This is a genomic window from Micromonospora sp. NPDC048040 (assembly GCF_055587185.1).
On record NZ_JBVJGT010000002.1, the window covers coordinates 94,439 to 482,955 of the forward strand.

Here is a 388,517-nt window from a genome sequence, read left to right on the forward strand (position 1 = left end):
CGAGCAGGATCACCAGGGCCGCGCCGGTGGCGACCACCGTCGCGCGGGCGTCGGCGGCCGTGTCGTCCTGCCGCGTCAGCGGCACGAGGTAGTAGAGCTCCACCTGGCCGAACTTGGTCGGCACGGGCGAGCCGTAGACCAGGTATTTCGTGCGCTCCCCGTCCAGCCGGCCGGTGCGGATCTGGCTGGCCATCTTGCCCCCGGCGACCGTGGCGCGCAGCTCGCTGCTGATCAGCGGCCGGACGTTGACCGCGGGCGAGGAGCGCGGCTGGATGACGCCGGTGTGGTTGTCGGCGGTGAGCGCCACGATCACGCCGGTGGTCTGCTGTGGGTCACCGCCGGCGAGGTAGTTGACCGTGCCGTCGACGGTCTCCTGGAACTGCGCGTCCTGCGGCTGGTTGTAGAGACCGAACTGCTTGGCCGCGTACGCCGCGCCGCTGTCCAGCCGCACCCGCACGTCGGTCTCGGCGTTGTCCACCAGGATGCTGGTGATCTTGTCGGCGATCAGGTAGGCGAAACCGCCCACCAGTAGGCTGGACGCGACCAGTGTGATGGTCACCACCCGCAGCTGCAGTGACCGCCGCCAGGTCTGGTGCAGCCCGGCCAGCAGGCGCGCGGACCGGCCGCTCAGGCCGCGCCACAGCTCCCGCACGGCGGCGACACGCCGGCGCGGAGCTGTCGGCTGGGGGTCCGGGATCGGGGAGGTGGCCACAGTGTGACCAGGCTATCCGGTGCCCGCCTTGTAGCCCACGCCCCGCACGGTGAGGATGATTTCCGGTCGCTCCGGATCCGGCTCGATCTTGGCGCGCAGCCGCTGCACGTGCACGTTGACCAGCCGGGTGTCCGCGGCGTGCCGGTAGCCCCAGACCTGCTCCAGCAGCACCTCGCGGGTGAACACCTGGCGCGGCTTGCGGGCGAGCGCCACCAGCAGGTCGAACTCCAGCGGCGTCAGCTTCACCTCCTCGCCGTTGCGGCTGACGGTGTGCGCCGGCACGTCGATGGTGATCTGGTTGCCGGGCGGCCCGATGGTCAGCATCTCGGGGGCCACGTCCTCGCCGCGCCGCAGCCGCGCCCGCATCCGGGCGACCAGCTCCTTGGGCTTGAACGGCTTGACCACGTAGTCGTCGGCCCCGGACTCCAGGCCGAGGACCACGTCGACGGTGTCGCTCTTGGCGGTCAGCATGACGATCGGCACGCCCGACTCGGCCCGGATCGACCGCGCCACGTCGATGCCGCTCATGCCGGGGAGCATGAGGTCGAGCAGGACGATGTCCGGCCGGTTCTCGCGGAACGCGGCCAGGGCCCGCTCCCCGTCGGCGACGAACGAGGGCAGGAACCCCTCGCTGCGCAGGACGATGCCGAGCATCTCGGCGAGCGCGGGGTCGTCGTCGACCACCAGTACCCGGGCTCTCATGGGGTTAATGTTTCCATCCCGTTCAGTTTCGGTGGGATCCGCGTCACCCGGCACGGTACTGCCGTGGGACGCCGCCGCCCAGCAACCGACGCCGGCGTCGCCGCCCCGGCGTGCGGGTCCACCCGATCGGACCGCGCGTGTCACCATGATCCCCGCGTGCGCCGTCACGCGCCACCGTCGCCCGTCCCCAGGAGTACGCGTGCCCGACGCCGGCCCGACCGCCGTGCTCCCGCGCCGCCCGCTCACGGTCGGCGAACTGCTGGATTCCGCGGTCCTGCTGCTGCGCGGCCAGGCCCGGGTGCTCGTCCCGCTCGCCCTCGCCCTGGCCGTCGGCGAGCAGCTCCTGCTCTACCCGCTGCGGCTCGCCGCCGACGTCGAGCCCCCCGTCTGGTTCGTGGAGTTCGATCACTTCGGGGCGTACTGGCTGCTGCTGGCCGTCGGCGCGGCGACCGAGGCGATGATCATCACGCTGCTGGGCAACCCGGCCGCCCGGGCCGCCGGCGGCGCGCTGTTCGGCCGTACGGTCGGGCCGCGCGAGGTGCTCCGTCCCGCCGGCGCCCGCTGGGGCGCCACGGTGTTGCTCACCGCCCTGGTCGGGCTGGTGATGTTGGTGGCCGCGCTGTTCGGGCCGGCCTGGTTCATCGGTTTCGCCCTGCTCGGCGCCGTGGCGCCGGCGCTGGTCGTCGACCGGGTGCACCCGCTGCGGGCCCCGCTGCGCGCCGCCACCCTGGCCGTACGCGGCGGCGGCCGGGCCGGCGGGATCCGGTTGCTCGGCTACCTGTCCTGGTGGATCGTCCGCCTCGGCCTGGGCATCGGCGTCTACTACGGGCTGGGCGCGCTCGACCTGGTCGACCGGGCCTGGGCCCCCTGGCTGTCGCTGGCCGTCTGGGCGGGCGTCAACAGCGTCGCGTACCCGGCGCTGGCCTGCCTCGACGGGGTGCTGCACCTGGAGACCCGGATGCGCACCGAGGGGCTGGACATCCGCCTCTCCCGGGCCCGGACGGGCACGCCGGAGGCCGTTCTGCTGGCGGCCGACCGATGAGCTTCAGCCGGTGGTGGACCGAGACCACGGCCGCGCTCGGCGACCGGGTGCCGCTGCCCCTGGCCGCGCTGCTGCTGGTGCTCGCCGCGGTGCTGGTGGCGGCGGGCTGGTACACGTACCCCGCCTGGGTGCCCCGCCGGCTGCCCCGACTGCCCCGGCTGCGTCGACGCCGTCGGAAGCCCGGGCCGGTGGACGCCCCCGCGCCGGTCGTACCCGCGCCGCGCGAGCCGGAGCCGGAGTTGCCGGCCGCCGCGTACGTCTCCCTCGCCGACCGGCTGGCCGCCGAGGGCCGGTACGCCGAGGCCGTCCGGGAACGGCTCCGCGCGATGATCCGCGAGCTGGTCGCCCGGGGGATGCTCCAACCGCAGCCCGGCATGACCGTCGTCGAGGTGGTGCGGGCCGCGACGGCCAGCCGTCCGCAGGTCGGCCCGCCGCTGGGCGCAGCCGGGGCGATCTTCTCCGAACTCTGGTACGGCCAGCGCCCCGCCTCGGCCGAGCACGACCGGCGGATGCGGGAGCACGCCGCCGACCTGGACCGGCTGCTGACCGGCCGACCCGAGGACGGGCCACGACCATGAGCGCACAGGTCACCGCCGCCCAGCCGGCCCCGAAGGCCGGCGACGCCCTCCGGCGACGTCGCCGCCGGCACCGGCTGCTGATCCCGTTGGGCCTGGCCGCGCTGCTGTTGACCACCACCCTGGTCACCCACGCGGTCGACCAGCCCGATCCCACCGACCGGGGGTTCCTCTCCCCCGTCGCGACCGGGGACGACGGCGGCAGCCGGCTCGCCGAGGCGCTGCGGGAGCGGGGCGTCACGGTGCAGCGCGAGACGGACACGCTGCGCGCGCTGCTCGCCGCCAGCGGCGGGCCGGCCACGCTCTTCGTGCCCGCGCCGGCGCTGCTGCACCCGGACACGGTCTTTGCGTTGGGCTCGCTTCCCTCGGCCACCCGGCTGGTGCTGGTGGACCCGCCGCGGCGGGTGCTGGACGCGATTCCGCTGCCGGTGGAGCCGGCCGGCCGGCGGTGGGCCGCGCAGGCGGTGGAGCCCGACGCGCGGGGCCTGCCCTGCCCGATGCCCGAGCTGCGCCAGCTCGGACGGGCGTCGGTCGGGCTGCAACGCTACGCGGTCACCCCGGGCGGGTCGGCGCCCGTGCAGTTCTGCTTCGACGGCGGGCTCGCCCGGCTGCTCCGGGTCCCCGAGAGCGTCGTGGTGGTCGGCGCCAGCGACCCGTTCCGCAACGACCGGATCGACGAGTGGGACAACCGGGCGTTCGCCACCGCCCTGCTCGGCGGGGCCGGCCGGGTGGTGTGGCTCGACCTGGACGGCCAGGCGGCCCCGCCGACCTTCGGCTCCGGCAGCAGCGGCAGCCCGGCCTGGTCGCCCACCCCGGGCGGCTCCACCGAGTACGGCGGGCCGGGCGGCGGCCGCCCCGGCGGCCCCGGCGGCGGCAACGGGAACCCCGGCGGCCCGGGCGGCGGCTCCGACGACGACGGTGACGACTCCCGCGCCGACGGCTCCGACCCGCCGAACCCGCTCTGGTCCGCCTTCCCCGGCTGGTTCTGGGCGCTGCTGGTGCAGCTCGCCGTCGCCGCCCTGCTGGCCGCGCTCTGGCGGGCCCGCCGGCTCGGCCCGCCGGCGCCGGAGCCGCTGCCGGTGACGGTCCGCTCGGCGGAGACGGTGCTCGGCCGGGCCCGGCTCTACGAGAAGGCCGGCGCCCGGGACGCGGCCGCGCGGACGCTGCGCACCGCCGCCCGGGACCGCCTGCTGCCCCGGCTGAACCTGCCGCCGACCGCCCCGCCCGCCGAGGTGGCCGCCGCGGTCGCCGCCCGCACCGGCGACGGCCCCGGGCGGACGGAGGAACTGCTCTACGGCAGCGCACCCGACACCGACCAGGACCTGCTGGAGCTGGCCCGCGCGCTGGACCGGCTGACCCGCACGGTCGCCCCGCACCCGCCCGACGGGCCGCACCCCGCCTCCCCGGCCGGGCCGCACCTCACGCCCCCGGCCACCGCTTCGCACCCCGCCGCGCCGCACCTCGCCGACGGGCCGCCAGCGGCAGCCGCACCGCACCCGCACCGATCCGAAGGAGATCCCCGGTGACCCGACCCGCCGGAACCGCCGATCCGCTGACCGCCGGCCCCGCCGACCCCCGTGCCGCCCTGCACCGGCTGCGCGCCGAGGTCGCCAAGGCGGTCGTGGGGCAGGACGCGGTCGTCACCGGCCTGGTGATCGCCCTCCTCTGCCGTGGGCACGTGCTGCTGGAAGGCGTGCCGGGCGTCGCCAAGACCCTGCTGATCCGCACCGTGGCCACCGCGCTCGACCTGCGGTCCAAGCGGGTGCAGTTCACCCCGGACCTGATGCCGGGGGACGTGACCGGCTCGCTGATCTTCGACCCGCGCACCGCCGCCTTCACCTTCCGCGAGGGGCCGGTGTTCACCAACCTGCTGCTCGCCGACGAGATCAACCGGACGCCCCCGAAGACCCAGTCGGCGCTGCTGGAGGTCATGGAGGAACGGCAGGTCTCGGTCGAGGGCGACCGGCGTCCGCTGCCCGACCCGTTCATCGTCGCCGCCACCCAGAACCCCATCGAGTACGAGGGCACCTACCCGCTGCCGGAGGCGCAGCTCGACCGGTTCCTGCTCAAGCTCACCGTGCCGCTGCCCAGCCGGGAGGAGGAGCTGGGGGTGCTCCGCGCGCACCACGCCGGCTTCGACCCGCGCGACCTGACAGCCGCCGGCGTACGGCCGGTGGCCAGCGCGGCCGACCTGGCTGCCGCCCGGGCGGCGGTCGGCCGGGTGCACATGGCCGAGCCGCTGTTCGGCTACATCGTCGACCTGTGCCGGGCCACCCGCAGCACGCCGGCGCTGGAGCTGGGCGCCTCGCCCCGGGGCGCGACCGCGCTGCTCACCACCGCCAAGGCGTGGGCCTGGCTGGCCGGCCGCGACCACGTCGTACCGGACGACGTGAAGGCGGTCGCCCGACCGACGCTGCGGCACCGGCTGCGGCTGCGCCCCGAGGTCGAGCTGGAGGGCGTCGGCGTGGACGCGGTGCTGGACACGGTGCTGGCCACCGTGCCGACGCCGCGATGACCTGGCGGGCGGCGCTCCTGCTGGCGGCGGGCGCGCTGACCCTGCCGGCCTGGCCGGCGCCGTTCGTCGGCCTGCTGGTGATGACCGGCGGGGTGCTGCTGCTCGTGCTGGTCGACCGGGCGCTGGCCGCGCCGCCGGGGGCGCTCGCGGCGACCCGGGAGGGCGACCGCGCGGTGCGGCTCGGCGGCACCGCCACCGTCGCGCTGCTGCTGCACAACCCCACCGGCCGTACGCTGCGCGCCCGGGTCCGCGACGCCTGGGTGCCCTCGGCCGGCGCCCGCCCCGACGTGCCCCCGGCGCAGCTCGTGCGCGTCGCGCCGGGCGGGACGGTGGCGCTGCCCAGCCGGCTCACCCCGCTGCGGCGGGGCGACCGGCCGGCGGCGGCGTTGACCGTGCGCTCGTTCGGGCCGATGGGGCTGGGCTTCCGCCAGCGCTCCGGCCGCCCGGCCACCCCGCCGTGGACGCTGCGCGTCCTCCCCCGCTTCGACTCCCGCCGGCACCTGCCCGAGAAGCTGGCCCGGCTGCGCGTGATCGACGGCACCCAGGTCAGCCGGGGGCGCGGCCAGGGCACCGAGTTCGACACCCTCCGCGAGTACGTGGTGGGCGACGACGTCCGGTCGATCGACTGGCGGGCGAGCGCGCGCCGGGCCGACGTGCTGGTGCGGACGTGGCGGCCTGAGCGGGACCGCCGGCTGGTCTGCGTACTGGACACGGGCCGCACGTCGGCGGTGCGGGTCGGCGACGAGCCCCGGCTGGACACCGCGATCGACGCCGCGCTGCTGCTCGCCGCCCTCGCCGCCCGCGCCGGTGACCGGGTCGACCTGCTCGCCGCCGACACGGCGGTCCGGGCCACGGTGACGGGCACCGGCCGGCCGGCCCTGCTCTCCCGGCTGGTGCACGCCCTCGCCCCGCTCCAACCGGCGCTGGCGGAGACGGACTTCGACCTGATCGCCGGTGAGCTGCTGCGCCGGCAGCGCCAGCGCAGCCTGGTGGTGCTCTTCACCGCGCTGGAGGCGGGCGCCCTCGGCGAGGGGCTGCTGCCGGTGCTCCCCCGGCTCGCGGCCCGGCACAAGGTGGTGATCGCCGCGACGCACGACCCGGTGCTGACCGCGCTCACCACGGCCGTCCCGCAGCGCCCCGGCGACGCCTACGCGGCGGCGGCGGCCTGGCGGGCGCTGGCCGAACGCGACCGGGTCCGCGCCGCGCTGGGCCGGCACGGGGTGACGGTCGTCGACGCCCCGGCGGGTCGCCTGGCCCCCACCCTGGCCGACACCTACCTGCGCCTCAAGTCCCTCGGCCAGCTCTGATCCCCCCGGACGGTCGGGGCGGGGCGGTCAGCGGCGGGCGTACGGATCGAGGACGTCGTCGCCCTCGCGCGCGGCGGTCGCCCGGCGGCCGAGCACCACGACGTACGCCAGGAAGGCGAGCCAAACGGCGGCGCCCGCGAGGACGCGGAGCGGGACCGGCACGGGCGCGGGCGTCACGAACGCCTCGATGACGGCGGAGACCGCGAAGAGCCCCACCAGGCCGACGGCGACCAGGACGCCCTCGCGGCCCGCCCGGGCGACCGCCTGCCCCCGGGTGAGCTGGGCGGGCGGCGCGATCCACGCCCACCCGACGCGCAGGCCCACCCCGGCGGCCACGAAGACGCCGGTCAGCTCCAGCAGCCCGTGCGGGGTGATCAGTCCGAAGAAGACGTCCGCCCGGCCGTAGGCGACCATCACCCCGCCGACCACGCCGATGTTGAGCGCGTTCTGCCAGAGCAGGTAGAGCACGGGGACGATGAGCACCCCGGCGGCGAGACACTGGGCGGCGAGCCAGGCGTTGTGCGTCCACAGGTGGAAGGCGAAGGTCGGCGCGGCGAACTCGGTGTAGTAGCCGGCGAAGCCGGACTCGACCAGGTCGGCGGCCGCCTCCTCGCCGATGAACGCGCCCGCCGTCTCCGGGTTGCCCGCCACGTACCAGATGAGGAAGAAGCTGAGCAGGGTGAAGCCGGTCGCCACCCCGCACCACCAGGGCCAGGCGCGGTAGACCGCGCCGGGGAAGCCGACCAGCAGGAACCTGCCGACCGCCGCCCAGGACGGCCGCGGTCGGCCGGTGAGCCGGGCCCGGGCCCGCAGCACCACCTGGGAGAGCTGGCTGACCAGCGCCGGGTCGGGTGAGCGGCTGCGCAGCACCGAGAGCTGGGTGGTCGCCCGCTGGTAGAGGGCGACGAGTTCGTCGACCTCGGCGGCGTCGAGCCGGCCGCGCCGGGAGAGTTCCTCCAGCCGCCGCCACTCCCCGCCGTGTTCCGCGACGTACGCGTCGAGATCCACCGTCACCCCCGTCCGGCGATCATAGTGTTCACTGTCGGGGTGAGAGCGCAACCACGACCGCCGGCCCGACCCGCCCCGTGGGGCGACGCCGGGCTGGTCAGCGGGGAGGCCGTGGAGCTGGACGTCCGGGCCGCCCGGATCGGCTCCCGGGTGCTCGCGCTGATGCTCGACATCCTGGCCCAGCTGGTCCTCGTGCTGGTGCTGTCGATCGCCGCCGGCATCGTGCTCGCCAACCTGCCGCCCGGGCTGGTCGACAAGGCGCTGACCGGTGCCCTCGCGACGGTGGGGCTGGTCCTGGTGCTGGTCGGCTACCCGGTGCTCTGCGAGCGGTTCAACCACGGCCGGACGCTGGGCAAGCTGGCGGTCGGGCTGCGGGTGGTCAGCGCCGACGGCGCCCCGGTGGGGCTGCGGCAGTCGCTGACCCGGGCGCTGGTGGGCGTGGCGGTGGAGTGGCCGGGCCTGGTGCTGCCGCTGCTGAGCTGGGTCGCCGGCGTGACCGTGATGCTGACCGACCGGCGGGGGCGCCGGCTGGGCGACCTCGTGGCGGGCACGCTCGTCGTGCACACCCGGACGGCGACCGCCTGGCGGCCGGTCCCGACGGCGGTGCCCGTGCTGGTCGGCTGGGCGCACACGCTGGACCTGAGCCGGCTGGACGACGGCCTGGCGCTGGCCGCCCGGCAGTACCTGGCCCGGGTGCGCCACCTGGCGGAGCCGGCCCGCGGGCGGCTGGGCCGCGGCCTGTGGGCCGAGATCTCGGCGGTGATCACGCCGCCCCCGCCGCCGGGCTTGCCGGAGTCGGTCTACCTGGCCGCGGTCCTCGGCGAGCGGCACCGGCGGGCCTGGCACCGGCTGGGCCGCGGTCGCGCCGTCGCCGCGACGCTCTGGCCGGAGCTGACGCCCGGCCCGCCCGCGCCGCCCCGTGCGGTCCCGGCCGCCGCCCCGCCCGAGGTCGCCGCGCCACCCGGCACGATCCGTCCGGCGGTGCCCGGCGGCGCGCCGGCCGCCGTGCCGGCGCAGCCCGTCGCGGCGGTACGGCCGGCGGTCGCGGCGGCGACCGCGTTGACGCCGCGGTCCACCTCCGCCCCGTCGGCGCCGGCGAGCGCCATGTCCACGCCCGACGCCGGCACCTGACCGGCGGGCGCGGGCACCCGGGCGGCGGGCGCGGGACCGCCGGCCGTCGCCCGGCTGTGGCAGGATCCGGCTCGCTCGCCCCTACCGAGACGGGAACACCGTGGCCGACGACCTGTTCACCCCCACCATCGCGCCGGCGGCGTACGAGGCGCGTCGCCCGCCGTGGCGACCGCAGTCGCTGATCTTCCCCGCCGTGTTCGGCGGCCCGACGGCGGCCACAGTGCTGGCCCTGGTCAACGGGCACCGGCTGGGCCTGCCCCGCCGGACGCACCTGGCGGTGCTCGGCGTCGGGCTGGCCGGGCTGGTGGCCCGGCTGGTGGTCACGCTCGTGGTCTTCGACGACGGGGCCGACCGGCCCGTCCGGCTGATCGGGGCGCTGGCCGGCGCGCTGGTCTGGCTCGCTGCCTCCGCCACGCAGAAGCGCCGGTTCCGGGCGTACGAGCTGCGCGGCGGCGCGCCGGCGTCGCTGTGGCTGCCCGGCGTCGGGGCGGTGCTCCTGTTCGGCTTCGCCGAGGCCGCGCTGATCGTGCTGGTGGCCGCCGCGTGACCGCCCCGGAGACCCAGCTCGCCCGGGTGGCCCAGCTCCTGGAGCTGAACCGGCTGGAACAGGCCCTGGACGAGGTGAACCGGCTCCCCGCCGCGCTGGCCGCCAGCCCCGCCGCGTTCCGGCTGCGGGCGGCGGCGCTGACCGGGCTGGACCGTTGGGACGAGGTGGTCGCCGTCGCCCGTCAGGGACTGGCCGAGACCGGCCCGGACGCGGAGCTGCTCGGCCGGCTGGGTCTCGCGCTGCGCCACCACCGCGAGTTCGCCCCCGCCGAGCGGGCGCTGCTCGACGCGCTGGCCATCGAGCCGGAGCACCCGTGGCTGCTCTGCCAGTACGCCGACCTCTGCTCGGCCGTGGGCCAGACCGACAAGGCGGAACGCCTGGTCGCCCGCGCCGCCGCGATCGTCCCGGACGCGCCGGCCGTCTTCGCCTCCCGCTTCCAACTCGCGTACGCCTGCGGCGACGACCGGGCCGCCGAGCGCATCTCCCGCGAGTTCCTCGGGGCGTGGCCGGCCAACCCCGCGGCGCTCGCCCTGCACGGCGTCGCCGCGGCCCGGCGCGGCCGGGTGGGCACCGCGCACCGTGCCTTCGGGCAGGCGGTGGCGCACGACCCGACCGACGCCGACTTCGCCGAGGCCGCCTGGGAGAGCCGGGTGTACACCCACCCGCTGCTGCTGCCGCTGCGGCCGCTCTACCGGCTGGGGATCCTCCGCACCTGGCTGCTCGCGATCGGCGTGGTGGTGCTGCTCAACCTCGCCGGGCTGGACCTGCTCGCGGGCCTGTTCGGCGTGGCGTGGGCGCTCTTCTGCGTCTGGTCGTGGATCGCCCCGCCGCTGGTCCGCCGCATGGTCCTCGGCCGGTGGCGGTCGTGAGGGCGGTGCGGCCGGTGGCGGTCGGGAGCGCGCGTCGGCGGTGGCGGTCGTGAGGGCGTTCGGGCCGTGGCTGGCCGTCCTGGCGGTGGTGCTGCTGCTCAGCGCGCTGCGCCTGCGCGCCCTGGCCACGGTGGTCTCGCTGGCCTGGCTCGCCTGGTGCGTGTGGAGTTGGGTCCGCCCCGCCCGCCGCCGCTCCCGCCCGGACTGACCCCGCTCCTTGCCCCGGCCGGCCCCGGCCCCGAGGGCTTCCGCCCCGACTGGCCCACGCCCGCCGCGGCCCGCCGACCGGCCGCTCGCCCGCAGTCGCCGGAGACGCCGACGGGCCGGCCCGCTGGCGCGGGCCGGCCCGGTCGGTGCGGGTCGGCTCAGTACCGGTAGTGCTCCGGCTTGAACGGGCCCTCGACGGAGACGCCGAGGTAGGCGGCCTGCTCCTTGGTCAGGGTGCTCAGCTTGGCGCCGAGCGCCTCCAGGTGCAGCCGGGCGACCTTCTCGTCCAGGTGCTTCGGCAGCACGTAGACGCCGGTCGGGTATTCCTCGGTCTTCGTGAACAGCTCGATCTGGGCGATCGTCTGGTTGGCGAACGAGTTCGACATCACGAAGCTCGGGTGGCCGGTGGCGTTGCCCAGGTTCAGCAGGCGGCCCTCCGACAGCACGATGATCGCGTGCCCGTCGGCGAACTTCCAGAGGTCGACCTGCGGCTTGATGTTGACCCGCTCCACGTCGGACCGCTTCGCCAGGCCGGCCATGTCGATCTCGTTGTCGAAGTGGCCGATGTTGCCGACGATGGCCTGGTGCTTCATCCGGGCCATGTGCTCGTTGGTGATGACGTCGAAGCAGCCGGTGGCGGTGATGAAGATGTCCGCCTGCTCGACCACGTCGTCCAGGGTGGCGACCTGGTAGCCGTCCATCGCCGCCTGGAGCGCGCAGATCGGGTCGACCTCGGTGACCACGACCCGGGCGCCCTGGCCGCGCAGCGACTCGGCGCAGCCCTTGCCGACGTCGCCGTAGCCGAGCACGACCGCCATCTTGCCGCCGATCAGCACGTCGGTGGCCCGGTTGATGCCGTCGATGAGCGAGTGGCGGCAGCCGTACTTGTTGTCGAACTTGCTCTTCGTCACCGAGTCGTTGACGTTGATGGCGGGGAAGAGCAGGGTGCCGGCGCGGTGCATCTCGTAGAGCCGGTGCACGCCGGTGGTGGTCTCCTCGGTCACGCCCTTGATGCCGGCGGCGATCCGGGTCCACCGCTGGCCGTCCTCGGCGAGCGAGCGGTGCAGCACACCGAGGATGACCGCGTACTCCTCGGAGTCGGCGGACTCGACCGGCGGGACGGCCCCGGCCTTCTCGAACTCGACGCCCTTGTGCACCAGCAGGGTGGCGTCGCCGCCGTCGTCGAGGATCATGTTCGGGCCCTGCCCGTCGGGCCAGGCGAGCACCTGCTCGGTGCACCACCAGTACTCCTCCAGGCTCTCGCCCTTCCAGGCGTAGACCGGGACGCCGGCCGGGGCCTCCGGGGTGCCGGTCGGACCGACCACCATCGCGGCAGCGGCGTGGTCCTGGGTGGAGAAGATGTTGCAGGACGCCCAGCGGACCTGCGCGCCGAGCGCGACCAGGGTCTCGATCAGGACGGCGGTCTGGATGGTCATGTGCAGCGACCCGGTGATCCGGGCGCCAGCGAGCGGCTGGGCGTCGGCGAACTCACGACGGATCGCCATCAGGCCGGGCATCTCGTGCTCGGCGAGCTGGATCTCCTTGCGCCCGAACTCGGCGAGCGACAGATCCGCCACCTTGTAGTCGCCCTCGGCGAGGGTGCTCGGCCGGGCCTCGGACGGCGTTCCACTTGCGGACGCCGGGAGGGTGCTGGTCATGGAAGCTCCTGTCGGACGATGTGCTGCGCGACCCTCCACCTTACGCGCGCGGGCCGCCGCGGAAGGGACCGGCCGGTGAAGAGAGCAGGAAGACAGAAGCGGGCAGCGCACGGGGCGGTCGGTCGTGGACGGACTCTCCGTCCACCAGCCGCCCGCCCCGTGCATCCCCCCGGTTTGGATCCCTCGCGCGCGTTCTCGGACCGTCGTCGCGATAACGCTGCGTACCCATAGAGTCACACTGCGAAGTCGCAGCGTCAAGCCATTCCGGGAAAGTCGGACTTGCCCTGCCCGGCGACCGCCGGGCGGACGACCGGCTCAGCCCAGGCCGCAGCTCGCCACGTACGCCTCGCCCGCGCCCGCCACGCGCAGCGGCCCGGCGGCGGCCGTGCCGACCGCGGCCTGCCCCCGCCCGAGCGTCACCGCGCCCGTCCCGTCGTCGACCGAGACCTCCCCCGCGCAGCAGAGCACCACGCGCGGCCCGGGCACCGACAGCGTCACCGCCGGCAGCGCCGCGCCCACCGTCACCCGGTGCAGCGCGAAGTCGTCCACCGGCACCGGCCAGGTGACCACCCCGGGGCCGACCTCCAGCGGCGGCACCACCGGCTCCCGGAGCACCTCGAAGCGCAGCACCCGGAGCAGCTCGTCGACGTCCACCCGCTTCGGCGTCAGACCGCCGCGCAGCACGTTGTCGCTGGCCGCCATGATCTCCACGCCGGTGCCCCGCAGGTAGGCGTGCAGGTTGCCGGCCGGCATCCAGATCGCCTCCCCGGGCGCCAGCCGCACCCGGTTGAGCAGCATCGCCACCAGCACCCCCGGGTCGCCCGGGTAGGCGGCGGCCAACTCCCGGGCCAGCTCCGCGTCGGGCCCCGCGACCGCCGCCGACGCCGCGGCCCGCACCAGCGCGTCGCGCTCGTCGGCGGGCCAGGTCAGCAGCAGCCGTACGGCGTCGCGCAGCCCCGACGGGCCGGTGCGCAACGCCGCCAGCACGGGCTCCAGCGCGGGTACGCCGAACCCCGCGAGCGCCTCCGCCGAGGCGACCGGGTCACGGAACCCGCAGAGCGCCTCCATCGGCGAGAGCGCGACCAGCAGCTCCGGCTTGTGGTACGGGTCGACGTAGTTGCGCTGCCCGTCGGGGCGGCCGGCGTCGGCGGCGTGCCCGGCACGGGCCTGCTCGGCGTCCGGGTGCGCCTGCAGACTCAGCGGGGCATCCGCGGCGAGCACCTTGAGCAGGAACGGCAGCCGGGTGCCGAACCGGCCGACGACCCGCTCGCCGAGCCAGTGGTCCGGCTCGGCGAGCAGCAGGTCGGTCAGGTCGATCCGGCCGCCGTCGCGGTCGACCGTGGCCGGGCCGCCCGGGTGGGCGCCCAGCCACAGCTCGGCCTCCGGGCCGTCGCTCGGCGCCGGCCTGCCCTGCAACTGGGCGATCGCCGAGCGGGACCCCCACGCGTAGTCCCTGATCGGTCCGTACAGCAGTTCCACCGGTCAGCTCCCGGGCCGCCCGGTGGCCTCGCCCGGCTCGGATCCCGGCACGGCGGTGTGCGCCGCGCTCCCGCTGCCCGCCCGCTCGGCGGCGGCGCTGTAGATGTCCGGCTCCAGGTAGATCACCCGGGCGGCCGGCACGGCGGCGCGGATCCGGGCCTCGACGACGTTGATGCCGCGGGCCAACTCCTCGGCGTTGTCGCAGGCCGGCACGCCGATCTTCGCGGCGACCATCAGCTCCTCGGGGCCCAGGTAGAGCGTCTTCATGTGGATGATCCGCTCCACCTCCGGGCCGTCCGTGACCGCCTTCTCGATCGCAGCGACGTCGTGCGCCTCGGCGCCCTCACCGAGCAGCAGGCTCTTGGTCTCGACGGCCAAGACGATCGCGATGGCCACCAGCAGCACGCCGATCATCGCGGTGCCGGCGGCGTCCCACCGGCCGTTGTCGGTGATCAGCGTCATGCCGACGCCGAACAGCGCGAAGATCAGACCGACCAGCGCGCCCAGGTCCTCCAGCAGCACCACCGGCAGCTCCGGAGCCTTGGCCCGGCGGACGAACTTCACCCAGGACTGGTCGCCCCGGACGAGGTTGGACTCCTTGATGGCGGTGCGGAAGGAGAACGACTCCATGATGATCGCGGCCACCAGCACGACGACCGGCACCCAGTGCCAGCTCGTGATCGGCTCCGCGTGCGACCACTTGTGGTACGCCTCGTACAGGGCGAACAGGCCACCAACGCTGAACAGCACGATGGACACGATGAACGCGTAGATGTAGCGCTCGCGGCCGTAGCCGAAGGGGTGCTGCGGGGTGGCGGCCCGCTTGGCCCGCCGGCCGCCGAGCAGCAGCAGTCCCTGGTTGCCGGAGTCGGCGACCGAGTGGATCGACTCGGCCAGCATCGACGACGACCCGGTCAGCAGGAACGCGACGAACTTGGTGACGGCGATGCCGACGTTGGCCAGCAGCGCGGCGACGATCGCCTTCGTCCCGCCGTTGGCGCTCACGCCGCCGCCCCGTTCCGTCGCGCGGCGCCGCCGGGCACCGGCGCGCCGCACCGCTCGACCCGCTCCCTGCTATCGCTCACTGGTTCGCCAGCTCCTTCATCTCGGTGATGGCCGGAACGGCCATCGGATCCAGTCCGTGTGCCAGGGCGAGGTAGACCGAGGCGAAGTCCGGCACGGCGACCAGCGAGGCGAGCCGCTCCAGCGCGGAGCCGCCCTCGGCGGTCACCACGTCGCAGCGCACACCGCGCCGCTCGGCGAGGGTCTGCACCGCGTCCGCGCGGCGCTCCTCGACGTCGAGCGGCTCGTCGGCGTCGTCCTCGGGGTTCAGCCCGCCGTCGCGCAGCAACACCAGCCGCAGCCGGGTGCCGGCCGGCGCCTCGTCGTCGGGGTCGGCGAAGATGTCCCGCTCCCCCTCCGCCAGGCCGCCGAAGACGCCGTCGAGCAGGCCGACCCGCCCCCGCCCGGCCTCGCCGAGCGCCCCGCTGACCACCGGGTAGCGGGCGTTGGCGGACAGGGTGTCGCCGAACCGGCGGGCCGCCACGGTGGCGAGCGGCGACGAGCCCCAGACGATCGGCACCGAGCCGGCCAGGCCCAGGGCGAGCGACTTCGCCGGGTTGACGAAGGACTCGGCCGTCGGGCGGCACCGGTCGGCGTCCGCGTCGAGCCGGGCCGCGGTCTCCGCCAGGTCCGCCTCGTTGACCTTCACCAGGCCGAGCGTACGGGCGGCGAGCAGGACCGGCACGGTGAGCGCCCAGAGGCTGGCCCGGGCCGGGGCGCGCCGGGGCACCGGGATGAACGGCGCCCGGGCCCGCTCGGCCACCGACTGCAACTGCGAGTCGGGCGCGCCGACGGCGACCAGCCGGGCGCCCCGCCGGTGCGCGGCCTCGGCGGCGCCCAGCGCCTCGGGGCTGCGGCCGGAGGCGCTCACGGCGATGACCACGTCCGCAGCCCCCACCCAGCCGGGCACGCCGGCGCTGCGGTGCGGGATGACCGGCACCGGGCAGCGCGGCCCGGCGACGGTGGCCAGCACGTCACCCGTACGGCCGGCGGTGCCGATGCCGGCGATGACGACCGCGCGGGGCCGGCCCTCGTCGGCGAGCACCTGGAGGTTCGCCTCGGCGGCCAGGGCGGCCGACTCGCGGACCTGCGCCCCGGCGGAGGCGGTGTGCCGCAGCATGCCGCCCGGGTCGTGCTCGGCGAGCGCGTCCTGGTCGTCGAGCAGGGCCTCGTCGGGATCGCGGCGGCCGCTGACCCCGGCCGTACCCTCGATCACGACCGCTCCGCGGGGCCGCCGCGCGCCTCGTCCAGCAGCAGCACGGGCACGTCGTCGCGGACCTCGAAGATCCGACCGCACTCGGTGCAGGTCAGCGTCTGCGCCTCCGCGTCGTAGTCGAGCGGGGCGTGATGCGTGTCCGGACAGGCGAGGATTTCCAGCAACTGCGGGTCCAGGGCCACGGCGCGGCTCCTTCCACGTATGCGTTTTCACCGATCGACGGTGCCGACCGGCGCAGGCGATCTTATCGGCGAACCCGGTCGAGCACCTCGTCGCGGAGCGAGGTCATCCGCTCCCGGGTCGGGGCCTCGACGTTGAGCCGCAGCAACGGCTCGGTGTTGGAGGCGCGGAGGTTGAACCACGCGCCGTCCGGGAAGCGCAGCGTGAGGCCGTCCAACTCGTCGGCCTCGGCCTGCGGGTACGCGGCCCGCACCTCGGCCACCTTGGCGGCCTGGTCGGCCACGGTCGAGTTGATCTCGCCGGAGGCGACGTACCGCTCGTACTCGCCGGCCAGCACGGACATCGGCAGCGACTGCTCGCCCAGGGCGGCCAGGGTGTGCAACGCGGCGAGCATGCCGGTGTCGGCGAACCAGAAGTCCCGGAAGTAGTAGTGGGCGGAGTGCTCACCGCCGAAGATCGCGTTGGTGCGGGCCATCTCCGCCTTGATGAAGGAGTGCCCGACCCGGGCGACGACCGGCTCGCCGCCGTGCTCGCGGATGATCTCCGGCACGGCGCTGGAGGTGATCAGGTTGTGGATCACCGTCGAGCCGGGGTGCTTGGCCAGCTCTCGGGCCGCCACCAGGGCGGTGATCGCCGACGGGGAGACCGGCTCGCCGCGCTCGTCGACCACGAAGCAGCGGTCGGCGTCGCCGTCGAACGCCAGACCGATCTCGGCGCCGTGCTCGACCACCGCGCGCTGGAGGTCGACCAGGTTGGCCGGGTCCAGCGGATTGGCCTCGTGGTTGGGGAACGTGCCGTCCAGCTCGAAGTAGAGCGGCACGATCTCCAGCGGCAGCGCCGGCAGGACGGCGTCGCCGAGCACGGCCGGGACGGTGTAGCCGCCCATGCCGTTGCCGGCGTCGACGACGACCTTCAGCGGGCGGATGGTGGAGAGATCCACCAGCTCGCGCAGGTACGCCGCGTAACCGGCCAGCAGGTCGCGGCGCTCGGCCGGCGCGGTCGGCTCGCCGGCCGGGTGGGCCTCGTCCTTGTCCAGCAGGGCCTGCGCCCGCTGGCGGATCTCGGCCAGCCCGCTGTCCTGCCCGATCGGCCGGGCTCCGGAGCGGCACATCTTGATGCCGTTGTACTGCGCCGGGTTGTGGCTGGCGGTGAACATCGCGCCGGGCAGCCCCAACGCGCCGGAGGCGTAGTAGAGCATGTCCGTCGAGCCGAGCCCCAGCTCGATCACCGAGCGCCCCTCGGCACGCACCCCGGCGGCGAAGGCGGCGGCCAGACCGGGACCGGTGGCACGCATGTCGTGCGCGGTGAGCACCGCGTCGCCGCCCTCGCCGTAGGCGTCCAGCACCTGCGCGAAGGCCACGCCGAGGGCCTCGGCGGCCCGCTCGTCCCACTGGTCCGGCACCGTCCCACGGACGTCGTAGGCCTTCACGATCTGGGACAGATCAGACACCGGTATCGCTCCTCGCGCCGCAGGTCGTCAACGGCCTGAGCGTATCGGAGGGGCGCGGGGTGCCCCGGCTCAGCCAGGGAGCCGGGGCATGAACCTGGTGTGGTCGCCACCGCCGGCCTCCGGGGGCGGGTCACCGGGTCGCCCGGTGGCGGGCGGAGCCGACGTCGGCCGGCCGTACTGCCCAGGAGCGGGCGGCGTCGACGTCGGGTTCCCGGGCGGGGCGGACACCGGCGGCGGGGTGGACCCGCCGGGCACCACCTGGGTGGCCTCCGGGGCCGGGCGGCTGCCGTACACGGCGCCGACCGGACGCGGGGCCGGGGCGCCCCCGTACACGCCGGGGACGGGCGGCTGCTGGCCGTACACCTGGCCGGGCGGGACGGGGACGGCGCCCGGGCCCTGCGCGGAGCGGTAGGTGGTGCCGCCGGGGTTGCTGCGGGGCAGCGGGACGGGCGGCAGGTCGTCGGCGGGCTCCTTGTCCGCCCGGGAGCGGCGGAAGATCAGGAGGATGAGCAGAACCCCGACGGCCACCATGGCGATGCCGAAGAACATGACCACCGACCCGCCGCCGGACTTCTCCTCGGCGGCGTTGACGGTGGCGCCGGCGCCCTGCCCGGCGACGGCCGCCAGGGCCGGCGACTCCCCGGCGGTCCCCGCCTGCGAGGCGACCGCGCTCGGGGTCGGCGACGGCTTCTTCGAGGGTGTCGGCGACGCGGAGGCCCGGCCGCCGACCACCCGGGACGCCTCGGCGCCCCGGCCCAGCAGCTGCCCGAGCGCGTTGCTGGCCGCGCCGGTGACCGTCAGCCGGCCGCCCGGGGCACCCTGGACGAACGCCACCCGGTAGCGCACCGTGATGCCCTTGCCCTTGCACAGCCGCGGGTTCGCCGGCGAGGTGGCCGGAGTGGCCACGCTGCCCCCGCCCCCGGAGAGCGACACCGGGAACCAGTGGCCGCCCACGTTGACCTGCGCCCTGACCTGGTCGGCGCGCAGGCCGCCTAGGCGCAGCCCCAGAGTGGTGCGCAGCAGCACGCAGCCGTCGCTGCGCTTGCGCACCTCGATCGAGACGCCCTCGGCGGAACCGCCGGCCGTGAAGCTGCCGGCCGACCGCACCCGGACCGAGTCGTCGTCGGCGAGCGCCGGCGTCGCGCCGAGCGCCACCAGGCCACCCAGCAACGCGCAGACCGTCGCGAGCCGCGCCGCGTGCCGACGTACCGCCATGATCACCTCGCCGTTCCTCCCCCGACGGGGGTCCGCCGGTAGGCTACTACCGCCGCCGGGTGAGGCCCGGTCATAGAGCGCTCCGGATGTGCGCCGTATTACCCCGGTGGTCGCGTCGCTGCACCTGACATTCGTCGGCGGACGGGACCGCGGGTGTCGACATCCTCCGGTGGCGCGCACCGCGTCCCGGGCGGGCGGGGCGCCTGCGGGCGTCAGCCCGATGCGGCGGCGGCCAGCGCGTCGCGGCAGAGCCGGTCGGCGGTGCGGGTGGTCTCGGGCAGCCGGTAGCGCGGCGTCAACGCGAGCACCCGGGCCGTCGCGTTGTCGAGGCTCATCCGGTGGCCGACGCTGACGAAGACCGGCTTCACGCCGTCCCGGGTACGCAGCACCCGGCCCACGATCTCGTCCCCGTCGCGCAGCGGCGTCCACGCGCCGCGCTCGTCGGCCGGCGGGGCCCACTCGCCGAGCAGCGGCGTCTTGCCCACCCCGATCGCCGGCAGGCCGGTCACCACGCCCAGGTGGCAGGCCAGCCCGAACCGGCGCGGGTGGGCCAGCCCGTGCCCGTCGCAGACCAGCACCTCCGGCCGCACGGTCAGCCGGTCGAGCGCGTCGAGCAAGGCGGGCAGCTCGCGGAACGCGAACAGCCCCGGGACATAGTCGAAGGCGGGCCGGCCCACGCTGACCGCCGAGTCGACCACCGCGAGCGTCCGGGCGTCCAGCACCGTCACGGCCGCCGCGAGGCGGTCGCCACTCTCGGCGTACGCGACGTCCAGGCCGGCCACCGTCGCCGGCTCGGCCGGCCCCGGCCCGACCAGGTCAACCAGCGGCCGCAACCGCTCCTGTACGGCCAACGCCTCCGCCACGCTGCCCGGCACAGCAACGGGCCCACCGGACACCTCAGACATGCCGACCTGCGCGATCCCCGATCCGTCCGTCGTCACGACAACCGGCCGGTGGCCTGCCTGCCGGCACTCTGCTGGCCAGCGGACCGCTGGTCGGTGTCTGGTTCAGCCATTTCGCCATGCTATTCCGGCCCCACAAACCATCCCGTCCACGGTGAACGGCGACGCTCCTACTGGCCGACGCGGCCGTCGATCAACTCGCGGAGCAGGTCGGCGTGGCCGTTGTGCCGGGCGTACTCCTCGATCATGTGCACCAGCAGCTCCCGCAGCGAGACCTCCCCGTCGCCGTGCCGGCCCGTGACCCCCAGGTCGTCGGACTCGGCGACGAAGCGCTCGGCGAACTCCACCTCCGCCCGCCAGGTGCGCCACGCCTCGGCCACCACCTCCGGGTCGCCGACCGCGCCGTCGAAGTCGCCGTCCGGGTCGGCCTTCGAGCAGTAGAGCTTCGGCGCGTCCTGACCGGCCATCGTCCGCCGGAACCAGCCCCGCTCCACCTCCGCCAAGTGGCGGACCAGGCCGAGCAGCGACAACTTCGATGGCGGTACGGCCCGCCGGGCCAGCGCCTCGGCGTCCAGGTCGGCGCACTTGAGTTCCAGGGTGAGCCGCTGGTCGCGCAGGTACTCGACGAGGATCGTGCGCTCGTCGTAGTGGTTGCCGTCGGAGCGGGGGTCGTCGTCCGGGTGGACGAACATGTTCGACCAGGCGAAGTTCTGGGTGGGGCGGGCGGCGGCGGATTCAGCCATACGAGCGACCCTGACCGACGCCGGACCGGGGTCGCAACAGGTTTCCGTCGGCGGCGGAACTCACCCCTCGCCGCCTTCTGCGCCTAGCAGAGGATCAGCTGCGGGGTCTCCCGCCCGCCGAAGTTCCTCTTCGAACATGACGAAGGTCTTCCTGCGGATTCCCGTGACCAACGCCGCCTCGTGAGGCGTGAGCGGCCGACGCTCCGCGGCCGCCTGCTCCTCAATCGCACTCACCGTCTCGTACAGGGCGAAGATCGGGCCACTGCCGCTTAGATACCGCCCGCGGTCATGCTCGGTGAATCCGATGAACTCGTCGCGCGACAACTCCTCAATCTCATCGCCACCGGCGAAGAGAACCTTGCGGACCAACTCGTCGGCGCGTTCCCAACCTCCGGTCTTCCTTGATAGTCGCCAACCCTGGATCTGGCCCACCTCATCCGATATGAGCTTGAGGGGGGTCTCGTAGTAACTGAAGAGGGCCGGAAGTTTTCCCGGCGGCCGAGTATTCACCGCTCCATCGCCTCTCGCTCATGGCGTTCCAGAGCAGTCCGGAACGCTTCCTGCTCCCAGAGGGAAATGATGGCCGCAGCAAGGTCCTTCAATGACGACACATCGTCTGGTATTCAGTTCAGAAGTCTTGACGACGGCAATACGGGACGGGCTTGGCGTCGACAGAGCGGACTATGCCGGCACCCAGGCCCTCTAGGTGCCGCCCCACGCGTAGCACGAACTCCTCAAAGCCCCGGTACTTCTGCTCGAAGGCCGCGCCGATGTCGTCCTTGCCCCACGGCCGGAATGCGCTTGCCGCAGCGATGGCCCCGCCCACCTCCCAGCGCCGTGCGCCGACGGCCTCGCCGGCGAGCGAGAGATCGGTGCCGCCGCGCCGGGCAGGCTGTGGGTCGAGCCAGAGTTGCCCGTCCATCATTCGCCCCGGCGCAGCGCCGAGTCTGCCCGACCCAGCAACGATCCGAAATCACCCGTACGCAGGAAGTCGACCGCTCCGGAGCCTGCGGGCAGGTAGCCGGCCACCAGTTCCTGGGTGGCGGAGGCGGCGGTCGCACCGGCCCGGTGGGTCGTGGTAGTGATCTCCCGGCTTAACGCCTTCGCGTCCCGGTCGTTGTAGACGAGCGCAGCTCCACCGAGATCAGGTCGCCCCGGCCCCGACGATCGTGGTCACCTGACCGTCGTCGGAGCGCTCCGTTACCCGCAGCTCGGCGAGCCGGGCCTGCAGCTCGTCCAAACCGTCGCCGATAGTCCCCGTACACCTCGTCGAACCGCGCCCGCAGCGCGATTGGCGTCCCGGTCCACGCTCTCGCCCAACGCCACCCTCCCCGGTCACCGTCGACAGGGCGAACCATACCGACCGCGACGATTCTGTGGGGCGACAGGCGTCGGCGTTTCATCATTGATTCTCAGTCTTCTTCCGTTATTATGAGTGCGTGAAGTTGTCTGAGTGGGCGCGCCGGAACGGCGTGCATTACCAGACGGCGTGGTCGTGGGCGAAGAACGGGCGGATGCCCGTGCCGGTGGTGAAGACCGACACCGGCCGGTACCTCGTCCTCGAGCCGGTGGTTGATCCGGTCGGGCGGACGGTCGTGTACTGCCGGGTTTCCTCGGCCGATCAGAGAGCTGACCTGGAGCGGCAGGTCGGGCGGGTGGTTACCGCCGCTACCGCGCGGGGGCTGAGGGTGGCCGAGGTTGTTACCGAGGTGGGGTCTGGGCTTGACGGCGACCGGCCGAAGTTGGCAAAGCTGCTGCGCGACCCGCAGGTCATCACCATCGTGGTCGAGCATCGGGACCGGCTGGCCCGCTTCGGCGTCGAGCATCTGTCCTGCGCTCTCGCGGCGGCCGGCCGTAGCATCGTGATCATTGACGACGCCGAGGTGGCCGATGATCTGGTGCGGGACATGGTCGAAATGCTCACCTCGTTCTGTGCCCGCCGGTATGGCCGGCGGTCAGCCAGCCGCAAAGCGAAGGCCGCGATGACGGCGGTGGATGCGACCGCGTGAGCCGCGTCAAGCAGGGCTTCCGAGTGGAGCTGAACCCCACCGTGGAGCAGCGCGTCCGGCTCGGCCAGCACGCCGGCCTGTCGCGGGTGGTGGAGAACTTCTGCCTGGCGCTGGTCAAGGCGGCGCTCGACCAGCGGGAGGCGGAACGCTCCTACGGCGTGCCGGATGAGCTGCTGACGCCCGTGCCATGGTCAGCGCCTGCGATGGAGAGGGCGTGGCGAGCCGCCCATCCCACCGTGTTCCCGTGGTTCGCCGAGGCGGGTTTGTCGTCGCGGGTGCCGAAGGAGGCATGCCGGGTCCGGGCAGCCGGGCTGAAGAACTGGGTGGCCTCCCGCACCGGCGGCCGCCGTGGACGCCGGATCGGGTTCCCGACCTGGCGTAAACGCAAGCACGGATCCCGGTTCCGCTACGACGCCGACCGGGCCCGACCCACCAGTGCGCGCGCCGTTACCCTGCCCGGTATCGGCCCGGTGTCGGCGCGGGAGGACATGTCGTGGCTGACCGACCGGCTCGGCGACGGACGTGCCCGGATCATCGGCGCGACGGTACGCGAGCGGGCCGGCCGCTGGTGGGTGTCCTTCCAGGTCGACATTGACCGAACCGACGTCAACATCCGGCGAGCGGTTCCGGCGGAGGCGCCGACCTGCGGCATCGATCTCGGACTCACCACGTTCGCGGTGATCGCCGACGACACCGGCGCGGTGGAGGAGGTCCACGCGCCGCGCGCGTTGACAGCGGCGCAGCGCAAGCTGCGACGGGCGAACAAGACCCTGGCCCGCAGCCAGCGCGGGTCGAACAACCGGGCCAAAGCCGTTGGCAAGGTTGCCGCCGTGCATCTGTCCGTGGCGCACAGGCGGGCTGATTTCCTGCACCAGCTCACGACGAGGCTCGCGAGAACCAAGCGCGCCATCGCCGTCGAGTCGCTCAACTTCGCCGGGATGGTCCGTAACCGCCGCCTGGCCCGCGCCGTGTCCGACGCTGGATTCGGCGAGTTCGTACGGCAACTGGAGTACAAGACCGTCTGGTACGGATCGAAGGTATGGGCGGCCGACCGCTGGTACCCGTCGAGCAAGACATGCGGCGACTGCGGGACGATCAACACGGCCCTGACCCTGTCCGACCGAGTATGGGCGTGCCAGTGCGGCAGCATCCACCAGCGGGACCACAACGCCGCCCGGAACCTGCTGGCCGCCATGCACGCCGCCACCTAACGATCATGTCGCCGGGCAGTTCCCCGGAGACACGAAACGCCTGTGGAGGACCCGTAAGACCCCGGCATGCCAGGGCACGGACCTACGAAGCAGGAAGAGAATCACCGATTCTCCGAACGGTCCGGTAGTTTCGAGCCGGTGATCGACCGCCAGCAGGCCGAGCAACTCGCTGCCGTGTGGGCCCGCCGCGAGTCGCAGCGGCTGGGACACGAGTGCCGCCCGACGGTCGACGAGTTCGAACTCGGTTACGTGATCACGTCCACTGTGTCCGTTGACGCGAGGACGGTGCCGGGCGAGCTGCCGACCACCGTGGTGGACAAGCAGACCGGTGAGGTGACCACCTGGCCGCGCGTGCCGGTGGAGATCGTCGAGCAGATGTACCGCACGAGCCGGGCGGAGGGTCCTGGCGCGCCGCGCACGGTCGATCCGGCGAGCCAACTGCTCCGCGAGATCCGCCGGCTACCGACCCCCGGCACGGCGGCGCACCTGACCGTGGAGGGCCGGCTGTTCCGCACGCAGGGGGCCAAGGGCGACGTCGAGCTGCACCACCATCCGCTGGTCCGCGCCTATTTGGACGAGCTGCCCGCCGGCCACCTGGCGCGCGGGGGCGACCGGCACGCCGAGCTGATCGTCGTCTCGGACGTCCTGCACGACTTCGATCACCGCCGTGCCGCCGAGGGCATCGCCCCACTGGATATGACCGACGCGGAGACGCTGCTGGGCGGTGCCCGCTTCGAGGTCTTCCGGGTGCGCGAGTCGGGCGACCCGTACGGCGGCAGGGCCGAGCGTGCCTGCGACTCGTGTCTCAACTTCCTGGTGCACTTCAACGTGTTGCCCTGGTCGGAGCTGGCCTTCACCGCCGAATGGCATCCGGAGCCACAGCGCCCGCATCATCCGGACCGCTTTCCACCTGCGGTCGCGGACGCGTTGATGGAGGCTGGCTGGGAGGACAGCGAGTTCAATCCGGCCCTGGCCGCCGGGGCGATGCGCGAGACGTGCGAGGTCACCGGCCAGCGACACCGCCACGAGCCGTTCCCGGCGGCGGAGCGGGCGCTGACCGCCTTCCCCGCCGTCGTGAGCAGTCGCCGGGGCCCCGGCGAGGAGGTGTGGATCAGTCGGTTCACGACCAATCCGCTCCGGAGCGCGCACTCGGCCGACACGCTGGCCGATTTCGCCGCCGTCCTCGGGGTGCGGCTCTTCCCCATGGGGTCCGAGCACGGTGACAGCATCCTCGCTGTCGACGAGCGGGGTCGGGTGTTCGCGTTGGACCAGGCCGGCGAGTGGTTCCTCGGCGCGGACGTCGACGCCGCGCTGACCACCCTGCTGCTCGGCCGTGCCCCGGCCCGCGTCCGCGACGACGGCACCTGGTGAGCTACAAAGTCACCCCGGTCAGCACCATGACGCGCGGGTCGGTGTAGTCCTCCATCGCGCTGCGCAGTCCCTCGCGCCCGACGCCGCTGCCCTTGACCCCGCCGTACGGCATCTGGTCGGCCCGGTACGACGGCACGTCGCCGACGATGACCCCGCCGACCTCCAGGGCGCGGTGCGCGGCGAAGGCGACGTCCAGGCGGTGGGTGAAGACGCCCGCCTGCAACCCGTACGCCGAGTCGTTGACGGCGGCGAACGCGGCCTGGTCGTGCTCGACGGGGGCGACCACCAGCACCGGCCCGAAGACCTCCTCGGTGCAGACCTTGGCGTCCGCCGGCACTCCGGTGAGCACGGTCGGCGGGTAGGTGGCGCCTTCGCGCCGGCCGCCCACCTCGATGGTGGCGCCGGCCGTGACCGCCTCGTCCACCCACGCCTCGACGCGGCGGGCGGCCTCCTCGGACACCAGCGGGCCGACGTCGGTCAGCTCGTCGGACGGGTCGCCCGTGCGCAGCTCCTGCACGGCCGCGACCAGCCGGGGCAGGAACGCGTCGTAGAGCCATTCGTGCACGTAGACCCGCTGCACGGCGATGCACGACTGCCCGGCCTGGTAGTTGGAGAACGTCGCTGTGCGGTGCGCGGCGAAGGTCAGGTCCTCGTCGGTGTTCCAGTCCTCGCAGATCACGGCGGCGGCGTTGCCGCCCAGCTCCAGGGTGACGTGCTTGTCGGGCACCGACCGGCGGATCGCCGCGCCGACCGGCCCGGAGCCGGTGAACGACACCACCGGCAGCCGGGGGTCGGCGACCAGCTCGGCGGCGCGCTCGTTGGGCAGCGGCAGCACCGAGAACATCCCCTCCGGCAGGTCGGTCTCGGCGAGCAGCTCGCCCAGCAGCAGCGCGGACAGCGGGGTGGCGGGGGCGGGCTTGACGACGATCGGGGCGCCGACCGCGATGGCCGGGGCGACCTTGTGCGCGACGAGGTTGAGCGGGAAGTTGAACGGCGCGATGCCGAGCACCGGCCCCTTCGGCACCCGCCGGACCAGGGCGATCCGCCCGCTGGCGGCGGGGTCGGTGTCGAGGCGTTGCAGCTCGCCGGAGAACCGCCGCGCCTCCTCGGCCGCCCAGCGGAAGGTGGAGACGGCCCGGCCCACCTCGGCCCGCGCCCACTTGAGCGGCTTGCCGTTCTCGGCGGTGATGAGCCGCGCGATCTCGTCGGCCCGCTCGGCGAGCCGCCGGGACACGTGGTCCAGGGCCGCCGCGCGGGCGTGCGCGGGCAGGGCCGCGGCCGTCGCGGCCACCCCGGCGGCTGCCGCGACGGCAGCTTCGACCTGGGCGGCGGTGGCGAGGGTGGTACGACCGACGGCGCGCCCGTCGTAAGGGTGGTGGACGGTCAGCTCGCCCTCGCCGTGGGCGGGGCGGGAGGCGACATAGAAGGCTGCGGACTCCACGTGGAGCAGCGTAGACGACCAACCCGTCCACGGAAACAGTCGCGTCAACCCTTGTCTGCCGCGAATTCAGTGGCCAAGATGGCAGTCAGATTGCGATAACCGCCGCAGACCACCCCCTCTCGGAGTGAGCCCGTCATGAGTGACCAGCAGCAGCTGCGCAACTTCGTCAACGGCGACTACGTCGAGCCGACCGACGGCGGCTACGCCGACCTGGTCGACCCGTGCACCGGAGAGGTCTTCGCGCAGGCCCCGGTGTCCGGGCCCGGGGACGTGGACGCGGCGATGCGGGCCGCCGCCGACGCCTTCGAGACCTGGCGGGACACGACCCCGGCCGAGCGGCAGAAGGCGCTGCTCCGGCTCGCCGACGCGGTCGAGGCCCGCGCCGCCGAGCTGGTCGACGCCGAGGTACGCAACACCGGCAAGCCGCGTCAGCTCACCGCCGAGGAGGAGCTGCCGCCGGCGGTCGACCAGTTCCGCTTCTTCGCCGGGGCGGCCCGGATGCTGGAGGGGCGCTCGGCCGGCGAGTACATGGCGGGGCACACGTCGTACGTGCGGCGCGAGCCGATCGGCGTCTGCGCGCAGGTCACCCCGTGGAACTACCCGCTGATGATGGCGGTCTGGAAGATCGCCCCGGCCCTGGCCGCCGGCAACACGGTGGTGCTCAAGCCGTCGGACACCACGCCGGTGTCGACGCTGCTGCTGGCCGAGATCGCGTCGGAGTTCTTCCCGCCGGGGGTGTTCAACGTGGTCTGCGGCGACCGGGACACCGGTCGTACGCTCGTGTCGCACCCGACCCCGCAGCTCGTGTCGATCACCGGCTCGACCCGCGCGGGCATGGAGGTCGCCTCCGCCGCGGCCCCCGACCTCAAGCGGACCCACCTGGAGTTGGGCGGCAAGGCCCCGGTGGTGGTCTTCGACGACGCGGACGTGGCGGCGGCGGCCGAGGCGATCGCGGTCGGCGGCTACTTCAACGCCGGGCAGGACTGCACGGCGGCGACGCGGGTGCTCGCCGGCCCCGGCGTCCACGACGACTTCGTGGCGGCGCTGGCCGAGCAGGCCCGCAACACGAAGACCGGCGCGCCGGACGACGCGGACGTGCTCTACGGCCCGCTCAACAACGCCAACCAGCTGGCCCGGGTGCGGGGCTTCGTGGACCGGCTGCTCGACCACGCGAGGGTCGAGACCGGTGGCTCGCAGGTCGGCGAGCGGGGCTACTTCTATGCCCCGACCGTCGTCAGCGGGCTGCGCCAGTCCGACGAGATCATCCAGGACGAGGTGTTCGGGCCGGTCATCACCGTGCAGCGGTTCTCCGACGAGGACGAGGCCGTGCGCTGGGCCAACGGCGTCGAATACGGCCTGTCGGCCTCGGTCTGGACGAAGGACCACGGCCGGGCGATGCGGATGACCCGCCGGCTCGACTTCGGCTGTGTCTGGGTGAACACGCACATCCCGTTCGTCTCGGAGATGCCGCACGGCGGTTTCAAGCACTCTGGCCACGGCAAGGACCTCTCGGTCTACAGCCTGGAGGACTACACCCGGATCAAGCACGTCATGCACAACATCGAGGGCTGAGCGCGATGGCCTCCTCCGACGAACTGCACAAGCGGCGCGGTGCGGCGGTGGCCCGCGGCGTCGGCAGCACCATGACGTCCTACGTGGACCGCGCGTCGGGCGGCACCATCGTCGACGTCGACGGCCGGGAGTGGATCGACTTCGCCGCCGGCATCGCCGTCACCAACGTCGGCAACTCCGCGCCGCGCGTGGTCGAGGCGGTGCGGGCGCAGGTCGCGCGCTTCACGCACACCTGCTTCATGGTCGCCCCCTACGAGGCGTACGTGGCGGTCTGCGAGCAGCTCAACGCGCTCACCCCGGGCGCGTTCGACAAGCGGTCCGCGCTGTTCAACTCGGGCGCCGAGGCGGTGGAGAACGCCGTGAAGATCGCCCGGCACGCCACCGGGCGGCCGGCGGTGGTGGTGTTCGACCACGCGTACCACGGCCGGACCAACCTGACCATGGCGCTGACCGCGAAGAACATGCCGTACAAGCACCGGTTCGGGCCGTTCGCCGGGGAGATCTACCGGGTGCCGATGTCGTACCCGCTGCGCGACGGCGGGCTGGACGGGTCGACCGCCGCGGCCCGCGCGATCGAGACGATCGAGAAGCAGGTCGGCGCGGAGAACGTCGCCGCGCTGCTGATCGAGCCGATCCAGGGCGAGGGCGGGTTCGTCGTACCGGCGCCGGGATTCCTGCCGGCGCTGCGGGAGTGGGCGACGGCGGCCGGGGTGGTGTTCGTGGCCGACGAGATCCAGACCGGGTTCTGCCGCACCGGCGACTGGTTCGCCTGCCAGCACGAGGGCGTGGAGCCGGACCTGGTCACCCTGGCCAAGGGCATCGCCGGCGGCCTGCCGCTGGCCGCGGTCACCGGTCGGGCCGACCTGATGGACGCGGTGCACGTCGGCGGGCTCGGCGGCACGTACGGCGGGAATCCGATCGCCTGCGCGGCGGCGCTCGCGTCGATCGCGACCATGCACGAGCTGGACCTGGCGGGGGCGGCCCGCCGGATCGACGCGGCGATGACGGCGCGCCTGCGGGCCGTGGCGGACCGCGATCCCCGCATCGCCGAGGTACGTGGCCGGGGCGCGATGCTCGCCGTGGAGATCGTCCGGCCGGGCAGCCTGACGCCCGACCCGGTCGCCACGGCGGCGGTCTCGGCGGCCTGTCACGCCGCCAGCCTGCTCACCCTCACCTGCGGCACGTACGGCAACGTGCTGCGCTTCCTGCCGCCGCTGGTGATCTCCGACACAGAGTTGCGTCGAGGGCTGGACATCCTGGACGAGGCTTTCGGCACGTAGCGGCGCGGGCGCGAGGCGGCGCCGCACCCACCCCTATCTTTGTTTCCCCCGAGTAACCAAACATCGATAGATCTACACATCGCGCTGCGAACGATCTACGCTCTTGCTCACTTTGATCAACTGCGATCGATGGCGGGACCGCCGTCGTGGAGCGAGAGGAACACCCGAGGGATGACACTTCCCCACCTTGCCGCGCGCCGCTGGCGTCTCGGCGTGATGACCGCCGCCGTCGCCACCGCCGTGGCGTTCGGCGCACCCGCGACGGCCGCCCCCGCCGAGGGGCAGATCCTCCTGGCAGGCGGCCCCACCGCCGTCGACGAGTCGTACATCGTCGTGTTCAAGGACGCCACCGTGGGACGGGCCGACGTCACGAAGCGGGCGCGCGACCTCGCCGGCCGGCACGGCGGCGCGGTCAACCGGACGTACCAGAACGCGCTGCGCGGTTTCGAGGCCCGGATGTCCGAGGCCGAGGCCAAGCGGCTCGCCGCCGACCCGTCGATCAGCTACGTCCAGCAGAACCACACCGTGCGGATCAGCGGTACGCAGAGCCCCACGCCGTCCTGGGGCCTGGACCGGCTCGACCAGCGCGCGCTGCCGCTGAACAACTCGTACACCTACCCGAACACCGGCTCGGGCGTGAAGGCGTACATCATCGACACCGGGATCCGGTTCGGCCACGGCGACTTCGGCGGCCGGGCCGTCACCGGGTTCGACTCGATCGACGGCGGCAGCGCCGACGACTGCAACGGGCACGGCACCCACGTGGCCGGCACGGTCGGCGGCAGCGCCTACGGCGTGGCCAAGGGCGTCACCCTCGTCGGCGTCCGGGTGCTCGACTGCCAGGGCAGCGGCACTGACGCCGGCGTCATCCAGGGCGTCGACTGGGTGACCGGCGACCACGCCGCCGGCCAGCTCGCGGTGGCCAACATGAGCCTCGGCGGCGGCTTCAGCCAGGCCCTCAACGACGCGGTGGCCCGTTCCATCGCCGACGGCGTCAGCTACGGCCTCGCGGCCGGGAACGACTACGGGGCCGACGCCTGCGACAGCTCGCCGGCCAGCACCCCCGCCGGGATCACCGTCGGCTCGACCACCAACACCGACGCCCGCTCGTCGTTCTCCAACATCGGCACCTGCCTGGACATCTTCGCCCCCGGCAGCTCGATCACCTCGGCCTGGCACACCAGCAACACCGCCACGAACACCATCAGCGGCACCTCGATGGCCACCCCGCACGTGGTCGGCGCCGCCGCGCTCGTGCTCGCCGCCAACCCGTCGTTCACCCCGCAGCAGGTGCGCGACAAGCTCGTCGCCGACGCCACCGGCAACGTGGTGACCAGCCCCGGCACCGGCTCGCCCAACAAGCTGCTCAACCTCGGCGACGGCGGCACCACGCCCCCGCCGACCACCGGCTGCACCCAGACCAACGGCACCGACGTGACGATCCGGGACAACGCCACGGTGGAGAGCACCATCACCATCGCGGGCTGCACGGGCAACGCGGGCGCCACCAGCACGGTCGCCGTGGACCTGGTGCACACCTACATCGGTGACCTCGTCGTCAGCCTCGTCGCCCCGGACGGCAGCGCCTACACCCTGCACAACCGCGGTGGCGGCTCCGCCGACAACATCAAGCAGACCTACACCGTCAACCTGTCCGCCGAGGTCGCCAACGGCACCTGGAAGCTGCGCGTCCAGGACGCCGGCGCCGGCGACACCGGCTACCTGAACAGCTGGACGCTCAACCTGGGCGGCTCCGGCACGCAGCAGTGCACCGGCACCAACGGCACCAACGTGACCGTCGGTGACAACGCGACGGCCACCAGCACCGTCGCGATCAGCGGCTGCACCGGCACCGCCTCGTCCAGCAGCAAGGTCGCGGTGCAGATCGTGCACACCTACATCGGGGACCTGGTCGTCAGCCTCGTCGCTCCGGACGGCAGCGCCTACACCCTGCACAACCGCAGCGGCAGCTCCACCGACAACATCAACCAGACCTACACGGTCAACCTCTCCTCGGAGACCCGTAACGGCAACTGGACCCTGCGCGTCCAGGACGCCGCCTCCGGCGACACCGGCTACATCGACACCTGGACCCTGACCCTCTAGGTCTCCGGAACGGACGGCCCGTCGGGCCGCCACCCAAGGGCCCCTCGCCGTCGCGGCGAGGGGCCCTCCTGCACCCTCGACGGGGAGCGGCCAGGCCCGCGACCGGTGGCGGCAGGCGGGCTACGACGACGAGCTGGTCGACCTGCTCGCGTCCTGACACGGCAACCCGCCCCTGGTGGCGCACCCGGTCACCGACACCGTCGAGCGGATGCCCGGCCGCCCGCCCCGCCCGTTCGCCACCTGGGCCCACACCCACGCCGCAGCCTTCCGCTGACCGCCCGCCATGTCTGGCGCCATCGTGAGCCGATATGCCGGTGAGGCACATTCCCGCCTCACCGGCATATCGCCCAACGAGGCAGGGAACAACGCCGCAAGCATGGTCATCCATCTACGGTGCTCGCTGTGTCCGAAATCCGGCCACCTCCTGATCTGCAAACGGTGGTGCAATGGCTGGCGGAGGGGCCGGCAAGGGGCACTGACCAGCGCAGACGGACAGGAGGCAGGAGATGCGATCCGTCAGACAACTCGGGAGACTCGCCCTCGTTGCGTGCCTCGCCACCGCGGCGACGCTCGGCGTCTCGCCGGGCACCGCACTCGCCCAGAGCGCGGCGATCACGGTCGACCCGGTCGGCACCTTCGACGCCCAGTCGGGCACCGCCACCATCAGCGGCACCTACGACTGCGGTGACGCGAGGGGCTTCGCCTTCATCGAGGTCAACATCAGTCAGCGCGTCGGTCGGGTATCCACGGTGACCGGCTCGGCCTTCACCGAGATCCCGGAGTGCACCGACGACACCAGCTCCGGCACGTGGACGGCGACGGTCCCGGCCAGCAACGGCGCGTTCCGTGGCGGCCAGGCCACCGCCAGCGCCCGGCTCGTCGTCGACACCACCGCCGTCGCGGAAACCACCGAGCCGGTACGACTCAGTGGCGGCGCCTGATCCTGAGGCGACGTCCGCACGCACACCGGTCCCCCGGGTCATCCGCCCGGGGGACCCGGCGCCGTCGGGTCGGGTCGGGAGGCGGGGGGTCAGGCGATCTGCCGCAGGTCGTTGCCGTAGTCGAAGATGATGCGGAGCCGAGCGCCCAGGGCCGCGGCGTAACGGCTCAGCGTGGCGACCTCGTTGACATCGAGGTGACCGTTCTCGATCTGACTGACCCGTCCCGGGGTGACGCCCATCAGTTCGGCCACCTGGCGCTGGGTCAGCCCCAGTCGCTTACGCTCCTCAGCCAGGTGGAACGCGCTCACCCACGCTTCGGTACGCGCCCGCTCCCTCTCGTGCTCCGTCTCGTCGTCACGAAGCTCGTCACGGACGTCTTCCCAGTCGTGGAACTCGGTCACGACTCCCCCCTTCGCCTGCGCTCGTGGTCGAGCCAAGCCTTGTAAGCGACCTCCGCCAGTGGAATGTGGTCGTGGTACCAGCGCGTCCAGTTGTGCGCCTTGTTGCCTGCCACGAGCAGGACGGCCTGTGACCAGGGATCGAAGACGAACAGCACCCGGACCGCGACGTCCCGTCCCGACCTGGGACGCAACTCCTTGAGATTACTGATGGCGCTACCCCGCAGCGTGTCGACCAGCGGACGCCCCAGCCCGGGCCCGACCTCCGCGAGCATGTCGACGGCCACGCTCACGCTCCGGTACGTATCCGGCTCGGTACGCCGAAGCTCCCGGAGCCACTGCCGGACCTCGCCGGTGACCCGCACGGACCAATGCCCCCCGGCCAGAGCACTCATGATGCAACTATAGCTCGAACTAAACAGGCTCCCTGGCGTCCGGACGGGGTGATCTGCGATCAGCGGGAGTCGAGAAGGGGTTGGGTCGGGGTCCAGGGCGGGTGGCCGGCGGCGTCGCGGCGGCGGCGGGCGATCGCCGACAGCGCCTCCAGCACCACCCGGTTGCCCAGGTACGCGGTGATGTCGGCGTGGTCGTACGGCGGGGCGACCTCGACCACGTCGACGCCGACGACCGGCAGCTCGTAGCAGCAGCGCCGCACCGCGTCGAGCAGTTGCCGGGAGGTCAGCCCGCCGGGTTCCGGGGTGCCCGTGCCGGGTGCCATGCCCGGGTCGACCACGTCCACGTCGACGGAGAGGAAGACCCCCTCGCACTCGTCCACCGCGATCCCGAACGCCTCCGTCAGGCACTCGTCCAGGCCTCGGGCGACCAGCTCGGTCATCTCGTACGACCGCATCCGCTGCTCCGCCATCCAGGACAGCACGGAAGGGCCGGGCCAGTAGCCGCGCAGGCCGATCTGGAGGAACCGGTCGCCGCGTACGGCGCCGGACTCGATGAGCCGGCGCATCGGCTGGCCGTGCCCGTGCAGGCTGCCGAACTCGATGTCCCCGGTGTCGGCGTGCGCGTCGAAGTGCACCAGCGACACCCGGCCCAGCCCGTGGTGGCGGGCGACACCGGTCGCGTCGGGCAGCGCGATGGAGTGGTCGCCGCCGAGCACGACGGGGATCGCCCCGGCCGAGGCGACCGCGAAAACCGCCGACTCCAGGGCGGCCAGGGACCGCTCGATGTCGCCGGAGAACATCTCGACGTCGCCGGCGTCGTACACCCGCAGGTCGCGCAGCGCGTCGACGCGCAGCGCGAGAGAGGGGCGGGAGCCGTCGTGCGGCAGGTAGCAGGCCTGCCGGATGGCGGACGGGCCGAACCGGGTGCCCGGCCGGTGCGAGGTGCCGCCGTCGAAGGGCGCGCCGACGATCACGACGTCGGCGTCGGCGAAGGACGACGGGTCGTCGAGGGCACAACGGTCGACGCCGAGGAAGGTGACGTCGGGGCCGAACATCGGGCCGTAGCGGGTCATCGCTCCTGCATCCCCCAGGGTGAGCCGTAACCGGTGAGCAGATCGAGGAAGGGGCGCGGGGGCAGCGCCTCCGGGCCGATCACCCCCGACCCGGACCACGCGCCGGTGGCGAGCAGTTCCAGGGCGACGACCGGGTTCACGGCGGTCTGCCAGACGACGGCCTGGTGGCCGTACTCCGCCATGGACCACTCGTTGTCGACGACGTGGTAGAGGTAGACCTCGCGCGGCCCGCCGCCGCGCGCCCTGCCACGCACCCAGGTGCCGGCGCAGGTCCTGCCGCGCATCCGGTCGCCCAGGGTCGCCGGGTCGGGCAGGCAGGCCGCCACGACGTCGCGGGGCGCGACGGTCACGCCGCTCACCCGCACCGGGGACGCCGCGTCGAGGCCGAGCTTGTGCAGGGTCCTGAGGACCTCGATGAACTCGTTGCCGAGGCCGTACTTGAAGGTGACCCGCTTCGCCGCGACCCAGCGCGGGATCAGCAGCACCTCCTCGTGCTCGACGTTGACGCACTCGACCGGGCCGATGCCCTCGGGGAAGTCGAACACCTCCGGCTCCGAGAACGGCGGGGTGGTGTACCAGCCGCGGCCGGCCTCCCAGATCACCGGCGGGTTGAGGCACTCCTCGATCGTGGTCCAGATGGAGAACGACGGCGCGAAGTCGTAGCCGTCGACGGTGAGGTTGCCGCCGTCGCGTACCCCGATCTCGTCGATCTCGGCGAACAGCTCGTCGGCGGCGTAGCGGGCGAAGACGTCCGACAGGCCCGGCTCGACGCCGATGCCGCACAGCGCCAGCCGGCCGGCGGCCGACCAGCGGTCGGCGGCGGCGAACTGGTCGTCGCCGAGCTTGACCCCGGTCTCGGCGTACGGCCGGTCGGGGTGCGGCCGGGACAGCGACATGGCCATGTCGAGGTAGTCCGCGCCGGCCGCGAACGCCCCGTCGAAGATCGGCATGACGAAACGCGGGTCGACCGCGTTGAGCACGTGGCTGATCCGGTGCTCGCGGCACAGCGCGGCGACCGCGTCCGCCGAGGAGGCGTCGACGGCGGCGGGAACGAAACGGTCGCCGTGGCCAGCCACGGCCCGCGCCGCACGGGCGGCGTCGCGGTCGGCGACGACCATGGTCTCGAAGAAGGAGCGGCGGGCGGCGATGGCGACGGCGGCGGAGCCGACCCCACCGGCGCCGACGAGCAGGATCCGCATCAGGAATCAAACCCCAAACCAAGACGATCGAGCGTACGGAGCCAGAGGTTGCGCCGTCCCGCTCGCGCGTCGGCCCGGGCCAGGGACCAGCGGGTGAGGTGGATGCCGGTGGCCCGCAACGGCTCCGGCGGGAACGGCAGCGGCTTGCTGCGCACCAGGTCGAGCCGGGTCAGCGGGGTCTGCCCGCCGCCCAGCAGGTCGAGCACCACGCGGGCGCCGAACCGGGTGGCGCCGACGCCGAGGCCGGTGTAGCCGGCCGCGTACGCCAGCCGGCCGTCGTACGCGGTGCCGAAGAACGGGCAGAACCGGGTGCAGGTGTCGATGACGCCGCCCCAGCGGTGGCTGAAGCGCACGTCGGCGAGCTGCGGGAACGTGGCGAAGAAGTGCTGAGCGAGGGCGGTGAAGGTGGCCGGCCGTTGGGCCAGTTCGGGGGCCATCCGGTTGCCGTAGTGGTAGACGGCGTCGTAGCCGCCGAAGAGGATCCGCCCGTCGCCGGTGAGCCGGTAGTAGTGGAACTGGTTGCCGGTGTCGGCGAGCCCCTGCCGGTTGCGCCAGCCGATCGATTCGCGTTGCGCGGCGGTCAACGGCTCGGTCGTCAGCGCGTAGTCGTAGACCGGCACCAGCCAGGCCCGCAGCCGGCGCAGCAGCGGCGGGAACGCGTTGGTGGCGAGGACGACCCGCCGCGCACGCACCGAGCCGGGGGCGCCGTGGCCGCCCGGCCCCGGCTCGTCGGCCCCGGGGGCGCCGGACGGTCCGCCACGGGTGGTGGCGCGCAGCGCGGCCCCGTCGCGGCGCAGCCCGGTGACCCGGGTGTGCTCGTGGATCCGCACGCCGAAGTCGAGGCAGGCGCGGCGCAGGCCCCAGGCCAGCTTCGCCGGGTCCAGCATCGCCACCCGGTCGCGGTCCCACAGCCCGCCGAGGTACGTCGGCGAGTCCACCTCGGCGCGTACCTCGTCGCGGTCGAGCAGCCGCACGTCGTGGCCGAACCGGCGGGCCAGGTCGACGTCGGCGGCCAGCCCGTCGAGCTGGTGGGGCTCGACCGCCACGGACAGCTCGCCGGTGCGCTCGAACTCGCAGTCGATGCCGTACGCGGCCACGGTGTCGGCGATGGCGTCCAGGTTGTCCCGGCCGAGCCGGTCCAGCACGTCGATCTCGTCGGGGAAGCGTTCGGCGCCGTTGGCCAGGCCGTGGGTCAGCGAGGCGGCGCAGAACCCGCCGTTGCGCCCGGACGCCGCCCAGCCGCAGGTGCCCGCCTCCACCAGCAGCACGTCCCGGCCGGGGTCGTCCTGCTTGGCGAGCAGCGCCGTCCAGAGGCCGCTGTAGCCGCCGCCGACGACCAGCAGGTCGGTGTCGGTGCCGCCGTGCAGCGGCGACAGCGGGTCGGGGCGTTCCGGGCGGTCCAGCCAGTACGGCACGGGCGCCGCGTCGGCGAGCGCCCGGCCGATGGGCGGGGCCGTCATGGCAGCCGCTTCGCCCGCCGGCCGCGCAGGGTGCTGGCGAGCACCAGCAGCAGCGCGACCACGAACATCGCCGTGCCGATGACGTTGACCTGCGGCGGGATGCCCCGCTGGGCGGCGCCCCAGACGTACATCGGGAACGTGACGGTGGTGCCGGCGTTGAAGTTCGTGACGATGAAGTCGTCGAACGACAGCGAGAACGCCAGCAGCGCGGCGGCCACGATGCCGGGCAGCACCAGCGGCAGGGTGACCAGCCGGAAGGTCTGCCACTCGCTGGCGTAGAGGTCCATCGCGGCCTCCTCCAGTCGGGAGTCCATCCCGGCCAGCCGCGCCTTGACGGTGACCACCACGAACGACACGCAGAACATGACGTGCGCGATGACGATGGTCCAGAAGCCCTGCGGCACCCCGGCGGAGACGAAGAGAGCGAGCAGCGAGGTGCCCATCACCAGCTCGGGGGTGGCCATCGGCAGGAAGATCAGCACGTTGATCCCGGACCGGCCGCGGAACCGGTGCCGCACCAGCGCGAACGCCATCAGGGTGCCGAGCACCGTGGCGACCACGGTGGCGATGAAGCCGATCTGGACGCTGCGCACCACCGCGTCACACATGTCGGAGGTGGCGCACGGGTTGCGCCAGTTGTCGAGGGTGAACTCGTTGAAGTCGTACGACAGGCGGCTGGACGGGCGGTTGAAGGACAGGGCGGCGACCACGGCGATCGGCAGGAAGAGGTAGCCGAGCACCAGCAGCGCCACGCCCATCACCCAGCGCTCGGCGAGCCAGCGACCGATGCGGTGTCCCACGGTCACAGCACCTCCTCCGTGCCGGCCCGGCGCAGGTAGACGAAGACGACCGCGAGGATCGCCGCCATCAGCAGGAAGGACAGCGCCGCGCCCTGCGGGTAGTCCAGCCGGACCAGGAACGCCGAGTCGATGACGTTGCCGATCATGTACTCGTTGGGGGTGCCGAGCAGTTCGGCGTTGATGTAGTCGCCGCTGGCCGGGATGAAGAACAGCAGCGTGCCGGCGACCAGGCCCGGCATGGACAGCGGCAGCGTGACCCGGCGGAACACCCGCAGCGGGCTGGCGTAGAGGTCGCTCGCCGCCTCCAGCAGCCGGTGGTCCAGCCGCTCCAGGCTCGCGTACAGCGGCAGCACCAGGAAGGGCAGGAAGTTGTACGTGAGGCCGAGCACCACCGCGACCGGGGTGGCGAGCAGCCGGCCGTCGGGGGCGAGCAGGTGCACGTCGCGCAGCAGCCCGACGACCCAGCCGTTGTCGGACAGGATCGTCTTCCAGGCCAGCGTGCGCACCAGGAAGCTGGTGAACATCGGCGCGACCACGCAGACCAGCAGCAGGTTCTTCCACCGGCCGGCCTTCTGCGCGATCGCGTACGCCAGCGGGTAGCCCATCAGCAGCGCCAGCACCAGCGCGATGCCGGCGTAGACGAAGGACCGGGTGAACTGCGGCCAGTACGCCGCGAGCGCGTCCGGGTAGTTGCCGACCGCCCAGGTCAGCGCGTACCCGGTGGCGAGCGAGCCGGCGGGGTCGTAGAGGCTGGCGGCGGCGAGCTGGAACAGCGGCACGGCGAAGAAGAGGAACAGCCACGCCGCGCCGGGCAGCAGGAGGAGGTACGGCAGGAACCGGTGCCGACCGGACCGGCGCGCCGGCGGGGGCGCCGCCGACCGCCCCGAACCGGGCATGTGCGCGAGGGCCGTCACGAGGACGCACCCACCGGCTCGTCCAGGACCGGCGTGGTCCGGTCGTGCTCGCCGGGCGCCCGGGGCAGCAGGAAGGCGTGCCGCGGGTCCCAGTGCGCCACCGCCTCGCTGCCCACCGCCAGCGGGCCGGTCACGCCGCTGTTGGCCACGAAGACCGACAGCTCGCTGCCCCAGCCGGTGCGCAGCAGGTACTGGGTGCTGACCCCGACGTAGGAGGCGTCGGTGACCAACCCGGTGACGTGCTGGTGCCCGGCGGGGACCTGGTCGACGGAGTCGACCAGGTGCAGCTTCTCCGGGCGTACGCCCAGGTGGACCGGCCCCCGGTCGACCCGGGCCCGGCCGGCGGGCACCGAGAAGCGGTTGCCGTGCGCCGAGACCGCCACCTCGCCGCCGCCCGGACCGGCGGCCTCGCCGGCGAGCAGGTTGGACTGGCCGAGGAAGTTCGCCACGAACGCGGTGGCCGGGAACTCGTAGATGTCGGCGGGTGCGCCGAGCTGCTCGATCTTCCCGGCGTTCATCACCGCGACCGTGTCGGCCATCGTCATGGCCTCCTCCTGGTCGTGGGTGACGTGCACGAACGTGATGCCGACCTCGGTCTGGATCCGCTTCAGCTCGATCTGCATCTGCCGGCGCAACTTCAGGTCGAGCGCGCCCAGCGGCTCGTCGAGCAGCAGCACCTGCGGGCGGTTGACCAGGGCGCGGGCCAGGGCGACCCGCTGCTGCTGCCCGCCGGAGAGCTGGGCGGGACGGCGGTGGCCGTAGTCGTCGAGCTGCACCAGCGCGAGCATGCCCCTGACCTGCTCGTCGACCGATCGGATGCCGCGCCGCCGCAGCCCGAAGGCCACGTTCTCGAAGACGTTCAGGTGCGGGAAGAGCGCGTAGCTCTGGAACACGGTGTTCACCGGCCGCTTGTACGGGCGCAGCCGGGCGATGTCCCGGTCGCCGAGCAGCACCTGCCCGCTGGTCGGTTCCTCCAGCCCGGCGATCATCCGCAGGGTGGTGGTCTTGCCGCAGCCGGACGCCCCGAGCAGGGCGAAGAACGAGCCCTGCGGGATGGTCAGGCTGAGGTCGTCCACGGCGGTGAAGATGCCGAACCGCTTGGTGAGGTTGGCCAGCCGCAGGTCGCCGGCCGGTGTCTCGCGCCCCACAGTCGCCGCGCCCATGCCGCTCACGCCCCGATGACCTGCTGGAACTTGTTCTCGTACTCGCGTTCCTGCTTCTCGTCCAGCGCCATGAAGACCTTGGACTTCGACAGCATGGTGTCGTCGGGGAAGATCAGCGGGTTGGCGGCCAGCTCGGGGTCGATCTTCTCCATCTCGGCCTTGGCGCCCTGGACCGGGCAGATGTAGTTCACGAACGCGGCGAGCTTCGCGGCGACCGCCGGGTCGTAGTAGTAGTTGATGATCTGCTCGGCGTTGCCCTTGTGGGTGGCCTTGTTCGGCACGAGGACGTTGTCCGACCAGAGCATCACGCCCGACTCGGGCACCACGAACTTGACCTTGTCGTCCTCGAAGCCGAGCTGGATGACGTCGCCGGACCAGCCGATGCACGCGGCGATGTCGCCCTTGGCGAGGTCCGGAGCGTAGTCGTTGCCGGTGAACCGGCGGATCTGGCCGGAGTCGACGGCCTTCTTGAGCTTGTTGAGCGCGTCGTCGAACTGCGGGCCGGTGAAGTTCGCCGGGTCGTGGCCGTTCGACTGGAGCAGCAGGCCCATGGTGTCGCGCATCTCGGACAGCGCCGTCACCTTGCCCTTGAGGTCGGGGCGGGTGAGCAGCTCGTCGACCGTCCGGATCTCCTTGGTCACCTTGCCGTTGTAGGCCAGCCCGGCCAGGCCGGACTGCCACGGGATGGCGAGCTGGTTCTCGGGGTCGAAGGACCGGTTGCGCAGCGACGGCAGCAGGTTGGCCTCGACGTTGGGCAGCTTCGACTTGTCGAGCTTCTGGACCCAGCCGAGGCGGATCATCCGCGCCGCCATCCAGTCGGTGAGGACCATGACGTCCCGGCCGGTGCCCTGACAGCCCGCGAGCTGGTTCTGCACCTTGCCGAAGAACTCGTTGTTGTCGTTGACGTCCTCGGTGTAGGCGACCTGGATGCCGCTCTGGGCGACGAACGCGTCGAGGGTCGGCCGCTTGGACTCGTCCTTCTCGTCCACGTCCATGTACTGCGGCCAGTTGGAGAAGGCCAGCTTCTTCTCGGTGGCGGACAGGTCCTCGCTGACGCAGCCGGCCTCCGTCTGGGTGGCGGCCTTGGTGCCGCAGCCGGCCAGCGAGCCGCCGGCGGCGAGCAGCGCGGCCGAGCCGAGGGTGCCGGTCAGGAGTCCACGCCGGGTGAGGGGCCGAAAGGGAGTACGCATGTGACGACTCCTAGGGGTCATCGTCGGCGGCGGGAACGGGGGTGGCGCGCCGGCGGGAGGGTCAGGTGCGGTGGACGACTGATCCTGACATGAGGTGACCTTCCTTACAAGGGATTCCGTTGCCGGAATAGCTCTGCACGACGAAATACGCCAGACTGCCCGGGGGCACTAGGCTCAGCCCGGGCACGGACATGGGGAGCGGTCGATGACGAACCGGCAGCACGACAACGGCAACGGCGGACGCAGGGTCACCGTCCGCGAGGGGGCCAGCCACGCACTGCTCGACGACGTGGCGAAGCAGATCATCGAGCAGCTCCAGGAGGACGGCCGCCGACCGTACGCGACCATCGGCAAGGCGGTCGGGCTGTCGGAGGCGGCGGTGCGCCAGCGGGTGCAGCGGCTGCTCGACGCCGGGGTGATGCAGATCGTCGCGGTGACCGACCCGCTCCAGCTCGGCTTCCCCCGCCAGGCCATGATCGGCCTGCGTACGAACGGCGACCTGGAGGCCGTGGCCGACCGCCTCGCCGAACTGGACGAGGTCGACTACGTGGTGATCACGGCGGGCTCGTTCGACCTGCTGACCGAGGTGGTCTGCCGCAACGACGACCACCTGCTGGAGATCCTCCAGCGGCTGCGGTCGGTCGAGGGCGTGCTCTCCACCGAGGCGTTCGTCTATCTCAAGCTGCGCAAGCAGACGTACACCTGGGGCACCGCCTGATCAAGCCGCTCGCCGCCGACCAGCTTCAGGCGCCGGTCGGCCTCAGCCGGCGCCCCCGCCGCGCCCGACCGACGCGACGAACGCCCGCCAGGAGTCGGGCGCGAAGCTGAGGGTGCCGCCGGCACGGTCCTTGCTGTCCCGCACCAGCACTCGCCCGGGCAGGTTGTCGGCCACCTCGACACAGTCGCCGCCGTTGTTGGTGCTGCGGCTGGCGGTGCGCCAGCGGGCGTCGGCCATCTCAGCCCTGCCGCAACTGACCGACGAAGCTGCGCCACGCCCCGGGTGAGAAGGCGAGGACGCCACCCGCACGGTCCTTGCTGTCCCGGACCAGCACCCGGCCGGGCAGGTTGTCGGCCACCTCGACACAGTTGCCGCCGTTGTTGGTGCTGCGGGTGGCGGTGCGCCAGCGGGCGTGGGTCAGGTCCATGTCTTCGCCGCCTCTCGGAGCAGGTCGATCGACCGACGGCGGGGGAACGCCTCACCGGTGACGCTCTCCCACCTGGCGCCCAGGCTAGCAACGTCCGCGCTCTCGGTCACGACCTGACCACGCAACTGATTGTCCAGATAGGCCACTTCGACCCCGTCCGGCTGCCGAACGAGGACGAAGGAGCCTGACAGCCCGGTGTGCCACGGGCCGTCAGCGGGGATGACCCGCACCTGCACGTGCGGCAACTGGGCGACCTCCACCAGGTGGTCGAGCTGCCCGCGCATCACCGCCCGGTCGCCGACCATCCGACGCACCACGACCTCGTCGATCACGACGACCAGTTGGGGCGGGCAGTCGCGGCAGAGCACCGACTGCCGGGCGAGCCGGCTGGCGACCACCTCCTCCACCTCGGCCGGCGGCAGCAGCCCTCCGACCCGGAGCATCGCCCGCGCGTAGCCCTCCGTCTGGAGCAGGCCCGGAACAGCCAGCGGCTCGTAGGTGCGGATCGAGGTGGCGTCCTGTTCCAGCTCGGCCCAGGGGCGGAACCAGGGCAGGTCGCGGCGGCGGAACGGCTCGGGCCACAGTTCGGCGGCGTCGCGCTCGAGCACCTCCGCAACCGCGAGCCGGGTCCTGGGGTGCGGGATCCGGCCCGACGTGAGCCACCGCCCCGCCGTCTTCGGGTCGACGCGGACCTTCTCCGCCAGCGACTCGACGGTCTCCCCCTTGGCGGCCATCGCCACCCGCAGTGCCTCGTTGGCCATCGGACCCTCCCTCCACGCGGGTTCACGCTCCGGCGCACGATAGCCACGCTCAGTGCCGGCGTCCGCCGCCTACCGGCGTGTCGCGGTGGGATGTGTTCCGCCCACCTCAGGTGCGCCACGAGCGCGGCCGAAGTGCCCCGAAGGTGTCCCGAACGCGACGCCCTCGACGCGACCTCACCGCGATCCCCCCCGACGCGGCCACACCGACGGGGCAGCTCGACGCGGCCATACCGACGGGCAGCTCGACACGGTCTCACCGACGGGGCAGCTCGACAGCGTCCGTCCAACGCGATCCCACCGACCGCTCACCTCACAACCCTCGCGATACGGATTCCGTCGTTCACGCTGCGGCCACTCGCTGATTCCGTTGCCATATCGACCACACACCACCGATCCCACTTGCTTTTGGCCGCCGGACTGTGGGATAACCGTGGGCAGAGCGGCCGGTGTCACCCCTGACCGGCCCGAGACCCGATGGGGCTGACATGGCCGACGCCACCGACCACCTCTGGATGCACTTCACCCGGATGGCGAGCTACTCCGCCGGCGAGGTGCCGACCATCGTGCGCGGCGAGGGCGCGTACGTCTGGGATGCCCAGGGCCGCCGCTACCTGGACGGCCTCGCGGGGCTCTTCGTCGTCAACGCCGGCCACGGGCGCACCGAGCTGGCCGAGGCCGCCGCCAAGCAGGCGGGCGAGCTGGCCTACTTCCCGCTCTGGTCGTACGCCCACCCGAAGGCCGTCGAGCTGGCCGAGCGGATCGCCACGCTCACCCCCGGCGACCTGAACCGGGTCTTCTTCACCACCGGCGGCTCCGAGGCGGTCGAGGCGGCGTGGAAGCTCGCCCGCGCCTACTTCAAGCGCACCGGCAGGCCGAACAAGCACAAGGTGGTCAGCCGCTACATCGCCTACCACGGCACCTCGATGGGCGCGCTGTCGATCACCGGCCTGCCCGGCATCAAGAGCGACTTCGAGCCGCTGGTGCCCGGCGGCATCAAGGTGCCGAACACCAACTTCTACCGCGCCCCCGAGCACGGCGACTCCCCCGAGGCGTTCGGCCGCTGGGCCGCCGAGGAGATCGGCCGGGCCATCGAGCGGGAGGGGCCGGACACGGTCGCCGCCGTGTTCCTGGAGCCGGTGCAGAACTCCGGCGGCTGCTTCCCGCCGCCGCCCGGCTACTTCGAGCGGGTCCGGGAGATCTGCGACGCGTACGACGTGCTGCTCGTCTCCGACGAGGTGATCTGTTCCTGGGGCCGGCTCGGCGAATACTTCGGCGCCGTCCGGTACGGCTACCAGCCCGACATCATCACCACCGCCAAGGGCATCACCTCCGGCTACGCCCCGCTCGGCGCGATGATCGCCAGCGACCGGCTGATGGAGCCGTTCCTGACCGAGACCGGCATGTTCGCCCACGGCGTGACCTTCGGCGGCCACCCCGTCTCCTGCGCGGTGGCCCTGGCCAACCTGGAGGTCTTCGCCCGCGAGGACCTGGTCGGCCACGTCCGGGCCAACGAGGCGGCCTTCCGCGCCACCCTGGAGAAGCTGCACGACCTGCCGATCGTCGGCGACGTGCGCGGCGACGGCTATTTCTACGGCATCGAGCTGGTCAAGGACAAGACCACCCGGGCGACCTTCGACGAGGCCGAGTCCGAGCGGCTGCTGCGCGGTTTCCTCTCCACCGCGCTGTTCTCCGCCGGGCTCTACTGCCGCGCCGACGACCGGGGCGACCCCGTCGTGCAGCTCGCGCCTCCGCTGATCGCCGAGCAGCAGCAGTTCGACGAGATCGAGCAGATCCTGCGCGCCGTGCTCACCGAGGCGTGGGCGCGCCTCTAACCCTCGTCCACCCGGCCGGGCCGGCCGCGCGCCCCGCGGCGCGTGGTCGACCCGGCCGTTTCCGCACCCGGAGCGGCCGATGCGCTACCAGGACCTGTCGTACTGGCTGTCCACCGTGGACGAGCCGCTGACCCCGCGCCCGCCGCTGACCGGCGACGCCGACGCGGACGTGGTGATCGTCGGGGCCGGCTACACCGGGCTCTGGACGGCGTACTACCTCGCCGTCGCCGACCCGACGCTGCGGATCACCGTGCTGGAGGCAGAGGTCGCCGGCTACGGCGCGTCCGGCCGCAACGGGGGCTGGTGCTCGGCGCTGTTCCCCACCTCGCTGCCCGCGCTGGCCCGCCGGCACGGGCGGGACGCCGCGATCGCCATGCAGCGCGCCATGCACGCCACCGTCGCCGAGGTCGGCCGGGTCGTCGCGGCCGAGGGCATCGACTGCGACTGGGCGTACGGCGGGACGGTGGTGCTCGCCCGCACCACCCCCCAGCTCGACCGGGCGCGCGCGGCCGTCGCCGAGGCACGGGCGTACGGGCTCGGGCCGGAGGACCTGGCGCTGCTCGACGCCGACGAGGCCACCGCCCGCTGCGCCGCCGAGGGGGTACGCGGCGGCACGTACACCCCGCACTGCGCGGCGGTGCACCCGGCCCGGTTGGTGCGCGGGCTGGCCCGGGCGGTGGAGCGCCGAGGGGTGACGATCCACGAGGGCACGCGGGTGACCCGGATCCGGCCCGGTGCGGCGGTGACCCCGGCCGGCACGGTGCGCGCGCCGGTGGTGGTGCGGGCCACCGAGGGCTACACGCCCGGCCTGCCGGGGCAGCGCCGCACCGTCGCGCCGGTCTACTCGCTGATGGTCGCCACCGCGCCGCTGCCCGCCGCGACCTGGGCGCGGATCGGCCTCGCCGAGCGGGAGACCTTCTCCGACCACCGGCACGTCATCGTCTACGGCCAGCGCACCGCCGACGGCCGGCTCGCCTTCGGCGGCCGGGGCGCGCCCTACCACTTCGGTTCCCGGATCTCCCCCGGCCATGACCGGGAGCCGGCGGTCTTCGCGGCACTGCGCCGTACGCTCGGCGAACTGTTCCCGGTGCTCGGCCCGGACGTGCCGGTGACCCACACCTGGGGCGGCCCGCTCGGGGTGGCCCGGGACTGGGCGGCCTCGGTCGGTTTCGACCGGGCCGACGGGCTGGCCTGGGCCGGCGGCTACGTCGGCGACGGCGTGGGCACCAGCAACCTCGCCGGTCGGACCCTGGCCGACCTGATCCGGGGCGAACGGACGGACCTGACCGCCCTGCCCTGGGTGAACCACCGCTCCCCGAAGTGGGAGCCGGAGCCGCTGCGCTGGCTGGCCGTGAACGCGGCCCTGCGGCTGATGGTCTCCGCCGACGCGGCGGAGAACCGCACGGACCGCCCCTCCCGCCGCGCCACCCTCCTCACCCGCCTCCTATCCCACTAACCCCACCCCCTGCCCCCGCCCAACCCCACCCTGAACCCGTTGATCATGAGGTTGTTGCCGCGACACGCCCCCGAAGCTCGTGCCAACAACTTCATGATCAACGCGCGGAGGCGGGGCCCGGGGGGGCCGGGAGGGGTTAGTGGGTGGGGGGGATGACGCGGAGGTGGCCGCGGCGGCCCGTCTGGGGGGCCGTGTTGAGGCTCTCGTCGCCCTCTGGTGGGCGGGGGGCCACCGGGCGGGCGGCCTCGCGGACGGCCTCGGCGAGCGCGACCAGGTCGTCGGTGGTGGGCGGCGGGGGCTCGAACTCGCCCTCGTGCCGGACCACGTCCCAACCGCGTGGCGCGGTCAGGCTGCGGGCGTGCGGCTCGCAGAGGTCGTAGGTGTGCGGCTCGGCGAAGGCGGCCAGCGGCCCCACCACGGCTGTCGACTCGTTGTAGACATAGGTCAGCGTGGCGACCGCTTGCCGGGGGCAGCCGTTACGGGAGCAGCGCCGTGGTGACCTCACGGCGGCAGGGTATCCCCATTACCGGGTCCAGCGCACTGCTTCGCGTTGCGACACGCCCGTCACGGTGATCACAATTCGGTCCGACGCGACCCGCGCCGCGCCACACCCGCCGCGCTGCCGCAGGCCAGGTCGGTACGGGAGCTAACCTGTCCCTCATGACGAGCCCGGAACACCGCCGCCCCGGTCCCGGCCGGCGCGCCCACCGTGACCGGCACGGGCGCGGCCTGCGCGGGCGGCTGGTGCCGGCGACGGTGCCGCTGGCGCGGACGAAGGCGGAGATCTTCGACGACCTCGTGCTGGACACCGTCGAGACCCTGGAACGGCGGTTCGCGAAGGAACTGGCCGGGGTCGAGTTCGCGGTGGAGGACGTCCCACCGGACCTGAACGTCTACGACTCCGACGTGCTGGAGGACGGCGAGGTGCCGCTCGCCCGGCTGCTGCCCGGCCGGCCGGGCCGGCAGGAGGTGCCCCCGCGGATCGTGCTCTACCGCCGGCCGCTGGAGTTCCGCGCCATGGACCGCGAGGATCTCGCGGATCTCGTGCACGACGTGATCATCGAGCAGGTGGCCAACCTGCTCGGGGTCGATCCGGACGAGCTGGCCTGAGCCGCCCCGCCGGATGCCGCCGCGAACGGCGACCGGTTGGACTGCGCCTGAGCCGGGCGGCCCCCACCGCCCCGGCCCGGCAACGCTCAGGCGGCCCGCCGCTTGAGCTTGCGCCGCTCCCGCTCCGAGAGCCCACCCCAGATCCCGAACCGCTCGTCGTGCCCGAGAGCGTATTCGAGGCATTCCGTCTTGACCTCGCAGCGCGAGCAGATCCGCTTCGCCTCGCGGGTCGAGCCGCCCTTCTCGGGGAAGAACGCCTCCGGATCGGTCTGCGAGCAGAGCGCCCGCTCCTGCCACTCCGGCGCGTTTCCGAGCAGGTCGGCCACCTCAAGCTGGCCGTCCATCAAATGCCTCCTTGTCGCGCACCGGCGTCATCGCCGCTGCAACCCCCCACGCGAAAGGCGCGCGTGTCCGTCCGGTCCCGATTTGTTGCGTACCGTGCGAACAACCCCATTCAAATTACACGCGTGTAATGCGTGCGCCGTCAAGCCGAACTTGATAATGGAGTCGCCCTCCCGACAACACTCCGGACGACCACCCGGCCGCCCGGCCTCGCAACCTGCCCTATCGATTCAGACCCCGGCCGAGTAACGCCCTCTCCGGCGAGTTGCCCGAGTTTTCTCCCGTGGCGCTTCCCCGCCGGCCCGACCGGACAGGCCGATGGAGACCCCCGAAAGACCACCCACCACATCGTTGATCTTGGTGGGGGACAAGGTTAACCCGAGTTCGCGTCGGCCGCCCGTCGAGCCGGAAACGACCGACGGCATCACTTCCACAATGTGGACGGAGCGCTGCTGCGGGCGGCGCCGGTCGGCTCGGTCGGAGACCGGAGGAAAGCTGGTCGGCCACGTGAACCCGGCGATCACGCCGGCGGCGACGCCGACCCGGCCGGCCGGCGGCCGATCGTCCCACCAGACGGTACGGACGCCGGCGGGCGGCTCCGGGCGTACGGCACTGTGGAACGCCCCGTTCCGCACCCGGCGCTCCCGGGCCGCCGAGTGCGTACGCGGCTCGTCGTCCCCGGCTCACCCTCGATCTCCCGGCCGTGCGGGTTTCGTCCCGGGTAGATGATCAGGGCGCCGATGTCGCCGCCGAGATCGAGGACGACGCCGGCGGGTCGGTGAACCCGGCGTACCCGCTTGGGGCAAGCCGGGGAGGAACGGCGTCGTCACGTCGGCGGCGCTCAGCCCCGGCGGCAGAGAAAGCCGTTCGGATTCGTGATCCCGGTGGTGAATTCGAACCGGTAGGTGACGTCGGGCCGCCCGTCACCGTCGTTGTCGATATGGATCTCGTATCGCACGTCGTCGCCGAACTCGAAGAAGCCAACCGTGCGAAATGGATCGAGGCTCGGCCGGCGCCCGGGAACCCGCGCCGGGCCGGCAACAGGGAAAGGCCCTACGGCCGAGGGCTGCCGTACGCGGTCGTGCGCTTGCGGGCCGGACGTCCGGCGGCCGCCGCGATGGCGATCAACTGCTCCTCGGTACGCGCCGAACCGTTGCCGGAACCGGCCATCCGGGAGATCGTCTCCTCCATCAGCGTGCCGCCGAGGTCGTTGCAGCCGCCCCGCAGCATCGCCGCCGTGCCCTCGTCGCCGAGCTTCACCCAGGAGCACTGGATGTTGTCGATCCGGCCGTGCAGCAGCAGCCGGGCCATCGCGTGCACCACCCGGTTCTCCCGCCAGGTCGGCCCGGGGCGGGCGATGCCGGCCAGGTAGATCGGCGCGTTGGTGTGCACGAACGGCAGCGCCACGAACTCGGTGAAGCCGCCGGTGCGGTCCTGCAACCCGGCCAGCACCCGGAAGTGCGCGAGCCACTGCGCGGGGTGGTCCACGTGGCCGTACATCATCGTGGAGCTGGACCGGATGCCCAGCTCGTGGGCCGTGCCGACCACCTCGACCCAGGCGGCGGCCGGCAACTTGCCCTTCGTGAGCACCCAGCGCACGTCGTCGTCGAGGATCTCGGCGGCGGTCCCCGGGATGGTGTCCAGCCCGGCGTCGCGCAGCCCCGTCAGCCACTCCCGCACGGACACGCCGGCCTTGGCGGCGGCGGTGACGATCTCCATCGGCGAGAACGCGTGCACGTGCATCCCCGGCACCCGCGCCTTGATCGCCCGGACCAGGTCGGCGTAGACGGTCACCGGCAGCTTCGGGTCGATGCCGCCCTGGAGGCAGACCTCGCTGGCACCGGCCGCCCACGCCTCCTCGGCCCGGTCGGCGACCTGCTCCACCGAGAGCCGGTACGCGTCGGCGTCCCGCTCCCGCTGGGCGAAGGCGCAGAACCGGCACCCGACGTAGCAGACGTTGCTGAAGTTGATGTTGCGGTTGACCACGTACGTCACGTCGTCGCCGACCGCCGCCCGGCGGGCGTCGTCGGCGAGCCGGCACAGCTCGTCGAGCGCCGGCCCGTCGGCGGCGAACAGCGCCAGCGCGGCGTCGGCGTGCCGCGGGTCGAGCAGCGCCGCCGGGTCGTCGGCGGCCAGCCGCAGCCCGGCCCGCAGGTCGCGGTCGGTCCCGCCCCCGCCCCCGGCGGTGACCTTGCCGGCCACCTCCGACCAGTCGCCGTAGACGTGGTCGAAGTCGCCGCGCCGGTCGCCGGTGCGCCCGGTGGTGTCGATGGTGGCGTGCAGGTCGGTCCGGCCGCCGTACGTCTCGTCGGGCTCCTGCCAGGGCCGGCCCACCGGCCGCGCCTCCTCGACGGCCAACCCGGTCGCCGGGTCGGCCAGCGCGCCGACGTGCGGCAGCAGGCGCGGGTCGAGCCACGGGTCGCCGGCCCGCACGTACTCGGGGTAGATCGTCAGCCGCTCGCGCAGGGTGAACCCGGCCTTCTCCGTCTGCCGGGCCAACTCGTCCAGGTGGGGCCAGGGACGCTCGGGGTTGACGTGGTCCGGGGTCAACGGGGAGACGCCGCCCCAGTCGTCGATGCCGGCCCGCAGCAGCAGGTCGTACTCGCCCTCGATGAGGTTCGGCGGGGCCTGGATGCGGGCCTTCGGCCCGAGCACCACCCGGGTCACCGCCACCGTGGCGGCCAGGTCGTGCAGCTCCGCGTCGGGCATCCCGCGCATCGCCGTGTCCGGCTTGGCGCGGAAGTTCTGCACGATCACCTCCTGGAGGTGGCCGTACTCCCGGTTGGCGCGCCGGATGGCGAAGATCGCGTCGACCCGCTCGGCGGGGGTCTCGCCGATGCCGATCAGGATGCCGGTGGTGAACGGCACCCCGACCCGGCCCGCGTCGTCGAGCACCCGGAGCCGGACCGCCGGCTCCTTGTCCGGCGAGCCGAAGTGCGGGCCGCCCGGCTCCGACCAGAGCCGGGTCGCCGTGGTCTCCAGCATCATCCCCATGCTGGGCGCGACGGGCTTCAGCCGCTGCAACTCCGACCAGGACAGCACGCCCGGGTTCAGGTGGGGCAGCAGCCCGGTCTCCTCCAGCACCGCCACCGCGCAGGCGCGCAGGTAGTCCAGGGTGGAGTCGTAGCCGCGCTCGTCCAGCCACTGCCGGGCCGCCGGCCAGCGCTCCTCCGGCCGGTCGCCGAGCGTGAACAGGGCCTCCTTGCAGCCCTGGGCCGCGCCCGCCCGCGCGATGGCGAGGACCTCGTCGCGGTCGAGGAACGCCGCCGGCAGGCGGTGCGGCACGGTGGCGAACGTGCAGTAGTGGCAGCGGTCCCGGCACAGCCGGGTGAGGGGGATGAAGACCTTCTTCGAGTACGTCACCACGCCCGGCCGCCCGGCCTCGCGCAGCCCGGCGTCGCGGACCGCGCCGGCGACGTCGAGCAGTTCGTCCAGCGCGTCGCCCCGGGCGCTCAGCAGCGCGGTGGCCTCGTCGACGTCGAGCGCCCGCCCGGTCGCCGCCCGGCGCAGCGCCCGCCGCACGCTCGCGTCACTCGGGCCGGGCTCGATGCGATCAACCATCCGCCCAGCCTAGGCGCTCGCCGGCCGCATCCCGCCCGCCCGGCCCACACCGTGAACATGGGCACTCACCCCTCGCCCCGCCCCGGGCCGGCCCCCGGACCGACCGCCCAGCCGGACGCCGGGCACCGGACGCCGGACGCCGGGGGCTGGGGGGCTGGGGGCCGGGGGCCGGGCGTCCGGGGAAAACGCGAGCGCCCCGCACGGGGTCGTGCGGGGCGCTCGGATGCGGTGGTGCCGCCCGGTCAGCGCGGGGCGTCGGGGGTGTCGCCCGGGTTGATGCGCTGGGTGTGCTCCGGCTCCCCGTCCGTGGGGCGCGGAATCGACTGGGTGGGCTCGACGGACTGGCGCGGGATCGCCTGGGTCGGTTCGGCCGAGGCCGGCGGCCCGAACGGCGGGGCGGTCGGCGACGGCCCGAACGGGGGCGCCGACTGCGGCGCGGTGGCGGCCGGCGGGCCCGGCTGCGGCGCCGGGTTGAACGGCGGGGTCGCCTGCGGGCCACCGAACGGCGCCGGCTGCTGGCCGTACGGGGCGCCGTACGGGCCGGGGGCCGGCCAGGCGCCCGGCTGACCGGGGATCTGCTGGCCAGGCTGACCCAGCTGGCCAGGCTGACCCGGGGCCGGGTAGCCGCCCTGCTGCTGCGGCCAACCGGGCTGCGGCTGGCCGTACACGCCGGGCTGGGCCTCCGGCTTCGGGACGTAGTACAGGGTGCGCCAGATCTTGAAGACGACGAACGCGGCGAGCGCGAGGAGCCCCAGCCAGGCCACCCGGGACAGCAGGCCGAGGAAGGCGTCGAGGACCTCGCCCTGGGACAGCAGTTCGAGCGTCCAGACCAGGAAGGTCAGCACGCCGAACAGCGCGCTGAACGCGTACTCACCGAGGGCGACCTGGGTGATCAGTTTCGCCTTCGGCGCCGGGGGGCGCACGTGCGTGGCGAGCAGCACGGCCAGCAGCGGCAGGGCCACCGTCTCGATGCCGACGAAGGCGGGGAAGGCGTTACCCGCTCGGCCCGCGAAGGGTACGTACTCGGCCGGCGTCAGCAACCGGATCAGGCCGACGAAGAGGAACACGGCGTTCGCACCGAGGAGCACGAGCGCGGCGAGTTCCCGCAGCGGCTTGGTCAGTTGGCTGGCCTGCGTCGCGTCGGTGGACGCGGGCTCGGCGGGGCTGGTCACGGGATCCCCCTCGGGGCGAAAGCGGACAGTTGCCGACGTGAGCCTAGTCTCCCGGGCCAGCGACGGATCCGAGGCGGCTCGTGCGCGAGGATGTTCGGCATGCGCATCGTGGTTCTGACGGGCGGCATCGGGGGCGCCCGCTTCCTGCTCGGCGTCCGGGCGTACGCCCGCGAGGTCGGCGCCGAGGTGACCGCCGTGGTCAACGTCGGCGACGACCTGTTCCTGCACGGGCTCAAGGTCTGCCCCGACCTCGACAGCGTCATGTACACGCTGGGCGGCGGCGCCGACCCCGAGCGGGGCTGGGGCCGCGTCGACGAGAGCTGGACGGTCAAGCAGGAACTGGCCGCGTACGGCGCCGAGCCGACCTGGTTCGGGCTCGGCGACCGGGACGTCGCCACCCACCTGGTGCGCACGACCATGCTCAACGCCGGCTACCCGCTCCACGCGGTCACCGAGGCGCTCGCCACCCGCTGGCAGCCCGGCGTACGCCTGCTGCCGGCGACCGACGACCGCCTGGAGACGCACGTGGTGGTGAGCGGGCCGGCGGTCGCGGGCGAGTCCGGCGCGGACGGGCCCGACGGCGGCCAACGGGCGATCCACTTCCAGGAGTGGTGGGTGCGCCACCGCGGAAACGTCCCCACCCACCGGTTCGTCTTCGTCGGCGCGGAGACGGCGAAGCCGGCGCCCGGCGTCGTGGCGGCGATCGCCGGGGCCGACGTGGTGCTGATCGCGCCGAGCAACCCCGTGGTGAGCGTCGCCCCGATCCTGGCCGTGCCCGGGCTGCGCGAGGCGGTCGCCGACGGCCCCGCCCCGGTGGTCGGCGTCTCACCGATCATCGGCGGCGCGCCGGTACGCGGCATGGCGGACCGCTGCCTAGAGGTGCTCGGGGTCGAGTGCAGCGCGGCCGGGGTGGGCCGCCTCTACGGCGGCCGGGCGGCCGGCGGGCTGCTCGACGGCTGGCTGGTCGCCGAGGAGGACGCCGGCGTCGTGGTGCCGGAGGTGACGGTGCGCGCGGTGCCGCTGCTGATGACCGACGAGACGGCGACGGCGGCCATGGTCCGCGCCGCGCTGGAGCTGACATGAGGCTGGAGATCCTGCCGGTGCCGGGCATCGGTCACGTGTCCGAGGGCGACGACCTGGCCGCCCTGATCGCGAACGCCGCGCCGTGGCTGCGCGACGGCGACGTGCTGGTGGTGACCAGCAAGATCGTCTCGAAGTCGGAGGGGCGGCTGGTGGACGTCCCGGCGGACGGGCCGGAGCGGCTCGCCGCGCGGGACGAGGTGCTGGCTGCCGAGACGGCGCGGGTGGTGGCGACCCGGGGCGCGACCCGGATCGTGCAGACCCACCACGGCTTCGTGATGGCCTCGGCCGGGATCGACGCCTCGAACGTCGACAAGACCCGGCTGGTGCTGCTCCCGGTGGACCCGGACGCCTCGGCCCGGGCGCTGCGCGCCGCCCTGCGCGACCGCCACCACGTCGACGTCGCGGTGATCATCACCGACACGATGGGCCGGCCCTGGCGCAACGGGCTCACCGACGTGGCGCTCGGCGTCGCCGGCATGGACGCGATCCGCGACCACCGGGGCGAGTTCGACCCGTACGGCAACGAACTCCAGCTCACCCAGATGGCGGTCGTGGACGAGCTGGCCGGCGCGGGCGAGCTGATCAAGGGCAAGTGCGACCAGGTGCCGGTCGCCGTGGTGCGCGGCTACCTCACCGCGCCCCGGCCGGACGACGGCGCCGGCGCGGCGACGCTGGTCCGGGACGCCGCGATGGACCTCTTCTCGCTGGGCACCGCCGAGGCGAAGGCGGCCGGGCTGGCCGCCGCCGCCAACCTGCCGGACGCCCCCAATCCGACCCCGCCCGACCGGGACGCGGTGCGGCGGGCGATCGCCGCGGTCGCCGGCGTGGTCGCGCCCGGCACGGAGTTCACCCTGGTCACCGACGAGGCCGTACGCGCCGGGATGGTCACCGCCGTGCCCGGCTGGCCGGCGGAGGCGACGGCGCTGGTGCTCGGCTCCCCGGCCGCCCCGGCCGGCCCGGCCGAGCTGGTCCGCTTCGGCGCCGACCTGCACCGCCTGCGCGCCGCCCTGGCGGCGGAGGGCGTCGCCTCGCTGCCGCTCCCCCCGCCCGCCGGCGCCCCCGCCGCCGCCTGCCTGGCCCTCTGACGGGCCTCCCGCCCCCGGTTTCCCGCCCCGCCCGCGCGGCGGGCGCAAGGTGGACGGGGCGGGGTGCGGGAGCGGGCTCGGCGCTCAGGAGTTGAGCATCGCCCGCCCCAGCGGGGTGAGGGTGTGCAGGACGGTGTTGCGGTCGCGGTGGCTGACCAGCAGGCCGGCATTGCGCAGCACGGTGGTGTGCTGGCTGGCGGCGGCCGGTGAGATGTTCAGCCGGCGGGCCACCTCCCCGGTGGTGCAGCCGTCGTCGCTGACCGCCAGCACGGCGGCCCGGGTGCGGCCGAGCAGCGCGGCCAGCGCCTCCCGTCCGGTGTCCGGCGTGCCCGGGCCGGCGCCCTCGGCGGGCGCCGGCAGCAGCCCGCCCAGCCGGTCCACCGGGTAGACCAGGACCGGGGGGAGCGCCGGGTCGAGCAGGGCCACCGGGGTGGGCGCGCAGAAGAACGAGGGCACCAGCAGCAGGCCGCGCCCGTCCAGGTGCAGCTCGCGGCTGTGCGGGTAGCCGCGGACCTGGAGCACCCCGGACTCCCAGTGCATGGCGGGCCGCAGGCTGGCCAGCAGCGCCTCCACCCCGCCGTCGAGCAGCGCCCGGGCCCGCCGGGACCGGTCGGCCTCCACGGCCGCCTGGATCCGGGCCCAGTACGGGTCGATCGCCAGGTCGCGGTACTGCGCCATCGCGCCGGTCAGGTCGCGCAGCGTGCCCGGCTCGCCCCGGGCCACCGCGGCGGCGCCGGCCGGCAGGGTGTGGCCGGTGGCGAGCAGCGACAGGTCGCGTTGCAGCAGCGACACCGGAGTGCTCCGGACCGCCTCCATGCCGGCCTCGAACCCGGACACGCTCTGGTAGGGGGTGAGGAAGTCGGGGAAGTAGCCGCGGGGCGGATTGAGCGACAGGAGGAGCCTCAGGCCGGGGGACCCGACGCCCTGGCGCAGTGCCCGGGTCACGCTGCGCCGCCAGCCCGCCAGCAGCGGGTCCCGGCCGCGGCCCGGCAGCAGGTGCAGACTGAGGACCAGTTCCCACACCGGGTCCGCAGCCGGAGCCACCCGGGTCCGGAGGATGTCCTCGGCGGAGAAATAGATCTTCAGCATGGAGTGCTCCCGTGTCGCCCGGCCGGGGGGATGCCGGGTGACCGTTGCAGCCTACCCGGGCGGCACTTATCTCCGTCTTTAAGCCTGAGCTGAAAAACCTCGACGTCCATGGTGGCGGTTGGGCATGCTTCCACTGCCCGCACACGGGGACGGGCGCGTCGGCGACGCGCTCGCGGACCGGGGCGCCCTGGGGGACGGGGAGGGCCGGGGGGCGGGCGGCACCACGAGGGTCTGCGGGGTCTGCTCCGCAGAGGTGCCGCCCGGCCGCCGGCCCGCCGTGGCTCCCCCGCGTCGGCCGGCGCCCGCCCGTTCAGCCCACCCAGAGCGCCACGCGGTGGTCCTCGTCGGTGACGTAGAAGCTGCGCCCGTCCAGCTCGGCCAGCCCCTCCACGTGGTGGAACGGCGCCAGGTCGGCCACCAGCTCGCCGGGGACCAGATGCCCGTCGCCGGGCGGCGGGAACCGGACGTGCCGGGAGGTGACGTCGCCGCCGGTCGGGTGTTCGTCGAGCAGCACCGAGCCCTTGCCGAGCGCGTCGATGGACCCGACGACCGCCGCGTAGCCGTCGTCGGTGGGGGCGATCGCCCGGAATCCGGCGAGCGCGCCGGGCGGGGTCACCCCGGTCAACACGTACGCGCCCACGGCCTCCGGCCAGGCCGGCACGGGGTCGAACATGCCCGGCACGCCGGTCAGCTCGACCAGGATCGGCTCGCCGTCGGCCGTGACCGGGAAGCGGAGTCCGATCAGGACGCTGCCGGCCGGCGTGAAGGCGGCAGCCTCGACGTTCAGCGGCAGGTCGTCGGGGACGAGTCGGCTGACCCAGCCCTTCGACCGGGCGGTGCCGCGCGCGACGGTCTCCCCGATGAACCGGGCCCGCACCCGCGCGCCCGGCGGCAGCGGGGTGAACGGCGCCTTGAGCAGCGCGTCGTTGACCGCCCGGTGCAGTCGGAACCGGTTGCGCACCACCTGCACCGGCAGCGTGCCGCCCGCCGCGTCGTCCTCCCGGAACCGGGCCACGAAGGCGCGTCGCGGGCGCAGCGGGCCGCCCTTCGAGCCGAAGTGCGAGCCGAAGACGTAGACCCAGCCGTCGTGGTGGGCCAGGGCCTCGCCGTCCTCCGTCCGGCCGTTCTCGGCCCCGGCGTCGGCGGTCACGTGTTGGGCGACCCACTCGCCGTCGTCGCGCTCCAGCAGCAGGGCCAGGCAGCGCTCCACCGGCCCCTCGTCGAGCACCGTCCAGAAGCCGCGCCGGGCGCCGTGCGCGCGCAGCAACGCCACGGAGCGCACCGGCAGCAGGTCGCTGGCCTCGTTGCCGGCCACGACGAATTCCAGCAGTCGCAGGGTCACCCGGCCAGGGTACGAAGCGCCGGCTCGTACAGTGTCGCCATGCCCGAATCCCCCACCGCCGCCGCCGACCCCCGGACGTCGCCGCCGACGGACGCCGAGGCGTACGCGGCGCTGCACGCCGACGCCGTCGCCACGCTGGAGCGCTGGGAGCCGACCGGCCCGGCCGCCGCCGAGGCCCGGGACCGCACCGTACGGCTGCTGGCCGCCGGGCCGGTGGCGATGAGCCGGGCGCACCGGGCCGGGCACGTCACGGCGAGCGCGCTGGTGCTCGACGCCACCGGCTCGCGGGTGCTGCTCTGCCTGCACGGCAAGTTCCGGAAGTGGGTGCAGCTCGGCGGGCACTGCGAGCCGGCCGACCGGACCCTCGCCGGCGCCGCCCTGCGCGAGGCCGGCGAGGAGTCCGGGATCGCGGGCCTGCGGATCGACCCGGTCCCGATCGACGTGGACATCCACCCGGTGAGCTGCCAGGGCGGCTCCCTGCACTACGACGTCCGGTTCGCCGTCCTCGCCCCGCCCGCCGCGACGGAACGGGTCAGCGACGAGTCCGAGGCGCTGGCCTGGTTCCCGCCGGATCACCTGCCGGAGCCGCTGGCCGGCGGGACGGCGAAACTGGTCGCCCCGGCCCTGGCGACGCTCAGACGAGCCCCTCTTCGCCCCGCTCCTTGAGCTCGTCGACGATCTTCTTGACGTCCTGCGCCCGGTCGCGCGGGCAGACCAGCAGCGCGTCCGGGGTGTCGACGACGATCAGGTCGTGCACTCCGACGGTGGCCACCAGCCGCCCGGAGTGCGGCACCACCACCAGCCCGGAGCTGTCCCGCAGCAGCACCCCCGGCTTGGCGTCGCCGCCGAGCACCACGTTGCCGTCCGGGTCGGCCGGCAGCACCTCGCCCAGCGTGTGGAAGTCGCCGACGTCGTTCCAGCCGAAGTCGCCCGGCACCGTGGCCACCCGCCCGGCGGTCGCCGCGCCCTCCATCACCGCGTAGTCGACGGAGATCTTCGGCAGCGTCGGCCAGACCGTGCCGAGCACGTCGTCCTGCCCCTCGGTGCCCCACGCCTCGGCGATCGCGACGATCCCGGCGTGCAGGGCGGGCTGCTGGCGGGCCAGCTCGGCGAGGAACACGTCGACCCGCCAGACGAACATGCTGGCGTTCCAGAGGTGCCGCCCGGAGCGCAGGTACGCCTCCGCCACCTCGGCGCTCGGCTTCTCCTTGAACTCGGCGACCGGGCGCAGCGGGCCGCCGCCGACCGGGTCGCCGGTCTGGAGGTAGCCGTAGCCGGTCTCGGCCCGCGTCGGGGTGATGCCCACCGTCATCAGCAGGCCCTGCTCGGCGCCGCGTACCGCCTCCCGGACGACCTCCCGCCACCGCTCCGGGTCGCCGATCAGGTGGTCGGCCGCGAAGGAGCCCATCACCGCCTCCGGGTCGCGCCGCGCGATGACGGCGGCGGCCAGGGCGATCGCCGCGCAGGAGTCCCGGGGCGACGGCTCGACCAGGATGTTCTCCTCCGGCAGCCCGGTGAGCTGGCGCGCCACCGCCGCGACGTGCGCGGTCCCGGTGACCACCAGTGTGCGCTCGGCGGTGGTCAGCGGGCCCAGCCGCTCGACCGTGGCCTGGAGCAGCGAGACGGCGGAACCGGTCAGCGGGTGGAGGAACTTGGGGTGGCCGGCACGGGACAGCGGCCACAACCTCGTGCCGCTGCCACCCGCCGGGATGACGGCGTAGAGCATCAGCACATCATGCCCGAACCGGGCCCGACCGGACGTCGGGTTGCCACCCCGCCGCTCCGGGGTCAGGCACGCGCCCGGCTCCAGGCGGCGATGTGCACCTCGGCGCTGGACTCCCAGGTGAACTCCTTGGCCCGGTCGAAACCGGCCTTGGCCAGGGACAACCGCCGCTGCTCGTCGTCGAGCAGCGCCGCCAGGTCGGCGGCGATCTGGTCGGGGGCCTCGCTGGTGTACGCCACCGCGTCGCCGCCCACCTCCGGCAGCGACAGCCGGGGCGTGGTGAGCACCGGCGCGGCGCACGCCATCGCCTCCAGGATCGGCAGGCCGAAACCCTCCCCGTAGGACGGGTAGGCGGCCACCAGCGCCCCGCCGAGGAAGCCGGGCAGGTCCGCGTAGCGCAGGTAACCCGGGCGCAGCAGCCGCAGGTGCGACGGCACCTCCGCCACCGCGCGGTCGATGTCGTCGTCGTGCCCCTGGCCGCCAGCGACCACCAGGGCCGGCGGGTCCTCCCGGTCGGCCACCGCCCGGGCCCAGCCACGGATCAGGTTGGGCACGTTCTTGCGCGGCTCCTTGGCCCCGAGGAAGGCGACGTAGCTGCTGTCCCCGAGCCCCAGCCGGGCGCGGACCCGGGCCTTCTCCTCCTCGCTGGGCGCGTGGAAGGCGGCGTGGTCGACCCCGTGGTAGGCGACGTCGATCCGGGTCGGGTCGGCGTCGAGCAGCCGGATCAGCTCGTCGCGGGTGGCCTTGCTCGGCACGATCACCCGGTCGGCGCGGCGCAGGGAGGTCTTGATGGCGCTGCGGAAGAACGTGCGCCGGGACTTGTCGTAGTGCTCCGGCTCGGTGAAGAACGTCGCGTCGTGCACGGTCACCGTGACCGGGCAGCCGGCGCGCAGCGGGCAGGTGTAGAAGGGCGAGTGCAGCACCTGCGCGCCCACCTGCTGGGCGAGCAGCGGCAGGCCGGTCTGCTCCCAGGCGAGCCGGGCGGGGCGGTGCGCGACGGCGGCCGGGGCGGGGATGATCTCCGCGCCGGGCAGCATCCGGGTGTAGCGCTCCAGGTCGGTGCGGAGGCTGACCACGGCCAGCTCCACCCCCGACCCGCACACCTTGCCGAGGGCGCCGAGCAGGCCGTCGACGTATCGACCGACACCGCCACGGTCGGCGGGGACACTCGTGGCGTCGATGAGCACGCGGGGCGGGCGACCGGCGGTCACGGGGCGACTCCTTGCACTGCGATCTGTGGGGAACAACACTCCGGGCAAGCCTACGCCGGAGCCCGGGTCGGACGCTGACTGCGACCCGACGGTACGCCGACTTGTCGTTGTCTTCGAGTACGGCCGGCGGGGGCGTATCGTTCGCGCCGATGGCCGACAACATTGCCCGGGTGTTCGCCGACGCGATCGCGCCCGACCCGACCCGACCGCTGCTGACCTGGTACGACGACGCCACCGGCGAGCGGACCGAACTCTCCGGCGCGACGCTGGCGAACTGGGTGGCCAAGACGGCCAACCTGCTCGTGGACGAGGTGGCCGTGGGCCCCGGCGACACGGCCGGGGTGCTGCTCCCGCCGCACTGGCAGACCGCGGCGGTGCTGCTCGGATGCTGGTCGGCCGGGCTGCGGGTGGCCGACACGCCGGGCGACGTGGAGGTGCTCTTCGCCGCCGTCGCGCGGCTCGCCGAGGCGGACACCTGGTCGGCCGGCGAGCGGTACGTCCTCGCCCTCGACCCGTTCGCCCTGCCGATGCGGCAGGTGCCGCCCGGCTTCGCCGACTACGTCCTGGAGGTGCGCGCGCACGGGGACCACTTCACCCCGTACGCCAGCGGCGGCGAGGATCTGGTGGAGCGCGCGCGGCGGCGCGCGGGCGAGCTGGGCATCGCCCGCGACGACCGCGTCCTGGTCGACACGGGGGCGCACCCCGACCCGGTCGACTGGCTGCTCGCCCCGCTGGCGGCCGGTGCCAGCTCGGTCCTCTGCGCCAACCTCGACCGGTCCCGCGTCGCCTCCCGCACGACCACGGAGAAGGTCACCCGCGCCCTTGCCTGACCCCGCCCCTGCCGGGGGCGCGGGCCCGGCAGGGTGGACGCGGTCGGGTCAGGCGGGGGTGGACTCCGGGTGGGTGGCGCGGCGCTGGGCGAGCGCGGCGAACGCCGACAGGGACTCCGGGTTGGCCAGGGCGCCCTTGGCCGCCGCCGAGTCGACCGGGGTGCCGGTGAGGATCTTCTTCACCGGCACCTCCAGCTTCTTCGCCGAGAGGGTGCGCGGCACGGCGCGGACCTGGTGGATCTCGTCCGGGACGTGCCGCGGCGACAGGGCGGTACGCAGCTCCCGGCAGATCTTCTTCCGCAGCGCGTCGTCCAGCTCCAGGCCCTCGGCGAGCACCACGAACAGCAGCAGCTCGCCGGCGCCGCCCTCGTCGTCCTCCAGGTGCACCACCACCGAGTCGACGACCTCGTCCAGCCCCTCGACGACCGAGTAGAACTCGGCGGTGCCCAGCCGCACGCCGCCCCGGTTGAGGGTGGCGTCGGAGCGGCCCGTGATCACGCAGCCGCCCCGGTCGTTGATCGTGATCCAGTCGCCGTGCCGCCAGACGCCCGGGTAGAGGTCGAAGTACGCCTCCCGGTAGCGGGCGCCGTCCGGGTCGTTCCAGAAGCCCACCGGCATGCTCGGCATCGGCTCGGTGATCACCAGCTCGCCCAGCTCGCCGATCACCGGGGTGCCGTCGGCCGAGCGGGCCTCCACCTTGGCGCCCAGCGCCCGACAGGTGATCTCCCCGGCGTGCACCGCCAGCAGCGGCACCCCGCCCACGAAGCCGGTGCAGACGTCCGTGCCGCCGGAGAGCGACTGGAGCTGGAGGTCGTCGCCGACGGTCTCGTACACCCAGGTGAAGCCCTCGGCGGGCAGCGGGGCGCCGGTCGAGCCGACCCCGCGCAGCGCGGTCAGGTCGGCGATCGCCCTCGGCACCAGCCCCGCCTTGCGGCAGGCCAGCAGGAACGGCGCGGACGTGCCGAAGTACGTGGTGCCGGTCTCCTCCGCCAGCCGCCACAGCGCGCCCAGGTCGGGGTGGCCCGGGTTGCCGTCGAACAGCACGATCGCCGCGCCCACCGCCGGCCCGGAGACCAGGAAGTTCCACATCATCCAACCGGTAGTGGTGAACCAGAAGAACCGGTCCGCCGGGCCCAGGTCGTGGTGCAGGGCCAGCATCTTCAGATGCTCCAGCAGGATGCCGCCGTGGCCGTGCACGATCGGCTTGGGCAGCCCGGTCGTGCCGGAGGAGTAGAGCACGTAGAGCGGGTGGTCGAAGGCGACCGGGGTGAAGGTCAGCGGCTCGTCGGTCTCGGCGGCCAGGTCGGACCAGGCGAGCGCGCCCTCGGGCGGCGGGCCGGCCGGGTCGAGGTAGGCGATGCCGACGGTGTGCGCCAGCGACGGCAGGGCGGCCCGGATCGCCGCCACCTCGCCGCGCCGGTCCACCGGCTTCTCGCCGTACCGGTAGCCGTCCACGGCGACGAGGACCTTCGGCTCGATCTGCTGCCAGCGGTCGGTGACGCTGCGGGTGCCGAACTCGGGCGCGCAGGAGGAGAAGATCGCGCCCAGGCTGCTGGTGGCCAGCAGCAGCACGTACGTCTCGGGGATGTTCGGCGCGTACGCGGCCACCCGGTCGCCGGCGGTGACGCCGAGCCGGCGCAGCCCGGCCGCCACCCGGCGGACCTGCTCGCGCAGCCCGGCGGCGGTGAGGGTGACCGGCGCCCGGGTCTGGCCGTGCGCGATCACCACCGGGTCGTCGTCGGCCCGGCCGGGCATCCGCAGCACGTTCTCGGCGTAGTTCAGGGTGGCGCCGGGGAACCAGCGGGCGCCGGGCATCCCCCGGTCGGTCAGCGTGGCGGTCGGCGGGGTGTGGGCGACCACCTCGAAGTGGTCCCAGACCGACCGCCAGAACGCCTCCAGGTCGGTGACCGACCAGCGCCACAGCTCGTCGTAGTCGGCGAAGTCCACGCCCCGGTGCTCACGCAGCCAGCGCAGGTAGTTCCCGATCCGGGACCGCTCGCGTACGTCCGCCGGCGGCGTCCACAGCACGTCACCCACTGCTCCACCCTCCCCCTGGCCCCGCACGACACTGTGAAATGGGCCGTGGCGCCATCTTGCCCTACCTCGAAGCGCCATTCTCCGCACCCGGCCCCCGTCGGCGCACGTGCGGAACCCACATGCCCCACCACCACCCTGTGTGGGAAGTGCCAGGAAGGACCCCTTCCGCACGCCTGCGGTGGCGGAAGGAGCCCTTCCCGACGTCTCAGCCGGCGCGGTGGGCCTGGATGGCGCGGCGGCGGGCGAGGCGGTGGGCCCGGCGGATCTCCGCCTCCCGGAACCGCCGTTCGTCCTCCTCGGTCTCGGGCAGCACCGGCCGGACCGCCCGGGGCGCGCCGCCGACGTCGACGCCCACGAAGACGAGGTACGCGGTGGCCACCCCGACCGGCTCGTCCTCGGCCGAGTCCCACCGCTCGGCCTCCACCCGGACGCCCACCTCCATCGAGGTCTGCCCGGTCCAGTTCACCTGGGCGTGCGCGTGCACCAGGTCGCCGACCCGGACCGCCTCGGCGAAGACGATCTCGTCGATGGCCGCGGTGACCGCCGTGCCGCCGCTGTGCCGGGCGGCCGCCGCCCCCGCCACGTCGTCGATGAACTTCATCAGCACCCCGCCGTGCACGGTGCCGTAGAGGTTGACGTCGACAGCGGTCATGATCCGGCTCAGGGTGACCCGGGAGTACGAGGTCGGCTTACCGGCCGGCGCGGTGGAGGGGTGCTCGGTCATGTCGGAAACGGTACGGTGCGCGGATGCGACATCTCTGGAGCTTCCTCGCCGGGCTGGTGGTGGCACCCGTCACGTGGGTGCTGGTCACCCTCGGGCAGGACGGGTCGGCGGGCACCGTCGACCGTTGGGTCGAGATCGGCACGTCCAACTCGGCCAATCTCATCGAGCCTGCCGTCTACCTCGCCGTCGGCGGGATCCTGCTCGGCCTGCTCGGCACGCTGCGCATCTCACCGCTCGGCCCACTGGTGGCCGGGCTGCTGCTCGCCGCCCCGTACGTGGGGATGTTCGCCGCGCCCTTCGAGGTGCGGGACCGAATCCCGGACGGCTGGAAGGTCTTCGGTGACCCCCTGCCGCTGCACGCGCCGGTGGAGAACGGCACCCTCTTCCTGATCGGCCTGCTGCTGATCATGGCGACGTTCAGCGGGCAGCGCTGGCGCCGGTGGCCGCGCCCGGCCGCCGAGGTGGCGCCGGAGCCCGCGACCGGCCCGGAACGGGACGACTTCACCCTGACCGACTGGCCCCCGGCCGGCTCGGCCGACCAGGACACCGCCCCGCTGACCCTGGGCTACCCGGACGACTCGACGCCGACCGAGCCGCTGCCCCGCCGCACCGGCGGCGAGTCGCCGTGGTCGGCGCCGCCGCGCACCGGCAACCGGCCGGAGGACACGACCGAGATCCGGTGACACGTCGGGCGGGCCGGGAGACCGGCCCGCCCGACGGCCGGTCAGTCCTTGAGGAGCTGGCGGGCCATCACGATGCGCTGCACCTGGTTGGTGCCCTCGTAGATCTGGGTGATCTTGGCGTCGCGCATCATCCGCTCGACCGGGTAGTCCCGGGTGTAGCCGTAGCCGCCGAGCAGCTGCACCGCGTCGGTGGTGATCTCCATGGCCGCGTCCGAGGCGAAGCACTTGGCCGCCGCGCCGAAGTAGGTCAGATCGGCGTCGCCGCGCTCCGACTTGCCGGCGGCGGCGTACGTCAACTGCCGGGCCGCCTCCAGCTTCATGCCCATGTCGGCGAGCATGAACTGGACGCCCTGGAACTCGGCGACCGCCTTGCCGAACTGCTTGCGCTCCTGCACGTACCCCTTGGCGTAGTCGAGCGCGCCCTGGGCGATGCCGAGGGCCTGCGCGGCGATGGTGACCCGGGTGTGGTCCAGGGTCCGCATCGCGGTGGCGAAACCGGTGCCCTCGGCGCCGATCATGCGGTCCGCCGGGATCCGGACGTTGTCCAGGTAGACCTCGCGGGTCGGCGAGCCCTTGATGCCGAGCTTCTTCTCCGGGGCGCCGAAGCTGACCCCGGCGTCGGACTTCTCCACCACGAACGCGGAGATGCCCCGGGACCGGGCCGTCGGGTCGGTCACCGCGAAGACCGTGTAGAACTCCGAGACCCCGGCGTTGGTGATCCAGCGCTTGACGCCGTTGAGCACCCAGTGATCGCCGTCACGCGCGGCGCGGGTGGTCATCGAGGCCGCGTCGCTGCCCGCCTCCGGCTCGGAGAGGCAGTACGAGAACATCGCGTCGCCCGACGCGACGCGGCTCAGGTAGCGGCGCTTGAGGTCCTCCGAGCCCGCCAGCAGCAGCGGCATGGTGCCCAGCTTGTTGACCGCGGGGATCAGCGAGGACGACGCGCAGGCCCGCGCCACCTCCTCGATCACAATGGCCGTGGCCAGGGCGTCCGCGCCCGCGCCGCCGTACTCGACGGGGATGTGCGGGGCGTGGAAGTCCGCGGCGCGCAACGCGTCGTAGGACGCCTTCGGGAACTCACCGGTCTCGTCCGCCTCGGCCGCATGCGGGGCCACCTTGGCCGCACAGACCTCACGGACCGCCTCCCGGATCGCCTCGTGCTCCTCCGGCAACCGGTAGACGTCGAACGACTGCTCTGCGGCCATGTCGGCCCCTCCCCTTCACCGCTATCATGCGCAGTCTGTAGCGTCTTGTGACCGTCGACGGCGCAGACTGAAGGATAGCGACCAACCCCAGGCGATGTTACCGCCGCGTAGGCTATGGCACGACGAGCGTCGACGCCGCCCGGCGATGATGGAAGTGACAGGCATAGAGTCCCTCCGGTGCCCGCCCAGGCGCCGCAGCAGAACGCGACGCGACGACGCGGCGCCAGCGCGAGCGGAGAAGACAGGCGTGACGATCCCGTACCCGAACACCCAGCCGATGCCCGCCATCGCCGCGGTGACGCCCCCCTCGGGCGCGCAGCGGCCACGGGTGACCTTCCTGGGCACCGGCTACCTCGGTGCGACGTACGCCATCTGCTACGCCGAGCTGGGCTACGAGGTCCTCGGCTTCGACGTCGACGCCGACAAGATCGCCATGCTGAACGCCGGCGAGGTGCCGATCCACGAGCCGGGCCTGGACGAGCTGCTCAAGCGCAACCTGGCGGCCGGGCGGCTGCGGTTCAGCACGGACATCGCCGAGGTCGCCGAATTCGGCGACGTGCACTTCATCTGCGTCGGCACGCCGCAGATCGCCGACGGCATGGGCGCCGACCTGTCGTACGTCGAGGCGTCGGTCACCAGCCTGGCCCAGCACCTGACCCGCAAGGCGCTGATCGTCGGCAAGTCCACCGTGCCGGTCGGCACCGCCGAGTGGGTCGAGCAGCTGGTGAGCAAGCACACCCCCGCCGACCTCGGCGTCGAGGTGGCGTGGAGCCCCGAGTTCCTCCAGGAGGGCTTCGCCGTCGACGACGTGCTGCGGCCCAACCGGATCGTGGTCGGCGTCAAGAGCGAGTGGGCCAACGGCATGCTCTACGCCGCCCACAAGGGCGTCTTCGACCTGGCCGCCACGGAGGACCGCGAGGTGCCCCTGGTGGTCACCGACTTCGCGACCGCCGAGCTGGTCAAGGTCGCCGCGAACGCCTTCCTCGCCACCAAGATCTCCTTCATCAACGCGATGGCCGAGGTCTGCGAGGCCGCCGGCGGCGACGTCACCCACCTCGCCCGGGCCATCGGCTTCGACCCCCGCATCGGCAACCGCTTCCTCCAGGCCGGGCTCGGCTTCGGCGGCGCCTGCCTGCCCAAGGACATCCGGGCCTTCCAGGCCCGCGCCCAGGAGCTCGGCGCCGGGGAGGCGCTGCGCTTCCTGCACGAGGTCGACCTGATCAACATGCGCCGCCGGACCCGGGTCGTCCAGCTCGCCGCCGAGCTGCTCGGCCGCCGGTCCGGGCCGGCCGGGCCGGACCTGTCCGGCACCCGGATCGCCGTGCTCGGCGCGACCTTCAAGCCCAACACCGACGACGTACGCGACGCCCCGGCGCTCGCCGTCGCGTCGCTGCTGCGCAAGGCCGGCGCCGACGTGCACGTCTACGACCCGCAGGGCATGGAGCGGGCCCGCGCGGTGGCCCCCGAGCTGGTCTACGAGCCCGGCATCAACGAGGCCGTGACCGGCGCCGACCTCGTCTGCGTGCTCACCGAGTGGGCCGACTTCCGCAACGCCGACCCCGTCGCCCTCGGCGAGCTGGCCGCCGGCCGCCGGGTGGTCGACGGGCGCAACTGCCTGGACTCGGCACTGTGGACGCAGGCCGGCTGGGAGTACCGCGGCATGGGCCGCCCCTGACCATCGACCGCTGAGACGGCCGGCCGTGGAGCACGCTCCGCGACCGGCCGTTCGCCGTCCGCGTGGACGATCTTTGCCCCGGACCCGCCGACAACTGTCGAAATCCGCGCCCGCATTCGGCATGCTGCCAAGGTGGGAGTCCACAGTGCGGGTGGAGGGGTGTCGTGGCGAGCTTTCAGTGCTCCTCGTGCGGCCAGGAGATCAAACCGGCCGTCAGCTGCCCGCACTGCGGCGCGCACCAGCCACAGTGGGTCGAGCACCTGGCGGAGATCGAGCGGTCCATCGCGGAGATGAAGGCCCGCGAGGCCGCCATCGCCAGCGAGCAGCGGCAGATCGCCGCCAAGATGCAGGCCGCGCTCTTCCAGCGGGACATCCTCGCGCACGCCGGTGAGGAACGTCTCAAGCAGGCCACCCGCCCCCGCCGGGTGCTGCGCCGCCGGCCCGGCCGCCGCCCGCCCACCGCCGCCACCGGCGCACCGCCCCGGGTGCCTCGGCAGGGCACCCCGGCCGGCCCGGAGGATCCGCCCCCGCCGCCGAGCGCCACCTGGCTCGACGCCGACGACCCGGAGCATCCGCCGGAGGCGTCCTCCCGCGAGGTGCAGAACATCCCCCTCGGGCTCGGCGCGCTGCTGCTCGGCGTCGCCGCGGTGGTCTTCGCCGCGGTGGCCACCAGCTCGATGGACGCACTGGCCCGGCTGGGCGTACTGCTGCTCGCGACCGTGCTGATGCTGCTCGCCCCGCCCGTGCTGGCACGGCGCGGGCTCACCTCGACCGCCGAGACCATCTCCGCCGTCGGCCTGCTGCTGGTGCCGCTCGCCGGCTACGCGCTGTGGGCGGTGGACCGGATCGGCAACGGCGGCGCCTCGGGTGCCGTCTTCGCCGGGGTGATCTTCGCTGTCACCGCCGGCGTCGCCTTCGGCTACGCGGGCTGGACGGGGCTGCGCGCGCCCCGGTTCGCCACCGTGCTGGCCGCCCAGCCGGTGCTGCCGCTGTTCGCGTACGACCGGGTCACCGGCCCCGGCGGCTGGGCGCTGGTGCTGACCGCGGTGGCCGTGCTCGACCTCTGGCTGGCCCGGTCACCGGTCACCGTGGAGCGGCCGGTACGCCGGGACCTGCCCGAGCCGCCGGCCGCCCCCGCCGCGTCGGCGGCACCGGCCACGCCCCGCCAACGTCGCGCCGAGGGCCGGCCGGAGGGGGCCCCGGAGGAGGCCGGCGAGGTGCTCGACGGTGACCCGCCGGAGCAGGCGACACCGACCCGGGCCGCCCGGGCGGTGCCGTGGCTGCGCGAGCTGACCTGGACGCTGCACGGGGTGGCGGTCGCCGTCGCCCTCGCGTACGCCGTCTCCGCCCTGCTGCGGGCGGCCACCGTGCCGGCCGCGACCGGAGCGGGGCTGGCGCTGTTGCTGGCCGCCGCCGTGGGCCTGGCCGGGACGCTGGTGCTGCGCCGGCCGCCGTTGCCCGACCTCGGCGCCGGGATCTTCACCCTGGCCGTGATCGGCGCGCTGAGCCGGATCGCCTCGGTGGCGCTACCCGGCCGGGCGCTGCTGCTGATCGCGGCGGTCATCACCGTCACCGGGATCGCCGTGCGGGCGGTGCCGGAGGCCGCCCGGCGCGGCCCGCAGCTCGCCTCGGCGGTGGCGCTCACGGTCAGCGGGGTGGTCGTCGCCGGCGGGGCCCTGCGCGCCGGGGTCGCCCCCGTCCGAGCCGCGCTGCCGGCCTGGGCGGCCGACCTCGACCGCTACCCGGCCGAGCTGGCCGCGGCGGTCGGCCCGGCCGCCTGGCAGCTCGCCGCGAGCGCCTTCCTGCTGACCGTGGCCGCGGTGCTGGCCCTGCCGCCGGAGATCCGCCGGGAGTTCGCGGTGGTCGGCGCGGCGCTGACCGCCCTCGCCGTACCGGCGTCGTTCGGTCTCGGGTGGGCGGTGGCGCCCTGGCCGATGGTGCTGACCGCGATCGGCATCGGGGTCGTCGGGCTCTCCGCCCGGACCGGACGGGCGGCGGTGGCGCACGCGGCCGCCGCGGCCGGCGTCGGGCTGTTCGGGGCGGGCGCCGCCCTGGCCCGGCCGGCGCTGACGACCGCGACCCTGCTCGCGCTCTTCGCCGCCGGGGTGCTGGTCGCCGTGGCGCCCCGGATGCGGCTCGCCCCGGCCGCGGCCGACACCGTCTCGGCCTGGGCCGCCGGCGGCGCGGCGTTCGCGCTGCCGGGCGCGGTGGCCGCCTTCGTCGCCGCCACCGTGCCGACCGACCCGACACCCACCCCGGCGAGCCTGCGCGAGGCCACCGTCCCGGTGCTGGTGGCCAGCTTCCTGGCGGTCTGCGTCACCCTCGGCTACGCCGCCATCGTGCAGGTGTCCCAGCGACACGTCCCGGCGCCGCTGGCGGTGGGCACCGCCCTGGGCACGGTCGTGGTCACCGCCGCCGCGTTCGGGGCCCCCGGCGCCACCGCCGCCGACGCCTGGGTCGGCGGGCTGCTGCTCGTCGCCGCCGCGATGGTGGTGTTCGCCGGCCCCATCGACGCGGGCCGGCGCTCCGACCTCTCCCTGGACGGCTCCGACCTCGCCGCCGCGGCGGTGACCGCCGCCCTGATCGCCACCCTCGCCCGGATCGCGGCGGTGCTCGCCCCCGGCGGCCAGCTCGCCGTCGCCGCCGGGCTGGTGCTGGTGGTCGCGGTGGCCGCCCGCGCGATGCCCGAGGAGTGGCGGCGCGGGCCGATCCTCGGCCTCACCGTCGGCGGCGTGCTCATCGGCGTGCTGGCCGGCTGGAGCGCGCTGCGCGGCGGGCTGGGGGTGCTCGCCACCCCCGGCCCGATCTGGGCCGGCGACCTGACCGGCTGGCCGGCCGCGCCGACCGGCGGGTCGGCGTGGCAGGCGCCGGTCGCGCTGGCCCTGCTCGGCGTCGCCGCCGCGGTCCTGCTGCCGCCACCGTGGAAGTACGACGTGTCGGGGGCGGCGGCCGTGCTCGCCACGATCGGCGCACCGGCCGCGTTCGACCTGCCGTGGTGGTCGCCGGTCCTGGTCGGCGGCATGGTCGCCACGGTCTTCGGGATGGCCGCCGTGGCGGCGACCGACCCGCGCGCCGGGCTGTCCCGGGCGGTCGTGGCGGGCGTGGTGGCCCTGCACGCCGCCGGGGCCGGCCTGGTCCGGCCGTGGACCACCGCGCTGGCGCTGGGCAGCATCGCGCTGATCGGCGTGGTGGTGGCGGCGCTGGCCCGGACGCTGGCCGTGCCGCTGGTCGACGACATCGAGGCCGAGGGGATGCCGCCGCACCTGGCGCAGATCGGAGGCGCCGCCGCCGGCGCCGCCCTGCTCGCGTCCCCGGGCGCGGTCGCGGCGCTGGCGGCCGAGTTCGGCCACTCGCCGGAGGTGGTGCTCACCGCCGCGCTGGCCGCGTCCAGCCTGGGCCTGGCGGCGATGGCCGCCGCCCGGCGACGGGTTCCGCAGTACCTGCCCTGGGCGAGCGCGACGGTGGCCGGCGGCGCCACCGTGACCGCGCTGGCCGCCGTCCCCGCCGGGCTGCCCGTCGGGGTCTACGCCGCCGCCGCGGCCCTGCTCGGGGTGCTCGCCGAGCTGGCCCGCGGCGCGACCGAACCGCCGGCCGGCTCGGCCCAGCCGGTACGGCGCTGGTCGGTGCTGCTCGACGGGGCGCTGCGGCGGCTGCCGGACGACGGCACGCGGCGCTGGCGGGTCAGCCCGGCCGCCGGCGCGCTCGCCGTCGCCGCGCTGCCCACCGTCCTGGCGCTGGTGTCGATCGCGCCGTCCCTGGTCGTCGCCCTGGTGGAGCCGCACCGCAGCCTCGCCCGGGTCTGGCAGGGGCCACCGCCGGAGCTGCTCACCCCGCCGCCCGGCGCGGTCGACCCGACCCACGTGCTGACCGCGCTGCTGCTCACCGCGACCGCCGCGCTGGCCGCCACCGGGTTCAGCGGCGGCCGGCGCTCCCGGGCGGTGCCCGTGGTGCTGCCCGGCGCAGCCGTGACCCTGCTGATCACCCCGGTGGCGCTGGGCAACGGCTGGCCGGCGAGCACCCTCGCGGCGCTGGCCGTGTTCACCATCTCGATGCTGGGCCTGGCGCTGACCCCGCCCCCGCCGCTGGTCGAGCCGGCCCGTTCCCTGCGGCTGACCCGGGTGCTGGTCTTCGCCATCGGGCTGGCCGCCGGGGGCGCGGGGCTGGCCGGCAGCCTCGCCACCCGAGAGCTGACGCTCTTCACGCTCGGCGGCGCGGTCGGCGTCGGCACCGTGGCGGCGCTGTTCGGCACCACCCAGCGGGCACGCATCCTCGGCTGGCTCTTCGCCTCGCTGATGGCGCAGCTGTTCGTGCTCACCGCCGGGCTGGTGGCCGGGCTCGCGGCGGTCTGGTCCGCCTTCGGCGTGCTGGCGGTCGGCGCGGCCCTACAGGTGTTCGCCGCGACCCTGCCCCGGCTCCGCCGTCCCGAGGCCCAGCGCGAGGCGGCCACCGTGGAGTGGAGCGGGCACGCCGCCGCCCTGATCGCCCTGGCCCTGGCCTTCGACTCGCCCCGGCACATCGCGGCGCTGCTGGCCGCCTGGGGCGCGGTCCTCGGCGTCGCGGCCACCCGGCCGGGCCGCCGGCCGGTGGAGCGGCGCATCCTGTTCTGGGCGGTGGTGGTCTGCGAGATCGCCGCCTGGTGGATCCTGATGCGGGTGGCCGACGTGGCGCTGCCGGAGGCGTACACGCTGCCCTTCGCGGCGCTCGCCCTGCTCGTCGGGGTGCTGGAGCTGCGGCACCGGCCCGACCTGAGCAGCTGGGTCGCGTACGGGCCGGCGCTGGTCACCGCGTTCGTGCCGACCCTGGCGATCGTGCTGGCCACCGACTCCAGCACGCTGCGCCAGGTGCTGCTGCTGCTCGGCGCGGTCGCGGTGCTCGTCTTCGGCTCGACGAGCCAGCAGCAGGCGCCGGTGATCGTCGGTGCCGCCGTCACCGCGATCGCGGCGGTGCACGCGCTGTTCAGCCTCGGGCCGTGGCTGGCGCTGATCCCGGTCGGGCTCCTGCTGCTGGTGCTCGGCGCGAGCAACGAGCGCCGCCGCCGAGCCCAGGAGCGCCTGCAGACCGCCCTGCGCGGCATGAGATGAGGCATCCGGGCACTCCCGGGCCCGGGCGGGGGTTGACTACGCTCCGGCCATGCGGATCATCGAAGGCGCCGGGGCGTGGACCCGGCCCGTGGGGGCGGCCAACGACTGGGTGGAGCACCTGCGCGTGCCGGACCTGTCGGTGGGGACGTACTGCATTCCGGCCGGTGGGCTCGACGATCAGAGCCCGCACACCGAGGACGAGATCTACGTGGTGACCTCGGGGCGGGCCAGGATCGTGACCCCGGACGCCACCGCCGAGGTCGGCCCCGGCTCGGTGATCTTCGTGCCCGCGGGCGAGGAGCACCGGTTCGAGGACGTGACCGAGGACCTGGCACTGCTGGTGGTGTTCGGCCCGGCGTACGGGTCGCGCACGCCCGGCCGGAGGGACGCCTAGGTCGGGGCCGGGCGCGCAGGTCAGGCGAGCGAGGCGCGCAGCGCGGCCTCCTTCTCGGCCACCAACTGCTCCAGGTCCGCCTGGTAGGCCGCCATCCGGTCGAGCAGGGCGGGATCGCCGGCCGCCAGGATCCGTACGGCCAACAGCCCGGCGTTGCGGGCGTTGCCGATCGACACGGTGGCGACCGGGATGCCGGCCGGCATCTGCACGATGGAGAGCAGCGAGTCCATGCCGTCGAGGTGCTTGAGCGGCACCGGCACGCCGATCACCGGCAGCGGCGTCACCGAGGCGACCATGCCGGGCAGGTGCGCGGCGCCACCGGCCCCGGCGATGATGACCTTCAGGCCCCGGTCGACGGCGGCGCGGCCGTACTCGATCATCTTGGTCGGCGTACGGTGCGCGGAGACCACGCCGACCTCGTACGACACCTCGAACTCGTCCAGCACCTCGGCGGCGGCCTTCATGGTCGGCCAGTCCGAGTCGCTGCCCATGATCAGCCCGACGGCGCCGACAGCGGCGTCCGCACGTTCACCGGTCCCGCTCACTGGTGTCCCTCCCGCAGCCAGCGGGCGGCCCGCGCGGCCCGCGTCCGTACGTCGTCCAGGTCGTCGCCGAGCACCGTGACGTGCCCGATCTTGCGGCCGGGTCGCACCTGCTTGCCGTAGAGGTGCACCTTGGCGCCCGGCTCCGCCGCGAAGAGGTGGTGCAACCGCTCGTCGATCGACATCCCGCCCGGCTCGCCGCCGAGCACGTTCGCCATCACCACGGCGGGTGCGGTCAGCGAGGCGTCCCCCATCGGGTAGTCGAGCACCGCCCGCAGGTGCTGCTCGAACTGCGACGTGCGCGCGCCCTCGATGGTCCAGTGCCCGGAGTTGTGCGGCCGCATCGCCAGCTCGTTCACCACGATCCGGCTGCCGGCGGGCGCGGCCGGGTCGGCGACCTCGAACAGCTCCACCGCGAGCAGGCCGACCACGCCGAGCGCGGTGGCCAGATCGATGGCGAGCTGCTGGGCGGCGACCGCCAGCTCCTCCGGCAGGCCCGGCGCGGGGGCGAGCACCTCGACGCAGATGCCGTCCCGCTGCACCGTCTCGACCACCGGATACGCGGCGACCTGCCCGAACGGCGAGCGGGCCACCTGCACGGCGAGTTCCCGGCGCAGCGGCACCCGCTCCTCGACGATCAGCCGGGTGCCGCCGGCGAGCAGCGTCGCGGCCAGCTCGGTGGCCTGCGCCGCGTCGCCGACCAGCCACACGCCCCGGCCGTCGTACCCGCCGCGGGCCGCCTTGAGCACGACCGGCCAGCCGGTCTCGTCGCCGAAGGCCACCAGGTCGGCGGGCTCGGCGACCGGTCGCCACGCCGGGTTCGGCGCGCCCAGCTCGCCGAGCCGCTCCCGCATCACCCGCTTGTCCTGCGCGTGCAGCAGCGCGTCGGCCGGCGGGAAGAGCTTCACGCCCTCGCCGGCCAGCGCCCGGATGTGCTCGGTGGGGACGTGCTCGTGGTCGAAGGTGACCACGTCGCAGCCCTTGGCGAAGGTGCGCAGCGCGGCGAGGTCGGTGTGGTCGCCGTACTGGACGTCGGCGGCGACCAGCGCGGCGCCGTCGTCGGGGGCCAGTGCGAGCACGCGCAGCGACTGGCCGAGGGCGATCGCGGCCTGGTGGGTCATCCGGGCCAGCTGGCCACCACCCACCATGCCGACAACAGGCAGACCGGTACGGGAATCCATAGCGGCGCCAGCCTAACCGGGCGACCCGTCCCCCGCCCCGCCGGATGGCCGATCGCACACCGCCGCGGCCGTGGGCCTCAGCGCCGGCCGAGCTGGCCGACCAGGTCCTCCACCGTCGTCACCGGGCGCTCACAGACGAAACCCCGGCAGGCGTACGCGGTGGGCCGCCCGTCGACCATCGGCCGGTCGGCGAGCAGCGGCACCCCGGCCTGTCCCGGGCGGCCCGCCACGATCACCGCGCCGGGCGGGGCGTGCCGGTGCGCCGCCGCCACCAACGGGTCGCCGGTCGGCTCGTCGGTGACCACCGCGATCTCGTACGGCCCGGAGAGCAGCGCCTCGCCGACGGTGGCCGCGTAGCCGGTGAACCGGGCGTGCCGGCCGACGATCGGCGCCACGGTCGACAGCGCGGCCTCGGCCGCCTCCCGGTAGCGGGTCTCACCGGTCAGGGCCGCGTACGCGACCAGCGCCGCGACGATCGCCGAGCGCCCGGACGGGGTGGCGTTGTCGGTGGGGTCGGCGGGGCGGGCGACCAGCCGCTCGGCGTCGTCGGCGGTGTCGTAGAACCCGCCGCCGGGGGCGGCGAACCGCTCCAGCGCGACGTCGAGCAGCCGACCGGCCAGCGTCAGCCAGCGACCCTCCCCGGTGAGCTGGTGCAGCGCGCAGAACGCCTCGGCCACGCAGCCGTGGTCCTCGAGCACGCCGGCCGGCTCGCCCACCACACCGGCCCGGGAGACCCGGCGCAGCCGCCCGTCCACGATGTGCCGCTCGGCGAGCACCTCGCCGATCCGGATCGCGGCGGTGGCGGTGACCGGGTCGCCGGTGAGCGCGGTGTGCTCGACCAGCGCGGTGACCGCGAGCCCGTTCCAGGAGGCGACCACCTTGTCGTCCCGGGCCGGCTGGGGCCGGGTGTCGCGGACCTCGCGCAGCCGGGCCCGGATCCGCTCCCACCGGGCGGCCACCTCCGGGGCGGCGTCGTCCACGTCCCGGGCCAGCCGCAGCACGCTCGTGCCGTGCTCGACGCCCCTCCTTCCGTCCGGAGCGCCGTCTTGCGGCGCGGAGGCGGAATGAGGGGCGAACGTGCCCTGCTCGGTGACCGCGAACAGGTCGGCGGCGAAGCGGCCGTCGTCCTCCCCCAGCGCCTCCACGAGCTGGGCCGGCGTCCAGGCGTAGGTGAGCCCCTCGACGCCCTCGGTGTCCGCGTCCAGCGCGGAGGCCAGGCCGCCCTCGGGCGTGCCCAGGTCGTCGATCATGAAGGCGGCGGTCTCCGCCGCGACCCGGGCGGCCAGCGGGTCGCCGGTCAGCCGCCAGAGCTGGGTGTACGTCCGCAGCAGCAGCGCGTTGTCGTAGAGCATCTTCTCGAAGTGCGGCACGGTCCAGTGCGCGTCGACCGAGTAGCGGGCGAAGCCGCCGGCGAGCTGGTCGTAGATGCCGCCCCGGGCCATCGCCTCGCAGGTGTGCCGGGCGACCTCCAGGCTCCGCGCCGAGCCGGTGCGCTGGTGGTGCCGGAGCAGGAAGAGCAGGTTCATGTGCGGCGGGAACTTCGGCGCGCCGCCGAAGCCGCCGTTCACCTCGTCGTACTCCCTGCCGAGCTGCTCGGCCGCGGCGTCGAGCAGCGCGGCGTCCAGCGGCGCGGTGGGGCCGCCGACGGCCTGGGCTCCGCCGATGGCCTCGACCACGGCGGCACCCTGCGTGATCACGGCGTCCCGCTGGTCCCGCCAGGCGGTGGCGACCGACTGGAGCAGCCGGACGAAGTTCGGCCGGGGGAAGTAGGTGCCGCAGAAGAACGGGGTGCCGTCCGGGGTGGCGAAGACGGTCATCGGCCAGCCGCCCTGCCCGGTCATCGCCTGGGTGGCGGTCATGTAGACGGCGTCGACGTCGGGGCGCTCCTCGCGGTCCACCTTGATCGAGACGAAGTCGTCGTTCATCAGGGCGCCGACCTGCTCGTCCTCGAACGACTCGTGGGCCATCACGTGGCACCAGTGGCAGGCGGCGTAGCCGACCGAGATGATCACCGGCACGTCCCGGCGCTTCGCCTCGGCGAACGCCTCGGCGCACCACGGCCACCAGTCGACCGGGTTGTCGGCATGCTGGAGGAGGTACGGGCTCGTGGCGTCAGCGAGTCGGTTCACCCGACGACCATAACGAGCCGGTGCCCCCGCCCGCCCGCGCTCCGCGCCCGCCCGCTGGTGCGGTGCGCCGGGCCGGGTCAGGAGGCGCCGTCGGCGCGCAGCGGGAAGACGTTCGGCCGGGCCTCGTCGAGCAGGGTGCCCAGCACCGCGCCGATCTTGTCGGCCGGCATCGGCTTGAAGAAGTGGTAACCCTGCGCGGCCGTGCAGCCCAGCTCGGCCAGGGCGGACCGCTGCTCGGCCGTCTCCACACCCTCGGCGACCACCCGCAGCCCCAGCTCGTGGGCCAGGCCGACGGTCGTCCGCACGATCGCCGCCGCCTCCGGCGAGTCGGCCATCCGGATCACGAAGGAACGGTCCACCTTCAGCTCGTCCACGGCGATCCGGGTGAGGAACGTCAGCGAGGAGAAGCCGGTGCCGAAGTCGTCCACCGCGAGCTGCACGCCCATCGACCGCAGCGTGGTGAGCACCTCGTCGATGACCTCCAGCTCGCTCATCACCACCGTCTCGGTGATCTCCAGGACCAGCCGGTCCGGCGGCACCTCGTGCCGCCGCAGCGCCTCGGCGATCTCGGCGGGCAGGCGGGGGTCGAGCAGGCTGCGCGCCGACAGGTTGACCGAGATCGGCACGTCGACCCCGTCCCGGGCCCAGCCGGCGGCGACGGCGAGCGCCTTGTCCAGCACGTAGCGGGTGAAGCTGCCGAGCTGCTCGCTGTTCTCCACCGGCCGGATGAAGTCGTGCGGGCCGAGCCAGCCCCGGCGCGGGTGCCGCCAGCGGATCAGCGCCTCCACCCCGGTCGGCGCGCCGGTGGCCAGGTCGACCGCGGGCTGCAACGCCAGCACCAGCTGGTCGTCGACCTTCAGCGCCTCGCGCAGCTCGGCCAGCAGGGCCAACTGGTCGGTGCTGGCGGCGTCCCTGGTGGCGTCGTACGCGGCGACGCTGCCGCCGCCCTCCTTGGCCTGGTACATCGCGATGTCGGCCCGGCGCAGCAGCTCGGTCAGGTCGGCGGTGCCGGCGTCGGCGACCACCACCCCGACGGAGGCCTCGACGGACATCCGGACTCCCGCCACCTCGGTCGGCGCAGCGAGCCGCTCGGCGATCTCGCGGGCCTGCCGCAGCGCGTACGCCATCGGGGCGGCGCGGTCGCCGAGCACCGGGACCGACGTCAGCAGCAGGGCGAACTCGTCGCCGCCGAGCCGCGCGAGCAGGTCCCCGGGGCGGGCGAGGGTGCCCAGCCGGTTGGCGGTCAAGCGCAGCAACTGGTCGCCGGCGGCGTGCCCGAGGGTGTCGTTGACCTCCTTGAACTGGTTGATGTCGAGCAGCAGCAGCGCCACCGGATGGTCGTGGGCGAGCTGCCGCAGCGCCTGGTCGCCCTTGCTGAGCATGGCCGACCGGTTCACCAGCCCGGTGAGCTGGTCGTGCACCGCCTCGTACGACGAGCGGGCGGTCACCAGACGCAGTTCCCGGTGGGTGGCGGCGTCGTGCAGGGCGGCGGCGAGGGCGTCGCCGAACGCTGCCACGGCGTCGCGCTCCCGGGCGCTGGGCGGGGCCGAGCGCGGGAAGCGGACCCGCAGCTCGCCCACCCGGGCAGCGCCCACGGTGAGGGCGCGGACCAGCTCGTGCTCCTCCGGTTCGGTCCGGCCCGGCGGCGCGACCTCCCGGTCGACCAGGTGACCGCCCGGGTCGCCCCGGTAGCGCCGCCACCGGCCGTCGCCCCGGGCGACGTCGACGTCGACGAGTTCGGCGTTGAACAGCGCCAGCGCCCCGGTCACCGCGGCGGTGGCGACCCCCCGCTCGTCGAGCTGGTTGAGCGCGGCGGTGGCCTCGGCGAAGGCCCGCCAGGCGCGGCGCTCCTGGTCGGCGCGGAGCCGGTGCCGGTAGGTCTGCTGGAGCAGCCAGAGCGGCGGCGGGAGCAGCAGCAGCCAGCGCGCGTCGAGTTCCAGCAGCGCCACCACGACCAGCCCGACGGCGACGTTGCCGACGAACATCAGCAGCTTGCCGCGGAGCGCGGCGAGCAGCGGTGGGGCGACCGGGATGCCGTGCCGGAGCGCCAGGGTGGCCCCGCCCAGCCAGGCGGTCGCGAGCAGGTAGGTGACCGACCCGGCGACCACGGCCAGGGCGAGCCCCGGCGTCGGCGCGGCCAGCAGCGGCCGGCCGAGCGCGGTGGTGACCGCGACGGCCAGCGCGGTGGCGGCGGTCAGCGAGGCCGTGATCCGGACGACCTCCAGCACCGGCCGGCGGTCGCCGAGCAGCGACATCGCCGACCAGGCGAGCCCGGCGCCGAGGAGCGTGGCGGAGGGCAGCCAGCCGGCGGGCGCGAGGTAGAGGCAGATGATCAGCGCGGCCTCGCCCCAGGTGATGCTCACCATTCCGGCGGCGGTGCGGAACCGCAGCCGGGCCAGCTGGGCGACGGCGAACACGACGACGGCGATGCCGAACCGGGCCGCCCCGCCGAGCGCGTCGTCGGCGGGGAGGCGCGTCGGCAGGGTCCACCCCACCGCGGCGGCGACCAGGGCGGTCAGCGCGACGGCGACGGTGAGCAGGAGCAGCCGCGGCGGGGTGCCGCGGTCTTCGAGCCGGTCGGGCGACTCGCCGGCCCTGCCGGACGTCACCGATCCCCTCCGCCCGCGGGCCGATCGCCGGTACGCCGGGCGGCCGCTGCTGTGGTGGTCATCGGCGCCCCCTTCCGCGCACGGCTCGGGAACTCTTGGTCCCCCGGCGGAAGGCTAAGGCAAACCCGGTGGCCGCAACAGGGGGCGACGACCCGGTTCGACGTGAATCATGCGTGGACTACCCGTTGCGGCGCTGCTGACGCCCCTTGGGGGAGTCCGAGGATGAATCCTGCGCCGGCGTCCCGTCTGTCGGATCGACGACCGCCGCGTCCGCCCGGTGCGCGTCGACGGACGGCCCCTGCTGGGGGAACCGGTCGGGCAGCCGGCGCAGCCGGGCGTTCATGTTGCGGATCAGCAGGACGGTCACCGTCCCCAGGATCAGGATGAGGAAGAGGCCCATCGGCCCCGCCAGGCCACCCGAGCGGGTGTCCCCGAAGTTGTTCTGGGCGAGCACCTGTGCAGCGGTCAGCATGGCGTTCCTCCGGTGTGCGGTTGGTGACGAGCGTAGCCGCCCGCCGGATCAGCGGGCATGGACCGTCTCACGCACCCCGGCGAAAAGGTCGGACTCGGGCAGCGGGCTGTCGACCAGCGAGCGGACCAGCTCGAAGTCCTCCGTGGGCCAGGCGCGCCGCTGCACCTCCATGGGCACGTGGAACCAGAAGCCGTCCGGGTCGATCTGGGTGGCGTGGGCCCGCAGCGCGTCGTCGCGGACCGGGAAGTAGTCGGCGCACTCCACGCGGGTGGTGATCCGGGGACCCTTGTCGGGCCGGTCCTCCCAGCGGGTGAGCCACTCCGCGTAGGGCGACTCCCGACCGGTGGCGAGGATCGCCTCGTGCAGGGCCAGGATCTTGCCCTTCGAGAAGCCGATGTCGTAGTAGAGCTTGAGCGGCTGCCACGGCTCGCCCAGCTCCGGGTAGCGCTCCGGATCACCGGCGGCGTCGAAGGCCGCCACGCTGATCTTGTGCGTCATGATGTGGTCGGGGTGCGGGTAGCCGCCCTGCTCGTCGTACGTGGTGACGACGTGCGGGCGGAACTGGCGCATCAGCCGCACCAGCGGGCCGGCCGCCACCTCGACGTCCTGGAGGGCGAAGCAGCCCTCCGGCAGCGGCGGCAGCGGGTCGCCCTCGGGCAGACCGGAGTCGACGAAGCCGAGCCACGCCTGCTCGACGCCGAGGATGGCGCGCGCGGCGTCCATCTCGCCCCGGCGGATCTCGGCGATGTTGGCCCAGACGTCGGGCCGGTCCATCTTCGGGTTGAGCACGCTGCCGCGCTCGCCGCCGGTGCACGTGACCACCAGGACGTCGACCCCCTCGGCCACGTACTTCGCGGTGGTCGCGGCACCCTTGCTCGACTCGTCGTCAGGGTGTGCGTGAACGGCCATCAGTCGCAGTCGCTCTGCCAACGTCGGCGCTCCTCGTCTCTGGCGGCCGGCGGACCCCCCGCGGGACCGCCCGGCTGACCTGCCGGCATCCTCCCCCCGCTCCGGGACCTGGCGGTGCCGACGTGTCATTCTTGACGACGGGACGGGCTGGGAAGATGGAACTCTGCCATTCTTGCCGATGCCGCCGACAACAACGCCAGGAGATACCCGCCGGTGACCGAGACGCACGCCACACTTCCGCCGGGCGCGCCGGCCTTCCCGCCCGGCCGGTACGGCCGCCGCCGGGAACCCCGCCGCCGCCGGCCGCTGCTGGCGGCGCTGCTCGCGATCGCCGTCGTCGCGGGCCTGAGCCTGGTCACGGTCCGGCTCTACCGGCAGTACGGCGACCCGAACTACGACGCCCAGGTGATCACCTACACCGGCATAACCGACAGCCAGGTGCTGGTCGACTTCCGGGTCACCGTGCCCGAGGGCGGGTCGGCGGTGTGCCTGCTGCGCGCCCGGAACCGTGACGGCGCCGAGGTGGCCAGGGAAGAGGTCACGGTGACCGCCCCGCCGGGCCAGCGGCAGGTGACGGCGCAGCACCGGCTGGTCACCAGTGCCCGCCCCTTCATCGGCGAGGTGGTGCGCTGCCGGCCCCCGGCCTGAGCAGCCACGACGCGGGCCGGACGCGCCGGCACAGGCGACACGGCGGCGCCGGACGGGGTGCCGCCGGTGATCGTCGACACCCCCGTGTCGTACCGCACTGGTAGCTTGGAGGTTCACCTGTCAGCCAGCACGCACATCTGAGGAGACCGCCTGTGTCCACTGGCAACGAGGCGCCCGCCACCTGGCTGTCCCGGGACGCATACGACCGGCTCCAGGCCGAGCTCGACGAGCTGATCGCCAACCGGCCGGTCATCGCCGCCGAGATCAACGCCCGGCGCGAGGAGGGCGACCTGCGGGAGAACGGTGGCTACCACGCCGCCCGCGAGGAGCAGGGCAAGGCCGAGGGGCGCATCCTCTACCTGAAGGAGCTGCTCCGCACCGCGCAGGTCGGCGAGGCGCCGACCGCCGACGTGGTGTCCCCCGGCATGGTCGTCACGATCTACTTCGACGACGACAAGGACGACACCGAGACGTTCCTGCTCGGCTCCCGGGAGATCGCGTCCACCACCGACCTGACGGTCTACAGCCCGGAGTCGGCGCTGGGCAAGGCGATCCTGGGCGGCCGGGCCGGTCAGACCTGCACCTACACGGCCCCCAGCGGCGCCGACATCAAGGTGACCGTGGTCGGTTTCGAGCCGTTCTCCGGCTGATCCGCACCGCCCGGCACTCGCACGCCGCCACGCGGCGGTGAGAGCCGGGCGACGCTCCGCACACCCCGCTGAGGCGTGACACCGACCGGTGTCACGCCTCAGCCGCGAAGACCACCTGGTAGCCGCTGGCCCGCAACGCGCTGATCAGCGTGTCGGAGTGCTCGACGCCCCGGGTCTCCACCGACAGCGCCACCTCCACCTCGCCCAGACGCAGGCGCGGGTTGGCCCGCTGGTGCTCCACGTCCACCACGTTCGCCCGGTGCTCGGCGATCTCGCTGAGCAGCGAGGCGAGCTGCCCCGGGCGGTCCGTGCAGCGCACGGTCACCCGCAGGTAGCGGCCGGCCGCGGCGAGGCCGTGCTCGATCACCCGGAGCATCAGCAGCGGGTCGATGTTGCCGCCGGAGAGCACCGCCACGACCGGCGGCTCCACCTCGACCGCGCCCGCCAGCAGCGCCGCCACGCCCACCGCGCCGGCCGGCTCCACCACCTGCTTGCCGCGCTCCAGCAGCATCAGCAGCGCCCGGGAGATGTCCTCCTCGGAGACCGTGACGATCTCGTCGACCAGCTTGCGGACGTGGGTGAAGGTGATCTCCCCCGGCCGGCCGACGGCGATGCCGTCCGCGATCGTGCTGAACGACGGGAGGCGTACCGGCTCGCCGGCCACCAGGGAGGGCGGGAAGGCCGCCGCGCTGGCCGCCTGCACGCCGATGACGCGCACGTCGGGCCGCAGCGCCTTGGCGGCCACCGCCATGCCGGAGACCAGCCCACCGCCGCCCACCCCGGTGACGATCGTCCTGACCTCGGGGCACTGTTCGAGGATCTCCAGGGCCACCGTGCCCTGGCCGGCGATCACGTCCCGGTGGTCGAACGGGTGGATGAGCGTCGCCCCGGTCCGCTCGGCGAAGGTCTGCGCCGCGACCAGGGACTCGTCGACGGTGTTGCCGACGAGTTCGACCTGGGCGCCGTACCCCTTGGTGGCGGCGACCTTCGGCAGCGGCGCGTTCACCGGCATGAAGACCGTGGCGTGCGTGCCGACGAGGCCGGCGGCGAGCGCCACCCCCTGGGCGTGGTTGCCGGCGCTCGCCGCGACCACGCCGTTGGCCCGCTCCGCCTCGGACAGCCGGGAGATCCGCACGTACGCGCCGCGCACCTTGTACGAGCCGGCGCGCTGCAGGTTCTCGCACTTGAGCCACGTCGGCCCGCCCAGCGCCGCGCTGAGCGGCCGGGAGGGCTCCAGCGGCGTCGTCCGGGTGACGCCCGCGAGCAGTTCCCGCGCGGCGCGTACGTCGGCGAGGCCGACCAGTTCCGTCATGCCCTGATCGTGCCACCCGCCGCCCCCGCCGCCCGCACCGACGCCCGCACCACGACTGTCCGCGATCCTGCACTTCTCGGCCCGCGAGGCGCGCGCCGGTTCATACCGGTTTGCCCGGTCATGATCCGCACGGTCGCGGCAGACCTGAGGCCGGCGGGATCAGACCGCGGCCGGGATGCGGGGATAGCCGGGGGCGTGGCGGGACCAGGGGGCCTGCATCTCGAACTGGCCGGCGACGCCGAGCAGCAGCAGCTCGGAGCCGGGCGGGCCGATGAGCTGCACGCCGACCGGCAGCCCGTCCGGGCGGCGGCCGACCGGCACCACCAGGGCGGGCAGGCCGGCGATGTTCCACGGCGCGGCGAACGGGGCGTACCGGATGTTGGCCAGCATGTTGGCCCGCCAGGAGCGGCCGGACCAGCCGGCGGCCTCCGGCGGCACGGTGGCCAGGGCCGGGGTGAGCAGCAGGTCGACCGAGTGGTCGGCGAAGAAGCCGATCGAGCGTTCGCGCCAGGCGGCCCGGTCGGCCTCCCGGACGTACCCCCGCCGCTGCGCCCACTCGCCGAGGGCGACGTGCCGGCGGCTGCGCCGCTGGAGGCCGCGCCGGTCCAGCCCGGCGGCGCGCACGTCGGCGGCCGCCGCGGCGAACCAGGTCGCGATCCCCTGGAGGCCCAGCGCGGTCGGGTAGACCGGATCGGCCGGCACCGTGTCGTGACCGGCGGCGGCGAGCAGCCGGCCGGCGGCGGCGACCGCGTCCCGGTTGGGCTGGTCGGGGTGCACGCCCCGCACCGGCGAGCGGAGCGAGACGCCCACCCGCAGCCGCTGCGGCGGGACCAGCGTCTCCGGGCGGCGGCCGGCCAGCACGGAGAAGCCGACGGCCGCGTCGGCGACCGTGCTGGTGAGCATGCCGTGCTCCGTGAGGCCGAACCAGTCCTCCGCGCCGAGCTGGCACGGGACCACGCCCCGCCCCGGCTTGAGCCCGACCAGGCCGCAGCAGGCCGCCGGGATGCGGATCGAGCCGAGGCCGTCGTTGCCGTGGGCGATCGGCACCAGCCCGGCGGCGACCGCGGCGGCCGCGCCGCCGGAGGAGCCGCCGGGGGTACGCCCGGCGTCCCAGGGGTTGCGGGTGACCGCGGTCTCGTCGTCGGTGATCCCCCAGAGGCCCAGCTCCGGCATCCGGGTCACCCCGAGGATCACCGCGCCGGCGCCGCGCAGCCGACGGACCACCTCGTGGTCGGCCTCGGCGACGGGCGTACGGACCGCGGCCGACCCGTTCCAGGTGGGCAGGCCGGCGACGGGGGTGTTCTCCTTGACCGCCACCGGCACCCCGGCCAGCGGCAGGTTGGCCAGGTCCTCCTGCTCGTCGACCTTCTCCGCCTCGGTGATCGCCTCCCCGCCGCGTACCGTGCGGAACGCGGCGAGGTCGGCGTCGACCCGGGCGATGTGGTCGAGGTGGTCCGCGACGACCTGGGTGGCCGTGACGTCGCCCCGGCGTACGCCCCGGGCGATCTGCTTGGCGGTCGCCCCCACCCAGGTCGGCATGATGTCCTGCACGGCCACCCTCCCAGCCAGCGGTCAGCCCAGCGCCTGCTCCAGATCGGCGAGCAGGTCGTCGACCGTCTCGATGCCGACAGACAGTCGCACGAGATCGCCGGGAACTTCAAGCGGCGAGCCGGCAGCACTTGCGTGTGTCATCCGGCCCGGGTGCTCGATCAGGGATTCCACGCCGCCCAGCGACTCGGCGAGCACGAACAGCTTCGCCCGGTTGCAGATCTCCACGGCGTGCTCCTCGCCGCCGGCGGCCCGGAACGAGATCATGCCGCCGAACCGGCGCATCTGCTTGGCGGCGACCTCGTGGCCAGGGTGCGAGGGCAGTCCCGGGTAGATGACCTGACCGACCTTGGCGTGCCCGTCCAGGTAGGCCGCGATCCGCTCGGCGTTGTCGCAGTGCCGGTCCATGCGTACGCCGAGGGTCTTGATGCCGCGCAGGGTGAGCCACGCGTCGAAGGGGCCGTTGATCGCGCCCATCGCGTTCTGGTGGTAGCGCAGTTCCTCGCCGAGCCCGGCGTCCGCCGTGACCAGCGCGCCACCGACCACGTCGGAGTGACCGCCGACGTACTTGGTGGTGGAGTGCACCACCACGTCCGCGCCGTGCGCGATCGGCTGCTGGAGGTACGGCGAGGCGAAGGTGTTGTCGACCACCAGCAGGGCGCCCGCGTCGTGCGCGACCCCGGCCAGCGCGGCGATGTCGGCGATGCCGAGCAGCGGGTTGGTGGGCGTCTCCACCCAGACGATCCTCGTCCGGCCCGGCTCGACGGCGGCCCGGATCGCGTCCGGGTCGGAGACCCGCGCCGGGGTGTAGTCCAGGCCCCAGCGCTCGGCGACCCGGGCGAAGAGCCGGTACGTGCCGCCGTAGGCGTCGTCGGGGATCACCACGTGGTCGCCCGGCTTGCAGACGGTGCGCAGCAGGGTGTCCTCGGCGGCCAGTCCGCTGGCGAAGGCGAGGCCGACCGACCCGCCCTCCAGCGCGGCGAGGCACTCCTGGAGCGCGTCCCGGGTCGGGTTGCCGGAGCGGCTGTACTCGTAGCCCAGCCGGGGCGCGCCGACGGCGTCCTGGGCGTACGTGCTGGTCTGGTAGATCGGAGGGATCACCGCGCCGGTGCGGGCTTCCGGGTCCTGGCCGGCGTGGATGGCGAGCGTCTCGAAGCCGTGACTCATTCCCGAGACGTTAGTCCGCGGTTCCGTCCGACGGGCACGGACGTGGCACCGCGCGCATTTCCCACCGTTGCTCCCCGGATTGTCGCCGACCACCGATCTCGCAACATCCTCAATCTGTTACACGCTTCGCGTCCACTCATTGACCTTCTGTTATGTTGGCCGGCATCGCATTCCTTGATTTCGATGGAGGATCCGTGCGCAGAACCACTCGAACCGCCGCCGGAGCGATGTTGGGCCTGGCGCTGGCCGCCGTCGCCGGCGTGGCCACGGCCGGACCCTCCGCGGCGTCGAGCCCGCTGACCGTCCCCCAGTCCTGGTGCGTGGCCACCACCGGCCCGTACGCCGGCGGGCTGGACTGCGGGGCGATCGCCACCGGCGGCACCGCGCCGTACACGTTCGTCTGGACACCCGACTACTACCCCTACAGCCAGTGGCCGGTGACCGGCGATTCGGTCCGCATCGGCTGCAACCCGGGGAGCTGGGCGAACGTCAGCCTCCGCGTGACCGACAGCGCCGGCCGGACGGCGTACGCCGGGGGGTCGGACTGGTGCAACGTGCCGGGCGGGGACTCGCTCTAACCTGACCGGATGAGCGGGTGCGTGTTCTGCGGCATCGTGGCGGGCGGGACCACCGCGTTCCGGGTGGCGGACGAGCCGGCCGGGGTGGCGTTCCTGGACACCCGGCCGGTCTTCCGGGGCCACGTGCTGGTGGTGCCCCGCCAGCACGTGGTCACCCTGGCCGACCTGCCGGCCGAGGAGGTCGGCCGCTACTTCGGCCTGGTCCGCCGGATGGCGGTGGCCGTCGAGACCGGTCTGGGTGCCGGCGGCACGTTCGTCGCGGTGAACAACAAGGTCTCCCAGTCGGTTCCGCACCTGCACACCCACGTCGTGCCCCGGACCAGGGGCGACGGGCTGCGTGGCTTCTTCTGGCCGCGCACCCGCTACGCCGACGACGCCGAGGCCCGGGAGTACGCGGATCGGATAGCTGCCGCGGGGTGAGCCGCACGTGATGCCCCCGCCTCCGGCAGCCGGAGTGTCGTCCTGAGGAGGCGTCATGACCGACCTCACCCTCGGCCTGGACCCGGTCCCCGACGGTCACGCCTGCCCCGTCCGCCCCACCGGACCTGCCGGGTCTGTCCCGGCCGACGGCGGGTAAGGAAGGCGGGTCCGGCGGTGTTGCACGCTGGGAGAGGTACGAGAGGAGTCCCACCGTGTTCCTGCGCCGTATGAAGGCCGAGCTGCCCACCCCCGACCAGGCCCTGCCGGGTCGTCTGATCGCGATGCCCGTCGCGGACCGGCACGAGGTGCTGGGCACCCCCCTCAAGGGTCCGTTCCCGGAGGGCTCGCAGGTGGCCGTGTTCGGCATGGGCTGTTTCTGGGGCGCCGAGCGGCTGTTCTGGACCCTGCCCGGCGTGCTCACCACGTCGGCCGGCTACGCGGGCGGCATCACGCCGAACCCGACGTACGAGGAGGTGTGCTCGGGCATGACGGGGCACGCCGAGGTGGTCCAGGTGGTCTACGACCCCAGCAGGATCAGCTACGAGGACCTGCTCAAGGTTTTCTGGGAGAACCACGACCCGACCCAGGGCATGCGCCAGGGCAACGACGTGGGCACCCAGTACCGGTCGACGATCTACGCCACCACCGACGAGCAGCTCGCCACCGCGCAGGCGTCGCGGGACGCGTTCGCGCCGATCGTGGCGCGCGCCGGCAAGGGCGAGATCACCACGGAGATCGACCGGCTCGGCGCCTACTACTTCGCCGAGGACCACCACCAGCAGTACCTCGCACCGACGAAGAACCCGAACGGGTACTGCAACCACGGCCCGAACGGGCTGAGCTGCCCGGTGGGCATCGCCCGCACCGGCGGCTGAGCCCGCGCGACGCCGGCGAACGGGTCTGCGGTGTTTGTCACACCGCAGACCCGTTTCGATTCGGGCACCGGGGCGGGGCCAGGCCGGAAATGCCCCCGCCACCACGGGCCGGGCCGACGGGGTCGAGCATCCTAGCAACCACGAACACCGCTGGCATCAGCTCAACGGGCGAACCGCACCGGCCTCTGGCAGCATTGCCTCGCATGTGCGGACTTGCGGGAGAGTTCCGCCGTGACGGCTCGCGCGCCGACGTGTCGGCGGTGGAGCGCATGGCGGCCACGATGAGCGACCGGGGGCCCGACGACAGCGGCGTCTGGGCCCAGGGCCCGACGGCCCTCGGACACCGACGACTGAAGATCATCGACCTCTCCGCCGCGAGCGGGCAGCCGCTGGTCGACCCGGGCGCGGGGCTGACCGGAGTCTTCAACGGGTGCGTCTACAACTACCGCGAGCTGCGCGAGGAGCTCCAGGCCAAGGGCCACCGCTTCTTCTCCTCCGGCGACAGCGAGGTCGTGCTCAAGGCGTACGCGGAGTGGGGGCTCGACTTCGTCGACCACCTGGTCGGCATGTTCGCCGTGGCGATCAGCGAGCGGGACACCGGCCGGCTGGTGCTGGCCCGGGACCGGCTCGGCATCAAGCCGCTCTACGTGGCCGAGACGCCGGGCGTGGTGCGCTTCGCCAGCACCCTGCCCGCGCTGCTGGCCGGCGGCGGGATCGACACGACCATCGACCCGGTCGCGCTCGCGCACTACCTGAGCTTCCACAGCATCGTGCCGCCGCCGCGCACCATCCTGCGCGGCGTCGCCAAGCTGCCCCCGGCGACCGTACGGGTCTACGAGGCCGACGGCCGCACCTCCGAGCGGGTCTACTGGGACCCGGCCTTCACCCGCGCCGCCGAGCGGGCCGGCTGGTCCGAGAAGGACTGGCAGGACGCCCTGCTCGAGTCGCTGACCACCGCCGTGCGCCGGCGGATGGTCGCCGACGTGCCGGTCGGTGTGCTGCTCTCCGGTGGCCTGGACTCCAGCCTGGTGGTCGCCCTGCTCGCCGGCGAGGGCCAGCGCGGACTCTCCACCTTCTCCATCGGCTTCGACTCCGTGGGCGGCCGGGAGGGCGACGAGTTCCGCTACTCCGACCTCGTCGCGAAGACGTTCGACACCGACCACCACCAGATCCGGGTGGCCGCCGCCGACCTGGTGCCGCCGCTGGAAGCGGCCGTCGCCGCTATGTCCGAGCCGATGGTCAGCCACGACTGCGTGGCGTTCTACCTGCTCAGTGAGGTGGTGTCGCAGCACGTCAAGGTGGTCCAGTCCGGCCAGGGCGCGGACGAGATCCTCGGCGGCTACCACTGGTATCCGCCGCTCGCCCGCGTCGGCCGGGACCAGGCGCTCGACACGTACGCCCGGGCGTTCTTCGACCGGGACGCGGCCGGGCTGGCCCGGGTGCTGAACCCGGCCTGGCTGGCCGACGGCGACCCGGCCCGGGAGTTCGTGGCCGCGCACCTCGGCCGGGCCGACGCGGAGACCGCGGTCGACGCCGGGCTGCGGATCGACACCCAGGTCATGCTGACCGACGACCCGGTCAAGCGGGTGGACAACATGACCATGGCGCACGGGCTGGAGGCCCGGGTGCCGTTCCTCGACCACGAGTTCGTCGAGCTGGCCGCGAGCTGCCCGCCGGAACTCAAGCTGGCGCAGGGCGGCAAGGGGGTGCTCAAGGAGATCGGCCGCCGGGTGCTGCCGCACGAGGTCATCGACCGGCCGAAGGGCTACTTCCCGGTCCCCGGCCTCACCCACCTGGAGGGCAAGCTGCTCGACCGGGTACGCGACGCGCTCTCCGCGCCCGAGGCCCGTCGCCGCGACCTGTTCCGCGCCGACTACGTCGACGCGCTGCTCGCCGACCCGAACGCCGAACTGACCCCGCTGAACGGAAACAAGCTGTGGCAACTCGGACTCCTGGAAATGTGGCTCCAGAGCCACGGAATCGACTGACGGTGACCGACACCCTGGCGACCGGCACGGCCCGGTCCGACCGGTCCCGTGGCGGCCGGCGACGGGAGCGGGTCGGGCCCGGCGGCGACCCGATGGCCCCGGGCGCCCCGGAGACGCCCGCCCGCGAGGGCGACACCGACGTGGTGCTGGACTGCGGCTGGGGCCGGCTCGTCTTCGGGCAGACCTTCACCGACCAGGCCGCCGTCGCCGCCGTGCTGCGTTCCGAGGCCGCCGGCTCCCGGGACATCTGCATCTACCTGCGCGACCCGCACGTGCTGGTGTCCCGGCTGCCCGACGAGCTGTTCATCGACCCGTCGCTGACCTACCGGCTGCCGCTGGGCGGCGACCGGCCGGCCGACGACGACGCCCCGGGGCTGGCGATCCGCCCGCTGGCCGACGCCGCCGACGCGGACGCGGTGAACCGGATCTACGCCCGCAACGGCATGGTCACCGCCCCGGTCGACGTGCTCGTGGCCAACGCCCGCACCGACCGCTTCCTGCACCTGGTCGCCGAGGACGCCACCGGCGAGGTCGTCGGCACCATCACCGGCGTGGACCACGTCGCGGTCTTCGACGACCCGGACAACGGGGCCAGCCTGTGGTGCCTCACCGTCGACTTCAACACCGCGCCGCCCGGCACCGGCCAGGCCCTGATCACCGCGCTGGCCGCCCGGCTGGTCGCGCGCGGCCGGGCGTACGTGGACCTGTCCGTGCTCGCGGAGAACGCCGGGGCGATCCGGCTCTACGAGCGGCTCGGCTTCTACCGGACGTCGACGCTCTGCGTGAAGCGGAAGAACCCGATCAACGAGCGGCTCTTCCTGCCCGCCACGCCCGAGGGGTACGACCAGCTCAACCCGTACGCGACGATCGTCGCCGACGAGGCGATGCGCCGCGGCATCCGGGTGGAGGTGACCGACCCGGCCTGGGGCGAGCTGCGGCTGACCAGCGGCGGGCGCACCGTCCGGACCCGCGAGTCGCTGTCGGAGCTGACCTCGGCGGTGGCGATGAGCCGCTGCGACGACAAGCGGGTGACCCGCCGGATCCTCGCCGAGGCGGGCCTGTCGGTGCCGCGCGGACGGACCGCCACGGGCGACGACGGCGACGCCGCCTTCCTCGCCGAGGCCGGCCGGGTGGTGGTCAAGCCGGCGCGGGGCGAGCAGGGCAACGGCATCACGGTGGGCGTACGCACCCCCGAGGCGCTGGCCGCCGCCGTCGAGCTGGCCGCCCGGTTCTGCCCGGACGTGCTGATCGAGGAGATGCGTGCCGGCGAGGACCTGCGGGTCGTCGTCATCGACCACGAGGTGGTGGCCGCCGCGGTCCGTCGGCCCGCCTCGATCACCGGCGACGGGGTGCACGACATCGCCGAGCTGATCGAGCGGCAGAGCCGCCGCCGGGCCGCCGCCACGGGCGGCGAGTCCACGATCCCGATCGACGACATGACCCGGGACGTGCTGGCCGAGGCCGGCCACGAGCTGCACGACGTGCTGCCCGAGGGGCAGGTGCTGGCCGTACGCAAGACCGCCAACCTGCACACCGGCGGCACCATCCACGACGTCACCGCCGAGCTGCACCCGGCGATCGCCGAGGCGTGCGTGACGGCCAGCCGCGCGCTGGACATCCCGGTCACCGGGCTGGACCTGCTGGTCCCCGCGCCGGACGGGCCCGAGCACGTCTTCATCGAGGCCAACGAGCGGCCCGGCCTGGCCAACCACGAGCCGCAGCCGACCGCCGAGCGCTTCGTCGACCTGCTCTTCCCGGGCACCCGCGCGCCGCAGCGGCTCTGGTCCCCGGTCGGCCCGGGAGGCGCCGCGTGAGCCCGCGACCCCTGGAGATCGACCTGGACTACCTGCGCCAGGTGCTGGTGGAGCTGCTGGAGATCCCGAGCCCGTCGGGGCGTACGGACCACGTGCAGCAGTACGTGGGCGAGCGGCTCTCCGCGCTCGGCATCGGCTCCACGCTGACCCGGCGCGGCGCGCTGAGCGCCTTCCTGCCCGGCCCCCGCTCCACCGGCGCCGACCGGGCGATCGTGGTGCACACCGACACCATCGGCGGCATGGTCAAGCGGCTGAAGGAGAACGGCCGGCTGGAGCTGAAGCCGATCGGCACGCACAGCGCCCGGTTCGCCGAGGGCGCGCACGTGCGGATCTTCACCGACGACCTGGACCGGGTGATCACCGGGCAGGTGCTCCCCCTGAAGGCCAGTGGGCACCGCTACAACGAGGCCGTCGACTCCCAGGGCATCGGCTGGGAGCAGGTCGAGGTGCGGGTCGACGAGCCGGTCGACGACATCGCCGGCCTCCGCGCGCTGGGCGTCGACGCCGGGGACTTCGTCGCGTTCCTGCCGAACCCGACGGTCACCCCCTCCGGGTACGTCAAGTCCCGGCACCTGGACGACAAGGCGGGCGTGGCGGCGGTGCTGACCGCGTTCAAGGCGATGGTCGACGCCGGCGTACGCCCGGCGGTCACCGCGCACCTGCTGGTCACCGTGACGGAGGAGATCGGGCACGGGGCCAGCCACGGGCTGGACCCGGACGTCGCGGAGATCGTCTCCGTGGACGCGGCGGTGGTCGCCCCCGGCCAGCAGTCCCGGGAGGACGCGGCCACCCTGGCGATGGGCGACGGCGTCGGGCCGTTCGACTACCACCTGACCCGCAACCTGGCCTCGATCGCCGCCGAGCACGGGGTGCGCCTGGTCCGGGACGTCTTCGACTACTACCGCTCGGACGTGGCGGCGGCGGTGGAGGCCGGGGCGCACGCCCGGGTGGCGCTGCTCGGCTTCGGCGTGGACGCCACCCACGGGCACGAGCGCACCCACCTCGACGGGCTGCGCCAGCTCACCCAGCTGCTCTGCCTCTACCTCCAGAGCGACCTGGTCTTCCCCGAGTGGGACGCCGAGCCGGAGGGCGACCTGGCCGACTTCCCGTCGCTGGCCGTGCAGCCGGCCAGCGCGGAGGGCCCCCGTGAGGGACCCATCGGCATCGCGGAAACCGCCTAGACGTATTCCCCGGGAGCCTGTGATCGAAATCCGTTGCCGGCGGCCCGGTCGCTGGATAGCGTGGCCGTACACGGGAAAGGAGGTGGTCCAGACTTGTATAGCAATCGGACTCGTGAGGTGGCTGTCCGCTAGCCGCTGTCCTCGACAGTAATCCCGTCCGCCGCGAGGCGGGCACAGGCACCATCGTCGAGACCGTGTGGCAGCGGTGCGGCGAATCCACGACAGCCACCCGACCCCCGGGGTGCCGGCCCAGTCCAGCCGGCCCGCGCGCCAGCGCGGAAGCCCCGGGGGTCGACCCGTTTCCGGGCCGGGTGGTCGACGCAGCCGGAGGTCAACCGTGTCGATGCGCGAGCTGGTGGTGCTCGGAACGGCCAGCCAGGCCCCGACCCGGCAGCGCAACCACAACGGGTACGTGCTGCGCTGGGACGACGAGGTGATCCTCTTCGACCCGGGCGAGGGCAGCCAGCGGCAGCTCCTGCACTCCACGGTCACCGCCACCGACCTGACCCGGATCTGCGTCACCCACTTCCACGGCGACCACTGCCTCGGCCTGCCCGGCACCATCCAGCGGCTCTCGCTGGACCGGGTGTCGCACCCGGTGGCGGTGCACTTCCCGGCCGGCGGCGCGGAATACTTCGCCCGGCTGCGGCACGCCAGCTCCTTCCACGAGACCGCCGAGCTGCGCGTCGAGCCGATCGAGGCCGACGGGCAGCGGATCGCCCTGCGCGTCGGCACGCTGGAGGCCCGCCGGCTGCGGCACCCGATCGAGACGTACGGCTACCGGCTCGTCGAGCCGGACGGCTGCCGGATGCTGCCGGAGAAGCTGGCCGCGTACGGCATCGCCGGGCCGGCCGTCGGGGAGCTGATCCGGGTCGGCCACCTCGACCTCGACGGGCGCCGCGTCACCCGGGAGGAGGTGAGCGTCCCCCGGCCCGGGCAGCGGTTCGCGTTCGTGATGGACACCGGGCTCTGCGACGAGGTCTACGCCCTCGCCGAGCACGCCGACCTGCTGGTCATCGAGTCGACCTTCCTCGACTCCGAGGCCGCGCTCGCCGCCGAGGTCGGCCACCTCACGGCGGGCCAGGCCGCGCGGGTGGCGGCCGAGTCGGGCGTACGCCGGCTCGTGCTCACCCACTTCTCGCAGCGGTACGCGGACGCGACCCGCTTCGCCGACGAGGCCCGCGCGCACTTCGACGGCGACCTGGTGATCGCCGAGGACCTGACCACCGTGCAGGTCCCGCCCCGGCGGGTAGCCTCGGCCGGGTGACGGTCACCCTCCGCCCCGCCACCGAGGCCGACCTGATGCCGGTCGGCGCCCTGCACCAGCGGTCCCGGGTCGCGGCGTACGCGTCGTTCGTCCCGCCCGAGGCGCTGGCCGAGCCGGGGCCGGAGGCGATGGGGCGGTACTGGGTCGAGCGGTGGGGGTGGGAGCGCGACGACCACCGGATGACCGTCGCCGAACGCGACGGCCGGCTGGTCGGCTTCAGCTACCTCGGCCCCGACGACGAGGGCGACCCGGCGACGGGCCTGCTCAACGCCCTCCACCTCGACCCGGCCGAGCGGGGCCGGGGCACCGGGCGGGCCCTCATGGTCGACGCGCTGGACGCCATGCGCTCGCGCGGCTGGTCGCGGGCGGTGCTGTGGGTGCTGGCGTCGAACGCGCACGCCCGGCGCTTCTACGAGCGCGGCGGCTGGGTCCGCACCGGCACCGCACGGGACGAGCACCTCGGCCCGGTGGTCGTGCCCCAGCTCCGGTACGACCGGCCGCTCTGACCGCCGGCCGGCGGCACTGCCCGTCCCGGGCCGGCGCGGCAGACACGGCGAGGGCCCTCCCCCTGCCGGGGAAGGGCCCTCGCGGGGTCGTCCGGGTCAGCGGGCGCCGAGGTGGGCGAGCAGGTCCTGCCGGGTGAGGACGCCCTTCGGCTTGCCGTCGACCAGCACCAGGGCGGCGTCGGACTTCTCCAGCAGGCCGACCGCCTCGCTCACCGGCTGCCCGCCGCCGATCATCGGCAGCGGCTCGGCCATGTGCCGCTCGATGGTGTCGTGCAGGTGCGCCTGACCGGTGAACAGCGCGTCGAGCAGGTCCTTCTCGGCGATCGAGCCGGCCACCTCGCCGGTCACCACCGGGGGCTCGGCCTTGAGCACCGGCAGCTGCGAGACGCCGTACTCGCGCATGTAGTCGATCGCGTCGCGGACCGTCTCGGTCGGGTGCACGTGCACCAGTTCGGGCAGGCCGCCCGGCTTGTTGGCCAGCGCGTCGGCGACCGTCGGCTCCGTGCCGGAGTTGTCCAGGAAGCCGTACCGGGCCATCCAGGTGTCGTTGAAGATCTTCGACAGGTAGCCCTTGCCGCTGTCCGGCAGCAGCACCACGACCACGTCGTCCGGGCCGGCCTTGCGGGCCACCTCCAGGGCGGCCACCACGGCCATGCCGCAGGAGCCGCCGACCAGCAGGCCCTCCTCGCGGGCCAGCCGCCGGGTCATCTCGAACGACGCCTTGTCGGAGACCTCGATGATCTCGTCGGCGAGGCCCCGGTCGTACGTCTCCGGCCAGAAGTCCTCGCCGACGCCCTCGACCAGGTACGGCCGGCCGGTGCCGCCCGAGTAGACCGAGCCCTCCGGGTCCGCGCCGATGACCTTGACCCGGCCCTCCGACGCCTCCTTTAGGTAGCGGCCGATGCCGGAGATGGTGCCGCCGGTGCCGACGCCCGCCACGAAGTGGGTGAGCCCGCCCCCGGTCTGCTCCCACAGCTCCGGGCCGGTGGTCTCGTAGTGCGAGCGCGGGTTGGCCGGGTTGCTGTACTGGTTGGGCTTCCAGGCGCCGGGGATCTCCCGGGCCAGCCGGTCGGAGACGTTGTAGTAGGAGCGCGGGTCCTCCGGCGCCACGGCGGTCGGGCAGACCACCACCTCCGCGCCGTACGCCCGCAGCACGTCCTGCTTGTCCTGGCTGACCTTGTCGGGGCAGACGAAGACGCACTTGTAGCCCTTGAGCTGGGCCACCAGGGCCAGGCCGACGCCCGTGTTGCCGCTGGTCGGCTCGACGATCGTGCCGCCGGGCTGGAGGATGCCCGCCTTCTCCGCGTCCTCCACCATCCGCAGCGCGATCCGGTCCTTCACCGACCCGCCCGGGTTGAGGTACTCCACCTTCGCCAGCACGGTGGCCTGGATGCCGGCCGTGACGTTGCGCAGCCGTACCAGCGGGGTGTTGCCGATCAGCTCGACGACGTTGTCGTAGTACCGCACCTCGTTGTTGCCCTTCTCCTCCGGCGCCGCCGGCGGCGGCCGGGCAGACGTTTTCTCGACGCCCCAGGGTACGTCGGTTCAGGACACCACGTGCCCGGGGATCACGGAGCTGCGGCGGGCCTCCCACTCCAGGAACCGCTCGGTCTCCGCGAGCACGCTGCCGGCCAGCCAGGTCACCATGACCGCGTCGTCGGCCAGCCCGAAGATCGCCAGCGGGATCTCCGGCAGCAGGTCGATCGGCGAGACGATGTACGCCGTCGCGGCGGTCATCAGGGCCAGCCGCAGGCCGCCGTCGTACTCCCCCCGGGTGGTCGCCCGGATCATCCGGGGCAGCGCCGCGAGCCGCGCCCCGAGCGACGGCCCGCCCCGCGACCCCGCCGCGAGCGCCCTCGCCAGCGCGGTGAACGCGGCGCTCCGCTTCAATGTCTTCCCCATGTTCGGCCCCTCTCCGCGTGCCAGGGTGACGTGCCGGCGCAACTGTCGCCCGGTCACCGGAACAGGTACCCAGGACGGTCGCCTTCCAGCCACCCGCGAGCAGACACGACGACGGCGGCGTGTCGTTCCGGCGCGATAATGTCGCTGCATGGGGGTTGTTGGTTCCGCCGTCCCGGTTGGTTCGCGCTGGCAGCGCGCTCGGCAGATCGCCCGCCTGGCGGCGATCGGCACGGGCGCCACGGCGGCCGCCGCGGTGGCGACCGGCGGCGTGCTCCTCGGGCAGGCCCGGCAGGCCCGCCGCACGATCCCGATGGCCGAGGCGCCGCCGCCCCGCTGCGACGGGGTCTACGGCGCGAAGCTGCCCGGCCCGCCGGTCACCATGGTCGTGCTGGGCGACTCGTCGGCCGCCGGCTACGGCGTGCACCGCCGCCGGGAGACGCCGGGCGCCCTGCTCGCCACCGGCCTGTCCCGCCGCCTCCAGCGGCCCGTCCGGCTGCACCGGTTCGCGGTGGTCGGCGCCATCTCGGCCGTGCTGAAGCACCAGGTGGAGGCGGCGCTGGAGTGCCGGCCCGACGTCGCCGTGATCCTGATCGGCGGCAACGACGTGACCAACCGCACGCCGCCCGGCCTGGCGGTGCGCTATCTGGTCGAGGCGGTCCGCACGCTGCGCGCCGCCGGCTGCGAGGTGGTCGTCGGCACCTGCCCCGACCTGGGCGCGATCCGCCCGATCCAGCCGCCGCTGCGCTGGCTGGCCCGGCGCTGGAGCCGGCAGCTCGCCGCCGCCCAGACGGTGGCCGTGGTCGAGGCCGGCGGCTGGACGGTCTCCCTCGGTGACCTGCTCGGCCCCCGCTTCACCGCCGAGCCGACCCGGATGTTCGCCTGGGACCGGTTCCACCCCTCGGCGGAGGGCTACGCCGTGGCCGCCGCCGCGCTGCTGCCGACCGTGCTGTCCGCGCTGGGCGCCGGGCAGGAGCGGCGCACTACCCCCGCCCGGGGCGAAGGCGTACGCTCGCTCCCCGCGGCCGCCCAGGAGGCCGCTCGGCACGCGGGCACCGAGGTCAGCGGCACCCAGGTGCGGGGGCGCGACCGTGGCCCCGCCGGTCGGTGGGCGCAGCTGCGCCGACGGGCCTTCTTCGGTGTCGGCGCGGTGCCGCAACCCGGCCCCGCCGCCGACTCACCCACTCTGGAGGGACTGGCATGAGCGAGCGCTTCATCCCCTCGGGGCTCGCCGGTCGGCTGGGTCGGGCCGCGGCGCTCTCCCTGGTCGCCGGCACGGTCGGCGGCGCCGCCGTCCTCGCCGGCCAGGCCTTCGTCGCCCGGCACCGCCAGTACGCCCAGCCGGAGCTCGGGCTGGCGCTGCGCGCCACGGTCGGGCGGGCCGGCGCCCCACCGCTGCGGCTGGTGCTGCTCGGCGACTCGTCCGCCCTCGGCGTCGGGGTCGAACGCCTCGACGACACCATCGGCGGCCAGCTGGCCAACCTGCTCGCCGAGGGCCCGAACGGCCGGCAGGTGCACCTGTCCAGCGTCGGCGTCTCCGGCTCCCGCTCGACCGACCTCGCCACCCAGGTGGCCCGGGCGCTGCTCGGCGAGCGCCCCGACGTGGCGGTGATCCTGATCGGCGCCAACGACGCCACCACCCTGCGTCGGCCGGCGGAGGCCGCCGCCTACCTCGCGGCGGCCGTGCACCGGCTCCGCGAGGCCCGGGTGGAGGTGGTCGTCGGCACCTGCCCCGACCTCGGCGCCGTACGCGCGATCGCGCCGCCGCTGCGGCACCTGGTCGGCTGGTCCGGGCGGCGGGTCGCCCGCGCGCAGACGGCGGCGGTGCTCGACGCCGGGGGCACGGTGGTCGACCTGGCCGCCGAGACGGGTCCGGTGTTCCGCGCCGACGCGGGCACCCTGTGCCACGACGGCTACCACCCCTCCGCCGACGGCTACCGGGTCTGGGCGCACGCCCTGCTGCCCGCCGTCGCGGCGGCCGCCGCGGTCGCGTCCCGCCGCTGACCCGCCGGGCGGGGCGGTCGCGTCCGACCGCTGACCCGCCGGGCGTCGTGCCCCGCCGGAGGTGACATTTCCCGGTCGGCCGCCAGCTTCCGCGCGAAGTTACCGACGGGTTAACGTTGGCTCCATGCCGACTGAGTCGTCCCGCGACGCCGTCATCGTCGCCACCGCCCGCTCCCCCATCGGCCGGGCGCACAAGGGGTCCCTGCGCGACGTCCGCCCGGACGACCTCGCCGCGACCATCGTGCGGGCCGCCCTGGACAAGGTCCCCCAGCTCGACCCGACCGAGATCGACGACCTCTACCTGGGCTGCGGCCTGCCCGGCGGCGAGCAGGGCTTCAACATGGCCCGGGTCGTCGCCACCCTGATGGGCCTGGACACCCTGCCCGGCGCGACCCTCACCCGCTACTGCGCGTCCTCGCTGCAGACCACCCGGATGGCGATGCACGCGATCCGGGCCGGCGAGGGCGACGTCTTCGTCTCCGCCGGTGTGGAGACCGTCTCCCGGTACGCCCGCGGCAACTCCGACGGCCTCCCGCCGGAGGCGCAGGCGCTGGTCGGCGGCGGCTGGGAGAACCCGCGCTTCGCCGCGGCGGCCGAGCGGTCGAAGGCCCGCGCCCAGGGCGGCGCCCCGGTCTGGACCGACCCGCGCGAGGAGGGCGCGCTGCCGGACATCTACCTGACCATGGGGCAGACCGCGGAGAACCTGGCCCAGGTCCACGACGTGACCCGCGCCGACATGGACGAGTTCGGCGTACGCAGCCAGAACCTCGCCGAGAAGGCCATCGCCGACGGCTTCTGGGCCCGGGAGATCACCCCGGTCACCACGCCGGACGGCACGGTGGTCAGCACCGACGACGGCCCCCGGCCCGGGGTCACCCTGGAGGCGGTCTCCGGCCTGAAGCCGGTGTTCCGCCCGGACGGCCGGATCACCGCCGGCAACTGCTGCCCGCTCAACGACGGCGCGGCCGCCGTGGTGGTCATGAGCGCCCAGAAGGCGAAGGACCTCGGGATCACCCCGCTGGCCCGGATCGTCTCCACCGGCGTGACCGCCCTGTCGCCGGAGATCATGGGCCTCGGCCCGGTCGAGGCCACCCGGCAGGCGCTCAGGCGGGCCGGCATGACCATCGACGACGTCGACCTGGTGGAGATCAACGAGGCGTTCGCCGCCCAGGTGATCCCCTCGTACCGCCAGCTCGACATCCCGCTGGAGAAGCTGAACGTGATGGGCGGCGCGATCGCCGTCGGGCACCCGTTCGGCATGACCGGCGCGCGGATCACCGGCACCCTGCTCAACGCCCTGGACTGGCACGACAGGACCATCGGCCTGGAGACCATGTGCGTCGGCGGCGGCCAGGGCATGGCCATGGTGGTCGAGCGGCTGAGCTGATCCCCGCAGGCCGGCCGGCACTCCCGCCCGTGGGGCGGACCGGCGGGAACGGAACTAGAGCGCGTCGCGGGTCGCCGTCACCTCGGCGGCGGCCCGCGCCAGCGCCTCGGGCGGCGGGGCCGCGGCCAGCAGGTCGGCGGCCACCACCCGGAGCTGGTCGGGCAGCGCGAGGTCGTTGTCGAGCCGGGGCACCACCCGCCGGGGCTCGCCCGCGGCGTCGGCGGCCAGGTTGGCGACCTCCTGCACCAGCCGGTGCACCAGGTCGGCACGCGACACGTTGCCGCCGGCGGCCGTGGCCGACCAGCGCGGCTGCTGCCAGTGCCCGACCTGACGTACCAGCAGATCCACCGCCCGGCTCAGCTCCCCTGCGCTCACCGCCCGAGTCTACGAACCCACCCGGCCGGGCGCGGGGCGGGCGGGGTGGCGGCCGGGTCAGCGGCGCAGGTAGCCGAGCAGGCGCAGGAGCTGCCAGTAGAGGAAGACCAGGCCGGTCAGCAGGCCGAACGCGCAGAGCCAGGCGTAGCGGCGGGGCAGGCCGTCGCGTACCGAGCGCTCGACCAGGTCGAAGTCGAGGACGAAGCTGAACGCGCCGGCGACGATCGCCACCACCGAGAAGGCGTACGGCAGCCAGCCGACCTCGTCGGTCAGTCCGTAGACCTCCAGGCCCTGCCGGCCGGAGACCAGGTACACCAGCAGGTTCACCACGCTGAGCACGACGATCCCGAACAGCGTGCCGGCGACCAGCCGGGCCAGCCGCGGCGTGGCCCGGACGAGGCGGGCCCGGTAGAGCAGCGCCATGCCGAGGAAGACCCCGAAGGTGCCCGTGACCGCCTGGACGACGATGCCCGGGTGGACCAGCTCGAAGGTCCGGCTGGCCACCCCGAGCAGCAGCCCCTGGAGCAGGGCGTAGCCGACCATCGGCACCGGGTTGGTGATGCCGCGCCAGGAGATGACGACGACCAGCGCGATCCCGGCCAGCGCGGTGCCGGCCAGCGCGGCGGGGAGCCACGCCGCCGGCGGCACGAGCACCCAGGCCGCGGCGCCGGTGGCCCCGGTGAGCAGCAGCAGCCCGACCGTACGGGCCACCACGTCGTCGACGGTCATCGCCTCCGGGTCGCCGACGCCCAGCACCCGGCTCTGCACCCGGGCGGTCTCGTCGAACCGGGTGAGCACCGGGTTGCTGCTGCGCACGTCGCCTCCCTGCTCGGCGTACCCCCACGCAGTCACTCTGCCCCGGGCGGCCGGGCGGCGGCGCGAAACGCCGGGACCGGCGCGGGTGCGGAAACGACGGCGCCCGCCCCCGCGGCAGCGGGGGCGGGCACCGGTCGGTCGCGGGCGACGGTCAGTCGTCGCCCTGGAAGTAGCTCAGCAGGCGCAGGATCTCGATGTAGAGCCAGACCAGGCTCACCAGGATGCCGAAGGCGGCGACCCAGGAGTAGCGCTGCGGCAGGCCCATCCGGACGCCGTCCTCGATCTCCTTGAAGCTGAGCACGAAGCTCAGCGAGGCGACCACGATGCAGACCAGGCTGAAGCCGATCGCCAGCGGGCTGCCGTCGCGCAGGCCGGTGTTGATGTCGAAGAGCGCGAGCACGAGGTTGATCAGCATGACGGCGAAGAGGCCCGCCATCACGGCGATCATGCCCTTGACGAACTTCGGGGTCGCCCGGATGACCTTCGCCTTGTAGAGCATCGCCATCACGAAGAAGACGCCGAAGGTGGCGGTCACCGCTTGGAGCACGATGCCGTCGTAGAGCGAGTCGAAGAACTTGCTCACCATGCCGACGAAGACGCCCTCGACGACGGCGTACGCGACCACCAGCGCCGGGTTCGCCATCCGGGAGAACGAGATGATCAGGCCGAGCACCAGGCCGACCACCGCCGCGCCGATCCAGGCGGCACCGAGCAGGGCGTCCGGCACCAGCACCCAGGCGGCCGCGGCGGAGACGCCGAGGATGCCGAGGAGGGTGACGGTCTTGACCACCACGTCGTCGACCGACATGGTGTTGACGGCCGGCGGAGCCGCCGGGTAGCCGGCCTCCGTCGGGTACTGCTGGGGGTAGCCGGGCTGTCCATAGGGCCCGGTCGGGGCGTACCCGGCGGAGCGCTCCCGCTCGGCCGCCTGGCCGAGCCGGGCGAGCACCGGGTTCGAAGTCTTCACTGTCAGGCCTCCCTCAGGGGGTCGTTGCACGTGAACGTGCCCCTCAAGAGTAAACGCCCAGGGCAGCCGCGTGGTGATCGCCAAGCTGAGCGGATGCTGAGAGTGGTGGGGGGTGCCCGGGGCGGGGGTCGAACCCGCACGCCTTGCGGCAGCCGCTTTTAAGGCGGCCGTGTCTGCCGTTCCACCACCCGGGCGGGTGACACCGGGCGCGTCGACACGCCTGGTGCAGTGTCACGGTAGCCGGTCGGCGGCGACCCGGCGTACCCCGACGCCCGGGTCACACTAGGGTCAAGGCCGTGAGCAGCGCAGCCCCCACGGCCCCCGACGCCGCCCCTGACCAGGCCGTATTCGCCGCCGACCGGCTGCCGCGCCGGCTCTCGCCGGCCCGCCTGCTGACCACGGTCTCCCGGCACCGGGCGGGCGTCACGGTCGGGCTCCTCTTCGTCGCGCTGGCCGGCTGGCTCACCCACGGGCTCTGGCCCGACCCGGCGACCCGGGTCCTCGCGCTGAACCCGGCGGACCAGGCCCTCTACGAGTGGTTCCTCGCCGTCGACGCGCGGGCGCTGCTCGGCGACTTCGACCTGCTCACCGACCGGCTCAACGCGCCGGACGGGGTGAACCTGATGACCAACACCACGGTCATCGCGCTGGGAATCCTCCTCGCCCCGGTCACCCTGCTGCTCGGGGCGCCGGTCACCTTCGCGCTGCTGGCGCTGGCGAACCTGGCCGGCACCGCCGTCGCCTGGTATCTGCTCTTCACCCGGACGCTGGGCGCCCACCGGGTCGCCGCCGCGCTGGGCGCCGCCCTCTGCGGCTTCGGCCCGGGCATGGTCTCGCAGACCAACAGCCACCTGCACATGACCGCCCAGTGGCTGGTCCCGGTGATCGTCTGGCTGGTGGTCCGGCTGCTGCGCGCCGCCGACCCCGCCGGCCGGGCCACCACCGACGGGCCGGACCGCCGGCGGATGGTCAGCTCCGCCGTCGGTCTGGCGGCGGCGGTCACGGCGCAGGTCTTCATCGGCGAGGAGGTGCTCTTCCTCTGCGCGCTGACGCTGCTGGTGATGGCGGTCACGTACGCCGTGACGGCCCCTGGCCTGGCCCGCCGCGCCCTGCCCGGCTTCGCCGGCGGGATGGTGCTCGCCGCCGGGCTGGCCCTGCTCGTGCTGGCCTGGCCGCTGTGGTTCCAGTTCGCCGGGCCGCAGGGCGTCGCGGACGGCATGTTCAGCCCGCACTACTTCTCGGCTGACCTGCGCAGTTGGTGGACGGTGTCGCCGCTGTCGGTGGTCGGCAGCGACGAGGCCGCCCGGCTGACCACCGGCCCGGCCGAGTACAACACCTTCCTCGGGTGGCCCCTGCTGCTGGTCACCACCGCCTGCGCGGTCTGGCTGGGTCGCCGCCCGCTGGCCGTCGCGTGCGTGGTCGGGGCGCTGGCGATGGGGGCGCTGTCGCTCGGCCCCCGGGTGGTCCTCGACGGCGAGCGCACCGCCGTGCCGGGGCCGTACACATTGCTCTCCGGGCTGCCCGTGGTGGACGGTGCGCTACCGATGCGGTTCGCCCTCGCGACGCTCCCGCTGATCGCCACGCTGCTGGTGCTCGCGGCCGACCGGGCGCTGCGCGGCGCGGGCCGGGCCCGGCGGCTGGTCCCGGCGGCGGTCGGCGTGGCACTGCTGCCGCTGCTGCCCGCCCCGCTACCCACCGCCGAGCGCCCACCGGTGCCGGAGTTCGTCACGGCCGGCCACTGGCGGCAGTGCGTCGAGCCGGGCGGGGTGCTGGTGCCGGTGCCGCTCGCCACGCCGCAGGAGCCGTGGCCGATGCGCTGGGCCACGGCCGCCGACGCCGCGTTCGGCATGCCGGAGGGCTTCTTCATCGGCCCGTACGGCCGGGACGGCACGGCGGCGATGGGCACCTACAAGCTGCCCACGTCCGCCCTGCTGACCGAGGTCGCCAGGCGCGGCGGGCAGCCGGTGATCGGGGACCAGCAGCGGCGGCAGGCCGCGAAGGACGCCGACTTCTGGGGTGCCTCCTGCGTCGCGCTGGCCGTCGACACCCCGCACGCCGACAGCCTGCGCGGCACGCTGGAGCAGCTCTACGGGCCGTCGACCCGGATCGCCGACGCCTGGATCTGGCGGGTCTGACCGCGTACGCCCGCCCGCCGCGGCGCGGCGGGAAACCGCCCGCACAGACAGCAGGCCCCTCCGCGTGAGACGGAGGGGCCTGCTGTGTCTTGCTCGGTCAGGACCGGCTGGCGCCGATGGGCTGGGACGCCTCGGCGAACTCCTCGCGCGGGTCGTGCAGCTGGCCCAGGGCGACCACCTCACGCTTGAGGAAGAACGCCAGGGACCAGTCGACCACGACCCGGACCTTCCGGTTGAACGACGGGATCCGGCTCATGTGGTACGTCCGGTGCATGAACCAGGCCGGCCAGCCGGTCATCTTGATCCCGTACACCTGGGCGACGCCCTTGTGCAGGCCGAGGCTGGCCACGCTGCCGGCGTGCTTGTGCTTGTACTCCACCGGCTCCCGGCCGCGCACCACGTTGGCGATGTTGTCGGCCATCCGGGCGGCCTGGCGGACCGCGTGCTGGGCGCTCGGCGAGCAGTAGTTGCCCGGCTCCTTGGTCAGGTCCGGCACCGCCGCGCAGTCACCGGCGCTCCAGGCGCCCTCGACCGCCCGGTCGCCGTCGACGATCTGGAGGGTCGGCAGGCAGGTGACCCGGCGCCGCTCGTCGCGGGGGAAGTCCGTCGCGTCCAGCATCGGGGACGGCTTGACGCCGGCCGTCCAGACGATGGTGTCGGAGCGGAAGCTGTCGCCGTCGGAGAGCTTCACCACCCCGTCGACGCAGGACTCCAGGCGGGTGTCCAGCCGGATGTCCATGTTCCGCTTGAGCAGCTGCTGGACCGTGTAGGCGCCCATGTCCCGGTCGACCTCCGGCAGCACCCGCTGGGTCGCCTCGACCAGCACCCAGCGCATGTCCTCCGGCTTGAGCTCCGGGTAGTACCTCAGCGCGTCCCGGGCCATGTCCTCCATCTCGGCGAGCGCCTCGATGCCGGCGTAGCCGCCGCCGACGAAGGTGAAGGTCAGCGCGGACCGGCGGACCTCCGGGTCCGGCGTGACGGCAGCCACGTCGAGCCGGTCCAGCACGTGGTTGCGCAGGTAGATGGCCTCACCGATGGTCTTGAAGCCGATGCCGTGCTCGTGCAGGCCGGGAATCGGCAGCGTCCGCGAGACCGAGCCGGGGGCGACGACGACGTGGTCGTACGGGATCTCCCGGGTCGGGCCGCTGATCGGCTGCACGACGGCGGTCTTGCGGTCGTGGTCGATCCGCGTCACGGCGCCCGCCACCACCTTGCACCGCCGCAACTCCCGTCGCAGCGGCACCACGGAGTGCCGGGGCGAGATGTTGCCGGCCGCCGCCTCGGGCAGGAAGGGCTGGTAGGTCATGTGGGGCTGAGGGTCCACCACGATGACCTCAGCCTCACGGGAGCTGAGCTTCTTCGACAGGCGCAGGGCCGCGTAGAGACCAACGTGCCCGGCACCCACCACAAGGATCCGCTTCGGATTCACGTCATCTATCTTTCCCGGCGCGGCCCGGCTAATCCCGATCGCGCCCCTCTTCTGTGACGGAGCACAACCCCTGTGACCTGCGCAACTGCTGCTACCGGCAGGTTAACGGCGGCGCAGCAGCCACCCCAGCAACGCTGTCAACGCGACCGCCGCCAGCAGTCCGGCCGCGGTCGCGAGTTGGGATCCGGCGCCGTCGCCGAGACCGCCGACCTCCACGAGGAGGACGCCGAGCACGAAGGCCCCCAGCAGCACCGTGCCGGCCCGCGCGAGCCAGCGCACGATCACGTCCGGGTCGACCACCGCGTCGTACGGCAGGACGGCGGCCAGCGCGCAGAGGGTGTGCGTGAGGTAGAGCACGGCCGCCACGGCGAGCAGCCGCCAGAGCGCGATCGGCCGGCCGTACCCGTCGGTGGCGACCAGCCAGCCGCCGACCGTGACCAGCGCGGCGAAGGTCGGCCAGACCCGGCGTGGTCCGAGCGCCGGCAGCAGCGCCACCACGACCAGGGCGAGCAGCGGCCGGCCGAGGAGCACCTGCGACGGGTACGCCACCACCAGCCCGACCAGCGTGGTGAGGAAGATGCCGGCCCTGACCAGCAGCGGCGTCAGGCTGACCCGGGCGGCCGCGTACCGCACCGCCCGGACCCGCTCGATGACCGGATTCATCGGGCCCCCACCCTCGGGGCGGTGGCCAGCCGCGCCACGTCCCGCAGCACCTGGTCGAGGCTGCCCGCGCCGGCCCAGCGCACCACCGGCACGCCGTGCTCCCGCAACTGCCCGATCATGGTGTCCCGGTCCAGCCGCCACAGCCGGTACGCCACCTCGGCCCAGCCCCGGTCCTTCGGCGGGGCGAGGTCGGCCGGCAGGGTGTCCACCGCGACGACGAACCGCCCCGAGCGGGCCAGCCGGGCCAGCATCTGCGCCGACCGCTCGTCCAGCAGCGGGGTGAGGACCACCACCAGCGCGTCCGCGGAGAGCAACTGCGGCCCGAAGACCTGGTCGTACGGCTCGTGCGGGGAGGACTCGGCGCGCACGTCGAGCAGCCACTCCAGGACGGTCAGGTACTGCCGGCGGCCGGTGGCCGGGCGCAGCCGGCGGGCGGCCGGGCCGTACTCCAGCATCGACACCCGGTCGCCGCGGTGCAGGTAGTGCTCGGCGATCGCGGCGGCGGCCCGGACGGTGGTGTCCAGCACGGAGGCGGCACCGGACACGCCGCCGGAGCGGCCCGCCTCGGCGAGCACGTCGAGCAGCACCACCACCTCGGCGTCCCGGTCGGAGAGGGTGGCCGCGACGTGCAGCTGCCGGGCGCGCAGCGACACGCGCCAGTCGATCCGGCGCAGCCGGTCGCCCGGGGCGAAGACCCGCACGCCGGCCAGCTCCCCGCCCTCGCCGGGCCGGCGCGAGTGGTGCGCCCCGACCAGGCCGGCGGCCCGGGGCATCGCCTCGACCGCGTCGAACGGCTCGGTCCTCGGGTAGACCCGGACCCGGGCCGGCTCGGTGACCACCGCGCGGGAGACCAGCAGGCCCTGCGCGGCGGCGACCCGGGCGCCGGCCGGGCCGACCGGGTGCCGGCCCCAGCGCAGCGCCGTGCCGGCCAGCTCCAGGTCGACGGCCGCCTCGGTCGGGACGGCGGTCACGAAGGGCCGGTCGGCGACGGACGGGACGACGGCCGAGGGGGCGCCGGACGCGGCCACCGCCCCGGCGATCGTGGCCCGCTCCACCCGCAGCCACGGCGAGACCCGGCTGCGGACCACCGCCACGTCGTAGTCGAGCACGTCCGGGTTGCCGACGCTGACCGTGCCGGTCAGCTCGCCGCCCTCGACCAGGTGCCCCTCGTCGGCGGAGATCCAGACCTGCGGCAGGGCGGCCGGCCGGCGGCGCAGCGCGTACGCGGTGCCGATCGCGAACGGGGCGGCCAGCACGATCAGGTCGGCCCGGCCGAGCAGCACCCCCGCGATCAGCAGCAGGCCGGTGAGCAGCACCGCCCGGCCGAGCGCCCAGGTGGGCACCCAGCCGGTCGCGGGCTGCGGCCCCTGCTCCGGCGACTCGGTGCGGGGCGGCACGGCGGGCGCGACCATCAGTGCCCGGGCCGGCCGGCGGCGTAGCTGGGCAGCGCCCCGCTGGCCGGCGCCGGGGTCGCCTCCAGCACCTCGCCGACCACGAAGGACGGGTCGACGCGGCGCAGCCACATCTCGGGACGCAGCGTGATCCGGTGCGCCAGCGCGGGCGCCGCGACCTCCTTGACGTCCTCCGGCACCACGTAGTCGCGGCCGGCCAGCACGGCCCGCACCCGAGCCAGCAGCAGCAGCGCCAGCGAGCCGCGCGGCGAGGCACCCACCAGCACCGACGGGTGCTCCCGGGTGGCGGCGGTCAGCGCGACGATGTAGCGACCGACGGAGTCCTCGACCACCACGTCCTCCAGCGCGGCCTGCATGGCCCGCAGGGTGGCCGCGTCGACCACGGGCTTGATGTCCGCCTCCTCGCGGCGGCGGGCCATCCGCCGGCGCAGCACCTCCCACTCCTCCTCGTGCTCGGGGTAGCCGAACGAGACCCGGAGGAGGAACCGGTCGAGCTGCGCCTCGGGGAGCGGGTAGGTGCCCTCGTACTCGATGGGGTTGGCGGTGGCCAGCACGTGGAACGGCTCGTCCAGCCGGTAGGTGACGCCCTCGACCGAGACCTGCTTCTCCTGCATCGCCTCCAGCAGGGCCGACTGGGTCTTCGGCGGGGTCCGGTTGATCTCGTCGGCGAGGAGCAGGTTGGTGAAGACCGGGCCGGCCCGGAACGCGAAGTCGCCGCTGCGCTGGTCGTAGAGGAACGAGCCGGTGACGTCGGCCGGCAGCAGGTCGGGAGTGAACTGGAGCCGGCGGAAGTCCAGCCCGAGCGCCTGCGCGAAGGAGCGCGCCGTCAGCGTCTTGCCCAGGCCCGGCAGGTCCTCCAGCAGCACGTGCCCGCCGGCCAGGATGCCGGCGAGGACCAGCTCCAGCGCGTCCCGCTTGCCGACCACGACCTGACCGACCGCCTCCAGCACCGACCGGGCGAGGTGGCCGACCTCCGCGGCGGGCATGCTGCGGTCCACGTCGTTCATATCTTCTCCAGTTCGGCGACGATCGCCGCGAGGTCGCGCGGCGACGGGGGGCGGCGGGAGGGCGTGCTGAGGAAGGTCCAGAGCTGGTCGCCCAGCAGGGCGCGGGCGCGGGCCGGGTCCGACTCCCGGGTCAGGCCGTGACGCTGACGCAGCCGCTCGTCGGCCAGTTCGGCGAGCCGCGGCAGGACCCGCGCGGCGAACCGCTCCCGGCTGCTCCCGCACCAGTCCAGCGGGCGCTCCCAGCCGTTGATCGCGGTGCGCAGCGCGTCCCGGGCGCCCCAGTTCCACGTGCCGTCGTCGTCGCCGGCCGGGGCCCGGGCACCGGCCCGGGACGGGGGCGGGGGCGCGAGGGCGGCGACGACCCGGCGCACCACGAACAGCGCGAGCACCCCGGCGACCAGGACCAGCGGGGAGACCCGGAGCCCCACCACGCGCAGGCCGGCGACCAGCACCACCACGACCGCCGCGATGCCGGCCAGGGCGCGGAACACCCGGCCGGCCCGCCCGCCCCGGGAGCGGCCGGCGCGCCCCGGGCGCTCCTCCTCGAAGCTCAGCAGGTCGTCGATGCTGGTGCTGCTCACCGCGCCACCTCATCACGCCGGGCGCGCGACCGCCACGACCCGGTCACGTCGGCACTCCGGCGTCGCCGGCGACCACGGCGGTCAGCTCGGCGCGCAGCCGGCGCAGCGCCGCACGGGCCTGGTCGCGGGTGCGCTCGTCGACGGGCCGGGTGGCGTAGCGGGCCTCGCGGTAGACGTGCGCGAACTCGGCCAGCACGTCGGCGCTGACGATCGCCGGCACCCCCGCCGACGGGTCGCCCCGCAGCAGGCGGGTGACCAGGTCGGTGGGGGTGTCCCCGGCCAGCCGGGGCACACCGGCGCCGGCTGCGGCCTCTTCGAGGCGCACCCAGCAGGCGATGACCGCGGCGCGCGGGTCGGCGTCCGCGTCGTCCAGCTCCACCAGGCCGGCGTCGAGGGCGGCGGCCACCTCGCGGGCGGTGCCCTCGGCCGTACGCCGGTTCCGCTGCTTCGGCAGCGCCCGGGTGCTGCGGCGCATCGCGCCCCGGACCAGCGTCCAGGCGAGGTAGCCGAACGCGGCGAGCAGGGCCGACCCCAGCAGCACGAGGGCGACCGTGCCGAGCCACGGCGGGATGCTCGCCTGGGTGGCCTCGCCGGCGTCCCGGGGCTCGACGGGGATCGACGCGGCCGGCTCGCCGGTCGGGTATTCCGGCACGTAGGGGATGTTGTCGGCGGCGGGCGGGATCCGGCTGGCGCCGATCGACGAGTGGCCGGACGCCAACGCGGCGACGGCGAGCAGGACGCCGACCGCGGCGACCGGCCACCACCTGCGCAGCACGCTCAGATCCATCCGGGGTTACCTCCGGGCCGCCGGGGGGTGCGTCGCGGGCCGACGCGTTCCGTCCGTCATCGCCACCGCCCCCGCGTGCCTCAGTCCACCCCGGCCAACTGCTTCGCCCGGGCGAACACGTCGTCCAGCATCCCTGGTGTCAGCCGTCCCGTGAAGGTGTTCTGCTGGCTGACGTGGTAGCAGCCCAGCAGCTGCGGTGCGGCCGTGCCGGACCAGTGTGCCCCATGACCGAACGCCGGTCGCGGGGCGGGCGGGCGCTGGCCGTACACCTGACGCAGCGTCGGCCACCACGCGGACCAGGCGAAGGCGCCCAGCGCGACCACGACGCGCAGGGTGGGCCGGATCAGCGCGACCTCGCGGTGCAGCCACGGTGCGCAGGTGTCCCGCTCGCCCGGGGTGGGCTTGTTGTCCGGCGGCGCGCAGCGCACGGCGGCGAAGATGCGGGTGTCCCGCAGGGACAAACCGTCGTCGGCGGCGACGCTCGTCGGCTGGTTGGCCAGCCCGGCGCGGTGCAGCGCGGCGAAGAGCACGTCGCCGGAGCGGTCGCCGGTGAAGATCCGGCCGGTGCGGTTCCCGCCGTGCGCGGCGGGCGCCAGGCCGAGGATGGCGATGCGCGCGTCGGGGGCGCCGAAGCCGGGCACCGGCCGGCCCCAGTACTCCTGGTCGCGGAATGCCGCCCGGCGCGTGCGGGCCACCTCCTCGCGCCACTCGACCAGGCGGGGGCAGGCGAAGCAGTCGCTGACGGCGGCGTCGAGGTCGGCGAGGTCGGTCGCCCGCGCGGCGCGGGCGACCACCTCGTCGGGCGTACGCGGCTCAGCCAAGCTTGGCCCGGAAGAGTTCGAGGGTGCGCGCCCAGGCGGTGGCGGCGGCGCGCTGGTCGAAGTTCTCCGGCCGGTCCTCGTTGAAGAAGGCGTGCGCGGTGCCGGGGTAGTCGTAGGTCTGGCACGTGCCGCCGGCGGTCTCGACGGCGCGGCGGACGGTCTGCACGCCGTCGGCGGCGGAGGTGCCGTCGGCTTCGGAGCAGTGGATGAGGGCGGCCTTGCCCGCGTAGTCGGCCCACTCGGAGCGCATCCCGTCCCAGGGCAGCCGGGGGTAGAAGGCGGCGGTGGCGACGATCCGCTCGGTGCGGCTGGCCGCCCACAGGGCCAGGCTCGCGCCCGCGCAGAAGCCGGCGCAGCCGACCTTGCCGGTGACCTCGGAACGCCCGGCGAGGTAGTCCGCCGCGGCGGCGATGTCCGCCGCCGCCTCGTCCATCTGCGGGCTGTTCAGCATCTGGCGCGGCTCGTCGGGCTTGCTGGCCGGGCCGCCGTGGCGGAAGTCCGGGGCGAGGGCCACGAACCCGGCCTCGGCGAACCGGTCCGCGACGGAGGTGATGTGGGGCACGAGCCCCCACCAGTCCTGGATGACGATGACCGCTGGGCTGGCCGCACCGCCGGACGGTATCGCGAGATACCCCTCGCGCGTACCCCCGTTGCTGGTGAAGCTCACCATTTCGCCCATCGGCCCGTCCTCCTAGCGGTCAGTCATCGTTGGCTGGTCGCCCAGTGGTCCTACGTGCCGGTAGCCTGCCACGCCGTGCGCGCCCCGGGGAAGACGCCGGAACAGTGGCATTCACCTCCCGTTCGCCGGCCGTACGCGCAGACGCCGACGGCGGCGCGGACCGTCGTCCGCGCCGCCGTCGGCGGTGCTGTGCTGCCGTGGGGCCGGTCAGGCCTTCTTGGTCAGGCAGAGCAGGTAGCCCTTCTTGCCCGGCTCGATGCTGTAGAAGACGTAACCGTCCTGGTCTTCCTTGATGTACTGCTCGCACGCCTCGCCGGAGCGGGCCTGCGTCTCGGTCTGCCCGTCGACCCGACCGACCACGTTGTACACGGCGTCGGTGGAGGTGCACTCGACGACCTTCGCGCCGTCGACCTTCTCCTCCTTGGTGCCGGTCACCTCGGGCAGCTCGGCGATGCAGTCGCCGACCTTGGCGTCGGCGGTCTCGTCCTTGTTGAGGAAGTTGCCGATGGCCGAGCCGACGCCGAACTTGAGCCCCGCGATGACCAGGAACGCGACGATCGCGCCCACGATGCCGAGCACCTTCCTGGAGCCGGACTTCTTCGTCTCCGGCTCCGCCGGGGGCGCCTGGAAGGCCGACGGGGGCTGCGCGGCGTCCGGCGCGGGGGGCGGTGCGACCTGCTCTGACACGGGTTGTCCTTCCGAGGGGTGGATGAGCAGACGACACCGTAGCGATCAGGTACGACGGTCGCCGCCCCGTCGACCTCATCCGTTCAGCTATTTCCCAGCTTCCCGGACGCGATCCGGTTCACGTCCGGCTCGGCGCCGGGGTGGCGGCCGGGGCCTCCGTCGCGGGCGGGGCCTCCGCGGTCGGGACCGCGGTCGCTCCGGCCGTCGGGCCGCCCGGCGGGACCGGGCCGGACGGGTCGGCCGACGCGGTGGGCGCCAACGGGGGCAGGCCGGGCGTGGGCGAGGTGGCCGCCGGCGGGCGCGGCGCGAACGGCGCCCGCTCGGGGCAGTACGGGTACGGGCGCAGCAGCGGGTTGCCGACGCCTCTCGGGTCCCACCCGTCCGGGCAGTCCGGGTAACCGAGGCGGATCGGGTCGCCGTTCTGGTCGAAGAGCCGGGCGTTCTCCACCAGCCGGCCCTCGCTGTCGTAGACGTAGACGTCCCGGACGTGGGAGTACCGGTCGTCGACCGAGATGTGCTCGTAGCCGAAGTCCCCCGAGCCGACGCGGCCGTTCACGTCGGTCAGGCCGATCAGCCCGAAGACCACCAGCACCGCCGTGCCGGCGTGCAGCAGCCGCCGCTTGGGCCGGGTCAGGCTCGGCGTGTGGTGGCCGAGCCAGATCGAGGCGAGCACGCTGCCGGCGAGCAGCACCAGGCCGGCCAGCACGCTGCCGTTCAGCTCGGGCAGCACGCCGAACGAGCCACCGGTGGTGGCCACCGTGACGAGCATGGCGGCCAGGTAGCCGCGCAGCACCCACCAGGCCGGCCGGAGCAGCCGGAGGAACTCGCTCGCCGAGGCGTACCCCAGGGGCGGCCCGAGTTGGACGTCCCAGCGCTGCGCCCGCGCGCGGAGCCGGTCCACGGCGGCGGCCAGGCGGCGGTCGCGGCGGCGGCCACCGGCGACGGCGCCGACCCCGGCGGCGGCGCGCAGCTCGGCCGCGTACGCCTCGGGCTCGCCGAGCCGCTCGACCAGGCTGCCGCCGGCCTCGACGGCGACCTCGGCGAGGTGTTCCGGCAGGTCCTCGGTCAACTCGTCACGGTGCGCCGGCGGCAGGTCGGCCAGCGCGGCCCGCACCCGTGCGACGTAGTCCGCGATCTCCTGCTCCGTGACGGTCATGCCGCCATCCCCCGATCGTCGAGCAGTGCGTCCATGGTGGTGGCGAACGAGCGCCAGAGCTTGCCGTAGCGGGTGAGCTGGTCCCGGCCGGCGGCGTTGAGGGAGTAGTACTTGCGGTGCGGGCCGGACTCGCTCGGCACGACGTAGGTGGTCAGCAGGCCGGCGGCGTAGAGCCGGCGCAGCGTGCCGTAGACCGAGGCGTCGCCGACCTCCTCCAGCCCGGCCTCGCGGAGGCGGCGCAGGATGTCGTAACCGTAGCCGTCCTCCTCGCGCAGGACGGCGAGAACCGCGAGATCCAGCACGCCCTTCAGGAGCTGTGTGGTATCCACGCTTCGCACACTACTGCGCATTGCGAAGTAGTGTCAAAGGAACGCGCCGCGCGGCGGGTCAGGCCGCGCGGCGCGCCGCCTCCTCCGCGATCCGCAGCAGATCCCGGAGTACGTGCACCAGCGCGCGAGCCTGCGCCAGGTCGATCGGCCAGCGCTCCGGATCGTCGCCGGCCGACAACTCCAGCAGGACGCCGGCCGGAGCCAGCCGCCCGACGTCCATCTGCCAGAGCGCGGCACGCACCTGGATCACCTCGTCGCCGCGCGGCGCGACCGGCCGCAGGCGGGACAGGTGCAGCGCGCTGGTCCCGCAGCCGCTCTCGGGCACGCACCACGTCGGATGGAGGCGTCGGATCGTCACGTCATCGCCCCTCGTCGGGTTGTGAGGGCACTGTGGGCCCCGGGTCGCCCCCATCATCGTGACCACCCGACTACGGTCGGAAGTCACGCGGCGGGCACCGGTCGGCGGTGGCCCGCCCGGCCCGACATGTGAAGCCCGGTGAGCGAGGTGTGATGACCAGACCCCAACTGTCGACGCTGGATCTCCTGGCCGGCGAGCTGCGGCGGCTGCGCACCGAGCGCGGGCTGAGCCAGGAGGAACTGGCCCGGCGGATCAACTACTCCGGCTCGCTCGTCGGGATGGTGGAGATCGGCCGGCGTACGCCCTCGCTCGACTTCGTCCGGCGCGCGGACGAGGCGCTGGACAGCGGCGGCCTGCTCGGACGGATCCTGCCGCTGGTCAGCGTGGAGACCGCGCCGGCCTGGTTCCGGCCCTGGGTGGCCGTCGAGCAGGAGGCGGCCACGCTGTGGTGGTTCGAGATCTCCGTCCTGCCCGGCCTCCTCCAGACCGAGGGCTACGCCCGCGCGGTCCTCGCCGGCGGCGGGCTTCACTGCCCGGAACAGATCGAGCAGCGGGTGACCGCCCGACTCCAGCGGCAGCAGATCCTCGACCGCGCCCAGCCACCGCAACTGGTCGCGGTCATCGACGAGGGCATCCTGCGCCGGCCGGTGGTCGACCAGTTCGGGGTGATGCGCGAACAGCTTGAGCTTCTGATCGCGCTGGCGGCGCGTCCGCACGTCCACCTGCATGTCGTTCCGACCGAGGTGGGCGTCTACCCGGGCCTTGCCGGGCCGTTCATCCTGGCCGGGTACGCCGACGGAGGCTGGGTGGCGCATCTCGACAGCCCGCTGCGCGCCCAGGTACTGGACCGCGCCGAGGAGATTGCCAGCCTGCACCGCAGGTGGGAAAGTGTCCGCTCAGAGGCGCTGCCCCGGCGGCAGTCGCTGACCCTGATGCAGGAAGTGGCGAAGACATGGAGCTGACCGGCGCCCGGTGGCGCAAGTCCACCCGCAGCGACAACGGCGGCGCCTCGTGCGTGGAGGTCGCCGACAACCTGCCCGGCGTGGTGCTGGTCCGCGACAGCAAGGACCGCTCCGGCCCCGTGCTCACCTTCGACCCGACCGCCTGGTCCCACTTCGTCGCCGGCGTCGCAGGGCGTCACCCGCGCTAACGGGGTGGAACGCGGCGCGGCTCCTCGCCCATGCGCCGACAACCATGACCGCATGGATAGGTCACCTGGGTCCGATCACCGGTCAGCTGGTGGACGCCACGGGCGTGGCCTACCTCTGACCGACCGTTCGCCGGTCAGCGGCCAGGGCGGGTGGCGACCATCGCGTCGTGCAGTTCCTCGGAAGTGGGGACGGGGGGCAGTGCGGATGCGAAGCCCTCCGGATGGCAGGCGTCGAGCAGTAGCGCCACCAGGCGCCGCCACGCCCCCGGCGCCGACTGCCGGGTGGAGCGCAGCACGCCGGCGTTGGCCATCAGGAACAGCATGACGTCGGCGCCCGTCACGTCGGAGCGCAGCTGGCCCTCCTGCTGGGCGCGCCGGATCAGGGCATCCAGTGCGCCCAGCGCCCGGCTCCGGGGTTCCTCCATGCCGGGCGAGTTGGGGAAACAGGCGGTGAAGCCTTCGGTCACCGCTCGGTCGGCGGCCTGCATCGCACACACCCGCTCGACGAAGTCGCGAAAGGCGGCCCCGGGCTCGGGTGCCCGAACGGCCTGCTCGGCGAGGTCGGCCAGCTCGTTCAGCCGATCGGTCAGTACCGCCTCGATCAGTGACTCCCGCTTCGGGAAGTGCCGGTAGAGGGTGGCGATGTTGACCTCGGCCCGCCGGGCCACGTCCTCGAGCGGTGCCTCCAGCCCGCGCTCGCCGAACACGGCACGGGCTGCCGCCACGACGCGTCCCCGGTTGAGTTCGGCGTCCCTCCGCAGCCCCTTACCAGATCTCATGACCCAATCCTACGAAGTGAAGGGTGCCCTGCGCTTCTGGTACGGTTAGCGCACCGCTTAACCGCAGGGCTCCCTTCGTTTTTGGAGAGTTACGTTGAAGATCGTTCTCTGGGTCGCCCAGGGCCTCCTCGCCGTCCTGTTCGCCGGGGCGGGCGGCATGAAGGTCGTCATGGCCAAGGACTCGCTCGTCCCGTTGATGCCGTGGGTGGTCGACTTCTCTTCCGGAATGGTGAAGGTGATCGGCGTCCTGGAGGTGCTCGGCGCGGTCGGGCTGATCCTTCCCGCCCTCACCCTGATCGCGCCTGTGCTCACTCCGATCGCCGCCACCGGTCTCGCCGTTGTCATGCTCGGCGGCGGGATCGTGCACATCGGCCGGGGAGAATACCCCCACAGCATCGGCAATCTGGTGGTGCTCGCGTTGGCGGTGTTGGTCGCCTGGGGCAGGTTCGGCCCCTACGCCCTCGCTGCCCGGAACTGGGGGTAGCCGGCGGCCGGTAGGCGAGGCCCAGCCGCCGACGCTTGTCGGCACGACAGGATGACTGCCCCCGCATGGGCCGGCTACAGGCCATCAACGAGTGGCTGTGACCGACTTCGACACAGCCCTGGTCGTACCGGATCCGCGCTCTACTGCCAGGTGGCGGTGTCGGGGTCGATGCCGTGGACGCGTGCACTGGCGTCGACGCTCTGCCGGAACCACGTGGCAAGGCCGGCGCGGATGCCGTCGTAGTGGGCGGCGAACCCCGGATCGGCCTCGAACATGCGGCCGAGGCAGACCTGCATCTGCCGGGTGAGGGGAAAGTACGACGTGAAAACCTCACGGTGCCGCTCGACGAGTTGATTCGCTTCGGGGCTGCCAGGGGCGACACCGGCGTCCATCGCGTCGCCGAGGGCACGGTCGAGGTCAGCGACGGCGTCGGCGATGGCCTGCCATTCCTCCGGGTTGCGAGAGGCTGAGCGTTCGGCGTACTGCTGCCATTGCGTCGTGTCTCCGTAGCGCTGACGGGCTTGGGCGGGCCAGTCCGTGTTCCACTCGGGGCCGAAGATCGCGGCCTGCTGCTCGACGGTCAGCAGCAGGCCGCGCTCGTGGGCGTCGATCATCCGATCCAGGCCGGTGCTGAGCTGCTGGAGGCGGTCGATCCGTTGGGCCACCTGGGTGCGCTGCGCGCGCAGTGCGCCGGGCACGTCCACGGTCGCGTCGTCCAGGATGGCCCGAATCCCGTCCAGATCGAGGCCGATCTCCCGGTAGACGACGATGCGGTACAGGCGTTGCAGATCAGCGGCGGTGTAGAGCCGGTATCCGGCAGTCGTGCGCAGCGACGGTCGCGCCAGACCGATGTCGTCCCAGTGGTGCAGCGCGCGGACTGTCACGCCCAGACGCGTCGAGACCTGACCGACGGTCAACCCATCGACGTCAGTGGCATCAGGCATGCTCCTCAGTGTCGCCGCGACCGCCGCCCGGTGGGGTGATCCCCATGGCTTCAAGGTTCCGCGCCTCCTGACTGGCCGGATCAAAGGGCTTCGCCGCAGTGAAGACGATCCGCGCGTTCTCGGGGGTGACCACTTCCACGTCGCGGGTGTTCCAGGGGGTGTCCCGTGGGCCGTCGACCGAGTCCGGGCTCAACGCCCGACATGCCTCGACAAGGGAATCGATCTGGTTGAGCACGCACGCGAAACTGACGCTCATCGCTGGCGCCTGCTCCGGAACGCTCGCCGCCGAGACGAGGAGCACGTCCTGGAACGCCCACCGGCGCAGGTGCACGAGCGTGCCGGGGATGCTGAACAGCTCGAAGAACCCGAGCCCACGAGTCCAGAAGTCCACCGACGCCGCCAGATCGCTCGTGGGGATCGACGCGAACGCGGGCATTCCGTAGATGCCCCGGTACAGGTCCGGCGCAACCGCATCCGGGCCGGGATCGGGCACGGGACTAATTTCGAAAGCGTCGTAGTGATCACTCATGCACCCCACCCTCCGGCCTTACGCGGCGTGAGGGTCAAGCCGGATTCGTGGACCGGGTCTCCACGCATGGATCAGACATAGAGCTTGCGGAGTTCTCGGGCGATGTCGGAGACCTCGGTCATCGCGCCGCTGGCCACCGACATCACGAGAGCTTCGGCCTGGTCGACGTCGACATCCCGGATCGGGACCTCGTTGAGGGCCAGGAAGACGCGCGCCGCCGCCCAGGCGAGACGCTTGTTCCCGTCGATCAGCGCGTGGTTCATGCAGATCGAGTGCAGCAGCGCGGCGGCCTTGCCCCACAGTTCGGGATACGCCTCCTGGCCGAACGCAACCGTGGCGGGCCGCACCACCGCGGAGGAGAGCAGGCCGGGATCACGCACCTGCGGTGCCTCGCCGAGGACGATCGAGGCGATCTCCATCAGGTCGTCGACGTCCAGGTAGTTGATCACTCGGCAAGTCGCCGCAGCAGCTCGGCGTCACGGTCCGCGACCTCGCGGGCAAGACCCTGTACGCGGGCGCGACGGCTGCGAGCAGCCACGTACTCCTCCACCGCCACGACGATGGTGGCGTTCATCGACCTGTGCTCCTGCTCGGCGAGAGCCTTCAGCCGCTCGTGCAGACCGTCGGGGAGATTGACCGTGGTGACCATATGTAAATCATACCGCTGCTGACCAGCGGATTCCGGGTCGCGCGACCTCAGGCCAGCGACCAGGCGATGCCGTCGAGGATGTCGTGCTCGGAGGCGACCACCGAGGCCATCCCGGCCCGCTCCATGATCACCCGGAGCACCAGGGCGCCGGCGCCGATCACGTCCGCCCGGCCCGGGTGCATCACCGGGATCGCGAGCCGCTGTTCCCGGGTCTTGCCGAGCAGGTCGGCCGTCACGTCGGCCACCGCCTCGTACGACACCCGGGCGTGGTGGATGCGGCCCGGGTCGTACTCCTGGAGGCCCTGGGCGATGGCGACCACGGTGGTGACCGACCCGGCGAGCCCGACCAGGGTGGCGGCCTGCCGGCCCGGCACAGCCGCCAGCGCCCGGTCGACCGCGACGGCGATGTCGGCCTGCGCAGCGGCGACCTCGGCCATGCCCGGCGGGTCGCCGTGCAGGTGCCGCTCGGTCATCCGGACGCAGCCGATGTCCATCGAGATGGCCGCCTCGACGCCGCCGGCACGGGTGCCCACGACGAACTCGGTCGAGCCGCCGCCGATGTCGATGACCAGGAACGGCTCCTCGGTGCCGGCGGGCAGCCCGCGCACCGCACCGGTGAAGGAGAGCCGCGCCTCCTCGTCACCCGTCACCACCTCGGGCGCGACCCCGAGGGTCCGCTCGACCATCTCCCGGAAGTCGGCGGCGTTGGAGGCGTCCCGGGACGCCGACGTGGCGCACATCCGGACCCGCTCCGCGCCGAGCTTCTCGATCTCGGCCGCGTAGGAGGCCAGCGCGACGCGGGTGCGCTCGATGGCCTCCGGGGCCAGCCGGCCCGTCTTGTCGACACCCTGGCCGAGGCGGACGATCTCCATCCGCCGGCTCAGGTCGACCAGCGGCGCGTCCGGGCCCGCCGAGGGATCGGGCAGGTCGGCGACCAGCAGTCGGATCGAGTTGGTCCCGCAGTCGATGGCGGCCACGCGCGTCGTCACGGCAGCAACCCTACGTCAGCCTCTCCCGTGCCCGGCGGGTTGTCGTCGTGCCGACGGTTCGGCGGCGAGCACCGTCGCCCGCCTGCGCCGGTGGCCCCGCGCGGCATCCTGGCTGCCGACCCGCCAGGTCGCGTACGCATGGATGTCGTCGGCATGTCGGCGGAACAGCTCGGTCACCCGCTCTTCACGGCCTTGCATGACACCTCCGCAGATCGCCCTGTCGCGGATACTTGTCGGCGTCAGCGCCACGGATTACAGGGGACGGTGCCGAAAACTCCGGAGACCGCCCGCGACAGTGCCCTCCGGCCGCCGTTGCAGTCGACGCCGGCCGCCGTGACCCGGCACCGGCGGCCCGGCGACCGGTGGGCCGGCGACCGGTGGGCCGGTACGGGGCGTCGACGTGTCAGCCCGGTGGTCCGTCGCCCGGCGCGAGCCCTGCGGCGACCGCGGGGCGGCGAGGTCAGGTGCGGCCGGCCGGCGGGACGTCGTCCCGGCCGAGCAGCCCGGCGCCGAGCGACGTCAGCTTGTGCAGCACCGCCCCACCCTCCCGGACGCTGCTGACCAGGCCGGCCGCCCGCAGCGCCGCCGCGTGCTCGGAGGCCGAGGAGAGGCTGATCCCGACCGCCCGGCCGAGCGCGGTGGTGGTGTGCCGGCCCGGCCCGGCGAGCCCGCGCAGCACCGCCGCCCGGGTGCCCCCGAGCAGGCGACCGAGCGGGTCGGAGGCGCTCGCCTCGACCCGGCGGGGCAGCGGCGCGGGATACACGACCAGCACCGGCCGGTCCGGTTCCACCAGCACCCGGGGGTGCGGGCCGGCCAGCGGCGAGGGCAGCAGGATGAGGCCGTGGCCGGTGCCGGGGAGCGTCGCGCTCCACCAGGTCCGCACCGTCAGCGTCGGCGCCTCCCACCGGATCGCCGGGTGCAACGCGTTCAGCAGGCCGTCCAGCCCGTGCGTGGCGAGGTGACCGGTCGCCCCCGCCACCTGGTGCCGGTGCGCGTCCGCCAGGTCGGCCCAGTGCGGCCGGAGCACCCCGTCGTGCCAGGTGCCCAGCGCCCGGCCAAAGAGGCTCATCGTCTCCCGGTCGGCCTCGGCGAACCGCCGGCGCAGCGGCGACCCGGCCAGGTCGGCGTACGCGGCGGCGACCTCGGCTCGGATGCGCCGGGCGGGGGTGGCCCGGATCGCCTCCAGACCGGCGGCCACCGACTCCAGGCCGTCGAACGGGGTGAGGAAGTCCGGGAGCCGCCCACGGGCGGGCAGCAGGTGCCGCAGCACGGCGGCGGCGGCTCGGACCCGGCCCGTCGCCGCCGCCGCGCCCGCCGCGGGGCCGGGCGCCATCCGGGCGGTGTCGGGGTCGTGCAGCGCCTGACAGGCCAGCAGGGCCGTGCCGACGGGATGCAGGCGATCGGCGAAGCGGACCCGACACAGGTCCGCCGGCCCCAGGCGGAGGCGCAGCATGCCAGCAGACTGCCTGCCTTCGGCCAGGACCGAAAGGGTTGACCCGCCGACCGCGCGGAATCCAGTGTGGACATCGGCCACGGGAGGGGGCGGGGCGTGCGACGGACGTTGGCAGTGCTGACGGGGCTGGTGCTCATCACGGTCGCCACGGCGTGCGGCGGCGGGGGTCGGGAGCGGCTCGGGGCGACCCCGGCCACGTCGCCTTCAGGGGCCGTCGAGCGCCCCGCCGCCGGTGACCACCGGCTGAACCTGCCGCACGACGGGGTTGACCGCCGCTACCTCCTGCACGCCCCGCCCGGCTACGACCCGGCCCGGCCCACCGCGCTGGTGATCGCCCTGCACTTCTATCCCGGCAGCGGCGCCGGCGTGCGCGAGACGACCGGGCTGGACGCGGTGGCCGACCGGGAGAACTTCCTGGTCGCGTACCCGGACGGACGGAGCGCCGGCTTCAACGCGCTGATCTGCTGCGGGACGGCCGACGACGTCGGGTTCCTCAAGGCCCTCACCGCGCACCTGGTGCGGACGTGGCGGGCCGACCCGGACCGGATCTACCTGACCGGGATCTCCAACGGCGGCGACATGAGTTTCCGGGCCGCCGTCGAGGTCGACGGGGTCTTCGCGGCGATCGGCGTGGTCAGCGGTGGCTACATCGGCCACCGGACGACTTCCGAGGACTACCTACCTGAGCATCCGGTGTCAGTGATCACGTTCATCGGCGGGCAGGACCGCTACGCCGACGCCTTCACCGAGGGCGTCCGGACCTGGCAGCGGCGGCTCGGCTGCAAACCGGCATCGGGTCGGCCACCGGCGGGGGCGGCGGGCATCACCCGCGCTGACGCGCGGTGCGCCGACGGCAGCGACGTCACCGTCTACACGCTGCCGGACATGGGGCACTCGTGGCCCGGCGCGCCGGCCGGCCAACTCGCCGACCCCGACGCGGGCCTCGTCGCCACCGAGCTGATCTGGGACTTCTTCGCCGCCCACCCGCGCCGCGCCTGAGAGCGGCGGTTCAGAGGCGCAGCAGCATCCGGGTGTTGCCGAGGGTGTTCGGCTTGACCCGCTCCAGGTCCAGGAACTCGGCGACGCCCTCGTCGTAGGAGCGCAGCAACTGCTCGTAGACGGGCTGCGGCACCGGCGCGCCGTCGATCTCGGTGAACCCGAACGAGCCGAAGAACCGGGTCTCGAAGGTGAGCACGAAGATCCGGGCCACGCCCAGCTCGCGGGCGGCGTCGATCAGCTCCGCGACGATCCGGTGGCCGAGTTTCCGGCCCCGGCAGGACGGGTCGACCGCCACCGTCCGGATCTCGGCCAGGTCCTCCCACATCACGTGCAGCGCGCCGCAGCCGACCACCGCGCCGTCGTCCGCCCGGACCGCGACCCGGAACTCCTGCACGTCCTCGTAGAGGGTGACGGTGGCCTTGCTGAGCAGCCGCCGGTCGTCGGTGTAGGTGTCGACCAGCCGCCGGATGCCGCGCACGTCGGAGGTGCGGGCCCGCCGCACCACGATCTCGTCGGCCCCCGCCACGCCCCCGCCCGCGTCCGCCATGGTCAGTCGGCCGCCGGCACGTCCACGCAGGGGCCGGCCGCCCACCACTTCTCCACCAACTCCAGCGTCTCGTCGCCGAACGGGTTGACCCCCGGCCCGGCCCCCAGCGCGTGCCCGAGGTGCACGTGCAGGCACTTCACCCGGCCGGGCATGCCGCCGGCGGAGATGCCGGCGATCTCCGGGACGTCGCCGATCGCCTCCCGGCGGGCCAGGTAGTCCTCGTGCGCGGCGCGGTAGCGCGCGGCCAGCTCCGGGTCGGTGGCCAGCCGGTCGGCCATCTCCTTCATCAGCCCGGCCGACTCCAGCCGGCTGCACGCCGCCGTGGCGCGGGGGCAGGTCAGGTAGAACAGCGTCGGGAAGGGCGTGCCGTCGGCCAGGCGCGGCGTCGTCTCCACCACGTCGGGCAGGCCGCAGGGGCAGCGGTGGGCGACCGCCCGGGTGCCCCGGGGCGGGCGGCCGAGCTGCGCGGCCACCGCGGCCAGGTCGGCCTCCGTGGCCGGTTCGCGCTTCGGCGGGGGTACGGAGTCCGCCGCCGGCTCCTGCGGTGGTACGACAGTCACGGTGCCCATCTCTCGTTCGGTGCTCGGGTGCTGCTCACTTGTCGGGCTGGTCGCCGTTGGCGGCCCGCACGCTGGACCAGAGGGTGTCATACCAGGGGTCGGGCGTGGCGGGCTTCGCCGGCTGGGCGGGCCCGCCGGCGTCCCGCGCGGCGCCCTCGGGGTCGGAGAGCACGACCAGCAGCGTCTCGTCGGGGCGGACCATGAAGAACCGCTCCCGGGCCTTCGTCTCGATGTACGCCGGGTCCTGCCACTTGGCCGCCTCGGCGGAGAGTCCCTCGATCACCTCGCGCTGGGCCGCCTGGGCGGCCTCCATCCGCTCGATGTCGGTCTGCTGGTCGAGGTAGACCCGCACCGGGTAGGTGTAGGCCAGGGCGAGCGCGATCAGCACCGCGAACAGCACAGTGGCCCGCCCGGTGAGGCCCCGGGAGTGGGGTGCGGTGAGCCGCTTGACCGTGCCGCCGGCCGCCGCACGACGGGCCCCGGCGGGCCGGTTCGCGGAGCGTACGCCCTCGGCGCCCCGGGCCGTCCCCGGTGCGCGACCGGCGGTGGCACGCGGCTCGGCGCGGACGCCGCCGTCGCGGACCGAGGCCCGGGCGCCCCGGGCCCCGCCCGGCCGGCCGGAGTGACCCGGCCGGCGGGCGGGACGCTGACCACCCGGTGTGCGGCGCTGCTGCATCGTCACACCCCTCCCCCGAGGCTTCGCGGTCTCAGGCCGAACGGTAGCGCGGGAACGCGCCCGCCCCGGCGTACCGCGCCGCGTCGGCCAGCTCCTCCTCGATCCGCAGGAGCTGGTTGTACTTCGCGACCCGGTCCGAGCGGGCCGGGGCACCGGTCTTGATCTGGCCGCAGCCGGTGGCCACCGCCAGGTCGGCGATGGTGGTGTCCTCGGTCTCGCCGGAGCGGTGGCTCATCATGCACTTGAAGCCGGCCCGGTGGGCGAGTTCCACCGCGTCCAGGGTCTCGGTCAGCGAACCGATCTGGTTGACCTTGACCAGGACCGCGTTGGCGGCGTTCTCGGCGATGCCGCGGGCGATCCGCTGCGGGTTGGTGACGAACAGGTCGTCGCCCACGATCTGGATGCGGTCGCCGACGGAGGCGGTGAGGGTCTGCCACCCGGTCCAGTCGTCCTCGGACAGCGGGTCCTCGATCGACACGATCGGGTAGTCGCCGATGAGCTTGGTGTAGTAGTTGCTCATCTCCTCGGCGGTCTTCGCGGCGCCCTCGAAGGTGTAGGTGCCGTTGTCGAAGAACTCGGTGGCGGCCACGTCGAGCGCGAAGACGATGTCGGTGCCGAGCCGGTAGCCGGCCTTCTCGACCGCCTCGGCGATCAGGTCCAGCGCGGCGGAGTTGGTGGGCAGGTTCGGCGCGAAGCCGCCCTCGTCGCCGAGGCCGGTGGACAGGTCCTTCTTCTTCAGCACCGACTTCAGCGCGTGGTAGACCTCCGCGCCGGAGCGCAGCGCCTCGCGGAAGCTGGGCGCGCCGATCGGCGCGATCATGAACTCCTGGATGTCGACGTTGGAGTCCGCGTGCGCGCCGCCGTTGAGGATGTTCATCATCGGCACCGGCAGCAGGTGCGCGTTCGGGCCGCCCAGGTAGCGGAAGAGGCTCAGCTCCGCGCTGCCGGCCGCCGCCTTGGCCACGGCCAGGGAGACGCCGAGGATGGCGTTCGCGCCCAGCTCGGACTTGCTGTCGGTGCCGTCGATGTCGAGCATCTTCTGGTCGATCAGCCGCTGCTCGCTGGCCTCGTAGCCGATGAGCTCGTCGACGATCTTGTCCTCGATGTTCGAGACCGCCTTCTCGACACCCTTGCCCTGGTAGCGGTCGGCGTCACCGTCGCGCAGCTCGATCGCTTCGAAGGCGCCGGTGGAGGCGCCGGAGGGCACCGCCGCGCGGGCGATCGTGCCGTCGTCGAGCCCGACCTCGACCTCGACGGTCGGGTTGCCCCGCGAGTCCAGAATCTCCCGCGCGACGATTCCCTCGATGGTTGCCACTGAGTCGCTCCTCGTTTGTGTGGTTCCGGTCCGGTTCGGGCCGCGACGGTGCGGCTGAGGCAGGTGTTGAACGCAGCGTATCGGGCGGCCGTCGGACGCGGGCGGTCCGGGCGCACGGGGACCGGATCCCGAACCTCCCCTCCGGCGACGCTTTACGCAGACATTCCCGAATTCTCGGGCCTCAACCGGCAACGGGTTTGCGCGCGGTTGACCCGATCGGCCACGCTGTTCGCCATGCCCGCCGCCTCGACCACTCTCCGCATGCTCGCCGTGTCGGTCATCGCGTCGCTCACGGTGACCGGCTGTCAGACCCTGGACGACGCCGGCCGGGCGATCGGGCGGGCCGACCTGGTCAACGACATGGCCGCCCGGCTGGACGGGGCGCTGGAGCTGACGTACTCGGCCGACTACCAACTTCCCGGCGGGCAGACCGCCACCATCGTCCAGGCCCAGGAGCCGGCCCGCTCCGCCTACACCTGGCCGGGCGGCAAGCTCACCGTCACCCCGGAGGCGACCGCCCGCTGCGAGACCGCCGCCGGCCGCGCCACCTGCACCCTGGAGGCCCCGCCCGCGCCCAACGCGAAGCCCTCGGTGGCCCTGTTCACCGAGGCCAAGCAGCAGGGCCTGGTCACGCCGCCGATCGTGGTGGGGCTGCTGACCGCCGCCGCGCTCGATCCGGACGCGGTGATCACGCAGAGCGACACCACCCTCGCCGGTCGCCACGCCACCTGCGTCGACGTGGAGCGGTCGAGCGGCGACTTCATCGCCTGCGTGACGACCGAGGGGGCGCTGGGCAGCTTCACCGGCCAGGTCGACGGCAAGCCGGTCGAGCTGGCCCTGCACCACTACCGCGAGACGGTCGACGCCACCGCGTTCGCCCTGCCCTCCGGCGCCGGCGTGGTGGACCGCCGGTCGACCACCTCGTGACCGGCCCGGCCGGCCCGGGCGCCGCCGCCCCGAACCCGGCCGGCACGGCCGCCACCCCGTCCGGTGCGGCCGGTGGGCACGCGGCGTCGGGTCGCGGACGACCGGGCGGGTTCGTCCCCGGGGCCGACCGCTCCGTCGCGCCCGCGCCGACCGACCTGGCCCTGCCGGTGGCCGGGCGCAAGCTGCTGACCGGCGCAGACGGCACCGTCCTGCGGATCGCCGACCTGCCGGCCGACACCGCGTGGGTGCCGCTGGGCACCCTGGACGGCGTCCCCGCCTGGGCGGCCGAGCCGACCGGGCAGGAGGAGCTGACCGGCCGCTGGCGCGGCTGGGCGTCACTCGCCGCCGAGGCGCCCGAGCCGCTCGCCACGCTGGCCGGCCGGGCGCTGACGGTGGTCGACTGGCGGCGTACGCACCGGTGGTGCGGGGCCTGCCGGGCCGAACTGGCCGACGTGCCCGGGGAGTCGGCCCGGCGCTGCCCCGACTGTGACCTGTACGTGCCGATGCGGTTCTCCGCCGCCGTGCTGGTGGCGGTCACCCGCCCCGGCCCGGTGGATCGCCCCGACGAGCTGCTGCTGGTGCGGCACTCGTCCGGGCCGACCGGGCTGTGGGCGCTCGTGGCCGGGTTCGTCGAGGCCGGCGAGACGCTGGAAGCGGCCGCCCGTCGCGAGGTCGGCGAGGAGGTCGGGCTGGAGCTGACCGAGCCGGCCTACTTCGGCAGCCAGCCGTGGGCGCTGTCCGGCCCGAGCGTGCTGCTCGCCGGCTTCACCGCCACCGCCGCCGACCCCACCGCCGAGCCGGTGGTGGACGGGCGGGAGCTGACCCAGGCGCGCTGGTTCCCGCTCGACCGGCTGCCGGCGGAGCTGCCGCCCGCGTACTCCATCTCGCGGTGGCTGATCGACGCGACGGCGACCGCCGCGCGGCGCTGAACCCGCGCGGCGGCCGGCCGCGCTCACACGCCGAGCAGGGTGCGCAGGTGGCGCGGGGGCGGGCAGTCGTGGGCGAGCATCGCGTCGTGCCAGTCGCGCACCGACACGCCGGCCGGGCGGGCCGCGGCGATCTCGGCCACCTCGCTGTAGCCGACGAAGTACGTCGAGAGCTGCGTCGAGGTGAGCAGCGCGCGCCGCCACTTGCCGGCCGCCTCGCCCTCCTCCTGGAAGCCCCGCCCCGTCATCAGCGCCATCGCCTCCGCCTCCGGCAGCTCCTCGCAGTGCACGAGCTGGTCCAGCAGCGCGTTGATGGTCATCCTGAGCTGCATCTTGAGCTGCTGCAACCGCACCGGCAGGCCGCCGAAGCCGAGGCCGGCCATCAGCTCCTCCGTGTAGACCGCCCAGCCCTCGATGAACGGCCCCGACTCGGTCAGTGCCCGGACCCGGGTGGGCCCGACGTGCCGGCGGGCGTGGGCGAGCTGGAGGAAGTGCCCCGGCATCGCCTCGTGCACGGTCAGGTTGCGGATCATGTGGTCGTTGTACTCCCGGTAGAACGACTCGACCCGGTGCGCGGGCCAGTCCGCCGGGGTGGGCGCGATGCAGTAGAAGGTCGGCACGGCCGCCGTCTCCAGCGGGCCGGGCGAGTCGCAGTAGGCGACCGCGACGCCCCGGGCGAACTCGGGCATCTCCTGGATCACGCAGGGGTCGTCGACCAGGGTGACCAGGTCGTGGGCGCGGACGAAGTCGGTCGCCTCGTCCAGCGTCACCGAGGCGAGCGCCACGATGGTGTGGTCGTCGGGGTGCTCGGCGGCCAGCATGTCCAGCGCGCGGCGCACGGTCTCGTCGTCGGCCGGGCCGCCGACCAGCTCGACGGCCGCCGCGCGGATCTCCTCGGTGACCCGGTCCAGGTTGGCCCAGGCCCGGCGCTGGATCTCGGCGGCGCCCAGCTCGGTGTCGAGGGTGTGCCAGAGCCGCGCCTCCCAGCGGCGACGGCCCAGGCGCGGGTCACGCCCGGGGCCGGCGTCGGCCGCCAGGCCCACGCGCAGCCACGCGACGAACTCCTCGAGCGCGGCGATCGCCGCGATGGCGGCCGGCTCGACCCGGTCGTGCAGCGCGGGCGCCTGCGCGAGCAGCGCCGGCACCTCGTCGCGGATCAGCGCCGCCGTGCCGGTGAACTGCCCGACCGCCGTCTCGGCGTGGATGCGCGGCATGTCGCGCAGCGTGGCGCGGGCGGTCGCCAGCGCGTCCGGCACCGCCGCGAGCCGACCGGCCAGGCTGGTCAGCCGCTCCTCGACCGGGGCGTACGGGCGGGCGGCCAGCGCGTGCAGCAGCGGCCCCGGATTGTGTACCAGCGGGTCCCACTCGTGCGCGCGGATCTCGGTCCACTCGAACAGCGCCTGGTCCACGAACGAGGTGAGCAGGGCGTGGTCGACCCGCTCCTCGACGCCCAGCGCGTCCGGGTCGAGTTCGGAGAGCGCGTCGGCGGCCTCCCTCAGCATCGCCTGGTCGGCCACGGCGGCGGTCGCGGACAGGTCCGGCAGCCGGTCGTCGTACCGGTGGTCCCCGGTGGAGGTCGCGAGCCCCGGCCGGCTCTCCAGCAACGCGTCGACGATCCGCTCGGCGAGCGGCACAAAGGATTCCACCCGCCGACCCTACCGGCCGGCCCCGGCTTCCCCCGCCCCTCGCGTCGGGTCGGCCCGGCCGTCCCCGGGTCGATCATGGTGGGCCGGACCACCCCGCCAACTTCATGATCGACTCGGTCTGGCGGCGGGGGTCAGGAGCGTTCGGCGGCGCGGATCGCGTCCGCGTAGGCGAGGGCGGCTCGGCGCAGGGCCGCCTCCGCGTCCAGGCCGGCCTCGCGGGCCGCTGCCACCGTGGCGAGCAGGCCCGCGCCGAGCCGCGCCTCCGGGTCCACCTGGGACTCCGCCAGCGGGGGCGGCACGGCGAGCCCGACCCGGCCGGCGCGGTCGAGGATCTTGGCGGCCAGGGCGAGCGCGGGCTGGCTCAGCGCGATGCCGTCCAGCACCGATTCACGCGCCTTCTCGGCCCGCTTGATCCGCTCCCAACTCGCCTCGATCTCCTCCAGCGTGCCCGCCTCGCCCTCCGCGAAGACGTGCGGGTTGCGCCGGACCATCTTGTCGACCAGGCCCCCGGCCACGTCGTCGACGGTCCACCGCCGCCCCTCGGGCAACTCCTCGGCGAGCCGGGCGTGCAGCACCACCTGGAGCAGCACGTCGCCCAACTCCTCGCGCAGCGCGTCGGTGTCCTCGGCGCTGATCGCGTCGTACGCCTCGTAGCACTCCTCCAGCAGGAAGCCCGCGAGGCTGCGGTGGGTCTGCGCCCGCTTCCACGGGTCGCCGCCCGGCGAGGCCAGCCGGTCCATCACCGCCACCGCGTCGAGCAGCCGGGCACCCGGCGGGTCCCACGAGCCGTACATCAGCTCCAGCTCGGCCAGCCCCGGCTCGCGGGCCAGCCGCAGGCCCAGCTCCCGGGCCAGCGACTCGTCGCCGGCCGGGCCGGCCAGCCACACCACCGTGCCGTGCGCCGCCGCCGCGTCCAGCAGCGCCTGCGTCGCCGGACCGTCGACGACGGTCACCTCGGCGCCCGCCGCGCGGACCGCCGTGGTCAGCTCGCTCTCCGCCCCCACCAGCACCGGATGCCGGCGTACGACGTCCCAGGCGGCCGCGGTCAGCAGCCCGGCCGGCAGCCGGGGCGAGGTGACGAGCAGGACGATCCGCGCCGGCATGCTCAGCTGTCGGCCGGGCCGCTCGACGGGACCGGTTCCGGAGTCGAGACATCGGTGACCGGGCCGTCCTCGTCGATGTACGGGAGCGAGTAGGCGATCAGGGCCTGGCCGTTGCCGACCAGCGACGGCACGCCCAGCGGCCGGAACCGCGGGTTGACCGAGAGGTCGGCGCGCTCGGCCTCCTCCTGCAGGGCCGCGCTGACCGCGGCGCCACTGCGGACGAACCCACCGTCACCGAAGAGCTGCCGGACCTGGGCGACCCCCAGGCCGGAGTCGATCTGGCCGGTCTTCTCCAGCGCCCGGTAGACGGCCATCACCGAGTCGTCGCTCAGCTCGCCCGGCGGTAGCTGCTCCCCGAGCGCCTGGGAGATGTCGATCCACTCGCCCCACAGCTTCGCGTACTCGGCGCCGGCCGGCATCCGCAGCGGCTGCTGGAGATCCTCGGGGCTGACCTGGTCGCGCACGCTGATGTTCTTCGCGGCCACGACCCGCTTGCCCAGGTCGATGCTGACCAGCAGGTTGACGACGTCCTGCCGGGTCACCGGCGAACGCAGCTGGTCCGGCGACGGGGTGGCGCCGGCCCGGCTGGCCTCCGCGCGGACCGCGTCGCCGAACATCCGCTGGGCGTCGGCGTAGATCTCGTCCACCCGGCTCATCGAGTAGGTGGTGTCACCGACGTACGCGGCGACGTCCGGCGCGGACCTACCGCAGGCGGCGAGGGAGACGAGACCGAGGGCCGCGACGCTGGCGGCGGCGATCAGACGGCGAGCACGCATGTTCGCCACTCTCTCATGCCGAACCGGCGCCTGTGACGCCCCCCACCCTGCTCACGGCCCGACCCGGACCACCGCCCGTAATCATGAGGTTGTCGCCCACCACATCGGCGGTGTCGAGGCGACAACCTCATGATCGACGAGCGGGGTCAGCGGGCCGGCGTGGCCACGAGCGCCGGCTCGCCCAGCACGTCGGAGAGGAGCTGGGCGCACCACTCCAGGAGGGCCTGGTCGCGCAACGGCTCGCCGCCGATCCGCCGGGTGCTCGGCCGGGGCACGCTGACCTGGTCGAGCGCCGACTTGTAGACCGAGTCCGGGTGGTAGCGCTTGAGCCGCAGCTGCTTCGAGTCGGGCAGCGGCAGCGGACCGAACCGGATGTGCTTGCCCTGCATGGAGACGTCGGTGAGGCCGTAGCGGCGGGCCAGCAGCCGGAACCGCGCCACCGCGACCAGGTTCTGCACCGGGGCGGGCGGCTCGCCGTACCGGTCGGTCATCTCGGCGACCACCTCGCGCAGCCGCTCCTCGTCGCGCGCCTCGGCGAGCTTGCGGTACATCTCCAGGCGCAGCCGCTCCACGCCGACGTAGTCGTGCGGCAGGTGCGCGTCGACCGGCAGGTCGACCTTGACCTCGGTCTCCTCCTCCGGGCGCTCCCCCTTGAACGCCTGCACCGCCTCGCCGACCATCCGCACGTACAGGTCGAAGCCGACGCCCTCGATGTGCCCGGACTGCTCGCCGCCGAGCAGGTTGCCGGCGCCCCGGATCTCCAGGTCCTTCATCGCCACGTACATGCCGGCGCCCAGCTCGGTGTGCTGGGCGATGGTGGCCAGCCGCTCGTGGGCGTGCTCGGTCAGCGGCTTCTCCGGCGGGTAGAGGAAGTACGCGTACGCCCGTTCCCGGCCCCGGCCGACCCGGCCGCGGATCTGGTGCAGCTGGGCCAGGCCGAGCAGGTCGGCGCGCTCCACGATCAGGGTGTTGGCGTTCGGGATGTCGATGCCGGACTCCACGATCGTGGTGCAGACCAGGACGTCGAACTCCTTCTCCCAGAAGCCGACCATCACCTTCTCGAGCGCCTCCTCGCTCATCTGGCCGTGCGCCACCGCCACCCGGGCCTCGGGCACCAGCTCGCGGAGCTTCCGGGCCGCCTTCTCGATCGACTCGACCCGGTTGTGCAGGTAGAAGACCTGCCCGTCGCGGAGCAGCTCGCGGTGGATGGAGGCGGCCACCTGCCGCTCGTCGTACGCCCCGACGAAGGTCAGCACCGGGTGCCGCTCCTCGGGCGGGGTGGCGATGGTGGACATCTCCCGGATGCCGGTGATCGCCATCTCCAGGGTGCGCGGGATCGGGGTGGCCGACATGCTCAGCACGTCGACCGAGGCGCGCATCGTCTTCAGGTGCTCCTTGTGCTCGACGCCGAAGCGCTGCTCCTCGTCGACGATGACCAGGCCGAGCGACTTGAACCGGGTGGCCGCCTGGAGCAGCCGGTGGGTGCCGATGACGATGTCGGCGGTGCCCTCGGCGGCCATCGCCAGGGCCTGCTCGGCCTCCTTGGGCGTCTGGAAGCGGGAGAGCTGCCTGATCGTCACCGGGAACTGGCTCATCCGCTCGGCGAAGGTGTTGTAGTGCTGCTGCACCAGCAGCGTGGTGGGCACGAGCACCGCCACCTGCTTGCCGTCCTGCACCGCCTTGAACGCCGCCCGGACGGCGATCTCCGTCTTGCCGTAGCCGACGTCGCCGCAGATCAGCCGGTCCATCGGGACGGTCTGCTCCATGTCCCGCTTGACCTCTTCGATCGCCGCGAGCTGGTCCGGCGTCTCCTGCCACGGGAAGGCGTCCTCCAGCTCCCGCTGCCACGGCGTGTCGGGGCCGAAGTTGTGCCCCTTGGACGCCTTGCGGGCGGCGTAGAGCTGGATGAGCTGCGCGGCGATCTCCTTGACCGCCTTGCGGGCCCGGGCCTTGGACTTCTGCCAGTCCGAGCCGCCCATCTTGTGCAGGGCGGGCTGCTCGCCGCCCACGTAGCGGGAGAGCTGGTCGAGCTGGTCGGTGGGGACGAAGAGCCGGTCGCCGGGCTGGCCGCGCTTGCTCGGGGCGTACTCGATGACCAGGTATTCCCGGGACGCGCCGTTGACGGTGCGCTGCACCAGCTCGACGTAGCGGCCGATGCCGTGCTGCTCGTGCACGACGTGGTCGCCGGCCTTCAGCTCCAGCGGGTCGATGGTGTTGCGCCGCCGGCTCGGCATCCTGCGCATGTCCCGCGTGGAGGTGCCCCGCCCGCCGGTGACGTCGTTGCCGGTGAGCAGTACGAACCGGGACGCCTCGTCGACGAAGCCGCTGGCCAGGTTGCCGCAGCTGACCAGCAGCTCGCCGGGGGCGGGGGCGGCCGGGATCTCCTCGGTCAGCCGCGCGCCGAGGCCGGCGTCGCGGAGCACCTCGACCGCCCGCTGGGCGGGGCCGTGCCCCTCGAAGACCAGCGCGATCGACCAGCCCTCGCCGGCCCAGCGCTTCAGGTCGTCGACGACCCGGGCGGTCTCGCCGTGGTAGAGCGGGGCCGGCTGCGCCGCCAGGGTCACCGCGATCGCGTCGTCGGGGGTGACGTCCACCTCGCCCGGCTCGTCCTCCCAGGGCTCCCGCGCCGGGGCGCCCTCCGCCTCGGCCAGGCCGAACGGCGACAACGTCCACCAGGGCCGGCGCAGCCGCGCGGCGGCGGCGCGGACGTCCGCCAGGGTCCGGAAGGCGGCGGCGCCGAGGTCCACCGGGGCCTGCCCGCCGACGGCGGCCGCCGCCCAGCTCGCCTGGAGGAACTCCTCGGAGGTACGCACCAGGTCGTGCGCCCGGGTGCGGATCCGCTCCGGGTCGCACAGCAGCACGTGGGTGCCGGCCGGCATGCAGTCCAGCAGCAGCTCCATCGAGTCGGCGCCGATCAGCGCCGGGGCGAGGGACTCCATCCCCTCGACGGGGATGCCCTCGGCCAGCTTGTCGAGGATCTCGGCCAGCTCCGGGTGCTCCTCGGCCAGCGCCGCGGCCCGCTTCCGCACCGACGGCGTGAGCAGCAGCTCCCGGCAGGGCGGCGCCCAGAGCTGCGGCACCTGCTCGATGGTCCGCTGGTCGGCGACGGCGAAGGTGCGGATCTCCTCCACCTCGTCGCCCCAGAACTCGACCCGGGACGGGTGCTCGTCGGTGGGCGGGAAGATGTCGAGGATGCCACCGCGTACGGCGAACTCGCCCCGCTTGGTGACCAGGTCGACCCGCGCGTACGCCATGTCGGTCAGCCGGCGGGCGACCTCCTCCAGGTCGGCCTCCTGGCCGGCGGCGAGCTGCACGGGTTCCAGGTCGCCGAGCCCCTTGAGCTGCGGCTGGAGCAGCGACCGGACGGGTGCCACGACCACCCGCAGCGGGCCGGTGCGGCCGTGCGCGTCGGCCGACCCCGGGTGCGCGAGCCGGCGCAGCACGGCCAGCCGCCGGCCGACCGTGTCGGAGCGGGGCGACAGGCGCTCGTGCGGCAGCGTCTCCCAGGACGGGAAGACCGCCACCTGATCGGGCGGGAGCAGGGCGCCCAGCGCCGAGGCCAGGTCGTCGGCCTCCCGCGTGGTGGCGGTCACGGCGAGCACGGGGCGGCCCGCGCCGCCACCCGCCCCGCCTCGGGCACCGCCACCCGCCCCGTCGCCGGCCGGGTCCGCCGCGACCGCGGCGACCGCGAACGGGCGCAGCGCGGGCGGCGCGGTGATGTCGAGGCCGTCGACCTGCGCGGCACCGGAGCGCGCCAGGTCACGTGCCCGGGCCAGCCCGGGGTCGGCCAGGGCGGCGGAGAACAGACCGGTGAGCATGTCAATCACTTCCCGTGGGATCGCCGGCTCGGCACGCGGCAGCGCCGCAGCACGACAGAAGCCCCGCGTCCGTCGGGACGGGGGGTGCACGCCCGCCAGCCTATCTCGCGGCGGGGACAATCTCGCCCAGAGCCGACGGGGGCGCGTGGCGCGGAACCCGGATCCCGCCCGGGCCGGCCCCGGGCGGGACCGGATCTTGACCGGGGCGACGCCGGCGTGGTCGGCTTCGATCATGAGTGGGCAGTGGCGGGCACAGTTCGACGCGGAGGTCACCTTCGCCAACGGCGGCGGGCTGCGGACCGACGGGTTCCGGCTCGACATCCCCGGCCGGGAGATCGGCGACGACGAGTTGGCGGCGCTGTTCGTCCGGCACCTCGGGCTGCTGATGGTGGCCGAGGTGCGGATCAGCGGGAAGACGATCATCGAGGAGCCGCACAAGGGCGGCCGGGGTGTGGTCGGAGAGGCCAGCGGCGGTGGCCGGCGGCTGGTCGAGCTGAGTCACGTCATCACCGACGGGATGGTCACCCTGCCGGGCTGGCCGGCGCCGCGGATCGGCGACTGGCTGACGCTCGAGGCGTCCCGGGCGAACTACGCGCCGGGCACGGAGTTCCAGGTGGCCCGCATCGACATGATCGCGAACACCGGCACGTACCTGGACACTCCCGCGCACCGCTACGCCGAGGGCGCGGACCTCGCCGGCACGCCGCTGGACCGCCTCGCCGACCTGCCCGGGATCGTGGTCCGGGTGCCGGCCGGCACCCGCGCGATCGACCGGCTGCTGCTGGCCCCGTACGACGTCGCCGGGCGGGCGGTGCTGCTGCACACCGGCTGGGACGCGCACTTCGGCACCGACCGGTACGGCGCGCCGGAGGCGCCCCACCTCACCGGGGACGGCGCCCGGAGCCTGGTCGAGGCGGGCGCCGCCCTGGTCGGCATCGACTCGATCAACATCGACGACATGAGCCCGGCCGCCGCCGGCGAGCGCCCGGCGCACAGCACGCTGCTGGCCGCCGGCGTCCCGATCGTGGAGCACCTGACCGGCCTCGACGCGCTGCCCCCGGAGGGTCTCCGGTTCACGGCGGCCCCGCCGCGGGTGGCCGGCATGGGCACCCTTCCCGGTCCGCGCCTTCGCCGTACTCGACGCCTGACCTCGACCCGGCCCACGCGGGCGGGCGGCCTCGCTCCGGAGTGCGGTCCAGTCCGTCCGCGCGGAACCGGGCCAAGAGCCGCACCCCATCACCGGATGTCGCGGAGGCAGAGGGGGGCTGATCGAAGGTCGGCGGGGTGCGGGCGTCTTCGTTCGCGACGGAACACCTGACAGCTCACCCTGCCCACCGACGTGGGGACCGATCAGAAGCCGTACTGAACGGGGCCGATCACGGTGAGCCCGGCACGGCGGGCCAGCCACTCGGCGCGCTCGGCCTCCCCCTCACGACCGCCGACGTGCACGAAAACCGTATGCCTGTCGGCCGGCTCGGTCGCCCAGATGTCGGAGGCGTTGAAGACCACCTGGACGTGCGCGTGCTTGACCTGCCACCCCAGGTCGAGGCAGGACACCGCCGGCCAGCCGTTGAGCAACCACTGCACGTGCGCCTGGTCCGGCCCGACGGTCTCCGCCAGTCGCCCCTCCACCAGGCCGAGCCCGCGCACCTGCACATCGACGTCGACCAACGGATCGGCCGGGTCCTGCGGCCCGGTCTCCTTCTCACTGGCCCGGTCCACCCACATCCGGTCCTCCCCGCCAGCCCCCAGCCAGTGGCCGTACGCATCGAGGTAGCGCGGCAGGCCTGAGTGCCGCCCGGTACGCGCCCACAGCTCCACCTCGGTGTTCCGCAGGTCGGCGACGTTCAGCAGGTGACCGACGGCGTGCAGCGCCCGGTCCACGTCCGGCGTACGCAGGATCGGGTACGCCCGCGAGTCGCTCATCAGTAGCGCACCGAGATCCGGCGCTCGACCGCGTCCACCCGGATCTCGCCGCCGTACGGGACGATCAACTGCGGGTCGGTGTGGCCGAGGTCGACGTCGAACACCACCACCGCGTCCGGGTGGTAGGCGGCGAGCGCCCGGGTGACCGCCTCCCGCTGGGCGTCGGCCCACTCCCGCCGCTGGGGCACGGAGTGCGGCCGCTCGAAGTCCCACGCCTTCGCCCGGCCGACGAGCACCGCCGGGAACGCGGCGAGCAGGCCCCGCTCCCCCATGTTGCGCAGGATCCGGAACACCTCGGCGGCCGAGGGCATCTCCTCCGACGTCTCGACGATCAGCACCGACCCGGCCAGCTCCCCGGCCGACGGGACCCGGTCGGCGGCCATCAGCCAGTGCAGGATCTCCAGGTTGCCGCCCCAGGTGCGCCCCTCGACCACGGTCGTCGGCCCCTGCCAGCGCCAGCCCTCCCCCGGCAGCATCTCCGGCTCGTGGGCCAGCGTCGCCGGGTCCTGCCAGTCGTTCGGCCGGTCGCCCCACTCCGGCGCGGGGGTCAGGTCGTACCAGCCGGAGGTGAAGAGGGCGGCGCGCAGCGAGTCGAACGTCAGCGGGTGCGGCCTGCCGGGGCGGCCGAGGTGCACCAGCACCGACCCGCCGTGGTACGCCACGATCCCCAGCCGGTGCAGGTGGTTGAGCACGTTCGTGTTGTCGGAGTACCCGAAGTACGGCTTCGGGTTGGCCCGCAGCACGGCGTCGTCCAGGTGCGGGGTGACCGTGATCAGGTCGTCCCCGCCGATCGTGGCGAGCACCGCGGTGACCGTCGGGTCGGCGAAGGCGGCGGTCAGGTCCCGCGCCCGATCGCGTGGGTCGGCCCCCATCACCCGGGTCGTCGGGTACTCCACCGGCTCCAGGCCGAACTCCTCGCGCAGCCGGCGCAGCCCCAGCTCGTACACGTGGGGGAAGATCGCGGGCAGGCCGGCGGAGGGCGAGACGACCGCGACCCGGTCGCCGGGGCGGGGCTTCGGGGGATAGTTCGGCGACGTCATGATCGGACGCTATCGGGTCAGTCGAACGGTTTCCGCCCGGATAACCACGACGAAAGCCCCGAAAGCCGCCCTAGGCTGGCGGCGTGGACGAGGAGGCGCGCAACCGGCTGCGGACCGTGGGGCTGCTGCTCGGCACCCTCGCGCTCGCCACCGCGTTCATCGCCGCCTACGTCGGCGCGCTGCACCAGCCGACCCCGCGCGACGTGCCCGTCGGGGTGGTGCGCGGCGACCAGAAGGCGCAGGCCCTCCTCGACGCCGTGCGCAACCAGACCGACAAGATCAAACCCGTCGAGTACGACGACCCGGGCGCCGCCGACGACGGCCTGACCACCCGCGAGGTGTACGGCGTGCTCGCCGCCACGGCCGAGGGCGGGCTGACCCTGACCACCGCCAGCGCCGCCGCGCCCGCCGCGGCCGACGTCGTCGTGCAGGTGCTCTCCACCGCCGCGCGGCAGGCCGAACTCCCGCTACGGGTGACCGACGAGGTGCCGGTGGCCGGGACCGACCCCCGCGGGCTGGTCCCGTTCTACCTGGCCGTCGGGTACGTCCTCGGCGGCTACCTCGCCTCCACCGTCCTCGGCCTCGGCAACGGCACCGCGCCGCGCGGACCACGCCGCGCCGGGCTGCGGATCGCCGCGCTGGCGGCGTACAGCCTGGTGCTCGGGGCCCTCGGCGCGGTCGTGGTCGGCCCGGTCCTCGACGTCTGGGACCACGACCTGGTGGGCGTCGCCGCCACCGGGGCGCTGGCGGTGTTCGCGGCGGCGATGGTCGCCTCCGCCGTGCAGGGCTGGCTGGGGCTGCTCGGCACCGGGCTGGTGATCCTGCTGCTGGTGGTGCTCGGCAACCCGGGCTCCGGCGGCATCTACGCCCCCGAGTTCCTCCCCACCTGGCTGCGCGGAATGCACCGGTGGAACGTGCCGGGGCTGGCCACCGACCTGCTGAAGTCCGTCGTCTACTTCGACCGCCGGTCGACCGGCTGGGCCGTGACCGGGCTCGCCCTGTGGTGCGTCCTCGGCGCGGCCGGGCTGCTCACCGCCAGCATGGTCCGGGGCCGGCGGGCGGCGCCCCGCCACGCCGGGCGCCCCGCGTCCCCAACGGACTGAGGAATGGGACGAAACCGGGACCCCCTCCTGACGGCGGGGTCGTCGTGGATACGATCCAGGGGATCGGACAGCGCTGTCCTTCGTACTCACGTAAGGAGCGCCCCGTGAGCGACCAGCACGACCACGACGGCCCCGACGCCGCGTTGCGAGCCGACATCCGCCGCCTCGGCACCCTGCTCGGGCAGACCCTCGCCCGCCAGGAGGGTCGACCGCTGCTCGACCTGGTCGAGGAGATCCGCGCGCTGGTCCGCTCCGACGCCCCGAGCGCCGCCCGGCGTCTCGCCGGCCTCGACGTCACCACCGGCACCAAGCTGGCCCGCGCCTTCTCCACCTACTTCCACCTGGCCAACATCACCGAGCAGGTGCACCGGGCCCGCGACCTGCGCCGCCGCCGGGCCGTCCAGGGCGGCTGGCTGGACCAGGCGGCCAAGATGATCGCCGAGCGCGGGGTGCCGGCCGAGGAGATCGCCGCGGCGGCCCGGCGGCTGGCGGTACGCCCGGTCTTCACCGCCCACCCGACCGAGGCGGCCCGCCGGTCGATCCTGTCCAAGCTGCGCGCGATCGCCGACGAGCTGGACACCGAGACCGCCAACGCGATCCTCTACGGCGCCAGCGACGAGGGCCCGGCCAACCGCCGCCTCGCCGAACTGCTCGACCTGATGTGGCAGACCGACGAGCTGCGGCTGGACCGGCCCGACCCGACCGACGAGGCCCGCAACGCCATCTACTACCTGCGCGACCTCTACGCCGAGGCGGCGCCGCAGGTGCTCGACGACCTCGCCGACACGCTGCGCGCCCTCGGCGTGGAGACCTCCCCGACCGCCCGGCCGCTGACCTTCGGCACCTGGATCGGCGGCGACCGCGACGGCAACCCGTTCGTCACCCCGACCGTGACCCGCGAGGTGCTGACCATCCAGCACGAGCACGGCATCGAGGCCACCGAGAAGGCGATGGACCACCTGATCAACGAGGTGTCGGTGTCCCGGCGGTTGCGCGGGGTGTCGCTGGACCTCTCCGCCAGCCTCGCCGCCGACCTGGACGCGCTGCCCGAGGTGGCGCCCCGGTTCCGCCGGGTCAACGCCGAGGAGCCCTACCGGCTCAAGGCCCGCTGCGTGAAGGCGAAGCTGGCCAACACCCGGCAGCGGCTGCGGCAGGGCACCGCGCACGCGCCCGGCCGGGACTACCGCGGCTCGGCCGAGCTGATCGCCGACCTGGAGCTGCTGCGCGCCTCGCTGGCCCGCAACTCCGGCCAGCTCACCGCCGTGGGCCGGCTCGCCTCCACCATCCGTACGGTCTCCGCGTTCGGGCTGCACCTGGCGACGATGGACGTGCGGGAGCACGCCGAGGCCCACCACGCGGTGCTGGCCCAGCTCTACGCGGCCGTCGGCGAGGTCTCCGACTACCCCGCGCTGAGCCGCCTCGAGCGGACGAAGCTGCTCGCCGACGAGCTGGCCGGCCGCCGCCCCCTGTCCACGCTGGACACGCCGCTGACCGAGGCGACGCGCAAGACGTTCGACGTCTTCGGCACCATCCGCGAGGCGCAGGACCGGTTCGGCGCGGAGGTCATCGAGTCGTACATCATCTCGATGACCCTCGGGGTGGACGACGTGCTCGCCGCGGTGGTGCTGGCCCGCGAGGCCGGCCTGGTCGACGTGCACAGCGGCCGGTCCCGGATCGGGTTCGTGCCGCTGCTGGAGACGCCGAGCGAGCTGAACTCGGGCGGCGAGCTGCTCGACGAGCTGCTGTCCCTGCCGGCCTACCGGGCGCTGGTCGCCGCGCGGGGCGACGTGCAGGAGGTGATGCTGGGCTACTCCGACTCGAACAAGGAGGCCGGCATCACCACCAGCCAGTGGTCGATCCACCGGGCCCAGCGCGCGCTGCGCGACGTGGCCGCCCGGCACGGCGTGCACCTGCGCCTCTTCCACGGCCGCGGCGGCACGGTCGGGCGCGGCGGCGGCCCGACGCACGAGGCGATCCTGGCCCAGCCGTACGGCACGCTGGACGGCGCGATCAAGGTGACCGAGCAGGGCGAGGTCATCTCCGACAAGTACTCGCTCCCGTCGCTGGCCCGGGAGAACCTGGAGCTGACCCTGGCCGCGGTGCTCCAGGCCACGCTGCTGCACACCGCGCCCCGGCAGCCCGCCGAGATGCTGGAACGCTGGGACGCGACGATGGAGCTGGTCTCCGACTCGGCCTTCCGGTCGTACCGGTCGCTGGTCGAGGACCCGGACCTGCCCGCGTACTTCTGGGCGTCCACGCCGACCGAGCTGCTCGGGGCGCTGAACATCGGCTCCCGCCCGGCGAAGCGACCCAACACCGGGGCCGGGCTCGGCGGCCTGCGCGCCATCCCGTGGGTGTTCGGCTGGACCCAGACCCGGCAGATCGTGCCCGGCTGGTTCGGGGTCGGCTCCGGGCTGGCCGCGGCGCGGGCGGCGGGGCTGGAGGACGTGCTGGCCGAGATGCACCGCAACTGGCACTTCTTCCGCACGTTCCTGTCCAACGTGGAGATGATGCTCACCAAGACCGACCTGAGCATCGCCCGCCGGTACGTCGAGACGCTGGTGCCGAAGAAGCTGCACCCGATCTTCCACAAGATCGAGCAGGAGTACGAGCTGACCAAGCAGGAGGTGCTGGCGGTGACCTCCTCGCCCGCCCTGCTGGAGAGCTCCCCGGTGCTCCAGCGCACCCTGGCCGTCCGCGACACCTACCTGGAGCCGCTGCACCACCTCCAGGTCGCCCTGCTGCGTCAGTACCGGGAGTCCGGGGCGGCGGGCCGGGCGGTGGCGACCGCGCCGGGCGGCCGGCGGGCCCCGAGCGACGGCACGGCGCTGGAGCGTGCCCTGCTCACCACGGTCAACGGCATCGCCGCCGGCATGCGCAACACCGGCTGAGGTGTCAGGAAGGGCCCCTTGTCACCGGTCTCCGGGTGGCAGGGGGCCCTTCCTGACACGACGACCGGCGGCCGCTCAGAAGTCGCCGCCGAAATCGCCGCCGCCGAAATCGCCACCACCGAAGTCGCCGCCGCCGCCGAAGTCGCCGCCCTGGTCGCCGCCGAAGTCGCCGCCCTGGTCGGCACCGCCACCGAAGCCCTCCTCGTAGCCGGCCGCGTAGCCGTAGCCCGGGTCGGCGAAGGCCGGCGAGAAGAGCGCGTCGGCGATCAACAGGCCGCCGACCACGCCCGCCCCCGCGCCCAGCGCGGTCTTCCACCACGGCGTGGAGTACCAGCCCGCCGGCACCGGCCGGCCCTGGTAGCGCCCGCCCGGGTAGTAGTAGGGCGTGTCCCGGCCCGGCTGCGGGCCCGCCTTGAACGTCTGCCCCCGCACGTCGACCTGCCGCGGCCGGGTCAGCTCGCCGACGCCCTGCGCGGCGGCCAGCGGGGGCAGCTCGGGGCCGGGGTCGATGCCGAGCGCCACCCGGGCGGCCCGCGCGTACGTCAGCCCCTCCAGCGCGGTCTCCCGGGCCAGGCGGTACTGCTGGACGGTCCGGGCCTGTTCGAGCTGGCCGCCGGCCGCGTTGTAGCGCTCGCCCGCGTCGACCAGCGCCTGGCGGACCGCCGGGTGGTCGCCGTGCAGGTTCATCACCTGTCCGCCCAGACGCTCGTACCAACGCTGGGCGTCGGCCCGCACGTCGGCCAGGCTCCGCGCCTCCCGGGCTGCGCGCTCCCGCCGCCACCAGACGAACGCGCCCACCAGCAGCGCCGCCAGGATCACCACCAGCAGAATTTCCATGGCACGAACGTACCCGGGCCGGTCCCGCCGTACGCGTCTGGCAAGCTCCGGTGGTGGACTTCTCGACGCTGGCCGTGGTGGTCGTCTGCCTCGCCGCCGGAGGCGCGGTGGGTTGGTACGCCGCCCGGGCCCGCTCGGCCACCGACATCGCCCGGCTGGACGCCACGCTGCGGGCCACCCGGGAGGGCGAGGGCCGGCTGGAGCAGTCCATGCGGGCGCTCAGCTACGAGGCCACCGCGCAGTCCCAGGAGGCCGTCGCCCGGGCGGTGGCCCCGCTGCACGAGACGCTGCGCCGATACGAGCAACGGGTGGCCGAGCTGGAGCGGGACCGGGTCGACGCCTACGCCGAGCTGCGCGAACAGGTCCGCACGATGAGCACCGTCTCCGGCGAGCTGCGCACCGAGACCAAGCAGTTGGTGGCGGCGCTGCGGGCGCCGCAGGTGCGGGGCCGCTGGGGCGAGCACCAGCTGCGCCGGGTCGTGGAGGCGGCCGGCATGCTGGAGCACTGCGACTTCTCCGAGCAGGTCACCGCCGCCACCGACCACCAGGGGGTCCGCCCCGACCTGGTGGTCCGGCTGCACGGGGGCCGGTCGGTGGTGGTGGACGCCAAGGCGCCCTTCGACGCCTACCTGACCGCGATGGAGGCCCGCGACGAGCGGGGCCGCGACACCCACCTCGACGCGCACGCGCGGCACCTGCGGGCACACGTCGACGCGCTGGCCGCCAAGTCCTACTGGGCCGCGTTCGACAGCACGCCGGAGTTCGTGGTGCTCTTCGTGCCGGCCGACCCGTTCCTCGACGTCGCGTTGCAGCGCGACCCGACGCTGCTGGAGCACGCGTTCGCCCGCAACGTGGTGCTGGCGACGCCGGCCACCCTGGTGGCGCTGCTGCGTACCGTCGCCTACTCGTGGCGGCAGGAGGCGCTGGCCCGCAACGCGGTGGCGGTGCACTCGCTGGCCCGCGAGCTGTACGGCCGACTGTCCACGCTGGGCGACCACGTCGGCAAGCTGGGCGCGTCGCTGGGCGGGGCGGTGACCGCGTACAACCGGGCGGTGGGGTCGCTGGAGGCCCGGGTGCTGGTCAGCGCCCGCAAGCTCGCCGAGCTGGGGGTCTCCGACGGGGAGCTGGCCGCCCCGGCGCAGGTCGAGCTGGCCCCCCGCCAGCCGCAGGCGCCCGAGCTGCTGGACACGGCCGACGCGCCGACCGGCGGGTCGACACTGGACTGACGGCCGATTCCTATCACCTCCGATGTGACAACGCGCATTTGCGCACGTCACGAAGTGGTCACAACGAACTCGTCGGTAGTGACACCACCTGCGCCACCACGAAGGATTTGGTCACGTGTGCCCTGCATCTGAGGGCCCTGTTCTCTGGAGGAAAGAGAACGTGAGCAAACCCCGAAATCTGAGCCGGCGTACCTCCGCCGCGCTCTTCGCGTCGGTCGTGGCGGCCAGCGCCGTGACCGGCGCGGGCGGAGCCGCGAACGCGAGCGCCGCGCCCACCGCCGCCCCCGACACCTCGCAGGTCACCCCCGTCGAGGCCCTTGGCTCGCACGACGCCAAGCTGCTCGCCGAGGCGGAAGCGAAGAAGGCCCCGACCGTCACGCTGATCGTCGCCACCGAGAAGGGCGAGGCGAAGGACGTCGCCGCCGGCCTCAAGGCGCTCGGCGCCGCGGTCACCGAGCGGTACGACAGCATCGGCTACGTCCTGGCCAAGGTCCCCACCTCGAAGGTGGTGAAGGCGGCCACGCTGCCCGGCGTCTCCGCTGTGGACCTGGACGAGACCATCCAGCTCCCCGACCCGGCGCCCGAGGTGGCCCCCGCCGGCAGGAAGGCGGCGAAGCAGGGTGCGACCCTGCCCGGCCCCGGCGCCGACACCCCGGCCGCCAACCCGTACATGCCGACGCACGAGACCGGCGCGGTCTCGTTCGTGAAGCAGCACCCGGAGTGGGACGGCCGCGGCGTCACGATCGGCATCATGGACTCCGGTGTGGATCTCGGTCACCCGGCGCTGCAGCAGACCACCACCGGCGAGCGGAAGATCGTCGACTGGGTGACCGCGACGGACCCGTTCGAGGACGCCACCTGGCGCGCCATGATCACCGAGGTGACCGGCCCGTCGTTCACCGCGGCCGGCGCGACCTGGAAGGCCCCGGCGGGCACCTACCGGTTCAACCGGTTCGCCGAGTCGGTGACCACGAACAGCGACCCGGCCGGTGACGTCAACCGCGACGGGGACCGGACCGACGCCTTCGGCATCCTCTACGACCCGGCCACCCACAACATCTGGGTCGACACCAACCAGAACAACGACTTCACCGACGACGCCCTGATGCGGCCGTACAAGGAGAAGTTCGACGTCGGCCACTTCGGCACCGACAACCCGGCGACCCCCGTCGCCGAGCGGATGCCGTTCGTCGTGGAGTACCGCGAGGACGTGGACACCGCTCCCGCCGGCGGCCCCGGCCTGGTCGACTACGTCAACATCGGCATCGTCGAGAGCACCCACGGCACCCACGTCGCCGGCATCACCGCCGCCAACGACATGCTCGGCAACGGCGCCTTCGACGGTGCCGCGCCCGGTGCCAAGCTCGTCTCCGCCCGCGCCTGCTCGTGGGGTGGCGGCTGCACGTACGCCGCCCTCACCACCGGCATGGCCGACCTGGTGATCAACCGCAAGGTCGACGTGATCAACATGTCGATCGGCGGCCTGCCGGCGCTGAACGACGGCAACAACGCCCGCGCCGAGCTCTACAACACCCTGATCACCACCTACGGCGTGCAGATGATCATCTCGGCCGGCAACTCCGGCCCGGGCCTGAACACCATCGGCGACCCGTCGGTGGCCGCCAACGTGATCAGCGTCGCGGCGAGCATCAGCAAGGACACCTGGCTGGCCAACTACGGCTCGGTCGTGGAGCAGAAGAACGCGCTGTTCAACTTCTCCTCCCGTGGCCCGCGCGAGGACGGCGGCGTCAAGCCGAGCATCACCGCGCCCGGCTCCGCCATCTCCACCGCGCCGACCTGGCAGCTCGGCAACCCGGTCCCCGAGGCCGGCTACCCGCTGCCCCCGGGCTACGCGATGCTGAACGGCACCTCGATGGCCTCCCCGCAGGCCGCCGGCGCCGCCGCTCTGCTGCTGTCGGCCGCCAAGGCGACCGACAAGGGCGTCACCCCGGCCGCGCTGCGCCGGGCCGTCTACTCGTCGGCCAAGCCGATCAAGAACGTCCCGACGTACGCCCAGGGCTACGGCATGTTCGACGTGGCGGGCGCGTGGAAGCTGCTGCGCAAGGGCGTGGAGACCCGCTCCTACACCTCCGACGCCCCGGTCTGCACCGTGCTCTCCGGTCAGCTCGGCACCCCGAACCGGGGCACCGGCGTCTACAACCGTTGCGGCTCGGCCGACGGCGGGCACCAGGTCGGCCAGTTGAAGACCTACCAGGTCGGAATCACCCGTACCAGCGGGCCGGCCGGCACCGTGAAGCACGTGGTGGGCCTGCGCGGCAACGACGGCACCTTCAAGGCGCCGAAGACCGTCTCGCTCCCGCTGAACGAGACCGTCACCGTCACGGTCACCGCCAAGCCCGCCACCTCCGGCGCGCACGGCGCGATCATGACGATCGACGACCCGCGCACCTCGGTCATCGACTTCGAGGTCTCCGCCGTCGTCGTGGCCTCGAACGACGTGCAGAAGCCTGACTACTCCTTCTCGGCCGAGGGCTCGGTCGAGCGGAACGGCTTCACCTCGTACTTCGTGACGGTGCCGCCGGGCGCCGGTGCCCTCCAGGTGAACCTGTCCGGCATCGCCACCGGCTCGCAGACGCGGTTCATCGCGTTCAACCCGTACGGCGTCCCGGTGGAGAGCACCTCCAGCCTCGCCTGCTACACCAACTTCTCCGACGCCAACGCCTGCAAGCCGCAGGAGCGCGACTACCAGAACCCGATCGCCGGGGTCTGGGAGATCGAGGTGGAGTCCCGCCGGACCTCGCCGTCGCTGAACAACCCGTACCAGCTCACGGCACGGGTGCAGGGTGTCGCGGTCGAGCCGGCCGTGATCGAGCTGCCGTCGGTCGCCGCCGGTGCGGCGACCCCGGTGACCTGGTCGCTGACCAACACCTTCGGCCCGGTCGCGGTGGCCGGCCAGGGCGGGCCGCTCTCCAGCGTCCACGCCGAGCGGCCGACCATCACCGAAGGCACGACGCAGGAGTTCATCGTGGAGGTGCCGGCGGGGGCGACCCGCTTCACCGCCCGGATCGGCAACCCGGCCAGCGCCGCATCCGACCTCGACCTCTTCGTCTTCCGTGGTGCCACGGAGGTCGGCCGGGCCGCCGACGGCGACTCGGAGGAGGCCGTGACCATCAACAACCCGGCGGCGGGCACCTACCGGGTGGTCGTCGACGGCTACGCGGTCGACGGCGCCGGTGGCAGCACCGCCTACGACTACCGTGACTCGTTCTCCGCGGCGGCGCTGGGCAACCTCTCGGCGTCGGCCACCCCGCTCACCCTCGCCAACGGCGCCACCGCCACCCTGACCGGTACGGTGACCGCCCAGGCGACCCCGGCCGCCGGCCGGGCGCTCTTCGGTGAGCTGTCCGTGGTGACCACCGAGGGCGCGGTCGTCGGCCGCGGCGCCGTCTCCATCGGCACCGTGAACTGACCCGTCCCGCACCGGAACACCGGAGCCCGCCCCCACCCGGGGGCGGGCTCCGCCCGTTCGTGGGTCCGACCACGGCCAACCAGCCGACGGGGCGACGGGGCGACGGGGCGACGGGGCGACGGGGCGACGGGGCGACGGGGCGACGGGGCGACGGGGCGACGGGGCATTGTCCACGCCGCGCTGTCGAGCTGCCCCGTCCATGAGACCGGTTCGAGGCGGCGGACCGACGGGCCGGACACCGCCCGCCCTGCCCCTATCCGTGGGGCAGCTCGACAGGGGCACGCGGCGGGACGCGGCCCGCCGCGTGCGCGCGGGTGGCGGGTCAGCCGCGGCGGGCGGTGTCGACCTGGAAGGGCGTGCCCTGCTGGCAGGTGGTGAGCAGGTCGGGCTGGACCCGACCGGTGACGGTCACCTTCGCGCCGGGCTTCAGCACGTCGCGCGGGCCGCCGATCAGCAGGTAGTTGCCGAGCAGCAGGCAGTTGGGCTCGACCCCGGGGGTGACCGTCCCGGTCAGCGTGGTGCCGCCCGCCGGCGGCGACGAGGTCGGCCCGCCCGGGCGCTTCGTGGGTGGGGGCAGGACGGGACCGCTCGCGTCGTCGCTGGCCAGGGGTGCGCCGGGGGTGGTCGGATCCGGGCTGGGCGGGGTCGTCACTGGGGCTCCCGTCGGGCTGGGGGTGGGGATGCCGCCGCCACCGTCCTGGCCGCCGCAGGCGCCCAGCGCCACGCAGACGGCCAGCGCGGAGGCGGCGAGCCGAAAGGTCCTCATACCCGTATCGGACGCAGCGAAGCCCGGCGCCGTTCCCTGCCGGGTCAGCCGCGGGCCGCGGCGGCCTTCATGTCCCGCTTGAGCTCCTGCGGCAGCGAGAAGGTCAGCCGCTCGTTGGCCGTCACCACCTCGTCCACGTCGGTGAACCCGTGCCCGGCGAGATGGGCGAGCACCTCCTGCACCAGCTCGTCCGGGACGCTGGCGCCCGAAGTCAGCCCGACCGTGCGCGCCCCCTCCAGCCAGGCGTCGTCGATCTCGTGCGCGAAGTCGACGAGGTGACCGGCCCGCGCGCCGGCGTCCAGGGCGACCTCGACGAGGCGTACGGAGTTGGAGGAGTTGCGCGAGCCGACGACGATCACCACGTCGCACTCGGGCGCGATCTCCTTGACCACGTGCTGACGGTTGGAGGTGGCGTAGCAGATGTCGTCGCTGGGGGGCGACTGGAGCATCGGCAGCCGCTTCTTGAGCCGGGCCACCGTCTCCAGCGTCTCGTCGACCGAGAGGGTGGTCTGGGAGAGCCAGACGACCTTGTTCGGGTCGCGGACGGTGATCTTGTCAGCGTCCTCCGGGCCGTCCACGAGTTGGATGTGCTCCGGGGCCTCGCCGGAGGTGCCGATGACCTCCTCGTGCCCCTCGTGGCCGATCAGCAGGATGTCGTAGTCCTCGGCGGCGAACCGCTTCGCCTCCTGGTGCACCTTGGTGACCAGCGGGCAGGTCGCGTCGATCGCCTTGAGCGAGCGGGTGCGGGCCTGCTCGTAGACCTCCGGCGCCACCCCGTGCGCGGAGAAGATGACGGTGGCACCCTCCGGCACCTCCTCGTTCTCCTCCACGAAGATCGCGCCCTTGGCCTCCAGGGTCTGCACGACGTGCTTGTTGTGCACGATCTGCTTGCGTACGTAGATCGGGGCGCCGTAGAGCTTGAGCGCCTCCTCCACGGTCTGCACCGCGCGGTCCACGCCCGCGCAGTAGCCGCGGGGCTTGGCCAGGAGCACGCGCTTGCCGGTCCGGGACGTCGCTTCAGCCTGAGTCACCCACCCATCGTACGTGCCGCCCGGACGGCGCAACCGACTGCGACCACCACCACAGCGGCGGCCCGCCCCCGCCCTGACCCACCTCGTTGATCATGAAGTTGTTGCCCGCGACACGCCGTCGGCAGGGCAACAACTTCATGATCAACCGAGTCCGGGCGGCGGGCCGTAGGGTGGGCGGGTGAGCACAGGCGAGGTGGGGCGGAGCACGCCCGAGGAGCCGTGGCCGGTCCGGGTGGTGAGCCAGAAGGTCGGCGCCTGGATCGCCAGGCTGGGCTGGGTGTGGGTCGACGGGCAGGTGGCGCAGATCAGCCGCCGGCCGGGTGCCACCACCGTCTTCCTCACCCTGCGGGACCCGTCGGCCGACCTGAGCCTGACCGTCACCACCAACCGGGACGTCCTCGACGCCGGCGCGCCGGAGCTGCGCGAGGGTGCCCGGGTGGTGCTGCACGCCAAGCCGGAGTTCTACGCGGCCCGGGGCACGCTCAGCCTGCGCGCCGACGAGATCCGGCAGGTCGGCCTCGGCGAGCTGCTGGCCCGGCTGGAGAAGCTCAAGAAGCTGCTCGCCGCCGAGGGGCTCTTCGACCGGGCCCGCAAGCGCCGGCCGCCGTTCCTGCCCAACCGGATCGGGCTGATCACCGGCCGCGCGTCGGCCGCCGAGCGGGACGTGCTGACCAACGCCCGCCGGCGCTGGCCGGCCGTGGAGTTCCGAACGGTCAACGTGGCCGTCCAGGGGCCGAGCGCGGTCCCGCAGATCGTCGACGCGCTCAAGGTGCTGGACGCCGACTCGACCATCGACGTGATCATCATCGCCCGGGGCGGGGGCGGCATCGAGGATCTGCTCCCCTTCTCGGACGAGGCGCTCTGCCGGGCGGTGTTCGCCTGCCGCACGCCCGTGGTCAGCGCGATCGGCCACGAGACGGACGCGCCGCTGGTCGACTACGTCGCCGACCTGCGCGCCTCCACGCCGACCGACGCGGCCAAGCGGGTGGTCCCCGACCTCACCGAGGAGGTACGCCTCATCCGGCAGGCCCGGCACCGCCTGGAACGCGCGGTGCGCAACCTCGTCGACCGCGAGTCGCACCGGCTCGACGGGCTGCGCTCCCGGCCCGTGCTGGCCCGCCCGCAGGTGATGGTCGACCAGCGGGCCACCGACCTGACCGGGCTCCGCCAACGGGCCGGGCGCTGCCTGGACCACCGGCTCGCGGCCGCCGACGACGACCTGCGGCACACCCTGGCCCGGCTGCGTGCCCTCTCGCCGGCGGCCACCCTCGACCGGGGCTACGCCATCGTCCAGCGGGCCGACGGGCACGTCGTTCGGGCCGCGTCCGAGGTGGGCAAGGGCGACGCGCTGCGGGTCCGGCTCGCCGACGGCGAACTGGCCGCCACGGTCGACGGCTGAACGGGTAGGGCAGGCACGATGTGGTGGGATGGCAGCGATGACTGACGAGAAGAAGGACGAGCGCCTCAGCTACGAGCAGGCCCGCGCCGAGCTGGCGTCGGTGGTCGAGCGGCTGGAGGCCGGCGGCACGACGCTGGAGGAGTCGCTGGCGCTCTGGGAGCGCGGCGAGAAGCTGGCGGAGGTCTGCCAGCGCTGGCTCGACGGCGCCCGCGCCCGGATCGACGCGGCGCGGCAGGAGCCCGCCTCCTGACGCCCCCGCGCGTCGATCACGGGGGTTTGTGGGGGGACGAATGTCACCACCACAAACCCCATGATCGACGCGGCGCGCGTCAGTTGAACAGGTTGTAGAGCTCGGCCGGCGCCTCGACCACCTGGCCCGCCGGCGGCTTCTGCGCGGCGGCGGCGTTGCCGTAGTCCGAGTAGGTGATCCGGATGTCCTGCGCCTTCGTCTGGCCGGCGGCCGGGATCTGGATGACCATCTCGCTGAGGCGCCCCTGCGGGTCGAGCTTCGCGGTGAACGGCACCGACTTCGCCTGCGCCCCGAGGGCCGTGACCACCGCCGGGTCCACCGAACCCGCCTGCGCCGCCTTCGACACGTCGATGGTGCCGGCGTACGCGCCCTCGCCCGTCTGTCGCACCTCGGTGATGCCCTGGGTCAACACCTCGCTGCCCGCCGGGTCGACCTTGTCGAAGTCGAAGCCGAGGTTCCGGTTGCCCTTGATCCGGGTCTGGTCGAGGTGCTGGTACTTGCCGAGGTTCAGCTTCTGCACGCCCGGCAGGCTGCCCGCGGTCGTGCCGCCGAGTTCCAGCTTCACCCAGCTGTCCGGCTTGGCGTGGATGAGGTCGAGCTTCATGAACAGGTCGTCGGCCGGCTGGCCGATCGTCACCCGCATCTCGGCGCTCTGGCTGGGCTCGTGCACCTGCCCCTCGGCGGTGGAGCCGGCGCCGGACATGGTGAACCGGAAGTTGCCGTTGCTGATCTCGCGGGTGGAGGCCAGCAGCGCCTGCTTGGCGTCGCCGGGGACCGGGGTCGCGGCGCCGGAGGCCGCCACCGTGCCGGACGCCGACACGGACGGGGAGGCGGACGAGCCCGCCTCCGGCGCCCCGCTGGCATTGCAGGCGGCCAGACCGGGAGTGAACAGCGCGGCGGCCACCAGGCCGGCGCTCAGGCGTCGAAGAGTCATGCGTGTCTCCCACGTGGGTCACCCGACGCACCTGACGGCGCCGGAAACCGGGCGACGCACCGCGTCGGCTACGTCGCGCGAGCCCGGGGGCCGGCTGCCGGAGCGGCCGGGCGGGCCCGCTCCCCTGTTGTTCCCTGCCACCGCGTCGCACAATCACCGGTCTGTCCGGTTTCCCCCGGTCGGGTGACCGCCGATACGCGGAAACGGGCGGCCGGAGCCGCCCGTTTCCGTCGTGCCGGTGTTACGAGAACATCTCGTACGTCGAGGCCGGGGCCTCGACGACCTGGTCCGCCGCCGGCTTCTGCGGGGTGGTGGCGTTGCCGTAGTCGGCGTAGGTGACCGTGATGTCGTGGGCCTTGGTGTCACCGGCCGCCGGGACCGAGATGACCAGCTCGGTGAGCCGACCCTGGTCGTCCAGCTTGGCGGTGAAGGACAGCGACTTGGCCTGCGCGCCGAGCGCCTTGACCTGGTCGGAGTCCAGGGCGGCCGAGCCGTCGCCCACGGCGGACGCGTCCAGCTTGCCGGCGTAGCTGCCCTCGCCGGTCTTCTGCACCTCGGTGATGCCCTTGGCGAGCACGGCGGTGCCGGCCGGGTCCACGTCCTTCATGTTGAGGCTGAGCTCGCCGGCGTCCTTGACCTTGGACTGGTCGAGGTGCTGGTACTTGTCCTTCACCTTGTCGGCGCCGGGGATCATCGCCCCCAGCTCGCCGAGGTCGATCTTCACCCAGCTCTCCGGCTCGATGTAGATCATCTCCATACCGAAGGTGGTGCCGGAGCCGTCGTCGGCCTTCATCGTGAACTGGGCGCTGTTGCTGGGCTTGTGCACCGAGCCCTTGCCGCTGATGCCGTCACCGGCGATGGTGAAGTTGAAGTTCCCCTTCTCGATCTCCTTGGTGGAGGCGAGCATCGCCTCCTTCGGGTCGGCGGGGACAGCCGGGGCCGACGACGCGGACGAGCCGGCGGCGCCGGACTCGGCGGTGTCCGACTTGCAGGCGGCCAGGCCGGGAACGAGCAGGGTGGCGGCGAGCACGCCGACGCTCCACCGTCGAATGTTCACTGTTGTCTCTCTTCGCAGAACGGTAAGCACCCGGCCGACCGCGGTCGCCGGGAGGTGAGCCGGGGCAGCGTAGCCGATGGGACCGACGCCCAGGGGCCCTCGACGGCCGCCCGCTACCGGATCGTCCCGGCCAGGTGTCGCAGCTCGTTGTCCCGGGCGTCGCCGACCACGATCACCGTCCGGTTCGGTTCGAGCAGCACCATCGCCTGCTCGTTGGCCCGGGCGGTGTACCGCTGCCAGGTACGCCCGCCCAGGTCGGTCTGCCCCTGGGGTTGCCCCTCGGCGGTCAGCTCGGCCGGCAGCAGCCGCTCCGGCGGCACGTTGCTCTGCACCAGCTGCGCGCCCCGCCCCTCGGGGGTGAGGTAGCCGAGGCGCAGAGTCACCCCGCCCTCGACGTTCTGGAAGGTCGCGTTGACCGTCCGCCACCCGTCGCCCAGCTCCACCGGCTCGCTGACCGGGAACGCGTTGGCGGCCCGGGCCGACTCGACGGCGGGCGCGGGGTCGACCGTGACCGGCTGGTCGCCGCCGAGGAACCCCCGGTAGAAGGCGAGCAGCAGGGCGATCGGGATCAGCAGCACGAGCAGCGAGAGCGCCATGTCCTTCGGCGACCGCTCCGACTTGCGGGCGTCGACTGCGGGCGGCGGCGCGGGCAGCTCACCCGTCTCCGCCTCGCCGACCGGCGCGGCGGGGGGTTCCGCCAGCGCCGGCTCGCCCTCCGGCACGGCGGCGGCCGGGGTCGGGGCGACCGGCGGCTGACCGTCCGGCGGCGTCTGGTCGGCGGGTACGCGATCGGCAGGCTGTGCGGGTTCCACCCCGTCATCTTCCCGCACCGCCCGACCGGCCGTATCCGGGCCATCACCGCCCCGGCACGGCGCCCGGTCAGCCATCGTGTGAGGATCAGCGACACAGCCGGCAGCGGCGACGCCGCACCCTGCCGCCCCGCAACGTCGCGAGGAGGAGCCGTCATGACCAACACCACCAGGACGCGGATCCCACAGGATCTCGACCGCAACCTCGCCCTCGACCTGGTCCGGGTCACCGAGGCCGCGGCGATGGCCGCCGGCCGCTGGGTCGGCCGGGGCGACAAGGAGGGCGGCGACGGGGCCGCCGTCGACGCGATGCGCAAACTGATCAACTCGATCCCCATGCGGGGCGTCGTGGTGATCGGCGAGGGCGAGAAGGACAACGCGCCGATGCTCTTCAACGGCGAGGAGGTCGGCGACGGCACGGGGCCGGAGGTGGACGTCGCGGTCGACCCGATCGACGGCACCACGCTGATGAGCAAGGGCATGCCGAACGCCCTGGCCGTGCTCGCGGTCGCCGAGCGCGGGGCCATGTTCGACCCGAGCGCCGTGTTCTACATGGAGAAGCTCGCGGTCGGCCCGGTCTACGCCGACGTGGTCGACATCAACGCCGGGGTGGCCGACAACCTGCGCCGGATCGCCAAGGTCAAGGGCGGCGACATCTCCGAGGTGACGGTCTGCGTCCTGGACCGTCCCCGGCACGACGACCTGGTGGCGCAGATCCGGCGCGCCGGAGCGGGCATCCGCTTCATCTCCGACGGCGACATCGCGGGCGCCATCGCCGCCGCCCGCGGCGAGTCGGACGTCGACGTGCTGATGGGCATCGGCGGCACCCCGGAGGGGATCACCGCGGCCTGCGCCCTCAAGTGCATGGGCGGGGCGATGCAGGCCAAGCTCTGGCCGCGCGACGCCGAGGAGCGGGAGAAGGCGCTCGCCGCCGGGCACGACCTGGACCGGGTGCTCACCACCGACGACCTCGTCACCGGCGACAACTGCTTCTTCGTGGCGACCGGGGTCACCTCCGGTGACCTGCTGCGCGGGGTCCGCTACCGGGCCGGCGGGGCGTACACCCAGTCGATCGTGATGCGCTCGAAGAGCGGCACGATCCGGGTGATCGACTCGTACCACCGGCTGGAGAAGCTGGCCCTCTACTCGGCGGTGGACTTCGACGGTCGCCCCCTGGCCGAGCAGGAGTGACCGCCACCGGGACGATGGCCCCGCCGGCCCCGTCGGCGACCCGCCGGATCGCCGGCGTGGGCCTCGCGACCGCCTCCGGGGTCGCCGTGGCCGTTCAGTCCCGGATCAACGGCGAGTTGGGCGTACGACTGTCCGACGGGATCGCCGCCGCGGTGGTCTCGTTCGGCGTGGGCCTGCTGGTGCTGTTGGTGCTGGTTCCCGCCACCCCGGGTGGGCGGCGGGGACTGGTGGCCCTGCGTGGCGCGCTCGCCGACGGCACGCTGCGGCCGTGGCATTGCCTCGGCGGGGTGTGCGGCGCCCTGCTGGTGGCCGCGCAGGGGCTGACCATCGGCGCCCTGGGCGTGGCCGTGTTCACCGTGGCGGTGGTCGCCGGCCAGTCCAGCAGCAGCCTGGCCGTCGACCGGGCGGGGGTCGGCCCGAACGGGCGCCAGCCTGTCACCGCCCAGCGGCTGGCCGGCGCGGCGCTGACCGTGGTCGCCGTCCTGCTGGCCGTCGGCGACCGGGTCGGCGACCCGGGCACCCTCGGGCTGGCGCTGCTGCCGCTGCTCGCGGGGGTGGCCATCGCCTGGCAGCAGGCGGTCAACGGCCGGGTGCGGATGGCCTCCGGCAGCGCCCTGACGGCCACGCTGGTCAACTTCACCGCCGGGACGACGGCCCTGCTGGCGACCTTCGCCGTCGACGTCGCGGTCCGGGGCTGGCCGGCGGGCGAGCTGCCCACCGAGCCCTGGTTCTACCTGGGTGGACCGATCGGGATCGTCTTCATCGCCATCGCCGCCGCGATCGTCTGGTTCACCGGCGTGCTGCTGCTCGGCCTGGCCACCATCGCCGGTCAGATCGTCGGCGCCGTGCTGCTGGACGTGCTGCGGCCCACGACGGCGGCCTCCCACCCGGGCCTCACCACCCTGCTCGGCGCGGCGCTGACCATGGTCGCGGTCCTCGTCACGGCGCTCGCCCCGGCCGCGCCCCGCCAACCGGACGGCCCGGCCCGCTGACGTCGTCGCGTCGAACGGACCCGGCGGGTGCGCCGGCCCGCGCGGAACGGACGTGGCGGTGTGCTGGCCCGCGGAACGGACCCGCTGGGGCTCAGGAGGCGCGCGCCGGAGCCGGCCGGGCGCGGAGGGCGGCGACGGTGTCGGCGAGGGCGTCGTCGAGCGGGGTCGGGTCGATGCCGAAGGTCGCGACGGCCGCGGTGGAGTCCAGCACGAACGGCCGGTCGAACTGGTAGGCGATCTCCCGCATCTCCTTCGCGGCCGGGTCGAACAACCCGCCCAGCCACAGCACCGGCCCAGGCATCCGAATGAGCTTCGGCGCGGGCGCCCCGGCGAGCGTGGCCGCGCGGGCGGCCAGGCCACGGATCGAGACCGCCGGCGCGGTCGGCACGTGCCAGACCCGGCCCCAGCCCCGCTCGTCGGTGGCCGCGGCCACCAGGGTGCGGGCCACGTCCGGCACGTACGTCCAGCTGTGCGGCGCGTCGAGGTCCGCCGGCACCAGCGCGCGCCGGCCACGCAGGACCTGCGGCAGCACCAGCATGGTTGGCAGCGACTGGGCTTCGGCGCCCAGGTAGTCCGAGCCCCGCACCTCGGTGACCCGGACCCGGCCCGCCTCGTGGGCGGCGAGCGCGTCGGCCCACATCTGCGCCCGGACCCGCCCCTTCACGCTGCTCGGCCGCAGCGGCGTCGCCTCGGTCATCGGGGCGTCGACAGGGCCGTAGCCGTAGAGGTTGCCGACGGTGGCGAGCACCGCCCCGCTCCGCTCGGCGGCGGTGAGCAGTGCGGTGGCCAGCGGCGGCCAGTCGGTGGTCCACCGGTGGTAGGCCGGGTTGGCGCAGTTGTAGAGCGCCGCCGCGCCGGTGGCCGCCGCGGTGAGGCGGTCGGCGTCGGTGGCGTCCGCGGCGATCCGCTCGATCGCCGGGTGCTCCGGCCCGCCGCCCCGGCGGGTCACCAGCCGCACCCGCTCGCCCCGGTCGGCGAGGAGGCGGGCGGTGGCGGTGCCGACGGGGCCGGCGCCGACGATCACGTGCAGTGCCATCAGGAGTCACCTTTCAGAACGGCGATTCTTTTCGAGAGCGGCGCTCTCGTTCGACGCCAAGCATGACCCACGACCGCGCCCTTCGTCAAGAGCACTGCTCTCGGTTTTGATCTGCGCTCTCATCCGTGGCAGGGTGGAGGCATGGCTGCACCCTCCATCCGCGCCCGGGTCCGCGCCGAGATGATCGACGAGATCAAGGCCGTGGCCCGGCGACACCTCGCCAGCGACGGCGCCAACCTGTCACTCCGTGCGGTCGCCCGGGACATGGGCATGGTCTCGTCGGCGATCTACCGCTACTTCCCCAGCCGCGACGAGCTGTTGACCGCGCTGATCATCGAGGCGTACGACGCGCTCGGCGAGGCCGTGGAGGCGGCCGACGCCGGATGCGACCGCCTCGACCTGCGCGGACGCTGGCACGCCGCCTGCCGCGCGGCCCGCGGCTGGGCGCTCGCCCACCCCGCCGAGTACGCCCTGCTCTACGGCAGCCCCGTGCCCGGCTACGCCGCCCCGGACGACACCATCGGCCCCGCCCAGCGACCGCCGCTGACCCTGATGGGCATCCTCCGCGACGGATTCGACGCCGGCCGGCTCGACCCGCCACCGGCCGCCGAGATGGCCGGGCCGCTCCGCGCCGACCTGGCGGACCTGGCCGGGATGCTGGGCGGTGAGCTGCCCGAGACACTGCTCGCCCGGGGCATGGCCGGCTGGACCCAGCTCTTCGGGCTGATCAGCTTCGAGCTGTTCGGCCGGATCAACCGCACGCTGCCGCATCGGGACGCGTACTTCGACCATCAGACGGCACTGATGGCCGACCTGATCGGGCTTCCCCGAACGGGCTGAAGCCGTCCCGCGCGACGGTCAGCGGGGCGGCCCGGCGGGACGCGGCGCCGGCCACGGCGGATCGACCGGCTCGGCGGACGCTCCGACCAGCCGGGCCGCCCGCCAGCCCAGCAGCAGCCCTGGCACCGTGGCCACCGCCGCGAGCAGCAGAGCCGTGCGGGTGTACGCGGGCCGGCCGTAGAGCCAGCCGACCAGCGGCAGTGCGGTCAGCGCCAGGGTCAGGGCGGTGGCCAGCAGAACCTCCAGGGTCCACCGACCGGAGGCGCCCCGCGACCAGGCCGGCACCAGGGCGAACAGCAGCACGCCCAGCAGGACCGGGAGCCACGCGAGGAGAGCCGGCCAGAGATGCAGCTCGCCCGGCCAGACGACGGCCAGCAGCGCCCAGGCGGTGGCCCCGAGCGCGGCCAGGCACGTCGGCAGCCAGGGCCCGTTCCCGACCCGGAACCCCGCCCGGGCGCCCGACACGGCGAGCACCGACACGCCCAGCATGAGCCCCGCCAGCAGGGCGAGGAGCGGATCGGCGCCCCGGTCCGCCGGAGTGCTCCGGCCGAGCGCCGGCGGGCGTCCGTCGAACGGGTACCCGCCCACCTGAGCGTCGACGAAGCCGAGTCGCTCCCAGGTCCCGTCCGGCCGGCGGAGGGCGAAGCCGTCCCGACCGTTGGCCACCAGCACGACGTGCCGGCCGTCGCCGGTGTCCCGCACGGTCAACTCCTGGGCGGCGATCCGCTCCCCCCGCGGCCCCGGGTCCGGGTACTGCCGGAGGAGCACGGCCCGCTGCGCCTCGGTCACCGCCCAGGCGGGGTGCCAGCTCCGGCCCCCGTCGTCGCTCTGCTCCACCGCGAGCCGGCCGGGGACCACCCGGTAGCAGCGCGTCGGCACGGCGGTCGAGCAGCCCCGGCTGACCGGGCCGGCGACCGACCCCTTCGTGCCGGTCAGCGCCTCGATCTCGCTCCGCGTCGGATCGCGCCACGTCACCCCGGCGTCATCGCTCACCCGCCAGTCGGGCGTGCTCCCGAAGACCTGGTCGGCGTAGCCGTGGCCGATGCCGGCCGCCAACCGTTCGTCGAGGACCGCTGCCCGGACGGCGTCGGGATGGTGGACGGGGCTGGTCGCCGCCACCGCGAGCGTCGCCGCCGGCAGCAGCACCAGCAGGCGGACCAGCCGGGCGGACCGCCGCCGCACCGGCTCCCGCCGCGCCCGGGCCCAGCACCAGCCGGCGAGGGCCAGGGCCGGCAGGGCGAGCAGGTCGGTGCGGTCCGCCCGGATCAGCGAGGGCCCGCTGACGGCGCTCCAGGCCGCCGAGGCGACGGTGGCGGCGTACCCGCTGGACTTGACCACGGTGAAGCCGGCGGCGACGAGACCGAGCCCGAGCCCGGCGGCGGTGCGGGCCGGCAGCCGCGGCGCCAGCAGGGTGAGCAGCACCGCGACCAGCGGCGGCGCGAGGACCAGGCCGGCGACGTCGCTGAGCTTGCCGGTCAGCGCGCCGGGGAAGGCCGCCTTGAGCAGGTGGTCGTTGACCACGAGGAGGACGAGGGCGGCGACCGTCGCGGGGTGCCCCAGCCAGGCCAGGGTCGCCGGCGCGCCGTCACGGTGTGGAGCCGGGACGCTCATCCGCCCACCGTCGCAGCCATTGATCTCGATCCGGCCACGGCCGGGGCGGCATCCGGTACCGGTGCGTCAGGTGCCGTCGGAGGAGTGCCCGGGGAAGAGGTGCGCGCTCGGGTCGATGGCCACGGCCGCGTTGTTCACCGCCGTGGCGGCCTCGCCGAAGCCGGTGGCGATCAGCCGCACCTTGCCCGGGTACTCGGTGATGTCGCCGGCCGCGAAGACCCGGGGCAGGTTCGTCGCCATCGCGCTGTCGACGACGATGTGCCGGCGGTCGAGCCGCAGCCCCCACTCGGCCAGCGGGCCGAGGTCGGCGGTGAAGCCGAGGGCGGCGACCACCGTGTCCACCGGAAGCAGCTCGGCGGCGGCGCCGCCGCGTACGGTGATCTCGGCGCCGGTCACCGCCCCGTCGCCGTGCAGCCCGGTCACCTCCGCGTTGACGATCACGCGCACCGGCAGCTCCAGCACCCGGGCGACGGTGGCGGCGTGGGCGCGGAACTTCTCCCGCCGGTGCGCCAGCGTCACCGAGCGGGCCAGCGGCTGGAGCGTCAGCGCCCAGTCGAAGGCGGAGTCGCCGCCGCCGACGATCAGCACGTCCCGGCCGGCCAGCTCGGTCGGCTGCGGTACGAAGTAGACGATCCCCGTACCGGCGAAGTGCTCCGCCACCGGCAGCGGGCGCGGCGTGAAGCTGCCCAGCCCGCCGGTCACGATCACCGCCCCGCAGCCGAGCTGCTCGCCCCCGGCGAGGCCGAGCACCGGCCGCCCGTCGGCGTACGAGAGCTTCTCGGCGCGGGTGCCGAGCAGGTAGCGCGGGTCGAAGGGCGCCGCCTGGGCGACGAGGTTGGCGATCAGGTCCCGCCCCTTGACCGCCGGGAAGCCGGCCACGTCGTGGATCAGCTTCTCCGGGTACATGGCGGTGATCTGGCCGCCGGGCTCGGGCAGCGCGTCGACGACCGCGACGGAGAGCCCGCGGAAACCGGCGTAGTACGCCGCGAACAACCCGGCCGGACCGGCCCCGATCACCGCGACATCGACCTCGCGCATGGGCGTACCGTCGCTTTCCGCTCACGGATCAACGCGTGCTGATCCCGACGGTAGGGCCGGCGATGGGCCCGGGCAAGCACGTCCCACCGGCCGCACGGCACCGGGCGCGTCGGCGCTCAGGGCAGGGTGAGCGTGGACTCCGAGCGGTACGGGCCACCGAGGTCGTCCCGGCGGCGCCGGAAGATGATCGCGGCGACCGCCCCGCCGAGCAGCCCGAACAGGTGCCCCTGCCAGGAGATCCGCTCGTCGGTGGGGAGGATGCCGACCAACTGCCAGCCGTAGAGCAGGCCGACCAGCAGGAAGACCGCGAAGTTCCACCAGCTCCGCTCGACGATCCCCCGCATGAGCAGGATGCCCAGGTAGCCGAAGATGACGCCGCTCGCGCCGACCACGACGGAGTTGGACGAGCCGGTGAACCACACCCCCAGCCCGCTGACCAGGACGATGACGAGCGTCGACCAGAGGAACCGGCGGGCGCCGGCGGCGAGCACGAAGGTGCCGAGCAGGATCAGCGGGATGCTGTTGCTGTAGAGGTGGTCGAAGCCGTGGTGCAGGAACGGCGAGAAGAACACCCCGTCGAGCCCGTCGATGCGCTTGGGGATGATCCCGGCGGCGGCGTCGAAGCCGGCCGCCAGCCCCTGGTCGAGGGCCTCGATGAGGAAGAGGAACGGCACCACCGCGCACATGGCGACGAAGGCCCGGCCGAGCGCGGCGTAGAACGCCTCGGTGCCGAACCGGTGCGGATCGCCGCTTCGCGGGTGCAGGGTCACCCGTCAAGAGCTATCAGGTGACGGCCCGTGCCGCCACTCCTGCGGCGATCCGTGCGCCCCTCCTGCGGCGATCCGTACGCCCCGACGACGGAGGCGGGGTGTGTGGACGTCCACACACCCCGCCTCCGGTCGGTCAGTACCAGCCCACGTCCTGGGAGTGCGCCCAGGCCTTGCAGGGCGAGCCGTAGCGGCCCTCGATGTAGCCGAGGCCCCACTTGATCTGGGTCGCCGGGTTGGTCTGCCAGTCGTCGGCGACCGAGCCCATCTTGCTGCCCGGCAGCGCCTGCGGGATGCCGTACGCCCCGGACGAGGAGTTGCGGGCCTTGTGGTTCCAGCCGCTCTCCTTGGTCCAGAGCTTGTCCAGACAGGGGAACTGGTCCATCCCGAAGCCGGCCTTCACCATGAGCGCGCAGCCGACCTCGCGGTTGCCGCTGAACTCCGCGCAGGACGCCGGGATCGGCCCGTCGTACGGCTTGCTCTCGGCGGCCTTCTCGGCCGCGGCCTTGGCGGCGGCCTCCCGCGCCTTCTTCCGCGACGCGGCGGCGGCCTCGGCCTCGCGGGCCCGCTGGGCGGCCTCCTTGGCCGCCGCGGCGGCGCGCAGCTTCGCCTGGTATTCGGCGGCCCGCTGCTTCGCCGACTGCACCTGGTGGGCGGCCTGGCGTTCGCGCTGGTAGTCGAACTCGGCCTCCTCCACGGCGGCGCCGACCTGCGCGGTGAGGCCCTGTTGCTGGGTCTGTCGGTCTTCGCCCAGGTAGACACCGCCGGCAACGCCCACGGAGAGCAGCGCGACAGCGGCCGTGCGGGCGCCGAACCGGCTCCACAGCCGACTCACGAAGTGGTCCCTTCGTCGGGGGCAAGGACACGGCGCGGGCACCCGTCATGGAGCGGGTCCGCGCCGCGAGCGCCCCGACCCTGTGCCGGTCGCAGCCGACGCACCGGGGGTGGAGATGTCGGTGTGACGAACGATCACCAACGATCTTGTCGGTACGTGGGCGCTCGTTGGACACCATCGCGCACGGTGAGGCCGATGGGAAACCAACAGCCTCAATTGTGACTTGGGTCACTCAAATTATAGGCACAAATGGCCAGATAACGGTCATCAGTGCGGGATGTCCTCCAGCAGGTCCGTCACCATCGCGGCGATCGGCGAACGCTCCGAACGGCTGAGGGTGACGTGAGCGAAGAGTGGATGGCCCTTGAGCGCCTCGATCACCGCGGTCACCCCGTCGTGCCGACCGACGCGGAGATTGTCCCGCTGGGCCACGTCGTGGGTGAGCACCACCCGCGAGCCCTGGCCGATCCGGGAGAGCACGGTCAACAGCACCCCGCGCTCCAGCGACTGCGCCTCGTCCACGATCACGAAAGCGTCGTGCAGGCTCCGGCCCCGGATGTGGGTCAGCGGCAGCACCTCCAGCAGGCCGCGCGACGTGACCTCCTCCAGCACGTTCTCGTGCACCACCGCGCCGAGGGTGTCGAAGACCGCCTGCGCCCAGGGCGACATCTTCTCCGACTCCGAGCCGGGGAGGTAGCCCAGCTCCTGTCCGCCGACGGCGTAGAGCGGGCGGAAGACCACCACCTTCTTGTGCCGCCGGCGCTCCATCACCGCCTCCAGCCCGGCACAGAGCGCCAGGGCGGACTTGCCCGTCCCGGCCCGCCCGCCCAGCGAGACGATGCCGACCGACTCGTCGAGCAGCAGGTCGAGGGCGATCCGCTGCTCGGCCGAGCGGCCGTGCAGCCCGAACGCCTCCCGGTCGCCGCGGACCAGCCGCACCGTCTTGTCGGGCAGCACCCGGCCGAGCGCCGAGCCGCGGGCGGAGTGCAGCACCAGGCCGGTGTGGCAGGGCAGCCCGGCGGCCGCGTCCAGGTCGAGCGTCTCGCCGGCGTAGAGCCGGCCGATCTGCTCCTCGGCCAGCTCCAGCTCGGACATCCCCGTCCAGGTGGGGTCGCTGGCCTGGCCGTGCCGGTACTCGTCGGCCCGCAGGCCCACCGAGGCCGCCTTGACGCGCAGCGGCATGTCCTTGCTGACCAGGGTCACCTCCCGCCCCTCGGCGGCGAGGTTCAACGCGACGGAGAGGATCCGCGCGTCGTTGGAGTCGGTACGGAAGCCCGGCGGCAGCACACCGTCGTCGGCGTGGTTGAGCTCCACCCGCAGCGTGCCGCCGGAGTCGTTGGCCGGGACCGGGCGGTCGAGTCGCCCGTGCCTGACCCGCAGCTCGTCCAGCATGCGCAGGGACTGCCGGGCGAACCAGCCCAGCTCCGGGTGGTGCCGCTTGCCCTCCAGCTCGGAGATGACCACGAGGGGCAGGACCACCTCGTGCTCGGCGAAGCGGTGGAAGGCCGCCGGGTCGGAGAGGAGCACCGAGGTGTCCAGGACGAACGCCTGGCCGGCTGGTCGGGGCTCCTCGGCGTCGGCCGGAGCGGCGGACGGCCCGCGGCGGCTCCGGGTGGTGCGGCGGGTCGTGGCAGTCGCGGCCGTGGTCCGGTCGGCCCCGGCGGTCGTACGGCGAGTCGTCACAGGCCTGCTCCGACGGATGGGCATCCGCCACCCGCGTTCCGCCTCCTCCGGTGCCCGGGGACACGGGGTCGGATGCGGAACCCCGTGCGCGAGGTCGCAGATCCGGGCGGACCGGCTGGCTCGGGAGAACCCCGTGCCATGCCTAGACGCTAGCGGCGTCGGACCCTCCGGGCTAGAGGGCGAACGTGGATCTCCGGGGACCGGCACGTTAACAGGCGTGGGCGGCGGAACCGGCCGGGATGCATGCCCCCTGCGCGCATCCCGGCCGGTGGGACCACCGTCACCGGTCTGACGTGGTCCCGACGGTGCGTGTCCGCCGCGGACGACGCACCGTGCCCTGGGTACCGGCCGACGGGGCCTCGGGATCCCCGCCGGTCGGGCTCAACCGGTCCGCCGCACGAGGGTGCCGGTCGGGTGCCGACCGGTGACCGGGGCGGCCGGCGCCGCGAACGACGAGCCGGTGTACGTGGTGCCCGGGCGGACCACCGTGCCGGTGACGCGGGTGGTGGTGGGCGACGGACCGGCCAGCGCCGACGCGATGGCCGCCTGGGCGTCGCGGCGGCGTCGGTTCCAGGCGCCCCGGTCGCCGTCGAAGTAGCCCTGGCGGTAGCCGAACCGGTAGCCGATCCGGTAGCTGAGCTGCCCGTGCAGCCGGCCCGCGGCGTAGCTGGTGGCGCCGAGGACGAGGACGAGGAAGACCGCGAGGAAGGGGCTCATCCGGCGGCTCCGGTGCGCCGCGGGTGCCCGGTCATCGCTCCTCCGGCTCGACCGAGGTGGGATCGGCGACCAGGAGCCGCTCCAGGTCGTCCGTGCTGACCTCCTCGACCAGCTCGACGCTGATCCGGCAGCCGTCCAGGACGACCTCGGCCACCGAGGCCCGGCGGATCTCGCCGCCGGCGTCGTACACGCGGACGCTGAGCTCGGGACAGCCGAGGTGGGTACGCCAGGTGTCCCACTCGGTGCGGTCGCCGACGCTGAGCGAGAGGTAGCGGCAGCCCCGGGCGACGTAGAGGCGCCAGGGCGCGCTCAGGCCGGCGGCCACTCCCTCCGCGATCAGGCCGAAGGCCTGGGCTCGGGTGGCGAGTTCGGTCACCACACCCCCCTCGCGCCGGGGGCGTGACGCATGTGAGCACTGATCGTCTCATGCACGTGACACACCGTAGGTTGTCTCATGGGCGTGACAGTATCAGCTTTTCGTCTGTTTACTCCGCCTCTACGGGCACCTACTCTGCCCAGGTGACACCCCTCAGAAGCAGTGCCGGATCGTTTACCGGCAGGCCGACATTCACGTCTCGTCCGCGTGACACCAGCGTGCCGGGACGGGCACGACTGGCCGGCGGGTCGTACCGTCACGACGTGACCGAGACGGCCAACGCACGGAAGATCGCCTTCGCCACCTTCGTCCGTCGGGCGCTCGACGAGGCCCGGGCCACCCGGGCCTGGACCGGCACCGAGGTCTCCCGTCGCACCGGGGTTTCCCGGCAGACCATCAACCGCTGGGTCCGGGGCGACTGGGCCAGCGACCCGGAGGCCGAGCGTGTGGTGGCGTTCTGCGAGGGCTTGGGGCTCAACCCGGCGACCGCCTTCGCCGCGCTGGGCTGGGACCGCACGGCGACGCCCCGCAGCACCGCCACCCCGCCGCCGATGGACCCCGACGTCGAGGCGCTGCTGCGCCGCCTCGTCGACCCCGACGTCTCGGACGCGGAGAAGTTCCACATCCGGGAGACCATCCGTTACCTCGCATATCGCCCGACCCTGCCGGCCGACGTCCGAAAACGAGGTAAACAGGCCAGCTAGTTCCTCGTCTTCGAACGTTGACCGGGTAATCGGTCGGGCTGGGAATTGTCGTACCGGTGGTCTTGGCTTCGGTTTGTGCCTCGTCGTCGGGATCCTGCTGCACCGCCAGTGGTGCATCGCACCGCTCGTGTCGCGGTGCGGGCGACGCCCGGGCAGCGGCGGCGGTGTTTCGGGCTGCTGCGCTCGGCCGGTGACGTGTGGGCGTGCGTGTTGGAGGTCAACGCGTGGCGGCGCCGCCGCCAGGACGCGCCGTTGACGGGCTACCAGGAGTTGTGCCGCGAGTTGTCGGCCTCCGGCCCGGGCACGTTCGCCGAGTTGGACTCGACCGGAGCGCGGTCGGTGTTACGGCGGTTCTCGGATGCGTGGTTCGCGGCGGCGAAACGCCGCAAGGCCGGTGACGCATCGGCGGGGTTCCCGCGCCGGCGGCGGAGGTTGGTGCCGGTGCGCTGGTACCACGACACGTTCACCCTCGACGGCCATCGCGTGCGAATCCCGACTGCGAAGGGCATGCCGGGGTTGTGGGTGCGTCTGGCCCGTGAAGTGCCGTATCCGGTGGAGCAGGTCCGCTCGATCACCCTGCTGTGCGAGGGCGGCCGGCTGTTCCTCGACGTCACCGCCGAAGTCCCGATCACGGTCTACCCGGCGGGTGAGGGGCCGGACCCCGGCCGGGTGGCGGGTGTGGACGTGGGAATCATCCACCCGTACGCGGTCGCCGGGCCCAGTGGGGAGGCGTTGTTGGTGTCGGGGCGGGCGATCCGCGCCGAGCATCGCATGCACCTGGCCGACACCAAAGCCCGCCAACGTGCCGTCGCCCGCCGCGCGCCGAAACCCGGCCAGCGAGGGTCACGCCGGTGGCGCCAGTACCGGGCCCGCGCCCGCCAGGTGGAGGGCCGGCATCGGCGGCGGGTGCGGCAGGCCCAACACGAAGCCGCCCGCACCGTCGTCACCTGGGCCATCCGTCAGCGGGTGGGGGTGCTGCACGTCGGCGACCCCCGCGGCGTCCTCGACCTGCCGGCGGGGCGGCGGCACAACCTGCGGCTACGGCAGTGGCAGATCGGCCGACTCCTGCAGATCCTCACCGACAAGGCCACCCTCGCCGGCATCACCGTCCACCTCGTCGACGAACGCGGGACCTCGTCAACCTGCCCGACATGCCGGCGACGCGTGCCGAAGCCGCGGGGCCGGACCATAACGTGCCCGCACTGCGCATTTTCGGGCCACCGTGACCTGGTCGCGGCGGCCAGCATCGCCACCCGCACCCCGGGCGGCGGACCCACCACCCCCACAGCCGTCGTGCTGCCCGGGGTGGTCACGCACCGTCGAGCCGGCCGGCACCTCCCCGGCACCGGCCGGTCCCGACGTGACCCCCGCCGCCCACCCGGGCGGCGCGAGGGTCAAATTGGCCGGCTGTGGCCCGCCCCACCAACCAGTGGGGAGTCGCTCGCCAATTCGGCGAGGATCCACAACACCCCACCGGAACCCGGTGAACGTTAGTGGACACAGCCCTAGTTCCTCAGATGGCGAAAGAACGGCAGGTCAGACCCATTCGTTTGGCTCCGGGGCCGGAACGGGCACGCTAGCGTCCCTATTCGTACTGCTTGGGCTCGTCGTCGGCGGGGGGACGGGACAAGGCCGAACCCAGCCCTGCGGGACAGAAGGAGGGGTCTGTCCATGACCCTGAAGTGGATGGCAGTCGTCGTCGCCACCGTGTCGGTGACACTGGGCGTGACCGGAAACGTGGTGACGCTGGCGGTCAACGGCGGGCAGCTTCCCCTGCTCGTCAACCTCCTCGCGCTCACCACCGCCGGCACCGCGGTCGTCCTGGCCGTGGTCGCCGAGCTGCACGACCGGCTGAACGACCGGATCAGCGCGCTCGCCGACTTCCTGGTGAGCCGGCTCACGGAGATCGAGGAACGCAGCGGCGACCGGAACACCGGGTTCGTGGAGGGCTACCTGCTCAGCCACGGCCAGGAGGCGGCCGTCGTGCCGTTCGGGCGACGGGGACGGGGAGCCGCCGAACGCTGACCCGCCAGGACCGCCTCCCGCGCCGACCGCGCCTCCGGACGCCGGCCGGACCCCACTCGTGCGACCGGGATTGAGCCGACCCGGCCGGGGTACGCTGACGCGCGTGCCGCCGTTGAACCAGCAGCCGAAGACCCCGTTGGACGCCGACCGTGCCTGGCGGACGACCGCCGGGCGGGCCGACGCGACGGTGCTCTTCTTCGACTTCGACGGCACCCTGGCGCCGGTCGACGACGACCCCACCGCGGTGCGGCCCGCGCCGAACGTGCTCGCCGCGATCGAGGCGCTCGCCCCCGTCGTACGGCGGGTCGCGATCGTCTCCGCGCGACCGGTCGAGTTCCTCCGCGACCACCTCGGCGGGCTGGCCGGAATCGACCTGTACGGCCTCTACGGCCTGGAGCACAGCCACTCGGGCGGCGAGACCGTGACCGAGCCGGCGGCCCTGCCGTGGGTGCCCACCATGGCCGAGCTGGCCGAGCTGGCCCGGGCCGAGCTGCCCGAGGGCGCGCTGGTGGAGTACAAGCGGCTCTCCGTGGCGCTGCACTGGCGTACGGTGCCGCAGCTCGGCGACACCGTGGAGCGGTGGGGCCGGGCCCAGGCCGAGCGGCTCGGGCTCAAGGTCCAGGCCGGGCGGATGGTGCTGGAGGTCAAGCCGCCGGTCGACCGGGACAAGGGCATGGTGATCGACGAGGTGGTCCGGGACGCCCGGGGCGCCTGGTACTTCGGCGACGACGTCTCCGACATAAAGGCGTTCGCCGCGTTGCGGGCCCGGGCCGCCGCCGATCCGCACTTCTTCGGCGTCTGCGTCGCCGTCGCCAACCCGGAGACCGGCCACGAGGTCGCGGAGGCCGCCGACCTGACCCTCGACTCCCCCGCCGCGCTCGGCGAGTTCCTCGCCGCCGCCGCCCACCGCCTCACCTGACGGGCCGGGGTGGCCGGGGCCGGGAGGTCAGGCCCCGTAGCGGCGCTGCCGGTTGGCGTAGGAGCGCAGGGCGCGGAGGAAGTCGATGTGGCGGAAGTCCGGCCAGTTGAGTTCGCAGAAGTAGAACTCCGAGTGCGCGGACTGCCAGAGCATGAAGCCGGACAGCCGCTGCTCGCCGCTGGTGCGGATGACCAGGTCCGGGTCGGGCTGGCCCCGGGTGTAGAGGTGCTCGGCGATGTGCTCGACGTCCAGCACCTCGGCCAGTTCCTCGATGGTGCCGCCGGAGGCGGCGTGCTCCAGCAGCAGGGAGCGCACCGCGTCGGTTATCTCCCGCCGGCCGCCGTAGCCGACCGCGATGTTGACCTCGGCACCGCCGCTGCGCTCGCGGGTGCGCTCCTCGGCGGCCTTCAGCGCCGCGGCGGTCGACGCCGGGAGCAGGTCGAGCGCGCCGACCATGCGCAGCCGCCAGGGGTTTCCCTCCTCGGCCAGCTCGACCACGAGGTCCTCGATGATCTGCAGCAGCGGGTCCAGCTCGCTGGCCGGCCGGCGTAGGTTGTCGGTGGCCAGGAGATAGAGCGTGACGTGCGCGATGCCGGCCTGGTCGCACCAGCCCAGCACGTGCTTGATCTTCGCGGCGCCGACCCGGTGCCCGTCGTTCGGGTCGACGTAGCCCATCTCCCGGGCCCACCTGCGGTTGCCGTCGCACATCACGCCGACGTGCCGGGGCACCGGCTTGCCCGCGAGCTTGGCCGTGAGGCGACGCTCGTACACCGAATAGATCAGGTCCCGCAGAGTCATCACCTTGCAGCGTAGCGACCTGTCCCGCCGATCACCCCCTCGGATGGCGTTCCCACGCCGCCAGACCGATGCCGATCATGCCCAGCGTGCGGGCGTCGAGCCGCCCGTCGCCCAGCCCCAACTCGACCACCGTCCGGTAGACCCGGTCGTCCCGGCGGGCCGCCCGGACCGCCGCGTCGACGACCCGCCGGCGCCGGGCCAGCCACGCCGCGAACGAGCTGTGCCGCAGGTGGGCGCCGAGCCGGCGGCGCAGCGCCGCCGCGTACCGCCGGGCGGCCTGCTCGGGCGGGCCGGCGGCCGCCGCGCCGGCGAGCGCGCCGGAGAGCAGGGCGTAGAAGATCCCCTCGCCGGTGAACGGATTGATCAGCGAGAGCGCGTCGCCGGCCAGCAGCACCCGGCCGCGCCCGGGCGGCGGGCGGTGCGTCGACAGCGGCAGGTGGTGCGCCCGCAGGTCGGTCACCGTGGCCAGGTCCGTGTCGGGCAGCAGCGCGCCGAGCCGGTCGACCAGGTGCGCCCGGCTCAGCGGCTCCCCCCGCAGCACCTCCCCGTACCCGACGTTCGCCCGGCCGTCGCCGATCGGGAACGACCAGGCGTACGCCGGCCAGCGCGGCGCCGAGGTGACGATGAGCTGTTCGGGCGGGCCGGGCGGCGCCGGGGCGTACCCCCGGATGGCGAGCGCCAGGTGGCGGTCGGGGTTCACCCGGTGCCCGAGCGCCCGCCGGACCACCGACCCGGCGCCGTCCGCGCCGACCACCACCCGCGCGGCCAGCTCCCCGTCGAGCACCACCCGGTCGGCGCGGACCTCCACCCGCCGCACCGCGTGCCGGCGCAACCGCGCGCCGGCCGCGACCGCCGCCGCCACCAGCCGGGCGTCGAAGACCGTCCGGGGCACCGTGTACGCCGGCCGGGGCAGCGCCCGGGCCACCGTGCCGCCAGCGGGCCCGACCAGGCGCAACGCCGGCAGGGGCGCGTGCCCGGCCACCGCGTCGGGCACGCCCAGCGTGGCGAGCACGTCCAGCGCGTGCGCCGCGATGCCGTCCCCGCACGCCTTGTCCCGGGGAAAGTCGGACCGGTCCAGCAGCAGGACGCTCGCCCCCGCCCGCCGGGCCGCCAGCGCGGCGGCCGACCCGGCCGGACCGGCCCCGACCACCACCACGTCGAACTCATCGCTCACCGCGTCGCCTCCCTCCGGCCGGCGTCACCGGCCCGCCCCGGCCGGCGGGGCAACCCGTCCTGCCCGGCCATTCACCGGCCGGCGATTCGTCTTGCCCGGCTATTCGTCGTGCGAGGCGAACCGGCAGTGCCCGGCGAACCGTCGGGTCCGGTCACCGCCCCGCCGGTCCGACTGCTCCCGGCTTCCCACCTTCCCGGCCTCCTGACCTTCGGCCTTCCGGCCTTCCGGCCTTCCGGCCATCCGGCCATCCGGCCATCCGGCCATCCTGCCGTCGCACACGCGCAGCGCGCCGATGCCGCACCGGCACGTCCGTCAGCACGTCGTCGACCCGGCACCGACCAACGGCTCGAGCCCTGTCGAGCTGCCCGCACAGACGGGGCACCAGCCGGGCGGCCAGCCTCGTCATTCCGGCGGTCCCATGGACGGGGCAGCTCGACAGCGCTCGACAGGGGTCCCGCGGCACCCGTGATCTGTCCCGGACTCGTCGCTCCGTCAGGCCGGTGCGGCGCGCTCGGTTGCCCCGGCCCGGATCGGTTCGCCCAGGGCGCTCGGGTTCACCCGGCACGCTCGGGTAGCCCGGCGCGCTCGGTTCGCTCGGCGCGGGTCGCGCGCCACAGGCCGTAGAGCGTCAGGGCGGCGGCGGCCAGCAGCGGTCCGCCGTCGCGGACCAGCCCGTCCAGCCCGAGCAGCCACCAGCACAGCGGCAGGTCGACGGCGAGCACGACGACGGTCACCGCCACCAGCAGGATGCGCGCCCAGCCCTTGCCGCGCATCAGGAAGGCGGTGCAGAACAAGACCGCGTAGCTGGTCACGATGCCGGCGACGAACCAGAACAGCACTGCCGGCACGGTGGTCAGCCGGTCGTCCAGCACGGCGCCGCCGGCGACCAGGGCCGGGACCAGCATCAGCGGGCTGTAGGTGAACGCGGCAACCCGGCTGGTGAGCAGCCAGCCGTTGACCTCGGGCCGGCGGGGTGGGGTCTCCCGCCAGGAGATGCCACCACGGTCGATGACCAGCCGGGGCCGGTGGCGGACCAGGTGCCCGGACACCGCGGGCGAGCGGTAGAGCAGCCAGATCACGGCCGCGCAGAGGGCGGTGATCAGGGCGAACCCGAGCAGCCCGGGCAGCGGCGGCACGCCCTGCCGGGGCACGATCAGCCGCCCGACGGCGAACACCGTGGTCACCGCGAGGATCAGCCCGAACGGCCGGGCCATCGTCCGGCCGCGACGGACGTGCCCGATCAGCAGCAGGAAGCCGAGCGAGCGGAGCAGGGCCCAGCCGGTGCGTACGGCCAGCCCGAAGCCCTGCTCCGGGGCGTACCACCAGTTGAGCTGCTCGGCCACGACGGTGGCCGCCGCGGTCAGTGCGAGCAGCGTGGTCAGCGCCCGGACGGCGGACGGCCGCCGGACCTCGGTCTCGGCGGCCGTCCTCATGGGAACCGATGATGCCCGGTGCGGGCGTCGATCACACCTGTCGTCAGCGCTGCGGCTCCGCGTCGAGCCGGGCGCGCAGCGCGTCCAGCTCGGCCCAGAGCACGCCCGGCAGCTTGTCGCCGAACTTCTCGAACCACTCGGTGACCAGCGGAAGCTCGTTGCGCCACTCCTCCGGGTCGACCTTCAGCGCGATCCGGACGTCCTCCGGGGTCATGTCCAGGCCCTCGACGTCGAGCGCGTCCTGGGCCGGGACCATGCCGATCGGCGTCTCCACCGCCTCGGCGCGCCCCTCGATCCGCTCGACGATCCACTTGAGGACGCGGGAGTTCTCGCCGAAACCGGGCCAGAGGAAGTTGCCCTCCGGGTCCTTGCGGAACCAGTTGACGTAGTAGATCTTCGGCAGCTTGGACTCGTCGCCGTCGGCGCCCTTGCCCATCTCGATCCAGTGCCGGAAGTAGTCGCCGGCGTGGTAGCCGATGAACGGCAGCATCGCCATCGGGTCGCGCCGGACGACGCCGACCGCGCCGGAGGCGGCGGCGGTGGTCTCCGAGGAGAGGGTCGCGCCCATGTAGACGCCGTGCACCCAGTCGCGGGCCTCGGTCACCAGCGGGATGGTGTCCCGGCGACGGCCACCGAAGAGAATCGCGTCGATCGGCACGCCGTTCGGGTCGTAGTAGTCCTCGGCCAGGATCGGGCACTGGGTGATCGGGGTGCAGAACCGGCTGTTCGCGTGCGAGGAGAGGTTCTCGCTCTCCGGCGTCCAGTCGTTGCCCTTCCAATCGATCAGGTGCGCCGGCGGCTCACCCATGCCCTCCCACCAGATGTCCCCGTCGTCGGTCAGGGCCACGTTGGTGAAGATGGAGTTGCCGCGGTCCAGCGTCCGCATCGCGTTGGCGTTGGTCTTCCAGTCCGTGCCGGGCGCGACGCCGAAGAGGCCGTACTCGGGGTTGACGGCGTAGAGGCGGCCGTCGGGGCCGAAGCGCATCCAGGCGATGTCGTCGCCGATGGTCTCGACCTTCCACCCGGGGACGGTCGGCTCGAGCATGGCGAGGTTGGTCTTGCCGCAGGCCGACGGGAAGGCCCCGGCGACGTGGTAGACCTTGCCCTCCGGCGAGGTGATCTTGAGGATGAGCATGTGCTCGGCGAGCCAGCCCTCGTCGCGGCCCATCACGCTGGCGATCCGCAGCGAGTAGCACTTCTTGCCGAGCAGGGAGTTGCCGCCGTAGCCGGAGCCGAAGGACCAGATCTCCCGGGTCTCCGGGAAGTGCGAGATGTACTTCGTCTCGTTGCACGGCCACGCCACGTCCTGCTGCCCGGGGGCCAGCGGGGCGCCGATGGAGTGCAGCGCGTGGACGAAGTCCACGTCGTCGCCCATGGCCTCCAGGACCTTGGCGCCCATCCGGGTCATGATGCGCATGGAGGCGACCACGTAGGGGCTGTCGGTGATCTCGACGCCGAACATGGGGCTCTCGGCCTCGACCGGGCCCATGCAGAACGGGATGACGTACATGGTGCGCCCGCGCATGCAACCGCGGTACAGCTCCGTCATCGTCCGCTTCATCTCGGCCGGCGCCATCCAGTTGTTGGTGGGGCCGGCGTCCGCCTCGTCGACGGAGCAGATGAAGGTGCGCTCCTCGACCCGGGCGACGTCCGTCGGGTCCGTCCGCGCGTAGAACGAGTTGGGCTTCTTCTCCGGGTTGAGGCGGATCAGGGTGCCCGCCTCGACGAGCTCATCGGTGAAGCGCCGCCACTCCTCGTCGGACCCGTCCACCCAGACGACACGGTCGGGGGTGGTCAGTTCAGCGACCTCACGGACCCAGGCGAGCAGTTTGGGGTGGGACGTCGGGGCCTGATCGATACCCCGAACGGTAGCCGGAGCAACCATGACACATCTCCTTGGTGGTCGACGCTGACCGGTCTATGGGATGCACGAGTCTTGACGGCGCTGTGCGCCCTTACGGCGCGGTGCGTCGCCCTTCGTGGAAACCTGGGATTGGCCTCAGCGTAAACCGGGTGGCGTCGCCAGTCAGTGGGACTGGTTGTGAAGAACTGCACAAGGTGCGGTCACGCTGCGGCATCACGAGCTAATACCCGCTTTCGCGCGCAGTTTCACGCAAATCCTGTGGGAAACCCCGATGGCCGACCCGCCGCGCCCCGTCGACGGACTCGCGAACCGCCCCGTTCGACCACCCCGAATCGTTACGCTCTGTCCACAGGCGCACACCCGTGCGCGCCGCCCGTCGTTGCTACCCGTGTGGGATGCAACCAGCCGGTAGGCTCGGCGTCGTGGCCGCGACGATGACCGGGGAGCCAGGCTCCCGGCAGACCCGCCCGGGTCTGGCCCACGCACTGGTCGAGCGTTTCGGCCACCTCGTCCGCGAGATGAGCAAGTTCGCCACCGTGGGCGGGATCGCCTTTCTGATCGACTTCGCGCTCTTCAACTACCTGACGAGCGTGCGGGGCGTCGAGCAGGTGACCGCGAAGACCGTCTCGACGGTGATCGCGGCGACCGTGGCGTTCGTCGGCAACCGGTTCTGGACGTGGCGGCACCGCAAGCGCTCCAACCCGGCCCGCGAGTACGCGCTGTTCTTCTTCTTCAACGGTGTCGGCCTGGGGATCGCGGTGGCCTGCCTGGCCATCAGCCGCTACGGCCTGGGCAGCATCTGGCCGGAGGTCTTCCAGACCCCGTTGGCCGACAACATCGCCAGCTTCGTCGTCGGCACCGGGCTCGGGACGCTGTTCCGATTCTGGTCCTACCGACGGTTCGTCTTCGTGGAAGCGGGAACCCCAGCCGTTCCGGAAGTGAAGCACGACCGAGACCACCGGGCGTGACCTGCCGCCCACCTCGTCCCGGCCGGAGCCTCCCGGCCCCGCCCACTGCCCTAAGGTGTTCCGCATGCGTCTTGTCCGTCTGCTGCCCGAGCGCTGGCAGAAGTTCATCCACGAGGCGCTCAAATTCGGCATCGTCGGCGGCGTCAACACCGTCATCAATTACGCGGTGTTCAATGCCCTGGCACTCACCGTTTTTGTCGACGGCCAGTTGAAGGCGACGGTCATCGCCACCATCGTGGCGACCATCACGTCGTATCTGATGAACCGTCACTGGACGTACCGCGACCGCCCGAAGTCGGCGATGCGGCGCGAATACGCCCTGTTCTTCCTCTTCAACGGAGCCGGCCTGCTCATCGAGCTGGGCGTCCTCGCCGCCGCCAAGTACGGCCTTGGCATGACCAGCCTGCTGGCCCTGAACGTGGCGAAGACCGGCGGCGTGCTGCTCGCGACGCTGTTCCGGTTCTGGTCCTATCGGACGTTCGTCTTCCAACCTGCACCGGCCCACGCCGCCGAGACGTGGCACAGCATCCCGCGCGACGAGTGGGACACGATGGCCGAGATGGACCCGGTGGCGGAGCTGGCCGAATCCATCTCCGAGCTGGAGGAGGCGCAGCCACCACCGGGCGCCGAACGGCGCGGCCCGGCTCCCGTGCCGGCGACCGGCCAGAGCGCCCCGCTCCAGGGCCGCCCCGTGCCGCTCGACGCCGGCATCGGCGGCTCCCTCGACCGGGAGCTGGAAGCCGAGCTGGCCGCGGAACTCCAGGCCAGCACCCGCCGCGCCCCGCGCCGCTGACCCGCCACGCCCCGCGCCGCCGCGCCGTTACGGTGCGGCGGACGGGCGTGAGGCCGGGCTCAGGCGGTGGGGTCGCGCAGCGGCTTCCCCTCGTTCATGTCCGCCAGGATGTCGCGCATCTCGGCGTCGCCGAGGGAGTGCTTGTCGTGGTGGGCCTCGACCAGCTCGTAGAGCTTGGTCTGGACCTGGCCGACCCCAGGCACGTCGTGCAGGACGGACTGCCCGCGCTCGCCGGCCGACTCGATGGTCAGGGTGCCGCAACCGAGCAGGCGCTCGACGAACCGCTGGTTCATCGCGTGGTCGTTGACCCGGGTGAGCGGGATGTCCCGCCGGTCGCGGGAGAGCACGCCGTGCTGGAGCAGCACCCGCTCGTTCGTGAAGAGGTAGTGGGTGGTCCGCCAGACCAGGAACGGCCAGAGCGCCAGCCAGAGCACCGCCACCAGGGCCAGCACCCCGATCACGGCGAGCGCGATCGAGCCGCCCCCGCCGGACGGCAGCAGGACCAGGCCGGCCACCACCGCCGCGACGGCGAGCACGAGCACCGCGACCGGCCGGATCAGCGCCTTCCAGTGCGGGTGCAGGTGCAGCACGACATGCTCGTCCTCGGTGAGCACGTCATCGGGGAACGCCACGGGAACCTCCTCGCAGAAACGGACGCGCTGACCGTAACCGCTCACCCTCCCGCCGCGGCATCAGCCGCGCGGCGGTCCCGCCCCCGCGATCTTGCAGTTCGTCCCCCGTCTCGCGGCTTTCGCCCCGTTCGCCAGGGCGAAAAGTGCAAGATCCGGGGAAGGGGAGGGCGGGGTCAGCGGAGGTGGAGGACGTCGCCGGCGGCCAGGGCGCGCACGCCCGTGGGGGTGGTGACCAGCAGCTGGCCGTCGGCGTCCACGCCGGTCGCGGCACCGGTGATCTCCTCGCCGCCGGGCAGCAGCACGCGTACCTGGCGGCCGATCGTCGCGCAGGCGGCCAGGTAGGCCTCACACAGCCCGCTGGCGACCGCGTCCCCGCCGGCCGAACGCCAGCGGCCGTACCAGTCGGCGACCGAGCGGAGCAGGGCCCGCAGCAGCGGATCGCGGTCGGTGGCCGCCGCGCCGGCCAGTTGCAGCGAGGTCGCCGGCAGGCCGGTCGGGTGCTCCGGCAGCTCGTCGGCGCGGAGCGTGACGTTCAGGCCGATGCCGAGCACGATCGCGGGCGGCTGCGCCGGCGAGTCCCCCGGCACCGCCTCGGCGAGGATCCCGGCGCACTTCGCGCCGCCGATCAGCAGGTCGTTGGGCCACTTCAGGCCGGCGTCCAACTCGGCCAGCCGGGCCACCGCCTCGACCAGGGCCACGCCGGCGAGCAGCGGCAGCCAGCCGTACCCCGACTGGGGCACCGGCGGCCAGCCACGGTCGGTGACGGCCTCCCCCGGCCGCAGCAGCACGCTCGTGGCGATGCCCGCCCGCGCCGGTGACTGCCACGCCCGGCCGCGCCGGCCGCGCCCGGCGGTCTGCCGCTCCGCGACCACCACCAGCCCCTCCGGCTCGCCGGCCCGGGCCGCCTCGGCGACGTCCGCGTTGGTCGAGCCGGTCTCGACGCGCAGCTCCAGCCGCGCCCACGGCCCGTGCGGGGCGACCAGCGCCCGCCGCAACCGGGCCGCCGACAGCGGCGGACGGTCCAGATCGGTGTACGGCGAGCCCGGCATCCCGTCAGCCTACGGCCCGCTCGACGCCCACCCGCCGGCCGCCGGGCGGGCGTCCGTGGGCGTCGTCGCCGAGCGGTCGCCGGGCTGAGGCGAACTGCACAGGGGCGGCGGCCTGAACCATCGTTATATTCCCAGGGTGACTACCGAGACCGGGATCAACATCCACAGCACCGCGGGAAAGCTGGCTGACCTGGAGCGACGGGTCGACGAGGCGGTGCACGCCGGATCGGCGCGCGCGGTCGAGAAGCAGCACGCGAGGGGCAAGAAGACCGCCCGCGAGCGGATCGAGATGCTGCTCGACGAGGGCTCCTTCGTCGAGTTGGACGAGCTGGCCCGGCACCGGTCCACCAACTTCGGGCTGGACAGGACCCGCCCGTACGGCGACGGCGTGATCACCGGCTACGGCACCATCGACGGCCGTCAGGTCTGCGTGTTCGCCCAGGACTTCACGGTCTTCGGCGGCTCCCTCGGCGAGGTCTTCGGCGAGAAGATCGTCAAGGTGATGGACCTGGCCATGAAGATCGGCTGCCCGGTCGTCGGCATCAACGACTCCGGCGGCGCCCGCATCCAGGAGGGCGTGGCCTCGCTCGGGCTCTACGGCGAGATCTTCTTCCGCAACGTCCGGGCCAGCGGCGTCATCCCGCAGATCTCCCTGATCATGGGCCCGTGCGCCGGGGGCGCCGTCTACTCCCCGGCGGTCACCGACTTCACCGTGATGGTCGACCAGACCTCGCACATGTTCATCACCGGCCCCGACGTCATCAAGACCGTCACCGGCGAGGACGTGGCGATGGAGGAGCTGGGCGGCGCCCGTACGCACAACTCCCGCAGCGGCAACGCGCACTACCTCGCCAGCGACGAGGGGGACGCGATCGAGTACGTGAAGGCGCTGCTGTCGTACCTGCCGTCGAACAACCTGGACGAACCGGTGGTCTACGAGGCCCCCGCGGACCTCTCCGTGAGCGACGAGGACCGGGAGCTGGACACGCTGATCCCCGACTCGGCGAACCAGCCGTACGACATGCACCGGGTCATCGAGCACGTCCTGGACGACGGCGAGTTCCTGGAGGTCCAGCCGCTCTACGCGCAGAACCTGATCATCGGCTACGGCCGGGTCGAGGGGCGCCCGGTCGGCGTGGTCGCCAACCAGCCGATGCACTTCGCGGGCACCCTGGACATCGCCGCGTCGGAGAAGGCCGCCAGGTTCGTGCGCACCTGCGACGCGTTCAACATCCCGGTGCTGACCTTCGTGGACGTTCCCGGCTTCCTGCCCGGCACCGGCCAGGAGTGGGACGGCATCATCCGCCGCGGCGCGAAGCTCATCTACGCGTACGCCGAGGCCACCGTCCCGAAGGTCACCGTCATCACCCGCAAGGCCTACGGCGGGGCGTACGACGTGATGGGCTCCAAGCACCTCGGCGCGGACCTGAACTTCGCCTGGCCGACCGCGCAGATCGCGGTGATGGGCGCGCAGGGCGCGGTGAACATCCTCTACCGGCAGGAGCTGGCCGCCGCCGAGGACCCGGCCGCCGTGCGGGCCGAGAAGATCACCGAGTACGAGGACACCCTCGCCAACCCGTACATCGCGGCCGAGCGCGGCTACGTCGACAGTGTCATCCCGCCGCACGAGACCCGCACGCAGATCGTCCGCGCCCTGCGGGTGCTGCGTACCAAGCGCGAGACCCTGCCCCCGAAGAAGCACGGCAACATCCCGCTGTAAGGACATTTCCGGAGGTCCCCGCGTCGTCGTGGAGGCGGGGACCTCCGTTCAGCAGCCGGGGTTCGCCGCCGCGCACATACGGTGCGCCGCGGTCCTGCCCAACGCTTCCAGCTCGGCGTGACTCAGGCCACGGCCGGGACGGACGCCGTCGGCCGTGTCCGCGACGGCGCCCGGGCCGGTCGCGACCACGGTGACCAGGTCACCGACCCGCACCACCATGGTGACCTCGACCGCCGGGGTCGCGGCCACCACCTTCCCGCCGCCCACGCTGCCGGGGGCCAGCGACACGTGTCGCAGCATCACGGACTCGTCGCCGGCGAAGCCGCTGGCCGGCGTCTCCCACCGGTGCGTCTGGACGGTCGGCACCGTGCGGCCGTCCACGAACGCGGAGCCGGCGTGCTGCCATTCCGCACAGGCGTTGAGCAGCAGCCCGACGAGGCCGAAGACCAGCCGCCCCTGGCCCGGGTCGACCCGGTACACGTCCTGGGTGAGCACCGGTTGTCGCACCGTCGGGTCCACCGGCGCCCGGAGCAGGGTCTGGGACCGCGAATAGCGGGACGTGGCCGGGTCCGACGGCACACCCCGTTCGCGGCCGCAGGACTCCAGCACCGGGTCGACCCGTACCGGCTCCACCACGCCCGTCTCCCCGAGCTGCACACCCGTCTTCAGGGGCACGTCCCAGGGGGCGAGCAGGGCCTCCTGCGGGATCTCGGCCGACGCGGCGTGCACCGGAGACACCAGGGTGGCGGCGGCCGGGGGTGGCGGCGACACCGGCCGCCCGGCCACCGCGTACGCGGAACCCGACATCACGGCGAGCACCGCGACCGCCGCCGTCAGCACCGTACGCCGGCTGCGCCGACGGGCCCGGGCGCGGATCTCGGCGGGCTCCGGCCAGCGGACGTCCCGCAGGTCCCGGTGCAGCCGGTCGACGAACCTCGTCTCGTCACGCATCGGCGGCCTCCTTCAGATCAGAGACGGCGAGCAGCCCGGCCAGCGCGGCGCGCCCCCGGGAGAGTCGGGCCTTGACCGTGCCCACGGGGGCGTCGGTCTGCCGGGCCACCTCGGCCACCGGCATGCCGACCAGGTAGTACAGGGCGATAGCGGTGCGCTGCTCCTCGGGCAGCCGGCGCAGCGCGGCGACCACGTCGACGGTGTCGGGATCCGGGCCGGGAACGGTTTCGGTGGCGCCGTGCCGCAGGTAGGCGCGGGCACGGCTGCGCAGGCTGCGCCAGCGGCTGACCGCGATCCGACTGGCCACCACCCGCACCCACGCCTCCGGCTCCTCGTACGCGCTCACGGTCGACCAACGCTGCCAGGCGCGCACGTACGCCTCCTGCACGGCGTCCTGCGCCTCGGCGAGGTCACCGGTGAGCACGTAGACGAAGCCCAGCAACCGTTGCCGGCTGCCCCGGTAGAACTCGTCGAACCCGTCGACGTCCGGCACCCTGCTACCTCCCCGTGGCGGTCGCAGAGGACACGCGCCGGCCAGGGCGGTCGGTTGCCCGGTCAACCCATCATTTTCTCCAGCTCCGCCGGCCGGAAGCCGCCGGCCGGGATCCGCTCCCGCAGCGCGCGGCGGACCGCGAGCTGGACGGCGGCGTTGGCGGGGGTCGGCACCCTGTGCAGCCGGCCGAGCAGCACGATCTCGCCGTTGAGGTGGTCGGCCTCGGCCGAGCCCGCGCCCCGGGCCAGGCTCTGCCAGGTGGAGCTGCCGGCCCGCTCCTCGCCGCCGACCGGCCGGTGGTCGACGAGGTCACCCCGCTCGGCCGCCTCCTCCTCCGTGGTGGTGTGCGCGATGCCGGCGGCGGCGAGCGCGGCGGCCCCCTCGGCCCGCACCCGCTCGCGCAGGGCGTCGGGGACGTCCCGGCCGAGCAGCGCCTGGAGGCCGTTGCCGAGGTTGGCCAGCAGCTTGCCGTACTTCCAGCGCATCACGTCGTCACGCACCGGGGCGACGAAGCCGGCAGCGGTCAGGTCGGCGGCGACGGCGCGGTCGGTGGCGTCCGCGCCGGACGGGTAGCGGCCGAGGTGCAGCATGCCGGGGTGCGGGTGGCCGTTGGCCACCACCACGCCCGGGTCGAGGTGGGTCGCGGGCAGCCAGACGCAGACGCCGTGCACGTCGGCGAAGAGCCGCAGGGCGGCGCCCTCGTTGGCCACCCCGTTCTGCGCGGTGAACAGCGGCAGCCGCTCAGCCGCCGTACCGCCGCCGGCCACCGGCGCGTCCGCCCAGGCCGCGAGCGCGGCCCCGGTGTCCTGCGACTTGACGGTGAGGACCAGCACGGTGTCGGCGGGCAGCGGGGTGTCGCCCGGCCCGTCGGTGGCTGGCCCGCGCCAGGCCGCCTCGCCGTCGGGCTGGCGCAGGGTCAGGCCCCGCCGCCGGATCGCGTCCAGGTGCGCGCCGCGGGCCACCAGGGTCACGTCGTGGCCGGCCCGCCCCAGCCGTACGCCGATGGTGCCGCCGACCGCGCCCGCTCCGATGACCACATACCGCACGGGCCCATTTTGCCGCTACGCCAGAACGGCGAGATGCACCATCCAACGCTGCCCGACCGGCGAGACCTCACGTTCCAGACGCAGCGGCGTGAATCCGGCGTCGGCCAGCTGCGCCGTCGACCCGTCGGGGTCGTACCGGGCGAAGAAGCGGTCGGCGTCCTCGCCCGGCCACCTGCCCCAGGTCTCCCCCTCACCCTCTTGCAACGAGGTCAGCAGCGCACCGCCGGGTCGGAGCACCCGCCGCATCTCGGCCAGCGCAGATGGTACGAGCGCCTTGGGCAGGTGCAGCAGCGACGCGGAACACCAGACACCGCCGAAGACCGCAGCACCGAACGGCAGATGCCGCATGTCCGCATGCACGAGCGGAGCAGTCGTGTTGGCATGGGCGTGTTCCAGCATCCCCCAGGACAGATCCAGTCCCACCACGGCCGCGCCCCGCTCGGCCCAGAACGCGAGGTCCCGCCCGACGCCGCAGCCCAGGTCCAGCACCGGCCCGACGCACCGCCGCTGGAAGTCGTCGGCGAGTGTGAGGTAGGCCGGTGGCATGCCAACGTTACGGGCGGCGAAGGCGGGTGCGATCCGGTCGTACGCGGCACGGTTGCGCGCCGTCAGCTCGTCCATGCGCAGCGAGCGTAGCGACCACAGGGCCGCGCACCGCCCCGGACGCGCGCCGACCGGCGGTGCGAGACGGGCACACCGGCCCGGCGATTGTCACATCGTGAGGCCGGCGTCGGTGAGGATCGGGCCGGCCAGCAGTAGCGCGCCTACGCCGAGGACGACCAGGTTGACCAGGGCGAACACGGTGACCCAGAAGAACGCGGGCAGCGGGGTGATCCCGGCGAGTTGGTCGGCGTCGGAGGCGGGCATCCGTCCCCGGGAGCGCAGCCGTTGCAGCTCCACCACGGGTCGCACGCCGCCGAGCAGCAGGAACCACACCCCGGTGTACGCGAACGCCGCCTGCACCTGCGGCGTGGCGTACCAGGAGACGGCGAGCACCACCCCGCCGGTGACCAGCAGCGAGAGCACGCCGAAGACGTTGCGGATCATGACCAGCATGGCCAGTAGCAGCGCCACGGCGACCCAGAGCAGCAGAGTGATCCGGTTGCCGCCGAGCAGCCACGCGCCGGCCAGCCCGACCAGCGGCGGGGCGACGTAGCCCGCGAGCAGGGTGAGGATCATCCCGGGGCCGGTGGGCCGGCCTGCGGACAGGGTCAGCCCCGAGGTGTCCGAGTGCAGCCGGATGCCGTGCAGCCGGCGGCCGGTGAGCAGCGCGACCAGCGCGTGCCCGCCCTCGTGGGCGATGGTGACGGCGTTTCGGGCGATCCGCCAGGGCAGCCGGGTGGAGACGACCACCAGCGCGACGGCGGCGGTCAGCAGCACCAGCAGCGGTGGCGGATCCGGCTGCGCCCCGAACAGCTTGTCCCACATGTCGCTGAGCCCGTCCGTCGACATCATGGGGCGCGAGCCTACCGGCCCGGACTGTGTCGCTACGCCCTCGTGGGTCCGTATCGTGTGAAGCTGACCTGGTGGCGATCGGAGCGGGAGGTGGACGCCGGTGAGCGCGGCACCCCTGGAACCCCACGTCGGCCTGTGGACTGAGGCCGAGTACCTCGCCATGGGCGAGACTTCGAACCGGATCGAACTGCTCGACGGGAGCCTGATCGTGAGCCCTGCCCCGAGCAAGCGACACCAGCGGGTGTCGAGACTGCTGGCCAACAGCCTCGACGGCGCGGCCGGAGCCCTCGCGGTCTTCGAGGCGGTGAACGTCCGGCTCGGGGTCGACCGGATCGTCATCCCGGACGTTGTCGTCGCCGACACCGACGACGAGGGCACCGTGGTCGAGGCGGGCGAGGTCGTCCTCGTCTGCGAGATCGTCTCTCCAGGGAACGCGGCGGCCGACCGACTGGTCAAGATGCAGCTCTACGCCATCGCCCGGATTCCCTGGTATTTGCTGGTCGAGCAGGACGGCCAGACCCAATCGTTGCGGCTGTTCCGGCTGGACGGTGCGCACTACGTCGAGGACCAGGTCGCCAAGGCGGGCGAGCGCCTCACCCTGACCGAGCCGTTCCGCTGGGGTGTCGACCCGGATTCGCTCCGCTGAGTCCAACGGCAGTCGTCAATGTAAATTTGTTTAGCGCCCCTTGTGATCGAGGACGCATACCTCCAAAGATGGTCGTCAATTCCATCGGCGTCCTTGGAGGCATCCATGACCCGTACCAGACCATCGCTGCGCAGAATGCTCGCCACCGGCCTCACCGTGCTCGCCACCGTGGCGGCGGGGCTCGTCGCCACCAGCACCCCGGCGGCCGCGGCCACCACGCCCGGCATCGACGTCTCGCGCTACCAGGGCACCATCAACTGGACGAGCGTGCGCAACGCCGGGATCCAGTTCGCCTTCATCAAGGCCACCGAGGGCACGAGCTACAAGGACCCGAACTTCAACAGCAACTACACCAACTCGTACTACGCGGGGGTGATCCGGGGGGCGTACCACTTCGCCCGGCCGAACATCTCCTCCGGGGCGATCCAGGCGAACTACCTGGCCTCCAACGGCGGCGCCTGGTCGGCCGACAGCCGCACCCTCCCCGCCGCGCTGGACCTGGAGGCCAACCCGTACAGCGGAGGGTACTGCTACGGCCTGAGCACGTCCGGGATGCGCAGCTGGGTCCAGGACTTCCTCAACACCTACCGCTCGCGTACCGGCCGCTACGCGGTCATCTACACGACCACCAGTTGGTGGAACCAGTGCACCGGCAGTTGGACCGGCCCCTGGGCGAACCACCCGCTCTGGATCGCCCGCTGGTCCACCTCCCCCGGCACCCTGCCGGCCGGCGCGCCGTTCTGGAGCTTCTGGCAGTACACCGACAGCGGCAGCGTCGCCGGAATCAGCGGCCCCGTCGACCGCAACTACTGGAACGGTGACCGTACCCGGCTGATCGCGCTGGCCAACAACACCGCCTGAGCCCGACTCGCCTGGGGAGGCAGCTGGCGGCAGCGGGATCGGCTGTCACCGTACGGTCGACAACTGGTCCGGCTGCCGCCACGCCCCCGGCGCCGGCGTCAGGCCCGACGGCGTCAGGCCCTCCTCCGGGCCGCCACCGGAACGGTCACCGCGTTGTCGTGGGCGAGCCCGCCACGACGCCTGATCCGCCAGGCCACCACTGCGGCAAGGGTGACGGTGACGACGCTGAGCAGCGCGAACAGTGCCGGCAGGCCAGCGCCGACGAGCAGCAGGACGACGTCGCCGAGGGCCACGAACATCCACAGTGCCACCCGGGGCCAGACGTCCTTCCGTCGGTAACCCATGTCGTACCTCCCTTCCGTCGTGCGGGTCAGATACCCCGTACGACGGAAGGTCATGCGAACGAACCTCGCGGCGGCGCGAATCCCGCGGATCAGTCCTTACGGTCGGGCACGAACCCGCTCGCGATCCGGTCGAAGTTGGGCAGGTTGGCCTGCCAGTCCGCCGCGGCGACCTCCCACCGGAGGGCGTAACCGCGATTCTTGGCCGTCACGAAGCCTCGGTTGCGGACGTGGATGCGGGTGCCGTCGCGGGTCTCCAACCACTCCCAGTCCGCGCAGGTCTTCCAGTAGTCACAGCGCTGGATGTCGAGGTACTCGTAATTCTTGACGATCTTCTTGCGGGCCGGCTCGATCCGCCTCCATTCGGCGGCCGCGTCCGACTTCGGCGTGCTCGTCCACTGGACGAGCAGTTCGCCGACACCGCCGGGCTCATCGAAGATGACGGTGTCCGCTCCGCCGCTCCGGCGCACCCAGTTCGCCGGCAGCGGCAACTCGAACCCGGCCGGGTCCTTGTGCAGCTTCCAGCCGGCCGGCAGTTCCGCCGCCGAGGGGGTGACGGACGGGGTCGGGCTGGGGGCGGCGCTGGTCGGTGGGGGCGCGGCGGGCCCCGACGTCTGCGGCGACTGCGAGGCGACAGTGGTCGGGTCGGCCTGCGGGGTGTCGCCGTCGCCGTCGCCGCTGGTCAGCATCGGCACGACCAGCACCAGGCCGACCAGCAGCAGCGCCACCAGCACCCCGATCAGCACGTTGCGCCGGGTGTTGTCGGGCTTCGTACCGTCGGACGGCACCACCGTGGCGCGGCCGGACGGCGGGCTCACCGGCGCGGACATCACCGACGTGGGGTTCACCGGCCTGCGCGGCGCGGGGCTCACCGGCTCGGCCGGCGAGGCGCCGGCTGCCGGCTTCGGCGCCTCGACCTTCGCCGTCGGCGCGGTGTCGGACGTCGACGACTCGACCTTGGCGGTCGGCGCGACATCCGAGGCGGCGGACGCGCTCTCGGCCGCCACGGTGACACCGGCGGAGGCGGCCGCCTCCTGCGGCGCGCGGGGCGTCGGCGGGCTGACCGGCCTGGCCGCCGGGTCCTCGGCCGGTCGCGGCGCCGGCACCAGCGGCGGGCGCGGCTCGCGCGGGCCGTTCGGCCCCGGCCGGCGTACGCCGTCGAGCAACGGAATGGCGCGGGTGCGCTTGCCGCCGGCACGGCGCAGCAGCTTCTCCGCCACCTCGGCGGTGATCCGCTCGTTCGGGTCCTTGCGCAGCAGGCCGTTGAGCACCGGCTTGAGCGGGCCGGCGTTCTTCGGCGGCGGGGGTGCCTCGGTGGCGAGCGCCGCCAGGGTGGCGATCGCCGACGGCCGGGCGTACGGCGACTTGCCCTCGACCGCGGCGTAGAGGGTGGCGCCCAGCGACCAGAGGTCGGCCTCCGGCCCGGCGGTGCCGTCGCGGGCCCGCTCCGGCGCGATGTACGCGGGCGAACCGAGCACCATGCCCGTCCGGGTCACGTTCGGGTCGCCGGGGATCGTGGCGAGACCGAAATCGGTCAGTACCACCCGGCCGTCGTTGCCGAGCAGCACGTTGCCCGGCTTGACGTCGCGGTGCATCACGCCGGCCTTGTGCGCCGCGTTCAGCGCGCCCAGCACGCCGAGCCCGATCTCGACCGCGCGCGCCGGCGGCACCGGGCCGTCCTCGGCGAGCGTGTCCTGCAACGACCTCGACGCCACGTACTCCATGACGATCCACGGGTCGCCGTCGGTGCGCAGCACGTCGAAGATGCGGACCACGTTGATGTGGTTGAGCCGGGCGATGGCCCGGGCCTCGCGCAGCGACCGCTCCCGCATCTCGCGGCGCTCGTCGTCGGTGAGGCTGGGCGGCGGGACGAGCTCCTTGATCGCCACGTCCCGGTGCAGCACCTCGTCGCGCGCCTTCCACACCCGACCCATGCCGCCCTGACCGAGCGGCGAGAGGAGCCGGTATCGGTCAGCGACGAGTTGGGGCAGCGCGTTAGACATCGCCCAGACGGTACCCGGCGGGCACGACGCTCACACCGCCGGCACGCCACTGTGCGGTTCAGGTCAAGCTTGCCGCCGCGTACGCTGACGCCATGTCTGCCGAAGAGCCGCTGTTCCGGGTCGTCCGCGGGGTCCCCACCGCCGAGGAACTGGCCGCGCTGGTGGGCGCGATCGTCGTCCGGTCCCGTCCGGCCGCGGCATCCTCGCCGGTCGCCGCGTCCGCCTGGGCGCGCAGCGGGCGACCGGCCACCGCGACGCCCGTCGCCGGTCCCGGCGGGTGGCGCGCCTCCGGCCTGCCCCGCTGACCTTTTCCCGGTACGGATCACCCCAGCTCGTTGCCCCTGCCCACCTGCCGAACGGCTCGGATGTGCGGGGTTGGGGCTGCCGACATCGCCGGGCACCCATTAACCTCACTCAGGGAAACGGCGCAGTGACGGGTAGGGAGGGCCGATGATCCCCGAGGAGGACCGTCCAGCGTCCTGGCTCCGCGGTTACGGCGGCATCGAGGCCGACATCCGCCGGTTGCGCGAGTTCGCCGACAAGCTCCAGGCCGAGGTGGAACGCAACTACGCGCCCCACCTGTCGTACATCGCCGAGGACATGAAGGCACCGGTGCCCAACCCGGCCGACGCCTTCATCGAGCTGGTCAACTTCCTGCGCGCCCACCACGAGACCCAGCAGGCCACCGCCGACATGGTCTGGGGCGTCCGCGACGCCACCGGCCACCTGGCCGTCGCCGCAGGCACGGTCGCCAACAGCTACACCCAGTCCGACGCCTTCTCCTCCGCCCGGGTGGCCGACGTCGAGCGGGCGCTCGCCAACCCGGCGGCCGCCACAGCGCGCGGCCCGGTGCCGGTGCTGCGCGACCCCACCGGTCCCGAGACGGGTCCGCTGCCGGAGTCGGTGGTGCTGCCGTGATCGAGCGGGGCAGCGGCCGCACGTCCGGCCTGACCGACTGGCGACTGATGGACGTCGCCAGCATGTGGGCCTGCCTCCAGGACCACGACACCACCAACCACTGGAAGCAGGTCGCCGGCTGGCGCAAGGTCTGTGACCTCGCCCGGACCCACCTGAGCCGGCTCCAGGAATACCGGCGCGGGCTGGCGGAGGCATGGCCCCCGGAGACCAACGAGGCAGCCCGGGCGTACGTCCGCGAGCTCGACGAGCTGATCGACAAGGTGCAGCGCACCCACGACGCGGCCAGCGCCAACTACACCGCGCTCTCCGCCGCGACACAGGCCATCGGGACCACCCGCGCCGAGCTCAAGAAGATCTACGACGAGTACGCCGTCAAGGTCCAGGAGAAACGGACGTACGAGGCGACTCTCGCGGACCCGAAGGCGGCCATGGGCAGTCGGGTCCCCGACCGCCCGGTGACGGACGCTGACCTGGAACGGCTCAACGTCCAGGCGCGGGGCATCATGTACGGCCTCAGCGGCGAACTCCAACACGCCCAAGTAATGCTCCAAAAGCCGCCCCCAGTCAGGCCGGCTAGGGCTCCCGGGGAGCAGGATGCGTACGGAGGGTCGGCGACTGCTCCGGTGATCCCGCCGATCATTCCGGTCCCAGTCACGCCGCCTACTGGTGTGTCATCGATCAGTCGGTCCTCGAGTCCCGCTCGGGCGGTCCAAACCCCCACCGCGCCAAACACGGGTCCGATATTGGGCGGGGCAGGCACCGGATTGGCACCGACACCAGCCAACCCGGGGATGCCTGCCACCACGCCTTCCGTGTCGCCCAACCCGAGTTCGGTCCCCGGAGGGCTCCCCGCGTTGCCAACAGGTCCGAGCCGATCCAGCGCTCCGGGGCCATTCGGCAGATCCGTCACCGGAGGCACCAGCAACCCGGCGAACGTCACGCCACCTTCGCCTAGCCGACCCATGCCACCTGGAGGGCTAATCGGAGGAACGCCTGTAATGGGACTGGGCCAGCCTGGCGCGAGCAACAACCAGCCACGGCGCGTGAATCCAATCGGAGGCGTAATCGGTGGTGGTGCAGGCACCGCGCCGACAGGCAGTGCTGGCTCTCGCCCCGGTAGCGGTCGTGGCTCCGGGGCGGCGCATGGCATGCCTCCCATCGGCGGCACTCCGTTCGGCGGTCGGGCGAGGTTCAGCGGCACGAGCGGTATGTCAGCGCAGCCCGGGCGCCGCGAGCAGACCACCGAGGAACCACGACGCTGGGACCCAGATCACCCATGGGAGACGGATCAGGGCGTAGCCCCGGTCGTTCGTCCGCCCGACGAGGAGGGACCCCTGGACCCGGGACCCGCCATCGGCTTCAACAGGTGAAGCTCCGCGCATCTCGCGGCCTGCTATCACTGCTGGTCGCTTCAGTAGCGACTCTGCCACCCGCTCTGCCAGCTACTGCGCCGACACTTCCTACGACAGCGATGCAGCCCGCCGGGCGCGACCGAATCCGCAACGATCAGTGGTACTTGCGCTACCTGAACGTCTACGCGGCACACCAGATCACTCAGGGCGACGGGGTTACAGTCGCCGTGCCAGACACGGGCGTTGATCCGCACCCCGACCTACGCAACAACCTGCTTACGGGAATCGATATTATTCCCGGAGGAGGGGGAAACGGACAACAAGATCGAGACAGCCACGGCACTGGCATGGCGGGGTTGATCGCCGCTCACGGCCAAGGCAACGAATTTGGCGCACTTGGCATCGCCCCGAAGGCCAAGATCCTTCCCATTTATGACACTCCAGCAGGAGGCGATGGGCACCCCGACGCCTTAGCTCAAAGCATCGAATATGCGATATCCAAAGGTGTTGACATAATCAGCATCTCCAGCGTGGGCAGTACAAACTCTCGCCTCACTCAAGCAGTGAACACAGCACTCGCCTCGAATATCATTGTCGTAGCAGCAGCAGGAAATAGGCCAGAAGATATCAGCGTCGGCTTCCCGGCGTCAGAAGAAGGCGTAATCGCAGTCGGCGGGGTTGATCGCCTCGGCGGACGAGCCTCAGTGTCAGTTGCAGGGCCAGAGATAGACGTGGTCGCTCCGGCAGTCGATATCTACAGCACCAGTATCGACGGCAAGTATCGCAAGGGCACCGGCACGTCGAACTCGACGGCAATCGTCGCAGGCGCTGCTGCACTGATTCGGTCGAAGTACCCGTACCTCCCGGCCTCCGAGGTAGTGCATCGGCTCACGGCTACCGCCGTCGACAAGGGACCACCCGGACGGGACGACGAGTACGGCTACGGGGTCATCGACCTCGTAGCGGCGCTGACGGCAGACGTACCCCCGTTGGGCTTCGGGTCGGCGACGGCGAGCGGCCCGGCGCCCACCGCCTCGACCACGACGGCGGTCGCGGAGCCCGCCGCCGACGGCGACGGCGGAGCGACCGCCCGTGGCCTGGTCACCCTCGGTGTGATCGTGGCCGCTGGTGGCGCCTGGGTCCTGGTTGCGCGTCGCCGGCGCCACGGCGACGACCCACCTCCCCGGATCAGCCGGTAACGTCGGCGACGTGCCAGAAACGATGCCGCTCCGCCTCGTGCTCGCCTCGGCGAGCCCCGCCCGCCGCAAGATTCTCCAGGCCGCCGGGATCGAACCGGACGTGCTGGTCAGCGGCGTCGACGAGTCCCTGGTGGTCACCGAGCGGGCTGAGGATCTCTGCCTGGAACTGGCCCGGTTGAAGGCGGAGGCGGTCCTCACCCGGCTCCGGCCGACCGACGACCAGCGGACGCTGGTGATCGGGTGCGATTCGGTGCTGGCCTTCGGCGGGGAGATCCTCGGCAAGCCGGCCGACACGGCGGACGCCACCCGGCGCTGGCAGCGCATGCGCGGGCGCAGCGGCGTGCTGCACAGTGGGCACTGCCTCATCGACATCGTGACGGGGCGTCGGGCCGAGGCGGTCGCCTCCACCGTCGTACACTTCGCCGACGTCAGCGACGACGAGATCGCCACGTACGTGGGCACCGGCGAGCCGCTGGCGGTGGCCGGTGCCTTCACGATCGACGGGCTGGGCGGGCCGTTCGTGGAGCGGATCGAGGGCGACCCGAGCACCGTCATCGGGCTCTCGCTGCCGATGCTGCGCCGCCTCCTGGCCGAGCTGGATCTGCGAATCACCGATCTGTGGACGAAGGTCGCGCCCGGCAACCAGTCGGTCGAACCGCTCGGCTAGCGTCCGTTTATGACCACGAAGTCGATCCCGCTCACGTCGGAACTGCACGCGTACCTGGTGACGCACGGGTCGCCGCCGGACGAGATCATGCGGGACCTGGCCGAGGAGACCCGCGCCGCCCTGCCGGACGACGCACAGATGCAGGTCGCGCCGGAGCAGGCCGCGTTCCTGACCTTCCTCACCCGGCTGCTCGGCGTCCGGCAGGCCGTGGAGGTGGGCACCTTCACCGGCCTCTCCTCGCTGGCGATCGCCCGGGGGCTGCCCGAGGGTGGGCGGCTGACCTGCTTCGACATCTCCGAGGAGTTCACGGGCATCGCCCGGCGGTACTGGGCCCGCGCCGGCGTGGCGGATCGCATCGAGCTGCGCATCGGCCCGGCCGGCGACACGCTGCGCGAGCTGCCCCACGAACGTCATCTCGACTTCGCGTTCATCGACGCGGACAAGATCGGGTATCCGGTCTACTGGGCGGAGCTGGTGCCTCGGATGCGTCCCGGCGGGGTGATCGCGGTCGACAACGTGCTGCGCGGCGGCCGGGTGATCGCCCCGCAGAACGCCGACGACCGGGCCATCGCCGCGTTCAACGACGAGGTGCTCGCCGACGTCCGGGTGGACGCGGTGATGCTCCCGGTCGCTGACGGCCTGACGCTGGCCCGGGTGCGCTGACCGCCCCGCCCCTGCGCGATCTTGGAACGGCCCCTGGAGGGGCCATTTCGTATCCGGTGCCCGAAGGGGTCAGACGGGGGCCGGGGCCCGGACCTCGTCGGGGGCCGGGCGTAGGGCGCGGCCCAGGCGGGCGGTGAGCAGCGCGGCTGCCGCGATGAAGCCCGGCAGCAGCAGGAACGCCAGGTGCGGCCCCACCCCGTCGGCCACCCAGCCGAGCGCGACCGGCGCGATCCCGAAGCCGACCCCCATCGAGTACGACGCCCAGCCGGCCGCCCGGTCCGCCGCCGGCCCGGCGACGGCGAGCGCGATCGAGATGGCCAGCGGGTAGTGCAGCGCGTTGCCGAGGCCGAGCACGACGAGGCCGGCGACCGCGAGCCAGCCGACCGGGGCGACCCAGAACAGCGCGAACCCGGCCAGCGACACACCCAGCGCGGCCAGCAGCAGCGGCACCGGCCGGTACCGCAACGCGAACCGGCCCCCGACGAGCCGGCCGACGAACATGCCGCAGACGATCGCCGCGACGGCGGCCGAGGCGGCGCCAGCCGCCATTCCAGCGTGCGAGCGGAGCACGTCGGCGGTCCAGAGGGACAGGCAGACCTCGATCGATCCGGTGACCGCCATCAGCACCCAGGCGATCCAGTACGTCGGGGGCAGCCGCCGCGCGGCCCCGGCGACGGGAGCAGCCCGACGCGCACCGGCAGGCGGGTCGGTGTCGGCCGGCTCACCGGCCGGGGGATCCCCGGCAGCCGCAGCGGGGGCGGCGCGCGGCAGGCGTACGCGGAAGGTCACGGCGGCGAGCGCGACCAGCGCGATCAGGCCGGCCTCGACGGCCATCACGGGCCGCCAGCCCCAGCCGGCGTCGACGCTGGTGCCGATGACCAGCGGGGCGAGGATGCCCATGCCGGCGCAGGCGGCGTTGGCCTCGGTCAGCGCGGCCGGCGCGCCGGTGCCGTGCCGGTCGGTGAGCACCACCGACACGCCGCTGATCACCAGCATGCCGAAGGTGGCGATCACCGCGACGGCGGTGATCGTGGCAGGCAGTGCCCGCAGGGTGCCGAGTGCGGTGACGCCGAGCGCCACCCCGGCCAGCCCGGTCCAGATGGCACCGCCACGGCCGACCCGGCGGGCCAGCGGCGCGAAGAGCGCCCCGCCGGCCAGCGCGCCGACGGCGATGCCGGTGCTGTGCAGGCCGGCGACGGCGGCCGAGGTGCCCTGTTCGTCGCGGAGCAGCGGCACGACCGGCCCGAATCCGTAGAGGAAGAAACCCCACAGGCCCAGCTGGGCATAGGTCAGCCAGGTGATCCGGTCACGGGTGAGGCGGGGCACCGGCCTTACGGTACAAGCGTCCGGCCGGTGCCCCACCGCAGTGCGACGCAGGTCTCCGGGAGCGCCGCGCTGTCGCGGTGCCCGGCTGTTCAGCGGACGGTGCGCGCGAACTGCCGGGCCGCCCAGACGACGCCGGCCGCGGCGAGCACCGCGATGATGCCGAGCCCCTGCCAGACCTTGTCGTCGCCGAGGTCGCCATTGAAGAGGGCGCGGGTGCCGTCGACGGCCCAGGAGAACGGGTTCCACTCGGCGATGCCCTGGAGCCAGCCGGGGGCGAACGTGAGCGGCAGCAGGATGCCGGAGAGCAGCAGCACCGGCTGCGCCACGGTGTTCATCAGCGGGGCCAGCGCGTCCTCACTCTTGACCTTGAGCGCGACGCCGTAGGAGACGGCCGAGGTCATCAGCGCGATCAGGGCGAGCATGAGGTACGCCAGGAGCAGGTCGACGATGAAGACGCGCAGGTCGAACAGGAGCGCGAGCAGGGTGATGATGACCGCCTGCACGATCAGCGACACCACGTCGCGCAGGGAGCGGCCGAGCAGCAGGGCGAGCCGGCTGACCGGGGTGACCCGGGATCGTTCGATGACGCCGGCACGCAGCTCGGCGATCAGGCCGAAGCCCTGGAACAGGCCGCCGAAGATGGCCAGCAGCACCAGCAGGCCGGGCACGAAGATCTTGTATGCCTCCGCCTGGGTGGGGGCGTTCAGGGCCGGCTTGAGCAGCGGGGCGAACAGCAGCAGGTACATCACCGGCTGGAAGATGCCGACGAAGACCCAGACGGGGTTGCGCAGCAGCAGCTGGAGCTGGCGTTGGAAGATCAGCCAGGTGTCACGGGCGAGTTTCATGCGGTCTCTCCGGTCTGGGGTCAGGACTCGCGCAGCGAGCGGCCGGTCTTGGTGAGGAAGACGTCGTCGAGGCTGGGCCGGTGCAGCTCGATGGAGTCGAGCGTGAGGCCCGCCGTGTCGACGCGGCGCAGGATCTGCGGGATGGCGGTCGCGCCCTCGTCGACGTAGAGCCGCAGGCCGCCCTCCTCGACGGTCTCCAGCTTGTTGACGTACGGCTCGCTGTCGAGCAGCTTCGCGGCCTGCGGGGTGGCCGCCGCGTCCAGCCCGACCAGCACCACGTCGCCGGAGATCTCGCGCTTGAGGCCCGCCGGGGTGCCCTCCGCGACCACCTCGCCGTGATCCATGATCGCGATCCGGTCGCAGAGCGCGTCGGCCTCGTCGAGGTAGTGCGTGGTGATGAAGACGGTCATGCCGTCGGCACGCAGCCGGCGGATCTCGTCCCACATGTGCGCGCGGCTCTGCGGGTCGAGGCCGCTGGTCGGCTCGTCCAGGAAGACGATCTTCGGCTCGTGGATGATGCCGAGGGCGATCTCCACCCGTCGCCGCTGGCCGCCCGAGTAGGTCTTGCACTTGCGGTCCGCGTACTCGGTGAGCTGGAAGGCGTCGAGGGCGCGGACGGCGCGCCGCTGCGCCTCGGCCTTGCCGATGCCGTACATCCGGGCCTGGAGGACCAACTCCTCGCGGGCGGTCGACTCGTCCCAGGTGCTGCCGCCCTGGGCGACGTAGCCGATGCGGCGGCGTACCTCGGCCGGGTCCTTGCGCAGGTCGGCCCCGGCGATGGTGGCCTCGCCGCCGTCCGGCTCGATCAGGGTCGCCAGCATCCGCAGGGTGGTGGTCTTGCCAGCGCCGTTGGGACCGAGGAAACCGAAGATCTCCCCCGCGGCGACCTCCAGGTCGACCCCGCGCACCGCGTCGACGGTCCTCGTCTGGCGACCCTCCCGGGAGCGGAACGACTTCCGCAGCCCTCTGGTCTCGATCATCTCTGCTCCTGGTCGTCCGGGCCGGTGCGACCGGCCACCTGGTCTGTCCCTCGGGGACGACGCCGGACGGCGTGCTCCCCCCGTCGCGCCGCGAGCAGGCTAACGCGATATAGCTTCAGTGGTCAATCTTGATTATTCGGTTGCGTCGCGAGGGGTGGTCTCGCCGTCGGACCACCCGCTCCAACCCTCCGCCCCGACCAGCCCATCAGGCAGGTACGACACACCGGAATCGATGCGTTCGGCGATCCGTTCGCACCAGCCGACCTCGGCCTCCGCCCGCGCGGCCCAGAGTTCGAACATCCACCCGACGTGCACCGGCTTGGAGTTGCGCATCCAGTCGGAGGCCAGCGCCGCGCGCATCGACTCGACGCCGGCGCGCAGCAGGTTCGCCCGATTGCGCAGGGCCGCCGACGCCTCCTCGCGGGGCAGCGCGGGCAGGAACGAGAACGCCGCCGCGAACGGGTCCGGCGGCTCGTGCAACTGCCACCAGTGCCCGCGCAGCAGCGACTCGAACTCGTCCTCGCCCTTGGCGGTGACCTCGTAGGTGGTGCGCGCCGGCCGGGCGCCCACCTGCTCGGTGGCCACCTCGCGCAGCAGGCCCTCCGCGGTCAGCTTGCGCAGGGCGTGGTAGATCGAGCCGGGCTGCACGTTGGCCCACCTGTCGGCGTTCCAACTGAGCAGTTCCCGGCGCACGTCGTAGCCGTGCACGGGCTGCATCCAGCGCACCAACCCGAGGATCATCATTCGCGTGGCAGACATCCGGCAAGCGTAATAAGCAAGTTTGACTAGGGCGCGACGTGACAGTGCGGCATCCCACACTGAGCGATCGTTAGGGTCCTCAGGGTGGCCGATACACTCCCGGTCAGTAACCTCCCGGGAGGAGCCCCCAAGGTGCGCAAGGTACTCATCGCCAACCGCGGCGAGATCGCCGTCCGCGTCATCCGCGCCTGCCGCGACGCCGGTCTGGGGAGCGTCGCCGTCTACGCGGACTCCGACCGGGACGCCCTGCACGCCACGCTGGCCGACGAGGCGTACGCGCTCGGCGGGGACTCCGCGACCGAGACGTACCTGCGCATCGACAAGCTGCTGGCGGTCGCCGCCAAGGCCGACGCCGACGCCGTCCACCCCGGCTACGGATTCCTCGCCGAGAACGCCGACTTCGCCCAGGCCGTCATCGACGCCGGGCTGACCTGGATCGGCCCCACCCCGCAGGCGATCCGCGACCTCGGCGACAAGGTGACCGCCCGGCACATCGCCCAGCGCGCCGGCGCCCCCCTGGTGCCCGGCACCCCCGACCCGGTGGCCAACCCGGACGAGGTGATGGCGTTCGCCGTCGACCACGGCCTGCCGGTCGCCATCAAGGCCGCCTTCGGCGGCGGCGGGCGCGGGCTCAAGGTGGCCCGCACGATGGAGGAGATCCCCCACCTGTTCGAGTCGGCCACCCGCGAGGCGGTCGCCGCGTTCGGCCGGGGCGAGTGCTTCGTCGAGCGCTACCTCGACAAGCCCCGCCACGTCGAGGCGCAGGTGCTGGCCGACCAGCACGGCAACGTGATCGTGGTCGGCACCCGCGACTGCTCGCTCCAGCGCCGGCACCAGAAGCTGGTCGAGGAGGCCCCGGCGCCGTTCCTCACCGACGCGCAGCGCGCCCAGATCCACGACAGCGCCAAGGCGATCTGCCGGGAGGCCGGCTACCACGGCGCCGGCACGGTGGAATACCTGGTCGGCGCCGACGGCACCATCTCCTTCCTGGAGGTCAACACCCGTCTCCAGGTCGAGCACCCGGTCACCGAGGAGACCGCCGGCATCGACCTGGTCCGCGAGCAGTTCCGGATCGCCGACGGCGAGAAGCTGCGGTTCACCGAGGACCCGACGCCGCGCGGGCACTCCATCGAGTTCCGGATCAACGGCGAGGATCCGGGCCGCAACTTCCTGCCCGCCCCCGGCACGGTCACCGCGCTGCGGCTGCCCACCGGCCCCGGCGTCCGGGTCGACACCGGCATCTCGGCCGGCGACGTGATCGGCGGCAACTTCGACTCGCTGCTGGCCAAGGTGATCATCACCGGCGAGACGCGCACCGAGGCGCTGGAGCGGGCCCGCCGGGCGCTGGACGAGATGGTCGTCGAGGGCATGGCCACCGCGCTGCCGTTCCACCGGCTGGTCATCCGCGACGAGGCGTTCACCGCCGAGCCGTTCACCGTGCACACTCGGTGGATCGAGACCGAGTTCGACAACACCGTCCCGCCGTTCACCGCCACCGCCGGCACCGCCGAGGCGCCGGCCGAGCGCGAGACCGTCGTGGTCGAGGTCGGCGGCAAGCGGCTGGAGGTCAGCCTCCCCGCCGGCCTCGGCGGGGGTACGGCCGCCGCCGCGCCCGCCGCCCGCAAGCCGGCCCGCCGGGGCGGCACGGCCAAGGCCGGCGCCGCCGTCAGCGGCGACGCGCTCACCTCGCCCATGCAGGGCACCATCGTCAAGATCGCGGTCGCCGACGGGGACACCGTCGCCGAGGGCGACCTGGTCGTGGTGCTGGAGGCGATGAAGATGGAGCAGCCGCTGCACGCGCACAAGGCGGGCACGGTCAGCGGCCTCGCCGCCGAGGTCGGCGCCGTCATCTCCGCCGGCGCGGCGATCTGCACGATCGCCTGATCCTTCCCCGCCGGCGGGCCGTCGCAAGGACGGCCAGGTGCCGTCGGCGGGCCGGCGCAGCTCGCTGCCCGGCGACCGCCCGACGTCGGCGCGTCGACGCAGCCCGGTGCCGACGGCGGCACCGGCGTCAGCGCAGCTCGGTGCCGGCGACCGCCCGGACCGCGGCGGTCAGCGCGTCCAGCGTGGTGGAGTCCACCCGCCAGTGCTGCCAGTACAGCGGGCGGTCCAGGTGACGCCCGGCACCGATGTCGACACAGCGCCCGGCCGCGATGTCGGCACGGGCGATCCGCTCCGGCACCATCCCCCACCCCAGGCCCAGCCGCACCGCCTCGTTGAAGCCGTCGAAGGACGGGACGTAGTGGACCGGTGGGGCGATCCGACGCCGGGTCACGGTGCGGGCGAACCGGTGCTGGAGCTGGTCCTTGCGGTCGAACGCCATCATCGGCGCCGTCGCGAGGGCGGCCTCGGTGGGGCCGTCGGGGAAGTGGCGGGCCGCGAACCCCGTCCCGGCCAGCGCGACGTACCGCATCGCACCCAGCCGCTCCACCCGGCAGCCCTGCACGGCCTCGCGCTGCGCGGTCACCGCGGCCATCGCCGTGCCGTCGCGGATCAGCTCCGCCGTGTGGTCCTCGTCGTCCCGGCGGACGTCGAACAGGAGCGCCAGCTCGGCGGGCAGCCGCGCCAGGGCGCCGACGAACCAGGTGCCGAGCGAGTCGCCGTTCGCCACGATGGTCACCCGGCTGGGGGCGGGCCCGCCGACCGTCGGCGGGCGGGCGGCGTCCAACGCCTCCCGTTCCAGCAGGGCCACCTGGCCGGCGAGCCGCAGCAGCGGCCGACCCGCGTCGGTTGCCTGGCACGGCTTCGTACGGCGGACCAGCACCTGCCCGACGGTCTGCTCCAACGCCTTCATCCGCTGGCTGACGGCCGACGGGGTGACGTGCAGCGCCTGCGCGGCCGCCTCGAAGCTGCCCTCGCGGACCACCGCGGCGAACGTCCGGAGCTGCGTGGAGTCAAGCATGATGAAGCTGAGCTTATCTCCCGTGAGAATCTTTAGCTGGGCTGCATCGACTGCGCCTCGTAGCCTCGGCTCGTGCCCGACATCCTCAACAGCTCCGTGACAGGTTCCGCCGCCGCCGGCTTCTCCCTCTCGATCGCGCTCATCGCCGCCATCGGCGCGCAGAACGCCTTCGTCCTGCGGCAGGGCCTGCGCCGGGAGCACGTCCTGCCCGTGGTCGCCGTGTGCGCCGCCTCCGACGCGCTGCTGATCACGATCGGCATCGCCGGGATGGGCACCGCCACGGCGGAGCACCCCACCGTCCTGACCGCCGTCCGCTGGCTGGGGGCCGCGTTCCTGCTCGGGTACGCCGTGCTGGCCGCCCGGCGCGCGCTGCGCCCCGGCGCGCTCTCCCCCGCCGACCGGCCGCCGGCCACGCTCGGGGCAACGCTGCTGGCCTGCCTCGCCTTCACCTATCTCAACCCGCACGTGTACCTCGACACCGTCCTCCTGCTCGGCGGGGTGGCCCGCCAGCACCCGCACCACTGGGTCTTCGGCGCGGGCGCGGCGCTCGCCAGCGCGGTCTGGTTCACCACCATCGGCGCCGCCGCCCACCGGCTCGCGCCCGTGCTGGCCCGCCCGACGGCCTGGCGGGTCGTCGACGGTGCGATCGCCCTCGTGATGACCGCGCTCGCGGCCGGGCTGCTGCTCGGCTGACCCGGCAACGCCGGGCCGCGCGCAGCCTCTTCCTGGCCGAGCTGGCGGTCTCCGGCGACGCCCGGCCGGGGGTGTTTTCGGCGACCACCGGGGGCGCGGACGGCGGACGGCGGGAATGATGGCGGGGTGCGGTTCCTACACGGCGCGGTTCCCGCGCACGACCTGACCTACAACGACGTCTTCATGGCGCCGGCCCGCTCCGAGGTGGGCTCGCGGCTCGACGTCGACCTGGCCACCAGCGACGGCACGGGCACCACCATCCCGCTGGTCGTGTCGAACATGACCGCGGTGTCCGGCCGCCGGATGGCCGAGACGGTCGCCCGGCGCGGCGCGATCGCGGTCATCCCGCAGGACATCCCGATCGAGGTGGTGGCGAACGTCGTCGCCTGGGTCAAGCGGCGGCACCTGGTGCACGACACCGCGATCACGCTCGGCCCGACCGACACCGTCGGGGACGCGATCCACCTGCTGCCGAAGCGGTCGCACGGCGCCGTGGTGGTGATCGACGACGAGGGCCGGCCGCTGGGCGTGGTGACCGAGGCGGACACCGTGGGCGTGGACCGCTTCGCCCAGCTCCGGCACGTGATGTCCACCGAGCTGCACACCGTGCCGGCCGACGCGGATCCGCGCACGGGCTTCGACCGGCTCTCGGCCGGCCGGCGCCGGCTCGCCCCGGTGGTCGACGCCGAGGGCCGCCTCGTCGGGGTGCTGACCCGGCAGGGCGCGCTGCGGGCGACCCTCTACAAGCCGGCGGTGGACGACCGGGGCCGGCTGCGCATCGCCGCCGCCGTCGGCATCAACGGCGACGTGACCGGCAAGGCGGCGGCGCTGCTGGATGCCGGGGTGGACACGCTGGTCGTGGACACCGCGCACGGTCACCAGGACCGGATGATCTCCGCGCTGCGGGCCGTCCGCGCGCTGGACCCGGCGGTCCCGGTCGCCGCCGGCAACGTGGTGACCGCCGAGGGCGTACGCGACCTGGTGGAGGCGGGCGCCGACATCGTCAAGGTGGGCGTCGGCCCGGGTGCGATGTGCACCACCCGGATGATGACCGGGGTGGGCCGGCCGCAGTTCTCCGCCGTGCTCGACTGCGCCGCGGCGGCCCGCCAGCTCGGCCGGCACGTCTGGGCCGACGGCGGCGTACGGCACCCGCGGGACGTGGCGCTGGCCCTGGCCGCCGGCGCGTCGAACGTGATGATCGGCTCCTGGTTCGCCGGCACCTACGAGTCCCCCGGCGACCTCTACACCGCCGCCGACGGCCGGCGCTACAAGGAGAGCTTCGGGATGGCGTCGGCGCGGGCGGTCAGCGCGCGGACGGCCGACGACAGCGCGTACGACCGGGCCCGCAAGGCGGTCTTCGAGGAGGGCATCTCCTCGGCCCGGATGTACCTGGACCCGGCCCGCCCCGGCGTGGAGGACCTGATCGACGAGATCATCGCCGGGGTGCGCAGCGCCTTCACCTACGCCGGCGCCCGGGACCTGGCGGAGTTCCACGAGCGGGCCGTCGTCGGCGTGCAGAGCACGGCCGGCTACACCGAGGGGATGCCGCTGCCCACGAGCTGGTGAGACGGCCCCCGCCGGCCGTCACTTCTCGGGGAAGAGGCGTCGGATGACCTCGCGGGCGGCGGCCCGGGGGTCGTCGCCCACCCGCTCCGGCAGCGCGCCGGCGAGCCAGAGCGTGGCGAAGCCGTGCACGATCGACCAGGCGGCGAGCGCGTCGCCCTGCGGATCCTCCGCCGTCGGGCGTCCCTGGGGCAGCCCGGCGACCCCGGCGTGCAGCGCGTCGCCGGCGCGCCGGCGGGCCGCCGCCACGTCGTCGGCGTCGGCCCGGTAGAGGTCCGGGCGGAACATCACCTCGAAGTGCGCGCGGTGCCGGACGGCGAAGTCGACGTACGCGACGCCGCTGTCCAGCAGGTCCGCCGCGCCGCCCAACGCCTCGGCGAGCAGGTCGAAGCCCTCGGCGGCGAGGGCGGTGAGCAGGCCGGCCTTGTCGCCGAAGTGGTGCGCCGGGGCGGCGTGCGATACGCCGGCCCGGCGGGCCAGGTCGCGCAGGCTCAGCGCCCCGGGCCCGGACTCCTCGATCACCGACACCGCCGCCGTGAGCAGGGCGCGACGAAGGTCGCCGTGGTGGTAGCCGCGTGTTCCGGTCATGCCGCGATCCTATCTTGCCATTGACAAGATGCCACCTCGGGGCGCAATCTTGTCGGCGACAAGTTCACCCCGCTCGGGAGGTATCGATGGCTCCGCTGATCGCGCTCGTGGCCGGCACCGCGCTCGCCCGGCTGGCCGGCCTGGCCGGCGTGGCCGCGCTCGACGGCTGGCACCCCGCGCTGCGGGTGGGGCTGGCGCTGATGTTCGTGGTGACCGGCCTCGCGCACTTCGCCGCCACCTACCGGTCGGACATGATCGCGATGGTGCCGCCCGTCCTCCCCCGACCCGACCTGCTGGTCACGGTCACCGGGGTGCTGGAACTGGTGGGCGCGGCCGGGCTGCTCGTGCCGGCGACCGCCCGCTGGGCCGCGGCCGGGCTGGCCCTGTTGATGCTGGCGATGTTCCCGGCGAACGTCTCGGCGGTGCGGCGCGGGCTGACCCTCGGGGGCCGACCGGCGACCCCCCTGGGGCCACGGACGGCGGAACAGGTCCTCTTCGTCGGCGCGGCCCTCGCAATTTCGTTTGGGGCCTGATGTTCAGGGGGCTAATCTAGCCACCATGAAACTGATCGAGCTGCGGGACGTACCCCTCGGGCGACTGCTCGTGGTCGCCGGGCACGTCACCGGGCAGCGGTGGAACCGCTACCTCGCCGAGGAACACGGGCTCACCCAGGCCGGGATGGCCACCCTGATGACCCTCGCCGAACACGGCGAGTTGCCGCACCGCACGGTGGCCGACCACTGCTTCGTCCGGCCGGCCACCCTCACCGGCATCGTGGACACGCTGGAACGCGACGGCCTGGTCGAGCGGCAGCGCGACGAGGCCGACCGGCGCAGCATCCGGATCGCGATCACCCCGGCCGGCCAGGCCCGGATCGACGCGCTGACCGCCGTGATCCGGTCCGGCGCTCCGCTGACCTCGGTCGACGCCGACCCGGCGAAGGCGGAGGTGATCCGCCAGTTCCTCCTGGAGGTCATCGGCAGCGGGGACGCCGGCACGCCGGAAGGGGCTCCGGCATGTTGATCCGGCTGCTGCGCACACACCTGCGCCCCTACCGCCGGGCACTGGCGGCGGTGCTGCTGCTCCAGTTCGTCGGCACGATGGCGTCGCTCTACCTGCCCAGTCTCAACGCCGACATCATCGACCTCGGCGTGGCGCGGGGCGACACCGACTACATCATGCGCACCGGCGGGTGGATGCTCGCGGTCAGCCTGGTGCAGATCGTCTGTTCCGTCGCCGCCGTCTACCTCGGCGCACGCACCGCGATGGGCTTCGGCCGAGACGTGCGGGCGGCGGTGTTCGGGCACGTGAACCGCTTCTCCGCCCGCGAGGTGGCCCGGTTCGGCGCGCCCTCGCTGATCACCCGCAACACCAACGACGTGCAGCAGGTGCAGATGCTCGTGCTGATGAGCTGCACCATGCTGGTCGCCGCGCCGATCATGAGCGTCGGCGGCGTGGTGATGGCGCTGCGCGAGGATCTCGGGCTCTCCTGGCTGATGCTGGTCAGCGTGCCCGTGCTGGCCGTCGCCCTGGGGCTGATCATCCGGCGGATGGTGCCGGGCTTCCGGCTCATGCAGACCCGGATCGACTCGGGCAACCGGGTGCTGCGGGAGCAGATCACCGGCATCCGGGTGGTCCGGGCGTTCGTCCGGGAGCCGTACGAGACGGAGCGCTTCGCCACCGCGAACGCCGACCTCACCGCGACCGCCCTGCGCACCGGCCGCCTGATGGCGTTGATCTTCCCCGTGGTGATGCTGGTGCTCAACGTCTCCAGCGTCGCGGTGCTCTGGTTCGGCGCCCAGCGCGTCGACGCCGGGGCGATCCAGGTCGGCGCCCTCACCGCCTTCCTGCAGTACCTGATGCAGATCCTGATGGCCGTCATGATGGCCACCTTCATGCTGATGATGGTGCCCCGCGCGGCGGTCTGCGCGGAGCGGATCGTCGAGGTGCTGGACACCGACTCCTCGGTGGTGCCGGCGCCCCGCCCGGTCACCGAGGTGTCCACGCGCGGCGAGCTGGAGCTGCGCGACGTGTCGTTCCGGTATCCGGGGGCCGCCGCACCGGTGCTGCGGGACGTGTCCTTCCGGGTGACGCCGGGGACCACCACGGCGGTCATCGGCAGCACCGGCGCGGGCAAGACCACGCTGCTGTCGCTCGTCCCCCGGCTGGTCGACGTGACCGCCGGCACCGTGCTGGTCGACGGCGTCGACGTCCGCGACCTGGCGCCGGACGAGCTGTGGCACCGGATCGGGCTGGTGCCGCAGAAGCCCTACCTGTTCACCGGGACGGTGGCGAGCAACCTGCGCTACGGCAACCCGGACGCGACCGACGCGGAACTCTGGGACGCGCTGGAGATCGCCCAGGCGCGGGACTTCGTCGAGGCGATGCCCGATGGGCTGGCGTCGCCGATCGCGCAGGGCGGCACGAACGTCTCCGGCGGGCAGCGGCAGCGGCTCGCGATCGCCCGGGCCCTGGTGCGCCGGCCGGAGATCTACCTCTTCGACGACTCCTTCTCCGCGCTCGACCTCGGCACCGACGCGCGGCTGCGGGCGGCGCTGCGGCCGGTCACCGCGGACGCCGCCGTGGTGATCGTGGCGCAGCGGGTCTCCACGATCGTCGAGGCCGACCAGATCATCGTGTTGGAGGACGGGGGCGTGGTCGGGATGGGCCGACACGACGAGTTGCTGGACACCTGCCCGACGTACGCCGAGATCGTGGCGTCGCAGAACACGGCGGGGGTGGCGGCGTGAGCAAGCGAACCATCGGGCACAGCAGCGTGGCGCCTCGCGCCGCCGCCGAGCGGAGCGAGGTGGCCGCGTGAGCGCCGTACCACAGCAGAAGCCGGCCGCCGACGCGCGGACGCCGAAGCGGCTGCCGGGCGGCGGGCAGCGTGGCGGCCCGCCGTGGGCGGGGGCCGGGATGCCCGCCGAGCGGTCGATGAACTTCGGGCCGTCGGCCCGGCGGCTGCTGCGCCGGCTGCGCCCGGACCGCCTCGCGCTCGTCGCGGTGATCGCGCTGGCGGTGGTCAGCGTCGGGCTGAGCGTGGTCGGGCCGAAGGTGCTCGGGCACGCCACCGACCTGATCTTCACCGGGGTGATCGGCCGGCAGCTGCCGGCGGGCACCACCGCCGACCAGGCGGTGGCCGCGGCCCGGGCGGCCGGCAACGACAGCTTCGCCGACATGCTCGCGCGGATGGACGTGGTGCCCGGCGTGGGCATCGACTTCGCCGCGCTGGCGCGGGTGCTGCTGCTGGCGCTCGGCCTCTACCTGGCGGCCAGCGCGCTGATGTGGTGGCAGGGCTGGCTGCTCACCGGCGTGGTGCAGCGGACCGTGCTGCGGCTGCGCGCCGACGTGGAGGACAAGCTCAACCGGCTGCCGCTGCCCTACTTCGACCGGCAGCCCCGCGGCGAGCTGCTCAGCCGGGTCACCAACGACATCGACAACATCTCGACCAGCCTCCAGCAGACGCTGAGCCAGTTGCTCACCTCGCTGCTCACCGTGGTCGGCGTGCTGGCCATGATGTTCTGGATCTCGCCGTTGCTGGCCCTGGTGGCGCTGGTCGCGGTGCCGGTGTCGGTCGTCGTCACCGGCGCGATCGCCAAGCGGTCGCAGGCGCAGTTCATCGCCCAGTGGACGCACACCGGCGAGCTGAACGGCCAGATCGAGGAGGCGTTCACCGGCCACGAGCTGGTCAAGGTCTTCGGCCGGCAGCGCGAGGTGGAGGCCGCCTTCACCGCCAAGAACGAGGAGCTGTTCCGGGCCAGCTTCGGCGCCCAGTTCGTCTCCGGGATCATCATGCCGGCGATGATGTTCGTCGGGAACCTCAGCTACGTGGCGATCGCCGTGGTCGGCGGCCTGCGGGTGGCGTCGGGGTCGATGAGCCTCGGCGACGTGCAGGCGTTCATCCAGTACTCCCGGCAGTTCACCCAGCCGCTCACCCAGGTCGCCTCGATGGCGAACCTGCTCCAGTCCGGGGTGGCCTCCGCCGAGCGGGTCTTCGCGGTGCTCGACGCCGAGGAGCAGAGCCCCGACCCGGCCGAGCCGGCCCGGGTGACCGACCCGCACGGCCGCGTCGAGTTCCAGCACGTCTCCTTCCGGTACGCCCCGGACAAGCCGCTGATCGAGGACCTGTCGCTGGTCGCCGAGCCCGGGCACACCGTCGCCATCGTCGGGCCGACCGGGGCCGGCAAGACCACCCTGGTCAACCTGGTCATGCGCTTCTACGAGCTGGACGCCGGCCGGATCACCCTGGACGGCGTGGACATCACCACGATGCGCCGCGACGACCTGCGCGGCCGGGTCGGGATGGTGCTCCAGGACACCTGGCTCTTCGGCGGCACCATCCGCGACAACATCGCCTACGGCCGGCCGGACGCGACCGAGGAGGAGATCCTGGCCGCGGCCCGGGCGACCTTCGTGGACCGGTTCGTGCGCAGCCTCCCCGACGGCTACGACACGGTGATCGACGAGGAGGGCAGCAACGTCAGCGCCGGCGAGAAGCAGCTCATCACCATCGCCCGGGCGTTCCTCGCCGAGCCGTCGCTGCTGATCCTCGACGAGGCGACCAGCTCCGTGGACACCCGCACCGAGGTGCTGCTCCAGCGGGCGATGGCCGCCCTGCGCTCGGACCGCACCAGCTTCGTCATCGCGCACCGGCTCTCCACCATCCGCGACGCCGACCTGATCCTGATGATGGAAGACGGCCGGATCGTGGAGCAGGGCACGCACGACGAGCTGCTGGCCGCGCGGGGCGCGTACCACCGGCTGTACCGGTCGCAGTTCACCGCCGCCGCCCGGCCCGACCCCGAGCCCGCGTCGCTGTGACGGTGGTCGCCGTGACGACAGACCGCCCGGCCGCGACGAGCGGCCGGGCGACGGGGCCGGGGCCGGGGCCGGGCGGAGGCTCAGTGCGCCGGGAGGAGGGCCGCGCCGCGCCCGGCCACGACCGCGCCGATCAGCCGGAGGGCGTCGGCGGCGGGCATCGGGTCCAGGGCGCGGCCGCCGCGCAGGCGCAGCGAGACGTCGCCCTCGGCCGCCTCTCGGGGGCCGATCACGGCGGCGTACGGGACCCGGGCGCGGGCGGCGTCGCGGATGCGGGCACCCAGCGAGCCGGCCGACTCCACCTCGACCCGCAGCTCCGCCGCGAGCGCGTTCCGGGCGAGCCGGGCCGCCGCCCCGGCCTGGTCGTCCCCCACCGGCAGCACGACCAGCTGCACCGGGGCGTACCAGGCGGGGAAGGCGCCCTCGTGCACCTCGATCAGGTACGCGAACAGCCGCTCCATGCTGCCGACGAGGCTGCGGTGCACCATCACCGGTCGGCGCCGCCCCCCCGGTCGGGTCGGTGTACGACAGGTCGAACCGCTCCGGCTTGTCGAAGTCGAGCTGGACGGTGGAGAGGGTGGACTCCCGCCCGGCGGCGTCCAACACCTGGATGTCGATCTTCGGCCCGTAGAACGCCGCCTCCCCCGGGGCCTCGGTGAACTCCACCCCGTCGAGCGCGGCGCGGAGCAGTTCCTCGGCCCGCGCCCACTGGTCGTCGTCCCCGACGTACTTCTCCCCCGGCCCCCGCAGCGACAGCCGGAACCCCGCCGGCCGTACGCCGAGCGCGGCGTGCGCCTCGCGGATCAGCCGGAGGATCTCCGCCACCTCCTCGCCCACCTGCTCCAGGGCGCAGAAGTTGTGCGCGTCGTTGAGCGAGATGGCCCGCACCCGGGACAGCCCGCCGAGCACCCCCGAGCGCTCGGCCCGGTACATGCCGCCCAGCTCGGCGATCCGCAGCGGCAGTTCCCGGTAGGAGCGGCCCCGGGCCCGGTAGACGAGGGCGTGGTGCGGGCAGAGCGCCGGGCGCAACACGAACTCGTCGTCGGCGGAGAGCCGCATCGGGGGGAACATGTCGTCGGCGAAGTAGCCGAGGTGGCCGGAGATCTCGAACAGCTCCCGTTTGCCCAGCGGCGGGGTGTGCACGTGCCGGTAGCCGGCCCGGCGCTCCAGGTCGCGGACGTACTCCTCGACGGCGTGCCGGGCGGCGGCACCGGCCGGCAGCCAGAGCGGCAGTCCGGCGCCGGCCAGTGGGTCGGAGACGAACAGGTCCAGCTCCCGGCCGAGCCTGCGGTGGTCGATCATGTCGCGCTCCTTGATCGGGTACGACCCGGAAGCGACCCGGTCACCGGACGCCACGAGGCCCCGGGGCGGATCGCCCCGGGGCCTCGTCGACGGTCAGGTCAGTGCGGCGCGCCGGGGTCTCCCGGCGTCGTCGTCAGCACCACACCGCTCATGCGGCGACGGTACGCCCGCCCGCGCGGGTGCGGCAGCCGGTTTTCCGCGGGCGGCGCGGCACCTCGCGCCCTGCCCGGGGTCGCGGGAGCGGACGGCCCGCGGAACGGGGGCGGGCCGCCGGCACGGGACCTGCCGGCGGCCCGCGGCGGCCCGGTCGTCGAGAACGGGGGACCCGACGGTGGTGGGGCCGCGCGCCGACAACGGTACGCCGACCGACGCCGATCCGCCGACCCTCGGCGGTACGCCGTCGCGTCACCTTCGCCGACGCCCGCTCGTTGGTCCCGGGTAGCCCTGCCGTGTCGGCGGTCACCACGAGCCAGGGCCGTGCCCGGTGACGCCGGACACGCCGTCAGGCTCGACACACCGATCGGCCCCATCCGGCGAGGTGGCAGTGGTGCCCGAACTACTCACTGAGGTCGCGTCGCCGACCTGGGCGTACCTCGCGCTGCTCGGGCTGCTGGTCGCCGACGCCTTCGTCCCGGTGATCCCCACCCAGGTCGTCATGATCACCAGCGGCGCCCTGACCGTGTACGGCGGGCTGAACCTGCCGGTGACCATCGCCGTCGGCGCGCTCGGCGTCTTCGCCGGAGACCTCGCCTGCTACCTGCTCGGGCGGGGCGCACCCGACCGCCGGCCGCCGCGCGACGTCGCGCCGGGCCGGGCCCGACGGGTCGCCAGCCGGGTCACCCAGGGGCTGCGCCGGCCCGGCCCGCTCGTCATCCTGCTCTGCCGCTTCGTGCCGGGCGGCCGGATGGCGGCCTGCTTCTCGGCCGGCCGCAGCCGGTACCCGTACCGGCTGTTCCTGCTCTACGAGGGCCTGGCGGCGCTGGGCTGGGCGACGTACGGCGGGCTGGTCGGGCACCTGGGCGGGACGGCGCTGACCGAGTCGGCGTGGCGGCTGGCGGTGATCGCGGCGGTGGCGGCGGCCGGGTTCGCGGCGGCGGGCTGGGCCATGACCGTCGTCGGCGCCCGGCGGGCGGCCGGGCCGGATCCGGCGGTGCCGGTCGTCGTCGGGGCGCGGGCGGACGTTCCCGGGGCGGACTGACCCACCCCGGCCGCCTAGGGGTGGTCCCCGGGACCGATCTCGGTGGCCCGCCCGGATCCGTCTGGGGTCCCCGGCGGGACAGGCTGAGGCATGCCTGGTACCCGGAACAGTGGACTGCTGGCCCTCGGCGGGATCGCCGTGGCGGCGCTGCTCGCCGTGATCGGCCACGTCGAGGTGAACGACGACCTGGACCCCTGGGCACTGACCGTCAGCGACTTCGCGGTCTCCGACCGCGGCGGCATGATCGACGCGGCCATGGTCGTGCTCGCCGCGGCCACCGCCGTGCTCCTGCCCGCCCTGCGGCGCGCGCACCGCTCCCCCGCCGCCCGCCCGGGGCGGGCCGCCGAGCTGCTCCTGGCCGCCTGGATCGGCGGGCTGCTGCTGGCCGCGGTCGTGCCGACGAACGAGCCCGGCCTGCCCATGGACACCGCCGCCTACGTCCACCGGTACGCCTCGGTGGTCGCCTTCCTGGCGCTGCCGCTCGCCGGCTGGCTGCTCGCGGCCCGGCTGCCGGCCGTCGCCCGCGCGGTCCGCGGGCTCACCCTGGTCAGCCTGGCCCTCGCCGCGGCGATGGTCTGGTCGGCCTACCCGGGCGACCGGCTGCTGCTCGGGCTGGTCGAGCGGCTGCTGATCCTCGCCGAGGTCGCCGTGCTCGCCGTCGTCGCGGTCACCCTGCTCCGCCGGTCGCCCACGGCCGACCTCCCGGGCGGCCGGGTCACTCCAGCTCGTGGAGCATGAGCTGGCGGGCGGCCTCGGTGACCGAGCCGGACAGGCTCGGGTAGATCGTGATGGTCTGGGCCAGCTCGTTGACGGTGAGGTTGTTCTCCACCGCCATGGTGATCGGCAGGATCAGCTCGCTCGCCTTCGGCGCCACCACCACGCCGCCGATCACCTGGCCGCTCGCCGGTCGGCAGAAGAGCTTGACGAAGCCGTCGGCGAGGCCGTCCATCTTCGCGCGGGCGTTGCCGTCCAGCGGCAGCATGACCTGCCGGGCCGGCACCTTGCCCGCGTCGACCTCGTCCTGCGAGACGCCGACGGTGGCCAACTCCGGGTCGGTGAACACGTTCGCCGCCACGGTACGCAGCCGCAGCGGCCGGACGGCCTCGCCGAGCGCGTGCCACATCGCGATCCGGCCCTGCATGGCGGCGACGCTGGCCAGCGGCAGCACCCCGGTGCAGTCGCCGGCGGCGTAGATGCCGGGCACGTTGGTGCGGGAGACCCGGTCGACGGTGACGTACCCGCCCCGGGCCAGCTCGACGCCGTACTCGGCCAGGCCCAGGTCGGCGGTGTTGGGGATCGAGCCGACCGCGATCAGCGCGTGCGAGCCGGACACCTTCCGGCCGTCGGAGAGCTCGACCTCCACCCCGTCGGCGGTGCGGCGCACGGCGTCGGCCCGGGAGTTGTTCAGGATGCTCATGCCCCGGTTGCGGAAGACCCGCTCGATGGCCATCGCCGCGTCGGCGTCCTCGTGCGGCATCACCCGGTCGCGGCTGGAGACCAGGGTCACCTGGACGCCCATCGCGAGGTAGGCGCTGGCGAACTCGGCGCCCGTGACGCCGGAACCGACCACGACCAGGTGCTCGGGCAGCTCCGGTAGGTCGTACACCTGGCGCCAGGTCAGGATGCGCTCACCGTCCGGTACGGCGGTGGGCAGTTGGCGCGGGGTGGCGCCGGTGGCGATCAGCACGGTCGACGCGTCGATCGCCTGCTCCCCGCCGCCGTCGGCCGGGGTGACGACCACGCGGTGGGTGTGGCCGAGCGTGTCCTCGCCGAGCCGGGCGGTGCCCGCGACGAAGGTCACCCCCGCCTTGACCAGCTTGGCGTGGATGTCGGCGGACTGGGCCAGCGCGAGGCGCTTGACCCGCTCGTGCACCGCCCGGGCGTCGACGGTGACGGCCTCCAGCCCGTCGGAGTGCACCCCGAACTCCTCGGTGTCCCGGTAGCCGGTCACCACCTCGGAGCTGGCGATGAAGGTCTTCGACGGGACGCAGTCGGAGAGCACGCAGGCCCCGCCGGCGCCCTCGGCCTCGACGACGGTGACGTCGGCGTCAAGCTGAGCGGCGACCAGGGCGGCCTCGTAGCCCGCCGGTCCGCCGCCGATGATCACGATCCGGCTCACAGCGCTCGCCCTTCGTCAGTGCTCACAGTGACTTTCTTCTCCCGAACGCGTCCGACACGCACCGTCGTATTCTCCCCCACCCGGCGGGCGGGCTATCGTCATCGCCGTGCGTCATTACGCCGCCTACGGCTCAAACCTCGACCCCGCCCGCATGCGCGCCTACTGCCCGCATTCGCCGATGGTGGGCACCGGCTGGCTGGAAGGCTGGCGGCTCACCTTCGCGGGCGAGGACGTGATCGGCTGGGAGGGCGCGGTCAGCACCGTCGTCGAGTCCCCCGGCGACCGGGTGTTCGTGGCGCTCTACGACATCCACCCCTACGACGCCGCCCAGCTCGACGAGATCGAGGGGGTGACCGCCGGCACGTACCGCAAGCTGCACGTGCGCGTCTCCACCCTCGACGGGGACGTGACCGCGTGGGTCTACGTCTTCGACGGCTACGAGGGTGGCCTGCCCACCTCGTGGTACCTGTCGGAGATCGCGAACGCCGCCGAGAAGGCGGGCGCGCCGGACGACTACGTCACCGATCTGCGGTCCCGCCCCACCGGCACCGCGTCTGCCTGACGCGGCTCGTCGGCCCAGCGCGTTTCCCACGGCCCCCAGTCTGCTACCGGGCGGACCGTCGCCACGATCCGGCCCCGGCCGGGGTCGTCAATCACACACCCGTGGCGGGAACGACCAACTCGTACATGTCGGTCCAGCGCACCTCGCGCAGCCCCACGGACCGGTAGAGCCTGACCGGGGCGGTCGGGTTGGTCAGGTCCACGCCCAGCCCGGCGGACTCCCGGCCCTTGGCGGAATAGACGGTGAAGGCCCGCCACAGCAGCGCCGCCCCCACCCCCCGCCGCCGGTACGCCGGCAGCACCGACAGGCTGCGTACGAAGCCCTCGTTCTGCTCCAGCGCCTGGTCCGAGGACTGGAGCACGCCGGCCCGTACCCCGTCGACCTCGGCGACGAACCACTCGTCCCAGGTGGTGCCGTGCTGGGCGACCTGCTGCCGCCAGCGGTCGAACCCGACCGGCTCGTAGTCCGGAGTGTCCCGGAACGCGATGTCGAAGATCCGGTGGAACTCGCGCAGGTCGGCCTCGTCGTCGCCGCGCAGCGGGCGGACGGTCACCCCGGGCGGGGGCGGCGGCTCGGCGGGCAGCCCGGCCAGCGGCCGGCGCATCCGCACGTACCGCTTGGCGAGGGTGAACCCGGCCTCGGCCAGCTCCGCCGCCCAACGCGTCTCGGGGGCGAAACCGGCGGTGCGGACGGTCATCGCCGGCACACCCCGCTCGGCGGCGCGTTCGGCGACGCGGTCGAGCTGCCGGGCGAGCAGCGGCGCACGCACGTCGGCGCCGCGCTCCGGGTCCACGTACACCTCGACGAACTCGCGCCCCACGCCGGTCGGGTTGTCCAGCGTCGCCCAGGCCACGACCACGCCCTCCGGGTCGGTGACCAGCCACGAGTCGCGCGCCGGGTCGAAGAACGGCGCGGTCAGCGCGGCCGTGACGTCCTCGGCGTCGAAGTCGGGGTAGCCGACGGCGAAGGTGTCGGCGGCGTGCACCACGGCCAGGATCGCCGGGACGTCGTCCAGGGTGGGGCGGCGGGCGTGCCAGCCGGCGGGGAGAGTCACGGGGGCGATCCTGACAGGCGGGGCGCCGGAACGCCGCCGAATTTCGCGCGGCCCCAGGTCACGCCGGCCGGGCGCCGGGCGTCGGCCCGTACCGGTCCGGCGTGCGGGCGGAACCGGGCTCAGCCCCGGCCCGCCAGGTGGGCCCGGGTCGCGAAGAGCAGGTCCACCAGCTCGGCGCCGTCCGCCGGGCCGAGTGCCGCGAACGCCGGCGAGACCAACCGGTCGGTCACCGCTTCGGCCCAGAGGCGCCGCCGGACCAGCGGCCCGACCGGCGGGTACGGCGGTTGCCAGCCGCAGGCCACCGCGCCCGCCTCCCCCTCCGGCCCGGCGAGCACGGCCTCCAGCGGAATCATCCCGCCGGCCCGGACGGCGAGCAGGTACGCCCCGGCGAAGTGCTCCCGGAGCAGGCGCAGGCCGACGGCCGCCCGGGCGCCGGCGGTGCGCTCCGGCACCGGCATCGCCCGCCACGCGGCGAAGAGCGGCATGCCGCTGGCGTCCGCCGCCTCGACGGCCCGGCCGAGCAGCGCCGCGAGCCGACCCGCCCCGGGGAGGGCGTCGAGGTGCTCGTCGCCCCAGCGGCAGCACTCGGCGAGGGTGGCGGCGGCCACCTCGACCGGCCGGACGGTGCGCAGGGCCGCGTCCCATCCGTCGGCGACCGCGTCGGGAGCGAGGAAGCCGAGGGCGGCGGCGACCGTCTCGGCCCGGACGTCCCCGAGGGCGCCGGCCCGGCCGGTGACGTAGAACGCCCAGCCGGAGATCCCGAGCAGCCGGGCCCGGCGCAGGGTGGCCGGGCAGCGGGTGAACGCGTCACCGAGTTCGAGCACCACGGGCTTGCTGGCCGCGGCGACCTGCTCCGGCGTCATCCGTCCGTTCCCGGGTCGACCCGTCCCTCCACGGGGGTCAGTCTGCCGCGTCGTCGCCCGGCTCGGCATCCCCCTCTTCGGCGTCGAGGGCCTCGACCGCCGCCTCGACCTCGCCGGCGCGGCGGCGGGCGGCGGTGGCCGTCCGTTCCGCCCCGCGGCGGGCGAGCTTCGCCCGGCTCAGGTCCTGCTCGGCGACGGCCCGCCGCCGCTCCAGCTCGGCCAGTTCCGCCTCGATCGCGTCCAAGGCGGCGGCGCCGTCGCGCTCGGCCGCCGTCGCGTCGGCCAGCTCCGCCTCGGCCCGTTCCTGGTCGGTACGCGCCTTCGCCAGCTCCTTCTCCAGCGCCCGCCGCCGGCGGGCCCGTTCCGCCCGGGCCGCTCGTTCCGCCTGCTCGGCGCGGAGGGCGGCCCGGTCGGCGCCGGCCTTCCGCCTCCCGGCCGGCTCGGGCCGGGGCTCCGGTTCCGGCTCCTCGCCGCCGGTCACCAGGCGCAGCTGCGGGCGGGGCACCTCCCCGAACCCGGCGTAGTTGGCGGCCCGCAGCAGCCGGCCGGAGCGGACCTGCTCGGCGACCTCGGTGTCGGAGAGCGCGGCGTTGAGGGTGCCCTCCACCTCGGCCAGCGGCAGCTTCCCGGCCGACGGCGCCCCCTCGGCCTCGGCCGCCAGCTTGCGCACCTCGGCGACGAGCGCGCCGACCACCGCCCGCCGCTGGGCGGACAGCTCCCGCAGCCGGGGCCCGCGCAGTTCGCGCTGGGCGGACCGCAGCGCCTCGGCGAGCTGGGCCAGGTCGGCGACCAGCTCGGGGCGGCGGATGGCGAGCAGGTTGACCAGCCAGGCGGCCACGGTGGGGCGACGCAGCCGGGCGATCTCCCGGGCGGTCTTCGGGTCGCCGGCCCGGCGCGCCTCGGCGGCGGCCTCGTCGCGGATCGCGACGAACCGGTCCGGCGGGGTGGTGTAGAGCCGGTGCAGCAGCTCTCGGGGCGGGCCGGGCATCGCCGTCAGGCGTCGATTCGCGTGCCCGGTTCGAGCCGGCGGTAGTCGACCTCGGAGAGCCGGGTGAAGTTGCTGTTCAGGACGCCGAGCCCGTGGTCGTTGAGCAGCCCGTCGTGCAGCGCGTACGCCCGGCGCGGGGCGACGGCGCGGAGGAAGTCCAACGACTCGGAGAACTTCGTCCACGGGGCGTGGATCGGCAGGAAGAGCGTGTCGACCTGCACGTCCTCCGGGACGACCAGGCTGTCCCCGGGGTGGTAGACCACGTCGCCGATCAGGTAGGCCAGGTTGTCCACCACCGGGATGTCGGGGTGGATCACGGCGTGCCGGCCGCCGTAGGCGCGCACCGGCACCCCGGCGGCCGTGAACGACTGTCCGGGCTGGACCGGGTCGAGCGCCTCGGCCGCGTCGCCCAGGGTGCCGGCGAGGGCGGCCGGGCCGTGGATGCGGAACGGACGCCGGTCGAGCTGCCGGGTGACCGCCTCGACGTGCACGTGGTCGGGATGCTCGTGGGTGATCAGCACCGCGTCCGCCCCGTCGAGCGCCGCGGGCTCGCTGAACACGCCCGGATCGACGACGAGCACTCCCCCGTCGTGCTCCACCCGGACGCAGGAGTGGGCGTACTTGGTGATGTGCATCGTGACTCCAAGATTATCGAATCGTGATGTCCTGAGCGCAGTCTGCCGGAACCGGCGTGTTGGCGCGCCGCGTCTGACGTATCGCCCCACACGGGGGCGAGGACGAGGGGAGCCGGGATGGACGGACGGGAACGACGGCGTCGGGGCGTACGGCTGACGGCCGCCGCGCTGGTCGCGCTGCTGGGGTTGGTGGCCTGTGGCAGCGGCGACTCGGGCGGGAGCAACGACTCGGCCGTCAGCGCGCCGCAGGCCGCCCCGGCGGACAAGGACCGGGCCGGCGGCGGGGCGGAGCAGGGCGGCGGGCAGGCCGAGCAGGGCGGCGGCGCGGGCGCGCCGGACCTGCGGGTCGACCAGCGGTCCATCATCTACACCGGCACGATGCGGGTGAAGGTGGACGATGTGGACGCCGCAGCGCGGAGCGCGATCACCACCGTGACGGCAGCCGGCGGCTTCGTCGGCGGCGACCGGCGGCGCAGCGCCGATGCCGACGCGACGGCACAGCTGGAGCTGCGGGTGCCGGCGGCGAAGTTCTACGGGGTCGTTGACGAGTTGGCGAAGCTGGGCCGGCAGGAGCGGCGGGAGATCGACACCGAGGACGTCACCGAGCAGATGGTCGACCTGGACGCCCGGATCACCACCCAGCGCGCCCGGGTGGAGAGCGCCCGGCGGCTGCTGGCCCGGGCCACCACGATCACGGACCTGGTGTCGCTGGAGAACGAGCTGTCCCGCCGGGAGGCCGACCTGGCCTCGCTGGAGGCGAAGAAGGAGCGGCTGGCGGACCTGACCAGCCTGTCCACGATCACCGTGTCGCTGGTCGGGCCGGACGTCAGCACCACCGACGAGGAGACCGAGATCGGCTTCCTGGTCGGGCTCAAGGGCGGCTGGACGGTCTTCCTCACCTCGATGACCGTCCTGCTGACCGTGCTGGGCGCGGTGCTGCCGTGGCTGCTGGTGTTCGGCGTACCGCTGGCGGTGCTGTTGGTGGTGCTGCGCCGGCGGCGGCGCAGGGGCCCGCCGCCGGTGACGCCGGCCGGGCCGGCGGCGCCGCTGCCTACCGCGCCGCCGCCAGTGCCCGCAGCGCGGTCTGGACCATGAGCCGCACGCCGACCGGGATGGCCCGCTCGTCGACGTCGAACGAGGCGCGGTGCAGGTCCACGTTCGGGCCGGAGCGGCCCACGCCGAGCCGGGCGAGCGCGCCGGGGACGTACTCCAGGTACCAGGAGAAGTCCTCGCCGCCCATGCTCTGCGGGGTCTCGGCGATGCCCTCCGGCCCGAGCGCGGCGGCGGTGGCGGCGGTCAGGATCTGGATCGCCCGCGAGTCGTTGCTGACCGGGGGGCGACCGCGCAGGTATTCCAGGTCGACGGTGGCCCCGGTCGGCGCGATGACGTCGCGGACGACCTGACCCACGATCTTGGGGGCCAGCTCCCAGGTGTCGCGGTCCATCACCCGCAGGGTGCCGGAGGCGCACGCCTCGGAGGGGATGACGTTGTAACGGGTGCCGGCCGAGGCGTGGCCGAACACCAGCAGCAGCCCGCTGTTGGCCGGCACCCGGCGGCTGACCAGGGCCGGCACCTCGGTGATCAGGCGGCCCAGCGCGTCGACCAGGTCGACGGTCAGGTGCGGTCGGGCGGTGTGCCCGCCGGGGCCGGTGAGCCGGACGGTGACGTTGTCGGCGGCGGCGGTGATCGGGCCGACCCGCAGGCCGACCTTGCCGACCGGCTGGTTCGGGTCGCAGTGCAGCGCGAAGATCTGCACCACGTCGTCGAGGCCGCCTGCCTCGATGACCTCCAGCGAGCCGCAGGGCAGGATCTCCTCGGCCGGCTGGAAGATCAGCCGGACCCGGCCGGGCAGCTCGCCGAGGTCGGCGAGCTGCGCCAGCAGCATGCCGACGCCGAGCATGACGGTGGTGTGCACGTCGTGGCCGCAGGCGTGGCAGACGCCGTCCACGGTGGAGCGGTACGGCACGTCCTTCGAGTCGGTCAGCGGCAGCGCGTCGATGTCGGCGCGCAGCGCGACCACCGGGCCGTCGGGGCGGCCGTCGATGTCGCAGATGACCCCGTTGCCCTTGGGGAGCAGTCGCGGGCTCAGCCCCGCCAGGGACAGCTCCCGGGCGATCAGGGCGGCCGTCTCGAACTCCTCGCCGGAGAGTTCCGGATGCGAGTGGAGGTGACGGCGGGTGGCGATCAGCCCGGGCACCCGGAGGGCGAGCAGGTGGTCCAGCTCGAACGGCAGGGGCTGGGACCCGGACGGCGCCTCCGGCCAGGACGACGCCAGCTGGCTGCCGGTCGGCAGCGTCAACGCACTCGTCACGTCGAATTCTCGTTCACTAGAGATGGATGGATCATCAGGAACAGCAGACAGCCTAGACCTCCGGCGGTGACGCTGCGCAACGTCGTTCCGGTGATGATCAGAGCGCGCAGCGTCACGAATGCCCTGCTGGGAGCGTTCGTAGATCTGCGGGACAGCAGGTAGATCGCGTTCGAACGCCGTCATCTGCCCCACACCTCCTACACCGCGTAACCGACCCGGTCGTCACCAAATCGACGCCGATCTCGGGAGCCGTCGTTCCGAATTGTCGCATTAGTCGGTCCGGTGAACTGACACTCCGACAATTACGCGACCGCTGTCGGCGGCGAGGCTCCGAAGACGGTCACACGACCGAGCACGGAACGACCGCACACCGTGTGCGTCCGGGTCCACCCCGTCGGGATACCCCCGAACCCCTCCGGCAACCGCCGTGACCGGTGGGCCACGCCGCCCCGCCGCACGCGGAAGCCCCTCCGGCGGCGTCGCCGGGCCTGCTCCCGCGGTCTGCGTCGCCGATCGGCGACGGGAACTGACTCCGACTGTAGCGCTCGCCCGGCATGCGGTGCGACCTGCGAAAACGCTCCGACCGACCGGCCTGCGGGATCCGCCGGAACGGCCGACGGCCGGTCAGGTCGGAAGCGTTCAGAAGCGGTCGGCCGGGCGGTGCAACCCCCACACCTGGCGCAGGGTGCCGCAGACCTCGCCGACGGTGGCGCGGGCCCGCAGCGCCTCCTTCATCGGGTAGAGCACGTTCTCCGTGCCCTCGGCGGCGGCGCGCAGCTCCGCCAGCGCCCGCTCGACCGCGCCCGCGTCCCGCTCGGCGCGCAGTCGGGCCAGCCGCTCGGCCTGCGCCGCCTCGATCGCCGGGTCGACCCGCAGCGGCTCGTACGGCTCCTCCTCGTCGATGGCGAACCGGTTGAGGCCCACCACCACCCGCTCGCCGGAGTCGATCTCCTGCGCGATCCGGTACGCGGACTGCTCGATCTCCCGCTTCTGGAAGCCCGCCTCGATGGCGTCGACCGCCGAACCGTGGTCGAAGACCCGGTCCATCAGCTCGGTCGCCGCCGCCTCGATCTCGGCGGTCATCGCCTCCACCACGTACGAGCCGGCGAAGGGGTCGACGGTGGCGGTCAGGTCGGTCTCGTACGCCAGCACCTGCTGGGTGCGCAGCGCCAGCCGGGCCGCCTTCTCGGTGGGCAGCGCGATGGCCTCGTCGAAGCTGTTGGTGTGCAGCGACTGCGTGCCGCCGAGCACCGCGCCGAGCCCCTGCACCGCCACCCGGACCAGGTTCACCTCGGGCTGCTGGGCGGTGAGCTGCACGCCCGCCGTCTGGGTGTGGAAGCGCAGCATCATCGACTTCGGGTCCTTGGCGCCGAAGTCGTCGCGCATCAGCCGGGCCCAGATCCGCCGGGCGGCCCGGAACTTCGCCACCTCCTCGAGCAGCGTGGTGCGGGCGACGAAGAAGAACGACAACCGGGGTGCGAAGTCGTCCACGGCCAGCCCCGCCGCGAGCGCGGCCCGGACGTACTCGACGCCGTTGGCCAGGGTGAACGCGATCTCCTGCGCGGGCGTCGCGCCGGCCTCGGCCATGTGGTAGCCGGAGATGGAGATGGTGTTCCACTTCGGCACCTCCTTGCGGCAGTAGCCGAAGGTGTCGGCGACCAGCCGCAGCGAGGGCTTCGGCGGGAAGATGTACGTCCCCCGGGCGATGTACTCCTTGAGGATGTCGTTCTGGATCGTGCCGTTCAGCGCCGTGCCGGGGACGCCGTTCTCCTCGGCCACGAGCTGGTAGAGCAGGAGCAGCACCGAGCCGGGCGCGTTGATGGTCATCGACGTGGAGACCTTGTCCAGCGGGATGCCGTCGAAGAGCAGCCGCATGTCCTCGATCGAGTCGATGGCCACCCCGACCTTGCCCACCTCGCCGTGCGCGATCGGGTCGTCGGAGTCGTAGCCCATCTGCGTCGGCAGGTCGAAGGCGACCGAGAGGCCCATCGTGCCGGCCCGCAACAACTGGTGGTACCGCGCGTTGGACTCGGTGGCGGTGCCGAAGCCGGCGTACTGGCGCATCGTCCAGGGACGGGAGGTGTACATGGTGGGGTAGACCCCCCGCGTGTACGGGAACTCGCCCGGGCCGCCCAGCCGGGAGTCCAGGTCCTCCGGAAGGTCGGCGGCCGTGTAGACGCCCTTGATCGGGAAACCGGACTCGCTTGACCGCCGTTCGCTCATTAGCGGATGGTAGGACGCGCGACGGCGCCGGCGGGTGAGGGATAGCGCACACCCGACCCGTGGACATCGACGAGAGGTGAACGTCAGGGCACGTATGGTCCAGTTCGGTAAACGTCCGTCGCGTCGGGTTTCGCATCGGGCGTCGGAACCAGCAAGATAGGGGAGTTGTGTCCCAGCCCCCCTCGATTTCCCCCGGTGGCTTTTCTGTGACTCAGATCCCGACGTGGAGCGGCGGACCAGTCAGTCCCCCCAACGGACGCGCGACCCCCGGCACGACCATCGGTGGTCGTTACTCGCTGCGTTCCGCGGTGGGCAACGGCGGCATGGGCACGGTCTGGCGTGCCACAGACACGCTCCTGCGGCGGGACGTCGCCGTCAAGGAGGTCGTCCTGCCCCCGGGTCTGGCCCCCAGCGACCGCGACGCCATGTACGAGCGCACCCTGCGCGAGGCCCGCGCGGCGGCCGCGATCCAGCACCCGGCCGTCGTGCAGGTCTACGACGTGGTCACCGAGGGCGGCCGACCCTGGATCGTGATGGAACTGCTCGACGCCCGCAGCCTCGCCGACATGGTGATCGAGGACGGGCCGGTCGCGCAGCGGGTGGTCGCCAAGATCGGCATAGCGCTGCTCGGCGCGCTGGAGGTGGCGCACGCGATCGGCGTGCTGCACCGCGACGTCAAGCCGGCCAACGTCCTGATCTGCGCCGACGGCCGCTGCGTGCTGACCGACTTCGGCGTGGCCCGGATGCCCACCGACGTGCAGCTCACCACCCCCGGGATGGTGCTCGGCTCGCCGCACTTCATCTCCCCGGAGCGGGCGATGGGCCAGGAGTTCGGCCCGCCGAGCGACCTGTTCTCGCTGGGCGTCACGCTCTACACGGCGGTGGAGGGGCGGCCCCCGTTCGACAAGGGCGACCCGATCGAGACCATGCACGCGGTGGTCGAGGACCCGCCCGCCCCGCCGCAGCGCAGCGGGCCGCTGACCCGGGTGCTGATGGGCCTGCTGGAGAAGGACCCGGCCCGCCGCCTCGACGTGCACACCGCCCGGGCGATGCTGCGCGAGCTGCTCGCCGGCCCGCTGACCAGCAACGCCGCCGCGGTGAACTCGATGACCGACCCGTACTCGGTCGTGCCGGTGCAGCAGCGGCCGCTGCCCGCCCCGCCGGCCGCCCAGCCCGAGCAGCCGAAGCCGACCGGGCAGATCGGCGGCCGGGCGATGCTCAACCCCGGCGAGTCGCTCACCGACCGGCTGGCCGCGCTACGCCGGGGCGAGCGCCCCGCGCAGGCCGCCCTCCCCGCCAGCCCCACCGCGATGGAGGACACCAGCGCCGACGCGCTGGCCGGGCCGCTGCACACCCCCACCGGCGCGATGCCGGCCCCGGTCACCCCCACGCCGGCCGGCCGCACCTACGGCGGCCCCGAGGCCACGCCGCAGGTCGCCGGCTCCGACGCCACCCAGCAGCTGCGCACCAACGCGGCCGGCCTGGTCGGGTTCGGCGGGCAGCCGGACGCCACCCAGCGGATGGGGACCGGCGCGCCCGCCTTCGGGCAGCCGGACGCCACCCAGCGGGTGGGCGTGGGCGCCCCCGTCTTCGGCGGCCCGCCGGAGGCCACGCAGCACCTCGGCGGCACGTACGGCGGGGGCCAGTGGTCGGTGCCGGGCACCGGGCAGCCCTGGGCGACCCCCGCCACCGCGCCGGCCGCGGGCGGTCCCGGCGGCGGGCTCGGCGGCCGGGTGGGCGCGATCGGCAACCAGGTCGTCGGCACCGTCAAGGGCTGGCCCCGCAAGGTGCAGCTCGCCGCCGCCGGCGGCCTGGCCGTGGTGCTGCTGATCGGGGCGGTCGTCCTGTTCACCGGCGGCGACGACGCGCCGACCGTCCCGCAGGCCGCCCCGACCACGGCGGCCCCGGCCGGCGCGCCCGAGATGAAGGAGCACTCCGGCAAGGGCGTGCGGGTCATGGTGCCGCAGGGCTGGGAGCGCAAGAGCGCCGGCAACTGGGTCGACTACGTCGACCCGGAGGACGAGGGCCGCAAGGTGCGGATCCTCGTGGAGGACTTCCGCACCACCTCGATCCGCTGGGCCGAGGTCGCCGAGGACGGTCTGAAGAACCGCTCCAAGTCCTGCGCGAAGCCGTACGCCCAGCTCGCCATGAACGAGATGGAGTGGGTCGGCAAGCAGGCGGCCGAGTTCGAGTACACCTGCGGCGAGGGCGAGGCCAAGCGGCACGGCGTCTGGCGCGGCGTGGTCCACGACGGCAAGTCGTACTCGTTCTACCTCACCTCCACCGACGCCAAGTTCGCCGAGAGCAAGCCGATCTTCGACGAGATGGTGAAGACGTTCCAGCTCACCGACGCCGGCTGATCGCAGGGGAAGACAAGCGGTGATCCGCCGGCGTGCTATCAAGAGGCATGCCGGCGGAAACCACTGACATCGACGACATTCGCGAGCAAGCACGGCGCTGGCTCGACGACGACCCCGACCCGGCCAGCCGGGACGAGCTGCGGGCGGTGCTCGACCGCCTGCCGGCGAGCGCCCCGGAGCTGGCCGACCGGTTCGCCGGCCCGTTGACCTTCGGCACCGCCGGGCTACGCGGCCCGCTGCGCGCCGGTCCGAACGGGATGAACCTCGCGGTGGTCACCCAGGCCGCCGCCGGGCTGGTCGCCTGGCTCGCGGCCCAGGGCGGCACCGGCCCGCTGGTGATCGGGTACGACGCCCGGCACGGCTCCCGGCAGTTCGCCGAGCGGACGGCCCAGGTCGCCACCGGCGCGGGGCGCCCGGCGCTGCTGCTCCCCCGCCCGCTGCCCACCCCGGTGCTCGCGTACGCGGTGCGGCACCTCGGGGCGGTCGCCGGGGTGATGGTGACCGCCAGCCACAACCCGCCGCAGGACAACGGCTACAAGGTCTACCTCGGCGCGGAGCTGGGCGGGGCGCTCGGGGCGGGCGCGCAGATCGTGCCGCCGGCCGACGCCGGCATCGAGGCCGCGATCCGGTCGGTCGGCCCGCTGGCCGAGGTGCCGCTCGGCCCGGCCGGGCAGGTGCTCGGCGACGACCTGGTGGCCTCCTACGTGGAGCGGGCCACCGCGGTGATCGACCCGGACGGGCCCCGCGAGCTGGCCGTGGCGTACACGCCGCTGCACGGGGTGGGGGCGGCGGTGCTCACCGCGGCCTTCGCCCGGGCCGGCTTCCCGGTGCCGGGGGTGGTGCCCGAGCAGGCGGAGCCGGACCCGGCGTTTCCGACCGTCTCCTTCCCCAACCCCGAGGAGCCGGGGGCGGTGGACCGGCTGGTCGCCCTCGCCGAGTCGACCGGCGCGGACATCGCCATCGCCAACGACCCGGACGCGGACCGCTGCGCGGTGGTCGTCCGGGACACCGGCCCGGCGGCGAGCGCCCGCGGCGAGGTCGCCGGTCCCACGGAGCCGGCCGCCGACCGGCCCGGCTGGCGGATGCTGCGCGGCGACGAGGTGGGCGTGCTGCTGGCCGACCACCTGATGCGGCGCGGCGTCACCGGCCTGTACGCCACCACGATCGTGTCGTCGTCCCTGCTGCGGGCCATGTGCGCCGCCCGGGGCCTGCCCTACGACGAGACGCTGACCGGGTTCAAGTGGATCGTGCGGGCCGGCGGCGGGGCCGAGCCGCTGGTCTACGGCTACGAGGAGGCGCTCGGCTACTGCGTCGCCCCGGAGCACGTCCGCGACAAGGACGGCATCACCGCCGCGCTGACGGTGGCCGAGCTGGCCGCCGGGCTGAAGACGCAGGGACGCACCCTGACCGACCGGCTGGACGAGCTGGCCGCCGAGTTCGGCGTGCACCACACCGACCAGCTCTCGGTGCGGGTGGACGACCTGCGGGTGATCGCCGACGCCATGGCCCGGATCCGCGCCGCGACGCCGACCGCGCTGCTCGGCCACCCGGTCACGGAGGCGCAGGACCTGCTCCCCGAGGCGGACGTGGTGATCCTGCGCACCGGGGCCGCGCGGGTGGTGATCCGGCCGTCCGGCACCGAGCCGAAGCTGAAGGCGTACCTGGAGGTGGTGGAGCCGGTGGCGGACGGCGACGTCGCCGCGGCCCGCGCCCGGGCCGCGGAGGCCGTCGCGGCCCTCCGCGCGGAGATCGCGGCCGCTCTCGGTCTCTGATCGGGCTTCCGGGCACCCGCCCCTGCGCCTTTGCTCTGCTTCGCCGACGCGACGGAAACGCACCAACCGTGTTGCGTGGGTTGAAGCAGAGCGAAGGGGCCGGGGGTGGTGTCGGATCGGGGCGTGCGCGTGGCGTCAGCGGCGCGGGCAGCGCCGCTGGCGTGCGCGTCGTGTCAGCGGCGCGGGCCGAGGGCGGCGTCCACCGCGCTGCCCAGGGCGGCCACGACCAGGCCCACCGAGGGGCGGACGACCGAGTCGTCGAGGCTGACGTTGCCGGAGAAGCCGGCTCCGCCGGCGATCTCCTCCAGGCGGCGGCGGGCCTCCCCGGCCGCGTCGCCGGTCAGGCCCAGGGCCGGCTCCATCCGCAGCACCGCGACCAGGGTGGCCAGGGCGGCGGTCCGCTCGTCGGGGAACTGCCCGTCGGCCAGCGCCTCGGCGAGCCGGCGCCGGGTGTCCGCCTCGACGGCGGGATCCACCGTCGGGTAGCGGTGCACGTGGATGAAGCCCAGCTCGGTCTCGTCGACGTCCCGCACCACGCCCTGGGTGCACAGGGCGTCGAGGATCTTGTCGCGCAGGCCGTGCCGCAGCCGCTGCACCCAGGACGACGGGCTGTGCGGGGTGTCGGCGGCGATGCGGGCGAGGACCCCGTCGACGAGCGGCTCGCCGGTGGGCGTCGGGTCGGCCACCGTCAGGGCCCCCTCGGAGTAGACGATCCGCCCGGCCAGGGCCAGTTCGATCAGTACCGCGGCGGCCATTCCCAGGTCGAGGCTGATCCGCGGCATGGTCGCCTTGCCGGTCTCGTCGTCGTACGCGAGGAGAAGCAGCTCTTCGGCGAGAGCAACACCAGTCATGGCCGGAGACGCTAGCGGGTGCGCGCATTCCGCGCACCCACTCGACGTCGATGGCGCGCCGCCGCGTCCGTGCGCCTCGCCGTCGCCGCAGGCCGGGGCGGTCGGGGCCACGCGCCCCGACCGCCCCGGCGGGCCGGACGGTCGGTCAGCTCACCGTGTCGGTGCGACGGGCGTCGAGCATGAGCAGGTAGTGCAGCACGCGGCGCTTCGGGGCCGTCTCCAGGTACTCGTACGCGAGCAGTTCGCCGGTCGACGGGTGGAAGACCAGCAACATCTGCGCCCGCTGCGGGGTCTGCCCCGACGGCGGGACGAGGTCGGCGGTGACAGCCACGCCCTGGCGGCCGGCCCGGTCGACGACCCGGCCGCGCCACACGAAGCCGGGCTTCTCCGCCAGGATGGTGAGGAGGTCGGCCCGGGTCCGCCGCGGCACCAGGTAGCTGCTGTAGAGGTGGTACGTGCGCATGGCCAGCTCGCCCGCCGGCTTCCCGGTCCCGAGCCAGCGCGCGAGTTCCGCCCGGTCGGCCGGCAACCGCCTGTCCACCGGGTCGCGCGGGATCTCCTGGATCCCCTGCGGCGGCCTGGTGGCCGAGGGGTTGGCACTGCGCGGCTGTGGCCGCGTGGAGAAGTATTCCCGGGACGCCGCGTCGGGGAACTCGACGTCCAGGGGCTTGTCGTCCTGCCAGCGGCGGCCGTCGTCCGCCACCCATTCACGGCGTTCCTGCACGAAGCTCATCATGTGGCCCTCGGGCGACATCATCGCCGCGCCACCCCAGGACTTGGTGTGGTGGTACGAGTAGCGGCCACCACCTCCGTCCGGCGGGCCGTCCACGAGGCGGGCGGCGAGCGCCCGCAGGTGCGGCCCGGCCGGCTCGCTCGCAAGGACCTCGTAGGCCACCGGCTTGAGCACGGTCCCGGCGGCGGGCTGCGCGGGCACCGCTCCGGTGGGCGCCCCGTCCCGCAGCACCTGTGCCACCCCGGCGGAGCCGAGCACGGCCAACGCGGCGGCCGCCCCGACGAGCACGGTACGCCGTGGCGCGGCCCGCCGCGCCGGCCCGGCCGGGGTCGCGGTCGCGTCCTCCGCGCGGAGGATCAGGTCGCGGGCGGCGAGGGATGACGGCGGTACGACGGCGTCGCGCGCCGGGTCGGCCGGGTGAAGAAGCTCCCGGACCTGCTGCTTGGTACGCATGCTGCTCCTCTCAGACGTGGACGGACGCCGGCCGGGCGGCGCGGGCGGCGGTGGGGGCGGCCAGGGCGGAGCGCAGTCGGCGCCGGGCCCGGTAGAGCCGCACGGCGGCGGCGGACCGGGTACAGCCCAGTACGACGGCGGCATCGGCGACGCTCAGGTCCTCCCAGCCGACCAGCCGGAGGATCTCCTGGTCGGCTTCGGGCAGCGTGCGCAGCGCCCGGTGCAGGTCGAGCACCGGCGCGACGGCGTCGGGCTCGACGACTCGTGCCGGTACGTGGTCCGCCTCGGCGAGCGGGAGCAGGCTCGGACCGTCGCGCCGGGACCGCCACCGGTTCGCCACCACGTGACGCGCGACTGCGTAGAGCCACGGAAGAGCGCGTTCGGGCACCTCGCCGCGCCGCCGCCAGACGACGACGAACACGTCCTGGGCGAGTTCGGCCGCCGCGTCGGCATCGGGAAGCCGGCGCAGGCCATACCTGACGATGTCCGGGTAGTGCGCGGCGTAGAGGCCGGTGAACCAGCCCTCGCCCCGCTCACCCACGGGTTTCATCTGATCGATCTCCCGACCGCAGTTCCTGACAGGGACACCAGGTATGTGTCGCGGGCGGGGCGGATCGTTACCAGCGGCCGGGCGGGAAGTCACCGGCCGGGGCGGGACGGCCTGTCGGCCGGGGCGGCGGGTCACCGGCCGGGTGGGTCGGCCTGCCGGCCGGGGGCACCCGCCCCGGCGGCGCCGGGGCGGGTGGTGTGGCGTGTGGGCTCCGCCTAGAAGCGGGGCATACCGCCGAACTGGCGGTCGCCGGCGTCGCCGAGGCCCGGCACGATGAACATCCGGTCGTTGAGGCCCTCGTCGATCGAGGCGGTGACCAGGCGCAGCGGCAGGCCGGAGCGCTCCAGCCGCTCGATGCCGACGGGCGCGGCGAGCACGCAGAGCACGGTGATGTCGGTGCAGCCCCGGTCGGCCAGCAGCCGGCAGCAGTGCTCCAGCGAGCCGCCGGTGGCGAGCATCGGGTCGAGCACCAGCACCGGCAGGCCGCTCAGGTCCCGGGGCAGCGACTCCATGTAGGCGCGCGGCTCGTACGTCTCCTCGTCGCGGGCCAGGCCGACGAAGCCCATCGACGACTCCGGCAGCAGGCCGAGCGCGGCGTCGGCCATCCCCAGGCCGGCCCGCAGCACCGGCACCAGCAGCGGCGGGTTCGCCAGCCGGGTGCCCTCGGTGCCGGTGACGGGGGTCTGCACCGGGTACTTCTCGATCGGGAACGAGCGCGCGGCCTCGTACACCAGCATGGTGGTGAGTTCGTGCAGCGCCGCCCGGAACGAGGAGGAGTCGGTGCGCGCGTCCCGCATGGCGGTCAGCCGCGACTGGGCGAGCGGATGGTCAATGACGTGTACGTCCACGATCGCTCAACCTACCGGTCCGTCCGCACCCGCACTGCGAGTGCGGGCGGAGCAGCGACGTCGCTCACCACCCGGATCGACCGACGGCACCGTGACCAAGATCACGCATCGGCCGGATGCGTAGACTTCGGAGCATGACGGCGACAGCGACGTCGGCCCGGTCGGAACTCTCCGAGCTGGGACGATCCGAGACCGCTCTGCGGACCTTCCTGCACGGCCTGCCCGGCGTGGACCAGGTCGGCGCGGAGCAGCGGGCGGCACAGCTCGGCACCCGCTCCATCAAGACCACCGCCAAGGCGCAGGCCATCGACCTGGCGATCCGGATGGTCGACCTGACCACCCTGGAAGGGGCCGACACCCCCGGCAAGGTGCGGGCGCTCGCCGCCAAGGCCCTGCGCCCCGACCCGGCCGACCCGTCCTGCCCGCACGTCGGGGCGGTCTGCGTCTATCCCTCGATGGTCCCGCACGTCGCCGAGGTGCTGCGCGGCTCGGGCGTGCACCTGGCCAGCGTGGCGACCGCGTTCCCGTCGGGTCAGGCGCCGCTGGAGGTCAAGCTCGCCGACACCCGGGCCGCCGTCGCGGCCGGCGCCGACGAGATCGACATGGTGATCAACCGGGGCGCGTTCCTGGCCGGCCGCTACAAGGAGGTCTACGACGAGATCGTGGCCACCAAGGAAGCCTGCGGGGACGCCCACCTCAAGGTGATCCTGGAGACCGGCGAGCTGGCCACGTACGACAACGTGCGCCGCGCCTCCTGGCTGGCGATGCTGGCCGGCGGCGACTTCATCAAGACCTCCACCGGCAAGGTCCCGGTGGCCGCCACCCCGCCGGTGACCCTGGTGATGCTGGAGGCGGTCCGCGACTTCCGCGCCGCCACCGGCCGGCAGGTCGGCGTGAAGCCGGCCGGCGGCATCAAGACCACCAAGGACGCGATCAAGTACCTGGTGATGGTCAACGAGACCGTCGGCGCGGACTGGCTGGAGCCGGACTGGTTCCGGTTCGGCGCCTCCAGCCTGCTCAACGACCTGCTCATGCAGCGCACCAAGCTGACGACCGGCACCTACTCCGGTCCCGACTACTTCACCCTGGACTGAGAGCCGATGTTCGAATACGCACCCGCCCCCGAGTCCCGCTCGGTGGTGGACATCAAGCCCTCGTACGGGCTCTTCGTCGACGGGAAGTTCGTCGACCCGACCGACGGCGGCAGCTTCAAGTCGATCAACCCGGCCTCCGAGGAGGTGCTCGCCGAGGTCGCCGAGGCCGGCGCGCAGGACGTGGACCGCGCCGTCCGCGCCGCCCGGCAGGCGTACGAGAAGGTCTGGGGTCCGATGCCGGGCCGGGACCGGGCCAAGTACCTGTTCCGGATCGCCCGGATCATCCAGGAGCGCTCCCGCGAGCTGGCCGTGCTGGAGTCGCTGGACAACGGCAAGCCGATCAAGGAGTCCCGCGACGTCGACCTCCCGCTCGTCGCGGCCCACTTCTTCTACTACGCCGGCTGGGCCGACAAGCTGGAGCACGCCGGCTTCGGGCCGAGCCCGCGCCCGCTGGGCGTGGCCGCGCAGGTCATCCCGTGGAACTTCCCGCTGCTGATGCTGGCCTGGAAGATCGCCCCGGCCCTCGCCGCCGGCAACACGGTCGTGCTGAAGCCGGCCGAGACCACCCCGCTGACCGCCCTGCTCTTCGCCGAGATCTGCCAGCAGGCCGACCTGCCCGCCGGCGTGGTCAACATCGTCACGGGCGCCGGCGACACCGGCCGCACGCTGGTCGAGCACCCGGGCGTGGACAAGGTCGCCTTCACCGGCTCGACCGAGGTGGGCCGGGCCATCGCCCGCGCCGTGGCCGGCACCCGCAAGAAGCTCACCCTGGAACTGGGCGGCAAGGCGGCCAACATCGTCTTCGACGACGCCCCGGTCGACCAGGCGGTCGAGGGCATCGTCAACGGCATCTTCTTCAACCAGGGCCACGTCTGCTGCGCCGGCTCCCGCCTGCTGGTGCAGGAGTCGGTCGCCGACCGGGTGCTGGAGTCGCTGAAGCGCCGGATGGCCCAGCTCCGGGTCGGCGACCCGCTGGACAAGAACACCGACATCGGCGCGATCAACTCCGCCGCCCAGCTCGCGCGGATCCGTCAGCTGTCCGAGGCCGGGTCCGCCGAGGGCGCCGAGCGCTGGTCGCCGCCGTGCGAGCTGCCGGAGCGCGGCTTCTGGTTCGCGCCGACGATCTTCACCGGGGTCACCCAGGCGCACCGGATCGCCCGCGAGGAGATCTTCGGCCCGGTGCTGTCCGTGCTGACGTTCCGCACCCCGGCCGAGGCCGTCGAGAAGGCCAACAACACGCCGTACGGGCTGTCGGCCGGGATCTGGACCGACAAGGGCTCCCGGATCCTGTGGATGGCCGACCGGCTGCGCGCCGGTGTGGTCTGGGCCAACACGTTCAACAAGTTCGACCCCACCTCGCCGTTCGGCGGCTACAAGGAGTCGGGTTACGGTCGCGAGGGCGGCCGGCACGGGCTGGAGGGCTACCTCAATGTCTGAGCGGGTCGCGGTACGCAAGACGTACAAGCTCTTCATCGGCGGGAAGTTCCCGCGCAGCGAGTCGGGACGGTCGTATCTCGTGCAGGACTCGAATGTCTCCCTGGCCTCCCGCAAGGACGCGCGGGACGCCGTCGTCGCCGCCCGCGCCGCCGTGAAGGGCTGGGCCGGGGCGACCGCGTACAACCGGGGTCAGATCCTCTACCGGGTGGCCGAGATGCTGGAGGGTCGGCGCGAGCAGTTCGTCGCCCTCGGCGTGCCCGGCGACGAGGTGGACGCGGCGGTCGACCGCTGGGTCTGGTACGCGGGCTGGTCCGACAAGCTGCCCCAGGTGTACGGCGGCGCCAACCCGGTCGCCGGGCCGTACTTCAACCTCTCCTCGCCGGAGCCCACCGGCGTGGTGGCGGTGGCCGCCCCGGAGCAGCCGGCGCTGCTGGGCCTGGTCAGCGTGATCGCCCCGGCGATCGTCACCGGCAACACCGTCGTGGTGGCGGCCTCGCCGGCGGCGCCGCTGGCCGCGGTGACCCTGGCCGAGGTGCTGGCCACCTCCGACCTGCCGGGCGGGGTGGTCAACATCCTGACCGGCCGCCTGTCGGAGACCGTGCCGACGCTGGCGAGCCACATGGACGTCAACGCGATCGACCTGACCGGGGTGACCGACGCCGAACTGGCGGCGGAGCTGGAGGTCAGGGCGGCGGAGAACCTGAAGCGGGTGCTCCGGCCGGCCCCGGCCGACCACGACTGGTTCGCCGACCCGGGGATCACGCGGATGACCAGCCTCCTGGAGACGAAGACGGTCTGGCACCCCAAGGGGGTGTGAGGTCGCGGTCGGCCCGCGTGGGGTTTCGGGGGGGGAGCCCACCCGCTCCGGGCGGTCAGGCTTGATCCCTCCGCGCGGGCTCCCCCCGAAACCCTCTTCGGCCAGGTCCGCGGGAGGGGGTCGGGCTCAGGTGTACTGCCCGGGGAGGGGCGGCTCGGGTGTGCTGGCCTGAGACGGGTCTACTACCAGGGGTAGGATTGCGGCGTGACTCGGCTTGGTGATCTCGAACGTGCGGTGATGGACGTGCTGTGGGACTCGGTCCCCGTCACGTCGGACGGGATCACCGTGCGCGAGGTGGCCGACGCGCTGGACGGCCGCGAGCTGGCGTACACCACGGTGATGACCGTGCTGGACCGGCTGGCCGGCAAGGGCATGGTGCAGCGCGAGCGGGAGGGGCGGGCCTGGCGCTACCGGGCCGCCGCCAGCCGCGAGGCGCACATCGCCCAGCTCATGCTCGACGCCCTGGACCTCGGCGGCAGCCGGGACGCCGCGCTGGTGCGCTTCGCCCACTCGGTGACCGGCACCGAGGCCGAGGTGCTGCGCGCCGCACTGGCCGCCGAGGCCGCCGGCGGCATGCCGGCTGCTCCGGGTGAGCTGACCGACCGGGTCGAGGCGCCGACCGACCGGGTCGTCCGCCCGCCCGTCGCCGACGAGGTCGCGGACCGGTAGGGCGACGGCCGTGGCGTACGCTCTGCACTTCGCCGCGTCGATGCTGGCCTGCCTGCTGACCGCGCAGGTGCTGGCCCGCTCCACCTGGCCGTGGCGCAGCCCCCGGGTCGCGATCATCTGCTGGCAGGCGATCGGGCTGGCGCTCGGCCTCTCCGAGGTGGGCCTGCCGATCGCGGTGGGTCTGGCTCCGTACGACCGGCCGACCGGGAGCGCGCTGCTGGCCCTGGGCGGCGATCTGGTGCACGGCACCCTGCCGCCCGGGCTCGGGGCCGTCCAGCTGAGCCTGGTCGCCTTCGGCTTCGGCATCGGCGCCGTGCTGCTGACCGCGACCGTACGCACCCTGCTCCACACGCTGCGCGCCCAGCGCCGGCACCGGGACCTGCTCGCCCTGGTGGCCCGGAACGATCCGGCGGCGCCCGGCGCGCTCGTGCTCGACCACCCGAGCGCGGCGGCGTACTGCCTGCCGGGGGTGAAACCGCAGGTGGTGGTCAGCGCCGGGGCGCTCAGCCTGCTGGACCGCGCCGAGCTGGCGGCGGTACTCAGCCACGAGCGGGCCCACGCCCAGGAACGGCACGACCTGGTGCTGCTCCCGTTCACCGCGCTCTGCCGGGCGCTGCCCTGGTTCGGCTGGGTGCGCGGGATCCACGAGCGGGTCGCGCTGCTGGTCGAGATGCGCGCCGACGACAAGGCCCGGGAGGCGCACCCCGAGGCGCTGGGCCGCGCGCTGCGCCGGTTCGCCGCAGCCGGAAGTCGGATCACTCCGGCCGGCGCCCTCGGTCTCGGCGACCGTGACCTGGACGTCCGGGTGCAGCGCCTGCTGGTCGCCGACCGGCCGCCCCGGGTGCTCGGCGCCGTCGCCCTGTCGGTGGCCACCACGCTGGCCGTCCTGCCGATCTCGCTCTTCCTCAGCTGACCCGGCGCGTCCGACGCGCCCCTCAACTACTACGCATTGTCGTACTCTTTTCTACGACAATGCGTAGTAGTCATGTGTAGGCAACCTACGTGTAGGCTCACTACGACAAGTGAGCCGACAGTACGGAGAGCCGGCCATGGACACGCTGCTCCTCGCCCGCCTGCAGTTCGCCACCACCACCTCGATCCACTTCCTGTTCGTGGTGGTCACCCTCGGCCTGGTCACCCTGCTCGTGGGGTTGCAGACCACCGCCGTGCTGACCGGCAAGCCGGTCTACGAACGGCTGACCCGCTTCTGGGGCCAGCTCTACGTGATCAACTACGTGCTCGGCATCGCCACCGGCATCGTGATGGAGTTCCAGTTCGGGCTGAACTGGAGCGGCCTGTCGCGCTACGTCGGCAACGTCTTCGGGGCGCCGCTGGCCATCGAGACGCTGGTCGCGTTCTTCCTGGAGTCGACGTTCCTCGGCATGTGGATCTTCGGCTGGCACCGGCTGCGCAAGGGCGTCCACCTCGCCCTGCTCTGGGGCGTCGCGCTCACCGCGTACGCCTCGGCGTTCTGGATCATGGTGGCCAACTCCTGGCTCCAGAACCCGGTCGGATACGAGGTGCGCGACGGCGTCGCCCACCTCACCGACTTCACCGCGCTGCTGACCAACCCCAGCCTCGGCATGGCCTTCGCCCACGTGGTCTCCGCCGCGCTGCTGGTCGGCGGGATGCTGATGGCCGCGGTCAGCGCCTGGCACCTGATCCGGCGCACCCCGGACTACGCGCTGTTCCGCACCTCGCTGCGGATCGGCCTGGTCACCGCGGCGCTGTCGATCAGCATGGTGCAGAGCTTCGGCTTCGCCCAGTTCGGCCCGGTCGGGCAGGTGCAGCCCACCAAGTTCGGCGGGGGCCCCGCGGCGGACGCGCTGGTCGCCGACTGGACCGCGCGGTTCGGCCCCGGCGACTACAGCCCGCCCGTGCTGGCCAGCGTCGGCCTCGGCTTCATGATCCTGATCGGCTTCGGTCTCGGCCTGCTCTGGCTACTGCTCCCCCTGCTCTGGCGGGACTGGGCCGTGCGGCTGCGCTTCCCGCTCTGGATCATCCTGCTCGCCCTGCCGCTGCCGTTCGTCGCGGTGATCCTCGGCTGGATCTCCCGCGAGGTCGGCCGCCAGCCCTGGATCGCGTACGGGCTGCTGCCGGTGGACCGGGCGGTGTCGCCGGTCGACCCGTGGCTGATGCTCGCCTCGCTGATCGGATTCAGCCTGCTGCTCGGCGCCCTCGCCGTCACCAACTGGGTCCTGCTGGCCCGGCACGCCGCCCGGGGCGCGCACGACCCCGCCCTGGGCCGCCCGCCGCAGCAGCCGCCGGCCGACCCCCGCCCCGAGCCCGCCTTCGCCTGAGGAGACGACGTGGAACTCGCCTGGTACGCCCTGCTCGGCCTCTTCTTCGCCACCTACCTGGTGCTCGGCGGCTACGACTACGGCGTCGGCCTGCTGCTCGCCCGGGGCGCCGACCCGGCCCGCCGCCGCGCCGCCCTGAACGCCGTCGGCCCGTTCTTCCTCGGCAACGAGGTCTGGCTGGTGGCCGCCGTCGGCATCCTGTTCGGCGCCTTCCCCGTGCTGGAGGGGGAACTGCTCTCCGGCTTCTACCCGGCCGTGGTCGGCGCGCTGACCGGGGTGATCCTCGTTACGGTCGGCGTGCAACTGCGCAGCCGCCCGGCCGGCCCACGGGCCCGCGCCGGCTGGGACCGGATCGTGGTCGTCGGCAGCCTGCTCGCCGCGCTCGGCTGGGGCGCCCTGCTGGCCGGGCTGCTCCAGGGCGTGCCGCTGCACGCCGACGGGCACGTCGCCGGCGTGACCCACCTGTTCACCCCGTTCGTGGCCGCCACCGGCCTCGCCGTCGTCGCGCTGGTCGCCCTGCACGGTGCGACCTTCCTCACCCTCCGGCTGCCGGCCGCCGAGGCCGCGCCGGTCGGGCGGCTGGCCCGCCGGCTCGTCCCGGTGGCGCTCGTCGCCGTCGGCGCGGCCACCGCGCTCGGCCTGCTCTCCGCCGACGTACGCGCCGCCGCGCGGCAGCCCGCGGTGGGCGTACTGCTGCCGTTTCTGCTGGTGGCGGCGGTGCTGGCGGCCCGGGTGGCGCTCGGCCGGCGGCGACCCGGGCTCGCCTTCGCCGCCACCGGGGCGGCCCTGGCGCTGCCGGTGGCGCTGGTCGGCGCGACCCTCTGGCCCTACGCGCTGGTCTCCACGGTCGACCCCGGCGCGTCCCTGACGGTGGCCGACGCGGCGGCGAGCGCGCCCACGCTGCGGCTGCTGGGCTGGCTGACGGTGCCGCTCCTGCCGGCCCTACTAGGCTTTCAGGCGATGTGCTGGTGGGTTTTCCGGGGACGGACCGACGGCAGGGCACCGGTGTACTGGTGAACCGCCGCCCGTTCGACCCGCGTCTGCTGCGCCGGGTCCCCGCGGCCCGGCGCGACCTCGCCGTGCTCGCGCTGCTCGGCGTGCTGGCCGCGGGGCTGGTCGTCGCGCAGGCCACCGCGCTGGCCGCGCTGCTGGCGACCGGGTTCGACGGGCGGCTGGACCGGCCCGCCCTGGCCGGCTTCGTCGCCGCGGTGGCCGCCCGCTCGCTGCTGGTCTGGGCGCAGGGCACGGTGTCGGCGCGGGTCGCGGCGACGGTCAAGGCGGCGCTGCGCGAGGAGCTGCTGGGGGCGGTCGGGCGGCAGGGCCCCGGCTGGGTCGCCGGCCAGCGCGCCGGGCAGCTCGCCACGCTGGCCGGGCGCGGGCTGGACGCGCTGGACGCCTACTTCACCGGCTACCTGCCGCAGCTCGTGCTGAGCGTCACCGTGCCGGTCGCCGTGCTGGTGCGGGTCTTCGTCGCCGACTGGAGCTCGGCGCTGATCATCGCGGCCACCCTGCCACTGATCCCGATCTTCGGCGCGCTGCTCGGCTGGCAGGCGCAGGCCGCCACCGAGCGGCAGTGGCGGCGGCTCTCCCTGCTCGGCGGGCACTTCCTCGACATGGTCGCCGGGCTGCCCACGCTGCGCGCGTTCGGCCGGGCCCGGGCGCAGACCGACGCCGTCCGCCGGATGGCCGACGGGCACCGGGTGGCGACCATGAAGACGCTGCGGATCGCGTTCCTCTCCGCCCTGGTGCTGGAACTGGTCGCCACCCTCTCGGTGGCGCTGGTCGCCGTGCCGGTGGGCGTACGGCTGCTCGGCGGCGGCCTGACCCTGCAGACCGCGCTGCTGGTGCTGCTGCTCACGCCGGAGGCGTACCTGCCGCTGCGAGCGGCCGGCAGCCGGTTCCACGCCAGCATGGAGGGCCTGACCGCGCTGGACGAGGCACTCACCCTCTCGGCCGCCGCCCCCTCGCCGGTCGCACCCGGCGGGGGCGCGGCGACGCCGGACGGCCGGGGCGAGATCCGGTTCGAGTCGGTGACCGTCGCGTACGAGCGGACCACCGCGCTGCGCGACGTCACGCTGACCATCCGGCCGGGCGAACGCGTCGCGGTCGTCGGCCCGAGCGGCGCCGGCAAGAGCACGCTGCTCGGCCTGTTGCTCGGCTTCGTGGCCCCGACCGCCGGCCGGGTCACCGTCGGCGGCGTGGACCTGGCCGGCACGGACCTGGACGCCTGGCGCCGCCAGGTCGCCTGGGTGCCGCAGCGGGCCCACCTCTTCGCCGCCTCGCTGGCCGACAACATCCGGCTCGGCGCCCCCGACACCCCGGACGCGGCCCTCGCCACCGCCGTGCGCGACGCCGCCCTGGACGACGTGGTCGCCGGGCTGCCCGACGGGCTCGCCACCGTGCTCGGCGAGCGCGGGCACGGCCTGTCCAGCGGGCAGCGGCAGCGGGTCGCGCTGGCCCGCGCGTTCCTGCGGGACGCCCCGGTGGTGCTGCTCGACGAGCCGACCGCCCGGCTGGACACCGCGAGCGAGGCCGTCGTCCTCGACGCCACCCGTCGGCTGGTGGCCGGGCGGACGGCCCTGCTGGTGGCGCACCGGCCGGCGCTGCTCGCCGACGCGGACCGGATCCTGCGGATCGAGGACGGCCGGGTCACGGAGCTGACCCCGGCGGCGGCCGGGGAGGCGACCCGATGACCGACGAGCCGATGCCGCCCGGCGACTCCGCCGAGACCCGCGCCCGCTCCCCCGAGCGGACCGTGCTGCGACTGGCCCGGCCGTACCTGAACCGGCTGCTCGGCGCGGGGCTGCTCGCCGCCGCCACCGAGTTCGCCGGCCTCGCCCTGATGGCCACCGCGACCTGGCTCCTGATGAGCGCCGCCGGCCGGCCCCCACTGGACCGCCTCACCGTGGCGATCGTCGCGGTCCGGGCGCTGGCGGTCGGCCGGGGGGTGCTCCGCTACACCGAGCGGCTCGCCGGGCACGACGCCGTGCTGCGGCTGATCACCGACGTCCGCGCCCGGGTGTTCGCCAGCCTCGCCGCCCGGCCGACGCTCCGGCAGCGCTCGGGCGACGCCCTGAGCCGGCTCGTCTCGGACGTGGAGGCGGTTCAGGACCTGCTGCTGCGGGTGCTGGTGCCGGCCTCGGCGGCGGCCCTGGTCAGCCTGGTCGCGGTCGGCGGGGCGGCGCTCGTCTCGCCGGCCGCCGCCGGGGCGCTCGCCGTCGGGCTGCTGGTCGCCGGGGTCGCGCTGCCCGCCCTGGCCACCGCGCTGACCCGGCGCGCCGCCGCCGAACTGGCGCCGCTGCGCGGCGCGCTCGCCACCGACGCGGTCGACCTCACCCACGGCGCCGCCGACCTGGCCGCGTTCGGCGCCACCGGGCACGCGCTGGACGCGGCCGGGGAACGCGCGCGGCGCCTGGCCCGGCTGGAGCGGCGGCTCGCCGCCACCGGGTTCGCCGTCGACGCGGCCGGGGTGCTGGTGGCCGGGCTGACCGCCGGCGCGGTGGTGCTCGCCGCCCTGGCGGCGGACGTGGACGGGGTGCTGGTCGGCGTACTGGCGGTCGGCACGCTCGCCGCCGTCGAGATCGCGCTGGCGCTGGTCGGGGCCGCCCGGCAGTGGACCCAGCTCCGCACCGGCCTGACCCGGGTGGCCGCCCTGCTGGAGCAGGCGGACGAGGCGCCCACGTCCGACGGGGCGCCGGTCGGCCCCGGGCCGTACGACGTGCGGTTCGAGGAGCTGACCGTGCGCTACCGGGAGGGCGCCGCGCCCGCCCTGGACGGGCTCGACCTGGAGCTGCCGCCCGGCCGCCGGGTGGCCGTGGTCGGGCCGAGCGGCGCCGGCAAGAGCACCCTCGCCGCCGTCCTCACCGGCTCCGTAAGCCCCGAGCGCGGGCGGGTCACCCTGGACGGGCGGGACCTGTCGACGTACCGGGCCGGGGAGCTGCCCCGCGCGGTCGGCGGGCTGCTCGCCGAGGCGTACGTCTTCCACGCCACCGTGCGGGACAACCTGCTGCTCGGGCGGCCCGACGCCGACGAGGACGAACTGGCGGCGGCGACCGCGGCGGCCGGGCTGCTGGACTGGGTGCGCGCGCAGCCGGACGGCTGGGACACCGTGGTCGGCGAGGAGGGCGGTCAGCTCTCCGGCGGCCAACGGCAGCGGCTCGCGCTGGCCCGGGCGCTGCTCGCCGCGCCGGGCGTGCTGGTGCTCGACGAGCCGACCGAGGGGCTCGACCCCGCCGCCGCCGACGCGGTGCTCGCCTCCGCGCTGGCGGCCACCCCGGCCGGGCACTCCGTGCTGCTGATCAGCCACCGGCTCAGCGGGCTGGCCGACCTCGACGAGATCGTGGTGCTGGACGCCGGCCGGGTGGCCCAGCGCGGCCGGCACGCGGATCTCGTCGCGGCCCCCGGCTGGTACCGGGACCAGTGGCTGCTCCAGGAGGCCGCCGAACGCGGGTACCTGGCGCTGCGCCCCTGAGCCCGGCCCGCTCCTCCCCGGCCCCCACCTCCGGGTCGGGCCAGGGTTGCCCCGGACGCCGCCCAGCGGCCATCCGTGGCAGGGTGGTGCCATGCGGTGCGACGACGCGACCATGGTGGAGGAGCGGCTGCGGGAGCTGGACGCGCGCCTGCGCGGGCCGCGCCGGCTGAAGTCCGGCCTGCTGACCGAGGCGCGGCACGGCCTGCTGGACGCCGTCGACGCGTACCGGGAGGACGGGCTGCCAGCGGCGGAGGCCCAGCGCCGGGCGGTGGCCGAGTTCGGCTCCGCGGCGCTGCTCGCCCCGGCCTACCAGGCGGAGCTGGCGGTGGGCGCGCTGCGCGGGCTGTCGCTGCGGGTGCTCGGGCTGGCCGCGCTCGCGTTCGTCGCCGGCGACCTCACCTGGCGGGGGGCGAGCTGGAGCGACGGGCCCCGCCCGCCGGCCGGCTACCAGTTGCTGTCGGCCTCGGTGAACTGGATCTGGGCCGCCGCGTTCGTGCTGGCGGCGGTCGGGCTGCTGCTGGCCGGGGCCGGCCGGTGGGCGCTGCGCGGCAACGGCGCGATCGGCCGGGCGGTGGGCGCGGCGCTGACCGGGGTCCTCGCCCTCGGCGTGCTGGCCGGCGCGGCCCTCTTCGCGTGGTCGATCGGGCTGTGGGAGGGCGCGCTCACCTGGCCGCCGATGCTCGTCGGAGCCGTGGCGGCCGCCGCCGGCTACGTGTGGCTCGGCCGGGCCGCCCGCACCTGGCTGCTCGCCGCCCGCTGACCCCGCGGGCCGGCCGCCCCGCAGAGGTGCCCACGGATCGCGGTGCCGGCCGTCGGCGGGCCGGGCGGGGCGTCGTCAGGCGGGCGCGGTGGGTGGGGCGTCGGTGTCGAGGAACCGGCCGACGGTGCTGCTGAACTCGCGCCACCCGGACCGCTCCCCGGCCAGCGCCCGCCGCCCCGCGTCGGTGAGCTGGTAGGTCCGCCGCTCGCGCCCGTTGACGGTGCTCCAGGTGCTGGCCACGTGGCCGGCCCGCTCCAGACGGCGCAGCGCCGGGTAGATGGTGCCGGTGGGCAGGTCGAGCTGGCCGTCGCTGCGGTTCCGCAGCGCCTCGATGATCGCGTAGCCGTGCATCGAGCCCTGCTCAAGCACGGCGAGCAGCAGCGCGTCGAGGTGTCCGTGCAGCGCCTGGGCCTTCATGCGTAGAGAGGCTACTTGTTGGCGGGCCGCTCCGCCACCGGGGTGCGGCCACGGTCACCCGGAGTCGCCCACTAGGGTATGTGCCCAGAGTCACTCGTCGGCGGCGCACGCCGGCGGGTGGGCAACCCGAAGCACACGGAGGTCAGCGTGGCCCGCCAGTCGCCCCAACGGCCCGACGCCGACGAGCCCGAGCTCGACGACGTGGACGACACGGCCGAGTCCGACACCGCAACCGTCTCGGCCGAGGCCGCCCGCGCCCTCTGGGACGAGCTGCGGATCGACCCGGTGGAGATCGCGCTGCCCGCCGGCACCGGCTACACGCTCCGGGCGTACCGGCCGGCGCGGGAACTGACCCCCACCGACGTCGCCGAGCGCGACCAGGACGACCCGTTCCTGGCCCGCCGCCAGGTCGTCGAGGAGGACGAGGACGACGAGACGGTCGTCATCCTCGACGAGGAGGTCGCCCAGGAGTTCGCCGAGAGCGACGAGGAGGACGGCAAGGCCCGCCGCGACACGGCCGACGACGAGGACGCCGAGGCGGTCGCCGAGACCGAGGACGAGGCGGGCGACGAGGAGGTCCCGGTCTTCCTCAGCCACCGCGGCAAGCTGCTGCTGTTCAAGACGCCCGAGTCGCTGGTCAGCTTCATCCGTTCCGGCGCGCCCAACGACCTGTCCCAACTGGACAGTTGGGGCGAGCTGTCCGAACGGGTGGAGCCGGCCGACATCGCGCCGCTGGACGAGGACATCTACGAGCTCGACCTGGTGGTGGAGAACCTCCGCGGCGGGCACGACACCTGGGACCCGACGCTGCTCATCGAGGCCGGCGAGGTGGCCCGTGACCTGGCGTACGCTCTGCGCCTGCCCGCGGTGCTGGACATGCTCTCCGCCGGTTCCAGCCTGGACGACCTGGACGAGGCGCTGCGTGCCACGGTCGACGGCGGCGTCGGTGGGTTCTTCGGCCGTCGGCGGCTGAAGAAAATCGGGGCACAAACCGCAAGTCTGGGTTGGCGCACCATTGTCGGCAAGATCTCTGCGGTCGTGGACTGGCGCGACTGACCCTTTACGGGGAGCATCAGTCTCTGGCAGAGAAAGCCTTGTGTCCCGGGAGGAGGACGACGCCGTGGCGCTCGTGCGCGTGTACTGCGGTCTGGCCTCGGCGGATCCGGCCGACCGACCGGCTTCGGCCGGTTCGGCGCTGACGTCCGCTGTGGTCGACGACGCAGGCCGTCTGCTGCATGTCTGCGAGATCGGCGACGACCCGGCTGGCTACGCCCAGCTGGTCGCGCTGCTCGTGGAGCGGTCGGGCGGGCCGAGCGGTGCGGCGATCGCCGCCGACAGCGACGACCACACGGTCACCTCGCTGCTCAGCGCCGCGGGTCGCCCCCTGGCGATCGCCGACGACGACTCCGTCGACGACTTCGCCGAGCGGTTCGCCGACGACGACTCCCTGGAGGAGATGCAGTCGCCCCCGGCCGAGCGGCGCGCCGTCGGCCTGGCCCGCGCCCTGCAGGCCGGCGCGCTCTCCGCCGTCACCCTCCCGACCCCCCGGGACCTCGCCGGATACAAGCAGGTGCTCGCCGCGCACGCCGCGCTGGCCAGCGGGCGGCACTCCGCCGCCGTCGCGCTGCGCGAGGTGCTCCGCGAGCTCTACCCGGCCGCGTTACGCGCGTACCCGGACCCGGCCGAGCCGGTCTCGCTGGCCGTCCTGGACGCGCTGCCCGAGCCGGGCATGCTCAGCGGCCGCGAGGTTCCGGTCGCTGCCGACGCGATCGCGGCGCGGCTCGCGGCCGACGGGGTCGCGGGCGCCGAGGAGCTCACCGACGCTGTGACCGCCCTGCGGGTCGCCATCAGCGAGACGCCGCGGCGCGCCACGGTCAACCGCGTCCTCACCTCCGCCGTGGCGGAGACCGTGCGGCAGGCCGTCGCCTCCGTCCGGGCGTGCGACGCCGGCTGCGAGGCCCTGGTCGGCGCGCTCAACGCCCGCACGGGCACGCCCGCCGCGTCGGCCCCCGGACGTCGGGCCGCGGCCCGACGCGGCGAGCCGGTCGGCGACCTGCCCGGCCTCGCCCCCACCGGAGCGGGCCCGCGTCCCGCCCGGGTGACGGAGCCCGAGTCGGCCCCGTCCGGCGGTCGCCGGAGCCGGCCGGAACCCGTTTCCGGCGCGACGCCGCCCCCGGCGCCGCGGCCACTCGGCCCGCCGCCGGTCGCCCCGGCGCCCGTCGCGCCGCCGCCGGTCGCCCCGGCGCCGGTGACCCCGGCCGCGGTGGCCGGTCCGCCCGTCTCCGCGCCGCCCTCGCGGCCGGCCTCGGCGCCGAGCCGGATCGACGGCCCGACCAACCGCCCGGTCTCCGCGCCGCCGCCCCCGCCGCCCGGCATCACCCCGATCGCCCCGGCACAGCGCGGCGCCGTGCCCCCGGCCGAGGCCGGGGAGCCGTTCCGGCCCACGCTGACCACCGCGGCGATCCAGAGCGCCCGCGCCGAGCGGCAGCGCACAGTGATCCCGCCCCGGCCCAAGACCACCGGCGAGCCCCCCGCGCCCACGGGCGGCTTCAGCGCCACCGACCACAGCGTGCCCGTGCCCACGCCGCGGCCCGACCAGGAGTCCGCTCCCCCCGGGTCCCGGGCCAACTGGCCACTGGTCAACAACCCGGAGGACCCGTCCGACAGCCCGGCCAAGAACCCGGTCGCCGGCCCCTACCGCGACCGGGGCGGAAGCGGCATCGACGCGCCGACCGACCCGGGCGCCGAGCGTCGGGTCACCCCGCCCTGGCTCGCCGACGACCTGCCCCAGGAACCGCCGATGCTGCGCCTGGTCGAGCCGCCGCCGCTGGCCGACCGCGCGCTGCGTGGCGGGCCGGGCCAGGCCGCGGACCCGGAGACGCCGCCGCTGCGGCTGGTCGACCGCGAGGAGCCCGGACGCAACGGCCGCCCGGCCGCCCGCGCCGAGCGCCCGGTGGCCGAGCATCGACCGGCGCCACCCGTGGAGCGGCGGCCCCCGCCGGTCTCCGACGAGGGCGACGGCGACCTGCTGATCTTCGCCCAGGCGAAGTCCGCCTGGTTCGTCGGGCACGCCGAGGAGTCCGACCTGGACTGGTCCACCACGGCCGACACCGGCTGGCAGGCGGCCGAGCAGGCCGCCCGCCCGGCGGTCGGCGCGGAGACAGCGGCCGGGCTGCCCAGGCGGGTCCCGCAGGCCAACCTCGTCCCCGGGTCCCCGTTGCGGGACGAGCGTCCGCTGCGGATCGTCCGGGACGCGGCGAGCCTCGCCGAGAACACCACCGGCTACTTCCGCGGCTGGCGCCGCGGGCAGGAGATCGGCGGGTTCGCGGTCGGCGGCCGACCCGGCCGGGAGGCCGCCGGGGGCTGGGACTTCAGCCGCGACACCGGCGACCGCGACGACGACCGGGAATACGAGTACCGCTCCGCCGGCTACCGCTCCTGAGTGGACAAACCACCTTCCACCTGCGTGTTCCTGCCCACACCCGGATAATTTGACGCCGGGTCGCGGCGGCCGGGAGCATACCCGGCGGAACAGCCGGCGGCAGGGGTCGCCGGGGTGGGAAGGCGACTCGTGGCGACATCAGCAACCAACCCCTCCGTGCTCACCCGTCGCGGCCTGCTGGCCGCGACGGCGGGCAGCCTGCTGCTCAGCGCCTGCGGGCGCGGCGATGCCGGCGAGGGGGATCCCGTCAGGACGGCCGCGCCGGGCGGTCACGAGCTGCTGATCGGGGCCAGCCTGGAGCTGACCGGGCCCGGTGCGGCACTTGGCGTACTCCAGCAGCGGGCGTTGGACATCACCGCCGAGGCGCTCAACGACAAGGGCGTGCCGGTCGGCAACCTGCGCCGCACCGTACGACTGGAGGTGCGGGACAACGCCGGCGATCCCCGGCTGGCGGCCCGGCAGGCCACCGAGCTGGCCCGCGACACCGGCGTGCACGCCCTGCTCGGCGGCACCATGGCCGAGACCTCGATCGCCCTCGCCGAGGTGGCGCAGCAGCAGCGGGTGCCGTTCCTCTCGCTCGGCTTCGGCGACGGCATCGTGCTGCCGCTGCCGCAGCGGACGTACGTCTACAAGCTCACCCCGGACGCCGGTGACATGGCCCGGCGGCTGGCCCGGCTGGTCGCCTCGCAGCGGCTGCGCCGGGTGGCGGTGCTGGCCGCGCACGGGCTGCACGGCGACTCGGGCGTACGGGCCATGACCGGGGCCCTGCGGACGGCCGGGATGGAGCCGGCGGCCAGCATCCGGCTGCCCCGCACCGGCGAGGACTTCCGTCGTGCCGCCCGCTCGACGGCCGCCGCCCGCCCGGACGGCGTGGTGGTCTGGGCGACCGCCCCGGATTCCGCCGCCGCCGTCGGGGCGCTGCGCCGGGCCCGTTACGACGGGCCGGTTTTCCTCGACGCGGGCGCGGTCGCCGAGGAGACCCTGGAGGGCGCCAACGCCTCCCTGATGGAGGGCGCGTACGCGGTCCACCCGGTCTCGCTGGGCGGGGCCATGCTCGCCAACACCACCATGTCGGCGCTGCAACGCAAGGACTTCGTCTACCGCTACGTGCAGCTGCACGGCGGGTTCAGCGGCTTCGCCCCGTACGCGTCCGACGCCGTGCAGCTGATCGCCGACGCGGCCCGGCTCTCCACCAGCGTCGACCGTGGACGGCTGCGGGCGTTCCTGCAGAACCAGGTCACCGAGGGGATGGTGGGGATGTACTCCTTCACCCCCATCCGGCACGGCGGCATGGACCAGGGGTCACTGGGCCTCTACACCGTCAGCTCGGGCGCCTGGACCCGGGTGTCCTGACGTCCGCCCACGCCGGCCCGACCCGGACGCGGGCAGCGACGAGCGCCCGATGACGGCCGAAGCCGCCGCCGGGCGCTCGTCGAAGCGATCAGGCCGGGGCGACGGCGCGCGAGCGCCGCATGGTGAGCACGTACTCGACCAGCGAGATCAGCACGTGCTTCGTCGACTCCCGGTTCCGGGCGTCACAGGCCACCACCGGCACGTCGCTCGAGATCGCGAGCGCGTCCCGGACGTCCTGCGGGTCGTGGTACTGCATCCCGTCGAAGCAGTTGATGGCCACCAGGTACGGCAGCCGCCGGTGCTCGAAGAAGTCGATCGCCGCGAAGCAGTCGGCCAGCCGGCGGGTGTCCACCAGCACGACCGCGCCGATCGCGCCGCGCACCAGCTCGTCCCACATGAACCAGAACCGGGTCTGACCCGGCGTACCGAACAGGTACAGGATCAGATCGCGGTCGATCGAGATACGACCGAAGTCCATCGCCACCGTGGTCGTCGTCTTGCCCGGCACCTGCCGGGTGTCGTCGACGCCCACGCCGGCGGAGGTCATGATCGCCTCGGTCGTCAGCGGCGTGATCTCCGAGACCGAGCCGACCAGCGTCGTCTTGCCGACGCCGAATCCACCGGCGATAACGATCTTCGCCGACGTCACGCGCCCGCTCGGGGCCGGCGGCCGGTGCGACATGTCAGAGCCTGCGAAGTCCACTCAGCACCCTCTCCAGCAGTTCAGTGCCCACCGCGTCGTCCGAGTCGTCCAGAATGGTCGGCTCGTGGACCGCGACCAGGCCGTCCGTCGCCATGTCGGCGATGAGCACCCGGGCCACACCGAGCGGGAGCTGCATCCGCGCCGCGATCTCGGCGAGCGACTGCACACGTCCGTCACACAGCGCGGCGATGTACTGGTGCTCGCGGCCCTGGCCGCCGTTGCCATTGGCAGCGGCCCGGCCGCGCACCGTCGTCTCGACGAGCGCCTCCAGCGCGATGTCGAGACGGGGGCGGGTACGACCGCGGGTCACGGCGTATGGACGGACCAACGCCCCGGTCGGTTCGTCACGATCGGCCATGTCGCCGCTCACCTCCTTCGCACCCGGCACCGGCTCCGGATGGAGCCCGTCGTTGTCGTTGTCGCCCCGCCGACCTCACCGGTCAGCAGTTCGTCAGCCCAGCATGCCCGCGGCCGCACGCGGCTGCGGGGTCAACGCGTCGCCCACCCGGTCGACCAGCAGGGCCATCTCGTAGCCGACCTGCCCGACGTCGCAGCTGCGGGCGGCGAGCACCGCGAACGACGAGCCGTCCGAGATGGACATCAGGAACAGGAAGCCGTTGTCCATCTCGACCACCGTCTGCAGCACCGCGCCCCCCTCGAAGCAGCGGGCCGCGCCCTGGGTGAGGCTGACCAGGCCGGACGCGATCGCGGCCAACTGGTCGGCCCGGTCACGCGGGAGATCCCGAGACGACGCGAGGAGCAGGCCGTCCGCGGAGACGGCGACCGCGTGCGCGACGCCGGGCACCCGGTCCGCGAAGTTGGCCAGCAGCCAACCGAGATCCTGCGTAGTTGTCATCCTTCTTGCTCCTTCTGCCTGCTCCCGGCCACCGGGCCTGAGCCAGACTGCGAGGATTGCTGCCCTCCCGGAGTCGCCTCCGGGTTGGTCGGGTTGCTGTCCGACGGGTGCGTACGCCCCCGCTGCACGCCCCGGTGGTATGCCGAGAGCAGGCCACGGACACCCTCCGGCGTGCGCCGCTGCACGGAGGTGGTGGGCTTCTCCACCGCGCCCGGCACCAACTGTGCCATGGGGGTGCGCTTGGGCAGCCCCGTCGAGGTGGTCGCCGCCACCGGCACCTCGGTCGCCGCCGAAGCCGCGCGCCACCCGTCGTCGGCGGCGGTCTGCCAGCCGCTGCCCTGCTGCTGCGAGGGCCGGCGATGACCGAAACTGTCGGCGACACCGGGGCGGGCAGCCCCGTTGACCGTCGATCCGTTCTCGCGCGGCGCTCCTCCGGCCGTCGGCTTCTCTGCCATCGGTGCGTTACCTGTCCCGAGTGGTGTCTGCTGCGGGCCCGGACCGCCGGCGTCGACCCGGGCGAACTGCTGGGTCGCGGCGCCGTTGGCCGCCGTCTTCGCGGCGGGCGCTGCCGCCTCCTCCGGGCCCGGCCGACGGGTCCGGAACCAGGCCGACTCGAGCTCCCGGAAGATCGGCAGCTCCATCGTCTCGTCCGCGTACCGCTGCCGGTTCTGGGCCTGCTGCGGGGCGGTCGGCCGGGCCGGCGCGGCGACCGGCTCCGGAGCCTGGGCCTGGGCCTGGGCCTGGGCGGTCGGGTGCTCCGCGCCGGGGCGGGGCAGCCGCGGCAGCTCGGTGGTCATGTCCAGCGCGGCGGCGAGGCGCTCGGGCACCGGCGGGGTCACGGCGTCACGCTCCGCCCCGGCGACCGGCGGCCAGGCCGGCGGTGCCGGCGTGGCCGGGCCCTGCGCGCCGGGAACCGGGCGCTGCGGCAGCGAGCCGCTCGGCGGCGCCGAGACCGGCGGGCCGGAGAACGGCGCGGCCGAGACCGGGTGGCCGGAGACCGGCGACGCCGAGACCGGCATGCCGGAGACCGGCGGGCTGGACACCGGGGGCGCGGAGTAGGGAATCGGCGGGGTCGACACCGGCGGGCCCGCGTAGGGCACCGGCGGCGCGGAGATCGGCGGGACCGGCGGAGCCGAGTAGGGCCGGGCCTCGGGGCTGCTGGGGAGCTGCCGCGGGACGGCGGACTGCTGGCCGGTCGCGTCCGGGTCGTCGCTGGACCGCCGCTGCGGCAGCGGATCGATCGGCTGGCCGTTGGAGGTGCGCGGCCGGAATGCCTCGCCGTTGGTGGTGCCGCTGGCGCCGGTCAGGTCGGACCAGGCCGGCATGGACCGCGTCCCACCCGTCGAGGCCGACGTGCCGGCCCCGTTGCGCGGCGCCGGGTCGAACGGCCGGCCGCCCAGGGTGACCTGGTTGCCGGACTCGCCGGGGCGCTGGGTCGGCGTCGGGTTGGCCGGGCGGCTGCCGAGCGCCGGCAGCGCGCCGAACGCCGGGGCGGGGCCGGACGACGGCCCGCCGAACGCCGGGGCGGGGCCGGAGGACGGCCCGCCGAACGCCGGGCCGGACGACGGGGCGCCGGAGGCGGGCAGGGCGGGCGACGACTGCACGCGGCCGGAGAGGGCCCGGGGCACGAGCACCGACGTGGGCATGACCACCTCGGCGACGGTGCCCCGGTCGGTGCCGGGACGCAGCTCGACCTTGACGCCGTGGCGGGACGCCAGCCGGGCGACCACGACCAGGCCCATCATCCGCGAGACCGCCACGTCCACCTGCGGCGGCGTGGCGAGACGCTCGTTGAGCTCGTTGAGCTGCTCGGGGCTGATGCCGATGCCCCGGTCCTCGACGTAGAGCGACGCGCGGTCGCCGACCCGGCGGGCCTCGACCATGACGTGCGAGTCCGGCGGCGAGAACGCGGTGGCGTTGTCGAACAGCTCGGCGACCAGGTGCACCATGTCGTTGACGGCGTGCGCGGCGACCTCGATGTCCCGGTCGATCACCCCGAACTCGATCCGGGTGTAGTGCTCGACCTCGGACTGGGCGGCCCGGAGCACGTCGATCAGCGCGGCCGGCTCGCGCTGCACGCGGGTGGAGTCGGCGCCGGCGAGCACCAGCAGGTTCTCGTCGTTGCGGCGCATCCGGGTGGCCAGGTGGTCGAGCTGGAACAGCTCGGCCAGCCGGTCCGGGTCCTCCTCGCCGCGCTCCAGCCGGTCCAGGTGACCGATCAGGCGGTCGACCAGGATCTGCGACCGGCGGGCCAGGTTGACGAACATCGTGGCGACGGACGCGCGCAGCGCGGCCTGCTCGGCGGCGGTACGGACCGCCTCCAGGTGCACCGCGTTGAACGCCTCCGTCACCTGGCCGAACTCGTCCTTGCTGCGCACCGGCAGCGGCTCGGCGATCTGGTTGGCGAGCTGCACCGGGGAGAGCTGGCCGGTGACCTGGGGGTCACGCAGCCGGGCCACCGCCTGGGGCAGGCCGTACTGGGCGATCGAGAGGGCGCCCTGCCGCAGGTCGCGCAGCGAGCGGGCCATCGAGCGGGCGACCAGGTAGGCGAAGAGGATGGCCAGCAGCAGCATGCTGAGCAGCAGGCCGGTCTCCAGGAACACCTGGCGCTGCACGTCCGAGCGCAGGTCGTCGGCGACCGCGACGACGTCGCCGTCGATCTTCGACTCGACCGTGCGGATGAGCTTGGCGTTGGCCACCATGGCCGCGTCCCACTCGTCCGCGTCGAACGGCGCGCCGGTCAGGGTGTCGGCGGTGGTGATGCCGTTGAGCCAGCTGTTGTAGGTGTTCGCCTCGCGCAGGTCGGGGCCGGCGACCACCTGCGCGTAGTACTCCTGCTCGGACTGGGAGGCCACCACCCGGAAGCTCTGCAGCCACTGGCTGGAGCCGGTGCTGGCGGCGATGTACTCGTTGCGCAGGTTCGGCGTGAGCCGCTGCTGGATGAACGCGCGGTGCACCACGTCCCGGCGGCGGGACAGGAACTCCTTGTTCCGGGCGGTGGCGGTCGCGGCGCGCATCTGGTCGCTCAGCTCGTTGTCGCCGGCGAGCTGGGTGGCCGAGTCGCGGACGCTCAGCAGGTTGTCGATCAGGCCGTCGTACGCCTGCATCGCGGGGACGAGCCCGAGCTTGCCGTTGAAGACCTGACTGCGGGTGCCGGAAAGGTCGGTCAGGGTCTGGTCGATCTCGCGGAGCAGGGTCTCGAGGTTGGCCGGGAGGTCCTCGACCTTGCCCCGCTGCTGGGAGTACGGCCCCCATGCCTTGTCGACCCGGCCGTTGGCCTCCTCGTACGCCTGCTTGAAGCGGGCCGCGTCCTGCCCCTTCGGCACGCCCAGCAGGCGCAGCGCGTTGGTCCGTTCGTCCTGGAGCGTGTCGACCAGGTCACCCGAGTAGCCGACGAGATTGGCCAGGTCACCCGCGCGGTTGGCATTGTTGAGGGTCTCCAGGTGGTCCACCAGACCGCTGGTGCCCACGACGACCGTGGCGATGGTCGGCACGATCATGATGAGACCGAGCTTGGACCAGATCGGCATGTCGCGGAGCCGACCGGCCGGCCGGCGCAGCCGCGACAGGAAGGAGCCCGCCGTCTTTGGCCGTTTGCTCACGTCACCGCCCTCGCGATTATGCGTCCGCGTCGCCCTCGGGCAACGCCCAGCGGCCGACCCGGCGGGTCGGACCATCCGAGATTCCATCACGCTACCCCTCAAAGAGAAAGCCCAGGTTGGCCGTCACTCGAGGTGTGATGAGATGTTGATGCAATTTGATCGCAGTCCGTCTGGCCGGAGTCACTGAAGGTAATGGATCACCCCCACCGCGTTGTCCTGCTCGCCGGCCCTTCCGGCTCGGGAAAGTCGTACATAGCGCAGCGAACTGGCCTCCCGGTGCTATGCCTGGACGACTTCTACAAGGACGGCGACGACCCTACGTTGCCGCGACGCGACGGCCTGGTCGACTGGGAGTCACCCCGGTCCTGGGACGCCGAAGCCGCCGTGGAAACGATTGCCCGACTGGCCAGGGAGGGCAAGGCCGATGTGCCGGTTTATGCGATCGGTGAGGACCGCCGCGTGTCCACCCGGCCATTCGACATAGCTGGTTCGCCACTCTTCGTTGCCGAAGGGATTTTCGCTGCCGACATCGTCGAGGAGTGCCGCCGGCGGGGGCTGCTCGCCGGGGCGTACGCCCTGCGCCGGCCGCGCGGCGCGACCTTCGTGCGCCGGCTGGCCCGCGACCTCGCCGAACAGCGCAAGGCACCCCGGGTGCTGGTGCGCCGGGGGCTGACGCTGCTGCGCAGCGAGCCGGCCGTGCTGCGCCGGCAGACCGGCCTCGGCGCGGAGGCCGCCCGGGCGGGCGAGGTGTTGCGCCGGGTGGCCGGCCTGCTCGCCGGCCACCCGCACCGCCCCTGACGCCGGCCGCGCGGCCCGCGCTCAGCCCAGCAGCTTGGCGTACGCCGGCTTGATCACCTCGTCGATGATCTTCAGCCGCTCGTCGAACGGGATGAAGGCGCTCTTCATCGCGTTGATGGTGAACCACTGGAGTTCCTTCCAGCCGTAGCCGAAGGCGTCCGCCAGCAGGGCCATCTCCCGCGACATCGAGGTGCCGCTCATCAGCCGGTTGTCGGTGTTCACCGTCACCCGGAAGCGCAGGTCCCGCAGCAGCCCGATCGGGTGGTCGGCGATCGAGGCGGCGGCGCCGGTCTGCACGTTCGACGACGGGCACAGCTCCAGCGGGATCCGCTTGTCCCGCACGTACGCGGCCAGCCGGCCGAGCACCGGCTCCGGGCCGGGGGTGATGTCGTCCACGATCCGCACCCCGTGACCGAGCCGGTCCGCCCCGCACCACTGGATCGCCTGCCAGATCGACGGCAGGCCGAACGCCTCACCGGCGTGGATGGTGAAGTGGAAGTTCTCCCGCTGGAGGTACTCGAAGGCGTCCAGGTGCCGGGTGGGCGGGAAGCCGGCCTCGGCGCCGGCGATGTCGAAGCCGACCACCCCGGCGTCCCGGTGCCGGACGGCCAACTCGGCGATCTCCTGCGACCGGGCGGCGTGCCGCATGGCGGTGAGCAGGGTGCCGACCCGGATGGGGGTGCCCGCCTCGGCGGCCAGCGCGCTGCCCTCGACGAAGCCGGCCAGCACCGCCTCCACCACCTCGTCCAGGGTCAGGTCCCGTTCCAGGTGCTGCTCGGGGGCGAACCGCACCTCGGCGTAGACCACCCCGTCGGCGGCCAGGTCCTGCGCGCACTCCCGGGCCACCCGGCGCAGCGCCGGCGCGGTCTGCATGACGGCGACGGTGTGCGCGAACGTCTCCAGGTAGCGCTCCAGGGAGCCGGAGTTGGCCGCCTCGACGAACCACCGGCCGAGCGCCTCGGGGTCGGTGGTGGGCAGCTCGTGGCCTGCCTCGGCGGCCAGCTCGACGATTGTCGCCGGCCGCAGGCCGCCGTCGAGGTGATCGTGCAGCAGCGCCTTCGGGACCTTGACGATGTCCTCGTAACGGATTGTCGCGACCATGCCCAGACCCTAGTCGGCCCCGCCCTCCCGGCCCACGCTGCCGTACTCGCAGAGCCGGACCGAGAGGCCCCGGACCGCGCCGGCGACCGGCGGGGGTCGGGGTCACGCGCCCCGGGAGGCCGCCCGTGCCACGCCGGCCCGACCGGGGCGACGTCGCGTCGGTCAGGGGCGCCAGCCGTAGAGCCGGTCGACGGTGAGCCGGAGCACCAGCCGGCCGTCGGCGACCATCGCCGCCCGGTAGTCGGCCCAGTCGGGGTGCTCGCCGCGGATCCGCCGGTAGACCTCGACCAGCTCCTCGACGGTGGCGTCGTCGGGCGCCGCCGCCGGCGGGGTGAGCGCGGCCATCCCCTCCGCCACGGCGTACGCCCCGCCGTCGACCGTGGTGACGTGGAAGCTGACCCGGGGGTCGCGGCGCAGGTTGCGCACCTTGGCCCGGCCGGCGGTGGTGGAGCACCGGATCAGGCCGGGCTCGGCCAGGTAGTCGACGTTGGAGAGCTGCGGTCGGCCGTCCCGGCGCAGGGTGACCAGCACGCCCCGGCCGCGTTCGCCGAACAGCTCCCACAGGCGGGCGGTCACGCCGACACCCGCAGCGGAGCGAGGGCGGCGGTGAGCCGGGCGACCTTGGTGAACCAGTCGCTTGGCCGGCGGCCCACCCGGCCGGATCGAGGGCTGGCGACGATGACGTTCAGACGGCCGAACAGCACGAGGCCGGTCAGCAGCCGGACCAGCCGGCCGGGCAATTTGGTTGACATGTCACGCACCCTAGGAGCGGGTTGATGACATGTCAACCAGATGGCTACGATGACGGCATGGAGCAACCACGCTGGCTCGACGACCGGGAGCAGCGCGCCTGGCGGGGCTACCGGCGGATGCGCCGCCTGCTCGACCTGGAGCTGGCCCGCGAGCTCGCGCGGGACGCGGGCCTGTCCGAGCCGGACTACGACGTCCTGTCCGACCTCTCGGAGACCCCCGACCAGCGGCTGCGGCTCAGCGAGCTGGCCGACCGGATGCTCTGGTCCCGCAGCCGGCTCTCCCACCACCTCACCCGCATGCGGCAGCGCGGCCTGGTCACCCGCGAGGAGTGCACGACGGACGGCCGGGGCGCGGTCGTCGCGCTCACCCCCGAGGGCCGGCGCGCGATCGAGGCCGCCGCCCCGGGCCACGTGGCGGCCGTCCGCCGGCACCTCATCGACCTGCTGACCCCCGACGAGGTCGACGCGCTGGACGCGCTGACCCACCGCGTGGTCGACCACCTGACCGGGATGGACCGGGCCCGACGGTGAACCGATGGTGGTGCAGGCACCACCATCCGACCGGCGTGCGCGCACCATCGAAGTGACCCGTCCGGCTGCCTAGCGTCACTGGCGTCACCAGAAGCCGAGACGGGGAGAGTTGCACGTGTTCACGACATTGGCCACGGCGGTGGTCCGGCGTCCGGGGCGGGTGATCGCCGGCTGGCTGCTCGCCATCGCCGCGCTGACCGCCGCCACCTTCGCCGTCTACGGGCCGGAGGGGCCTCGGCCCGCCGACAGCCAGGCCGAGTTCCTGCCCGACCGGTACGAGTCCGCGCGGGCCGCCGCGATCGGATCCCGGATCTTCCCCGAACCACCGGGCAGCAGCGCGGTGCTGGTCGTCCGACGGGCCGACGGGGCGGCGCTGACCGCCGACGACAGCGCCCGGATCGACCGGCTGCCGCAGCAACTGCGGGTCGTCGGCGTCACCGGGGTGACCGCCGGCGCGACCGCCCCGGACGGGCGGCTACGCCTGGCCGAGGCACGCCTGCCCGACGCCGCGCACGCGGAGACGACCGTCCAGACGGTCAAGCGGCTGCGGGCGGCCACCGACGACGCGCTGGCGGGAACCGGCCTGGTCGGTGGCTGGACCGGGCAGGCCGCCGGCGCGGCCGACAGCTTCCTGCTCGACATGATCGTCCACGGCGCCATGATGCTGGTGATCCTGGTCCTGCTGCTGGTCGTCTTCCGCAGCCCGGCGATCGCGCTGCTCAACCTGTTCCTCGTGCTGCTGGTCGCGCAGGCCGCCGCCGGGCTGCTCGCCCTGGGCGGGAAGGTCTTCGGATACGCCCTGGACGCCTCCACCACGGGCCTGCTTCCGGTCGTGCTGCTCGGCATCGGCACCGACTACGCCGTCTTCCTGCTCTTCCGCTACCGGGAACGTCTCCGGGCCGGCGACGACCGCCGTACCGCGATGGTCCACGCGGCCAGCCGGATCGGCGGGGTGGTCACCGTGTCCGCGCTGGTCGTGGCGGTGGCGTTCGGCGCGCTGGTGCTCTCCCGGCTCGCGTCCTTCCAGGTGCTCGGCCCGGCGCTGGCCGTCGCCGTCCTGCTCATGGTGGCCGCCGCGCTGACCCTGTTCCCCGCGGTCTACTCACTGCTCGGCCGCCGGGCCTGGTGGCCGGCGAAGCTGGTCGCGCCGGGTGCCGGGTCGACGCCGGGCCACGGCGGCGACGAGGCGACCGGGCGGTCGGCCCGGACCGCCCGTCTGGTCGCCCGCCGGCCGGCCCGGGTCACGCTGGCCACGGTGGCCGCCCTCCTGCTGCTCGGTCTCGGCGCGCTGCAGGTCCGGCCCAGCTACGAACTCGACACGCTGCCACCCGGCTCCGAGTCGGCCCGGGCGCTGGAGTGGCTCCACTCGGGCCTGCCCGCCGGGACGCTCTCCCCGACGGTCGTGTACCTCACCGGCGCCGGGGTGGACGCGGCCACCGCCGAACGGTTCGCCGCGCGCCTCGCCGAGGTGCCGATCGTGGCGGCCCCGGGCGGGGTCGAGATCGAGGGGGACGTGGCCCGGGTGCGGCTGCTGCTCACCGAGCCCCCGTACTCGCAGCGGGCGATGGACGCGGTGGAGAACCAGCTACGCCCGGCCGCGCACGCCGCCGCACCGCCCGGCACCCGGGCGTACGTCGGTGGGGAGACCGCCACCTTCGCCGACATCCGGACCGTGCTCGACGAGGACCTCCGGCTGATCTTCCCGGTGGCCGCCGGGCTGATCGGGCTGCTCCTGCTGCTGATGCTGCGCGGCCTGCTCGCCTCGCTGGGCCTGCTCGCGGCGGTCGCGCTCGGGTTCGCCGCCACCCTCGGCACCAGCGTGCTGGTGTTCCAGGTCATCGGCGGCCAGTCGGGGCTCAACTTCCAACTGCCGCTGGTCGTGTTCCTCTTCGTCACCGCGATCGGGACCGACTACAACATCCTGATGATCGCCCGGTTCCGGGAGGAACTGCGCGCGGGACGGCCGGCCCGTCAGGCCGCCGCGGAGGCGGTACGCCGGGCCGGCCCGGCGGTCGCCGCCGCCGGGGTCATCCTGGCCGGCAGCTTCGGGGTGCTCGTGGTGTCGCCGATGCTGGCCCAGATCGGGCTCGCCGTCGCGGTCGGCGTGCTGATCTCGACGTTCGGGCTCTCCTGGCTCCTGGTGCCGGCGCTGGCCGCGCTCACCGGTCGGGCCGCCTTCTGGCCGGCGCGTACCCGCCCCGTGCCCGGCCCCGCTCCCCTGCCGGGCGTCACGCCGGAGGCCGAGCCGGTAACCGCGCCGGCGGGGGACGCCGCGCCGGCTGGGACAATGGCCCGATGAGTGGGGTGCGGCGGGCATGGCGGGAGCTGCACCAGTTGGCCGTCGGGGCGGGGCTGGCCGGGGCGGGCATCGGGCTCGCGCTGGCCACGCTCCTCACCGCCGGGCTCAGCCTGCTCGGTGTCGGCCTGCCCCTGCTCGACCGCACCCTCGCCGGCACCCGGACGCTGCTGGACCGGCAGCGCCGCCGGGTGCCGGGCCCACCGGTCCGGTCCCCGTACCGGCCGGTGACCGGCGGGCTGGCGGCCCGGTTGCGGACGGCGGCCGGGGATCCGGCCACCTATCGGGACCTGGCGTTCCTGTTCGCCCACTTCTGTCTCGCCCCGGTCGCCGTGGTGCTGGCCGTGGGGCTCTGGCTCGGCGTCGCGCAGGGCCTCGCCCTGCCGCTGATCCACACGGTGGCGCCCGGCGCGATCGACAACTTCCTCGGCCTGCCGATCGACTCGCTGCGCAACGCCGCGCTGGCCGTGGTGCTCGCGCTGCTGGTGGGGGTCGGGGCGTACTGGCTGCCCCGGGGGCTGCTCCACCTGGAGCACCGGCTGACCCGGGCACTGCTCGCGCCGACCGCCCGGGCGGCCCTCGCCGAGCGGGTGGAGGAGCTGGCCGACACCCGCGCCCAGACCGTCGACGCCCAGGCGGCCGAGCTGCGCCGGATCGAGCGCGACCTGCACGACGGCGCGCAGGCGCGGCTGGTCGCGATGGCGATGAACCTCGGCCTCGCCGAGGAACTGCTGGCCCGGGACCCGGAGGCGGCCCGGGGGCTGGTCACCGAGGCCCGCTCCGCCGCCGGCACCGCCCTGTCCGAGCTGCGCGACGTCGTACGCGGCATCCACCCGCCGGTGCTGGCGGACCGGGGGCTCGCCGGCGGCGTCGCCGCCCTCGCCCTCGGCGCGGCCCTCCCGGTCGACCTGGACGTCGACCTGCCCGAGCGGCTGGCGCCCCCGCTGGAGTCGGCGCTCTACTTCACCGTCGCCGAGCTGATCACCAACGCCGCCCGGCACAGCGGCGCGGCCCGGGTGGCGGTGCGGCTGCACCGGGTCGACGGCACGGTCCGGCTGACCGTCTCCGACGACGGTCGGGGCGGCGCCGACCCGGCGCGGGGCACGGGTCTGGCCGGCATCCGGCGGCGGCTCGCGGTCTTCGACGGCCGGGTGCGGATCAGCTCCCCGGACGGTGGGCCTACCGTGGTCGACGTGGAGCTGCCGTGCGCATCGTGATCGCCGAGGACCTGGTGCTGCTGCGCGACGGGCTGATCCGGCTCTTCACCGCGTACGGCGACGAGGTGGTGGCCGCCGTGGAGACCGGCGACGACCTGCTCGCCGCCCTGCTGGAGCACCGCCCCGACGTAGCCGTGGTGGACGTCCGGCTGCCGCCCGGGCACACCGACGAGGGGCTGCGGGCGGCGCTGGCCGCCCGCGCCCGGGTGCCCGGCCTGCCGGTGCTGGTCCTCTCCCAGTACGTCGAGCAGCTCTACGCCCGGGAGCTGCTCTCCGACGGCGCGGGCGCGGTGGGCTACCTGCTCAAGGACCGGGTGGCCGACGTGGCGCAGTTCGTCGCCGCGGTGCACCGGGTGGCCGGGGGCGGCATGGCGATGGACCCCGAGGTGGTCTCGCAGCTGCTCGCCCGGCCGGCCCACGCCGCGCCGCTGGGCCGGCTCACCCCGCGCGAGCACGAGGTGCTGGCGCTGATGGCCGAGGGACGCTCCAACGGCGCGATCGCGCAGCGCCTGGTGGTCACCGAGAAGGCGGTCAGCAAACACATCAACTCGATCTTCACGAAGCTCGACCTGCGCGACTGCGACGACGACCACCGGCGGGTACGCGCGGTGCTGACGTACCTGGACGCCTGACGTGGACACCCGCATCGTCGACCGGCTCCGCTGCCCGGTCTGCGCCGAGCCGCTGGCGGAGGCCGCCGCCGGCACCGCCACCGCGCTGCGCTGCCCGCGCCGGCACAGCTTCGACGTCGCCCGGCAGGGCTACGTCAACCTGCTCGCCGGCCGCGCCCCGCACGCCGGGGACACCGCCGAGATGGTGGCCGCCCGCGCCGACTTCCTGGCCGCCGGCCACTACGACCTGATCTCGACCGCGCTCGCCACCGCCGCGACGGAGGCCGCGGACCGGGTCCGCGCGGCGCGGCCCGGGGCGTACCCCCTGGTGGTGGACGCCGGTGCGGGGACCGGCCGGCACCTCGCGGCGGTGCTGGCGGCGCTGCCGGACGCGGTGGGCCTGGCCCTGGACGTGTCGAAGCCGGCACTGCGCCGGGCGGCGCGGGCGCATCCCCGCGCGGCGGCGGCGCTGGCCGACACCTGGCAGGGGCTGCCGCTGGCCGACGCCGGCACCGCCGTGCTGCTGAACGTCTTCGCCCCGCGCAACGGCGCGGAGTTCCACCGGGTCCTCGACCCGGCCGGGTCCCTGCTGGTGGTGACGCCGGCCGAGGAGCACCTCGCCGAGCTGGTCGGCGCGCTCGGCCTGCTCCGGGTGGACCCGGCCAAGGCGGACCGGGTCGCCGAGAGCCTGGGCGGGCGCTTCGCGCAGGTGGCGTCGACCGGGCACCGGCGGGAGCTGGCGCTGACCGGGCCGGAGGTCGCGACGCTGGTCGGGATGGGCCCGAGCGCGTGGCACACCGACCCGGCCGGGCTCGCCGCCCGGGTCGCCGCGCTGCCCGAGCCGGTCCGGGTGACCGTCGCGGTGGACCTCACCGTCTGGCGGCCGGGCCCGCGCTGACCCGGCAAATCGGGGTGGTGAGGCCCCGGCCGGCCCGGCGGGTCAGGTGGAGAGGTCGACCTCTTCCCAGCCCGGGGGCTCGTCGTGGTAGGGCCCCCGCAGGACCACCGCCCACTCCAGCGCCCACCGGCGCTGGCCGATGGCGTTGGCGTCGACCAGGCCGGGCGGCGTGCGGCCGGCCCGCTCCGTCTCCAGGTACGCCCAGTCGAGGCAGTAGTGCAGGTCGAGCAGCGCGGCCGCGTCGGCGGGGTGCTGCGGGGCCGCGAGGATCCGGGCACGCCACTGGCCGAAGGTCTCCCCGCCGGGGATGTGCGGCATCCGCTCCACCAGCCGCTCGTCCACCGGCAGGGTCGGGTCGAGCTGCTTGGTCAGGCCGAGCACCCAGGCCAGCGCGAAGAGCGCGTCATGGTGCAGCACGAACGACCGGTGGTCGCCCTTGCCGCCGGTCACGAACTGGAACTCCGGCGGCGTGACCATCTCGACCAGGTGCGAGGCGAGCAGCCAGCTCATCGCGGCCTGCGGCGGCATCCCGAAGCAGCGCGCGAGGATCAGGTGCAGCACGGCGATCCGGGCCTCGATCTCCGCGGTGGGTCGCAGTTCGATCTGGTCGCCGGGCTCCCACACGAGCGGGAACTGGGGTGGCGGCAGCGGGAGACGCAGCCGGGACAACTCGTCCAGGCTCGCCTCACGCACCTCCCGTGGATCGGGGGCAGGTACGGTCACGGCGGAAATGTCCTGTCTGCTCGCGACGACTCGGCGCCGGTTGTCCCCCTGGCCAGGGAGGATAGCGCTCCGAGCCGGCCGGCACCATGCCGCCCCGGCGACCGCCCCGCTCAGCCGATGCGCTCGATGACCAACGGCGTCGCGGCGGGCGCGGTCGGCGAGATCCGCACCGCCCGCGCGGCGTCGTCCCGCGCCGCCGGAATCCGGGCGGCGTGCTCCGCGCGCAGCTCGTAGAGGGGGTCGCCGGCCCGCACCGGGTCGCCGGGCCGCTTGTGCAGCACCACCCCCGCCGGCACGCTGACCGGGTCCTCCTTGCGCGCCCGTCCGGCGCCGAGCCGCCAGGCGGCCACCCCCATGGCGTACGCGTCGACCGAGGCGACGAAGCCGTCCGCGTCCGCGCGGACCACCTCGGCCTCGTTCGCGGTCGGCATCGGAACGTCCGGGTCGCCGCCCTGGGCGCGGATCATCGCGCGCCAGGAGTCCATCGCCCGGCCGTCGCGCAGCGCGGCCTCCGGGTCGGCGTCCGGCAGCCCGGCCGCGTCGAGCATCTCGCGGGCCAGCGCCAGGGTCAGCTCGACCACGTCGGCGGGGCCGCCCCCGGCCAGCACCTCGACCGACTCGGTCACCTCGACGGCGTTGCCGATGGCCAGGCCGAGCGGGGTCGACATGTCGGTGAGCAGGGCGACGGTCCGCACGCCGTGCGCGCCGCCCAGCTCCACCATCGTCCGGGCCAGCTCGCGGGCCTGCTCGACGGACTTCATGAACGCGCCGGAGCCGACCTTCACGTCGAGCACCAGCGCCCCGGTGCCCTCGGCGATCTTCTTGCTCATGATCGAGCTGGCGATCAGCGGGATGGCCTCGACGGTGCCGGTCACGTCGCGCAGCGCGTACAGCTTGCGGTCGGCCGGGGCGAGCCCCGCGCCGGCCGCGCAGATCACCGCGCCCACGTCCCGGAGCTGGGCGATGAACTCGTCGTTGCGCAGCGCCGCCCGCCAGCCGGGGATGGACTCCAGCTTGTCGAGCGTGCCGCCGGTGTGGCCGAGGCCACGACCGCTGAGCTGCGGCACGGCCGCGCCGCACGCCGCGACCAACGGGGTCAGCGGAAGGGTGATCTTGTCGCCGACGCCGCCGGTGGAGTGCTTGTCGACGGTCGGCCGGTCGACGGCGGAGAGGTCGAGCCGCTCCCCGCTGGCGATCATCGCGGCGGTCCACCGGGCGATCTCCGGCGCGGTCATGCCGCGCAGCAGGATCGCCATGGCCAACGCCGACATCTGCTCGTCGGCGACCAGCCCCCGGGTGTACGCATCCACCACCCAGTCGATCTGCGCGTCGGAGAGCACATCCCCGTCCCGCTTGACCCGGATGACGTCAACCGCCGTAAAAGCGCTCACCTTTGAGTTCCTATCAATCGTTGCGGAACCGGCCGACGGGCCGCGACCACCGACCACCGACGGATCGGGCCGACCGTGACCGGCGGAGGGATCAAGCCTGACCGCCCGGAGCCGGTCATGGTCGGCCCGATCCCCAAGCTCAACCAACCGGAGCCGGGCACGGCAGGCCCCAGCCGGCTCTGAACTCAACCACCCCAGCGGACAGGGATCTCCATCGGCGGCTCGCCCTCGCCGGCCCAGAAGATCGTGCCCGAGGCGTCCACGACCACGACCCGGGGCGTGCGGGCGTGCCCCCAGGCGATCGCCTCCGCCGGGTCGTCCCAGCTCGGGCCCTCCTCGAGCACGCCGGTCTCGGCGCCCTCGCTGTCGCCCGCGGACCGCTCCCAGTAGGCCGTCCAGACCTGCTGGCCGGCGGAGAGGTCGGGGTGAACGAAGACCGTGCCCCGGCCGCGCCAGGCCGCCAACCGCTCCGGCACCACCGGCACCGGCGCCTCCCCGGTGACCGCCTCGAGGTCTGCCACGTCGAAGGCGTGCGGCAGCAGCTCGGCCATCCGCAGCGGGCCGCCCCTGGCCTCGATCAGGCACTCCGGGCCGCCCTGCTCCCACAGCAGCTGGCGGCACCGGCCGCACGGCATCAGCGGCTCGCCGGTGGCGTCGACGCAGGACAGGGCGACGATCCGGCCGCCGCCGGTGGCGTGCAACGAGGAGACCACGCCGCACTCGGCGCAGAGCACCACGCCGTACGCGGCGTTCTCCACGTTGCAGCCGACCACCACGCGGCCGTCGTCGACCAGGGCGGCTGCCCCGACGGGGAACTTCGAGTACGGCACGTACGCGTGCCGCATCACGTCCGTGGCGGCGGCCCGCAGCCGCTCCCAGTCGATCTCCATGTCGTGCTCCCCGTCAGCCCTTGATATACGGCTTGCCGTCGGCGGCCGGCGCCCGGACCCGGCCGACCAGACCGGCCACCGCCAGGATCGTCGCCAGGTAGGGCAGCATGGCCAGGAACTGGCTCGGGATGGCGCTGTTGATCGCGCCCAGGTACGTGGCGAGCTGGTCGGCGAAGCCGAAGAAGAGCGCCGCGAGCAGGGCGCCCGTCGGGCTCCACCGGCCGAAGATCAGTGCGGCCAGGGCGATGAAGCCCTTGCCGCCGATCATGTTCTTGGTGAACGAGTAGAGCGCCAGCGTGTACGAGGCGCCGCCGATGCCGGCGACCACCCCGGCGAGCAGCACGTTGCGGTAGCGCAGCCCGAGCACGCGGACGCCCAGCGTGTCGGCGGCGGTCGGGTGCTCGCCGACCGAGCGGGTCCGCAGGCCCCACCGGGTGCGGAACAGTGCGATGTGGATGACCAGCACCAGCAGGAGGCCGAGGTAGAGGAAGATGTTGCCCCGGAACAGCGCCGGCCCGATCAGCGGGATGTCCGACAACAGCGGGATCTCCCAGTTGCTGAACCGGGGCGCGCTGTTGTATTTCTGCGCGTTGGGCTGCATCAGCCGCTCGTAGAGGAAGCCGGTGACGCCGACCGCCAGCAGGTTGAGCACGATGCCCATGACCACCTGGTCGACCAAATAGCGGATCGAGAAGACGGCCAGCAGCAGGGAGATGAACGCGCCGCCGAGCGCCGCCGCGACCAGGCCCACCCAGACGTTGCCGGAGAGGCTGCCGAAGAGCGCCCCGCTGAAGGCGCCCATCAGCAACTGCCCCTCGATGGCCACGTTGACCACGCCGGAGCGCTCGCACAGCACGCCGGCCAGCGCGCCGAAGATCAGCGGCAGGGCCAGGATGAACGTGCCCCGGACGATGTTGACCAGCGGCATGAAGTTCTGCCCGTTCGGCGCGGCCGAGACCTGCCAGCAGAGGAACGACAGCACGAAGCCGACCAGGCCGACGCCGAGCACGAGGGTGAACCAGCGCTTCGGCAACCCGGCGAGCATCGCGACGCCGGCGGCCACGGCGACGACTCCGAAGAGAATCGCGCCGAGCGTGCCGTCGATCTTCAGGGCGGCGCCGGCGGCGTCCTCGCTGAGGGTGAAGCGGGCCTGCTCGCCGGTGGCGAGCGCCCCGAACAGCACCGTCGCCAGCAGGCCGAGCCCGAGCAGCACGGCGCCGACCTTGCGGGTGCGGGTCCAGAACCCCAGGTCGACGGGGGCGACGGCGACGTCTTCGACAGCCATGGTGGACATGAGTTACCAGCCCTTCGCCAGGCTCGTCTGCAACCGGGCGGCGCGGGCGGCCCGGAGCTGGAAGATCGCCTTCACCAGGGCCGGCGCGGCGATGAAGATGACGATCAGCGCCTGGAGCACGGTGACCAGCTCCAGCGAGATCCCCGAGTACGACTGCATCCGGTTGCCGCCGGCCTGGAGCGCGCCGAAGAGCAGCGCGGCCAGCGCCACGCCCCACGGCTTCACCCGGCCGAGCAGCGCCACCAGGATGCCGTCGAAGCCGATCTGCGCGACCACCAGCGGGGTGAGCGCGCTGGCGGTGGTGCCGAGCACCATGTTCGAGCCGCCGAGGCCGGCCAGGATCCCGGCGAAGACCATGATCAGGACGTACGTCCGGGTGACGCTGATGCCGGCGGTCCGCGCGGCGTCCGGGTTGGCGCCCACCGCGCGCAGCTCGAAGCCGAGCGTGGAGCGGTTCAGCAGCCACCAGACGGCCCAGGTGGCCAGCACCGCCAGGATGATGCCGGCGTGCACCCGCAGCCCGTCGCCGAACAGCCGGGGCAGCTGGGCCGACGGGTCGACCGGCTTGCTGATCGCGTCCGTACGGTTCGGGTCCTGGATGCCGTTCTGCACGATGATCCAGGTCAGGAAGTACGTGGCGATGTAGTTGAGCATGATCGTGTTGATCACCTCGTGGGCGCCGGCGCGCGCCTTGAGGATGCCCGGGATGAAGCCCCAGATCGCCCCGCCGAGCGCGCCGGCGAGCACCGCGACGAGCAGGTGCAGGCCGGGCGGCAACGGCAGCAGGAAGCCGGCCAGCGCGGCCAGGATCACGCCCATCGTGGCCTGGCCCTGGGCGCCGATGTTGAACAGGCCGCCCCGGAACGCCAGCGCCACCGACAGGCCGGTGAAGACCAGCGGCGCGGTGTAGGTGAGCGTCTCGGAGATCGGGCTCATCACGGCCTGGAAGCCGACCGCCTCGGGGTCGAAGACGGCGCCCTTGAACAGGTTGCCGTACGCCTCGCTGACCAGCGTCCAGCTCGCGTTGAGCGCGTCGGACGGCCGGGCGGTGATGTAGCTGTAGGTGGCCAGCACCTCGGGGTCGGAGACGATCATCAGCACGGCGCCGACGACCATCGCCAGGACCAGCGACAGCAGCGTCACCGTGAAGGTGTTCGCGGCCCAGAGGTTGTCCAGGAACAGCCGCCCCAGCGAGGGCTTCGCCTCCGGCTCCGGCTGCTTCGGGGAGGTGGCCGTCTCGGCGCGCTCGGTGTTGCCGAGTGCGGTCTGCGCGGCCTGCGCCTCGGTCGCCGGCGCCTTGTCCGGGGAGCCCGACGGGGGGTTCGGGTTGCTCATGCCGGCACTCCGCTTCGCTCCGTGCCGCCATGAGGCATCACCGCACAGAGCCTGATGATTCGCTCGCTTCGCTCGCTCATGCCTCGTCCTCGCTACCAGGGCCCTCGGCGGCGGGGGCCGCCGCGCCGCCGTCGGCCGTCGTGGCGTCCGCGGTCGTACCGGTCGCGGCGGCGGGCGCCGCGTCGGGGGTGATGCCGGCCATCAGCAGGCCGATCTCCTCGCGCGGGGTGTCCGGGCCGACGATGCCGATGATCCGGCCGCGGTACATCACGGCGATCCGGTCGGCCAGGCCGATCACCTCGTCGAGTTCGCTGGAGACCACCATGACGGCGGTGCCGACGTCCCGCTCGCGGATGACCCGGCTGTGGATGAACTCGATGGACCCGACGTCGACGCCCCGGGTCGGCTGGGCGGCGATGAAGAGCTTCAGCGGCCGGGACAGCTCCCGGGCCACGATCACCTTCTGCTGGTTGCCGCCCGAGAGGGTGCCGACCGGCGCGTCGGCCGAGGAGGTGCGGACGTCGAACTGCGCGATCCGCTCCTTCGCCGACTTCGCGATGGCGTCCGGCTTGAGCGCCAGGCCCTTGCCGAAGGGCGGCCGGTCGTAGATGTCGAGCACCAGGTTCTCCGCGACGGAGAACTCCTTGACCACGCCGTCGACGCTGCGGTCCTCCGGCACGTAGCCGACGCCGGCGCGGAGCACCTTCTTGGTCGACCAGCCGTTGACCTGCTGACCGTCGAGCGTGATCGTGCCGGCGAGCGTCGGGCGCAGCCCCATGATCGCCTCGATCAGCTCGGTCTGGCCGTTGCCCTGCACGCCCGCCACGCCGAGCACCTCGCCCGCGCGTACGGTCAGGTCGATCCCGTCGACCGCCCGGATCTGCCGGTCGTCGTCGACGACCAGGCCGGCGACCTCCAGGATCGGCTTGCCGGGGGTGGCCGGCTCCTTCTCCACGGTGAGCCGGACGCTGCGGCCGACCATGAGGGCGGCCAGCTCGTCCCGGCTGGCCTCGGGAGAGGCGGTGCCGACGGTCTTCCCGCGCCGGATGACGGTGATCCGGTCGGCGATCGCCTTGACCTCGCCCAGCTTGTGCGTGATGAAGACGATCGACTTGCCGGCGGCCTTGAGCGACCGCATGACGGTGAGCAGTTCCTCGGTCTCCTGCGGAGTGAGCACCGCCGTCGGCTCGTCGAGGATGAGCAGGTCGACGTCGCGGGTGAGCGCCTTGACGATCTCCACCCGCTGCTGGATGCCGACCGGCAGGTCCTCGATCACCGCGTCCGGGTCGACCCGCAGGTTGTAGCGCTCCGAGACCTCGGCGACCTCGCGCCGGGCCCGCCGCCGGTCCAGGAAGCCGGCGATGCCGCCCCGGACCTGCTCGGCGCCGAGCATGATGTTCTCGGCGACGGTGAAGACCGGCACCAGCATGAAGTGCTGGTGCACCATGCCGATCCCCGCCGCGATCGCGTCGGAGGGCCCCCGCAGCTTCAACGGCTCGCCGTCGACCAGGATCTCGCCCTCGTCGGGCTGGTAGAGCCCGTAGAGCACGTTCATCAGGGTCGACTTGCCCGCGCCGTTCTCGCCGAGCAGGGCGTGGATCTCTCCAGGCTCCACCGTCAGGTCGATGTGGTCGTTGGCGACCAGATCACCGAACCGCTTGGTGATGCCGCGCAGTTCGAGTCTCAGCGCAACCTCCTGGAGTGCGAAGCGATGGTGCAGCGTAGCTGCCGGGGGACCGCTCGTGGCGCAGGGCCGTCGTCGGGGGTGGAGCGGATCGGCCGCCCCGGCGCCGTGGGGGTTCCCCGCGACGCCGGGACGGCCGGAACGTCGTGCTGTACCGCTCGCCGGCCCTACCCCGGTGATCGTCTCACCGGGGTGGGTCGGCGGCGCCTCACTTCGGCTGGGCTGCGGAGGTGACGGTGACGGTGCCGGCGGCGATGTCCGCCTTCAGCTTGTCGATCTCCGCCTTCAGCTCGGCCGGGACCTTGCTGTCGAACTCGTGGTACGGGGCGAGCCCGACGCCGTTGTTGGCGAGGTTGCCCAGGTAGCCCGGGTCGTGCGAGAGCTTCTCGCCGTTGGCGGCCTTGACGACGGCATCCTTGACGGCGCCCGGGATGTTCTTCGCGACCGTGGTGATGATGGCCGAGCAGTCCGGGGTGCTCTCGCAGCCGTCGACGTCCACCCAGATGGTGTTGTACTTGCCGCCCGACGCCTTGGCCGCGCCGGTGGTGCCGAGGCCCGAGCCGCCGGCGACCGGCATGATGATGTCGGCGCCCTGGGCGACCAGCGCGTCGCTGACCTTCTTGCCCTCGTCCTGCTTGACGAAGTCGTTGGTGAAGGAGCCGTTCTGGCTCGCCTTGTCCCAGCCGACGACCTTGACGGTCTTGCTCTTCGTCTTGTTGTAGTGGGCCACGCCGTCGACGTAGCCGTCCATGAAGATGGTGACCGGCGGGATCTTCATGCCGCCGTAGGTGCCCACCGTGCCGCTCGTGGTCATGCCGGCGGCCAGGTAACCGGCGAGGAAGCCGGCCTGGGCGGTGTCGAACTGCATCGGGTAGACGTTGCTCTCCGGCAGCTTCGCGTCGACGATGCCGAACTGCTGGTTCGGGTTCGCCTTGGCGATCTTCGAGGTGGCGGTACCCATCAGGCCACCGACGGCCAGGATGAAGTCGCACTTCTGGTTGACGTACTGGGTCAGGTTGACCTCGTAGTCCGCCTCGGCCTTCGACGCGACGTACTTGATGTCGATGTTGGGGTTGGCCTTCTTGGCCTCCTCCAGACCCTTCCAGGCCGAGGTGTTGAACGACTTGTCGTCGATGCCGCCGACGTCGGTCACCATGCAGGCGCTGTACTTCTTGTCGCCGCTGCCGGCGTTGTTGCTGTCCTCGGGAGCCTCACCGCACGCGGCGGCGCTCAGCACGAGCCCACCCACCGCGAAGACCGAGGCAATCCGCATCCCACGCACCGAGCGCAAGACGTCTCCTTCCCCATTGCACACCGCGTCCTGCACGGTGGCAGCCCTATGAGCCGGCTGCGCTGCGCCGCCGGCGTCCCACGTTACGGACGGGAGCGTACGCCCGCGCCCACCCACCGGCCGACAATCGTGCACGAACGTTGAGCGCCTGTTACCCCTACGTAACCCTTAGGTGGGGCAGATCACTCTGAGTGCTGGTAGGTGAGCGCCGGGGCGTCGCGGAAACGTCCGTTTTTTCCGGGCAGCCCCTGGCGGAAACGTTACCGCCAGAAGACCGCCACCGCCGCGTTGACCAGGGTCAACCCGACGATCGCAAGGAAATGGCCGCGGTTGACCGCGTCCCGCTTCCGGGAAAAGAAGACCATGACGAAGATCAGCAGGGCGAGCACCAACTTGGTAACAAGTTTGGCCGGGTCCGGCTCGTTGCCGTCGCGCAGCGGCGCGGAGAGGCCGATGCCGGTCAGCAGCATGATCACGGAACCCCAGAGCATGGCCGGGTTGATCCGCAGCTTTCCGCTGATGTACTGGACGATCGCGCCGCCGAGCAGCAGGGCGAAACCGATCAGATGGACGTAGCGCAGTATCAGTCTGAGAGCTTCCACGCGCACATCCTCCCCCACCAACGACGGACCGTAGTAGCGGGGCGGTTCAGGGCGTGTCAGCCACCGCCCGGGGGCCGACCGGGCGCGGCGACCCGGCGGCGACCGGGTGCGGCGACCCGGCCGCGGTGGCGCCGGAGGGCCGGCGCCCCACCAGGACCAGCACCAGCCCGGCCAGCGCGTACCCGGCGAGGACGGCGAGCGGCCGGGCGGACCCGGCGCCGTCGAAGAAGGCCACCGAGCGCAGCAGGGTGCCGCCGGCGCCCACCGGCAGGAACTGGCCGACCGTGCCCCACGGCTGCGGCAGCAGCTCGGGTGCCGCGCTGACCGCCGAGAGCGGGTTGCCGACCAGGAAGACCAGCAGTGCGCCCAGGCCGAGGCCCGGCCGGCCGAGCAGCGCCCCGAGACCCGCCACCGTGGCCGCGCAGGCCAGCGCGAAGAGCCCGACCGCCGCCGCCTCGGCGGCCGGATCGCCGTCGAGCACGCCGAGCCAGCCGTGCAGCACGACCACGCCGGCGCCCCCGGCGAGGACGCCGAAGACCACCAGGCCGACCAGCCGGGCGACCCGGCCGGCGACCAGAAGGGTCAGCAGCGCGCCGGCCAGCAGGCTCGCCATCGCGAACGGCAGGAAGCCGGCGCCGAATCCGGCGCCCCGGGGGTCGTCCGGGGCGGCGGGGACCACCTCGACCACCGGCACCGGGCGGCCGGCGGCGAGCTGGGCGGCCGCCTCGGTGAGCAGCGCGGCGACCGCCGGGCTGGCGGCCGGCGCGGTGTGCAGGGCGACGCCCTCGGGGCCGGCGACGAACGCCGCGTACACCTCTCGGTCGCGCAGGGCCCGGTCGGCTGCCGCGGCGTCCGGGAGGGTGGTCACGTCGAAGGCTCCCGGCCGCGCGGCGGCGAGCCGGGCGGCCAGTTCGCCGGTGGCGGGCGCCGGGCCCGCGACTGCCACGGGCAGGTCGCGCGGCGCCAGGTTGGCGGCCGGAGCCGCGAAGAGGGGCACGAGCAGCGCCAGCAGGACCGCCGCCAGGGCGGCGACACCGAGGGCGGCCGGCAGGGGCGGCGGGGTGCGGGTCGACATGGGAGCCTCCTAAAACGAACGCTCATTCTTTTATGACTCCAGGCTGCCGCTGTGGTGCGCGACTGTCAAGAACGAACGTTCGATTTACGATGTGTCCCGTGCCCCGCGTCTCCCCGGAACACCTCGCCGCCCGCCGCCGCCAGATCGTCGACGCGGCCCGCCGGTGCTTCCTGCGGGAGGGCTTCCACCGCACGACGATGCAGGACGTGATCGCCGAGGCCGGTCTCTCCGTGGGCGCCGTCTACCGCTACTTCCCGAGCAAGGCGGATCTGATCAACGCGATCGCCGAGGAGGCGGTCGGCGGCGCCGGAGTCGTCCTCGACGACCTGCTCCGGCGGGAGCCACCGCTCCCCCTGGTCGAGGCGCTCGACCGCGCGCTGGCGTACGTGGAGACGCAGACCGGCGACGACGGCGCCCTGCGGATCGCGATCCAGGTCTGGGGCGAGGCGCAGCGGGACCCGGTGCTGGCCGAGTTCGTGGCCGACAAGTACGACGGCATCCGCCGCCACTTCGAGGCGCTCGTCCGCCGCGCCCAGGGCACCGGCGAGGTGGCCGCCGACGCCGACCCGGAGGCGGTCGCCGCCGGCCTCTTCGCCCTGGTCATCGGCTGGTTCCTCCAGCGACTCCTCACCGGCCGCCCGGACCGCGCCACCTACCTCGCCGGCGTCCGCGCCCTCCTCGCCCCCTGACCGACCCCTATCCCGCCCGGCCCCGCCCCGCCCCGCCCCGGCGGCGCGCAGAGCAGGGCGGGGCGCGGGCGGCCCCGGGTCAGGCGAGGCGCCAGGCCTGGAAGGTGGGGCCGTCGGCGGGCAGGGTGACCGTGCCGTCCGGGTCGGGGCGGAGGGCGGGGGCACCGCCGTAGACGTTCTCCGCCGCCCGCAGCCCGGCCAGGCGGACCGGAGCGCCGGCGGCCCGGCGGGCCAGCACCAGCACGCTGCCGGCCGCCGCCTCCCGCAGGAAGACCAGGGTGTCCGCGTCGTGGTGCAGCCAGCGCAGGCCGCCGTGGCGCAGCGCGGGCTCGGCGCGGCGCAGCGCGACCAACGCCCGGTAGCCGGCGAACGTCGACTCGTCCCAGGTCTCGGGCCGGTGCCACGGCATCGGGGTCCGGGAGCCCTCCCCGTTGGTGCCGGTCAGGCCCAGCTCGTCGCCGGCGAAGATCACCGGGGTGCCCGGCATGGTGGCGAGCAGACCGGCGGCGACCTCCTGCCGCGCGGCGTCGCCGACCACGGTGCGGATCCGGGCCGAGTCGTGCGAGCCGAGCAGCTGCCACGAGTGGGTGTACGACCGCCACGAGACCAGCGACCGGTAGGCGTTCATGGTGGCCAGTACGGCGTCGGCGTCCCGCCGCAGCACGCCGCCGGGGGTGCCGAGGAAGTTCGGCAGCGGGTCGTCGCCGTGCCGCAGCCAGGACCAGACGGGGTCGGTGAAGCCGACGTAGTTCATCGTCCCGTGCCAGCCGTCGCGGTCCAGGTCGCCGGTGTGGTCGTGGCCGTGCTCGGCCAGCAGCAGGCCGTCGGCGCGGGTCTCGGCGACCACCCGGCGCAGCAGCGCCGCCACCTCGTGGGTGTACGCGTCGGCGCCCTGCCGCCCGGTCATGTTCGCCACGTCCACCCGCCAGCCGTCCAGCCCGTACGGCGGTCGCAGCCAGCGGCGCAGCAGCGAGTCCTCGGCCGTGGCGAAGCGCCGGCGCAGCTCGGCGCTGCCCCAGTTCAGCTTCGGCAGCGACTTGACCCCGTTCCAGGACTCGTACGACAGCTCCAGGTCGCAGCGCGGCGTCAGACGCGCCGAGCTGGAGTTGTCGCAGCCGGTCACCTCGTCGAAGTAGTACAACTCCCGCTCCGGCGCGGACACGTCCGAGGCGGCCCGGGTGAACCACTCGTGCGCGTCGCCGGTGTGGTTGCTGGTGATGTCGCCGAGCAGCCGCCAGCCGCGGGCGCGTACGGCGTCGGCAAGCCGGGCCAGCGCGGCGTTCCCGCCGAGCAGCGGATCGACGGTGTCGAAGCTGGACGCGTCGTAGCGGTGGTTGGAGCGGGCCGGGAAGATCGGCGTCAGGTAGACGGTGTTCACGCCGAGCCGGTCCAGGTGGTCCAGCCGTCCGGTGACGCCGTCCAGGTCGCCGCCGTAGAACTGGTAGGGGGTCTCCGGGCCGCGCCCGATCACCGGGGTGTCCCAGTCGCACGGGATCGCCCAGTCCGGCAGGTCGCGCCCGTCGGCGGCGGCGGAGCGGGCGAACCGGTCCGGGAAGATCTGGTAGATCACCGCGTCCCGGGCCCAGGCCGGCGGCGGGGCGTACGTGACCAGCTTGAAGTCGCCGTTGTCCGGCACGTCGTGGTGCGCCACGCCGGCGGCGTTCAGCCAGCGGTAGCCGCGGCGGCCGGTGAGCATGAACCGGTAGTTGCTGACCGGGTTGCGGGCCTCGACCGGGACCCGCCACCAGACGTCGTCGCCGTCGGTGCGGTCGACGACCGCCTCGGTGAACCGGGGCTCACCGTCGCCGGTGGTGCGCACGTGCACCTGGCGGGCGTCGGCGCCGGCCGGCACCCGGACGAAGACGTCGACGGTGTCGCCGAGCGAGGGCTCCTGCTCGGGGACGTACAGGGCGGATCCGTCGTGGTGCGGCAACAGGGACATGGTGGCGCCTTTCGCGTCGATCGGACGGGGAGAGAAAGGGGGCACCCGCCGCGGCCGGTTTCCCGACCGCGGCGGTCGACCCGCGACTGCTCCGGTGTACGTCGGACGCCGACGCCCTTGCCGCAGCGCTGCGTGTTGCTGACCGGCCGGCGGACCCGGCTGGTCGCGACAGAGCGGCACCCCTCGCCTCGACCTCGGCGAGGAGCGGCCACCTGTCCGGTCTATCCTTTGACAGCTCCGGCGGTGAGGCCGGAGACGATGTAGCGCTGGACCAGTTGGAAGACCAGCACCGTGGGAATGGCGGTGAGCAGGGTGCCCGCCGCGAAGATGCCGAAGTTGTTGTTCCGCTCCCCGGCCACCAGACCGAACATGCCGACCGCGAGGGTCTTGGACTCGCTGTCGGTCAGGAAGACGTTCGCCATCAGGAACTCGTTGATGGTGCCGATGAAGGCGAGCAGGCCGGTCACCGCCAGGATCGGCGCCACCAGCGGCAGCATGATCCGGAAGAAGACCTGGGCGTGCGTGGCGCCGTCCATCGTGGCCGACTCGTCCAGCTCCCGGGGGAGCGTGTCGAAGAAGCCCTTCATCAGCCAGGTGTTCACGCCGAGCGCGCCGCCCAGGTAGAGCAGCAGCAGGCCCCACGGCGTGTTGAAGCCGATCGCCGGCCACAGGTCGGTGATCGTGGTGAAGATCAGGAAGATCGCCACGATCGCCAGGAACTGCGGGAACATCTGGATCAGCAGGAGCGACAGCAGCCCGACGCGCCGCCCGGCAAACCGCATCCGCGAGAAGGCGTACGCCGCCAGCGCCGACAGGAAGACCGACGCGAACGAGGCCACCCCGGCGATCAGCAGCGAGTTGACGAACCACCACCCGAACGCGGTGCGGTCGAACAGGTCCACGAAGTTGTCGAAGGACGCGCCGGTCGGCACCAGCTCGGTCGAGGAGAGCGTGCCGAGCGGGTTGAGCGCGGCCGAGAGCACGAACAGGATCGGGAAGAGGCTGAACGCGACCGCCAGCACGCCGACGAGATGGCGCCAGCCGACCCGGGCGAACCACCGGTTGCGGCCCCGGCCCGCGTTGCGGTTGGCGGCCGGGGCGGCGCCGGTGCCGCCGCCCGCGACCGAAGTGCCGTGCAGCGAGGTCACGAGTACACCTCCTCCTGCTTGCGGGTGCGCCGGAAGCTCACCGCCGAGACCACCGCGACGATGGTGAAGATGAAGATCGACACCGCCGCCGCCAGGCCGAACTGGGCTCCCTGGGCGCCGAAGGCCAGCCGGTAGGTGTACGTGATGAGCAGGTCGGTCGCCCCCGCGGTCGGGTTGTCCGCCGGGAAGGGGCCGCCCTCGGTGGTCAGGTAGATCGCGTTGAAGTTGTTGAAGTTGTACGCGAACGACGCGATCAGCAGCGGGGAGAGCGCGACCAGCAGCAGCGGCAGGGTGACCGACCGGAACGACTGCCAGGGCGACGCGCCGTCCACCGACGTCGCCTCGGTCAACTCCTTCGGGATGGCCTGCAACGCGCCCGTGGCGACCAGGAACATGTACGGGTAGCCCAGCCAGAGCTGCACCAGGACCACCGCGATCCGGGCCGACCACTCCTGGCCGAACCAGTCCACCCCGATCCCGAACAGGTTGTTGATCAGGCCGAAGTCCGTGTTGAACATGTCCCGCCAGACCAGCAGCATCGCGAAGGAGGGCATGGCGTACGGCAGGATCAGCAGGACCCGGTAGAGGTTGGTGCCCCGCATCCGGGGCGAGTGCAGCGCCAGGGCGATGAACATGCCCAGCAGGAACGTGCCGCCGGTCGAGCCGATCGCGAAGGCGAAGTTCCACAGCAGGGTGCCGAAGAACGGCCCGGAGATGGCCGGGTCGGTGAGCACCCGGGAGAAGTTCTTGAGCCCGACGGTGACCTTCCAGCCCTGGGCCAGCCGCTCGCCGTCGGCGGCGACGAAGGCGCCGGTCTCCTCGTCCGCCGTCCAGGTCCGGCCGGTCTCGGTGTCCCTGATGCAGTCGCAGCCGGCGTCGTACGCCCGGACCGCCTTGCCCTCGTAGGCGCGGGACAGGCCGGCGGAGCGCACCGCGCCCCCGGAGGTCGGCACCACCAGGTCGGTGATCTCCTGGCTGCGCGCGCTGGCCTGACCGAAGTTGAGCACGGTGTAGCCCTCGGCGGCGGTGACCTTGCCGCCGGGCGCGACGGTGACCTGGGCGGCGTCGAGCTGGCGCAGCCCCCCGCTGTCGCCGGCCGAGACCACGCCGGTGGCCGGGTCGGAGACCAGGAAGACGAGCGGCCCGGTCGCCGGGTCGCCCTTGGTGGCGACCGACAGGGCGTACTCGGTGGAGCCGGGCACCTGCTTGACCGAGGCGGTCTGGATGGCGACGACGGCCTCGTCCTTGGTGCCGCGGTGACCGTCGCCGAAGTTCGTGAAGGCGGTGCTCGCCGTGTAGAGCACCGGGACCACCTGGAACGCGATCAGGAAGAGCGTGCCGGGGACCAGGTACTTCGCCGGGATGTGCCGCCGGGTCAGGTAGAGGTAGAACAGCCCGGCGGTGGTGGCGGCCAGGACTGCCAGCCCGATCCACTTCTCCGCCTCGACGAGCGGGAAGGCCGCCCAGATCGCGATCCCGGCGGTCAGGCCGAGCAGGATCACCTTGACGAGCAGACCGGTCGCGGTGATCGGCGCGTGGTGCCGCGCGGTGCGGGACGGGCGCGGGAGCCCGGAGCCGACGGGCTCCCGGCCCGGGTCCTGTGTGGCAGGTCCCGGGCCGGACAGCGACGTGCTCATTACTTGATCTGGCCGGAGATGGTCTTGCCGGCCGCGGTGATCGTCTTGGTCGGGTCGGCGCCGCCGATGATGGCGGCCTCGGCCTTACCGAACGGGTCCCAGATGGTGGCCATGGCGGGGATCGCCGGGAGCACCTGACCGTTCTTGCCAGCCTCCTGGAACTTGGCCAGGTCCGGGTCGGTGCCCTTGACCTGGTCCAGCGCGGCGGTCAGCGCCGGCGGGCGGGGCTCGGCGTTGTAGAGCGCCACGGCCAGCTCGGGGGTGGTGACGTGGTTGGCCACGAACTCCTGGGCCAGGGCCTTGTTCTTGCCCTTCGACGCCACGTAGAACGCCTGGACGCCCACGAACGGCTGGGCCTCCTTGCCACCGGCGAAGCCGGGGACCGGGGAGATGTCGTACTTGATGTTGGCCTTCTTGGCGTCCGCGATCGCCCACGGGCCGGAGACCAGGAAGGCGCACTTCTTGCCGGTGAAGGTGGCGATCGAGTTCTCGCCGGTGATCGAGCGCTTCAGCGCGCCCTCGCCCTTCTCACCGAGCGCGGCGATCTTCTTGAACGCCTCGATCGACTCCGGCTTGCCGACGCCCAGGTCCTTCGGGTCGTAGTCGCCGTTGGCGGCGGTGCCGAAGAGGTACCCGCCGCCGGAGGTGTAGAGCGGGTAGATGTGGTACGCGTCGCCGTTCTGGCCGGACTGGAGGCAGAGGATCTCGCTGGCCTTCTTCTCGGCCTTGAGCTTCTTGCCGGCGGCGACCAGGTCCTCGATCGTCTTCGGCGCCTCGGGGGCCAGTTCGGTGTTGCGGATCAGCGCCAGGTTCTCCATGGCGTAGGGCACGCCGTAGAGCTGGCCGTTGAAGGTCACGGCCTTGACGGCGGTCTCGTTGAAGCCGCTCTTCTGCTCGGCGGCGAGCTGCACCGGGTCGATGGCGCCGTTCTGGACGAGGTTGCCGATCCAGTCGTGCGCGCCGACCACGACGTCCGGGCCGCTGCCCTGCTGCGAGGCGGTGACGAAGTTGGTCTGGAGGTCCTTGGAGACGGCCTGGACCTCGACCGTGACGCCGTTCTCCTGGCCGAACTTCTCGGCGAACGGCTTGAGGGCGGCGGTGCGCTTGTCGTCGGCCCAGATCACCAGCTTGCCGCCGGCGGCGGCCTTGGTGGATTCCTTCGCGGCCGGCTCGTCGCTGCTGTCGCTGCCGCAGCCGGAGGCGGCGAGCGCCAGGCCGAGGACGGCGACCACACCCGCGGTACGGATGCGCATCGGTACTCCTGTCGTCATGGCGGCCCCCGGGGGAAGGGCGACCCGCCAGTGGAAACCTCTGTAAATTTCTTGCCAAACCGGCGCCCGATGTGCTGCGCCGCTGCTCTCGCGTGTTGCGGGGACGTTAGCAAGGGGTTTCAGAGAATGGAAGGGCTTGCAGGAGTGTACGCAAGATCTTGCTCGTGAGCTAAAGTGCGGGCCATGCGCGCTCGACTGTCCGACATCGCCCAGCAGGCCGAAGTCAGCGAGGCCACGGTGTCGCGGGTGCTCAACGACCGCCCGGGCGTGGCCCCCGAGACCCGGCAGGCCGTCCTGACCGCTCTCGACGTGCTCGGCTACGAGCGCCCCGCCCGGCTGCGCAAGCGCAGCGCCGGCCTGGTGGGCCTGGTGGTGCCCGAACTGGACAACCCGATCTTCCCCGCCTTCGCCCAGGTGATCGAGTCGACGCTGGCGCAGAGCGGGTTCACCCCGGTGCTGTGCACCCAGACGCCGGGCGGAGTCACCGAGGACGAGTACGTCGAGATGCTGCTGGACCGGCAGGTCTCCGGGATCGTCTTCGTCTCCGGCCTGCACGCCGACACCGCCGCCAACCACGACAGGTACCGCGCCCTGATCGCCCGTCCGCTGCCCATCGTGATGATCAACGGGTACGCGCCGGGCATCCCCGCCCCCTTCGTCTCCTGCGACGACGGCGAGGCCACCGAACTGGCCGTGGCCCACCTGGTGGCGCTCGGGCACCGCCGCATCGGCCTGATCACCGGCCCGGACCGGTTCGTGCCGGTGCAGCGGCGGGTGGCCGGCTTCCGGGCCGCGATGGGCCGGCTGGCCGGCGCGGCCGAGGCGGACCTCGGCGAACTGGCCGAGCTCTCCCTGTTCGGTGTGGAGGGTGGTGAGGCGGCCGCCGCGCGACTGCTGGACCGGGGCGTCACCGGCATCGTCTGCGGCTCGGACCTGATGGCGCTCGGCGCGATCCGGGCCGCCCGGCAGCGCGGCCTGTCCGTGCCGACCGACCTCTCGGTGGTCGGCTACGACGACTCCCCGCTGATGGCCTTCACGGACCCGCCGCTGACCACCATGCGCCAGCCGGTGGCCGCGATGGCGGTCGCCGCCGTCCGGGCCCTGGTCGACGAGATCAACGGGCACGCCGCCCCGCACTCGGAGTACGTGTTCCGGCCCGAGCTGGTGGTGCGCGGCTCCACCGCGGTCGCCCCGGCCGGCGGCGGCGCCCCGGGCCGCCAGCGCCCCGCGCCGCCCGCGCTCGCCGTCCCCGCCTGACCGTCCACCTCGGCTGCCGCCCACCCGGGACCGGGCGGACCGGCCGTGGGCGTTCGCCCGGCGTGACCGGGGCATCCCTTGCGCAAGAAATGCTTGACTCTTGCAGCACCGGGCGGCATCCTGCTCAGACCGCGCCTTCCACCCGCACCGCGCCGGGTGTGCTGTCCCGCGCGTCACAGAACGGGGAACCGCCTCCGATGACCGTCAGCAACCCCACGCCGCTGACCTCCGACGACGACTGGTGGCGTTCCGCGGTCGTCTACCAGGTCTACGTCCGCAGCTTCGCCGACTCCAACGGCGACGGGATCGGCGACCTGCAGGGCATCCGCGAACGCCTGCCGTACCTGCGCGACCTCGGCGTGGACGCGCTCTGGCTGACCCCCTTCTACACCTCCCCGATGGTCGACGGCGGCTACGACGTCGCCGACTACCGCGACGTCGACCCGATGTTCGGCACCCTCGCCGACTTCGACGCGATGATCACCGACGCGCACGCGCTCGGCCTGCGGATCATCGTCGACCTGGTGCCCAACCACACGTCCGACCGGCACCCGTGGTTCCAGGCCGCCCTGGCCGCCGGCCCGGGATCCGCCGAGCGCGAGCGGTACCTCTTCGCCGACGGCAGGGGCGCGGACGGCGAGCTGCCCCCGAACGACTGGGAGAGCATCTTCGGCGGCCCCGCCTGGACGCGGGTGGACGACGGCCAGTGGTACCTGCACCTGTTCGACCCGGCGCAGCCGGACCTGAACTGGCGCCACCCGGAGGTCCGCGCCGAGTTCGAGGACATCCTGCGCTTCTGGCTGGACCGGGGCGTGGACGGCTTCCGGGTCGACGTGGCGCACGGCATGATCAAGGCCGAGGGCCTGCCCGACGTCGGCTTCAGCACGATGACCACGGGGCAGCGCCAGGTGGAGCTGCTCGGCAAGGGTCGGCTCCCCTACTTCGACCAGGACGAGGTGCACGAGATCTACCGCGCCTGGCGGCCGATCCTGGACAGCTACCCCGGCGGCCGCATGGCCGTCGCCGAGGCGTGGGCCGAGACCCCGCAGCGACTGGCCCGATACATCGGCCCCGACGAGCTGCACCAGGCGTTCAGCTTCGACTTCCTCGACGCGACGTGGTCGGCCGAATCGTTCCGCAAGGTGATCGACACCGCGCTCGCCGAGTCGACCATCGTCGGCGCGCCGACGACCTGGGTGCTGTCGAACCACGACAAGCAGCGGCACGTCACCCGATACGGCGACGGCGCCGAGGGGCTGCGCCGGGCGCGGGCCGCCACCCTGCTGATGCTCGCCCTGCCCGGCTGTGCCTACGTCTACCAGGGCGAGGAGCTGGGCCTGCCGGAGGTGCTCGACCTGCCGGACGAACTGCGCCAGGACCCGGCGTTCCTGCGCACCGGCGAGAGCCGGGACGGCTGCCGGGTGCCGATCCCGTGGAGCGGCGAGCTGGCCCCGTACGGCTTCGGGCCGGAGGGCAGCGAGCTGAGCTGGCTGCCGGCCCCGACGACCTGGCGCGCCCTCTCGGTCGCCGCCCAGGCCGGCGTGCCCGGCTCGACGCTGGAGCTCTACCGCACCGCCCTGCGGATCCGCCACGCGCACCCGGCGCTGGCCGCCGACGCGGGCGGGGTCACCTGGCTGGAGACCGGGCCGGGTGTGCTCGCCTTCAGCCGCGCCGCCGGCGACACCGTGCTGACCTGCGTGGTCAACATCAGCGGTGCCCCGGCCCTGATCGACGGGTACGGCGAGCCGATCGCCGCCAGCGAGGCGCTCACCGGCCAGGGCACGGGTCACCTGCTCCCGGTCGACGCGGCTGCCTGGTTCGAACGGCGCTGAGCGGGTAACCCGTCATCGACCTGGTCGTCCGTTGTGCCCCGCGCCGACGGGCGGCTGGGCCACCGACCCCTTGTGGTGGGGGGTGAGATGGCGCCGGCGCCTCGTGGAGTCCGCTCCGCGGGGCGCCGGCGTCCATCCCGGACAGGTGTCGCCCCCGGCCCGCCCGGGTACGACGAACCCATGGTGGTTCGTGTCACGCAGTACACCCTCGACGTCGTCGATCTCGACCTGATGGCCGGCTTCTGGTCGGCCGCCCTCGGCTACACGGTCCACGCCGGCGGTGACGGCAGCGCGAAGCTCTGGCCCTCGGACGACCGGGCCGGTGCGCCGACGGTCTGGCTCCAGGGCTCCGGCACCCCGAAGCCCGGCAAGAACCGGCTGCACCTGGACCTCGTCGCCGACGGTGACCCGGCCGACGAAATCCGCCGACTGATCGGGCTCGGCGCCCGGCGCGCCGACGTGGGACAGCGCGGCGACGAGGGTTTCGAGGTGCTGGCCGACCCGGAGGGCAACGAGTTCTGCGTGCTGCACCGGCCGCCGCGCCGCCCCTGACCGCCCGCCGCCTCGTCACCGCCGCGAGCCCGTCCCCGCCGCCGGTCGGCTCAGGCGGCGCCGCCGGTGAGCTTCGCGGCGATGCGGGCGAAGCCGGCCCGCATCTCGGCCTCGCTGGGCGGGGCGAGCGGCTCGGTGCGGTGCTCCTCCGCAGCCGTCGCCTCGAACTCCTCGTCGATGGTGTCCTCGAAGTCGCCGTAGAGGTCGGCCTCCTCGATCCGCGCCGACTCGTCCTCGGCGGCGACCTGCGCGGCGGCGATCTCGCCCCGGATCTCCTCCGCCGACACCGCCGGCAGCAGCGGCTCGACCACCGCCATCAGCTGCTCCTCGGCGACCACCGCCTCGGCCAGCGCGAGGGCGTGCGGTCGCTCGTAGGGGCCGCAGACCACCGGCTCCCACTCGTCGGCCTCGCCGAGCGGGCCGAAGGTGATGATCCACGGCAGGCCGAGCATCGGGGAGTCTTCCGGCAGGTCCAGTGTCACGAGTGCGCCCACGCGCCCATCATCGTCCGTCCCCCCGGAAGCCCGGGTGGCATTCGGCCCAATCGCCGTCCCCGTGACGGTCGGATCCTCGTCCGCGCGGCCACCCGCCTCCGCCGTCGCGCCGTCAGCCCGGCCGCGCCGCGTCCAGGGCCGCGCGGACGAGGGCGAGCGCCGCCGACGGCGACACCCCCAACCGGGCGGCCTCGGCGGCGTAGTCGGCTGCCACCCGCTGCAACCGGTCCAGCGCATCATCGCGGCCGGGTGCGACGAAAGTGCCGTGCCGGCCCCGGGTCTCCAGCAGGCCGGCCGCCTCCAGCTCCCGGTAGGCCCGGGCCACCGTGTTGACCGCCAGCCCGAGGTCCGCCGCGAACTGCCGCACCGTCGGCAGCCGGGTGCCGACCGCCAGCCGGCCCGTCCCGATCAGCTCCGCGAGCTGCCCGCGCACCTGCTCGTACGGCGGCACCGCCGAGCCCGGGTCCACCGAGATCCGCACGCCCGCTCCCCCGTTCATCCGGCCCCGCCGGGGGCGCCGGGATCCGTGTCCGCGTCGAGGTCGGCCGGCGGCGGGCCCTCCGCCAGGTCCACCACCCGGCCGCGCCGGCTCGTCGCGGCGAGCGCCGCGCCGAAGAGCACCAGCTGGTTGAGCAGGTAGAGGTAGAGCAGCAGCCCCACCGCGCCCGCCACCACCGTGTACGCCGGATTGCGCTCGGTGCGCACGACGTAGTAGCGCCCGACGGTGTTCAGCAGCGTGATGCCGACCGCGACGAGCAGCACCACCGGGCGCAGCCGGACCCGGCTCATCCGCAGCCGCGGCACCGCCACCAGCAGCAGGGTGGCCAGCACCGCGTTGACCAGCACGCTGAGCACCGCGCTGACCGTGGTCAGGCCGACCGAGCCGGTGCTGCGCAGCAGGAAGCGCAGCAGCGACTCCAGCGCGTCCACCGCCGCCACCGAGACGCCGAGCAGCACGAAGACGACGAGCAGCACGCCCAGGTCGACCAGGCGGCGCACCACCAGGTTGCCGGGCTGCTGGTTGAGCCCGTACATCAACCGCTGCGAGGAGCGGATGGCCTCCACCCAGCCGATGCCGGTCAGGACGAGGATAATCAGGCCGACCACCCCGACCGTGCCGCTGCTCTCGGCGATCTGCACCGGGTCGAGGAACGGCAGGTTCTCCCGCAGGAAGCCGGCGGCGGCGGCGCTGACCTCGTCGTTGTCCTCCAGGATGGCCCCGAAGATCGAGTACGCGACCAGCGCGAGCGCGAACACCGCGAAGAAGCCGTAGTAGGCGATCGCGGCGGCCAGCCGCCCGCCCAGCACCTCGGCGTAGAGCACGCCGGCCCGCCACAGGTGGTCGACGGCACCGGACCGGCGGCGCGCGGCGCTGATCCGGCGGTCGACGCCCGCCTCGATGCGGCCCCACACGTTCACGCCGTCATCCTCGCCGATCTATCGCCGTCACGGGGGCAACCTGCCGCCGGCCCTCGCCGGCCCGGCGCGTCGCCCGGTCGGCGTCGTCGCCCCGGCCGCCCCGGCGCACCGGCGGACGGGGTCAGCCGCCCAGCCGGAAGTCCCGGCGCGGCTGCCACCGGGTCTGCCCGCTGTGCGAGAAGAGGGTGAACGCCTCCACCTCGAACATCGCGGAGAAGTCGGCCAGGTCCTCGTACGCCTTGTCCAGCGCCTCCGGCGCGACGTCCTGCGCGACGGTGACGTGCGGGTGGTACGGGAAGCGCGCCTCGCGGCGCAGCTCCGGGGCGGCGCTGATCGCGGCGGCGAGCAGCTCGCACTCGCTGATCCCGGCGGCCACCGCCACGAAGACCACCTGGGTCACCGGCCGGAACGTGCCGGTGCCCCGCAGGTGCAGCGTGAACGGCAGGTGGGCGGCGGCGACCGCGGTGAGGTGCCGCTCCACCGCCGGCAGCGTCGCCACCGGGATCTCGGTCGGCCCGAGCAGGGTCACGTGCGCGGGCACGACCTGGGGGTCGCCGGCCTCGACCCGGCGTCGGGTGAGCGTGCCGCCCCACGGCTCCGGGATGTCCACCGCGATGCCGATCTGGATGGTGTCACCGGCGTCCGGCGCCCCGTCCCTGCGATCCACGCTCCGCGCCATCCCTCCGGCCACCGACCTGTCCACCCTCACCCCGTCGCGCCGCGGCGCTACTCGCCGCGCACCGGCGGGAAGAAGCCCACCCGCTCGTACGCGGCCCGCAGCGTCGCCGCGGCGACCACGCGGGCCTTCTCCGCGCCGGCGGCGAGCAGCTTGTCCAGCTGCGCCGGGTCGTCGAGGTAGGTCCGGGTGCGCTCCTGGATCGGCGTGACGAACTCCCGCACCACCTCGGCGAGGTCCTTCTTCAGGTCGCCGTAGCCCTTGCCGGCGTACGCGGCCACCAGGTCGTCGATGCTCCGCCCGGTCAGGGCGGAGTAGATGGTGAGCAGGTTGGAGACGCCCGGCTTGGTCTCGGCGTCGAAGACGATCTCCCGGCCGGTGTCGGTGACCGCCGAGCGGATCTTCTTGGCCGAGCGGGCCGGGTCCTCCAGCAGGTCGATGATGCCGGCGGGCGAGGACGACGACTTCGACATCTTCGCCGTCGGGTCCTGCAGGTCGGTGATCTTCGCGGTGTCCTTGACGATGTGCGGCGCGGGCACGGTGAAGGTCTGCCCGAACAGCGAGTTGAACCGCTGGGCCAGGTCGCGGGAGAGTTCCAGGTGCTGGCGCTGGTCCTCGCCCACCGGCACGGCGTGGGCCTGGTAGAGCAGGATGTCGGCGGCCTGGAGGATCGGGTAGGTGAACAGGCCGACGCTGGCCCGCTCGCCGCCCTGCTTCTGCGACTTGTCCTTGAACTGGGTCATCCGGCTCGCCTCGCCGAACCCGGTGATGCAGCCCAGGACCCAGGCGAGCATCGGGTGCTCGGGCACCTGCGACTGCACGAACAGCGTGCTGCGCTCCGGGTCGAGACCCACGGCGAACAACTGCGCGGCGGCCAGCCGGGAACGCTGCGTGAGCACCTTCGGGTCGTGGCCGGCGGTGATCGCGTGCAGGTCGACCACGCAGTAGTAGGCGTCGTGGGTGTCCTGCAGGGCCACCCAGTGCCGCACCGCGCCCAGGTAGTTGCCGAGGTGGAACGAGTCGGCCGTCGGCTGGATGCCGGAGAAGACGCGGGGGCGGGCGGGAACGTCGGACATGCCGGCAATTCTGTCAGCAACGCCTGGCGTACGTCATGACGGGCCGGCGGGTCGGCTCGGACCCACCGGTGCCGGGGCGGTGACCTCGCGCCGGGGTTCCGGCACGCGCACGGCGGAGACGGTGAGCCGGGCCACGCGGCGACCCTCCAGCGTGTGTACCCGCAGCAGCCAGCCGCCGGGCGGGTCGTCGGCTGCCGGGCCGCCGGCGCCGGCCGGGCCGCCGGCCACCGGCACCTCGTCGCCGGCGACCGGGAGCCGGCCAAGCGCCGCCATCACGAAGCCGCCCACCGTCTCGTACGGCCCCGGGGGCAGGGTCACCCCGGTGCGCTCGGCGAAGTCGGCGAGGTTGAGCCGGCCGTCCACCACGGCGGGCAGGCCGGCGTGCACCGGGTCGGGGGCGGTGTCGTACTCGTCGTGGATCTCCCCGATCAACTCCTCGATCAGATCCTCCAGGGTGACGATGCCGGCGGTGCCGCCGTACTCGTCGACCACCACGGCGAGGTGGTGGCGCTCCCGGCGCATCTCGCTGAGCGCGGCGAGCACCCGCTTGCTGCCGGGCAGCCGCTTCACCTCCCGGGTCAGCTCGCCGACGGTGGTGCAGGGGTCGAGGTCGGGGCGCAGCAGCACGTCGCGCAGGTGCACGAAGCCGACCACGTCGTCGTGGGTGCCGTCGACGACCGGGTAGCGGGTGTGCGTCTCGGCCCGGACCAGCCGCTCCGCCTCGGCGATGGTCAGCCGGGCGGAGAGGAAGACCACCTCGGTGCGGGGCATCATCACCTCGCGGACCAGGCTCGCGCCGGCGACCAGCACCTCGTCGATGATCCGGCGCTCGACCGGGTCGAGCAGGGTGTTGGCGGCGACCAGGTCGCGCAGCTCCGCCTCGCTGATCCGCTCCCGACCGGCCGCGGGGCTGGCGCCGAGCAGGGCCGTCACCGCGCGGGTGGCGCCGTCGGCGGCGCGGACCACGATCCGGGCGACGGCCCGGGCCAGCGGGCCCGGCTCGCGGCGCGGTCGCGTCCGGGCGCGTCGACGCAGCCCGGGACCACCCGCTTCCCGCATGACAGTGATGGTAGACAGCGCCGGGCCGCCGGGTGCGCCATGTTCACCTCTGTTCGAACATGGGAGTTCATGGTGAAATGGCGGGGACGTCGATGGAGCGCGGAAGCACGGCGACCGGCCGTAGGGTGATCACGACATGGCCGCGACGCGGCGGCCGGGCGGGAGGAGACCGACGTGAAACTGCTCGTCACCGGCGGCGCCGGCTTCATCGGCAGCGTGGTGACCCGGATGCTGCTCGACGCCGGCCACCAGGTGGTCGTCCTCGACGACCTGCGCACCGGCCACCGGGAGGCGCTCGCCCCCGACGCCACCCACGTCGACGCCGGCCTCCACGACGCCGCCCGGGTGCTCACCCCCGAGGCGGGCTTCGACGGGGTGCTGCACTTCGCCGCCCTCATCGCCGCCGGCGAGTCGATGGTGAAGCCGGAGCTCTACTGGCACACCAACACCGTCGGCTCGCTCGCCCTGATCGACGCCGTCCGGGCCGCACGCGTGCCCCGGCTGGTCTTCTCCTCCACCGCCGCCGTCTACGGCAACCCCACCGAGCTGCCGATCCCGGAGACCGCGGTCAAGGCCCCCACCAACACCTACGGAGCCACCAAGCTCGCCGTCGACATGGCACTCACCTCCGAGGCGGTCGCGCACGGCCTGGCCGCCGTGTCGCTGCGCTACTTCAACGTGGCCGGGGCGCACCTCGACGGCGACGTCGCGCTCGGCGAGCGGCACGACCCGGAGACCCACCTGATCCCGATCGCGCTCGAGGTGGCCGCCGGGCGCCGGGAGAAGCTCCAGCTCTTCGGCGACGACTACCCCACCGTCGACGGCACCTGCGTGCGCGACTACATCCACGTCGCCGACCTGGCCCGCGCCCACCTGCTCGCGCTCGGCGCGGCGACCGCCGGCCAGCACCGGATCTACAACCTGGGCAACGGCAACGGCTTCACCAACCGCCAGGTCGTCGACGTGGTCCGCGAGGTCACCGGGCACCCGGTGCCCGTCGAGGTGGCCCCACGCCGCGAGGGCGACCCCGCCGAGCTGGTCGCCTCGTCCGCGCTGGCCCGCGAGGAGCTGGGCTGGGTGCCGCAGAAGCCGACCCTGCACGACATGGTGGGCGACGCCTGGGCCTTCTACCGCACGCACCTCGTGGCGCCGCGGTGACCGACGACGTCGCGGCCCGCGCCACCGCCGGCTTCCGTTCGGCGTACGCCGAGCCGCCCGCCGGCCGCTGGGCGGCTCCCGGCCGGGCCAACCTGATCGGCGAGCACACCGACTACAACGACGGCTTCGTGCTGCCCTTCGCCCTGCCGCTGCGTACGGTGGCCGCCGCCGCGCCGCGGCCCGGCGAGCGCTGGACGGTCTGGTCCGAGCTGTCCGGCGAGACGATCGCCTTCGGTGCCGACGAGGTCGCCGGGCCGGGCCGGGTCACCGGCTGGGGCGCGTACGTGGCCGGGGTGGTCTGGGCCCTGCGGGAGGCGGGACACGCCGTGCCCGGCGCCCGGCTGGCGATCGCCTCCGACGTGCCGCTGGGCTCGGGGCTCTCCTCCTCGGCGGCGCTGGAGGCCGCCGTGCTGGCCGCCCTGGTCGACCTGGGCGGGCTGGACCTGCCCGCCGACCGGCAGCCCCGGCTGGCCCAGCGCGCCGAGAACGGCTACGTCGGCGCGCCGACCGGGATCATGGACCAGTCGGCGGCGATCCGCTGCCGCGCCGGGCACGCGCTCTTCCTGGACTGCCGCGACGAGTCCGTCGAGCACATCCCGTTCGACCTGGACGCGGCCGGCCTGGCCGTGCTGGTGGTCGACAGCCGGGCCCCGCACCGGCACGCCGACGGCGAGTACGCCGCCCGCCGCAGGTCCTGCGAGGCGGCGGCCGGGCTGCTCGGCGTCGCGGCCCTGCGGGACGTCCCCACCGACGGGCTGGCCGACGCGCTGGCCCGGCTCGACGACGCCGAGACCCGCCGCCGGGTGCGGCACGTGGTGACCGAGGACCAGCGTGTCCTCGACACCGTCGCCCTGCTGCGCGCCGGCAAGGTACGCGAGATCGGCCCGCTGCTGACCGCCTCGCACGCCTCGATGCGCGACGACTTCGAGATCACGGTGCCGGAGGTCGACACGGCGGTCGAGGCGGCCCTGTCGGCCGGCGCCCTGGGGGCACGGATGACCGGCGGCGGCTTCGGCGGCTGCGTCCTCGCCCTGGTCGACGCGGAGCGCGCCGACGCGGTCGCCGCCGCCGTCACGGCCGCGTACGCCGAACGCGGCTTCGCCGCGCCCGGCCACGTCACCGTCCTGCCCGGGCCGGGAGCGACCCGGCTGGACTGACTGCGCGGCTCGACCATCCGGTCAGGACGGTCGGTAGGGTGTGGCGTCGACCGGATCGTGCCGGAACGGGAGGCGACGTGAGCGATGCCGGAACGGTCGCGCAGGAGCGCGCCCAGGCGCTGAGCCGCGTCGGACGGCACGCCGAGGCGGCGCAGGTGCTGCGCGGCGCGCTGGCCGAGCAACCCCAGCACGCCGGGTTGCTGCTCCACCTGGCCCGCTGTCACCGGTCGACGGGCCAGCTGGCGGAGGCCATGCGCCTGGTGGACCAGGCCCTCGGCGTCGCCCGCGCCCAGGAGCACCTGCTCGCGGAGAAGGCCCGGATCCTGCTGGCGGCCGGGCACCCCGGCCACGCGGCGGCCGCCGCCCAACGCGCCCTGGAGGTGGCGCCGCGGTCCTGGGAGGCCCACGCGCTGTTCGCGGAGGCACTGCTGACCCTCGGCAACCCCACCCGCGTCGTGGTCGCCCGCCGGCACGCCGACACCGCGCGGGAGATCCGCCCCGACATCCCCGACATCCACCTGCTGGACGCCCGGATCCACCTGCGGATGGGCCGGCTCCGGGCAGCCCGGGAGGCATGCCGGCAGGCCCTCGTCCTGGACCCGACGTACGAGCCGGCGCTGGCCCTGCTGGCGCGGATGGACGCGTCGCGGGACCGGGTCGGCCGGGCCGCCCGGGGGTTCACCGACGCCCTGGCCGCCAACCCGCACGCGCGGGGGGTCGCCGCGGCGCACGAGGCCGTCGCGGTGGCCCTGTGCTGGCGCCTGTTCGACGCGGCGGCGCTGGCCGGCACCGGCCACTGGGCGCTCTTCGCGCTGGTCGACGGCGGGCGGCCCGAGCGGCTCGCCGCCGTGGCGCTCCTGGCGGTCGTCGCCGGGTCGGCCCTGCCGGTCTGGCGGCGGCAGCCGCCGGCGGTCCGCCTCCAACTACGCCGCCAGCTCGGCTCGACGTCCGTCGTGCTCTGTCTGGCGCTCACCGCGACGGCACTCGGCGGGCTGGTGGTCAGCGGCCTCGCCCCGGCGAGGGACACCCCTGCCGGCGGGGTGGCCGCGCTGCTGCTGATGCCGGCCGGCGCTGTCTTCGCCTTCCGCGCCTGGCGGCAGCTCACGCGCCGGGCCGTCCCGGTGGTCCGCTGGATCGGCTACCGGATCTGGACGCGCCTCGTGGCCCGCGCGACCGCGCGGGCCACGGTCGCCGGCGCGGCCAGTGCCACCGAGGACACGGCCAGCCCGGCGGCCGGCGTGGCCGGCCCGACGGCGGGCACGGCCGGCGTGGTCAGCGCGGCGGACGACGGGCGGGCGTCGGCGCCCGCCCGTCGATGAGGCTCACTGCGCCTCGACGATCATCCCCGCGCCGACCGTACGGTTGGTGGTCTCGTCGATGATGACGAACCCGCCGGTGGTGCGGTTGCGGCGGTACTCGTCCGCGAGCAGCGGCACGGTGGTGCGCAGCCGCACCCGGCCGATCTCGTTGAGCCTCAGCTCACCGGCCGAGTCGTCCCGGTGCAGCGAGTTGATGTCCAGCCGGTAGTGCAGGCCGCGCACGATGGCCCGCGCCGCGCGGGTCGTGTGCTTGACGGCGTACTTGCCGCCGACCTGGAGCGGGCGGGTCTCGTCCATCCAGCAGACCATCGCCTCGATGTCCTGGGCCACCGCCGGGGCGTTGTTCGGCCGGCAGATCATGTCGCCCCGCGAGATGTCGATCTCGTCTTCGAGGCGTACGGTCACCGACATCGGCGGGAACGCCTCCGCGACCGGCCCGTCGGCGGTCTCCACGGCGGAGATCCGGCTGGTGAAGCCGGACGGCAGCACCATCACCTCGTCACCCGGCTTGAGCACACCGGAGGCGACCTGGCCGGCGTAGCCCCGGTAGTCGGTCACGGTGGTGGACTGCGGCCGGATCACGTACTGCACCGGGAACCGGACGTCGACCAGGTTGCGGTCGCTGGCGATGTGCACCCGCTCCAGGTGGTGCAGCAGCGACGGCCCCTCGTACCAGGGCATGTTCTCCGACCGGCTGACGATGTTGTCGCCCTTGAGCGCGGAGATCGGCACCACGGTCAGGTCGGGGGCGTCGAGCTTCGCGGCGAACGCCGTGAACTCGTCCGCGATCCGCTCGAAGACCTCCTGCGAGTAGTCGACCAGGTCCATCTTGTTGACGCAGAGGACCAGGTGCGGCACCCGCAGCAGCGAGCAGAGGAACGCGTGCCGGCGGGACTGCTCGACCAGGCCCTTGCGGGCGTCCACCAGGATCAGCGCCAGGTCCGCCGTCGACGCCCCGGTGACCATGTTGCGGGTGTACTGGATGTGCCCGGGGGTGTCGGCGATGATGAACTTCCGCCGCGGCGTGGCGAAGTAGCGGTACGCCACGTCGATGGTGATGCCCTGCTCCCGCTCGGCCCGCAGGCCGTCGGTGAGCAGCGCCAGGTTGGTGTACTCGTCGCCGCGCGCCGCGCTGACCGCCTCCACGGCGGCGAGCTGGTCGGTGAAGAGCGACTTGGTGTCGTAGAGCAGCCGCCCGATCAGGGTCGACTTGCCGTCGTCCACGCTGCCGGCGGTCGCGAAGCGCAGCAGGTCCATGGGGCGACCGGCCGTCTCGGTGGTCGCCGGAGCGACGGTCTCGGTGGTCATCAGAAGTAGCCCTCCCGCTTGCGGTCCTCCATGGCGGCCTCGCTGACCCGGTCGTCGCCGCGGGTCGCGCCGCGCTCGGTGATCCGGGTGGCGGCGACCTCCTCGATGACCTTCTCCACCGTGTCGGCGTCGGAGCGGACGGCCGCGGTGCAGGACGCGTCGCCCACCGTCCGGTAGCGCACCCGCGCCTTGAACCGCTCCTCGCCCGCCCGGGGGCGGAAGAACTCGTTGACCGCGTAGAGCATCCCGTCCCGCTCGATCACCTCGCGCTCGTGCGCGTAGTAGATCGACGGCAGGGCGATCCGCTCGCGGGCGATGTAGTGCCACACGTCCAGCTCGGTCCAGTTGGACAGCGGGAAGACCCGGATCGACTCGCCCGGGTGGTGGCGGCCGTTGTAGAGCGTCCACAGCTCGGGACGCTGGTTCTTCGGATCCCACTGGCCGAACTCGTCGCGGAAGCTGAACACCCGCTCCTTGGCGCGGGCCTTCTCCTCGTCGCGGCGGGCGCCGCCGAAGAGTGCGTCGAAGCGGTGCTTCTCCACCGCCTCCAGCAGCACCGGGGTCTGGATCCGGTTGCGCATCCCGTCGGCCGACTCGCGGACCAGACCGCTGGCCAGGGCCTCCGGCACGCTCGCCACCACCAGTTGCAGCCCCAGCTCCGCGACCCGCTGGTCCCGGTATTCCAGGACCTCCGGGAAGTTGTGGCCGGTGTCCACGTGCATCACCGGGAACGGGATGTTGGCCGGGGCGAACGCCTTCTGGGCCAGCCGGAGCATGACGATCGAGTCCTTGCCGCCGGAGAAGAGCAGCACCGGCCGCTCCATCTCGGCGACCACCTCGCGCATCACGAAGATGCTCTCGGCCTCCAGCGCGTCGAGGTGGGACACCTGGTAGGCGGCGGGGGCGGTCATGACACGGGCTCGCTTCGGTCGAATCCGCTCATCTGATTCCAGACCTTTCCGGTCGGGCATGCCAAGAAGTGCCGCTCAGGCTACCCGGAATGACGCTCCAGCGCTGCAAGCAACCGACTGGCGAGATCCTTGCGACAGACCAGCAGGTCCGGCAGGCGCGGATCCGCCTCGTTGTATTTCAGCGCAGAACCGTCGATCCGGGAAGCGTGCAGTCCGGTGGCCGTCGCCACAGCCACCGGCGCCGCCGAATCCCACTCGTACTGCCCGCCCGCGTGGATGTAGGCGTCCACCTCACCCGTCACCACCGCGGCGATCTTCGCCCCGGCCGAGCCCATCGGCACCAGGTGCGCCCCGACGTCCTCCGCCAGGTCGGTCAGGAACACCGGCGGCCGGCTCCGGCTCGCCGCCAGGCGGATCGTCCGCCCGCCCGGCGCGGTCGCCGCCTCCACCGTCATCGGCGGGTACGCCGGCGGATAGTCCGTGCCCAGCACCCGGTGCTGCGCCGGCAACCCCACCGCCCCCGCGACCAAACCGTGCGGCGTCGGCGCGGTGCGCGCCCAGAGCGCCACGTGCACCGCCCAGTCCGACCGGCCCTCCTCGGCGAACTCCCGGGTGCCGTCCAGCGGGTCGACGATCCACACCCGGTCCGCGGTCAGCCGGGACACCGCCCCGGCGTTCACCTCCGCCGCCCAGGCCAGGCGCGACCCCTCGTCCTCCTCGGAGAGCACCGCGTCACCCGGCCGCCACTTCGCCAGCTCGGTGCGGATCAGGTCGTGCGAGACCTTGTCGCCCGCCGACTTCAGCGCGCCCGCGTCCGCGTAACCCATCTCGGCCCGCAGCGCGAGCAGCGCCTGGCCGGCCCGGGCCGCCAGCCACCGGGCGAACGCGCCGTCGATCATCGGAGGACTGCCCATGACTCCTGCTCCCGTCGCCTCGCCACGCTCCGCGCCGGCACGCCGAGCCGCGTCGCCGGTGCGCCACGCCGAAAGGCGAAGACTACCGGCTCACCGCGGGCGATACGGTGCTCACACCCCGTGGTAGAGGTTCTGCGTCGGCTCCACGCCCCTGGTGATCACCGACTCCACCACGTCCGCCGCCCGGTCCACCAGGAACTCCAGTTCCTTGCGCTCGGCCGCGCTGAAATCCGACAGTACGTAGTCCGCCGGGTCCTGCCGTCCCGGCGGCCGGCCGATGCCGAACCGCACCCGGACGTACTCCTTCGTGCCCAGCGACTTCGACATCGACCGCAGGCCGTTGTGCCCGCCCTCGCCGCCGCCGCACTTCACCCGCACCTGGCCGTAGCCGATGTCCAGCTCGTCGTGCACGGCGATCACCCGGCCAGGCGGCACCTTGTGGAACTGGGCCAGGCCGGCCACCGGCCCGCCGGAGAGGTTCATGTAGGTCAGCGGCTTGACCAGCACCAGCTTCGGCCCACCGAGCCCGAGCCGCCCCTCGGCGACCTCCGCCACCGCCCGCTTGTGCCGGCCGAACCTCGCGCCGAGCCGACCCGCCAGCAGGTCGGCCACCATGAAGCCGACGTTGTGCCGGTTGCCGGCGTACTCCCGACCGGGGTTGCCCAGGCCGACCACCAGCCACGGCCCCGTCTCGTCCGTCACGCCCCGCCCCTCCCGCTGCTCGCCCTCACCCACCTGCCAGGGCACCGATACGCCGACAGGCGCCCCCGACCGCGCGGGGACGCCTGTGGCAACGATGCGGACCGATCAGGCCTCGGTCTTCGCCTCGGCGGTCTCCTCGCCCTCGGCGGCCGGAGCCTCGGCGGCCTCGGCGGTCTCCTCGCCGACCTCGGCCTCGGCCTCCTCGGCGGCCTCCTCGACCTCGGGGAGGGTGGCCTCGAGCTGCTCGGCGGTCGGCGCGGCGGTCACCGCGGCGACCGGCAGCTCCGGGTCGGCGACCAGCTCGACGCCGGCCGGCAGCTCCACGTCGCCGGCGGTCACCTGGGTGCCCGCCTCCAGGCCCTCGATCGACGCCTCCAGGTGGTCCGGCACCTTGGTGGCGTCGGCGGTCACCGAGAGGGTGTCGTGGTCGTGCACGATCAGGGTGTCCTTCGCGGCCTCACCGGTCAGCTGGACCGGGACCTCGACGGTGACCTTCTCGCCCCGGCGGACCAGCAGCAGGTCCACGTGCTCGAAGGTGTCCTTGATCGGGTCACGCTGGATCGCCTTCGGCAGCGCCAGCACCTGGGTGCCGTCGCTGACCTCGATCGCGAAGAGCTGGTTGGCGCCGCCCTTGCGGATCGCGGCCGCGAACTCACGGGCCGGCAGCGCGATGTGCTTGGGCTTCTCGCCGTGGCCGTACAGCACGGCGGGCACCTTGCCGGCCCGGCGGGTACGACGGGCACCACCCTTGCCGAACTCGGTACGGGGCTCGGCGCTGATCTTTACCTCGGACACGGGGAAACTCCTGATGCTTCGCTGCGGCGGCTTGTCGACTGGCGGTGCTGGGGCGAGGGGCTCGCTGGGGCTCATGCGTCGAGAACGACTGCCCGGAGCACCGCGTCGATGACGGTGCCTCCGTGCGGCGCTTGTCAGCGGCCCGCCGGGCACCCTCGCCGTGGCAACCGCACCAGTCTACCCGAGCTGATTCCGCGCTTTCCGGCAGTCCCCATATCACCGTTTCCGCCACCCCGCAGGGGCGACGCGGACGCCGGGCCGAGGGATCACCCCCGCCCGGCCCACGCGCGTCAGGTGGTCAGCTCAGGCCACCGAAGAGGGTGGTCACCGAGCCGTCGTCGAACACCTCGCGGATCGCCCGCGCCAGCAGCGGCGCGATCGACAGCACGGTGAGCTTGTCGAGCTGCTTCTCCGGCGGCAGCGGCAGCGTGTTGGTCACCACAACCTCGCTGATCGGGCTGTTCTTCAGCCGCTCGGTCGCCGGGTCGGAGAGCAGGGCGTGGGTGGAGGCGACGATCACGTCGGCGGCGCCGGACTCCCGGAGGATGTCCGCCGCCTTGCAGATCGTGCCGCCCGTGTCGATCATGTCGTCGACGATCAGGCAGACCCGCCCCTCGACCTCGCCGACCACGCGGTTCGCCACCACCTGGTTCGGCTTCAACGGGTCCCGGGTCTTGTGGATGAAGGCCAGCGGGCAGCCGCCCAACCGGTCGGTCCACCGCTCCGCCACCCGCACCCGGCCCGAGTCCGGCGCGACCACCGTCATCGGGCGGCCCGCGTACTTGTGCTGGACGTACTCGGCCAGGATGTCCATCGCGAACAGGTGGTCGACCGGGCCGTCGAAGAAGCCCTGGATCTGCGCGGTGTGCAGGTCGACGGTGAGGATGCGGTTGGCTCCGGCCGTCTTCAACAGGTCCGCGATCAGGCGCGCCGAGATCGGCTCCCGGCCGCGGTGCTTCTTGTCCTGCCGGGCGTACGGGTAGAACGGCAGGACCACGGTGATCCGCTTGGCCGAACCGCGCTTCAGCGCGTCGATCATGATCAGGGTCTCCATGACCCAGGTGTTGACCCCGTGCGTCACGGACTGCACCACGAAGGCGTCCGAACCGCGCACCGAGTCCTTGTACCGTACGAAGATCTCACCGTTGGCGAAGTCGTACGCGTCGGCCGGCGTCGGCGCGACGCCGAGCACCTCACCGATCTCCTTGGCCAACTCCGGAAAGCCACGTCCGGAAAAAAGCATCAGGCTCTTGCGGTTTTCGGCGACGATGCTGCCCATGGGCCCGTCTGCTCCCGTTGGTCGGTGGTACCCGGCACGGTGGTGGTGGGCCGGGGACTATTCGGTTGCAGTATCCCCCGCGCCGGACGCCGGGCTGACCGCCTCGGCATCCCCGTGGATTGCCTCACCTTCGCTTGCCCCGAAAGCGCGCGCCGACGCACCCTCGTCGGCCCGACCAGCACCACCAGCACCACCGGCCCCGCCGGCCCGCTCGGCCGCCTCGGCGGAGGCCGTCCCGGCCCGCTTGCGGGCCACCCAGCCGTCGATGCTGCGCTGCGGCGCCCGGGTCACCCCGAGCGCGCCGGGCGGCACGTCCTGGGTGATCGCACTGCCCGCCGCCACGTACGCCCCCGCGCCCACCTCGACCGGCGCGATCAGGCTGGTGTCGCAGCCGATGAAGGCGGCCTCGCCGACCGTCGTGCGGTGCTTGTTCACCCCGTCGTAGTTCACGAAGATCGTCGCCGCGCCGATGTTGGCCTTCGCGCCGATCGTCGCGTCCCCCACGTACGACAGGTGCGGCACCTTCGCGCCCGCGCCCACCTCGGAGTTCTTCACCTCGACGAACGTGCCCACCTTGGCCTTCTCCGCCAGCCGGGCGTCCGGCCGCAGGTACGCGTACGGCCCGACGGTGGCGCCCGGACCGACCTCGGCGCCCACCGCGTGGCTGCGCAGCACGGTGGCGCCGGGGCCGACCACGGTGTCGATCAGCGTCACGTCCGGCCCCACGACCGCGCCGGTGCCGACCACCGTGCCGCCGCGCAGCTGGGTGTTCTGGTCGACCACCGCGTCCCGGTCCAGGGCGACCGTCACGTCGATCCACGTGGTGTCCGGGTCGAGCAGGCTGACCCCGGTCCGCATCCAGGCCTCGTTGACCCGGTCGCGCAGCAGGCGGCGCAGCGCGGCCAACTCGACCCGGTCGTTGCAGCCCAGCGTCTCGACATGGTCGGCAGCGACGTGCACCGCCACCGGCTCGCCGGCCGAGACCAGCAGGCCGAAGACGTCCGTCAGGTACTCCTCGCCCTGGTCGTTGTCGGTCGACAGCTTGCCGAGCGCGTCGCGCAGCCGGGCCGCGTCGAACGCGTAGATGCCGGCGTTGATCTCCCGGACCGCGCGCTGCGCCGGGGTGGCGTCCCGCTCCTCGACGATCTGCTCCAGCCGCCCGTCGGCGTCCCGCACGATCCGGCCCAGGCCGGTCGGGTCGGGCACCTCCGCGGCGAGCACGGTCGCCGCCGCGCCCACGCCCTCGTGCGCCTCGACGAGCGCGGCCACCGTCTCCGGGCGGAGCAGCGGCACGTCGCCGTTGATCACGACCACGGTGCCCGTCGCGTCCGGCGCGGCGTCCAGGGCGATCCGGACGGCGTGCCCGGTGCCGAGTTGCTCGGCCTGGAGCACCGGCGTGGCCTGGGGGGCGATCTCCGCCAGGTGCGCGCGGACCTGGTCGGCACCGTGACCCACCACGACCACCGTGCGGTCGGCGGCCAGTGGCGCGGCCGCGGCGAGCACGTGGCCGACGAGGGTACGACCGAGCAGCGGGTGCAGCACCTTGGGCAGCGCCGACTTCATCCGCTTGCCCTCCCCGGCGGCGAGCACGACAACGGTGCGGAGGTGGGGCTGGGACACGACGCGGGCTCCCGTCGGGACGGCGGACACTCTCGCGGCCATGCTAACCAGACAGTGGGCCGACGTCTGGCGCGGCCGCACGAATGCCGGTAGATACGGTTTGAGCTGGGGTGCCTGGATTCGAACCAGGAGCTCAAGGCTCCAAAGGCCTGCGGGTTGCCGTTACCCCACACCCCAATGAATGTCAAGCTTTACGAACCGTCAGTTTTTGTTACCGCCGCCCGTGATCCGGAACAGCTCGGCGATCATACCTTCGATCCGCCAGTAGAGCTCGCGACTGCGCGGCACGGTGATCACCAAACAGCCACGATAGTCATCACCGGTGTTGCGGCGCACCGTCACCGCCCGGTGTTTCTTGAGACTGGCGGGCCGAAAGCGCTCGACCGGCAGATCGAGCTCCCGCGCCCACCAGGACACGGCGGCCTCGGCGTCGGCCGTCTCGTGGATGCTGACGCGATAGCCGGGGACGTCTCGGCCGATCCCGCACACCTCCAGGAAGCGCAGGAAGAGCGCGAGCAGGCCCGGATCGCTGTTGACGAACTGGAGGCGGTCGTCCCGCCGCCACGGCTTCGACTTGGTCCCCTCGCACCAGTAGATCGCCGCGCCGAGGAGGAGGAGATCCCGTTCGTCGAGGGACCCCACCACGCCCGCCGCCCGTGCCCGTTCCGCGGCCTGGCGGCGTCCCGGGCCTCGCGGTGCGCCGCCCACCGCGCCTCGGACATCAGCGCCGAATGCTCCCTCCGCCGCTCGGCGACCGCCGAGTCCGCGTCCAGCGGCAGGTGCCTGACCCACTGATACGCGGTGGACTTGGCCACGCCGAGCTGCTGGGCGATGTCGTTGACCGACCGCCCCTCGGCGCGCAACTCCACGGCTGCGGACCTGAGGTCGTCCTTGGCGCGCGGCCGGCGCGTCCGCTCCGGCGGCGGGACGCCCCGCAGCAACTCGTGCACCCGGTTACGGCCAAGGCCGGTGCGCGCCCGGATCTCGCGGACGGAGAGCTGCTCGACGGTGCGCAGCCGACGCACCTCGGCGGCGAGGAAATCGGTCATGAGCAGCACGCTAGAACACGCGTACGACAGACCGGGACATTCATGCTCGACGCTGTCCGCTGCGCGCCGAGGGAACCTAAGTTACGGTGACGTAGGCGTAACTTCGTGATCTCCCTTCCCTCTGCTGCGAGGTGCCATGTCCACCACACTCCTCGAGCCCGCCGCCGCCGGCCCCAAACCCCTCACCCAGGGCAGCCAGTCCCGAGGCATCCTCGTCGCCCTCTGGGCGTTCGTGGTGGTCCCCTTCCTGGCCCTCGTCGCCGCAGTACCGGTCGCCTGGGGCGGCTGGCTGAGCTGGACCGACCTGGCCGTGGCCGCGGTCTGGTACGCGATCTCGGGGCTCGGCATCACCGTCGGCTACCACCGGTACTTCACGCACGGCTCGTTCAAGGCGAAGCGGTGGCTGCGGGTGGCGCTGGCGGTCTCGGGCTCGCTGGCGGTGCAGGGCGAGATCATCCAGTGGGTGGCCGACCACCGCCGCCATCACGCCTTCTCCGACCTCGACGGCGACCCGCACTCGCCGTGGCGGTTCGGGGAGAGCGTCCGTGGCCTGGTCAAGGGCCTGTTCCACGCGCACGTCGGCTGGCTCTTCGGCCGGGAGTTGTCCAACCGGAAGCGGTTCGCCCCGGACCTGCTCGCCGACCGCGACATCAACCGGGTGGACCGGCTCTTCCCGCTGCTGGTGACCGTCTCGGTGCTCGGGCCCGCGCTGATGGGCGGCCTGCTCACCTGGTCGTGGCAGGGCGCGCTGACCGCTCTCTTCTGGGGCGGCCTCGTCCGCATCGCGCTGCTGCACCACGTGACCTGGTCGATCAACTCGGTGTGCCACGTCTACGGCGAGCGGCCGTTCGCGATGCGCCAGGGTGACCGGGCGTCGAACTTCTGGCCGCTGGCGATCCTGTCGCTCGGCGAGAGCTGGCACAACCTGCACCACGCCGACCCGACCAGCGCCCGACACGGCGTGCTACGGGGTCAGGTGGACATCTCGGCGCGGGTGATCTGGTTGTTCGAGAAGGTCGGCGCGGCCTGGGACGTGCGGTGGCCGAAGACCGAACGCATCGCGGCGAAGCTCGTCAAGCCGCTCACCGAGCGGTAAACCGGGCGGTGCCGGCGAAGGCTACCTGGCAGTATGGGCCGGGTGACCGAGCACAGCGGGGGCAACGACGGACGGCCCGGTGCCGTGGGGGCCGGGCCCGGCGGGGATACGGTCGGACGGCGCGGCAGCGCCACCCGACCGGCCGCCGGTGGGGCGACCAGATGAGCCAGCACACCGGCGGCGCCATCCCACGACAGGGCGTCACCGAGCGCCGGCGGAGTAACGACATGGCGGATGCCCCTGGCAGCGACGGCAGCACCGGCCGGCGGCGAGCGGTTCCCGCCGGCAAGCCCTCCTCACGGGTACGCATGTCGGCCGCCCAGCGCCGCGAGCAGTTGATCTCGATCGCCCGGCAGATCTTCGCCGAGCGCGGTTTCGACGCCACCTCGATAGAGGAGGTGGCGGCCCGCGCGAAGGTCTCCAAGCCGGTGGTCTACGAGCACTTCGGCGGCAAGGAGGGGCTCTACGCGGTGGTGGTGGACCGGGAGGTCCGGGCCCTGCTGGACCGGATCACCACGGCCCTGACCGCCGGCCACCCGCGCGAACTGCTGGAGCAGGCGGCGATGGCCCTGCTGACGTACATCGAGGAGGAGACCAGCGGCTTCCGGGTGCTGGTGCGCGAGTCGCCGGTGCTCTCGGCGACGGGCAACTTCAGCAGCGTGATGAACGACGTGGCACACCAGGTGGAGCACATCCTGGGCGCGGAGTTCTCCAGCCGCGGGTACGACCCGAAGCTGGCCGAGCTCTACTCGCAGGCGCTGGTGGGCATGGTGGCGCTGACGGGCCGCTGGTGGCTGGAGGTGCGCAAGCCGCGGAAGGAGACGGTGGCGGCGCACCTGGTCAACCTGGCCTGGAACGGGCTGTCGCACCTGGAGGCCAAGCCGGGCCTGATCACGGTGCGGGGGCGCTGAGTCCGCCCGCCGGTCAGCGGGTGTGCGCCTCGGAGACGGGGTGGTGGCGGTGGCGCCGCTCCTCCGCGGCGTGCTCGTCGGTGCCGACCTTGTCGTACAGGCCGGTGCCGAGCAGGAGGAGGCCGAAGAACATCGACACGATGACGGTGGACATCGAGAAGTTGAGGAAGTTGGCCTCGGTCTGGAGCACGGCCATCATGAGGATGCTGGTCACCAGGAAGACGACTCCGGCGGTCAGGTTCATGTAGTGGCCGAGGTTGCCGCGCCGTGAGGCGCCGATGATCAGGACGATTCCGAAGATCACCGAGGCCAGCGAGAACGCCAGGTTGGTGCGGAGCCCGAGGACCCAGGTGTCGCCCCGGTCGAAGAGTGGTTCGCCCAGCGTCTGGACGGTGCCCCAGAGCCCGAAGACCAGGATGTAGAGCCCGACCAGCCCGGCGAGGACCCGGTAGATCGGCCGCGCCGGGTGGTTTACCGGAAAGTGCACCATGGCCCCTCCGCCCGAGTAGTGACAATCACCCGATTGTCACCCGCACAGAAGGCCGATGTCCGCCAAAACGCCCGAAGGCAACATTCGGCAGAGGCGGAACCACAAATGTCCCACCCCACCGGCCGCAGGGCCGGAATGGAGCGGGACCAGGTCGGTTGTCGCCGGAGCCCGACCCGCGGAGGGATCAAGCCTGACCGCCCGGAGCGGGTCGGGCTCCGGCGACAACCCGGAGAGCAACCAGCAACGACTCAGAGCACGAGGCGGGCCTTCTGCCAGGCCTCCTGCTCCTCTTCGGTGCCGACCTTGCCGTACATGCCGGCCGTCAGCAGGACCAGGCTGACCACCATCAGCACGATGACGGTGATGATGCTGAGGTTGAAGATGTTGGCCTCGGTCTGGAGGAAGGCGAGACCGGCGAGGCTGATCACCATGATGGCGTACGCCAGCCACTGGTTGATCATGACGTCGATGTTGCGACCGATCACGGTGCCGGCCAGCACCGCCGCCCCGAGCAGGGCGACGAGCAGCGAGAAGCCGAGGTTCGTGCCCTGGCCGAGGACCTGGGTGTCATCCTGGGCGAGGACCTCGTTGCCGGCGCTCGCGATGATGCCGAGCACGCCGAAGGCCACCAGGTACAGACCGGTCAGCCCGCCGATCGCCCGGTAGACCGGCCGCGCGGGGTGGTTGACGGGGGTGTGGGCCATGTCTGTGTCTCCAACGCCGTTCGGGTGAGGGGTCGCGGACGATTGTCCCGCACGTGGCGGTGTGACGCCGCACACGGGGGTCCTCCCGCGTGCGACGCCACGACGAGGCCCGCTCAGATCGCCGGGATCTCGTCCGCCAGGGCCAGCCAGGTCTCCTCGGTCCGCTCCCGCTCGGCCCGCAGCTCCTTGAGTTGCGCGTCGAGTTCCGCGACCTTGGCGTAGTCGGTGGCGTACGCGGCGAGCTGGTCGAGCAGGGCGGCCTCCTTCTGCTCCAGCTTGGCGATCTGCCGTTCCAGCCGGGCCAGTTCCTTGCGGGCCTGGCGCGCCTCGGCGGCGGACATGCCGACCTCGGCCGGCGCGTCGGTGCTGACCGCGGCGGCCGGCTCGGTCGGGACCGGTCCGGGTCGGCCGGCGGCCCGGGCGAGGTACTCGTCGACGCCGCCGGGCAGGTGCACCAGCCGCCCGTCGCCGAACATCCCGTACGCGACGTCCGTGACCCGCTCGATGAGGTAGCGGTCGTGGCTGGCCACGACGATGGTGCCGGGCCAGGAGTCGAGCAGGTCCTCCAACGCGGCGAGGGTGTCGGTGTCGAGGTCGTTGGTGGGCTCGTCGAACAGGAGCACGTTGGGCTCCCCGGCGAGCAGCCGGAGCATCTGCAACCGGCGGCGCTCGCCGCCGGAGAGGTCGCTGACCGGGGTCCAGAGCCGCCGGTCGTCGAAGCCGAACACCTCGGCGAGCTGGGCGGCGGAGACCTCCCGGTCGCCGAGCTGCACCCGGCGGGCGACCTCCTCGACGGCTTCGAGGACCCGCAGGTGACCGGGCAGCTCGGCCAACTCCTGGGAGAGGAAGGCCGGCCGGACGGTCGAGCCGGTGGCAAGGCGCCCGCCGTCGGGGCGGGTGACGCCGGCCAGCATCCGCAGCAGGGTGGTCTTGCCGGCGCCGTTGCGGCCGAGGATCGCGATGCGGTCGCCGGGGCCGACCTGCCAGGTGACGTCGTGCAGGATCTCCTTCGGGCCGGCGTGCAGGGTCACCTGCTCCAGGTCGTACACCTGCTTGCCGAGCCGGGCGGTGGCGAGCCGTTGCAGCGACATGGTGTCGCGCGGCGGCGGGACGTCGGCGATGAGCGCGTTGGCCGCGTCGATGCGGAACCGTGGCTTGGAGGTGCGGGCGGGCGGGCCGCGGCGCAGCCAGGCGATCTCCTTGCGGAGCAGGTTCTGCCGGCGGGCCTCGGTGGCCGCGGCGACCCGCTCGCGCTCCGCGCGGGCGAGGGTCCAGGCGGCGAAGCCGCCCTCGTACGCCCGGACGGTCTGGTCGGCGACCTCCCAGGTGGTGGTGCAGACGGCGTCGAGGAACCACCGGTCGTGGGTGACCACGACGAGCGCGCCCTTGCGGCCGACGAGGTGGCGGGCCAGCCAGTCGACGCCGCCGACGTCGAGGTGGTTGGTGGGCTCGTCGAGGATGAGCAGGTCGGACTCGCGGACCAGCAGCGCGGCCAGGGCCACGCGCCGCCGCTCGCCGCCGGACATCGGGCCGACCGGCTGGTCGAGCCCGAGATGGGGCATGCCGAGGCCGTCGAGGATGGCGCGGACGCCGGCGTCGCCGGCCCACTCGTGCTCGGCGCCCATGCTCTCGCCGAGCCAGGCCGTGCCGAGCACCACGTCCCGGACGGTGGCGTCGGGGGCGAGCGTCAGGCTCTGCGGCAGCCAGGCGACCCGCAGGTCACGGCGGTGGGTGACCCGCCCGTCGTCCGGTTCCTCCTGTTTGGTGAGCAGCCGCAACAGGGTGGACTTGCCGGCGCCGTTGAGGCCGACCACGCCGATCCGGTCGGCGTCGTCGAGGCCGAGCGAGACGTCGGTGAGCAGTGGCCCGGCGGCGCCGTAGCCCTTGGACACCCGGTCCAGGTTGACGATGTTGGCCACGACCTCACCTCCCATGATCAAGGCGTCCCCGTGCCGGTCGGCACCTGGGACGCCTGAGCCTCCCAGGGTACGCGGGCGCCGGGGCCCGCCCCGGCCGGAGCCGCCCCCGCCGCGGGTCAACCAGCGGGGCGGCCGGCTTGTTCCAGGTCAGCGGGCGCCGGAGCGTCGGCGGTCAGATGATGCGGGCGCCGGCGACCGGGCCGTGGGCGGTCCGTGCCTCGCGGCACACCCCGGCCGACGCCATCTCGGCGGCGATCCGCTCGGCGTCGGCGGCGTCCACCGCGAGGAAGACGCAGGTCGGCCCCGAGCCGGAGACGATGCCGGCGAGCGCGCCGGCCGCCTCGCCGGCCTTCAGCGTCGCCGCCAGCGACGGGCGCATGGCCAGGGCGGCGTCCTGGAGGTCGTTGCCGAGGGTCGCGGCGAGCACCCGCGGGTCCCGCTGGCGCAGCGCCGCGAGCAGCGCGTCGGTGCTGCCCAGCGGCGCACCGGCGGTGCCGGCGTCGCGGAGCCGGTCCAGTTCGCGGTAGGCGGCCGGGGTGGAGAGGCCACCGTCGGCGACGGCGACCACCCAGTGCCAGGACGTGGGGCGGGCCAGCACGGGGCTGACCGCCTCTCCCCGGCCGGTGCCGAGCGCCGTGCCGCCGTGGATCAGGAACGGCACGTCGGAGCCCAGGTCGGCGGCGATCCCGGCCAGCTCGTCGCGGGACAGCCCGGTGCCCCAGAGCGCGTCGCAGGCGACCAGTGCGGCGGCGGCGTCGGCGCTGCCCCCGGCCAGCCCGCCGGCCAGCGGGATCTGCTTGCGCAGGTGCAGCCGGGCGTGCGGCGTCACCCCGGCGTACCCGGCGAGGGCGCGGGCCGCCCGGATGACCAGGTTGGAGTCGTCCAGGGCCAGCTCGCCGGCGCCCTCGCCCTCCATGGTGAGGGTGAGCGTGTCGCCCCGGCGGGCGGTCAGCTCGTCGTGGATGGAGATGGCGTGGTAGACGGTGTTCAGCTCGTGGTAGCCGTCGCGGCGCAGCGGCCCCACCCCGAGGTGCAGGTTGACCTTGGCGGGCACCCGGACCCGCACCGGTCCGCTGGCGCCGCGCCGCCGCTGCTCGTCCTCGTCGTCCGGTCCCCAGGCCTCGGTCACGGGGCGGTGTCCCGCAGGCGCAGGCGGATGTCGAACGGCTTCTCCACGATCAGCTCCTCGGCGGCGTCGGCGGCCGGCACGCACCGGCCGTCGACCAGGTCGTACGCGTACACGTGCGGATGGCCCGGGGCGGGCACGGCGTCAGCCTACTGTGCGGCGGACGGGGCGGCCGGGGCCGACGCGGCGATGGCGGCGAACTGCTCGACGGAGAGTGACTCGCCGCGCGCGCCGGGGTCGACGCCGGCGGCGACGAGCGCGGCGGCGGCCCGGTCCGCGCCGCCGGCCCAGCCGGCCAGCGCGGCGCGCAGGGTCTTGCGGCGCTGCGCGAACGCCGCGTCCACCACGGCGAAGACCCGTTCCCGGGGTACGTCGTCGCGGGGCGGCTCGCGGCGGGTGAAGGCGACCAGTCCGGAGTCGACGTTCGGCACCGGCCAGAACACGTTCGGCGGCACCTTCCCGGCGGCGCGGGCGTGCGAGTACCAGGCGAGCTTGACCGACGGGACGCCGTACACCTTGGAGCCGGGACCGGCGACGAGCCGGTCGGCGACCTCCTTCTGCACCATCACCAGGCCGTGCCGCAGGCTGGGCAGCTCGGCGAGCAGGTGCAGCACCACCGGCACGGCCACGTTGTAGGGCAGGTTCGCCACCAGCGCGGTCGGCGCCGGGTCGGCCAGGTCGGCGGCGCGTACGCGCAGCGCGTCGGCGTGGTGCACGGTGAGCCGGGCGGCGTCCGGGCCGGCGTGCCGGGCGGCGGTCTCCGGCAGCGCGCCGGCCAGCGTCGGGTCGATCTCCACGGCGTGCACGTGGGCGGCGGCGGGGAGCAGGGCCAGGGTGAGCGAGCCGAGGCCGGGGCCGACCTCCAGCGCCACGTCGTCCGGGGTCAGCCCGGCGGCGGTGACGATGCGCCGCACCGTGTTGGGGTCGTGCACGAAGTTCTGGCCGAGCCTCTTGGTGGGGGCGACACCCAGCCGGGCGGCCAGTTCCCGGATCTCCGCCGGGCCGAGGAGACCGGTCACGCCCCGTAGCCTATGCGGGCCGCTGCGGCCGTGCGGAGGGGGCCCGTGGCGGGGGGCCTGCCGGTCACCACGGGCCGAAGACGCGGTCGCCGGTGGCGGAGATGGCGGCGCAGAGGTCGTCCAGGTCCGCGCCGGTCGTCTCGGCCAGCGCCCGGACCGTCAGCGGGATCAGGTACGACGCGTTGGGCCGGCCGCGGTGCGGCATCGGGGTCAGGTACGGCGCGTCGGTCTCCACCAGGATCTGGTCGAGCGGGGTCAGCGCGGCGGCCTCGCGCAGCGCGCCGGCGCTGCCGAAGGTGACGGTGCCGGCGAAGCTGAGCAGGTAACCGCGGCGGACGCACTCGGCGGCGAAGTCGGCGTCGCCGGAGAAGCAGTGCAGCACCACGGTGTCGGGCGCGCCCTCGTCGTCGAGGATCCGCAGCACGTCGGCGTGCGCGTCCCGGTCGTGGATGACCAGCGCCTTGCCGTACCGCTTGGCGATGGCGATGTGCGCGCGGAAGCTCTCCTCCTGCACGACCCGCCCCTCCTCCCCGGTGCGGAAAAAGTCCATCCCGGTCTCGCCGATGCCGCGTACCCGGTCGCGGGCGGCGAGCGCCTCGATCTCGCGCAGCGCCTCGTCGAGGTCGGCCAGGCGGGGCGCCTCGTTCGGGTGCAGCGCCACGGTGGCCAGCACGGCCGGGTGGGCGTCGGCGGCGTCGGCGCCCCAACGGGACGACGCCACGTCCACCCCGACCTGCACCAGCCGGTCGACGCCCACGGAGGCGGCGACGGCGACGACCGCGGCGACGGGGTCCGCGGCGGGGCCGCCGCTGGCGTCGGCAGCTACCCGCGCCCCCGGCTCGACCGTCGCGCCCTGTGGGGGCACGCCGGCCTCGCTGACGGTGATGTCGAGGTGGGTGTGGCTGTCCAGCACGGGGCGGGGCAGCGGCTCGGGGGCGGGCGGGAACTCCCCGGCCCGGCGGGCGGCGCGCTGCTTGCGGGTTTCGGTGGGCTCGCTCATCGCAGGCCAGCATCACACACCGTCGGCGGCCCGCGTCGCGGGGACGCCACCGGCCGTTCACCGACTCGGCACATGTCGGGCCTAGCGTCAGCGGGGTGACCGTCACCCCTCAGACCAGCGGAAACGGCCTCAGCGTCACCTACGAGGGCGCGGTGTACCCGGCGGAGGAGATCGCCCGGGGCGCGGCGTACGAGTTGTCCAGCGCGGCCGAGGCGCCCGGCTTCGAGTGGTCCCGGCCCGGCACGCCCCGGCCGTGGCGCAGGTTCGTGCACGCCACCGAGGTCAGCGACGTGTATCCGGCGACGGAGCCGGCCGAGGAGCCGGAGGCGCCGCTGCTGGTGCCGCTGCACCGGGAGCGGGGCTGGTCGTACGTGCAGCAGCTCAGCCAGCAGCCGACGGCGGCCGGCGACCCGACGCTGGCGGCGGTGCGCGCCTCGGCGGTGGTCCGGCGCGGCACCCGGATGGTGAAGGTGCTCTCCGCCCGGCAGCTCGCCGGGTACGTGCGCGGGTGGCTGCCGCACGGCTTCTGTTACCGGGAGCACGACGTGGCGCACCTGCGTACCCCGGGGGCGACGACGGTGCTGCGCACCGACGGCTCGGACGCCCGGGACGGCGCGGACGTGACGTACGCGCTGCGCTGGCGGGCCGCCGACCCGGCCGACTACGACGTGCCGGTCGGCGAGGCGCACCGCGGCCTGACGGCGCTGGCGCCCCGCGACCGGCTCGGCGCGGCGGTCCTCGGCACGGGGTTCGTGCCGAGCAGCGGCCAGCTCGTCCCGGAGTTCGTCACGCGGGACTTCGCGGACCTGCCGATGCCGGCGAACGCCACCCTGCTCGCCTACCCGGCCGACGGCGTGGAGGTGGTGCTCTACAGCTACCAGGCCGAGCAGCGCGGCTGGCTGCGGATGGCCGGCCCGCAGTGGCGGCACCTGCTCGCGGCGGTGCCGGGGCTCTCCCCCGACCAGGAGTACGTGCCGACGGGCGAGGCGCCCCGCTCCACCCGGCTGGTCGGCGGCTACGCCGGCGGCGACTACGAGGCGGTGGCCGACCTGCCCGGCGGGTTCCGGGTGCTGGCGATGACCCGCGCCGCCCGGTACCCGGTCGAGTGGGCGGCCCGCCGGCTGCGGCTGGCCGACTGGCGGGGCGTGCCCTGCCTGGTGCTGCGGGAGGAGACCGGCTGGCTCCGCCTGCGGCTGCGCCGACCGGATCCGGACGCGGTGGCGGAGACCGGGGCGCAGTGCCAGGAGCGGGGCGTCTACGAGGCGTGGGCGCCGGCCGCCGAGGTCACCGAGGACCGGGTGGTGGACCTGCCGTACCGGCTCTGACCCGGCCCGTGCCGGATCTCGCCGGCATAACCGGGGACGGGGTGGGAACCCGCACGCGTCCGGCCATCACGTGACCAGGAGACGCGCATGCCTTTCATCACCGTGGGAACGGAGAACTCCGCCCCCATCGACCTGTACTACGAGGACCACGGCTCCGGTCAGCCGATCGTGCTGATCCACGGCTTCCCGTTCAACGGGGCGACCTGGGAGAAGCAGACCGGGCCGCTGCTGGCCGCCGGGTACCGGACGATCACGTACGACCGGCGGGGTTTCGGCGCTTCGGCCCAACCGGCGTTCGGGTACGACTACGACACGTTCGCCGCCGACCTCGACGTGCTGATGAGCGAGCTGGACCTGCGCGACGCGATCCTGGTCGGCCACTCGATGGGCACCGGCGAGGTGACCCGCTACCTGGGCGTGTACGGCTCGCAGCGGGTCGACCGGGCGGTGCTGCTGGCCCCGCTCGCGCCGTTCCTGCTGAAGACCTCGGACAACCCGGAGGGGGTCGAGAAGAGCCTCTTCCAGGGCTTCCAGCAGGCCATCCTCGACGACCGCTTCGCCTACCTCACCACCTTCTGCGAGGCGTTCTTCAACTACCAGGAGAACAGGGGCAAGCTGGTCAGCGAGGAGGCGTTCCGGGCGCACTGGGAGATCGGCGCCCGGGCCTCGGCGAAGGGCACCCACGACAGCGTGGACGCCTGGCAGACCGACTTCCGGGGCGACGTGTCCCGCATCGACGTGCCGGTGCTGATCGTGCAGGGCGACTCCGACGCGGTGCTGCCGTACCCGAAGACCGGGCAGCGGCTGCAACCGCTGCTGGCCGGCAGCCAGTTGGTCACCCTGAAGGGCGCGCCGCACGGCATTCCGTGGACGAACGCGCCCGAGGTGAACCGCAGCATCATGGACTTCATCGGCGCGCCGGCGATGGCGCGGGCCTGACCGCCCGGCCGGGGCGCGGCCGCACGGCCTGGCGCGGCGACGACGGGCGCGACCCCCTCGGGGGCCGCGCCCGTCGGCACGCGCGGGATCAGCCGGCCAGGCGGGCCAGCTCCTCGTCGACGATCGACGGGTCGAGCTTGCGGAAGACCGGCTTCGGTGCGGCCAACGCCCGGCCCACCTCCAGGGGCACGGACTCCCAGCGCGCGCCGACCGAGTAGTCACCGGTCAGCACCGGGTACGCGGGCCCGCCGTCGAGGTCGTCGACCTCCTCGATGACCGGCATCGGGGCGTGCACCCCGGTGCCGCCGAGCAGTTCGTGCACCTTCTGCGCGGAGTGCGGCAGGAACGGGGTGAGCAGCGTGTTGGCGTCGCTGACCACCTGGAGGGCGACGTGCAGGATGGTGCCCATCCGGGGCTTGTCGGCCTCGCCCTTGAGCTTCCACGGGGCCTGCTCGGAGAGGTACTTGTTGGCCTCGGCGACCACCCGCATCGCCTCGCCGATGGCCTGCTTCTGCCGGTGCCGGGCGATCAGGTCACCGACCGTCGCGAAGCCGGCCCGGGCGACCGCGAGCAACGCCTCGTCGGCCTCGGTGAGCCCGGCCGGGTCGACGGGCGGAATCGCGCCGAAGTTCTTCGCCGCCATCGAGATGGAGCGGTTGACCAGGTTGCCCCAGCCGGCGACCAGCTCGTCGTTGTTGCGGCGGAGGAATTCGGCCCAGGTGAAGTCGGTGTCGTTGCTCTCCGGGCCGGCGGCGGCGATGAAGTAGCGCAGCGCGTCGGCGTCGTACCGCTCCAGGAAGTCCCGGACGTAGATGACGACCCGCCGGGAGGAGGAGAACTTGCGCCCCTCCATGGTCAGGTATTCGCTGGAGACCACCTCGGTGGGCAGGTTGAGCCGGCCCAGCTCGCCCGGCTGGCCGTCGCGGTCGCCCTCGCCCGAGTAGCCGGAGAGCAGCGCCGGCCAGATCACCGAGTGGAAGACGATGTTGTCCTTGCCCATGAAGTAGTAGGCGCGGGCGTCCTTGCCCTCGGCGTCGGCGGACCACCACCTGCGCCACGCCTCCGGGTCGCCGGAGCGGCGGGCCCACTCGATCGAGGCGGAGAGGTAGCCGATCACCGCGTCGAACCAGACGTAGATGCGCTTGTCGGGGCGGTCCCGCCAGCCGTCGAGCGGGATCGGCACGCCCCACTCCAGGTCCCGGGTGATGGCCCGGGGCTGGAGGTCGTCGAGCAGGTTCCGCGAGAAGCGCAGCACGTTGGGCCGCCAGCCCTCGCGGGTGTCCAGCCACTGCCGCAGCACCTCGGCCAGGGCGGGCAGGTCCAGGAAGAAGTGCTCGGTCTCGACGAACTTCGGGGTCTCCCCGTTGATCCGCGACTTCGGGTCGATCAGGTCGATCGGGTCGAGCTGGTTGCCGCAGTTGTCGCACTGGTCGCCGCGGGCGCTGTCGTAGCCGCAGATCGGGCAGGTGCCCTCGATGTAGCGGTCGGGCAGGGTCCGGCCGGTGGACGGGGAGATCGCGCCCATGGTGGTCTTCGGGACGATGTAGCCGTTGCGGTACATCCCCTCGAACAGCTCCTGCACCACGGCGTAGTGGTTGCGGGTGGTGGTGCGGGTGAACAGGTCGTAGGAGAGCCCGAGGCCGTGCAGGTCCTCGACGATCACCCGGTTGTAGCGGTCGGCCAGCTCGCGCGGGGTGACGCCGTCGGCGTCCGCCTGCACCTGGATGGGGGTGCCGTGCTCGTCGGTGCCCGACACCATGAGCACGTCGTGGCCGGCCATCCGCATGTACCGGCTGAAGACGTCGGAGGGAACGCCGAAACCGGAGACGTGGCCGATGTGGCGCGGGCCGTTGGCGTACGGCCAGGCAACCGCCGCGAGAACGTGACTCATGACCAGCAAGCCTAGTGACCCGCTTCGGGTGACCGCGAATCAATAGGGCTCGCGGGTCGGCGGACCGGCCGGATCGGGTCCGCCATTTGTCCGATTTGCCGTCGACACGCGGCCTGAGCTGCCCGTTCGTGTGCGAGTGACGGGGTGCAATGAACGTCGTGACTCGCAGACGAGTGGCCCGGGATCACGACGACCGCCCCTCCGGCCCGCCGGACGGCGGTGCGGCCGGCGCGTCGCGCGGCACCGTCGCGCCGCATCCGCGGGTGGTCCCGCCCGCCGCGCCGCCGGAGCCGCCCGCCGGGTCCGCCCGGCCGCCCACCGGGGCGCCCGCCGATTCCACCGGGGCGCCCGCCGAACCGGCCGAGGCCGCCGAGCCGGCCGCCGAGGTCGAGCCCACGACCGAGGCGCCGGTCGACGCCGTGCCGCGCCGGGTCCCGGTCCGCCAGCCCCACCACGCCCGCCGGGGACGTCCCGCCGACGGGCGTACGCCGGACGGCGACGACCCCGGCGGCACGCCCGACGGCGACGACGGCGCGTACTGGCCGCCGATCGAGCAGGTGCACTGGGACGGCACGCCGATCAGAGAGGAGCCGCCGCACGAACGGCAGCGGTCGTCCCGGGACGGGGACCGGCAGGCCCGGCGCGCCCCGCGCCCGCCCGATCCGCTGCCGGGGCTGGCCGTGCTGCTGGCGTTGAGCCTGGTCGCGGCCTTCTTCGCCTGGGTCAGCGCGGGGCCGTTCTGGCTGGCGGTGGGGCACGCCACGCGGGGCACGGCGGTGATCGTCGACTGCACCGGGGGCGGGCTCGCCCAGCGCTGCCGGGGCAACTTCGCCCCCGCCGACGAGCGGTGGATCGCGCACGGCGTACGGGTCAGCGGGGTGGCCGCGGAACGGACCGCGACCGGCGCGACCCTGCCGGCCCGGATGACCGGCCCGGACGGCGGCACCGCGTACGCGGACGCCGGGGCGGCCGGGCACCTGCGCTGGCTGCTCGGCCTGCTGGTCGTGCTGGGCTGCTGCGCCGGGATCGCCAGGTGGACCGGGGCCACCCGGCTCGCCGACCCCCGGACCCGCCGCTGGGCGGTCACCGGCGCCGTGGCCGGCCCGCTGGTGATCACCCTCGGCTTCCTCGTCGCCGCCTGGTGAGTCGCCCCGCGCGTCAGGCGTGCACGACGCCGTAGACGTCGCGCCGGCGCAGGCCGTAATCCGTGGCGACCTCGGTGATCGCGTCCCGCCGGGACAGGCCGGCGGCCTCCCGGGCGGCGACGGCGGACCGCAGGGTGTCGTCGTCGGGGCGTTCCGGGGCCGTCTCGGGCGCGCCCGCCACCACGAGGGTGATCTCGCCGCGCGGCTCCCCCGCGGCGGCCCAGTCGGCCAGCTCGCCGAGCGGGCGGCGGACGATCTCCTCGTACGTCTTGGTCAGCTCGCGGCACAGCGCGGCGGGCCGGTCGGCGCCGAACGCGGCGGCCAGGTCGGCGAGCGCGCCGGCGATCCGGTGCGGCGCCTCGAAGAAGACCAGCGTCCGTTCCTCGGCGGCGAGCGCCCGCAGCCGGGACCGGCGGGCGCCGGGGGTGCGCGGCAGGAAGCCCTCGAAGCAGAACCGGTCGCAGGGCAGCCCGGACAGCGCCAGCGCGGTGGTGACGGCGCTCGGGCCGGGCGCGGCGGTGACCGGCACGCCGGCGTCCAGGGCGGCCCGCACCAGCCGGTAGCCGGGGTCGGAGACGCTCGGCATGCCGCCGTCGGTGACCAGGGCGACCACGTAGCCGGCGGTCAACACGTCGGCCAGCTCGGGGGTGCGCCGCTCCTCGTTGCCCTCGAAGTAGGAGACGATCCGGCCCGCCACGGTGACGTCCAGGTCGCGGGCCAGGCGGGTGAGCCGGCGGGTGTCCTCGGCGGCCACCACGTCGGCGGTGGCGAGCACCTCGCGGAAGCGGGCCGAGGCGTCGGCCGGGTTGCCGAGCGGCGCGCCGAGGAGGATCAGGCGCCCGGTGTCGGACATTTCACCCACGGGAACGGCTCCTTCATCGACAGGGGTGCCGGTATCGGAGGCGACGGGCGCCACCGGGCACCTTGGCAGCCTACGATCGCCGGGTGACGAGTGCGTCGACAGCACAGAGCGCGGACCAGGCGGGACCCGATCCCACGGCGGGGGCGCCGGCGGAAGGATCGTCCCCGGCTCCCGGCGGCGGCGTTCCCGGCATCGTCCGGCGCCGGCTGGCGACCGTGGAGGCCCGGCTGGACGGGCGCTCCTGGCTGGCCACCGGCGTGATCGTCGCGATCGCGGCGATCCTGCGGTTCGTCGGCCTGAGCCATCCGCCCGGGAAGATCTTCGACGAGATCTACTACGCCCGTGAGGGCTGGGCCCTGGTCGACAAGGGCGTCGAGTGGAACTACCAGGACAACGGCCCCTCGTACGTGGTCCACCCGCCGCTCGGCAAGTGGCTGATCGGGCTCGGCGAGTGGGCCTTCGGCTACTCGGACGCCGAGCACGGCATCTCCGTGCCGGGGCACCTGATGACCACCGCCCCGGAGTTCGGCTGGCGGTTCTCGGCGGCGGTCGTCGGCACCCTGTCGGTGCTGATGTTGGTCCGCATCGGCCGGCGGATGTTCCGCTCGACCGCGCTCGGCTGCGCGGCCGGCCTGCTGCTCGCGCTGGACGGCTTCCACCTGGTGCTGTCCCGCACGGCGCTGCTCGACATCTTCCTGCTGTTCTTCGTGCTGGCCACGTTCGGCGCCCTGGTGCTGGACCGGGACGCCCGGCGCCGCCGGTGGACCCGGGCACTGGAGGCGGGCCTCGACCCGGGCCGGCCGGGGCGGGCCGGGCGGCCGGCGGGCGGCTGGCGGAGCTGGCCGTGGTGGCGGCTGGCCGCCGGGGTGCTGTTCGGCTGTGCCTGCGCGGTGAAGTGGAGCGCGCTCTACTTCCTGCCCGTGTTCGCGCTGCTGGTGATCCTCTGGGAGGTCGGGGTCCGCCGCTCCGCGGGCGCCCGCCGGCCGTGGCGGGACACCGTCCTCGACGAGCTGCCCTGGCTGGTGCTGGCCGGGGTGCTGATGGTGGTCACCTACGTCGCCACCTGGTCCGGCTGGCTGCTCGGCGACGACGGCTACTACCGGCTCGCGGAGCGGTACCCGAACGCGCCGCTGAGCGACACCCCGGTCATCGGCGCGCTGCACAACCTCGTCGAGTACCACAAGGCGGCGTACGGCTTCCACACCGGCCTGGACGACCCGCACAAGTACCAGTCGTGGCCGTGGCAGTGGCTGCTGCTGGGCCGGCCGGTCGCCTTCTACTGGTCGGGCAACGGGCCCTGCGGCGCGCCGAGCTGCGCCTCGGAGGTCCTGCTGCTCGGCACGCCCCTGCTCTGGTGGTCGTTCCTGCCCGCCCTGGTGGCGCTGGCGTGGCTGGGCCTGGCCCGGCGGGACTGGCGGGCCGGCGCGATCCTGCTCGTCGTGGCGGCCGGCCTGCTGCCCTGGTTCTGGTTCGCAGTGGACGGCCGGACGATGTTCTCCTTTTACACCGCGCCGGTGCTGCCGTTCCTGGTGCTGGCGGTGGTCTACGTGCTCGGCGCGATCGTCACCCCCGCCGGCCCGCCCGGGGGCGGCACCGTCGCGCCGCTCGACGCCGGCCAGGACCGCCGGCTCGTGGGCGGGGTGATCGCCGGGGCGTACGTCCTGCTGGTCGCGCTCTGCTTCGCGTACTTCCATCCGATCTTCGTCGGCAAGCTGCTCCCGTACGCCGAGTGGTCGGCGCGGATGTGGCTGGACGGCCGCTGGATCTGACCGACGGCGCGCGACCCGCCGCGGCTCCGGGGCCACCCGGGGGCACGGCGGGCGCACGGGAAACGGGCCCGCACGCGTGGCGTGCGGGCCCGTCGACGTAGAAGCGCGCCCCGATCGCCTGCCACGGGGGAAGCGGGCGATTGGGGCGCGCATGAAGAGCTTAGCCACCCCACACCACTGGCACAACGGGTCGACTTCGGTCAGATTTCCGACCTACGCGACACCGAACAGATGGTTTACATCCGGCATCTTACGGTCCGTCATCCTGCGCCAACGGTGCGGATCGACGGCCACCGCACGCCGGCAGCCGACCGAACTTCCCGGTCGGCCACCCCCTGCCCCACGCGCGGTTCCTGCCTCGTCGTTCCATATTCGACCGCCTGCGCCGATCGTCATCGACGTCGCCCGACAGGCCGTTCATCCGGATGTTCACCTTCTGGAGACCGCGCGTCACGCAACAACGCATAACCCGACATAAACCTCCAATTGCCTCCCTACTCTCGTCCGAGTGGTCGTCTACATTCACGACGGCGGGTCGCCCGCCGTCCTCAAGGGACTTTCCGTCGCCGCCCGCTCCGTCGCCGCACCGGCCCTCGTCGACGCCGCCGGGCGGCGGCATCGACCGGCACGGCGCAGTGGCGTCCGCGCCGCGGCAGGTCCCCTGACGCACCTCCCGGTCGTCGCGACCACTGTCCGGTCGGGACCGGCGCTCCCGACCCGCGGCCCTCGGTACGTCGACGCCCGCCCCGTCGGCGCGACCGATCAGCCCCGGCCGGTAGCAGGCACCGGCTGATCCCGGCGACGGTCGGCGGTTCGGCCGACAACCGTCACGACGATGTGCCATTTCCGTGACGCCTAGCGGGCTTCACGGCGATCTCGGTGTCCATCGCACCTGCCCTGCGGGTGGCTTCTGTCGGGCATCCCTGCCACCGGTCCGGTGACGACGGGGGTCCGCACAGGCGTCCGCCGCACGGCACCGGTTGCTTGCTCGTAATCGACGCAGGAGGTTTGCGGTTCCGTGGAACAGGTAGGTCTCACCGGTACGCCCACGTCTCCCCCGGTGCCGGAGCGTCTTCCGGACGCGGAGGCGCGCGTCGCGGTCGGCTCGCTGGTCGTCGATGCCGTGCGGGGGCCGTGGGACGAGGGCGGCGTCAGGCGCACGCGACGCCTGCACCACGTGTTCGAGTCCGCGTGCGACCGGAACCCGTCGGCCATCGCGCTCGAGTGCGGCGGTGCGCGGTTGACCTACCGCGAGCTGGACGAACGCGCCAACCGGTTGGCCCACCACCTGCGCGCGCTGGGTGTCGGCGACGGCTCGCGGGTGGCCATCCTGCTGCGGCGCTCCGTCGAGACGTACGTGGCGTTGCTGGGCGTGGGGAAGGCCGGCGCGGCATTCGTGCCGATCGACCCCGAGTCCCCGGCCGACCGGGTCGCCTACATCGCCGAGGATTCCGCCGTCGACCTGGTGTTGACGTCCTCGGCGCTCGCCGACCGGGTGGGCGACCGGCCGGCCCTCGTCGTCGACGAGTGCGCCGCCGAACTCGCCGCCGCGCCCGGCGACCGGCCGGAACTCGGCGGCGACGGCAGCCAGGACCCCGGCGCCTACGTGATCTACACCTCCGGGTCGAGCGGTCGACCCAAGGGCGTCGACGTCGCGCAGTCGAGCATCTGCAACTTCCTGGACGTGGTGCCCGGCGTGTACGACGTGCGCCCGACGGACCGGGTCTACCAGGGCATGACGATCGCGTTCGACTTCGCGATCGAGGAGATCTGGCCGACGTGGTCGGTCGGCGCCACCCTGGTGGCCGGTCCGAACGACTCGCGCCGCCTCGGCGCGGAGCTGGCGGACTTCCTGGACGAGGCACGCATCACCGTCCTCTACTGCGTGCCCACCCTGCTGGCCACCGTTCCGCGCGACCTGCCCCGGATCCGCAACCTGCTCGTCGGCGGGGAGGCCTGCCCGGGGCAGCTGGTCGAGCGGTGGAGCCGGCCCGGCCGGCGAATCCTCAACACCTACGGGCCGACCGAGGCCACGGTCACCGCGACCTGGGGCGAACTGCTCCCCGGGCGGCCGGTCACCATCGGGCGGCCCCTGCCGACCTACTCCGTGGTGCTGCTGGACGAGCAGCGGCAGCCGGTCGCCGACGGCGAGGTGGGTGAGATCTGCATCGGCGGCCCGGGGGTGGCGCGCGGGTACGTGGGGCGCCCGGACCTGACCGCCGACCGGTTCATCGCGCACGCCCTGGCGCCGCCCGACGGTCGGCTGTACCGCACCGGGGACCTCGGTCGGATCACCGCGGACGGCGAGATCGAGTACCTGGGCCGGGCGGACTCCGAGGTCAAGATCCGTGGCCATCGGGTGGACCTCGGTGAGATCGAGAGCGTGCTGCTGGAGGACCCGGGGGTGGCCGAGGCCGTGGCGGCGCTGGTCCCGGTCGCCGACGCCCCGGACGCCCCCCACGAGCTGGCCGCCTACCTCGTCGCGCACGACAGCGACGAGGACGGGCGCGAGGAACTGGTCGCCCGGCTGTGCCAGACCCTGCAGACCCGGCTGCCCGGTTACATGGTGCCCTCCTTCCTGGACGTCGTCACCGCACTGCCGACCATGCCCAGCGGCAAGGTCGACCGGAAACGGCTGCCCCCGCCGAACCGCCGGCTCACCCTCGCCACCGGCCCCGTCGTGGCCGCCGAGGGCGAGCTGGAGGAGCAGGTACGCGCGGCGTGGGCGGAGGCGTTCGGCGTCGAGTCCGAGGCGCTGTCGGTCGAGGCGGACTTCTTCGCCGACCTCGGGGGGCACTCGTTGCTCGCGGCGCGGGTGGTGTCGCTGCTGCGCGCCCGCAAGGTCGGCGTGAGCCCGGCGGTCCGCGACCTGTACGCCCACCCGACCGTACGGGGCATGGCGGCTCATCTCGGCGCCGCCGACCGGACCGTCGCGCCCAGCGCTCCGCCCCGTACCGCCCCGGTGCGGCACAGCAGCCGGCGGATCGCGTTGGCCGGGTCCGGCCAGGCGGCGGTGATCTACCTGCTGCTGCTGGCGGTCACGCTCCCCGTCTCCTACGTCTACACCCGCAACGACGGTTTCGTGTCCGTCCGCGTCCTCGTGGAGCTGATGGTCGCGATCCTGCTCAGCTACCTCGGCGTGCGGTGGCTGCTGCCGGTGCTGCTGGCCCGGCCGTTGGCCGCGGGCATCCGGCCCGGCCGGTACCGCCTGTGGGGCCCCACCTACGTCCGGCTCTGGGCGTTGAACACGCTGCTGGCGGTCGGGCCGCTGCCCGTGCTCAGCGGTTCTCCGCTGATGGCGACCTACCTGCGGCTGCTCGGTGCCCGGATCGGCCGCCGGACCATGATCGCGACCGCCGCGATCAGCCTGCCGACCCTGATCTCCGTCGGGCGGGACGCCTCGGTCGGCTACGGAGTCTCGCTGCGGCCGTGGCGGGCGGAGGACGGCTGGGTCGTCGTCGGGCCGGTCACGATCGGGGCGGACGCCTTCGTCGGCGCGAACGCGGTCCTCGAGCCCGGCGCCTCGGTCGGGGCGAACGCCGGCCTCGGCGAACAGTCCGTCCTCGTGCACGGCGAGACGGTGCCGCCCGGGGAGCGTTGGGCGGGCTCGCCGCCGGCACCGACCCCCCGGCTGTCTCCCACCGCGGAATCGCTGCTCAGCTACCGCCGCCTGCGGCGTGGCTGGCGCGTGCACCACATCGCCGCCGCGCTGGTCGGCCTGGTCGGGCTGGAACTCATGGCGATCGCGATGGTCCTGCCCAGCGTGGCGCTGGTGTGGTGGGTGCTGCTGAACCGTGGTCTGCTCGCCGGCCTGGTCGCGACCCTACCGGCCGGGATCGTCTACGTGCTCACCGTCTGCGCGTTGGTCGCCGCCGGCAAGCGGCTCGTGCTACCGCGGGCGCCGGTCGGCATCCACCATCGCGTCCACTCGATGCTCGGCGTGCGCAAGTGGATCACCGACAAGCTGCTCGAGTCCAGCCTCATGTTCACCAACTCGCTCTACGCGACCCTCTACACCGGGCCCTGGCTGCGGCTGCTCGGTGCCCGGGTCGGCCGCGGCGCCGAGGTCTCCACCGCCGCGCACCTGGACCCGGACCTGCTCGCCCTGGGATCGGAGAGCTTCGTCGCCGACATGGCCAGCCTCGGCGCCGCGACGTTCGCCAACGGCCGGATGGCGTTCCTGCCCACCACGGTCGGTGACCGAGCCTTCGTCGGCAACGCCGCGTTCGTACCGGCCGGCACGGTGCTGGGCGAGGGGTCCCTGATCGGCGTCGGCACGCTCCCGCCCGACGACGGCGTCCCGCAGGGCACGTCCTGGTTGGGTTCACCGGCGATGCACCTGCCGGCGCGCCAGAGCAGCGGCTCCTTCTCCGAGGAGGTGACGTACCGCCCGCCGCGCCCCGTGGTGGCCCGCCGGCTGTTCGTCGAGTTCTTCCGCGCGACCCTGCCCGCATCGGTGCTCGGCGCCAGCTTCTACCTCTACCTCCTGGCGCTGTCCCAACTCGCCAACGGTCGGGACCTGCTCGTGCCGGCGCTGGTGTCGCCCTTCGTCGCGATGACGTCGAGCGTCGCCGTGATCGCCTTCTGCGCGGCGACCAAGCGCAACGTCGTCGGCACCTACCGGCCCCGGGTGGAACCGCTGTGGAGCGGCTTCGTCCGGCGCACCGAGTTCGTCACCGGCCTCTACGAGGCCGCGGCGGTCCCCGCCGGCATCGGGCTCCTGGTCGGCACGCCGTTCCTGCCGCCGCTGCTGCGCTGGTTCGGGGTCCGCGTCGGCAGACGCACCTGGATCGGCACGACGTACCTCACCGAGTTCGACCTCGTCGAGATCGGCGACGACGCGACCGTGGGCACCGAGGTGTCGCTGCAGACCCACCTGTTCGAGGACCGGGTGATGAAGATGTCCGTCGTCACGGTCGGCGCCGGCGCCACGATCGGCACCCGCGCCATCGTGCTCTACGACGCGGTCGTCGGCGACGACGTCATGTTGGGCTCGCTCTCGCTGCTGATGAAGGGCGAACACCTGGTTCCCGGGACCCGATGGCGCGGGATCCCCGCCCAGGGCGTACTCACCCACGACACCACCGGCCAACGGGCGGCCTGATGCCGCGCGGTACGGCCGCGGCTCGCACCGCGCCGCAGCCCGCTCCCGTCCACCATCCACTCACCGAAAGGGAAGAACGCTCGATGAACAAGGCACTGCTGGTTTCCGACGCGGTCCACTTCCGCGTCGACTACGAGATCAACCCGTACATGCACACCGCGATCCAGCCCGACCACGCGGTGGCGATCCTCGAACACGAGCGCATCGTCGCCGCGCACCGGGCGGCGGGGCGCCGCATCGAGTACGTGACGTCGGCGCCGGAGTGCCCGGACATGGTCTTCACCGCCAACGCCGCCCTGGTGCGGGGCCGTCGGGCCGTGCTGGGCGCACCACCACCGGAGCGCAAGGCGGAGCTGCCGTACTTCCAGGAGTGGCTGATCGACCACGACTTCGAGGTCCTGGAGGCGCCGTACCCGTTCAGCGGGCAGGGCGACGCCCTGGCCTGCGGCGACCTGCTGCTCGCCGGCTACGGCCAGCGGACCGACCGGCGGATGCATGCCGTGCTCGCGGGGGAGCTGGGCTACGAGATCGTGCCGCTGCGAACGGTGAGCCACCAGTGGTACGACCTCGACCTGGCGGTCGGGGTCGTCGAGCCGGGGCGAACGCTCGCCTACTGCCCGGAGGCCCTCGACGAGCCGAGCCGCCACCGGCTGCGCGGCCTCGGCATGGACCTGATCGAGGTCTGCGTCGAGGAGGCGACGCGCTTCGCGCTCAACCTGATCAGTGACGGCACCACCGTGACCATGACCAGGGGGGCGCCGCGGCTGGCGACCGCGCTGCGTGAGCGCGGCCTGCGGGTCGTCGAACTCGACACGACCGAGCTAGCCAAGGGCGGAGGCGGGGTCCGCTGCACCGCGCTGACCCTCGACAACCCGCTGCCGACGAGGCCGTGATGGCGATGGGGAACGTCGGTCGGCTGCTCGCCGCCGGCGGGCGGGCACTCGCCGGTCGTGGCCTGACGGTCCGCTCGCCACTGTCCGGGTCGCCGGAGCCGCCGGTGGCGCTGGTGTACCGGGGGCCGGCGACGCTGCCCGGCTGCCCGGAGGCGGTGGCGGCGCTGCTCAAGTCCAGCCGTTGGGGCTTCGACGTCCGGTACGTCGGCCCGGACGCGGACGACCTGCCGCTGACCCGGCGGGCCCTGGCCGGGGCGACGCTCTACGCCCAGCCCGGTGGCGGCACCCTCAAACGCGGCTACCGCCACCTGAAGCACCACCGCGACCAGATCAGGCAGTTCGTCCACTCCGGCGGGAGGTACCTCGGCATCTGCCTCGGCGGATACCTCGCGGGGGCCACGCCCGGCTTCGGCCTCCTGCCCGGGGACACCGACCAGTACATCGCCTCGTCCGCCGCCACGGTCGACTCGGAGCGGAACACCGTCGTCCAGGTCTCCTGGCGCGGCCGGCGGCGGACGCTCTTCTTCCAGGACGGCCCGTACTTCTGGCTGCGCCCGAAGGCCGAGGCCGACGTCCTCGCGACCTACCCGAACGGCACCGTCGCCGCGATGGTCGCCCCCTTCGGCGCGGGCCGGGTCGCAGTCGTCGGCCCCCACCCCGAAGCCACCGACGACTGGTACGTCGACGCCGGGTTGCCGATCGCCGACCGGCTCGGCACGGATCTCGGCTGCGACCTGATCGACACCGTGATGAGGCCATGACACCGACCGTTTACCTCAGCCGCGCCGCCCTGGACCGGGCCGCCGACGCTCCGCCCGCGACGTCCGGGCGCTCGCGACTGCTCGGCGTGGACGCCGCGCGTGGCGTCGCGCTGTTCGGGATGATCGCCGTGCATTCGCTGTACCAGTCCGACGCCCTGGGCCGACCGACCTGGTCGTTCACCATCTTCGGCGGTCGGGCGGCCGCCCTGTTCGCGGTGCTGGCCGGGGTCGGCATCGCGTTCATGACCGGTCGACGGCGGGTCCGCCTGACCGCCGGCGGAGGTCCGGTGGCGGCGCTCGTCGTCCGGGCCCCGGCCATCGGCGCGATCGGCTTGGCACTGGGCTACGCCGACGCGTCCCTGGCGTCGGTGATCCTGCCGTACTACGCGGTGATGTTCGTGCTGGCCATCCCGCTGGTGTTCCTGCCGACCTGGTTGGTGGCGTTCACCGGCCTGGCCGTGGCCGCCGGCAGTCCCGTGCTCCGCCAACTCCTGCTGCCGCAGCTGCCGGAGCCGACCTACGACAACCCGGGGTTCGCGCATCTCGTCGACGCTCCCGGCGCGCTGCTCACCGAGCTGTCGATGACGGGGGAGTTCCCCGCGGTGACGTGGTTGGCGTACCTCTGCGCCGGGCTGGTGGTCGGGCGGTTGACCCTCACCCGGATGTCGGTGATCCTCGGCCTGCTCTACACCGGGGTCGCGCTCGCCTCGGCGGCGCCGGTGGTGTCGTGGGTCCTGCTGAACCGGTACGAGGGCCTGCAGCAGATCTGGTTGACGCAGCCGAAGAGCGGGTTGACCGTGGCCGAGACGAGCGGGCTCCTCGCGCTCGGCGGGGACGGCAGCACGCCGACCTCGACGTGGTGGTGGCTCGCGGTCGACGCGCCGCACACCAGCACCCCGCTCGATCTGCTCGGCACGATCGGGAGCGCGATCGCCGTGCTCGCCGCCATGCTGCTCCTCGGCCACGTCGCGCGGCGGGCGACCTCCGTGCTGCTGGTGCCCCTCGCCGCGGCCGGCAGCATGACGCTGACGCTCTACACCGCGCACATCGTGTTCATCAATTCCGACCTCGACACCCTCGAGCCCACGGCCGGATACGTCGCGCAGGTCGTGGCCATCGCGCTGATCGCGACCGCCTGGTGGGCAACCGCGGGCCGCGGCCCGCTGGAAGGGCTCGTGACGCTGCTCTCGCGCGGCGTGGGTCGACTGGTCACCCGGCCGGGCCGAGCATCGCGGGGCCGGGGCGGCATGTCGATGTACGCACCGCCTTCCGCCGACCGGCACGCGACCGCCTGGCGGCGCGGCTGAACGGCAGGGGTGCGACATGGGACGGACCATCTCGGGCCTGCTGCGGGAAGAGACCGGGCGGATCAGCCGGCGACGCCTCGTCGTCGGTGCCGGCGCCGCCGGCACCCTGGCCGCCCTCGCGTGGGCCGGCGTGTCGGCGGTCACCGGGAACGGCGACCGGCCGCTGGCACTGGTCTACCGGGGGCCGGCCGCCTGTTCCGGCTGCGCCGAGGCCGTGGCCGCCCTCCTGCGCAGCGCACCGGTCGGGTTCCGCACCGAATACTGCGGCCCGGGCGAGCAGCGGCAGATCTCGCGGAGCACGCTGACCGACGCGGCGGTCTACGCCCAACCCGGCGGCGGCAACGTCGGCCCGGCCTGGCGCAGGCTGCGTGACCACGCCGAGGACGTGCGTGGCTTCGTCCGCGACGGCGGCCACTACCTCGGTTTCTGCCTGGGGGCGTACCTCGCCGCCGCCCGGCCCGGCTTCGGGCTGCTCGACGGGAAGGTCGACCAGTACATCAGGACGGCCGGGGCGAGCGTCGACAGCGTCGACGACGCGGTGATCCCCGTTCGGTGGCGCGGCAGGGCCCGGCACATGTTCTTCCAGGACGGGCCGACGCTCGAGCTGCGACCCGGGGCGCCGGGCATGGTGCTCGCCACCTACGACACCGGCGCACCCGCCGCCGTCGTCACCGCCTTCGGCGCCGGGCGGGTCGGACTCGTGGGACCGCACCCCGAAGCCGACCGGTCGTGGTACGCCGACGCCGAGCTGACCAACCCGGACGGCATCCGCCTCGACCTGGGCCACGACCTGGTGCGGAGCACGGTGGACGGGTGGGCCCCGACGTCCGCCGGGAGCTGATCGGCCCGCGCCGTCACTCGCGCCGGTGCTGCCGGGGCAGCCAGCCCATGAACCGGTCCTGGAGGGTGGTCCCGGGCGCCGGCGTCAGGTCCTGGGCGGCGGCCGCGAGGCAGGAGCCCAGGTAGACGCTGAGCATGGCGCGGTCGACCCGGTACTCCTCCAGCAACCGGGCGCGCTTGGTGGCGCACGGCCAGTCGGCGCCGCAGGTGCCGCAGGTCCAGCCCGGCGTCACCGGGGCGTGATCGTCCATGGGGGACGTTGAGCCTTCCACACCACCGGTCATCGCACTCCCTCTCCGGTTCACGTGGCGGCCCGCCCCCCGGCGGACCAGAGTCGACAATGGATGAGAGCCGTCCCCCCTGCGACGCCCCATTCAGCGCCACGGAACGCTACGGCGTTACGCGGTTGCGGTACGTTCACCAACCATGGCCATCGCGACGCTGACCGTGGACCAGGTGCTGGCCTGGCGGGCCGGCCGGCACCTGCTGCACCGACCGACGGGCGTGGACCCCGTCGACGTGGTCGGCCGGCTCGTCGGCGTGCAGGCGCAGGTCGCCTCCGCCGCCGAGCAGGCCGTCGCCGCCCGACAGGCCGATCCCCGGCCCGGGGCGGTCGCGGCCGCGCTCGCGGGGCGTCGGCTGCTGCGCACCTGGGCGATGCGCGGCACCCTGCACGTGCTGCGCGTCGAGGACGCGCCCGCCTGCCTGTCCCTGCTGGCCGCCGGCCGGTTCTGGGAGAAGGGCTCGTGGCAGCGCACCTTCGTGACCGTGGACCGGCTCGCGGCGATCGCCGAGTCGGCCGCCGCCGCGCTGGACGGCCGGACGCTGACCCGGGAGCAGCTCACCGCCGAGATCGTGGAACGCACCGGCGACCGGACGGTCGCCGCGCACCTCGGCTCCGGGTGGGGGGCCTTGCTCAAGCCGCTGGCCTGGCAGGGCCTGCTGGTGCAGGGGCCGACCGAGGGAAACCGGGTCACCTTCACCCGGCCGGAGACGCTGCTGCCCGACTGGCCCGGCCTGCCCGACCCTGAGGAGGCCGCGTCCCGGGTGGTGCCGGCCTGGCTGGGCGCGTACGGGCCGGCGAGCGCGGAGACCTTCGACCAGTGGCTGAGCCGGGGCGGCTCGAAGCGGGCCGCGCTGCGCGGCTGGTTCGCCCGGCTCGTCGACGCGGGCGTACTGGTGCCGGTGACCGTCGACGAGCGGCCGGCGTACGCCCGGGCAGTCGACGTGGACGAGATCGCCGCCGCCCGCCCCGACGACGCCGTACGCCTGCTGCCCGCCTTCGACCAGTGGGTGCTCGGGCCGGGCACGAAGGACACCACGATCGTCCCGGCCGACCGACGCGCCTCCGTCAGCCGGGCCGCCGGCTGGATCTCGCCGGTGGTGGTGCACCGGGGGCGGGTGGTGGGCACCTGGGAGGCCCGCGACGGCGAGCCGGTGGTGGACCTGTGGCCGGAGTCGCCGCCGGTGCCGGCCGGCGGGCTCGACGCCGAGCGGGCGCGCGTGGGGGCGTACCTCTCGGGGAGCGGCGATGCGTGACCTGCTGCCGCCGTCGGTGGCGGTGGCGGTGGCCGGGCCGGCGGACTGGACGGGCGAGTTGCTGCCGGCCGAGCGGGCGTGCCTCAGCGAGCGGGCGGTGGAGAGCCGCCGCCGCGACTTCACCGCCGGGCGGGTGTGCGCCCGCCGCGCGATGGCGGCGCTCGGCGTGTCCCCGGCCCCGGTGCCGGCGGCGGCCGACCGCTCGCCGGTCTGGCCGGCGGGCGTGGTCGGTGCCATCACCCACACCCGGGACTACTGCGCGGCCGTCGCCGCCCGCGGCATCGAGGTCCGGTCGGTCGGCATCGACGCCGAGCGGCACAAGGAGCTCAACCCGGGCGTACGCCGGCTGATCTGCCTGCCCGAGGAGGAGGACCGGTTCGCCCGCCTGCCGGCGGGGACCTCCTGGCCGGCGGTGGTGTTCAGCGCCAAGGAGACGATCTACAAGGTGTGGCATCCGGTCGTCGGCACCTGGCTGGACTTCCACGACGCCCTGGTGGAACTCGACCCGGACGCCGGCACGTTCACCGCCCGCATCACGCCGGCCCGGATCGACGCCGCCCCGGTGGCCGACCCGCCGACCCTGGTCACCGGCCGGTTCAGCGTCGACGACGCCCTGGTGCGCACCGCCGCCGTGCTGCTCCCCCGCTGACCCGCCACGGGAGCCATGGCCCCTTCGACCCGGCACGGGACCCGTTCAGAGGACGACGCCGGGCCGCCGGAGACGCGAAGATGTTCCGTTGTCCGCGCACGGTAGCGTCAGCCGCGTTTGCCGTCGTCGTCAGGTGCCTAGGAGTACGGTGAGTCACCCCCAGCCCCCATACGGGCCGCAGGATCCCTACCAGCCGAGCCCGGAGCAGCAGCCGTACCCGCCGGCACCGCAGTTCCCCGCCAACCAGGGCGGTTACCCGCCCCAGCCGCCGGTCTCCGGCGGCCCCCAGCCCGCGGGCGACCCGTGGGCCCCGCTCCCGCCCGTGCCGCAGCAGCCGGCCAACGACCCGTGGGCCGCGCCCCAGCCGCCGGTCTCCGGCGCCCCGCAGCCGCCGGTGTCGGGCGTGCCCGGCGAGCCGTGGGCGCAGCCGCCCGTCTCCGGCGCGCCGCAGCCGCCGGTGTCCGGGACGCCGGGCGAGCCGTGGGCCCCACCGCACCAGCCGACGTCCGGGATGCCGCAGCCGCCGATCTCCGGCACGCCGTACCCGCAGGTGACGTCCGGCGCGCCCGGCTACCCGCTCGGCCCGCCGCAGCCGGTCGCGCCGCCGAACAACAAGAAGAAGACCGTCCTGATCATCGCGATCGTGGCGGTCGTGCTGACCCTGCTCTGCTGCGTCGGCGGCATCGCGGCGGTCGTCGCCGGCGCCGACAAGGCGAAGGACGACCTGGAGAAGGCCCTGCCCACCCCGGCGACCACCAACGCCGCGCCGGGCGGGGCGCCCGCCACCAGCGCCGCCCCGGGCAAGGACGACGAGACCTACAACATGAAGCCCGGCGACACGCTGGTCCTCTCCGACGACGAGGGGACCCTCGAGGTCACGGTCACCCGGTTCACCACCTCCACCAAGGGCTGCCGGGAGTACGCTCCGGACCCGGACAAGGGTATGTACCTGATCGCCCACGTCACCGCCACGGTGACCAAGGGCAAGGGCTCGATCAACCCGTTCTACTTCGAGTGGGTGGCCTCGGACGGCACCACGACCAACGGCCTGGCGAGCGCGCTCTCCGGCTGCGGCGACACGCTGAGCTCCGGCAACAACCTGCGCGAGGGCAGCAAGCGCACGGGCACCGTGGTGTTCGACGTCCGCGACAAGAACGGTGCACTGGAGTACAAGCACAGGTTCGAGAGCGCCGGCTCCTGGAAGCCGTAGTCCGCACCCGCTGACGGGAGGCCGGTCCCCTCGGGGGCCGGCCTCCCGCGCTGTCCGGAGCCGTTCCCCGCCGGCGTGCCCGGTGCGCGGTCAGCGGCCCTGCTCCAGCAGGTCGGCGACCGTGATCAGCGGAGTCACCAGGGACGGCACCAGGGCCGGGTCGTTCAGCCGGCCGCGCCGGTAGGTGATCAGCTCCGCGCCGCGCACGCTCCAGGCCGGCACCGCCCCCGCCAGGTGCGCGCCGATCAGGGTCGGCCCGACCAGGGCCTGCTGACCCGGGGCCGCCGCGCCCACCCGCCACTGCCGGTCGAACTCCTCGTGCCCCGTGGCGTAGCTGTCGCTGCCGAACAGCGCGCGTCCCAGCTTCGAGAACACGTGGCGCGGCGCGACCGCCAGCGGCGGGAACTGCCGCCGCAGCCACACCGAACAGACGACGTACGTGTGGGTCTGCGAGTTGGTCGTCTGGTTGCCGTCCGCCCCGGTCGAGGTGTGCGTCTCCGTGTACGCGTACTCGGCCACCCCCACCGGGCGACCGTGCAGCATCCCGGCCAGCGCGAACCGCACGCCCCGGCGGCTGCGGCCCGGCACCCGGTCGGTCCAGGCGACCTGCGGTCTCTCGGCGTACGTCCAGCCGTACCGGGCGGCCCACTGCCGCCACCGGTCCCGCCGTTCCCGCTCCTGACGGTGGGTCGTCACGACCAGCGCGGTGAGCCCGACCCCGAGGAGGACGGCGAACGCCCCGCAGCCGGCGAACAGGAAAACGCTCATCAATCGATCCACGGGCGGCAGCGTAGTGACCGCCCGCACGAGCGCCGGCCGTCGGGACGCCGGGCGGGGTTCGTCTCGACGCGATGCCTCGCCTTCGTCACCCGTAGTCGCGGCGACCCCTGATCCCACCCCTGTCGTCCACCCGGTTCGTTGAACCACCCCCCGGCGTGCTGTTCAGTTCCCACCGGTGCGGTCGACGATGACGGTGCTGAATCTCTGCTGGCACACCGAAGAGGAATCCACAGTGAACAGAGGGAAGACGGTCCTGCGCCGGATCGGCGCGACCGTGAGCGCGATGCTGCTGGTCGCCGGGGCCGTGGTCGTCGGGGCCACCCCGGCCTCGGCCGCGAACTACTACTACGAGCTGCCGTACCCGGCCGGCGAGTCCTACCGGGTCACCCAGGGGCCGGAGGGCACGTACTCGCACGTCGGCGCGTACAACGAGTACGCCTGGGACTTCGGGCTGCCGGCGAACTACGAGGTCTCCGCCTCCCAGGCGGGCACCATCATCATGTCGAACTGGTCGCCGTACTGGCAGAACGGCATCGAGGTGATCATCCGGCACTCGAACGGCCAGTGCACCCACTACGCGCACCTGAACCGGGCGATCTACAACGCCGGCACCTGGGTCCCGCAGGGCCGGGTCATCGGCTGGTCGGGCAGCACCGGCGCGTCCACCGCGCCGCACCTGCACTTCCAGGTCATCAACTGCAGCACCCGCGTGGGCATCCCCGCCACGCTCCAGGGCTGGACGCCGTGGACCGGCACCTGGCCGGTCAGCGTCAACTACTACGCCTGACCGACGACGCCCTCCCACGTGTCCTGCTCGCCCGATGACAGCGAGCAGGACACGTGGGATTCGGTGGCTTCACCGGACGACATGGACCATCACACGGCGCGCCGGCCGGCCGCCGTCCCGGGCGACCGGTCCACGGGCGCGGCGTCGGTCCCGGCGTCGCCGGGGTCGTCTCCCCCGGCGAGGATCGTGGTCACCGCCGCACCGCGGTCGAGCATGGCCTTGCGGCTCACCGCGGCCACCAGGACGGCCGCCGCGACGAACAGCCACATGTCCCACGGCTGGGCGTCGGGCCAGACCGGGTTGTTCATCTGCGCGTGGAACAGGAACGGCACAAGCAGGCTCCCCCGTGCGGCGTTGAACATCGGCGTGAGGATGACGCTGATCGCCACGACCCCGAAGAAGAACGGCCAGAACGCCCACGCGGACTGCTTCGTCCCGCTCACCAGGAACGACGGCGTGTGCCAGACCGCCACCACCAGGCCGAGCAGAAGCCCGGCCCACAGCGGCGAGAACCGCCGCTGGAGCAGCGGCAGCGCCACGCCCCGCCAGCCGAGTTCCTCGATGGGGCCGATGAGGAACATCGCCAGCAGGGCCGGCAGCACGGCGTGCCACGGCGAGAAGGGAAACGGGTCGGTGAGGTTGCCCTTGACCGCGGCTCCGGCATAGAACACCGCGGGCATGCCGACGATCAGCACCAGCCACCACGACCGCGACATCCGCCACAACGCGAAGCGACGGAAGAAGGCGCCCAGGCCCGACATGCCGTAGTGGCGCCACACCATCAACACGCCCACGATGCCGGGTGCGTAGACCATGGAAATGAAGACCGGGTTGGTGTAGCCCATGGGCCCGAAGATGGCCTCGACCTTCGCCTGGAGCAGCACGTACAGCATGCCCGCACCCCAGGACAGGCCGAAAGTGGCGAGGAAGAAGGTGCGCAGCGACCGGAAGGTCAGGCCTGCCGCCCTCAACTCGGTGGTGTTGCGACTGCTTATGGGTGTTCGGGCGGTCACGGTAGCCCCTCTATGACGAATCGGACGCAGACGACCTGCCAGCCGTCTGGATCCAGCATTCCGACGCGGGCGGCGCGGGGGCATCGGGACCAACCCTGGTCGATCCCTGACCAGCCCCTGGTTCCGGCCGGGCATGGATTCGCGCGACGACCTGCGCGAACGCGGACCCCGTCCACGGAGGCGCCGGCGTCGGAAAAAGGCCCGTTCCGGCCGAAGGCACTCAGCCGGCGCTCAACCGCCTCGGTGACCGGCCCCAGCCGCTGATCGGGGTTTTCACCGAGGGGCGGGCGGGGACGCAGGTCGGGAGGCGCGGACAGCACCCTGGTCCGCCGAAGCGACAGGGAGGCGACATGAGCCTGGAGAGGGCGAAGGACAAGGTCGAGCGGGTCGCCGGCGCCGCCAGGGCGCGGATGGGCGACATGGCACAGGGCGAGCGGGCGCAGGCGGAGCGGGTGGCGAAGCGGGACGAGATACGGGGCAACCAGCCCGGCGAGCACGTTCAGGAGGACGCTCGGGACGCGCGGGACAACTTCACCACCTGACCCGGCACGTCGCCACGCCCCCGGCCGCGCGCCGGGGGCGGTGCTCCATGTCGGGGGCTAGCCGGAGAAGTCGCGTCGTGGGTCGAAGAGCCCGATGGGGTGTGCGGTCGCGCCGCTCGTCGCCAGGTCGGCGAGGATCTCCCCGACCACCGGGACGAACTTGAAGCCGTGCCCGGAGAACCCGCACGCGACGGTGACCTGCGGGTGCCGCGGGTGCGTCGCGATCACGAAGTGCTGGTCCGGCGTGTTGGTGTACATGCAGGTCGCGGCCCGCAGGAACCGGCCCGGAAGGGTCGGCAGGACCCCGGCGAGATGCTGCCGCATGTCCTGCACCTCCTCCGGGTGCACCTGCCGGTCGATGGTGTCCGGCGTGCAGAGCGCACCGCCACGGAAGAAGGCCACCTTGGCACCGCCGTCGGGCCCGTCGATGGCCGGGAAGCCGTACACCTGCGTGCCGGCGGCGTCCTCGTGGATGTAGATGGGATGCCGCCCGGGCTCGAAGGGGCCGACCCCGGTCTCCGGCTGGAACCAGTACATGATCTGCCGCTCGACCGTCAACGGCACGCCGAGGTCGGCGAGGAGTTCGGGCGCCCAGGCACCCGGGCAGACGACGAGCCGGCCGGCGGTGTAGGAACCCTTCTCGGTCGTCACGCGTACGCCGCCCTCGGGCAGCGCCTCCCAGCGCGCCACCGGCTCGCCGTAGCGCAGGTCGGCGCCGTGCCCGGCGGCGAGGTCGAGGTGAGCGGCGACGGTCGCCTCGGGGCGTACGAAGCCCGCCTTGGCCTCGAAGAGCGCCAACTCGTCGTCACGTGGACTGAACGTCGGAAAGCGGCGGCGCAGCTCACCCGCGTCGAGAATCTCGTGCGGCAGGTCCCACTCGCGCGACGCGCGCAGGCTGCCGGCGAAGGTGAGGCTCTCCGGTCGGCCGACGAACACCCCGCCGGTGAGCGAGATGATCTCCCGCCCGGCGTCGTGTTCCAGCCTCTCCCACAGCTCGTACGCCCGGAGCAGGAGCGGCACGTAGGCCGGGTCCTCGAAGTACGACTGCCGGATGATGCGCGAGCCGCCGTGGCTGGAGCCCCGGTCGTGCGCCCGCCCGAACCTCTCCAGACCGAGCACGCGCTGCCCCCGCGCGGCCAGGTGGTAGGCGGCGCTGCTGCCCATCCCACCGAGCCCCACGACGATGACGTCGTAGACCGACATGTCCGCTCCCTCCCGCCTTCGGGCATCATCGGCAAACGGCGCAGATGAGCAGGGACTGATCTACCTCACGATGCATCCCACGCCGCTGCCGGATTAGCTCGCGGCCAGCCCCATCGACCCTGCGGTCGCCGACTGCCTGCACTTCGCTGCTGCACAAGATCCAAAAAGGCCGTCTCCCGCGATGGGGAAACGGCCTTCGAACTGGGTGGAGCTGAGGGGATTTGAACCCCTGACCCCCTCGATGCGAACGAGGTGCGCTACCGGTCTGCGCCACAGCCCCTCCGCCGGCGAACCGGCGTCGGTCCCACCCGGCTTTCACCGGGCGGGCCGGCGACAAGGCTAACAGGTCGACCGCCTCCGCCGCGAATCCACCCCCGGCGCGGCGGGATCTTGGCGAGAACCGGCCCACGGAGGACTGGATCGGCGACGCCGGAAGCGGACATCCCGGCCACCCGGAAACGGACATTCAGGCCGAGTGGGTGCCGCGGCCGGACTGGTACGGGCGCCCCCGCAGGCCGCCCGTACGCCGGTAGGACACGGAGCCGCCGTTGGCCGCCGCGGGCAGGTCGGCCGGCCGGTCCAGGCCCATCGCCGCGCGGCGTACCACCTCGCGCTGGGCCGCCAGCCGGCGCTGGGCCTCCCGGCGGGCCGCCGCCCGGCGGGCCTGCTCCCGCCGCACCTCGGCCTGCCGGGCGGCCAGCCAGGCCGCCTCCCGGGCCTGCGCCCGCCGCCGCCGGCGATCCGCCACCGCCCGCGCCCGCAGGTGTACGACGTACGCGACCAGCAGGGTGGCGGTGACCCCGAAGCTGATCCAGAAGCCGGGGCCGACCACGATCACGCCGATCAGCTCGACGAAGTTGAGCAGCAGCAGCGCGGCGAGCACCCGGCGCCGGCGGTAGACGGCGGGGGTGTGCTGCCGGCGGGGCGGCGGCCGGCGGCGGGTCTTCTTCTTCCCGGCGGGCGGCACGGCGCGCAGCCGGCTCGACCGGCGGGCGGCGGGCGGCGCGGAGACCGGGGCCGCGAGACCCCCCGCGTCCTTGCTCTCGCTCAGTGTGACGACGAGGGACCGGGGCGGGTGGACCGGCCGCCGCCCCGGGACAGTACGGCGCCGCCGGCGGCGCTGGAGCACCCGCGCCGTCGACTGCGCCCGCTCCGCCACCAGCCGCTCGGTGGCGTCGTACCGGCGGACCAGCGCCGGCGCGAGGGCGAGCAGGCCGGCGGCGGCGAGGACGGCGAGGAGCACCGAGGTCGGCACCCTCACCCCTCCCGTCACCGAATTCGGAGCAACCGCCGCCCGACCGCAGGATCTTCCACCGAGCGTGGTCGGGTGCGTGGATCGTACGGGTGGAGCAGCGCTTGCCACAGCTTGCAGTCACTTGAGGTTACGGGCCGCCGACGCGGATGGTGACGCGCCGCGCCGATCCCGTCCGTGGGACGACTCACCCCGCGATGGCGCGGATCCGGTGCCAGCGGCCCAGCAGGCCGCCCTCGGCGGCGACCTCCTCACTGGTCATCGCGTATCCGATGTGGTCCCGCCACGCACCGTCGATGTGCATGTAGCGCACGTGGTACGACTCCTCGCGGAAGCCCAGCTTCTCCACCACCCGGCGGGACGGCCGGTTCTCGGGGCGGATGTTCACCTCGACCCGGTGCAGCCCGCCCGGGCCGAAGGCATGGTCGACGGCGAGCGCCAACGCGGTCGGGATGATGCCGCGACCGGCCACCCGGGAGTCGACCCAGTAGCCGACGTACCCGGAGCAGAACGCCCGCCGGACGATGCTGCCCACGTTGAGGTGGCCGACCAGCCGCTCCCGGCCGTCCTCGCGCAGGCAGACCGCGAACGGCATCCCCTCGCCGCTGCGCGCCGACCGGCGCTGGTCGCGGTGCACCCAGCGGAACGCGGCCGGCGAGTTCAGCTCGTGCCAGCTTCCCGGAAGGGACGACTCCCACGGCGCGAGCCACTCCCGGTTGGCACGGCGCACCTCCGACCAGGCGGCGGCGTCCGCCCGCCGGTAGGGCCGCAGCACCACCGGGCCGTCGGCCAGCACCGCCGGCCACCCCGGCGCCCGCCCACCCCCGAACAGATTCACCGCGTCAGCTTCCGCTCACGACCGCGTCACCGCAAGCGCACTCCCGCCCGCACCGCACCGTCCGTCCAGCCGCGCCCGGGAGGCCACGCTCACCGGCGCCGGTCCAGCAGGAGGACGTCCACGGTGGACCCGGCCGCCGCGGTGGTCACCCGCTCGCCGAGCACCAACAGGCCGTTGGCCTCGGCCAGCCCGGAGAGGGTGTACGGCCCGCCGTTGAGCGGCTGGACCGTGTATCCGCCGCCGCGCCGCTCGGCGACGTGCGCGGGGCGGAACTCGCGCAGCCCGACCGGCGACGAGATCGTCTCCAGCAGGTGCGCGCGAACGCTGGGCCGGAACACCGGTTCCGCCCCGGCGAGCAGATTTATCGCCGGGCGGGCCAGCACCTCGAAGCCGATCAGGGCGGCGCCCGTGTCGCCGGGCAGGCACACGACCGGCACCTCCTCGGCGCCGACCGTGCCGAAGCCGAGGGAGGTGCCGGGATAGAGCGCCACCTCGGTGAAGGTGACCGGCCCGGCCCGGGCGCCCTCCCGGCGGGAGAGGATCCGCCGCACCATGTCACCCGGCCCGGTGCCGGTGCCCCCCGTGGTGATGATCAGGTCGGCGCGCAGCGTCTGGTCCTCCAGCAGCCCGCGCAGCCCCTCCGGGTCGTCGTCGCAGATGCCCACCCGGTACGCCAAGGCGCCCACCTCGGCCGCCGCCGCGGTGAGCGCGTGCGAGTTGGCGTCGACCGTCTGGCCGGGCTGGCTGCCCCGGCCCACGTCGACCAGCTCGTCGCCGGTGGCCACGATGACCACCCGGGGGCTGGGCCGGACCACCAGGTGCCCGATGCCGGTGGCGGCGAACACCGCGACCAGCGCCGGGGAGACATAGGTGCCGGCCCGGGCCAGCAGGGTCCCGGCGGGCAGCTCCTCGCCGGCCCGGCGCACCCCGTACCCGCGTTTGGGGACGCGGAAGATCTCCACCGCGGCCATGCCCTGGTCGGTCCACTCGACGGGGACCACCACGTCCGCGGCAAGCGGCAGCGGCGCGCCGGCGGCGACGGAGAAGCACGCGCCGGGGGTGAGCCGCACCGGGCGCCAGCTCGCCGCGCCGAGGTCGCCGACGACGTTGAGCCGGACGTTGCGCCCGCCCGGCCCGCCGGACTGGGTCGGGACGTAGCCCACGCCCCGGCCGCCTCCGGAGATGTCCTCCCAGCGGGCCGCGTACCCGTCCACGGCCGCCTGGTCGAAGGCCGGGAAGGAGTGCGGCGCGACGACGTCCTCGGCGAGGACGTTGCCGTGCGCCTGGGTGAGGTCGAGGTCGAGCGGAGGCAGCGCGCGTAACCTGCGCAGCACGCTGCCCAGGTAGTCGGCGAGCGGCGTCAACTCGTTCGCGGCCGCCTCGGCGTCGGCCGACGCTGTCATGTACCAGTCACGCCCGACACGTCGGAGTTGACGAACTCGGCCAGCCATTTGCGGAACTCGCCGCCGAGGTCGTCGCGCTCGGCGGCGATCTGCACCACGGTCTGGAGGTAGCCCAGCGGCATGCCGGTGTCGTAGCGGGTGCCCCGGTAGACGATCGCGTGCACCGGCGTGCCCTCGTTGCGCAGCAGCTCCATCGCGTCGGTCAACTGGATCTCCCCGCCGCTGCCCGGCTTCGTGCGCCGGATCGCGTCGAAGATGCTGGCGGGCAGCACGTAGCGGCCCAGCACCGCGAGGTTGCTCGGCGCGTCCTCCGGCTTCGGCTTCTCCACCATGCCGGTGACCCGGACGACCTCGCCGATGTCGGTCAGCTCCGCCTCCGCCGGCTCGACCGAGGCGATGCCGTAGCGCTTGGTCTCGGAGGGGTCGACCTCGAAGAAGGCCAGCACGACGCCGCCGGTGCGCGCCTGGAGCTCCAACATGGCCGGCAGCAGCGGCTCGGACCGCTTCACGAACTCGTCACCCAGCAGCACCGCGAAGGGCTGGTCGCCGACGTGCGACTCGGCGTACCCGACGGCGTGACCGAGGCCGAGCTGCTCGGGCTGCCGGCAGGTGTAGATCTCGGCCAGCTCGCTGGGGCGGCGCACGGCGGCCAGCCGCTCGGCGTCGCCCTTCTCCTCCAGCCGGGCCTCCAGGTCGGGGCGGCGGTCGAAGTGGTCCACCATCGACGTCTTGCCCCGCCCGGTGATCAGCAGGACGTCGCCGATGCCGGCCTGGGTGGCCTCCTCGACGATGTACTGCAGCACCGGCCGGTCGACCACCGGGAGCAGCTCCTTGGGCACCGCCTTCGTGGCCGGCAGGAACCGGGTGGCCAGTCCGGCGGCCGGGATGACTGCTTTGACCGCACGGGAGCGACCGGTTGCGGCGGTCGCCGTTGAGGGGTTCGCTGAGTGCTCCGACATGTCGCGAGACTATCGGCCACGGCTCTGCCGTGGAGGGTGAGGACCGGAAGACGCGCCGCCGCTCGTGCCGGGCCGCGCGGGACCGGGTCCGGCCGGCGCGGCCCGGGGCTCGGCCCCAGGCCCGGCCGGCGCGCCGCGCGGCTCGGCGTCGACCGGATCGGCCGGTTCGGGGCGGGTCCGGGCCGGCTGGCGCGGGGCGCCGGCGCGCGGCATCCCGTCCTCGGGGCTGACCGCGCCCGCCGGGACGGGGATCTCCCGGGCCGGCTGGTCGGCCCGGCCGTGGGCGACCGGCTCCTCGCCGGCCCGGCCGCCGCCCGCCCGCTCCCCGCCGGCCCGGCCGCCGCCCGCCCGTTCCCCGCCGGCCCGAGCGGCGTCCGCCCGCTCGTCGTCCGCCCGGCCCGGGTCCGCCCGCTCGTCGTCGTCGGCCCGGTCGTCGGCGATCCGCCAGGTGTCCCGGCCGGCCGCCTTGGCGGCGTAGAGCGCGTCGTCGGCGGCGTCCAGCACCTCCTGGCCCGTGCTGGCGTGGCCGGGATAGACGGCGATGCCGATGGAGACGGTCACCGCGATGGCCACGGGCGCGCCGCCGCCGTGCCCGTCGGCCGCGATCGGGGCCTCCCTGATCGCCGCGCCGAGCCGCTCCGCGACGATCGCCGCCCCCCGGGCGTCGGTCTCCGGCAGCAGCACCACGAACTCCTCGCCGCCCTGCCGGAAGGCCAGGTCGACCTCGCGGATCTCGCCCCGCACCCGGCGGGCGAACTCGGCCAGCACGGCGTCGCCGGCCGCGTGCCCGTGCGTGTCGTTGACGTCCTTGAACCGGTCCAGGTCGAGGGCGAGGACGCTGAGCATCCGGCCGAACCGGTTCGCCCGCTCGACCTCCCGGCGGATCGACTCCCGCAGGTAGCGGTAGTTCCAGAGCCCGGTCAGCGGGTCGGTCAGCGAGAGCCGCTGCGCCTCCTCGTGCACCCGCACGTTGTCCACCGCCACGGCGGCGTGGCCGGCGAAGGTCCGCAGGGTGACCAGGTCGTCGTCGTCGAACTCGTCCGCGCCGAGCCGGTCGTAGAGGGCCAGCACACCGAGCGCCCCGGCCGAGGAGGCCGGCTCCGACGACCCGGGCCGGGCGGGCGGGGCGTCCGCGCGGGCGGCGTCGACCGGGCCCGTAACGCCCGGGGCGGCGAACGGCACCGCGACGTACGTCCGGCAGCGCGGCTCGCCCGGCGGCACGGCGGAGGGCTCCGCCCGGCCGCGCTGCGGCTCGCCGGTCGCCGCGACGGCCCCGAGCACGCCGCTGCCCAGCGGCACCCGCAGCGGCCCGGCCCGCTCGTCGGGCGGGCAGCGGCCGTCCAGCCCCTCCGCGCACTGCGCCACGAGCACCCCGCCGTCGTCGACCAGCAGCACCGCGCCGGCCCGGGCGCCCGTCGCCGCGATCGCGCTGTGCAGGATCACCCGCAGGATGCGTTGCAGGTCGTGCGTGCTGGCCAGGGTGTCCCCCAGCACCGCGAGGTGCCCGCGCAACTGGTCGCGGCTGCTGGTCAGCGCCGCCACGTAGGTGCCGGTCTCCCGGGTCATCCGGTTGAACGCGCCGGCCAGCCGGCCGATCTCGTCGCGGCTGCGCACCGGCACCCGGACGGTCAGGTCGCCGAGGGCCACCCGGTCCACCGCGCCCGCCAGTTCCACCAGCGGCCGGGTGGTCACCCGGGCCAGCCGCCCGGCGGCCACCACGGCCAGCAGGGCCGCCACGAGCACCGCCGCGACCAGAGCGGCGTACAGGCCGGGCGGCTGGTCGCTGGGGACCGAGAGCACGAGCGGCAGGGGCTGCCCGGCGGACGGGCCGACCCGACGGACGTACCGGCCGTCGGCGGTCTCGGTGACCCGCTCGCCGTCGACGGTGCCGGCGGCGGCGAGCACGGCGTCGCGTACCCCGGTCGACTCGGTGGTGTGGGCGAGCCGGACGGGCACCTCGGCGTCGTCGAGCAGGGTGACCGCCACGCCGGTCACGGCCGCGAGCCGCGCCACGAAGGCCGGGTCGACCGGATGCGCCGCGGCGACCGTGCCCAGCGACCCGCCGGACCGGTCGCGCAGGTCGACCCGGACGGCGAGCGCCCGCACCGGACCGGCGGCCGGCGCGGCGGTGGAGCAGTCCCGCCAGGGCTCCGGCGGCCCGCCCGGCGAGGCGTAGGTGACCCGGCCGGCCACGTCGGTGACCCGCACGGCGGCCGCCAGGCCGCGGCTGACCACCTGGCCCGCGGCGCCGGGCCGGTCGCCGGTCAGGGCCACCGCGTCGGCGGCGGCCCGCAACTGCTGGCAGAGGGCGTCGACCGACGTGCGCACGGTCGCGGCGGCCACCGCCAGCCGCTCGGTGGACCGACTCCGGTCGACGGCCACCACGGTCGAACCGACGAAGAACGCCCCGAGCAGGACCGGGCCGAGCACCACCGCCAGGAAGGCTGTGGTCAACCGCCCGCGTAGCGTCACTCGGTCCCCCCGGAAGTTCCGCCGCCGTCGCTTGCGATGCTGACACAGAGCAACCAGGTGGCAAACGTTGCGTCAGGAGTGTTGCGTGCCCGATTTTTCTCATGAAGCGGAAGCGGCGAAGCGGGACGTGCGCGCCGCCGTGCGCGCCGCCCGCCGGGCGCTGACCGCGCCGACGCGGGCCGAGGCCGCCGGGCGCGTCCAGGCCGAGCTGGTGGCTCTCGTACGCCGGCTGCGCCCGCGCCGGATGACGGCGTACGTGCCGGTCGGCTCCGAGCCCGGCGGGCCCGACCTGCCGGCGGTGCTGCACGCGGCGCTGCCGCCGGGGGCCGAGCTGCTGCTGCCGGTGCTCTGTGCCGACCTCGACCTGGACTGGGCGGCCTGGGCCGGGGCGGACGCGCTGGTGGCCGCCGGCCGGGGCATGCGCGAGCCGGCGGGGCCACGGCTGGGCCGGGACGCGGTGACGGCGGCCGAGCTGGTGGTGGTGCCGGCGCTGGCGGTGGACCGCCGGGGGCTGCGGCTGGGCCGGGGCGGCGGCTCGTACGACCGGGCGCTGGCCCGGGTGCCCGCGACCGCGCTGACCGTGGTGCCGCTGCACGACGGGGAACTGGTCGGGTCGCTGCCCGCCGAGCCGCACGACCGCCCGGTGCGCGCGGTGGTCACTCCCGCCGACGGCCTGCGTACGCTTGACGCCGCCCCCCGGGACGCGGCGGGTCGCGCCTGAGGGCGGCGGTGTCGCGCCCCACACTTCCGCTGGACGAATCCGGGGGCGATGACGCACCATTGGCACTCGAAGACGTCGAGTGCCAACCGGCCGTGCCAGATCCGGAGGAGAACGTGCCCACGTACCAGTACGCCTGCACCGCGTGCGGCCACCAGCTCGAGGCGGTGCAGTCCTTCTCTGACGAGCCGCTGACCGAGTGCCCCGCGTGTGAGGGGCGGCTGCGCAAGCTCTTCAACTCGGTCGGCATCGTGTTCAAGGGCTCGGGCTTCTACCGCACGGACTCCCGCACCTCGGGCAGCGACACCGGCAGCGGCGGCGCCAAGCCGGCGAAGTCCGACTCGTCCTCCTCCGGCGGCGACTCCGGCTCGTCGAGCGGCTCGACCGCCGCCTCGTCCTCGTCGTCCTCGGCGCCCTCGTCGTCGTCCAGCTCGAACGGCTCCGGCGGCGGAGCGAGCAAGACCCCGGCCGCCAGCACCGCCAGCGCCTCCTGACGCACGCCGCATCCTGTCCCGGGGCCGGCCCCGCCCGCCCCGGGCACGTCCCGCCGTGCAGGCCACCGGCGTAGGGCCACGACCCCCGCCTCCTGGCTCGCCGTCTCAGGTCCCTGGTCGACCGCGGCGGCGTATCGGACCCGCCTGGTCGCACCCGTCGGCGCGACGGGTGATCGCGGTCGCCGGCAGGCGGTTGTCCACAGGGTCGCCCGCGTCATCCACAGGCCCGGGGGGCGTTGTCCACAGGCCGCCGGGTTTCTCCACAGGCGCGGAAGCGGGCCCGGGTGCCTGCGGGTCGCGCGGAAGCGGCCCGGAATACCGGCAGGTGCGCGGAAGCGGCCCGGGGTGCCGGCGGATCGCCTGGCAGCCGGTTCAGTCCCAGTGCGGCGGGCGCTCCGCGAGCAGCCAGTCGTCGTTGCCGCCGGAACGCTCGCCCCAGCCCCGGTCGGTGTCGTCGGCGGTCTGCTCGGGCAGCACCACGAAGTCGTCGCTCAGGTCGACCGTACGGTCGTCGTCGCCGCGTACCGCCGGCGTCGGAGGAAACTCGGTGCTCACGAGCGGCAAGACTAGCGCAGCCGCGACCGGGTCACCGCGTCGAACCAGGTCCGCCACGGTGCCCCGGTGCCCCGCCGACACCGCTGGCCGGGGGGCGTCCGGCCACGGCTGACCAGACTGTCCGGCCACGGCTCGCCAGGCTGCCCGGCCACGGCTGACCGGGTGTCCGGCGCCGACCCGCCGGTGGGCCGGCCGCGTCCGACCGGTCACCGGGGCGGAGCGTTGGTAGCGTCGGACGGCGTGACGACCCCCACCTCCGGCAGCGCCCCGGACGAGTACTGGCGGCGGCCCGACACCACGCCGGAGCAGTCCGGGACCCGGGCCGCGTCGACGCCGGCGCCCGGGGGCGGCTACGTGGGCCCGCCGGCCACCACCCCGCCCCCGGCCGGGTGGCGACCGCCGGTGCACCTGCGACCGCCACCGCCCCGGCGGCTGCCCCCGCAGGACATGGCCGGGCTCGACACGGCGGAACAGCGGGCGCAGCGGCTCACGTACGGCGTCGGCGCGCTGGCCGGCGCGGTGCTGGTCGTCCTGATCTGCCTGCTCTGCTCACGCCTGATCTTCTGACCCACCCCACCCCCACTCCCCTAGCGCGATCTTGCGGTTACCGCAGTGGCGAAGCGCGCGAACGGGGACGGAAGGCGGGCCGAGAGCGCAGGATCGCGGCGGCCAGGGGCGGGTGTCAGAGGGTGTTGCCCCAGACCGCCTCGGCGCCGGAGTGGCCGGTCAGGTAGGTGTAGACCAGGCTCACGACGCCGAGCGCGACCACCACGACCGACAGCGCCGGCGTGAGCCAGGACGGCAGCCTCGGCACGCGCGGGTGCCCGCTCGTCACCACGAGCAGCAGCAGCGACGCCACAGCCAGCGGCAGGGCGTACCAGAACAGGATGTCGCCGTAGCGCGAGTGCTCGAGGATCTGGTCCACGATCGGGCCCTGCATGCCCCGGGCCAGGAACGCGTCGTTCAGCTCCTCGCCGGACTCGACGGCGACGAAGGCCGTCACCGGCGCCGCCACGGCGAGGATCGCCACCGCCCAGTCCAGCCGGGGCCGGAACCGGGGCAGCGCCACGTACGCGGCGGAGAGCAGGGCCAGCAGCGGCACGAGCACGACGACCGCGTGCACCACCAGCACGTGGGCCGGCAGACCCAGGATCTCCTTGAACATCCACACCTCCGGCGTACGCGGTCGCGGGTTGCCAGCGTACGGTGCGCCGGCCGCCCCGCCCAGAACTCTCGATCCGCTACACGCGCCCCGGACCGGTCCGGTTCACCGCCCGGCCGGGCAGGCCGGCTGTGGCCGGGGCCACCCTCTGCCGGAGGCCGGTTGTCGACCCGGTCACCGCGTGCTGTCATTGACAGATGTCCGGCGGGGAGGAGCTGCTCCGGTCGAGGGGCCTGCGGGTCACCCGGCCGCGCCTCGCCGTGCTCGACGTACTGGCCGCCGGCGGCCACCTCGAGGTGGACGAGATCACCCGGCGGGTCCGCGAGCGCCTCGACTCCGTCTCCACCCAGGCCGTCTACGACGTGCTCGGCGCGCTGTCCCGGGCCGGGCTGTCCCGCCGGATCGAGCCGGCCGGCAGCCCCGCCCGCTACGAGGCGCGGGCCGGGGACAACCACCACCACGTGGTCTGCCGGGGCTGCGGCGAGATCGCCGACATCGACTGCGCGGTCGGCAGGGCCCCCTGCCTGGACCCGGACATCGCCCACGGGTTCGAGGTCGACGAGGCGGAAGTGACCTTCTGGGGCCTCTGCCCCACCTGCCAGGCCCGCCGCTCCGCCGACGACTGACCCGGCCGCGCCGGATCCGCCGCGCCACCGACGCCTGACCGCCCCGCAGGCCCTGGCTCTGCCGCTGCGCCGACAACCGACCGTCCCCGCCGACGACGGGACGGCCGACGGGCTGACGTCCGTTGCCCGGGGCGGAGGGTCGCGGGGCATGGCACGCTTGGTCGGTGGACTCCGATGACCTCGGTCTGTTCGGTCCGGGTTCGGTCACGTGGAAGGTGCACGAGGAGCCGATCCTGATCGTCGCCGGCCTGCGTTCGCTCTACCTCCAGGCACTGCATCCCCGCGCGATGGCCGGGGTCGCCCAGAACAGCGACTACCGCTCCGACGCCTGGGGTCGCCTGGTCCGCACCGCCACCTACGTGGCGACCACCATCTACGGCACCACCGCGGAGGCGGAGGCCGCCGGGCGGCGGGTACGCCGGCGGCACGCCCGCCTGCGGGCGACCGACCCGTCCACCGGGGAGGAGTTCCGCGTCGACGACCCCGACCTGCTGCGCTGGGTGCACGTCACCGAGATCGAGTCGTTCCTCGACACGGCCCGCCGGGCGGGGCTGCCGCTGACCGCCGACGAGATCGACGGCTACTACACCGAGCAGCGGCGCGCCGCCGCGCTGGTGGGCCTCGACCCGCAGACGGTCCCCGGCACCGCCGCCGAGGTGGCCGACTACTACCGGCGGATTCGCCCGGAGCTGCGGATCACCCGCGAGGCGGCCGAGACGGCGCTCTTCCTCACCGCCCCACCGATCCCGTGGAAGCTCAGCCTGCCCGCCCGGATCGGGCTCAACCTGGGGCCGGCCCGCTGGGCGTACTTCGGCATCGCCGGCACCGCGTTCGCGCTGCTGCCGGCCTGGGCCCGGCGGCTGTACGGCGGCCTGGGCCTGCCGACCACCGCGCTCTCGGCCGACCTGACGGTGCGGGCGCTGCGGCTGACCCTCGCCGCGGTGCCCCGCCGCTGGCGGGAGGGGCCGTTGCAGCAGGCCGCGAAGGAACGCGCCGCCCGCCTCGCCCGCACCCCCGCCTGAACCGTTCAGTCCCGGCCGGGCAGCCGGTCGGCGGGCTGCTCGACGGCCGCCCACGGCTCCTTGCCGGGCGTCTGCGCCCCCGCCGGGCAGGTGCGCCGGTAGTCGCACCAGCCGCAGCGGGGACCCGGCGTGGTGGGGAAGGCGTCGTCGGGGTCGTCCCCGTCGACGACCGCCCGCTCGGCGGCCATGATGTCGCGCGCGGTCTCCTCGGCCCGGGTGAGCTGCCGGGCCAGCGACTCGACGGTGTGCTCGTGCGCCGCGACCGTGCCGGTGGGCAGGTGGTGCAGCTCCACCCGGCGGCACGGCCGGCGGAACACCCGCTCGGCGGCGTACGCGTAGAGCGCCAGTGCCTGGGAGCCGCGCGCGTCGTCGGCGTCCAGCCCGGTGCGGCCCGTCTTGTAGTCCACGATGACCAGCTCGGGACCCTCGGGCCCGGGGCGGGAGTCGATCCGGTCGGCCCGGCCGTTGAAGGCCAGCACCCCGGTCTTGACCGCCACCACCCGCTCCACGCCGAGCGGGTCGACCCCCGGCTCCAGGGTCTCGACGTAGGACTCCAGCCAGCCCAGCGCCCGCCGGTAGGCCGCCCGCTCCTGCTCCTCGTCGCGGTAGCCCTCGCGCACCCAGGTGCCCTTGAGCAGCGCGGCGAGCGCCTCGGGGCGGCGCCGCTCGGGGCTGAGGGCATACCAGTTCTTCAGGGCCGTGTGCACGCTCGCGCCGAGGGAGTTGTGCGCCCACGGCGGGCCCTTGGGCGGGGCCGGGCGGTCGACGTAGGAGTAGCGGTAGCGCCGGGGGCAGTCCGCGTAGGCGCCGAGCTTGCTGGGGGTGCAGACGAAGAGCCGTTCCGGCATGCCCTCGAAGCCGAGCTGCTCGGGCTGGTCGCCGCGGGGGCGGGGCGCCCTGCCCGTGGCGGAGGACCGTCCGGCTGAAGAGGCTCGTCGCACACCTGGATCCTGCCATCCGGCCCCGACAAACCCGGGCGGCGGTCAGGCCATGTTGGCGTACTGGGTCACGAAGGCGGCCACCGCGTCCGCGATGAGCTGCACCGCGATCGCCGCGAGCAGCAGGCCGGCGATCCGGGTCAGCACCTCGATCCCGCCCGGGCGCAGGATCTTGACGATCCCACCGGAGAACCGGAGCACCACCCAGACCGCGACCATCACCGCAACGATCGCGGCGGCGATGGCGGTGTAGTCCGACCCGCCGTCGGCCTGCTGGACGAAGAGCATGGTGGCGACGATGGCGCCGGGACCCGCCAGCAGCGGCGTGCCCAGCGGCACCAGCGCGATGTTCGAGGTGACCTGCTGGCTCGGGTCGTCGGCCTTGCCGGTCAGCAGCTCCAACGCCACCAGGATGAGCAGCAGGCCGCCGGCGGCCTGCAACGCCGGCAGGTCGACATGCAGGTAGTCGAGCAGCGTCTGGCCGGCCACCGCGAAGATGACGATCACGCCGAGCGCCAGGGCGACGGCCTGCCAGGCCGCCCGGTTGCGGTCCCGGGCCGTGAGCGGGCCGGTCAGCGCCAGGAAGATGGGCATCATGCCCGGCGGGTCGACGATCACCAGCAGGGTCACGAAGACCTCACCGAACAGCTTGGCATCCACGTGATCAACGTAGCCGCGCCGACGGAGACTGAAACGCGGATCAGCCGGAAGCGATCCCGGTCACCCCGCCCGCTTCGGCGAGGATCCGTTCGTACGCCTCCGGGTCGGTGGTGAACGCGCCGAGCCGGACGGTCTTGTGCGTGCCGTGGAAGTCCGACGAGCCGGTCACCAGCAGGCCCAGCTCGCCGGCGAGGGCGCGGACGTGCGCCCGCTCGGCCGGGGAGTGGTCCTCGTGGTCGGCCTCCAGCCCCGCCAGGCCCACCGCGGCCAGGTCGGCGATCAGCGCGTCCGGCACGATCCGCCCCCGCCGGGTCGCCCGGGGGTGGGCAAAGACCGGCACGCCGCCCGCCGCGCGGATGAGCCGGACCGCGTGGAAGACGTCGATGTCCTCCTTCGGCAGCCGGTAGCGCTCGCCCAGCCAGTCCGGCCCGAACGCCTCCGTGGTGGTGGCCACCAGGCCGGCCCGGATCAGCGCCTGGGCGATGTGCGGCCGGCCCACCGAGCCGCCCGCCGCGCCGGCCAGGATCTCCGGCCAGTTCACGTCGATCCCGTCGGCCCGCAGCAGCGCCACGATCCGCTCGCCCCGCTCCTCCCGCGCGGCTCGCACCCGGGCCAGCTCGGCGACCAGCTCCGGGGCGTCCGGATCGAAGAGGTACGCCAGCAGGTGCAGCGGCACCGCCGGCTCCTCGCCGTACCAGCGGCAGGAGATCTCCGCCCCACGGACGAGGCTGAGCCCGGCCGGCAGCGCCCGCAGCGCGGGCTCCCAGCCGGCGGTGGTGTCGTGGTCGGTGATCGCCACGACGTCCAGCCCCGACTCCGCCGCCGCCCGCACCAGCTCGGCGGGGCTGAGCGTGCCGTCGCTGGCGGTGGAGTGGGTGTGCAGGTCGATCCGCGGGCGCGCGCTCACCGCCCCGACGCTACCGGCCACCGCCGACGCCCGGCGCGCGGGCGTGGTCAGGAACCGTCGCGGCCGACCGGGATCGGGCGCTGCCCGTCGCCCAGGCCGCTGACCGGGGCGCCCGACGACTCCTCGCCCGCGAGCACCCGGCTCACGTCGACGCGCACCAGGCCGGCGCGGGCGTCGGAGTAGTACGCCGTCCCCTCGGGCGTCCACGCCACCGGCCCGTGCACGGGCGGCCCGGCCGGGCGGACCGCCCGGGTGGCGCCCAGTCGGTCCAGGTCGACCAGCAGCGCCCGCTCCTCGCCGCCCACCCGCCCGTTGACCAGCAGCCACCGGCCGTCGGCCGAGACGCCGCCGCGCCCGTCGTCGCCGAGCGTGGGCCCGCAGCCGGTCCGGGCGGGCGCGAGGTCCCGGGTCGGGTCGAGCAGGGCGAGACAGAGCCGGCGCGGCGTGCCCGCGGACACCTGCGCGACCACCACGCCGTCGGGGCGGGTGCCGTAGACCCGCAGGGTCGCACGGTCGCCACCGCTCTTCAGCGGCCCCTGCGCCGGACGCCACAGGGTGTGGCCGGGCTGGTCCGCGTCGAGGCGCACCAGGACGGCGGCGCCGGCGAAGCCGACCGGCACCGCCCCGGCCGGCACCGGCGTGCGGGCGGCGGCGACGACCTGGGTGCCCACGATCCCCGCGGCGACCAGCTCGGCGCCCTCCCGCCAGGCGACCTGACGCCCGTCGCGGCTGAGGGCGATGTCCCGCGCCCCGGCCAGGAGCAGGTGCACCGCGCCGTGTGGCTGCACCACCCACAGCGCCTGGCCGGCCGCCGTCGGGGCGCCGACCACGGCCCAGCCGGTGCCGTCCGGCAGCCGCTGGGCGCGCTCGGCCGGGCCCACGTCGGGCAGCGTCAGCCGCTGCCCGCTCGTGGTGGCGAGCACCGCGCCGAGGATCAGGTCCACTTCGCCCCGGCCCGCGCCCTGCGCCGGGTCGGTCGGTGGGGCGACCGGCAGCGTCGGGGTCAGGTTCGGCAGGGGCGAGGCGTACGGGTCGCCGAGCACGACGGTGGGATGGGTCGGCCGGCCGGGCTGCTGCCCCACCTGGGCGATCCCGGTGCTGATTCCCACGGTGGTGACCGCGGCCAACGCCAGCCCGGCCACGGTGCGCCGGCGCCGGGCCCGGTCGGCCCGGCGGATCGCCAGGCCCGCCGGGTCGGCGGCGAGCGGGTGAGCGACGGCGACCCGGCGGGCGAACGTCTCCCGCACCGCCTGCTCCAGCTCGTCCTCGGTCACGCCGTATGAACGCCTCGGGCTGCCGGTCCGGTTGTCAGCAGGGCCCGCCGGGCGGCTCACCGACGCTCTCCGGCACCGCTGCCGGCCGGTACGACCGGCAGGCCTCGCGCCTCGTCGTGGTCGGCGCCCGCCGGGCCGGCCGGGGTTCCCGGGGCAGATCCTTCCTCACGGCCCGCCCGCGCCGCCCCCGACGACACGGGAACGGGCTCCGCCGCCGGCTCGCCGACGGGCGGCGTGAGCCCGGCGTCCGGCCCGGGCAGCCCGGCGTCGGAGGCGGGCAGCCCGGGCGCGGGCCCGACGTCCGGTGCGTCGACGCGCGGCGGGGCGTTGGTCGCCGCGACCACAGCCGCCGCGTCCGCGCCCACCACCATCCTCGGCGCGCCGTACGCCGGCGACCGTCCGGCATCGGCGGGTGCGGGTGCCGGCCGGCCGGCCGGAGCGCGCCGGGGCCGGGGCGGGGTCGGCGCGGCCCCGCTCGACAGGTCGAGGGCGGCCTCGGCGCCCATCCGGCGGCGCAGCGTGCCCAGGGCACGCGAGGTCTGGCTCTTGACGGTGCCCGGGGAGATGCCGAGCAGGGCGGCGGTCTGCGCCTCGGACATGTCCTCGTAGTAGCGCAGCACGAGCACCGCCCGCTGCCGGGTGGGCAGCGCGCTCAGGTGGCGCCAGAGCAGGTCACGGTCGAGCTGGTGCTCGATCTCGTCGACCGCGGCACGCTCCGGCAGCACCTCGGTGGGGCGTTCACCGTGCCAGCGCCGACGCCACCAACTCGTCGAGGTGTTGACCATGACCCGGCGGGCGTACGGCTCGATCGCCTCGATCCCGCCGAGCCGCTTCCAGGCCAGGTAGGTCTTGGTCAACGCGGTCTGCAGCAGGTCCTCCGCGGTCGCCCAGTCCCCGCTGAGCAGGTACGCGGTGCGCAGCAGGGCGCCGGAGCGGGCCGCGACGAAGTCGCGGAACTCCTCCTCCAAGGGATCCCTGCTCGCCATCAGCCACCTCCGCGCCCCGTTCCCCTGGCAGGTTGCCACGGCCGGGCAGGTCGGGTCGACGGCGAATGGTGCGCAGTTCCTCCGATGTTCGGACGAAAAGTTTCACGCCCCGTCGTCGGCCTTGGCCTCGTCGGCCTCCTTGCCCAGCCGCGCCTCGACCGCCTGCGGCTCGTACATCTCTTCGACGACGCGCAGGTAGAGCTCGTTCGGGTTGGGCAGATTCTTGATCTCGCGGAGCGCCTGCTCCTGACCGGCGGACTCCAGCACGAACGTGCCGTAGTTGAGCGCCCGGCCGGCCGGGGTCTGCTCGTACTTCATGTCGGTGACCCGGGTCAACGGCATCATCGCGACCTTCCGGGTGATGATTCCGTTGACCACCATCACCCGCTTGTTGGTCAGGATGAAGCGGTCGTACCACCAGTCGGCGACCTTCCACGCCACCCAGCCCATCACCGCGAACCAGAGCAGCACGGCGATCGTGGTGAGGGCGCCGACGTCCTGCCCGGCGAGGAAGCCGGAGAGGTAGCCGAGGACGAAGGTCGCGGCGATGCCGACGAGCAGCGGGGTGGTGAGGTGGACCCAGTGCCGCTTCCACTCGCCGCGGTAGCGCTCGGTGGGGAAGAGGTAGCGGGCGACCAGCGAGCTGGGCTCGTCCTCCAACGGCAGGACCCGGCGTGGGGCCGTGCCGGCGGCGTCGGCCCGCAGGCCGGCCAGCTCGTCCTCCGAGATCTGCGGCGGCTGGTAGCCGGCCTCGGGGTCACGGATCCAAGCCCGGCCCGACCGGCCTTCCCCGGCGTACGGGCCGTCACCGTAGCCGACGTCGTCCGAAAAGGAGGGGCCGTCGCCGAGACCCGGGCCGGTGCCGTAGCCCGGCCCGTCGTCGGGCCCGAGCCGGGGGATCGGCTCCGTGTCTCGCTCCCGGCGCTCCCGGTCGGGGTCGTCGGGGTCGAAGGGTGGACCGGAGGGGTTACCCATCGGTGGCTAGGCGACGAGGCTGGTGAAGAAGTCGCCGAAGCCCTGTGCGATGTCCATGATGCCGCCGCCCAGAGACTTGAACACGTCCGCGGCGGAATTTGGCCGATAGGCGACGAAGAAGATCAAGAATGCGATTCCGGCCCAGGTGAGGACCTTCTTGACCATGGCGGGCCATCCTCTCGCGCGGCGCCGGGTCCCATTACCGCAGCGGCACCCAGAGTATCAGTGTGGTGTCGTACAGTGAATATCTGCGTCCGTTCTCCGTCATTCCGGGAGCCCTGTCAAGCCCTGGAGCTTGTCAAGCCTTCCCGTGCAGATACGGAGACGGTGCGCCGTACACGAGTTCGGGCGGTGTCCACTCGGTCAGGTCGTGCAGCACGACGTCTTCCGCGAGCAGGTGACCCGCACTCGCCGGCCAGGCTATCGCATGGAGCCACAAACCCCGAGCCTCGCCGGCGTACGCGCTTCGATCCGTAGGCGAGTTCACAAGCCACAGTGGAGTCGGGTGACCGGCCACCCTGATCCTGGCCTGCCCGACGTGCTCCGGGTGGCCGGGCCCGGGGTCGGTCAACGCCTCGGCCAGTTCCGGTCCCGGGTCCGGGCCGGCCATCCCGGCGAACCGGGTGCCCAGGCCGACGCCCGGCTCCTCGGCCACGAAGACCAGGTCGGCGGGACCCTCGCCGAGCGGCGCGGGCCCGGAGCAGGCGACCGCCGTGGCGCGCACGCCGGTCCGGTCGTCCCCGGCGTACGCCACCCCGGTCATGGTCCAGCCCGGCGGCAGCGGCCACGGGCACCAGAGCGGCGTCGCCGGCCGGCGCGGCAGGTCGGCGGCGGCGGTGATGCGGTCCACCACGCTGGCGACGATCTCCGCGCCGATGTGCTCGGGCACGTGCAGCGGGGGGACGGGCCCGCAGTCCAGGCAGCGCGATTCGGTGTGCATCAGGTCCGGCGCCCGCACGGGCCCGCCACATCTCGGACAACTCACCGCGACACTCACCTTCCCACCGTCACCCCGCGCCGCCGCCCCGTCAAGCGGAGCGCCGGTTTCGGTGCCGCCGGCCGGCGCCGGGAACGACCCCCCTCAGGCGGGCGGCGGGCCGGCGTGCGCGCGGATCCAGGCGTGCATCGCGATGCCGCTGGCCACGCCGGCGTTGATCGACCGGGTGGAGCCGTACTGTGCGATGGAGAAGAGCTGGTCGCAGGCGGTGCGGGCCGGGTCGGACAGGCCCGGTCCCTCCTGCCCGAAGAGCAGCACGCAGCGCCGCGGCAGGGTGGTGGTCTCCAGCGGGCGCGACCCGGGCAGGTTGTCGATGCCGACGACCGGCAACTCCCGCGCGACCGCCCAGCCGACGAACTCCTCGATGGTCTCGTGGTGCCGCACGTGCTGATAGCGGTCGGTCACCATCGCGCCACGCCGGTTCCACCGGCGGCGGCCGACGATGTGCACCTCGGCGGCGAGGAAGGCGTTGGCGTTGCGGACGACCGTGCCGATGTTGAAGTCGTGCTGCCAGTTCTCGATCGCCACGTGGAAGTCGTGCCGGCGCCGGTCCAGGTCGGCCACCACGGCCTCGCGCCGCCAGTAGCGGTACCGGTCGACCACGTTGCGCCGGTCGCCCTCGGCGAGCAGCTCGGGGTCGTACCGCGGGTCGTCCGGCGGGTCCCCCGCCCACGGTCCCACGCCGACGTCGAGCTGGTCTCCGGTCACGGTCACGCAGGGTACGGCCCCCGAGCCCCGCCCCGGGCCGCACCCCCGGCGGCGGCCCGGTCCGGCGGCGGGCCACCGCGCGCGGGACGGCCGGCAGCGGACGGATCGGCGGTTCGCCGGGCGCGGGGCGCCGACGGCGGCTCAGCCCAGCCCCAGCGCGCCGCCGAGGCGGTCGAGGAAGCGGCGGTCGGCGGGCGACGGCGGCAGCGCCTCGGCCCCGGGTGTCGCCCGGCAGACCCGGGCCGCCACGGACTGCACCCACTGCCGGTACGCCGCCGAGTCGGCGGGATCGGCCCGCCGCAGCACCCGGGTCGCCGCGCGGCAGGCGGCCAGCAGGTCCACCAGGTCGGCGAGCCGGTCGACCGACGGGGAGGCCCCGTCGTGGCGGGCGTAGATGGCGGCGACCACCGCGCGGACGAGATCGCTGTCGAAGGCCCGACCCGCCGCGACCGCGTCCAGGCCGGCGAGCCCGGCGGCGACTCCCCGGCGGGGCCGGCCTGGGCCGGGCGCGGCGGCGGCCACGATCACCCGGCCGGGCAGGCTGGTCAGCAGATCCCACTCGGTGGCGGAGTAGACGGCGGTGGTCAGCGGTGCGGCGCGGCGGCCGGCAGAGGGCGGCTCTCCGGCGACGGAGTGGCTCATGGGGACCTCCGGCGCCAGCATATGCCCCGGAAGGGGAAAAGGGCCCCTTCCACACGAACCCGGCGGGAAGGGGCCGTCGACGTCAGCGCGGCTCGGGGAAGCTCGGCCGCTCCGGGTCCACGCCCTCGGGCACGGTCGTGGCCGCGTACTCCTTCTTGGGGACCATCACCCGGCGGCGGAAGACGCAGACCATGGTGCCGTCCTGGTTGTAACCCCGGGTCTCCACCGAGACCACGCCTCGGTCGGGCTTGGAGGACGACTCGCGCTTGTCCAGCACCGTGGTCTCGCCGTAGATCGTGTCGCCGTGGAAGGTCGGCGCCACGTGCCGCAGCGACTCGACCTCGAGGTTCGCGATGGCCTTGCCGCTGACGTCGGGCACCGACATGCCCAGCAGCAGGGAGTAGATGTAGTTGCCGACCACCACGTTGCGCTTGAACTGGCTCGCGGACTCGGCGTAGTGCGCGTCCATGTGCAGCGGGTGGTGGTTCATGGTGAGCAGGCAGAAGAGGTGGTCGTCGTACTCGGTGACCGTCTTGCCGGGCCAGTGCCGGTAGACCGCGCCGACCTCGAACTCCTCGTAGTAGCGGCCGAACTGCATCCTTGTCCCCTTCGACGGGCGGCGATGGAGTTCGGCACAGCATGCCTTATGGAGTGTTAAGGCGATGGGTGGGGCGCGGGCCGTGCGGAAATGTCACACCGGCGCTACCGAGGGGAGACGCAATGAGCGGCGGGGCCCTCCCCGGCACCCGCCGCCCACGCTCTGATGCGGAAGATTCTGCCGCACGACAACGAGGACCGAACAGAGACAGAGGTCACATTTATCTTTTTGTAACACTACTCTGCGTCATCGCGCCGGGAGCCTTCGGCGATCTCCGCACACCGGATAGCCGCTTGTCAACCGCCAGATTGCTGAATTACGCCGATCCACTGAGTCGATCTTAATGGAAGCGCTCCCATCACCACTGGTCACGCAAATGCGTCGTGCACTTGCGATCGGCACCCCGGGGCAAAGCCAACTCCGTCGATGGGAGCGGGACCACCCTCGCGGGCCGTGAGCGCGCGTTTCGGCGCGCAACTGTCGGGAATTCCACGCGGTACGCCCTGGTTCCACCAGACGTAGCTATTCCGCGCCGATCGGAGACTTTCATGGCAACCGTAGAGCTGACCACGGCAAACTTCGACGAGGTGGCCGGCAGCGACGGCATCGTGCTCGTCGACTTCTGGGCCGAGTGGTGCGGCCCGTGCAAGCGGTTCGCCCCGGTCTACGAGCGTTCCTCGGAGAAGCACCCCGACATCGTCTTCGGCAAGGTCGACACCGAGGCGCAGCAGGAGCTGGGTGCCAAGTTCGACATCCGCTCCATCCCGACCATCATGGCGATCCGCGACGGCGTCATCGTCTTCGCCCAGCCGGGCGCCCTCCCCGAGTCCGCCCTGGAGAACCTGATCGAGCAGGTCCAGGCGCTCGACATGGACGACGTCCGGCAGAAGCTGGCCGGTCACCAGCACTGAGCCGACCCGATCCGCGACGGCCGGGCCCCCACGGGCCCGGCCGTCGTCGCGTCCGCGACCCCGTCCGCCCGGCGGCGACAAGTGGCCGTCGGAGGGACCCGGAGCGGGCGGTACATCCCGTATCGTCACGACCCGATGGAGACCTTGACCAGCCGTGGACGCGCGATCCGGCTCGCCGCCACCGCCCTCGGCCTGGCCGTCCTGCTCGCCGGCACCGTCTGGGGCACCGACGACCACTTCCCGTTCGGCCCGTTCCGGATGTACTCGACCTCCAACCCGCCGAGCTCCCCCGCCCCGGACACCCGGGTCGAGGGCGTCGACAGCACCGGCGCGGTCGTCGACCTGGGCGAGCGCGCGACCGGCATCCGCCGGGCCGAGATCGAGGGCCAGCAGGACCGCTACGCCGCCGACCCCGAACTGCTCACCGAGGTCGCCGACGCGTACGCCGAACGCCACCCCGACGCGGCCGAGCTGGTGGAGGTCCGCATCGTGATCCGCTGGCACGGCATCCGCGACGGCCGGCCCACCGGCCGCTGGACCGACGAGACGGTGGTCTCCTGGAAGGCGGACCGATGAGCCGCTGGTTGACCGAGCCGGTGCCCCGCGGCCGGGTGGCCGCCTTCCGGACGCTGATCTACCTCTTCGTCGCCGCCGACCTGGTCGTGTTCACCCCGTGGATCCGCACCCGGGTCGCCGTGCCCGGGGAGCTCTACCAGCCGCTGTTCGTCGGGCGGGTGCTGCCGCTGCCCACGCCCACCCCGGCACTGGTCGCCGTGATCTTCTGGGCCCTGCTGCTGCTCGCCCTGCTCGCCGCGACCGGCCGGGCGCCCCGGCTGCTCGGCTGGGCCGTCTTCGCGCTCTACTTCGAGTGGATGATCGTCGCGATGAGCTACGGCAAGGTCGACCACGACCGGTTCGGCCTGCTCGTCGCGCTGGCCGTGCTGCCCACCGCCGGCCGGGCCCGGCACGGCGACGCCACCCGCACCGAGGCCGGCGGCTGGGCCCTGCGGGTCACCCAGATCGCCGTCATCTGCACCTACTTCCTGGCCGCCTGGGCCAAGCTGCGCTTCGGCGGGCTGGACTGGCTGACCGGCTCGGTGCTGGCCCGGGCGATCCTCCGGCGCGGCACCGAACTGGCCGACCTGATCGCCTCGGTGCCGTACCTGCTGATCGTGGCGCAGTTCGGCATCGTCGCGTTCGAGCTGCTCAGCCCGGTGGTCTTCCTGCTGCGGGAACGCTGGCGGCTGGCGACGGTCGGCTTCTTCTACTCCTTCCACCTCGTCACCGTCGCGACCATCACCATCTCGTTCGCCCCGCACCTGGCCGCGATGACCAGCTTCCTGCCGCTGGAACGGGTCCGGCCGGTCGTCTGGGCGCGCCGGCTGCTCACCCGCCGCGAGGGGACCGGCGGACGGCCCGTCGACGCGGGCGGCCCGGCGCCGTCACTCGCCGGTCAGGCGTCCGCCGCCGGCCGACCGGACGGGCCGTAGAGCCGCTCCCGCGCCTCCTGGGGCAGCGCGCAGGCGGCCGTTCCGCCCGGGAGCCGGTGCCGGTTGCGGGCGACCCAGCGGTACGCGGGCCAGGCGGCGGCGCGTACCGGCGGGAACCGGAGGCCGGTGCCGGCCACCCGCCAGAGCGGGCCACTGTCGCCGAGCAGCTTCGCGATCGCGTCGGGGCCGGCCGCGCGGGAACCGTCCGCGCCGACCCACTGCACCGCCTCCTCGCACTCCGCCTCGGTCAGGCCGAGCGCGTCGAGGTCGGCGAACTGCCACGGCACCACGTGCACGCCCGTGGGAATCCGCCGGTCGATGAACTCGGCGCACCGGGTGCAGAACGCGCAGTCCCCGTCGTAGACGAACGTCGACCTCTCCATGCCTCCATCCTCCACCCGCCGGCCACAGACCGAACGCCGAGGTGGGCGGGAACACGGCGGGTCGCTTGCGCTCCGCTCGTACGCGTGTTCGAATGAAGGTCATGCGCTGGGACAACCTCTCCGCTCCCCCGGACGAGGGGGTCCCCGATCGGGCAGCGCCAGCGACGCCACCCCTGCCGCTGGCGCTGCCCGGCGCGATCGTCCGCACCTTCGACACCCCGGGCTTCGCCGGCATGACGTTCTACGAGATCCGGGCCAAGTCGATCATCAACAAGGTGCCCGGCGCGTCCCGCGTCCCCTTCGAGTGGACGATCAACCCCTACCGGGGATGCAGTCATGCATGCGTCTACTGCCTGTCGGGTGACACCCCGATCCTGATGGCCGACGGGCGTACGAAGCCCATCAGCGAGTTGGAGATCGGTGACCGGATCTACGGGACGGAGCGCCGTGGCGCCTACCGGCGCTACGTCGTCACCACGGTCCTGCGCAAGTGGTCCACCGTGAAGCCCGCCTACCGCGTCACCCTGCAGGACGGCACGACGTTGGTCGCCAGCGGTGACCACCGTTTCCTCTCAGAGCGGGGTTGGAAACACGTCACCGGCGCGATGAACGGTGCTGGCCAGCGTCCCTACCTGACCACGAACAACCGCCTGATCGGCACCGGCCGGTTCGCCACGGGCCCCAAGGACTCGGTCGACTACCGGCGGGGCTACCTCTGCGGGATGATCCGCGGTGACGCGAACATCGGTACGTACCGCTATTCGTACGCAGTGGTACACCGGTTCCGCCTCGCACTCGCCGACGAGGAGGCGCTGCGTCGTACGGAGCGCTACCTCGCCGACTTCGGCGTGGAGACCGACCGCTTCTCGTTCACCCCGCCCAGCGGAGCCCGGCGCGCCATCCAGGCGATCCGTACGTCCCGGCGACGTTCGATCGAGGCGATCACCACTCTGGTGCGGTGGCCGGACTCTCTCACCGACGACTGGCGGCTGGGCTACCTCGCCGGGATCTTCGACGCCGAGGGCAGTTGCAGCCAGGGCGTCTTCCGGATCAGCAACGGCGACGACGAGATCCTCGACCACGCGTCGGATGCTCTGCGCCACTTCGGCTTCACGACCGTGTTGGAGGACGGAGGCCACGCGAACCGGGTGCGACAGATCCGTCTGACCGGAGGGCTGCCCGAACGACTGCGCTTCTTCCACCTGACTGACCCGGCGATCACCTGGAAGCGGTCGATCGCGGGCGCCGCGCTGAAGTGCCAGGCCGCGCTTCAGGTGGTCAGCATCGAGCCCCTCGGGCTGGAGTTGCCGCTCTGGGACATCACGACCGGCACCGGCGACTTCATCGCCGACGGCGTCGTGAGCCACAACTGCTTTGCACGGAACACCCACACCTATCTCGACCTGGACGCCGGCGCGGACTTCGACCGGAAGGTGATCGTCAAGGTCAACGCGGGTGAGCTGGTCCGGCGGGAGCTGGCCGCGCCGCGCTGGCGGGGCGCGCACGTCGCGATGGGCACGAACGTGGACTGCTACCAGCGGGCCGAGGGGCGCTACCAGCTCATGCCGCAGATCATCGCGGCGCTGCGCGACTTCGCCAACCCGTTCTCGATCCTCACCAAGGGCACGCTGATCCTGCGGGACCTGCCGCTGCTGCGCCAGGCCGCCGAGGTGACCCGGGTCGGCGTCTCCTTCTCGGTGGGCTTCGTCGACGAGCGGCTCTGGCGAGCGGTCGAGCCGGGCACGCCCAGCCCGCGGCGACGGCTGGACGCGGTGCGGGCGCTGACCGACGCCGGCTTCGACGTCGGGGTGCTGATGGCGCCGATCCTGCCCGGGCTCAGCGACGACGACGCCTCGATCGACGCCACGGTGGCGGCGATCGCGGCGGCGGGGGCGACCAGCGTGACCCCGCTGGCGCTGCACCTGCGCCCCGGAGCCCGGGAGTGGTACGCGCGCTGGCTCGGCCGCGAGTTCCCCCATCTGGTCCCCCGCTACCGCGAGCTCTACCGCTCCGGCGCGTACGCCCCGCAGTCCTACCAGCGGGAGTTGACGGCGCGGGTGCGGATCGCGTCGCGCCGGCACGGGCTGCACCGGGGCGAGCGCGGGGACAACCGTCGCCTGCCCGACCCGACACCCGCGCCGCCGGCCGCCGAGCAGCTCAGTCTGCTGTAGACGCCGGCCGATACCCTGCCGCCGTGCGGGAGACGATCGACCGGGCACTGCGCCGGCAACGGATCGCGGTGACGGTCGCGCTGACCGTCGGGCTGCTGTGGGGCACGGCCGCCGGATGGGCGGTGCGCGCGGACGGCTCCGCTCCCGTCCTCACGCTGCTGCCGCTGCTCCTGCTGATCTGGAGCCTGGTCCGGGTCTTCGGCCGACCCGGCGACGCCGAGCTGCGGGTGGACGAGCGGGAGCGCGCCTTCTTCGGGCCGCCCGAGACCCGGACGAGCTACCGCTTCGTCCTGCTCGCCTTCCTCGCCTACCAGCTGACCTACCAGTCCCTCTCCGGTCAGGACGGACTGTCGTGGTTCTTCGCGGGCCTCTCCGGCGCGTTCGCCGTGATGCTGTCGGTCGCCCTCTGGCGGCAGGTCCCGGAGGTCGCGCTCACCCCGGCCGGGATCACCGCAGGCGACCCGCTGCGGCGCACCTTCGTACCTTGGGAGGCCCTCGACCCGGCGGCTCCGGTCGGTTCGCCACGGCAGTCCGGCTTCCTCCGGCTGCCGGTGCGGAGCCCGGAGTTGGTCCGCCGCCACCGGGGGATGGTTCCGCGCCGACGTGCAATCGTCGAGACCGGTGAGCTGGACGTCGCGCCGGAGCTGCTGGTCGGGGCGATCCGGCACTACGCCGCCCATCCGGAGCACCGCCCGGCGATCGGCACGCCCGAGGAGCACGCCCGGCTGCGCCGCGTACTCGGGGGCGGCGGCTGAGCGGCGGGGTTAGAGTCGGCGGGTGCGCTCCGCTCAGCAGATCCTCGCCGACTCCGCCGTGATCGCCGTCGTGGGCGCGTCCCGCGACCCGCGCAAGGCCGCGCACAGCGTGCCGTTGCAGATGCAGCGGTACGGCTGGCGGATCATCCCGGTCAACCCGACCGCCGACGAGCTGTTCGGCGAGCGGGTCTACCGGTCGCTGGCCGACATCCCGCACCCCGTCGACCTGGTCGACGTGTTCCGGCCGGCGCAGGACGCGGTCGAGGTGGTGCGCGAGGCGGTGGCGATCGGCGCCCCGGCGGTCTGGTTGCAGCTCGGCATCGTCTCGGCCGAGGCGCGGCGGATCGCCACCGAGGCGGGCATCGACTACGTCGAGGACCGCTGCCTGATCGTCGAACGCGCCGCTGGCGGCCTCACCCGACTGAGCTGACCCGGCTCGGGGAAAGGGTCTCGCCGCAACGGCAAGGACCGCCCGCCGTGGCGGTTGTCCGCAGGTCGTACCCTGCGGCCGTGTCTCCCCGGCGGCCCGGTCGACGGCCGAAGCGCGACGACGGGCTCTGGTCCCGCAGGCTGCTGGCCGCGACGGTGGCCGCGGCGGTGACGGTGCTGGTGGCCGCGGCACTGTCCCGGGTTCCCCGGTTCGAGGCCGACGGGACCGTCTGCGTCTTCTGGCTGTTCGTCGCTCTGACCGCGCTACTGCGGCGGTGGCGGCCACGGCGGGACGCCCGGCTGGTCTGGCGGGAACGGGTGGCCGGCCTGGACGGGATCGAGCCAGGTCTGGTCGCTCGGCGGTCCCTGGCCGGCCGGGTCGACCTGGCCGCCGACCTGGTCCGGGCGACGGCGGCGACGCTGGTGGTGACCATGCTGCTGCCCGCCGACCCGCAGTGGGCCCGGGTCGTACGGCTGGTGCTCCTGGTCGCGGCGGCGGCGGCGACCGGAGTCGTCGCCTATTCCGGCGTGCGGTTCACCGGGCGGTTGGCGCTGACCGCGAGCGGGATCCGGCACGGCAGCCGACGGTACGACTGGTCCAACATCGACCGGGTGAGCCTGCACCGGGAGGACGGCCGGGTCGCCGGGGTGCGGCTGCGGCCGAGGGTGTGGCGGTCGTTGGAGCCGGCGCCGGTGGTCGGCGGCCGGGACGTGGCGGTGCCGGAGCAGCGCCTGGCGGTCGCGATCGAGGCGTACCGGGAACGGCCGCAGGTGCTGGCGGTGGGGCCGGTCACCGCACCGGAACCGGCCGTCGAGCCGGCCGGTGGGTGACCGGCGTGACCGTCAGAGCTTGTACTCCTTGAGCAGGCCGCGGGAGATGATGGTCTTCTGGATCTCCGAGGTGCCCTCGCCGATGAGCAGGAACGGGGCCTCCCGCATCAGCCGCTCGATCTCGTACTCCTTGGAGTAGCCGTAGCCGCCGTGGATGCGGAACGCCTCCTGGACGACCTCGGCGCAGTATTCCGAGGCGAGCAGCTTGGCCATGCCGGCCTCGACGTCGTTGCGCTGGCCGGCGTCCTTGAGGCGGGCGGCGTTGACCATGAGGGCGTGCGCGGCCTCGATCTTGGTGCCCATCTCGGCGAGCTTGAAGGCGACCGCCTGGTGCTTCGCGAGCGGCTGGCCGAAGGTGCGGCGCTGCTGGGCGTACGCGACAGCGAGTTCGAAGGCGCGGATGGAGATGCCGCAGGCGCGGGCGGCGACGTTGACCCGGCCGACCTCGATGCCGTCCATCATCTGGTAGAAGCCGCGGCCGACCTTCTCCGCGCCGCCGAGGACGGCGGTCTCGGGGACGGTGACGCCGTCGAGCACCATCTCGGTGGTCTCGACGCCCTTGTAGCCCATCTTGTCGATCTTGCCGGGGATGGTCAGGCCGGGCGCGGTCTCGCCGAAGCCGGGTTCCTTCTCCAGCAGGAAGGTGCTCATGTTGCCGTAGACCGAGTCCGCGCCGGTGTCGGTCCTGACCAGGGTCGCCACGACCGAGGAGTACGCCCCGTTGGTCAGCCACATCTTCTGGCCGTTGATGACGAACCGGTCGCCGTCGCGGACCGCCTTCGACTTGATCGCCGAGACGTCGGAGCCGCACTCCGGTTCCGACATCGAGAACGCGCCGCGCACCTCGCCGGTCGCCATCTGCGGCAGCAGCCGGGCCTTCTGCTCGACGGAGCCGTGCTGGGAGATCAGGTACGCCACGATGAAGTGGGTGTTGACGATGCCGGAGATCGACATCCAGCCCCGCGACAGCTCCTCGACCACCAGGGCGTAGGTGAGCAGGGACTCGCCGAGCCCGCCGTACTCCTCGTCGATGGTGAGGCCGAAGAGGCCCATCTCGCGCATCCCGTCGAGGATGTCGGTCGGGTACTCGTCGGCGTGCTCCAGCCGCTGCGCGTGCGGGATGATCTCCTTGTCGGCGAACTCCCGGACCGTTTCCAGGATCGACCGCTGCACATCGGTCAGGCCGGGCGTCTGGGCGAGTCGGGCCATCTCAGCCTCCGGGGGTCGGCGCCTTACTCATGGGTAACTGAACGCTCGGTCAGTATCAGCCGCCTGGCGGGCGAGGCCAAGGTGACCAGTCCACACAACCGCTGTGAAAAGGTTCACCGCTGCGGGTAGCGTCCGGCAAGAGGGGACGTGATCAGCCACCGGCAGGAGGAGACCGTGAGCCAGCCACCGCCGCCGGGCCCGCCCGATCCGGACCGGCCGCCGTCGCCCTGGGAGCCCCCGCCGGGCCACGACCCGTCGCGGTCCGAGCCACCACCGTCGTGGTCCGAGCCGCCGCCGTCGTCCGGGCAGCCGCACGCCCTTGAGCAGCCCACCTCCGGCACGCCCCCCTACGAACAGCCGGAGTACAGGCAGCCCGGCCACGAGCAGCCCGCGTACGGGCAGCCCTCCTACGAGCGGCCCGGCGAGCCGCCGCACGGCCAGCAGTGGGCGCACCAGCCGCCGTACGCCCCGCAGGTGCCCTACGGGCAGTACGGCCCGCCGTCCGGCCCCCGCCCTGGCGGCGGCACCAACGTGCTGGCCATCCTGTCGCTGGTGCTCGCGTTCGTGTTCGCCCCGGCCGGCATCGTGCTCGGGCACCTGGCCAAGCGGCAGATCCGCACCACGGGCGAGGAGGGCGACCAGCTCGCCACCTGGGGCCTCGTCCTCAGCTACGTCTTCACCGGGCTGGGCCTGGTCGCCTGCTGCGGCTGGATCGCCCTGGTCATCGCCGCCGGCGACCACGGCACCACCTACTGACGCCCGCCGTCGGCCCGGCTCAGCGGAACTGTGCCTCGCGGACGCTGTTGCCGCCGTCCACCACCAGCATCTGCCCGGTGATGTACGACGCTGCCGGTGAACAGAGGAAGGTGATCGCCGCGGCCACCTCGTCCGGCGTGCCGGGGCGGCCGACCGGGGTGCCGAGGCCCTGCTTGATCTCGGCGACGGTCGAGGCCGCGGTGTGGATGGTGCCCGGGGCGACCGAGTTGACGGTCACCCCGTCGGCGATCATCTCCATCGCCAGTGCCCGGGTCAGCCCGACCACGCCCGCCTTGGCCGCCGCGTACGCCGCCTCGGTCGGCAGGGCGTTGACCGGCCCGGCGGTGGCCGCGAGATTGACGATCCGGCCCCAGCCCCGTTCGGCCATGCCGCCGATGAAGGCCCGGCTGCACAGGAACGCGGTGGTGAGGTTCCGGTCGATCTCGCCGCGCCACTCGTCGTAGCTGAGCTGGGCGACCGGGCGCAGCACCTCGGGGCTCGCCCGGCTGGCCAGCCCGGCGTTGTTCACCAGCACCTCCACGTCGCCGAGCTGCTCGGTGACCGCGTCGGCGAGCGCTCCGACCTCCGACTCGTCGGTGAGGTCGGCGACGAAACCGGTGACGCCCAGCTCGCTGGCCCGCTCGTGGATGCGTCGGGTGGTGGAGACGATGGCCACCCGGGCGCCGAGATCGGTCAGCCGGCGCGCCGTCGCGTACCCGATGCCGTCCGGGCTGCCCGCCCCGGTGACCAGGGCGACCTTCCCGTCGAGCCGCATCGTCACCGGGTCCGGCAGTGGCGCCGGCTCGTCGATGCCGGCGGGGCTCGCCGCGGCGGCGGCCCGGGTGCGCCGGGCCAGGCCGGGGCGGCTCACGTCCCGTCTCGGTCGGCTTCCGGAGCGGTCCGCGGCTCGCGCGTCAATCACCATGCCAGGATCCTGCCCGCTTCCCGGGGCCCGGGCAACGCGGCACACCCGGTGGCGACCCCCCAGGGTTTGCGCCGGCGTGACTACCCTGACGGGCGCACCCGCACCCAACGGAGTAGACGAATGACATATCCCCCGCCGTCCGGCGGCTGGAACGACCCGGCGTGGTCGGGCCAGCAGTCGAGCCCGCCCGCCGACCCGGCGAGCGGCCAACCCATCCCCACCCAACCCACCGCCGACCCGTACGCCCCGGCGGACCCGTACGCCCCGGCGGACCCGTACGCGGGCGGCGACCCGTACGCCGGCATGAAGCAGGCGGACCCGTCCGCGCCCGCCGGATACCCGCCGCCGGCCTACCCGACCTACGGCTACGGCGCCCCGCAGAAGACCAACGGCATGGCGATCGCCGCCCTGGTGCTCTCCCTGGTCGGCTTCACGTCCTGCATCACCGCGCCGGTCGGTGCGATCCTCGGTCACGTCGCGGCCAAGCAGATCCGGCAGACCGGCGAGGGCGGCGAGGGCATGGCGAAGGCCGCCATCATCATCGGCTGGATCCTCACCGGCCTGCTCGTGCTGCTGATCCTCTTCTACGTGGGGATCTTCGTCCTGGCGATCACCCAGAGCAGCTCCAGCAGCAGTTACTGACGCAACCGTGCCGCCCCGGCGCGGGCCGGGGCGGCACGGATCGTACGGTGCGGCCTCACTCCGCCGGTGGGGTGAAGGTGGAGGTCCGGGTCATCCCGGCCGCCCGGCCCTTCGCCGCGACGACCAGCGCCATCTTGCGCGACGCCTCGTCGATCATCTCGTCACCGAGCATCACGGCGCCGAGCCGACCGCCCGCCTCCGAGGTGTAGTGCTCGTACGCGTCGAGGATCAGCTCGGCGTGGTCGTAGTCGGCCTGGGCCGGCGAGTAGACCTCGTTGGCGGCGTCGATCTGGCCCGGGTGCAGCACCCACTTGCCGTCGAAGCCGAGCGCCGCCGAGCGCTTCGCCACCTCGCGGAACGCGTCCACGTCGCGGATCTGCAGGAACGGGCCGTCGATGGCCTGCTTGTCGTGCATCCGCGCGGCCATCAGAATGCGCATGAGGATGTAGTGGTAGGGGTCGCCCGGGTAGTCCGGGATGAGGGCGCCGACCACCAGGGACTTCATGTTGATGGAGGCCATGAAGTCGGCCGGGCCGAAGATGATCGTCTCGACGCGGGGCGAGGCGGCGGCGATGGCGTCCACGTTGACCAGGCCGGCGGCGTTCTCGATCTGCGCCTCGATGCCGATCCGGCCGACCTCCAGGCCGAGCGTCTTCTCCAGCTGGGTCAGCGTCATGTCGAGCCACTGCACCTGGGCCGCGTTCTGCACCTTCGGCAGCATGATGCAGTCGAGGTTCGCGCCGGCCCCCTCGACCACGTCGATGACGTCCCGGTAGGTCCACGGGGTGGTCAGGTCGTTGACGCGCACGACCCGGGTCTTGCCCGACCAGTCGCCCTCGTTGAGCGCCGCGACGATGTTCTTCCGGGCGTCGGGCTTGGCCAGCGGGGCGACCGCGTCCTCCAGGTCCAGGAAGACCTGGTCGGCGGGGAGGCCCTGGGCCTTGCCGAGCATCTTGACGCTGGAGCCGGGTACCGCGAGGCAGGACCGGCGGGGGTGACCGACTGCGGCCATGGATGCGCTCCTTCCAGCGTGCGGCGGGCACGCCGACGCCACCTGACGAGAAAGGCGAGAACTTAACGATCCCAAAGGGGCTTTGTGACGCCACGGTAACCTCGTGCCGTGACCGGGGTGAATGGACCTGTGGAAGATTTCACTGGGCGTCGGCTGGTGGTGGTGACCGGGGCCAGCTCGGGCATCGGGCTGGCGGCCGCCGTCGACCTGGCGCGCCGCGGTGACCAGGTGGTACTGGTCGGCCGGGACCCGGCCCGGCTCCAGGCCGCGGCGGAGCAGGTGCGCGAGGCGTCCGGCGAGCGGCCCGAGCTGTTCCGGGCCGACTTCGCGGTGCTGGACGACGTCCGCCGGCTGGCGGAGAAGCTGCGGGCCGCGTACGACCGGATCGACGTGCTGGCCAACAACGCCGGCGCGATCGTCCTCCAGCCGCTCACCACCGTCGACGGTTTCGAGCTGACGGTCCAGGCCAACCATCTGGCCCCGTTCCTGCTCAGCAGCCTGCTGCGGGACCGGATCGGCCGGATGGTGGTGACCGCCTCCGCCGCGCACCGCAGCGGCGCGCTCGACCCGGACGACCTGAACGCCCCGCTGCGCCGCTACCGGCCGATGCAGGCGTACGGCACCAGCAAGCAGGCGAACATCCTCTTCACGGCCGAGGCGGCCCGGCGCTGGCCGGAGATCCCGGCGTACTGCCTCCACCCCGGGGTGGTGCGCACCCGGTTCGGCAACGACAGCCGGCTGGTCGCCCTGGGCATGCGGCTGCTGCCGTTCCGCAGCCCCGAGAAGGGGGCCGAGACGCTGGTCTGGCTCGCCAACCAGGACCCGTCCCGGCTGCGTACCGGCGGCTACTACGCCGACCGGCAGCCGCGCCGGCCGCTGCGCAAGGCGGCCGACCCGCAGCTCGCCGCCCGGCTCTGGGCGGCCAGCGCCGAGGCGGTCGGCGTCGCGGGATAGCGGTGTCGCCCGTGACCGCCCCGCTGCCGTACTCCGCCGCATGACGACGGGGAACGACACCGCCGCGCGCGACGCGACGGCCGGCGGCGGAGGCGGCGACACGCTGCGGGTGCTCGGCACGGACGAGGAGCTGGCGGCCCGGCTCGACGCCGAGCTGACCGCCTTCAACAACCGGGCGACCGGCGCGGCCGACGAGGCCGACCTCTCCGTCCGGGTCACCGACGCCGCCGGCGAACTCGTCGCCGGGCTGACCGGCTGGACCTGGGGCGACTGCGCCGGCATCAACATGGTGTGGGTGCGCAAGGACCGGCGGGCCGAAGGCTGGGGCGGCCGGGTGCTGGAGGTCCACGAGGTCTGCACGTGCCCCCTACAGGCCGATCCGCCGGAGGGCTGTGTTCACTGTGGACTTGCTGATACGGTGCGTTGCAGTGATCGACGCCGATCAGTGGAGGGAGAGCGCACATGACCGAGCAGGTTGAGGCCTTCGAGCCGGTGGTGTCCGACGACTACGACCAGGAACTGACGTGCCTGGAGCCGCCGGTTGATGCCTGATCAGTCATGCGTGTCCGGGTGTCGCGGCTGGTCGTCTTCCTGTGGCGTGATGGTCAGTTGGTCTGCGACGATCCGCTGAGGCACCGGCAGTTCGCGTTGACTGTTGAGGCTGAGAGGCTGCTGCGCGACTACGCCGACTGGGCCGAGCTCGACGGCCGGCTCGCGCAGCAGCTCCTCAACGCCCACGTTCTCATCGCCGAGGGTTCACCGGAGCACGCTCAGGAGGAACGCCTCGGTGCCTGGCGCGACCTCGGGCCTGCGGCCACCTACTACCACCTGGCCAGCCGCACGCTCGGCAGCGACGTCTTCCGCTCCGCGGCCGAGGACGCCGCGGTGCTTCGCGCCAAGGCCGGTCAGCCGGACCCGGTCAAGGAGTATGACGGGCCGCGAGTCGCCCTACCCCATGCCGACCCGCCTGTGGTCGACTTCACCAGGGTCCTTGCGGCCCGGCGGTCGACGCGATGGTTCGACCCGGAACGTCCGGTGCCGCTGTCGGCATTCGCCGCCCTGCTGCGTTGGACGGCCGGTGTCCGTCGCGAGGTGGAGGTTTCGGGAGTCGGGACGACGTTGCTCAAGACCGTTCCGTCCGGCGGGGCCCGTCATCCGGTCGAGGTCTATCCGGTGATCCGCGATGTAGAGGGGCTGGAGCCCGGCGTCTACCACTATTCGGTGCGCCACCACGAACTGGTGCGGTTCGCGGCCGCGAGTGGCGAGGACCGGCTGCGCGAGTGGTGCGGTGGGCAGCCACACGCCGCCCAGGCCGGCTTCCTGCTGATGTACGCGGCGCTCCTCGATCGGACCGTGTGGAAGTACCCGGCCGCGCGCGCGTACCGTGCGCTCCTGCTCGACGTCGGCCACCTGAGTCAGACCGTGTACCTCACCGCGACCGCGCTCGGTCTCGGGACGTTCTTCACCGCCGCCACCCGCGACGCGCTTGTCGAGGACGCCCTCGGACTGTCCTGGTCGGATGAAATCTTCCTCGGCGTGTCCGGCGTCGGCGTTCCGCATCCCGCTGAGCGGGAACGCCAGGCGGCGATGCTCGCCGGCGGCGAGGCGGCCTTCTCCTTTCCCCCCGACGCCTGGCACGGACTCGGCGAATGACGCCGAGGGTAACCGTCGACCTGGCCAGGCTGGACGCGAACATCTCGCGATACGGCAAGCTCGTGGGCGAAGCCGGTGTCGCCGTGCGCGCACACGTCAAGGGGCACCGAAGTCCCGAGATCGCCGCCCGGCAGGTGGCCGCGGGCGCGGTGGGCATCGCGGTCCACTCCGCAGCCGAGGCCATGGCCTACCTGGAGGTGGGCGTGACGGACGTGGCGGTAGCCTGGCCGTGGCGTGATCCGTGGCGTTGGACCAGGTTCGCCCAGCTCGCGCGACACTGCGCGGTGACGGTGCACGTGGACCACCCGGACGCGGTGACCGGGCTCGGCGCGGCGGCCGTGGACCACGGTGTCGAACTCGACGTACGGATCGAGGTCGACACCGGTCTGCACCGGGTCGGCGTCAGCCCCGACGCGGCCGGGGAACTGGCCGCGTCGATCGCGGAAACCCGCGGGCTGCGCCTGGCGGGCGTGACCGGGTACGTGGGGATCACCGACTCCGCCACCGTGCGCGACAGGGTTGGTCTCGGCCGCCGCCAGGCGCAACTGCTGGTGTCGGTCGCGAAGCGGATCCGCGCGGCCGGACCACCCTGTCCGGCGGTGAGCGTCGGCGGCACGCCGACCCTCGTCGGCGCGCTGGACGTCGCTGGCGTGACCGAGGTCTGCGCCGGCGCGTACGCGCTGCTCGACGGGGGGCTGGCCCGGTTCGGCGAGTGCGACCCCGATGCGGTCGCGATCGCCGTCACCACAACCGTCACCGGGAACGACGGGTCGGTGCTGCACACCGACGCCGACGCGCTGCTCGCAGGCGCCGACCAGACCTGGATGACCGGTGTCGTGATGACCGGGCTCGACGGCACGCCGGTCGCTGCGGAGTCGGCGTCCGTCGGCGACGAGTTGCGGGTGCTGCCCGGGCACGTGTGCCCCGTGGTGGCTCGCCAGCCGCTGCTGCACGTGCTCGACTCGGGCGAGCCGGTGGCGCGGTGGCAGTCGTTGGTCCGCCCGGATCGGGCATGACCGACGCCGTCGCGTCCGTGGAACGACCGGTGAACCCGCTGCGCCAGCGCCGGTTCGTCCTGTTCGCCACCGCCAGGACGATCTCCGTCTTCGGCAACGCGATCGGCCCGCTCGCGCTGACCTTCGCCGTACTCGATCTTCCCGACGGATCGCCTCCGGCGCTGTCGCTCGTCCTCGCCGCGATCTCGGTGCCCAGAATCGCGCTGATGCTGCTCGGCGGCGTCATCGGCGACCGGCTGCCACGCCACCGCGTGCTCGTGGCCGCAGAACTGATGTGCGGCACTGCCTACGGCGGGATGACCCTCCTCGTACTGACCGGGCGGGCAAGCGTCGCCGCCCTCGCCATCTGCGCGGCCGTCGCCGGCACCGCCTCGGCCCTCCTGCTGCCCTCGCTGAACGGACTGACCGCCGAACTGGTCGCGCCACAGGAGCGGCAGCGCGGCAACGCCGTGCTGCGGCTGGGTACGAACACCGCCACGGTGGCGGGCTTCACCGTGGGCGGCGCGCTGATCACCTGGCTGGGGCCGGGTTGGGCACTGGCCCTCGACGCCGCGACGTTCGCCGTCGCCGCCGGACTTCTCGCGCGGCTGCGCCTCGCCACGGCGCCCCGGACAACCAGGCGAGATCTGCCAGCCGAGCTCGGCGACGGTTGGCGTGAGTTCGTCGGGCGGCCCTGGCTGTGGCGGATCGTGCTCTCCGCGGCCGTGATCAACGCCGCCGTCGGGGTCACCTTCGGGCTCGCGGGGCCGTTACTCGCTAGAGCGCACCTGGGTGGCGCGGGCGCGTGGTCCGGCGTCCTCGCCGGGTACGCGGTGGGCATGTTCGCCGGTGTGCTGGTCGCGATGCGCATCAGGACGACCCGTCCCCTGCGCACGGCCGTACTCGCCGTCTCGCTGCTGGGACTACCGGCGTTACTGCTCGGCTCCGGCGCCGCGCTGCCGTTCGTGATCCTCGCTGCCGTGCTGGCAGGCGTGGCCTTCGATGTCTTCGGCGTGCTGTGGGAGACGACCGTCCAGTCCGAGGTGCCGACGGAGGCGATGTCCCGCGTGAGCGCGTACGAGTGGCTGGGGGCGGTGGGACTGGGACCGCCGGTCATGATCGCCGCCGGTTTCGTCGTACCCGGAATCGGCGTACGGACGGCCCTGCTCGGCCTGGCCACGGTGATCTTCGTCGCGGCGCTCGTCCCGTTGGCCAGCTCCCCCGTCCGGCACTACGAAAGGCAACTTGATGGCCGAGTACGTTGACGCCTTCGCCACGGCGTATGACCGCTTCTGGGCGCCGTACCCGGAGCGGATGGGCGACGCGTGGCTGCGGCTGCACGCGCACGTGGCACCCGGGTCTGAGCGGAGCCTGCTCGATGTCGGTTGCGGTACCGGCATCGTGGCCGCCCGGTTCGCCTCCGCCGGCTATCGGATCGTCGGGGTCGACGTCTCCGAGGCGATGATCGCCCGCGCCCGCGAACGGCTGGCCGGCACCGACACGGTGCTGATCGCCGCGGACGCCGCGGCCTTCGAGGTGCCGCGACCCTGCGCGTTCGCGGTCTCCACGTACGACATCCTCAACCACGTCGGCGGAATCGACCGGATCCGTGCCTACCTGCGCTGCGTCCACAGGGCAGTCACCCCGGGCGGATGGTTCGGCTTCGACATGTCCACGATCAAGGGACTCCTCGCCGACGTACCGTCGGTCACCCGCCAGGATGAGACAGCCTCGGTCGTGGTGACGCGGGGCCCGCTTGACGGCGATCGCCGCCCGCTGCACATCACCGGTGAGCTACGCACCGGCGACGGCCGCGCGACCCCGTTCGCCACGACGATCAACAACACCGCTCACCCCGTGGCAGACGTGCTCTCCGCCCTGGCGGATGCCGGCTGGGTGCCGAGCCACGTCGCCGCCATTGACGACCTGCTCACGCCGGTACCGGACCCGGAGGCGCTGCCCAGGGTCGCGGTGCTCGCCCGACGCGACTGACGACCACGCCGCAGCCGTCCCTCGACGCCGCCCGGGCGGCTACCCGTCCAGGTGCACCGGCAGGCTGGTGACCACCACCCCGGGCAGCCGGCGCAGCGCCGCGCGGAGCCGGTGCTCGGTACGGCTGTGCAGCGGCCGGTGCCAGCGGCTGCGTACCACCACCTCCGGCACGACGACGGTCAGCACCAGGTCGGCGCGGGAGGCGTGCAGCGCCTCCAGATAGTGCGCGAGCGGCCCGATCACCGCCCGGTACGGGGACACGATCGTCTCCAGCCGCAGGTGGTCGCCCCATGCCTGCCACTGCTCCCGGAACCGGTCCGCCTCCGGCTCCTCGGGGGCGATGTGCACGGCCAGCGTCGGCTGCCCGAGCGAGGCCGCGTACGCCAGGGCCCGCAGCGAGGACCGGTTCAGCCGGGCGACCGGCACCACCACGAGGTGGCGTACCTGCTCGGGCAGTTCCTCGTCCTCGGGCGCGGCGGGCCCGGCGGCGGGCGGCCGCGCCGGCACCACCGGCGGCCCGGGCGCCGTGCCGGCCGGCGGCGGGTGCAGCGCGAGGGACCGGTGCAGCATCCGGTAGTGCCGCTGGATGGCCCGGAACAGCAGGATCAGCAGCGGCACGGCGACGACCACCACCCAGGCGCCCTCGGTGAACTTGGCGACCGCCGCGGTGACCAGGACCAGCCCCGAGAAGACGGCGCCCACCGCGTTGATCGTCGCCCGGCGTCGCCAGCCGGGCCCGCGCCGGCGGCGCCAGTGCACCACCATGCCCGTCTGGGACAGGGTGAAGGCCAGGAACACCCCGACCGCGTAGAGCGGGATCAGCGCCTCGGTGCGCCCTCGGAAGGCCACCAGGATCACCGCCGCCGCGGCGGTCAGCGCGACCAGCCCGTTGCTGAAGGCGAGCCGATCCCCCATGTGCAGGAACCGGCGCGGCGCGTGACCCTCCCGGGCCATGAAGAACAGCAGGCGGGGAAAGTCGTTGAAGGCGGTGTTCGCGGCCAGCAGCAGGATCATCGCCGTCGCGGCCTGGACCAGCCCGTACCAGGGACCGCTGGGAAACGTGACCCGGGCCAACTGGGAGAGCATCGACTGCTCGGCGGTGGGCACCAGCCCGGACAGGTGGATCAGCCCGATGAGCCCGAGAAAGAACAGCACCAGCATCGCGACCATCCAGGTCAGCGTGGTGCGCGCGTTGCGCCACTCCGGCCGCCGGAACGCGGGCACCGCGTTCGAGACCGCCTCGATGCCGGTCATCGACACCGCCCCGGAGGAGAACGCGCGGAGCACCAGCAGCAGCCCCAGCCCTTCGACGGCCGGCACCGGCGGCGGGTCGACCGGGACGAACCCCCGCTCGGCCACGCGGAACCAGCCGACCGCGAGCAGCGTCAGCAGCGCGACGACGAAGGCGTACGTGGGCAGCACGAAGAGGTTGCCGGCGGTGCGGACGCCCCGCAGGTTGCCGGCGAGCAGCACGCCGACCACGGCCAGCCCGAGGGGCACCGTCCAGCCGGTCAGCCCCGGGACCGCCGAGGTGACCGCCTTGACGCCGGCGGAGACGGACACCGCCACGGTCAGCACGTAGTCCATCATCAGACCCGCCGCCGCGGCGAGGCCCGCCCCCGCGCCCAGGTTGTCGCCGGCCACGATGTACGAGCCGGCCCCGTGCGGGTAGGCGGCCACGGTCTGCCGGTAGGAGACGCCGACCGCGACCATGAGCAGCGCCAGCCCGGCGGCCAGCGGCAGGGACAGCCCGAGCGCGCCGCTGCCGGCGAGCAGCAGCACGGCGAGCATCGCCTCCGGCCCGTACGCCACCGAGCTGAGCAGGTCGGAGGAGAGCACCGGCAGGGCGACCAGCTTGCGCATCCGCTCGTAGAGCACGGCGGCGCTGCTCAGCGGCGGCCCGAACAGCAGCCGCCGTAACCGGGTGCCCGCCCGGCCGAGGCGGGTGCCGGGCAGGTTCGCCGGCTCGGCGGCGACCAGCTCGTCCGGCTCCCCGACCCGGAACATCGCGATCGGGGCGAGCCGGCCGAACCGGGTCGGGGCCGGCTGGCCGGGATGACGACGCAGCGCCGGATCGACGGGCAGGGTGTCCCCGCCGGGTGGTCGGCCCGGCCGGGCGGCCCGCCAGCGGTCGCCGATCCGGCGCAGCGCACGCAGCTCGTCGGGGTCGAGTGGCGGGAACTCGGCCGACGGCGTGACGACCGTGCCACGATCGCCCTTGCCGCCGTCCCGCTTCGCCATCCGCCGTCCCGTCCCGTGTCTTCCCTCCCCCGCACTCTCACGGACGCGGCCGCCTCCGGCGGGCGGAACGGCGGTTCTCGCGGCAAAGAGTGGTTGGCGGCAGGCCGACCGGGCCCGGGGCACGGGGTGACGGGCGGTCAGTCGCGTAGCGGGCCCACGTCGGCCGGGACGGCGGCGGACGCCGGGACGCGGCGGGCGGCGCGGGCGCCGCCGAGCACCACCACCGCGACGCCGGCCAGCAGCAGCGCCAGCCCGGACAGTGCGGTGACTCGGGGCAGTTGCCCCAGCCAGGCCCAGCCGATCAGGGCCGCGCCCGGGGCCTCCAGCAGGACCAGCACGCTGATCGTGGTCGCCGAGACCCGGCGCAGCGCGTAGTTGAACATCGAGTGCCCGAGCAGTTGGGCGCCGGCCACCAGGGCCAGCACGGCGGCCCAGGTGCCGGTGTCGAAGCCGGTCAGCGGCACCCCGCCGACCAGACAGACCACCAGCAGGAGCAGCGCGCAGACCCCGTAGCAGATGGTGGTGTACGTGGTCGTGCTGATCGTCGTGCGGGCCCGCTCGCCGAACGCGGTGTAGACCGCCGCGAACATCCCGCCGACCACCGCCAGCAGGTCGCCCGCGAAGGCCCGGCCCGAGACGCCGAAGTCGGCCCCGGTGGCGAGGGCCGCCCCGGCGACCGCCACCCCGATGCCGACCCACACCGCGACCGGCAGGCGGCGGCCCTGGCCGCGGGCGATCAGGCCCTGCCAGACCGGCTGGGTGGCGCCCAGCGCGGTCGCCGCGGCGACCGAGGTGAGCTGGGCGCTCGGCATCCAGGTGGCGAAGTGGGCGGCGAGGGCGACCCCGGACAGGACGCAGTAGAGGCCCTCGCGCCGCCCGGCGCCGACCGTCAGCGACCGGAACTCGGCGCGCCGCCGGCCCAGCGCGTACGGGACGAGCACGGCGACCGAGAGCGTGTTGCGCCAGAACGCGACAGCCAGGGCGGGCGCCGCCGCGAACGCCACCAGCGGGGCGGACGACGAGACGGCGGCGACGGCCAGGACGAGCGCCCCGGTGGTCACCGGGTCGAGCGTCGGGCGGTGTGGTGCGGTGGGCACGGGGAGCAATCCTCACACGGCACGGGCCACCACGGACGGTCAACGCTCGGTTACGATCATGCCTGTCCGCGCCGGCGACCCCCTCGACCGCCCGGAGGCGCTCCCATGCCCACCTACCAGGCGGTGCTGTTCGACTTCTTCGGCACGCTGACCTGTTCCGTGCAGCGGGGCGCGGCGCACCGGTCGACCGCCGAGCTGCTCGGCTGCCCGCCCCACACGCTCGTCGACGTGCTCGACCGCACCTTCTACGAGCGGGCCTGCGGCCGGTACGGCAACGCCGAGGCGACGCTGCGCTGGGTCTGCGAGCAGGCCGGCGTGCACCCCTCGGACGACGCGGTCCGGTCGGCGGTGGCCTCCCGCCACCGGGCCGTACGCGCCGACACGCGGCTGCGCGACGAGGCGGTGCCCACGCTGGCCGCGCTGCGCCGGCGCGGCCTGCGGACCGGGGTGATCAGCGACTGCACTCACGAGTTGCCGGCGTTCCTGCCGCAGTTGCCGGTCGCTCCGCTGCTCGACGTGCGGGTCTTCTCGGTGCAGGTCGGGCGCTGCAAGCCGGACCTGGCGCTCTACCAGGCGGCGTGCGGGCGGCTCGGCGTGGCCGCGGCGGACTGCCTCTACGTGGGCGACGGCGGCAGCCAGGAGCTGACCGGGGCGGAGCGGGCCGGCATGACCGCGGTGCGGCTGGCCGCGCCGGACCTGGCCGAGCACATGGTGTTCAACGCCGACGCGGCCTGGCGCGGGCCGGTGCTGCGCTCACTCGACGAGGTGGTCGACCTGGTCGACCGGTCGCCGATGCCGGCGGGCACGCCGGCGTCGGCGGGGGCACCCGTGTCGGCGGGGGCACCCGTGTCGGCGGGGGCACCCGTGCCGGCGGGCTGCCTCTCCTGACCCGGCCGTGCCCGCGGCCCACGACGTGACCGGCCCGGTCTCAGCGGCGGCGGACCCGGTGCAGGCGGAACGGCTTGCGGATCGCCCGGACCACCGGCGCCTCCCGGGGCACCTCGGCCAGCGAGCCCGCGGGCAGCGCGGCGCCGGCGAGCGGCTCCCCGGCCGGGGCCAACCGGTTCACCGCGCAGCCGTCGGCCGCCCAGCGGTCGACCAGCTCGGTGGTCGGCCCGGGCGCGTTGAGCCGCTTCGCGGCCACCAGCGGCGCCGTGGTCTCCCAGTGCTCGGTGCCCGGCACGAGGCGGCTCACCCGGGCCGGCCAGGTGACGATCCGCCCGCCGTGGTCGCCGCGCAGGGTGACCTGGGCGTCGGTGGCGTCGGCCAGCCCCGGCGCGGACTGCTCCCCCGGGCCGCTGACCACGAAGAGCGCCCCTTCCAGGGGGACGCACCAGAGGGCGAGCGACGGCCCACCGGGCACGCTCACCCAGGCCACGGCGGCCTTCTTCATCGCCTCGTCGACCAGCGGCGTGCTGGTCCGGTCCGCGTCGGTCACACCGGCATCCTCCCGCACCTGCCCCCGTCCCGTCAGCGCCGCCCGGCGTCCGGCCGCGTGGCCGGTGGGCGTGGCGGCACGGATCGCCCAGGTCAGCCGACGAACGGGGGGACCATGATCTCGCCCCGGGCCACCGGCATGACGTGGCCGGCCACGGTGGCGCCCACCGCCTGGCCGCCGGCGGCGGTCACCGTGCAGGCCAGCACGGACGGGCGGTTGATCTCGATGCCCTGGTGGACGGTGTACGCCGCGCGCCCGTCGGCGGGAAGCAGGCCGCTGGCGACCAGCCACACCCCGAGGCCCAGGGCGGCCGAGCCGGTGGCCGGGTCCTCCGGCACGCCCAGTCCGGGAACGAAGACCCGCGCGTGCGCGGTTTGCGCGGCGGCGTCCCAGGAGAAGACGCTGACATGCTCCACTCCGTACCGCTGTGCCGCCGCCGCGTTCACCGTGGCACGGGCCACCGCGTCCGGGCGGACCGGGAGGTACGGGAACTCCAGCCCGCAGCCGGCCACCCGGGGCGCCGGGCCGACGTGGTCGTCCACGGTCAGGCCGGCCACCTCCAGCAGCGGCTCCGGGTCCAGCTCGGGGCCGAGGGTGGGAACGCCGCCGGTCAGCGTGGCCCCGGTCGCGGTCACCTCGATCGGGAGCACGCCCGCGCCGCACTCCTGGGTGACCTGCCCCGCCGGGAAGAGCCCCCGGCGGCTGGCGGTCACCGCCGCGCCGACGCTGGGATGCCCGGCGAAGGGCAGTTCCTCGGCCGGGGTGAAGATGCGGGCCCGGTAGGTGGCGCCGACCTGGGTGGGCGGAAGCACGAACACCGTCTCGGAGAGGTTGAACTCACACGCGAGCGCCTGCATCTGCTCGGTGGCCAGCGCTTCGGCGCCGAACACCACGGCCAGCGGGTTGCCGGCGAACGGGCGGTCGGTGAAGACGTCCACGATCTCGTAGGCCAAGGTCGACATGTTGATAAACACTAGGCGCTTAGGCTGGTGCCCGTGAGCACGCCGACCCGGATCTACATCGCCCGGCTCGCCGGGGTCGCCGTCTTCGACCCCAACGGTGACCAGGTGGGCCGGGTCCGCGACGCGGTGGCCCGGCTGCGGCCGACGCAGCGCCCGCCGGAGGTGGTCGGGCTGGTCGCCGAGATGCCGATGCGGCGGCGCATCTTCCTCTCCATCAACCGGATCACCTCCATCGACGCCGACGCGGTCGTGCTCGGCAGCGGCACGCTCAACCTGCGGCGCTTCGAGAAGCGCCCGAACGAGCTGCTCGTGCTCCAGGAGCTGCTCGACCGGCGGGTGCAGGTCGAGCCGGGCGGGCAGCCGGGCTCGGTGGTCGACGTGGCGATGGAGTGCAGCCGGGGCGGCGAGTGGTCGCTGACCCGGGTGGCCGTACGCGAGCAGACGGGCCGGCTGAGCCGCCGGGGTCACCTGCACCAGGTCGAGTGGGAGCGGGTACGCGGGCTCAGCGGCATCGCCGACAGCCGGGGCACCGCCAACCTGCTCGCGGTGCTGGAGGACATGCGCCCGGCCGACCTCGCCAACGCCCTCCAGGACCTGCCCGACGCCCGGCGCAACGAGGTCGCCGCCGCGCTGGACGACGAGCGCCTGGCGGACGTGCTGAGCGAGCTGCCGGAGCACGACCAGGTGGAGATCCTGGCCGCGCTGGACCGGGAGCGGGCCGCCGACGTCCTGGAGGAGATGGACCCGGACGACGCGGCCGACCTGCTCAGCGAGTTGCCGCCCCCGGAGCAGGACGTGCTGCTCGACCTGATGCAGCCGGACGAGGCCGACCCGGTGCGTCAGCTGCTCAAGTACACGCCCGGCACGGCGGGCAGCGTGATGACCTCCGAGCCGGTGATCCTGCCCCCCGACGCCACGGTCGCCGAGGCCCTGGCCCGGATCCGGGAGCCGCAGCTCTCGCCCGCGATCGCCGCACAGGTCTTCGTGTCCCGGGCGCCGATGACCACCCCGACCGGCCGCTACCTCGGCATGGTGCACTTCCAGCGGCTGCTCCGCGAACCGCCGGCCGACCTGCTCGGCGGGGTGGTGGTCAACGACATCGACCCGCTGCGGGCCACCACCCCGCTGCCGGAGATCACCCGCCGGATGGCCACGTACGACCTGGTGGCCATGCCGGTGGTCGACCGCAACAACCGGCTGGTGGGCGCGGTCACGGTCGACGACGTGCTGGACCACCTGCTCCCCCGGGACTGGCGGGACCGGGACGCCGCCGCGAGCCCGGCCGCCACCGAGCCGGTGGGCGGCGCGGATGGCTGACCAGCGACGGGCGCCGCGGCTCGACCAGCCGCGCGAGCCCCGGGGCGTCAAGCTGCCCCGGTTCGACCCGGAGGCGTTCGGGCGGTGGTCGGAGGGCATCGCCCGGGGCATGGGGACCGCGAACTTCATCGTCTACATGACGGTCGTGATCGCGCTCTGGTTCGGCTGGAACACCCTGGCCCCGGCACACCTGCGCTTCGACCCGTACACCTTCACGTTCCTGACCCTGGTGCTGTCCCTCCAGGCCAGCTACGCGGCCCCGCTGATCCTGCTGGCGCAGAACCGCCAGGCGGACCGGGACCGGGTGGCGCTGGAGGAGGACCGCCGGCGGGCGACCATGCAGAAGGCCGACACGGAGTACCTGGCGCGGGAGATCGCCGCGCTGCGCAACGCGATGGGCGAGGTGGCTACCCGGGACTTCCTCCGCTCGGAGCTGGCCCGGCTGGCCGAGGAGCTGGACGAGGCGAGCCACCGTCGGCAGCGGTTGGAGCGCCGCCAGCAGGAGCGGTCCGCGCAGCGCGAGCAGGGCGGGGACGGGCTCGACGAGCCCCGCGACGAACTGGACGGCGACTGGGCCCGGGACGGCCGGCCGGAGGCCCGGGAAGCCTGAAAAACGCCGCTCGCCCCAAGGGGTCGGGCGAGCGGCGTTCGCCTTTATCGTCCCACTTCGCACCGTAGGCGGTCCACCCCCAACCGCCGTCATCGATTCGCTCACACCGGGCCCCGCTGGCGGCGGCGCGGGGTCACCCCCGACGTAGCATTGCGGGCATGTCAGCACCCGTCAGCACCGTCTCCGACGCGATCCAGGCCGCGCTGGCCACCGTCAACGACCCGGAGATCCGCCGGCCCATCACCGAGCTGGGCATGGTCCGCTCCGCCGAGGTCGGCGACGACGGCGTCGTACGGGTCGAACTGCTGCTCACCGTCGCCGGCTGCCCGCTGAAGGACAAGCTGCGCGCGGACATCACGGCGGCGGTCGGCGCGGTGCCCGGGGTGACCGGCGTGGAGATCGAGTTCGGTGTGATGAGCCCCGAGCAGCGCCAGGAGCTCCAGGCGAAGCTGCGTGGCGGCGGCGCCTCCCAGGAGCCGGTCATCCCGTTCGCCCAGCCGGGCTCCCGCACCCGGGTGTACGCGGTCGCCAGCGGCAAGGGCGGCGTCGGCAAGTCCAGCGTGACGGTCAACCTGGCCGCGGCGCTGGCCGCCCGCGGGCTCTCCGTCGGCGTGGTCGACGCGGACATCTACGGCCACTCGGTGCCCCGGATGCTCGGCGCGGACGGCCGCCCGACCCGCGTCGAGGACATGATCATGCCGCCGCAGTCGCACGGCGTGAAGGTCATCTCGATCGGCATGTTCACCGCCGGCAACGCCGCCGTGGTGTGGCGCGGCCCGATGCTGCACCGGGCGTTGCAGCAGTTCCTCGCCGACGTCTACTGGGGCGACCTGGACGTGCTCCTGCTCGACCTGCCGCCCGGCACCGGCGACGTGGCCATCTCGCTGGCCCAGCTCCTGCCCAACTCCGAGATCCTGGTCGTCACGACGCCGCAGGCCGCCGCCGCCGAGGTGGCGGAGCGGGCCGGCGCGATCGCCCTGCAGACGCACCAGCGCGTCGTCGGCGTCATCGAGAACATGTCCTGGCTGGAGCTGCCGGACGGCTCGCGGATGGAGGTCTTCGGCGCGGGCGGCGGCCAGACGGTCGCCGAGTCGCTGACGAAGACCATCGGCGCGCAGGTGCCGCTGCTCGGGCAGGTGCCGCTCGACACCCGGGTCCGCGAGGCCGGTGACGAGGGCACGCCGATCGTGCTGGCGGAGCCGGAGTCGCCGGCCGCGAAGGCGCTGGGCCAGGTCGCGGACCGGCTCGCCCTGCGGCGGGAGTCGCTGCTCGGCAAGCCGCTGGGGCTCAAGCCCGCCGGCCGCTGATCCGCCCGCCGGCCCCGCCGGCGCTGTCGCCACCCGACCGGGGCGGCGTTCCCCAGGGAGCGCCGCCCCGTCGCCGTTCCCACGAGGCGTACGGCGCGGCGCCGGCCCGGCGACCTGCGGGCGTCGGCCGTCCGCCCGGCCCGGCGCCCCGTCGCGAACGATGCCGGGCAGGCCGGGGGCGCTGGTCAGGCCGAAGCGGTGGGCGCGGGGTCAGGTGGCGTCGTCGTAGCTGACGCGGGGGGCGGGGGCCGGCGCGCCGCCGGTGGCGGTGCTCGGACGGGTGCCCTTCGACCGCAGGTCCGCGGCGGAGGCGACGTCCTTCAGCTCGTTGTGCACGCCGGTGACGTCCGCGCGCAGGTTGTCGTAGACGCCCTGCAGCGGCTTCCGGATCGCCTGCTCGTCCTCCTCGCTGAGCAGGTGCTTGCGGATGAACGCCTTGGGGTGCAGATCCTCCAGCTGGATGTCGGTGCCCAGCTCCCGGCTGAGGTCGGTGGTGGCACTGCGGGCCATGTTGCGCAGGTTGCGCACCATCCGCAGGCCGTCACTGATCACGGCGGGCAGCCGGTCGCCGAAGATCAGCAGCGCCAGGAGCAGCAGCCCACCGATCTCCCACCAGTTCAGGTTGTCGAACACTGCACGGGCCTCCTCTCCGCGTCAGCAGCAAGACTACGCACGTCGGACGCCGCGCGGGGAGGGGGTGACCGGCTGCTACTTGGCGTCTGCGGCCAGCGTCACGGAGGCGTTCTGCCGGTCGGAGCCCCGGCGGTACTCCACCGTCACCACCGAACCCGGCGCGAACTTCCGCACCAGGGCGATCAGGTCGGTCGGCTCGGTCATCGGCCGCCCGGCGAGCTTGAGGATCACGTCGCCGGCCCTCAGCCCCGCGCCGGCCGCCGGCCCGGACGGCTCGACGGCCGCCAGGCGTACGCCGGCCCCGCCGGTGCCCGCGCCCTGCCCGCCCACCTGGGCGCCGATCACCGTCCGCCGGGCCTTGCCGGTGCCGATGATGTCCTGGGTGACCCGCTTGGCCTGGTTGATCGGGATGGCGAAGGCGAGGCCGATGTTGCCCGCCTCCTGCCCGTCCGAGACCAGCGACTTGATCGTCGAGTTGACGCCGATCACCCGGCCGGCCCCGTCGACCAGCGGGCCGCCGGAGTTGCCGTGGTTGACCGCCGCGTCGGTCTGGATCGCCGCGTAGTAGCGCGTGGGGCCGCCCGGCTCGCCGGCCTGCATCGTCCGGTCCAGCGCGCTGACGATGCCGGCGGTGACCGTGTTGGCCAGCGAGAGCGGCGACCCGATGGCCAGCACCGGGTCGCCCACGGCCAGCGCGTCCGAGTCACCGAACTCGACCGGGCGCAGGCCCGTCCGGGAGACCTTGATCACCGCGATGTCGGACTCCGGGTCCTGCCCGACCACGGTGGCCGGGGCCGAGCTGCCGTCGTTGAAGATCACCGACGCCTTGCCGCCGGTCGCCCCCGCCACCACGTGGTCGTTGGTGATCACGTGCCCGTCGGCGCTGGCGACGAAGCCGGAGCCCTCGCTGGTGCCGCCGAGGCTGGCCACCCGGACGGTCACCACGCTGGGCAGCACCCGCTCGGCGACCCCGGCAAGCGACTCGGGCCGGCGCTGGGCCAGGCCGGGGGCCTGGGGGTCGGCGCCGAGCACCGGCCCGCCCCCGGCGCCGCCGCGCACCGCGAAGGCGTACCCGAGGGCGCCGCCGAGACTGCCCGCGAGCAGCGCGGTGATCAACGGGATGAGCAGCAGTTGGCGCAGCGTCGGCCGGCCCGGTGCGTCCGGGTCGCTGACCGGCTCGGGCTCGGTGCCGGGGCTCGGGGCGGCCGGCACCACCACCGCGGCCGGCGCGGCCGGGTCGCGCCACGGGTCGGCGAGCGCGTCGGACCACCAGGGCGATGTCGTGCCGCCCGCGGCGCCCTGGAGCGCCGGTGGCGGCCCCGCCGGCGGGTACCCGGGCCCCGGCGGTCGCGCCGGTGCCGGAGTCCCCCCGGGCTGGCGCCAGTCCCAGCCGTCGGTCACGTCGGTGCCTCCCAGTCCTTCCCCGGATCCCGCGCGCCACGGAACCGGCGAGGGGGCCGCCCGGTCGCGATCGACGGAATACCGCTTCCAGGATTACACGGATGCCACGTACTCAGTCACCGGTTGCCGGCCGTGATCGTCGGGTGGCGGACGCGCGGCTGCGTCCGTTCGACGTCGCCTCTAGGCTCACAGTGCCCACCCGCCCCCGCACCACTCGCGCCGCCCGGAGGTGTCCCATCGCCACGGTCGCCGGTTCCGGCAGTTCGACGACCCAGGCCCTGCAGTTCGCCGAGTCCTACGTGACCGAGGACCTCGTACTGCGCACCGCCCGCAGCCTGGCCCGGGAGGTCGGCCTCGACGCGGTCACCCCCGGCGCCGGGGCGGCGCTGCGGCTGCTCGCCGCCGCCGGCAGCGCCCGCGCCGTGGTGGAGATCGGCACCGGCACCGGGGTCAGCGGGGTCTGGCTGCTCCGCGGCATGCGCGCCGACGGCGTACTCACCACGATCGACGTGGAGGTGGAGCACCAGCGCATCGCCCGCCGGATCTTCGCCGAGGCGGGCTTCGCCGCCGGCCGGACCAGGATCATCACCGGTCGGGCGCTGGACGTGCTCCCCCGCCTCGCCGACGGCGCGTACGACCTGGTCTTCGTGGACGCCGAGTCGACCGGGTTCGCCGCCTGCGTGGACGCGGCGCTGCGCCTGCTGCGGCCCGGCGGCGTGCTGGCGCTCAACGGCATGCTGGCCGACGGTCGGATCGGCGACCCCGCCGCCCGGGACGTCGAGACGGTCACCATCCGCGAGACGATCAAGGCGGTCCGGGAGTCGGAACACTGGACCCCGGCGCTGCTGCCGGTCGGCCACGGGCTGCTCGCCGCCGTCAAGTGCTGACCGGGCGCCGGCCCGCCGGGGGCCGGCGCCGCCCGGCGGTCAGCCCAGCGTGCCCAGCCAGCGCAGCAGCGAGCGTACGCCCCAGCCGGTCGCGCCCTTGGTCAGCTCGGCGTCGTCGCCCTCGGCCCACGACGGCGCGGACATGTCCACGTGCAGCCACCGGTCGCGCAGCTCGCCGGTGAACTCGCGCAGGTAGAGGGCGGCCATCACCGAGCCCGCGCCCCGGTCCGGCGAACTGTGCAGGTCGGCCAGCTCGCTGCCGAGGTGCTCGGTGTAGTCGGCGGGCAGCGGCATCCGCCAGGCCGCCTCGCCGGCGGCCGCGATCGCGGCCAGCACGTCGGCGGCGAGCCCGTCGTTCTCGCTGTAGAGCGCGCCCATCCGCTTGCCCAGCGCGACCGCGTTCGCCCCGGTCAGCGTGGCGAGGTCCACCAGCAGGTCGGGCTTGAGCTGGGCGACGGCGTAGGCGAGCGCGTCGGCGAGGACCAGCCGCCCCTCGGCGTCGGAGTTGGTGGTCTCGCTGGTCGTGCCGCCGTAGTGGCGGACGATGTCGCCGGGGCGGAACGCCGAGCCGCTGAGCATGTTCTCCGCCAGCGGCGCGAGCGTGGTGACCCGGACGGGCAGGCGCAGCGCCGCCGCGCCGAGGGTGGCCGCGACCACCGCCGCCGCGCCGGCCATGTCCTTGCGCATCAGCTTCATCGCCGGCACCGGCTTGATCGAGATGCCGCCGGTGTCGAAGGTGATCCCCTTGCCCACCAGCACCACGTGCGTACGCGCGTCGGCCGGTCGCCAGTCCAGCTCGACCAGGCGCGGAGCGCTGGCCGAGCCGCCGCCGACCGCGAGGATGCCGCCGAAGCCCTCCGCCGCCAACTCCTCCGGGCCGCGTACCCGCAGGTGCAGGTCCGGCACGTCGACCTCGGCCGCGGCGAGCGCAACCTGGCCGGCGAACCACTCCGGGTTCTTGACCGACGACGGGGTGTTGGTGAGGTCGCGGGCGAACCTGGTCATCCGGGCGGTCGTGCCGGCAGCCTCCACGGCCGGCGCGTGCGCGTCCGGGTCGGCCACCACGACGTCGACCCCCGCCAGCGCCGCGGTGGCGCCCGCCTCGGTCAGCCGGAACCGGTACGACGCCAGCAGCAGTCCCTCGACCAGCCCGCGTACGGCCGCCGGGGTGACCCCGGCCGGCATGGCCAGAGTGACGCGCGTCTCATCCCTGGCGGCCCGGGCGAGTGCCGCGCCGGCCGTCCGCCATTCCGCCTCGTCGCCCTCGCCGATCCCGAGCAGCAGCAGCCGGCCGGGGTCGCGCCCGGGCCGGAGGTGCGCCTGGACCTCGCCGGGCCGCCCGGTCGCGCGCGCGGCCGGGACCAGGGCGGCGGCCTCCTCGGCCACGCCGTCGGGCAGCGCCACGTCGGTCGGGACCGGCCGGGCCGGGGCGTCGTCGGCCGAGGCGGGCCGCACGGGCAGTACGAGGACGTCGGGCCGTTCCGGCTCGACGAGCAGACGGATGGCGAGCACGCGGAGCCGTACCTCCAGGAAAGCTCGCGGAGCCGGGCTCCGCGGGAAATGAAGACCCTGAGCCACCGGCCCGGCCGGTGGCTCAGGGGTTGACGAAACGCCCGCGCGGGCGCGCGGACCGCTCCTCGGTCAGCCGGCAGCCGCCTTGAGCGCGTCACCGAGCGCGTTGGCCTCGTCGGGAGTCATCTCGACGACGAGCCGCCCACCGCCCTCCAGCGGGACCCGCATGACGATGCCCCGGCCCTCCTTGGTGACTTCCAGCGGACCGTCGCCCGTCCGCGGCTTCATCGCCGCCATGTTGTCTCCCCTCAGACCTACACCAGGGTCGGTGGGTTGCCCCACAGCCACTTCGTCTTGACCACCCGCAACGTACGCGGGGGTGTCGACCAACGATTTTCCCTGATGAACACCGCCGGACCCAAACCGAAGCAGCATTGATGTAACAGCATCTAGCTTATCCTGAGAATGCCTGTCACAATGTGCGGTCATGCAGGCACGGTCGGCACTCTTCGACCTGTACGGCGACCACCTCCGGGCGAGGGGCGGCCGGGCACCCGTCGCCGCCCTGGTCAAGCTGCTGGCGCCGCTCGGGATCGCCCCGCCCGCCGTGCGTACGGCGGTCTCCCGGATGGTCCGCCAGGGGTGGCTGGACCCGTGCCGGCTCACCTCCGGCCCGGGATATTCGATCACACCGAAAGCCGCCCGCCGACTGGACGAGGCAGCAGCCCGGATCTACCGGACCGGCCGGATCACCTGGGACGGCCGGTTCGACCTGCTGGTGCTGGAGGCGCCCGCCGCGCGGCGGGAACGCCAACGCCTCGCCGCCAACCTGACCTTCCTCGGCTACGGAACCCTGGACGACTGCACCTGGGTGGCCACCCGCCCCGGCGAGGACGTGGACGTGCTGCTCGACGAGGCGGGCGTGCGCTACGAACGGTTCACCGCCGCGCACACCTCCGGCACCCCCGGCGCGATGGGCGTCGTGCGCCGCGCCTGGAACCTGACCGAGATCGGCCAGGCGTACGAGCAGTTCGTCGCCGAGCAGCGGCCACTCCTGGCCGGCATCACCGTACGCAGCCAGGACGAGGAGGCGTACGCGGCCCGGTTCCGGCTCGTGCACGCGTGGCGTACCTTCCTCTTCCGGGACCCGCAGCTGCCGCCGGCGCTGCTCCCCGAGCGCTGGCCCGGCACCGCCGCAGCCAGTTTCTTCGACCGACACGCGGCCCGGCTGCGGCCGGCCGCCGACCGGTACGTCGAGCAGTGCCTCGACGCCGGCAACCGCCTCGCCCGACAGAAGGGTCGTGAGACGTGACCGAGCCCCTGCTCGTCGACCGCACCGACGCCGTCGTCACCCTGACGCTGAACCGCCCGACGGCGATGAACGCGCTCGACGTGGCTCTCAAGGAGGCGCTGCGGGACACCCTGGCGGAGCTGGAGACCGACCGCTCCTGCCGGGCCGTGGTGCTCGCCGGCGCGGGCCAGTCGTTCAGCGCCGGCCAGGACCTGCGCGAGCACGTGCAGACGCTGGAGTCCAGCGACGGCAACCCGCTGGACACCGTCCGGGCGCACTACAACCCGATCGCCGCCCGGCTGGCCAACCTGCCGAAGCCGGTGGTCGCGGCGGTGCGGGGGATGGCCGCCGGGGCGGGCGCGTCGCTCGCCTTCCTGGCCGACATCCGCATCGGCGGGCCGTCGACCAGCTTCCTGATGGCCTTCGCCAGGGTCGGGCTCGCCGCCGACACCGGCGCCTCCTGGACGCTGCCCCGGCTGGTCGGCCACGCCAAGGCGGTCGAGCTGCTGATGCTGGCCGAGCCGGTGCACGCGGCGGAGGCCTGCCAGATCGGGCTGCTCAACCGCCTGGTGGTGGACGACGAGCAGGTGCTGCCGACCGCACAGGAGCTGGCCGCCCGGCTGGCCGCCGGCCCGACCGTCGCGTACGGGGCGATCAAGCGGCAGCTCTCCATCGCCGACGCGGGCACCCTCGCCGACGCCCTCGCGGCCGAGGCGCAGGCGCAGTCGATCTGTGGGGGCACCGCCGACCACCGGGCCGCCACCGTCGCCTTCGTCAACAAGCAGAAGCCGGTCTTCGAGGGCCGCTGACGCCTCCGGCTCCGCCCGGGCGTCGCGTCGCCACCGCCCGGGCGGCCAGGCATCGGCGCAACCGCCCCGGCCCGGCTTCGTCTGACCCCGGTCAGGTCAGTCGTCCTCCTCCGGATCCTGGTTGGCCTCCGCGCCGAGCACGAACGCCTGCATGGCCAGCTCGTCGCCGGAGGGCGAGACGAAGGCGGGCAGCTCGCGCGGCCCCAGCTCCTGCACGTACGCCCAGAACAGCCGGACCGCCTCGGCGGGCGAGGCGGCCTCGATCGGCAGGTCGAGGCTGACCAGCCAGGAACGCCGCTGCGGCGGTGGGCCGAGCTTGTCGGCCAACTCCCGGAACACCGTGGGGTCGAGCGCGGTCACCGGCCCGTCGAGCGTCACCGCCCCGGCCGGCACCGGCTCGTCGAAGGCCCGCCGGGTGTACGCCACCACCAGCGGCGCCTCGCCCCGGTCGGAGAGCGGATCCTCCGGGTCCTCCCGCTCCTGTCCGCTGGCCGCGGCGACCCGACCCAGCGCCACCAGCCGTGGCGGCTCGTCGGCCAGCACCGCCACCCGGTCACCGGGGCGGGGCCGGTCGGCGTCGGCCAGACCGGTCAGTTCGAGCGTGTCGTGGTGGACGAGCCGCTCGGCCTCGTAGCGCCCGCCGGGCAGCAGCACGGCCCAGGCGCCGGTGCCGTCGGCGTGGGCCGCCCCGTCCACCCGGGGCGCGGTGTCGGTCGTCATGGCCTCCATCCCATCACGCCGCCCGCGCCGCCACGACGTGGCAGCCCGCAAGGTGGTCGTCGACCATCCCGGTGGCCTGCATCAGCGCGTAGGCCGTGGTGGGGCCGACGAACCGGAAGCCGCGCTTCTTGAGCGCCTTGGCCATCGTGGTGGACTCCGCGGTCAGGGCGGGCACCTGCGCGAAGGACGTGGGCCGGGTCGGGCGGGGCGGTGGGGCGAAGGACCAGAGCAGCGCGGAGAGCCCCTCGGGCAGCTCCAGCGCCGCCCGGGCGTTGGCGATCGCCGCCTCGATCTTGGCCCGGTTGCGGACGATGCCGGCGTCGGCGAGCAGCCGGGCCACGTCGGCCTCGCCGTAGCCGGCCACCGTCTCGATCCGGAACTCGTCGAAGGCCAGCCGGAACGCCGGGCGCTTGCGGAGGATGGTCAGCCAGGACAGCCCCGACTGGAACGCCTCCAGCGTGATCCGTTCGTAGAGCGCGTCGTCGCCGTGCAGGGGGCGACCCCACTCGGTGTCGTGGTAGGCGGCGTAGTCCGGGGTGCTGGTCCCCCAGCCGCAGCGCGGCAGCCCGTCGGCGCCGATCACCAGGTCAGTCACGCGTCCACGCTAGGGCACGGGCCCGACGGCCCCGTCGCCTGCGGCCGCCCTCCGGCGCCGTACGCGCGCCGCGGGCACGGCTCGGTCAGCCCGAGGTCAATGAGATCGGGGCATCCCGGTCGGGTCGACACCCCGACTGTCAGGATGTCGAGTCGATCACGCAACCGTCCGGCGGTCAGGGCAGCCGGCCCTGCTCGACCAGCCGGCCGAACTTCTTCAGTGCCCGGGTCAGGCCGAACTTCGAGCCGGGCCACAGCACCGGCCAGGTCACCCGCCCGGCCGGGCCGCCGGGCAGGTGGAACCACTCGTGCCAGACCACCTGGGTGCGGTCCCGGGCCAGCGGCGTGCAGCGCAGCACGCCAGGGCCGCGCAGCAGCTTCCCGCAGTGCACCACCCGGACCTCGTAAGGCGCGTCCACCCGGACCACTCGCATCTCGTCGCGCAGCACGGCCGGGCCGAGCGCGGTGACCGCCTCGACGAGGCTGCCCTCGCCGCCGTCCCCCTCGACCACCCGGACGGTGGTGAACGGGATCCAGTCCGACTGCCGCTCCCAGGCCGTCAGCGCCGCGAAGACCCGCTCCGCCGGCGCGTCGACGATCACCGTGGCGGTGACCTCGCCCGCGCCGGGCTGTGCCGCCTCGCGCAGGTCGTCGCCGCCCACGGGCCCGGTCACGCCGACTCCGACCGGACCACCGGCCCCTGCCGCCCGGCGTCACCCGCCGGCGCCGTCGTGTCGTCGTCGCCCGACGGTGCCGTCACCCGGTCGTCGCCCGACGGTGACATCGCCCGGTCGTCGCCGGTCAGGTCCTCGCGCCGGGGCTCGCGTGGTTCTCCCCCGGCGGCGACGCGGCCGGTCTGGTCCCCGGTGCCGTCGCCGCCCGCCGGGGCGGCGGGCGCGTCGTCGGGGCGCCCGGTGGAGTGCTCGCCCGGAGCCGACGCCGCCCACCCGGTCGTCGTCCCGGCCGGCGTCGCGTCACCCGTCGCCGGTCCGGTGCCCGGGTCCGCGAACGCCGGGATCGGCTCGACGACCAGGTCCCGGTCTCCGGCGGCGTCCGGCCGGTCGGCCCCGACCGGCGCCGTCGCCCGGGCCTGCGGCGACGCCTCGGCGGCGGTCGTCCCGGCCGCCTGCTCCCGGGCGCGGCGCAGGGCGTCGGCGTCCGCGGTCCGCCCCTCGCGCAGCGCGGCGACCTCCGCCTCCAGCACGCCGACGAGCTCGGACTTGTAGCCGATGTCGTAGGCCGCCCGGCGCATCGCCTGGTCGACCTGGTCCATCCGGTAGCCGCGCAGCGCCGTGTCGAACCGGACCTCGCCCACGTCGGCCTCGCGGAGCGGGCGGGTGGCGGGCAGCGGCACGGCGCGCCCGTCCGGCTCGGCCGGCGTCAGGCCGGGATCCCGGCCGGTGACCAGCACGGTCACACCGAACACCACGGCCCCGACGGTCAGCGCGACGACAAGCAGGAGCAGAACCTGATCCATGCACAGATCGTGGCATGTCGAAGGGGCCGGAGCGACCCCACCACCCCACCGGCGCACCGGAACGGGCAGCGGGACCTGGGCCGAGGTCGGGGTCGACGCCCGCCGGGACCACCGGGGGCGCGGGCCCGCCGCTCGACGGGGCGTGACGACGGGCGGAAACGCGACGACACGCGCGGCGTGACGACGGGCGGAACCCCACCCCGGTCGGTGACCGTGCCGTCGACGCTGACGACTCGGCGACGGCCGACCGGCCGGGCCCGGCGACGGCGGACCGGATAGCGTCGTGATCGGCCGGCGACGGGGACGGGACGACGGCGCGGACCTTCAGGAGGCGGTATGGCCGGGGCGCTTCGGCTCGGTGGGCGGACGTTCGGCCCGGGCGAGCTGGTGGTGATGGCGATCGTCAACCGGACGCCGGACTCGTTCTTCGACCGGGGCGCGACCTTCGCCCAGGACAGCGCGCTGCGCGCCGTGGAGCGGGCGGTCGAGGAGGGCGCCGAGATCATCGACATCGGCGGGGTCAAGGCCGGCCCGGGCGCCGAGGTCGACGTCGCCGAGGAGATCCGACGCACGGTGGCGACCATCGCCGCCGTCCGGGCCGCCTTCCCCGACGTGGTGATCTCGATCGACACCTGGCGGGCCGAGGTCGCGGTGGAGGCGGTGGCCGCGGGCGCCGACCTGCTCAACGACACCTGGTCCGGCGCCGACCCGGCCCTGGCCCGGGTGGCGGCGGAGACCGGTGCCGGGCTGGTCTGCTCGCACGCCGGTGGTCTGGCGCCCCGGACCCGGCCGCACCGGGCGGCCTTCCCCGACGTGGTCGCCGACGTGGTCGCGACGGTGACCGGGCTCGCCGAGCGCGCGGTCGGGCTGGGCGTACGGGCCGACGGGATCCTGATCGACCCGGCGCACGACTTCGGCAAGAACACCCGTCACTCGCTGGAGATCACCCGTCGGCTCGACGAGCTCACCGGCACCGGCTGGCCGCTGCTGGTCGCCCTGTCGAACAAGGACTTCGTCGGCGAGACGCTGGACCTGCCGGTGGCCGAGCGGCTGGAGGGGACACTGGCGGCCACCGCCGTCTCCGCCTGGCTGGGCGCCCGGGTGTTCCGGGCGCACCAGGTGCGCCCCACCCGCCGGGTGCTCGACATGGTCGCGTCGATCCGCGGTGACCGCCCGCCCGCGGCGACCCGGCGCGGCCTGGCCTGACCACGGCGACCTCGCGCGGCCCGACCTGACCACGGCGACCTCGCGCAGCCCGACCTGACCACGGCGGCCGGCGCGGGCGGTGGGAGCCGGACGATCGCCGGCGCCCGGGCCGGTCGGGCTCGGGTCAGGTCAGGTCAGGTCCAGCGCAGGATGTTCTTCCGCCAAGCGTAGAGGATGCCCAGCGCCAGCACCGCGACGAAGACCGCCATCTCCACGACCGTCACCATCCCGAACCCCGGCCGGTCGAAGACCACCGCCCAGGGGAAGAGGAACACGGACTCCACGGCGAACAACACGTAGAGATACGCGTACACGTAGTAACGGATCTGCATCTGGGCCCAGTCGGCGCCAACGGGGTCGAGGCCGCACTCGTAGCTGGCCCGCTTGCCGTAGGGATCGGCCGGACGGGCAGGACGTAACACCCGATTGGCCGAGAACGCCGTAACGAAGAAGAGGACGCTGGCGAGCAGCAGGAGCCCGAGCGTCGCGTACGAGCCCAGGTAACCGGTCACGGTCGATCAGCCTACCGCCCCGCGCGGCCGGCCGAGCGTTACGGACTTGTTTCCGGGCGGGACTAGTGCCAGTGGACAACAGTTGCCGAATATTGGAACCCTCACTCATCGTCACGGAGGACAGATGGCCCGCGTGGACGTACGGCCCGGCCGACGGGCGTGTGACCGGCGTACCGTTCCCCTGCTGGCGATCTCCCTCGCGGTCGGGCTCACGGTCGCCGCGGTGCCGGGCTGGGCGGCTGCGGCCCCCACCGCCGCCCGGTTCGCCGCCGCCACCACGAACCCGGTCGGCGAGCCCGGCACGGAGCCGTCGACGGCGGACCCGACGGACACCGGGCCGGTGCCCAGCGAGGCGCCGTCGACCACCTCTCCGCCGCCGCAGTCCACGCCGCCGGCCGGGACGACCGAGCCGACCCCGACGACCACGGCCCCGGAGGAACCGGCGCCGACCACCGCCGCACCGACCCTCAGCGTGCCGCCGACGACGCCGTCGGTGCCGCCGGTGCGCCCGAGCGCGCCCGCACCGGGCAGCCCGGCGGCTTCCCCGGCCGGCGTCCACGTCACCACCGACGACATCACCCTGACCCCCGCCTACTGGAACGCGCCGAGCACCGTGACCGCGCTGCGGGTGACCGTCACCAACACCGGGGCGGCGCCCGCCCGGATCCGGCTCGCCTACACGCTCCCGGCCGGGCTGACCGACGCCGGCACCCGGGGCTGCGCCCACGTCGGCGGCGGGGCACACCGCTGCGGCGAGTGGACGAGCGCGCCGGGCGCCCGGTTCAGCACCCTGCTCCGCGTACGCGTGGCCGGCGACGCCTGGCGGCAGATGCCCCTCAGCGGCTCCGTCCAGGTCACCGCGACCGCCCCCGGCGCGGAGCCGGCGCGCGACGACGAGGGTTTCGCCGTGCTCTTCCCGCCCGGCCCGCCGGTGCCCGGAATCAGGCTGGAGGCCGGCGAGGTCGCCTTCGACATCAGCGGCGGGGCGAGCGGACTCGACGTACGCCTGGGCAACACCGGCCGGGTCGACGCCGACGGCCGGGTCGAGGTGGTCCTGCCGGCCGGGGTGACCGTGCCGGCGCCTCCGCCGGGCTGCACCGCCGCCGGCCCGACGCGGACCCGCTGTGACCTGGGCACGGTCCCCGCCGGCCGCGCCGCCCACCTGCGGCTGCCGGTGTCCGCGACGCCCGAGGCGCAGCGAACTGCCCCACTGGCCGGCGCGGTGCTCGGCAAGCTCGACCCGCGCAGCGGCCGGGCCCGGCAGGTGCAGATGAGCTTCCGGATCACCGCTGCCGCCGCCCTGGCCACCCCGGTGGTCTCGCCGCCCGCCCCGACCGGGTCGCAGGGCGTGCTGGCCGCCGATTCCCCCACCCTGCGCGCCGGCGGGGGCGGCTCGGTGCGGCAGACCGCGATCATCCTGATTGCCGTCTCCACGCTGCTGGTGGCGCTGGCTCTCACGCTGGCGACCATCTCCCTGCGGCGGCGGCTGGGCACCCCGGTGCCGGAGCCGACGACGGCACCCGCGCCGACGGACTGACCCGGGAAGCCGATCACCCGACCCGGATCGCGGGCACCCCGGTGATCTGGATTACGGCGGGCGGGCGGAAACACCGCAAACCGGTGTGGAACCCCGCCCGATCGGATCCCACAAGGCGGCCTACGAGAAAGTTGGGAGGGTGATCCGACGTAGGCTCTCAGGTGAGGAACTACGGCGGACCGGGCCTGCCCCACGCGGGTCCGGTGCAGCGGTGCGTCAAGGAGGTCACGTGGCCGGGCTAGGCGAGGTCACCATCATGTTCAGCCGCCCGCGCGACCGCGCACAGCGAAGCGAGGTGCAGGCGTGACCAAGCAGATCCGTCAACTGGACCGGGTGGTGATCCGGTTCGCCGGCGACTCCGGCGACGGCATGCAGCTCACCGGCGACCGGTTCACCTCGGAGACCGCGCAGTTGGGCAACGACATCTCCACGTTGCCGAACTTCCCGGCGGAGATCCGGGCCCCCGCCGGCACCCTGCCGGGCGTGTCGAGCTTCCAGGTGCACTTCGCCGACTACGACATCCTGACCCCCGGCGACGCGCCGAACGTGCTGGTGGCGATGAACCCGGCGGCGCTCAAGGCCAACCTCGTCGACCTGCCGCGCGGGGCGGACATCATCGTCAACACCGACGAGTTCACCAAGCGCAACCTGGCCAAGGTCGGTTACCAGGCGAACCCGCTCGAGGACGACACGCTCGCCGGCTACGTGGTGCACCCGGTGGCGCTGACGTCGATGACGGTCGGCGCGCTCGCCGAGCACGACGTGTCCAAGAAGGACGCCGAGCGGGCCAAGAACATGTTCGCCCTCGGCCTGCTCTCCTGGATGTACAACCGGCCCTACGAGTCGACGCTGCGCTTCCTGGAGCGCAAGTTCGCCGCCCGCCCGGAGCTGGTCGCGGCGAACGTCGCGGCGTTCCGCGCCGGCTGGAACTTCGGCGAGACGACCGAGGACTTCGCGGTCCGCTACGAGGTCAAGCCGGCGAAGATGCAGCCGGGCACCTACCGCAACATCACCGGCAACGCGGCCCTGTCGCTCGGGCTGGTGGCCGCCGGCGTGCGCTCCGGACTGCCGGTCTTCCTGGGCGCCTACCCGATCACCCCGGCCTCGGACATCCTGCACGAGCTGAGCAAGCACAAGCGCTTCGGCGTGCTCACCATGCAGGCCGAGGACGAGATCGCCGCGGTCGGCGCGGCGCTGGGCGCCTCCTACGGCGGCTCGCTCGGCGTCACCACCACCAGCGGCCCGGGCGTGGCGCTCAAGAGCGAGACGATCTCCCTCGCGGTGGCGCTGGAGCTGCCGCTGGTCATCGTCGACGTGCAGCGGGCCGGCCCCTCCACGGGCATGCCCACGAAGACCGAGCAGGCCGACCTCAACATGGCGCTCTACGGCCGCCACGGCGAGGCCCCGGTGGCGGTCATCGCGCCGCGGTCGCCGGCGGACTGCTTCCACGCGGCCATCGAGGCGGCCCGGATCGCGCTGACCTACCGCACCCCGGTCATCCTGCTGTCCGACAACTACGTCGCCAACGGGTCCGAGCCGTGGCTGCTGCCCGACGTCGAGTCGCTGCCCGACCTGCGGGTCGAGTTCGCCACGAAGCCCAACGGCGAGGACGGCACGACCTTCCTGCCGTACCTGCGCGACCCGGAGACCCTGGCCCGGCCGTGGGCCGTCCCGGGCACCGCCGGGCTCGAGCACCGCATCGGCGGCCTGGAGAAGGCCGACAAGACCGGCGACATCTCGTACGACCCGGCGAACCACGACTTCATGGTGCGTACCCGGGCGGCCCGGATCGAGACGATCCCCGTGCCGGACGTCGAGGTCGAGGACCCGAACGGCGACGCCCGGGTGCTGGTGCTCGGCTGGGGCTCGACGTACGGGCCGATCGGCGCGGCCTGCCGGGGCCTGCGCCAGCGCGGCCACTCCATCGCCCAGGCGCACCTGCGGCACCTCGCCCCGATGCCGGCCAACCTCGGCACGGTGCTGAGCTCCTACGACCGCGTGGTCATCCCCGAGATGAACCTCGGCCAGCTCGCCCACGTGATCCGGGCCAAGTACCTGGTCGACGCGATCGGCTACAACCAGGTCCGCGGCCTGCCGTTCACGGCCAACGAGCTGGAGACGATGCTGGAAGAGGTCCTGAAGAATGTCTGAGCCCGTCGCCCTCAAGCTCACCGCCAAGGACTTCAAGTCCGACCAGGAGGTGCGCTGGTGCCCCGGCTGCGGCGACTACGCGATCCTCGCCGCGATCCAGCAGTTCATGCCGGAGCTGAACATCCCGCGCGAGCGGATCGTCTTCGTCTCCGGCATCGGCTGCTCGTCCCGCTTCCCGTACTACATGAACACCTACGGGATGCACTCGATCCACGGCCGTGCCCCGGCGATCGCCACCGGCCTGTCGGCCAGCCGCCCCGACCTGTCGGTCTGGGTGGTCACCGGCGACGGTGACGCCCTCTCCATCGGCGGCAACCACCTGATCCACGCGCTGCGCCGCAACGTCAACCTGAAGATCCTGCTGTTCAACAACCGGATCTACGGCCTGACCAAGGGTCAGTACTCGCCGACCTCCGAGGTCGGCAAGATCACCAAGTCGACGCCGGCCGGCTCGGCCGACGCGCCGTTCAACCCGCTCTCGCTCGCCCTCGGCGCCGAGGCCACCTTCGTGGGCCGCACCATCGACTCCGACCGCAAGCACCTCCAGTCCGTGCTGCGGGCCGCGGCGGAGCACCAGGGCTCGGCCTTCGTGGAGATCTACCAGAACTGCAACATCTTCAACGACGGCGCGTTCGACCAGCTCAAGGAGCCGGCCACCCGGGACGACTACCTGATCCGGCTGGAGCACGGGCAGCCCATCACGTTCGGCAAGGACGGACAGTTCTGCGTCGTGCACCCGCCCGGCGGGTTCGGCCTGGAGGTCCGGGAGACCGCCTCGGTCAGCCCCGGGGAGATCGTCGTGCACGACGCGACGGTCACCGACCCGGCGTACGCCTTCGCGCTGTCCAGGCTGCCCGGCCTCGACCTGCGCAACACCCCGATCGGGGTGTTCCGCTCGGTCGACCGCCCGTCCTACGACAGCGTGGTGCAGGGGCAGCTCGCCGCGGCGAGGGCGACGGTGACCGAGACCCCGGAGCAGCAGCTCGCCGGTCTCCTCGCCAGCGGGGACACCTGGACCATCCTCTGACCGGCGCGGGGGGGGGGGGGGGGGGGAGGGGGGGGGGGGGGGGGGGGGGAAAAAAACGCAGAAAAGAGGAAGAAGAAAAACCAGTTCGGTACGTAG

365 protein-coding genes, 3 tRNA genes and 6 pseudogenes (1 of these 374 cut by a window edge) are annotated in these 388,517 nt (G+C 73.8%); 158 read left to right on the forward strand and 216 right to left on the reverse strand.

Annotation, left to right across the window (positions count from 1 at the left end; translation table 11 throughout):
* Together mtrB and mtrA are read right to left on the reverse strand one after the other, a co-directional pair.
* Positions 1 to 712, reverse strand: the start of a protein-coding gene (gene mtrB, locus ACZ6O2_RS02685) for an MtrAB system histidine kinase MtrB (RefSeq protein WP_466021780.1). 1,076 nt of this gene lie to the left of the window's left edge; 712 of the gene's 1,788 nt are visible here — the first part of the coding sequence; it begins with the start codon at positions 710 to 712; its stop codon lies beyond the left edge, outside the window.
* A gap of 12 nt (positions 713 to 724) precedes the next feature.
* Positions 725 to 1,414, reverse strand: a complete 690-nt coding sequence (gene mtrA, locus ACZ6O2_RS02690) for an MtrAB system response regulator MtrA (protein ID WP_089001893.1) — start codon at positions 1,412 to 1,414, stop codon at positions 725 to 727.
* A gap of 199 nt (positions 1,415 to 1,613) precedes the next feature.
* Here mtrA and ACZ6O2_RS02695 point away from each other — a divergent pair, with 199 nt between their 5' ends.
* From ACZ6O2_RS02695 to ACZ6O2_RS02715, 5 genes are read left to right on the forward strand one after another with little or no spacing between them, the layout of a single operon-like run.
* Positions 1,614 to 2,456 (forward strand): hypothetical protein, encoded by an 843-nt coding sequence (locus ACZ6O2_RS02695; RefSeq protein WP_466021781.1) that lies wholly within the window; start codon positions 1,614 to 1,616, stop codon positions 2,454 to 2,456.
* Positions 2,453 to 3,034, forward strand: coding sequence for a DUF4129 domain-containing protein (locus tag ACZ6O2_RS02700; protein ID WP_466021782.1), 582 nt, complete (start codon positions 2,453 to 2,455; stop codon positions 3,032 to 3,034). The genes ACZ6O2_RS02695 and ACZ6O2_RS02700 overlap by 4 nt, the downstream gene beginning before the upstream one ends.
* The gene (locus ACZ6O2_RS02705; RefSeq protein ID WP_466021783.1) at positions 3,031 to 4,557 is read left to right on the forward strand and encodes a DUF4350 domain-containing protein; all 1,527 of its coding nucleotides are present in this window, start codon (positions 3,031 to 3,033) and stop codon (positions 4,555 to 4,557) included. Before ACZ6O2_RS02700 ends, ACZ6O2_RS02705 begins: the two co-directional genes overlap by 4 nt.
* The gene (locus ACZ6O2_RS02710; protein ID WP_393455741.1) at positions 4,554 to 5,546 is read left to right on the forward strand and encodes an AAA family ATPase; all 993 of its coding nucleotides are present in this window, start codon (positions 4,554 to 4,556) and stop codon (positions 5,544 to 5,546) included. Before ACZ6O2_RS02705 ends, ACZ6O2_RS02710 begins: the two co-directional genes overlap by 4 nt.
* On the forward strand, positions 5,543 to 6,853 hold the full coding sequence (locus ACZ6O2_RS02715; protein ID WP_466021784.1) for a DUF58 domain-containing protein: 1,311 nt from the start codon (positions 5,543 to 5,545) through the stop codon (positions 6,851 to 6,853). The genes ACZ6O2_RS02710 and ACZ6O2_RS02715 overlap by 4 nt, the downstream gene beginning before the upstream one ends.
* A gap of 27 nt (positions 6,854 to 6,880) precedes the next feature.
* Here ACZ6O2_RS02715 and ACZ6O2_RS02720 read toward each other — a convergent pair whose 3' ends face one another.
* On the reverse strand, positions 6,881 to 7,867 hold the full coding sequence (locus tag ACZ6O2_RS02720; RefSeq protein ID WP_350703188.1) for a stage II sporulation protein M: 987 nt from the start codon (positions 7,865 to 7,867) through the stop codon (positions 6,881 to 6,883).
* Between the two features lie 33 nt (positions 7,868 to 7,900).
* Between ACZ6O2_RS02720 and ACZ6O2_RS02725 the strand changes: the two genes are divergently transcribed.
* The 4 genes from ACZ6O2_RS02725 (at position 7,901) to ACZ6O2_RS02740 (ending at position 10,616) form a co-directional block, all read left to right on the forward strand.
* Entirely contained in the window at positions 7,901 to 8,992 is a 1,092-nt protein-coding gene (locus ACZ6O2_RS02725) for an RDD family protein (RefSeq protein WP_466021785.1), read from the forward strand.
* Positions 8,993 to 9,092: 100 nt separating this feature from the next.
* Complete coding sequence (locus ACZ6O2_RS02730; protein ID WP_466021786.1) at positions 9,093 to 9,539, forward strand: hypothetical protein; 447 nt, start codon at positions 9,093 to 9,095, stop codon at positions 9,537 to 9,539.
* Complete coding sequence (locus tag ACZ6O2_RS02735) at positions 9,536 to 10,408, forward strand: tetratricopeptide repeat protein (RefSeq protein WP_466021787.1); 873 nt, start codon at positions 9,536 to 9,538, stop codon at positions 10,406 to 10,408. Before ACZ6O2_RS02730 ends, ACZ6O2_RS02735 begins: the two co-directional genes overlap by 4 nt.
* A gap of 49 nt (positions 10,409 to 10,457) precedes the next feature.
* Positions 10,458 to 10,616 carry a hypothetical protein gene (locus ACZ6O2_RS02740; RefSeq protein ID WP_350703194.1) on the forward strand — a complete coding sequence of 53 codons (159 nt, stop codon included), beginning with the start codon at positions 10,458 to 10,460 and terminating at the stop codon, positions 10,614 to 10,616.
* A gap of 157 nt (positions 10,617 to 10,773) precedes the next feature.
* Here the strand turns inward: ACZ6O2_RS02740 and ahcY are convergent, their stop codons facing one another.
* From ahcY to ACZ6O2_RS02795, 11 genes are all read right to left on the reverse strand, one after another.
* On the reverse strand, positions 10,774 to 12,273 hold the full coding sequence (ahcY, locus tag ACZ6O2_RS02745; RefSeq protein ID WP_350703196.1) for an adenosylhomocysteinase: 1,500 nt from the start codon (positions 12,271 to 12,273) through the stop codon (positions 10,774 to 10,776).
* A 315-nt stretch (positions 12,274 to 12,588) separates the two neighbouring features.
* Positions 12,589 to 13,752, reverse strand: coding sequence for a mannose-6-phosphate isomerase, class I (manA, locus tag ACZ6O2_RS02750; protein ID WP_466021788.1), 1,164 nt, complete (start codon positions 13,750 to 13,752; stop codon positions 12,589 to 12,591).
* Positions 13,753 to 13,755: 3 nt separating this feature from the next.
* Positions 13,756 to 14,757, reverse strand: coding sequence for a cation diffusion facilitator family transporter (locus ACZ6O2_RS02755; RefSeq protein ID WP_350703200.1), 1,002 nt, complete (start codon positions 14,755 to 14,757; stop codon positions 13,756 to 13,758).
* Between the two features lie 76 nt (positions 14,758 to 14,833).
* Complete coding sequence (locus ACZ6O2_RS02760; protein WP_350703202.1) at positions 14,834 to 16,030, reverse strand: SIS domain-containing protein; 1,197 nt, start codon at positions 16,028 to 16,030, stop codon at positions 14,834 to 14,836.
* Positions 16,027 to 16,212, reverse strand: coding sequence for a Trm112 family protein (locus tag ACZ6O2_RS02765; RefSeq protein WP_350682673.1), 186 nt, complete (start codon positions 16,210 to 16,212; stop codon positions 16,027 to 16,029). The genes ACZ6O2_RS02760 and ACZ6O2_RS02765 overlap by 4 nt, the downstream gene beginning before the upstream one ends.
* A gap of 62 nt (positions 16,213 to 16,274) precedes the next feature.
* Positions 16,275 to 17,660, reverse strand: a complete 1,386-nt coding sequence (locus ACZ6O2_RS02770; protein ID WP_466021789.1) for a phosphomannomutase/phosphoglucomutase — start codon at positions 17,658 to 17,660, stop codon at positions 16,275 to 16,277.
* A gap of 69 nt (positions 17,661 to 17,729) precedes the next feature.
* A complete protein-coding gene (locus ACZ6O2_RS02775) occupies positions 17,730 to 18,875 on the reverse strand; it encodes a hypothetical protein (protein ID WP_466021790.1) in 1,146 nt (381 codons plus the stop codon).
* 212 nt (positions 18,876 to 19,087) lie between these two features.
* Positions 19,088 to 19,780, reverse strand: a complete 693-nt coding sequence (nfi, locus tag ACZ6O2_RS02780) for a deoxyribonuclease V (RefSeq protein ID WP_466021791.1) — start codon at positions 19,778 to 19,780, stop codon at positions 19,088 to 19,090.
* Positions 19,781 to 19,947: 167 nt separating this feature from the next.
* The gene (locus ACZ6O2_RS02785) at positions 19,948 to 20,520 is read right to left on the reverse strand and encodes a DinB family protein (RefSeq protein WP_466021792.1); all 573 of its coding nucleotides are present in this window, start codon (positions 20,518 to 20,520) and stop codon (positions 19,948 to 19,950) included.
* A gap of 60 nt (positions 20,521 to 20,580) precedes the next feature.
* Complete coding sequence (locus tag ACZ6O2_RS02790) at positions 20,581 to 21,030, reverse strand: hypothetical protein (protein WP_466021793.1); 450 nt, start codon at positions 21,028 to 21,030, stop codon at positions 20,581 to 20,583.
* Positions 21,031 to 21,148: 118 nt separating this feature from the next.
* Positions 21,149 to 21,445 (reverse strand): hypothetical protein, encoded by a 297-nt coding sequence (locus tag ACZ6O2_RS02795; protein WP_466021794.1) that lies wholly within the window; start codon positions 21,443 to 21,445, stop codon positions 21,149 to 21,151.
* A 514-nt stretch (positions 21,446 to 21,959) separates the two neighbouring features.
* On the opposite strand from ACZ6O2_RS02795, the gene ACZ6O2_RS02800 reads away from it, so the two are divergent.
* The 3 genes from ACZ6O2_RS02800 (at position 21,960) to ACZ6O2_RS02810 (ending at position 25,111) form a co-directional block, all read left to right on the forward strand.
* On the forward strand, positions 21,960 to 22,529 hold the full coding sequence (locus ACZ6O2_RS02800) for an IS607 family transposase (RefSeq protein ID WP_466021795.1): 570 nt from the start codon (positions 21,960 to 21,962) through the stop codon (positions 22,527 to 22,529).
* A complete protein-coding gene (locus ACZ6O2_RS02805; protein WP_466021796.1) occupies positions 22,526 to 23,740 on the forward strand; it encodes an RNA-guided endonuclease InsQ/TnpB family protein in 1,215 nt (404 codons plus the stop codon). The genes ACZ6O2_RS02800 and ACZ6O2_RS02805 overlap by 4 nt, the downstream gene beginning before the upstream one ends.
* A gap of 138 nt (positions 23,741 to 23,878) precedes the next feature.
* Positions 23,879 to 25,111, forward strand: coding sequence for an SUKH-3 domain-containing protein (locus tag ACZ6O2_RS02810; RefSeq protein ID WP_466021797.1), 1,233 nt, complete (start codon positions 23,879 to 23,881; stop codon positions 25,109 to 25,111).
* Between the two features lies 1 nt (position 25,112).
* Here the strand turns inward: ACZ6O2_RS02810 and ACZ6O2_RS02815 are convergent, their stop codons facing one another.
* Entirely contained in the window at positions 25,113 to 26,552 is a 1,440-nt protein-coding gene (locus ACZ6O2_RS02815) for an aldehyde dehydrogenase family protein (RefSeq protein WP_466021798.1), read from the reverse strand.
* A 135-nt stretch (positions 26,553 to 26,687) separates the two neighbouring features.
* Between ACZ6O2_RS02815 and ACZ6O2_RS02820 the strand changes: the two genes are divergently transcribed.
* The 4 genes from ACZ6O2_RS02820 to ACZ6O2_RS02835 all read left to right on the forward strand — a co-directional run bounded on the left by ACZ6O2_RS02820 (position 26,688) and on the right by ACZ6O2_RS02835 (position 32,451).
* The gene (locus ACZ6O2_RS02820) at positions 26,688 to 28,124 is read left to right on the forward strand and encodes a gamma-aminobutyraldehyde dehydrogenase (protein WP_466021799.1); all 1,437 of its coding nucleotides are present in this window, start codon (positions 26,688 to 26,690) and stop codon (positions 28,122 to 28,124) included.
* Between the two features lie 5 nt (positions 28,125 to 28,129).
* Positions 28,130 to 29,404 (forward strand): 4-aminobutyrate--2-oxoglutarate transaminase, encoded by a 1,275-nt coding sequence (gabT, locus tag ACZ6O2_RS02825; protein WP_466021800.1) that lies wholly within the window; start codon positions 28,130 to 28,132, stop codon positions 29,402 to 29,404.
* Positions 29,405 to 29,575: 171 nt separating this feature from the next.
* On the forward strand, positions 29,576 to 31,510 hold the full coding sequence (locus ACZ6O2_RS02830) for a proprotein convertase P-domain-containing protein (protein ID WP_466021801.1): 1,935 nt from the start codon (positions 29,576 to 29,578) through the stop codon (positions 31,508 to 31,510).
* A 506-nt stretch (positions 31,511 to 32,016) separates the two neighbouring features.
* On the forward strand, positions 32,017 to 32,451 hold the full coding sequence (locus tag ACZ6O2_RS02835) for a DUF6299 family protein (protein WP_466021802.1): 435 nt from the start codon (positions 32,017 to 32,019) through the stop codon (positions 32,449 to 32,451).
* An 89-nt stretch (positions 32,452 to 32,540) separates the two neighbouring features.
* On the opposite strand, the gene ACZ6O2_RS02840 is transcribed toward ACZ6O2_RS02835, so the two are convergent.
* The 9 genes from ACZ6O2_RS02840 to ACZ6O2_RS02880 all read right to left on the reverse strand — a co-directional run bounded on the left by ACZ6O2_RS02840 (position 32,541) and on the right by ACZ6O2_RS02880 (position 41,043).
* Complete coding sequence (locus ACZ6O2_RS02840; protein WP_466021803.1) at positions 32,541 to 32,852, reverse strand: helix-turn-helix domain-containing protein; 312 nt, start codon at positions 32,850 to 32,852, stop codon at positions 32,541 to 32,543.
* Entirely contained in the window at positions 32,849 to 33,235 is a 387-nt protein-coding gene (locus tag ACZ6O2_RS02845) for a type II toxin-antitoxin system RelE/ParE family toxin (protein WP_466021980.1), read from the reverse strand. The genes ACZ6O2_RS02840 and ACZ6O2_RS02845 overlap by 4 nt, the downstream gene beginning before the upstream one ends.
* 68 nt (positions 33,236 to 33,303) lie before the next feature.
* Positions 33,304 to 34,317 carry an agmatinase gene (gene speB, locus ACZ6O2_RS02850; protein WP_357455228.1) on the reverse strand — a complete coding sequence of 338 codons (1,014 nt, stop codon included), beginning with the start codon at positions 34,315 to 34,317 and terminating at the stop codon, positions 33,304 to 33,306.
* Positions 34,314 to 35,516, reverse strand: coding sequence for a saccharopine dehydrogenase family protein (locus tag ACZ6O2_RS02855; RefSeq protein WP_466021804.1), 1,203 nt, complete (start codon positions 35,514 to 35,516; stop codon positions 34,314 to 34,316). Before ACZ6O2_RS02855 ends, speB begins: the two co-directional genes overlap by 4 nt.
* The gene (locus ACZ6O2_RS02860) at positions 35,516 to 36,976 is read right to left on the reverse strand and encodes an NAD(P)/FAD-dependent oxidoreductase (RefSeq protein WP_466021805.1); all 1,461 of its coding nucleotides are present in this window, start codon (positions 36,974 to 36,976) and stop codon (positions 35,516 to 35,518) included. Before ACZ6O2_RS02860 ends, ACZ6O2_RS02855 begins: the two co-directional genes overlap by 1 nt.
* Positions 36,973 to 37,782 (reverse strand): ABC transporter permease, encoded by an 810-nt coding sequence (locus ACZ6O2_RS02865; protein WP_466021806.1) that lies wholly within the window; start codon positions 37,780 to 37,782, stop codon positions 36,973 to 36,975. The genes ACZ6O2_RS02860 and ACZ6O2_RS02865 overlap by 4 nt, the downstream gene beginning before the upstream one ends.
* A complete protein-coding gene (locus ACZ6O2_RS02870) occupies positions 37,779 to 38,690 on the reverse strand; it encodes an ABC transporter permease (protein WP_350703240.1) in 912 nt (303 codons plus the stop codon). The genes ACZ6O2_RS02865 and ACZ6O2_RS02870 overlap by 4 nt, the downstream gene beginning before the upstream one ends.
* Positions 38,687 to 39,853 (reverse strand): ABC transporter ATP-binding protein, encoded by a 1,167-nt coding sequence (locus ACZ6O2_RS02875; RefSeq protein WP_466021807.1) that lies wholly within the window; start codon positions 39,851 to 39,853, stop codon positions 38,687 to 38,689. Before ACZ6O2_RS02875 ends, ACZ6O2_RS02870 begins: the two co-directional genes overlap by 4 nt.
* Positions 39,854 to 39,858: 5 nt before the next feature.
* Positions 39,859 to 41,043, reverse strand: coding sequence for a polyamine ABC transporter substrate-binding protein (locus tag ACZ6O2_RS02880; RefSeq protein ID WP_466021808.1), 1,185 nt, complete (start codon positions 41,041 to 41,043; stop codon positions 39,859 to 39,861).
* Between the two features lie 205 nt (positions 41,044 to 41,248).
* Between ACZ6O2_RS02880 and ACZ6O2_RS02885 the strand changes: the two genes are divergently transcribed.
* Entirely contained in the window at positions 41,249 to 41,761 is a 513-nt protein-coding gene (locus ACZ6O2_RS02885; protein ID WP_350703245.1) for an Lrp/AsnC family transcriptional regulator, read from the forward strand.
* Positions 41,762 to 41,803: 42 nt separating this feature from the next.
* Here the strand turns inward: ACZ6O2_RS02885 and ACZ6O2_RS02890 are convergent, their stop codons facing one another.
* The 3 genes from ACZ6O2_RS02890 to ACZ6O2_RS02900 are packed head-to-tail and all read right to left on the reverse strand — an operon-like array spanning position 41,804 to position 42,949.
* Positions 41,804 to 41,998, reverse strand: a complete 195-nt coding sequence (locus ACZ6O2_RS02890; RefSeq protein ID WP_466021809.1) for a DUF397 domain-containing protein — start codon at positions 41,996 to 41,998, stop codon at positions 41,804 to 41,806.
* Position 41,999: 1 nt separating this feature from the next.
* A complete protein-coding gene (locus ACZ6O2_RS02895) occupies positions 42,000 to 42,188 on the reverse strand; it encodes a DUF397 domain-containing protein (protein ID WP_466021810.1) in 189 nt (62 codons plus the stop codon).
* Positions 42,179 to 42,949, reverse strand: coding sequence for a helix-turn-helix domain-containing protein (locus tag ACZ6O2_RS02900; protein WP_466021811.1), 771 nt, complete (start codon positions 42,947 to 42,949; stop codon positions 42,179 to 42,181). Before ACZ6O2_RS02900 ends, ACZ6O2_RS02895 begins: the two co-directional genes overlap by 10 nt.
* 485 nt (positions 42,950 to 43,434) lie before the next feature.
* On the opposite strand from ACZ6O2_RS02900, the gene ACZ6O2_RS02905 reads away from it, so the two are divergent.
* Together ACZ6O2_RS02905 and ACZ6O2_RS02910 are read left to right on the forward strand one after the other, a co-directional pair.
* The gene (locus ACZ6O2_RS02905) at positions 43,435 to 44,781 is read left to right on the forward strand and encodes an aspartate aminotransferase family protein (RefSeq protein WP_350703251.1); all 1,347 of its coding nucleotides are present in this window, start codon (positions 43,435 to 43,437) and stop codon (positions 44,779 to 44,781) included.
* 79 nt (positions 44,782 to 44,860) lie between these two features.
* Positions 44,861 to 46,237: an NAD(P)/FAD-dependent oxidoreductase gene (locus tag ACZ6O2_RS02910; protein WP_466021812.1), complete on the forward strand. Its 1,377-nt coding sequence runs from the start codon at positions 44,861 to 44,863 to the stop codon at positions 46,235 to 46,237.
* 136 nt (positions 46,238 to 46,373) lie between these two features.
* Here the strand turns inward: ACZ6O2_RS02910 and ACZ6O2_RS02915 are convergent, their stop codons facing one another.
* Complete coding sequence (locus tag ACZ6O2_RS02915; protein ID WP_350703254.1) at positions 46,374 to 46,742, reverse strand: DUF3499 domain-containing protein; 369 nt, start codon at positions 46,740 to 46,742, stop codon at positions 46,374 to 46,376.
* A gap of 155 nt (positions 46,743 to 46,897) precedes the next feature.
* Between ACZ6O2_RS02915 and ACZ6O2_RS02920 the strand changes: the two genes are divergently transcribed.
* Complete coding sequence (locus tag ACZ6O2_RS02920; RefSeq protein WP_089001916.1) at positions 46,898 to 47,347, forward strand: metallopeptidase family protein; 450 nt, start codon at positions 46,898 to 46,900, stop codon at positions 47,345 to 47,347.
* An 86-nt stretch (positions 47,348 to 47,433) separates the two neighbouring features.
* On the opposite strand, the gene ACZ6O2_RS02925 is transcribed toward ACZ6O2_RS02920, so the two are convergent.
* From ACZ6O2_RS02925 to ACZ6O2_RS02940, 4 genes and pseudogenes are all read right to left on the reverse strand, one after another.
* The gene (locus tag ACZ6O2_RS02925) at positions 47,434 to 47,691 is read right to left on the reverse strand and encodes a WhiB family transcriptional regulator (RefSeq protein ID WP_007455784.1); all 258 of its coding nucleotides are present in this window, start codon (positions 47,689 to 47,691) and stop codon (positions 47,434 to 47,436) included.
* Between the two features lie 839 nt (positions 47,692 to 48,530).
* Positions 48,531 to 48,659: pseudogene (locus ACZ6O2_RS02930) on the reverse strand (DUF4331 family protein); the annotation flags it as partial.
* 83 nt (positions 48,660 to 48,742) lie between these two features.
* Complete coding sequence (locus ACZ6O2_RS02935) at positions 48,743 to 51,250, reverse strand: bifunctional FO biosynthesis protein CofGH (protein ID WP_466021813.1); 2,508 nt, start codon at positions 51,248 to 51,250, stop codon at positions 48,743 to 48,745.
* A gap of 242 nt (positions 51,251 to 51,492) precedes the next feature.
* Positions 51,493 to 52,422 carry a hypothetical protein gene (locus ACZ6O2_RS02940; protein WP_466021814.1) on the reverse strand — a complete coding sequence of 310 codons (930 nt, stop codon included), beginning with the start codon at positions 52,420 to 52,422 and terminating at the stop codon, positions 51,493 to 51,495.
* A gap of 99 nt (positions 52,423 to 52,521) precedes the next feature.
* Here ACZ6O2_RS02940 and cofD point away from each other — a divergent pair, with 99 nt between their 5' ends.
* Both cofD and ACZ6O2_RS02950 read left to right on the forward strand, forming a co-directional pair.
* Positions 52,522 to 53,505 carry a 2-phospho-L-lactate transferase gene (gene cofD, locus ACZ6O2_RS02945; RefSeq protein WP_466021815.1) on the forward strand — a complete coding sequence of 328 codons (984 nt, stop codon included), beginning with the start codon at positions 52,522 to 52,524 and terminating at the stop codon, positions 53,503 to 53,505.
* On the forward strand, positions 53,502 to 54,590 hold the full coding sequence (locus tag ACZ6O2_RS02950) for a coenzyme F420-0:L-glutamate ligase (protein WP_466021816.1): 1,089 nt from the start codon (positions 53,502 to 53,504) through the stop codon (positions 54,588 to 54,590). Before cofD ends, ACZ6O2_RS02950 begins: the two co-directional genes overlap by 4 nt.
* A gap of 84 nt (positions 54,591 to 54,674) precedes the next feature.
* Here the strand turns inward: ACZ6O2_RS02950 and ACZ6O2_RS02955 are convergent, their stop codons facing one another.
* Entirely contained in the window at positions 54,675 to 55,679 is a 1,005-nt protein-coding gene (locus tag ACZ6O2_RS02955; RefSeq protein WP_466021817.1) for an ArsR/SmtB family transcription factor, read from the reverse strand.
* Between the two features lie 310 nt (positions 55,680 to 55,989).
* Positions 55,990 to 57,021: a hypothetical protein gene (locus ACZ6O2_RS02960; protein ID WP_466021818.1), complete on the reverse strand. Its 1,032-nt coding sequence runs from the start codon at positions 57,019 to 57,021 to the stop codon at positions 55,990 to 55,992.
* Positions 57,022 to 57,060: 39 nt separating this feature from the next.
* Between ACZ6O2_RS02960 and ACZ6O2_RS02965 the strand changes: the two genes are divergently transcribed.
* Positions 57,061 to 57,687, forward strand: coding sequence for an NUDIX hydrolase (locus ACZ6O2_RS02965; protein ID WP_466021819.1), 627 nt, complete (start codon positions 57,061 to 57,063; stop codon positions 57,685 to 57,687).
* Here the strand turns inward: ACZ6O2_RS02965 and ACZ6O2_RS02970 are convergent.
* Both ACZ6O2_RS02970 and ACZ6O2_RS02975 read right to left on the reverse strand, forming a co-directional pair.
* Positions 57,656 to 58,747 (reverse strand): mannose-1-phosphate guanylyltransferase, encoded by a 1,092-nt coding sequence (locus ACZ6O2_RS02970; protein WP_466021820.1) that lies wholly within the window; start codon positions 58,745 to 58,747, stop codon positions 57,656 to 57,658. The two genes, ACZ6O2_RS02965 and ACZ6O2_RS02970, sit on opposite strands and share 32 nt — an antisense overlap.
* A 62-nt stretch (positions 58,748 to 58,809) precedes the next feature.
* Entirely contained in the window at positions 58,810 to 59,955 is a 1,146-nt protein-coding gene (locus ACZ6O2_RS02975) for a glycosyltransferase family 4 protein (protein ID WP_350703273.1), read from the reverse strand.
* Between the two features lie 149 nt (positions 59,956 to 60,104).
* Between ACZ6O2_RS02975 and ACZ6O2_RS02980 the strand changes: the two genes are divergently transcribed.
* On the forward strand, positions 60,105 to 60,785 hold the full coding sequence (locus ACZ6O2_RS02980) for a TIGR03089 family protein (RefSeq protein ID WP_466021821.1): 681 nt from the start codon (positions 60,105 to 60,107) through the stop codon (positions 60,783 to 60,785).
* 48 nt (positions 60,786 to 60,833) lie between these two features.
* Here ACZ6O2_RS02980 and ACZ6O2_RS02985 read toward each other — a convergent pair whose 3' ends face one another.
* Complete coding sequence (locus ACZ6O2_RS02985; protein WP_466021822.1) at positions 60,834 to 62,822, reverse strand: acetoacetate--CoA ligase; 1,989 nt, start codon at positions 62,820 to 62,822, stop codon at positions 60,834 to 60,836.
* A gap of 205 nt (positions 62,823 to 63,027) precedes the next feature.
* On the reverse strand, positions 63,028 to 63,546 hold the full coding sequence (locus ACZ6O2_RS02990) for an acyl-CoA thioesterase (RefSeq protein ID WP_350703278.1): 519 nt from the start codon (positions 63,544 to 63,546) through the stop codon (positions 63,028 to 63,030).
* Between the two features lie 23 nt (positions 63,547 to 63,569).
* Here ACZ6O2_RS02990 and ACZ6O2_RS02995 point away from each other — a divergent pair, with 23 nt between their 5' ends.
* Positions 63,570 to 64,229 (forward strand): hypothetical protein, encoded by a 660-nt coding sequence (locus ACZ6O2_RS02995; RefSeq protein ID WP_350703280.1) that lies wholly within the window; start codon positions 63,570 to 63,572, stop codon positions 64,227 to 64,229.
* A 41-nt stretch (positions 64,230 to 64,270) separates the two neighbouring features.
* Here ACZ6O2_RS02995 and ACZ6O2_RS03000 read toward each other — a convergent pair whose 3' ends face one another.
* Positions 64,271 to 65,434 (reverse strand): acyl-CoA dehydrogenase family protein, encoded by a 1,164-nt coding sequence (locus ACZ6O2_RS03000; RefSeq protein WP_466021823.1) that lies wholly within the window; start codon positions 65,432 to 65,434, stop codon positions 64,271 to 64,273.
* 247 nt (positions 65,435 to 65,681) lie between these two features.
* On the opposite strand from ACZ6O2_RS03000, the gene ACZ6O2_RS03005 reads away from it, so the two are divergent.
* The 3 genes from ACZ6O2_RS03005 (at position 65,682) to ACZ6O2_RS03015 (ending at position 72,584) form a co-directional block, all read left to right on the forward strand.
* The gene (locus ACZ6O2_RS03005; RefSeq protein ID WP_350703284.1) at positions 65,682 to 67,109 is read left to right on the forward strand and encodes a UDP-glucose dehydrogenase family protein; all 1,428 of its coding nucleotides are present in this window, start codon (positions 65,682 to 65,684) and stop codon (positions 67,107 to 67,109) included.
* Positions 67,110 to 67,273: 164 nt separating this feature from the next.
* Positions 67,274 to 72,190, forward strand: coding sequence for an SCO7613 C-terminal domain-containing membrane protein (locus tag ACZ6O2_RS03010; protein ID WP_466021824.1), 4,917 nt, complete (start codon positions 67,274 to 67,276; stop codon positions 72,188 to 72,190).
* A 49-nt stretch (positions 72,191 to 72,239) separates the two neighbouring features.
* Positions 72,240 to 72,584, forward strand: coding sequence for a cupin domain-containing protein (locus ACZ6O2_RS03015; protein WP_350703287.1), 345 nt, complete (start codon positions 72,240 to 72,242; stop codon positions 72,582 to 72,584).
* Positions 72,585 to 72,604: 20 nt separating this feature from the next.
* Here the strand turns inward: ACZ6O2_RS03015 and purE are convergent, their stop codons facing one another.
* The 6 genes from purE to mca form a co-directional block, all read right to left on the reverse strand.
* Positions 72,605 to 73,075 (reverse strand): 5-(carboxyamino)imidazole ribonucleotide mutase, encoded by a 471-nt coding sequence (gene purE, locus ACZ6O2_RS03020; protein WP_466021981.1) that lies wholly within the window; start codon positions 73,073 to 73,075, stop codon positions 72,605 to 72,607.
* Between the two features lie 50 nt (positions 73,076 to 73,125).
* Positions 73,126 to 74,307 (reverse strand): 5-(carboxyamino)imidazole ribonucleotide synthase, encoded by a 1,182-nt coding sequence (locus tag ACZ6O2_RS03025; RefSeq protein WP_466021825.1) that lies wholly within the window; start codon positions 74,305 to 74,307, stop codon positions 73,126 to 73,128.
* A 77-nt stretch (positions 74,308 to 74,384) separates the two neighbouring features.
* Positions 74,385 to 76,436 (reverse strand): thioredoxin domain-containing protein, encoded by a 2,052-nt coding sequence (locus tag ACZ6O2_RS03030; protein ID WP_466021826.1) that lies wholly within the window; start codon positions 76,434 to 76,436, stop codon positions 74,385 to 74,387.
* A gap of 77 nt (positions 76,437 to 76,513) precedes the next feature.
* The gene (locus ACZ6O2_RS03035) at positions 76,514 to 78,982 is read right to left on the reverse strand and encodes a putative bifunctional diguanylate cyclase/phosphodiesterase (protein WP_466021982.1); all 2,469 of its coding nucleotides are present in this window, start codon (positions 78,980 to 78,982) and stop codon (positions 76,514 to 76,516) included.
* Between the two features lie 241 nt (positions 78,983 to 79,223).
* On the reverse strand, positions 79,224 to 79,517 hold the full coding sequence (locus ACZ6O2_RS03040) for a hypothetical protein (protein ID WP_466021827.1): 294 nt from the start codon (positions 79,515 to 79,517) through the stop codon (positions 79,224 to 79,226).
* Positions 79,518 to 79,565: 48 nt separating this feature from the next.
* Positions 79,566 to 80,447 carry a mycothiol conjugate amidase Mca gene (gene mca, locus ACZ6O2_RS03045; RefSeq protein WP_466021828.1) on the reverse strand — a complete coding sequence of 294 codons (882 nt, stop codon included), beginning with the start codon at positions 80,445 to 80,447 and terminating at the stop codon, positions 79,566 to 79,568.
* 192 nt (positions 80,448 to 80,639) lie between these two features.
* Here mca and ACZ6O2_RS03050 point away from each other — a divergent pair, with 192 nt between their 5' ends.
* Together ACZ6O2_RS03050 and greA are read left to right on the forward strand one after the other, a co-directional pair.
* Positions 80,640 to 81,074 carry a DUF4307 domain-containing protein gene (locus ACZ6O2_RS03050; RefSeq protein ID WP_466021829.1) on the forward strand — a complete coding sequence of 145 codons (435 nt, stop codon included), beginning with the start codon at positions 80,640 to 80,642 and terminating at the stop codon, positions 81,072 to 81,074.
* A 152-nt stretch (positions 81,075 to 81,226) separates the two neighbouring features.
* The gene (greA, locus tag ACZ6O2_RS03055; protein WP_350703300.1) at positions 81,227 to 81,724 is read left to right on the forward strand and encodes a transcription elongation factor GreA; all 498 of its coding nucleotides are present in this window, start codon (positions 81,227 to 81,229) and stop codon (positions 81,722 to 81,724) included.
* Positions 81,725 to 81,815: 91 nt separating this feature from the next.
* On the opposite strand, the gene ilvA is transcribed toward greA, so the two are convergent.
* The 3 genes from ilvA to ACZ6O2_RS03070 all read right to left on the reverse strand — a co-directional run bounded on the left by ilvA (position 81,816) and on the right by ACZ6O2_RS03070 (position 85,751).
* On the reverse strand, positions 81,816 to 83,036 hold the full coding sequence (gene ilvA / locus ACZ6O2_RS03060; protein ID WP_363708548.1) for a threonine ammonia-lyase: 1,221 nt from the start codon (positions 83,034 to 83,036) through the stop codon (positions 81,816 to 81,818).
* A gap of 159 nt (positions 83,037 to 83,195) precedes the next feature.
* Entirely contained in the window at positions 83,196 to 84,593 is a 1,398-nt protein-coding gene (locus tag ACZ6O2_RS03065) for an amidase (RefSeq protein ID WP_350703303.1), read from the reverse strand.
* A gap of 15 nt (positions 84,594 to 84,608) precedes the next feature.
* Positions 84,609 to 85,751, reverse strand: coding sequence for a cystathionine gamma-synthase (locus tag ACZ6O2_RS03070; RefSeq protein ID WP_350703304.1), 1,143 nt, complete (start codon positions 85,749 to 85,751; stop codon positions 84,609 to 84,611).
* A gap of 194 nt (positions 85,752 to 85,945) precedes the next feature.
* Between ACZ6O2_RS03070 and ACZ6O2_RS03075 the strand changes: the two genes are divergently transcribed.
* The 8 genes from ACZ6O2_RS03075 (at position 85,946) to ACZ6O2_RS03110 (ending at position 94,380) form a co-directional block, all read left to right on the forward strand.
* Positions 85,946 to 86,329, forward strand: a complete 384-nt coding sequence (locus ACZ6O2_RS03075) for a hypothetical protein (RefSeq protein ID WP_350703306.1) — start codon at positions 85,946 to 85,948, stop codon at positions 86,327 to 86,329.
* Positions 86,330 to 86,338: 9 nt separating this feature from the next.
* Complete coding sequence (locus ACZ6O2_RS03080; protein ID WP_466021830.1) at positions 86,339 to 86,749, forward strand: HIT family protein; 411 nt, start codon at positions 86,339 to 86,341, stop codon at positions 86,747 to 86,749.
* A gap of 212 nt (positions 86,750 to 86,961) precedes the next feature.
* Positions 86,962 to 87,624: a peptide-methionine (S)-S-oxide reductase MsrA gene (gene msrA, locus ACZ6O2_RS03085; RefSeq protein ID WP_363708539.1), complete on the forward strand. Its 663-nt coding sequence runs from the start codon at positions 86,962 to 86,964 to the stop codon at positions 87,622 to 87,624.
* A gap of 203 nt (positions 87,625 to 87,827) precedes the next feature.
* The gene (locus ACZ6O2_RS03090) at positions 87,828 to 89,612 is read left to right on the forward strand and encodes an N-acetylglutaminylglutamine amidotransferase (RefSeq protein WP_466021831.1); all 1,785 of its coding nucleotides are present in this window, start codon (positions 87,828 to 87,830) and stop codon (positions 89,610 to 89,612) included.
* 2 nt (positions 89,613 to 89,614) lie between these two features.
* Positions 89,615 to 91,426 (forward strand): N-acetylglutaminylglutamine synthetase, encoded by a 1,812-nt coding sequence (gene ngg / locus ACZ6O2_RS03095; protein ID WP_466021832.1) that lies wholly within the window; start codon positions 89,615 to 89,617, stop codon positions 91,424 to 91,426.
* Positions 91,423 to 92,607 carry an osmoprotectant NAGGN system M42 family peptidase gene (locus ACZ6O2_RS03100; protein WP_350703316.1) on the forward strand — a complete coding sequence of 395 codons (1,185 nt, stop codon included), beginning with the start codon at positions 91,423 to 91,425 and terminating at the stop codon, positions 92,605 to 92,607. The genes ngg and ACZ6O2_RS03100 overlap by 4 nt, the downstream gene beginning before the upstream one ends.
* A 337-nt stretch (positions 92,608 to 92,944) precedes the next feature.
* On the forward strand, positions 92,945 to 93,874 hold the full coding sequence (locus tag ACZ6O2_RS03105; RefSeq protein WP_466021833.1) for a ribonuclease Z: 930 nt from the start codon (positions 92,945 to 92,947) through the stop codon (positions 93,872 to 93,874).
* Complete coding sequence (locus ACZ6O2_RS03110) at positions 93,871 to 94,380, forward strand: GNAT family N-acetyltransferase (protein WP_466021834.1); 510 nt, start codon at positions 93,871 to 93,873, stop codon at positions 94,378 to 94,380. The genes ACZ6O2_RS03105 and ACZ6O2_RS03110 overlap by 4 nt, the downstream gene beginning before the upstream one ends.
* Positions 94,381 to 94,476: 96 nt before the next feature.
* Here the strand turns inward: ACZ6O2_RS03110 and ACZ6O2_RS03115 are convergent, their stop codons facing one another.
* Both ACZ6O2_RS03115 and ACZ6O2_RS03120 read right to left on the reverse strand, forming a co-directional pair.
* Complete coding sequence (locus ACZ6O2_RS03115; protein ID WP_350703322.1) at positions 94,477 to 95,847, reverse strand: cystathionine beta-synthase; 1,371 nt, start codon at positions 95,845 to 95,847, stop codon at positions 94,477 to 94,479.
* Between the two features lie 78 nt (positions 95,848 to 95,925).
* Positions 95,926 to 96,282 (reverse strand): YkvA family protein, encoded by a 357-nt coding sequence (locus ACZ6O2_RS03120; protein WP_350703323.1) that lies wholly within the window; start codon positions 96,280 to 96,282, stop codon positions 95,926 to 95,928.
* A gap of 148 nt (positions 96,283 to 96,430) precedes the next feature.
* On the opposite strand from ACZ6O2_RS03120, the pseudogene ACZ6O2_RS03125 reads away from it, so the two are divergent.
* The 3 genes and pseudogenes from ACZ6O2_RS03125 to ACZ6O2_RS03135 form a co-directional block, all read left to right on the forward strand.
* A pseudogene (locus ACZ6O2_RS03125) lies at positions 96,431 to 97,491 on the forward strand (SGNH/GDSL hydrolase family protein); the annotation flags it as partial.
* A complete protein-coding gene (locus ACZ6O2_RS03130) occupies positions 97,480 to 98,283 on the forward strand; it encodes an SGNH/GDSL hydrolase family protein (protein ID WP_350703557.1) in 804 nt (267 codons plus the stop codon). The pseudogene ACZ6O2_RS03125 and the gene ACZ6O2_RS03130, both read left to right, overlap by 12 nt.
* A 124-nt stretch (positions 98,284 to 98,407) precedes the next feature.
* Positions 98,408 to 99,670, forward strand: coding sequence for an acetyl-CoA C-acetyltransferase (locus tag ACZ6O2_RS03135; protein ID WP_350703325.1), 1,263 nt, complete (start codon positions 98,408 to 98,410; stop codon positions 99,668 to 99,670).
* Between the two features lie 54 nt (positions 99,671 to 99,724).
* On the opposite strand, the gene ACZ6O2_RS03140 is transcribed toward ACZ6O2_RS03135, so the two are convergent.
* The 4 genes from ACZ6O2_RS03140 to ACZ6O2_RS03155 all read right to left on the reverse strand — a co-directional run bounded on the left by ACZ6O2_RS03140 (position 99,725) and on the right by ACZ6O2_RS03155 (position 102,022).
* Positions 99,725 to 100,045: a hypothetical protein gene (locus ACZ6O2_RS03140; protein ID WP_350703327.1), complete on the reverse strand. Its 321-nt coding sequence runs from the start codon at positions 100,043 to 100,045 to the stop codon at positions 99,725 to 99,727.
* Positions 100,046 to 100,102: 57 nt separating this feature from the next.
* The gene (locus ACZ6O2_RS03145; RefSeq protein ID WP_466021835.1) at positions 100,103 to 100,861 is read right to left on the reverse strand and encodes a Bax inhibitor-1/YccA family protein; all 759 of its coding nucleotides are present in this window, start codon (positions 100,859 to 100,861) and stop codon (positions 100,103 to 100,105) included.
* A gap of 151 nt (positions 100,862 to 101,012) precedes the next feature.
* Positions 101,013 to 101,828: a Bax inhibitor-1/YccA family protein gene (locus ACZ6O2_RS03150; protein WP_350703331.1), complete on the reverse strand. Its 816-nt coding sequence runs from the start codon at positions 101,826 to 101,828 to the stop codon at positions 101,013 to 101,015.
* 113 nt (positions 101,829 to 101,941) lie between these two features.
* Positions 101,942 to 102,022: transfer RNA gene (locus tag ACZ6O2_RS03155), tRNA-Leu, on the reverse strand.
* Between the two features lie 102 nt (positions 102,023 to 102,124).
* On the opposite strand from ACZ6O2_RS03155, the gene ACZ6O2_RS03160 reads away from it, so the two are divergent.
* Positions 102,125 to 103,963, forward strand: a complete 1,839-nt coding sequence (locus ACZ6O2_RS03160; RefSeq protein ID WP_350703333.1) for a DUF6311 domain-containing protein — start codon at positions 102,125 to 102,127, stop codon at positions 103,961 to 103,963.
* Between the two features lie 97 nt (positions 103,964 to 104,060).
* On the opposite strand, the gene ACZ6O2_RS03165 is transcribed toward ACZ6O2_RS03160, so the two are convergent.
* The 12 genes from ACZ6O2_RS03165 to ACZ6O2_RS03220 form a co-directional block, all read right to left on the reverse strand.
* Positions 104,061 to 105,392: an NAD(P)/FAD-dependent oxidoreductase gene (locus ACZ6O2_RS03165; RefSeq protein WP_350703335.1), complete on the reverse strand. Its 1,332-nt coding sequence runs from the start codon at positions 105,390 to 105,392 to the stop codon at positions 104,061 to 104,063.
* 102 nt (positions 105,393 to 105,494) lie between these two features.
* Positions 105,495 to 106,055, reverse strand: coding sequence for a hypothetical protein (locus ACZ6O2_RS03170; protein WP_466021836.1), 561 nt, complete (start codon positions 106,053 to 106,055; stop codon positions 105,495 to 105,497).
* A complete protein-coding gene (locus ACZ6O2_RS03175) occupies positions 106,052 to 107,467 on the reverse strand; it encodes a DUF58 domain-containing protein (protein ID WP_466021837.1) in 1,416 nt (471 codons plus the stop codon). Before ACZ6O2_RS03175 ends, ACZ6O2_RS03170 begins: the two co-directional genes overlap by 4 nt.
* On the reverse strand, positions 107,467 to 108,474 hold the full coding sequence (locus tag ACZ6O2_RS03180; RefSeq protein ID WP_466021838.1) for an AAA family ATPase: 1,008 nt from the start codon (positions 108,472 to 108,474) through the stop codon (positions 107,467 to 107,469). The genes ACZ6O2_RS03175 and ACZ6O2_RS03180 overlap by 1 nt, the downstream gene beginning before the upstream one ends.
* The gene (locus ACZ6O2_RS03185; protein WP_466021839.1) at positions 108,471 to 109,055 is read right to left on the reverse strand and encodes a hypothetical protein; all 585 of its coding nucleotides are present in this window, start codon (positions 109,053 to 109,055) and stop codon (positions 108,471 to 108,473) included. Before ACZ6O2_RS03185 ends, ACZ6O2_RS03180 begins: the two co-directional genes overlap by 4 nt.
* A 43-nt stretch (positions 109,056 to 109,098) precedes the next feature.
* Positions 109,099 to 109,842, reverse strand: a complete 744-nt coding sequence (locus ACZ6O2_RS03190; RefSeq protein ID WP_350703344.1) for a DUF4129 domain-containing protein — start codon at positions 109,840 to 109,842, stop codon at positions 109,099 to 109,101.
* 80 nt (positions 109,843 to 109,922) lie between these two features.
* Complete coding sequence (locus ACZ6O2_RS03195; protein ID WP_350703559.1) at positions 109,923 to 110,636, reverse strand: uracil-DNA glycosylase; 714 nt, start codon at positions 110,634 to 110,636, stop codon at positions 109,923 to 109,925.
* 19 nt (positions 110,637 to 110,655) lie between these two features.
* Complete coding sequence (locus ACZ6O2_RS03200) at positions 110,656 to 111,342, reverse strand: dienelactone hydrolase family protein (protein WP_350703346.1); 687 nt, start codon at positions 111,340 to 111,342, stop codon at positions 110,656 to 110,658.
* A 207-nt stretch (positions 111,343 to 111,549) separates the two neighbouring features.
* Positions 111,550 to 112,029 (reverse strand): LppU/SCO3897 family protein, encoded by a 480-nt coding sequence (locus ACZ6O2_RS03205; RefSeq protein WP_350703348.1) that lies wholly within the window; start codon positions 112,027 to 112,029, stop codon positions 111,550 to 111,552.
* A 118-nt stretch (positions 112,030 to 112,147) separates the two neighbouring features.
* The gene (locus ACZ6O2_RS03210; RefSeq protein ID WP_466021840.1) at positions 112,148 to 113,185 is read right to left on the reverse strand and encodes an HAAS signaling domain-containing protein; all 1,038 of its coding nucleotides are present in this window, start codon (positions 113,183 to 113,185) and stop codon (positions 112,148 to 112,150) included.
* Entirely contained in the window at positions 113,182 to 113,514 is a 333-nt protein-coding gene (locus tag ACZ6O2_RS03215) for a PadR family transcriptional regulator (protein ID WP_350686966.1), read from the reverse strand. Before ACZ6O2_RS03215 ends, ACZ6O2_RS03210 begins: the two co-directional genes overlap by 4 nt.
* Positions 113,515 to 113,572: 58 nt before the next feature.
* A complete protein-coding gene (locus ACZ6O2_RS03220) occupies positions 113,573 to 113,872 on the reverse strand; it encodes a hypothetical protein (RefSeq protein WP_350703354.1) in 300 nt (99 codons plus the stop codon).
* A gap of 152 nt (positions 113,873 to 114,024) precedes the next feature.
* Between ACZ6O2_RS03220 and ACZ6O2_RS03225 the strand changes: the two genes are divergently transcribed.
* Positions 114,025 to 114,834 carry a helix-turn-helix domain-containing protein gene (locus ACZ6O2_RS03225; RefSeq protein WP_466021841.1) on the forward strand — a complete coding sequence of 270 codons (810 nt, stop codon included), beginning with the start codon at positions 114,025 to 114,027 and terminating at the stop codon, positions 114,832 to 114,834.
* Entirely contained in the window at positions 114,825 to 115,022 is a 198-nt protein-coding gene (locus ACZ6O2_RS03230) for a DUF397 domain-containing protein (protein ID WP_466021842.1), read from the forward strand. The genes ACZ6O2_RS03225 and ACZ6O2_RS03230 overlap by 10 nt, the downstream gene beginning before the upstream one ends.
* 134 nt (positions 115,023 to 115,156) lie before the next feature.
* Here the strand turns inward: ACZ6O2_RS03230 and ACZ6O2_RS03235 are convergent, their stop codons facing one another.
* Positions 115,157 to 115,801 carry a TetR/AcrR family transcriptional regulator gene (locus ACZ6O2_RS03235; RefSeq protein ID WP_466021843.1) on the reverse strand — a complete coding sequence of 215 codons (645 nt, stop codon included), beginning with the start codon at positions 115,799 to 115,801 and terminating at the stop codon, positions 115,157 to 115,159.
* A gap of 94 nt (positions 115,802 to 115,895) precedes the next feature.
* On the opposite strand from ACZ6O2_RS03235, the gene ACZ6O2_RS03240 reads away from it, so the two are divergent.
* On the forward strand, positions 115,896 to 116,285 hold the full coding sequence (locus ACZ6O2_RS03240; RefSeq protein ID WP_466021844.1) for a DoxX family protein: 390 nt from the start codon (positions 115,896 to 115,898) through the stop codon (positions 116,283 to 116,285).
* A 140-nt stretch (positions 116,286 to 116,425) separates the two neighbouring features.
* Here the strand turns inward: ACZ6O2_RS03240 and ACZ6O2_RS03245 are convergent, their stop codons facing one another.
* The 7 genes from ACZ6O2_RS03245 to ACZ6O2_RS03275 form a co-directional block, all read right to left on the reverse strand.
* Complete coding sequence (locus ACZ6O2_RS03245; protein WP_466021845.1) at positions 116,426 to 117,229, reverse strand: MerR family transcriptional regulator; 804 nt, start codon at positions 117,227 to 117,229, stop codon at positions 116,426 to 116,428.
* Positions 117,222 to 117,758 carry a VOC family protein gene (locus ACZ6O2_RS03250; protein ID WP_466021846.1) on the reverse strand — a complete coding sequence of 179 codons (537 nt, stop codon included), beginning with the start codon at positions 117,756 to 117,758 and terminating at the stop codon, positions 117,222 to 117,224. The genes ACZ6O2_RS03245 and ACZ6O2_RS03250 overlap by 8 nt, the downstream gene beginning before the upstream one ends.
* 71 nt (positions 117,759 to 117,829) lie before the next feature.
* Entirely contained in the window at positions 117,830 to 118,207 is a 378-nt protein-coding gene (locus tag ACZ6O2_RS03255; RefSeq protein ID WP_357458241.1) for a type II toxin-antitoxin system death-on-curing family toxin, read from the reverse strand.
* A complete protein-coding gene (locus ACZ6O2_RS03260; protein ID WP_350703367.1) occupies positions 118,204 to 118,407 on the reverse strand; it encodes a FitA-like ribbon-helix-helix domain-containing protein in 204 nt (67 codons plus the stop codon). Before ACZ6O2_RS03260 ends, ACZ6O2_RS03255 begins: the two co-directional genes overlap by 4 nt.
* 47 nt (positions 118,408 to 118,454) lie before the next feature.
* Positions 118,455 to 119,384 carry a Ppx/GppA phosphatase family protein gene (locus ACZ6O2_RS03265; protein ID WP_350703561.1) on the reverse strand — a complete coding sequence of 310 codons (930 nt, stop codon included), beginning with the start codon at positions 119,382 to 119,384 and terminating at the stop codon, positions 118,455 to 118,457.
* A gap of 27 nt (positions 119,385 to 119,411) precedes the next feature.
* Positions 119,412 to 119,594 carry a hypothetical protein gene (locus ACZ6O2_RS03270; RefSeq protein ID WP_466021847.1) on the reverse strand — a complete coding sequence of 61 codons (183 nt, stop codon included), beginning with the start codon at positions 119,592 to 119,594 and terminating at the stop codon, positions 119,412 to 119,414.
* A gap of 262 nt (positions 119,595 to 119,856) precedes the next feature.
* Entirely contained in the window at positions 119,857 to 120,849 is a 993-nt protein-coding gene (locus ACZ6O2_RS03275; protein WP_466021848.1) for an ArsR/SmtB family transcription factor, read from the reverse strand.
* 96 nt (positions 120,850 to 120,945) lie between these two features.
* Between ACZ6O2_RS03275 and ACZ6O2_RS03280 the strand changes: the two genes are divergently transcribed.
* A complete protein-coding gene (locus ACZ6O2_RS03280; RefSeq protein WP_466021849.1) occupies positions 120,946 to 121,848 on the forward strand; it encodes a CE1 family esterase in 903 nt (300 codons plus the stop codon).
* Positions 121,849 to 121,858: 10 nt separating this feature from the next.
* Here the strand turns inward: ACZ6O2_RS03280 and ACZ6O2_RS03285 are convergent, their stop codons facing one another.
* From ACZ6O2_RS03285 to eno, 4 genes are read right to left on the reverse strand one after another with little or no spacing between them, the layout of a single operon-like run.
* Positions 121,859 to 122,395 carry an amino-acid N-acetyltransferase gene (locus ACZ6O2_RS03285; RefSeq protein ID WP_350703562.1) on the reverse strand — a complete coding sequence of 179 codons (537 nt, stop codon included), beginning with the start codon at positions 122,393 to 122,395 and terminating at the stop codon, positions 121,859 to 121,861.
* Between the two features lie 2 nt (positions 122,396 to 122,397).
* Complete coding sequence (locus tag ACZ6O2_RS03290) at positions 122,398 to 122,955, reverse strand: DUF501 domain-containing protein (protein WP_466021850.1); 558 nt, start codon at positions 122,953 to 122,955, stop codon at positions 122,398 to 122,400.
* Between the two features lie 34 nt (positions 122,956 to 122,989).
* Positions 122,990 to 123,631 carry an FtsB family cell division protein gene (locus tag ACZ6O2_RS03295; RefSeq protein WP_466021983.1) on the reverse strand — a complete coding sequence of 214 codons (642 nt, stop codon included), beginning with the start codon at positions 123,629 to 123,631 and terminating at the stop codon, positions 122,990 to 122,992.
* Between the two features lie 31 nt (positions 123,632 to 123,662).
* Positions 123,663 to 124,946, reverse strand: coding sequence for a phosphopyruvate hydratase (gene eno / locus ACZ6O2_RS03300; RefSeq protein WP_466021851.1), 1,284 nt, complete (start codon positions 124,944 to 124,946; stop codon positions 123,663 to 123,665).
* A 234-nt stretch (positions 124,947 to 125,180) separates the two neighbouring features.
* Here eno and ACZ6O2_RS03305 point away from each other — a divergent pair, with 234 nt between their 5' ends.
* Both ACZ6O2_RS03305 and ACZ6O2_RS03310 read left to right on the forward strand, forming a co-directional pair.
* Entirely contained in the window at positions 125,181 to 125,873 is a 693-nt protein-coding gene (locus tag ACZ6O2_RS03305; protein ID WP_350703375.1) for a hypothetical protein, read from the forward strand.
* Complete coding sequence (locus ACZ6O2_RS03310) at positions 125,870 to 126,802, forward strand: NAD(+) diphosphatase (protein ID WP_466021852.1); 933 nt, start codon at positions 125,870 to 125,872, stop codon at positions 126,800 to 126,802. Before ACZ6O2_RS03305 ends, ACZ6O2_RS03310 begins: the two co-directional genes overlap by 4 nt.
* Before the next feature lie 23 nt (positions 126,803 to 126,825).
* Here the strand turns inward: ACZ6O2_RS03310 and ACZ6O2_RS03315 are convergent, their stop codons facing one another.
* From ACZ6O2_RS03315 to mfd, 4 genes are all read right to left on the reverse strand, one after another.
* Entirely contained in the window at positions 126,826 to 128,445 is a 1,620-nt protein-coding gene (locus tag ACZ6O2_RS03315; protein ID WP_466021853.1) for a DUF885 domain-containing protein, read from the reverse strand.
* Between the two features lie 131 nt (positions 128,446 to 128,576).
* Positions 128,577 to 129,548 carry a nucleoside triphosphate pyrophosphohydrolase gene (locus tag ACZ6O2_RS03320; RefSeq protein WP_466021854.1) on the reverse strand — a complete coding sequence of 324 codons (972 nt, stop codon included), beginning with the start codon at positions 129,546 to 129,548 and terminating at the stop codon, positions 128,577 to 128,579.
* Between the two features lie 2 nt (positions 129,549 to 129,550).
* Complete coding sequence (locus tag ACZ6O2_RS03325; protein ID WP_350703382.1) at positions 129,551 to 130,324, reverse strand: hypothetical protein; 774 nt, start codon at positions 130,322 to 130,324, stop codon at positions 129,551 to 129,553.
* Between the two features lie 146 nt (positions 130,325 to 130,470).
* Entirely contained in the window at positions 130,471 to 134,142 is a 3,672-nt protein-coding gene (mfd, locus tag ACZ6O2_RS03330; protein ID WP_466021855.1) for a transcription-repair coupling factor, read from the reverse strand.
* Positions 134,143 to 134,374: 232 nt separating this feature from the next.
* On the opposite strand from mfd, the gene ACZ6O2_RS03335 reads away from it, so the two are divergent.
* Positions 134,375 to 135,460 carry a cyclase family protein gene (locus ACZ6O2_RS03335; protein ID WP_466021856.1) on the forward strand — a complete coding sequence of 362 codons (1,086 nt, stop codon included), beginning with the start codon at positions 134,375 to 134,377 and terminating at the stop codon, positions 135,458 to 135,460.
* A 32-nt stretch (positions 135,461 to 135,492) separates the two neighbouring features.
* On the opposite strand, the gene ACZ6O2_RS03340 is transcribed toward ACZ6O2_RS03335, so the two are convergent.
* Positions 135,493 to 136,068: a hypothetical protein gene (locus ACZ6O2_RS03340; protein WP_466021857.1), complete on the reverse strand. Its 576-nt coding sequence runs from the start codon at positions 136,066 to 136,068 to the stop codon at positions 135,493 to 135,495.
* Positions 136,068 to 137,108 carry a S66 family peptidase gene (locus ACZ6O2_RS03345; RefSeq protein WP_466021858.1) on the reverse strand — a complete coding sequence of 347 codons (1,041 nt, stop codon included), beginning with the start codon at positions 137,106 to 137,108 and terminating at the stop codon, positions 136,068 to 136,070. The genes ACZ6O2_RS03340 and ACZ6O2_RS03345 overlap by 1 nt, the downstream gene beginning before the upstream one ends.
* A gap of 83 nt (positions 137,109 to 137,191) precedes the next feature.
* On the opposite strand from ACZ6O2_RS03345, the gene ACZ6O2_RS03350 reads away from it, so the two are divergent.
* Together ACZ6O2_RS03350 and ppc are read left to right on the forward strand one after the other, a co-directional pair.
* Positions 137,192 to 138,211 (forward strand): hypothetical protein, encoded by a 1,020-nt coding sequence (locus tag ACZ6O2_RS03350; RefSeq protein ID WP_466021859.1) that lies wholly within the window; start codon positions 137,192 to 137,194, stop codon positions 138,209 to 138,211.
* A 104-nt stretch (positions 138,212 to 138,315) separates the two neighbouring features.
* Positions 138,316 to 141,102 carry a phosphoenolpyruvate carboxylase gene (ppc, locus tag ACZ6O2_RS03355; protein WP_466021860.1) on the forward strand — a complete coding sequence of 929 codons (2,787 nt, stop codon included), beginning with the start codon at positions 138,316 to 138,318 and terminating at the stop codon, positions 141,100 to 141,102.
* A 75-nt stretch (positions 141,103 to 141,177) separates the two neighbouring features.
* Here the strand turns inward: ppc and ACZ6O2_RS03360 are convergent, their stop codons facing one another.
* Positions 141,178 to 141,939 carry a hypothetical protein gene (locus ACZ6O2_RS03360; protein ID WP_466021861.1) on the reverse strand — a complete coding sequence of 254 codons (762 nt, stop codon included), beginning with the start codon at positions 141,937 to 141,939 and terminating at the stop codon, positions 141,178 to 141,180.
* A gap of 53 nt (positions 141,940 to 141,992) precedes the next feature.
* Between ACZ6O2_RS03360 and ACZ6O2_RS03365 the strand changes: the two genes are divergently transcribed.
* Positions 141,993 to 143,165: a DNA recombination protein RmuC gene (locus tag ACZ6O2_RS03365; RefSeq protein WP_350703394.1), complete on the forward strand. Its 1,173-nt coding sequence runs from the start codon at positions 141,993 to 141,995 to the stop codon at positions 143,163 to 143,165.
* 160 nt (positions 143,166 to 143,325) lie between these two features.
* Positions 143,326 to 146,595 (forward strand): S8 family serine peptidase, encoded by a 3,270-nt coding sequence (locus tag ACZ6O2_RS03370; RefSeq protein WP_466021862.1) that lies wholly within the window; start codon positions 143,326 to 143,328, stop codon positions 146,593 to 146,595.
* A 322-nt stretch (positions 146,596 to 146,917) separates the two neighbouring features.
* On the opposite strand, the gene ACZ6O2_RS03375 is transcribed toward ACZ6O2_RS03370, so the two are convergent.
* Together ACZ6O2_RS03375 and ACZ6O2_RS03380 are read right to left on the reverse strand one after the other, a co-directional pair.
* On the reverse strand, positions 146,918 to 147,361 hold the full coding sequence (locus ACZ6O2_RS03375) for a hypothetical protein (protein ID WP_466021863.1): 444 nt from the start codon (positions 147,359 to 147,361) through the stop codon (positions 146,918 to 146,920).
* A gap of 44 nt (positions 147,362 to 147,405) precedes the next feature.
* Positions 147,406 to 148,392, reverse strand: coding sequence for a 4-hydroxy-3-methylbut-2-enyl diphosphate reductase (locus tag ACZ6O2_RS03380; protein ID WP_350703400.1), 987 nt, complete (start codon positions 148,390 to 148,392; stop codon positions 147,406 to 147,408).
* Positions 148,393 to 148,570: 178 nt separating this feature from the next.
* Between ACZ6O2_RS03380 and xseA the strand changes: the two genes are divergently transcribed.
* Both xseA and ACZ6O2_RS03390 read left to right on the forward strand, forming a co-directional pair.
* Entirely contained in the window at positions 148,571 to 149,791 is a 1,221-nt protein-coding gene (gene xseA / locus ACZ6O2_RS03385) for an exodeoxyribonuclease VII large subunit (protein ID WP_466021864.1), read from the forward strand.
* A 37-nt stretch (positions 149,792 to 149,828) separates the two neighbouring features.
* Positions 149,829 to 150,041 (forward strand): exodeoxyribonuclease VII small subunit, encoded by a 213-nt coding sequence (locus ACZ6O2_RS03390; protein WP_350678613.1) that lies wholly within the window; start codon positions 149,829 to 149,831, stop codon positions 150,039 to 150,041.
* Between the two features lie 79 nt (positions 150,042 to 150,120).
* On the opposite strand, the gene ACZ6O2_RS03395 is transcribed toward ACZ6O2_RS03390, so the two are convergent.
* The 3 genes from ACZ6O2_RS03395 to ACZ6O2_RS03405 form a co-directional block, all read right to left on the reverse strand.
* Positions 150,121 to 150,975, reverse strand: a complete 855-nt coding sequence (locus ACZ6O2_RS03395) for a hypothetical protein (protein ID WP_466021865.1) — start codon at positions 150,973 to 150,975, stop codon at positions 150,121 to 150,123.
* 241 nt (positions 150,976 to 151,216) lie between these two features.
* Positions 151,217 to 152,032 (reverse strand): hypothetical protein, encoded by an 816-nt coding sequence (locus tag ACZ6O2_RS03400; protein ID WP_350703405.1) that lies wholly within the window; start codon positions 152,030 to 152,032, stop codon positions 151,217 to 151,219.
* Positions 152,033 to 152,145: 113 nt separating this feature from the next.
* On the reverse strand, positions 152,146 to 152,844 hold the full coding sequence (locus ACZ6O2_RS03405) for a DUF4245 domain-containing protein (protein WP_466021866.1): 699 nt from the start codon (positions 152,842 to 152,844) through the stop codon (positions 152,146 to 152,148).
* Between the two features lie 153 nt (positions 152,845 to 152,997).
* Here ACZ6O2_RS03405 and glpX point away from each other — a divergent pair, with 153 nt between their 5' ends.
* Both glpX and ACZ6O2_RS03415 read left to right on the forward strand, forming a co-directional pair.
* Entirely contained in the window at positions 152,998 to 154,032 is a 1,035-nt protein-coding gene (gene glpX / locus ACZ6O2_RS03410; protein WP_350703409.1) for a class II fructose-bisphosphatase, read from the forward strand.
* A gap of 14 nt (positions 154,033 to 154,046) precedes the next feature.
* Positions 154,047 to 155,024 (forward strand): DMT family transporter, encoded by a 978-nt coding sequence (locus ACZ6O2_RS03415; RefSeq protein ID WP_466021984.1) that lies wholly within the window; start codon positions 154,047 to 154,049, stop codon positions 155,022 to 155,024.
* A gap of 91 nt (positions 155,025 to 155,115) precedes the next feature.
* Here ACZ6O2_RS03415 and ACZ6O2_RS03420 read toward each other — a convergent pair whose 3' ends face one another.
* The gene (locus ACZ6O2_RS03420; RefSeq protein WP_466021867.1) at positions 155,116 to 156,060 is read right to left on the reverse strand and encodes an NAD-dependent epimerase/dehydratase family protein; all 945 of its coding nucleotides are present in this window, start codon (positions 156,058 to 156,060) and stop codon (positions 155,116 to 155,118) included.
* Positions 156,061 to 156,201: 141 nt separating this feature from the next.
* On the opposite strand from ACZ6O2_RS03420, the gene ACZ6O2_RS03425 reads away from it, so the two are divergent.
* A complete protein-coding gene (locus tag ACZ6O2_RS03425) occupies positions 156,202 to 156,900 on the forward strand; it encodes a TetR/AcrR family transcriptional regulator (RefSeq protein ID WP_350703413.1) in 699 nt (232 codons plus the stop codon).
* A gap of 18 nt (positions 156,901 to 156,918) precedes the next feature.
* On the opposite strand, the gene ACZ6O2_RS03430 is transcribed toward ACZ6O2_RS03425, so the two are convergent.
* The 7 genes from ACZ6O2_RS03430 to ACZ6O2_RS03460 form a co-directional block, all read right to left on the reverse strand.
* Positions 156,919 to 158,511, reverse strand: coding sequence for a hypothetical protein (locus ACZ6O2_RS03430; RefSeq protein ID WP_466021868.1), 1,593 nt, complete (start codon positions 158,509 to 158,511; stop codon positions 156,919 to 156,921).
* Positions 158,512 to 158,577: 66 nt separating this feature from the next.
* The gene (locus tag ACZ6O2_RS03435) at positions 158,578 to 159,549 is read right to left on the reverse strand and encodes an NAD(P)/FAD-dependent oxidoreductase (protein WP_350703416.1); all 972 of its coding nucleotides are present in this window, start codon (positions 159,547 to 159,549) and stop codon (positions 158,578 to 158,580) included.
* Positions 159,550 to 159,665: 116 nt separating this feature from the next.
* Entirely contained in the window at positions 159,666 to 160,319 is a 654-nt protein-coding gene (locus tag ACZ6O2_RS03440; RefSeq protein ID WP_357458311.1) for a rhomboid family intramembrane serine protease, read from the reverse strand.
* A 133-nt stretch (positions 160,320 to 160,452) separates the two neighbouring features.
* Entirely contained in the window at positions 160,453 to 161,151 is a 699-nt protein-coding gene (locus tag ACZ6O2_RS03445) for an aggregation-promoting factor C-terminal-like domain-containing protein (RefSeq protein ID WP_350703420.1), read from the reverse strand.
* Positions 161,152 to 161,418: 267 nt separating this feature from the next.
* Complete coding sequence (locus tag ACZ6O2_RS03450) at positions 161,419 to 162,834, reverse strand: PhoH family protein (RefSeq protein ID WP_357458314.1); 1,416 nt, start codon at positions 162,832 to 162,834, stop codon at positions 161,419 to 161,421.
* A gap of 381 nt (positions 162,835 to 163,215) precedes the next feature.
* On the reverse strand, positions 163,216 to 163,551 hold the full coding sequence (locus ACZ6O2_RS03455) for a hypothetical protein (protein WP_350703423.1): 336 nt from the start codon (positions 163,549 to 163,551) through the stop codon (positions 163,216 to 163,218).
* A 31-nt stretch (positions 163,552 to 163,582) separates the two neighbouring features.
* Positions 163,583 to 163,927: a hypothetical protein gene (locus ACZ6O2_RS03460; RefSeq protein ID WP_466021869.1), complete on the reverse strand. Its 345-nt coding sequence runs from the start codon at positions 163,925 to 163,927 to the stop codon at positions 163,583 to 163,585.
* Positions 163,928 to 164,190: 263 nt separating this feature from the next.
* Here ACZ6O2_RS03460 and ACZ6O2_RS03465 point away from each other — a divergent pair, with 263 nt between their 5' ends.
* The 4 genes from ACZ6O2_RS03465 (at position 164,191) to otsB (ending at position 167,575) form a co-directional block, all read left to right on the forward strand.
* Positions 164,191 to 164,631 (forward strand): XRE family transcriptional regulator, encoded by a 441-nt coding sequence (locus ACZ6O2_RS03465; protein ID WP_466021870.1) that lies wholly within the window; start codon positions 164,191 to 164,193, stop codon positions 164,629 to 164,631.
* 111 nt (positions 164,632 to 164,742) lie between these two features.
* A complete protein-coding gene (locus ACZ6O2_RS03470) occupies positions 164,743 to 166,125 on the forward strand; it encodes an RNA-guided endonuclease InsQ/TnpB family protein (protein WP_466021871.1) in 1,383 nt (460 codons plus the stop codon).
* Positions 166,126 to 166,302: 177 nt separating this feature from the next.
* On the forward strand, positions 166,303 to 166,656 hold the full coding sequence (locus ACZ6O2_RS03475) for a hypothetical protein (RefSeq protein ID WP_350703431.1): 354 nt from the start codon (positions 166,303 to 166,305) through the stop codon (positions 166,654 to 166,656).
* Between the two features lie 103 nt (positions 166,657 to 166,759).
* On the forward strand, positions 166,760 to 167,575 hold the full coding sequence (gene otsB, locus ACZ6O2_RS03480) for a trehalose-phosphatase (RefSeq protein ID WP_466021872.1): 816 nt from the start codon (positions 166,760 to 166,762) through the stop codon (positions 167,573 to 167,575).
* Between the two features lie 27 nt (positions 167,576 to 167,602).
* Here otsB and ACZ6O2_RS03485 read toward each other — a convergent pair whose 3' ends face one another.
* From ACZ6O2_RS03485 to ACZ6O2_RS03500, 4 genes are all read right to left on the reverse strand, one after another.
* Positions 167,603 to 168,373, reverse strand: coding sequence for an isoprenyl transferase (locus ACZ6O2_RS03485; RefSeq protein WP_350678538.1), 771 nt, complete (start codon positions 168,371 to 168,373; stop codon positions 167,603 to 167,605).
* Between the two features lie 31 nt (positions 168,374 to 168,404).
* Positions 168,405 to 169,547 (reverse strand): geranylgeranyl reductase family protein, encoded by a 1,143-nt coding sequence (locus tag ACZ6O2_RS03490; protein ID WP_466021873.1) that lies wholly within the window; start codon positions 169,545 to 169,547, stop codon positions 168,405 to 168,407.
* A gap of 554 nt (positions 169,548 to 170,101) precedes the next feature.
* Entirely contained in the window at positions 170,102 to 170,980 is an 879-nt protein-coding gene (locus ACZ6O2_RS03495) for a hypothetical protein (protein ID WP_466021874.1), read from the reverse strand.
* A 43-nt stretch (positions 170,981 to 171,023) separates the two neighbouring features.
* Entirely contained in the window at positions 171,024 to 172,865 is a 1,842-nt protein-coding gene (locus ACZ6O2_RS03500; protein ID WP_466021875.1) for a phosphoenolpyruvate carboxykinase (GTP), read from the reverse strand.
* A 156-nt stretch (positions 172,866 to 173,021) separates the two neighbouring features.
* On the opposite strand from ACZ6O2_RS03500, the pseudogene ACZ6O2_RS03505 reads away from it, so the two are divergent.
* The 3 genes and pseudogenes from ACZ6O2_RS03505 to ACZ6O2_RS03515 form a co-directional block, all read left to right on the forward strand.
* Positions 173,022 to 173,111: pseudogene (locus tag ACZ6O2_RS03505) on the forward strand (GtrA family protein); the annotation flags it as partial.
* Positions 173,112 to 173,239: 128 nt separating this feature from the next.
* Positions 173,240 to 173,812, forward strand: coding sequence for a GtrA family protein (locus tag ACZ6O2_RS03510; RefSeq protein ID WP_466021876.1), 573 nt, complete (start codon positions 173,240 to 173,242; stop codon positions 173,810 to 173,812).
* Positions 173,813 to 173,876: 64 nt separating this feature from the next.
* Positions 173,877 to 174,605: a GtrA family protein gene (locus tag ACZ6O2_RS03515; protein ID WP_466021877.1), complete on the forward strand. Its 729-nt coding sequence runs from the start codon at positions 173,877 to 173,879 to the stop codon at positions 174,603 to 174,605.
* A gap of 59 nt (positions 174,606 to 174,664) precedes the next feature.
* Here ACZ6O2_RS03515 and ACZ6O2_RS03520 read toward each other — a convergent pair whose 3' ends face one another.
* Both ACZ6O2_RS03520 and ACZ6O2_RS03525 read right to left on the reverse strand, forming a co-directional pair.
* Positions 174,665 to 175,237 (reverse strand): PH domain-containing protein, encoded by a 573-nt coding sequence (locus ACZ6O2_RS03520; RefSeq protein ID WP_350703444.1) that lies wholly within the window; start codon positions 175,235 to 175,237, stop codon positions 174,665 to 174,667.
* Positions 175,238 to 175,410: 173 nt separating this feature from the next.
* Positions 175,411 to 176,286 carry a biotin--[acetyl-CoA-carboxylase] ligase gene (locus tag ACZ6O2_RS03525; RefSeq protein WP_466021878.1) on the reverse strand — a complete coding sequence of 292 codons (876 nt, stop codon included), beginning with the start codon at positions 176,284 to 176,286 and terminating at the stop codon, positions 175,411 to 175,413.
* 136 nt (positions 176,287 to 176,422) lie between these two features.
* Here ACZ6O2_RS03525 and ACZ6O2_RS03530 point away from each other — a divergent pair, with 136 nt between their 5' ends.
* Positions 176,423 to 178,006, forward strand: coding sequence for an acyl-CoA carboxylase subunit beta (locus ACZ6O2_RS03530; RefSeq protein WP_466021879.1), 1,584 nt, complete (start codon positions 176,423 to 176,425; stop codon positions 178,004 to 178,006).
* A 48-nt stretch (positions 178,007 to 178,054) separates the two neighbouring features.
* Here ACZ6O2_RS03530 and ACZ6O2_RS03535 read toward each other — a convergent pair whose 3' ends face one another.
* From ACZ6O2_RS03535 to ACZ6O2_RS03555, 5 genes are all read right to left on the reverse strand, one after another.
* Positions 178,055 to 178,957: a hypothetical protein gene (locus ACZ6O2_RS03535; protein WP_466021880.1), complete on the reverse strand. Its 903-nt coding sequence runs from the start codon at positions 178,955 to 178,957 to the stop codon at positions 178,055 to 178,057.
* Positions 178,950 to 179,450, reverse strand: coding sequence for a SigE family RNA polymerase sigma factor (locus tag ACZ6O2_RS03540; protein WP_350703452.1), 501 nt, complete (start codon positions 179,448 to 179,450; stop codon positions 178,950 to 178,952). Before ACZ6O2_RS03540 ends, ACZ6O2_RS03535 begins: the two co-directional genes overlap by 8 nt.
* Before the next feature lie 62 nt (positions 179,451 to 179,512).
* Entirely contained in the window at positions 179,513 to 180,496 is a 984-nt protein-coding gene (locus ACZ6O2_RS03545) for a ketopantoate reductase family protein (protein WP_466021881.1), read from the reverse strand.
* A gap of 15 nt (positions 180,497 to 180,511) precedes the next feature.
* Positions 180,512 to 181,117, reverse strand: a complete 606-nt coding sequence (locus ACZ6O2_RS03550; RefSeq protein ID WP_466021882.1) for a class I SAM-dependent methyltransferase — start codon at positions 181,115 to 181,117, stop codon at positions 180,512 to 180,514.
* A gap of 90 nt (positions 181,118 to 181,207) precedes the next feature.
* On the reverse strand, positions 181,208 to 181,951 hold the full coding sequence (locus ACZ6O2_RS03555; protein ID WP_466021883.1) for a M50 family metallopeptidase: 744 nt from the start codon (positions 181,949 to 181,951) through the stop codon (positions 181,208 to 181,210).
* 100 nt (positions 181,952 to 182,051) lie between these two features.
* Between ACZ6O2_RS03555 and ACZ6O2_RS03560 the strand changes: the two genes are divergently transcribed.
* Entirely contained in the window at positions 182,052 to 182,597 is a 546-nt protein-coding gene (locus ACZ6O2_RS03560) for a Uma2 family endonuclease (protein WP_466021884.1), read from the forward strand.
* A 105-nt stretch (positions 182,598 to 182,702) separates the two neighbouring features.
* Positions 182,703 to 183,458 carry a GH25 family lysozyme gene (locus ACZ6O2_RS03565; protein WP_466021885.1) on the forward strand — a complete coding sequence of 252 codons (756 nt, stop codon included), beginning with the start codon at positions 182,703 to 182,705 and terminating at the stop codon, positions 183,456 to 183,458.
* Positions 183,459 to 183,571: 113 nt separating this feature from the next.
* On the opposite strand, the gene ACZ6O2_RS03570 is transcribed toward ACZ6O2_RS03565, so the two are convergent.
* Positions 183,572 to 183,802, reverse strand: a complete 231-nt coding sequence (locus tag ACZ6O2_RS03570) for a hypothetical protein (RefSeq protein ID WP_466021886.1) — start codon at positions 183,800 to 183,802, stop codon at positions 183,572 to 183,574.
* 89 nt (positions 183,803 to 183,891) lie between these two features.
* The gene (locus tag ACZ6O2_RS03575) at positions 183,892 to 185,802 is read right to left on the reverse strand and encodes a serine/threonine-protein kinase (protein WP_466021887.1); all 1,911 of its coding nucleotides are present in this window, start codon (positions 185,800 to 185,802) and stop codon (positions 183,892 to 183,894) included.
* 92 nt (positions 185,803 to 185,894) lie between these two features.
* Here ACZ6O2_RS03575 and ACZ6O2_RS03580 point away from each other — a divergent pair, with 92 nt between their 5' ends.
* From ACZ6O2_RS03580 to ACZ6O2_RS03600, 5 genes are all read left to right on the forward strand, one after another.
* Complete coding sequence (locus ACZ6O2_RS03580; RefSeq protein WP_363704330.1) at positions 185,895 to 186,107, forward strand: acyl-CoA carboxylase subunit epsilon; 213 nt, start codon at positions 185,895 to 185,897, stop codon at positions 186,105 to 186,107.
* A 145-nt stretch (positions 186,108 to 186,252) separates the two neighbouring features.
* Positions 186,253 to 186,720, forward strand: coding sequence for a hypothetical protein (locus ACZ6O2_RS03585; protein WP_466021888.1), 468 nt, complete (start codon positions 186,253 to 186,255; stop codon positions 186,718 to 186,720).
* Between the two features lie 1,471 nt (positions 186,721 to 188,191).
* Positions 188,192 to 189,271 (forward strand): S8 family serine peptidase, encoded by a 1,080-nt coding sequence (locus ACZ6O2_RS03590; protein ID WP_466021889.1) that lies wholly within the window; start codon positions 188,192 to 188,194, stop codon positions 189,269 to 189,271.
* Positions 189,272 to 189,293: 22 nt separating this feature from the next.
* Positions 189,294 to 189,938, forward strand: a complete 645-nt coding sequence (locus ACZ6O2_RS03595; protein WP_466021985.1) for a Maf family protein — start codon at positions 189,294 to 189,296, stop codon at positions 189,936 to 189,938.
* 9 nt (positions 189,939 to 189,947) lie between these two features.
* Positions 189,948 to 190,601, forward strand: a complete 654-nt coding sequence (locus ACZ6O2_RS03600) for an O-methyltransferase (protein WP_350703474.1) — start codon at positions 189,948 to 189,950, stop codon at positions 190,599 to 190,601.
* A gap of 69 nt (positions 190,602 to 190,670) precedes the next feature.
* On the opposite strand, the gene ACZ6O2_RS03605 is transcribed toward ACZ6O2_RS03600, so the two are convergent.
* From ACZ6O2_RS03605 to ACZ6O2_RS03620, 4 genes are all read right to left on the reverse strand, one after another.
* Positions 190,671 to 191,927: an MFS transporter gene (locus ACZ6O2_RS03605; protein WP_466021890.1), complete on the reverse strand. Its 1,257-nt coding sequence runs from the start codon at positions 191,925 to 191,927 to the stop codon at positions 190,671 to 190,673.
* An 89-nt stretch (positions 191,928 to 192,016) separates the two neighbouring features.
* Positions 192,017 to 192,772, reverse strand: coding sequence for an ABC transporter permease (locus ACZ6O2_RS03610; protein ID WP_350703478.1), 756 nt, complete (start codon positions 192,770 to 192,772; stop codon positions 192,017 to 192,019).
* Between the two features lie 20 nt (positions 192,773 to 192,792).
* A complete protein-coding gene (locus tag ACZ6O2_RS03615; RefSeq protein ID WP_350703480.1) occupies positions 192,793 to 193,752 on the reverse strand; it encodes an ATP-binding cassette domain-containing protein in 960 nt (319 codons plus the stop codon).
* 132 nt (positions 193,753 to 193,884) lie between these two features.
* Positions 193,885 to 194,511, reverse strand: a complete 627-nt coding sequence (locus tag ACZ6O2_RS03620; protein WP_466021891.1) for a PadR family transcriptional regulator — start codon at positions 194,509 to 194,511, stop codon at positions 193,885 to 193,887.
* Between the two features lie 132 nt (positions 194,512 to 194,643).
* Between ACZ6O2_RS03620 and ACZ6O2_RS03625 the strand changes: the two genes are divergently transcribed.
* On the forward strand, positions 194,644 to 196,395 hold the full coding sequence (locus ACZ6O2_RS03625; RefSeq protein ID WP_466021892.1) for an acetyl/propionyl/methylcrotonyl-CoA carboxylase subunit alpha: 1,752 nt from the start codon (positions 194,644 to 194,646) through the stop codon (positions 196,393 to 196,395).
* A 127-nt stretch (positions 196,396 to 196,522) separates the two neighbouring features.
* On the opposite strand, the gene ACZ6O2_RS03630 is transcribed toward ACZ6O2_RS03625, so the two are convergent.
* Positions 196,523 to 197,413: a LysR family transcriptional regulator ArgP gene (locus ACZ6O2_RS03630; protein WP_350703486.1), complete on the reverse strand. Its 891-nt coding sequence runs from the start codon at positions 197,411 to 197,413 to the stop codon at positions 196,523 to 196,525.
* 96 nt (positions 197,414 to 197,509) lie between these two features.
* Between ACZ6O2_RS03630 and ACZ6O2_RS03635 the strand changes: the two genes are divergently transcribed.
* Both ACZ6O2_RS03635 and ACZ6O2_RS03640 read left to right on the forward strand, forming a co-directional pair.
* On the forward strand, positions 197,510 to 198,106 hold the full coding sequence (locus tag ACZ6O2_RS03635; protein ID WP_466021986.1) for a LysE/ArgO family amino acid transporter: 597 nt from the start codon (positions 197,510 to 197,512) through the stop codon (positions 198,104 to 198,106).
* Between the two features lie 126 nt (positions 198,107 to 198,232).
* A complete protein-coding gene (locus tag ACZ6O2_RS03640; protein WP_350703488.1) occupies positions 198,233 to 199,672 on the forward strand; it encodes a GuaB1 family IMP dehydrogenase-related protein in 1,440 nt (479 codons plus the stop codon).
* A gap of 18 nt (positions 199,673 to 199,690) precedes the next feature.
* Here the strand turns inward: ACZ6O2_RS03640 and ACZ6O2_RS03645 are convergent, their stop codons facing one another.
* On the reverse strand, positions 199,691 to 200,257 hold the full coding sequence (locus ACZ6O2_RS03645; RefSeq protein WP_466021893.1) for a TetR/AcrR family transcriptional regulator: 567 nt from the start codon (positions 200,255 to 200,257) through the stop codon (positions 199,691 to 199,693).
* A gap of 86 nt (positions 200,258 to 200,343) precedes the next feature.
* Between ACZ6O2_RS03645 and ACZ6O2_RS03650 the strand changes: the two genes are divergently transcribed.
* The 4 genes from ACZ6O2_RS03650 (at position 200,344) to ACZ6O2_RS03665 (ending at position 205,081) form a co-directional block, all read left to right on the forward strand.
* The gene (locus ACZ6O2_RS03650) at positions 200,344 to 200,790 is read left to right on the forward strand and encodes a DoxX family protein (protein WP_350703491.1); all 447 of its coding nucleotides are present in this window, start codon (positions 200,344 to 200,346) and stop codon (positions 200,788 to 200,790) included.
* A 25-nt stretch (positions 200,791 to 200,815) separates the two neighbouring features.
* A complete protein-coding gene (locus ACZ6O2_RS03655; protein ID WP_350703493.1) occupies positions 200,816 to 201,280 on the forward strand; it encodes a MarR family winged helix-turn-helix transcriptional regulator in 465 nt (154 codons plus the stop codon).
* Positions 201,274 to 203,007 (forward strand): ABC transporter ATP-binding protein, encoded by a 1,734-nt coding sequence (locus ACZ6O2_RS03660; protein WP_466021894.1) that lies wholly within the window; start codon positions 201,274 to 201,276, stop codon positions 203,005 to 203,007. The genes ACZ6O2_RS03655 and ACZ6O2_RS03660 overlap by 7 nt, the downstream gene beginning before the upstream one ends.
* A 169-nt stretch (positions 203,008 to 203,176) precedes the next feature.
* Entirely contained in the window at positions 203,177 to 205,081 is a 1,905-nt protein-coding gene (locus ACZ6O2_RS03665) for an ABC transporter ATP-binding protein (RefSeq protein WP_466021987.1), read from the forward strand.
* 80 nt (positions 205,082 to 205,161) lie between these two features.
* Here ACZ6O2_RS03665 and thrS read toward each other — a convergent pair.
* Positions 205,162 to 206,380, reverse strand: a pseudogene (gene thrS, locus ACZ6O2_RS03670) (threonine--tRNA ligase).
* A 547-nt stretch (positions 206,381 to 206,927) separates the two neighbouring features.
* Between thrS and ACZ6O2_RS03675 the strand changes: the two are divergent.
* Positions 206,928 to 207,578 carry a DedA family protein gene (locus ACZ6O2_RS03675; protein WP_466021895.1) on the forward strand — a complete coding sequence of 217 codons (651 nt, stop codon included), beginning with the start codon at positions 206,928 to 206,930 and terminating at the stop codon, positions 207,576 to 207,578.
* A 90-nt stretch (positions 207,579 to 207,668) separates the two neighbouring features.
* The gene (locus ACZ6O2_RS03680; protein ID WP_350703503.1) at positions 207,669 to 208,316 is read left to right on the forward strand and encodes a DUF998 domain-containing protein; all 648 of its coding nucleotides are present in this window, start codon (positions 207,669 to 207,671) and stop codon (positions 208,314 to 208,316) included.
* Here ACZ6O2_RS03680 and ACZ6O2_RS03685 read toward each other — a convergent pair.
* Positions 208,294 to 209,697, reverse strand: coding sequence for an NAD(P)H-quinone dehydrogenase (locus ACZ6O2_RS03685; protein WP_350703505.1), 1,404 nt, complete (start codon positions 209,695 to 209,697; stop codon positions 208,294 to 208,296). The genes ACZ6O2_RS03680 and ACZ6O2_RS03685 overlap by 23 nt on opposite strands.
* Positions 209,698 to 209,803: 106 nt before the next feature.
* Between ACZ6O2_RS03685 and ACZ6O2_RS03690 the strand changes: the two genes are divergently transcribed.
* On the forward strand, positions 209,804 to 210,259 hold the full coding sequence (locus tag ACZ6O2_RS03690) for a gamma-glutamylcyclotransferase (protein ID WP_350703507.1): 456 nt from the start codon (positions 209,804 to 209,806) through the stop codon (positions 210,257 to 210,259).
* A 91-nt stretch (positions 210,260 to 210,350) separates the two neighbouring features.
* Here ACZ6O2_RS03690 and ACZ6O2_RS03695 read toward each other — a convergent pair whose 3' ends face one another.
* From ACZ6O2_RS03695 to ACZ6O2_RS03710, 4 genes are all read right to left on the reverse strand, one after another.
* Entirely contained in the window at positions 210,351 to 211,313 is a 963-nt protein-coding gene (locus tag ACZ6O2_RS03695; protein WP_466021896.1) for a GNAT family N-acetyltransferase, read from the reverse strand.
* A 119-nt stretch (positions 211,314 to 211,432) separates the two neighbouring features.
* Positions 211,433 to 212,176: an SCO6745 family protein gene (locus ACZ6O2_RS03700; protein WP_466021897.1), complete on the reverse strand. Its 744-nt coding sequence runs from the start codon at positions 212,174 to 212,176 to the stop codon at positions 211,433 to 211,435.
* A 37-nt stretch (positions 212,177 to 212,213) separates the two neighbouring features.
* Positions 212,214 to 213,164 carry a hypothetical protein gene (locus ACZ6O2_RS03705; RefSeq protein WP_466021898.1) on the reverse strand — a complete coding sequence of 317 codons (951 nt, stop codon included), beginning with the start codon at positions 213,162 to 213,164 and terminating at the stop codon, positions 212,214 to 212,216.
* A gap of 5 nt (positions 213,165 to 213,169) precedes the next feature.
* The gene (locus ACZ6O2_RS03710) at positions 213,170 to 213,799 is read right to left on the reverse strand and encodes an MBL fold metallo-hydrolase (protein ID WP_350703514.1); all 630 of its coding nucleotides are present in this window, start codon (positions 213,797 to 213,799) and stop codon (positions 213,170 to 213,172) included.
* A 117-nt stretch (positions 213,800 to 213,916) separates the two neighbouring features.
* On the opposite strand from ACZ6O2_RS03710, the gene ACZ6O2_RS03715 reads away from it, so the two are divergent.
* Positions 213,917 to 214,894, forward strand: coding sequence for a DUF4349 domain-containing protein (locus ACZ6O2_RS03715; protein ID WP_466021899.1), 978 nt, complete (start codon positions 213,917 to 213,919; stop codon positions 214,892 to 214,894).
* Here ACZ6O2_RS03715 and ACZ6O2_RS03720 read toward each other — a convergent pair.
* Positions 214,851 to 216,110: an amidohydrolase gene (locus ACZ6O2_RS03720; protein ID WP_350685899.1), complete on the reverse strand. Its 1,260-nt coding sequence runs from the start codon at positions 216,108 to 216,110 to the stop codon at positions 214,851 to 214,853. The two genes, ACZ6O2_RS03715 and ACZ6O2_RS03720, sit on opposite strands and share 44 nt — an antisense overlap.
* Before the next feature lie 639 nt (positions 216,111 to 216,749).
* On the reverse strand, positions 216,750 to 218,333 hold the full coding sequence (locus tag ACZ6O2_RS03725; protein WP_350685901.1) for an acyl-CoA mutase large subunit family protein: 1,584 nt from the start codon (positions 218,331 to 218,333) through the stop codon (positions 216,750 to 216,752).
* A 206-nt stretch (positions 218,334 to 218,539) separates the two neighbouring features.
* Here ACZ6O2_RS03725 and ACZ6O2_RS03730 point away from each other — a divergent pair, with 206 nt between their 5' ends.
* Complete coding sequence (locus ACZ6O2_RS03730) at positions 218,540 to 220,693, forward strand: serine/threonine-protein kinase (protein WP_350703516.1); 2,154 nt, start codon at positions 218,540 to 218,542, stop codon at positions 220,691 to 220,693.
* Positions 220,694 to 220,740: 47 nt separating this feature from the next.
* Positions 220,741 to 222,465 (forward strand): phospho-sugar mutase, encoded by a 1,725-nt coding sequence (locus tag ACZ6O2_RS03735; protein WP_350703518.1) that lies wholly within the window; start codon positions 220,741 to 220,743, stop codon positions 222,463 to 222,465.
* 173 nt (positions 222,466 to 222,638) lie between these two features.
* Here ACZ6O2_RS03735 and ACZ6O2_RS03740 read toward each other — a convergent pair whose 3' ends face one another.
* From ACZ6O2_RS03740 to upp, 4 genes are all read right to left on the reverse strand, one after another.
* The gene (locus tag ACZ6O2_RS03740) at positions 222,639 to 223,316 is read right to left on the reverse strand and encodes a GOLPH3/VPS74 family protein (protein ID WP_466021900.1); all 678 of its coding nucleotides are present in this window, start codon (positions 223,314 to 223,316) and stop codon (positions 222,639 to 222,641) included.
* Between the two features lie 145 nt (positions 223,317 to 223,461).
* Positions 223,462 to 224,502, reverse strand: a complete 1,041-nt coding sequence (locus tag ACZ6O2_RS03745; protein WP_466021901.1) for a CU044_5270 family protein — start codon at positions 224,500 to 224,502, stop codon at positions 223,462 to 223,464.
* Between the two features lie 10 nt (positions 224,503 to 224,512).
* A complete protein-coding gene (locus tag ACZ6O2_RS03750; protein WP_466021902.1) occupies positions 224,513 to 225,052 on the reverse strand; it encodes an RNA polymerase sigma factor in 540 nt (179 codons plus the stop codon).
* Positions 225,053 to 225,267: 215 nt separating this feature from the next.
* The gene (gene upp, locus ACZ6O2_RS03755; RefSeq protein ID WP_334558303.1) at positions 225,268 to 225,900 is read right to left on the reverse strand and encodes a uracil phosphoribosyltransferase; all 633 of its coding nucleotides are present in this window, start codon (positions 225,898 to 225,900) and stop codon (positions 225,268 to 225,270) included.
* Positions 225,901 to 226,034: 134 nt separating this feature from the next.
* On the opposite strand from upp, the gene deoC reads away from it, so the two are divergent.
* The 10 genes from deoC to ACZ6O2_RS03805 all read left to right on the forward strand — a co-directional run bounded on the left by deoC (position 226,035) and on the right by ACZ6O2_RS03805 (position 237,448).
* Positions 226,035 to 226,994 (forward strand): deoxyribose-phosphate aldolase, encoded by a 960-nt coding sequence (deoC, locus tag ACZ6O2_RS03760; RefSeq protein ID WP_466021903.1) that lies wholly within the window; start codon positions 226,035 to 226,037, stop codon positions 226,992 to 226,994.
* A gap of 6 nt (positions 226,995 to 227,000) precedes the next feature.
* Positions 227,001 to 228,431 (forward strand): aldehyde dehydrogenase family protein, encoded by a 1,431-nt coding sequence (locus tag ACZ6O2_RS03765; protein ID WP_466021904.1) that lies wholly within the window; start codon positions 227,001 to 227,003, stop codon positions 228,429 to 228,431.
* Positions 228,424 to 229,248 carry an aldehyde dehydrogenase family protein gene (locus ACZ6O2_RS03770; protein ID WP_350703529.1) on the forward strand — a complete coding sequence of 275 codons (825 nt, stop codon included), beginning with the start codon at positions 228,424 to 228,426 and terminating at the stop codon, positions 229,246 to 229,248. Before ACZ6O2_RS03765 ends, ACZ6O2_RS03770 begins: the two co-directional genes overlap by 8 nt.
* A gap of 204 nt (positions 229,249 to 229,452) precedes the next feature.
* Complete coding sequence (locus ACZ6O2_RS03775; RefSeq protein ID WP_350703530.1) at positions 229,453 to 229,917, forward strand: BlaI/MecI/CopY family transcriptional regulator; 465 nt, start codon at positions 229,453 to 229,455, stop codon at positions 229,915 to 229,917.
* A 10-nt stretch (positions 229,918 to 229,927) separates the two neighbouring features.
* Positions 229,928 to 230,830: a M56 family metallopeptidase gene (locus ACZ6O2_RS03780; RefSeq protein WP_466021905.1), complete on the forward strand. Its 903-nt coding sequence runs from the start codon at positions 229,928 to 229,930 to the stop codon at positions 230,828 to 230,830.
* Between the two features lie 136 nt (positions 230,831 to 230,966).
* Entirely contained in the window at positions 230,967 to 232,217 is a 1,251-nt protein-coding gene (locus ACZ6O2_RS03785; protein WP_466021906.1) for a cytochrome ubiquinol oxidase subunit I, read from the forward strand.
* A gap of 9 nt (positions 232,218 to 232,226) precedes the next feature.
* The gene (gene cydB, locus ACZ6O2_RS03790; RefSeq protein ID WP_466021907.1) at positions 232,227 to 233,234 is read left to right on the forward strand and encodes a cytochrome d ubiquinol oxidase subunit II; all 1,008 of its coding nucleotides are present in this window, start codon (positions 232,227 to 232,229) and stop codon (positions 233,232 to 233,234) included.
* Positions 233,231 to 234,910 (forward strand): thiol reductant ABC exporter subunit CydD, encoded by a 1,680-nt coding sequence (cydD, locus tag ACZ6O2_RS03795; RefSeq protein ID WP_350703537.1) that lies wholly within the window; start codon positions 233,231 to 233,233, stop codon positions 234,908 to 234,910. Before cydB ends, cydD begins: the two co-directional genes overlap by 4 nt.
* Positions 234,907 to 236,688, forward strand: a complete 1,782-nt coding sequence (gene cydC / locus ACZ6O2_RS03800) for a thiol reductant ABC exporter subunit CydC (protein WP_466021908.1) — start codon at positions 234,907 to 234,909, stop codon at positions 236,686 to 236,688. The genes cydD and cydC overlap by 4 nt, the downstream gene beginning before the upstream one ends.
* 91 nt (positions 236,689 to 236,779) lie before the next feature.
* Positions 236,780 to 237,448 (forward strand): permease prefix domain 1-containing protein, encoded by a 669-nt coding sequence (locus ACZ6O2_RS03805; protein WP_350703541.1) that lies wholly within the window; start codon positions 236,780 to 236,782, stop codon positions 237,446 to 237,448.
* A 75-nt stretch (positions 237,449 to 237,523) separates the two neighbouring features.
* Here ACZ6O2_RS03805 and ACZ6O2_RS03810 read toward each other — a convergent pair whose 3' ends face one another.
* The gene (locus tag ACZ6O2_RS03810; RefSeq protein WP_350703543.1) at positions 237,524 to 237,865 is read right to left on the reverse strand and encodes a PadR family transcriptional regulator; all 342 of its coding nucleotides are present in this window, start codon (positions 237,863 to 237,865) and stop codon (positions 237,524 to 237,526) included.
* 117 nt (positions 237,866 to 237,982) lie between these two features.
* On the opposite strand from ACZ6O2_RS03810, the gene ACZ6O2_RS03815 reads away from it, so the two are divergent.
* The 3 genes from ACZ6O2_RS03815 (at position 237,983) to ACZ6O2_RS03825 (ending at position 242,660) form a co-directional block, all read left to right on the forward strand.
* The gene (locus tag ACZ6O2_RS03815) at positions 237,983 to 238,921 is read left to right on the forward strand and encodes a DNA primase (protein WP_466021909.1); all 939 of its coding nucleotides are present in this window, start codon (positions 237,983 to 237,985) and stop codon (positions 238,919 to 238,921) included.
* Between the two features lie 40 nt (positions 238,922 to 238,961).
* Positions 238,962 to 241,307, forward strand: a complete 2,346-nt coding sequence (locus ACZ6O2_RS03820) for a transposase (protein WP_466021910.1) — start codon at positions 238,962 to 238,964, stop codon at positions 241,305 to 241,307.
* Positions 241,308 to 241,436: 129 nt separating this feature from the next.
* A complete protein-coding gene (locus ACZ6O2_RS03825; protein WP_466021911.1) occupies positions 241,437 to 242,660 on the forward strand; it encodes an ABC transporter substrate-binding protein in 1,224 nt (407 codons plus the stop codon).
* Positions 242,661 to 242,748: 88 nt separating this feature from the next.
* Here the strand turns inward: ACZ6O2_RS03825 and ACZ6O2_RS03830 are convergent, their stop codons facing one another.
* From ACZ6O2_RS03830 to ACZ6O2_RS03845, 4 genes are all read right to left on the reverse strand, one after another.
* Positions 242,749 to 243,342, reverse strand: coding sequence for a GTP-binding protein (locus ACZ6O2_RS03830; protein WP_091260490.1), 594 nt, complete (start codon positions 243,340 to 243,342; stop codon positions 242,749 to 242,751).
* Between the two features lies 1 nt (position 243,343).
* On the reverse strand, positions 243,344 to 243,721 hold the full coding sequence (locus ACZ6O2_RS03835) for a DUF742 domain-containing protein (RefSeq protein WP_030329021.1): 378 nt from the start codon (positions 243,719 to 243,721) through the stop codon (positions 243,344 to 243,346).
* A gap of 93 nt (positions 243,722 to 243,814) precedes the next feature.
* The gene (locus ACZ6O2_RS03840) at positions 243,815 to 244,219 is read right to left on the reverse strand and encodes a roadblock/LC7 domain-containing protein (RefSeq protein ID WP_067370442.1); all 405 of its coding nucleotides are present in this window, start codon (positions 244,217 to 244,219) and stop codon (positions 243,815 to 243,817) included.
* A complete protein-coding gene (locus tag ACZ6O2_RS03845; RefSeq protein WP_466021912.1) occupies positions 244,216 to 247,821 on the reverse strand; it encodes a sensor histidine kinase in 3,606 nt (1,201 codons plus the stop codon). Before ACZ6O2_RS03845 ends, ACZ6O2_RS03840 begins: the two co-directional genes overlap by 4 nt.
* Before the next feature lie 192 nt (positions 247,822 to 248,013).
* Here ACZ6O2_RS03845 and ACZ6O2_RS03850 point away from each other — a divergent pair, with 192 nt between their 5' ends.
* The gene (locus ACZ6O2_RS03850) at positions 248,014 to 248,619 is read left to right on the forward strand and encodes a uridine kinase family protein (RefSeq protein ID WP_357457336.1); all 606 of its coding nucleotides are present in this window, start codon (positions 248,014 to 248,016) and stop codon (positions 248,617 to 248,619) included.
* A gap of 21 nt (positions 248,620 to 248,640) precedes the next feature.
* Here the strand turns inward: ACZ6O2_RS03850 and ACZ6O2_RS03855 are convergent, their stop codons facing one another.
* From ACZ6O2_RS03855 to ACZ6O2_RS03865, 3 genes are all read right to left on the reverse strand, one after another.
* Positions 248,641 to 249,720, reverse strand: a complete 1,080-nt coding sequence (locus ACZ6O2_RS03855) for an adenosine deaminase (RefSeq protein ID WP_466021913.1) — start codon at positions 249,718 to 249,720, stop codon at positions 248,641 to 248,643.
* Positions 249,721 to 249,882: 162 nt separating this feature from the next.
* On the reverse strand, positions 249,883 to 250,296 hold the full coding sequence (locus tag ACZ6O2_RS03860) for a PPOX class F420-dependent oxidoreductase (RefSeq protein WP_466021914.1): 414 nt from the start codon (positions 250,294 to 250,296) through the stop codon (positions 249,883 to 249,885).
* Positions 250,293 to 250,472 carry a hypothetical protein gene (locus ACZ6O2_RS03865; RefSeq protein WP_350712083.1) on the reverse strand — a complete coding sequence of 60 codons (180 nt, stop codon included), beginning with the start codon at positions 250,470 to 250,472 and terminating at the stop codon, positions 250,293 to 250,295. The genes ACZ6O2_RS03860 and ACZ6O2_RS03865 overlap by 4 nt, the downstream gene beginning before the upstream one ends.
* A gap of 57 nt (positions 250,473 to 250,529) precedes the next feature.
* Here ACZ6O2_RS03865 and ACZ6O2_RS03870 point away from each other — a divergent pair, with 57 nt between their 5' ends.
* From ACZ6O2_RS03870 to ACZ6O2_RS03890, 5 genes are all read left to right on the forward strand, one after another.
* Complete coding sequence (locus ACZ6O2_RS03870) at positions 250,530 to 251,003, forward strand: MarR family winged helix-turn-helix transcriptional regulator (protein WP_466021915.1); 474 nt, start codon at positions 250,530 to 250,532, stop codon at positions 251,001 to 251,003.
* A gap of 115 nt (positions 251,004 to 251,118) precedes the next feature.
* A complete protein-coding gene (locus ACZ6O2_RS03875) occupies positions 251,119 to 253,302 on the forward strand; it encodes an MMPL family transporter (protein WP_466021916.1) in 2,184 nt (727 codons plus the stop codon).
* Positions 253,299 to 254,516 carry a sensor histidine kinase gene (locus ACZ6O2_RS03880; RefSeq protein ID WP_466021917.1) on the forward strand — a complete coding sequence of 406 codons (1,218 nt, stop codon included), beginning with the start codon at positions 253,299 to 253,301 and terminating at the stop codon, positions 254,514 to 254,516. Before ACZ6O2_RS03875 ends, ACZ6O2_RS03880 begins: the two co-directional genes overlap by 4 nt.
* Positions 254,504 to 255,148, forward strand: coding sequence for a response regulator transcription factor (locus ACZ6O2_RS03885; protein WP_350712079.1), 645 nt, complete (start codon positions 254,504 to 254,506; stop codon positions 255,146 to 255,148). Before ACZ6O2_RS03880 ends, ACZ6O2_RS03885 begins: the two co-directional genes overlap by 13 nt.
* A 1-nt stretch (position 255,149) precedes the next feature.
* Positions 255,150 to 256,025 carry a putative RNA methyltransferase gene (locus ACZ6O2_RS03890; RefSeq protein WP_466021918.1) on the forward strand — a complete coding sequence of 292 codons (876 nt, stop codon included), beginning with the start codon at positions 255,150 to 255,152 and terminating at the stop codon, positions 256,023 to 256,025.
* Positions 256,026 to 256,067: 42 nt separating this feature from the next.
* Here ACZ6O2_RS03890 and ACZ6O2_RS03895 read toward each other — a convergent pair whose 3' ends face one another.
* From ACZ6O2_RS03895 to ACZ6O2_RS03935, 9 genes are all read right to left on the reverse strand, one after another.
* On the reverse strand, positions 256,068 to 256,748 hold the full coding sequence (locus tag ACZ6O2_RS03895; protein WP_350712077.1) for a DUF4272 domain-containing protein: 681 nt from the start codon (positions 256,746 to 256,748) through the stop codon (positions 256,068 to 256,070).
* A gap of 110 nt (positions 256,749 to 256,858) precedes the next feature.
* Positions 256,859 to 258,139, reverse strand: a complete 1,281-nt coding sequence (locus ACZ6O2_RS03900; protein WP_466021919.1) for a thymidine phosphorylase — start codon at positions 258,137 to 258,139, stop codon at positions 256,859 to 256,861.
* Between the two features lie 185 nt (positions 258,140 to 258,324).
* Complete coding sequence (locus ACZ6O2_RS03905) at positions 258,325 to 259,029, reverse strand: cytidine deaminase (RefSeq protein WP_350712075.1); 705 nt, start codon at positions 259,027 to 259,029, stop codon at positions 258,325 to 258,327.
* A 13-nt stretch (positions 259,030 to 259,042) separates the two neighbouring features.
* Entirely contained in the window at positions 259,043 to 260,323 is a 1,281-nt protein-coding gene (locus ACZ6O2_RS03910; protein ID WP_350712074.1) for an ABC transporter permease, read from the reverse strand.
* 3 nt (positions 260,324 to 260,326) lie between these two features.
* Entirely contained in the window at positions 260,327 to 261,658 is a 1,332-nt protein-coding gene (locus ACZ6O2_RS03915) for an ABC transporter permease (RefSeq protein ID WP_350712073.1), read from the reverse strand.
* Between the two features lie 76 nt (positions 261,659 to 261,734).
* Positions 261,735 to 263,378, reverse strand: a complete 1,644-nt coding sequence (locus ACZ6O2_RS03920; protein WP_466021988.1) for an ABC transporter ATP-binding protein — start codon at positions 263,376 to 263,378, stop codon at positions 261,735 to 261,737.
* A 172-nt stretch (positions 263,379 to 263,550) separates the two neighbouring features.
* Positions 263,551 to 264,615: a BMP family lipoprotein gene (locus tag ACZ6O2_RS03925; RefSeq protein ID WP_466021989.1), complete on the reverse strand. Its 1,065-nt coding sequence runs from the start codon at positions 264,613 to 264,615 to the stop codon at positions 263,551 to 263,553.
* Between the two features lie 278 nt (positions 264,616 to 264,893).
* The gene (locus tag ACZ6O2_RS03930) at positions 264,894 to 265,235 is read right to left on the reverse strand and encodes a hypothetical protein (RefSeq protein WP_466021920.1); all 342 of its coding nucleotides are present in this window, start codon (positions 265,233 to 265,235) and stop codon (positions 264,894 to 264,896) included.
* Positions 265,236 to 265,281: 46 nt separating this feature from the next.
* Positions 265,282 to 266,310 carry a hypothetical protein gene (locus ACZ6O2_RS03935; RefSeq protein ID WP_466021921.1) on the reverse strand — a complete coding sequence of 343 codons (1,029 nt, stop codon included), beginning with the start codon at positions 266,308 to 266,310 and terminating at the stop codon, positions 265,282 to 265,284.
* Positions 266,311 to 266,408: 98 nt separating this feature from the next.
* On the opposite strand from ACZ6O2_RS03935, the gene ACZ6O2_RS03940 reads away from it, so the two are divergent.
* On the forward strand, positions 266,409 to 266,999 hold the full coding sequence (locus tag ACZ6O2_RS03940; protein WP_466021922.1) for a TetR/AcrR family transcriptional regulator: 591 nt from the start codon (positions 266,409 to 266,411) through the stop codon (positions 266,997 to 266,999).
* A 79-nt stretch (positions 267,000 to 267,078) separates the two neighbouring features.
* On the opposite strand, the gene ACZ6O2_RS03945 is transcribed toward ACZ6O2_RS03940, so the two are convergent.
* From ACZ6O2_RS03945 to ACZ6O2_RS03960, 4 genes are all read right to left on the reverse strand, one after another.
* The gene (locus tag ACZ6O2_RS03945) at positions 267,079 to 268,941 is read right to left on the reverse strand and encodes a glycoside hydrolase family 13 protein (protein ID WP_466021923.1); all 1,863 of its coding nucleotides are present in this window, start codon (positions 268,939 to 268,941) and stop codon (positions 267,079 to 267,081) included.
* 221 nt (positions 268,942 to 269,162) lie between these two features.
* A complete protein-coding gene (locus ACZ6O2_RS03950; RefSeq protein WP_466021990.1) occupies positions 269,163 to 270,080 on the reverse strand; it encodes a sugar ABC transporter permease in 918 nt (305 codons plus the stop codon).
* A 5-nt stretch (positions 270,081 to 270,085) separates the two neighbouring features.
* Positions 270,086 to 271,726 (reverse strand): ABC transporter permease subunit, encoded by a 1,641-nt coding sequence (locus tag ACZ6O2_RS03955; RefSeq protein WP_466021924.1) that lies wholly within the window; start codon positions 271,724 to 271,726, stop codon positions 270,086 to 270,088.
* Complete coding sequence (locus ACZ6O2_RS03960) at positions 271,726 to 272,979, reverse strand: sugar ABC transporter substrate-binding protein (protein ID WP_350712067.1); 1,254 nt, start codon at positions 272,977 to 272,979, stop codon at positions 271,726 to 271,728. The genes ACZ6O2_RS03955 and ACZ6O2_RS03960 overlap by 1 nt, the downstream gene beginning before the upstream one ends.
* Before the next feature lie 201 nt (positions 272,980 to 273,180).
* Between ACZ6O2_RS03960 and ACZ6O2_RS03965 the strand changes: the two genes are divergently transcribed.
* From ACZ6O2_RS03965 to ACZ6O2_RS03975, 3 genes are all read left to right on the forward strand, one after another.
* Positions 273,181 to 274,254, forward strand: coding sequence for a LacI family DNA-binding transcriptional regulator (locus ACZ6O2_RS03965; RefSeq protein ID WP_363705622.1), 1,074 nt, complete (start codon positions 273,181 to 273,183; stop codon positions 274,252 to 274,254).
* Between the two features lie 197 nt (positions 274,255 to 274,451).
* Positions 274,452 to 276,086 (forward strand): glycoside hydrolase family 13 protein, encoded by a 1,635-nt coding sequence (locus ACZ6O2_RS03970; RefSeq protein ID WP_350712065.1) that lies wholly within the window; start codon positions 274,452 to 274,454, stop codon positions 276,084 to 276,086.
* A 180-nt stretch (positions 276,087 to 276,266) separates the two neighbouring features.
* Positions 276,267 to 276,638, forward strand: a complete 372-nt coding sequence (locus ACZ6O2_RS03975) for a VOC family protein (RefSeq protein WP_466021925.1) — start codon at positions 276,267 to 276,269, stop codon at positions 276,636 to 276,638.
* Positions 276,639 to 276,688: 50 nt separating this feature from the next.
* Here the strand turns inward: ACZ6O2_RS03975 and ACZ6O2_RS03980 are convergent, their stop codons facing one another.
* The 6 genes from ACZ6O2_RS03980 to ACZ6O2_RS04005 form a co-directional block, all read right to left on the reverse strand.
* Positions 276,689 to 277,132 (reverse strand): hypothetical protein, encoded by a 444-nt coding sequence (locus ACZ6O2_RS03980; RefSeq protein WP_466021926.1) that lies wholly within the window; start codon positions 277,130 to 277,132, stop codon positions 276,689 to 276,691.
* A 112-nt stretch (positions 277,133 to 277,244) separates the two neighbouring features.
* Positions 277,245 to 277,613: a GntR family transcriptional regulator gene (locus tag ACZ6O2_RS03985; RefSeq protein WP_466021927.1), complete on the reverse strand. Its 369-nt coding sequence runs from the start codon at positions 277,611 to 277,613 to the stop codon at positions 277,245 to 277,247.
* 14 nt (positions 277,614 to 277,627) lie between these two features.
* On the reverse strand, positions 277,628 to 278,551 hold the full coding sequence (locus tag ACZ6O2_RS03990; RefSeq protein WP_350712061.1) for a YihY/virulence factor BrkB family protein: 924 nt from the start codon (positions 278,549 to 278,551) through the stop codon (positions 277,628 to 277,630).
* A gap of 121 nt (positions 278,552 to 278,672) precedes the next feature.
* Positions 278,673 to 279,230, reverse strand: a complete 558-nt coding sequence (locus ACZ6O2_RS03995) for a 2'-5' RNA ligase family protein (RefSeq protein ID WP_350712090.1) — start codon at positions 279,228 to 279,230, stop codon at positions 278,673 to 278,675.
* A 47-nt stretch (positions 279,231 to 279,277) separates the two neighbouring features.
* Entirely contained in the window at positions 279,278 to 280,303 is a 1,026-nt protein-coding gene (gene trpS, locus ACZ6O2_RS04000) for a tryptophan--tRNA ligase (protein WP_350712060.1), read from the reverse strand.
* Positions 280,304 to 280,336: 33 nt separating this feature from the next.
* The gene (locus ACZ6O2_RS04005) at positions 280,337 to 281,362 is read right to left on the reverse strand and encodes a hemolysin family protein (RefSeq protein WP_466021928.1); all 1,026 of its coding nucleotides are present in this window, start codon (positions 281,360 to 281,362) and stop codon (positions 280,337 to 280,339) included.
* A gap of 174 nt (positions 281,363 to 281,536) precedes the next feature.
* Here ACZ6O2_RS04005 and galE point away from each other — a divergent pair, with 174 nt between their 5' ends.
* The 3 genes from galE to ACZ6O2_RS04020 all read left to right on the forward strand — a co-directional run bounded on the left by galE (position 281,537) and on the right by ACZ6O2_RS04020 (position 284,996).
* Complete coding sequence (gene galE / locus ACZ6O2_RS04010) at positions 281,537 to 282,520, forward strand: UDP-glucose 4-epimerase GalE (protein WP_350712058.1); 984 nt, start codon at positions 281,537 to 281,539, stop codon at positions 282,518 to 282,520.
* Complete coding sequence (gene galK, locus ACZ6O2_RS04015; protein WP_466021929.1) at positions 282,517 to 283,677, forward strand: galactokinase; 1,161 nt, start codon at positions 282,517 to 282,519, stop codon at positions 283,675 to 283,677. Before galE ends, galK begins: the two co-directional genes overlap by 4 nt.
* 77 nt (positions 283,678 to 283,754) lie before the next feature.
* On the forward strand, positions 283,755 to 284,996 hold the full coding sequence (locus ACZ6O2_RS04020; RefSeq protein ID WP_466021930.1) for a tetratricopeptide repeat protein: 1,242 nt from the start codon (positions 283,755 to 283,757) through the stop codon (positions 284,994 to 284,996).
* A gap of 3 nt (positions 284,997 to 284,999) precedes the next feature.
* Here ACZ6O2_RS04020 and cysN read toward each other — a convergent pair whose 3' ends face one another.
* The 10 genes and pseudogenes from cysN to ACZ6O2_RS04070 form a co-directional block, all read right to left on the reverse strand.
* A complete protein-coding gene (gene cysN / locus ACZ6O2_RS04025; protein ID WP_350712055.1) occupies positions 285,000 to 286,304 on the reverse strand; it encodes a sulfate adenylyltransferase subunit CysN in 1,305 nt (434 codons plus the stop codon).
* Positions 286,304 to 287,215: a sulfate adenylyltransferase subunit CysD gene (gene cysD / locus ACZ6O2_RS04030; RefSeq protein WP_350712054.1), complete on the reverse strand. Its 912-nt coding sequence runs from the start codon at positions 287,213 to 287,215 to the stop codon at positions 286,304 to 286,306. Before cysD ends, cysN begins: the two co-directional genes overlap by 1 nt.
* Positions 287,216 to 287,295: 80 nt before the next feature.
* A complete protein-coding gene (locus tag ACZ6O2_RS04035) occupies positions 287,296 to 288,129 on the reverse strand; it encodes an inositol monophosphatase family protein (protein ID WP_350712053.1) in 834 nt (277 codons plus the stop codon).
* A gap of 111 nt (positions 288,130 to 288,240) precedes the next feature.
* Positions 288,241 to 288,831 (reverse strand): aminoacyl-tRNA hydrolase, encoded by a 591-nt coding sequence (gene pth / locus ACZ6O2_RS04040; RefSeq protein ID WP_350712052.1) that lies wholly within the window; start codon positions 288,829 to 288,831, stop codon positions 288,241 to 288,243.
* 105 nt (positions 288,832 to 288,936) lie between these two features.
* Entirely contained in the window at positions 288,937 to 289,626 is a 690-nt protein-coding gene (locus tag ACZ6O2_RS04045) for a 50S ribosomal protein L25/general stress protein Ctc (RefSeq protein ID WP_350712051.1), read from the reverse strand.
* A gap of 298 nt (positions 289,627 to 289,924) precedes the next feature.
* Positions 289,925 to 290,905, reverse strand: a complete 981-nt coding sequence (locus tag ACZ6O2_RS04050) for a ribose-phosphate diphosphokinase (RefSeq protein WP_350712050.1) — start codon at positions 290,903 to 290,905, stop codon at positions 289,925 to 289,927.
* 57 nt (positions 290,906 to 290,962) lie between these two features.
* Positions 290,963 to 292,525 (reverse strand): bifunctional UDP-N-acetylglucosamine diphosphorylase/glucosamine-1-phosphate N-acetyltransferase GlmU, encoded by a 1,563-nt coding sequence (gene glmU, locus ACZ6O2_RS04055; RefSeq protein WP_466021931.1) that lies wholly within the window; start codon positions 292,523 to 292,525, stop codon positions 290,963 to 290,965.
* A 105-nt stretch (positions 292,526 to 292,630) separates the two neighbouring features.
* Positions 292,631 to 292,702: transfer RNA gene (locus ACZ6O2_RS04060), tRNA-Gln, on the reverse strand.
* Between the two features lie 24 nt (positions 292,703 to 292,726).
* Positions 292,727 to 293,170 (reverse strand): hypothetical protein, encoded by a 444-nt coding sequence (locus ACZ6O2_RS04065; RefSeq protein WP_466021995.1) that lies wholly within the window; start codon positions 293,168 to 293,170, stop codon positions 292,727 to 292,729.
* A 188-nt stretch (positions 293,171 to 293,358) separates the two neighbouring features.
* Positions 293,359 to 293,574 (reverse strand): annotated as a pseudogene (locus ACZ6O2_RS04070) (resolvase); the annotation flags it as partial.
* 136 nt (positions 293,575 to 293,710) lie between these two features.
* On the opposite strand from ACZ6O2_RS04070, the gene ACZ6O2_RS04075 reads away from it, so the two are divergent.
* Both ACZ6O2_RS04075 and ACZ6O2_RS04080 read left to right on the forward strand, forming a co-directional pair.
* A complete protein-coding gene (locus tag ACZ6O2_RS04075; RefSeq protein ID WP_466021932.1) occupies positions 293,711 to 294,670 on the forward strand; it encodes an acyl-CoA desaturase in 960 nt (319 codons plus the stop codon).
* A gap of 227 nt (positions 294,671 to 294,897) precedes the next feature.
* Positions 294,898 to 295,581: a TetR family transcriptional regulator gene (locus ACZ6O2_RS04080; RefSeq protein ID WP_466021933.1), complete on the forward strand. Its 684-nt coding sequence runs from the start codon at positions 294,898 to 294,900 to the stop codon at positions 295,579 to 295,581.
* 13 nt (positions 295,582 to 295,594) lie between these two features.
* Here ACZ6O2_RS04080 and ACZ6O2_RS04085 read toward each other — a convergent pair whose 3' ends face one another.
* The 7 genes from ACZ6O2_RS04085 to ACZ6O2_RS04115 form a co-directional block, all read right to left on the reverse strand.
* Entirely contained in the window at positions 295,595 to 296,071 is a 477-nt protein-coding gene (locus ACZ6O2_RS04085) for a DUF4383 domain-containing protein (RefSeq protein WP_350712046.1), read from the reverse strand.
* Positions 296,072 to 296,319: 248 nt separating this feature from the next.
* Positions 296,320 to 296,775, reverse strand: coding sequence for a DUF4383 domain-containing protein (locus ACZ6O2_RS04090; protein ID WP_350701388.1), 456 nt, complete (start codon positions 296,773 to 296,775; stop codon positions 296,320 to 296,322).
* A gap of 113 nt (positions 296,776 to 296,888) precedes the next feature.
* Complete coding sequence (locus ACZ6O2_RS04095; RefSeq protein WP_466021934.1) at positions 296,889 to 298,694, reverse strand: ABC-F family ATP-binding cassette domain-containing protein; 1,806 nt, start codon at positions 298,692 to 298,694, stop codon at positions 296,889 to 296,891.
* A gap of 172 nt (positions 298,695 to 298,866) precedes the next feature.
* A complete protein-coding gene (locus ACZ6O2_RS04100; RefSeq protein ID WP_350701392.1) occupies positions 298,867 to 299,823 on the reverse strand; it encodes a 4-(cytidine 5'-diphospho)-2-C-methyl-D-erythritol kinase in 957 nt (318 codons plus the stop codon).
* The gene (locus ACZ6O2_RS04105; RefSeq protein WP_350701394.1) at positions 299,820 to 299,960 is read right to left on the reverse strand and encodes a hypothetical protein; all 141 of its coding nucleotides are present in this window, start codon (positions 299,958 to 299,960) and stop codon (positions 299,820 to 299,822) included. The genes ACZ6O2_RS04100 and ACZ6O2_RS04105 overlap by 4 nt, the downstream gene beginning before the upstream one ends.
* Positions 299,961 to 299,969: 9 nt before the next feature.
* A complete protein-coding gene (gene rsmA, locus ACZ6O2_RS04110) occupies positions 299,970 to 300,839 on the reverse strand; it encodes a 16S rRNA (adenine(1518)-N(6)/adenine(1519)-N(6))-dimethyltransferase RsmA (protein ID WP_350701396.1) in 870 nt (289 codons plus the stop codon).
* 64 nt (positions 300,840 to 300,903) lie between these two features.
* The gene (locus ACZ6O2_RS04115; protein ID WP_466021935.1) at positions 300,904 to 301,839 is read right to left on the reverse strand and encodes a TatD family hydrolase; all 936 of its coding nucleotides are present in this window, start codon (positions 301,837 to 301,839) and stop codon (positions 300,904 to 300,906) included.
* Between the two features lie 95 nt (positions 301,840 to 301,934).
* Here ACZ6O2_RS04115 and ACZ6O2_RS04120 point away from each other — a divergent pair, with 95 nt between their 5' ends.
* Both ACZ6O2_RS04120 and ACZ6O2_RS04125 read left to right on the forward strand, forming a co-directional pair.
* Positions 301,935 to 303,164 (forward strand): hypothetical protein, encoded by a 1,230-nt coding sequence (locus ACZ6O2_RS04120; RefSeq protein ID WP_350701400.1) that lies wholly within the window; start codon positions 301,935 to 301,937, stop codon positions 303,162 to 303,164.
* Positions 303,165 to 303,251: 87 nt separating this feature from the next.
* Positions 303,252 to 304,103, forward strand: coding sequence for an alpha/beta fold hydrolase (locus ACZ6O2_RS04125; RefSeq protein WP_350701402.1), 852 nt, complete (start codon positions 303,252 to 303,254; stop codon positions 304,101 to 304,103).
* Positions 304,104 to 304,191: 88 nt separating this feature from the next.
* On the opposite strand, the gene metG is transcribed toward ACZ6O2_RS04125, so the two are convergent.
* On the reverse strand, positions 304,192 to 305,994 hold the full coding sequence (metG, locus tag ACZ6O2_RS04130) for a methionine--tRNA ligase (RefSeq protein WP_466021936.1): 1,803 nt from the start codon (positions 305,992 to 305,994) through the stop codon (positions 304,192 to 304,194).
* Between the two features lie 149 nt (positions 305,995 to 306,143).
* On the opposite strand from metG, the gene ACZ6O2_RS04135 reads away from it, so the two are divergent.
* Positions 306,144 to 307,139, forward strand: a complete 996-nt coding sequence (locus tag ACZ6O2_RS04135; protein WP_466021937.1) for a hypothetical protein — start codon at positions 306,144 to 306,146, stop codon at positions 307,137 to 307,139.
* A 13-nt stretch (positions 307,140 to 307,152) separates the two neighbouring features.
* Here ACZ6O2_RS04135 and rsmI read toward each other — a convergent pair whose 3' ends face one another.
* Positions 307,153 to 307,992, reverse strand: a complete 840-nt coding sequence (gene rsmI, locus ACZ6O2_RS04140) for a 16S rRNA (cytidine(1402)-2'-O)-methyltransferase (protein ID WP_466021991.1) — start codon at positions 307,990 to 307,992, stop codon at positions 307,153 to 307,155.
* A 92-nt stretch (positions 307,993 to 308,084) separates the two neighbouring features.
* Between rsmI and ACZ6O2_RS04145 the strand changes: the two genes are divergently transcribed.
* The 6 genes from ACZ6O2_RS04145 to ACZ6O2_RS04170 all read left to right on the forward strand — a co-directional run bounded on the left by ACZ6O2_RS04145 (position 308,085) and on the right by ACZ6O2_RS04170 (position 318,676).
* The gene (locus ACZ6O2_RS04145; protein WP_466021938.1) at positions 308,085 to 309,770 is read left to right on the forward strand and encodes a dolichyl-phosphate-mannose--protein mannosyltransferase; all 1,686 of its coding nucleotides are present in this window, start codon (positions 308,085 to 308,087) and stop codon (positions 309,768 to 309,770) included.
* Positions 309,771 to 310,788: 1,018 nt separating this feature from the next.
* Entirely contained in the window at positions 310,789 to 314,874 is a 4,086-nt protein-coding gene (locus tag ACZ6O2_RS04150; RefSeq protein ID WP_466021939.1) for a Pls/PosA family non-ribosomal peptide synthetase, read from the forward strand.
* Positions 314,875 to 314,957: 83 nt separating this feature from the next.
* The gene (locus ACZ6O2_RS04155) at positions 314,958 to 315,767 is read left to right on the forward strand and encodes a dimethylarginine dimethylaminohydrolase family protein (protein WP_350701412.1); all 810 of its coding nucleotides are present in this window, start codon (positions 314,958 to 314,960) and stop codon (positions 315,765 to 315,767) included.
* On the forward strand, positions 315,767 to 316,528 hold the full coding sequence (locus ACZ6O2_RS04160) for a BPL-N domain-containing protein (RefSeq protein ID WP_466021940.1): 762 nt from the start codon (positions 315,767 to 315,769) through the stop codon (positions 316,526 to 316,528). Before ACZ6O2_RS04155 ends, ACZ6O2_RS04160 begins: the two co-directional genes overlap by 1 nt.
* A complete protein-coding gene (locus ACZ6O2_RS04165) occupies positions 316,525 to 317,835 on the forward strand; it encodes a heparan-alpha-glucosaminide N-acetyltransferase domain-containing protein (protein WP_466021941.1) in 1,311 nt (436 codons plus the stop codon). The genes ACZ6O2_RS04160 and ACZ6O2_RS04165 overlap by 4 nt, the downstream gene beginning before the upstream one ends.
* A 16-nt stretch (positions 317,836 to 317,851) precedes the next feature.
* Entirely contained in the window at positions 317,852 to 318,676 is an 825-nt protein-coding gene (locus tag ACZ6O2_RS04170) for a BPL-N domain-containing protein (RefSeq protein ID WP_466021942.1), read from the forward strand.
* Between the two features lie 13 nt (positions 318,677 to 318,689).
* On the opposite strand, the gene ACZ6O2_RS04175 is transcribed toward ACZ6O2_RS04170, so the two are convergent.
* The gene (locus ACZ6O2_RS04175) at positions 318,690 to 318,926 is read right to left on the reverse strand and encodes a hypothetical protein (protein ID WP_466021943.1); all 237 of its coding nucleotides are present in this window, start codon (positions 318,924 to 318,926) and stop codon (positions 318,690 to 318,692) included.
* Positions 318,927 to 319,101: 175 nt separating this feature from the next.
* Here ACZ6O2_RS04175 and ACZ6O2_RS04180 point away from each other — a divergent pair, with 175 nt between their 5' ends.
* From ACZ6O2_RS04180 to ACZ6O2_RS04190, 3 genes are all read left to right on the forward strand, one after another.
* Positions 319,102 to 320,214 (forward strand): DNA glycosylase AlkZ-like family protein, encoded by a 1,113-nt coding sequence (locus tag ACZ6O2_RS04180; RefSeq protein WP_466021944.1) that lies wholly within the window; start codon positions 319,102 to 319,104, stop codon positions 320,212 to 320,214.
* Positions 320,207 to 320,863, forward strand: a complete 657-nt coding sequence (locus tag ACZ6O2_RS04185) for a 4'-phosphopantetheinyl transferase family protein (RefSeq protein WP_466021945.1) — start codon at positions 320,207 to 320,209, stop codon at positions 320,861 to 320,863. The genes ACZ6O2_RS04180 and ACZ6O2_RS04185 overlap by 8 nt, the downstream gene beginning before the upstream one ends.
* A gap of 148 nt (positions 320,864 to 321,011) precedes the next feature.
* Positions 321,012 to 322,073: a DUF4352 domain-containing protein gene (locus ACZ6O2_RS04190; protein WP_350701425.1), complete on the forward strand. Its 1,062-nt coding sequence runs from the start codon at positions 321,012 to 321,014 to the stop codon at positions 322,071 to 322,073.
* Positions 322,074 to 322,163: 90 nt separating this feature from the next.
* Here ACZ6O2_RS04190 and ACZ6O2_RS04195 read toward each other — a convergent pair whose 3' ends face one another.
* Entirely contained in the window at positions 322,164 to 322,841 is a 678-nt protein-coding gene (locus tag ACZ6O2_RS04195; protein WP_350701426.1) for a hypothetical protein, read from the reverse strand.
* A gap of 244 nt (positions 322,842 to 323,085) precedes the next feature.
* Between ACZ6O2_RS04195 and ACZ6O2_RS04200 the strand changes: the two genes are divergently transcribed.
* Positions 323,086 to 323,640: a M23 family metallopeptidase gene (locus ACZ6O2_RS04200; protein ID WP_350701427.1), complete on the forward strand. Its 555-nt coding sequence runs from the start codon at positions 323,086 to 323,088 to the stop codon at positions 323,638 to 323,640.
* Between the two features lie 89 nt (positions 323,641 to 323,729).
* Here the strand turns inward: ACZ6O2_RS04200 and ACZ6O2_RS04205 are convergent, their stop codons facing one another.
* Positions 323,730 to 324,611, reverse strand: a complete 882-nt coding sequence (locus tag ACZ6O2_RS04205; protein WP_466021946.1) for a CPBP family intramembrane glutamic endopeptidase — start codon at positions 324,609 to 324,611, stop codon at positions 323,730 to 323,732.
* Between the two features lie 392 nt (positions 324,612 to 325,003).
* Between ACZ6O2_RS04205 and ACZ6O2_RS04210 the strand changes: the two genes are divergently transcribed.
* Positions 325,004 to 325,195 (forward strand): general stress protein CsbD, encoded by a 192-nt coding sequence (locus ACZ6O2_RS04210; RefSeq protein WP_350701431.1) that lies wholly within the window; start codon positions 325,004 to 325,006, stop codon positions 325,193 to 325,195.
* 57 nt (positions 325,196 to 325,252) lie between these two features.
* Here ACZ6O2_RS04210 and solA read toward each other — a convergent pair whose 3' ends face one another.
* The 7 genes from solA to ACZ6O2_RS04245 all read right to left on the reverse strand — a co-directional run bounded on the left by solA (position 325,253) and on the right by ACZ6O2_RS04245 (position 333,322).
* Complete coding sequence (solA, locus tag ACZ6O2_RS04215; RefSeq protein WP_466021947.1) at positions 325,253 to 326,398, reverse strand: N-methyl-L-tryptophan oxidase; 1,146 nt, start codon at positions 326,396 to 326,398, stop codon at positions 325,253 to 325,255.
* Between the two features lie 206 nt (positions 326,399 to 326,604).
* Positions 326,605 to 326,678, reverse strand: a tRNA-Ala gene (locus ACZ6O2_RS04220).
* A 186-nt stretch (positions 326,679 to 326,864) separates the two neighbouring features.
* Entirely contained in the window at positions 326,865 to 327,659 is a 795-nt protein-coding gene (gene sepX, locus ACZ6O2_RS04225) for a divisome protein SepX/GlpR (protein WP_466021948.1), read from the reverse strand.
* 178 nt (positions 327,660 to 327,837) lie between these two features.
* Positions 327,838 to 328,446, reverse strand: a complete 609-nt coding sequence (locus ACZ6O2_RS04230; protein WP_466021992.1) for a GNAT family N-acetyltransferase — start codon at positions 328,444 to 328,446, stop codon at positions 327,838 to 327,840.
* Between the two features lie 131 nt (positions 328,447 to 328,577).
* Positions 328,578 to 329,891: a molybdopterin molybdotransferase MoeA gene (locus tag ACZ6O2_RS04235; protein WP_350701438.1), complete on the reverse strand. Its 1,314-nt coding sequence runs from the start codon at positions 329,889 to 329,891 to the stop codon at positions 328,578 to 328,580.
* Entirely contained in the window at positions 329,888 to 330,850 is a 963-nt protein-coding gene (locus tag ACZ6O2_RS04240) for a UTP--glucose-1-phosphate uridylyltransferase (RefSeq protein ID WP_466021949.1), read from the reverse strand. Before ACZ6O2_RS04240 ends, ACZ6O2_RS04235 begins: the two co-directional genes overlap by 4 nt.
* 9 nt (positions 330,851 to 330,859) lie before the next feature.
* Positions 330,860 to 333,322, reverse strand: coding sequence for a GGDEF domain-containing protein (locus ACZ6O2_RS04245; protein ID WP_466021950.1), 2,463 nt, complete (start codon positions 333,320 to 333,322; stop codon positions 330,860 to 330,862).
* 85 nt (positions 333,323 to 333,407) lie between these two features.
* Between ACZ6O2_RS04245 and ACZ6O2_RS04250 the strand changes: the two genes are divergently transcribed.
* Positions 333,408 to 334,043 (forward strand): 5-formyltetrahydrofolate cyclo-ligase, encoded by a 636-nt coding sequence (locus ACZ6O2_RS04250; protein WP_466021951.1) that lies wholly within the window; start codon positions 333,408 to 333,410, stop codon positions 334,041 to 334,043.
* 268 nt (positions 334,044 to 334,311) lie between these two features.
* On the opposite strand, the gene ACZ6O2_RS04255 is transcribed toward ACZ6O2_RS04250, so the two are convergent.
* Together ACZ6O2_RS04255 and ACZ6O2_RS04260 are read right to left on the reverse strand one after the other, a co-directional pair.
* Positions 334,312 to 334,539 (reverse strand): hypothetical protein, encoded by a 228-nt coding sequence (locus ACZ6O2_RS04255; RefSeq protein WP_350702739.1) that lies wholly within the window; start codon positions 334,537 to 334,539, stop codon positions 334,312 to 334,314.
* Positions 334,540 to 334,906: 367 nt separating this feature from the next.
* The gene (locus ACZ6O2_RS04260; RefSeq protein ID WP_350701446.1) at positions 334,907 to 335,089 is read right to left on the reverse strand and encodes a hypothetical protein; all 183 of its coding nucleotides are present in this window, start codon (positions 335,087 to 335,089) and stop codon (positions 334,907 to 334,909) included.
* A 240-nt stretch (positions 335,090 to 335,329) separates the two neighbouring features.
* On the opposite strand from ACZ6O2_RS04260, the gene ACZ6O2_RS04265 reads away from it, so the two are divergent.
* Positions 335,330 to 335,656: a hypothetical protein gene (locus tag ACZ6O2_RS04265; RefSeq protein ID WP_350701448.1), complete on the forward strand. Its 327-nt coding sequence runs from the start codon at positions 335,330 to 335,332 to the stop codon at positions 335,654 to 335,656.
* Between the two features lie 115 nt (positions 335,657 to 335,771).
* On the opposite strand, the gene ACZ6O2_RS04270 is transcribed toward ACZ6O2_RS04265, so the two are convergent.
* On the reverse strand, positions 335,772 to 336,254 hold the full coding sequence (locus tag ACZ6O2_RS04270; protein ID WP_466021952.1) for a DUF2231 domain-containing protein: 483 nt from the start codon (positions 336,252 to 336,254) through the stop codon (positions 335,772 to 335,774).
* A 194-nt stretch (positions 336,255 to 336,448) separates the two neighbouring features.
* On the opposite strand from ACZ6O2_RS04270, the gene ACZ6O2_RS04275 reads away from it, so the two are divergent.
* On the forward strand, positions 336,449 to 336,877 hold the full coding sequence (locus ACZ6O2_RS04275; protein WP_350701451.1) for a Fur family transcriptional regulator: 429 nt from the start codon (positions 336,449 to 336,451) through the stop codon (positions 336,875 to 336,877).
* A 164-nt stretch (positions 336,878 to 337,041) separates the two neighbouring features.
* Positions 337,042 to 337,899: an oxygenase MpaB family protein gene (locus ACZ6O2_RS04280; protein WP_466021953.1), complete on the forward strand. Its 858-nt coding sequence runs from the start codon at positions 337,042 to 337,044 to the stop codon at positions 337,897 to 337,899.
* A gap of 5 nt (positions 337,900 to 337,904) precedes the next feature.
* Here the strand turns inward: ACZ6O2_RS04280 and ACZ6O2_RS04285 are convergent, their stop codons facing one another.
* From ACZ6O2_RS04285 to ACZ6O2_RS04335, 11 genes are all read right to left on the reverse strand, one after another.
* Positions 337,905 to 338,747, reverse strand: a complete 843-nt coding sequence (locus ACZ6O2_RS04285) for a RecB family exonuclease (RefSeq protein WP_466021993.1) — start codon at positions 338,745 to 338,747, stop codon at positions 337,905 to 337,907.
* A 135-nt stretch (positions 338,748 to 338,882) separates the two neighbouring features.
* Entirely contained in the window at positions 338,883 to 339,497 is a 615-nt protein-coding gene (locus ACZ6O2_RS04290; RefSeq protein ID WP_350701455.1) for a MarC family protein, read from the reverse strand.
* Positions 339,498 to 339,537: 40 nt separating this feature from the next.
* Complete coding sequence (locus tag ACZ6O2_RS04295) at positions 339,538 to 340,404, reverse strand: PHP domain-containing protein (protein WP_466021954.1); 867 nt, start codon at positions 340,402 to 340,404, stop codon at positions 339,538 to 339,540.
* A 47-nt stretch (positions 340,405 to 340,451) separates the two neighbouring features.
* Positions 340,452 to 341,678 (reverse strand): hypothetical protein, encoded by a 1,227-nt coding sequence (locus tag ACZ6O2_RS04300; protein WP_350701458.1) that lies wholly within the window; start codon positions 341,676 to 341,678, stop codon positions 340,452 to 340,454.
* A 56-nt stretch (positions 341,679 to 341,734) separates the two neighbouring features.
* A complete protein-coding gene (locus ACZ6O2_RS04305; protein ID WP_350701460.1) occupies positions 341,735 to 342,664 on the reverse strand; it encodes a SigE family RNA polymerase sigma factor in 930 nt (309 codons plus the stop codon).
* A 102-nt stretch (positions 342,665 to 342,766) separates the two neighbouring features.
* Positions 342,767 to 343,639 carry a PH domain-containing protein gene (locus ACZ6O2_RS04310; protein ID WP_350701461.1) on the reverse strand — a complete coding sequence of 291 codons (873 nt, stop codon included), beginning with the start codon at positions 343,637 to 343,639 and terminating at the stop codon, positions 342,767 to 342,769.
* A gap of 6 nt (positions 343,640 to 343,645) precedes the next feature.
* The gene (locus ACZ6O2_RS04315; RefSeq protein WP_007455302.1) at positions 343,646 to 343,804 is read right to left on the reverse strand and encodes a hypothetical protein; all 159 of its coding nucleotides are present in this window, start codon (positions 343,802 to 343,804) and stop codon (positions 343,646 to 343,648) included.
* Positions 343,805 to 343,937: 133 nt separating this feature from the next.
* A complete protein-coding gene (locus ACZ6O2_RS04320) occupies positions 343,938 to 344,636 on the reverse strand; it encodes a DUF6758 family protein (RefSeq protein WP_350701463.1) in 699 nt (232 codons plus the stop codon).
* A gap of 84 nt (positions 344,637 to 344,720) precedes the next feature.
* Positions 344,721 to 345,344, reverse strand: coding sequence for a TrmH family RNA methyltransferase (locus tag ACZ6O2_RS04325; protein ID WP_466021955.1), 624 nt, complete (start codon positions 345,342 to 345,344; stop codon positions 344,721 to 344,723).
* Positions 345,345 to 345,485: 141 nt separating this feature from the next.
* The gene (locus ACZ6O2_RS04330; RefSeq protein ID WP_466021956.1) at positions 345,486 to 346,007 is read right to left on the reverse strand and encodes a hypothetical protein; all 522 of its coding nucleotides are present in this window, start codon (positions 346,005 to 346,007) and stop codon (positions 345,486 to 345,488) included.
* A gap of 61 nt (positions 346,008 to 346,068) precedes the next feature.
* Positions 346,069 to 346,584, reverse strand: a complete 516-nt coding sequence (locus ACZ6O2_RS04335) for a MaoC family dehydratase (protein ID WP_091098336.1) — start codon at positions 346,582 to 346,584, stop codon at positions 346,069 to 346,071.
* A gap of 548 nt (positions 346,585 to 347,132) precedes the next feature.
* Between ACZ6O2_RS04335 and trxA the strand changes: the two genes are divergently transcribed.
* The 3 genes from trxA to ACZ6O2_RS04350 all read left to right on the forward strand — a co-directional run bounded on the left by trxA (position 347,133) and on the right by ACZ6O2_RS04350 (position 348,985).
* The gene (gene trxA, locus ACZ6O2_RS04340) at positions 347,133 to 347,495 is read left to right on the forward strand and encodes a thioredoxin (protein WP_091098340.1); all 363 of its coding nucleotides are present in this window, start codon (positions 347,133 to 347,135) and stop codon (positions 347,493 to 347,495) included.
* Positions 347,496 to 347,630: 135 nt separating this feature from the next.
* On the forward strand, positions 347,631 to 348,071 hold the full coding sequence (locus ACZ6O2_RS04345) for a hypothetical protein (protein WP_466021957.1): 441 nt from the start codon (positions 347,631 to 347,633) through the stop codon (positions 348,069 to 348,071).
* Positions 348,068 to 348,985: an HTTM domain-containing protein gene (locus tag ACZ6O2_RS04350; RefSeq protein ID WP_466021958.1), complete on the forward strand. Its 918-nt coding sequence runs from the start codon at positions 348,068 to 348,070 to the stop codon at positions 348,983 to 348,985. Before ACZ6O2_RS04345 ends, ACZ6O2_RS04350 begins: the two co-directional genes overlap by 4 nt.
* Here the strand turns inward: ACZ6O2_RS04350 and ACZ6O2_RS04355 are convergent.
* Positions 348,949 to 349,368, reverse strand: a complete 420-nt coding sequence (locus tag ACZ6O2_RS04355) for a thiol-disulfide oxidoreductase DCC family protein (RefSeq protein WP_350701473.1) — start codon at positions 349,366 to 349,368, stop codon at positions 348,949 to 348,951. The two genes, ACZ6O2_RS04350 and ACZ6O2_RS04355, sit on opposite strands and share 37 nt — an antisense overlap.
* Positions 349,369 to 349,469: 101 nt before the next feature.
* Here ACZ6O2_RS04355 and ACZ6O2_RS04360 point away from each other — a divergent pair, with 101 nt between their 5' ends.
* The 4 genes from ACZ6O2_RS04360 to ACZ6O2_RS04375 all read left to right on the forward strand — a co-directional run bounded on the left by ACZ6O2_RS04360 (position 349,470) and on the right by ACZ6O2_RS04375 (position 353,554).
* Positions 349,470 to 351,539 (forward strand): intein-containing Rv2578c family radical SAM protein, encoded by a 2,070-nt coding sequence (locus ACZ6O2_RS04360; protein ID WP_466021994.1) that lies wholly within the window; start codon positions 349,470 to 349,472, stop codon positions 351,537 to 351,539.
* A 23-nt stretch (positions 351,540 to 351,562) separates the two neighbouring features.
* Positions 351,563 to 352,294, forward strand: coding sequence for a hypothetical protein (locus tag ACZ6O2_RS04365; protein WP_466021959.1), 732 nt, complete (start codon positions 351,563 to 351,565; stop codon positions 352,292 to 352,294).
* Between the two features lie 22 nt (positions 352,295 to 352,316).
* Positions 352,317 to 352,724, forward strand: coding sequence for a CoA-binding protein (locus ACZ6O2_RS04370; protein WP_350701476.1), 408 nt, complete (start codon positions 352,317 to 352,319; stop codon positions 352,722 to 352,724).
* Positions 352,725 to 352,804: 80 nt separating this feature from the next.
* Complete coding sequence (locus ACZ6O2_RS04375) at positions 352,805 to 353,554, forward strand: hypothetical protein (protein WP_466021960.1); 750 nt, start codon at positions 352,805 to 352,807, stop codon at positions 353,552 to 353,554.
* Between the two features lie 12 nt (positions 353,555 to 353,566).
* On the opposite strand, the gene ACZ6O2_RS04380 is transcribed toward ACZ6O2_RS04375, so the two are convergent.
* Entirely contained in the window at positions 353,567 to 354,763 is a 1,197-nt protein-coding gene (locus ACZ6O2_RS04380) for an acyl-CoA dehydrogenase family protein (protein ID WP_466021961.1), read from the reverse strand.
* A 174-nt stretch (positions 354,764 to 354,937) separates the two neighbouring features.
* Here ACZ6O2_RS04380 and ACZ6O2_RS04385 point away from each other — a divergent pair, with 174 nt between their 5' ends.
* Positions 354,938 to 355,519: a DUF4190 domain-containing protein gene (locus tag ACZ6O2_RS04385; protein ID WP_466021962.1), complete on the forward strand. Its 582-nt coding sequence runs from the start codon at positions 354,938 to 354,940 to the stop codon at positions 355,517 to 355,519.
* Positions 355,520 to 355,538: 19 nt separating this feature from the next.
* Here ACZ6O2_RS04385 and ACZ6O2_RS04390 read toward each other — a convergent pair whose 3' ends face one another.
* On the reverse strand, positions 355,539 to 356,444 hold the full coding sequence (locus ACZ6O2_RS04390) for an SDR family NAD(P)-dependent oxidoreductase (protein ID WP_466021963.1): 906 nt from the start codon (positions 356,442 to 356,444) through the stop codon (positions 355,539 to 355,541).
* A gap of 120 nt (positions 356,445 to 356,564) precedes the next feature.
* On the opposite strand from ACZ6O2_RS04390, the gene ACZ6O2_RS04395 reads away from it, so the two are divergent.
* Positions 356,565 to 357,086, forward strand: a complete 522-nt coding sequence (locus ACZ6O2_RS04395; RefSeq protein WP_466021964.1) for a DUF4190 domain-containing protein — start codon at positions 356,565 to 356,567, stop codon at positions 357,084 to 357,086.
* 55 nt (positions 357,087 to 357,141) lie between these two features.
* On the opposite strand, the gene ACZ6O2_RS04400 is transcribed toward ACZ6O2_RS04395, so the two are convergent.
* Positions 357,142 to 358,098: an HpcH/HpaI aldolase/citrate lyase family protein gene (locus ACZ6O2_RS04400; protein ID WP_350701486.1), complete on the reverse strand. Its 957-nt coding sequence runs from the start codon at positions 358,096 to 358,098 to the stop codon at positions 357,142 to 357,144.
* Between the two features lie 129 nt (positions 358,099 to 358,227).
* Between ACZ6O2_RS04400 and ACZ6O2_RS04405 the strand changes: the two genes are divergently transcribed.
* From ACZ6O2_RS04405 to ACZ6O2_RS04430, 6 genes are all read left to right on the forward strand, one after another.
* Positions 358,228 to 359,052: an SDR family NAD(P)-dependent oxidoreductase gene (locus ACZ6O2_RS04405; RefSeq protein ID WP_350701487.1), complete on the forward strand. Its 825-nt coding sequence runs from the start codon at positions 358,228 to 358,230 to the stop codon at positions 359,050 to 359,052.
* Between the two features lie 40 nt (positions 359,053 to 359,092).
* Positions 359,093 to 359,518, forward strand: coding sequence for a hypothetical protein (locus tag ACZ6O2_RS04410; protein WP_466021965.1), 426 nt, complete (start codon positions 359,093 to 359,095; stop codon positions 359,516 to 359,518).
* 92 nt (positions 359,519 to 359,610) lie between these two features.
* The gene (locus ACZ6O2_RS04415) at positions 359,611 to 360,705 is read left to right on the forward strand and encodes a SagB/ThcOx family dehydrogenase (protein WP_466021966.1); all 1,095 of its coding nucleotides are present in this window, start codon (positions 359,611 to 359,613) and stop codon (positions 360,703 to 360,705) included.
* Positions 360,702 to 361,721 (forward strand): alanine racemase, encoded by a 1,020-nt coding sequence (locus ACZ6O2_RS04420; RefSeq protein ID WP_466021967.1) that lies wholly within the window; start codon positions 360,702 to 360,704, stop codon positions 361,719 to 361,721. Before ACZ6O2_RS04415 ends, ACZ6O2_RS04420 begins: the two co-directional genes overlap by 4 nt.
* A complete protein-coding gene (locus tag ACZ6O2_RS04425; RefSeq protein WP_466021968.1) occupies positions 361,718 to 362,965 on the forward strand; it encodes an MFS transporter in 1,248 nt (415 codons plus the stop codon). Before ACZ6O2_RS04420 ends, ACZ6O2_RS04425 begins: the two co-directional genes overlap by 4 nt.
* The gene (locus ACZ6O2_RS04430; protein WP_466021969.1) at positions 362,949 to 363,692 is read left to right on the forward strand and encodes a class I SAM-dependent DNA methyltransferase; all 744 of its coding nucleotides are present in this window, start codon (positions 362,949 to 362,951) and stop codon (positions 363,690 to 363,692) included. The genes ACZ6O2_RS04425 and ACZ6O2_RS04430 overlap by 17 nt, the downstream gene beginning before the upstream one ends.
* 39 nt (positions 363,693 to 363,731) lie before the next feature.
* Here the strand turns inward: ACZ6O2_RS04430 and ACZ6O2_RS04435 are convergent, their stop codons facing one another.
* Together ACZ6O2_RS04435 and ACZ6O2_RS04440 are read right to left on the reverse strand one after the other, a co-directional pair.
* A complete protein-coding gene (locus ACZ6O2_RS04435) occupies positions 363,732 to 365,933 on the reverse strand; it encodes an APC family permease (protein WP_466021970.1) in 2,202 nt (733 codons plus the stop codon).
* A 137-nt stretch (positions 365,934 to 366,070) separates the two neighbouring features.
* A complete protein-coding gene (locus ACZ6O2_RS04440) occupies positions 366,071 to 367,030 on the reverse strand; it encodes a DMT family transporter (RefSeq protein ID WP_466021971.1) in 960 nt (319 codons plus the stop codon).
* Between the two features lie 105 nt (positions 367,031 to 367,135).
* Between ACZ6O2_RS04440 and ACZ6O2_RS04445 the strand changes: the two genes are divergently transcribed.
* Positions 367,136 to 367,918, forward strand: coding sequence for an HAD family hydrolase (locus tag ACZ6O2_RS04445; RefSeq protein WP_466021972.1), 783 nt, complete (start codon positions 367,136 to 367,138; stop codon positions 367,916 to 367,918).
* 40 nt (positions 367,919 to 367,958) lie between these two features.
* Here ACZ6O2_RS04445 and ACZ6O2_RS04450 read toward each other — a convergent pair whose 3' ends face one another.
* Positions 367,959 to 368,468 carry a hypothetical protein gene (locus tag ACZ6O2_RS04450; protein ID WP_350701503.1) on the reverse strand — a complete coding sequence of 170 codons (510 nt, stop codon included), beginning with the start codon at positions 368,466 to 368,468 and terminating at the stop codon, positions 367,959 to 367,961.
* A gap of 92 nt (positions 368,469 to 368,560) precedes the next feature.
* Positions 368,561 to 369,430: a PhzF family phenazine biosynthesis protein gene (locus ACZ6O2_RS04455; RefSeq protein WP_350701505.1), complete on the reverse strand. Its 870-nt coding sequence runs from the start codon at positions 369,428 to 369,430 to the stop codon at positions 368,561 to 368,563.
* Between the two features lie 33 nt (positions 369,431 to 369,463).
* On the opposite strand from ACZ6O2_RS04455, the gene ACZ6O2_RS04460 reads away from it, so the two are divergent.
* From ACZ6O2_RS04460 to ACZ6O2_RS04470, 3 genes are all read left to right on the forward strand, one after another.
* The gene (locus ACZ6O2_RS04460) at positions 369,464 to 370,747 is read left to right on the forward strand and encodes a magnesium transporter MgtE N-terminal domain-containing protein (protein WP_350701507.1); all 1,284 of its coding nucleotides are present in this window, start codon (positions 369,464 to 369,466) and stop codon (positions 370,745 to 370,747) included.
* Positions 370,740 to 371,357 carry a DUF1003 domain-containing protein gene (locus ACZ6O2_RS04465; RefSeq protein WP_350701509.1) on the forward strand — a complete coding sequence of 206 codons (618 nt, stop codon included), beginning with the start codon at positions 370,740 to 370,742 and terminating at the stop codon, positions 371,355 to 371,357. Before ACZ6O2_RS04460 ends, ACZ6O2_RS04465 begins: the two co-directional genes overlap by 8 nt.
* A 158-nt stretch (positions 371,358 to 371,515) precedes the next feature.
* Positions 371,516 to 372,664 carry an Mrp/NBP35 family ATP-binding protein gene (locus ACZ6O2_RS04470; protein WP_357693996.1) on the forward strand — a complete coding sequence of 383 codons (1,149 nt, stop codon included), beginning with the start codon at positions 371,516 to 371,518 and terminating at the stop codon, positions 372,662 to 372,664.
* Between the two features lie 210 nt (positions 372,665 to 372,874).
* Here the strand turns inward: ACZ6O2_RS04470 and ACZ6O2_RS04475 are convergent, their stop codons facing one another.
* Complete coding sequence (locus ACZ6O2_RS04475; protein ID WP_393302290.1) at positions 372,875 to 373,297, reverse strand: twin-arginine translocase TatA/TatE family subunit; 423 nt, start codon at positions 373,295 to 373,297, stop codon at positions 372,875 to 372,877.
* Positions 373,298 to 373,372: 75 nt separating this feature from the next.
* Complete coding sequence (locus tag ACZ6O2_RS04480; RefSeq protein WP_466021973.1) at positions 373,373 to 374,698, reverse strand: S1C family serine protease; 1,326 nt, start codon at positions 374,696 to 374,698, stop codon at positions 373,373 to 373,375.
* A gap of 299 nt (positions 374,699 to 374,997) precedes the next feature.
* Between ACZ6O2_RS04480 and ACZ6O2_RS04485 the strand changes: the two genes are divergently transcribed.
* Positions 374,998 to 375,585 (forward strand): O-methyltransferase, encoded by a 588-nt coding sequence (locus ACZ6O2_RS04485; RefSeq protein ID WP_350701514.1) that lies wholly within the window; start codon positions 374,998 to 375,000, stop codon positions 375,583 to 375,585.
* Positions 375,586 to 375,624: 39 nt separating this feature from the next.
* Here ACZ6O2_RS04485 and ACZ6O2_RS04490 read toward each other — a convergent pair whose 3' ends face one another.
* Complete coding sequence (locus tag ACZ6O2_RS04490) at positions 375,625 to 377,097, reverse strand: leucyl aminopeptidase family protein (protein WP_466021974.1); 1,473 nt, start codon at positions 377,095 to 377,097, stop codon at positions 375,625 to 375,627.
* 129 nt (positions 377,098 to 377,226) lie between these two features.
* Positions 377,227 to 377,394, reverse strand: coding sequence for a DUF3117 domain-containing protein (locus ACZ6O2_RS04495; RefSeq protein ID WP_007455245.1), 168 nt, complete (start codon positions 377,392 to 377,394; stop codon positions 377,227 to 377,229).
* Between the two features lie 190 nt (positions 377,395 to 377,584).
* Here ACZ6O2_RS04495 and ACZ6O2_RS04500 point away from each other — a divergent pair, with 190 nt between their 5' ends.
* Entirely contained in the window at positions 377,585 to 378,409 is an 825-nt protein-coding gene (locus ACZ6O2_RS04500; RefSeq protein WP_466021975.1) for a PaaX family transcriptional regulator, read from the forward strand.
* On the forward strand, positions 378,406 to 379,197 hold the full coding sequence (locus ACZ6O2_RS04505; RefSeq protein ID WP_466021976.1) for an enoyl-CoA hydratase-related protein: 792 nt from the start codon (positions 378,406 to 378,408) through the stop codon (positions 379,195 to 379,197). The genes ACZ6O2_RS04500 and ACZ6O2_RS04505 overlap by 4 nt, the downstream gene beginning before the upstream one ends.
* Before the next feature lie 96 nt (positions 379,198 to 379,293).
* Here the strand turns inward: ACZ6O2_RS04505 and ACZ6O2_RS04510 are convergent, their stop codons facing one another.
* The 4 genes and pseudogenes from ACZ6O2_RS04510 to ACZ6O2_RS04525 form a co-directional block, all read right to left on the reverse strand.
* Entirely contained in the window at positions 379,294 to 379,917 is a 624-nt protein-coding gene (locus ACZ6O2_RS04510) for a hypothetical protein (RefSeq protein WP_350701522.1), read from the reverse strand.
* 13 nt (positions 379,918 to 379,930) lie between these two features.
* Positions 379,931 to 380,512: a DNA-3-methyladenine glycosylase I gene (locus ACZ6O2_RS04515; protein WP_350701523.1), complete on the reverse strand. Its 582-nt coding sequence runs from the start codon at positions 380,510 to 380,512 to the stop codon at positions 379,931 to 379,933.
* Between the two features lie 175 nt (positions 380,513 to 380,687).
* Positions 380,688 to 381,185 carry an SRPBCC family protein gene (locus tag ACZ6O2_RS04520; protein ID WP_350701525.1) on the reverse strand — a complete coding sequence of 166 codons (498 nt, stop codon included), beginning with the start codon at positions 381,183 to 381,185 and terminating at the stop codon, positions 380,688 to 380,690.
* A 443-nt stretch (positions 381,186 to 381,628) separates the two neighbouring features.
* Positions 381,629 to 381,988: pseudogene (locus ACZ6O2_RS04525) on the reverse strand (DivIVA domain-containing protein); the annotation flags it as partial.
* 336 nt (positions 381,989 to 382,324) lie between these two features.
* Between ACZ6O2_RS04525 and folP the strand changes: the two are divergent.
* A complete protein-coding gene (folP, locus tag ACZ6O2_RS04530) occupies positions 382,325 to 383,194 on the forward strand; it encodes a dihydropteroate synthase (protein ID WP_350701528.1) in 870 nt (289 codons plus the stop codon).
* Between the two features lie 134 nt (positions 383,195 to 383,328).
* Here folP and ndhC read toward each other — a convergent pair whose 3' ends face one another.
* A complete protein-coding gene (ndhC, locus tag ACZ6O2_RS04535; RefSeq protein ID WP_350678128.1) occupies positions 383,329 to 383,706 on the reverse strand; it encodes an NADH-quinone oxidoreductase subunit A in 378 nt (125 codons plus the stop codon).
* A 124-nt stretch (positions 383,707 to 383,830) separates the two neighbouring features.
* Here ndhC and ACZ6O2_RS04540 point away from each other — a divergent pair, with 124 nt between their 5' ends.
* From ACZ6O2_RS04540 to ACZ6O2_RS04550, 3 genes are all read left to right on the forward strand, one after another.
* The gene (locus ACZ6O2_RS04540) at positions 383,831 to 385,243 is read left to right on the forward strand and encodes a hypothetical protein (protein ID WP_466021977.1); all 1,413 of its coding nucleotides are present in this window, start codon (positions 383,831 to 383,833) and stop codon (positions 385,241 to 385,243) included.
* 303 nt (positions 385,244 to 385,546) lie between these two features.
* Positions 385,547 to 387,394 carry a 2-oxoacid:acceptor oxidoreductase subunit alpha gene (locus ACZ6O2_RS04545; RefSeq protein ID WP_357457105.1) on the forward strand — a complete coding sequence of 616 codons (1,848 nt, stop codon included), beginning with the start codon at positions 385,547 to 385,549 and terminating at the stop codon, positions 387,392 to 387,394.
* Positions 387,387 to 388,421, forward strand: a complete 1,035-nt coding sequence (locus ACZ6O2_RS04550; protein WP_350701533.1) for a 2-oxoacid:ferredoxin oxidoreductase subunit beta — start codon at positions 387,387 to 387,389, stop codon at positions 388,419 to 388,421. Before ACZ6O2_RS04545 ends, ACZ6O2_RS04550 begins: the two co-directional genes overlap by 8 nt.
* Positions 388,422 to 388,517 lie beyond the last annotated feature (96 nt).

What these genes read in the sequence shown, in the direction of transcription:
- ACZ6O2_RS02875 (WP_466021807.1), bottom strand. Translation starts at nt 39,853, where the DNA reads ATGGGCGCGGCGACTGTGGGGCGCGAGACACCGGCCGGCGACCTGCGG.
- ACZ6O2_RS03200 (WP_350703346.1), bottom strand. Translation starts at nt 111,342, where the DNA reads ATGGGCGAAATGGTGAGCTTCACCAGCAACGGGGGTACGCGCGAGGGG.
- ACZ6O2_RS04240 (WP_466021949.1), bottom strand. Translation starts at nt 330,850, where the DNA reads ATGTCGGAGCACTCAGCGAACCCCTCAACGGCGACCGCCGCAACCGGT.
- ACZ6O2_RS03080 (WP_466021830.1), top strand. Translation starts at nt 86,339, where the DNA reads ATGAGCGGGTGCGTGTTCTGCGGCATCGTGGCGGGCGGGACCACCGCG.
- ACZ6O2_RS03975 (WP_466021925.1), top strand. Translation starts at nt 276,267, where the DNA reads ATGGTGGTTCGTGTCACGCAGTACACCCTCGACGTCGTCGATCTCGAC.
- ACZ6O2_RS03135 (WP_350703325.1), top strand. Translation starts at nt 98,408, where the DNA reads ATGCCGACTGAGTCGTCCCGCGACGCCGTCATCGTCGCCACCGCCCGC.
- ACZ6O2_RS03630 (WP_350703486.1), bottom strand. Translation starts at nt 197,413, where the DNA reads ATGCTTGACTCCACGCAGCTCCGGACGTTCGCCGCGGTGGTCCGCGAG.
- ACZ6O2_RS02935 (WP_466021813.1), bottom strand. Translation starts at nt 51,250, where the DNA reads ATGGTTGATCGCATCGAGCCCGGCCCGAGTGACGCGAGCGTGCGGCGG.
- ACZ6O2_RS02855 (WP_466021804.1), bottom strand. Translation starts at nt 35,516, where the DNA reads ATGCGGATCCTGCTCGTCGGCGCCGGTGGGGTCGGCTCCGCCGCCGTC.
- ACZ6O2_RS02970 (WP_466021820.1), bottom strand. Translation starts at nt 58,747, where the DNA reads ATGCTCTACGCCGTCATCCCGGCGGGTGGCAGCGGCACGAGGTTGTGG.
- ACZ6O2_RS04210 (WP_350701431.1), top strand. Translation starts at nt 325,004, where the DNA reads ATGAGCCTGGAGAGGGCGAAGGACAAGGTCGAGCGGGTCGCCGGCGCC.
- ACZ6O2_RS03645 (WP_466021893.1), bottom strand. Translation starts at nt 200,257, where the DNA reads ATGACCGGAACACGCGGCTACCACCACGGCGACCTTCGTCGCGCCCTG.
- ACZ6O2_RS03435 (WP_350703416.1), bottom strand. Translation starts at nt 159,549, where the DNA reads ATGCGCGAGGTCGATGTCGCGGTGATCGGGGCCGGTCCGGCCGGGTTG.
- ACZ6O2_RS04075 (WP_466021932.1), top strand. Translation starts at nt 293,711, where the DNA reads ATGTCCACCACACTCCTCGAGCCCGCCGCCGCCGGCCCCAAACCCCTC.
- ACZ6O2_RS02830 (WP_466021801.1), top strand. Translation starts at nt 29,576, where the DNA reads ATGACACTTCCCCACCTTGCCGCGCGCCGCTGGCGTCTCGGCGTGATG.
- ACZ6O2_RS03070 (WP_350703304.1), bottom strand. Translation starts at nt 85,751, where the DNA reads ATGAGTCACGGCTTCGAGACGCTCGCCATCCACGCCGGCCAGGACCCG.
- ACZ6O2_RS04425 (WP_466021968.1), top strand. Translation starts at nt 361,718, where the DNA reads ATGACCGACGCCGTCGCGTCCGTGGAACGACCGGTGAACCCGCTGCGC.
- ACZ6O2_RS03570 (WP_466021886.1), bottom strand. Translation starts at nt 183,802, where the DNA reads ATGGGTTACCGACGGAAGGACGTCTGGCCCCGGGTGGCACTGTGGATG.
- ACZ6O2_RS03555 (WP_466021883.1), bottom strand. Translation starts at nt 181,951, where the DNA reads ATGATGTCGACGGACGGGCTCAGCGACATGTGGGACAAGCTGTTCGGG.
- gabT (WP_466021800.1), top strand. Translation starts at nt 28,130, where the DNA reads ATGGCCTCCTCCGACGAACTGCACAAGCGGCGCGGTGCGGCGGTGGCC.
- ACZ6O2_RS04540 (WP_466021977.1), top strand. Translation starts at nt 383,831, where the DNA reads ATGGCCCGCGTGGACGTACGGCCCGGCCGACGGGCGTGTGACCGGCGT.
- ACZ6O2_RS03745 (WP_466021901.1), bottom strand. Translation starts at nt 224,502, where the DNA reads ATGCGTACCAAGCAGCAGGTCCGGGAGCTTCTTCACCCGGCCGACCCG.
- ACZ6O2_RS03765 (WP_466021904.1), top strand. Translation starts at nt 227,001, where the DNA reads ATGTTCGAATACGCACCCGCCCCCGAGTCCCGCTCGGTGGTGGACATC.
- ACZ6O2_RS03600 (WP_350703474.1), top strand. Translation starts at nt 189,948, where the DNA reads ATGACCACGAAGTCGATCCCGCTCACGTCGGAACTGCACGCGTACCTG.
- ACZ6O2_RS04080 (WP_466021933.1), top strand. Translation starts at nt 294,898, where the DNA reads ATGGCGGATGCCCCTGGCAGCGACGGCAGCACCGGCCGGCGGCGAGCG.
- ACZ6O2_RS03000 (WP_466021823.1), bottom strand. Translation starts at nt 65,434, where the DNA reads ATGGCCGCAGAGCAGTCGTTCGACGTCTACCGGTTGCCGGAGGAGCAC.
- ACZ6O2_RS03785 (WP_466021906.1), top strand. Translation starts at nt 230,967, where the DNA reads ATGGACACGCTGCTCCTCGCCCGCCTGCAGTTCGCCACCACCACCTCG.
- ACZ6O2_RS03575 (WP_466021887.1), bottom strand. Translation starts at nt 185,802, where the DNA reads ATGTCTAACGCGCTGCCCCAACTCGTCGCTGACCGATACCGGCTCCTC.
- ACZ6O2_RS03830 (WP_091260490.1), bottom strand. Translation starts at nt 243,342, where the DNA reads ATGTCGCACCGGCCGCCGGCCCCGAGCGGGCGCGTGACGTCGGCGAAG.
- nfi (WP_466021791.1), bottom strand. Translation starts at nt 19,780, where the DNA reads ATGTCTGAGGTGTCCGGTGGGCCCGTTGCTGTGCCGGGCAGCGTGGCG.
- ACZ6O2_RS02910 (WP_466021812.1), top strand. Translation starts at nt 44,861, where the DNA reads ATGCGCTACCAGGACCTGTCGTACTGGCTGTCCACCGTGGACGAGCCG.
- ACZ6O2_RS04170 (WP_466021942.1), top strand. Translation starts at nt 317,852, where the DNA reads ATGGGACGGACCATCTCGGGCCTGCTGCGGGAAGAGACCGGGCGGATC.
- ACZ6O2_RS03325 (WP_350703382.1), bottom strand. Translation starts at nt 130,324, where the DNA reads ATGCGTGCTCGCCGTCTGATCGCCGCCGCCAGCGTCGCGGCCCTCGGT.
- ACZ6O2_RS03805 (WP_350703541.1), top strand. Translation starts at nt 236,780, where the DNA reads ATGCGGTGCGACGACGCGACCATGGTGGAGGAGCGGCTGCGGGAGCTG.
- ACZ6O2_RS03230 (WP_466021842.1), top strand. Translation starts at nt 114,825, where the DNA reads ATGGAGCTGACCGGCGCCCGGTGGCGCAAGTCCACCCGCAGCGACAAC.
- ACZ6O2_RS03840 (WP_067370442.1), bottom strand. Translation starts at nt 244,219, where the DNA reads ATGACAACTACGCAGGATCTCGGTTGGCTGCTGGCCAACTTCGCGGAC.
- ACZ6O2_RS03375 (WP_466021863.1), bottom strand. Translation starts at nt 147,361, where the DNA reads ATGAGGACCTTTCGGCTCGCCGCCTCCGCGCTGGCCGTCTGCGTGGCG.
- ACZ6O2_RS02890 (WP_466021809.1), bottom strand. Translation starts at nt 41,998, where the DNA reads ATGGCCGACGCCCGCTGGCGCACCGCCAGCCGCAGCACCAACAACGGC.
- ACZ6O2_RS03995 (WP_350712090.1), bottom strand. Translation starts at nt 279,230, where the DNA reads ATGGCGCGGAGCGTGGATCGCAGGGACGGGGCGCCGGACGCCGGTGAC.
- ACZ6O2_RS04050 (WP_350712050.1), bottom strand. Translation starts at nt 290,905, where the DNA reads ATGGGCAGCATCGTCGCCGAAAACCGCAAGAGCCTGATGCTTTTTTCC.
- ACZ6O2_RS04415 (WP_466021966.1), top strand. Translation starts at nt 359,611, where the DNA reads ATGCGTGTCCGGGTGTCGCGGCTGGTCGTCTTCCTGTGGCGTGATGGT.
- ACZ6O2_RS02980 (WP_466021821.1), top strand. Translation starts at nt 60,105, where the DNA reads ATGGCCGACAACATTGCCCGGGTGTTCGCCGACGCGATCGCGCCCGAC.
- ACZ6O2_RS04235 (WP_350701438.1), bottom strand. Translation starts at nt 329,891, where the DNA reads ATGACAGCGTCGGCCGACGCCGAGGCGGCCGCGAACGAGTTGACGCCG.
- ACZ6O2_RS04155 (WP_350701412.1), top strand. Translation starts at nt 314,958, where the DNA reads ATGAACAAGGCACTGCTGGTTTCCGACGCGGTCCACTTCCGCGTCGAC.
- ACZ6O2_RS03420 (WP_466021867.1), bottom strand. Translation starts at nt 156,060, where the DNA reads ATGGCACTGCACGTGATCGTCGGCGCCGGCCCCGTCGGCACCGCCACC.
- ACZ6O2_RS04315 (WP_007455302.1), bottom strand. Translation starts at nt 343,804, where the DNA reads ATGGTCAAGAAGGTCCTCACCTGGGCCGGAATCGCATTCTTGATCTTC.
- ACZ6O2_RS03340 (WP_466021857.1), bottom strand. Translation starts at nt 136,068, where the DNA reads ATGAGCGACTCGCGGGCGTACCCGATCCTGCGTACGCCGGACGTGGAC.
- ACZ6O2_RS02900 (WP_466021811.1), bottom strand. Translation starts at nt 42,949, where the DNA reads ATGGCCAACGAGGCACTGCGGGTGGCGATGGCCGCCAAGGGGGAGACC.
- solA (WP_466021947.1), bottom strand. Translation starts at nt 326,398, where the DNA reads ATGTCGGTCTACGACGTCATCGTCGTGGGGCTCGGTGGGATGGGCAGC.
- ACZ6O2_RS03910 (WP_350712074.1), bottom strand. Translation starts at nt 260,323, where the DNA reads ATGTCCACCATGGCTGTCGAAGACGTCGCCGTCGCCCCCGTCGACCTG.
- ACZ6O2_RS04035 (WP_350712053.1), bottom strand. Translation starts at nt 288,129, where the DNA reads ATGGGCAGTCCTCCGATGATCGACGGCGCGTTCGCCCGGTGGCTGGCG.
- ACZ6O2_RS04005 (WP_466021928.1), bottom strand. Translation starts at nt 281,362, where the DNA reads ATGCGGGAAGCGGGTGGTCCCGGGCTGCGTCGACGCGCCCGGACGCGA.
- ACZ6O2_RS03430 (WP_466021868.1), bottom strand. Translation starts at nt 158,511, where the DNA reads ATGAGCGTCCCGGCTCCACACCGTGACGGCGCGCCGGCGACCCTGGCC.
- cysN (WP_350712055.1), bottom strand. Translation starts at nt 286,304, where the DNA reads ATGACCACCGAGACCGTCGCTCCGGCGACCACCGAGACGGCCGGTCGC.
- ACZ6O2_RS03390 (WP_350678613.1), top strand. Translation starts at nt 149,829, where the DNA reads ATGACTGACGAGAAGAAGGACGAGCGCCTCAGCTACGAGCAGGCCCGC.
- ACZ6O2_RS04175 (WP_466021943.1), bottom strand. Translation starts at nt 318,926, where the DNA reads ATGGACGATCACGCCCCGGTGACGCCGGGCTGGACCTGCGGCACCTGC.
- ACZ6O2_RS04350 (WP_466021958.1), top strand. Translation starts at nt 348,068, where the DNA reads ATGAGCCGCTGGTTGACCGAGCCGGTGCCCCGCGGCCGGGTGGCCGCC.
- ACZ6O2_RS03415 (WP_466021984.1), top strand. Translation starts at nt 154,047, where the DNA reads ATGGCCCCGCCGGCCCCGTCGGCGACCCGCCGGATCGCCGGCGTGGGC.
- ACZ6O2_RS02895 (WP_466021810.1), bottom strand. Translation starts at nt 42,188, where the DNA reads ATGGACCTGACCCACGCCCGCTGGCGCACCGCCACCCGCAGCACCAAC.
- ACZ6O2_RS04310 (WP_350701461.1), bottom strand. Translation starts at nt 343,639, where the DNA reads ATGGGTAACCCCTCCGGTCCACCCTTCGACCCCGACGACCCCGACCGG.
- ACZ6O2_RS03090 (WP_466021831.1), top strand. Translation starts at nt 87,828, where the DNA reads ATGTGCGGACTTGCGGGAGAGTTCCGCCGTGACGGCTCGCGCGCCGAC.
- ACZ6O2_RS04495 (WP_007455245.1), bottom strand. Translation starts at nt 377,394, where the DNA reads ATGGCGGCGATGAAGCCGCGGACGGGCGACGGTCCGCTGGAAGTCACC.
- ACZ6O2_RS03595 (WP_466021985.1), top strand. Translation starts at nt 189,294, where the DNA reads ATGCCGCTCCGCCTCGTGCTCGCCTCGGCGAGCCCCGCCCGCCGCAAG.
- ACZ6O2_RS03120 (WP_350703323.1), bottom strand. Translation starts at nt 96,282, where the DNA reads ATGGGGAAGACATTGAAGCGGAGCGCCGCGTTCACCGCGCTGGCGAGG.
- ACZ6O2_RS03680 (WP_350703503.1), top strand. Translation starts at nt 207,669, where the DNA reads ATGCCTGGTACCCGGAACAGTGGACTGCTGGCCCTCGGCGGGATCGCC.
- ACZ6O2_RS04455 (WP_350701505.1), bottom strand. Translation starts at nt 369,430, where the DNA reads ATGTCGACCTTGGCCTACGAGATCGTGGACGTCTTCACCGACCGCCCG.
- ACZ6O2_RS02885 (WP_350703245.1), top strand. Translation starts at nt 41,249, where the DNA reads ATGACGAACCGGCAGCACGACAACGGCAACGGCGGACGCAGGGTCACC.
- ACZ6O2_RS02950 (WP_466021816.1), top strand. Translation starts at nt 53,502, where the DNA reads ATGAGGCTGGAGATCCTGCCGGTGCCGGGCATCGGTCACGTGTCCGAG.
- ACZ6O2_RS04420 (WP_466021967.1), top strand. Translation starts at nt 360,702, where the DNA reads ATGACGCCGAGGGTAACCGTCGACCTGGCCAGGCTGGACGCGAACATC.
- metG (WP_466021936.1), bottom strand. Translation starts at nt 305,994, where the DNA reads ATGAGTCACGTTCTCGCGGCGGTTGCCTGGCCGTACGCCAACGGCCCG.
- ACZ6O2_RS04135 (WP_466021937.1), top strand. Translation starts at nt 306,144, where the DNA reads ATGAACGTCGTGACTCGCAGACGAGTGGCCCGGGATCACGACGACCGC.
- ACZ6O2_RS03305 (WP_350703375.1), top strand. Translation starts at nt 125,181, where the DNA reads ATGCCCGCCGCCTCGACCACTCTCCGCATGCTCGCCGTGTCGGTCATC.
- ACZ6O2_RS04090 (WP_350701388.1), bottom strand. Translation starts at nt 296,775, where the DNA reads ATGGCCCACACCCCCGTCAACCACCCCGCGCGGCCGGTCTACCGGGCG.
- ACZ6O2_RS03905 (WP_350712075.1), bottom strand. Translation starts at nt 259,029, where the DNA reads ATGGAGATCGACTGGGAGCGGCTGCGGGCCGCCGCCACGGACGTGATG.
- ACZ6O2_RS03130 (WP_350703557.1), top strand. Translation starts at nt 97,480, where the DNA reads ATGAGCGAGCGCTTCATCCCCTCGGGGCTCGCCGGTCGGCTGGGTCGG.
- ACZ6O2_RS03535 (WP_466021880.1), bottom strand. Translation starts at nt 178,957, where the DNA reads ATGCGTGACGAGACGAGGTTCGTCGACCGGCTGCACCGGGACCTGCGG.
- ACZ6O2_RS03040 (WP_466021827.1), bottom strand. Translation starts at nt 79,517, where the DNA reads ATGCTGACCGCTGCACAGGTGCTCGCCCAGAACAACTTCGGGGACACC.
- ACZ6O2_RS03395 (WP_466021865.1), bottom strand. Translation starts at nt 150,975, where the DNA reads ATGACTCTTCGACGCCTGAGCGCCGGCCTGGTGGCCGCCGCGCTGTTC.
- ACZ6O2_RS04445 (WP_466021972.1), top strand. Translation starts at nt 367,136, where the DNA reads ATGCCCACCTACCAGGCGGTGCTGTTCGACTTCTTCGGCACGCTGACC.
- ACZ6O2_RS03735 (WP_350703518.1), top strand. Translation starts at nt 220,741, where the DNA reads ATGCCGGCGGAAACCACTGACATCGACGACATTCGCGAGCAAGCACGG.
- ACZ6O2_RS04160 (WP_466021940.1), top strand. Translation starts at nt 315,767, where the DNA reads ATGGCGATGGGGAACGTCGGTCGGCTGCTCGCCGCCGGCGGGCGGGCA.
- ACZ6O2_RS03750 (WP_466021902.1), bottom strand. Translation starts at nt 225,052, where the DNA reads ATGAAACCCGTGGGTGAGCGGGGCGAGGGCTGGTTCACCGGCCTCTAC.
- ACZ6O2_RS03855 (WP_466021913.1), bottom strand. Translation starts at nt 249,720, where the DNA reads ATGGTCGCGACAATCCGTTACGAGGACATCGTCAAGGTCCCGAAGGCG.
- ACZ6O2_RS03945 (WP_466021923.1), bottom strand. Translation starts at nt 268,941, where the DNA reads ATGTCCCTGTTGCCGCACCACGACGGATCCGCCCTGTACGTCCCCGAG.
- ACZ6O2_RS03210 (WP_466021840.1), bottom strand. Translation starts at nt 113,185, where the DNA reads ATGACCGTCACGGAGCAGGAGATCGCGGACTACGTCGCACGGGTGCGG.
- ACZ6O2_RS04180 (WP_466021944.1), top strand. Translation starts at nt 319,102, where the DNA reads ATGGCCATCGCGACGCTGACCGTGGACCAGGTGCTGGCCTGGCGGGCC.
- ACZ6O2_RS04390 (WP_466021963.1), bottom strand. Translation starts at nt 356,444, where the DNA reads ATGGTGATTGACGCGCGAGCCGCGGACCGCTCCGGAAGCCGACCGAGA.
- ACZ6O2_RS02835 (WP_466021802.1), top strand. Translation starts at nt 32,017, where the DNA reads ATGCGATCCGTCAGACAACTCGGGAGACTCGCCCTCGTTGCGTGCCTC.
- ACZ6O2_RS03880 (WP_466021917.1), top strand. Translation starts at nt 253,299, where the DNA reads ATGAGTGGGGTGCGGCGGGCATGGCGGGAGCTGCACCAGTTGGCCGTC.
- ACZ6O2_RS03590 (WP_466021889.1), top strand. Translation starts at nt 188,192, where the DNA reads ATGCAGCCCGCCGGGCGCGACCGAATCCGCAACGATCAGTGGTACTTG.
- ACZ6O2_RS03660 (WP_466021894.1), top strand. Translation starts at nt 201,274, where the DNA reads ATGTTGATCCGGCTGCTGCGCACACACCTGCGCCCCTACCGCCGGGCA.
- ahcY (WP_350703196.1), bottom strand. Translation starts at nt 12,273, where the DNA reads ATGACCAGCACCCTCCCGGCGTCCGCAAGTGGAACGCCGTCCGAGGCC.
- ACZ6O2_RS04125 (WP_350701402.1), top strand. Translation starts at nt 303,252, where the DNA reads ATGCCTTTCATCACCGTGGGAACGGAGAACTCCGCCCCCATCGACCTG.
- ACZ6O2_RS03295 (WP_466021983.1), bottom strand. Translation starts at nt 123,631, where the DNA reads ATGCAGCAGCGCCGCACACCGGGTGGTCAGCGTCCCGCCCGCCGGCCG.
- ACZ6O2_RS03320 (WP_466021854.1), bottom strand. Translation starts at nt 129,548, where the DNA reads ATGCCGGCGCGGATCGTCCTGCTCGTCACCTCGCCCCGGCTGCCGGCC.
- ACZ6O2_RS03345 (WP_466021858.1), bottom strand. Translation starts at nt 137,108, where the DNA reads ATGACGTCGCCGAACTATCCCCCGAAGCCCCGCCCCGGCGACCGGGTC.
- ACZ6O2_RS03710 (WP_350703514.1), bottom strand. Translation starts at nt 213,799, where the DNA reads ATGCACATCACCAAGTACGCCCACTCCTGCGTCCGGGTGGAGCACGAC.
- ACZ6O2_RS03725 (WP_350685901.1), bottom strand. Translation starts at nt 218,333, where the DNA reads ATGAGCGAACGGCGGTCAAGCGAGTCCGGTTTCCCGATCAAGGGCGTC.
- ACZ6O2_RS03485 (WP_350678538.1), bottom strand. Translation starts at nt 168,373, where the DNA reads ATGACTCTGCGGGACCTGATCTATTCGGTGTACGAGCGTCGCCTCACG.
- ACZ6O2_RS03835 (WP_030329021.1), bottom strand. Translation starts at nt 243,721, where the DNA reads ATGGCCGATCGTGACGAACCGACCGGGGCGTTGGTCCGTCCATACGCC.
- ACZ6O2_RS03960 (WP_350712067.1), bottom strand. Translation starts at nt 272,979, where the DNA reads ATGCGCATCCGTACCGCGGGTGTGGTCGCCGTCCTCGGCCTGGCGCTC.
- cydC (WP_466021908.1), top strand. Translation starts at nt 234,907, where the DNA reads ATGACCGACGAGCCGATGCCGCCCGGCGACTCCGCCGAGACCCGCGCC.
- ACZ6O2_RS03810 (WP_350703543.1), bottom strand. Translation starts at nt 237,865, where the DNA reads ATGAAGGCCCAGGCGCTGCACGGACACCTCGACGCGCTGCTGCTCGCC.
- ACZ6O2_RS03015 (WP_350703287.1), top strand. Translation starts at nt 72,240, where the DNA reads ATGCGGATCATCGAAGGCGCCGGGGCGTGGACCCGGCCCGTGGGGGCG.
- ACZ6O2_RS04470 (WP_357693996.1), top strand. Translation starts at nt 371,516, where the DNA reads ATGTCAGCACCCGTCAGCACCGTCTCCGACGCGATCCAGGCCGCGCTG.
- ACZ6O2_RS04270 (WP_466021952.1), bottom strand. Translation starts at nt 336,254, where the DNA reads ATGTTCAAGGAGATCCTGGGTCTGCCGGCCCACGTGCTGGTGGTGCAC.
- ACZ6O2_RS03170 (WP_466021836.1), bottom strand. Translation starts at nt 106,055, where the DNA reads ATGAATCCGGTCATCGAGCGGGTCCGGGCGGTGCGGTACGCGGCCGCC.
- ACZ6O2_RS03225 (WP_466021841.1), top strand. Translation starts at nt 114,025, where the DNA reads ATGACCAGACCCCAACTGTCGACGCTGGATCTCCTGGCCGGCGAGCTG.
- ACZ6O2_RS03740 (WP_466021900.1), bottom strand. Translation starts at nt 223,316, where the DNA reads ATGACTGGTGTTGCTCTCGCCGAAGAGCTGCTTCTCCTCGCGTACGAC.
- ACZ6O2_RS04085 (WP_350712046.1), bottom strand. Translation starts at nt 296,071, where the DNA reads ATGGTGCACTTTCCGGTAAACCACCCGGCGCGGCCGATCTACCGGGTC.
- folP (WP_350701528.1), top strand. Translation starts at nt 382,325, where the DNA reads ATGGCCGGGGCGCTTCGGCTCGGTGGGCGGACGTTCGGCCCGGGCGAG.
- ACZ6O2_RS02715 (WP_466021784.1), top strand. Translation starts at nt 5,543, where the DNA reads ATGACCTGGCGGGCGGCGCTCCTGCTGGCGGCGGGCGCGCTGACCCTG.
- cysD (WP_350712054.1), bottom strand. Translation starts at nt 287,215, where the DNA reads ATGACCGCCCCCGCCGCCTACCAGGTGTCCCACCTCGACGCGCTGGAG.
- ACZ6O2_RS03915 (WP_350712073.1), bottom strand. Translation starts at nt 261,658, where the DNA reads ATGAGCAACCCGAACCCCCCGTCGGGCTCCCCGGACAAGGCGCCGGCG.
- ACZ6O2_RS04115 (WP_466021935.1), bottom strand. Translation starts at nt 301,839, where the DNA reads ATGAGCGAGCCCACCGAAACCCGCAAGCAGCGCGCCGCCCGCCGGGCC.
- ACZ6O2_RS03510 (WP_466021876.1), top strand. Translation starts at nt 173,240, where the DNA reads ATGCAACCAGCCGGTAGGCTCGGCGTCGTGGCCGCGACGATGACCGGG.
- ACZ6O2_RS04400 (WP_350701486.1), bottom strand. Translation starts at nt 358,098, where the DNA reads ATGGCCGCAGTCGGTCACCCCCGCCGGTCCTGCCTCGCGGTACCCGGC.
- ACZ6O2_RS03270 (WP_466021847.1), bottom strand. Translation starts at nt 119,594, where the DNA reads ATGCAAGGCCGTGAAGAGCGGGTGACCGAGCTGTTCCGCCGACATGCC.
- ACZ6O2_RS03650 (WP_350703491.1), top strand. Translation starts at nt 200,344, where the DNA reads ATGGCTCCGCTGATCGCGCTCGTGGCCGGCACCGCGCTCGCCCGGCTG.
- ACZ6O2_RS03525 (WP_466021878.1), bottom strand. Translation starts at nt 176,286, where the DNA reads ATGCCGGGCTCGCCGTACACCGATCTGGACCGTCCGCCGCTGTCGGCG.
- ACZ6O2_RS03335 (WP_466021856.1), top strand. Translation starts at nt 134,375, where the DNA reads ATGAGTGGGCAGTGGCGGGCACAGTTCGACGCGGAGGTCACCTTCGCC.
- ACZ6O2_RS03275 (WP_466021848.1), bottom strand. Translation starts at nt 120,849, where the DNA reads ATGCTGCGCCTCCGCCTGGGGCCGGCGGACCTGTGTCGGGTCCGCTTC.
- ACZ6O2_RS02860 (WP_466021805.1), bottom strand. Translation starts at nt 36,976, where the DNA reads ATGACGGCCCCGCCCATCGGCCGGGCGCTCGCCGACGCGGCGCCCGTG.
- ACZ6O2_RS04410 (WP_466021965.1), top strand. Translation starts at nt 359,093, where the DNA reads ATGACGACGGGGAACGACACCGCCGCGCGCGACGCGACGGCCGGCGGC.
- ACZ6O2_RS04275 (WP_350701451.1), top strand. Translation starts at nt 336,449, where the DNA reads ATGTCCGGCGGGGAGGAGCTGCTCCGGTCGAGGGGCCTGCGGGTCACC.
- ACZ6O2_RS04305 (WP_350701460.1), bottom strand. Translation starts at nt 342,664, where the DNA reads ATGGCGAGCAGGGATCCCTTGGAGGAGGAGTTCCGCGACTTCGTCGCG.
- ACZ6O2_RS04165 (WP_466021941.1), top strand. Translation starts at nt 316,525, where the DNA reads ATGACACCGACCGTTTACCTCAGCCGCGCCGCCCTGGACCGGGCCGCC.
- purE (WP_466021981.1), bottom strand. Translation starts at nt 73,075, where the DNA reads ATGGGCAGCGACTCGGACTGGCCGACCATGAAGGCCGCCGCCGAGGTG.
- cofD (WP_466021815.1), top strand. Translation starts at nt 52,522, where the DNA reads ATGCGCATCGTGGTTCTGACGGGCGGCATCGGGGGCGCCCGCTTCCTG.
- ACZ6O2_RS04395 (WP_466021964.1), top strand. Translation starts at nt 356,565, where the DNA reads ATGACATATCCCCCGCCGTCCGGCGGCTGGAACGACCCGGCGTGGTCG.
- ACZ6O2_RS02880 (WP_466021808.1), bottom strand. Translation starts at nt 41,043, where the DNA reads ATGCGTACTCCCTTTCGGCCCCTCACCCGGCGTGGACTCCTGACCGGC.
- ACZ6O2_RS03665 (WP_466021987.1), top strand. Translation starts at nt 203,177, where the DNA reads ATGCCCGCCGAGCGGTCGATGAACTTCGGGCCGTCGGCCCGGCGGCTG.
- ACZ6O2_RS04360 (WP_466021994.1), top strand. Translation starts at nt 349,470, where the DNA reads ATGCGCTGGGACAACCTCTCCGCTCCCCCGGACGAGGGGGTCCCCGAT.
- ACZ6O2_RS03285 (WP_350703562.1), bottom strand. Translation starts at nt 122,395, where the DNA reads ATGGCGGACGCGGGCGGGGGCGTGGCGGGGGCCGACGAGATCGTGGTG.
- ACZ6O2_RS03250 (WP_466021846.1), bottom strand. Translation starts at nt 117,758, where the DNA reads ATGAGTGATCACTACGACGCTTTCGAAATTAGTCCCGTGCCCGATCCC.
- ACZ6O2_RS03025 (WP_466021825.1), bottom strand. Translation starts at nt 74,307, where the DNA reads ATGGATTCCCGTACCGGTCTGCCTGTTGTCGGCATGGTGGGTGGTGGC.
- ACZ6O2_RS03515 (WP_466021877.1), top strand. Translation starts at nt 173,877, where the DNA reads ATGCGTCTTGTCCGTCTGCTGCCCGAGCGCTGGCAGAAGTTCATCCAC.
- ACZ6O2_RS02795 (WP_466021794.1), bottom strand. Translation starts at nt 21,445, where the DNA reads ATGATGGACGGGCAACTCTGGCTCGACCCACAGCCTGCCCGGCGCGGC.
- trpS (WP_350712060.1), bottom strand. Translation starts at nt 280,303, where the DNA reads ATGTCCGACGTTCCCGCCCGCCCCCGCGTCTTCTCCGGCATCCAGCCG.
- ACZ6O2_RS03610 (WP_350703478.1), bottom strand. Translation starts at nt 192,772, where the DNA reads ATGAAACTCGCCCGTGACACCTGGCTGATCTTCCAACGCCAGCTCCAG.
- ACZ6O2_RS02705 (WP_466021783.1), top strand. Translation starts at nt 3,031, where the DNA reads ATGAGCGCACAGGTCACCGCCGCCCAGCCGGCCCCGAAGGCCGGCGAC.
- ACZ6O2_RS03180 (WP_466021838.1), bottom strand. Translation starts at nt 108,474, where the DNA reads ATGAACGACGTGGACCGCAGCATGCCCGCCGCGGAGGTCGGCCACCTC.
- ACZ6O2_RS03770 (WP_350703529.1), top strand. Translation starts at nt 228,424, where the DNA reads ATGTCTGAGCGGGTCGCGGTACGCAAGACGTACAAGCTCTTCATCGGC.
- ACZ6O2_RS04185 (WP_466021945.1), top strand. Translation starts at nt 320,207, where the DNA reads ATGCGTGACCTGCTGCCGCCGTCGGTGGCGGTGGCGGTGGCCGGGCCG.
- mtrA (WP_089001893.1), bottom strand. Translation starts at nt 1,414, where the DNA reads ATGAGAGCCCGGGTACTGGTGGTCGACGACGACCCCGCGCTCGCCGAG.
- ACZ6O2_RS02965 (WP_466021819.1), top strand. Translation starts at nt 57,061, where the DNA reads ATGCCCGAATCCCCCACCGCCGCCGCCGACCCCCGGACGTCGCCGCCG.
- ACZ6O2_RS03425 (WP_350703413.1), top strand. Translation starts at nt 156,202, where the DNA reads ATGGCTGCACCCTCCATCCGCGCCCGGGTCCGCGCCGAGATGATCGAC.
- ACZ6O2_RS02955 (WP_466021817.1), bottom strand. Translation starts at nt 55,679, where the DNA reads ATGCTGAAGATCTATTTCTCCGCCGAGGACATCCTCCGGACCCGGGTG.
- ACZ6O2_RS03245 (WP_466021845.1), bottom strand. Translation starts at nt 117,229, where the DNA reads ATGCCTGATGCCACTGACGTCGATGGGTTGACCGTCGGTCAGGTCTCG.
- ACZ6O2_RS03715 (WP_466021899.1), top strand. Translation starts at nt 213,917, where the DNA reads ATGGACGGACGGGAACGACGGCGTCGGGGCGTACGGCTGACGGCCGCC.
- rsmI (WP_466021991.1), bottom strand. Translation starts at nt 307,992, where the DNA reads ATGTCCGACACCGGGCGCCTGATCCTCCTCGGCGCGCCGCTCGGCAAC.
- ACZ6O2_RS02995 (WP_350703280.1), top strand. Translation starts at nt 63,570, where the DNA reads ATGCGACATCTCTGGAGCTTCCTCGCCGGGCTGGTGGTGGCACCCGTC.
- ACZ6O2_RS04330 (WP_466021956.1), bottom strand. Translation starts at nt 346,007, where the DNA reads ATGCTGGCGCCGGAGGTCCCCATGAGCCACTCCGTCGCCGGAGAGCCG.
- glpX (WP_350703409.1), top strand. Translation starts at nt 152,998, where the DNA reads ATGACCAACACCACCAGGACGCGGATCCCACAGGATCTCGACCGCAAC.
- ACZ6O2_RS02700 (WP_466021782.1), top strand. Translation starts at nt 2,453, where the DNA reads ATGAGCTTCAGCCGGTGGTGGACCGAGACCACGGCCGCGCTCGGCGAC.
- ACZ6O2_RS03500 (WP_466021875.1), bottom strand. Translation starts at nt 172,865, where the DNA reads ATGGTTGCTCCGGCTACCGTTCGGGGTATCGATCAGGCCCCGACGTCC.
- ACZ6O2_RS03870 (WP_466021915.1), top strand. Translation starts at nt 250,530, where the DNA reads ATGGAGCAACCACGCTGGCTCGACGACCGGGAGCAGCGCGCCTGGCGG.
- ACZ6O2_RS03970 (WP_350712065.1), top strand. Translation starts at nt 274,452, where the DNA reads ATGACCGTCAGCAACCCCACGCCGCTGACCTCCGACGACGACTGGTGG.
- ACZ6O2_RS03615 (WP_350703480.1), bottom strand. Translation starts at nt 193,752, where the DNA reads ATGATCGAGACCAGAGGGCTGCGGAAGTCGTTCCGCTCCCGGGAGGGT.
- ACZ6O2_RS02920 (WP_089001916.1), top strand. Translation starts at nt 46,898, where the DNA reads ATGACGAGCCCGGAACACCGCCGCCCCGGTCCCGGCCGGCGCGCCCAC.
- ACZ6O2_RS03565 (WP_466021885.1), top strand. Translation starts at nt 182,703, where the DNA reads ATGACCCGTACCAGACCATCGCTGCGCAGAATGCTCGCCACCGGCCTC.
- ACZ6O2_RS04195 (WP_350701426.1), bottom strand. Translation starts at nt 322,841, where the DNA reads ATGAGCGTTTTCCTGTTCGCCGGCTGCGGGGCGTTCGCCGTCCTCCTC.
- ACZ6O2_RS04355 (WP_350701473.1), bottom strand. Translation starts at nt 349,368, where the DNA reads ATGGAGAGGTCGACGTTCGTCTACGACGGGGACTGCGCGTTCTGCACC.
- ACZ6O2_RS03620 (WP_466021891.1), bottom strand. Translation starts at nt 194,511, where the DNA reads ATGTCTGCCACGCGAATGATGATCCTCGGGTTGGTGCGCTGGATGCAG.
- trxA (WP_091098340.1), top strand. Translation starts at nt 347,133, where the DNA reads ATGGCAACCGTAGAGCTGACCACGGCAAACTTCGACGAGGTGGCCGGC.
- ACZ6O2_RS03550 (WP_466021882.1), bottom strand. Translation starts at nt 181,117, where the DNA reads ATGGACGAGCTGACGGCGCGCAACCGTGCCGCGTACGACCGGATCGCA.
- ACZ6O2_RS04510 (WP_350701522.1), bottom strand. Translation starts at nt 379,917, where the DNA reads ATGACGACCGACACCGCGCCCCGGGTGGACGGGGCGGCCCACGCCGAC.
- ACZ6O2_RS03655 (WP_350703493.1), top strand. Translation starts at nt 200,816, where the DNA reads ATGAAACTGATCGAGCTGCGGGACGTACCCCTCGGGCGACTGCTCGTG.
- ACZ6O2_RS03925 (WP_466021989.1), bottom strand. Translation starts at nt 264,615, where the DNA reads ATGCGGATTGCCTCGGTCTTCGCGGTGGGTGGGCTCGTGCTGAGCGCC.
- deoC (WP_466021903.1), top strand. Translation starts at nt 226,035, where the DNA reads ATGACGGCGACAGCGACGTCGGCCCGGTCGGAACTCTCCGAGCTGGGA.
- ACZ6O2_RS02925 (WP_007455784.1), bottom strand. Translation starts at nt 47,691, where the DNA reads ATGGACGGCCAGCTTGAGGTGGCCGACCTGCTCGGAAACGCGCCGGAG.
- ACZ6O2_RS04435 (WP_466021970.1), bottom strand. Translation starts at nt 365,933, where the DNA reads ATGGCGAAGCGGGACGGCGGCAAGGGCGATCGTGGCACGGTCGTCACG.
- ACZ6O2_RS02775 (WP_466021790.1), bottom strand. Translation starts at nt 18,875, where the DNA reads ATGGCGGTACGTCGGCACGCGGCGCGGCTCGCGACGGTCTGCGCGTTG.
- speB (WP_357455228.1), bottom strand. Translation starts at nt 34,317, where the DNA reads ATGACCCGCTACGGCCCGATGTTCGGCCCCGACGTCACCTTCCTCGGC.
- ACZ6O2_RS04465 (WP_350701509.1), top strand. Translation starts at nt 370,740, where the DNA reads ATGGCTGACCAGCGACGGGCGCCGCGGCTCGACCAGCCGCGCGAGCCC.
- ACZ6O2_RS04500 (WP_466021975.1), top strand. Translation starts at nt 377,585, where the DNA reads ATGCAGGCACGGTCGGCACTCTTCGACCTGTACGGCGACCACCTCCGG.
- ACZ6O2_RS04335 (WP_091098336.1), bottom strand. Translation starts at nt 346,584, where the DNA reads ATGCAGTTCGGCCGCTACTACGAGGAGTTCGAGGTCGGCGCGGTCTAC.
- mfd (WP_466021855.1), bottom strand. Translation starts at nt 134,142, where the DNA reads ATGCTCACCGGTCTGTTCTCCGCCGCCCTGGCCGACCCCGGGCTGGCC.
- ACZ6O2_RS03260 (WP_350703367.1), bottom strand. Translation starts at nt 118,407, where the DNA reads ATGGTCACCACGGTCAATCTCCCCGACGGTCTGCACGAGCGGCTGAAG.
- ACZ6O2_RS03235 (WP_466021843.1), bottom strand. Translation starts at nt 115,801, where the DNA reads ATGAGATCTGGTAAGGGGCTGCGGAGGGACGCCGAACTCAACCGGGGA.
- ACZ6O2_RS03705 (WP_466021898.1), bottom strand. Translation starts at nt 213,164, where the DNA reads ATGCCCGGCCCGCCCCGAGAGCTGCTGCACCGGCTCTACACCACCCCG.
- ACZ6O2_RS04380 (WP_466021961.1), bottom strand. Translation starts at nt 354,763, where the DNA reads ATGGCCCGACTCGCCCAGACGCCCGGCCTGACCGATGTGCAGCGGTCG.
- ACZ6O2_RS02905 (WP_350703251.1), top strand. Translation starts at nt 43,435, where the DNA reads ATGGCCGACGCCACCGACCACCTCTGGATGCACTTCACCCGGATGGCG.
- ACZ6O2_RS04430 (WP_466021969.1), top strand. Translation starts at nt 362,949, where the DNA reads ATGGCCGAGTACGTTGACGCCTTCGCCACGGCGTATGACCGCTTCTGG.
- ACZ6O2_RS03865 (WP_350712083.1), bottom strand. Translation starts at nt 250,472, where the DNA reads ATGTCAACCAAATTGCCCGGCCGGCTGGTCCGGCTGCTGACCGGCCTC.
- ACZ6O2_RS02820 (WP_466021799.1), top strand. Translation starts at nt 26,688, where the DNA reads ATGAGTGACCAGCAGCAGCTGCGCAACTTCGTCAACGGCGACTACGTC.
- ACZ6O2_RS03175 (WP_466021837.1), bottom strand. Translation starts at nt 107,467, where the DNA reads ATGGTCGCGCCCGCCGTGCCGCCCCGCACCGAGTCGCCGGAGCAGGGG.
- ACZ6O2_RS03700 (WP_466021897.1), bottom strand. Translation starts at nt 212,176, where the DNA reads ATGACGCCGGAGCAGGTCGCCGCGGCCAGCAAGCCCGTGGTGCTCGAA.
- ACZ6O2_RS03455 (WP_350703423.1), bottom strand. Translation starts at nt 163,551, where the DNA reads ATGAGCCCCTTCCTCGCGGTCTTCCTCGTCCTCGTCCTCGGCGCCACC.
- ACZ6O2_RS03585 (WP_466021888.1), top strand. Translation starts at nt 186,253, where the DNA reads ATGATCCCCGAGGAGGACCGTCCAGCGTCCTGGCTCCGCGGTTACGGC.
- ACZ6O2_RS03190 (WP_350703344.1), bottom strand. Translation starts at nt 109,842, where the DNA reads ATGGATCTGAGCGTGCTGCGCAGGTGGTGGCCGGTCGCCGCGGTCGGC.
- ACZ6O2_RS02785 (WP_466021792.1), bottom strand. Translation starts at nt 20,520, where the DNA reads ATGGCTGAATCCGCCGCCGCCCGCCCCACCCAGAACTTCGCCTGGTCG.
- ACZ6O2_RS03475 (WP_350703431.1), top strand. Translation starts at nt 166,303, where the DNA reads ATGACCCTGAAGTGGATGGCAGTCGTCGTCGCCACCGTGTCGGTGACA.
- ACZ6O2_RS03850 (WP_357457336.1), top strand. Translation starts at nt 248,014, where the DNA reads ATGGATCACCCCCACCGCGTTGTCCTGCTCGCCGGCCCTTCCGGCTCG.
- ACZ6O2_RS04550 (WP_350701533.1), top strand. Translation starts at nt 387,387, where the DNA reads ATGTCTGAGCCCGTCGCCCTCAAGCTCACCGCCAAGGACTTCAAGTCC.
- ilvA (WP_363708548.1), bottom strand. Translation starts at nt 83,036, where the DNA reads ATGACGGAACTGGTCGGCCTCGCCGACGTACGCGCCGCGCGGGAACTG.
- ACZ6O2_RS03935 (WP_466021921.1), bottom strand. Translation starts at nt 266,310, where the DNA reads ATGTCGACCCGCACCCCGCCGCCCCTGCCGGCCGCCCTCGGTGTCGCC.
- ACZ6O2_RS03955 (WP_466021924.1), bottom strand. Translation starts at nt 271,726, where the DNA reads ATGAGCACGTCGCTGTCCGGCCCGGGACCTGCCACACAGGACCCGGGC.
- ACZ6O2_RS03965 (WP_363705622.1), top strand. Translation starts at nt 273,181, where the DNA reads ATGCGCGCTCGACTGTCCGACATCGCCCAGCAGGCCGAAGTCAGCGAG.
- ACZ6O2_RS03580 (WP_363704330.1), top strand. Translation starts at nt 185,895, where the DNA reads ATGTCTGCCGAAGAGCCGCTGTTCCGGGTCGTCCGCGGGGTCCCCACC.
- ACZ6O2_RS03360 (WP_466021861.1), bottom strand. Translation starts at nt 141,939, where the DNA reads ATGGAAATTCTGCTGGTGGTGATCCTGGCGGCGCTGCTGGTGGGCGCG.
- ACZ6O2_RS02990 (WP_350703278.1), bottom strand. Translation starts at nt 63,546, where the DNA reads ATGACCGAGCACCCCTCCACCGCGCCGGCCGGTAAGCCGACCTCGTAC.
- ACZ6O2_RS04285 (WP_466021993.1), bottom strand. Translation starts at nt 338,747, where the DNA reads ATGCCGGAACGGCTCTTCGTCTGCACCCCCAGCAAGCTCGGCGCCTAC.
- ACZ6O2_RS03495 (WP_466021874.1), bottom strand. Translation starts at nt 170,980, where the DNA reads ATGAGGACGGCCGCCGAGACCGAGGTCCGGCGGCCGTCCGCCGTCCGG.
- ACZ6O2_RS04345 (WP_466021957.1), top strand. Translation starts at nt 347,631, where the DNA reads ATGGAGACCTTGACCAGCCGTGGACGCGCGATCCGGCTCGCCGCCACC.